This is a genomic window from Desulfosoma profundi, from assembly GCF_055387865.1.
Genome location: NZ_AP042420.1, coordinates 633,061 through 1,094,433, shown reverse-complemented (window position 1 = coordinate 1,094,433; position 461,373 = coordinate 633,061). Strand labels below are relative to the sequence as shown.

The 461,373-nt window shown below is 56.9% G+C and carries 409 protein-coding genes, 2 tRNA genes, 1 other RNA gene and 8 pseudogenes (2 of these 420 cut by a window edge); 197 read left to right on the top strand and 223 right to left on the bottom strand.

Annotated features, from left to right (window positions below):
- The 5 genes from ACZ5K9_RS04850 to ACZ5K9_RS04830 form a co-directional block, all read left to right on the top strand.
- Nucleotides 1-413, top strand: the 3' end of a protein-coding gene (locus ACZ5K9_RS04850) for a hypothetical protein (RefSeq protein ID WP_464273293.1). Its footprint begins 1,408 nt before the window's first position; the window shows 413 of its 1,821 coding nt (coding positions 1,409-1,821); its start codon lies off the left edge, out of view; its stop codon occupies nt 411-413.
- 14 nt (nt 414-427) lie between these two features.
- Nucleotides 428-1,597: a glycosyltransferase family protein gene (locus ACZ5K9_RS04845; protein ID WP_464273292.1), complete on the top strand. Its 1,170-nt coding sequence runs from the start codon at nt 428-430 to the stop codon at nt 1,595-1,597.
- A 180-nt stretch (nt 1,598-1,777) separates the two neighbouring features.
- Nucleotides 1,778-3,154 (top strand): glycosyltransferase family 2 protein, encoded by a 1,377-nt coding sequence (locus ACZ5K9_RS04840; RefSeq protein WP_464273291.1) that lies wholly within the window; start codon nt 1,778-1,780, stop codon nt 3,152-3,154.
- On the top strand, nt 3,114-4,055 hold the full coding sequence (locus ACZ5K9_RS04835; RefSeq protein ID WP_464273290.1) for a glycosyltransferase family 2 protein: 942 nt from the start codon (nt 3,114-3,116) through the stop codon (nt 4,053-4,055). The genes ACZ5K9_RS04840 and ACZ5K9_RS04835 overlap by 41 nt, the downstream gene beginning before the upstream one ends.
- Before the next feature lie 3 nt (nt 4,056-4,058).
- On the top strand, nt 4,059-5,039 hold the full coding sequence (locus tag ACZ5K9_RS04830; RefSeq protein ID WP_464273289.1) for a glycosyltransferase family 2 protein: 981 nt from the start codon (nt 4,059-4,061) through the stop codon (nt 5,037-5,039).
- A gap of 40 nt (nt 5,040-5,079) precedes the next feature.
- On the opposite strand, the gene ACZ5K9_RS04825 is transcribed toward ACZ5K9_RS04830, so the two are convergent.
- The 6 genes from ACZ5K9_RS04825 to ACZ5K9_RS04800 form a co-directional block, all read right to left on the bottom strand.
- The gene (locus ACZ5K9_RS04825; RefSeq protein WP_464273288.1) at nt 5,080-5,508 is read right to left on the bottom strand and encodes a DUF2304 domain-containing protein; all 429 of its coding nucleotides are present in this window, start codon (nt 5,506-5,508) and stop codon (nt 5,080-5,082) included.
- Between the two features lie 27 nt (nt 5,509-5,535).
- Nucleotides 5,536-6,312: a glycosyltransferase family 2 protein gene (locus ACZ5K9_RS04820; protein ID WP_464273287.1), complete on the bottom strand. Its 777-nt coding sequence runs from the start codon at nt 6,310-6,312 to the stop codon at nt 5,536-5,538.
- Nucleotides 6,313-6,563: 251 nt separating this feature from the next.
- A complete protein-coding gene (locus tag ACZ5K9_RS04815) occupies nt 6,564-7,334 on the bottom strand; it encodes a DUF7024 domain-containing protein (RefSeq protein WP_464273286.1) in 771 nt (256 codons plus the stop codon).
- Complete coding sequence (locus ACZ5K9_RS04810) at nt 7,334-8,587, bottom strand: mannosyltransferase family protein (protein WP_464273285.1); 1,254 nt, start codon at nt 8,585-8,587, stop codon at nt 7,334-7,336. Before ACZ5K9_RS04810 ends, ACZ5K9_RS04815 begins: the two co-directional genes overlap by 1 nt.
- Nucleotides 8,584-12,414: a glycosyltransferase gene (locus ACZ5K9_RS04805; RefSeq protein WP_464273284.1), complete on the bottom strand. Its 3,831-nt coding sequence runs from the start codon at nt 12,412-12,414 to the stop codon at nt 8,584-8,586. Before ACZ5K9_RS04805 ends, ACZ5K9_RS04810 begins: the two co-directional genes overlap by 4 nt.
- A gap of 28 nt (nt 12,415-12,442) precedes the next feature.
- Nucleotides 12,443-13,387, bottom strand: a complete 945-nt coding sequence (locus tag ACZ5K9_RS04800) for a hypothetical protein (RefSeq protein ID WP_464273283.1) — start codon at nt 13,385-13,387, stop codon at nt 12,443-12,445.
- A gap of 230 nt (nt 13,388-13,617) precedes the next feature.
- Here ACZ5K9_RS04800 and era point away from each other — a divergent pair, with 230 nt between their 5' ends.
- Nucleotides 13,618-14,532: a GTPase Era gene (gene era / locus ACZ5K9_RS04795; protein ID WP_464273282.1), complete on the top strand. Its 915-nt coding sequence runs from the start codon at nt 13,618-13,620 to the stop codon at nt 14,530-14,532.
- Nucleotides 14,533-14,844: 312 nt separating this feature from the next.
- Here the strand turns inward: era and ACZ5K9_RS04790 are convergent, their stop codons facing one another.
- From ACZ5K9_RS04790 to ACZ5K9_RS04770, 5 genes are all read right to left on the bottom strand, one after another.
- Nucleotides 14,845-16,797, bottom strand: a complete 1,953-nt coding sequence (locus ACZ5K9_RS04790) for a VWA domain-containing protein (protein WP_464273281.1) — start codon at nt 16,795-16,797, stop codon at nt 14,845-14,847.
- A 147-nt stretch (nt 16,798-16,944) separates the two neighbouring features.
- A complete protein-coding gene (gene mce, locus ACZ5K9_RS04785) occupies nt 16,945-17,355 on the bottom strand; it encodes a methylmalonyl-CoA epimerase (protein ID WP_464273280.1) in 411 nt (136 codons plus the stop codon).
- A 459-nt stretch (nt 17,356-17,814) separates the two neighbouring features.
- A complete protein-coding gene (gene meaB / locus ACZ5K9_RS04780) occupies nt 17,815-18,765 on the bottom strand; it encodes a methylmalonyl Co-A mutase-associated GTPase MeaB (protein ID WP_464273279.1) in 951 nt (316 codons plus the stop codon).
- A gap of 10 nt (nt 18,766-18,775) precedes the next feature.
- Nucleotides 18,776-19,183: a cobalamin B12-binding domain-containing protein gene (locus ACZ5K9_RS04775; RefSeq protein ID WP_464273278.1), complete on the bottom strand. Its 408-nt coding sequence runs from the start codon at nt 19,181-19,183 to the stop codon at nt 18,776-18,778.
- A gap of 139 nt (nt 19,184-19,322) precedes the next feature.
- Nucleotides 19,323-21,002, bottom strand: a complete 1,680-nt coding sequence (locus ACZ5K9_RS04770; RefSeq protein ID WP_464273277.1) for an acyl-CoA mutase large subunit family protein — start codon at nt 21,000-21,002, stop codon at nt 19,323-19,325.
- Nucleotides 21,003-21,542: 540 nt separating this feature from the next.
- Here ACZ5K9_RS04770 and ACZ5K9_RS04765 point away from each other — a divergent pair.
- Nucleotides 21,543-21,902, top strand: coding sequence for a molybdenum cofactor biosynthesis protein MoaE (locus tag ACZ5K9_RS04765; protein ID WP_464273276.1), 360 nt, complete (start codon nt 21,543-21,545; stop codon nt 21,900-21,902).
- 177 nt (nt 21,903-22,079) lie between these two features.
- On the opposite strand, the gene mdh is transcribed toward ACZ5K9_RS04765, so the two are convergent.
- The 12 genes from mdh to ACZ5K9_RS04705 form a co-directional block, all read right to left on the bottom strand.
- Complete coding sequence (gene mdh, locus ACZ5K9_RS04760; RefSeq protein ID WP_464273275.1) at nt 22,080-23,015, bottom strand: malate dehydrogenase; 936 nt, start codon at nt 23,013-23,015, stop codon at nt 22,080-22,082.
- Nucleotides 23,016-23,030: 15 nt separating this feature from the next.
- A complete protein-coding gene (locus ACZ5K9_RS04755; protein WP_464273274.1) occupies nt 23,031-25,067 on the bottom strand; it encodes a pyruvate carboxylase subunit B in 2,037 nt (678 codons plus the stop codon).
- A gap of 47 nt (nt 25,068-25,114) precedes the next feature.
- Nucleotides 25,115-25,324: a hypothetical protein gene (locus ACZ5K9_RS04750; protein WP_464273273.1), complete on the bottom strand. Its 210-nt coding sequence runs from the start codon at nt 25,322-25,324 to the stop codon at nt 25,115-25,117.
- Nucleotides 25,325-25,433: 109 nt separating this feature from the next.
- Nucleotides 25,434-25,988: an HDIG domain-containing metalloprotein gene (locus ACZ5K9_RS04745; protein WP_464273272.1), complete on the bottom strand. Its 555-nt coding sequence runs from the start codon at nt 25,986-25,988 to the stop codon at nt 25,434-25,436.
- 24 nt (nt 25,989-26,012) lie between these two features.
- Nucleotides 26,013-26,342, bottom strand: a complete 330-nt coding sequence (locus ACZ5K9_RS04740) for a Rho termination factor N-terminal domain-containing protein (RefSeq protein WP_464273271.1) — start codon at nt 26,340-26,342, stop codon at nt 26,013-26,015.
- A complete protein-coding gene (locus tag ACZ5K9_RS04735; RefSeq protein WP_464273270.1) occupies nt 26,335-27,123 on the bottom strand; it encodes a slipin family protein in 789 nt (262 codons plus the stop codon). The genes ACZ5K9_RS04740 and ACZ5K9_RS04735 overlap by 8 nt, the downstream gene beginning before the upstream one ends.
- A 53-nt stretch (nt 27,124-27,176) precedes the next feature.
- The gene (locus ACZ5K9_RS04730) at nt 27,177-28,523 is read right to left on the bottom strand and encodes an NfeD family protein (RefSeq protein WP_464273269.1); all 1,347 of its coding nucleotides are present in this window, start codon (nt 28,521-28,523) and stop codon (nt 27,177-27,179) included.
- Between the two features lie 414 nt (nt 28,524-28,937).
- A complete protein-coding gene (locus ACZ5K9_RS04725) occupies nt 28,938-29,699 on the bottom strand; it encodes a uracil-DNA glycosylase (RefSeq protein WP_464273268.1) in 762 nt (253 codons plus the stop codon).
- Between the two features lie 242 nt (nt 29,700-29,941).
- The gene (coaBC, locus tag ACZ5K9_RS04720) at nt 29,942-31,141 is read right to left on the bottom strand and encodes a bifunctional phosphopantothenoylcysteine decarboxylase/phosphopantothenate--cysteine ligase CoaBC (RefSeq protein WP_464273267.1); all 1,200 of its coding nucleotides are present in this window, start codon (nt 31,139-31,141) and stop codon (nt 29,942-29,944) included.
- Between the two features lie 5 nt (nt 31,142-31,146).
- The gene (locus ACZ5K9_RS04715) at nt 31,147-31,686 is read right to left on the bottom strand and encodes a hypothetical protein (RefSeq protein WP_464273266.1); all 540 of its coding nucleotides are present in this window, start codon (nt 31,684-31,686) and stop codon (nt 31,147-31,149) included.
- A gap of 25 nt (nt 31,687-31,711) precedes the next feature.
- The gene (locus tag ACZ5K9_RS04710) at nt 31,712-32,350 is read right to left on the bottom strand and encodes an MBL fold metallo-hydrolase (RefSeq protein ID WP_464273265.1); all 639 of its coding nucleotides are present in this window, start codon (nt 32,348-32,350) and stop codon (nt 31,712-31,714) included.
- 13 nt (nt 32,351-32,363) lie between these two features.
- On the bottom strand, nt 32,364-32,888 hold the full coding sequence (locus ACZ5K9_RS04705; RefSeq protein ID WP_464273264.1) for a nitroreductase family protein: 525 nt from the start codon (nt 32,886-32,888) through the stop codon (nt 32,364-32,366).
- A 132-nt stretch (nt 32,889-33,020) separates the two neighbouring features.
- Between ACZ5K9_RS04705 and ACZ5K9_RS04700 the strand changes: the two genes are divergently transcribed.
- The 4 genes and pseudogenes from ACZ5K9_RS04700 to mlaD all read left to right on the top strand — a co-directional run bounded on the left by ACZ5K9_RS04700 (nt 33,021) and on the right by mlaD (nt 35,728).
- Nucleotides 33,021-33,332, top strand: coding sequence for an STAS domain-containing protein (locus ACZ5K9_RS04700; protein WP_464273263.1), 312 nt, complete (start codon nt 33,021-33,023; stop codon nt 33,330-33,332).
- A 172-nt stretch (nt 33,333-33,504) separates the two neighbouring features.
- Nucleotides 33,505-34,338, top strand: coding sequence for an ABC transporter ATP-binding protein (locus ACZ5K9_RS04695; protein ID WP_464273262.1), 834 nt, complete (start codon nt 33,505-33,507; stop codon nt 34,336-34,338).
- A 9-nt stretch (nt 34,339-34,347) separates the two neighbouring features.
- Nucleotides 34,348-35,141, top strand: a pseudogene (locus ACZ5K9_RS04690) (MlaE family ABC transporter permease).
- 128 nt (nt 35,142-35,269) lie between these two features.
- Nucleotides 35,270-35,728, top strand: a complete 459-nt coding sequence (gene mlaD, locus ACZ5K9_RS04685) for an outer membrane lipid asymmetry maintenance protein MlaD (RefSeq protein ID WP_464273261.1) — start codon at nt 35,270-35,272, stop codon at nt 35,726-35,728.
- 67 nt (nt 35,729-35,795) lie between these two features.
- On the opposite strand, the gene ACZ5K9_RS04680 is transcribed toward mlaD, so the two are convergent.
- From ACZ5K9_RS04680 to ACZ5K9_RS04670, 3 genes are all read right to left on the bottom strand, one after another.
- Nucleotides 35,796-36,056: a hypothetical protein gene (locus ACZ5K9_RS04680; RefSeq protein WP_464273260.1), complete on the bottom strand. Its 261-nt coding sequence runs from the start codon at nt 36,054-36,056 to the stop codon at nt 35,796-35,798.
- A gap of 69 nt (nt 36,057-36,125) precedes the next feature.
- The gene (locus ACZ5K9_RS04675) at nt 36,126-37,124 is read right to left on the bottom strand and encodes a L,D-transpeptidase family protein (protein ID WP_464273259.1); all 999 of its coding nucleotides are present in this window, start codon (nt 37,122-37,124) and stop codon (nt 36,126-36,128) included.
- Nucleotides 37,125-37,248: 124 nt separating this feature from the next.
- Nucleotides 37,249-37,956 (bottom strand): 5-formyltetrahydrofolate cyclo-ligase, encoded by a 708-nt coding sequence (locus tag ACZ5K9_RS04670; protein ID WP_464273258.1) that lies wholly within the window; start codon nt 37,954-37,956, stop codon nt 37,249-37,251.
- Between the two features lie 105 nt (nt 37,957-38,061).
- Here ACZ5K9_RS04670 and ACZ5K9_RS04665 point away from each other — a divergent pair, with 105 nt between their 5' ends.
- On the top strand, nt 38,062-39,204 hold the full coding sequence (locus tag ACZ5K9_RS04665) for a class II fructose-bisphosphate aldolase (protein ID WP_464273257.1): 1,143 nt from the start codon (nt 38,062-38,064) through the stop codon (nt 39,202-39,204).
- A 179-nt stretch (nt 39,205-39,383) separates the two neighbouring features.
- Here the strand turns inward: ACZ5K9_RS04665 and ACZ5K9_RS04660 are convergent, their stop codons facing one another.
- The 18 genes from ACZ5K9_RS04660 to ACZ5K9_RS04575 form a co-directional block, all read right to left on the bottom strand.
- A complete protein-coding gene (locus ACZ5K9_RS04660) occupies nt 39,384-40,043 on the bottom strand; it encodes a sulfotransferase family 2 domain-containing protein (protein ID WP_464273256.1) in 660 nt (219 codons plus the stop codon).
- A gap of 31 nt (nt 40,044-40,074) precedes the next feature.
- Nucleotides 40,075-41,226, bottom strand: coding sequence for a glycosyltransferase (locus ACZ5K9_RS04655; protein WP_464273255.1), 1,152 nt, complete (start codon nt 41,224-41,226; stop codon nt 40,075-40,077).
- 15 nt (nt 41,227-41,241) lie between these two features.
- On the bottom strand, nt 41,242-42,375 hold the full coding sequence (locus ACZ5K9_RS04650; RefSeq protein ID WP_464273254.1) for a glycosyltransferase: 1,134 nt from the start codon (nt 42,373-42,375) through the stop codon (nt 41,242-41,244).
- Nucleotides 42,372-43,559, bottom strand: coding sequence for a glycosyltransferase (locus ACZ5K9_RS04645; protein ID WP_464273253.1), 1,188 nt, complete (start codon nt 43,557-43,559; stop codon nt 42,372-42,374). Before ACZ5K9_RS04645 ends, ACZ5K9_RS04650 begins: the two co-directional genes overlap by 4 nt.
- Nucleotides 43,556-44,866, bottom strand: coding sequence for an O-antigen ligase family protein (locus ACZ5K9_RS04640; RefSeq protein WP_464273252.1), 1,311 nt, complete (start codon nt 44,864-44,866; stop codon nt 43,556-43,558). The genes ACZ5K9_RS04645 and ACZ5K9_RS04640 overlap by 4 nt, the downstream gene beginning before the upstream one ends.
- A 292-nt stretch (nt 44,867-45,158) precedes the next feature.
- The gene (locus ACZ5K9_RS04635; protein ID WP_464273251.1) at nt 45,159-45,866 is read right to left on the bottom strand and encodes a class I SAM-dependent methyltransferase; all 708 of its coding nucleotides are present in this window, start codon (nt 45,864-45,866) and stop codon (nt 45,159-45,161) included.
- Nucleotides 45,859-46,986, bottom strand: coding sequence for a glycosyltransferase (locus ACZ5K9_RS04630; protein ID WP_464273250.1), 1,128 nt, complete (start codon nt 46,984-46,986; stop codon nt 45,859-45,861). Before ACZ5K9_RS04630 ends, ACZ5K9_RS04635 begins: the two co-directional genes overlap by 8 nt.
- A 2-nt stretch (nt 46,987-46,988) precedes the next feature.
- Nucleotides 46,989-48,074, bottom strand: a complete 1,086-nt coding sequence (locus ACZ5K9_RS04625; RefSeq protein WP_464273249.1) for a glycosyltransferase family 4 protein — start codon at nt 48,072-48,074, stop codon at nt 46,989-46,991.
- Between the two features lie 49 nt (nt 48,075-48,123).
- Nucleotides 48,124-49,248 (bottom strand): glycosyltransferase family 9 protein, encoded by a 1,125-nt coding sequence (locus ACZ5K9_RS04620; RefSeq protein WP_464273248.1) that lies wholly within the window; start codon nt 49,246-49,248, stop codon nt 48,124-48,126.
- Nucleotides 49,249-49,271: 23 nt separating this feature from the next.
- Nucleotides 49,272-50,342, bottom strand: coding sequence for a glycosyltransferase (locus ACZ5K9_RS04615; protein WP_464273247.1), 1,071 nt, complete (start codon nt 50,340-50,342; stop codon nt 49,272-49,274).
- The gene (locus ACZ5K9_RS04610; protein ID WP_464273246.1) at nt 50,339-51,520 is read right to left on the bottom strand and encodes an ABC transporter substrate-binding protein; all 1,182 of its coding nucleotides are present in this window, start codon (nt 51,518-51,520) and stop codon (nt 50,339-50,341) included. Before ACZ5K9_RS04610 ends, ACZ5K9_RS04615 begins: the two co-directional genes overlap by 4 nt.
- Before the next feature lie 34 nt (nt 51,521-51,554).
- The gene (locus tag ACZ5K9_RS04605; RefSeq protein ID WP_464273245.1) at nt 51,555-52,853 is read right to left on the bottom strand and encodes a phenylacetate--CoA ligase family protein; all 1,299 of its coding nucleotides are present in this window, start codon (nt 52,851-52,853) and stop codon (nt 51,555-51,557) included.
- Nucleotides 52,854-52,867: 14 nt separating this feature from the next.
- Entirely contained in the window at nt 52,868-54,202 is a 1,335-nt protein-coding gene (locus ACZ5K9_RS04600; RefSeq protein WP_464273244.1) for a phenylacetate--CoA ligase family protein, read from the bottom strand.
- Nucleotides 54,190-54,915, bottom strand: coding sequence for an ABC transporter ATP-binding protein (locus ACZ5K9_RS04595; protein WP_464273243.1), 726 nt, complete (start codon nt 54,913-54,915; stop codon nt 54,190-54,192). Before ACZ5K9_RS04595 ends, ACZ5K9_RS04600 begins: the two co-directional genes overlap by 13 nt.
- Nucleotides 54,916-54,929: 14 nt before the next feature.
- Complete coding sequence (locus tag ACZ5K9_RS04590; protein ID WP_464273242.1) at nt 54,930-56,807, bottom strand: branched-chain amino acid ABC transporter ATP-binding protein/permease; 1,878 nt, start codon at nt 56,805-56,807, stop codon at nt 54,930-54,932.
- 6 nt (nt 56,808-56,813) lie between these two features.
- Complete coding sequence (locus tag ACZ5K9_RS04585) at nt 56,814-57,704, bottom strand: branched-chain amino acid ABC transporter permease (protein ID WP_464273241.1); 891 nt, start codon at nt 57,702-57,704, stop codon at nt 56,814-56,816.
- Nucleotides 57,705-57,727: 23 nt separating this feature from the next.
- Nucleotides 57,728-58,294 carry a 2-oxoacid:acceptor oxidoreductase family protein gene (locus tag ACZ5K9_RS04580; RefSeq protein ID WP_464273240.1) on the bottom strand — a complete coding sequence of 189 codons (567 nt, stop codon included), beginning with the start codon at nt 58,292-58,294 and terminating at the stop codon, nt 57,728-57,730.
- 21 nt (nt 58,295-58,315) lie between these two features.
- Complete coding sequence (locus ACZ5K9_RS04575) at nt 58,316-60,187, bottom strand: thiamine pyrophosphate-dependent enzyme (RefSeq protein WP_464273239.1); 1,872 nt, start codon at nt 60,185-60,187, stop codon at nt 58,316-58,318.
- 517 nt (nt 60,188-60,704) lie between these two features.
- Between ACZ5K9_RS04575 and ACZ5K9_RS04570 the strand changes: the two genes are divergently transcribed.
- Complete coding sequence (locus tag ACZ5K9_RS04570) at nt 60,705-61,181, top strand: PaaI family thioesterase (RefSeq protein ID WP_464273238.1); 477 nt, start codon at nt 60,705-60,707, stop codon at nt 61,179-61,181.
- Here ACZ5K9_RS04570 and lhgO read toward each other — a convergent pair.
- The 3 genes from lhgO to ACZ5K9_RS04555 are packed head-to-tail and all read right to left on the bottom strand — an operon-like array spanning nt 61,091 to nt 64,388.
- Nucleotides 61,091-62,302: an L-2-hydroxyglutarate oxidase gene (lhgO, locus tag ACZ5K9_RS04565; protein ID WP_464273237.1), complete on the bottom strand. Its 1,212-nt coding sequence runs from the start codon at nt 62,300-62,302 to the stop codon at nt 61,091-61,093. The two genes, ACZ5K9_RS04570 and lhgO, sit on opposite strands and share 91 nt — an antisense overlap.
- A gap of 53 nt (nt 62,303-62,355) precedes the next feature.
- The gene (locus ACZ5K9_RS04560; RefSeq protein WP_464273236.1) at nt 62,356-63,642 is read right to left on the bottom strand and encodes a radical SAM family protein; all 1,287 of its coding nucleotides are present in this window, start codon (nt 63,640-63,642) and stop codon (nt 62,356-62,358) included.
- Between the two features lie 20 nt (nt 63,643-63,662).
- Nucleotides 63,663-64,388, bottom strand: a complete 726-nt coding sequence (locus ACZ5K9_RS04555) for a polysaccharide deacetylase family protein (protein ID WP_464273235.1) — start codon at nt 64,386-64,388, stop codon at nt 63,663-63,665.
- A 496-nt stretch (nt 64,389-64,884) separates the two neighbouring features.
- Here ACZ5K9_RS04555 and ACZ5K9_RS04550 point away from each other — a divergent pair, with 496 nt between their 5' ends.
- From ACZ5K9_RS04550 to cimA, 8 genes are all read left to right on the top strand, one after another.
- Nucleotides 64,885-66,123 (top strand): THUMP domain-containing class I SAM-dependent RNA methyltransferase, encoded by a 1,239-nt coding sequence (locus ACZ5K9_RS04550; RefSeq protein WP_464273234.1) that lies wholly within the window; start codon nt 64,885-64,887, stop codon nt 66,121-66,123.
- Between the two features lie 345 nt (nt 66,124-66,468).
- Nucleotides 66,469-67,347 (top strand): hydroxymethylglutaryl-CoA lyase, encoded by an 879-nt coding sequence (locus ACZ5K9_RS04545; RefSeq protein ID WP_464273233.1) that lies wholly within the window; start codon nt 66,469-66,471, stop codon nt 67,345-67,347.
- A 409-nt stretch (nt 67,348-67,756) separates the two neighbouring features.
- Nucleotides 67,757-74,290, top strand: coding sequence for a hypothetical protein (locus ACZ5K9_RS04540; protein WP_464273232.1), 6,534 nt, complete (start codon nt 67,757-67,759; stop codon nt 74,288-74,290).
- A 39-nt stretch (nt 74,291-74,329) separates the two neighbouring features.
- Complete coding sequence (locus ACZ5K9_RS04535) at nt 74,330-79,069, top strand: (Fe-S)-binding protein (RefSeq protein WP_464273231.1); 4,740 nt, start codon at nt 74,330-74,332, stop codon at nt 79,067-79,069.
- Between the two features lie 155 nt (nt 79,070-79,224).
- On the top strand, nt 79,225-82,890 hold the full coding sequence (locus tag ACZ5K9_RS04530) for an NAD(P)H-dependent oxidoreductase subunit E (protein WP_464273230.1): 3,666 nt from the start codon (nt 79,225-79,227) through the stop codon (nt 82,888-82,890).
- A 493-nt stretch (nt 82,891-83,383) separates the two neighbouring features.
- Nucleotides 83,384-83,950 (top strand): GAF domain-containing protein, encoded by a 567-nt coding sequence (locus ACZ5K9_RS04525; RefSeq protein ID WP_464273229.1) that lies wholly within the window; start codon nt 83,384-83,386, stop codon nt 83,948-83,950.
- A gap of 167 nt (nt 83,951-84,117) precedes the next feature.
- Nucleotides 84,118-85,167, top strand: coding sequence for an HD-GYP domain-containing protein (locus tag ACZ5K9_RS04520; protein ID WP_464273228.1), 1,050 nt, complete (start codon nt 84,118-84,120; stop codon nt 85,165-85,167).
- 65 nt (nt 85,168-85,232) lie between these two features.
- Nucleotides 85,233-86,834, top strand: coding sequence for a citramalate synthase (gene cimA / locus ACZ5K9_RS04515; RefSeq protein WP_464273227.1), 1,602 nt, complete (start codon nt 85,233-85,235; stop codon nt 86,832-86,834).
- 371 nt (nt 86,835-87,205) lie between these two features.
- On the opposite strand, the gene ACZ5K9_RS04510 is transcribed toward cimA, so the two are convergent.
- Together ACZ5K9_RS04510 and ACZ5K9_RS04505 are read right to left on the bottom strand one after the other, a co-directional pair.
- Nucleotides 87,206-88,579 carry a DUF711 family protein gene (locus ACZ5K9_RS04510; protein WP_464273226.1) on the bottom strand — a complete coding sequence of 458 codons (1,374 nt, stop codon included), beginning with the start codon at nt 88,577-88,579 and terminating at the stop codon, nt 87,206-87,208.
- A 48-nt stretch (nt 88,580-88,627) separates the two neighbouring features.
- Nucleotides 88,628-89,185, bottom strand: coding sequence for a glycine cleavage system transcriptional repressor (locus ACZ5K9_RS04505; protein WP_464273225.1), 558 nt, complete (start codon nt 89,183-89,185; stop codon nt 88,628-88,630).
- Nucleotides 89,186-89,420: 235 nt separating this feature from the next.
- On the opposite strand from ACZ5K9_RS04505, the gene ACZ5K9_RS04500 reads away from it, so the two are divergent.
- Nucleotides 89,421-90,941 carry a B12-binding domain-containing radical SAM protein gene (locus tag ACZ5K9_RS04500; RefSeq protein WP_464273224.1) on the top strand — a complete coding sequence of 507 codons (1,521 nt, stop codon included), beginning with the start codon at nt 89,421-89,423 and terminating at the stop codon, nt 90,939-90,941.
- A 107-nt stretch (nt 90,942-91,048) separates the two neighbouring features.
- Here ACZ5K9_RS04500 and tsaE read toward each other — a convergent pair whose 3' ends face one another.
- Genes tsaE through ACZ5K9_RS04465 form a run of 7 tightly spaced genes read right to left on the bottom strand, consistent with a single transcriptional unit; the run spans nt 91,049 to nt 98,120 of the window.
- Entirely contained in the window at nt 91,049-91,525 is a 477-nt protein-coding gene (tsaE, locus tag ACZ5K9_RS04495; protein ID WP_464273223.1) for a tRNA (adenosine(37)-N6)-threonylcarbamoyltransferase complex ATPase subunit type 1 TsaE, read from the bottom strand.
- The gene (locus tag ACZ5K9_RS04490; RefSeq protein ID WP_464273222.1) at nt 91,522-93,075 is read right to left on the bottom strand and encodes an NAD(P)H-hydrate dehydratase; all 1,554 of its coding nucleotides are present in this window, start codon (nt 93,073-93,075) and stop codon (nt 91,522-91,524) included. Before ACZ5K9_RS04490 ends, tsaE begins: the two co-directional genes overlap by 4 nt.
- Nucleotides 93,072-93,494 carry a holo-ACP synthase gene (gene acpS, locus ACZ5K9_RS04485; RefSeq protein WP_464273221.1) on the bottom strand — a complete coding sequence of 141 codons (423 nt, stop codon included), beginning with the start codon at nt 93,492-93,494 and terminating at the stop codon, nt 93,072-93,074. The genes ACZ5K9_RS04490 and acpS overlap by 4 nt, the downstream gene beginning before the upstream one ends.
- The gene (locus ACZ5K9_RS04480; protein ID WP_464273220.1) at nt 93,494-94,210 is read right to left on the bottom strand and encodes a pyridoxine 5'-phosphate synthase; all 717 of its coding nucleotides are present in this window, start codon (nt 94,208-94,210) and stop codon (nt 93,494-93,496) included. The genes acpS and ACZ5K9_RS04480 overlap by 1 nt, the downstream gene beginning before the upstream one ends.
- 3 nt (nt 94,211-94,213) lie before the next feature.
- Nucleotides 94,214-94,708 carry an rRNA maturation RNase YbeY gene (gene ybeY, locus ACZ5K9_RS04475; protein WP_464273219.1) on the bottom strand — a complete coding sequence of 165 codons (495 nt, stop codon included), beginning with the start codon at nt 94,706-94,708 and terminating at the stop codon, nt 94,214-94,216.
- On the bottom strand, nt 94,605-97,097 hold the full coding sequence (locus ACZ5K9_RS04470; protein WP_464273218.1) for an HD family phosphohydrolase: 2,493 nt from the start codon (nt 97,095-97,097) through the stop codon (nt 94,605-94,607). Before ACZ5K9_RS04470 ends, ybeY begins: the two co-directional genes overlap by 104 nt.
- A gap of 9 nt (nt 97,098-97,106) precedes the next feature.
- The gene (locus ACZ5K9_RS04465) at nt 97,107-98,120 is read right to left on the bottom strand and encodes a PhoH family protein (protein ID WP_464273217.1); all 1,014 of its coding nucleotides are present in this window, start codon (nt 98,118-98,120) and stop codon (nt 97,107-97,109) included.
- Nucleotides 98,121-98,324: 204 nt separating this feature from the next.
- Here ACZ5K9_RS04465 and ACZ5K9_RS04460 point away from each other — a divergent pair, with 204 nt between their 5' ends.
- Together ACZ5K9_RS04460 and ACZ5K9_RS04455 are read left to right on the top strand one after the other, a co-directional pair.
- Complete coding sequence (locus ACZ5K9_RS04460; RefSeq protein ID WP_464273216.1) at nt 98,325-98,921, top strand: CvpA family protein; 597 nt, start codon at nt 98,325-98,327, stop codon at nt 98,919-98,921.
- Nucleotides 98,887-99,672 (top strand): MazG family protein, encoded by a 786-nt coding sequence (locus ACZ5K9_RS04455; RefSeq protein ID WP_464273215.1) that lies wholly within the window; start codon nt 98,887-98,889, stop codon nt 99,670-99,672. Before ACZ5K9_RS04460 ends, ACZ5K9_RS04455 begins: the two co-directional genes overlap by 35 nt.
- Here ACZ5K9_RS04455 and ACZ5K9_RS04450 read toward each other — a convergent pair.
- On the bottom strand, nt 99,630-100,346 hold the full coding sequence (locus tag ACZ5K9_RS04450) for a hypothetical protein (RefSeq protein WP_464273214.1): 717 nt from the start codon (nt 100,344-100,346) through the stop codon (nt 99,630-99,632). The two genes, ACZ5K9_RS04455 and ACZ5K9_RS04450, sit on opposite strands and share 43 nt — an antisense overlap.
- 50 nt (nt 100,347-100,396) lie before the next feature.
- Between ACZ5K9_RS04450 and ACZ5K9_RS04445 the strand changes: the two genes are divergently transcribed.
- The gene (locus tag ACZ5K9_RS04445) at nt 100,397-100,798 is read left to right on the top strand and encodes a DnaJ family domain-containing protein (protein WP_464273213.1); all 402 of its coding nucleotides are present in this window, start codon (nt 100,397-100,399) and stop codon (nt 100,796-100,798) included.
- Nucleotides 100,798-101,988 (top strand): exo-beta-N-acetylmuramidase NamZ family protein, encoded by a 1,191-nt coding sequence (locus ACZ5K9_RS04440; protein ID WP_464273212.1) that lies wholly within the window; start codon nt 100,798-100,800, stop codon nt 101,986-101,988. Before ACZ5K9_RS04445 ends, ACZ5K9_RS04440 begins: the two co-directional genes overlap by 1 nt.
- Before the next feature lie 31 nt (nt 101,989-102,019).
- Here the strand turns inward: ACZ5K9_RS04440 and nadE are convergent, their stop codons facing one another.
- Together nadE and lepB are read right to left on the bottom strand one after the other, a co-directional pair.
- Nucleotides 102,020-103,474, bottom strand: a complete 1,455-nt coding sequence (nadE, locus tag ACZ5K9_RS04435) for an NAD(+) synthase (RefSeq protein ID WP_464273211.1) — start codon at nt 103,472-103,474, stop codon at nt 102,020-102,022.
- Nucleotides 103,475-103,599: 125 nt separating this feature from the next.
- The gene (lepB, locus tag ACZ5K9_RS04430; protein WP_464273210.1) at nt 103,600-104,265 is read right to left on the bottom strand and encodes a signal peptidase I; all 666 of its coding nucleotides are present in this window, start codon (nt 104,263-104,265) and stop codon (nt 103,600-103,602) included.
- Between the two features lie 126 nt (nt 104,266-104,391).
- Between lepB and pilM the strand changes: the two genes are divergently transcribed.
- The 5 genes from pilM to ACZ5K9_RS04405 all read left to right on the top strand — a co-directional run bounded on the left by pilM (nt 104,392) and on the right by ACZ5K9_RS04405 (nt 109,401).
- A complete protein-coding gene (gene pilM / locus ACZ5K9_RS04425) occupies nt 104,392-105,447 on the top strand; it encodes a type IV pilus assembly protein PilM (RefSeq protein WP_464273209.1) in 1,056 nt (351 codons plus the stop codon).
- Complete coding sequence (locus ACZ5K9_RS04420) at nt 105,444-106,097, top strand: PilN domain-containing protein (protein ID WP_464273208.1); 654 nt, start codon at nt 105,444-105,446, stop codon at nt 106,095-106,097. Before pilM ends, ACZ5K9_RS04420 begins: the two co-directional genes overlap by 4 nt.
- 15 nt (nt 106,098-106,112) lie before the next feature.
- Nucleotides 106,113-106,724: a type IV pilus inner membrane component PilO gene (locus tag ACZ5K9_RS04415; RefSeq protein ID WP_464273207.1), complete on the top strand. Its 612-nt coding sequence runs from the start codon at nt 106,113-106,115 to the stop codon at nt 106,722-106,724.
- 88 nt (nt 106,725-106,812) lie between these two features.
- On the top strand, nt 106,813-108,660 hold the full coding sequence (locus ACZ5K9_RS04410) for a type IV pilus secretin PilQ (RefSeq protein ID WP_464273206.1): 1,848 nt from the start codon (nt 106,813-106,815) through the stop codon (nt 108,658-108,660).
- 27 nt (nt 108,661-108,687) lie between these two features.
- Nucleotides 108,688-109,401, top strand: a complete 714-nt coding sequence (locus ACZ5K9_RS04405) for a L,D-transpeptidase family protein (protein ID WP_464273205.1) — start codon at nt 108,688-108,690, stop codon at nt 109,399-109,401.
- 41 nt (nt 109,402-109,442) lie between these two features.
- On the opposite strand, the gene ACZ5K9_RS04400 is transcribed toward ACZ5K9_RS04405, so the two are convergent.
- Complete coding sequence (locus ACZ5K9_RS04400) at nt 109,443-109,838, bottom strand: hypothetical protein (RefSeq protein WP_464273204.1); 396 nt, start codon at nt 109,836-109,838, stop codon at nt 109,443-109,445.
- Nucleotides 109,839-110,031: 193 nt separating this feature from the next.
- Between ACZ5K9_RS04400 and ACZ5K9_RS04395 the strand changes: the two genes are divergently transcribed.
- Together ACZ5K9_RS04395 and ACZ5K9_RS04390 are read left to right on the top strand one after the other, a co-directional pair.
- Entirely contained in the window at nt 110,032-110,628 is a 597-nt protein-coding gene (locus ACZ5K9_RS04395; protein WP_464273203.1) for a 2-oxoacid:acceptor oxidoreductase family protein, read from the top strand.
- Between the two features lie 46 nt (nt 110,629-110,674).
- Nucleotides 110,675-110,962 (top strand): 4Fe-4S binding protein, encoded by a 288-nt coding sequence (locus ACZ5K9_RS04390; protein WP_464273202.1) that lies wholly within the window; start codon nt 110,675-110,677, stop codon nt 110,960-110,962.
- Nucleotides 110,963-110,978: 16 nt separating this feature from the next.
- Here ACZ5K9_RS04390 and ACZ5K9_RS04385 read toward each other — a convergent pair whose 3' ends face one another.
- A complete protein-coding gene (locus ACZ5K9_RS04385) occupies nt 110,979-111,737 on the bottom strand; it encodes a methyltransferase domain-containing protein (RefSeq protein WP_464273201.1) in 759 nt (252 codons plus the stop codon).
- Nucleotides 111,738-111,836: 99 nt separating this feature from the next.
- Between ACZ5K9_RS04385 and ACZ5K9_RS04380 the strand changes: the two genes are divergently transcribed.
- Nucleotides 111,837-112,124 (top strand): antibiotic biosynthesis monooxygenase family protein, encoded by a 288-nt coding sequence (locus ACZ5K9_RS04380; RefSeq protein ID WP_464273200.1) that lies wholly within the window; start codon nt 111,837-111,839, stop codon nt 112,122-112,124.
- On the opposite strand, the gene ACZ5K9_RS04375 is transcribed toward ACZ5K9_RS04380, so the two are convergent.
- The 12 genes from ACZ5K9_RS04375 to ACZ5K9_RS04320 all read right to left on the bottom strand — a co-directional run bounded on the left by ACZ5K9_RS04375 (nt 112,118) and on the right by ACZ5K9_RS04320 (nt 124,607).
- Nucleotides 112,118-112,681 (bottom strand): epoxyqueuosine reductase QueH, encoded by a 564-nt coding sequence (locus ACZ5K9_RS04375; protein WP_464273199.1) that lies wholly within the window; start codon nt 112,679-112,681, stop codon nt 112,118-112,120. The two genes, ACZ5K9_RS04380 and ACZ5K9_RS04375, sit on opposite strands and share 7 nt — an antisense overlap.
- A gap of 52 nt (nt 112,682-112,733) precedes the next feature.
- On the bottom strand, nt 112,734-114,173 hold the full coding sequence (locus ACZ5K9_RS04370) for a UDP-N-acetylmuramate--L-alanine ligase (RefSeq protein ID WP_464273198.1): 1,440 nt from the start codon (nt 114,171-114,173) through the stop codon (nt 112,734-112,736).
- Nucleotides 114,170-115,474: a serine hydrolase domain-containing protein gene (locus ACZ5K9_RS04365; RefSeq protein ID WP_464273197.1), complete on the bottom strand. Its 1,305-nt coding sequence runs from the start codon at nt 115,472-115,474 to the stop codon at nt 114,170-114,172. Before ACZ5K9_RS04365 ends, ACZ5K9_RS04370 begins: the two co-directional genes overlap by 4 nt.
- A complete protein-coding gene (locus ACZ5K9_RS04360; RefSeq protein WP_464273196.1) occupies nt 115,471-116,328 on the bottom strand; it encodes a S66 peptidase family protein in 858 nt (285 codons plus the stop codon). Before ACZ5K9_RS04360 ends, ACZ5K9_RS04365 begins: the two co-directional genes overlap by 4 nt.
- Nucleotides 116,329-116,411: 83 nt before the next feature.
- Complete coding sequence (locus ACZ5K9_RS04355; protein WP_464273195.1) at nt 116,412-117,182, bottom strand: type III pantothenate kinase; 771 nt, start codon at nt 117,180-117,182, stop codon at nt 116,412-116,414.
- Nucleotides 117,183-117,216: 34 nt separating this feature from the next.
- Entirely contained in the window at nt 117,217-118,575 is a 1,359-nt protein-coding gene (gene glmM / locus ACZ5K9_RS04350; protein ID WP_464273194.1) for a phosphoglucosamine mutase, read from the bottom strand.
- Between the two features lie 20 nt (nt 118,576-118,595).
- Nucleotides 118,596-119,477 (bottom strand): dihydropteroate synthase, encoded by an 882-nt coding sequence (gene folP / locus ACZ5K9_RS04345; protein ID WP_464273193.1) that lies wholly within the window; start codon nt 119,475-119,477, stop codon nt 118,596-118,598.
- Complete coding sequence (gene ftsH / locus ACZ5K9_RS04340; RefSeq protein WP_464273192.1) at nt 119,474-121,462, bottom strand: ATP-dependent zinc metalloprotease FtsH; 1,989 nt, start codon at nt 121,460-121,462, stop codon at nt 119,474-119,476. The genes folP and ftsH overlap by 4 nt, the downstream gene beginning before the upstream one ends.
- Before the next feature lie 134 nt (nt 121,463-121,596).
- Nucleotides 121,597-122,601 (bottom strand): hypothetical protein, encoded by a 1,005-nt coding sequence (locus ACZ5K9_RS04335; protein ID WP_464273191.1) that lies wholly within the window; start codon nt 122,599-122,601, stop codon nt 121,597-121,599.
- Entirely contained in the window at nt 122,588-123,742 is a 1,155-nt protein-coding gene (rdgC, locus tag ACZ5K9_RS04330) for a recombination-associated protein RdgC (RefSeq protein WP_464273190.1), read from the bottom strand. The genes ACZ5K9_RS04335 and rdgC overlap by 14 nt, the downstream gene beginning before the upstream one ends.
- 27 nt (nt 123,743-123,769) lie before the next feature.
- Nucleotides 123,770-123,895, bottom strand: a complete 126-nt coding sequence (locus tag ACZ5K9_RS04325) for a hypothetical protein (protein ID WP_464273189.1) — start codon at nt 123,893-123,895, stop codon at nt 123,770-123,772.
- Nucleotides 123,896-124,022: 127 nt separating this feature from the next.
- Nucleotides 124,023-124,607 carry a hypothetical protein gene (locus ACZ5K9_RS04320; protein ID WP_464273188.1) on the bottom strand — a complete coding sequence of 195 codons (585 nt, stop codon included), beginning with the start codon at nt 124,605-124,607 and terminating at the stop codon, nt 124,023-124,025.
- A gap of 561 nt (nt 124,608-125,168) precedes the next feature.
- Here ACZ5K9_RS04320 and ACZ5K9_RS04315 point away from each other — a divergent pair.
- From ACZ5K9_RS04315 to nadC, 3 genes are all read left to right on the top strand, one after another.
- Nucleotides 125,169-126,926, top strand: coding sequence for a hypothetical protein (locus ACZ5K9_RS04315; RefSeq protein WP_464273187.1), 1,758 nt, complete (start codon nt 125,169-125,171; stop codon nt 126,924-126,926).
- 116 nt (nt 126,927-127,042) lie between these two features.
- On the top strand, nt 127,043-128,104 hold the full coding sequence (locus ACZ5K9_RS04310; protein WP_464273186.1) for a hypothetical protein: 1,062 nt from the start codon (nt 127,043-127,045) through the stop codon (nt 128,102-128,104).
- Between the two features lie 132 nt (nt 128,105-128,236).
- Complete coding sequence (gene nadC, locus ACZ5K9_RS04305) at nt 128,237-129,064, top strand: carboxylating nicotinate-nucleotide diphosphorylase (protein ID WP_464273185.1); 828 nt, start codon at nt 128,237-128,239, stop codon at nt 129,062-129,064.
- A 100-nt stretch (nt 129,065-129,164) separates the two neighbouring features.
- Here the strand turns inward: nadC and ACZ5K9_RS04300 are convergent, their stop codons facing one another.
- Genes ACZ5K9_RS04300 through ACZ5K9_RS04290 form a run of 3 tightly spaced genes read right to left on the bottom strand, consistent with a single transcriptional unit; the run spans nt 129,165 to nt 132,797 of the window.
- The gene (locus ACZ5K9_RS04300; RefSeq protein ID WP_464273184.1) at nt 129,165-130,508 is read right to left on the bottom strand and encodes an amidohydrolase family protein; all 1,344 of its coding nucleotides are present in this window, start codon (nt 130,506-130,508) and stop codon (nt 129,165-129,167) included.
- 14 nt (nt 130,509-130,522) lie between these two features.
- Nucleotides 130,523-131,839, bottom strand: coding sequence for an amidohydrolase family protein (locus tag ACZ5K9_RS04295; protein ID WP_464273183.1), 1,317 nt, complete (start codon nt 131,837-131,839; stop codon nt 130,523-130,525).
- Nucleotides 131,820-132,797, bottom strand: a complete 978-nt coding sequence (locus ACZ5K9_RS04290; protein WP_464273182.1) for a purine-nucleoside phosphorylase — start codon at nt 132,795-132,797, stop codon at nt 131,820-131,822. Before ACZ5K9_RS04290 ends, ACZ5K9_RS04295 begins: the two co-directional genes overlap by 20 nt.
- Before the next feature lie 93 nt (nt 132,798-132,890).
- On the opposite strand from ACZ5K9_RS04290, the gene ACZ5K9_RS04285 reads away from it, so the two are divergent.
- From ACZ5K9_RS04285 to ACZ5K9_RS04270, 4 genes are read left to right on the top strand one after another with little or no spacing between them, the layout of a single operon-like run.
- Nucleotides 132,891-134,072, top strand: a complete 1,182-nt coding sequence (locus ACZ5K9_RS04285; RefSeq protein WP_464273181.1) for an inorganic phosphate transporter — start codon at nt 132,891-132,893, stop codon at nt 134,070-134,072.
- Nucleotides 134,073-134,087: 15 nt separating this feature from the next.
- A complete protein-coding gene (locus tag ACZ5K9_RS04280; protein ID WP_464273180.1) occupies nt 134,088-134,756 on the top strand; it encodes a TIGR00153 family protein in 669 nt (222 codons plus the stop codon).
- Between the two features lie 13 nt (nt 134,757-134,769).
- A complete protein-coding gene (gene hrpA / locus ACZ5K9_RS04275) occupies nt 134,770-138,615 on the top strand; it encodes an ATP-dependent RNA helicase HrpA (protein WP_464273179.1) in 3,846 nt (1,281 codons plus the stop codon).
- A 5-nt stretch (nt 138,616-138,620) separates the two neighbouring features.
- The gene (locus ACZ5K9_RS04270) at nt 138,621-139,481 is read left to right on the top strand and encodes an NUDIX hydrolase (RefSeq protein WP_464273178.1); all 861 of its coding nucleotides are present in this window, start codon (nt 138,621-138,623) and stop codon (nt 139,479-139,481) included.
- Between the two features lie 42 nt (nt 139,482-139,523).
- Here the strand turns inward: ACZ5K9_RS04270 and ACZ5K9_RS04265 are convergent, their stop codons facing one another.
- The 25 genes from ACZ5K9_RS04265 to pxpB all read right to left on the bottom strand — a co-directional run bounded on the left by ACZ5K9_RS04265 (nt 139,524) and on the right by pxpB (nt 167,033).
- Nucleotides 139,524-140,399 (bottom strand): DUF3786 domain-containing protein, encoded by an 876-nt coding sequence (locus ACZ5K9_RS04265; protein WP_464273177.1) that lies wholly within the window; start codon nt 140,397-140,399, stop codon nt 139,524-139,526.
- Nucleotides 140,396-140,896, bottom strand: a complete 501-nt coding sequence (locus ACZ5K9_RS04260) for a (Fe-S)-binding protein (RefSeq protein ID WP_464273176.1) — start codon at nt 140,894-140,896, stop codon at nt 140,396-140,398. The genes ACZ5K9_RS04265 and ACZ5K9_RS04260 overlap by 4 nt, the downstream gene beginning before the upstream one ends.
- On the bottom strand, nt 140,893-141,360 hold the full coding sequence (locus ACZ5K9_RS04255; protein ID WP_464273175.1) for a DnaJ domain-containing protein: 468 nt from the start codon (nt 141,358-141,360) through the stop codon (nt 140,893-140,895). The genes ACZ5K9_RS04260 and ACZ5K9_RS04255 overlap by 4 nt, the downstream gene beginning before the upstream one ends.
- 6 nt (nt 141,361-141,366) lie before the next feature.
- Entirely contained in the window at nt 141,367-143,931 is a 2,565-nt protein-coding gene (locus ACZ5K9_RS04250; protein ID WP_464273174.1) for a cellulose synthase subunit BcsC-related outer membrane protein, read from the bottom strand.
- A gap of 19 nt (nt 143,932-143,950) precedes the next feature.
- Entirely contained in the window at nt 143,951-144,574 is a 624-nt protein-coding gene (locus ACZ5K9_RS04245; protein WP_464273173.1) for a hypothetical protein, read from the bottom strand.
- Nucleotides 144,575-144,591: 17 nt separating this feature from the next.
- The gene (locus ACZ5K9_RS04240; protein ID WP_464273172.1) at nt 144,592-145,641 is read right to left on the bottom strand and encodes a glycosyl hydrolase family 8; all 1,050 of its coding nucleotides are present in this window, start codon (nt 145,639-145,641) and stop codon (nt 144,592-144,594) included.
- Entirely contained in the window at nt 145,625-147,838 is a 2,214-nt protein-coding gene (locus ACZ5K9_RS04235; protein ID WP_464273171.1) for a cellulose biosynthesis cyclic di-GMP-binding regulatory protein BcsB, read from the bottom strand. Before ACZ5K9_RS04235 ends, ACZ5K9_RS04240 begins: the two co-directional genes overlap by 17 nt.
- Nucleotides 147,839-147,879: 41 nt before the next feature.
- Nucleotides 147,880-150,237 carry a glycosyltransferase family 2 protein gene (locus tag ACZ5K9_RS04230; RefSeq protein WP_464273170.1) on the bottom strand — a complete coding sequence of 786 codons (2,358 nt, stop codon included), beginning with the start codon at nt 150,235-150,237 and terminating at the stop codon, nt 147,880-147,882.
- A 327-nt stretch (nt 150,238-150,564) separates the two neighbouring features.
- Nucleotides 150,565-151,488 (bottom strand): 3-methyl-2-oxobutanoate dehydrogenase subunit beta, encoded by a 924-nt coding sequence (locus ACZ5K9_RS04225; protein ID WP_464273169.1) that lies wholly within the window; start codon nt 151,486-151,488, stop codon nt 150,565-150,567.
- Between the two features lie 48 nt (nt 151,489-151,536).
- Complete coding sequence (gene porA, locus ACZ5K9_RS04220; protein ID WP_464273168.1) at nt 151,537-152,688, bottom strand: pyruvate ferredoxin oxidoreductase; 1,152 nt, start codon at nt 152,686-152,688, stop codon at nt 151,537-151,539.
- On the bottom strand, nt 152,685-154,451 hold the full coding sequence (locus tag ACZ5K9_RS04215) for an FAD-dependent oxidoreductase (RefSeq protein ID WP_464273167.1): 1,767 nt from the start codon (nt 154,449-154,451) through the stop codon (nt 152,685-152,687). Before ACZ5K9_RS04215 ends, porA begins: the two co-directional genes overlap by 4 nt.
- A gap of 23 nt (nt 154,452-154,474) precedes the next feature.
- Nucleotides 154,475-155,089, bottom strand: coding sequence for a 2-oxoacid:acceptor oxidoreductase family protein (locus tag ACZ5K9_RS04210; RefSeq protein ID WP_464273166.1), 615 nt, complete (start codon nt 155,087-155,089; stop codon nt 154,475-154,477).
- Nucleotides 155,090-155,109: 20 nt separating this feature from the next.
- Nucleotides 155,110-155,712 carry a helix-turn-helix domain-containing protein gene (locus tag ACZ5K9_RS04205; protein ID WP_464273165.1) on the bottom strand — a complete coding sequence of 201 codons (603 nt, stop codon included), beginning with the start codon at nt 155,710-155,712 and terminating at the stop codon, nt 155,110-155,112.
- 271 nt (nt 155,713-155,983) lie between these two features.
- Nucleotides 155,984-156,694: a succinate dehydrogenase iron-sulfur subunit gene (locus tag ACZ5K9_RS04200; protein WP_464273164.1), complete on the bottom strand. Its 711-nt coding sequence runs from the start codon at nt 156,692-156,694 to the stop codon at nt 155,984-155,986.
- A gap of 203 nt (nt 156,695-156,897) precedes the next feature.
- Nucleotides 156,898-158,664, bottom strand: a complete 1,767-nt coding sequence (gene sdhA / locus ACZ5K9_RS04195) for a succinate dehydrogenase flavoprotein subunit (RefSeq protein WP_464273929.1) — start codon at nt 158,662-158,664, stop codon at nt 156,898-156,900.
- A gap of 31 nt (nt 158,665-158,695) precedes the next feature.
- Entirely contained in the window at nt 158,696-159,061 is a 366-nt protein-coding gene (sdhD, locus tag ACZ5K9_RS04190) for a succinate dehydrogenase, hydrophobic membrane anchor protein (RefSeq protein WP_464273163.1), read from the bottom strand.
- Nucleotides 159,062-159,076: 15 nt separating this feature from the next.
- Nucleotides 159,077-159,463 carry a succinate dehydrogenase, cytochrome b556 subunit gene (gene sdhC / locus ACZ5K9_RS04185; RefSeq protein WP_464273162.1) on the bottom strand — a complete coding sequence of 129 codons (387 nt, stop codon included), beginning with the start codon at nt 159,461-159,463 and terminating at the stop codon, nt 159,077-159,079.
- A gap of 96 nt (nt 159,464-159,559) precedes the next feature.
- Nucleotides 159,560-160,123: a Fe-S-containing hydro-lyase gene (locus ACZ5K9_RS04180; RefSeq protein WP_464273161.1), complete on the bottom strand. Its 564-nt coding sequence runs from the start codon at nt 160,121-160,123 to the stop codon at nt 159,560-159,562.
- A gap of 68 nt (nt 160,124-160,191) precedes the next feature.
- Nucleotides 160,192-161,031, bottom strand: coding sequence for a fumarate hydratase (locus tag ACZ5K9_RS04175; protein ID WP_464273160.1), 840 nt, complete (start codon nt 161,029-161,031; stop codon nt 160,192-160,194).
- Nucleotides 161,032-161,337: 306 nt separating this feature from the next.
- Nucleotides 161,338-162,672 (bottom strand): TRAP transporter large permease, encoded by a 1,335-nt coding sequence (locus ACZ5K9_RS04170; RefSeq protein WP_464273159.1) that lies wholly within the window; start codon nt 162,670-162,672, stop codon nt 161,338-161,340.
- Nucleotides 162,673-162,718: 46 nt separating this feature from the next.
- Nucleotides 162,719-163,222 (bottom strand): TRAP transporter small permease subunit, encoded by a 504-nt coding sequence (locus ACZ5K9_RS04165; protein ID WP_464273158.1) that lies wholly within the window; start codon nt 163,220-163,222, stop codon nt 162,719-162,721.
- Between the two features lie 211 nt (nt 163,223-163,433).
- Complete coding sequence (locus ACZ5K9_RS04160; RefSeq protein WP_464273157.1) at nt 163,434-164,420, bottom strand: TRAP transporter substrate-binding protein; 987 nt, start codon at nt 164,418-164,420, stop codon at nt 163,434-163,436.
- A gap of 172 nt (nt 164,421-164,592) precedes the next feature.
- Nucleotides 164,593-165,414 (bottom strand): LamB/YcsF family protein, encoded by an 822-nt coding sequence (locus ACZ5K9_RS04155; protein ID WP_464273156.1) that lies wholly within the window; start codon nt 165,412-165,414, stop codon nt 164,593-164,595.
- Nucleotides 165,392-166,369 (bottom strand): 5-oxoprolinase subunit C family protein, encoded by a 978-nt coding sequence (locus ACZ5K9_RS04150; protein ID WP_464273155.1) that lies wholly within the window; start codon nt 166,367-166,369, stop codon nt 165,392-165,394. Before ACZ5K9_RS04150 ends, ACZ5K9_RS04155 begins: the two co-directional genes overlap by 23 nt.
- Nucleotides 166,350-167,033, bottom strand: coding sequence for a 5-oxoprolinase subunit PxpB (gene pxpB / locus ACZ5K9_RS04145; RefSeq protein WP_464273154.1), 684 nt, complete (start codon nt 167,031-167,033; stop codon nt 166,350-166,352). Before pxpB ends, ACZ5K9_RS04150 begins: the two co-directional genes overlap by 20 nt.
- Before the next feature lie 820 nt (nt 167,034-167,853).
- Here pxpB and ACZ5K9_RS04140 point away from each other — a divergent pair.
- The 5 genes from ACZ5K9_RS04140 (at nt 167,854) to ACZ5K9_RS04120 (ending at nt 173,079) form a co-directional block, all read left to right on the top strand.
- The gene (locus ACZ5K9_RS04140) at nt 167,854-169,137 is read left to right on the top strand and encodes an L-lactate MFS transporter (protein ID WP_464273153.1); all 1,284 of its coding nucleotides are present in this window, start codon (nt 167,854-167,856) and stop codon (nt 169,135-169,137) included.
- 164 nt (nt 169,138-169,301) lie between these two features.
- Nucleotides 169,302-169,955, top strand: a complete 654-nt coding sequence (locus ACZ5K9_RS04135) for a zinc metalloprotease (protein ID WP_464273152.1) — start codon at nt 169,302-169,304, stop codon at nt 169,953-169,955.
- A gap of 228 nt (nt 169,956-170,183) precedes the next feature.
- Nucleotides 170,184-170,888, top strand: a complete 705-nt coding sequence (locus ACZ5K9_RS04130) for a DUF554 domain-containing protein (protein ID WP_464273151.1) — start codon at nt 170,184-170,186, stop codon at nt 170,886-170,888.
- A gap of 29 nt (nt 170,889-170,917) precedes the next feature.
- Nucleotides 170,918-172,423: a threonine synthase gene (gene thrC, locus ACZ5K9_RS04125; protein WP_464273150.1), complete on the top strand. Its 1,506-nt coding sequence runs from the start codon at nt 170,918-170,920 to the stop codon at nt 172,421-172,423.
- Nucleotides 172,424-172,449: 26 nt separating this feature from the next.
- Nucleotides 172,450-173,079, top strand: a complete 630-nt coding sequence (locus tag ACZ5K9_RS04120; RefSeq protein ID WP_464273149.1) for a gamma carbonic anhydrase family protein — start codon at nt 172,450-172,452, stop codon at nt 173,077-173,079.
- Here the strand turns inward: ACZ5K9_RS04120 and ACZ5K9_RS04115 are convergent.
- Together ACZ5K9_RS04115 and ACZ5K9_RS04110 are read right to left on the bottom strand one after the other, a co-directional pair.
- Complete coding sequence (locus ACZ5K9_RS04115; RefSeq protein WP_464273148.1) at nt 173,044-173,727, bottom strand: hypothetical protein; 684 nt, start codon at nt 173,725-173,727, stop codon at nt 173,044-173,046. The two genes, ACZ5K9_RS04120 and ACZ5K9_RS04115, sit on opposite strands and share 36 nt — an antisense overlap.
- A gap of 191 nt (nt 173,728-173,918) precedes the next feature.
- Nucleotides 173,919-174,179, bottom strand: coding sequence for a hypothetical protein (locus tag ACZ5K9_RS04110; RefSeq protein WP_464273147.1), 261 nt, complete (start codon nt 174,177-174,179; stop codon nt 173,919-173,921).
- Nucleotides 174,180-174,442: 263 nt separating this feature from the next.
- Here ACZ5K9_RS04110 and ACZ5K9_RS04105 point away from each other — a divergent pair, with 263 nt between their 5' ends.
- The 3 genes from ACZ5K9_RS04105 to ACZ5K9_RS04095 all read left to right on the top strand — a co-directional run bounded on the left by ACZ5K9_RS04105 (nt 174,443) and on the right by ACZ5K9_RS04095 (nt 178,124).
- Nucleotides 174,443-174,844 (top strand): hypothetical protein, encoded by a 402-nt coding sequence (locus ACZ5K9_RS04105; protein ID WP_464273146.1) that lies wholly within the window; start codon nt 174,443-174,445, stop codon nt 174,842-174,844.
- A 532-nt stretch (nt 174,845-175,376) separates the two neighbouring features.
- On the top strand, nt 175,377-176,639 hold the full coding sequence (locus tag ACZ5K9_RS04100) for an L-lactate MFS transporter (RefSeq protein ID WP_464273145.1): 1,263 nt from the start codon (nt 175,377-175,379) through the stop codon (nt 176,637-176,639).
- A gap of 153 nt (nt 176,640-176,792) precedes the next feature.
- Complete coding sequence (locus ACZ5K9_RS04095) at nt 176,793-178,124, top strand: serine/threonine protein kinase (protein ID WP_464273144.1); 1,332 nt, start codon at nt 176,793-176,795, stop codon at nt 178,122-178,124.
- Nucleotides 178,125-178,130: 6 nt separating this feature from the next.
- Here ACZ5K9_RS04095 and ACZ5K9_RS04090 read toward each other — a convergent pair whose 3' ends face one another.
- Genes ACZ5K9_RS04090 through ACZ5K9_RS04080 form a run of 3 tightly spaced genes read right to left on the bottom strand, consistent with a single transcriptional unit; the run spans nt 178,131 to nt 182,260 of the window.
- Nucleotides 178,131-178,712, bottom strand: a complete 582-nt coding sequence (locus ACZ5K9_RS04090) for an N-acetyltransferase family protein (RefSeq protein WP_464273143.1) — start codon at nt 178,710-178,712, stop codon at nt 178,131-178,133.
- A 49-nt stretch (nt 178,713-178,761) separates the two neighbouring features.
- On the bottom strand, nt 178,762-179,508 hold the full coding sequence (locus tag ACZ5K9_RS04085) for a metallophosphoesterase family protein (RefSeq protein ID WP_464273142.1): 747 nt from the start codon (nt 179,506-179,508) through the stop codon (nt 178,762-178,764).
- A gap of 37 nt (nt 179,509-179,545) precedes the next feature.
- Nucleotides 179,546-182,260, bottom strand: coding sequence for a DEAD/DEAH box helicase (locus ACZ5K9_RS04080; protein WP_464273141.1), 2,715 nt, complete (start codon nt 182,258-182,260; stop codon nt 179,546-179,548).
- A 143-nt stretch (nt 182,261-182,403) separates the two neighbouring features.
- Here ACZ5K9_RS04080 and ACZ5K9_RS04075 point away from each other — a divergent pair, with 143 nt between their 5' ends.
- Complete coding sequence (locus tag ACZ5K9_RS04075; protein ID WP_464273140.1) at nt 182,404-182,877, top strand: acyl-CoA thioesterase; 474 nt, start codon at nt 182,404-182,406, stop codon at nt 182,875-182,877.
- Between the two features lie 27 nt (nt 182,878-182,904).
- Here ACZ5K9_RS04075 and ACZ5K9_RS04070 read toward each other — a convergent pair whose 3' ends face one another.
- Nucleotides 182,905-183,654: a hypothetical protein gene (locus ACZ5K9_RS04070; RefSeq protein WP_464273139.1), complete on the bottom strand. Its 750-nt coding sequence runs from the start codon at nt 183,652-183,654 to the stop codon at nt 182,905-182,907.
- Nucleotides 183,655-184,147: 493 nt separating this feature from the next.
- Between ACZ5K9_RS04070 and ACZ5K9_RS04065 the strand changes: the two genes are divergently transcribed.
- Together ACZ5K9_RS04065 and ACZ5K9_RS04060 are read left to right on the top strand one after the other, a co-directional pair.
- Nucleotides 184,148-185,599 carry a DEAD/DEAH box helicase gene (locus ACZ5K9_RS04065; protein WP_464273138.1) on the top strand — a complete coding sequence of 484 codons (1,452 nt, stop codon included), beginning with the start codon at nt 184,148-184,150 and terminating at the stop codon, nt 185,597-185,599.
- A 50-nt stretch (nt 185,600-185,649) separates the two neighbouring features.
- Nucleotides 185,650-185,781 (top strand): annotated as a pseudogene (locus ACZ5K9_RS04060) (carbohydrate kinase family protein); the annotation flags it as partial.
- A gap of 213 nt (nt 185,782-185,994) precedes the next feature.
- Here the strand turns inward: ACZ5K9_RS04060 and ACZ5K9_RS04055 are convergent.
- Complete coding sequence (locus tag ACZ5K9_RS04055; protein ID WP_464270963.1) at nt 185,995-187,320, bottom strand: IS1380 family transposase; 1,326 nt, start codon at nt 187,318-187,320, stop codon at nt 185,995-185,997.
- A 122-nt stretch (nt 187,321-187,442) separates the two neighbouring features.
- Between ACZ5K9_RS04055 and ACZ5K9_RS04050 the strand changes: the two are divergent.
- Nucleotides 187,443-188,312 (top strand): annotated as a pseudogene (locus tag ACZ5K9_RS04050) (carbohydrate kinase family protein); the annotation flags it as partial.
- 306 nt (nt 188,313-188,618) lie between these two features.
- On the opposite strand, the gene uvrB reads toward ACZ5K9_RS04050, so the two are convergent.
- Nucleotides 188,619-190,625, bottom strand: a complete 2,007-nt coding sequence (gene uvrB, locus ACZ5K9_RS04045) for an excinuclease ABC subunit UvrB (RefSeq protein ID WP_464273137.1) — start codon at nt 190,623-190,625, stop codon at nt 188,619-188,621.
- A 210-nt stretch (nt 190,626-190,835) separates the two neighbouring features.
- Here uvrB and ACZ5K9_RS04040 point away from each other — a divergent pair, with 210 nt between their 5' ends.
- From ACZ5K9_RS04040 to ACZ5K9_RS04025, 4 genes are all read left to right on the top strand, one after another.
- Nucleotides 190,836-191,348, top strand: a complete 513-nt coding sequence (locus ACZ5K9_RS04040) for a type 1 glutamine amidotransferase domain-containing protein (RefSeq protein ID WP_464273136.1) — start codon at nt 190,836-190,838, stop codon at nt 191,346-191,348.
- 167 nt (nt 191,349-191,515) lie between these two features.
- Nucleotides 191,516-192,373: a 4Fe-4S dicluster domain-containing protein gene (locus tag ACZ5K9_RS04035; RefSeq protein ID WP_464273135.1), complete on the top strand. Its 858-nt coding sequence runs from the start codon at nt 191,516-191,518 to the stop codon at nt 192,371-192,373.
- Nucleotides 192,374-194,100: 1,727 nt separating this feature from the next.
- Nucleotides 194,101-194,676 (top strand): class I SAM-dependent methyltransferase, encoded by a 576-nt coding sequence (locus ACZ5K9_RS04030; RefSeq protein ID WP_464273134.1) that lies wholly within the window; start codon nt 194,101-194,103, stop codon nt 194,674-194,676.
- A 13-nt stretch (nt 194,677-194,689) separates the two neighbouring features.
- Nucleotides 194,690-197,896: a DEAD/DEAH box helicase family protein gene (locus ACZ5K9_RS04025; RefSeq protein ID WP_464273133.1), complete on the top strand. Its 3,207-nt coding sequence runs from the start codon at nt 194,690-194,692 to the stop codon at nt 197,894-197,896.
- Between the two features lie 977 nt (nt 197,897-198,873).
- Here ACZ5K9_RS04025 and ACZ5K9_RS04020 read toward each other — a convergent pair.
- Entirely contained in the window at nt 198,874-199,104 is a 231-nt protein-coding gene (locus tag ACZ5K9_RS04020; protein ID WP_464273132.1) for a helix-turn-helix domain-containing protein, read from the bottom strand.
- A 637-nt stretch (nt 199,105-199,741) separates the two neighbouring features.
- On the opposite strand from ACZ5K9_RS04020, the gene ACZ5K9_RS04015 reads away from it, so the two are divergent.
- From ACZ5K9_RS04015 to ACZ5K9_RS03995, 5 genes and pseudogenes are all read left to right on the top strand, one after another.
- A complete protein-coding gene (locus ACZ5K9_RS04015; RefSeq protein WP_464273131.1) occupies nt 199,742-200,440 on the top strand; it encodes a Crp/Fnr family transcriptional regulator in 699 nt (232 codons plus the stop codon).
- Nucleotides 200,441-200,686: 246 nt separating this feature from the next.
- A complete protein-coding gene (locus tag ACZ5K9_RS04010; protein ID WP_464273130.1) occupies nt 200,687-201,169 on the top strand; it encodes a cytochrome P460 family protein in 483 nt (160 codons plus the stop codon).
- Nucleotides 201,170-201,260: 91 nt separating this feature from the next.
- Nucleotides 201,261-201,965, top strand: a complete 705-nt coding sequence (locus ACZ5K9_RS04005) for a c-type cytochrome (RefSeq protein ID WP_464273129.1) — start codon at nt 201,261-201,263, stop codon at nt 201,963-201,965.
- 277 nt (nt 201,966-202,242) lie between these two features.
- On the top strand, nt 202,243-202,737 hold the full coding sequence (locus tag ACZ5K9_RS04000) for a hypothetical protein (protein WP_464273128.1): 495 nt from the start codon (nt 202,243-202,245) through the stop codon (nt 202,735-202,737).
- Nucleotides 202,731-204,283 (top strand): annotated as a pseudogene (locus ACZ5K9_RS03995) (mercuric reductase). Before ACZ5K9_RS04000 ends, ACZ5K9_RS03995 begins: the two are co-directional and overlap by 7 nt.
- 268 nt (nt 204,284-204,551) lie before the next feature.
- Here the strand turns inward: ACZ5K9_RS03995 and ACZ5K9_RS03990 are convergent.
- Nucleotides 204,552-204,719 (bottom strand): hypothetical protein, encoded by a 168-nt coding sequence (locus tag ACZ5K9_RS03990; RefSeq protein ID WP_464273127.1) that lies wholly within the window; start codon nt 204,717-204,719, stop codon nt 204,552-204,554.
- A gap of 407 nt (nt 204,720-205,126) precedes the next feature.
- Between ACZ5K9_RS03990 and ACZ5K9_RS03985 the strand changes: the two genes are divergently transcribed.
- The gene (locus tag ACZ5K9_RS03985) at nt 205,127-205,606 is read left to right on the top strand and encodes an REP-associated tyrosine transposase (RefSeq protein ID WP_464273126.1); all 480 of its coding nucleotides are present in this window, start codon (nt 205,127-205,129) and stop codon (nt 205,604-205,606) included.
- A 338-nt stretch (nt 205,607-205,944) separates the two neighbouring features.
- On the opposite strand, the gene ACZ5K9_RS03980 is transcribed toward ACZ5K9_RS03985, so the two are convergent.
- The 3 genes from ACZ5K9_RS03980 to ACZ5K9_RS03970 are packed head-to-tail and all read right to left on the bottom strand — an operon-like array spanning nt 205,945 to nt 207,562.
- Nucleotides 205,945-206,655: a Crp/Fnr family transcriptional regulator gene (locus ACZ5K9_RS03980; protein WP_464273125.1), complete on the bottom strand. Its 711-nt coding sequence runs from the start codon at nt 206,653-206,655 to the stop codon at nt 205,945-205,947.
- A gap of 29 nt (nt 206,656-206,684) precedes the next feature.
- On the bottom strand, nt 206,685-207,239 hold the full coding sequence (locus tag ACZ5K9_RS03975) for a DUF1638 domain-containing protein (protein WP_464273124.1): 555 nt from the start codon (nt 207,237-207,239) through the stop codon (nt 206,685-206,687).
- An 11-nt stretch (nt 207,240-207,250) separates the two neighbouring features.
- A complete protein-coding gene (locus tag ACZ5K9_RS03970; RefSeq protein ID WP_464273123.1) occupies nt 207,251-207,562 on the bottom strand; it encodes a hypothetical protein in 312 nt (103 codons plus the stop codon).
- Between the two features lie 113 nt (nt 207,563-207,675).
- Here ACZ5K9_RS03970 and ACZ5K9_RS03965 point away from each other — a divergent pair, with 113 nt between their 5' ends.
- Both ACZ5K9_RS03965 and ACZ5K9_RS03960 read left to right on the top strand, forming a co-directional pair.
- Entirely contained in the window at nt 207,676-208,530 is an 855-nt protein-coding gene (locus tag ACZ5K9_RS03965; RefSeq protein WP_464273122.1) for an RpnC/YadD family protein, read from the top strand.
- 311 nt (nt 208,531-208,841) lie between these two features.
- Nucleotides 208,842-209,291: a DUF2845 domain-containing protein gene (locus ACZ5K9_RS03960; protein WP_464273121.1), complete on the top strand. Its 450-nt coding sequence runs from the start codon at nt 208,842-208,844 to the stop codon at nt 209,289-209,291.
- A gap of 465 nt (nt 209,292-209,756) precedes the next feature.
- Here the strand turns inward: ACZ5K9_RS03960 and ACZ5K9_RS03955 are convergent, their stop codons facing one another.
- Nucleotides 209,757-209,888: a hypothetical protein gene (locus ACZ5K9_RS03955; protein WP_464273120.1), complete on the bottom strand. Its 132-nt coding sequence runs from the start codon at nt 209,886-209,888 to the stop codon at nt 209,757-209,759.
- Nucleotides 209,889-210,959: 1,071 nt separating this feature from the next.
- On the opposite strand from ACZ5K9_RS03955, the gene ACZ5K9_RS03950 reads away from it, so the two are divergent.
- Nucleotides 210,960-211,292: a hypothetical protein gene (locus ACZ5K9_RS03950; protein ID WP_464273993.1), complete on the top strand. Its 333-nt coding sequence runs from the start codon at nt 210,960-210,962 to the stop codon at nt 211,290-211,292.
- 135 nt (nt 211,293-211,427) lie between these two features.
- On the opposite strand, the pseudogene mtgA reads toward ACZ5K9_RS03950, so the two are convergent.
- Nucleotides 211,428-211,994: pseudogene (gene mtgA / locus ACZ5K9_RS03945) on the bottom strand (monofunctional biosynthetic peptidoglycan transglycosylase); the annotation flags it as partial.
- Between the two features lie 275 nt (nt 211,995-212,269).
- On the opposite strand from mtgA, the gene ACZ5K9_RS03940 reads away from it, so the two are divergent.
- The 5 genes from ACZ5K9_RS03940 (at nt 212,270) to ACZ5K9_RS03920 (ending at nt 215,494) form a co-directional block, all read left to right on the top strand.
- Nucleotides 212,270-212,740 carry a MucR family transcriptional regulator gene (locus ACZ5K9_RS03940; RefSeq protein ID WP_464273119.1) on the top strand — a complete coding sequence of 157 codons (471 nt, stop codon included), beginning with the start codon at nt 212,270-212,272 and terminating at the stop codon, nt 212,738-212,740.
- Nucleotides 212,741-212,781: 41 nt separating this feature from the next.
- Nucleotides 212,782-213,429, top strand: a complete 648-nt coding sequence (gene nth, locus ACZ5K9_RS03935; protein ID WP_464273118.1) for an endonuclease III — start codon at nt 212,782-212,784, stop codon at nt 213,427-213,429.
- Nucleotides 213,430-213,436: 7 nt separating this feature from the next.
- Nucleotides 213,437-213,835, top strand: a complete 399-nt coding sequence (locus tag ACZ5K9_RS03930) for a (deoxy)nucleoside triphosphate pyrophosphohydrolase (RefSeq protein WP_464273117.1) — start codon at nt 213,437-213,439, stop codon at nt 213,833-213,835.
- A 13-nt stretch (nt 213,836-213,848) separates the two neighbouring features.
- Complete coding sequence (locus ACZ5K9_RS03925) at nt 213,849-214,286, top strand: hypothetical protein (protein WP_464273116.1); 438 nt, start codon at nt 213,849-213,851, stop codon at nt 214,284-214,286.
- 542 nt (nt 214,287-214,828) lie between these two features.
- Entirely contained in the window at nt 214,829-215,494 is a 666-nt protein-coding gene (locus ACZ5K9_RS03920) for a lysophospholipid acyltransferase family protein (protein ID WP_464273115.1), read from the top strand.
- A gap of 69 nt (nt 215,495-215,563) precedes the next feature.
- On the opposite strand, the gene ACZ5K9_RS03915 is transcribed toward ACZ5K9_RS03920, so the two are convergent.
- On the bottom strand, nt 215,564-215,857 hold the full coding sequence (locus ACZ5K9_RS03915; protein ID WP_464273114.1) for a hypothetical protein: 294 nt from the start codon (nt 215,855-215,857) through the stop codon (nt 215,564-215,566).
- A 118-nt stretch (nt 215,858-215,975) separates the two neighbouring features.
- Here ACZ5K9_RS03915 and ACZ5K9_RS03910 point away from each other — a divergent pair, with 118 nt between their 5' ends.
- Genes ACZ5K9_RS03910 through ACZ5K9_RS03900 form a run of 3 tightly spaced genes read left to right on the top strand, consistent with a single transcriptional unit; the run spans nt 215,976 to nt 217,564 of the window.
- Nucleotides 215,976-216,584 carry a YkgJ family cysteine cluster protein gene (locus ACZ5K9_RS03910; protein ID WP_464273113.1) on the top strand — a complete coding sequence of 203 codons (609 nt, stop codon included), beginning with the start codon at nt 215,976-215,978 and terminating at the stop codon, nt 216,582-216,584.
- Between the two features lie 2 nt (nt 216,585-216,586).
- Nucleotides 216,587-216,808: a hypothetical protein gene (locus ACZ5K9_RS03905; protein WP_464273112.1), complete on the top strand. Its 222-nt coding sequence runs from the start codon at nt 216,587-216,589 to the stop codon at nt 216,806-216,808.
- Nucleotides 216,809-216,841: 33 nt separating this feature from the next.
- Nucleotides 216,842-217,564: a hypothetical protein gene (locus tag ACZ5K9_RS03900; RefSeq protein WP_464273111.1), complete on the top strand. Its 723-nt coding sequence runs from the start codon at nt 216,842-216,844 to the stop codon at nt 217,562-217,564.
- Between the two features lie 27 nt (nt 217,565-217,591).
- On the opposite strand, the gene ACZ5K9_RS03895 is transcribed toward ACZ5K9_RS03900, so the two are convergent.
- A complete protein-coding gene (locus tag ACZ5K9_RS03895) occupies nt 217,592-218,452 on the bottom strand; it encodes an HDOD domain-containing protein (protein ID WP_464273110.1) in 861 nt (286 codons plus the stop codon).
- A 44-nt stretch (nt 218,453-218,496) separates the two neighbouring features.
- Nucleotides 218,497-218,976 carry a hypothetical protein gene (locus ACZ5K9_RS03890; RefSeq protein ID WP_464273109.1) on the bottom strand — a complete coding sequence of 160 codons (480 nt, stop codon included), beginning with the start codon at nt 218,974-218,976 and terminating at the stop codon, nt 218,497-218,499.
- Between the two features lie 175 nt (nt 218,977-219,151).
- On the opposite strand from ACZ5K9_RS03890, the gene ACZ5K9_RS03885 reads away from it, so the two are divergent.
- On the top strand, nt 219,152-219,514 hold the full coding sequence (locus ACZ5K9_RS03885) for a DVU0772 family protein (protein WP_464273108.1): 363 nt from the start codon (nt 219,152-219,154) through the stop codon (nt 219,512-219,514).
- Nucleotides 219,515-219,527: 13 nt separating this feature from the next.
- Here the strand turns inward: ACZ5K9_RS03885 and ACZ5K9_RS03880 are convergent, their stop codons facing one another.
- A complete protein-coding gene (locus tag ACZ5K9_RS03880) occupies nt 219,528-220,391 on the bottom strand; it encodes an aldo/keto reductase (protein WP_464273107.1) in 864 nt (287 codons plus the stop codon).
- Between the two features lie 442 nt (nt 220,392-220,833).
- On the bottom strand, nt 220,834-221,277 hold the full coding sequence (locus ACZ5K9_RS03875) for a helix-turn-helix domain-containing protein (protein WP_464273106.1): 444 nt from the start codon (nt 221,275-221,277) through the stop codon (nt 220,834-220,836).
- 170 nt (nt 221,278-221,447) lie between these two features.
- Between ACZ5K9_RS03875 and ACZ5K9_RS03870 the strand changes: the two genes are divergently transcribed.
- From ACZ5K9_RS03870 to ACZ5K9_RS03860, 3 genes are read left to right on the top strand one after another with little or no spacing between them, the layout of a single operon-like run.
- Nucleotides 221,448-222,281: a CheR family methyltransferase gene (locus tag ACZ5K9_RS03870; protein ID WP_464273105.1), complete on the top strand. Its 834-nt coding sequence runs from the start codon at nt 221,448-221,450 to the stop codon at nt 222,279-222,281.
- Between the two features lie 8 nt (nt 222,282-222,289).
- The gene (locus tag ACZ5K9_RS03865) at nt 222,290-226,009 is read left to right on the top strand and encodes a response regulator (RefSeq protein WP_464273104.1); all 3,720 of its coding nucleotides are present in this window, start codon (nt 222,290-222,292) and stop codon (nt 226,007-226,009) included.
- Nucleotides 226,006-226,920 carry a DUF1269 domain-containing protein gene (locus ACZ5K9_RS03860; protein WP_464273103.1) on the top strand — a complete coding sequence of 305 codons (915 nt, stop codon included), beginning with the start codon at nt 226,006-226,008 and terminating at the stop codon, nt 226,918-226,920. The genes ACZ5K9_RS03865 and ACZ5K9_RS03860 overlap by 4 nt, the downstream gene beginning before the upstream one ends.
- A 672-nt stretch (nt 226,921-227,592) precedes the next feature.
- Here the strand turns inward: ACZ5K9_RS03860 and ACZ5K9_RS03855 are convergent.
- Both ACZ5K9_RS03855 and hisB read right to left on the bottom strand, forming a co-directional pair.
- Nucleotides 227,593-227,669 (bottom strand) — tRNA-Met (locus ACZ5K9_RS03855).
- Between the two features lie 223 nt (nt 227,670-227,892).
- Nucleotides 227,893-228,489 (bottom strand): imidazoleglycerol-phosphate dehydratase HisB, encoded by a 597-nt coding sequence (gene hisB / locus ACZ5K9_RS03850; RefSeq protein WP_464273102.1) that lies wholly within the window; start codon nt 228,487-228,489, stop codon nt 227,893-227,895.
- Nucleotides 228,490-228,753: 264 nt separating this feature from the next.
- Between hisB and ACZ5K9_RS03845 the strand changes: the two genes are divergently transcribed.
- The 18 genes and pseudogenes from ACZ5K9_RS03845 (at nt 228,754) to ACZ5K9_RS03760 (ending at nt 246,167) form a co-directional block, all read left to right on the top strand.
- Complete coding sequence (locus ACZ5K9_RS03845) at nt 228,754-229,077, top strand: carboxymuconolactone decarboxylase family protein (protein WP_464273101.1); 324 nt, start codon at nt 228,754-228,756, stop codon at nt 229,075-229,077.
- A 44-nt stretch (nt 229,078-229,121) separates the two neighbouring features.
- Nucleotides 229,122-231,041 (top strand): 1,4-alpha-glucan branching protein GlgB, encoded by a 1,920-nt coding sequence (gene glgB, locus ACZ5K9_RS03840; protein WP_464273100.1) that lies wholly within the window; start codon nt 229,122-229,124, stop codon nt 231,039-231,041.
- Nucleotides 231,042-231,129: 88 nt separating this feature from the next.
- Entirely contained in the window at nt 231,130-232,092 is a 963-nt protein-coding gene (locus ACZ5K9_RS03835; protein ID WP_464273099.1) for a sulfite exporter TauE/SafE family protein, read from the top strand.
- Nucleotides 232,093-232,143: 51 nt separating this feature from the next.
- Nucleotides 232,144-232,566 (top strand): DUF1634 domain-containing protein, encoded by a 423-nt coding sequence (locus ACZ5K9_RS03830; protein WP_464273098.1) that lies wholly within the window; start codon nt 232,144-232,146, stop codon nt 232,564-232,566.
- Nucleotides 232,567-232,800: 234 nt separating this feature from the next.
- Complete coding sequence (locus ACZ5K9_RS03825; protein ID WP_464273097.1) at nt 232,801-234,252, top strand: sigma-54 interaction domain-containing protein; 1,452 nt, start codon at nt 232,801-232,803, stop codon at nt 234,250-234,252.
- Nucleotide 234,253: 1 nt separating this feature from the next.
- Nucleotides 234,254-234,601 carry a NifB/NifX family molybdenum-iron cluster-binding protein gene (locus ACZ5K9_RS03820; RefSeq protein ID WP_464273096.1) on the top strand — a complete coding sequence of 116 codons (348 nt, stop codon included), beginning with the start codon at nt 234,254-234,256 and terminating at the stop codon, nt 234,599-234,601.
- Between the two features lie 4 nt (nt 234,602-234,605).
- Nucleotides 234,606-236,330: a sensor histidine kinase gene (locus tag ACZ5K9_RS03815; RefSeq protein WP_464273095.1), complete on the top strand. Its 1,725-nt coding sequence runs from the start codon at nt 234,606-234,608 to the stop codon at nt 236,328-236,330.
- A gap of 80 nt (nt 236,331-236,410) precedes the next feature.
- Complete coding sequence (locus ACZ5K9_RS03810; RefSeq protein WP_464273094.1) at nt 236,411-236,803, top strand: response regulator; 393 nt, start codon at nt 236,411-236,413, stop codon at nt 236,801-236,803.
- Nucleotides 236,803-237,462, top strand: coding sequence for a hypothetical protein (locus tag ACZ5K9_RS03805; RefSeq protein ID WP_464273093.1), 660 nt, complete (start codon nt 236,803-236,805; stop codon nt 237,460-237,462). The genes ACZ5K9_RS03810 and ACZ5K9_RS03805 overlap by 1 nt, the downstream gene beginning before the upstream one ends.
- 202 nt (nt 237,463-237,664) lie before the next feature.
- Nucleotides 237,665-237,967 carry a hypothetical protein gene (locus ACZ5K9_RS03800; protein ID WP_464273092.1) on the top strand — a complete coding sequence of 101 codons (303 nt, stop codon included), beginning with the start codon at nt 237,665-237,667 and terminating at the stop codon, nt 237,965-237,967.
- 18 nt (nt 237,968-237,985) lie between these two features.
- Entirely contained in the window at nt 237,986-238,531 is a 546-nt protein-coding gene (locus tag ACZ5K9_RS03795; protein WP_464273091.1) for a response regulator, read from the top strand.
- 45 nt (nt 238,532-238,576) lie between these two features.
- Nucleotides 238,577-239,041: a response regulator gene (locus ACZ5K9_RS03790; protein ID WP_464273090.1), complete on the top strand. Its 465-nt coding sequence runs from the start codon at nt 238,577-238,579 to the stop codon at nt 239,039-239,041.
- Between the two features lie 8 nt (nt 239,042-239,049).
- Complete coding sequence (locus ACZ5K9_RS03785) at nt 239,050-239,478, top strand: response regulator (RefSeq protein WP_464273089.1); 429 nt, start codon at nt 239,050-239,052, stop codon at nt 239,476-239,478.
- Between the two features lie 42 nt (nt 239,479-239,520).
- Entirely contained in the window at nt 239,521-240,075 is a 555-nt protein-coding gene (locus ACZ5K9_RS03780) for a CBS domain-containing protein (RefSeq protein ID WP_464273088.1), read from the top strand.
- A 30-nt stretch (nt 240,076-240,105) separates the two neighbouring features.
- On the top strand, nt 240,106-241,578 hold the full coding sequence (locus ACZ5K9_RS03775) for a DASS family sodium-coupled anion symporter (protein WP_464273087.1): 1,473 nt from the start codon (nt 240,106-240,108) through the stop codon (nt 241,576-241,578).
- Nucleotides 241,579-241,651: 73 nt separating this feature from the next.
- A complete protein-coding gene (locus ACZ5K9_RS03770) occupies nt 241,652-243,073 on the top strand; it encodes a transferase (protein WP_464273086.1) in 1,422 nt (473 codons plus the stop codon).
- Nucleotides 243,074-243,245: 172 nt separating this feature from the next.
- Entirely contained in the window at nt 243,246-244,745 is a 1,500-nt protein-coding gene (locus ACZ5K9_RS03765) for an ATP-binding protein (RefSeq protein WP_464273085.1), read from the top strand.
- Nucleotides 244,730-246,167: pseudogene (locus ACZ5K9_RS03760) on the top strand (sigma-54-dependent transcriptional regulator). The gene ACZ5K9_RS03765 and the pseudogene ACZ5K9_RS03760 overlap by 16 nt, the downstream one beginning before the upstream one ends.
- Nucleotides 246,168-246,176: 9 nt before the next feature.
- Here ACZ5K9_RS03760 and ACZ5K9_RS03755 read toward each other — a convergent pair.
- Nucleotides 246,177-248,780 (bottom strand): PAS domain S-box protein, encoded by a 2,604-nt coding sequence (locus ACZ5K9_RS03755; protein ID WP_464273084.1) that lies wholly within the window; start codon nt 248,778-248,780, stop codon nt 246,177-246,179.
- 437 nt (nt 248,781-249,217) lie between these two features.
- On the opposite strand from ACZ5K9_RS03755, the gene ACZ5K9_RS03750 reads away from it, so the two are divergent.
- From ACZ5K9_RS03750 to ACZ5K9_RS03740, 3 genes are all read left to right on the top strand, one after another.
- Nucleotides 249,218-249,700 carry a Crp/Fnr family transcriptional regulator gene (locus ACZ5K9_RS03750; RefSeq protein WP_464273083.1) on the top strand — a complete coding sequence of 161 codons (483 nt, stop codon included), beginning with the start codon at nt 249,218-249,220 and terminating at the stop codon, nt 249,698-249,700.
- A 173-nt stretch (nt 249,701-249,873) separates the two neighbouring features.
- On the top strand, nt 249,874-251,544 hold the full coding sequence (locus ACZ5K9_RS03745) for a sensor histidine kinase (protein WP_464273082.1): 1,671 nt from the start codon (nt 249,874-249,876) through the stop codon (nt 251,542-251,544).
- Between the two features lie 44 nt (nt 251,545-251,588).
- On the top strand, nt 251,589-251,987 hold the full coding sequence (locus ACZ5K9_RS03740; protein WP_464273081.1) for a response regulator: 399 nt from the start codon (nt 251,589-251,591) through the stop codon (nt 251,985-251,987).
- Here ACZ5K9_RS03740 and ACZ5K9_RS03735 read toward each other — a convergent pair.
- The 8 genes from ACZ5K9_RS03735 to ACZ5K9_RS03700 form a co-directional block, all read right to left on the bottom strand.
- The gene (locus ACZ5K9_RS03735; protein WP_464273080.1) at nt 251,928-252,923 is read right to left on the bottom strand and encodes an inorganic phosphate transporter; all 996 of its coding nucleotides are present in this window, start codon (nt 252,921-252,923) and stop codon (nt 251,928-251,930) included. The two genes, ACZ5K9_RS03740 and ACZ5K9_RS03735, sit on opposite strands and share 60 nt — an antisense overlap.
- Before the next feature lie 29 nt (nt 252,924-252,952).
- Complete coding sequence (locus tag ACZ5K9_RS03730) at nt 252,953-253,579, bottom strand: DUF47 family protein (RefSeq protein WP_464273079.1); 627 nt, start codon at nt 253,577-253,579, stop codon at nt 252,953-252,955.
- The gene (locus ACZ5K9_RS03725) at nt 253,572-253,973 is read right to left on the bottom strand and encodes a CBS domain-containing protein (protein WP_464273078.1); all 402 of its coding nucleotides are present in this window, start codon (nt 253,971-253,973) and stop codon (nt 253,572-253,574) included. The genes ACZ5K9_RS03730 and ACZ5K9_RS03725 overlap by 8 nt, the downstream gene beginning before the upstream one ends.
- A 49-nt stretch (nt 253,974-254,022) precedes the next feature.
- A complete protein-coding gene (locus tag ACZ5K9_RS03720; protein WP_464273077.1) occupies nt 254,023-254,748 on the bottom strand; it encodes a hypothetical protein in 726 nt (241 codons plus the stop codon).
- Nucleotides 254,749-254,797: 49 nt separating this feature from the next.
- A complete protein-coding gene (locus tag ACZ5K9_RS03715) occupies nt 254,798-255,013 on the bottom strand; it encodes a hypothetical protein (protein WP_464273076.1) in 216 nt (71 codons plus the stop codon).
- 173 nt (nt 255,014-255,186) lie between these two features.
- Nucleotides 255,187-255,525: a hypothetical protein gene (locus ACZ5K9_RS03710; protein WP_464273075.1), complete on the bottom strand. Its 339-nt coding sequence runs from the start codon at nt 255,523-255,525 to the stop codon at nt 255,187-255,189.
- 181 nt (nt 255,526-255,706) lie between these two features.
- Nucleotides 255,707-256,744: a sulfite exporter TauE/SafE family protein gene (locus ACZ5K9_RS03705; RefSeq protein WP_464273074.1), complete on the bottom strand. Its 1,038-nt coding sequence runs from the start codon at nt 256,742-256,744 to the stop codon at nt 255,707-255,709.
- 21 nt (nt 256,745-256,765) lie between these two features.
- Nucleotides 256,766-257,065 carry a DVU0150 family protein gene (locus ACZ5K9_RS03700; protein WP_464273073.1) on the bottom strand — a complete coding sequence of 100 codons (300 nt, stop codon included), beginning with the start codon at nt 257,063-257,065 and terminating at the stop codon, nt 256,766-256,768.
- A 615-nt stretch (nt 257,066-257,680) separates the two neighbouring features.
- Here ACZ5K9_RS03700 and ACZ5K9_RS03695 point away from each other — a divergent pair.
- Nucleotides 257,681-260,299 (top strand): sigma 54-interacting transcriptional regulator, encoded by a 2,619-nt coding sequence (locus ACZ5K9_RS03695; RefSeq protein ID WP_464273072.1) that lies wholly within the window; start codon nt 257,681-257,683, stop codon nt 260,297-260,299.
- Nucleotides 260,296-262,905: a PEP/pyruvate-binding domain-containing protein gene (locus ACZ5K9_RS03690; protein ID WP_464273071.1), complete on the top strand. Its 2,610-nt coding sequence runs from the start codon at nt 260,296-260,298 to the stop codon at nt 262,903-262,905. Before ACZ5K9_RS03695 ends, ACZ5K9_RS03690 begins: the two co-directional genes overlap by 4 nt.
- Nucleotides 262,906-262,936: 31 nt before the next feature.
- On the opposite strand, the gene ACZ5K9_RS03685 is transcribed toward ACZ5K9_RS03690, so the two are convergent.
- Both ACZ5K9_RS03685 and ACZ5K9_RS03680 read right to left on the bottom strand, forming a co-directional pair.
- Entirely contained in the window at nt 262,937-263,350 is a 414-nt protein-coding gene (locus tag ACZ5K9_RS03685) for a response regulator (RefSeq protein ID WP_464273070.1), read from the bottom strand.
- Between the two features lie 11 nt (nt 263,351-263,361).
- Nucleotides 263,362-264,291 carry a sensor histidine kinase gene (locus ACZ5K9_RS03680; RefSeq protein WP_464273069.1) on the bottom strand — a complete coding sequence of 310 codons (930 nt, stop codon included), beginning with the start codon at nt 264,289-264,291 and terminating at the stop codon, nt 263,362-263,364.
- A gap of 608 nt (nt 264,292-264,899) precedes the next feature.
- On the opposite strand from ACZ5K9_RS03680, the gene ACZ5K9_RS03675 reads away from it, so the two are divergent.
- The 12 genes from ACZ5K9_RS03675 to ACZ5K9_RS03620 all read left to right on the top strand — a co-directional run bounded on the left by ACZ5K9_RS03675 (nt 264,900) and on the right by ACZ5K9_RS03620 (nt 279,395).
- Nucleotides 264,900-265,328, top strand: coding sequence for a response regulator (locus tag ACZ5K9_RS03675; RefSeq protein WP_464273068.1), 429 nt, complete (start codon nt 264,900-264,902; stop codon nt 265,326-265,328).
- A 6-nt stretch (nt 265,329-265,334) separates the two neighbouring features.
- Nucleotides 265,335-267,143: a sensor histidine kinase gene (locus ACZ5K9_RS03670; RefSeq protein ID WP_464273067.1), complete on the top strand. Its 1,809-nt coding sequence runs from the start codon at nt 265,335-265,337 to the stop codon at nt 267,141-267,143.
- Nucleotides 267,143-267,577 (top strand): response regulator, encoded by a 435-nt coding sequence (locus tag ACZ5K9_RS03665; RefSeq protein WP_464273066.1) that lies wholly within the window; start codon nt 267,143-267,145, stop codon nt 267,575-267,577. Before ACZ5K9_RS03670 ends, ACZ5K9_RS03665 begins: the two co-directional genes overlap by 1 nt.
- Nucleotides 267,578-267,592: 15 nt before the next feature.
- Nucleotides 267,593-267,988 (top strand): response regulator, encoded by a 396-nt coding sequence (locus ACZ5K9_RS03660; RefSeq protein WP_464273065.1) that lies wholly within the window; start codon nt 267,593-267,595, stop codon nt 267,986-267,988.
- A gap of 4 nt (nt 267,989-267,992) precedes the next feature.
- Nucleotides 267,993-268,427, top strand: coding sequence for a response regulator (locus ACZ5K9_RS03655; protein ID WP_464273064.1), 435 nt, complete (start codon nt 267,993-267,995; stop codon nt 268,425-268,427).
- A gap of 64 nt (nt 268,428-268,491) precedes the next feature.
- Nucleotides 268,492-269,790, top strand: a complete 1,299-nt coding sequence (locus ACZ5K9_RS03650) for a sulfite exporter TauE/SafE family protein (RefSeq protein ID WP_464273063.1) — start codon at nt 268,492-268,494, stop codon at nt 269,788-269,790.
- Nucleotides 269,791-269,794: 4 nt separating this feature from the next.
- A complete protein-coding gene (locus ACZ5K9_RS03645; RefSeq protein ID WP_464273062.1) occupies nt 269,795-270,499 on the top strand; it encodes a hypothetical protein in 705 nt (234 codons plus the stop codon).
- Nucleotides 270,500-270,712: 213 nt separating this feature from the next.
- Nucleotides 270,713-273,385: a PEP/pyruvate-binding domain-containing protein gene (locus tag ACZ5K9_RS03640; protein WP_464273061.1), complete on the top strand. Its 2,673-nt coding sequence runs from the start codon at nt 270,713-270,715 to the stop codon at nt 273,383-273,385.
- A gap of 35 nt (nt 273,386-273,420) precedes the next feature.
- Complete coding sequence (locus ACZ5K9_RS03635; protein WP_464273060.1) at nt 273,421-274,701, top strand: sensor histidine kinase; 1,281 nt, start codon at nt 273,421-273,423, stop codon at nt 274,699-274,701.
- Nucleotides 274,702-274,715: 14 nt separating this feature from the next.
- On the top strand, nt 274,716-275,132 hold the full coding sequence (locus tag ACZ5K9_RS03630) for a universal stress protein (protein ID WP_464273059.1): 417 nt from the start codon (nt 274,716-274,718) through the stop codon (nt 275,130-275,132).
- Nucleotides 275,133-275,282: 150 nt separating this feature from the next.
- Complete coding sequence (locus ACZ5K9_RS03625) at nt 275,283-278,006, top strand: bifunctional acetate--CoA ligase family protein/GNAT family N-acetyltransferase (protein WP_464273058.1); 2,724 nt, start codon at nt 275,283-275,285, stop codon at nt 278,004-278,006.
- 96 nt (nt 278,007-278,102) lie between these two features.
- Nucleotides 278,103-279,395, top strand: coding sequence for a CBS domain-containing protein (locus tag ACZ5K9_RS03620; protein WP_464273057.1), 1,293 nt, complete (start codon nt 278,103-278,105; stop codon nt 279,393-279,395).
- A gap of 201 nt (nt 279,396-279,596) precedes the next feature.
- On the opposite strand, the gene ACZ5K9_RS03615 is transcribed toward ACZ5K9_RS03620, so the two are convergent.
- The 6 genes from ACZ5K9_RS03615 to ACZ5K9_RS03590 form a co-directional block, all read right to left on the bottom strand.
- The gene (locus ACZ5K9_RS03615; protein ID WP_464273056.1) at nt 279,597-280,919 is read right to left on the bottom strand and encodes a (Fe-S)-binding protein; all 1,323 of its coding nucleotides are present in this window, start codon (nt 280,917-280,919) and stop codon (nt 279,597-279,599) included.
- Nucleotides 280,920-281,050: 131 nt separating this feature from the next.
- Nucleotides 281,051-281,776, bottom strand: a complete 726-nt coding sequence (locus ACZ5K9_RS03610) for a phosphate ABC transporter ATP-binding protein (RefSeq protein WP_464273055.1) — start codon at nt 281,774-281,776, stop codon at nt 281,051-281,053.
- An 8-nt stretch (nt 281,777-281,784) separates the two neighbouring features.
- The gene (locus tag ACZ5K9_RS03605; protein WP_464273054.1) at nt 281,785-282,675 is read right to left on the bottom strand and encodes a PstA family ABC transporter permease; all 891 of its coding nucleotides are present in this window, start codon (nt 282,673-282,675) and stop codon (nt 281,785-281,787) included.
- Complete coding sequence (locus ACZ5K9_RS03600) at nt 282,672-282,884, bottom strand: hypothetical protein (RefSeq protein WP_464273053.1); 213 nt, start codon at nt 282,882-282,884, stop codon at nt 282,672-282,674. The genes ACZ5K9_RS03605 and ACZ5K9_RS03600 overlap by 4 nt, the downstream gene beginning before the upstream one ends.
- A gap of 8 nt (nt 282,885-282,892) precedes the next feature.
- Nucleotides 282,893-283,549, bottom strand: coding sequence for a PstC family ABC transporter permease (locus ACZ5K9_RS03595; protein WP_464273052.1), 657 nt, complete (start codon nt 283,547-283,549; stop codon nt 282,893-282,895).
- Nucleotides 283,546-284,379: a phosphate ABC transporter substrate-binding protein gene (locus ACZ5K9_RS03590; protein ID WP_464273051.1), complete on the bottom strand. Its 834-nt coding sequence runs from the start codon at nt 284,377-284,379 to the stop codon at nt 283,546-283,548. The genes ACZ5K9_RS03595 and ACZ5K9_RS03590 overlap by 4 nt, the downstream gene beginning before the upstream one ends.
- A 75-nt stretch (nt 284,380-284,454) precedes the next feature.
- On the opposite strand from ACZ5K9_RS03590, the gene ACZ5K9_RS03585 reads away from it, so the two are divergent.
- The gene (locus ACZ5K9_RS03585) at nt 284,455-284,649 is read left to right on the top strand and encodes a hypothetical protein (RefSeq protein WP_464273050.1); all 195 of its coding nucleotides are present in this window, start codon (nt 284,455-284,457) and stop codon (nt 284,647-284,649) included.
- 42 nt (nt 284,650-284,691) lie between these two features.
- On the opposite strand, the gene ACZ5K9_RS03580 is transcribed toward ACZ5K9_RS03585, so the two are convergent.
- The gene (locus ACZ5K9_RS03580; RefSeq protein WP_464273049.1) at nt 284,692-285,147 is read right to left on the bottom strand and encodes a bifunctional nuclease family protein; all 456 of its coding nucleotides are present in this window, start codon (nt 285,145-285,147) and stop codon (nt 284,692-284,694) included.
- 246 nt (nt 285,148-285,393) lie between these two features.
- Here ACZ5K9_RS03580 and ACZ5K9_RS03575 point away from each other — a divergent pair, with 246 nt between their 5' ends.
- Nucleotides 285,394-285,774, top strand: a complete 381-nt coding sequence (locus ACZ5K9_RS03575) for a NifB/NifX family molybdenum-iron cluster-binding protein (RefSeq protein ID WP_464273048.1) — start codon at nt 285,394-285,396, stop codon at nt 285,772-285,774.
- 18 nt (nt 285,775-285,792) lie between these two features.
- Nucleotides 285,793-286,041: an FmdB family zinc ribbon protein gene (locus tag ACZ5K9_RS03570; RefSeq protein ID WP_464273047.1), complete on the top strand. Its 249-nt coding sequence runs from the start codon at nt 285,793-285,795 to the stop codon at nt 286,039-286,041.
- A 352-nt stretch (nt 286,042-286,393) separates the two neighbouring features.
- Here ACZ5K9_RS03570 and cysS read toward each other — a convergent pair whose 3' ends face one another.
- From cysS to ACZ5K9_RS03515, 11 genes are all read right to left on the bottom strand, one after another.
- Complete coding sequence (gene cysS / locus ACZ5K9_RS03565; protein WP_464273046.1) at nt 286,394-287,878, bottom strand: cysteine--tRNA ligase; 1,485 nt, start codon at nt 287,876-287,878, stop codon at nt 286,394-286,396.
- On the bottom strand, nt 287,875-288,375 hold the full coding sequence (gene ispF, locus ACZ5K9_RS03560) for a 2-C-methyl-D-erythritol 2,4-cyclodiphosphate synthase (protein WP_464273045.1): 501 nt from the start codon (nt 288,373-288,375) through the stop codon (nt 287,875-287,877). Before ispF ends, cysS begins: the two co-directional genes overlap by 4 nt.
- Nucleotides 288,366-289,115: a 2-C-methyl-D-erythritol 4-phosphate cytidylyltransferase gene (ispD, locus tag ACZ5K9_RS03555; RefSeq protein WP_464273044.1), complete on the bottom strand. Its 750-nt coding sequence runs from the start codon at nt 289,113-289,115 to the stop codon at nt 288,366-288,368. The genes ispF and ispD overlap by 10 nt, the downstream gene beginning before the upstream one ends.
- Nucleotides 289,116-289,190: 75 nt before the next feature.
- An RNA gene (gene rnpB / locus ACZ5K9_RS03550) (RNase P RNA component class A) lies at nt 289,191-289,555 on the bottom strand.
- Nucleotides 289,556-289,842: 287 nt separating this feature from the next.
- Nucleotides 289,843-290,241: a cobalamin B12-binding domain-containing protein gene (locus ACZ5K9_RS03545; protein ID WP_464273043.1), complete on the bottom strand. Its 399-nt coding sequence runs from the start codon at nt 290,239-290,241 to the stop codon at nt 289,843-289,845.
- Between the two features lie 95 nt (nt 290,242-290,336).
- Entirely contained in the window at nt 290,337-290,549 is a 213-nt protein-coding gene (locus tag ACZ5K9_RS03540; protein WP_464273042.1) for a dodecin family protein, read from the bottom strand.
- A gap of 140 nt (nt 290,550-290,689) precedes the next feature.
- Nucleotides 290,690-291,709 carry a Holliday junction branch migration DNA helicase RuvB gene (gene ruvB, locus ACZ5K9_RS03535; RefSeq protein WP_464273041.1) on the bottom strand — a complete coding sequence of 340 codons (1,020 nt, stop codon included), beginning with the start codon at nt 291,707-291,709 and terminating at the stop codon, nt 290,690-290,692.
- A gap of 116 nt (nt 291,710-291,825) precedes the next feature.
- Nucleotides 291,826-292,437: a Holliday junction branch migration protein RuvA gene (ruvA, locus tag ACZ5K9_RS03530; RefSeq protein ID WP_464273040.1), complete on the bottom strand. Its 612-nt coding sequence runs from the start codon at nt 292,435-292,437 to the stop codon at nt 291,826-291,828.
- Entirely contained in the window at nt 292,434-292,934 is a 501-nt protein-coding gene (ruvC, locus tag ACZ5K9_RS03525; RefSeq protein WP_464273039.1) for a crossover junction endodeoxyribonuclease RuvC, read from the bottom strand. The genes ruvA and ruvC overlap by 4 nt, the downstream gene beginning before the upstream one ends.
- An 18-nt stretch (nt 292,935-292,952) precedes the next feature.
- A complete protein-coding gene (locus tag ACZ5K9_RS03520; protein WP_464273038.1) occupies nt 292,953-293,702 on the bottom strand; it encodes a YebC/PmpR family DNA-binding transcriptional regulator in 750 nt (249 codons plus the stop codon).
- Nucleotides 293,703-293,717: 15 nt separating this feature from the next.
- Nucleotides 293,718-294,317: an RlmE family RNA methyltransferase gene (locus ACZ5K9_RS03515; protein WP_464273037.1), complete on the bottom strand. Its 600-nt coding sequence runs from the start codon at nt 294,315-294,317 to the stop codon at nt 293,718-293,720.
- Between the two features lie 245 nt (nt 294,318-294,562).
- Here ACZ5K9_RS03515 and ACZ5K9_RS03510 point away from each other — a divergent pair, with 245 nt between their 5' ends.
- Nucleotides 294,563-295,366: an inositol monophosphatase family protein gene (locus ACZ5K9_RS03510; RefSeq protein ID WP_464273036.1), complete on the top strand. Its 804-nt coding sequence runs from the start codon at nt 294,563-294,565 to the stop codon at nt 295,364-295,366.
- Nucleotides 295,367-295,423: 57 nt separating this feature from the next.
- Nucleotides 295,424-295,702 (top strand): hypothetical protein, encoded by a 279-nt coding sequence (locus tag ACZ5K9_RS03505; RefSeq protein WP_464273035.1) that lies wholly within the window; start codon nt 295,424-295,426, stop codon nt 295,700-295,702.
- A 293-nt stretch (nt 295,703-295,995) separates the two neighbouring features.
- On the opposite strand, the gene ACZ5K9_RS03500 is transcribed toward ACZ5K9_RS03505, so the two are convergent.
- Nucleotides 295,996-296,535 (bottom strand): bacterioferritin, encoded by a 540-nt coding sequence (locus ACZ5K9_RS03500; protein ID WP_464273034.1) that lies wholly within the window; start codon nt 296,533-296,535, stop codon nt 295,996-295,998.
- 137 nt (nt 296,536-296,672) lie between these two features.
- Nucleotides 296,673-297,026: a hypothetical protein gene (locus ACZ5K9_RS03495; RefSeq protein ID WP_464273033.1), complete on the bottom strand. Its 354-nt coding sequence runs from the start codon at nt 297,024-297,026 to the stop codon at nt 296,673-296,675.
- Nucleotides 297,027-297,200: 174 nt separating this feature from the next.
- Here ACZ5K9_RS03495 and ACZ5K9_RS03490 point away from each other — a divergent pair, with 174 nt between their 5' ends.
- Together ACZ5K9_RS03490 and acnA are read left to right on the top strand one after the other, a co-directional pair.
- Nucleotides 297,201-298,076, top strand: coding sequence for an NUDIX domain-containing protein (locus ACZ5K9_RS03490; RefSeq protein WP_464273032.1), 876 nt, complete (start codon nt 297,201-297,203; stop codon nt 298,074-298,076).
- A 415-nt stretch (nt 298,077-298,491) separates the two neighbouring features.
- The gene (gene acnA, locus ACZ5K9_RS03485) at nt 298,492-301,263 is read left to right on the top strand and encodes an aconitate hydratase AcnA (RefSeq protein WP_464273031.1); all 2,772 of its coding nucleotides are present in this window, start codon (nt 298,492-298,494) and stop codon (nt 301,261-301,263) included.
- Between the two features lie 28 nt (nt 301,264-301,291).
- Here acnA and ACZ5K9_RS03480 read toward each other — a convergent pair whose 3' ends face one another.
- Both ACZ5K9_RS03480 and ACZ5K9_RS03475 read right to left on the bottom strand, forming a co-directional pair.
- Nucleotides 301,292-301,651 (bottom strand): sulfite exporter TauE/SafE family protein, encoded by a 360-nt coding sequence (locus tag ACZ5K9_RS03480; RefSeq protein ID WP_464273030.1) that lies wholly within the window; start codon nt 301,649-301,651, stop codon nt 301,292-301,294.
- Nucleotides 301,652-301,777: 126 nt separating this feature from the next.
- Nucleotides 301,778-301,866, bottom strand: a tRNA-Leu gene (locus tag ACZ5K9_RS03475).
- Between the two features lie 659 nt (nt 301,867-302,525).
- Here ACZ5K9_RS03475 and ACZ5K9_RS03470 point away from each other — a divergent pair.
- The 12 genes from ACZ5K9_RS03470 to ACZ5K9_RS03415 all read left to right on the top strand — a co-directional run bounded on the left by ACZ5K9_RS03470 (nt 302,526) and on the right by ACZ5K9_RS03415 (nt 315,021).
- Nucleotides 302,526-303,925, top strand: a protein-coding gene (locus ACZ5K9_RS03470) for an IS3 family transposase (protein WP_464271224.1) whose coding sequence is annotated in 2 segments (ribosomal slippage) — nt 302,526-302,877 and nt 302,877-303,925 — 1,401 coding nt in all. Because the reading frame shifts where the segments join, the coding sequence is not laid out codon by codon here.
- Between the two features lie 137 nt (nt 303,926-304,062).
- The gene (locus ACZ5K9_RS03465) at nt 304,063-305,520 is read left to right on the top strand and encodes a type II secretion system protein (RefSeq protein ID WP_464273029.1); all 1,458 of its coding nucleotides are present in this window, start codon (nt 304,063-304,065) and stop codon (nt 305,518-305,520) included.
- A 19-nt stretch (nt 305,521-305,539) separates the two neighbouring features.
- A complete protein-coding gene (locus ACZ5K9_RS03460) occupies nt 305,540-307,177 on the top strand; it encodes a GspE/PulE family protein (protein WP_464273028.1) in 1,638 nt (545 codons plus the stop codon).
- Nucleotides 307,177-307,395 (top strand): hypothetical protein, encoded by a 219-nt coding sequence (locus ACZ5K9_RS03455; protein WP_464273027.1) that lies wholly within the window; start codon nt 307,177-307,179, stop codon nt 307,393-307,395. The genes ACZ5K9_RS03460 and ACZ5K9_RS03455 overlap by 1 nt, the downstream gene beginning before the upstream one ends.
- A gap of 26 nt (nt 307,396-307,421) precedes the next feature.
- Nucleotides 307,422-308,381 (top strand): type II secretion system F family protein, encoded by a 960-nt coding sequence (locus ACZ5K9_RS03450; protein ID WP_464273026.1) that lies wholly within the window; start codon nt 307,422-307,424, stop codon nt 308,379-308,381.
- Nucleotides 308,381-309,322, top strand: a complete 942-nt coding sequence (locus tag ACZ5K9_RS03445) for an ExeA family protein (RefSeq protein ID WP_464273025.1) — start codon at nt 308,381-308,383, stop codon at nt 309,320-309,322. The genes ACZ5K9_RS03450 and ACZ5K9_RS03445 overlap by 1 nt, the downstream gene beginning before the upstream one ends.
- A complete protein-coding gene (locus ACZ5K9_RS03440; RefSeq protein WP_464273024.1) occupies nt 309,274-310,695 on the top strand; it encodes a hypothetical protein in 1,422 nt (473 codons plus the stop codon). Before ACZ5K9_RS03445 ends, ACZ5K9_RS03440 begins: the two co-directional genes overlap by 49 nt.
- Before the next feature lie 57 nt (nt 310,696-310,752).
- On the top strand, nt 310,753-311,196 hold the full coding sequence (locus tag ACZ5K9_RS03435; protein ID WP_464273023.1) for a hypothetical protein: 444 nt from the start codon (nt 310,753-310,755) through the stop codon (nt 311,194-311,196).
- Nucleotides 311,193-311,675: a hypothetical protein gene (locus tag ACZ5K9_RS03430; protein ID WP_464273022.1), complete on the top strand. Its 483-nt coding sequence runs from the start codon at nt 311,193-311,195 to the stop codon at nt 311,673-311,675. Before ACZ5K9_RS03435 ends, ACZ5K9_RS03430 begins: the two co-directional genes overlap by 4 nt.
- A complete protein-coding gene (locus ACZ5K9_RS03425; protein ID WP_464273021.1) occupies nt 311,617-313,164 on the top strand; it encodes a type II secretion system protein GspD in 1,548 nt (515 codons plus the stop codon). The genes ACZ5K9_RS03430 and ACZ5K9_RS03425 overlap by 59 nt, the downstream gene beginning before the upstream one ends.
- A complete protein-coding gene (locus ACZ5K9_RS03420; protein WP_464273020.1) occupies nt 313,164-314,180 on the top strand; it encodes a tetratricopeptide repeat protein in 1,017 nt (338 codons plus the stop codon). The genes ACZ5K9_RS03425 and ACZ5K9_RS03420 overlap by 1 nt, the downstream gene beginning before the upstream one ends.
- A 244-nt stretch (nt 314,181-314,424) precedes the next feature.
- Nucleotides 314,425-315,021, top strand: coding sequence for a type II secretion system protein (locus tag ACZ5K9_RS03415; protein WP_464273019.1), 597 nt, complete (start codon nt 314,425-314,427; stop codon nt 315,019-315,021).
- Between the two features lie 62 nt (nt 315,022-315,083).
- Here the strand turns inward: ACZ5K9_RS03415 and ACZ5K9_RS03410 are convergent, their stop codons facing one another.
- Entirely contained in the window at nt 315,084-316,109 is a 1,026-nt protein-coding gene (locus tag ACZ5K9_RS03410; RefSeq protein WP_464273018.1) for a M28 family peptidase, read from the bottom strand.
- Between the two features lie 791 nt (nt 316,110-316,900).
- Between ACZ5K9_RS03410 and ACZ5K9_RS03405 the strand changes: the two genes are divergently transcribed.
- The 3 genes from ACZ5K9_RS03405 (at nt 316,901) to ACZ5K9_RS03395 (ending at nt 320,036) form a co-directional block, all read left to right on the top strand.
- A complete protein-coding gene (locus tag ACZ5K9_RS03405; RefSeq protein WP_464273017.1) occupies nt 316,901-317,113 on the top strand; it encodes a hypothetical protein in 213 nt (70 codons plus the stop codon).
- Nucleotides 317,114-317,192: 79 nt separating this feature from the next.
- Nucleotides 317,193-318,590: a class II fumarate hydratase gene (locus tag ACZ5K9_RS03400; protein WP_464273016.1), complete on the top strand. Its 1,398-nt coding sequence runs from the start codon at nt 317,193-317,195 to the stop codon at nt 318,588-318,590.
- A 372-nt stretch (nt 318,591-318,962) separates the two neighbouring features.
- A complete protein-coding gene (locus ACZ5K9_RS03395) occupies nt 318,963-320,036 on the top strand; it encodes a VgrG-related protein (RefSeq protein WP_464273928.1) in 1,074 nt (357 codons plus the stop codon).
- A 468-nt stretch (nt 320,037-320,504) separates the two neighbouring features.
- Here the strand turns inward: ACZ5K9_RS03395 and ACZ5K9_RS03390 are convergent, their stop codons facing one another.
- Complete coding sequence (locus ACZ5K9_RS03390) at nt 320,505-322,457, bottom strand: acetoacetate--CoA ligase (protein WP_464273015.1); 1,953 nt, start codon at nt 322,455-322,457, stop codon at nt 320,505-320,507.
- Between the two features lie 214 nt (nt 322,458-322,671).
- Nucleotides 322,672-323,022 (bottom strand): cupin domain-containing protein, encoded by a 351-nt coding sequence (locus ACZ5K9_RS03385; protein ID WP_464273014.1) that lies wholly within the window; start codon nt 323,020-323,022, stop codon nt 322,672-322,674.
- A gap of 269 nt (nt 323,023-323,291) precedes the next feature.
- Here ACZ5K9_RS03385 and ACZ5K9_RS03380 point away from each other — a divergent pair, with 269 nt between their 5' ends.
- The 7 genes from ACZ5K9_RS03380 (at nt 323,292) to ACZ5K9_RS03350 (ending at nt 331,064) form a co-directional block, all read left to right on the top strand.
- Nucleotides 323,292-324,542 (top strand): IS110 family RNA-guided transposase, encoded by a 1,251-nt coding sequence (locus ACZ5K9_RS03380; protein WP_464271267.1) that lies wholly within the window; start codon nt 323,292-323,294, stop codon nt 324,540-324,542.
- A 159-nt stretch (nt 324,543-324,701) separates the two neighbouring features.
- Nucleotides 324,702-324,902 carry a hypothetical protein gene (locus ACZ5K9_RS03375; protein WP_464272490.1) on the top strand — a complete coding sequence of 67 codons (201 nt, stop codon included), beginning with the start codon at nt 324,702-324,704 and terminating at the stop codon, nt 324,900-324,902.
- 379 nt (nt 324,903-325,281) lie between these two features.
- Entirely contained in the window at nt 325,282-326,100 is an 819-nt protein-coding gene (locus ACZ5K9_RS03370; protein WP_464273013.1) for a sugar phosphate isomerase/epimerase family protein, read from the top strand.
- 166 nt (nt 326,101-326,266) lie between these two features.
- Nucleotides 326,267-326,596, top strand: a complete 330-nt coding sequence (locus ACZ5K9_RS03365) for an MTH1187 family thiamine-binding protein (RefSeq protein ID WP_464273012.1) — start codon at nt 326,267-326,269, stop codon at nt 326,594-326,596.
- 7 nt (nt 326,597-326,603) lie between these two features.
- Nucleotides 326,604-326,834 carry a KH domain-containing protein gene (locus ACZ5K9_RS03360; RefSeq protein WP_464273011.1) on the top strand — a complete coding sequence of 77 codons (231 nt, stop codon included), beginning with the start codon at nt 326,604-326,606 and terminating at the stop codon, nt 326,832-326,834.
- A gap of 55 nt (nt 326,835-326,889) precedes the next feature.
- On the top strand, nt 326,890-329,355 hold the full coding sequence (locus tag ACZ5K9_RS03355; protein WP_464273010.1) for a Lon protease family protein: 2,466 nt from the start codon (nt 326,890-326,892) through the stop codon (nt 329,353-329,355).
- Nucleotides 329,356-329,420: 65 nt separating this feature from the next.
- A complete protein-coding gene (locus ACZ5K9_RS03350) occupies nt 329,421-331,064 on the top strand; it encodes an alkaline phosphatase (protein ID WP_464273009.1) in 1,644 nt (547 codons plus the stop codon).
- A gap of 581 nt (nt 331,065-331,645) precedes the next feature.
- Here ACZ5K9_RS03350 and ACZ5K9_RS03345 read toward each other — a convergent pair.
- The 3 genes from ACZ5K9_RS03345 to ACZ5K9_RS03335 are packed head-to-tail and all read right to left on the bottom strand — an operon-like array spanning nt 331,646 to nt 334,895.
- On the bottom strand, nt 331,646-333,295 hold the full coding sequence (locus ACZ5K9_RS03345; RefSeq protein WP_464273008.1) for a bifunctional aminoglycoside phosphotransferase/ATP-binding protein: 1,650 nt from the start codon (nt 333,293-333,295) through the stop codon (nt 331,646-331,648).
- A gap of 32 nt (nt 333,296-333,327) precedes the next feature.
- Complete coding sequence (folE2, locus tag ACZ5K9_RS03340; protein WP_464273007.1) at nt 333,328-334,101, bottom strand: GTP cyclohydrolase FolE2; 774 nt, start codon at nt 334,099-334,101, stop codon at nt 333,328-333,330.
- Nucleotides 334,098-334,895 carry an ATP-binding protein gene (locus ACZ5K9_RS03335; RefSeq protein ID WP_464273006.1) on the bottom strand — a complete coding sequence of 266 codons (798 nt, stop codon included), beginning with the start codon at nt 334,893-334,895 and terminating at the stop codon, nt 334,098-334,100. The genes folE2 and ACZ5K9_RS03335 overlap by 4 nt, the downstream gene beginning before the upstream one ends.
- Before the next feature lie 608 nt (nt 334,896-335,503).
- On the opposite strand from ACZ5K9_RS03335, the gene ACZ5K9_RS03330 reads away from it, so the two are divergent.
- Nucleotides 335,504-337,375: a PAS domain-containing protein gene (locus tag ACZ5K9_RS03330; RefSeq protein ID WP_464273005.1), complete on the top strand. Its 1,872-nt coding sequence runs from the start codon at nt 335,504-335,506 to the stop codon at nt 337,373-337,375.
- Here ACZ5K9_RS03330 and nusB read toward each other — a convergent pair.
- The 16 genes and pseudogenes from nusB to ACZ5K9_RS03250 form a co-directional block, all read right to left on the bottom strand.
- Nucleotides 337,372-337,803, bottom strand: a complete 432-nt coding sequence (nusB, locus tag ACZ5K9_RS03325; protein ID WP_464273004.1) for a transcription antitermination factor NusB — start codon at nt 337,801-337,803, stop codon at nt 337,372-337,374. The two genes, ACZ5K9_RS03330 and nusB, sit on opposite strands and share 4 nt — an antisense overlap.
- Nucleotides 337,804-337,811: 8 nt before the next feature.
- Nucleotides 337,812-338,273: a 6,7-dimethyl-8-ribityllumazine synthase gene (gene ribH / locus ACZ5K9_RS03320; RefSeq protein ID WP_464273003.1), complete on the bottom strand. Its 462-nt coding sequence runs from the start codon at nt 338,271-338,273 to the stop codon at nt 337,812-337,814.
- Complete coding sequence (locus tag ACZ5K9_RS03315) at nt 338,260-339,498, bottom strand: bifunctional 3,4-dihydroxy-2-butanone-4-phosphate synthase/GTP cyclohydrolase II (protein ID WP_464273002.1); 1,239 nt, start codon at nt 339,496-339,498, stop codon at nt 338,260-338,262. Before ACZ5K9_RS03315 ends, ribH begins: the two co-directional genes overlap by 14 nt.
- A gap of 130 nt (nt 339,499-339,628) precedes the next feature.
- Nucleotides 339,629-340,297, bottom strand: coding sequence for a riboflavin synthase (locus ACZ5K9_RS03310; RefSeq protein WP_464273001.1), 669 nt, complete (start codon nt 340,295-340,297; stop codon nt 339,629-339,631).
- Nucleotides 340,298-340,354: 57 nt separating this feature from the next.
- Nucleotides 340,355-341,572, bottom strand: a complete 1,218-nt coding sequence (gene ribD / locus ACZ5K9_RS03305; protein ID WP_464273000.1) for a bifunctional diaminohydroxyphosphoribosylaminopyrimidine deaminase/5-amino-6-(5-phosphoribosylamino)uracil reductase RibD — start codon at nt 341,570-341,572, stop codon at nt 340,355-340,357.
- A gap of 353 nt (nt 341,573-341,925) precedes the next feature.
- Nucleotides 341,926-343,167: pseudogene (gene glyA, locus ACZ5K9_RS03300) on the bottom strand (serine hydroxymethyltransferase); the annotation flags it as partial.
- The gene (gene rpiB / locus ACZ5K9_RS03295; protein WP_464272999.1) at nt 343,167-343,616 is read right to left on the bottom strand and encodes a ribose 5-phosphate isomerase B; all 450 of its coding nucleotides are present in this window, start codon (nt 343,614-343,616) and stop codon (nt 343,167-343,169) included. The gene rpiB and the pseudogene glyA, both read right to left, overlap by 1 nt.
- 33 nt (nt 343,617-343,649) lie before the next feature.
- Nucleotides 343,650-344,909 carry a beta-ketoacyl-ACP synthase II gene (gene fabF / locus ACZ5K9_RS03290; protein WP_464272998.1) on the bottom strand — a complete coding sequence of 420 codons (1,260 nt, stop codon included), beginning with the start codon at nt 344,907-344,909 and terminating at the stop codon, nt 343,650-343,652.
- Between the two features lie 46 nt (nt 344,910-344,955).
- Nucleotides 344,956-345,699 (bottom strand): 3-oxoacyl-[acyl-carrier-protein] reductase, encoded by a 744-nt coding sequence (gene fabG, locus ACZ5K9_RS03285; RefSeq protein ID WP_464272997.1) that lies wholly within the window; start codon nt 345,697-345,699, stop codon nt 344,956-344,958.
- A 142-nt stretch (nt 345,700-345,841) separates the two neighbouring features.
- On the bottom strand, nt 345,842-347,095 hold the full coding sequence (locus ACZ5K9_RS03280) for an FAD-binding protein (RefSeq protein WP_464272996.1): 1,254 nt from the start codon (nt 347,093-347,095) through the stop codon (nt 345,842-345,844).
- Nucleotides 347,092-347,883, bottom strand: coding sequence for an electron transfer flavoprotein subunit beta/FixA family protein (locus ACZ5K9_RS03275; protein WP_464272995.1), 792 nt, complete (start codon nt 347,881-347,883; stop codon nt 347,092-347,094). Before ACZ5K9_RS03275 ends, ACZ5K9_RS03280 begins: the two co-directional genes overlap by 4 nt.
- A gap of 24 nt (nt 347,884-347,907) precedes the next feature.
- Nucleotides 347,908-349,077 carry an acyl-CoA dehydrogenase family protein gene (locus tag ACZ5K9_RS03270; RefSeq protein ID WP_464272994.1) on the bottom strand — a complete coding sequence of 390 codons (1,170 nt, stop codon included), beginning with the start codon at nt 349,075-349,077 and terminating at the stop codon, nt 347,908-347,910.
- Nucleotides 349,078-349,103: 26 nt separating this feature from the next.
- Complete coding sequence (locus ACZ5K9_RS03265; protein ID WP_464272993.1) at nt 349,104-350,177, bottom strand: phosphate acyltransferase; 1,074 nt, start codon at nt 350,175-350,177, stop codon at nt 349,104-349,106.
- Nucleotides 350,178-350,198: 21 nt separating this feature from the next.
- Nucleotides 350,199-350,381 (bottom strand): 50S ribosomal protein L32, encoded by a 183-nt coding sequence (gene rpmF, locus ACZ5K9_RS03260; protein ID WP_464272992.1) that lies wholly within the window; start codon nt 350,379-350,381, stop codon nt 350,199-350,201.
- 25 nt (nt 350,382-350,406) lie between these two features.
- The gene (locus ACZ5K9_RS03255; RefSeq protein ID WP_464272991.1) at nt 350,407-350,946 is read right to left on the bottom strand and encodes a YceD family protein; all 540 of its coding nucleotides are present in this window, start codon (nt 350,944-350,946) and stop codon (nt 350,407-350,409) included.
- 170 nt (nt 350,947-351,116) lie between these two features.
- A complete protein-coding gene (locus ACZ5K9_RS03250) occupies nt 351,117-351,728 on the bottom strand; it encodes a nitroreductase family protein (protein WP_464272990.1) in 612 nt (203 codons plus the stop codon).
- Nucleotides 351,729-351,900: 172 nt separating this feature from the next.
- Between ACZ5K9_RS03250 and gltX the strand changes: the two genes are divergently transcribed.
- Both gltX and ACZ5K9_RS03240 read left to right on the top strand, forming a co-directional pair.
- Nucleotides 351,901-353,313 carry a glutamate--tRNA ligase gene (gltX, locus tag ACZ5K9_RS03245; protein WP_464272989.1) on the top strand — a complete coding sequence of 471 codons (1,413 nt, stop codon included), beginning with the start codon at nt 351,901-351,903 and terminating at the stop codon, nt 353,311-353,313.
- Between the two features lie 107 nt (nt 353,314-353,420).
- Nucleotides 353,421-355,622, top strand: coding sequence for a cache domain-containing protein (locus ACZ5K9_RS03240; RefSeq protein WP_464272988.1), 2,202 nt, complete (start codon nt 353,421-353,423; stop codon nt 355,620-355,622).
- A 177-nt stretch (nt 355,623-355,799) separates the two neighbouring features.
- Here ACZ5K9_RS03240 and mnmL read toward each other — a convergent pair whose 3' ends face one another.
- The gene (gene mnmL / locus ACZ5K9_RS03235; protein WP_464272987.1) at nt 355,800-356,750 is read right to left on the bottom strand and encodes a tRNA modification radical SAM protein MnmL/YtqA; all 951 of its coding nucleotides are present in this window, start codon (nt 356,748-356,750) and stop codon (nt 355,800-355,802) included.
- A 68-nt stretch (nt 356,751-356,818) separates the two neighbouring features.
- On the opposite strand from mnmL, the gene mnmG reads away from it, so the two are divergent.
- The 10 genes from mnmG (at nt 356,819) to ACZ5K9_RS03185 (ending at nt 369,122) form a co-directional block, all read left to right on the top strand.
- Nucleotides 356,819-358,711, top strand: coding sequence for a tRNA uridine-5-carboxymethylaminomethyl(34) synthesis enzyme MnmG (mnmG, locus tag ACZ5K9_RS03230; protein WP_464272986.1), 1,893 nt, complete (start codon nt 356,819-356,821; stop codon nt 358,709-358,711).
- 177 nt (nt 358,712-358,888) lie between these two features.
- The gene (locus ACZ5K9_RS03225; RefSeq protein ID WP_464272985.1) at nt 358,889-359,686 is read left to right on the top strand and encodes an electron transfer flavoprotein subunit beta/FixA family protein; all 798 of its coding nucleotides are present in this window, start codon (nt 358,889-358,891) and stop codon (nt 359,684-359,686) included.
- A 58-nt stretch (nt 359,687-359,744) separates the two neighbouring features.
- Complete coding sequence (locus ACZ5K9_RS03220) at nt 359,745-360,731, top strand: electron transfer flavoprotein subunit alpha/FixB family protein (protein ID WP_464272984.1); 987 nt, start codon at nt 359,745-359,747, stop codon at nt 360,729-360,731.
- Nucleotides 360,732-361,013: 282 nt separating this feature from the next.
- Nucleotides 361,014-362,711: a long-chain-fatty-acid--CoA ligase gene (locus ACZ5K9_RS03215; RefSeq protein ID WP_464272983.1), complete on the top strand. Its 1,698-nt coding sequence runs from the start codon at nt 361,014-361,016 to the stop codon at nt 362,709-362,711.
- Between the two features lie 553 nt (nt 362,712-363,264).
- Entirely contained in the window at nt 363,265-363,921 is a 657-nt protein-coding gene (locus tag ACZ5K9_RS03210; protein WP_464272982.1) for a DnaJ domain-containing protein, read from the top strand.
- Between the two features lie 23 nt (nt 363,922-363,944).
- Nucleotides 363,945-364,640, top strand: a complete 696-nt coding sequence (locus ACZ5K9_RS03205) for a DUF434 domain-containing protein (RefSeq protein ID WP_464272981.1) — start codon at nt 363,945-363,947, stop codon at nt 364,638-364,640.
- 429 nt (nt 364,641-365,069) lie between these two features.
- A complete protein-coding gene (locus tag ACZ5K9_RS03200) occupies nt 365,070-366,422 on the top strand; it encodes a DUF1015 domain-containing protein (RefSeq protein WP_464272980.1) in 1,353 nt (450 codons plus the stop codon).
- Between the two features lie 61 nt (nt 366,423-366,483).
- Nucleotides 366,484-367,299 (top strand): tRNA1(Val) (adenine(37)-N6)-methyltransferase, encoded by an 816-nt coding sequence (locus ACZ5K9_RS03195; protein WP_464272979.1) that lies wholly within the window; start codon nt 366,484-366,486, stop codon nt 367,297-367,299.
- Between the two features lie 24 nt (nt 367,300-367,323).
- The gene (locus ACZ5K9_RS03190; RefSeq protein ID WP_464272978.1) at nt 367,324-368,115 is read left to right on the top strand and encodes an SDR family oxidoreductase; all 792 of its coding nucleotides are present in this window, start codon (nt 367,324-367,326) and stop codon (nt 368,113-368,115) included.
- Between the two features lie 11 nt (nt 368,116-368,126).
- Nucleotides 368,127-369,122, top strand: a complete 996-nt coding sequence (locus ACZ5K9_RS03185) for a beta-ketoacyl-ACP synthase III (protein WP_464272977.1) — start codon at nt 368,127-368,129, stop codon at nt 369,120-369,122.
- A 26-nt stretch (nt 369,123-369,148) separates the two neighbouring features.
- On the opposite strand, the gene ACZ5K9_RS03180 is transcribed toward ACZ5K9_RS03185, so the two are convergent.
- Both ACZ5K9_RS03180 and ACZ5K9_RS03175 read right to left on the bottom strand, forming a co-directional pair.
- Nucleotides 369,149-370,048, bottom strand: a complete 900-nt coding sequence (locus tag ACZ5K9_RS03180; protein ID WP_464272976.1) for a thiamine pyrophosphate-dependent enzyme — start codon at nt 370,046-370,048, stop codon at nt 369,149-369,151.
- A gap of 15 nt (nt 370,049-370,063) precedes the next feature.
- Nucleotides 370,064-371,269, bottom strand: a complete 1,206-nt coding sequence (locus tag ACZ5K9_RS03175) for a transketolase C-terminal domain-containing protein (RefSeq protein WP_464272975.1) — start codon at nt 371,267-371,269, stop codon at nt 370,064-370,066.
- A 446-nt stretch (nt 371,270-371,715) separates the two neighbouring features.
- Here ACZ5K9_RS03175 and ACZ5K9_RS03170 point away from each other — a divergent pair, with 446 nt between their 5' ends.
- Nucleotides 371,716-371,940, top strand: a complete 225-nt coding sequence (locus tag ACZ5K9_RS03170) for a hypothetical protein (protein WP_464272974.1) — start codon at nt 371,716-371,718, stop codon at nt 371,938-371,940.
- A gap of 567 nt (nt 371,941-372,507) precedes the next feature.
- Here ACZ5K9_RS03170 and ACZ5K9_RS03165 read toward each other — a convergent pair.
- The gene (locus tag ACZ5K9_RS03165) at nt 372,508-372,792 is read right to left on the bottom strand and encodes a PxxKW family cysteine-rich protein (protein ID WP_464272973.1); all 285 of its coding nucleotides are present in this window, start codon (nt 372,790-372,792) and stop codon (nt 372,508-372,510) included.
- A 285-nt stretch (nt 372,793-373,077) separates the two neighbouring features.
- Here ACZ5K9_RS03165 and pilB point away from each other — a divergent pair, with 285 nt between their 5' ends.
- The 7 genes from pilB to lspA all read left to right on the top strand — a co-directional run bounded on the left by pilB (nt 373,078) and on the right by lspA (nt 384,272).
- Nucleotides 373,078-374,829, top strand: coding sequence for a type IV-A pilus assembly ATPase PilB (pilB, locus tag ACZ5K9_RS03160; protein ID WP_464272972.1), 1,752 nt, complete (start codon nt 373,078-373,080; stop codon nt 374,827-374,829).
- A gap of 10 nt (nt 374,830-374,839) precedes the next feature.
- Nucleotides 374,840-376,057, top strand: a complete 1,218-nt coding sequence (locus tag ACZ5K9_RS03155; RefSeq protein WP_464272971.1) for a type II secretion system F family protein — start codon at nt 374,840-374,842, stop codon at nt 376,055-376,057.
- Between the two features lie 26 nt (nt 376,058-376,083).
- Nucleotides 376,084-377,928, top strand: a complete 1,845-nt coding sequence (locus tag ACZ5K9_RS03150) for a two-component system sensor histidine kinase NtrB (RefSeq protein ID WP_464272970.1) — start codon at nt 376,084-376,086, stop codon at nt 377,926-377,928.
- A 121-nt stretch (nt 377,929-378,049) separates the two neighbouring features.
- On the top strand, nt 378,050-378,340 hold the full coding sequence (gene groES, locus ACZ5K9_RS03145; RefSeq protein WP_464272969.1) for a co-chaperone GroES: 291 nt from the start codon (nt 378,050-378,052) through the stop codon (nt 378,338-378,340).
- Between the two features lie 27 nt (nt 378,341-378,367).
- Nucleotides 378,368-379,993, top strand: coding sequence for a chaperonin GroEL (groL, locus tag ACZ5K9_RS03140; RefSeq protein WP_464272968.1), 1,626 nt, complete (start codon nt 378,368-378,370; stop codon nt 379,991-379,993).
- A gap of 928 nt (nt 379,994-380,921) precedes the next feature.
- Complete coding sequence (ileS, locus tag ACZ5K9_RS03135) at nt 380,922-383,711, top strand: isoleucine--tRNA ligase (RefSeq protein ID WP_464272967.1); 2,790 nt, start codon at nt 380,922-380,924, stop codon at nt 383,709-383,711.
- 30 nt (nt 383,712-383,741) lie between these two features.
- Nucleotides 383,742-384,272, top strand: coding sequence for a signal peptidase II (lspA, locus tag ACZ5K9_RS03130; RefSeq protein WP_464272966.1), 531 nt, complete (start codon nt 383,742-383,744; stop codon nt 384,270-384,272).
- A 60-nt stretch (nt 384,273-384,332) separates the two neighbouring features.
- On the opposite strand, the gene ACZ5K9_RS03125 is transcribed toward lspA, so the two are convergent.
- A complete protein-coding gene (locus ACZ5K9_RS03125) occupies nt 384,333-385,160 on the bottom strand; it encodes a hypothetical protein (RefSeq protein ID WP_464272965.1) in 828 nt (275 codons plus the stop codon).
- Between the two features lie 1,030 nt (nt 385,161-386,190).
- On the opposite strand from ACZ5K9_RS03125, the gene ACZ5K9_RS03120 reads away from it, so the two are divergent.
- The 3 genes from ACZ5K9_RS03120 to ACZ5K9_RS03110 all read left to right on the top strand — a co-directional run bounded on the left by ACZ5K9_RS03120 (nt 386,191) and on the right by ACZ5K9_RS03110 (nt 389,144).
- The gene (locus tag ACZ5K9_RS03120) at nt 386,191-386,634 is read left to right on the top strand and encodes a pilin (protein ID WP_464272964.1); all 444 of its coding nucleotides are present in this window, start codon (nt 386,191-386,193) and stop codon (nt 386,632-386,634) included.
- 84 nt (nt 386,635-386,718) lie between these two features.
- Nucleotides 386,719-387,474: a hypothetical protein gene (locus tag ACZ5K9_RS03115; RefSeq protein ID WP_464272963.1), complete on the top strand. Its 756-nt coding sequence runs from the start codon at nt 386,719-386,721 to the stop codon at nt 387,472-387,474.
- A gap of 68 nt (nt 387,475-387,542) precedes the next feature.
- Nucleotides 387,543-389,144 (top strand): tetratricopeptide repeat protein, encoded by a 1,602-nt coding sequence (locus ACZ5K9_RS03110; protein ID WP_464272962.1) that lies wholly within the window; start codon nt 387,543-387,545, stop codon nt 389,142-389,144.
- Between the two features lie 612 nt (nt 389,145-389,756).
- Here the strand turns inward: ACZ5K9_RS03110 and ACZ5K9_RS03105 are convergent.
- Nucleotides 389,757-390,080 carry a hypothetical protein gene (locus ACZ5K9_RS03105; RefSeq protein ID WP_464272961.1) on the bottom strand — a complete coding sequence of 108 codons (324 nt, stop codon included), beginning with the start codon at nt 390,078-390,080 and terminating at the stop codon, nt 389,757-389,759.
- A gap of 347 nt (nt 390,081-390,427) precedes the next feature.
- Between ACZ5K9_RS03105 and ACZ5K9_RS03100 the strand changes: the two genes are divergently transcribed.
- The 6 genes from ACZ5K9_RS03100 to ACZ5K9_RS03075 all read left to right on the top strand — a co-directional run bounded on the left by ACZ5K9_RS03100 (nt 390,428) and on the right by ACZ5K9_RS03075 (nt 394,323).
- Complete coding sequence (locus ACZ5K9_RS03100; protein ID WP_464272960.1) at nt 390,428-390,937, top strand: type IV pilin protein; 510 nt, start codon at nt 390,428-390,430, stop codon at nt 390,935-390,937.
- Between the two features lie 8 nt (nt 390,938-390,945).
- Complete coding sequence (locus ACZ5K9_RS03095) at nt 390,946-391,725, top strand: putative Ig domain-containing protein (RefSeq protein WP_464272959.1); 780 nt, start codon at nt 390,946-390,948, stop codon at nt 391,723-391,725.
- The gene (locus ACZ5K9_RS03090) at nt 391,722-392,267 is read left to right on the top strand and encodes a prepilin-type N-terminal cleavage/methylation domain-containing protein (protein WP_464272958.1); all 546 of its coding nucleotides are present in this window, start codon (nt 391,722-391,724) and stop codon (nt 392,265-392,267) included. The genes ACZ5K9_RS03095 and ACZ5K9_RS03090 overlap by 4 nt, the downstream gene beginning before the upstream one ends.
- The gene (locus ACZ5K9_RS03085; RefSeq protein WP_464272957.1) at nt 392,257-392,682 is read left to right on the top strand and encodes a type IV pilus modification PilV family protein; all 426 of its coding nucleotides are present in this window, start codon (nt 392,257-392,259) and stop codon (nt 392,680-392,682) included. Before ACZ5K9_RS03090 ends, ACZ5K9_RS03085 begins: the two co-directional genes overlap by 11 nt.
- Nucleotides 392,683-392,758: 76 nt before the next feature.
- On the top strand, nt 392,759-393,742 hold the full coding sequence (locus ACZ5K9_RS03080; RefSeq protein WP_464272956.1) for a hypothetical protein: 984 nt from the start codon (nt 392,759-392,761) through the stop codon (nt 393,740-393,742).
- A gap of 14 nt (nt 393,743-393,756) precedes the next feature.
- Entirely contained in the window at nt 393,757-394,323 is a 567-nt protein-coding gene (locus ACZ5K9_RS03075; RefSeq protein ID WP_464272955.1) for a hypothetical protein, read from the top strand.
- An 842-nt stretch (nt 394,324-395,165) separates the two neighbouring features.
- Here ACZ5K9_RS03075 and ACZ5K9_RS03070 read toward each other — a convergent pair.
- Nucleotides 395,166-399,344, bottom strand: coding sequence for a pilus assembly protein (locus tag ACZ5K9_RS03070; protein WP_464272954.1), 4,179 nt, complete (start codon nt 399,342-399,344; stop codon nt 395,166-395,168).
- A 1,117-nt stretch (nt 399,345-400,461) separates the two neighbouring features.
- Between ACZ5K9_RS03070 and ACZ5K9_RS03065 the strand changes: the two genes are divergently transcribed.
- From ACZ5K9_RS03065 to ACZ5K9_RS03040, 6 genes are all read left to right on the top strand, one after another.
- Nucleotides 400,462-400,962, top strand: a complete 501-nt coding sequence (locus tag ACZ5K9_RS03065; protein WP_464272953.1) for a type IV pilin protein — start codon at nt 400,462-400,464, stop codon at nt 400,960-400,962.
- Between the two features lie 24 nt (nt 400,963-400,986).
- Complete coding sequence (locus tag ACZ5K9_RS03060) at nt 400,987-401,619, top strand: GspH/FimT family pseudopilin (protein ID WP_464272952.1); 633 nt, start codon at nt 400,987-400,989, stop codon at nt 401,617-401,619.
- 255 nt (nt 401,620-401,874) lie between these two features.
- Nucleotides 401,875-403,062 carry a PilW family protein gene (locus ACZ5K9_RS03055; protein WP_464272951.1) on the top strand — a complete coding sequence of 396 codons (1,188 nt, stop codon included), beginning with the start codon at nt 401,875-401,877 and terminating at the stop codon, nt 403,060-403,062.
- A complete protein-coding gene (locus ACZ5K9_RS03050; RefSeq protein ID WP_464272950.1) occupies nt 403,049-403,513 on the top strand; it encodes a prepilin-type N-terminal cleavage/methylation domain-containing protein in 465 nt (154 codons plus the stop codon). Before ACZ5K9_RS03055 ends, ACZ5K9_RS03050 begins: the two co-directional genes overlap by 14 nt.
- Nucleotides 403,514-403,587: 74 nt before the next feature.
- Nucleotides 403,588-404,190, top strand: a complete 603-nt coding sequence (locus ACZ5K9_RS03045) for a hypothetical protein (protein WP_464272949.1) — start codon at nt 403,588-403,590, stop codon at nt 404,188-404,190.
- 254 nt (nt 404,191-404,444) lie between these two features.
- Nucleotides 404,445-408,353: a PilC/PilY family type IV pilus protein gene (locus ACZ5K9_RS03040; RefSeq protein ID WP_464272948.1), complete on the top strand. Its 3,909-nt coding sequence runs from the start codon at nt 404,445-404,447 to the stop codon at nt 408,351-408,353.
- On the opposite strand, the gene ACZ5K9_RS03035 is transcribed toward ACZ5K9_RS03040, so the two are convergent.
- Both ACZ5K9_RS03035 and ACZ5K9_RS03030 read right to left on the bottom strand, forming a co-directional pair.
- The gene (locus ACZ5K9_RS03035) at nt 408,293-410,458 is read right to left on the bottom strand and encodes an STT3 domain-containing protein (protein WP_464272947.1); all 2,166 of its coding nucleotides are present in this window, start codon (nt 410,456-410,458) and stop codon (nt 408,293-408,295) included. The genes ACZ5K9_RS03040 and ACZ5K9_RS03035 overlap by 61 nt on opposite strands.
- Nucleotides 410,455-411,225, bottom strand: a complete 771-nt coding sequence (locus ACZ5K9_RS03030; protein ID WP_464272946.1) for a DsbC family protein — start codon at nt 411,223-411,225, stop codon at nt 410,455-410,457. The genes ACZ5K9_RS03035 and ACZ5K9_RS03030 overlap by 4 nt, the downstream gene beginning before the upstream one ends.
- Before the next feature lie 442 nt (nt 411,226-411,667).
- Between ACZ5K9_RS03030 and ACZ5K9_RS03025 the strand changes: the two genes are divergently transcribed.
- The 17 genes from ACZ5K9_RS03025 (at nt 411,668) to ACZ5K9_RS02945 (ending at nt 427,310) form a co-directional block, all read left to right on the top strand.
- Nucleotides 411,668-413,431, top strand: coding sequence for a two-component system sensor histidine kinase NtrB (locus ACZ5K9_RS03025; RefSeq protein WP_464272945.1), 1,764 nt, complete (start codon nt 411,668-411,670; stop codon nt 413,429-413,431).
- A gap of 419 nt (nt 413,432-413,850) precedes the next feature.
- Nucleotides 413,851-414,513: a hypothetical protein gene (locus ACZ5K9_RS03020; protein WP_464272944.1), complete on the top strand. Its 663-nt coding sequence runs from the start codon at nt 413,851-413,853 to the stop codon at nt 414,511-414,513.
- Nucleotides 414,494-414,892: a flagellar protein FlaG gene (locus ACZ5K9_RS03015; RefSeq protein ID WP_464272943.1), complete on the top strand. Its 399-nt coding sequence runs from the start codon at nt 414,494-414,496 to the stop codon at nt 414,890-414,892. Before ACZ5K9_RS03020 ends, ACZ5K9_RS03015 begins: the two co-directional genes overlap by 20 nt.
- 52 nt (nt 414,893-414,944) lie before the next feature.
- On the top strand, nt 414,945-415,661 hold the full coding sequence (locus ACZ5K9_RS03010) for a response regulator (protein WP_464272942.1): 717 nt from the start codon (nt 414,945-414,947) through the stop codon (nt 415,659-415,661).
- Complete coding sequence (locus ACZ5K9_RS03005; protein WP_464272941.1) at nt 415,658-417,301, top strand: HD domain-containing phosphohydrolase; 1,644 nt, start codon at nt 415,658-415,660, stop codon at nt 417,299-417,301. The genes ACZ5K9_RS03010 and ACZ5K9_RS03005 overlap by 4 nt, the downstream gene beginning before the upstream one ends.
- A complete protein-coding gene (locus tag ACZ5K9_RS03000; RefSeq protein ID WP_464272940.1) occupies nt 417,264-417,878 on the top strand; it encodes a PilZ domain-containing protein in 615 nt (204 codons plus the stop codon). Before ACZ5K9_RS03005 ends, ACZ5K9_RS03000 begins: the two co-directional genes overlap by 38 nt.
- 11 nt (nt 417,879-417,889) lie before the next feature.
- Entirely contained in the window at nt 417,890-418,699 is an 810-nt protein-coding gene (locus ACZ5K9_RS02995) for an ATP-binding protein (protein ID WP_464272939.1), read from the top strand.
- Nucleotides 418,700-418,861: 162 nt separating this feature from the next.
- The gene (locus tag ACZ5K9_RS02990; RefSeq protein ID WP_464272938.1) at nt 418,862-419,317 is read left to right on the top strand and encodes a hypothetical protein; all 456 of its coding nucleotides are present in this window, start codon (nt 418,862-418,864) and stop codon (nt 419,315-419,317) included.
- On the top strand, nt 419,314-419,631 hold the full coding sequence (locus ACZ5K9_RS02985; protein ID WP_464272937.1) for a hypothetical protein: 318 nt from the start codon (nt 419,314-419,316) through the stop codon (nt 419,629-419,631). Before ACZ5K9_RS02990 ends, ACZ5K9_RS02985 begins: the two co-directional genes overlap by 4 nt.
- Before the next feature lie 296 nt (nt 419,632-419,927).
- A complete protein-coding gene (locus ACZ5K9_RS02980; RefSeq protein WP_464272936.1) occupies nt 419,928-420,758 on the top strand; it encodes a CheR family methyltransferase in 831 nt (276 codons plus the stop codon).
- A 44-nt stretch (nt 420,759-420,802) separates the two neighbouring features.
- Nucleotides 420,803-421,285 (top strand): chemotaxis protein CheD, encoded by a 483-nt coding sequence (locus ACZ5K9_RS02975; protein WP_464272935.1) that lies wholly within the window; start codon nt 420,803-420,805, stop codon nt 421,283-421,285.
- A 20-nt stretch (nt 421,286-421,305) separates the two neighbouring features.
- Nucleotides 421,306-421,728, top strand: a complete 423-nt coding sequence (locus ACZ5K9_RS02970) for a response regulator (RefSeq protein WP_464272934.1) — start codon at nt 421,306-421,308, stop codon at nt 421,726-421,728.
- Nucleotides 421,709-422,128, top strand: a complete 420-nt coding sequence (locus ACZ5K9_RS02965; protein ID WP_464272933.1) for a chemotaxis protein CheX — start codon at nt 421,709-421,711, stop codon at nt 422,126-422,128. The genes ACZ5K9_RS02970 and ACZ5K9_RS02965 overlap by 20 nt, the downstream gene beginning before the upstream one ends.
- An 8-nt stretch (nt 422,129-422,136) precedes the next feature.
- Nucleotides 422,137-423,216 (top strand): protein-glutamate methylesterase/protein-glutamine glutaminase, encoded by a 1,080-nt coding sequence (locus ACZ5K9_RS02960; RefSeq protein WP_464272932.1) that lies wholly within the window; start codon nt 422,137-422,139, stop codon nt 423,214-423,216.
- Between the two features lie 119 nt (nt 423,217-423,335).
- Nucleotides 423,336-423,704, top strand: coding sequence for a response regulator (locus ACZ5K9_RS02955; RefSeq protein ID WP_464273927.1), 369 nt, complete (start codon nt 423,336-423,338; stop codon nt 423,702-423,704).
- 14 nt (nt 423,705-423,718) lie between these two features.
- The gene (locus tag ACZ5K9_RS02950; protein WP_464272931.1) at nt 423,719-425,935 is read left to right on the top strand and encodes a chemotaxis protein CheA; all 2,217 of its coding nucleotides are present in this window, start codon (nt 423,719-423,721) and stop codon (nt 425,933-425,935) included.
- Nucleotides 425,904-427,310, top strand: a complete 1,407-nt coding sequence (locus ACZ5K9_RS02945) for a protein phosphatase CheZ (RefSeq protein WP_464272930.1) — start codon at nt 425,904-425,906, stop codon at nt 427,308-427,310. Before ACZ5K9_RS02950 ends, ACZ5K9_RS02945 begins: the two co-directional genes overlap by 32 nt.
- Before the next feature lie 370 nt (nt 427,311-427,680).
- On the opposite strand, the gene ACZ5K9_RS02940 is transcribed toward ACZ5K9_RS02945, so the two are convergent.
- Entirely contained in the window at nt 427,681-429,126 is a 1,446-nt protein-coding gene (locus ACZ5K9_RS02940; protein ID WP_464272929.1) for a GGDEF domain-containing protein, read from the bottom strand.
- A 443-nt stretch (nt 429,127-429,569) separates the two neighbouring features.
- Here ACZ5K9_RS02940 and ACZ5K9_RS02935 point away from each other — a divergent pair, with 443 nt between their 5' ends.
- Together ACZ5K9_RS02935 and flgM are read left to right on the top strand one after the other, a co-directional pair.
- On the top strand, nt 429,570-429,815 hold the full coding sequence (locus tag ACZ5K9_RS02935) for a DVU0524 family FlgM-associated protein (protein WP_464272928.1): 246 nt from the start codon (nt 429,570-429,572) through the stop codon (nt 429,813-429,815).
- 45 nt (nt 429,816-429,860) lie between these two features.
- Nucleotides 429,861-430,157 carry a flagellar biosynthesis anti-sigma factor FlgM gene (gene flgM, locus ACZ5K9_RS02930; protein WP_464272927.1) on the top strand — a complete coding sequence of 99 codons (297 nt, stop codon included), beginning with the start codon at nt 429,861-429,863 and terminating at the stop codon, nt 430,155-430,157.
- Nucleotides 430,158-430,315: 158 nt separating this feature from the next.
- Here the strand turns inward: flgM and ACZ5K9_RS02925 are convergent, their stop codons facing one another.
- The 35 genes and pseudogenes from ACZ5K9_RS02925 to fliF all read right to left on the bottom strand — a co-directional run.
- Complete coding sequence (locus tag ACZ5K9_RS02925; RefSeq protein WP_464272926.1) at nt 430,316-431,185, bottom strand: flagellin; 870 nt, start codon at nt 431,183-431,185, stop codon at nt 430,316-430,318.
- Nucleotides 431,186-431,200: 15 nt separating this feature from the next.
- Nucleotides 431,201-432,559, bottom strand: a complete 1,359-nt coding sequence (gene flgK / locus ACZ5K9_RS02920) for a flagellar hook-associated protein FlgK (protein ID WP_464272925.1) — start codon at nt 432,557-432,559, stop codon at nt 431,201-431,203.
- A gap of 2 nt (nt 432,560-432,561) precedes the next feature.
- Nucleotides 432,562-432,981: a flagellar export chaperone FlgN gene (gene flgN / locus ACZ5K9_RS02915; protein ID WP_464272924.1), complete on the bottom strand. Its 420-nt coding sequence runs from the start codon at nt 432,979-432,981 to the stop codon at nt 432,562-432,564.
- 94 nt (nt 432,982-433,075) lie between these two features.
- Nucleotides 433,076-433,384 (bottom strand): rod-binding protein, encoded by a 309-nt coding sequence (locus ACZ5K9_RS02910; RefSeq protein WP_464272923.1) that lies wholly within the window; start codon nt 433,382-433,384, stop codon nt 433,076-433,078.
- Nucleotides 433,385-433,393: 9 nt separating this feature from the next.
- The gene (locus ACZ5K9_RS02905; RefSeq protein WP_464272922.1) at nt 433,394-434,134 is read right to left on the bottom strand and encodes an OmpA family protein; all 741 of its coding nucleotides are present in this window, start codon (nt 434,132-434,134) and stop codon (nt 433,394-433,396) included.
- Nucleotides 434,135-434,146: 12 nt separating this feature from the next.
- Complete coding sequence (locus tag ACZ5K9_RS02900) at nt 434,147-435,022, bottom strand: OmpA/MotB family protein (RefSeq protein ID WP_464272921.1); 876 nt, start codon at nt 435,020-435,022, stop codon at nt 434,147-434,149.
- Complete coding sequence (locus ACZ5K9_RS02895) at nt 435,000-436,106, bottom strand: flagellar basal body P-ring protein FlgI (protein WP_464272920.1); 1,107 nt, start codon at nt 436,104-436,106, stop codon at nt 435,000-435,002. The genes ACZ5K9_RS02900 and ACZ5K9_RS02895 overlap by 23 nt, the downstream gene beginning before the upstream one ends.
- A gap of 19 nt (nt 436,107-436,125) precedes the next feature.
- A complete protein-coding gene (locus tag ACZ5K9_RS02890; protein WP_464272919.1) occupies nt 436,126-436,887 on the bottom strand; it encodes a flagellar basal body L-ring protein FlgH in 762 nt (253 codons plus the stop codon).
- A 37-nt stretch (nt 436,888-436,924) separates the two neighbouring features.
- On the bottom strand, nt 436,925-437,944 hold the full coding sequence (gene flgA / locus ACZ5K9_RS02885) for a flagellar basal body P-ring formation chaperone FlgA (protein ID WP_464272918.1): 1,020 nt from the start codon (nt 437,942-437,944) through the stop codon (nt 436,925-436,927).
- 44 nt (nt 437,945-437,988) lie between these two features.
- A complete protein-coding gene (flgG, locus tag ACZ5K9_RS02880; RefSeq protein ID WP_464272917.1) occupies nt 437,989-438,771 on the bottom strand; it encodes a flagellar basal-body rod protein FlgG in 783 nt (260 codons plus the stop codon).
- A gap of 16 nt (nt 438,772-438,787) precedes the next feature.
- Entirely contained in the window at nt 438,788-439,465 is a 678-nt protein-coding gene (locus tag ACZ5K9_RS02875) for a flagellar hook-basal body protein (protein ID WP_464272916.1), read from the bottom strand.
- 152 nt (nt 439,466-439,617) lie between these two features.
- Entirely contained in the window at nt 439,618-440,106 is a 489-nt protein-coding gene (locus tag ACZ5K9_RS02870; protein WP_464272915.1) for a hypothetical protein, read from the bottom strand.
- A gap of 27 nt (nt 440,107-440,133) precedes the next feature.
- Complete coding sequence (locus ACZ5K9_RS02865) at nt 440,134-440,829, bottom strand: hypothetical protein (RefSeq protein WP_464272914.1); 696 nt, start codon at nt 440,827-440,829, stop codon at nt 440,134-440,136.
- A gap of 13 nt (nt 440,830-440,842) precedes the next feature.
- Nucleotides 440,843-441,709 (bottom strand): FliA/WhiG family RNA polymerase sigma factor, encoded by an 867-nt coding sequence (locus tag ACZ5K9_RS02860; RefSeq protein ID WP_464272913.1) that lies wholly within the window; start codon nt 441,707-441,709, stop codon nt 440,843-440,845.
- Nucleotides 441,702-442,589 carry a MinD/ParA family protein gene (locus ACZ5K9_RS02855; RefSeq protein WP_464272912.1) on the bottom strand — a complete coding sequence of 296 codons (888 nt, stop codon included), beginning with the start codon at nt 442,587-442,589 and terminating at the stop codon, nt 441,702-441,704. Before ACZ5K9_RS02855 ends, ACZ5K9_RS02860 begins: the two co-directional genes overlap by 8 nt.
- 24 nt (nt 442,590-442,613) lie before the next feature.
- On the bottom strand, nt 442,614-443,714 hold the full coding sequence (locus ACZ5K9_RS02850; protein WP_464272911.1) for a flagellar biosynthesis protein FlhF: 1,101 nt from the start codon (nt 443,712-443,714) through the stop codon (nt 442,614-442,616).
- Nucleotides 443,704-445,809 (bottom strand): flagellar biosynthesis protein FlhA, encoded by a 2,106-nt coding sequence (gene flhA, locus ACZ5K9_RS02845; RefSeq protein ID WP_464272910.1) that lies wholly within the window; start codon nt 445,807-445,809, stop codon nt 443,704-443,706. The genes ACZ5K9_RS02850 and flhA overlap by 11 nt, the downstream gene beginning before the upstream one ends.
- A gap of 4 nt (nt 445,810-445,813) precedes the next feature.
- Complete coding sequence (gene flhB, locus ACZ5K9_RS02840; RefSeq protein ID WP_464272909.1) at nt 445,814-446,878, bottom strand: flagellar biosynthesis protein FlhB; 1,065 nt, start codon at nt 446,876-446,878, stop codon at nt 445,814-445,816.
- A 64-nt stretch (nt 446,879-446,942) separates the two neighbouring features.
- Nucleotides 446,943-447,716 (bottom strand): flagellar biosynthetic protein FliR, encoded by a 774-nt coding sequence (fliR, locus tag ACZ5K9_RS02835; RefSeq protein ID WP_464272908.1) that lies wholly within the window; start codon nt 447,714-447,716, stop codon nt 446,943-446,945.
- A gap of 35 nt (nt 447,717-447,751) precedes the next feature.
- Nucleotides 447,752-448,021, bottom strand: a complete 270-nt coding sequence (gene fliQ / locus ACZ5K9_RS02830; protein ID WP_464272907.1) for a flagellar biosynthesis protein FliQ — start codon at nt 448,019-448,021, stop codon at nt 447,752-447,754.
- Nucleotides 448,022-448,034: 13 nt separating this feature from the next.
- A complete protein-coding gene (fliP, locus tag ACZ5K9_RS02825; protein WP_464272906.1) occupies nt 448,035-448,805 on the bottom strand; it encodes a flagellar type III secretion system pore protein FliP in 771 nt (256 codons plus the stop codon).
- On the bottom strand, nt 448,802-449,104 hold the full coding sequence (gene fliO, locus ACZ5K9_RS02820; RefSeq protein ID WP_464272905.1) for a flagellar biosynthetic protein FliO: 303 nt from the start codon (nt 449,102-449,104) through the stop codon (nt 448,802-448,804). Before fliO ends, fliP begins: the two co-directional genes overlap by 4 nt.
- 4 nt (nt 449,105-449,108) lie before the next feature.
- A pseudogene (gene fliN / locus ACZ5K9_RS02815) lies at nt 449,109-449,366 on the bottom strand (flagellar motor switch protein FliN); the annotation flags it as partial.
- A 159-nt stretch (nt 449,367-449,525) separates the two neighbouring features.
- Complete coding sequence (gene fliM / locus ACZ5K9_RS02810; RefSeq protein ID WP_464272904.1) at nt 449,526-450,515, bottom strand: flagellar motor switch protein FliM; 990 nt, start codon at nt 450,513-450,515, stop codon at nt 449,526-449,528.
- A gap of 15 nt (nt 450,516-450,530) precedes the next feature.
- Complete coding sequence (locus ACZ5K9_RS02805; RefSeq protein ID WP_464272903.1) at nt 450,531-451,034, bottom strand: flagellar basal body-associated FliL family protein; 504 nt, start codon at nt 451,032-451,034, stop codon at nt 450,531-450,533.
- Between the two features lie 29 nt (nt 451,035-451,063).
- Nucleotides 451,064-451,828 (bottom strand): motility protein A, encoded by a 765-nt coding sequence (locus tag ACZ5K9_RS02800; protein WP_464272902.1) that lies wholly within the window; start codon nt 451,826-451,828, stop codon nt 451,064-451,066.
- A 316-nt stretch (nt 451,829-452,144) separates the two neighbouring features.
- Nucleotides 452,145-453,326, bottom strand: a complete 1,182-nt coding sequence (locus ACZ5K9_RS02795) for a flagellar hook-basal body complex protein (protein ID WP_464272901.1) — start codon at nt 453,324-453,326, stop codon at nt 452,145-452,147.
- A 65-nt stretch (nt 453,327-453,391) separates the two neighbouring features.
- Nucleotides 453,392-454,108: a flagellar hook assembly protein FlgD gene (locus tag ACZ5K9_RS02790; RefSeq protein ID WP_464272900.1), complete on the bottom strand. Its 717-nt coding sequence runs from the start codon at nt 454,106-454,108 to the stop codon at nt 453,392-453,394.
- 18 nt (nt 454,109-454,126) lie between these two features.
- Nucleotides 454,127-456,076: a flagellar hook-length control protein FliK gene (locus ACZ5K9_RS02785; RefSeq protein WP_464272899.1), complete on the bottom strand. Its 1,950-nt coding sequence runs from the start codon at nt 456,074-456,076 to the stop codon at nt 454,127-454,129.
- 566 nt (nt 456,077-456,642) lie between these two features.
- Nucleotides 456,643-457,302 (bottom strand): MotE family protein, encoded by a 660-nt coding sequence (locus ACZ5K9_RS02780; protein WP_464272898.1) that lies wholly within the window; start codon nt 457,300-457,302, stop codon nt 456,643-456,645.
- A gap of 16 nt (nt 457,303-457,318) precedes the next feature.
- On the bottom strand, nt 457,319-457,774 hold the full coding sequence (gene fliJ / locus ACZ5K9_RS02775; protein ID WP_464272897.1) for a flagellar export protein FliJ: 456 nt from the start codon (nt 457,772-457,774) through the stop codon (nt 457,319-457,321).
- A 14-nt stretch (nt 457,775-457,788) separates the two neighbouring features.
- Nucleotides 457,789-459,150: a FliI/YscN family ATPase gene (locus ACZ5K9_RS02770; RefSeq protein ID WP_464272896.1), complete on the bottom strand. Its 1,362-nt coding sequence runs from the start codon at nt 459,148-459,150 to the stop codon at nt 457,789-457,791.
- Nucleotides 459,134-459,871: a FliH/SctL family protein gene (locus ACZ5K9_RS02765; RefSeq protein WP_464272895.1), complete on the bottom strand. Its 738-nt coding sequence runs from the start codon at nt 459,869-459,871 to the stop codon at nt 459,134-459,136. The genes ACZ5K9_RS02770 and ACZ5K9_RS02765 overlap by 17 nt, the downstream gene beginning before the upstream one ends.
- Nucleotides 459,858-460,859 (bottom strand): flagellar motor switch protein FliG, encoded by a 1,002-nt coding sequence (gene fliG, locus ACZ5K9_RS02760; protein ID WP_464272894.1) that lies wholly within the window; start codon nt 460,857-460,859, stop codon nt 459,858-459,860. Before fliG ends, ACZ5K9_RS02765 begins: the two co-directional genes overlap by 14 nt.
- Before the next feature lie 3 nt (nt 460,860-460,862).
- Nucleotides 460,863-461,373, bottom strand: the end of a protein-coding gene (gene fliF / locus ACZ5K9_RS02755; RefSeq protein WP_464272893.1) for a flagellar basal-body MS-ring/collar protein FliF. It continues 1,070 nt past the right edge of the window; only the last 511 of its 1,581 coding nucleotides appear in the window; its start codon lies beyond the right edge, outside the window; it ends in the stop codon at nt 460,863-460,865.

Genomic DNA, 461,373 nt, shown 5'->3' with positions numbered 1-461,373 from the left:
CCTTCATGATTTTCGGAACCCTGTGGCTGTTGGCGCTCGCGGGCTCCCGAGTGGCCTTTTGTTTTCTTTCGGATTTTTTTCAGGGGCTGTCACGAAAAAATGGGCTGCGCGTGGCCATTTACGGAGCGGATGAGCGGGGCGCCCTGATTCTTCGTGAACTGCTGCGCGACAGCTCACGCCAGGTGTGCCCGGTCGGATTCATCGACAATGACCTGAAAAAACAAAACGCCAGGATCCTCGGCTACAAAGTGTTGGGGCCATGGGAAGCGATGGGGGACTTGGCTCGGCGCCACCGCATCGGAGAGGTCGTGGTGCCTGCCGACGCGTTTGACAGTCTTCCGTGGCCCCTCCCTCATGGCTCTGCGGGGTCTTCCGATCTCGTGGTCCGACGGGTGGAAATCAAAATCACGTAACGGTGGTGGGGTTGATGGTTGGTCCGGTGGCGTTGATTTGCCCCGAGCCGATTCGGGAGCGAATTCAAGGCATTGGAATTCGTTTCTGGGAAATGGCCGAGCTTTTGAGAAAGCACGGCCATGAGGTGATGCTGTGGGTGCCCAATGAAGACATTCCCCCGGACAAGGCTTCGGGAACGGCGAGTCTATGGAGCCCGACCTTTCGAGATTTCCTTAGAAGAGCTCGGGTTGTCGTCCTCCATGGCCATATTTCGGAGATCTACTTTGACGTATTAGCCCAAGAAAGCCTCGGGGAAGGCCCACCTTTGGTGGTGGATCTTTATGATCCTTTCCTTGTGGAAAACCTCCAGTACACACCGCTCTTGGGAAACGAGGTTTTTTATCGAGATCGGTCCGTGCTTTTTCGCCAATTACTTCATGGGGATTTCTTCCTGGCGTCCTCGGAAGCGCAGCGTCTTTTCTATATCGGAATGATGATCGGATTGGGACGCCTGGAGCCGGATGTGTATCATGAAGATCCGACGTTGAGGGCGATCATTGACATTGCCTCTTTCGGGGTGCATCCCGAGGACGCCGAGCAGCTGGAGAGGCTGCCCGGGAAGTTGAAGGGGAGTGTTCCCGGCATCGGTCCCCAGGATATCGTGGTATTTTTTGGCGGAGTGTATGATTGGTATGATCCGGTCCTCCTCCTGGAGGCACTCACGGGGTTGGTGGAGGACGGATGGCCCTTGCGCATGGTGTTTTGCTTGAATCCCAATCCTGAGACGACTCCGCAAAAGAAACTGGCGGAAGTGCGCCGATGGGCGGATGCGCGGCATTGGACGGGGCGGTTCGTTTTTTTCATTCCGTGGTTTCGCTACGAGGAGCGCTTTCATTTTTACCGGGATGTGGATATCGCCGTGGGGCTTCATCGACCGTCCCTCGAAAGCGATCTGTCCTTCAGAACGCGGATTCTGGATTTTATGAATGCGGGCTTGCCCGTCGTGGTCACGGAAGGGGGGAAGCTTCTCAAAAGGTTCGTGAAGCGGGCTGCGGCATCGTGGTTCGTCCGGACCATAAGGAAGATCTCCACAAGGCTTTTCTCTTTTATCTCAAACAGCCTGAACAGCGTCGCCTCCATGGCCGTCAGGGAAGGCAATGGGTTCAAAGCCATCTCACCTGGAGCCAAGCCTTGGAGCCTTTAGTTCGTTTTTGCAATAAGCCCCGCAAAAGCTCTCGAAGCGCTGCGGGATCAGCAGAACCGGTGCGGAAGCCGCCTCAGGGCCTCCTGGAAGGCTTCGACGCGCTGAGACGACACTGGAGCGTTTTCGGGTGGAGGGCTTCTGTGCGTCGAGCGTGGGATTTGTGGCGAACAAGGACTCGACATGGCGGCCTCTCGTAGACCTCGGTTTTCCGTGATCATTCCCTCCTATAACGGTGCGGAACTGCTCCAATCCTGCCTTGAGTCTCTCTTGGACATGCATGAGCCGGCAGGAGGGCACGAATGGATTGTGGTGGACAACGGTTCAACCGATGGGACCGTCGACCACCTCCGTCAGCGATTCCCACAGGTCAAGGTGGTGACTTTGCCGCATAACAGGGGCTTCGCCGGGGCGATTACCGCAGGGGTTCGCAAGGCGGAAGGGCAATATGTGGTTTTCCTCAACAACGACATGCGCGTTTCCCGGGACTGGTTAGGAGCCTTTGAAGAAGCTTTGGGACAAAGCGGGGCTCCCTGTGCCACAGGCAAAATTTTGGACCGAACCGGCACTCGGATCGATTTTGTTCAGGGGCTTTTGCTCTTCGATGGGCATGCCCTCCAGCGGTATCAAGGGGCCGACGCGACGTTGTTGGCGTCGTGGAAAGGATGGCGGCCGACGTTTATCGCCTGCGGCGGGAACATGGCGATCCGAAAGGACCTCTACCTTGCCCTTGGGGGATTCGATGCCGATTTTTTCGCCTACACGGAGGATGTGGACTTTTCCTGGCGCCTTCATGTCGCAGGTCATGAAATTGTCTTTGTCCCGGAGGCGATGACACGCCATGACCATCAAGCGACATCCAACCGATTCGGTCCGTATCGGCGGGGTTTTTTGTACGAACGGAATGCTTTTTGGTGTCTGTATAAGAACATCGATCCGATCTTCTTTCACCCCATGGTCCATTTGGCGTGGGTGACCCTGCTCCACCGAACGCGGTGCATTGCCGCCCTTCATGAACCCCGCTGCGCCACGTGGTTTGCCGATCCTTTTGCCTCTGCCGAAGGCCTCTTTGAGGACCTCTCCACCGTCCGCCAAGGTCGCCTTGAGGAAACAGGCAGGGCATGGACGCGTTGGACGCAATGGCTTCGTAAAGGCTTGAGAAGCCTTGAGGAACGAGGCCTTCGGGAGACCTTGAACCGCGCTTTAAGGGTTCTGCACGAGCAGAGACAGGCCCACGGGACGGCACGGTCCCAGGATCCGCCCAATCGGGCACTTCATCCGTACATTCTGTCTCAACTCCAGGCGCTGTGGGCGATAACCGGGGGATTTCGTCAGTTGCAGCACAAAAGGCAAAAAGTTCAGGCGCAAAGGAAAGTGTCCGATCACGTGTTGTTTGAGAAATTCCCGCCTTGGGTGGTCACCACCTACCCCGGTGACGAGGAGCTCCTGAATGCTCCGTGGTTCCGGGATCAGCTCCCCAAAGAAATCCCTTTCCGCTACGGTACCTTGGAGGATGTTCATGGAAACACCGCGGTTCAGCGTCATCATCCCGACCTATAACCGTTCGAGAATCCTCGAAAAGACTTTGGACGCGCTGCTGTATGAGCAGCACGGCGAACTTCCCCCATGGGAACTCTTGGTCGTGGATGATGGCTCGACGGACGACACCCCGGTAGTCCTTCAGAAAAAAAGCTCGAAATTTCCTCTGAGGTTCAAGGCTTTTCGTCAGAGCAATTTGAAGCAAGGGGCGGCACGGAACCTGGCCATGAAACAGGCGCAAGGGGAACTGTTCGTCTTCCTTGGAGACGACATTGTCCCTTGCCCGACATTCCTATTGAGACATTGGAAGGCTTACGAGGAGTTGGGGAAGCCCACGCGGCATGCGCTCATCGGCCAGACTCAGTGGCACCCGGACATACGGCCGAGTCCCTTTCGCACGTGGATCGGCGAATGGGGACTGCAATTCGGATTTCGTCTCATTCAAGATGCGGACAATGTCCCGTTCCAATTTTTCTATACCTCGAATCTGTCCTTTTCCAGAGACCTTTATGACGATTACGGGGGTTTTGACGAGAGCTTTCGGGAATATGGCTGGGAAGACATCGAGTTGGGCTACCGCTACATGCGATTAGGAGGCATGCGGTTGCGCTACGATCCCTCGGCCGTGGCCTACCACCACCACCGTATCACGCTGCGTTCTTTTTGCGACCGACAGCGTCGTGTGGGGTTTTCGGCTTTGCGGTTTGCCCAGCTGCACCCAGAACTCAAGGATTTCTTGCACTTGGACGCACCAGCCCCCTTCGGCCCGTGGATCAAACCCCTCCTTTGGCCCCTCGCACTCACATTGGAATGGTGTGATGAGTGCCTGAAATGGATTCCTTTGACGCTGACAGAGCATCTCATGCGGGCGTGTTATGTGGAAGGGATGGCCCAGGCCCGGCGCCAAAAGATTCAAGGATAGAGCATGGATGGGGTGACGGTCATTGTCCTGAACTGGAACGGCAAGGTGCTTCTTCAGCGGTGTCTCGAGGCTCTGCGTCGCCAAAGCTACGCCGACTTTCGGGCATGGGTTGTCGATAATGGGTCTACTGACGGAAGTGTGGAGTGGGTTCGATCGCAGCACCCAGAAGTCGTGGTGTGGGCTTTACCGAACAACCAAGGATTTTGCCGGGCCTACAATGAGGCCTTGCGCCATGTGACGACGCCGTATGTGGCTTTACTCAATAACGATGCGTTTCCTTCGCCCGGATGGCTTCAGGCTTTGGTGGAAGCCCTGGACCGGCATCCTTCAGCGTGGAGTGCCGCGTCAAAGATGGTTTTCGATCAAGACCCCGGGCGGATTGATCGGGCTGGAGACGTCTATGCCCTGGAAGGGGCCGGCTTCATGCGGGGGCGAAACGCCCCCACGAGCTCGTATAGCCGGGAAGAGTGGGTTTTTGGCGCGTGCGCCGGGGCCGCCCTGTATCGGACGTCGGTAATGCGGGAATTAGCTTTTTTTGATGAGGACTTCTTCATCCTCCATGAAGATGTGGACCTGAACTTTCGGGCCCAACTGCGCGGATATGGGTGCATCTACGTTCCCCGGGCGCTGGTCTATCATCGAGCAGGGGCGAGCGTGGGAAGAGAATCGGCCAGTGCGGTGTATTACGGGCATCGTAACGTGGAGTGGGTTTACCTGAAAAACATGCCCTCTGCGCTCCTGGCAGTCACGTGGCCCATACATCTGCTCTACATTGTGGGTGCCGCCTTATTCTTTTCCAGTCACGGGCGTTTCGGGGAATTCATGGCGGCTAAAAAGGATGCGTTCCGACAACTCCCACGGGTCCTGGCGAAGAGGAGAGAAATTCAAAGGTATAGAAAAATCTCGACTCTCCAGCTTTTTAAACTCCTCGATTTCGGCTCTATGGGCGCACGGCTCCGGTCCAAGCTTATCCATCGGCGCTGAAAAGACTGTGAAAAATGGCAGAGGGCCGGAGGTCTTCCGGTCAGAGGACTTTGGTGATCTCTGTGGGCTGGTCCACAGCTTCTTTTTCCAAGGGCTCCTGGTCACCTTCACGTGGGGTTTCTTCTTCCCTTACAGATTCCAGGCCGGCTTCCAGAATGGCGACCCTTTGAATGAGGCGCCGAAGCTGTTGTTCACGGCGACAGCGGTCCAAGTCTTGGGTGAGGCTTTTTACGAACAAAAGAGCCAAGCTGATGATGACGAGAAGGATGGGTGGGTAATGAATGCCCAGGAAGTTGCCGATCTTATCCAAGATCTTGGGGAAAAACCCTAAAATCAAAGCGCCGACGGCCACAGACAACCACCACAGGGCATAATGTATTTGCAATCGATCCCGCCGCACCAAGAGGAGAATGCTTAAGGCGAGCGACACACCGATGATGGCTGAGGTCCACTGGGCATGAGGCGACATGGAAGCATCCTTTGCCGTCCAATGAGGTCAAGCTGTGGGTGCTCTGGAGTCCACTTGACCGAAAGACACGTAGGTTCTTTTACTGAGACCGAGAATGCTGGAATAGAGAAGATACCAGCAGACCACGCCCCAGTGGCGGAACACTCGGGAAGCCCCGTGGCGTCGGCGGCGCATGGCCACAGGGACTTCCAGAATGCGCAGTCCTTCTTGTCGAGCCAAGAGCAAGACCCCCAAATCCTGGTAATCCAAGAGCGTTGCCCGTTCAGAAGCGAGAAGGGAGATGGCTCTGCGGTTGAGAGCCCGGAAGCCGGACGTGATGTCCAGAACATGAAGGGTTGTCAGGTGTCGGAAGAATGCCCACGCTACCCGCCGGGCAACACTCCCCCTTTCGGGGCATGAGCCGATGACGATGTCAGCCTCGTCCGCCAGTACTGGCTGCACAATGTGATGTATTTCCTTGGGATCATGTTGCCCATCGCCGTCCAGCGTCACGGCGAGGGAACAATTGGAGCGGGCGGCCAGGCGCAGGCCGGTCTGGGTGGCTCCCCACGCCCCAAGGCGAACAGGGAGCGTGAGGGCAATGGCCCCGTGTTTTTCCGCCTGGCGGCGCGTGTCATCCGTACTGTGATCGTCCACGACAATGATGGAGAATTCATCAAGTTGTCGGCACCTCGCCACGACCTCCCCAATGGTGTGGCCTTCGTTATACGCTGGAATGATGATACATCTCGGCTTAAGGAGCTGAGCCGCTTTCCTCCTATAAACGAAACTTCGGACGCGGGAACGCTTAAAGGATTCTCCCATGCATTATTTCCACAAAATGTTCGTGCCTGCGCCCATCACACCATCCATGTGAGATCGGCTCTAGTGCTTTTCGCACGCCGCTACGTTTCTTTCCGGTCGCTGCTGACGGGGAGCCTTCCATGGTGCTCAAGGGAGACGCCCGTCGGCACGCGAACCGTGTCTTGCACCACCCCCACAGGCCCTTTGCAAAACCTATGAAAACCACGCGCCCGGAACAGACAGCACCGCGCATGGCTTTCATAGCGCATCCCTCAAGGGACCACAAGTGTGAAGGTGTCGACGGGCGGCGAAGAAGGAAAAGTCAGCTGACGGTTCGGGAACGTCCATCCATCGGCGACCGTGGTCGGCACCCGACCTGAGAACACAGCCCTGGGTTTACCGTTTTTTTCCCTCACTGTCGAATGTTTGGTGGAAAAAAGACATTGCCCCCGTGTGAAATGGGGAGGCTGTTGGCGAAGGTTTAAAAGGTTCGGAAGCGGGGTCCTGCAGGAATCCGGATGTTCCTTTGGAACCAGCAGGATGCTTTTGATGCCTATGCCAAGAAGGCGGGTGTCCTGGGATGCGGGGTTGAAAGACATGGGCGCAAGGGGATGGGACAGCGTCAGTTTCAGGTGATGTCGAGGCCCGGGCGATTCCGGGAGATTCAGGTGCAGACAGTGGTTGTAGGGTTGGGTATACGTCGCGTGAACAAGAGGATGACCGTTGTAAGCCACGTCCACGTGTTGCTCGTGTTCCGGGCCTGCAATGATATTAAAAAAAAGAACGACGTCAAAAGGCTGCTGTCGTGAATAAAAAGTCAGCTCTGCGACTCGCCCTTCCGTCCATCGTCCCCAGTGTTCCGGCACGGAAAACCCTTTCAGGGACACATAGCGCGGAGCGTTTCCATCCGCGGCCATATTAATGATGAAGGGAACTGCATCAATGTGGTGCAGATAGTCTTCAATGTCTTTTTTTGTCGTCAGCAGAAAAACTACCCATACCAAAAGAATCGTCCAATTGAAAAATATGAGGAATCGCCGCATTACGAAACCCATTGACCGTGGTAGAAAAGATGGACATGGTGCCCATAATGGGCCATAAAAAAGGCAAGTATACAGCCCAAAGCCAGCCAGTACCACCGTGAGGATTCTTTAGCGATGAGACTGGTGATCATAGGGACTGTGATATAAAAGGGAAAATTCATCAGCATGTAGCGTCCCAAGTCAGGATTCATGGTGTTGGGGCGGAACGCGATATTGAAAGCGAGCATAAGTATAACGTAGCAGATGAAGTGAATCTGCTTTATTTTTTTGGACAAGACACAGAAGCTGATGGAAAAAAAAGAGATGAGGGCAAAGATGTAGGCCATCGCCACCGGATCTCGTGTGAAGCGTAAAGAAATAATCAAAGAGTAGTAAAGATTTCTTATGGATTTGAGAATCGCTGTGACGTCTACGGCCGCTGGTGTGACGGTCTGGGTCCAGCTGATGAGAATGTTACTGAAGAGCAAAGGGTCTGAAAATCGAAGGTAGAGATAAACGGTGAATATGGCCATTCCGAAGAAGAGCACAGGACAGGTCTCCAAAAGTAAAAGTCCGCGCTGCCGAGCCTCTACAGGGCGTCTTTTATAATTCACCAAAATCTGACCCATGAGGGTGAAAACATACACTCCCATGAGGATGACTCCGACCTGTTTGGCCAGAAAACTGAGGGAAGCCGTTATGGCGGCGCTCCAGTAGCGTTCTCTCGTAAGAAAATAAAAGAATAGCATCGCGCACGCCATAAAACAGGGTTCCGCATAGCCGTTAAAAAGGTAGAAGGAGTAGGGAAAAAACAGGAAAGCCAATATGGCCCCTAAAGCGATCTCGGGTACGTAGTGAGAGGCTAATATACGATAAAGAAGGACCGTCGATATATAAGTGAATAGTGATGACGTCAGAAGCATCGCTCGATAGGTTTCTTGTATCGCAAAAAGCCTCTTGATAAAAAAAACGCTCAATGGATAAAGGGGCATAAAGGCGACGTTCTGATTCTTAAAGAGATCGCCATCAAAAACGTAGCCGTTTTCAATGATACTTTTGTACCACGTCGTATCCCAGGGGTATAAGAGGTTGGAATCCTGCAAAGCGATATGCCGATGCGTCAGAAAGAAAACCAGCGCCATGAGGAAGACAAGAGTGGGTGTGAGCAGGCCCTCCCCATAAGAGGCCCACAGGCGAAACCCCATGTGTGCGGCCCGAAGGGCTTGAGATCCAAGGCCTTTGACGGCACCCATGGACGCCTTCGTGCCGTTCATTCCCCGAGACACTCGGCAGCCTGTGTCGCTGTGAGGATCATCGTGTTGAGGGACGGCTTCCCTCTGGGTGTTTCCTGGGCCGTGGGAGGAGCGAGGAGAAGGTGTAAAAGGTTTTGGACACTTTCTTTCCATGTGAGTCCTCGAAGGTCCGTGGATGTGGGATGCCGTTGGGATCTGTACAATTCCAGCCATTTCTGGATGTAATCCGCCAAAGTTATCGGATCTAAAGTGTCCGGAAAATATAAAGCATGATTGCCCGCGACTTCCCGAAAAACGGGAATGTCTCGGACCAGGAGAGGCACGCCGTGGTGCGCGGCCTCCACTAGCGGCAGACCGAAGCCTTCGCCTTCGGAGGCCATAATCAAACAGGTGGCGGCTTGGTATACGGCCCGCAAAGAATCGTCCCCGAGATTGGGCCACCAGTGAAGGCGCTTTCCCCTTTGAGGATGATTCCGCAATGTTTCCATCAGGCGTGGAATGGTCCGGCGCAGATGGTTCGGCACATCGCGCCACCCTTCCTGACCCACGATGACCAAATGGGCGTGGACCCCCTGTGCCCACAGATGATCAAAAGCCTGAATGGTTTGCAAGTGCCCTTTTCGGGGTTCCAAAGTTCCTACCATCAGAAAAAGCGGCCCTTGAGCCACGTCCGAGAGGAGAGACCGCACGTCTGCGGATGGTCCTGAAGTGGAAATGCCGGTTTCAAAATCCGCACCCAAATGGCAAAAGGACAGGGCAAAAGGGCGCCTAGGCTCATGGAGTCCTTTGGCTTTCCACCAATCTCTGAATTGGTCGGCCACAGCCTTTGAAATGCAAACGGCTCCATCCATTTTTGCCACCATGGTCAGCCACCGCTCGTGGATTTGCGCATTTCCTTCGGGAAAATGATGAGGGAGCAGAACGGGCAGCAGGTCGTAGACGAGAAAGATCACACGTACACCAAAATTTCTCCATTGGAGCAGAAGAGGTTCCTGACGGACCGGCACGGTGTTATGGAAATCCAATCCGAAGAAAAGATCACCGCAATAGGGATCGATGGGGTCGTCGGAAGCCCAATCATCGGGAATGCCTAAAAAGGCCGACGTGAACTTCCGGGCCGACTTGTATCCCAAGCCGTCCGAAGTGGCATAGACGGGCTCGATTCGCCATCCCGTGGGAGGATTCAAAAGGAGCTCACTGAGGACACGTCGCGTGACTCTTTCAATGCCCGTTTTGAGATCCCTGTGAACGAGCGCCGAAACATCCACAAAGAGATGGCGTAGCCTGGGGTGCGGTGGGAAGAGACGGGCGATGTTGGAGGCCAGGCTTTCCAGGGAAAGATCATGAACCTGCGGTGCGGGGTGTCGGGCCAGGGATTGGATGAGACCCGGAAGTCCGCGGTGCGCCTCCTCGTAGAAGCGCTCTATGGCCTGGTAGTAGGCCTCAGCACAGCTGTCTGGGTCGTGATGTTTGAGAATATGTTCTCTCGCATTCTTTCCCAATTGCTCTCTCAGGGAAACGTCGTCATGGAGTCTCACCAAGGCTTCTGTCAGGGCAGAGGCGTCGAAAGAATCTGGGAGCTTCCACAAACATTCATGCGGAAACTCTGCCGTGGACCCGTGGGCGTTGGCAATGACGGCGAGGCCGTGATTCATGCAGTCCAGAATGGTTCCCGAAGTCTCACCGCGTGAGTGCGTTCTCAGTTGAACGGCCACGTCTGCTGCGGCCAGGTACGTTTGAAAGGTCTGAGTGTCGACCCACCCGGTGATGTGAATTCGGTCTTTAGCGGAGCTGTTTCGAATCGACTCGACAAGCTTTTTTCCATAGTCACCGCCATGATTTTCACCCACGAAGACCAGTCGGGATCGTGGGTGGTGAGCCAAGGGGGATGCGAGCCAGGCCTCCAAAAGCTTGTGGTTCAACTTTAAGGGATCAAGAAGACCAAAGCTGGCGACGACAAAATCCTCGGGATCCATTCCCAAAACCGTTCGGGCTTGCTCTCTTGTCATAGACAGCTGAGGCTTTCTCAAGTGAGGAATTCTCACCCAGTGGGCAAAGTCACCTCCAAACCAGTTTTGCGCTAGATGGCGGGAAAAATTGGAGTGGACGATCACGCCCAGAGCGTATCGCAAGGAGGGAAGATTGCATGGGTATTTTCGGATGACTTCCGTAACGTCACCAGCAAGAAACTTCTCACGGACGGCATGATAGCCGTGGGTCTCATAAAGGGCTTCTGTCCAGCCGAGGGGGATGACCCCATGGGATTCCAGATATTCTAGAGCGCCGGAAAGAAAAAAGTCATGAAGAACCACAACGCCGGGACATTCTTTGAGGAGGGTGAACATATGGGCGTGGTAGGGTGAGTTTCCAAGGTGGTAAAGAACCCGGGCATACCTGGTTCGGTGTTTTTGAAAATAGTCCACATTGCGGATGGGACATTGCCTAAGTACCCACCGGTCGGTGACGGACGTCTGATCGACGATGACCTCAATGTCGTAAAAGCGATGAAGGGCCGGGAGGAGCTCCGCACTGTAGTCGCTGATCCCACTTCGCACGGGTGGCAACGGCGACACATAAGCCAATCGGGGTCGTTTCGACAGCGGGAAAAACTTGTGACGATGGCGGTGGGCTTTCAGGGTTTCCTCCCACGCCTCGAAAGCCTTCTTTGCGGCATGATCCCAAGAAAATTGCCTGGCCCGCTGCAGACCATACGCGCGAGCTTGGACTCGAAACGCATCATCCGTCAAGCCTCGCTCCAAGGTTTGGGCCATGCTCTCCACGTCAAAGGGATCAAAAAGCATGTCCTCGCGTTCCACAATTTCGGAAAGGCTGGTTGCATGCGATGTAATGACCACAGCGCCGCACGCCATGGCTTCCAGAACCGGCAAGCCGAACCCCTCATGCCAAGATGGAAAAACAAAAAGCTCGCACTGGTTGTAAAGACGAACGAGTTGCTCGTCAGATACATGGCCGGTAAAGATGAGATCCCTCAGAGGCATCCCAAGAGCTTTCGCGTTGCCGCGGATCTCACGGATCTCAGAGTCCGCAAGTTTTCCGACAAACACAAGTTGGTACTTGCGCCTTACGGAGAGGGGCAGCATCGAGTAGGCTCTCAGGAGTCGGGCTAGGTTTTTTCGGGGATCACCACCACCAGTATACATCAGAAAAGGCTTATGGATCCCGAACTGATGAGCCATTTCCGACCTAAGCCCGCTGGTGGCCCGCAAGGGCTGAAATATCTCATCAATGCCCTCGTAAGTCACCGCGATCCGACTTGGGGAAATATTTGTATAGGTAGAGATTTCGTGCGCAGTGGATTGACTCACGGCAAGGATAACGGAAGCTTGAGATATGAACTGGAGCTGATTGAAATAATGAGACTGATTCTCTAAATTGGAATAAAGGTAAGTTTCTTTATGGATCAAGGGGATCAAGTCGTGGATCGTCACACTGACGGGTGTTCTTTCGTCAAAAAGTCCGATACTCACGGCGGCATCATCAAGAAAGCCTTCAAAAGGACTGCATATATGGACGAGATCGGGCTTTAGACTGGCGATAAACGCTTCACGGAGGCGTTGGGCAACTTCCCGTCGTGGCGCATTGCCGGTTTCACAGGCCCGAAAATGCCCCGGTGCCGTCCAGACTCGGATGTTCTCTTGGGGCAGAAGCTTTCCGAATTCGGCCCTCAAAGGTTCGATCGTGTCTCCAAAGAGCCCGTTCAGGATCAGGATGATCTCATGTGACCCGCTATTCTTGATCAAAGATTTGGTGAAAGAGACGGTATAGCGCCCGATTCCTCGAAATCGACTCCCCGATTGGGCACCTTGAAGATCGACCGCAATGCGCATTCATCAGCCTCCCCCAAGGACTGCAGTTTCAATTCTGAGTGTGAGAGTTTTCCATGTTCAATGATGTCGTGACGCGATGAGAGCCGTGGAACACGGCCAGTTGTAACTGCGAAAAAATAAAGCGGGCTCGAGGGGACAGAGTTCCAGAAAAATCCACATCCTCCACCACAGAAATGGGAATCCGCGGTTGAAAACCGGCTCGGAACCGTTGAATTCTCGTGGAAATCCATGGAAAGCGTTGTAGAAGTTTTGATACAAAAGAATTCAGCCATGGATATCTCTCGAGAGACGAATTGAATCGTTGTGCCAATCGATAAATCTTATAAAGGTTCTCGGAAAGTGTTTTTTCTAAGGCGGATCTGAGTCTGTGGAATATGGTCAAGAGGAAGCCGTAGGTCCACCTCAATGGAGCGGTCACTCTCCATGAATAACTTCCATAGAGACTCTGGATTTGGCTTTCCTGCAGAATAACTTGTTGTCGCAGATTTCTCACGTTCGCCTCCAGGGCGTTTTTAGCCGCTTGCAGGGTCTTGGACCGACTTTCTTCTCGGTGCAAACTCTTGCGAAGCGATTCGATCACTGTTTCGGCTCGCTCGAGACATTCGCCGCACTCTTTTCGAGCCGTGCGTTCCCGCCGAAGCTCCTCGTGGAGGCTGTCCAGACGATCCTTCAGAACGGCAAGTTGATCTCGAAGAGATTCCACCTGGATGAGCGCTTTTCTCCATTCTTCTTCATAGGTCTCGGCTTTTGCTTTTAATGAAGCTAGATCCCGCTCGAGGTCGAGAGTCCTTTTCAGATACTCGTTTTTCTCCTTGGATTCCTGCTCGTACGTCGAGCGAAACCACCTGAGGATTTCTTCCATGTCTTGTGGGAATTCTTCTTTCGTCATTTGCCACGCTTCCAGCAAAGGTTTATTGTCTTCCCAGAGCCTGGATCGTTCGGGAAATCTGGGGACTTCATTGCATCGATTCATGATGTAGTGATGAGGTCTCCGCAGCCGGGCCCGACGCTCAGGTCCTTATTGCGGCGCGTAGGATACCTATCTACAATGGATTTGTCCATATTTGCACATGGCGAGCTCTGTAATCCTGCCTTCACGGCGAAAAATGGTCAAAAGAGTACCAAGATCTCCGGCACACCACGAGCTGACAGCCATGTATTCTCGAGGCGACGCCGGATTCCGCCACAATCATTGGAGTTATCATGGATAATGAAAAATGCTTGAGTGGGTTCATCGCCATTGTGGGGGCGCCCAATGTGGGCAAATCCACGCTGATGAACCAGATCCTCAAAGAAAAGATTTCCATCACGTGTCCCAAGCCGCAAACGACGCGCAACCGCATCCTCGGGATTTACAACACGGCGCGGTGCCAAATGGTTTTCGTGGATACGCCCGGGATCCATCGGGCTCGCGACACCTTTAACAAGATCTTGGTGGAGACGGCTCTGGCGACTCTGGCCGACGTGGATGCCGTGGCCTTCATTGTAGATGTCACGGCCAAAGGCATGGATCTGGACCGATTCGCCTTGGAGTGCATGGAAAATCTGTCCACAGCGGTGGTGCTCGTCCTGAACAAGGTGGATCTGTTGAAAGACAAAGCCATGCTTTTGCCCTTGATCCGGCGCTACACCGAGATGCGGTCCTTCGCCGCCGTGGTGCCCGTGTCCGCTCTCCAGGGGGACGGCGTGCCGGAGCTCCTCGGCGAACTGGAAAAACTGCTTCCCGAGGGGCCTCGCTATTACCCCGACGATGTCATCACGGATCAGCCGGAGCGGTTTCTTGTGGCGGAAATCATTCGGGAAAAGGTGTTCCATTTGACCGAAGAGGAGGTCCCCTATGCGACCGCGGTGACCGTGGATGTGTTCAAAGAGGAACCGGAAAAGCCTCTGATTCACATTGAAGCGACCATCCATGTGGAGCGGGATTCCCAAAAAGGCATCCTCATCGGCAAGGGCGGGGCACGATTGAAAGAAATCGGGCGGCGTGCTCGGGAAGATGTGGAGCGGTTGTTGGGCTGCCGGGTGTATCTGGGGTTGTTCGTGCGGGTGCAGAAAAACTGGCGCCGGGACCGCCGCGTGCTGGGGGAATTTGGGTACCGCCTCCCGCGGAAAGGATAAGACGGACCCTGTGGAAAGGCGGCGTGAGTGCACGAGGCCACGGGGCGCGGGACGGGCTCAAGTGAGCGTTGTTGGGAGCTCAGGGAGATGGGACCACAGAGGCGAAAACGCGGGGCACAGGCTGACCCGTGAGACCGTGACCGTGCACTGCGGCGTTGAAACGCCGGCCGCAACCCACGGGCCCGCGCCTTCGGCGCCATAGTCCCAACCCGCGTTGGCATATCTCACCGGATGGCGAGAGGCACGCCGCCACACGACGCTGCGGTGGAACACAACGCCTGCCCCGGCCGACGGCTTGGCCCCGGCGGGGTCTTACCGATTTGGAAGCAAACGGTCCACGGGGAGGTAAAGGGCACCCATGCGTCGGGCGATTTCATAGGCGCACCCCCCGGCCATGGGATCCATTTCCGTGTCCACAAAAACGGCCTGAATGCCCTGCCGCTCGACTTCCCGGGCGTAGTAAAACGTTTCATCCACCGGGTCGGCCCCGAAGGCGCTCATGTTGGGACGGCCGTCGGAAAAGAGCAGCATGACGGGAACCGTTTCTGGATTCTTGCGCTTTTCCTGGATGAGCAATCGGAGTCCCAGGTGCAGTCCCAGGGCGAGAGGCGTGCGTCCGCCCACGGGCAGCGCGTCTACGGCGGCGGCGGCGTCCCGGATGTTGTGGGTGAGCGGCAGCAAAACTTCCGCCGTCGTATGCCGAAAGGTGACGATACCCAGTTTGTCCCGGCGCAGGTACAGGTCACGAAGCAGGGATTCAATGACGCCTTTGGTGACCGACATGCGGTCGTTGCTGCGCATGCTCGCGCTGGAATCCACCACCATGACCAGGGAAAGACCGGTTTTTCTGGATCTTTTGCGAAGGCGGATATCGTGAGGTGCCAGAATGGGGCGGCCGGTGGGTGTTCCGTTGCCGTTTCGGCGAAACGATTGGTATGGTGCCGCGGCCCGCAAAGTGCCCAGGAGCGAAAGGTCGGTGGTGTCTTCGCCGACCGCCGGCCACCGCGCGCCGCGAACGGTGCCCGAATGTTTGGCCAGAGGGAGCACGAAGCGCCTTCCCGGGTGCGTGCCCGGTTCGATTCTGTGCCACGGCATGTGCGCCAGCACCGTCCGGCTGGTGGGGCACAGGTGGGTCACGCAGGCCAGGGGGGAAGCGGCCTGGGTGCTCTTGGAGGTGGCTTTGGGCACGTTGTGGTGCACCGGAACCCACGGCTGGGGCTCGCCTGCTCCCGTTCCCGCGTCCTTTTGGAAAAGTTCCTTGAGTTTTCCCTCGTCCAGTTCGGCTTTTTCCAGCGGGGTTTTTTTCACCCGATGCGGCAGGGCAAGACGGGCCGCCAGGTGGAGGTCGTCCGAGGTGGCCGCGCTTCGGCCTTCCAGAGCGGCATGAGCCCGCGCCGCCTTGATCATGGCAATGTCCGCGCGATGCCCGTCCGTGCCCATGGCCAGGGCGATGCGGGACGCCAACTCCAAAAGCTCTTCGGACAGCTCCACGTAGGCCAGAACGGCCCGCGCCTTCTGAATCCTCTGGGCAAGGGCTCGGTCCTGTTCGAGCCAGCGCGATCGAAACCCTTCCGGATCCGCTTCAAAGGCCAGGCGGCGCTTAATGATTTCCACCCGTTCTTCCAAGGATTCAATGCCTCGGATGGTCACCGAAAGCCCGAAACGGTCCAACAGCTGAGGCCGAAGGTCCCCTTCCTCAGGGTTCATGGTTCCCACCAAGATGAAACGGCTGGCGTGGCTGAAGCTGATTCCTTCCCGTTCCACCACATTGCGGCCCGAAGCGGCCGCATCCAGGAAAAGATCCACGATTTGATCGTTCAAGAGGTTGACTTCATCCACATAGAGAATGCCGCGGTGGGCGTCGGCCAACAGTCCCGGTTCAAAGGCTTTGGTGCCGGTCTTGAGGGCCTTTTCGATGTCGATGGTCCCCAAGAGCCGATCTTCTGTGGTTCCGATGGGCAGGTTGACCAGACGCACGGGCCGTTCCACCACGGGAAGGGTCTGGCCGGAAGCGGCCTTTTCACGGCACCAGGGACAGAATTCTTCGGGGGTGTCCGGGTCGCAGCGAAACGGGCAGTTTTCCACCACGCGAATGGTGGGGAGAAGATCCGCCAGAGCGCGCACGCCCGTGGATTTGGCCGTCCCCCGTTCTCCTTTGATGAGCACACCGCCCAGAGAGGGGTCCACGACGTTCAGGAGCAGGGCCTGTTTCATGAGGTCCTGCCCCACCAGCGCGGAAAAAGGAAAAGTGCGTTCCGTTGTCATAAAATCCACGTGTTTCACTCGACTGGAGCGCCTGTCCACCCCGCTGCCCAAAAGCCGTCACGCAGATGCGACCCGCCGGCTTGGTTCGCATGACAGCCGGGATCGTCGGGAACATGGATCCCGGGCACGCGGGGTGTCGTCTGGATGCTAATGATCTTTCCGTTCACACAGTTCCACCAGCACCCCGTAGGTGGACTTGGGGTGCAAAAAGGCGATGCGGGCGCCCCCGGCCCCCTGGCGCGGTGTCTGGTCGATGAGCTGCACCCCTTGGGCTTTGAGTTCTTCCAAGGCCGCCTCGATATTGTCGACGCGGAAGGCGATATGATGCACGCCTTCGCCTTTTTTTTCAATGAATTTGGCCACCGGGCCGTCTGGCGCCGTGGATTCCAGAAGTTCCACTTCCGTGTCCCCCACAGGGAAAAAGGCCGTGGTGACCTTTTGTTCGGCCACGGTTTCCCGGCCGTGGTCCGGCAACCCGAGGAGTTCGTGGTACAGTTTTTGGGCTTCGTCGATCGATTTGACGGCAATGCCGATGTGGTCCACTTTAAGTACCTTCATGGGAGTCCTCCTTGGCGGTGAGTTGGGGTTGGTTCGTTCGTGCGGCCTAGGTGTTCGGTCGCCGGAAGGCTCAGAGGCCCGGGGCGCGGCCGTACGCCCCAGCGTTCCGCTGTGGCACGGGAACAAGCAGCCGCAACCCACGGTCCCGAGCCTTCGGCGCCTGTGAGCTTCCCTTCGGGCAAAGCCCGATACGGTCAAGACCTCTATCATTACGGGGCGCGTGAAGGCGATGCCGCGCCCACGAAGCGCATGGGCGGGGCGCTCGTCGTCGATGGATTCTGGAAGGCCGGGCCCCCAGGGACGGCGCATTTCCATGGCCGCCCCGATCCTTTTGGATATGGGTGTGAATATCCATGATCCGTTCCGTGGCATGAGCCGCGACACGGCGGCCTCCCGTCGCCGCGCTGCACGCCCCGGGACGCTTGCAAGCGCTGTGTTTTCCGGGCTCCGAGGATGGAATCACTCCTTGAGCCATTGGGCGACGACTTCGCGCATGGTGCGATAGGGACTGCGTTTCTTGGACGCGATCTCTTCCACCAGCGTGTCCAGCCGGCCGTCGCTGCTGAGGCGCCGCAAGAGACGCCGGTAGAGTTCCCCGTGAATCAACTGAAGGGTTTCATCCCGAGCCCGTCGGCGCCGCTTTTCTTCCAGAACCCCTGAGGATTCCAAGAAACGCCGGTGGTCTTCTACGGCCTGGACGAGCGCGTCTACGCCCTGGTCTTCCACGGCTACAGTGCGCAGTACGGGCGGGGTCCACGGGCGTTCCTTGATGTGGGCATCCTGCTCGACGCGGGAAGCCACTTCCGCGTAGAGCTGGTCCGTTCCTGGGCGATCCGCCTTGTTGATGACAAAAATGTCGGCGATTTCCATCACCCCGGCTTTCATGCTCTGGATGGTATCCCCCAAACCGGGGACGAGTACAAGGCAGGTCGTGTCGGCGAGCCGGATGATATCCACTTCGTCCTGGCCCACCCCGACCGTTTCGATGAGAATGATATCCTTGCCGAAAGCGTCCAGCACCTTGACCACTTCCCCGGTGGCTTTGGCGAGCCCCCCGAGGAAGCCGCGGGTGGCCATGCTTCGGATGAAGACTCCCGGGTCCGTGGACAGGCGGCTCATGCGCACCCGATCTCCCAAGACCGCCCCCCCTGTGAACGGACTGCTGGGATCCACGGCGATGATCCCCACGGTCAGACCCTTCCTCCTCAGGGCGAAGGTCAGCTTGTCGGTCAGTGTGCTTTTGCCGGCTCCGGGAGATCCCGTAATCCCTACGATGTAGGCGCGGCCCGTGTGGGCGTAGAGCCGCTCCATGACGTCTATGGCGCGCTCATCTTCATCTTCCAGCCAACTGATGAGACGCGCCACTGCGCGCGGGGAGCCTTCCAGAACTTGCTGCGCGTAATCCTCCATGCCTCCTCCGCTAGTCGCGGCGACGAACATTGTTCTTGATGAATTCCACAATCTTGGCCGTGGGCGTGCCCGGGCCGAAGATCTCGGCGACGCCGGCTTTCTTCAGTTCCGGCACATCTTCCGACGGAATGATGCCGCCGCCCACGACAAGCACGTCGTCCAGGCCTTTTTCCTTGAGCAGCTGGACCACTCGAGGAAAGAAATACATGTGGACGCCCGAGAGGCTGGAAAGCCCCACCACGTCCGCATCTTCCTGCAAGGCGGTTTCCACGATCATTTCCGGTGTCTGCCGCAGCCCCGTGTAGACGACTTCCATCCCTGCTTCGGCGAAAATACGCGCCAACAGTTTGGCGCCGCGATCATGGCCGTCCAGACCGGGTTTGGCCACGATGATCTTGATCTTGCGTTCCTGTGCCATGGCTTTTGCTCCTCCGCTCTGTAGCGCGACACGGCAAAACGATTCGAGAAGCGCGGGCTCTTGGGGCACGCCGGCGTTTCGGAATCGCCCCACACCGGCTCATCCCCTCTGACTTGTGCGCCTCTAAGCTCAATTTCCTCTACACAAACTCTTTGGGCCGGTATTCCCCGAAGATTTCCCGCCACACGTCGCAGATTTCACCGATGGTGGCCCGAGCTTTGACGGCGTCGATCACGGCCGGCATGACGTTTTCGTCGGACTGGGAGACTTCGCGGAGTTTGTCCAGGGCCGCTTTCCACGTGGCCTGGTCCCTTTCGGCGCGCAACTTCTTCAGCTTGGCGGCTTCGATTTCGCCGACTTTCATGTCCACCTTGAGAAGGTTGGTGGGTTCGGGTTCTTCCATGGTGTACTTGTTGATCCCCACGTAGACCCGTTCGCCGGATTCGATTTCCTTCTGGAATCGGTAGGCGCTGTCTTGAATTTCTTTTTGGATGTAGCCCTGTTCGATGGCGGCGAGGGTTCCGCCCATGGCGTCGATCTTCTTGATGTATTCTTCGATTTCCGCTTCGATCTTGTCCGTCATGGCTTCGACGAAATAGCATCCGGCCAGGGGATCGATGGTGTCCGTGGCGCCGCTTTCTTCCGCCACGATCTGCTGAGTGCGCAGGGCGACCGTGACGGCTTCCTGGGTGGGCAGACACAAGGCTTCGTCATAGGAGTTGGTATGGAGCGACTGGCAGCCGCCCAAAGCCGCCGCATAGGCCTGAAGAGCCACACGGACGATGTTGTTCAGGGGTTGTTGGGCCGTGAGGGTCACGCCGCCCGTCTGGACGTGGTAACGCATCATCATGGACCGCGGATCTTTGGCCCCGAACCGCTCTTTCATGATGCGCGCCCACACCCTGCGCCCTGCCCGGAACTTGGCCACTTCCTCCAGCACATTGGTAAACGCGTTGAAGAAGAAGCTCAGACGCGGCGCAAAACTGTCCACGGCAAGGCCGCGGTCCACACAGGCCTGCACGTAAGCAATGCCGTCGGCGATGGTAAAGGCCATTTCCTGGGCCGCCGTGGATCCCGCTTCCCGAATGTGGTAACCGCTGATGGAAATCGTGTTCCATTTGGGAACATGCTTGAAGCAGTAGTCGATGAGATCCACCGTGAGGCGCATGCTGGGTTTGGGTGGGAAAATGTACTGGCCGCGGCAGATGATTTCCTTCAGGATGTCGTTCTGAACCGTACCGCCCACCTTATCGAAGGCAACCCCCTGTTCTTCGGCGATGGCCAGATACATGGCCAACAAGACCGTGGCCGGAGCGTTGATGGTCATGGACGTGGTGACCTTGTCCAAGGGAATGCCGTCGAAAAGGATCTTCATGTCGTCGAGGGAATCGATGGCCACGCCGACTTTTCCCACCTCGCCCATGGACAGAGGATGATCGCTGTCGTAGCCCGCCTGCGTGGGAAGGTCGAAAGCGACGCTCAAGCCCGTCTGACCCTGTTCGAGCAGGTATCGGTACCGGGCGTTGCTTTCCCGGGCGTTGCCGAACCCGGCATACTGGCGCATGGTCCAGTATCGGCCTCGATACATGGTGGGCTGAACCCCGCGGGTGAAAGGGTACTGACCCGGATAGCCCAAATCCCGCTCATAGTCCAGACCGGCCACATCCAGGGGCGTGTACAGCCGTTCCACGGGCATGCCCGAAATGCTCGTGAACACCGGCTTGCGTTCAGGCGCCTTGGCAGTGGTTTTGGCCAAAATGTTTTTTTCCCAGTTGTCTTTCCCGGCCCGAATACGTTCTAAAGCCTTGTCGTCAAACATGATGACCCTCCTCGATCGCTTTCCGCGTTGGCCCAAGAACCGCTCGAGGCGGACGGAGGGGACCGCCCCTCCAAGCCGTCGAACGGCATCGAAACGGTGTGGCTTTGGTCAGGGAGTGGCAAAACGGTATAAGGCAGGGAGAATCCCACAGGACCGGCGTGCTGATTCGACGGGAAACCCCCTCGAAGAACATGGTGCGGTGGTGAAATCGGCCTGTGGCCGTTGCGGGTCTTGAGCCCGTCACGGTTCTTGTCCCGTTTGGTGCGATGGAATAGGAATCGACCGATGGATAAGCCGCGTGAATTTTCACAGGAACGGACGTCTTATACCGTGATGTGAAAAGGGATGCAAGAGGATGCGCACGGGACGCCCACGGCCGTGGAAGAAGCTGGGCCGGTCCGAGGGGGGTTCGACAGCCGCGGAAAAATTGTGGGTCCCGGGGTGCGTTAGGACTGAAAACCACGGTGCGCCCCCGGGCCGCGAGACCTCCGTTTGGGTGGGGCGATAATGGACGTGAGACGAGAGCGAAAGGAGAAACACATGATGACGTTGCAGGCAATGGTCGACGATTTGAAGAAAAGGCTCGATCCTGCCAAGGTGGGGATGTTTGCGTGCCATAACGGTGTGGTGCGGGCTACAAGCCGGGACGGCGCTCCGGCGGTCGCCCTGGACATCGACTGTGACCCCGGCGCCTGGGAACGAGTGCTCACCGAGATGCGTTCGCGCCCGGGAATCGCCGCCGTGGAAGCCTACCTCCATACGGGACGGCGCCAGGTGGGTGATGACGTCCTTATGGTGGTGGTGGCCGGAGATATTCGAGAAAACGTTTTTCCCGTTCTGGAAGAGACGGTCAATCGGTTGAAGAAGGAGGCCGTAAAGAAGAAGGAGTGGCTGGGCTGACGCCCTGACCGCATTCGCAGGCGCCCGTGGGAGCGGGGTGGCTTCACGGGCATGGGGGGTGCCGCGGGAGGTCTGAAAATCGGCGGGTAGAGCGCCCCCGTGCGCCGCTTTTCGGTCCGGCGCACGGTCGGCGCTTTCAACATGGGAGGCAAACGGCCCCGAGGGCGTTAGTCTCCGTTACAGGTTGATCTTTTGGACCAGCGATTTCACAGCCTCCACCGACTTTTGGAACGCCGCCTTTTCTTCGGGGAGCAAGGTGATCTCAATGACTTGTTCCACGCCGCCGGCCCCCAGTTTGACCGGAACCCCGACGAAATAGCCGCCCACATCGTATTCCTTGTCGCAATAGGCCGCACACGGCATGATGCGCTTCTTGTCCTTGAGGATGGATTCAGCCATGCTGACCGCCGAAGCCGATGGGGCAAAAAATGCACTGCCGGTTTTCAGCAGGTTGACGATTTCGGCGCCGCCGTTTCGGGTGCGTTCCACAAGCGCGGCGATTTTGTCCGCAGGCAAGAGATCGGGCAAGGGGATGCCCGCCACGGTGGAATATCGCGGCAGCGGCACCATGGTGTCCCCGTGGCCGCCGAGGACGAAGGCTGTGACGTCTTCCACGGACACGTTGAGTTCCATGGCGATGAAGGCGCGGAAACGGGCGGCGTCCAGCACGCCGGCCATGCCCATGACTCGATGCGTGGGAAAGCCGCTCACTTTGTGGGCCACATACACCATGGCATCCAGTGGGTTGGACACGATGATGAGGTAGGCGTTGGGGGAGTACTTGGCGATCTGCTCCGTGACGGCCTTGACGATTTCCGTGTTCTTGAAGAGCAGATCATCCCGGCTCATGCCCGGTTTTCTCGGCAATCCCGCCGTGATGATGACCACGTCCGAGTCGGCGGTGTCTTTATAGTCGTTGGTGCCGATGATGTGGGCATCAAAGCCTTCCACCGGGGAAGCCTGCAGGAGGTCCAAGGCTTTGCCTTGGGGCATGCCCTCGATGATGTCGATCAGACACACGTCGCCCAATTCCTTGGCCGCCGCCCAATGGGCCGCCGTAGCCCCCACGAACCCCGCACCGACCACCGTGATTTTTTTCCGCTTGAGACTCATCGTTTTCGCTCCTTTTCACCCGATCACGGCCAGCACATCGCCTTTTTGGACACTGTCGCCGTCTTTGTAGTTGATCTTGAGGACGGTCCCCGCCACGGGGGTGGTGATGGAGTTTTCCATCTTCATGGCCTCCAAGATCAGAACCACGTCACCTTCTTTGACGGTGTCGCCTTCTTTCTTCTCGTAACGGATGATCATGCCCGGCATGGGCGCTTCGATGTTCGTGCCGCCTTTGACGGGAGCCGCGGCGGGTTTGGGTGGAGGCGGCGCCGCCGCGGGTTGCGGGGCGGGAGCCGGAGCGGGCCGGGGTGGAGGTGGCGGCACCATGGGTTGCGGACCAACGGGTTGGGGTGCCACGGGCTGAGCTGGAGCCGACGGGGCCGCCGGTTGGGCCATGGGGGTGATCTGGGTCACCAGGGGCATGCCCCCCACTTGTTCCACTTCCACTTCGAAGTATTCCCCATCCACGAACACATTGAAGGTGCATATTCCCGGACCTTTGGGCGGTGCCTCCTTCGTGGGCTTTTCCACCAACAGGCCTGCCTTCGCCTTTTTCATAAGTTCCTCCTCCGCCTTCACCTGTTCCAAAGTTTTGGGCTTGACCTCCTCCGGGATGGGTTCAAGGCCGTATTTCCATCGCAGGAACCGCTTGCCCGTGGTGGGGTAGAGCGCGTAGGTGAGCACATCGTCGATGTCTTTGGCCAAGCCTTCCACGTCCTTTTTGGCCTTTTCCAATTCGGGTTCCAGGACGTCGGCGGGCCGCACCGTGATGGGCGTCTCGCCACGCGGATAGCCCTTGAGGGCCTTCTTTTGCACTTCGGGATCGATGGGCACAGGCGTCTTGCCGTAGAGGCCGTAGCACAGGTCTTTGACCTGGGCCGTGATCATCTTGTAGCGTTCGTCCTTGGTATCGAAAAGCACATTGTTGACCGTCTGAATCCCCACGATCTGGCTGGTGGGGGTCACCAACGGGACTTGGCCCAGCTCGCGCCGCACAATGGGCAATTGGCGGAACACTTCGTCCAACTTGTCCAAGGCGTCCATTTCCCGGAGCTGATTGACCAAGTTGGACAACATGCCACCGGGGGTTTGGTGCAGCAGCACATTGATGTCGATGATGGACATGCGGTCGTCCAGGAGGTGCCGGTACTTGGGCGAGATCTTTTCCATGTATTCGCTGCACTTGGCCAGGAGCTTGAGATCCATCCCCGTGTCGCGGTTGGTCCCCTTCAGGGCCACCACGAGGGGTTCCACGGCCGGGTGGGAGGTGCGATACGCCCAGGGAGAGAGGCACGTGTCCACGATATCCACTCCGGCTTCGATGGCTTTGAGCAAAGACATATCCGCCATGCCGGACGTGAAATGGCTGTGCAGGTGAATGGGCACCTTGACGCTTTCCTTCAACGTCTTGATGAGAATGTACGCATCATAGGGCGCAATGAGGCCGGCCATGTCCTTGATGCAGATGGTGTCAGCGCCCATGTCTTCCAACTGCTTGGCTTTGGAGACGTAGTATTCCAGGTTGTAGACTTCGCCCCCCATGCGGGATTCGGTCAGCGAGTAGCAGATGGCGCCCTGAAAATGCTTGCCGTACTTCTTGATGACCTTGACGGCCGTGTCGAAGTTGCGAAAGTCGTTGAGGGCATCAAAGACGCGGAAGATGTCCATGCCGTTTTCGCAGGCCCGTTCGACGAAGGCTTCCGCCACATCGTCCGGATAATTGCGGTAACCCACCAGGTTCTGGCCCCGCAGCAGCATGGAAAACGGCGTGTTCTTGATATATTTCTTCAGGGTCCGGATCCGCTCCCAGGGGTCTTCGCCCAAAAAACGATGCATGGTGTCGAAAGTGGCCCCACCCCACACTTCCATGGAGTAAAAACCCACCTTATCCATGTCCTCGGCAATGGGAAGAAAATCTTCCGTGCGGCCGCGGGTGGCGAACAGGGACTGGTGCCCGTCTCGGAAGGTGAGGTCTTGGATCTTCACGGGATTGGTCACAGGAATCGGCTCATCGACGAGTCCGGCTGTCAACACGCCATGCTGTTCCGCCATTGTGTGTCTCCTTTTGATTCGAGAAGGGGGTCGTGAGGGGGACGTGATTACCGAACAAGGCGCATCTGCAAAAGACGCCTCATTTCCATCATGGACTGCCGGCCCGAAAGAGCCCACGCGCTGAAAGGTGCCGTGGGCTTCGGGGGTTCAGGGGCACGCACCGGCGGAGCTTCACTGGCGGCGTGCGCGGCCTGCGCCTGCATGTAAAAAGCGACAGCCGCCGTGATGGCGGCGACAATTTTCGGCTGCACGTTCATGCGCTCTCCTTTGTTGCGGGCCGGTCTGTCCATCCGGCCCTCGGGAATCCGGAGCTGAATTGTCGGTGTGGGAATTGTCGACCACCCTGATCCTCTGAACCCCCGGCCTTTAAAGCCCCAACTCCGATGCCAATCCCGACATGGCCTTGAGACTTAAGGCGATGAAATCGTCCAGAGGCACATCAATCTTTTCGCACAACCGGATATGATCCCGATTGACGGATCGAGCGAAGTCTTTGCTCTTCATGCGTTTCTTGACGGATTTCACTTCGACGGCGGCGATTTTCCTTTCCGGATGGACCAAAGCCGCTGCCACCAAAAGGCCGGTGATGGTCTCCGCGCAGGTGAGCGCGTAATCCAGCCGCGTCTCCCGCTCCAGGCCCAACGCCTCCGCGTTATGGCGCATGATGGCGTTCTTGACCGCCTCCGGAAGATCCGTGCCGTCCAAAAGTTCCAGCGTTTTTTTGCCGTGTTCCGTTGGGGTGTCTTTCGTGAGTTCGTAGTCCAGATCGTGCAGGAGCCCGGCAACGGCCCAGGTTTCTTCTTCTTCCCCGAACCTCCGGGCCAGTTCCCGCATGACGGCCTGAGTGGCCAGACAGTGCTTTTTCAGGGTGTCCGTGTGGATATGCCTGTCGAGAATCTCCAAGGCGTCGTCGTAGGTCATGAGTCGGTCCAAACCACGGCCGGGTTAGGCCGCCCGGCGTGTCTTTTTCTTAAGGTTGCTGATGCGACGTCGGAAGGCATCCACCAATTTCGTGTTGCCCGCCTCTTTCGCTTCGTCACGCTTGCGGCGCAACTCACGGATCTTGGCCTTGAGGGATCGCACGTCCACGGTTTTCTGCTTGGTGGTTTGATCCACAATGCCCTTGGCTTGCTTGATGGCCGCAATGAGTTCGGCCTTGTTCATGGCGTGGACGCCCACAATGCCTTCCAGAGTGAGGGCCAACTCCCGAAGTTCCTTGGCCGTCATTTTGTCCAAGGGTTTTTCCTTGACCTGCTTTTCCTTCTTCTTACCCATTGTCCGACTCCTTCTTCGCTTTCGCCGTCGTCACACCCACATCCGAAAGAAAAGGCCTGATGAGATCAATCGGCACCGGGAAGATGGTGGTGGAATTGTTCTCCGAGGCAATTTCCCGTAACGTCTGCAAGTACCGCAGTTGCATGGCCATGGGATTTTCCTGGATAATCTGTGCCGCTTCGCGCAGTCGGTCGGCGGCCTGGAATTCGCCTTCCGCATGGATCACCTTGGCCCGCCGTTCCCGCTCCGCTTCAGCTTGACGGGCCATGGCCCGCTGCATTTCCTGTGGCAGATCAATGTGTTTGAGCTCCACGACCGTGACTTTGATCCCCCACGGGTCCGTGTGGCGATCGAGGATGTCCTGAAGGTGAGCGTTAATTTTCTCGCGCTCGGCCAACAACTCGTCCAGTTCCGCCTGCCCGCACACACTGCGCAACGTGGTCTGAGCCAACTGGCTTGTGGCATAAAGGTAGTTTTCCACGCTGATGACCGCCTTCACCGGATCCACCACCCGGAAGTAGATGACGGCGTTGACTTTGACGGACACGTTGTCCCGCGTGATGACATCCTGCGGGGGCACATCCGCCGCCACAAGACGCAAACTCACCTTTTGCATCCGGTCGATCAAAGGGATGAGAATGATCAGCCCGGGCCCTTTGGCGGCGATCACCCGTCCCAGCCGAAAGACCACGCCCCGCTCGTATTCATTGAGCACGCGAATGGCGTTGGCCAAGAAAAGAACCACCAGGACGACCACGGTCGCCAGGCCGTAGAGGGACATAAAAGCCTCCGATATTTCAAGGAAAATCGAATACGACTCCAGGACAGCGCCCCCTATTTATCATTGATCCCGGTGACGTGCAACTTCAAATTCCGAACGGAAACGACGCGGACCCTCGATCCTTCCGGGAGGGGTCGGTCGCTTTCGGCATTCCATAATTCTCCTTGGACAAAAACCTTGCCCTCCGGGTTCAGCGCCTGGGTGACCGTGCCTTCGGCCCCGATGAGGGCTTCGATGCCCACTTGGGGCCGGCGCATCTGCGCTCGAAACGCCAAGGCGGCGACGGCGGCGAAAAAGGCCGAAACGGTGAGCACCGTCGGAATAAAGACGGGCAGGGCCACCCGGAAAGGTTGGCCGGGCACGTGAAAGAGCATGAGGGATCCCAGGATGAGGCTGAGGGTCCCCGCAAGGCTGAGCATACCGTAGCTGGCCACTTTGATTTCCAGAATGAAGAAAATGAGCGCGAGAATGATCAGGATAAAGCCGGCGTAATTCACGGGAATCGTTTGCATGGCATAGAAAGCCAAAACCAGGCTGATGGCCCCGATAACGCCGGGAAGAACGACACCGGGTTGGGACAGCTCGAAGTAAAGACCGGCCAGGCCGATCATCAGCAAGATGTAGGCGATGTTTGGGTTGCTGATGGCTCGAAGCACCTTGTGCCGCCAGCCCGGTTCAATGGGAACAATGGGCTTGCCGTGGGTGCGGAGGGTGCGCTGATACCCTTTGCGGTGAACTTCCCAGCCGTCCAATTTTTTCATCAGGTCCGGCAGGTCTTGGGCCACCAGATCGATGACGTTACGGGCGAAAGCCTCTTCGGCGGTCGCAGAAACACTCTTGCGCACCGCCTCTTCAAGCCACGCCGCATTTCGGCCTCGCTCTTCGGCCAAACTCTTGATGAAGGCCACCAGGTCATTGACCACTTTTTCGTTCATGGTTTCCGGCACATCGCCACCCGTGGCCGTCACCGGATGGGCGGCGCCGATGTTGGTTCCGGGGGCCATGGCCGCCACGTCGGCGGCCGCCGTGATGAAAACCCCCGCCGAAGCCGCCTGGGCCCCGCTGGGGGACACATAGACCACGACGGGGATCTTGGCGTTCATCATGGCTTTAACGATCCCGCGCATGGCCGTGACCAAGCCCCCCGGGGTGTCCAGCTCCATGATGAGGCATTCGGCGCTGTGCTCTTCGGCGACATCGATGGCGTGTTCGATGAAATCCTGCAATCCCGGGTTGATGGTGTCATGGATGTGAATGATGTAGATCGGTCGGTCGTCGGCCGTCGTCTCCGCGAGGGCGGGACGGTTCCCCAGGGGCCAAAAAAGCGCCGCCACGATGAAGATCCCGACGGCCGAAACCCACTCGGATCGGTTTCCAATGCCTTGAGAAAGCCACGACATCAAAGCCCTCCTCTTGCCCTTTTGCGCACAGACTGACGGCGGTTTCGTGAGGGGAGGCCGGGTCGGCTTTCCGCCCTTCACAGTCCGGGAAGCGGCATCGTTCCACAAGGAGCCCATCCCGTTCTTCAGCCGCGCCGACGAGACGCCCCATCGGTTACCAAAGGGCTGACGGGATATTCGTTTCCAGGGTTTCCCGCGTGGCGATCCACCCCGGGGTGAGGGAAGATCGGAGCCGTCGTCCTCTACCGGCCTGCACGGACGTGCTGGATCCTGTCCTCAAGGACGTCATTCATCTCGCCGCCATGCGACCCCGGAGTGCGCTTCGGCCGGACCCCAAGCTTTGTTCGTCCCTGCGGGACGCCGACTTTTCCCGTGCCGGCAGGTTTTCAATCGTCCTGCACGGGGGCCGCGGGTTCACGGCTGAGCGGCATCTCCCAAGAAAGGCATCAGTTCCAAAAGATCCTTCCATGCCTCGGCCTTTTTGGCGGCGTTGCGCAACAGATAGGCCGGATGGTAAGTGGCGATGAGCGGGATGCCGCGCCACAGATGAATCTTTCGCCGAAGCTCCGAGATGGCCGTGTTGGTTCCCAGCAACGTTTGGCTCGCACACGCACCCAAGGTACAAATAACCTTCGGGCGGATGGCTTCCAACTGCCGAATGAGAAAAGGCCCGCAGCACCGGATTTCTTCCGGCAGGGGGACTCGGTTTCCCGGGGGGCGGCACTTGACCACATTACAAATGTAAACGTCGTCGCGTTGGCACCCGATGGCTCGGATCATCTTGTTGAGCAGTTGTCCTGCCTGCCCCACAAAAGGGCGCCCCAGCCGGTCTTCATCCGCACCGGGTCCCTCCCCGACGAACACGAGCTGCGCCGCGGGATCGCCTTCACCGAAAACGATTTGCGTGCGGCCTTGGTGTAAGGGGCAACGCGTGCACTCTCCGAGGTCCCGGCGGATTTCTTCCAAAAGCACCCCCTTGGCTTTTCGCTCCTCTTCCCCTGTCGCCGTCCGAACGGGTTCGTCGTGCATCGGATGTTCCAACGCCATGGCAACCTGCCGAGCCTTTCCGGGCAAAAGGATATCCCGCAGCCCCCATTGTCTCAAGCCGGAGAGCGTGCATCGCAGACTCTCCAAGGCGCGTTGCAATTCCCAATCCTTGTCGTTTCTCTCTTCCATGCTTTTCCCGACGTCCGCTGCTTTCCCATGGCGTGTGTTGAGCACGGCGCAGATGGGCCGGGAACCGTCCGGCTTGTTTGGGATTCGTTCATCGACGACATCATTCTCACCCCCCCGATGACCCGCGGCAACAGGCCGGCCCCGTGGGGAGGCCAGGACTCCTGGTTCTTGTCCCTTGTCGGCGGTGTCGCCTTCACAGCGGGGCACCCTCGAACGATGTCCCGGCAGGCCCGGACGGCGTTTCACGACGCCCAGCGGGCTTCTATGCGGTCAATGATGCGGCGGGCGGTTTCTTCCTTGGACAAACAGGGAAGCTCTTCGACGGCCCCGGCACGATCCAGGATCTTCACCACGTTGGTATCGCATCGGAACCCCGCGCCGGGCTGGGTCAGGTCGTTGGCGACGATGAAATCGAGGTTCTTCTTTCGGAGCTTCTCCGTGGCGTTTTGGAGCAATTGTTCCGTTTCGGCGGCGAAACCCACGAGGATTTGGCCCGGTTTTTTCTCTTTTCCGAGCTCGGCCAGGATGTCCGGGTTGCGCACGAGGCGCACCACAAGATCGTCGCCCTTCTTGATTTTTTGCGGGGCCGTGTCCTCGGGACGATAGTCGCTCACGGCCGCCGCCATGACCACCATGTGGGCTTCCGGGGCCAAGGATCGGACGACCCGCTCCATTTCCCGGGCGGTGGTCACCCGATGGGTTGTGACGAACGCAGGATCGGCAAGGGTTGTGGGGCCGGTCACAAGATCCACGTGAGCGCCGCGCCGGGAAGCCTCCACGGCCACAGCGAATCCCATCTTGCCGGACGAAGGGTTGGTGATGAACCGCACCGGGTCAAAAGGTTCCCACGTGGGTCCCGCACTCACGAGCACCCGCTTGCCGCATAGGGTCTGCGGGGTGAGCGCCCGGCAGGCTGTTTCCACAATGACCGAAAGGTCGGCGAGTCTTCCTGGACCCTCTTCCCCGCACGCCAGCGAACCGGCTTCAGGTTCCACGATCCACACCCCTCGGCCTTTCAGCATCGCGACATTGTGCTGCGTCGCGGGGTGGGCGTACATCTTGTGGTTCATGGCCGGACAGACGACCACCGGGGCGTCGACGGCCAAGAGCACCGTGGTCAGGTAATCGTCTGCGATGCCGGCGGCCATTTTGGCTAAGGTGTTGGCGGTTGCCGGGGCCACGATGACCAGGTCTGCCGACCGGGCGGCGTGGATATGACCGATCTCCGACTCCAGGCCCAGGTCAAAGAGGTCCGTCAGGACCGGCCGTCCGGACAAGGCCTGCAGGGTCAAAGGTGTAATAAACTGCCGGGCGGCCCGGGTCATGACGACTTGGGCCGCGGCGCCCGATTTCACCAAAAGGCGGACCAGTTCCGCCGCCTTGTAGGCGGCGATACCGCCGGTGATCCCAACGAGAACGGTCTTTCCTCGAAGTCTTTCCATAAGGTTCACTGAAGATTCGTGCTCTTGATGGTCGGTTTTTCAGCCCGAAGGACGTCTTCCCCGGATCCCAGACCGCCGCTTCGGGTTCCTGTGGCGGTGGGAACCACGTAGACTTCCACGTAGGTGTAGTAGCTGGATTCCCGGATATTGATAATGCAGAACCGGTCGGGTTTTTCAAAAAGAAGGACGGACTTGCGGTACCGAATGTCCCCACGGTGCTTCCAGTTTTCCCGGGCCATGCCCACCATGAAAAAGTTCACCACGGAACTGGGTTCCACGCGCCCCTTGAAGGTGAGCATACCGCCCTTGACGGTCCCGCCTTGGAAAACGGTGGATTCTTTGGCCACCAAGGCCAGTTCGCTGGGGATGGGGATGTCTTGAAAGTCGTAGAAGCTGGGCGTGGCGGCCGCCGGGGTGGGTGCGGGCTGAGTCGAGGATTGCGTCCCCGAGGAAGTCTGGGTGTTGAACCAGGCACATCCACTCACGCTCGTCATCAAGATGGCGAAAATCATCAGCCCCACAGCCGAAAGTCGTTTTGGTCGCATGAGCCGCCTCCTATGCTCTGTGCGGTCAAAAGAAAGGATTCGTTCGCTGCTCTCGTCCCACGGTTGTTTCGGGCCCGTGCCCCGGGAGCACCCGTGTGGCGTCGCCCAACGTAAAAATCTTTTCCCTGACGGATTGGATGAGTTGTGTGTAAGAACCGCCCGGGAAATCCGTGCGGCCGATGGAACCCGCAAACAGGGTATCGCCCACGAACAGGATGTGGGCGTCGGTCATGTGGAACGATACATGGCCCGGCGTATGGCCTGGGGTTTCTATGACCTTGAGTCGGATGTTCCCGAAGGTGAGTTCCTCGCCTTCTTCCAGCCATTCGTCCACTTTGCCTCGAGGAGACCGGGCGGAGGCCGTGAATGCCGTGAAAAGAGCCCCGAGCCCCACTTTGTGGTCCGTGAGCAAGGGTTCGTCTTTGGGATGCAAAAAGATCAACCCTCCCAGAGCTTCTTTCAAGGTCCAGGCGTCCAGGACGTGATCGAAGTGGCCGTGGGTGTTCAAAATGCCCACCAGGTCCAAGCCCAGCTGCTGAATGCGCCCGATGATTCTATGGGCGTCGCCCCCGGGGTCGATGACGACGGCCTGCCGCGTTGCCTCATCGGCCAGGAGGTAGCAGTTGGTCTGCAGCATGCCCACAACGAGTTGTTCCAAAATCATGAAAGCTCCTTGTTTAGCGCTCGAGCACGATCAGTTCTTCCACAGGGCGGCGGTGGGACTGCTGCTTTCGGTGCGCCGGATGACCCAGAGCGATCACGGCCATGAGTTCCAGCCGATCGGGAAGTCCGAGGCGGTCCCGCACCAGGTCTTTGTTTTTCAAAATCTCGCCGATCCACACGGCACCGAGGCCCATGGCATGAGCCGCCAAGAGGAAATTCTGAATGGCCGCTCCCACGGCCTGACAGTCCTTGACGTAGTCGTAGGATGTCTCCCGGTCGAGAAAGACGGGAACGAGCACGGCGGCGGCTTTGAGGGTGGCGCTGTAGCGTGTCAGGGCGGCCAGGCTTTCCTTCAGGGCCGCGTCCCACACGACGGCAAAACGCCAGGGCTGGTTGTTCAGACCCGAAGGCGCCCAGGACGCGGCTCGAAGAAGCTCCATCACGGTTTGACGATCCACGGGGACATCACTGAAATGGCGTACGCTTCGCCTTTCATAGATTGCAGTCAGCACATCGGGTAGAGAGGCTTTCGTATCCATGAGAACTCCTCGCAGACGCGGCATCTTTTGGAGATTCCGGCTTTATGGCTTGCGTTTTCCACAACGGCAAACCAATATATTCGCAATGAACTTCCAGGGTCAAGGAAAGCTGCCGGGGGTTGAGGAGGTCTTGTGGGGATTTCGGTGGTCTGGGATCAGGACGGCTCGGTGACGGTTTCATTGAATGACGTGGTGGACCGGGACACCGTGCCGCAGGTCCGTCGGTATCTTTTCAAGAATGTCGTGGCCAAGCGGCCGAGGCGGCTCGTGGTGGAGATGTCCGCGGTGCAGCGGATGGACACGGCCGGGGTGGCGCTTCTCGTGGAGCTGCGAAACGCGATGAGCCGGCAGAATGCAGAGTTTTGCCTCAAAGATGTCACGGAACCTGCGCGACGCCTCATCGGCCTGGCGCGAGTCCACAACTTGTTGAACCAGAGAGACTGAAAAGGCGGTTGGCGAACGTCTTCAGCGACGAGGGTCCGGCAAGGAACCATGGGTTCAGGTCCACACGAGCGGTGGAATCCCGCGACGGCGTTTTGCCGGCGCCTGGGCATCGAAGGATCAAACGCGGGCAGCAGACACGAGACACTTCACGCGCAGAATGTGATGGCAGAGCATGACTCTTAAGGACAGCGCAGAGGAATTCTCAAAGTTCGTCATCGAGGTGAAACACCTCCACAGCGGCTACGGCGGCCTCCAGATCCTGCATGATGTGACGTTCGGCATTCCTGCCGGCAAGGTCACGGTGATCATGGGCGTGAGCGGCTGCGGGAAAAGCACCCTCCTGCGGCACCTCATCGGCCTAAAACCGACCCCGCCGGGATCCTTGTACGTCGACGGCGCCGATGCCGGCCTGTTCAGCGCGACGCAATGGAAGGCGTACCGGAAGCGCATCGGAGTCCTCTTTCAAGGCGGGGCGCTGTTCAGTTCTCTGTCGGTGAGGGACAACCTGGCTGTGCCTTTGCGGGTTCACACGCGACTTCCGGAAAGCACCATCCGCATCATCACAGACATAAAGCTCCATCAGGTGGGTCTGACCGAATTCGGGGATTTCATGCCGTCCCAGCTGAGCGGCGGCATGCGCAAGCGGGCGGGTTTGGCGCGGGCCATGGTCATGGACCCGGAGATCCTTTTTGTCGACGAGCCGTCTTCCGGTTTGGATCCCATCACCGCGGCGGGGCTGGACGAGCTCCTCGTGGAGCTCAAGCACGCCATGGGGGTGACCTTGGTCGTGGTCACCCACGAGTTGGAGAGTGCCTTTCGCATCGCCGACCAGATTGTGGTCATGGATGCGGGAAGAATCATGGCCGCCGGCACTCCGCAGGCCGTCCGATCCAGTTCGGATCCCAGAGTTCGTCAGTTCTTGGAAAGACGGCCGGATGAGCGGGCCGTGGATCAGGAGCGTTACGAAAAGCGGTTGGCTTCGGTGGGCCGCAAAAGGCGGGTATAGGAGCGGCAGGTGTCGGAATTTGTCCATTTTCTGGATCAACTGGGACGGTGGGGCCTGAATCACGTCCGAGGGACAGGACGGGCCGGTGTGTTTTTCTACGAAGCGGCTCGCGGGATCTTTCGCCCACCGCGAAAGTTCCATAGCGTCGTGCGCCACGTGTACTTTATTGGGACCAAATCCTTTTTCGTCATCGGTTTCACCGCGGCTTTCACCGGAATGGTGTTGGGCCTGCAGGGCTATTACACGCTGTCGAAGTTCGGTTCGGAAGGGCTTCTCGGCGCCGCGGTCGCCTTAAGCCTCATTCGAGAATTGGGCCGGTCCTTTCGGCGCTCATGGTCACCGGGCGGGCAGGGTCTGCCATTTGCGCCGAAATCGGGATCATGCGCATCGAAGAACAGATCGATGCCTTGGAATGTATGGCCATCGATCCCCACGCCTACCTGGTTTCCCCTCGTTTTGTGGCTTCGCTCATCGCGCTGCCGTTGCTCACGGCCTTCTTTGACGTCGTGGGCATTATCGGGGGATACCTGGTGGGGGTTTCCCTTCTCGGGGTGAACCCCGGGGCGTACTTGGACGGCATGCAAAAGTCTGTGGAATGGGTGGATGTGTCCATGGGCATTGTCAAATCGTTTCTCTTTGCCGTGCTCCTCATCTGGATCTGCACCTACAAGGGTTTTTATGCCGGGGTGGATGAAGGGCGGTTCGGGCCGGAAGACGTCAGTCGAGCGACCACGGATGCTGTGGTGATTTCGTCGGTGGCCATCCTGGTGAGTGATTATGTGGCGACGTCACTGTTGCTTTAAGCCATAGGCTCGGAGAGTGGAGGACCGTCTTTTGGGGGGCCTCCGGATGGAGGTGTCAATGACGGGAACACGGAGAAAGAAACAAGCCGGCCGCTGATGCCGGGAAAGACGCACAGGGAGAGGTGTTGATGAATCGCCAATCGTGGACGGTGGAAACAGGCGTCGGACTGTTCATCCTCATCGGCTTGGTCTGCATGGCTTACCTGTCGCTCAACTTGGGGGACATCCATCTCTTGGGCGGCGGGGACTACATGGTCCATGCGCGTTTTTCCAATGTGTCGGGCCTGAAGAAAAAGGCTGCCGTGACCATGGCCGGCGTGGAAATCGGGCGTGTGGAAGACATCCGGCTTCAGGAAGGGGCCGCCGTGGTCCGCATGCGGATTCATAAGGACGTGAAATTGGAAGAAGACGCCATCGCCAGCATCAAGACCATGGGGATCATCGGCGACAAATACATTGCTGTGAGCGCGGGAGCCTCTGAGGAATTTATTCCCCCGGAGGGCTGGATCCGCGAAACCCAGCCGCCGCTCGATGTGGAGGAACTGGTGGGGAAATTCGTTTTTGGCACCATGGAGAAAAAGCAATAAAAGAAAAAGCCGGCGATGCAAGATTGCCGGCTTTTTCACGTCAGAGGATGTAAAGGATGCCGTCGAATTACTTCTTGATGTGCTTCATGAAAATGGATTCGGCCTTATTGGCCATCTTTTCGGCACGGTCGGCGGCAGCTTCGGCACGGCGAGCCGCATTTTCACAGGCCTGCACATTGCCGGCTTGGGCCTTTTCCAGAGTGTTGAGCCGTTGCATCATCTGGTCTTGCTGAGCCTGGAGCTGCTTGACAGCGCTCTGGCTGGCGCACCCGCCCAAAACCGATGTGCACAGTGCGAGAACAAAAACAACCGCCAGTACCCTTTTCATGACTCTTTCCTCCTTTTAAAATGTTTGAAAACCCAGAAACCAACTCCTCGCACTTTACGAGCGCAGATTTTAGAAAGCGTTTCTGCCAAAATCAAGAACATTCTTCCCTCGACCGGCCTCTTCCACCAAGGTGGTGGGCGGAGCGGCATCCACGGTGCCCACATCGGTGGGGACACCGTTTTGGAGGCGCACGGCGAGAGCAAACCGTTGGCGGTCGACTTTGGACGCCCATGGGGAGCGGTCCAGTTTTTCCATGGCATAGCGCGTGTAATCGGCGATCTTTCCGTACACATCGGGGTGGGCTTCCACATACACCCGGCCGCCTTTCAGCCCGATCTTCAAAGGTTCGTAAATAATTTCAATCCGGGTGCCTACGGCCACCTGAGGGTAGAGGATGCGGATATGTTCCGGATAACACCGGATGCAGCCATGACTCACCAGCCGCCCGACACCCCACGGCATATGCGTCCCATGAATCCCATAGGGCCCCAAGGATAGTTTCATCATGTATTCCCCTAAAGGATTTCCCGGGCCCGGGGGCATGACCTTCATGCCGTACTTCGCCTGCAGCGATTCGGGGATGTACCACGCAGGATTCGGTCTTTTTTCGGCGATATATCCGATTCCCAAAGGCGTTTCCCAGCCTTCGTCTCCGATCCCGATGGGATAGGTTTGCACGGTCCGGGATTTCTTGTCGAAAAAGTACAATCGGAGTTCCGGGACGTTGATCACCAGTTCTTCCAGCCGTGTCGGAGGGAGAATCCACGTGGTGGGCACGATGAGACTCTTTTGTTTGGGCGGGAGCCACGGGTCCAGTCGGGGATAGAGAAGCGCCATTTCATTGAAGCCTAGGCCGTAGGTGCGGGCGATGTCCAGAAGGGACTCTCCCTGTTTGACTTGGTGAAGGCGAGGTTTTCCCACCACCGTTTCCGATTCCAGGTTGTACGGATACTTCACCACCTGGGCCGTCCACGTCTTTTCTTCGGCAGGGGAAAGTCCTGGGAGGACAACGAGCAGCGCGGCGAGGACCGCCGCCGAAATCCATGGGCGTCCCGTTCTGCGAACCACTGTCCTATTCTTTCCGAAGTCCATAGTCACGCACTATCCTTTTTCGCCTCGAAGTCTGTCACTGGGCACATGCGTCGATCCGCTCACATAGACGAACTCACGGCAACCTGCAAGCAAAAGACGTTTACGCCTCCCCTTTGAGAAAGAAAAGAACGTCGTTTCGGCGCGTGGTTTGTGCGTCCAGCATTGTCCATATAATAAGCGCTCGTGGTTCCTCTTGCCAGGTGGTCCGGAAAGCCGCATGTTCGGTCACGATCCAGTGAACGCGGACATCCGTGGATTTCATGGGGATCGAGTCCACAACGTGGGTTTCGGGAACAACACCGATCAGAGTCGTTCCGGGATGCAGCCAGCCCAATGTCTGCAAACAGGCCAATTGGAGATCCACAAGGCCTGATCCGTCTCCGAGACGGCCGCCATCCCGGGCCGCCGCCACGCACGGGATGACCACAAGATCCACGTGGACCTTTTCGTGGGACCGGTGAGCGATCCTGCGGGCCCAGGGGTTTGGGGACCGGAAAGCGGCGGCGGCAGCCTTTTGAGCGGGAGGGATTTTCCCGGGGTCCACAAGAAAGAAGCCCTTTTGCATTTTGGGGCTGGAGTACACCAGTCGCTTGCCGTCCAAAAGGACATTTAAGGCCGTTTGTCGATAAAATTGGGTCGGTGGCACCAAAACGCATCGAGCGTTTCGATAAACGCTCAACCGGCGCAGTCGTTCCGCGATTTTTCCCGCTTTCGTGTCCAGAAAAAAAGACATGAGGGAACCTGCGGTTCCCGTGAGGAACTGTTGGCGCAGCGTGGCTTTGAGGCCCGCGGTTTCCCGATCGTCCATAACCCGTTGGGTTCCTTCCGGCAAAACTTGCGCTTTGGTTGAGGATTTTCTATAGAAGAAGGCACCTTCCCACGACAACACTTCATGAGCAAAGGAGCATCCACCATGGCATGGAAAGATTATCGTCCCGAAAACGTCAAGAAGAGATTTCCCCAGTCCATCGTGCCCCTGGTCAACGGCAAGGCGCTGCTTCAGGCTGCGAAGAAGCACAAGGGCATGATCATGGCCACCAACATTCGCTGTCGTCTGCCCGTGGAGGGTATCGTCCGCGCCTCCATGGCGACCCAGGCGCCGGTGATGTATGAAATCGCCAAGTCGGAACTCACCTACACCGAATTTACCCCCGCATCCTTCGTAGATTTCATTGTGAAGGAAAACGAGAGGCTGGGCAACACGCGTGTGCCGTTCGCCATTCACGGGGATCACATCACCGTCAAAAAGATGGAAGACAGGGATCCTGTCCGGGCTCTCATTGCAGCCGAAATGGAGGCCGGATATACCTCCTTTGCCATTGATGCCTCCCATATGGAGAACGAACTGAATTTGGCCGCCACCACCGAACTGGCCCGCCCTATCATCGAGGCGGGACTGAGTCTCGAGGTGGAATTGGGGGAAATCGGTGCCAAAAGCGGCAGTGCCGAAGGGTTCACTCGGCCCGACGAAGCGGAATGGTTCATTGGCAATCTGGTGAAAAACGGGGTGCATCCGGATCTGTTGGCCATCAACAACGGCTCCATTCACGGCACTTATTTCGGTACGGCCCAAGAAGGGATCCAATTGGATCTCACCCTGGAAATCTGGAAGGCCATTCAACCTTGGGACGTGGATATCGCGCAACACGGCATCACGGGAACTTCTCTGGAGAAAATCACCTCCTTTATCAACTACGGCATCCGCAAGGGCAACGTCGGCACCCTATGGCAAAACGTATCCTTTGGGTTTGCCATGAATCAAAACGGCAACGCCATCACCACGCCGGAAAAAGGCTATGTCAAACGGCCCTATCGCGGCATCCCCGATGACCTCTGGCAGGAAATGTGGGTTTGGGCGGTCGAGACGGGCAACGTCGGCGGCAACATCAAAAATGCGAACAAGGTCTTTGCCGCCAAGCTCAACACCATTGCGCCGGAATACAAAGAACGCATCACAGCCCACGCGTACGAAGAAGCCGTCCGATTGTTCGAGGCGACCCATTCCATCGGACTGGCCGATGCCGTTTGGGAGCAACTCGAAGCCATGGGATCCTAAAGGCCGCCGGCTTAGTGCCCCGACCTTTCCCTGCCTCAGTCGTGCCTGGACAAGGGCTCCCATCCCCCGATGGGGGCCCGCTCGGGATAATCCCCGGGATCGCGGGGCATGAGAAAGGGATCGACGGTTTTCGGAACCGGCCGGATGATTCCCTTCGAGGATTCTTCCCAGCAGCCTCATCAATCAGGGTCGAACCGGTAGCCAAATAACTCGATATCCCGTCGGTAATGGCGGGCCACCAGTTCCGCCGTCTCATCGGTGTAATAGGCTCGATAATCCCGCCGATCCTGGGCTTTCCTTTTATGAGGGAGCGAGGGAGGGCGGATGCCGATCCTGCGACATGCTTCCCGAAAGTCCTCTGCCAAGTTTTCGTATCGCCCGATGAAATCCGTCAAGATGGAGCCGTCGAGATCCACAAGGTAGTCCGACTGGCGTTCTATGGAGACATCGAGGTGAAAGACATAGGGGCGGTCAGGGTTGAGTTTGTATCTCAGGAATTCCGAGAAAGAATCGATGCCGTGGAGAAGATGCGGGCGCTCACGCCGGATGTGATGATAGGAGCTTACCTGAAGATCCCACGGGTTTCGCACAAAGGCGAATTTGAACAGGCTGTCGAAGAACTCCCGAGGGAGCATTTCCTTGGCGGCCACGATTTTGGCATGTCGGGGGAGTTTGCAAGCCAGTCGATGGCCGAAGAGGGCACTTAAGCGACTGCACAGAAAAAGAGGAATTCGATAGGGGTCTTTCCATTTGTAGCCCCGTAAGGCCACACGGACGCTTGTTCCGCCTGTCTTCGGAATGTGAACGAACAAGAACCGGTATTTCGGAGAAAGAAGCATGGCGCGGGATCCTCCCAATGAGCCGCCCGGGTCAAAAAATTTTCGGCATCGATCGAATCGCCTCGGTGTGATGATCCCCTAAGCCCAGCAGGACGGCCAAATAATGCCGGGCGCTGTTTTCCATGGTGTAGGCTGCGACGGCCGCCTGAAGCCGCTGAGGCTCCGGAGGGTTGTCCAGCACGCGCAAGATCGCGTCGGCCAGGGTTTCCGGGTCTTTCATGGGGACCAGAGGGGCGACCGCACCGTCTTGAAGGATTTCCCGAGGGCCGCTGGGACAGTCGGTGGCCACGACGGGTGTTCCCAAGGCCATGGCTTCCGTCAGGGCGTTCGGGGATCCCTCCCAAATGGAGGAGAGCACAAAAACGGCCGCGTTTTTCAGGTAAGGATAGGGATTGGGAAGAAAACCCGCCAAGAAAACGTCGTCGGCCAGGTGAAGCATTCGGGTCAGCTCTTCGAGCCTCCGACGGTGCGATCCTTCCCCGAGGACGACAAGCCGGCACGGCCTCGTCTGTCGCACCTTTTCAAAAGCGCGGATGAGCGTGGGAAAGTCCTTTTGAGTGGTGAGCCTTCCCATGCCGACCACGACCGGCGTTTTTTTGTCTTCAAACCACGGATGCCCCACGGGTTGGTCCGCCAGCGCAAAAAGGCGCGGAGAAATCACGGGGTTTGGAATGACCACCAAGGAATCAAGGGAACGGCCGAGAATACGACGCAGATCTTCCGCCACCCCTTGGGAGACGGCCACGACGGCATCGGCCCGGGGGTAGAGGTATCGAATGGGCACAGCCCACGCGGCTTTGTGCACTCTCGATTTATGGGCGATGGCCGCCGATGTGGTGGTTCCCAGTCGCAAGACGATTCGGGTTGGGACCCGAGCCAAAGCCCGGGCGACGACGGCGACCTGATTGGCCCGATCCTTGGCTGCAAGAAGGGCTGCCGGTCGGGTCTGCCTCAGGTACAGGGCCAATCGCGGAAGGCTTTGCCACGTGTGGTTCACTCCCAACGACCTCACGGGCACAGGGGAATCCAGGCTGTGCAGATATCGGCTGCGCGTTTTGACGGCTAAGATTTCCAGAGGGCTGTAGAGATGTTGAAGACCCTCCGCCAGGTGCAGCATCATGCGCTCGACGCCGCCCTGTCCGGAAAAAGAGAGAAAAAGCGCAATGGGTTTTCGGCAATCCACAAGATCCTCGCGTGCTTACAAGACCTGCCCGTCGTCGTCATAGCCTAGGACCCTCAGGTAAGCTTCCGTGGCTTGGCGGACATGATATGGGGCGACGGCGGCCTTCAACGCCTGTCTGTCCGGCGGATGTTCGAGCACCTGGATGACGGCTTCGGCCAGCTTATCCGGAGCTTTCATGGGCGCCAAAGGGCCCAGTTTGCCATTGTCCAGAATTTCCCGCGGGCCGCTGGGGCAGTCCGTGGCGGCCACAGGGGTTCCCACAGCCATGGCTTCCATGAGGACCACAGGAAGGCCTTCGCATGTGGACGAGAGCACAAAAACGCCGGCTTTGGCCATGTAGGCGTAGGGGTTTTGGACAAAGCCCGGGAACCATACCTGGTCGGCGACCCCTAAGTCCTCGGCAAGCTTTTCCAGCGCCATCCTTTTTTTCCCTTTGCCGAGAATCACCAGACGGCACGGCCTTTGTTTTCTCACCTCCGCGAAGGCACGGATGAGGGTGGCGAAATCCTTGCGTTCGCAAAGTTCCCCGGCCCCTAGGACGACCGGGGGTTCTCCGGGAGCGAACCAAGGATGGTGGACGGGCTGCCGCCCCAAGGCGACAATGTGTTCGGAAACCACCGGAGACGGAAGCACGCGGACAAAGCCCGGCGGGAAAGGCGCTAGGGATTTCAGGTCTTCAGCCGCCCCGTGAGAGGGGACGACCACCGCACCGGCTTTGCGGTACAGGTGCCGGATGCTCCAATACTGCATCAAGCGATGAAGAGCCCCGCGTCGTTGGAGGTTCTTGGAGACCGTGGTGCCGACGCGTACGACAAGACGTCCTTCAAAACCTGCCAGGGCGGCGGCGAGCACCGCCGTCCGGTTGACGCGGTCTTTATCGCACAAAAGGGCATCGGGGCGAACGGTGCGCAAGTAATTGGCCAGTCGAAAGAGACTCGACTGAACGTGGCGGGTTCCCAGCCGGATGGGCCGAACGTTTTCCGGCAAAGCCTCAAGGTGCGGTCCGTGACCTTCCACCTGCAGGAGGTCCACCTCCACAGGCTTCGTTCCCAATTCGGCGATGAAGTTTTTCATGATGCGGTCCACGCCGCTGTGGCCGGACGTGGCCAAAAAGAGGGCGAGCCGCCAGGGTGTTTTCTGTCTTTTCATGGCCGCTCCGTTGGGTTCCATCGTTCTCCCGCGGGGGAATCCGACGTTTGGGTGTGTTCGCCCCGTAGAAGCCCGAAAGCCATGAGGTGCTGACGGATACTGGCCTGAAGCGTGTACCGGACGACCGCCTGTTTCAAGAAAGAGGGATCGGGACGGTTTTCCAGAGCCTCCAAAATCGCCTGGGCCATGGCCTGAGGGTCACCGCACGGGACGAGCCGGCCGTAATACCCATTTTGGAGGATTTCCCGGGGGCCGCTGGGACAATCCGTGGCGACCACGGGGGTGCCCATGGCCAGGGCTTCCGTCAACACGTTGGGGGATCCTTCCCACAAGGAGGACAGGACAAAAAGGTCCGCATGGGCCAAATAACCATAGGGGTTTTCCACGAACCCGGGGAAATCCGTCCATCGTTCAACGGCCAAAGATCGACTGAGAGCCTTCAGGTTTTCCAGAAGGCGGCCTTTGCCGAGGATAATCAAACGTGCCGGTCGGGAGCGCACCACCATGGCAAACGCTCGAAGAAGCGTGGGAAAATCCTTGGCGTGACGGAGTCCGCCCATGCCCATGATGACGGGGGCTTCCCGGGGTGAAGTATAGAAGGGATGCCGAGGGGGAGGCGGTGTGGCCGTCAGCATCTCGGGGGTGACCACAGGGTTGGCCACTACGTGGATCCTTTCCGAGGGAATCCCGAGGAGTCGTTGAACGTCGCGGGCAACCCCGTAAGAGACGGCGATGATCCCATCGGCTTGGGGAAAGAGGCGGCGCATCCGCCGCATCCGCCACCAATTTTTCAGAAGACCTTGGTTCTCATTGCGTGCGGAAAGTGTTGTGCCGACCCGAAAGAACACTCGAGTGGGCGCCTGGGCCATGCGGACCGCTTTCACCGTTTCTTGGTCACTCCTCTTCCCGGAAAGCAAAACATCCGGTTGATTGTGGCGTACATAACGGTACAGAGCATGCGTTCGATCTCTAACCGATTTTTCGTGGAGAACGATGCGGCGCACACCAGTGGGCAGCTCTGCGAGGTAAGGAGCCTGGGCGGTCCGTGTGATGAAGTCGACCGCACAGCCGTGGTCGTTCAAGCCGCGGGCCAGACGGACCAACATCCGATCGTTGCCGCCGTCGCCGGCCGAAAACGTGACCACACCTATGCGGGCTTTGCGGCTTTCGTGCTCCCCAGTCATGGGCTCGATTCCTTCACAACGGCAGGCACGCTTTCGACCAGCGGTATCGCCGCAATCAGCCCTGCAAGGAGGTTCCAAAAAAACCGCCAGTCGGGGTGCAAGGATCGGAAATCAAACAGTGCCCAGAAAAAGAGATAGATTAGGGAGGCGAGAGAGAAAAGCCACATGGAGGTGCTCAGCGTCCCCTGTTTCCAGGAGCGATGAATGCCGACAAAAAGCGCTCCATACAGCCAGAGCCACAGGATCCCTCCTACGGCTCCGTAGTGAAAGAGGATTTCCAAAGGGGTGCTGTGCAGGTGATCCCAATACTGCATCTCCCCTTTCCAATTCGGGGACTTGAGGGTTTCGCGGCCGCTTTCCTGAATGAACCGTTTGGAGACGGCCGGCCCTGCGCCCCACACCGGTCTTGCACGGATTCCTTCCAACGCGAACCGATAGAGATGAGCTCGGTAACCGGTGGAGTCATGGGCCGGACGGGTATAGTCAAAAGAGTGCAATTGGGACAAGGTGTCAGCTTCCTCCCTCCACCGCTTTTCAACAAGGGGCAGGTTGACCAGCGTCATGACGACGAGCAGGATCCAAAAGGCGATGATCCCTCGTTTGAGGGCTGTGGGCAGGGACGGGGAATTTCCAGTTTCTTTGGTCAAGAAGATGACGGCCGAGACAATGAGAGCTGTAGCGCCGAAGCCCAGAAAGACGCCTCGGGATTGAGTGAAGAAAAGGGATTGTCCCAAGACGATGAGGGAAAGCCCCCACAGGGCGATCCATAGGATCCTGAATCGGCGGACCTGAAAAAACTCTGGGGCGAAACATACGATGCCCCACAAGAATGTTCCTGCATAGAGTCCAAACGCGACAATGCGCAGATGAAAGCCGGTGCGCATCCCCTGCCAGGCACTTTCCAAGGTCTTCACGTCAATGGAACGGGCCATACCGAAGAGAAGGCCGGCGAATGCCACGCCCCACAGCCGTCGGCACATCGACTCATTCCCCCGGCACCACCATGCGATGACGGGAAACAGCAAGAGCCGCGACCATCCCCAAAATCCGTCCAGATGGTATCCGGCCCATTCCGGCCGGTCGAAGGCCCCCACGGCGGTCCTCAGGGCAAGGCAGCCGAGCAGGGCGGCCCACGGGAGGAAAAGCCATCGAGCACGGTGGAATCCATCTCGAGGCGCCTTGAGGATATAGAGTCCGACCAAAACCCACAGGGCCGCCGTGGCCGCCGTAGTGCTCAATAACGCCGTAAAAGCAAAAGCGTACAGGGCTGAAACCGCGACCTTGTCCAACAACTGCGAATGTTTCACGGATTGAAGGTTCATTTCTAAAGGCCGATTCGCTTTTCCTTCGGTTTTTCCAGTCGAATCCTACATCCCCCGGACTGACCGGATCCGGTGTCGTCGCTGAGGTTCCCGAAGAACTTGCCAGAAACCTCTGTCTTTGGTCATAGGCTTGAAGCCGAGGTGCCGGAGCCCTCGGATCTCGGCAAAGCCGGTGCCTGTGAAGGCCCGGTTTTCTCCCCAGAGCGGCGGCGCGCCGGCCGCCCCCGGCTCGCGAAATCCAACATCCGCCGATAAACTCCACCGCAAAGACTATCCCTCAAATGATTGATCCCAACTTTTTCAGCCAACGCCTCGGGTATTTCCCTAGCCGATGGATGAGATTCGGCACAGCACTATAGCCGATACCCGATTCTTGATGCCACAGGCTTTCATCCAAAGGCGGCATTTCGCCAAAATGAGCCCTCCAGCGTTCCGGATGCCTGGATCCCACGGCGAACACATAGACGGAACTCATCCTGTGCTTGTTCCAGCTCAGATACAGCACCTGAAACCCGTTGTCTTGGTAAAGGCGTTTCAAGGCAAGGGGAGAAAACCGCCAGTAATCTCCGTAGTCGGAATGATAGGGTTGCAGGAACGGAACGCACACGATGACAATATCCCGGGACAGGAGGCAGAGGTTCTTGAAAGCTTGATGCACGTGGTAGATGTGTTCCAGGGTGGTGTGATTGAAGACCACATCAAACCGACCGATCAGTTCGCGGGGCAGATCCTGTTCCAGGTCGAGGAAAATTTCGTTGGGCCCATTCTGGAAACCGCGGGCTTCACTCCTCCAATTCGTCAATCCATAGGATGCGGCGTGGGAGAAATAGTCGCGATAATGACGTCCCTCCTTGTCCTCGTCTTTCCAGGCGCTTACATTGACCACATCCCCATGGAACAAAGGGGCGATTTTCTCCAATTCTCTGTTGGACCAGATCCGGGGAAGACGAAATCTTCGATCGACACCGAAGGGGATTTTAGCCATACCGTGCTTCCTGATATTCGCTCAAGAGAGCGTGTTGAAGGACCCTGGCCCGATTTTCCCAGCTGTAGCGCTCGGCCTCTTGTTTCGCCTGGGCTGCCATGCGCTCAGCGAGGTGAGGGTGTTCCTGGAGGAAACGCACGGCGGCCACCCAAGCCTCGTTGTCGTCCGGGTTGACGCACAACCCGTTTTCGCCGTGGCGAATGATTTCCCGAATGGGTTCCAGATCGCTGACGACGATCGGACGTCCGGCCGCCATGGCTTCAAAGAGCTTCATGGGGCTGATGGATCCGGCGTGGGGGAGGTTGCGCTGATAAGGCATCACGAGGATGTCTGCCTGTTCCAGGTAGCGGGGGATCACGTGATGCGGTACGTAAGAGACAAGCCGGATGCGCTCCGTTTGGGGCCTGTCATCCATCGCCCCGACCACCGTGACACGACATGAGCCCTGCTGAGCCAGTTTCTCCAAGACGCCAAGGCCTCGATCCCGGCTGATGCGCCCCACATACATCACATGGGGGCGGCGGAGGCCCGAAGGCTTCCATGCGGCGATGTTTTCGAACATGGCGAGGTCTGCTCCGCAGGGACACACGTGAATGCGGCGAGGATCCACGCCGTATTCCACAAGACCTTGCGCGGCGGCGTGGCTGATGGGGAAAAAATGACGGATCAGGCCGTTGAGATGCCCTGCCACGAGCGTCTTAAGAAAGCCTCGATGTTTGAGGGCCTCCATGTCGTGGATTTCAAAGCTGTGGGGGATACCGTGCTTCAGAAGAGCCAGGCTGAGGTCGACGGATCGGGTATACACCGCAGGGGTTTTCCGCAAGACATCCTTACGGCGCCAAAAGTAAGGGGCGAAGGCCAAGGGTTTCCAAAACGACCGCAGGCCGCTGTGTCCCTGAATTCCTATCGGAGTGCTCACGCCCAGACGGCGGAGGATGTCGTCCAGCGTGCGTTTGTCGTTCCAAGGGGGAAGGTGCAGCTCCACGGAAACGCCGATACGGGCGAGCCCTTCCACCGTCTTTACCGTTTGAATGACGTTAGCTCGAGGCCGGTGGAGGCGCGCTCTGGACAAGTAAACGATCTGGGGACGATTCTGGGGCTGCTCATCGTGTCGCGCCATGATTACGAGACCTCGAGGATTTCTTCATAGACACTGAGATACCGCCGGACCATGGTTTCAGGGGAAAAGTGCCGGTGGACCAGCTCGCGCCCGTTTGTCCCCATATGCTGTGCGGCTTCAGGGTGATCCAGCATCCATAGGACGGCGGCCTGAAGCTCGGAGAGGTTTCCGAGGGGGACCAAGAGCCCGTTGACCCCGTGGTGGACAACCTCAGGGATTCCCCCGGCTCGACACGCCACGATGGGGACCCCTGCTGCGGCCGCTTCCAGAAGGCACACCCCGAGACCCTCAAGGGATGCGGGATGGACGAGCAGTTCAAGGCGAGGAAAGATCTTGTCCATGTCCCGGCGGAAACCGAAAAAATGGACATGGTCGGAGACGCCCCGGTGGCGCGCCCTCTGAGCCAATGCATTCCAAAGGGGGCCTTGACCAAAAAAGCAAAACTGCGCCTCGGGATGCCGCGCAACGATGCCTGGAGCGACGTCGATGAGCTGAGCATGGCCTTTCCTCGGAATGAGCTGGGCCACTGTGCCGATGAGGCGGCTTTTTGGAGGCAACCCAAGGTCTTGCAGGAGCTCTTGCCGGCCGTACGGTCCAGCAAAACGATTCGGCTCGATACAGCTTCGGATGATCCGGATTTTTTCGGCCCTGATCCCTTCGAGTTGCAGGACCTGGGCGATGGCCGTCGAGATGGCAATGACGCGCCGGTAAAATCCATACTTCACACGGGCGAGAGCCGGGGGTTCCGGGTTGTCCACCCGTCTCGTGATCACAGCAGGGACGCGCGATGCCCCCCCGATGATGCCTCCCCACCAATCTGCACCGCGTCGGCTGTGGGCATGCACGAGATGAGGCCGCCACAGACGCACGGCCTGCCAAAAAGCCAGGGGCATCCGAGGGTCCAATTCGCCCGCGGTGTCAAATAAGGCGAGTTCGGCATATGGCGAAGCCTCCCGAGCGATGGCACTGTTCTTGGGAGCGCACAGGATGTTTTTCACTCCTGCCCCCGCCAATCCTTTGATGAGCAGGAGCACTTGGTAGGCTCCCCCGTATAAATGGCGGCCGGTTTCCAAGTGGAGCACGCGCATGGGTTGGACGGCCTTGGCGGGAGTCGATGTCGGAGGGGTCCGATCCATTTCAAAGTCGGATGCTGTGGCGTTCATTGAAAACACAGCGGCATTCTGCCGAGGCGTCCACGAGTCGACGGGCCGCGTTCATGACGTCATCTTCGCTGATGGCCGCCATGCAGGGAAAAGCATTCCGGCACAAAGGTCGGCGTCGACATGGGGAGCAGGGCATGGGGTAGTAAAGAACCACTGCGTTCTCCGAGCGCGTATGAAGATATGGACACGTGGCGCCGAAAAGAGCCACCGTTGGGCGTTTGAGGGCCACGGCCATGTGGGTGAGCCCAGTATCCACACCGATGACCAGATGGGCCTCCCGGATTACGGCGGCGGTTTCCAGAAGTGAGGTTTGCCCGGCAAGGTTGATGCCATGCGGACTTCCCCGCAGGAGCTCATCCCCGGAGATTCGATCCTCCCGGCCGCCCAACACTACAATGGACAGTCCGAATTCCTGAGCGATTTTTCGCGCCAGATCGGACCATCGGGTAGGGACCCAGTGCTTTTGCGGCCGGGTGGTAAACGGCGCAAAAACGGCATAACTCCGGGAGCCGATCCCTTGGGTTACAAGCCGTCGGGCCCGGGCGGCGTCGGTCTCGGGTATGGTGATCCCCAAAGGGAAGCCGTCGGCGAGAAATCCCAGATGTCGCATCATGTGTTCGTACTCGGTGGCGATGGTGCGCGTGCGAGGCCCTTTCGAAATGATTTCGGTCATGAGAAACCGTCCCGGTTCCTTGGAATCGAACCCGATCCGACGCGGCGCCCCGCTCAGCACGGCAAGGAGCCGACTTCTCAAGAGCCCTTGGGCGTCCAGGGCCGTGTCGATTTTCAGGTTCTTCACCAGGCGATGAAAAGCATGGACTTCTCGCGCGAATGCCGTGAAGCGCCCTGATTTCAAAAGCCTTGTCCATTGAGACTTCGGCCAGACGAGGACGCGATCCACGTGGGGCTGGGCTTCAAGAAAATCCGCCATGTGGGGTTCCGCGAGCCACGCCACAAAAGCGTTCTCCACGGCCCGCTTGATCGTGGCCGCCATGGGCAGCGCCATGACCACGTCCCCGATGGCGCTGGGTCGGATGATCAAGAAGCGAGGGGAGGATGGCGCCCGGTCGGTGCGACCCCTGCGCTCCAGCTCGACCATCGGAAAAGCTCCTGTCCGGCCCATCACCCCACAAGCCTTTCGTAGAGCTCGACGTATTGGGCGATGATGCGTTCCTTGGAGAGGAACTCGGTGACCATGGTCCGACCGTTCTTTTTGAGCTCGTGACGAAGCTTTTCGTCTTCCAAAACACGACGGATAGACTGCGCCAAAGCCACCGGGTCTGACACAGGCGTCAGCAGCCCGGTCGTGTCGGCTTCAATAAGCTCCACGGCGCCCATCGTCTGCGTGGATACCACCGGCACGGCATGGCTCCACGCCTCCAGAATCACGTTGCCGAGAGGTTCATGGCGGGATGGGCAGACAAAGACGTGACTCAAGGCGAAAAACGGTGCTGGATCGTCCTGCCAGCCGACCCAGCGGACGTGGGGGCTCAGGCCCAGGGCACGGCACTGGTTATGGAGCTCATGTCTGTCCGGGCCGTCCCCGGCCACCACCAACACCACGGGGCTCTTCGAAAAGGATTCAAGGAGGAGAGAAAATGCAGACAGCAGATCGTCGAAACCTTTCTTGGCTACAAAGCGCCCCAGGGAAAAGACAACACGGGCGTCATCGGGAATCTGCCACTGGACCCGGAGGCGTACGAGGGTTTCTTGCGGAACCGGACTCGGCGGAGGGACGAAATTGGGGATGTGGAACACGCGTTGGGCGGGCAGCCCGCTCCGGATGAGGTAGTCGCAGATGCCCTTGGTGTTCCCGATCCAGGCATGGGCGTGCGTGTAATAACCTCGGATTTTGTAATAGCCGCCCAGCCTGGCGACATGAACGGCCCCTGAATCGCGTGGAACTCGGGTGAGGCGCGTGGCTCGGCCCATATAGGTCTGCACCACGGGGTAGCGAACCTTGCGGATGAGCGCCCGAAGCCGGAAAGCAGAAATCACGTCCCAGCCGTTCCTCATGGGCACGTAATGGACCGGAACGTGAGGGTCAAGAAAACGAGGCACGGGGCTCTTCGGCCGGACAACCACCCCGATGCCTTCTTGTCTTTCCGCCAAGCCGTTCACCAGTCGGATGAAAAAGCGCTCTGCCCCGCCAAGTCCAGGGCTGCCCAGGATGTGCAGCGAGGGATAGCTCATGGGGTGACGAGTTTCCAGCCGCCCTGTTGGACCTGAACGATGACCAAGGAATCCACCCCGAGGCCGTTGTGATCTTCCGCCGTGAGGTTGAAGATGCCGCTGATGCCCACGTAGCCTCGAGTCTGTTCAATGGCCGCGCGGAGGGCGCCGCGGTCCGTCCCTGCCTCGCGCATGGCATTGGCCAAGATCATTATGGCATCCCAAGCATAACCGCTATGGGTGTTGATGGGATATTGCCGGTCGAACTGATACACGTCCCTGTAAAGATGGATGAATTCCTGAATGACGGCTTTCTGAGGATCGGAATCGGGGAGCTGGTCGGCCACCATGAGTTTCGTGGACGGCATGAAAGTGCCTTCCGCTGCCGATCCGGCCAATTCCACATACTTGGGATCGGGTTGTCCGTGGCATTGGAAGAGGGGGATGGGGATGCCCAGCTGTTTCACGTTTTTGGCCACCCGCGCTCCCGCCGGCCCGATGGTCCAGCAAATGATCACCTGGGCGGGCGTCGCCTTGATCTTCACCAGTTGGGCGGTCATGTCCGCGTCGTTCACATCGAAGGCTTCGTCGGCCACGATCTGGATGCCGTGCTCGGGAGCGAGCTGCTTGAGCCATTCCAAGCCGTCCTTACCGAAACCGTCCGTGGCCGTCAGGACCGCGACTTTGGTCCACCCCTTGGCCTTGAGAAATTCATAGATTTTCGTCACGGCTGTGGAGGTCCGCTGGGGTGTCTTGAAAGTCCATGTGTAAGGACCGTACTTACCCCCTGCGATCACCGGATCTCCGCCCACGGTCATGATCACGGGGATCTGTTCTTTTTCCGTATAAGCCTTGACGGCCATGCCGGTGCCTGTTCGTGTCGGGCCGATGAGGGCCGCCACCTGGTCCTTTTCCACCAGCCGCTTGGCCACTAAGAGGGCCTTCGTGGGATCGCCTTCCGTGTCGCCGATGACAAGTTCCAGTGGCCGCCCATTGATACCCCCTTCGCTGTTGATCTTTTTGACCACCATCTCGGCCACGAGTTTCGTGGGTGTGCCGATGGTCGCCGCAGGGCCCGAAAGGTCAAAGAACGCGCCGACCTTGATGGGGTCCGCCCCCCAGGCTGGAGTGAAGCCGAAAACGGCGAGGGTCATGATCACCGTCGCCATCGCCTGGAATGCCTTGCGATGCGTGTTCATGGGCTGCCTCCTTGTGATGTCACGTGGGGTTCATTCAGTCCTCGCGAACGCGGTGGTCGAAGACGCGTCGGCTTTTCCTGTCGGTCCGGGGCAGAGAACCGTAGTCCACCACCTCCACGGTGCACCGCACCAGGATCTGCCGGCGGATTTCCGAACCGATCGCTTCCTTTAAGGCGTCGTCTTCTGCCGGGTGTCGGCCGATGCCTCGTTCCACCTTGAGGATCATCACGTCGCGCCCGTCTTCCCGGTGGTACAGATGGACTTGGTATTCGCTACCGACACCAGGGATTTGGGAAAGGACGTGATCGATCTGGCCGGGGTAGATGTTCACGGCCCGGAAGATGAACATGTCATCGGAGCGCCCGAGGAGGTGATCGTGTCGGGGGAGAGGGTTGCCGCACGGGCATGGTTCAGGGATGAGCCGCGTGAGGTCTCGTGTGCGGTACCGGATCAGCGGAGAGGCTTCCTTTCGCAAGGTGGTGACCACCATTTCGCCCAATTCTCCAGGGGGAACGGGCTCGAGGGTCTCCGGGTTGAGAATTTCCAAAATGTAATAGTCCGCCCAATAGTGGATGCCTTGGTGGGCCGTGCATTCCAGGCCGGTGCCCGGCCCGTAGAGCTCGGTGAGGCCGGGGATGTCGAACATGTGTTCCACCCCGGTGATCGCTTGAATGCGGCGACGCATGCTTCGGCTGTGCCGTTCCGCGCCGAAAATGATCTTCTGAAGTGCGATGTGGTTTCGAAGGCCGCGGCGTTCGATTTCTTCGGCCATGAGGAGTGCCATGGAGGCCGTGGCACAGAAAACCGTGGATTGGAGATCCACGAGCATTTGGCAATGGATTTCGGTATTTGCGGGGCCGACCGGGATCGCCATGGCCCCGAAGCGTTCACAGCCCAATTGGAAACCGACGCCGGCCGTCCACAAGCCATAGCCGACGGCGATCTGCACCCGGTCTTGGCGTGTGAGGCCGGCCATTTCAAAGCAGCGGGCGAACATGGTGGCCCAATCGTCGATATCCTTTTGGGTATAGCTCAGGATTTTGCGTTTGCCGGTGGTGCCCGACGAAGCGTGGATGCGCACGATTTTTTCGAAAGGAACGGCTCGGAGAGGAAAGGGATAGTCCGCTTGTAAGTCTTCCGCCGTGGTCACGGGAAGGCGCCGCAGGTCGTCCAAGGTTCGAATGTCATCGGGTTTGACCCCTGCCGCCTCCAGCCGCCGGCGATAAAACGGCGAGTTCTCGTACGCGTGCTGGACCGTCCAGCGCAGCCCTTGCAACTGCAGACTTTCCAAGTTGTCCAGGCTGGAACGTATCGGCATGAAACTCACGGTCATCGGATGAGCTCCTTTCACGGCTCCATTTTTTCTCTAAAAACCGTTTTGTATGTCAATCCCTCATGAGGCAGCCGCTCGGAGGCGACGTCCACGACGCGAACCCCAAGGCCCAGTTCACGGCGGAGCCGGCTTCGGATCCTTTCCAGGCGTCCGGACTTTCCCCCGTCGGCAAGCGGTCCCAGAGTGACCCACAGGTCAAGGCTGTCCCCGAGCCCATAGCGTGTCCACACCAACAGTCGGAAATCTTGGACGCCGGGGTCCATTTCCCGAAGGAGGCGCTCCACCCTTTGAGGACTGATGGGGATGCCCCGGACACTGACGCGATGGTCCGTCCGCCGCAAAACGCCGGACAGACGCGCGGTGGTCAGACCGCACGGACACGGCGTCGACTCCACTCTCATGACATCCCCCGTGCGGTACCGGATGAGCGGATAGGCCTCCGCGGAAAGGGTCGTGATGACCAATTCTCCCTCCGATCCCGATCCCACGGGATCTCCGGTTACGGGATGGACCAACTCCACGAGAAAATGGTCTTCGGCCACGTGCAAACCGCGCTGCTGCGGGCATTCCCCCGCCAAACCGGGTTCGACCATTTCGGCAACACCATACAGGCCGTACACCGGAATGCCGAGCTGGGAACGGATGCGTTCCCGAAGGGCTTCAGGGATGGGATCCGGGCCGAGAAGCATGAGTTTGAGCGGGAGATCGTGGGATTCCCGCCCATGGGCCTGTTCTTCAGCCAAGGTGTCCAACAGATGGACGGCAAAGGACGGTGTGGTCGCCAACACCGTGGAACGAAAATCCCGCATGATTTGTAATTGAAGCCTCGCCGACACCGTGGCCGACGGGGCCAGAGTCGCCCCGAGGGCTTCCGCGGCGTGGTTGAACGTCATGGCCCCGGGGAACAAGCTGTAGTTGAAGGCTACTTGGACAATGTCTCGCTCGTGGATCCCCAACCCTGCGAGCAGCCGAACCATAAGTGACTCCCAGAGGGCCACGTCCCGTCGGGTAAAACCGACCACGATCGGGCGTCCGTCTCGGCTGGCCGCGATTTTCAATCGCACGACGTCTCTTAAGGGGACTGCGAACAGTCCGTATGGGTAGTGATCCGCCAGGTCTTCACTCGTGGTGAAAGGAAGACTTCGGAAATCCTCGTCGGTTTTGACATCTTCCGGAACGATCCCGAGAGCGTCCAGCCGGGTGCGGTAAAAATCCACCTGAAGATAAGCGCGATTCAAGGTCACCTGCAGTCGTTCCAGTTGCATCTGGCGGAGTTTTTCTCGATCCATGGCCTCGTTCGGACCCTGCTGGTGCATGCTTTCCTGCGCTGCGGGGTTCACTTCTCCCATTTGTATCGGTAGTCCCGCCCGAGGTACGCCCTTTGGACTTCTTCATGATGGGCCAGTTCATCAGCCGAACCTGCCAGGACGATCCGACCGGTTTCCATCACATAGCCCCGCTGACAAATGTCCAATGCGCCCATGGCATTTTGTTCCACCAAGAAAACGGTGGTGCCGGCGGCGTGCAGTTTCTGCAGTGTGGCATAAATTTCTTCAACGATCAAAGGGGCAAGTCCCAAAGATGGCTCATCCAGCATGAGGAGCCTCGGTCGAGTCATGAGGGCTCGAGCGACCGCGAGCATTTGCTGCTCGCCGCCGCTCAAGGTACCTGCCTTTTGGAAACGCCGCTCCGCCAGGATGGGAAAGAGCTCGAACACCTCTGTGAGTCCCTGGGACAAGCCTTTCTTTCCATGGAGGTAACCGCCCAGCTCCAGGTTTTCGAGGACGGTCAGATTTGGGAAAAGCTGGCGGCCTTCGGGCACCTGCACCAGGCCCCGACGGACGATCCGTTCTGGAGCTTCCCCGTGAATCGCAGCTCCGTCGAAAAAAATTTCCCCTTCGCTGGGTTTGAGCGTTCCACTGAGGAGCTTAAGCAGGGTGCTCTTCCCGGCCCCATTCGCTCCGAGCAGACAAACCATCTCTCCAGCGTCCACATGCAGGGTCACCCGTCGCAGCACCTGCAAAGGACCGTAGGAGGCGGAAAGATTGACTGCCTTCAGCATCGGACCGGCCTCCATCATCTCGGGTGGGTGCCCGAGCGCCGGGTTCGGCCTGCCGTTCCCAGGTAGGCTTCAATCACCCGGGGGTCTTTCTGAACGGCCGTTGGCGTGCCTTCAGCGATGACACGGCCGTGGTGGAGCACCACCACGCGGTGGGCGTAGGCCATGACCACGTTCATGTCGTGTTCGACAAGCACCATGCCCATGCCCGCGCGCCGGTGCGCGACGATCCAGTCCATGAGCCAGCGGCTTTCGTTGGGCGTGCATCCGCCGACGGGTTCATCCAGCAAAAGCACAGCCGGCTCCAACGCCAAAGCTCTGAGGATTTCCAGGACCTTTTGCTCATAAAGAGAAAGGCGCATTGCCGGTTCGTGGGCTTTGTGGAAAAGGGAGGTTCTCCTCAAAAGGGCGAGAGCGTCCTGCTGCAGCCGCCTTTCCTCCGATCGTTCGCGGGCCGTATGCCCCATGGCTCTCACGAACCCAGCCCGTCCGAAAAGATGTCTGCCGACGGCGATGTTTTCCCATACGCTCAAGTGCCCAAAAACTTGCACAGCTTGAAAGGTGCGAGCTACCCCTGCCGCCGCCACCTTATGGGCGGGACGCTTGCCCACGTCCACACCGCGCACCTTCACCCTCCCTTCCGTCGGCCGAATTAAGCCGCAGACGGCATTCAAGACCGTGGTTTTTCCGGCGCCGTTGGGCCCGATGACGGCGACGATTTCGCCCGGAAAAACAGAAAAAGAAACCCGATCTAGAGCCTGGAGTCCGCCGAATCGGACGGAAAGGTTGTCGATCTGAAGAACGGCGGTGGTGTCTGAGGCGACACCTCCCGGACCGTGGTCGTCATGCCCTAGGCGGATCCTCGGGTCCGAGGAGTCCGTGCGGGCGGGCGACGTGCCTGCTCTTTGCCCAGAGCTTTGGAGTTCAGCAGCCCGACGGCGGTGCGCCTGTCTGCGCTGGAGTCCTTCAACGGCGGCGGGCAGCAACCCCTGGGGGAAAAAGACCAGAGAAAGCGTCAAGAGCAGGCCGTAGGCGAGGACCTGAAAGTCTTCCATGGCGTGAAGGATTTCCCTCAGGCTCGTAAGGAGAGCCGTCCCGGCCAAGCCACCCCAAAGACTTCCCGGGCCGCCCACCACAACCATGGTGATCACCTGAACCGAATAAAAGATGTCGAAGGTGCTCGGGCTGATGAACGTCATGTAATGAGCATAGCCAAATCCTGCCAAGCCCGCCAAAATCGCACTGAGGGTGAATACCTGAACCTTGTATTGGTGAGTGGGCACCCCGAGGGTTCGGGCCGTGAGTTCCTTGTCGTGAATCGTCTTGAGCGCTCGGCCGATGCGGGAGTTTTCCAGATTGAGAATCAAGGCGAACACGACAAGAAAAGCCGCCCATGCCAAAAAGAAAAACCGTCGGTCACTATCCACTGCCAAGGGGCCGAGATGAAGGGCCGGGATGGCCGCAAGACCGGATGGTCCCCCCGTGAGAGGCTCCATTTGATTCAGGCAGATGCTCACAATAATGTTGAAGCCCAAAGTCGCCATGACCAAGTAGTGGCCTTCCAACCGAAGGGTGGGAACGGCCAGACACAATCCGAAGAAAGCTGTGACGGCCACGGCCAGGAGTAAACCAGCCCACAGAGGCCAGCCCAATTGCGTCGTGACAATGGCGCTGGTGTAAGCTCCCAGACCGAAAAAACCCGCATGACCAAGGGAAATTTGACCGGCAGTGCCGATGAGCAGGTTGAGCCCAAGGACCACCATGGCGTTCAGGGCCATGATGTTGAAAAGGACGAAGAAATAGTCGTTTTCCACCAGAACGGGGATGAGACCCAAGCCGGCGGCGAGAACGCCGAGCGCCTTCCAGGCCTTGGGGAGAAAGGGCGCTGGATACATACGGGCCTAGAGCCTCCGAACCCGCACACTGCCGAAAAGTCCGGCCGGCCGGACAAAGAGAACGGCAAGAAGGACGAGAAAGGCGATGCCATCCTTATAAGCTGAGGACAAGAAACCGGCGGCAAAGGATTCCATGAGCCCCAGCATATATCCTCCGACCACGGCCCCGAGCGCACTCCCGTACCCCCCGAGGATCCCCGCAGCGAAACCTTTGAGGCCCAACATCAAGCCGCCGCTGTAACTCATGCTGGTGAGGGGGCTGACGAGAATCCCCGCCAAAGCTCCAAGGGATCCGGCCATGGCAAAAGCCAAGGCTGTCAATTTCTGCACGGAAATCCCGATCAAGACGGCCCCGTAAGGATTGTCCGCCGCCGCCCGCATGGCTTTCCCAAGCAAGGTGTGTCGATAAAAAAAGTAGAGAAGCACTAGGATAAGAAGGGAAATTCCAATGATCCACAACACCTGGGGCACAATGGCTGCCGATCCGAGAATCAGCGGGGCTTCGCTGCCGAGGGGGGGAAGAGCATGGACATTTTTTCCCCACAGGAGCATCCCGGCGCCTCGGACGGCAATGGAAACCCCCACGGTGATCATGACAAGGACGAGCACATCCCGGTTACGGGCATGACGAAGGGGGCCGCGTTCCAGAGCCAGTCCACACAGCGCTCCGAACATCACGGCGCCCAGAAACGCGGGAACCGTGGGGAGAGAGAGCTTCTTGAGGAGCGTCACGGCCATGAGTGCGCCGAGCATGACAAAGTCGCCTTGGGCAAAATTGACGATCCCCGTGGCGTTCTGGACCATGCAAAAGCCGAGAGCAATCAAGGCGTAGATGCTCCCGTGGGTCACCCCGGACACCGTAAACTGGGGGATTTGGAGGACAATTGATGCGTCCATGACCGCCGCGACTTTTCGGTTGTCTAAGACCGCAGGGGGCCTGCGGCTTGCGCCCCCGCTTCCAAGGCTCTGACGCTCACAGCCGCCCGTGCGCCTCCCGATTCGGCCAACACCCTTTGGAGATCTTCAACGGTGCAGAAAAGAGCTCCTGTGGCTGCGGCATAACCGAGGAGAATGAGATTGGCGGCGACTGGGTCCCCGAGTTCCCTGGCCAGCTTGACGGCGTTTATTTCACCGGGACCTTGGGGTTCAAGGCGATGACAGAAGAGCTTCCCGCCCGCTTTGAGAAGATAGCCGTGGGCCGTGATCCCTTCTTCATGGAGCGCCAACAGGACATCGGCGCGTCCCGGCCGGATAAGCGGGCTGGTCAAAGGCGAAGAAGCCAAGGCATCCAGCGTCGGCTCCTCAGGTCCGTCCTCTCTGAGGTACACTTTCAGGTGGCTGATGACGTTTCCGCCCCTTTGGGCCATACCGTGGGTTTCGGAGACCAGTACCGAGAGTCCTTTGCCCAGTGCGGCTTCCGCCAACACCTTGGTGACAAAAAGTACCCCCTGTCCTCCCAAACCGCTCACCGCGATCTGTTGCTGCATAGTGTTCCACTCCCCGCTCGGTTACACGCCGCCGACCGAAGGCCATTGGATGGCTTTGTGCGGGCAGACGTGGATACAGACTCCACATCCGGCACAGAGATTTTCGTCAATGGAGACGGCTTCCTTTTCCCCGTGGAAGATCAAAGCCGGGCATTCAAAATGTTTGATGCAAAACGCGCAGCCTTCGCATTTGTCCGTCACGATTGGGCGCTGTTCCGGGGATTTTCGGCCTTCCTGCCGGGCCCGTTCCATGACACAGGGCCGGCGTGCAATCACCACGGCCATGCCGCCGTTGTGCGCGTCTCCACAGTGGGCTTTAGCGGCTTTGAGCAACCTGGTAAACCCCGGAACATCGTAAGGGTCGCCCACGCTCACATGATTCACCCCGCAGGCCGCCGCCAACGCTTCCAAGGTCACCGGCGGAACTTTCACACCATCAGCCGTCATGCCGGCGGCCGGTGTGGGTTGATGACCCGTCATGGCCGTGGTGCCGTTGTCGAGGATCACCACCGGGAAGCGACAGCCTTGGGCCACGGCGTTGATCAAGGCAGGAACACCCGCATGGTAAAAGGTGGAATCGCCGATGGTGGCCACGACGTGGCGCGACTGTTGCCCCGCATCGCGGTATGCATGATAAAATCCGGCCGCTTGGCTGATGGAGGCTCCCATGCACAGCACGGTGTCCACGGCTCCAAGGTTCAGCCCGAGGGTGTAGCAGCCGATGTCGCTGGCATAAATCCCTTTGGGAAAAACTTTGCGAATGGCAAAAAAGGCCGCGCGGTGGCCGCAGCCGGCGCAGAGGGTCGGCCGGCGCCCCGCCGACGGCTGGGGACTCTCCCCGGACGGAGCCAATCCCGCAAAACGGCGGATGATCTGTTCCACGATCTCCGGCAACAATTCCCCCTCTTGAGGCACATGGCCGGTGAGGCGCCCTTTGACTTGGACTCGATTTCTCAGTTGCCCTTCAATGACCGGCTGCGTTTCTTCCAAAACAAGGATGTCCTTGGCGGTTCTCAAAAGATCTGCGCAAAAGTGTTCTGAAAGAGGATAAGGCATAGGCACTTGGTAAATGGGGATGCGCTTCCACAGGTCCAGGTCCCGAAGGATTTCGACGGCGTGGGCGCATGCGACTCCCGAGGCGAGAATCACTTTGTCAAGGACCACTTCCGGTGGGGGGCCGATGAGCCCATCAAGGGCTGAGCGGTTGAGAAGCCGAGGCTGCCAGCGGGGGTCGAGGGCGATTTGGGCCAGCTTTTCGTTCAATTTCTTATGGAGCAGATAACGGAATTTCGGGGTTGCCGCCCATCGGGCCGGATCCTTTTCAAAAACGGGCTGCGTCGAGCTTTTAGGAAACTCCCGAACCGCCATGTCCTGCCGCGCGTGGCACACCCGCGTTGTGGGACGAAGGATCACGGGAATCTCGTACTGTTCGGAAAAAGCATAAGCTTCGGCAATCCAAGCCCGGGCCTGACCGGGATGCGCCGGGTCCAGCACAGGCAGTTTGGCAAATACGGCAAACTGGCGTGTGTCCTGTTCTGTTTGGGAACTGTGAGGGCCGGGGTCGTCCGCCACGATCAACAGAAAGCCCCCTTTGACCCCCGTGTAGGCGGCGCTCAGCACAGGGTCGGCCGCCACATTGAGTCCGACCTGTTTCATGGCGGCGGCGGAGCGTCGTCCGGTGTAGCTGTTGGCGAGCGCCGTTTCCACGGCGACTTTCTCGTTAATGGACCATTCCAAGTGGCATGACAATCCATGGCGTCTCTTGAGCTTCATGAGGGCAGCCATGATTTCGGAGGCAGGCGTTCCGGGATAAGACGCCGCCATGGTGCAGCCGGCTTCCAAAAGCCCATGGGCGATAGCTTCGTTACCCAGCAGGATTTTCCTTTCTGCCACGTGAGACTCCTGTGAGATGTGCACGTCTTCAAAAAAACCGAAGGCCGTGGACGGGTGTGCCGCCCACGGCCTTGAAAAGCTCTATCTCGGGACCAAGGGTGGACGGGCAAGATTTCTCGTCCTGCGCCACCACCTTGTGCCTTCATGATGCCCAGACGAACGCCGTGCGGTCATGATCCCGATCTCCCAAGAACATTGCCCTTTTCAAAGCGGTCCGTTTGTAGCAAAAGACACCGTCAAGGGTCAAGACGATCCAGATGTGGGGCACTACGGGAGAACGTCAGGTGGGACGTCCTTGAGCCATACCGGCGTCCCCGCGGACGAACCCGGAGCTTCAGAAAAACGGCGCCACTGATCTCACGGGATTCAAACGCCTCGCACGCTCCCGAGGAGCAGGCGACAGGCAATCTGCCTCCGGCGCAATGCCGGAGCGTTCGACATCTGGAGGAAAAGCACTCTGACAAGAAGCCGCGGATGTCCCACCCACAGGAATGGAAACGCGCGGAGGGCAAGGAGCATGGATGAGAGGGTGAGGGCGTTTTTGACCGAAAGGGTGGCAAACGAACCGTACGCCCGCCATTTAGGCATGCGGCTCATCAAGATGGACTCCGGCTATGCGCTGGTTGAAATGGAATTCGACGAATCGAAGCAAAACATCTTCGGATGGGCCCACGGCGGCGCCGTCTTTTCCCTCATTGACGAAGCTTTCGAAGTGGCCTCCAATTCTCATGGCATTATGGCTGTGGCCCTCAATATGAACGTGACGTATATGGCCGCGCCGCGTCTCGGCACCACGCTGCGCGCCGAGGCTGCGGAAATCCATCGGACCGTGCGGACGGCCAGCTACCAAATCCGCGTGACCGACGCGGAAGGCACACTCATTGCCATGTGCCAGGCTCTCGTCTACCGCAAGAAAGACAAAGCCTTTGCGGCCACTTCGTCTCCGATGGCCAAAGATGATGTGGCGGCTGGAGAAGGGGCGTTGAGCACATGAACCTGGCCGGACTGAGCCAGGATGACGAAATCGTCGAGAAGCCGACCGTCAGGACTCAAAGCCTGGGCCCGGACCCCGGCACCGCCTGGAGCGAGATCGCCCGCGGTGACCTCAGGCACCAGTTTTTGCAAGGCTTTGGCAAAGAGCGTCTTGGAACAGGATCGGATCATTTCCTGCAGCCCTGTTTTCCAGTACCTGTGGGCAAGCCGGACAAAGCCGGGATAGGTCAAGGTCTCCAGGAGATCACCCATGTGAACCGTACGATGGGTATAGCCTTCCCGCGCCCATGCGAGCACGGCGTTGGGGCCGGCTTCCACGGAGCCGTCGATGCGGCGGGTAAAATGCACCCCAAGAAAAGGGAACCTCGGGTCGGGCACAGGGTAAATAAGCGATCGCACAAGATGCCGGCGATGCGGTTGCAGACTATAGTACTCCCCGCGGAAAGGCACGATGCGGCACGGTGGAGTCATGCCGGCGAGGCGAGCGACGCGATCGGCATGCAAGCCGGCACAGTTGATGACCAGTGGGGTGGAGAACTCGCCTTTCGGCGTGGTTACCGTCATTCGAGCTTTTCCCTTCCGGATGGCTGTCACCGGTTGAGAAAACAAGACGCGACCGCCCCGAGAAACGATGAGTTCGGCGAATTTCTTGGCCACGTGACGAAAGTCCACAATGCCCGTTGTGGGCACCCAGAGCGCGCGCACGCACCGGACATGGGGCTCAATGGTGCGCGCTTCCGCAGCAGACAACACAGCCATGCCGGGCACACCGTTGGCGGTTCCGCGCCGCCACAGTTCCTGAAGCCTTTCAGCCTCGATGCCGTTCGTGGCCGCGACGATTTTTCCGCAGATTTCGTAAGCGATGGAATGATTCCGGCAAAAATCCACAAGGGCCTTGGCTCCCTCCACACACAGGGACGCTTTGAACGACCCCGGGCGGTAGTAAATGCCGGAATGGATGACGCCGCTGTTGTGCCCCGTTTGATGCCTTGCGGGTCCGTTTTCTTTTTCCAGGACGATCAGCTCCAGTGACGGCCGGCGTTCCAAGAGCCGGTAAGCCGTTGCCAGCCCCACAATGCCGGCACCGATGATCACCGCATCCACCGCATCACATTTTTTCATCGCCGCCTCCATGACGTCCCGCTTGTCTTCTCGTGCCAGATTTTGCCATGACTTCACGCATCGGGGTCCAAACAAGGGTTGTAATAGCCGAACCGCAGATCGGGAAAACGGTCTCGAATTCTGTCCATGGCTTTGAGGATGCCCAAAGGTTTTTGGCCGCCCGTGAACCCGATGGACCGGAGGATCCATTCCGGATCCGCATTGAAATTGCGCATCTGGATGAGATCCACAGGAGCCTGTTCCAATAAGGCGCAGAGGGCTTCCACTTCTTCCGGCGCATCGGTGAAACCGGGAAGGACAAAGTAGTTGAGCGACACAAACCGCCCTCGCGCTTTCATCGCCTGGATGGAGCGCACAACATCCTCGAAGGCGTAGCCTTTCGGCCGATAATACGCGTGGTAATAGCGGGGTTGCGCCGAATTGAGACTGACCCGCAAGCTGTCAAGGCCGGCATCGGCCAAACGTGCGATGACGTCGGGGAGGCTCGCATTGCTGTTGCAATGGATGGTGCCTCGAGAAGTCTCCCGCCGCATCCATCGAATGGAAGCTGCCATAACCTTTTCTTGAAGGATCGGTTCCCCCTCGCAGCCTTGACCAAAACTGACCACAGCCCGGGACGCTTTGAGAAGATGGGGGACGGCCGTTTCGACAATTTCTTCCGGACTGGGCACAAACCGAATTCTTTCCTGCGTGGCGCACAGGCCGGATTCTTCCTGCAGACTGATGCACCCGAGGCATCGGGCGTTGCATACCGGGGAGGTGGGAAGGGGGGCTTCCCATCGGTTCATGAAAAAATTACGGGCCGCCGGGCAGCCGTAAGTGAGAGCGCATTTGCCCAAATGCTGGATGAGCCGGTTGGATGCAGCCTGCCGCATCCGCTTTCTCGCGTTTCGTCCAATGATTTCGGCGTCGAAATTTCGGAAATCCTGGCGAGGATCGGAGTCGATGCGCACGGCGGTGGTGACGAAGCCTCCCTGGGACCATCCCACGGCGGTGTACGCGAACAGGGGCAGGAGGGGGGCGTCCCGACGGGTCTTATAAGCCGCAGAATAGAGCTGTGTGTGAGCCGGAGCGATGAAAGCGGCCACGGCTTCCACCGTGTGTCGCGGATTGTAGGGATCCCGGGTGACGACGTGGAACCTCTTATGTTCTCGGTCGTAGCCGATGGGATAACGTCCTGGCAATCGAAAAAGCTCGCTCCCCTCCGGCAACGGGATGAGTTCTTTTCGGGAAGGCCGGGTGAGGCGGCCGGCGCTGGATGCGGCCATTTCCAAAAAGGGATGTTCGAGGATGCGGCCGTAGGCGTCGGCGTAAAGCAGCAGAGGGCGGGCGGCAGTCATGGCGAGGTGTGTGGAACTCCTTAAAGAGTCTCCAAAAGATCTCGAAAAGACAAAAATTCGACCTTCTCGGACAATTGCAGCTGCGTGAGAAGTTCCTCGAGAAAGGCGAAGGCAAACGGGGTCATCCTCTGATGGTGAATCATGATACCCCCTGGGCTGTCCTTACTCAAGGCAGCGGCCAAGTCCTGGAGAAGCGCCGCGTAATCGGCTTTGGCATCGGCATGTTTGCGGGTGTGGAGATCCACGGCGATCCGCAGATTTTTCATGCGGTTCACACGGGTTCCGGCTTTGGGCAGTGGGTCGGTGGTGGAGACGGCCTTGAATCCCAGCTGATCGAGCACTTCCAAAGTCATGGCCGTCAGGCGGTTCCACGGCGGTGTGAACACGGGAAGGATCCGGTCCTGAAAGATCTCCGTCAATTTCCTCTGACCTTGCCAAATGTCTCTCCACTGCTTTTCCAAAGGCCGTTGATCTCCAAATTCGGCTTTTTTCCCCTTTTTTTGCCAATTGACATGACGCCACCCGTGCTGGTGCCATCCCCACAAGTCTTCTTCGAGAGGGGCCGTGGCCAGAAGACGGGCCACTCGAGTCTCACTTAACCAGGCCGGAACCACCGCCAAAGCCAGCGGGATGCCATGGGCGCGGAACAGCCTGCACAGCGCATCGAAGTTCTGACCGCCTGCGGCGATGTCGTCGGCGCGGAAGAAGATTTGGGCTTTTTGTTTCCCGGGGAGACGCTGCACCATTTCGACAAGACGTTCGCGCCAACCCGTCGGCGGCGTGTTCCATACGGGGGAAAATGCCCTCGGTTTCCTGCAACTTAACCCGCCTCCTCCGTTCTCCATACTTCCTGCCTTTCTTGACGGCGGTCCCAAAGATCGCCGGAGCGTCTCGAGTGAACCGGTCTGCCCCCCTGTGGGAACCCGACAGCCTCCACAGCCGAAGGACTGCCGACAGATTCAGGCTGAGGCGCACAAATGGGCCTTCCCATCGGAGCGTCTTGACCGGGCGGACATTCTCCGGCAGGCTACCCGACGGGTCGGGGCGTGATCCAAAGCGTCAAAGGAGAACGCACCCCGCCGTTGGTGGAAGACGTCTCGTTCCAAAGATCCGCATCGGGCCGGACACGCAATCTCGTTGTGGAGACCTTCACGCCTGCAGCGTTGCGTGTACAAGATGTGCGCGGCGAACGCAACGGTTTGTGTGATTTTCAACGGCTGATCGGGGGGTAAGAAGCAGATCATGGAGGGGCGACACGCACCCAGTGCCCGGACATCACTGGAGCGGCGTATTCGAACGCAGATCCGGGCCAAAGTCCACCGTTTTGCCGCGGTGGTGCCCCAAGAACTTGTGGCCGTCTGCCGCCGTGAGATGGAGCAGTTGGGACTGGACGTGGTGGAAGAGTCCCAGGCTGGGGTGGAGTTCCAAGGAAAACTGGAAGCCTGTTATCGCGCGAACCTGTGGCTGCGCACGGCCGGTCGGATTCTGTGTCGCCTGCCTCCCCAGAAAGTCGGGGCCAAGGAGGAGTTGTTTGCCAAGACACTGCGCATTCCCTGGGAGTTGTGGATTGACCCGCACATGCCCGTTCGCGTGGAGGTGTCCCTGGTGGCGTCACGGCTTTCCCATAGCGGTTTGGCCCAGAAGGCTTTCCAGGATGCCGTGCGGCAGCGTTTTGAAAGTCAAGGCGCCACGGTGAAATTTGTCCCGGAAAACCGGTGCCCCTCGAAAACCGATGACCGGTCGGTCTCCCACAACGAGAGCCAGGTGCAGCGTATCTTGGTGCGCCTTGAACACAAGCAGTGCGTGATCAGCCTGGACACCTCCGGCGCCCATCTCCACCTCAGGGGATATCGGCGAAGACATGCCGGGGCACCGCTTCGAGAAACCTTGGCGGCCGCGTTGGTCCTTCAGTCCGGGTGGTCACCCGAGAAGCCTTTCCTTGACGGGATGTGTGGGTCCGGCACGGCGGCGATTGAGGCGGCGCTCATGGCCGGAAACATTCCGCCGGGAAGATCCCGCCGTTTTGTGTTCGAAAAATGGCCCTCCTTCCAACAAAAGACGTGGCAGTATCTGCTCAAAAGGGCGGAAGCGGGCAAAAAAGATGTCCCCCCGGGGCGATTGATCGGAGTGGATCTCGATCCCGAGGCCGTGGACGTCGCTCGGGAAAATGCCGAAAGGGCCGGTGTGGCCCGATGGGTGTCTTGGCACGTCATGCCCTTTGAAGAGACGAATCCTCAAGATTGGGGCCTCGAGCCGGGCGTGGTGTTCCTCAACCCTCCCTATGGGGTGCGGCTGGACGCCGATGGAGCTCAGTATCGACGCCTTTTGAGCCATCTTGGGCGATGCTTCCGCGGATGGAAGGCGGTGGTGCTGGCGCCGGACCGTGAACTGCTCATTTCGGGATCGGTGCGTCCTCAAAAAATCAGGCGCTTTCGTCATGGAGGTTTGCCGATCACTGCGGGCTTTTACGACCTGCCGTGACGGCGGCGTCTTGGCGGCGGGTTGAAAAATCGAGCGTTGTGGCCCATGGGGAAAGTGGCCTGGTTGCGGGTGACACTGCGCTACAAGGTGTTCGGAGCACACTCGCGGCAGCTGTCGTGCGGTGCGGCGACACCGCCCGGGATCGACCGAGGGACTGTTTGCCGGGGCCGCGCCCTGATCGTCAAAGGAATGCGTTCTTAGGCGGATCGGGATGGGAATGTTCCCGTGGTGGAAGGACTTTTACCCCGCGATCGAAAATTTGACGGAGTGGGTTCGGACGGGGACGGGCTGTCTCATGACGCCGTCCGGCCTGCCAAGGTCCGGTCTCAGGAGAAAGGGCAATCGATGTCGATCGTCATCGAAGAAACAGCACCTCGTGACGGGCTGCAAAACGAGGCGATTCTTCTCAGTGTTCAAGAAAAAACTCAATTGATCGAAGACTTGGTCGATTGCGGCATTCCTCGCATTCAGGTGGGCTCTTTCGTGAGCCCTCGGGCTGTCCCCCAAATGGCCGATACCGAAGCGGTCTATCGCGGACTGCGAAAAAAGCCGGGAGTGGTGTACCGCGTGTTGATTCTGAATGAAAAAGGCCTGGAACGGGCCGTCGAATGTGGGGTGTCCCACGTGGCCGTGTTCGTTTCGGCTTCGGAAACCCATAGCCGAAAGAATAGTGGATGCGATGTCAAAGAGGCTTTGCGACGAGCGTGCACCGTGGTCCGGGCGGCCAAAGCCGGGCGGTTGACCGTGCAGGCCGGGGTCATGAATGCTTTTGGATGCCGTTTTGAAGGGCGCGTGCCCGAAGAACGCGTTTTCTTTCTGGCAGATTCACTCCTTGATGCCGGAGCGGACGAACTCTGCTTCGCCGACACGTCGGGTGTGGCCCATCCGCTGCAAATGGAACGAATGATCGGACAGGCTCTACAGTCGTTTTCTCTCCCGTTGGGGTTGCACTTGCATGACACTTTTGGCTTTGGGATAGCCAACGTCTATGCGGCATGGAAACTCGGCATCACCCATTTTGACGGCGCCTGCGGGGGACTTGGGGGTTGCCCTTTTATTCCGAGTGCTCCGGGAAACATCCCAACGGAGGATCTGGTGCATCTCTTCCAGAGCCTTGGCGTCCCCACGGGGATCGATCTGGAACATCTGTGCCGTGTCCGTCGAAGCTTGGAATCTCGGCTTCAGCGAAGACTTCCAGGCCGTTACGGCCGATCTGCTTCGTAAAAAAGTTTTATCGCCGAACCTTCTCCCTTGGCGGCGCCAACCCTTCCAAGCGGGACGGCGAACCCATGACCGGCCTGCTGGTCTCCGTCGCTCACGCGGGAAGCCCCCGGACGCGAGGGATTTTTCGATGACTATGTGAAAAATTTTCTCTTGACGTTCGTGGATGAACCTTTTGTATTAGAAATACCGCTAGGCGACGGTCCCCCATTGCCTACCCACGATGGACGGCCCGCCGCATCTTTTCCCGAGAACCACGTCGAATTGAGCCGCTGAAGGCCACCCATGCGTGTTCCTGCGAAGTGAGCGTCTGCACCGCTCTCAAGTGGATTTTTTTTTCTCGCGCGACAGTTCCTCCTCCCTTCTCCTTGAGGTTTTTTCCCAGCGGCCGGAAGAGCACAAAGGAGAGATTATGCAGGACGCTTTTTCCCCTTGGATGCCTTATCCCTTGATGCCCACAGGGCTGATGGAAAGACTGCTCCGCTCCGGGGCGCAATCATGGGTGGTCCGAAGCGGCCGCGACGGGTTCGGGCCGTGCCTGCTCACGCCTCATGCCCGCTACCGGATCGTTTCCGAAGAATGGCTCGCCGAAGGATTCCGCCTGGGCTTGCTTGGCGCCCGATATGCCCGGGAACGATTCCCGGATGAAGATGGAAAGCCGGAGCTAGGGACCCTCAGCCGATCGCAGTTCACCGACGGCCGGTTCTACGCGCTTGTCGTCAATCCGGGCGGGGATCCTGAAGAAGCGCGTGCCGTCGCGGTTCTGCTTCAGGACGCCGAAGGCGATTATACCCTTGTGGAGAGCCCTCTGGGGAGTCAGGATCTATGGCCTTTTCTTCTCGCCTTTTCCCAGCTCGTGGGGTTGCGCTCCCAAGACCCGGCTCGCTTTGACGATCATGGCGATTTTCTAGTCCTCGGCGGTCATAACATCATCGAGCGCCACAGTACGGATAAGCGCGTTCGGTACCTATCCCGAAAGGTTCGTGTGGACGACACCCAATGCACTCAGTGCTTGCAGTGTGTGGGTCTGTGTCAAGAAATGCGGATCGCCGTGACCCCGACGGGCATGGAACTGCTGGGGCCTGCGGAAGATCATTGCACCCATTGCGGTTTGTGTCGCATGCGGTGTCCCTATCTGGTTTCTGTGCCCTACAGTGAAGAGGCGGCTACCCATCCGAGGCGCCGGGCGCTCCTGGAATTGGGCACGGGAGTGAGACTGTACGGAACCGATGCTGTCGAATGGGATCGATGGCTCACCTCCATGGAGCGCGACTCTTCCCCGCCGTGGCCGTATACCGTGCACTCCATTGCTTTCGGCGACGGACCGCAAGCTTTTCCGGCGGCCAAGGGAGTGCGTCAAAAGGTCTTGAAGCCGATTCGCCCCGAGGGGTACCAGGGCCGCATTCCCGAAAGGGGGTTGACCGTGACCTTCTTTTCGGACGATCGCCCCTCTTGTCTCATCCGGCCGCACTTTGTCGCGGGACTCCTGTGCTCGTCGGAGGACGGCCGTGTCGAACAGGACCTGTTCGCTGCGGCTCTCCAGGCAGGATTCGAGATTCGAGCGACGGGGCTTTTCGAAACTCCCGCGGCGCCTTCCCAAGGCTTGGCGGAGGGCCGTGCCAGGCTGACCCGTGTTCGCGTACCGGCCAACGATTTAACCCGGCGATTGAAAGCGTGCGGGCTTTGGGACGGCCGATCCATTGCCCGTTTATGGCGCGAGAGGGAGATCGATCTCATCGTCGTTCCCCGCCTGGAAGAAGTGCCGACGGAGGTCCAAAGGCAGGTGCTGCGGGAAGCGGGACGGGAAGCCCTCATTTTGGCGCCGCATCTTCCTCAGCGGCTTCCCGTCGGCAAGAGCCCGTTGCTGAACGATTTCGTGGGGCGCCTCCGGAAGGTTTTTCTCCGACACCCGGAACTCCTGCAGGCCGAAGCGGACATCGCCCGGATGCTTCTCGACGGCCTTCCTCGATCCGGGCCGCAGATCCATGCCCGCTATGGGCCGATGGCCTTTGCCGGCGGACACTCGGCGTGTCCGTCCTGTGCCGAAGCTCAGGTCTTGGCTATTCCCGTGGCCATGGCCATGGCCATGAGCCTGGCCCGAGGCGAGATCCCTCAGGTGACCTTCACGTGCGAGACGGGCTGCATGAGCGAAACGCTCAATAAGATGAACGAAACAGCCCAGAAAGTGCCCGGGGGACGCACGGTCTTCGGGGGTGGATTTGCTTTTGGGGAAGCCATGGCGCAAGTGTTCGATCGGGCGGTGCGCATGGGGTTGCTGAAGAAGGGGCGGCGTTATGTGGTGAGTCAAGGGGGCGACGGCGGCGCCGTGATCGGCCTCCCTGCATGGCTCAACGCCCTCCGTCAGCAGGCCTTCCTTATCCGTCAGCGATGGGCCAATGCGCTGCACTTTATCACCATCACCGATACGCAGGTCTACTCCAACACGGGGGGCGAAAGTTCGGCGACCTCGCTCCTAGGCATGGGGACCCTCACCACGCCTATCGGGAAGTTCCTGATGGGCAACCAAAAAATTCAATGGGGTCTGATCAACTTGGCGGCGGAATTCCCGGGCATTTTGGTGGGTATGGGCCATAGTGCCGGTCGGTCGACGAACCAGGAATTTTGGCTTTTGGCTGACCGTTTGGGCCAATCGGCCATCCGGTGGGATGTGACCCCGTGTCCTGAGACGGGAAAATTCTTCGGGCAGGATCCCGACGACTACGCCCGCATCATGGCTCACGCGGGCATGCTCCCTGAAGTGGTCTTCTACGGCAGATATCGAAAAAGGGTCGCCCCGTACCACCCTGAAGACCATGGAAAACCCTTCGAAGAATGGCGTCAGGAACCAAAACCTGTGCTCTATTGGGTGGCCAGAGATCCCCGATACAAGGCGCTGCTCGTGCGGGACGCGAAGAGCGGCGAATGGGTCCCACGGAACGCTCTGGCCCGCTTCCTCATCATGCAGCTGGAAACCTATCGGGATCAGATGAATTGGCAGATCGACCTAGAAACCCGATTGATCCTCCAGGCCGAGAAGCACGTGCAGGCGTTCCTCAGCGACCTCAGGGAACAGTGGGCACAGTTTCAGCACCAGGGGAGCACTTTTCCCTATGCGGTGCTTTTCGACGAGGACGGAAACCTGAAACCCCAGTACGCCCACAGCTTGGAACGGGAGATGGTTCTCCGGCTCTTGGGACAAGAGACGGGAGCCCGATACACGGATTTGCGGGACGCCTTCCAGGATGAAGACGAAAAACGCTGGCAGGCCGTCCTTCGGGCAATGGAAAACCTGGAAGCGTTTGAATCGGTCTTGGAACCTTTTGGGGATGGTGAAGAACAATTGACGCGGCTGCGCAACGAAGCGCGGGACGCCTTGGAACAGGTGCGAAAAGCGTACGGCCGGATCCGGGACCTGGTCTCCAATCTTTGGGCTTCTGATCCCCTCGGCAAAGAACTGCTCCAGCCGGACAGGGAAAACGGCGGCCCTGGGGATGGGGAGGACGGCCGCACGGGACGTCTCACTCACCTGTTGGACCGCATCCTTGAAGAACGTGCCCTGGCGGTCTGGACGGAACTCCAGCAATATCGGCTGTCCCAACAGTTGAAACGGGAATTTCTGCGCACCGGCGGACTCATCCGCGCCCAGCATCTGCACGCTTCCCTGCGCGATCGGGAAGACCTCCGGCGGGTCGTTTCCCGGTTCGGGCCCTTTTCCATCGCTGTAGCCAGTTTGGCCGGCGACCGAGGGATCGCGATTAACCGAGTCTTCGCGCAGTTCCTGACGGCCAGAGGGTGTTGGGCGGGGATGTCCTGGCAGTTCGGTTCGTCCAAGAGGGGGACCCCGGTCCTTTCCGCCACTTTTGTGGACAGTCGCCCCCTCGAACGGAAAGACGCCATGTTTTCCTTTCCGGCTCTCGTGGTGGCCGTGACCAATTTCGAAGAGATGAAAAGGGACCCGGATATGCTCTTTGGGTCTTTGCGGGTCGGCGGCACGGTCATCATCAACCATTGGGAGGATCCGGAGCGGCTCTGGAAAGACGTGGTGCGCTTCTGCCCGGAAATCCTCCAACCTGTGGTGACGCGCTTGCGGGCACGCGCTCAGCAGGAAGGCAAGTGGACGGCCGAGCGGCTGGAATCGGAATTGGACAAGGCTTTGAGCGCCCTCGGGGTGAGTGCGGGATCCAAGGAAGAGCATCGTCTTCGGGCCGTGTGCCGGGCTTTGATTTCGTGCCGCATGATGACCGTGGACATGGACGGGATCATGGAGCGGGTGTCCGGTCGGGCCGGGATCGTGTCGAACCTCGTGGCCGTTTCGTCCATCTTTGACGCTTTGGTCGGAGCCGGTCTGCCTTTCCATTGGGAGCGTGACAAGGACGGGCTGATTCAGGGATTCCCGGACGTGGTCCTGAAGAATCCCAAGCTTCTCCGGCTCTATGTGGAAGCCATGGACAGGGCCCGAAGCGAACGGCGGGAATGGCCGTCCCCCATTGTGGAAGGCGACTCCGATACGGCCAGGCCCGAAACGGCACTCGGCGATTCTCTGGAGCCGTTCTCCGCCAGTGAGAGCCGGAGTTGCATGGACGATCCCGGGGATGCGTTGATGATCATGGGCGGCACCCTGGCAGGAATGGTGCTTTCCCAGATTGCCCTGCCGGAACAGCCTTTGTTCTATGTCGGCTTTCCCATAACACCTGCGGGCAACCCGTTTTACGCCATGGCCGAGGCCTTTGCCAACGGTCATCCCTATATCGTCGTCGACGAACTCAACCCGTCCGAAAAAGTGGCTGCGGAAAAGCTACTGGGCGTGGCCCGCACAGGTCTTTTCCTGCCCGTGACCTTTACGGCGTCCCAAGGCTGGCGGCTCTTCACAGAGATCATTCCTCAATTTGTCGGCGCGCGCCTGGAAGGGCTTTTTCTCCTGACCAAAAGGGCGCTGGCGGCTCCCAATTTGAACATTGAGGAAAGCCACACCGATTTCATGAGCTTCCGGGATGATGGCGGGATCATGCTGGCCCCCAAAAGCATTCAGGAATATGTGCCCTGTCTGTATTTGGCCCGGCTCCTCACGCACTTTGCCAAGCTGCCTGTCATCCTGTCCATTGGCGGCATCACCGATACGCACAAGATCGGGCTGACCCGCGTTCCGCCCGATGCGGTGGTGCGCCGATGGCTTTCAGAGACATTGCAGGGATTCGACTTCCTGGAAGAGCGAATCGTCAACCGTTCAGACCGCCGGGTGGTGCACGGCCCCAGCTGCACCGCCGCCACTTATCAGGAAACCCAAAGCGAAGTGGAAAAAGCCCATGAAATGGTCCGTTGGGTGTGGCCGTACGCCGTCGAGGCCGTGCGGCGTTTGACCGGGGTCGCCTTGCACCCCCTCGAAGTGCGTTTGGCCGGGTCGGCCATGGAGGAAGCCCGGCAACCCAGCGAAGATTCCCCTGAAACCCTGCTCATTCTCCAAGGCTCGCTGTTCCCCAATGCCGTGGAAGCGCTTCAGGAACTGGAAGAAGAAGGGTGGCGAGGCATGGGGTGCATGTCCGTGCGGCTCATGAATCCGTTTCCTGAAAATGAGATCCAGCAATGGGTGCGGGGGCTGCGGGCTGTAGCGGTTATGGATCGGTCCAACAGTTTCGGATCCATCCCGCCGCTGGCTTCCCGAGTTTTTAACGCCTGTGCGCGGATGGAGCGCGAAGCGCCCCGTCGCGGCCCGGCGATTTTGCGGACTCTTGTGGGCGGTTTGGGGGGAAGGGAAATCACCGTTGCAGAGATGAAAGGACTGTTCCTTTCCACGCATCTTCTTTTCAGTCCCACGGAACCGTGGGAACGGGAGGCATTGGCCCGTTGGCTTTCGGAAGACCATGATTTGCAGGACTGGATCGAGGAGTTGACGGCGCTGCATGCGCGGTCCTTGGCGCGCCACACTCGGGTGCCGAAGGCCCTGACCCCAGGGAGTGCCGAACAGGACGCCTCCTTCAGGGAACGGCTGCGTCGGCAGATTGTCGAGCGCGATTATGTTGCGCTTCTTGCCCACTACAACCAGGTGGAATTTGTCGGGCCGAGAGAGGTCTACGGAGAGACGGTCCTGCGGCAGCGATTGGTTATCGAACTGGAAAAGCGCCTCGCCCGGCTTGCCGCCGATACGGGTCGACACGATTGGCGCCGGGCGCTGGTGCTCCTTTACTACGGAGAGTCGGCCGAGGATCGAGAAAAGGCCGTGAATCTTTTGGGACAATCAACCCCGGCACCATTTTCCGCCACGCTGTTGCGGCGGTTCGGCATTCAGATGGAAGCGGTGTCCTGGATGCCCCCAAGCGAAGACCACAAGAAACATCCTCCCGAGGTTTATCCTCCAGAACCCTCTCGTGCAGTGGAAATTTCGGAGGCCGTCAAGGAGTTGCCGTGGGCGTGCGTTCTGGAAGACACCGAAAGGACGATTCAAGAACGTGCCGCAGTGGCTTATGAACCTGAAGAGGCGGCCCGCATAGAAACCGCTGTGAAAGAGATTGTGGATCGTTCCAGCCGGCGCCCGATGTACCTGAATCCCGAAGATTACGATCGACTGCTTCTGGACACCTTGTCCCAAGATACCGGGTCTCAGTGGCATCGCCTCCTTCAGGAGTCTTCGCCCGAATATCAGGCCGACGTGGAATCTGAGTACCTTTGGGCTTATCGCGACGTCATCGATCGCAGCGTCCAAAGAGAAGTCCTCGTCCAGTTGTATGCTCCGGAAATGGCAGGACTCTTTGAACCCAAGACCCGGGAAGATCTCAAAAAACTTTTTGACAGCCTCGAGGATTCCCTCTCACCGGAGGAAAAGAGGAAAACCCTGGAAGATCACCTGAGACGGCATTTTTTGGACGGCCATGTGAAGTCTCACGAGGTTTGTGTGGAATATTTCCGAACCTGGATGTGGCCGGAAATCAGCGGCCAAGCCGCCGTGGCATGAGAAGACGGGGGACGGACCATGGGTATTGAAGGACTGAGGATGCAGCGTTCCTGGGAACGATTTTTCGCCGGACTCTCCGCCGATCGTGAAAAGGCCCTGCAGGAGACGGCGCAAGAGATCACCGCGGCTATGGTTGAGCGCTTTCGGTTCCGTGAGTCGATGCGCGAAGTCCGCGCGGCGGTCCAACAGGCGATCAGCGGTTTGCACAAAATCGATACGGGCTTTCGAGCTCCTCGTGAGGACCTGACTCCCGAAGAGGCTTGTCTTGGGGTTTTCCGAAAAAGATGGTTCGAAACGGCTCACCCGAGGGAGTATGCTCAACGCGTCGGGTTCTTCTCCACGGAACCGTGTGATGTGCTGCCTTGGGTTCGGTGGTTTCTCCTCGTGGAGCATTACCATCGCACGGACCCCGGGGTTCATGACCGCCGTCTGGACCGTTTGCGTTTCTTGAAGACGGAGAATCCCCACGCCCCCTGTATCACCCATGAAGATGTGCTCCTGTGGACGGAACACCAGCTCCTTGTCCACGACAAGGAGCCGCTCCACGTCATTGCCCGGAGCTGTGCCCAGCAACTCCAAAATCGCCTGGACGCGACACTGAAACCCGATATCCCCCTTGAGGCCTTCTGTTACCTCCTGTTGCGCTGCCACCAGTTCTGCTTGGCCGAGACCATGGCCGCAGAGGATGCGCAACGACTCCAAACCGTTTTGGGGTGGCGCCGATTTCTGTCTCTGACGGATCTCATGCTTGTGGTGATCCAGCGCGTCATCGATCGAGAACCCCTCCCCGATGCCGTCTCGATCCTCGAAGGCCTCATCGCGGATGGTTTTCACATTCGACATGCGAGTTTCAAGGATCCTTATGAAGTCGACCTCGTGCCGCCTCAGGAGACGGCACGCTTTGAAGAGGCGGCCATTCGTCTGTTTACGCCCATATCGGAACTCACGGGGGTTCTGGAAAAGGACTGTGAAACCGTTTTCCGAGATTGGAACCGCCGGCGGAAGAAAGTGCTCGAAGAGCTGCTGGGCGAAATCCATGAACTTCGGGACATGGTGGCCCAACCTTTGCCGCGAAAGCACGTGCTTGGTCGAAGCGCCCGCCTGTTCACATCGTGGTGTTTGGCCTCCTGGAAGAGCAGGGGCCCCGACGAAGGTCCGGGAGCGCTGATCGAGCGTGTTCGAGCGGCCTTTCCGGAAGGGGTCCTGAAGGCTCTCGTCCGGCAACGACGCGGTTATGAGGTGGCCACTCGAAAAGAGTTCATGTCCCTTATTGAGCGGGAGTGCCGGCTGCAGTGGGACAGTTTTTGGAAAGAGCCCGGCTCGCGGGCATTCGGAGAAGCCGATTTTCGTGTGGCCGTTCGCACGCAGGCTCTGGTTTCCGGACCAGCCCCGCCGGAAAACGGCGGCGTCCATCCCGAAGAAGTTCAGCAGATGCTGAGCGCCTTGGGCGAGCATGTGTCGCGGCTGAAGGACGCCGCTGAAACGTCGGACGCCGCCTCATGTCTGGGATCGCCCATCTTTTTCCCCACAATGGGAACCCCCTTGGAATTTATTGAAACCCTTCGGGACCAGATGCCTCTTCGAGAAATCTTTGAGAGTGCGCCGTCTCTTCGCCGCGTGCCGGCCGAGGAAGCTGCGGACATCTACGAAAGGACCCTGACGCGGTACGTCCGCTCTTTTTACCGATTTGTCCTCGCCGGGCACAAGAGGGCTCAGGGCGACCTCTTGGATCTTTCCGTCCATGAGATTCCCGATCTGGCGGCGGTAATTGTTCCTCCGTGGGGCGTTGTCGCCGAAGGATTGGCCCGGAGCGCCGTCCGAAACTTTCGAGATCGGGCCGCCCCCATTTTTCGTCGGCAAAAGAATCCCCTCTGCGTGGATGCAGAGGAGTGTGGGGTGCATCTTGCGCATTTCGTGGTCCGTGAACTTCACACAGACGTGATTCAGGCCGCCGAGGCGGGCACGCTGGAGTCTCTCCGCAAGGCGTTAGGCGACGAAGCTTCCCGGATTGTTGCCCCGCGGCATGTGAAGATGGCCGCACCTGTCGAAAGATTCCTGCTCCAATGGGCAGGGATCGTGGACGGCGACCTGGGGGGGGAAGTCCTTGTGAGGCGTCTTGTCTCGTGGCTTCCGGGTTTGGACTGCGGGGCGTGTGGAGAAAGCCGGTGCGCCGCTTTTGCCTTGAGCCTCACCCAGGGGCGACGTCGCCCGGGAGAATGTGTTCATCTGACCCCGGCAGATCGCACCCAGCTGGAAGAAGCCCTGCGGGGACAGAACACTGAAGCGCCGGGCGGGAACGTCTTTCGATCGCCGTATCACCTGTTTCAAAATCCCGCGCTATGGCGGCGGCTGCCCAAAGGGCATCCGCTCAGGCACACCGTCATCAGAGCCTTGGATGTGGGCCGGCAAGAAGTCCGTCGGCGGGTCATGGAGAAGGCTCTTGAAAGCTGGCGCAAGCTTGAGCCGAAGCCGAGCTTGTGTCGACGGCCGGATCCTGAAGCGTTCTATCAAGCACTTGTGGACACCATTGGATATGAGGCGACGGAGAGAATTCGTCCGGATGAACGGCGATGGCTGAGCCGCCACGGGATCCTCCGTTTGGAAAAGGAACTGGAACGCCTCAAGAACCGCGCAGATTGGCTGACTCTGGAACGGCGTCGTGTGTCCAGTGGACCTTCGGGGCAGGATGCGGATCCCGAAGTGCAGGCGGAACGTGCCTACGCGTCGATTCCTTACCTGCACCTCTTGCACGAGGAGGATCGACGTCGCCTGTTAGTGCACCGATTGGAGAGCTTTGAAGAAGGGTTTTCCCAGTGGTGGAATCAGGACCTCCTGGCCATGAATCATCCCAAGTACCGGATCGACAACTGGGAAGAGTTTTCCAAAGTGATCAAGAACGCCTACTGGCATCAAGAAAACTTCCCTCCACCGCGGCGTGTGGCGGAAGAGATCTTGGAGGAGATGGAGCACCGGGGTGAGAAAGAGGTGTTCTTCCGCGACGTTCTTGCTTCCTGGGTTCAGAGTCTCGGCGGGACCTTGCAGCCGTTGGAGGGCCGGCGCGTGAGCGCCGGCGAAACGGCTCGGCAGGAGATTCAGGACATTTCGGGTCTGAAGGCTTTTTTGATTCAACTGTGCCGGGAGACCGCACGGGCCATGGAACGTGGGAAGGCTTTCACCTCGGCCTCCGGTAGGGTCAGGCGCGTTGACGCCGTCTGGGAAGCGTTTCAGTCCTCCGGCGTTTCCTTGGCTCCGGGGTTCACCCTCTCGAAAGACTTGGGCGGAGACTATGCCGCGATCAGAGGTCTTATCCAAGAGCTGTTGGAACATCAGGATCATCTGGCGTGTTTGGCGGCGCTCGTGGAAGATGCTGTGCCCACTGGACGGGCCGAAAACATTCCCGCGGAAGCCGTTCGCGCATGGATCTCTCATGCCCTGGACAAGGGTGAGGACCCGCCCCGAGTTTTGGAAAAGATTCTCGGCTGGTTTCATCGGCATCCCCAGTGGAAAGACCGCCTCCTTGTGGACGCGCTGCAAAAGATGGTCAGTCTCGCCCGGTGGCGCACCTTGGTGGAATCTTTTCCCGGAGTGGTCCTCGAAGGCATCCCTCAAGAGGACCTCGATTGGTATGCGACGACTTTCCCAGGATGGATGGAAAGGGTTGAAGCGGCGGTGCGGCGAAAAGGGGATTTCGATCGGGAACGCTTGCTGCATTACCTTTTTGTTCTGGCCAAAAGGGAAGGTGACCTGGATGTGATCACGGGCTTGTTGCGCGAAATTCGGGAGACCTCCGACATCATTGAAGCCGCCTGGCTGCAGTTTACCAATGATCGTTTAACGGAAGCCCTACCCGTGCCCATGGCCAGAGGTTTGGGGCCGCGTTACAGCCTGTTGCTGAATCGGATGAAAGACCTGGAGTCCGTTCGGCGATGCCTTGTGGAAGGGCTCTCCCGGGGAGAAAAACCGGATGTGGCGGCGGCCGTTCGTGAATTGCAGCTTTACATGAGATTCCAAGTGGTTCGGGATGATGCCGAATACATGGACGCGGATGCGTGTTTCGAGGCTTTTTGGGAAGAGGGGTATCACTTGGAGGGGTTGGACAAGGAAGACCTTCGGCGGGCGTTCTTGCGCGAGTGGGAAAACCGGGCACGGTGGCGCCAGGACCGTGTATGGATCATGACCATGGCTGTCGCCCGCAGGCTTGCCTCCCAGAGCCACGAGCTTTACGAAGCCGACAGAGCCTTTTCCAAGATCCGCCAGGGGCTTCTCAAAGAGGATGGGTTGGATGAAGGGCGGGATGTGGTGCAGCGCCGGGGGATAGCTCTGGGCACGCTCAAGGAGGCCATGTATCGGGAACTTTCCGAACTTTTGGAAAAGGAACGTATGGATTCCTTCAGGACGCGCATCCGCCAAATCGTGCATCAGTTGGACCGCAAAAGGCTTCGGATTGTGCAGGCGTGGTTTTCGGGGACCGTTGACCGCTACAGCGTTTTTCATGTCTTGCGCCAATACCAGAAGGGGATGGACCCTCCAAGTGATGATGACTTCCGCGACTTCTTCATGGAACAGTGGTTTCAACGGATTGACCGGCTGAGGGAATCGGATCGCGAAGACCGCGAGGAACGCATCCGGGAAGTGGATGAGGGGTTCCACGGCGTTTTCGGTGTCTCGCCTTTGGGTTTGGAAAAAGACGCCGAAGCGGAGGCGACCCGGGAATGGAACGCATGGCTTCAGGCTTCGGAACAAGCCATCCACGGCCTCTTGGGGACATGGGAGGCCTGAGGGGGTGCGATCATCTCGGCCCGTTGCCCGAGATGCATTCAAATTGTTCGATCCCCGGGGCGGACGGGGTTGCCGGGGGGGCCGGAAGGCGTGCGATCGAGAGGTGAGGGATTCATCCCGCTTCTGAGCGAAATTTTGCCAATGGAGTTGGTATCATGAACAGTTATCAGCCTTTGGATCCCGACATGAGCTGTCGTCCTTCGTGGTGGTTGGCCCGCCTGCGTTCGGGCATGGCCAATCCGGGACCGATACGAGATACCCGGATTCCGAAAGAGATGCGGCCTTTGGCGGCGGTGGTGAGTGTGCTGCGGGCAGGACTGGACGAGCTCCGGATGCTTTTAGGGGGCGTACCTGACGATCTTCACGATTTTCTTATGGATCTGCAAGACCAGGCCGAGGGGCCGTGGGGGCCTGATCCCGATCATCATTTCGTCCGTTTGGTTCGGGAAGCCCTGGGGCGTAGTGACTGGCGTGAAAAAGACATCATTGACATGATTCTCAGCTATCTTTTGGCCTTAGGACCTGGACTCCCGGAACAGGCACGGAGCGCGCTGGAGCGCTTTCAGCGGGCGTCGGCCCCAGCCGAGGGACGGGCGTCCGCCCTTGTGGACGGCCTGATCAGCGAAGCGCGAGGCCGACTCGGGGGACTTCAATGGGTTCGACAACTGAGCTCCGAGCGGGATCCGTGCGATGGACCTTTGGGTCTCCAATCGCTTCGATGGCTTCGGGAAACTTTTGCCGTAATGACAGGTTGCGCCCGTGAACTCCCGACACGATCCGATGACGACCTGGTTCGCATGAGCGGGGCGGAGCTGTGGAAGGATATGCAGGAGGCCATGACAAAGGCATGGGGGAGACAGGGACGGACTTTTCCCGTGAAGGATGTGGAGAAGGCGTCACTTTACCTTATGGAAGATCTCCGAGCGAAAGACCCGAATCATCCATACTTCATCCGTTTCCTGATCGAAGACGATACGGCCTATCGACGTCTTCTGAGGACCTGCTATGCCGATGAAAAAGTACAGCGTGATTGTCTGGACCAAGAGTGTGATCGTTTCAATCGGCTTCCGGAACATGCCGCCCATCGTGTCGCGTATGCAGCCGAGGAAAAAACATGGTGGCTCAAAGCTTTCTTCTTCAGGCCCGATGTGGTCCAGTGTTTTGCGGAACGCGAAAAAGTCAAAGAAATTTACCATGTCCTTAAGGGGCTGGATTCAAAAGCCCATCTGCCCCGGGTGCTTCACGAGGTCCAGGGGCTCTTCGGGTATGTGACCCCGGAAGCCTGCCAAAACATCATCCACCAGCTGGGCTTGGATCCCGAGGACGTGCTGCGTGTGATTGCTTCATATAAGCAATACAGCGCGGATCCTTCTGGAGACATCATCGTTTACGTCTGTAAAGGAACGGCGTGTTTCCTCAGAGGGCAGCCGGAGCTCTCACGCCGCCTCACGATGGAAATCGGGGCGGAAGTGGAGGCTGTTGGGCGATACGGCGTCCAGTACGTGGAGATGGATTGTTTCGGGGTGTGCCATTTGGCCCCGGTGGTGCGTGCCGGCCATCGTTTTTATGGAAAGCAGAACCCTGAAGATATTCCACGGCTTGTAAGCCGTCTCATCCAAGGTCCTGACTACGACAACCGTCAGATTTTCGTTTCCCGCCTCCTGGAAAAGATGCTCGCCGAGACGACGAGCGAGCCCGTGGATGCGCTCACTGTGGACGTTCTCGGGGTCTTTCCCAGAAACGGGAACGGCGCGGTGTGGCATGAGGCTGCGTGGGACGATTCTCCCAGAGGCGGCTCGGTGATTTTGGACGCCGATGGGATGGTTGCCGTGCAAGGACCTGAAGGGGCCAGGCGCATCCTAGGACGTTTTATCCCTCGCGTTTTGCCCTTCGTGACCCAAGATGTCGATGGATGCGAACGCTTTGGCGCGGTGATTCTCGACGAAAACGGGCGGCTGGCCCATGGTCTGGGCGTGCCGGATTTAACGGACGAAACATTTTGTACGGGTGTCATCCGTCCAAAGGCCCATGTGGCGGACGGGAACGTGGTGCTCGTCTCGTTTGATCACATGGTGGTCCTTGGCCCGTATACGGATCGGGTGCTCGTGGTTGAGACCCCGGAAAACTATTTCTGCATCGTGATGAAACAAAACGGCTCCAAGATTCCCCCCGCCGATGAAGAGCGAACCTCAAGGGAGACAGCCTCCGGAGAGGAAGCTGCGTTTCGATCCGCTCAAGATCGAGTCGTTTTGGGTTTCGCCGCCGCCGGGGATCCGACACGGATGGCCTCCTACCGGGCTGCGGGGGGGTATGAGTCGGTTTTTCGCGTCCTCGGATTTCGGGGAGAGCCCCGCTGGAGTCCGGAAAAGATCATCGCGGAAGTGCGTGACGCCCGGCTTCGCGGACGGGGTGGGGCAGGGTTTCCTACCGGACGGAAATGGGAAGCCATGCACAAGGCCGTGTGTCGGATCGAACCCGAAGACGGCAATCAGGATCCGGTTAAATTGATCGTGGCCAATGGTGACGAAGGGGATCCCGGGGCTTTCATGGATCGGACCCTCATCGAGGAAAAGCCTCATCAGGTGCTGGAGGGGATGATCTTGGCCGCCATTGCCGTCAACGCCCGTTATGGGGTGATTTACGTGCGGAAGGAGTATGAAGACGCGGTGCGGAGCCTGGAGGACGCGTTGTTTGAGGCCCGACGGTGCGGCTTCTTGGGGCGCGACATTTTCGGCGTGCGGGGATTGGACTTCGATATCGAGATCCGCTTAGGGGCCGGTGCCTTCGTGGCCGGGGAAAAGCGCGCCATTATGCGAGCCATTGAAGGGAAGCCCGCGGAGCCGACCATCCGAGCCCCGTCCAACACGGTGCGGGGCCTTTGGGGCAAACCTACACTGCTCAATAACGTGGAAACCTTTGCCAATGTGCCGGTGATCATCCATCGGGGGAGTTCGTGGTACGCTCGTTTGGGCACTTCCCGAAGCGGGGGGACAAAAATCTTCTCCGTGGCCGGAATCGTCCGGAAAACAGGCCTCGTGGAGGTTCGGTTCGGCAAGACTTTAGGCGATATCATCGAAATCTGCGGCGGGATACAGGACGGCAAAAGGCTTTCCGGAGTGCAGATCGGCGGACCGTCGGGGGCGATCCTGTCGTTGACCGGAGCTCGTGCATATTTACTTCAGACGCCGCTGGATTTCGATTCATTTAACGACGCGGGGGCCATGTTGGGATCCGGCGGTTTGGTCTTTATCGGTGAAGACGACGATGTCGTGCGGCTGGCGCGCCATTTTACGGATTGGCTCGCGGAAGAGTCCTGCGGCCAATGCCCCGCGTGTTTTCGAGGGACGCGGGCGCTGGGCCGGATTTTGGACAAGATCCTGGCAGGACAGGGCACAGCAGCCGATATCCATGAATTGTGGGCTCTGAGTGACGTGGTGCGAGCCGGGAGTCAGTGCGGCCTCGGCACAACGGCCGCCAACCCGGTCACCAGCGCGCTGCGGTTTTTCCCGGCGGCGTTTTTCCATTATTTGCTTCAAAATGCGGAAATGGGGCCGCGACAGGTCTTTGAGTCTTTGGAGGCTCTGAGGCTGCTCACACGCCACGAAATCGTCCGCGTAACGGGAGTGCGCAGGCATGTGGAAGGGACGGCATTCACGCTTAGACGTCATTTAGTTCGATTCCTGGTGGAGGAGACGGAAAAGATCGACCAGTACCGACAGGCATCGCTGCGGATGACTGACCGGTTGCTGCGACTGCTCGGGCTGCCTCGCTACGAGGTGGGGCAGAGAGAAGTGCTCATGGAGTGGCGCGATGTGGCCTGAGGGGGCTTTGGATAAAGTGAGGCACAGGACGAAGAGACCAGCCCGACGAGTTTCCCATGGCTCCTGCGGGGGCTGAAGGAACGATCCGCCCCCCGGGTGTGGAGAGCACGGACCTCAACGGTCCGTACCGGCAGGGGGCAAAGGACGCATCGGGAGGACATGAACCCGGAGGATGCGAAAAGCGAAAAACAGTGTGCGTGACGACTTCAGGAATGTTGTCCTCAGCCGTACCATCTCCAAAGAGACGGCGTCCTTGCGTATGGTTCCGCCGAAGGGCCGATGCTTCGGTGGGATCGCCTTTCCACGGTGCCGCAAAGGTGCCTGGAGGCTATGGGTCCCGCGGGAGATGTTCTTTCATGACAGAGGAAAGATCGCATGGCATAAGAAAAGCCAGACCTCGTTGATCAGGTCAAGGCCAAATCGGTGTCGCGTAGGGACGGAACATCACTCAAAGCTCTTCGGCCGAATGTCTTGAAGCAAACAGGGGGGGCCAATGACGAAAGAAAAGACGTATTTCGAAGCCTTTCGAGAAATGGTGCAGGTGGTAAGCGGCTCCTTGGACGTGCAACACGTCCTCAACGCCATGGTGCAGACCATTCCGAAAGTGTTGGGGGCCAAAGCGTGTGCGGTCCGGCTTTTGGATCCCAAAGGCAGAACTTTGGAATTGGCGGCCAGTCACGGGCTGAGTGACGCCTATATTCACAAGGGACCCGTGGACGCCGACCAAAGTTTGGCGGACTCTCTCCAAGGCCACACCGTTGTGATCCATGATGCGGCCACCGATCCTCGAGCCCAGTACGGGGAAGCGGCGCAAAAAGAGGGGATTGTGGGCATATGTTCCGTCCCGCTTAAAGTCAAAGGCCGCGTCATCGGGGTTCTGAGGATTTACACGGGCGCGCCGACGACGTTTCACGAAGAAGATCTCGCGTTTGTAGAGGCGTTGGGGGAACTGGGAGGCATCGCCATAGAAAACGCCCGCATGTACGAGCGACTTAAGAAGGACTACGAAGAGGTGATGAGCGACGTTTTTCGTTTTGTGGGGTATCGAAGGAGTCTGTGATCGGGAACCCGGCATGGGCTCGAAAATCCTAGTTCAATGGTCTGCTAAAGGTTCAATATGACAAAAAAATTTAAAGCGTTTCCGTGAGTCTGCCGATAAGAACCTCAGTGGATGATCATGCCTGCCGGGAGGCGGCAGTCGCCGGGGGGGAAGGGAGGTCGGCGGATATGACACACACGGTGGCCGTTGCTGACAAAGGATTCGGTGCCCTGGATTTTCGAAACGCAAAAAGGCAAACCCTGGACGGGTCGGTCAGAGTCGAAGATCTGGGCTATATGCCGTTTCCGGTGAAATTCTTGGTGCCGGATTTCATGGTGCCGTGCGACCTTTTCATCCCTGTCATGGCGAAAGGCGAAGATCTGCCCACCTTCGTCAATGTCTTGGATCAGGGTCAGTTTTTCTCCGAGGATTGGAACGCCACCCTTAAAGAGCAACGCATCGATATTCTCTACGCCGAAGAGCATGCCGTACTCGGACTGGACGAGTACTTCCAGGAGGTGCTGGAAGCCTTTACCGACGATCCGGCAACCCCATCCTGGCAGAAAGCACAGGTCTTTTACAATTATGGGGAATTTATCGCGCGGCGCCTTTTTCGGGATGTTTCCGATGGAGAGCTGGTGGACAAGGCGGCTCAGTGGGCCGCTTCCGTCCACCGGTTTGCCCATGAGGACAAGGCGAGAATCTCGGTCATCTACCGTGTGTTCAAGGACCACTACGAAACATTCACTCACAGCCTTCAAGTCTCCTTGATGGCCATGGCCTTTTGCGGGTATTTGCACTGGCGTTCCGATGATGTGATCCACATGGGTGTGGCCGGCCTTTACCATGATATCGGCAAAGTGTGGGTGGATGAACGCATCCTTCTCAAACCCGGATCGTTGACCCGACAAGAGTTTGCTCATATCCTGCGGCATCCTCAAGCCGCCTACGACCACTTGGCATCCATGCAGTGGATGAACGCCGACCAGCTGGCGGCGGTCCGTGAGCATCACGAGTCCATGGATGGCACGGGGTATCCCCAAGGCCTCAAGGGATCGGAGATCCACCCGTTCGCCCGGGTGTTGCATATCTGCGACTGCTTCGACGCCCTGACCAGTCATCGCCCCTATAAGAAAGCCGTGACCCCCTTCAAAGCCCTCAAGCTCATGGAAACCGAGATGAGGCTTTCTTTTGATCGACACCTTCTGTATAAGTTCATCCAATTTCTCGGTTCGTAGAGCGAGCCGATCCGAAAAAACTGGCCAAAAATCGAGATCAGATTCCTTGAGCATTGAGGTGCACAATGCCCCCAAGACAGGTTTTTTTGTACGACACCACACTGAGGGACGGGACCCAAGCGGAGGATTTCAATTTGTCGTTGACCGACAAGATCCGCGTGGCCTTGAAATTGGACGATTTGGGCATCCACTATATCGAAGGGGGATGGCCGGGTTCCAATCCCAAAGACGAGGAGTTCTTTGCCGAAATTCGTAACTACCAACTCAAGCGGGCGAAGATTGCCGCCTTTGGGTCGACGCATCACCCGTCGAAAAAGGCCGAGCACGACGCGAACCTCCAAGCGTTGATCAGCGCCAAGACCCCTGTGGTCACCATTTTCGGCAAGAGCTGGACGGTGCACGTGAAAGAGGCCTTAAAGACCACTCTTAAAAAAAACCTTGAGATCATCCGAGACAGTCTGGCGTTTTTAAGACCCCATGTGCCCACTCTTTTTTATGACGCAGAGCACTTTTTTGACGGCTTTCGTGACGACCCGGAGTATGCCCTGGCGACCCTGGAGAAAGCGGTGGAGGGAGGGGCGGAATGCCTGGTTTTGTGCGACACTAACGGCGGGAACCTGCCGTCGTTCATCCAAGAGGCCATCAGGGCAGTCCAAGGGCGTTTCCCGGATATCCCGCTCGGCATCCACACTCACAACGATTCGGAACTCGCAGTGGCCAACTCTCTTGCGGCGGTGGAGATGGGGGTCGTTCAAGTGCAAGGGACCTTCAACGGTGTGGGTGAGCGGTGCGGTAATGCGAATCTGTGTTCCATCATCCCGGCATTATGCCTGAAAATGAACATTCCATGCCTGGCGATGGAAGATCTCAAAAAGCTCCGCCAAGTCAGTCGCTTTATTCTGGAAATCGCCAATGTGCCGCCCAATCGATATCAGCCTTATGTGGGCCGCAGCGCTTTCGCCCATAAAGGGGGAGTGCACATCAGCGCCGTAGAACGGCATCCTGCGACCTACGAACACATTGACCCGGAATTGGTGGGCAATAAGCGGCGATTCCTGATCTCAGACTTGTCAGGGCGTGCGGGCGTCAAGAGGAAATCCGCGGAATTCGGAATCCCTCTGGACCCCAATGACCCTGTGGCCCTTGAGGTCCTCAACCAGATCAAGGAGTTGGAACACCAAGGCTATCAATTCGAAGCCGCCGAGGCGAGTTTTGAACTGCTCATCAATCGGGCTATGGGACGATTCAAGAAGTACTTTGAACTCATCGGCTATCGGGTGGTCGATCAAAAGCTGAGCGAAGATGGGGAGCCTGTTTCGGAGGCGACCATCCGGGTGCGGGTTGGCGGGCAGGAGGAACACACGGCGGCTTTGGGCCAAGGGCCTGTGAACGCTTTGGATAATGCGCTGCGGAAGGCTCTGGAGAAATTCTATCCCGAACTCAAAGGAATGGAGCTGACCGATTACAGAGTTCGCGTGCTTCCCGGCAAGGAGGGAACGGCGGCCAAGGTGCGAGTGTTGATAGAGTCCCACGACGGCAAGGAGCATTGGGGCACCGTGGGCGTTTCTCACGACATCTTGGAGGCCAGTTGGCAGGCCTTGGTGGACAGCATCAATTACAAGATGTACATGGGCGAAAAGGCTCGGGAAAAAAGACCTTCTTCTTGAGTTTGAGATTTTCTCTTTCAGGACGGAATCTGCCGGGCTCCAGGCGCGGAAAGCCCGCATTTTCCCAGGTGTTTTCCTTGGGAAAAAGCTTGACGTCGCAAGGCTCATTTTTCCCGGCAGCGGGATGGTTCTGTGGCCCATCCCCCAGGAAGTGAGGCCGGCTCGGGCTCCATCGGCCTGAGGGCATGCTGGATCTCTAGCTTGCGGGAACGGGTGGATGCGGGTTTCTCAGGACAGCGAGGGGCCCGGCTTTCCGAAAGATCGGGGGGCAGCCCCCTCTGCCGGGGTGACCCTCGTGGTCCCAGATCCTTGGCCACTAAGCCCTGCAAGGTCATGGCCACGATTTTGGGGTGCAGACTCTCTGGGCCTCTTCAGTTGTTTAAGCTTTGGACAGGTGCGGGGATCCGGCCGCCGAGGCGGATGAATTCGCTGGAAAGCTCCCCATTGGGCACGGGGATGATCGTCGCTTGCCCCAAAAGCCCCCCGAAATAAGCTTTATCCCCGGCTTTTTTTCCCGGCACGGGGATGAGCCGAGCTGCTGTGGTCTTTCGGTTGATGACCCCGATAGCCATTTCGTCGGCGATAATAGCCGCAAGGGTTTCTGCGGACGTGTCTCCCGGAAGGGCGACCATATCCAAGCCTACGGAGCACACGCTGGTCATGGCTTCCAGTTTTTCTAAAGTGAGATGGCCTTTACGCGCCGCCTCCGAGATGTTGAGATCCTCACTCACGGGAATGAAAGCTCCGCTTAATCCGCCCACGTAGCTGCTGGCGAAAGCCCCTCCCTTTTTCACCGCATCATTGAGCATGGCCAATAGGGCCGTCGATCCCGGGACTCCAATGCTCCCCAAGCCCAGACTCTGGAAAATCTCTCCCACGCTGTCTCCGACGTTGGGCGTTGGTGCGAGGCTCAAATCCACCACGCCGAAAGGAATGCCCAGTCTTCGAGCGACCTCGCGACCGATGAGTTCGCCCACGCTGGTCACTTTAAAGGCCGTGCGTTTGATAACTTCGGCGAGCTGGCCTAAGTCCAGAGTGGGGTTGGATCGGCGTGCCCGGTCGATGGCTTTTCTCACCACGCCGGGACCGCTGACACCCACGTTGATTACGGACTCCGGTTCGCCGACCCCCAAATAGGCCCCTGCCATAAAGGGAATGTCTTGGGGGATGTTGGCAAACACGCAGAGTTTGGCGCACCCGATTCCGTCTGCGTGAGCGGTCGCTGCAGCCGTGCGCTTAATGACATGGCCCATCATGTAGACCGCGTCCATGTTAATGCCGGCCTTGGTGCCCGCCACGTTCACGGAGGCGCACACACGCTGGGTTTGGGAAAGGGCTTCCGGGATGGCATCGATGAGGCTGACATCACCGTTGGTAAAACCTTTTTCCACGAGGGCACTGAAGCCGCCGATGAAGTCCACGCCGACGGTCTGGGCGGCTTCATCCAGCGTTTGGGCCACCTTCACCAAGTCCTCCCGCCCGAAGCATGCGCCCACAACGGCGATGGGGCTGACGGCGACGCGCTTGTTGACAACGGGTATGCCGTATTTGTCTCCCACATCGTCGCAGACAGAAACCAAGTTGTGGGCGAGACGCACGATTTTTTGTCGAACCTTTTGACAAAAGGTGGGCATGTGGGGATCAGCGCAGTCGTAGAGGCTCACGCCCAGTGTTACCGTGCGGACATCCAGATGTTCGCTGCGAAGCATTTCCAAGGTGGAAAGAATTTCACGGTCTGAAAGCATGGTCGAAACAGTCTCCTCGATGGTTCCCGGGTGTTTTTGAAAACGACGTCAGATCCGATGAATGGCCTCAAAAATGTCCCTATGTTGCAGACTCAAGTCCAAGCCGAGGTCCTCCGCTCTTTGACGAAGCGCTTTCCGAAAAGCCTGCTGGTCAATGTGCAAAGGAATGTCCACTTCGTAGATCATCACGTTACGGCGAGGATCGGACCCTCCCCTGAAAGCCGCTCTCAAGTTGGTGATATTCACCCCGAAGCGGGCCATGACCTCCGTAATGCCGGCCACCAAGCCCAATCGGTCGGGTCCGATGGTGGTGATCACGAAGGGTTGGCTCGGTGGAGCCTCATACCGTTCAGCCTCCTCAACCGGCTTAAGGAGGACCGACAGTTTCAGGGGGTTGAGGTGTTCGACAAGCTTCTTTTCCAGGGTCTCCATAGATAATTCTTCGGGCAAGGATGCAATGAAGACCCCGGCGAATTCCGACTGAAGGATGGTTTGGCTGACATCTTCGATATTGCATCGGCTTTCCGACAAAACTTTGGAAACGGCGGCAACGATTCCCGGTCTGTCGGTGCCGAGAACGGAAATGACGACCTTAGTGGCAGGCATGGCCACGACCTCCTGTTCTGAAGACTTGGTCTTGATGACGGTCGCACGCTAGCGTGAGTGTCTTGGGAAGTCAATGCTGCGTCGCGGATGGGAGCCCTCGCGGTGTCGATACCAAATTGTCACTCGACTTTCCCCACGGTTTGTTGTTAAAGATTTCATTAAACGAAAATTGGATGCCCTGCATGCACTTGTGCCCCTTTTCCAGAAAACACCCGACCTTTCAAGGAGAAGTCCCATGAAAGTCCTTTTGGTTTACCCGGAAGTCGCCGAAACGTTTTGGAGTTTCCGGCATGCCCTCCGGATTGTGCGTCGAAAGGCGGCTTTTCCACCTTTGGGCCTGCTTACGGTGGCCGCCCTTTTGCCCCGGCACTGGCAGAAAAAAGTTGTGGATATGAACACGCGCCCTCTGGAGGACAAGGACATCCTCTGGGCCGATTATGTCTTCGTCAGCGCCATGATTGCTCAGCGACGGTCCACCAAGGAAGTGGTTCACCGGTGCTCCCAACTGGGAATTCCCGTGGTGGGTGGAGGGCCTCTTTTTTACGGCTACGCCGAGGATTTTCCGGAAGTGCCCCACATGGTGATCGGTGAGGGAGAAGCGATCGTTGCCGAACTGGCCGCCGATTTGGAACGTGGGCAGGCCCGTCGCGTCTATCGCACGGACGAACATCCGGAGTTGGACAAAACCCCGCTGCCGCTGTGGGACCTCATCCGGCTCAAAGATTACGCGAGCATGAGCGTCCAGTATTCGCGAGGGTGCCCGTTCAATTGCGAATTTTGCGACATCATCGTGCTCAACGGTAGAAGACCCCGCACCAAATCCTCAGAGCAGATGATTGACGAGCTGGAGGCGCTTTATGCCCGGAAATGGCGCGGCTCGGTCTTCATCGTGGACGACAACTTCATTGGCAACAAGAATCGCGTCAAAAGTGTGCTGGAGGCGGTGATCCGTTGGCAGGAGCGTCGTGGGTGGAAATTTAGCTTTTACACGGAAGCCTCCGTCGATCTGGCGGAAGACCAAGAGCTCATGGAGCTGATGGTCCGGGCGGGCTTCAACAAGGTTTTTTTGGGGCTGGAGACACCGGCTCCAGAAAGTTTGAGAGAATGCGATAAGAGGCAAAACCTGCGCCGACCACTGGAAGAGTCGGTTCGGATCATCCAACAGAACGGACTCGCCGTTATGGGTGGATTCATCATCGGTTTTGACAACGATCCGCCGGATATTTTTCAGAAGCAGGTCCACTTTGTCCAGTCCACCGGTGTGGTCACCGCCATGATCGGACTCTTAACGGCCGTTCCCGAAACCCGGTTGTATAAAAGGTTAGAGCGGGAAGGGCGCCTCCTGTTCAAGCCCAGTGGGGACAACACCAGTATTGAAGGCACCCTGAACTTCATTCCGAAAATGGACAGACAAAAGATCGTCGACGGCTATCGTTGGGTGATGGACACCATTTATTCCCCACACATGTACTACGAGAGAATCAAAGCGTTTTTGCAAAACTATCAGCCTCGGGCCAAAGCCGCTTTGGAGAAAAACGATATCTTCACCTTCCTGCGGTCTTTGTGGTATTTGGGCATCCGAGATACCAAAGCGTCTCGTTCCTGTTTTTGGAAGCTTCTTAAGGAGACTCTGGTGCATTACCGATCCAGCCTTGCCGATGTGGTGACGGTGTTGGTGTACGGCTATCATTTCCGGAAGCTTTTTCATTCGGGGATGTTCACGGGCGGGAATGAGCTGCCCGACGGGCGATCATAAGCCGAGCGCCGGCCGGGTTCGTGCTTTTTGTGAAGGACTTTGCACGTTCTTTTCGATTGCGTGAACGAGAAGGGGGCGGATAAAGGAGGTTATCCCGTCCCCAGAGCTCAGATCGGCAGGACAAGATCGGAAAAACGACGCCGGAGATCATCGGTGTGAGGGATGATCCTCAGGCGACGCGAGGTCGGGCCGAGGATCTCCAAAAAGATATCCAGTCGTGCCGTGGGCAATAGCCCTCCCAAACGTTCCGGCCATTCCACCACGGCGACGCCGTCGCCGAAAAGAGCTTCTCTCCAGGGCAGCGTTTCCATTTCATCGGGATCGCTGATGCGGTAGCAGTCGAGATGATAGAGGCGCAGGCGACCCTCGTATTCGTTGATGAGGGTGAAAGTGGGACTGGTGACCGCCGTGTCGGGAGGGACACCCAATCCCCGGGCGATCCCTTGGGTCAGCAGTGTCTTCCCGGCGCCCAGTTCTCCCCATAAAGCCACGATGTCTCCCGCGACCAGCCGCTTGCCTATGGTCTCCCCGAGAGCCGAAGAGACTTCCGGGGATGAGGATTCCATCCCGACACTGACGTTCATGCCTGTTCCAGCGCCCCAATGACGAAGGGTATTTCGTTCAAGATGTCGGAGGCCAAAAGGCCTCGGGTGGTCCTGCCGTGGCAGACCTTTTCTGCCGCTTTCCCGTGGATGTAAACACCGAGGCACGCCGCCTGGAAAGGTTCCATCCCTTGGGCCAGAAAGCCGGCGATCATTCCGGTCAGGACGTCTCCCATGCCCCCCGAAGCCATGGCGGGCGTCCCGGATCCGTTGATGGCCGACCTCCCGTCGGGGGCAGCGATGACGGTGCGGTGGCCTTTGAGAACGACAATAACGCCGTGTTCCTGACTGAATGCCTGAGCTGCCCGGAGTCGATCCGCTTCCACTTCCGCCACGGTGCAGCGCATGAGACGGGCCATTTCTCCAGGATGTGGGGTGAGAATGACCGGGACCTTCGCCTGGCGAAGGGATTCGGGCGTGTCGGCGAGGATCGTCAGCGCGTCGGCATCCAACACTAAAGGGCACGGGGAGAGGGCCGTGAGTTTCAGAAGCAGTTGGCGGGTTTCCGGGTGTAACGAAATTCCTGGACCTACGGCAAAAGCATCCTTTCCATTCAGGAAGTTCAAAATCTCGGGCTCGGCTGCGGCGGCGACGCTCTGTTCCGGCGTTTCCGCAACGGGCAAGGTCATGGCTTCCGTCAGTTTGACCTCCAGAATGGGGTTTAAGGACCGGGGGATGAACAACGTCACCAGTCCCGCTCCGACCCGGGCAGCTCCCAATGACGCCAGTGATGCGGCCCCGGTCTTCCCTACAGAGCCCGAAAGAATGCACACATGCCCTGCCCGTCCCTTATGGGTTGCTGGAGGGCGGGGCTGGAGCCATAGACGGCAGACGTCCTCGTCGAGCCACCATCGCTTCACGCCGGACGATTCAATGACACTGGGGGGGATCCCAATGTCCACCACGTGAAGTGTGCCGACGAGAGCCTCCCCTTGGGCAATTCTCTGGCCGACTTTGGGCAAACCGAATGTGGCCGTTGCCGTCGCTCGAATGGCCGCCCCGAGGACTTTCCCCGTAGTGGCGTCTAGCCCCGAAGGCAGGTCCACGGCGAGGACCGTCTTTCCCAACGCGTTCACGGCTTCGATGATGTCTCGGTACAGTCCCTGCACGGGGCTGCTCAGCCCGGTTCCCAAGATGGCGTCGACGATAACCTCAGCTTCGCGAATTATGGCAAATTGGGATGAAAAATCCTCGTTTTCGTCCCAATGGGTGGGCCTCAAGCCGATATTTTCCAGAATGCGGTAATTGATCCATGCATCGCCCCGGAGGCGATCCGCCGGGCGCAGACACACAACCCGAACGGGAGTTCCCCGGCTGTGGAGCACGCGTGCGATCACGAACCCATCCCCGGCGTTGTTGCCGGTGCTGGCGAGGATGACCACGCGCCGAGCGGTCAGATCGGGGATCAAGCGTTGAAAAAAGTCCAGAGCGCCCCGCGCCGCGTTTTCCATGAGAACCACACCGGGGATACCGATTTCTTCGATGGTGCGCCGATCGAGCTCGGCCATCTCTTGGGCGGTGACAAGTATCATGGCTCTCCTCTTCGACCATGAAAACCGCGAGAAGAATCCTCAGTTTCCAGAACCACCACGGCCGCACCGTAGCAGCCGTCGTCGGTGAGACTCACGTGCCAACGATGCACCCCGAGTTCATGAAGAAACCCTTGCGCCCTTGGCGAAAGAAAAACGGAGGGCTTCCCCAGAGAATCACTTCGGATTTCCATGTCTTTCCAGAAAAGGGGGGAGCGGACGCCGGTACCCACCGCCTTGGCGAAAGCCTCTTTGGCGGCGAAACGTATGGCGTAGCAGGCTGCCCGGTTCTTTCTTTTCCGGCAGTCTTGCTGCTCGCTGTCGGTGAACACCCTGCTAAGGAACTTCTCCCCCCATCGAGCTATGTCCGCCTCGACGCGATCGATCCGGACCAAGTCGATCCCGATGCCGTAGATGCCCATCACCCGTTCACCAAGGCGATCATTTCCCTCACGGCCCGTTCCATCCCCACCAAGACGGCTCGGGCGACAATGGCGTGACCGATGCTGAATTCTTCGATTTCCTTGATCACTCGAAGCCACAAAATATTGCGGTAATCCACACCGTGTCCCGCGTGGACCAGAAGACCGATTTTTGCCGCAAGCTTGGCCGCATCCTGAACGCGTTCGAATTCTTCCTGCCGTTTGGCGTAAGTCTTGGCTTCCGCAAAGGATCCCGTGTGGATCTCCACGCAGTCCGCGTCAATTTTCGCGGCCGTCTTAATGTGTTTCGGGTCGGGATTGACAAAAAGGCTGACGGAAATGCCCCCTTCGTGGAGCCGCTTTATGGTGTCGGCAAGAGCATCCTCGTAAAGAATCACATCCAGGCCGCCTTCGGTCGTCAGTTCCTGTCGTTTTTCCGGGACCAGCGTGACGAGATCCGGCTTGATCCGCAACGCGATATCGATCATTTCCTGCGTGGCGGCCATTTCCAGATTCAGACGAGTTTTTACGGTGCTGCGCAAGACTTCCACATCCCGGTCCTGGATGTGGCGTCGGTCTTCTCGAAGGTGGACGACAATGCCCTGAGCGCCGGCCAATTCCGCCAGTGCGGCGGCCACCACCGGATCGGGCTCCGATGCCAAACGAGCTTGGCGGACCGTTGCCACATGGTCCACATTCACGGCCACCCGCGCCACGATTCATCCCTCCTTTGTGTCTTCGGAAAAATCCGTCCGATACCAAGCGAAACGGGCAGGTTCACGCCCGAGTTTTTCCAAGAGCTGCAAGGTGATGGCTTCCATGGATTGTGCGTCATCGGGATTTCCATGGTCGTGACCCAAAAGATGAAGGATCCCGTGCACCAGGAGGAGATCCAGTATTTCGTCCAAGGTACACTGGAATTTGTGGGCCATGGCCGATGCCGTTTCCACACCGATGACCACGTCGCCCAGCATCTGAGGCGCTATGTCCCCGAAGTCTCCCTCCCTCATGGGGAATGACAGGACATCGGTTGGTTCCGCGAGACCACGGAATCTTTGGTTCAGTTCGGCCATTTCCTCGTCATCGGTAATGACCAGGCTCAGTTCCGCGTCACTGCAGTCCAAGGCGTTTAAGATCTGTTCGGCTGTTTCCTGCAGTCGATCCAGGTCGATCTTTATCCGGTCGCAGTTCACGCTGATTTGAATCTGTGCCATGCGGTTTGCCCTTTGTAGGAACGGTTTGTGTTGGATATTCGATGCGCTTATGGTGGACCGTGGCCAAGATTTGATGGAAGTGTTTGGCGATTTGGTGGAGATCCTTCAGGGTGAGTTCGCACTCGTCCAGCTGTCCGTCGGTGAAGGCGTTATTGATGAGGCGGCTGACCATGCCCTGGATTCGGGCGGGTGTGGGTTCGCTGAGCGACCGGCACGCGGCCTCCACCATATCCGCGAGCATCACCAGACCGGCTTCCTTGGTCTGGGGCTTGGGGCCGGGATAGCGATAATCATCGATGTTGATGGGAGGCAAATCTGCCCCTTTAGAGGTTATGGCCTTTTCCCGGGCTTCAATGGCTTTCTGATAGAAGTAGGCGATGAGACTTTTACCGTGGTGCTGATTGATGATGTCGATGATGGGTTTTCCCAGTCGGTGTTTTCGAGCCAATTCAACTCCGTCCTTGACATGCGAGATGAGGATGAGACTGCTCATGGACGGAGCCAGCTTCTCGTGGCGGTTTTCCGCGTCAAACTGGTTTTCTATGAAGTACAGCGGCTTTTTAATCTTGCCGATGTCATGGTAATAGCCGGCTACCTTGGCCAGCAACGAATTGGCTCCGATGGACTTGGCAGCCGCTTCTGTCATGTTGGCCACAATGAGGCTGTGGTGATAGGTCCCCGGTGCTTGGATCATAAGTTCCTGCAGGAGAGGTTGGTCCATGCTGGCCAGTTCCAAAAGGCGGATGTCTGTGGTGTACCCGAACAAGAGTTCAGCCAATGGGGTAAAGCCTGTGGCCAGGACTCCGGACACGATACCCCCCATAAATCCGAGAAAGGCATCAACGAGCACGGCGGGTGAATCGGGATGTTCCTGGAATAACGCCATCAGAGCCAGGCACGCCGCGTTGGTCGCCCCGGTGAGTAAGCCCGCTTGAATAGGGACCAGTCGGTTGCGGCAGGGATTGACCCGGTAGCTCCCGACAAGCGAACCCAGAAGGGCGAAGGCGAACACCTGGAAGTCATTGCCGCAGACCAAGGCCACAAAAACACTGACCGCTACGGAAAAGAAAACCGCCACAGTCAGCCCGAAGAAAATGCTGGCCAACATGGCTCCGGCGGCAATGGGCACCGCGTAAAGGAAGCTCCGGTGATCGAAATACCCGCCATGGGTTCCCAGGGACGTGCCGATCCAATCGGCCGTGCGGCACAGGATCAAAAGGACCATCAGGACGCAGGCCAGAAAGACATAATCGTTGAAGCGCAGACGCACGGACGGGATGCGCAGAGAAAGCAGATGCCACAAAACAGCCAGAAACAGACATGAAAAGAGCCAGATGGCGGTGAACGCGGAGAGCCCGTGTCTTTTGGGCAGAACCGCAGCGTAGGATTCCAACTTGTGCACGTCCTCCTCGGCCAATCTCTGACCGTCTCGAATGATCATTTCGTTTTTCTTGATTTGGACGTAGACGGGCTTGACGCTTTCCGCGGCGGCCGTTTCAGCCTGGAGGGTTTCGACTCGATTAAAAAACAGATTGGGTTCCAGTAACTGGGCACAGAGGAACGCGATGGCCCGTGCCGGCAGGATGTCTCCTTCTTGCTGGAGAATCGCCGTCACGGCTTTTTCCCTTGCCCGATGGATGTCCGGGAATTCGCTGAGCGAGGCAAAACTTTCTTCACGAAGCGAAGGGATCTTTCGCACCAGAATCGGTCGATGCGTTGATCGCCATTGTTTGAAAGCCGCCATGTCCGGATCGTCCGGACCGGGCAGAATGCCGTGATCGAAAAGGCTGTGCATCCAGCTGTGAACCCGGTCTTCCAAGGCGGGTGAAAACCGTTCGGCGGCCAAGATGAGGTAGATGTTGTCCGGAACGGGAAATCCTAAGACCTCTTCAAACGTGGATCGATGAGGTCCCAGGCGGTTCTCAGGACCCTCCCCCTTCGTCGGTGGAAAGCGCCGGAGAAGCTCCATCCAACGGTCCGGCATGAGCCCCTTGGTTTCCTGAAGCAGCAGGCCATGGACAAGCTCGCGCATGGTCTTAAAAGCTCTCGAGAGCCGAAGGGCCGAAGTCTGTGCCGCTTTTTCATGAAGATCGAAGATCAGCGGCGCATCCTGACGGGCGGCTTCCCGTTTTCGAGCGGTGGCCTCCTGATCGAGCAAGAGGAAATCCCGATCCGCTTTCACGTTTTGCGTGGCCACATCGCCCGGACGGTAAACGGGAGGGCGTTTCAGAAACGACGGGGTGATGATGAACGCCGCGGCCAGGGAAAAAACGATCACCAAGGCCGCTTTGGCGTGATCGGGATACTGCCACCACTGAAGTGCCCTGGAGCGCCAGTCGGCCGCTTCGGAGCTCATGCGCCGGTTTTCGGCTGTCTTTTCTCTTTCCATAATGTCCGCCTATCGAGAATCCGTGGGTTTTCTCGACGGAGTCCTGCGCTCGGCATTTTCGTAGGCTTCGATAATATCCTGGACAAGACGGTGGCGGACCACATCCACGTGGGAAAAGAAGATGAAGCGCAGCCCGCGGATGCCCTGGAGGAGTTCCATAGCTTCCACAAGGCCGGAGGGTTTGTTGTCGGGCAGGTCGATTTGGGTCACGTCTCCGGTGATCACCGCTTTAGAGCCCAATCCGAGGCGTGTCAGGAACATCTTCATCTGTTCGCTGGTGGTGTTTTGGGCTTCGTCCAAAATGACGAAAGCCTCGTTGAGCGTGCGGCCACGCATGAAGGCTAGGGGCGCGACCTCGATGGCGCCGCGCGCGAGGAGTTTGGACGCCTTCTCGAAATCCATCATGTCATGCAACGCATCGTAAAGGGGCCGAAGATAGGGGTTGACCTTCTCTGCCAGGTCCCCAGGGAGAAAGCCCAATTTTTCTCCGGCTTCCACGGCGGGTCGGACCAGGATAATCCGCCGCACCTGATCCGCTGTGAGCGCCGAAACGGCCATGGCCATGGCCAGATACGTTTTGCCCGTGCCCGCTGGGCCGATCCCGAAAACAATATCGTGAGACCGGATAGCTTCGATGTACTCCTTCTGCTTGAGGCTCTTTGGCGTGATGACACGTTTGCTTGAGGTGACGAAGACTTTATCCAGAAAGATATCTTCCAACCGGCTTCGGGGGTTGTCACTGAGAATCCTGACGGCGTAGAGCACATCGGAGGCATAGAGCGGATATCCTTTGCGCCGCAAAGCTTCGAGTTCATCCAAGACGCGCTGCGCCAGGGTCACGTGGGCTTTTTCGCCGGTGATGGTCACTTGCGTGCCGCGAACATGCAGGCGAACTTCCAGTTGTTTTTCAATGAGTTTGAGATGCGTGTTGCGTTCTCCGGCGAGGTCCTGCAGGAGGGACGGGTCGTCGAAGGTTTTACTTTGGGAGAAAGCGACAGGATCTTGAATGCGTGATGTCAACAATCAATAATCCTTTCTGTGAAATTCGTGCGGGAAGTTCCCGACACGCTTGAGAGATATCATTCGCCGCGCAATCTGACAACGACTTCTTAAGACTCCAGCCTCACGCAAACTCGTTGAACCTTCCCGGGGGAATGGTCTATGGTTTCGCGTGCTGGAAGGGGTCACTCACCGCTGAGCGGCGAAGGATTCGGTGGGAGGCGCACGATGAACATTACGGATTGGGTGCTGATTGCCATCGGCGGCCTGGCGCTCCTTCGGGGTTTATGGCGCGGCGCCGTCTCGCAGGTTTTCGGCATCCTTGGTTTTGTGGCGGGGTTTGTTGTGGCCCACCGTTATGGGACGGCCTTGGGTTTGCGTCTTGCCGAGACTTTTCCGGCTTTACCCTATCCGACGGCCATCGCCGCCGGGCTTCTTTTCGGACTCACATGGTTTCTCATTGCCTTGGCCGGCAGTTGGATCTCTCGACGGCTTCACACTGGGGGATTGGGTGGGACGGATCGGTTGCTCGGGGGGGCTTTCGGGTTGATCAAAGGGGGGGTGGCGATGATTTTCGTGGTCTGGATATTGACTTTCCTATGTCCTCCAGATCATGCCCTTATCAAACACTCCCGGCTCGTCCCGTATGTGCAGCTTGGGACACGGCTGCTCCTTGACGCCGCTCCCAAAGGTTTTCGACAACATCTGGATGAACTTTCCAGGAACATGAAGAAGCCTGCGCCCGGCAGGGACACGAAGCCGCCGGGTGCGGGTGCGGAGAAAAACGACGGTGCAGGAAAAGAACAGTCAAGAAGAGCTTTATGATGGCGACGATCGATGGGCAAAGATAAAACGCCTTTGGGAAATCATCGATCGCCTTCGAGGGGAAAACGGCTGCCCGTGGGATCGACAACAGACCCCGGAAACCGTGCAGACCTACCTCATCGAAGAAGCTCATGAGGCGGCAGCGGCCGTCCGGGCAGGTGCGGAGGATGAAGCGGCCGAAGAACTCGGAGATCTTCTCTTTATGGTCTTCTTCATGATCCATCTCTATGAGGAGGCCGGGAGGTTCACGTTGAACGATGTGTGCATGGGGATCAGCGAAAAAATGATTCGCCGACACCCTCATGTTTTCGGGGACACGGTGGTCGACTCGGCCGCGGATGTTCGGTCCAATTGGGAAAAAATCAAGCAAAAAGAAAAAAAAGCGCGCTCCTCCGGGCTGGGCGTCCCCGGAACCCTTCCCGCGCTCGTTCGAGCCTATCGGCTGATTTCGCGGATGAGCAGCGACCAAGCCGCTCTCCTCTGCGATGTCCCGGAAGAGAAAATGTTGCTGGAAAGTGCGGCTCATCTAGTGCGGGACGAAGGCGCGCCAAAGGAACAGGTTTCATATTGGCTGGCCCGAGGTCTGATCGCTTTGGTGGTCTTAGCCCGAAGGTGCGGTGTACGCCCAGAGGACTGCCTCCATGCGTATTTGAATCAAATGGAACGAAGTCTCTCTGGACAAGAGCCTTGTGAAAAGGGTTCGGCGGATCAGCGGGGGCCTGTCCAGGACAGTGCGTCGATCACCGCATGACAAGAGCAGCTCGTGGCCACCAGGTAAGACCCCGGAACGGACCTGATGGCGGAGAGCGCCTCTTTGAGCTGTGCCACTGTGTAGCCACCAACCCCTGCAGCCAACTGGCGGCTTTGAACGACCACCGTACGGAAGAGGGGAATGGAAAGATTTTGAAGGATTTGGTAAAGTTTCTGAGGGCGGGGCCTCCGGGTGATGGTGCAATGATCCTCGGGTTCAAGGCAGTCATCCGGGCAATGGAAAGTGGCATGGCTGGCATAGACCGTCCCGGAGGGAGTGCGGATCGGGTGGGGTAGAAAAGCGTCCACTTCCGAGGGGACCGGCAGGCGACGGGCGCCTCCCGTTTTGCCGAGCTCCATCAAAATGCAGCCGAAGGCCACGTGGACCGGTATTGCGGGGATGATCCACTGGTCGTCATTCAACCGTTGGTTCGAAAGAAATACGAAGACATCCCCGCGAACCTTGATGAGCGCGTCATGCTCCGGAATCTCGCGCAAACGGTGGATATCGGCATCCACGATGACTGCGGGCGCCTGACGGTCTTTGAGCAGGCGCTGGATGGCAAGACGGCCGAATCGGCCTGCCCCCAAAATCCATGCCCGACTACTGTCCGTGACATGTGGGGGTAGAGGCTCTTCTGCGGGCCATATCCGCGCGGGTTCGTGGAGCTCCATCCCGATCCACCTCCGTTCCGTGAAAGATCGTTGCCGAAAAGGGGCGCACAATGAGCAACTTGTTTACCATTTTTGAAAAGATTGCGGAACAAAGGATTCAAGAGGCCATGGAGCGAGGGGAATTCGACAACCTGCCGGGTGCCGGAAAACCCCTCACGCTGGAAGACGACAGTCATCTTCCTGCGGACTTGCGCATTGCTTACAAGATTCTCAAAAACGCGGACTGCCTCCCGCCCGAATTGGAATTGCGTAAGGAAATCCGGACTACCGAAGAGCTTCTTTCCGGCATTCAAGACACTCAGGAAAAATACCGCCAAATGAAAAGGCTCAATTATCTCATCATGAAACTCAATACCATGCGCCGCGTTTCTCCCATGCTGGAAGAGCATCAGGTTTATTATCCAAAGGTTTTGGACCGCCTTGCCCGAGAGAAAGAAAAGAAGGGCGCGTGATGGCATCCATGGCCCCCTCCCCGCCGTGTCGATTCGGATGCGACGTCTTCATCGAAGATCCTCCGCCGTGGCTTTCTGAAAAGCGCATTGGTGTCTTGGCCAATCAAGCCTCGGTAACCGCCGATTTTGTTCACGTAGTGGACGCCTTGGCGGCTCGAGGAGCCCGTTTGACCGCCATTTTCTCGCCGCAACATGGTTTTTATGCGGAAAAGCAAGCCAACATGGTCGAATCCGATCACAGTCGGCATAGGGTCTATCATGTTCCTATTTTCAGCCTCTACGGAGAGACCCGACAACCCACCGACTCCATGCTGGACACCATAGACGTTCTCATCGTGGATTTGCAGGACGTGGGATGCCGGGTTTACACGTACGGCACCACCGTCGGGCTGTGTGTCGAAGCTCTCTGTCGGCGTCACATGTCCATGGTCGTCTTGGATCGGCCCAATCCCATCGGTGGAGAGCGAGTGGAAGGCAACCTGGTCCAAGACGGATACCGGTCCTTTGTGGGCCGTTATGCCCTTCCCATGCGCCACGGCCTGACGCTTGGGGAATTGGCCACGTGGGTGGCGCGCATGCATGGGCGGCAAGACATCGTTACCGTTGTGCCCGTGGAGGGCTGGGCGAGGAAGAACCTCTGGCCCGACACGGGGCGTCCATGGATTTTCCCGTCACCCAACATGCCCACGTGGGAGACGGCGGTGCTTTATCCCGGGATGGTGTTACTCGAAGGGACGAACCTGAGTGAAGGACGGGGAACCACACTGCCTTTCCAATTGGTGGGCGCGCCCTATCTCGATCCGGATGCAGTGGGGGCGTTCATAGATCCCTGTGCGCTCGAGGGCGTCGTGCTCCGAGCCGTGGAATTTGAGCCGACCTTCGACAAGTGGGCGGGACAGAGGTGCCGAGGCTTCCATCTCCACATCACAGACCCTCTCGCCTTTCGACCCTATCGCTTTGGGCTGGCCTTTCTCCAAGCCGTGCTGCAAGCCCACAGGCGATCTTTCCAGTGGCTGCCGCCGCCTTACGAGTATGAAAAACGACATCTTCCCATCGACATTCTCACGGGGAACCCTAAGGTCCGCAAACATTTAGAAAATGGGACGGCGATAAGTTTATGGGAAAGGGAATGGTCGGCGGAACTGGAAGCGTACATGGCCGACAGACAGGAAATTCTCCTTTATGGGTAGGGAGCACACGGGGATTTCGCTTATCGATCACTCAGTTTTCTAGGGTCAGCAACACCGCTTCGGCAACTTCCCTCATGGATTTTCGGGTGTCCATGCTTTTCTTTTGCAACCACCGGTAAGCCTCTTCGCCCGTCAGGTTAAGCCGAGAAATGAGGATATCTTTGGCTTTTTCGATAACCTTACGCTTCTCCAACTCTTCCTGAATGATTTTAGTTTTGACCATGAGTTCAGTGTTCTCGATGGCCACGGCGGCTTGGTTGGCCACGGCGGTGAGCACATTCATCTCGAGCTCGGTAAACCGGTGGGGGTGAGAGGTGTAGCAGTTGATCACGCCGATGACGCGATCCTTCACGCGCATGGGGATACTCAGCATGGAGACGAGCCCAAGGCGCCGGGCCAGGGCTTTCTCTTTGAAATAGGGATCCTCCAAGACATTTAGCGCGATGTGGGGCTTGTTTTCGACCACCACTTTCCCGACAACCCCTTCCCCGACTTTCAGCACTCGGTCTTGGAGATATTCGGGGTTGATGGCCTGCGTGGCCCGCAGCCGCAAGACCCGCTCCTGCTCGTCCAGAAGCCACAAGGAACACACGCTGGAATTCATGACCTCCGCCGTGACCATGACGATGAGTCTCAAAATGTCCTCGAGGTATTGGTCTGATGTGATGGCCTTACTGATTACCGTAAGGGCCTCGACGCTCTTGTCGGCGGGGCTGGGTTCGGCCGCCGATGGTTTCAGCCCCGGGACCGCCTCTTCGGTTTGCTGAGGAAAGCGCAGCGGCGGGAACCGCTTGTGAGCCGTTTGGGTGCGGAGTTCCTGGATACGTTTTCGAACATGTTTCGGGACGGCGTGCTGCGCCCCCTTTAAAAAATTGTCGAGCTGCTTGTAGGTGAATCCGAGCTCCCCTTCATCGGTTTGACCGGCCCACAGTCCAGCCGACGGGGGTTTGGTGATGATATGTCGAGGAAGTTTTAATTCGCGCGCGAGTTTCTGCACGTCACTCTTGAGCAGATGGACGATGGGCTGAATGTCTGCAGCTCCGTCCCCGTATTTCGTGAAGTAGCCGATTTCCCATTCGCTGCGATTACTTGTCCCCATGACAAGAAACCCGAGCTCCGCTGCCTTGTGATAGAGAACGGCCATGCGGAGTCTGGCCTTGAGATTTCCGGAGAGGCGAGGGGGGGTGGAGTCCAAGATCTTCAATAATTCGTCCAAGACCGGTCCCAAGTCGATTTCTTCGAAACGCAGCCCTAAATGTCGACAAACGGACCGCGCATCTTGAAGATCCTCTGGGGAGCTATGGCACGGAAGAATCAGTCCAAGAACGTTTTCTCCCAAAGCGGCCTGGGCCAAGGCGGCACATACGGCCGAGTCGATTCCGCCGCTGATCCCCAGGACCACACCCTGGGCCCCGGCCTCCCGAACGCTGTGTGCGATCCATTGAATGAGTCGGTTGGTTTCCTCTGAGATTTGCCGGTTCGCCATGACAAGGCTCTCCGCGAAGACACCTCTCGGAAAAAAATAGCTCAAAGACCTCGGTTATACCTTTGGGCCTCAGCTCTCCCGAAAGTGTTCAGCCGCTGCTTCCGACGTCGGCGGCGACACCGTTTCTAGCGGACAAGGTGGCCGAGACGATCCCAGCGCACGAAAAAATGATCCGGATCCAGGGTCAGCTGTCCGTCCTTGTTCCAGGACCAGTAGATTATAAAAGCCTTACCCCTGACCGCCGACCAATCCACAAAGTTCCAAAAGCGGCTGTCATAGCTTTCATCGCGGTTATCCCCCATGACAAAAAAGCTCCGTTCGGGAACCACGACAGGTCCGAAATTGTCTCGTGGACTGAGGGTCGCAGGCAAAATCCTTGGATCCGTAAACCGCACATAGGGTTCTTCCAAACGTTTTCCATTGATAAAAACAACTTTGTCCTTTATGAGGACTGTGTCGCCAGGAACTCCGATGACTCGTTTGATAAAATCTTTGGCGGGATCCCGGGGATACTTGAAAACGATGATATCCCCTCTTTGGGGCTGAGCCCAATGGAAAATGTCCCTATCGACGACGGGTAGTTTGAGGCCGTATCGAAATTTGCTCACGAGGATGTGATCCCCGATGAGCAGCGTGGTCATCATGGATCCAGACGGGATCTTGAACGCCTGAACCACGAAAGCCCGAATGAACAGAGCCAGCAAGACGGCGATCAGAATAGCTTCTGAATATTCTCGAAGTGCACTTTTTTTCTTTCCCTTGATGGGTTCCGATTTGGAAAAAACACTCAACGCCGCCTCCGATTGTGCCGATAATTCACGAAGAGACCGTTTCCGTTTGTATGTCGGAAAGGCTTGATGTAAATAACAAAAAGAGGTGAGTGTCAACATCAAAGTGGACAGGGAGCCGTAGGGCGAATGTTCCGAAAACGTATGGAACTAGTCGGCGTTGATGTGGGGTCATATGCGGTCAAGATGGTGCAACTGACCCAAGGGAAGGCCGGGCACAAGCTCGAGAACATGGGCATGGCTTTGGTGCCCTCTTCCGCTGTTTCCGAAGGGCGCATCGAAAACCCGAAGGTGGTTGCCGACGTTCTGCGTAAATTGGCGAAGAATCTTAGAATCAAGCCGGGTCCCATTGCAGCGTCCATTTCTGGCTACGAAGTCATGATCAAAAAAATCGAAATGCCCACCATGACAGAAGAAGAATTGGGGATCCGTCTGCGACAAGAAATCGCCCAATACGTTCCGTACCAGTTGGATGAAGTCAATGTGGACTATGAGATTGTGGATGTTTCCAAAAGCCGGGCGAAATTTATGGACGTCCTTCTCGTTGCCGCGAAGAAGGAGGCCGTATCCTTCCATGTGAGCATGCTCCGCTCGGCGGGTTTTGAGCCGATGGTCATCGACGTGGATTACTTTGCTCTGAGCAACGCCTTTGAGGCCACCTACGGTGTGTTTGCCGATGAGAACATCGTCTTGATGGACATTGGGGCCTCTAAGACGACCATGACCATAGTTCAGGCCGGTCGTCCCCTTTTCACGCGGGACCTGGCTTTTGGCGGACACACCATCACCCACAGAATTGCCTCGGAACTCGGTTCTTCTCCGGAACAGGCAGAAAGAATCAAGTTGGGGCTCGGTTCTGAACAGGTGGATCGGGCGCGGCTGGAGAAGGCCTTTATCGAGGCACTGGGGGAATTGAGCACAGATTTGAGAAGAGCCCTAGACTTTTTCTTTAGCCATTTTCCCGAGGCCAAGCTGCACAAGATTTTCCTCAGTGGGGGATCGGCTCGGATACCGGGTATGGAAAAGTTTTTGGAAGCCGAACTCGGGATTCGCGCCGAGGTTTGCAATCCATTACAGCATCTTGAGGTGGATGCGGGCCGATTTGACCCGGCGTATTTGGATCAAATCGGGCCTCAAATGGCCATCGGCCTTGGACTTGCACTCAGGAGAGCGGGGGACAAATGATCCGCATCAACCTCTTGCCTGCCGAAAAGAAGCCGGTCCGGAGCACCGCCCGCCAGTATCTTTTTGCCTACCTCGCCGGTGTGGCCGCAATGGGGGTTGTCATCGCGTATATTTGGTCCAGTCAAGCCGGGGAAATACGTCGTCTCCAGCAGCGGGAATCTGAATTGAAGGCAGAGGCCGCCAAATATGCCAAGTACGAGAAGATTCTTCAGGATCTGACAAAACAAAAAGAGACCATCGAGAAAAAGAAGGAGGTGATCCGAGGGCTCGAAAAAGACAGGGATAAGATGGCTCGGATTCTGGCCCTGATGAGCCTATGGATTCCGGCAGAGAAGGTATGGTTCGAAACGTTGACCGTAACCGGTAACAAGGTCGAGGTGGGCGGGATCGCCCAGAGTAACGAGAGCGTGGCCGAGTTCATGAAAAATCTCGAGCAATCCCCCTATGTGGTCCGAGGCAGCGTGGTGTTGGCCCATTCGAGACAGACGTCCATGGGGGAGCTTAAACTTAGGGAATACCGTCTGACGTGGTCCATGGTGCCCTATTCGCAAGTCAAGGAAGCACTGGCACAAAAAGACCAAGGCGCCAAAAGTCCGGAAACTGAAAAAGTGTCCCCAGAAGCGCCACCCCAGGGAAAACCACAAGGCTGACACCCGGAGGTTTCCATGAAAAAGGTATCCCTCCCCATAGAAGCCATTGAGGCGAAGATTGATGAGCTCCCGGTGGTTCAGAGGGTGCTGGTTTTGGTGGTGACGGTGGTGGCTTTGGCTGCGGTGTTTTATTACTTTAAGTACACTCCTCAAAAGAAACAGATCGAGCAGCTCCGCTCCAGCATCAAGAGCCAAGAAACACGAATAGCCACATTGAAGAAATACGCGGCTGAATCCGAAAAACTTGCCCAAGAGGTCGAGAAGGCTCAAGCGGAGTTGATGGCCATGCTCAAAATGCTTCCCGACCAAAGAGAGATTCCGGCTCTTCTGGAAACCGTCTCTCAAATCGGTGCCGAGGAGGGATTGGAAAACCTGCTCTTCCAGCCGTCGGCCGAGACCCTTCATGAATTTCATGCGACCATCCCCGTGCGTCTGGATCTGGTCGGGCGCTATCACCAGGTAGGGATGTTCCTGGACAGAATTAGCCGACTGGGGCGCATCATCCAGGTCGACAGCGTGGCTCTGAAAAGGCGAAGCGATTCTTCCGTGCAGGTTTCTTGCAACCTCTCGACTTATCGGTTCTTGGAAGAACATGAGAGGAAGAAACCGGCACCGCCCAAAAAATGATGGACGGGGTTTAGAGGCACCATCGCGTTTGCCGACAAGGTGGATTGGAACGGACCGGCTGGAGACATGAAAGACAGGACGGGATACCATGAGCCTCAGAAATTCTTTTGAAAGTCTCACCCTAGGAGCCGTTGCCTCCTTTATCTGTGCCACATTCCTGGCGGGTTCGGTTCTGGCCCAACCCCCTACGAACATCCCAGTCAGGACAACTCCCGAGGCCACCGCCGGAGCTTCATCGCTTGGAGACAAAGTGAAGGTCTTCGGTGTTCAAGCCAAAGACTTTCCCGACCGCACAGAGGTGTCGGTCATCACCGATAGGATTCCTTTGCGCTATCGGGCGCGGCATCAAGGGAGTCAAGGCTTCCAGATCGTTCTGGAAGATGTCGTCACTTCTCTTGGCTCAGGCTCCATCCCTTCAGCTTCAAAGCGTCTAAGCTCCCTAAGGGTTTCCTATGGCGAGGGTGGAGTTTTCACGGTCTTGGGGCGGGTTTTACCTGGAGTGGAGCGGCTGGAAAGCAGTGCTGAGAGTGAGCGGTTGGTGGTGCGTGTATATCCCGGGAAAGCGGACGAGAAGAGAACGGTTGCCCCCGCGCCGTCGTCGCCCGGAGAGGAGGCGCAGAGAGGTGCTCCCTCCAAAGAATCAAACCGAACGCAGGCTATTGCTTCCGAATCGGCGCCATTGGAGGGCGCCCAACTTCCTCTGGAAAAGACGTACCAGGGCAAACCCATCAGCCTAGACCTTCAAGATGCCGACCTGACCAACGTGCTCAGACTCCTTGCCGATGTGAGCGGCATGAATCTTGTCGTGGAACCGGACGTGAGCGGTAAGGTGACTCTCAAGGTGGAAAACATTCCATGGGATCAGGTTCTGGATATGGTTTTGATGATGAACGGGCTGGGTCGCGAGGAAGTGGGAGGGGTCATCCGTATCGCCAAGGAAGACAAATTAAGGCAAGAGATGAAAGAGCGCGAAGAGCGCCTCAAGATCGAACAGCAGCTCCTGAAGACGAAAAAAGATTTGGGGGAATTGGACACGGCGTACCTCCAAATCAATTACGCCGAACCTGCGGAGATCGCCGCCAAGATTTCGGAGATCAAAAGTGCGGACGGCAAGGTGAGCGTGGATCAGCGCAGCGGGACCATCCTCTACACGGACTATCCGGCACGCATCGCTGCGGCCAAGGGAATCATCGCGCGTCTTGACAAACCCAACAAGCAGGTGCTTATAGAGGCTCGAATTGTCCAGCTCAGCACCTCAGCGTCCCGGGATTTAGGCGTGGAGTGGGGTTTCGCTCTGAGTAAGACTACTGATCATCAGGTGGACACCAATTATGCCGTGAACCATCCTGTTACGGCCACATCGACGGCGAGCCTGAGTGTGGGCAAGTTGGTGGGGACCACGCTGTGGAACTTGGATTTACGGCTGCTGGCGGCGGAACAGGCCGGACGGGGCAAGATCATCTCCGCGCCACGAGTCTTGACCATGAATCATGTGAAAGCGACGATTTCTCAAGGCACGCAGATTCCTTATCAGGCACAGAGCGAGGACGGCATTTCCACGGAATTCAAAGATGCGACGCTGGAACTCCAGGTCACACCCCATGTGACACCAGATGGGCGTGTGCGATTACAGATCCAGGCCAAAAAAGAAGCACCGAACTACACCCAAGTCATCCCTGGGCAACCCCCCGCCATCGACAGCCGCAAGGTGGATACGGAACTCCTGGTCGATGACGGAGCCACGGTGGTCATCGGTGGGATCATTGAAGAAAATGAGTCCGATTCAGAAAGTCGCACTCCCGGTGTCCACAAGGTCCCTGTCCTGGGAAATCTTTTCAAATCGAAGTCTACTCGAATGGAGAAAAACGAACTTTTGATATTCATCAATCCACAGATCGTTGACCTTTCCAGTGGCACGGTTCGGGCAGGATCCTAAGAACTCACGGAAGCTGAAGGGGGGGGTATGGTTCGTCACGAGAAACGATCTTTCAAGAGCCGAGCGTTTTGTCAATCGATCATGCGCCACGGCTGGTGTTGGTTAACGATTTGGGTTGCTCTGGGGGCGGTGGGATGCACGGTCCAAGGCCCGTCGCCCCAGGGACAGTTGCAAGACAAGGGTTTGAAAACCGAGGAACAGGTGACGGAAGAGGCTTATCGTCCCTTCGGAGACCTTAAGCCGGTGCGCATCGACTATCTCCGGCCCACTGAAGAAATCCTTTCCCCCCAACTTTATGTTTACAAAGACAAAAGACGCCTTTACGTGATGGATGGCGAGGTGCTTGTGCGCAATTATCCTATCGGTCTGGGTAAGAATCCGAAAGGGGACAAAAAATGTGAGGGGGATGGCAGGACCCCTGAAGGAAGCTTTTTTGTCTGCTTCAAAAATCCGAGAAGCCGGTTCTTTAAATCATTGGCGTTGTCTTATCCAAGCCAGCGGCATGCCGAGCAAGCTCTCACGGCAGGCCTGATCTCTCCGGCGCAGTACCGGGACATCATCCTCGCCCTGGACCGTCTTCTCCAGCCCCCATGGGATACACCTCTTGGAGGAGAAATTTATATCCATGGGGGGGGTGCCCACGGGGATTGGACGGACGGATGCATCGCCCTGTACAATAGCGATATGGTGGAAGTTTACCAAATGGCGGATCGGGGCACCCGAGTCGACGTTCGCCCCTAGCCTTTCCCCGGAGATCATGGAGGGGGCGGAAGGTCCTCCCTTTAACGCCACCAGCGCCGGCGTTCTTCCCATTCCTTAAAGGCCTTCGCCACCACCAATGAAGCAAACCGAGGACTACCCAAATAGTTCCAATTAGTTTTCAGGAAATCTTCTTTCAGCTCATGAAAAGCACGTTCTTTTTCCTTCTCGTCGATGAAGTGGCGTGCTTTGCTGTAACGGTACGGAAAGGGGTTCCCGTGTTCCCGGACGAATTCTTCCGTTAGGGATTTATCCGCAGTGAGCCTATCCAGGATCTCGGGGGGGATCGGCACAGGGATCTCCACCATGACTTCCACATACCATCGATCCCCGGCGAGCTTCCTCGATCGATCGTAGATCCGCAACTCCAGATTGTTGGGAAGGATTAAGGTCTCCACAGGTTTCTGTCCGGTATGCATCACTTTTTTTCTCCTTGATCTCACATTGGCATGCGGGCTCTCCTTTACAGGAAGGACCGGCCTTGTGACAAGGGTTAACCGCTGAGGATGCGGCTCTGGGCATATTGACCTAGGCGGAGAAAGAGGGTAAGAGAACCCGTCACGCAGGGGCAGGACACATGGGGCCATAAGGGGGAAGACCAAGGGGCGTGGTATGACGAAAAGGAAATACATTCAGGTGCGGTGGCACGGCCGGGGTGGTCAAGGGGCTGTGACCGCCGCCATGATCTTGGCTGAAGCGGCTTTTGAACAAGGATATCAAGGAGTGACGGCGGCCCCGTTCTTTGGAGCGGAACGGAGAGGGGCGCCGGTCATTGCCACCAATCGATTCTCGTGGAAACCTATCCGGACTTATTCTTTGGTGGTGCAACCGGATATCGTCGTTGTCCTGGACGAAACACTCCTTGACGTCGTGGATGTGACCTCGGGACTTCAGCACGACGGTCTGGTGGTGATCAACACGGCGAAGAGCCCGGAAGATTTTCTTTTTAAGGAAGCATTCACAGTGGCCACAACGAACGCTACGGCGTGCGCCCGAGAGGCAGGGCTTACGGTTTCTGGGGCCGTCATTTCCAATACAGCCATCCTCGGAGGCTTTGCCAGAGCCTCGGGACTTGTGAATCTCGAAAGCTTGGATCGGGCGCTGGCACATCATTTCCACGGGGAGGCTCTAGAGAAAAATCGGTTAGGGGCGCGGCTGGCCTATGAGAGGACGCGCATCATGGGCGAATGCCGTTTGGAATGCGCTTGATGAGCTGGGAATGAAAGCTCTTTAACACCAAGGAATGGTCAGAATCATGGCAGAACCGCGGAAAGACCCATTCACGTATACGCATTCTTCAGCTTGCGAAGGCGAGGGTGGCCGCACCGGAGATTGGCGATCCGAACGGCCCGTCATCGATCCCGAAAAGTGTACCCCGACAAAAAACCGGAAGCCGTCCTGCTTTCTTTGCTGGCTCTACTGTCCAGAAGGGGTGATCACCCGGAGCATCCCGGTGGAAATCAACTATGAGTACTGCAAGGGATGCGGCATTTGCGCGGAAGAATGTCCAACCCGAGCCATTGAGATGGTCCCTGAAGAATAAAGAATAAAGGAGGGGGTCACATGCGCTTGTGGGCGCAGACCACCTCCCTCCATAAAGGCTCCAACTCGGCGTCCCGCCTCAGGATTTTTACGTGAGAGAACCCGATGTCTTGCAAAAGCGCCTCTAATTCGTGTTCGTCAAGAGAGCCGTTGATGCACCACAGCCAGCCCTCGTGAGCCGTTCCCCATTCCGGCGGGAGGGGCCCGATTCTGACGAGATCCGCAAGCAAAAGGCTTCCCGGCCTTCTGAGAACTCGGAACACTTCTCGGAGCAAGACGTGCTTGTCCTCAAAAAGGTTGAAAACTCCGTTCATAAGCACGATGTGAAAAACCTCATCTCGAAAGGGGATGCGCTCGCCATCCGCCTGAACCCATAATATGTGGGGTTTTCTTGTTTCTTTGTCGTTCTCAGAGTGTGCCATGAAGGCCTTACCGTACCTGAGGGCCTCCTCAGCTGTATCCACGTTGACAATCAACCCGCGGGAGATGATTTTCCCGAACGTCAGGAAAAATGTATCGAGTCCGATGCCGGCTCCCAGATTCAGAATCCTCGGCTCCGAAAATCCAAGGGATTTGACCCACGGCAGCAGATTGCCGCAGGGGAAAAACCGGGCCCACATGGATTCCGGGACTTTTTGCGCGAGGGTGGGATCATATCCGAGGTGGCAGGCCAGGTCTTTGCCTTGCATGATGGGCAAATCCGGGCGCGTGCCGACGTGGTAGATGTGCCGATAAGACTCTACGATAGTATTTTTGATCCCTTTGAATTTCCACATCGATGCTGTCCTGTCGTTGTCTGCAGTCAATAGGCATGCTAAAAAACATCAGCTCCATACAGACGCGCAGTGTCTCCAACAGCAGAAGGGGGAAAGAAGATGGCTATCCGCGTGATCATCGAACGAGTTGTGGATCCAGAAAACGAGTTGCAACTGCAGCATAAGCTTGTGGAACTCCGGGCCAGGGCGATGAAGTCCGGGGGATACATCTCCGGGGAAACTTTGCGCGCCGTCAATAACCCGCAAAAATTTCTCGTCATCAGCACATGGGCCAGTTTAGACGCTTGGAAAGCGTGGGAGAAAGATCCCGAAAGGGAACGACTCCAAAAAGAAATTGATGCGCTCCTGAGAGCTCCCGCGAAGGTGGAAATCTACGCCTATCACTGACGATCCTTTCGTTTGGGGCCGTACCGATCCCGTTCACTGTAGATGCAGCCGCAGTACTGCTGCCGATAAAGACCCATGGCCACGGCTTTTTGTTGCCCGTGCGTCCACCCTTTTCGAAAATCTTCGTAAAGAAAGGGGACGGAAAACGCCGAAGCAGCCTGTTCCGCGATTTGCCGAATCAGCTCGTGGTTCTGCCGTTTGCTGTAAAGGAGCGTTGTGGAAAAAGCGTCGAACCCGCTTTTTTTTGCCAGGCGAGCCGCCGCTTCAAGCCTTCGTGCGTAGCAGTAGAGACAGCGGCGGCTTTCCCGAAATGCTGTCTCTCTAAAAAATCCCTCTAGCTCATAATCCTCACGGACAATAAAGGGGATGTGGGAAGCTTCGGCCACAGTCCGGGCGGTTTCCAAACGCCGTTGCCACTCTTGGTAAGGCTGGATATGGGGGTTGTAAAAGAAAACATGGATCGTCCACGCCTGTGTGGCGAGAAAATCGAGAGGGTAGAGGAGACACGGACCACAGCAGGCATGGAGGAGGATTCTCGCCGAATCTTTGGGCTTCATGATGTTCTCCTAGAAATGCGCCACGGAGCGCCCAAGGCTTTCGCCGGTCTCATCAACCTCTTTGCCGCAGGGCTGCGCACAGCTCCAAAGGTAGGCCATCCATACTCCCGTTGCTCATGAGGAGCACCACATCACCAGAGCGCGTTTTTTCGAGGAGCGCCGGCACCACGGGCTCGCCCTGCGCAAAGAGCTGCGCGCAAATCCCGTGTGTGCGGATATCTTCCACCAACTGTTCGGTGTTCAACCGCTCTTCCGCGGGAATGGTGTGAAAGCCGCTGGGTTCTTTGATTCCGACCCAGGCGGCGCCTTGGAACGCCTCGGCATAGTCACGTTGGAAAAACCGGCGCCGACTGGAATTGGTCCGAGGCTCAAAGACGGCCAGCACACGCCGTCCCGAATAAAAATTCTTGACGGCTTCAATGGTTTCCCGCACGGCTGTGGGGTGGTGGGCAAAATCTTCCAGGACAAGGAGACCATTGTCTTCATAGATCACCTCCTGGCGCCTCTTCATCCCGGTAAAGCTCGAAACCCCGGTCCGTATTCTCTCCATAGGCACGTCCAACAGACGGCAAACGGCGACGGCGGCGACCGTATTCAAGGCGTTATGACGTCCCGGGAGGCGTGAAGTTAACCGATACCGGGTCCCGTCCGGAGACCTGACCATGAGGGCCGACATTCCATTCTCTGGTGTGGCGTCCTCCAGGCGCCACTGGGAGCCGGCAGAGCGGCCATAGGTGACGACGGTGCCGGCGCATGAGGTCGTGAGCCCCGCGCATCGGGGATCATCGCCGTGGATCACCAGGTAGCCGTCTTCGGGCACAAGGCGGCTGAGCGCTCGAAATGCCTCTGTCACATGATCGATATCCCGGTAGATGTCGGCATGGTCGAATTCAATACTCGTCACGACAGCGATCCACGGTCTGTAACGGAGAAATTTGGGCTGTTTATCGAAAAAGGCTGTATCATATTCATCGCCTTCTAAAACCATGAAGGGGCCCCGCCCCGTGCGATAACTGCGCCGCCACGACTGCACAAAGCCACCCACAAAGACCGTGGGGTCCAGCCCCGCCTGTTCCAAGATCCAGCCCAACAGGCCGGTGGTGGTGGTCTTCCCGTGCGTGCCGCAGACAACCACGGTTCTCCGGCCTGAGAAAAAGAAGTGATCCAGTGCTTGAGGCATGGACAAGAGGGGAAGGCCGAGCTCTTTGGCCCGGAGGACTTCCGGATTGTCCTTACGGATGACGTTACCGACAACCACCGCATCCGGGTGCGCGATCTCGAGGTTTTCCGGATTCCAGCCTGTGAGGACGGGGATGCCCCGTTCTTCGAGAAAGGTGCTCATTGGGGGATAGACATTGGTGTCTGAGCCCAGGGCTTCGCATCCCAGGTCTTTCACCATACACGCCAGCGTGCCCATGGCGATGCCGCTGATCCCCATAAAGTACAGGCGCAAAAGTCGACATTCACCGGATGGCGCTGCAGAAATCATCATGAACCTCCAATATCCCGAGCCGAAGACGCCCCTTGGTCGAAAAGTAAACCTTCCATGATGGCATCGTGCAAACGGGGGCGTAAACTTCGGAGACGTTCATCATGCCGATGGGGGTGAATTCTGTTCGTCAAAAAAATTACGGTAATTTCACGATCGAGATCCATCCAAAAAGACGTTCCTGTGAAGCCGAGATGTCCGACGGTATGTGGGGAAAAGAATCGGCCGGCACTCGACCCTTGGGGGCTGGGAAGATCAAAGCCGAGGCACCATCTTTCTCCGCTATGAGGGGAACCGCACGGAAGACTTCCCGGGTCTGCGTGATTCCCCGGGGGGGTCTCAAAGGATGAAGCATGCCAAAGGGGCCCGGCAGCACTGGAGACCTCAGGGGAGGGATTGTTCGAAACGGTGCCGCGGACTTCCAAGAAAAACCGGATGGTTTCAGAACTTATCCTCGGAAGGGCCTCAGAGCGTTTTCCCCGGTAGAGATTCAAGAGATCTTTCGCCCAGGTCCAGACATCTCTCGCCGAGCCGAAGAGGCCGGCATGGCCCGCGACGCCGTTGAGGCAATAAGCGTTTTCGTCGTGGACTTCCCCCTGGATCAGGCGTTTTCGCCAAGGACACTGTTCCGTGGCAACACACTGTGTTTTGTCTTCTTCCAATGCCGCCGATTCGAACTCAGGAGTGTCCGCTGCCGTGCGGGCGATCAGACGACGGTACCCGAGGCTCCACGTTTCCGGCGACGGGCGAATCTGATCGGCGAACAACTGATCCAGTTCGGTTCCGGAGATGTGCTCCAAGATCAAACCCAACAGAATATAACCGAGATCGCTGTACCGCCTGATGGTTCCGGGTCTGGCCAGCAAGGGTTCCTGGAGAATCCAATTGAGAAGAGTCGCTTTCCGGTCTCGGGGGGCAACACGGATCAAGTCGCGGAAATAGGGTTTGTAGTCGGGAAGACCCGACCTGTGGGAAAGAAGCTGCTCCACGGTGATCTGACGCTTGTCTTCTGGAATCCGATGCGAAGGGAAAAAGCGAACGAGAGGATCTTCCGGCACAAGGCGGCCTGCATCCATGAAAATCATGCAAAGAGTGGCGGTGGCGATCGGCTTGGTGAGGGATGCCAAATCAAAGGGAGTGTGCCAAGTGACGGGTTTCCCTTCGGGGCCGAACATGGTGGTCCCCCAAGACCCAGAGAACACGATGGTTTCGCCCTGCGCCACCCCGAGGCTCGCTCCGGAAAAAACCCTTTCGGCTAAGGCCGGCTCCACCAGGGACAGAATGCGATGTTCGAGAGCTTTCATACATCACGAAACACGTCTTCGACGGTCTGGAGGTGTCGGGCCGTCGTATCCAAAATGTAGGATGCTCCGAGGGGAAGCACCTGGTTCCATCGGCCGTGCCCGAACGGCAGATCCACGACCACCGGGATGTGATAGGGAAGGATGTGTTCTTTGATGAGGGTGCGGATTTCTTGAGGGTCGCCGCATCCGACGAAAGAGCCGCACAGAACCCCTTTCACCGCATCGAACACGCCGGCATGTCCGAGATGAACCAGCATGCGATCGATCCGATAGGGGGCCTCGCTTTTGTCTTCAAGAAAAAGGAGGGCTCCGTCGAAATCCGGCGCGTATGGTGTTCCAAGCATATGGGTGAGGCACGTCAAGTTCCCTCCCACAAGGCGGCCTTTCGCCCGTCCAGGGTGGAGAATTTGTTCGAGTCCGAAAGACCATGAGAAAGCCTTGCGGCCTTCCAGAAACGCCAGGGTTTCGGTGCAACCGTCGGGGTCCTCGATCCATTCCAGAGCGTTGGGCCCATGGAAGGTCATCCATCCAGCCCATGCGTTTAACGCCGCATGAAGAAAGCACACATCGCTGTAGCCGAGAAAAACCTTGCAGGAGCTGTGAACATTCATCAGCGGGAGGCGCGATAGGAGCCGGCTGCTCCCGAAGCCGCCCCGAAAACAAAAAATGGCGTGAATCGCCGGATCCTCCAGCGCCTGCCAGAGATCGTGCGCCCGGTGATGATCTTCCCCGGCAAGATACCGGAACCGTCGCAAAATGTGATTTCCGATCCGGACACGGTACCCGAGCTGCTCCAGGAGCCTGCCGACCTTCTCCACCGAGGCTTCGGGAAAGGTGCCCGCTGGCGCAACCAAGGCGACGGTCATTCCAGGCTGGAGGCGAGGAGGCTTGCAAGCAGAGCCGGTTGGGGCGCGACGGAAACGGTGCGCTCGCATGGTCAGCGGCGGTTCCTTTCGAAGAGGATTTTCAAGCCTTTCAGGGTCAAGAAGTCGTCGACCGTTTCTATGGCGGGGCATTCGCTGGCGATCAAAGGTGCCAGTCCTCCTGTGGCCACGACGTTGAGTGGTTTTTGGATTTCCCGCTTCATCCGTGCGATAATGCCCTCGACCAGTCCGGCATACCCATAGACTATGCCCGCGTTCATGGAAGCGATGGTGTTTTTGGCCAAGATGGATTTCGGCTTGGCGAAAATCTCCACGCGGGGCAGTTTGGAAGCTTTCTGGAAAAGGGCTTCACACGAGATGAGAATACCCGGGCAAATCACCCCACCCATGTACTCGCCTCTTTCTGAGACGTAATCAAACGTCGTCGCAGTTCCGAAATCGACGACGATCACTGCCGCCTGAAACGTTTCATAGGCGGCGACCGCGTTGACAATCCGATCGGCGCCCACTTCTTTGGGATTATCGTAGAGGATAGGCATGCCGGTGCGAATTCCCGGTCCGACCACGACAGGATCTGTGTCAAAGTATTTGCGGCAAAAGCCTTCGATGTGGTTCACAACGGGCGGCACAACACTGGAGACGATGACGTCCGTCACGACCTTGAGAGGCAAGGCTCGGGTTTCGAGAAGATTTTTCAGCAAGATACCGTATTCATCCACGGTCATGTGGACTTCGGTGCGAATGCGCCAGTCGTGGACCAAATCATCCCCGTCATAAAGTCCAAGCACCGTGTTGGTATTGCCCACATCCATGACAAGAAGCATCGGTTTTTTGTCTCCTGGGAACCCGGGGTGCGGTTTAAGGCTGATTGAAATGCTTTTCGATGAGCCGAGCCAGGTCCTCCGCCAATTCTTGGATCAGATGTTCGTCTCGACCTTCAATCATGATGCGGATGACCGGCTCCGTGCCCGAGGGTCGGATCAAGCAGCGGCCGTTGTCGCCCAAGAGCTTTTCCACCTTGGTGACATGGGCCTGAATTTCTGGAATCTCCTGAATATTCCTTTTTTGGCCGACCCGCACATTCTTTAGGGTTTGAGGGAACCGTTCCATAACGGCCTTGAGTTCAGACAGGGGTTTTTCGACTTCCAGCATGACGGAAAGCACCTGCAAAGCCGAAAGAATGCCATCGCCTGTGGTGCTGTGATCCATGAAGACAATATGGCCGGATTGTTCTCCCCCGAAGTTGAGTTGTTCCTGAGTCATGCGTTCCACGACATAGCGGTCTCCGACGGCGGTCCGAATCAAGGAGATCCCCAGGTTGCGCAAAGCGACTTCCAGCCCCATGTTACTCATCACTGTGGCCACCACGGTTCGTTTGCAAAGTCTGTCCTTTTCTGCCAGGTGCTTGGCGCAAATGGCCATGAGCTGATCCCCGTCGAGAATGTCGCCCTTTTCGTCGGCAAGGATGACCCGGTCCGCATCTCCGTCGAAGGCGATCCCGACTTGAGCATCGTGCTCCCGCACCAACCGGGCCATGTTTTCCGGATGCAGGGAACCGCAGCCGTCATTGATGTTTTTGCCATTGGGCCGGTCGCCCATCAGGATGACTTGGGCCCCCAGTTCTTCAAAAACAGATGGGGCCACTCTGTAAGCGGCGCCGTGGGCACAGTCAAGCACCACACGGATTCCTTCCAAACTCAGGTGTCTGGGGAAAGTGTTCTTGAGGAAAACAATGTACCTGCCTTGCGCATCGTCAATTCTCTTGGCACGGCCGATTTCTCCAACATCGGGTCGAGGTAACGATTCCACTTCCCCGGAAAGGACGAGTCTTTCGATTTCAGCTTCCACTTCATCTGGAAGTTTGAAACCCGTGGGGGCGAAGATTTTGATCCCATTGTACTCATAAGGGTTGTGTGATGCCGAGATGACAATACCGGCGTCGGCCCGCATGCTCGCCGTGATAAAAGCGATGCCGGGCGTCGGCAGGGGTCCGAGGAGGAGCACGTCTACGCCCATGGCACAGATGCCCGCGGTCATGGCGTTTTCAATCATGTATCCGGAAAGGCGGGTATCCTTACCGATGACGATCTTCGGTCTTCGGTGTCGGCTCTTGAAAAGATGGGCCGCTCCGACCCCGACTTTCATCGCGATGTCTGTGGTCATGGGAAATTGATTCGCAATACCGCGAATGCCATCTGTGCCGAAAAGTTTGCCCATGAGACTGTTCTCCGGTGGTCTTAGTCATTTGGATTTTCACGCCAAAAGGCGTGACGGACCGCATCGGCCATGAGGGCCGCTTGTCGGTTCACGGCCACATCATGGACCCTGAGGATGTGGGCCCCTGCAGCGATTCCCAAGGCGTTCACGACGGCAGTGCCGATTTCTCGGTCTTCCGTAGGGGCATCGAGGATCGTGCCGATAAAGCGTTTGCGCGATGCTCCCAAAAGGATCGGACGCTCCAAGACGGACAGAGCATCCAAGTCTCGAATGAGGCGCAGATTGTGCGCGACCGTTTTGCCGAAACCGATTCCTGGATCCACAATGATTTGGTTTCGGTCGACTCCTGCCGCCGTGGCCGCTTGAATGCGCTCCTCGAGGAACCGGATGATCTCGGAAAAAAGAGCGTCGTAGTTCGGCGATTGTTGCATGGTTTTTGGGGTGCCGAGCATATGCATGACAATGAGTGGCACCCCGGCCTCTGCAGCGAGGGGACCCATCTCGGGGTCGAAACGCAGCGCACTGACATCATTGATAATATCCGCCCCGGCTTTGAGAGCTTGAAAGGCCACTTCGGCTTTGGTGGTATCAATGGAAATGGGAATATCGGTGTGCGCTCGGAGCTCTTCGATGACGGGAAGAACGCGGCGCAACTCCTCATCTATCGGGACGGGATCGGAGAATGGACGGGTGGATTCGCCCCCGATGTCCAGAATGTCCGCTCCGGCACGGACCAGCCGAAGGGCTTGGGTGACGGCGGCGTCGCGGGTCGCCCATTTGCCGCCGTCGGAAAAAGAATCCGGGGTGACATTGACGATGCCCATCAATTGAGTCCGCTGGCCGAGGACCCATTCCTGAGATCGCAGTTTCAGACGGAAAACGGCCCGCGGAGCCCAATTCATTCTGTGCCAGCTCCCGGAGTTTTGGCCCCCGTTTCAGGAACGCGTTGTTCGGGGGAGTCGGCCTGCCCGGCATGGGAAGCCGAGTTGCCCGAGGTCGCCACATGGGGGCTTTGGGAGGCATCCTGCGACTCAGGGGGCACAGGCGGCCCTGGAGAAGGGGGATCGCTGGAAGGCGACGGACGGGCCAGATCCGGCCGTATCTCGGCGATGATCCGCTCGATATCCTGATTCTCCAAGGTTTCTTTTTCCAACAAAGCGGCAGCGACGGCTTCCAGAACGGGCCGATGGGTTTCCAGAAGTTCTTTGGCTTTCTTGTAGTTTTCTTCAACCAGACGACGGACTTCCTGATCGATCTGAATGGCGGTCTGTTCGCTGTAATCCCTGTGGTGCTGAACGATTTCTCGACCAAGAAAGACTTGATCGTCCATTTTGCCGAAACTGAGCGGTCCCATACGCTCACTCATTCCCCATTCGCACACCATACGGCGTGCCAGTTGCGTGGCCCTTTCGATGTCGTTAGAGGCTCCCGTGGTTTGATGGCCGAAAACGATTTCTTCCGCAGCCCGCCCGCCCATGAGGATAGCGATGCTGTTGAGCAGATACTCTTTAGGATACGTGTGCCTCTCGTCCTGGGGCAGCTGCTGTGTCAAACCCAAGGCTCGACCCCGAGGGATAATGGTGACTTTGTGGACGGGATCCGTTCCGGGTAGGAGTCGGGCCACCAGCGCATGGCCGGCTTCATGAAAGGCGGTGGTTCGCTTCTCCTCTTCACTGAGGATCATGCTCTTGCGTTCCAAGCCCATCATGACCTTGTCCTTGGCCTCTTCAAAATCGGACATCTCGATCTTGTCCTTGTTGCGTCGAGCCGCCAAGAGCGCGGCCTCATTGACCAAGTTTTCCAAATCCGCTCCGGAAAATCCCGGAGTGCCTTTGGCCAGGACTTTCACATCCACATTTTCGGCCAGCGGCTTGCCCCGCAAGTGGACGGCCAGAATGCCTTCACGACCGCGAATGTCGGGAACGGGGACGACGACCTGTCGATCAAACCGCCCGGGCCGAAGGAGCGCCGGATCCAACACGTCCGGGCGGTTGGTGGCGGAAATCAAAATGACCCCTTCGTTGGATTCAAACCCGTCCATTTCCACGAGCAGCTGATTCAACGTCTGTTCTCTCTCGTCGTGGCCGCCGCCGAGACCGGCGCCTCGATGTCGACCCACGGCGTCGATTTCATCGATGAAGATAATGCATGGCGCAAATTTCTTTCCCTGCATGAAGAGATCCCTCACCCGGGAGGCGCCCACGCCCACAAACATTTCCACAAAGTCTGAACCACTGATGCTGAAAAAAGGAACACCCGCCTCACCGGCAATGGCTCGGGCCAACAGAGTTTTTCCCGTGCCGGGGGCTCCGACGAGAAGTACGCCTTTGGGGATCCGCCCCCCGAGCCGTGTGAATTTTTTGGGATCTTTAAGGAATTCCACGATTTCTTGGAGTTCTTCTTTGGCTTCGTCGACCCCCGCCACATCCTTGAAGGTCACTTTTCGCGCATCTTCGCTGAGAAGCCGTGCCCTGCTTTTGCCGAAACTCATGGCTTTACCGCCGCCCATCTGCATCTGGCGCATGAAAAAAATCCACACGCCGATGAGGAGCAGCATGGGGAACCAGCTGATCAAGATCGTCATGTACCACGGCGATTCTTCTTTGGGTTTCGCCTGGATTTCAATGCCCCGTTCCCTGAGGATTCGAATGAGGTCGGGATCTTGAGGGACAAAGGTACGGAACGGGCTGCCGTTGACGTACACGCCGAGGATATGATCCCCTTGGATCGTCACTTGGGCCACTTCGCCCTTGCGCACCGCATCAAGAAACTGACTGTAGGTCGTCTCCAAGCGGGAGGTTTGTGGCTGGTTGAACATGTTGAAAAGCAAAATGACCATGAGGCTGATCACCAGCCACAAGGCCAGGTTCTTATAAAAAGGACTCAAGGTTTCCTCCTCTACGGCGATCACGAACGCCGTACCCGAGAGATCTTCCGTGAAACCGCTGAACTGATCTTGGTCGGCCCACGGACTTAATCATGAGCAAGTTTAACACCATGCGGCGTCTCTGTGAACTGTCTTTATGGTTGAGACAACCCTAATTTGTCGAGACCTTTCTTGAACCAGGCGCTGCCCCGGCGGGTTCGAAAAGAGGCCGCTGTGTGCTCGCGGGGTTCTCCACCGGGATTCATCGCCTGACGCAAGATGCGAATCTTCGTTGCCGGGTCCAAAATCGGCAGATCACACACGAAGGAAACCCAAGCCTGAAAAAGGTCCGTCCTTCGAGATGGCTCCTGCAATGCGCACAGCGCATGGAGTTTGACGCAAACGAGCACCAAATCCCGTTCCTCGTCGTCGACGAAAGTGTGTGTCCCGTAGAGTCGGATGGCCTCTTTACCCACCTGATTGATGAGAGCAATGGAAAACCATCGCACAAGCCACTGGAGGCTTTCCCTGGAAAGTTCTCTGCTCACCCAATACAAGGGGTTCTTCCAGTTTTTAAAATGCCAAAGTAGTCTGGCCGCTTTGTAAAAGATCTCGTACCTTTTGAGGGATTGGACAAGCGGTGATTCGTGGACGCTTCGATAGGTCTTGTAAAGGGTTCGGTAATGCCCGATAGGGCGACTGGACAGCAGCCGGAAGGGCCCTCGGCGCACGATCGTTTCCAATCGCGAAGCCGTGCGACGTGAGAGCGCGAGCAGCGCTTCCAAGGAAGCCTGATATTGGGGCTCGTTTGCGTCCGGATGATAGATGCCCGCAATAGTGCGGATAATGTCCTGCGCGCGAACAAAAAAGGCGTCAAAGGACAAGTTGATTGCCGAGTCCGGCATGGACCAGACCTGTTGGCGGAGCTCCCGGAGGTAATTCAAAGCCGCCTGATCCTGGTCGCTCAGGGAATGTTCCTCGAGAAATGTGAAGGGCTCTTCGGAAGCGTCTTCTAGGAGTGCATGCCAGGAGCGACGAAGCCGCCGCCGAATCCAATACACGGACCCGAGAGACGCCACCGCCATAACCGCAAGCACAAGACTGACAGGATGGGCGATTACCGCATCAAAAAGTACCCGGGTGACCTCATGCCAGGTCATGGTTTCCCGAAGACATAGACTCGGCTGGGCCGCCGTGGATCCAAAGTTTGAGAGCCGGCAGGATGTCAGACGACCAGGCGGATGTCAGCCGGAGGGTCAGAAACTGTTCAAAGGCCGCATCCAGGATGCTCAAGACCTCATCAATGAAAAACATCTTTTCCAGAAATCGGCCGTCCGGATCATCGTCGTCCGTCCGGGGGATCTGCTTCGGTGTTTTCAGTCCTTTGACGGCCCACAAATCACGGTCCAGAACGAGCGAGTATTCATTATCTGCAGTGGTGACAATCCATTGGGCTTCTTCGACCATCTTGCCTTGACGCAAGGCTGTGCGGGCTTCGTCCAAGGCTCCCGCTTGCGTCATGCAGATGACGCGTTCCTTGCCGTCATCCTGACGACTCAAGACTACCCGTTCCCCCAAGGCCACCGAGGCAGATCCCTTTTCCCCCAGCGGCACTCGACCTTCCTGCGATTCCGCAAGGTACCATAGCCACGTGAGGAATTCATAGCCCAGAAACCGCCCTTCGTGCATGGCATGAGGCGATTTCACGGAGACGAGTCCACAGAGGATATCCTTAAGTCGGCTCTGGAGGGACAACCCGTACACCGCCCGTTGCACATGGTATAGAGGGATGGGGTGGAGCTTGAAGGCACTTTCGAAGTGGGCGAGGAAAGCTTCCAACATCTTCAGACTTGCCGTGCCCACAATGAGCCGGTGTTGGACAGGCGACCACACCACCTCACAGCCGCTCGGCTGCGGCAAGACGCGCTCCAAGAGTTGATTCTGGATGGCCTCTCGGATCTTTAACCGTTCGTGCCGAGGCGGATATTTGCCGTCGTGTTCGGCGCGATAGGCGTGAAGTGCCTCGCGTTCATATTGTTTCAGCACCAAGGCGGGAACTTTGCGCTGATCCACCCGAAATTGAAAGGCCACATATTCGCCTTTGCGGTAGCCGGCAAAAGGGAAAGTAGAGTCAAAGAGGTCTTCCCATCGGGCAAACCCTTTCGCGGACCCTTCATTTTCAGCGGAGCTTCTGTAGGCTCCTTCGCGGAGGTTTTCATCCACAAAGGACCAGAAGTCCGAAACGGAAGGTTCCGGCACATGAAAACATGTGAGGGTGAGCGTCCCTCCTTGGAGACCCATAGAGTGAATCCGGCGATGGCTTAGTCGTTACGAACTCTGCGCGGTTTCTGCCGGAGGCAACAAACCTTTGGCTCTCAGTTTCTTCCTCTTATCCCGTCTTCGTCGTCGGCGTTCCAGTTCTCTGCGACGTTCAATCTTCTTATGCCGAGCCATATCAGGCCTCCTCGTGCGTGACACATTTCGACTTAAAAACCCATAAAAAAGCTGAGCCGGTGCCGAACGCCGGCTCGGTCATCCATCCAAGTAAGGCGGCTCTATTTACCGAATGGCCCTCGAAGCGTCAATGGGAAAGCTTCCCATCCGTTCGCTCCGTGACGAAGGTTTCCATAAAAGGGCATGTTCCGAAAGCCTTGAGAACGGCATCCATCCCGGGAATTCTCAAATCTTTGAGCAATCGGAGGGTTTCACGGTGAACGCGGGCTTCTTCCGCGTCTCTTTCCTTCTCGGGAGCGTCAAACCGCTGAAGGAACCGGGCAAAGCGGAGCACGTGAATGATCTCATGGGTCACGATATACGTTGCCAGAGGTAATAGAGAGACACGGGGATCTCGACAAAGGGCTCTTCGGATCACATGATCTTGAAGGCAGATCTTGAAATAGTCGCCGTGACGGCTGGCCAGCGTTTTGTCTCCAGGAGGAAACGCGTAACGGCGGATCTGAGCAAAAGCATGGTCCGTGATTTCTTCAGGCTGGAGGTTTTTGAGCGATTGGATATCGTAGCGGTAGCGTTTCCATTGGGATGTCGAAATCTTAAAATGGTCGCTGATGAGTTCCTCGGCAATGCGGATGGCTTCCGCGAGCACGAGAACCTCCTCGGCGTTGAAAGGAACGCGCTCCCCGCGATCCTGGCAGCTTTTTTCAGCCATCGTTCATGGTCCACATAATCTTTGTGCTGCTTCCCAATGGCCCGTCATGCGCCGTGAATCCTCTGATTATGCGGCGTCCGGAGGCGATTTTCCCGTCCGCGGGAACCTCTCCGACGGGGACCCTCAAGCCGAAGAACGAAATCCCATTTGGGACCTGGCCGAGCCTCCCTTGGGCTTTTCCGCCCATAAAAGGGGCCCGATGAGGGTGTCTCGAGCGGTCGAGACTCCAGGCGTTCCAAAAAGCGCCCCGGTTCCGCGGATTCTCGACGGGGGCCCTACGGTAAGGCCATAAAATTACAGAGAAGGAAAGACGAAGACAAGCCTGCTTCTTCCTTGACGTGAACGTAAAGTTTCCTTTACATTGACGAGGATGTGGGAGTCTTCGCCGCAGTGTGCTGGCCTGACGTATCCCATGTGATCTCTCCCGGGCCGGATGTTGGGCGGGGGATTCTCAGCACAGAAAGGGGGGATGAATAGGAGGGGGCGAGGCTGCCAATGTGGATCAGGGGCTGTTGTCGAAAAGCGCGGTCGCGTTCTGAAATGGATAGAGAGGGGGAAAATATGAGTTGGAAAAGTCTGGCGATAGCGTTGGTGGGCGCTGTGTTGCTGGGTGGAGCAGGGGCATCTCAGCTTTGGGCCGAACCCCAGAAGGATATCACCGAAGAAGTCATCGTGGGGCCGGGCAGTGTGAGCGTCGCCACGAAGAAAGACATCATGATGAGTTTCGGAGCTCTCGTGCGATTCATTCCCACTTCCGAGTCCAACTGGGATTTCGGGATGAGCGACAACCTCCAGGGGAAGAGCTTTTTGGGTGGCAAATACAGTGGCACCCTTTTTGAGACCCACAGCAATGAGAGCGGCACGGTTCGAGGGGGATACATTCGTAACGAGGATAAGATCTATTTCAATGCCATGCCGACGGATCGCAAATGGTCCTTTTACGCGGCGTTGGAATACGATCGTCCCATCGACACAGACACCGTGGACAATCGAGGCGGCCGCGGGGACAGCAGCAATTTCGGTTTGGAACGCCTCAACGTGAGTGTGGCCTTGCCTTATGAGACGCGGTTTCATGCCGGTTGGGACGTATGGGGCTTTGACCACTATGATGGCGCCTCCATGGTGTACGCCGACGATAACCCGGGTTTCTGGTTGGATGGAAACGCGGGCTCCCTGAGCTACAGCATCGGGTATTTCAAGTTGGCCGAAAACAACTTCCAGACCAACCTCACAGGAACCATCGGCAAATACGAATTTGCCGCCAACGATGACGACCGAGATCTTTTTGCCGCCTACGCGGATTACAAGATCACAGACAAACATAAAGTCAAGTTCTTCTATGGATATGACCGTATTCGGGCGATTCCTGTAAGAGATTTCTACACGGCGGCCTGGGGGGCGGCTCGGTCGGCTACCGGCATTTCCATGGCAAAAATCTACGACCTCTTGGGACTGGACGGATCTGCCCCCGACCCGACGGATCCGGATTTTCCTTTTGCCTATGGCGCGGCAAAGACGGTGAGCGGTGGAACGCCAAAGACGGATTCGCACCATGTGGCGTCTTACTATGTGGGCAACTTTGGGCCGGTGGAACTCTTCGTGGAAGGCGCCTATCAATTCGGTTCGGCCGACAACGTCCAGAAGCTGAAGTACAACAGCTATGACATCTCGGCCTATGCCTTGGCGGCCGATGTGGCCCTGGAACTTAAAGATTGGATCGGTTTCAGCGTAAAGCCTCACGTGGGCGCGATGTACACCTCGGGTGACGACGATCCCAACGACGACAAACTCGAAGGGTATAACGGCATTGAAAACGCTCAACGTTTTTCGAACCGTTGGGGTGGGGAAAACACGATCATCGGTGACACCAACTTTGTCCTTGGAACGGCGCTTTACGGCTATCTGCCGGAATTCTACGGTAACGGAACACCCATTTTCACGGGCGGGTTGCAGAACTTTGCCGGCTACGGCAACGGTCGCGGGGACAACCCGGGCTTGACCATGGTCAGTGTGGGGCTGACCGCGGCTCCCAAAAAGTTCATCATCTACCGGACCAATGTGAACAACTTCTGGTGGAACGAAGACATCAAGGTGAAAAGCTTCGTCTATCCGTACGCCGAAACCTGGGTAAAGTCCGGTTTTGTGGGGACCGAATGGGATAACGAGCTGACGGTTGCCTTGCACAAGAACGTTTTCGTCAAAGGCCAAGCTTCCTTCTTCTTCCCGGGTGAAGTCATCGAGGACGTCACCGCCGCCTTGGGCGCGCAGAGCGACGACACGGCATCGAGGGTTGCCGCGGAGCTCATTTGGAATTTCTAAGAGCCGGTTCTTCTTTCACTTAACGCTCTGAACGGGAATGGGGTATAGTGGGCTTCCTGAAAAGCCGCTATACCCCGTTTTCTTTCAGTCAAGGCCTTTGGTGGGGAGTGAAGTTCATGAAGGCTGTGTCGATCGCCAATCCAGTAGGCTTTCTCTTGGTGTTGTTTCTTGTGGGCGTGAGTGGATGTGAGTCCTCTCCGGACATTGTGAGTCGGGAGAAAGCTCCCGGCCAAAAGTATTCGGCGGCGGAGGTCCGAGAAGTCCTCGTGGATCATCCTTTTCTCCTCTCCGGGGACTATTTTCGAGAGCGGACGGATCTAAAGCCGTTCGTTCTCGCCGATGTACTCTCCGGTTCGAGGAAAGATTCTGACGAATCTGCCAAGGAAACACAGGAAGCTCAGGAAAAGAGACTGGCTAAGCTTGAAGCGGCTGTGTTCGAGGGCAGGCGTCCGGGTCCTCCGAGTGGTGACCTCTTGCGCTGGAAGGTTGGGTTCCTCGTGGACTCCCAAGGTGTACCTTCATACCTCGCCGATCGGCTGCTTGCGCAAGCGGATCGGCTGTCGGTCACCTACGACGTGTTGTTTGTCCATCACCGCGATCTGGAACAGGTTCTGTCGCAAACGGATTGTCTCCAGCGGCACGATTTGGGATGCATCGTGCGCATCACGGCCATCTATCCCGGTGTGCGCTTTCTTGCGTTGGTGGAATCCCTCACCATCCCGTCCTCTTTTCCCGGGACGGCTAAGGCGAGATTCGGTGTGGTGGATGCGGGCATCGGATACCGCTTTCCATTGCAACAGATGGAAATGCCCTTGAGAGAATCCGGGGATGTGGAGAAATTCTTGGAACTGATCGCCCGACGAAGCTACGAGCAGGCCTTGGACCATAAGGGTCTCATGCCGTGGACGACCCACGTCTTTTCTGATCAGAAGGGGGAATGGTTCGTGAGCGCGGGCCATCGGTCAGGCCTCATGGTCGGCGATCTTTTGGACATCATCGGCGAAGGCCGCCTGGTGAATTCACCGACCGGAACACCGGCAGCGTGGATTCCCGGGAACGCCAAGGGACGGCTTCGGGTGGAGCGGCTTTTCGGTGAGGATCTGGCGGTCTGTGTCCTTGTTTCGGGCTCTCCTCCCCAGATGGAAGATTGGCTCATTCCTGTTCGGGTCGCCCGATGAGGGGATTCCCCGTCGGGCTGGTGCGACGGGGGGACCTTTCGATCGACCGGGAGAGTCGATGGATAAAGGGGAATCCGAGACACTCCTGCGGGTGATTTGGTGAGGTGAGTCCGGCGGGATTTTGGAGGGGTGATGGTCCCTTTACGCCAAAGACTGATGTGGGCCCTTGAGGAAGATCTCGGCCCCGGGGATGTGACCACCCTGGGGACCGTTCCAGAAGGTCGGACCGGCGTCGCTCACATGGTCCCACGGGAACGCTGCGTCGTTTCCGGTCTGGAACCGGTACGCCTGGTTTATGAAATCCTCGATCCCCGTGTGGAAGTTCTCATCCATCACGGGGATGGAGCCGTTGTCTCGGCTGGCAGTTTTCTGTGTACGCTGCGAGGACCCTTGCGTTCCATTCTCACAGGGGAACGGACGGCCTTGAACATCATCCAACGGCTGAGCGGCATTGCGACGCTGACCCGCCGCATGGTCGACGCTGTCCAGGGAACCGGCTGCACGCTCTTGGACACGCGGAAGACAACCCCGCTGTGGAGAGATCTGGAAAAAGCCGCCGTGCGCCACGGCGGCGGCCGCAACCATCGTTTTGGTTTGTTCGACGGCGTACTCATCAAAGACAACCACATCGCAGCGGCAGGTGGACTGCGGCAGGCTGTGGAGCGTGTGCGCGCCCGCGCTCCCCACACCTTGCGTGTCGAAGTGGAGGTGGACACCCTGGGTCAGCTTCAGGAAGCTCTCGATGTCGGCGTGGACGTAGTCCTGCTGGACAATTTTTCCCTCGACGACATTCGACGTGCCGTGCTCTTGGCTCGGGGAAAGGCCCTTTTGGAAGTTTCCGGGGGGGTCACCCTGGAAAACGTTCGCCGCATCGCCCAATGCGGGGTGGACTTCATCAGCGTGGGCGCCCTGACGCATTCGGCTCCCGCCATCGACATCGGCTTGGACATCCCCTCCTGATCGACTTCAAGAAGAGCCTTTCCATGCAGGAAAGCTCGGACAGGGGCCGGGAGCTCGCCAGCGATCTTTTTTTGCCGTGACAGCGTGAAGGCTCCTGGACTCAGGGGCGAAACAAGGCCGTGGTGATCTTTTGGGCCATGGCGCGCGCTTCCCGAAGAACATAGGAGATATCCAGAGTTTGTATCGTGCCGTGGCGAACCACGGGCACGCCGTCGACCCATACGTGGCGCACATCCGAGGATCGAGCTGCGTAGACCACATGGGATACAGGATCATAGAGGGGGGTCAGGTGTGCCCGTTCAATGTGTGCCGCCACGAGATCGGCTCGTTTTCCCACTTCAAGACTGCCTGTGACGGAACCCAACCCCAAGGCGCGGGCCCCGCCTTCTGTCGCCATGCGCAACACCTGACGCGCCGCACACACGGTGGGATCGCCCGAAACGGCCTTGTGGATTTTGGCCGTGAGACTCATTTCGGAAAAAAGATCCAAATCGTTGTTGCTGGCGCATCCATCGGTGCCCAACCCGATTGTGACTCCGGCTTTCAGCATGGCCGGCACGGGGGCAATGCCCGAGGCAAGCTTGAGATTGCTTTCGAGGTTATGGGAGACCGCGGCTCGGGTGCGTGCCAGGATCTGAATCTCTTCCTCATCGACCCACACGGCGTGGGCGCACAGGGTTTTTTCGTCCAAAAGGCCCAAGCTTTCCAGATAACGCACGGGGCTTAGCCCATACCGAGACCGAATCTCATCAACTTCCCATGAAGTTTCCGAGACGTGCACCTGAAAGAGCAGACCGTGTTCCCGGCACAAATCCTTTGCCCACCGGAGGGTTTCGGGGGTGCATGTGTAAGGGGCGTGGCAGAAAAGGGAAGGTATCAATCGGGAGGGCTTGCGGGAAAAACTCTCGAGGAAGGTCAGAACACGATGGGGGATCTGTCCCGGGTCCGGCACGTCCGGTGTGGGAAAACTCAAAACACCTTGTCCCAACACCCCCCGCATACCCACAAGTTCCACGGCTTCCGCTGCCGATTCCTCAAAGAAATAGCCGTCGCAAAAGGTGGTTGTGCCTCCGAGAACCATTTCCGCACAGGCCAAGAGCGTCCCCAGCCGAACGAATTCCGGTTCCACGAAACGGGATTCTGCGGGAAAAATGCGTTCGTGCAGCCACCGATGCAAAGGCAGGTCATCGCCCACGCCGCGAAACAGGCTCATCGCTCCATGCGCATGGGTGTTGACCAGGCCGGGAAGAAGCACATGGCCCGAGAGATTCCAGGTTTCTTCGGCCTCATAGTGATCTTCCAGTTCACGGGGCGACCCTACGGCCAGGATGGTTCCATCGCGGACGGCGACGGCGCCCGGGCTGAATATGCGAAACGAGGCATCACAGGTGATCACGTGATCCGCTCGAGTCAGCAGAAGGTCGACGGGTATTTTCGTGGACATGGCCATCGGGGTTCTCAGGGACGCAGAGTTCGCGCAATGGATCGCACTTCGGCCAGAACCTTTTCCAGGTCAATGGTTGTCAGGCTTCGGTTTTCCATGACCACCTTTCCTGCGATGACGGTGTGGCGCACATCGGAGCCCTTGGCCGCGTAAACGAGATGACTTACAGGGTCGTAGACGGGTGTGAGATGCGGAGCGGAAAAATCCACAACGATGAGGTCCGCGGCACAGCCCGGGAGAACTTGCCCGACGGAGTCCTTGAGGCCCAGAGCTTCCGCGCCGGCTCGAGTGGCCAGGCGCAGGACCGTTGCGGCGTTCATGACCGTGGGGTCTCCAGCCACTGCCTTGTGGATTTTGGCGCAGGTCGACATTTCGCCGAATAAATCCAGGTTGTTGTTGCTGGCGCATCCGTCCGTGCCCAATGCCACGGAGACCCCGCGTTCAAGCAATTGAGGCACGGGGGCGAAGCCGGAGGCCAGCTTGAGATTGCTTTCGGGATTATGGGCCACATGAACTCCGTGCTCCGCCAGGAGATCCATGTCCCTGGCGTCCAGGTCCACACAGTGGTCGGCGATCAAACGGTTGTGAAGCACGCCCAGCGCCGCCAGATGAGCCACTGGCCGTCGGCCGTAGCGGGCCACGACGTGTTGAACTTCGGTAGAATTTTCAGAGAGATGGGTGACCATGGGCACATTGTGCTTTTGTGCCAGATCAAGGCAGCGACGGTAAAGCTGCTCGGAGCATGTGTAGGGGGCGTGGGGCTCGACGGCCACACGAATCAGCGGGTCGTCGCGCCATTGGAGGATCAAGTCTTCGGTGAACCGTAAGCCGTTTTCTACGGGTCCGTAGTGGGGAGAGGGAAAATCGTAAAGGACTTCCCCGACCAAGGCGCGCATGCCTGCCTCTTTGGCCGCCCGCGCGACTTGGTGTTCGAAAAGATACATATCGCAAAAGGTTGTTGTGCCCGACAGAATCATTTCCGCGCAACCGAGAAGGGATCCCCAGTAAACCCATTCTTCGGTGAGTCGGCTTTCGGCGGGAAAAATGTGCTCATGGAGCCAGTCCATGAGAGGAAGATCATCGGCGAGGCCGCGAAACAGGGTCATGGCCGCATGGGTGTGGGCATTGATAAGCCCGGGCATCACGACACATGAGGTGGCGTCCAGGATTTTCCGAGCTTCGTAGCGGTTGTCGAGGGCTCCGGCCGGCCCCAGGGCCATGATGCGACCGTGGGCGACAGCCACAGCCCCATCCTCCACAATGGTTCCGGCGTCGTCCAGTGTGAGGATAAGACCATGGAGGATGAGGAGATCACAGGGAATTTTTTCCATCTTTTGCGGCGTCCTCAAGGCTTTTGGCCACACGTGGCAAGGATCGCTCGAGAAGCTGCATGAGCGTGGGCCCAGCGGCCGAAGCCGTCTCGATGACTTTTTCCAGCGGTACGGGTTCGTAGCAATCCGGGCGGTTGACGTTGGAAATGACGGAAATGCCCAAGACCTTCATGCCTGCATGCACGGCCGCGATCACTTCCATCACGGTGGACATGCCCACGGCGTCCGCACCGGCGGCTCGCAAAAACCGAGTTTCCGCCGCCGTTTCCATGCTCGGACCCAACACCCCGACGTAAACCCCTTCTCTTAAGCGCACGCCGGCCCTCAGGGCTTCCTCGCGAGCGATCTCCTGCAGTCGGCGGCTGTAGGGCTCGGTCATATCGGGAAACCGAGGGCCGAGATCGTCCAAGTTGGGACCCACGAGAGGGTTTTGTCCCGTGAAATTCATGTGGTCCGTGATGAGCATCAAATCGCCGGGCTGAAAGAGCGGGTTCAGTCCCCCGGCGGCGTTGGAGAGAAAGAGAGCCTGGATTCCCAGGCGCGCGAGGACTCGAACCGGAAAAGAAACCTGCCAGGGGCTGTAACCCTCGTAGAGGTGAAAGCGTCCTTGAAGAGCCAGCACGTCCACTCCGGCCCACGTACCCCACAGGTAGCGTCCCTGGTGGCTAGGTACCGTGGAGACGGGGTGATGGGGAACCGCTTCGTAGGCAAGCTCCCCGTGCACCGTCATGGCGTGGGCCACGGCCCCCAACCCTGTCCCGAGAATGAGAGCGCACTGGGGACGTAAATCCATGGCGGAGGCCAGAACCTTAGAGGCTTCGTCAATGTGAGAGATTTTCAGAGAAGGGTTTGACATCGGCCTTTCCTCTTCGCGCCACAAGGTCAAAAAGGTGCACGTCCAAAGCATCAATTGACAGAAAGCCGCCTTTTTGTAAAGATCCGCGGGTCTCAGTGCCATGGATAAATAGGTTTTTCCACCAAAACCTTTTGCGGCAGGGTGGCGTGCGTGTCCGAGATCCTTTTGGTGGTAGGATTCTGTGCCGGAGCATACATGGCCTGGAATATCGGGGCCAATGATGTGGCCAACGGCATGGCTTCCGCTGTTGGGGCGAAAGCCATCACATTGCGCCAGGCGGTCCTTATCGGCGGGATTCTTGATTTTGTGGGAGCCACTTTCGTGGGCTCCCACGTGACGACAACCATTCGGGAAAATATTCTGGTGGCGGAAAAGATTACCCATGACCCTCAGATTATGATGTTGGGCCTTTTGGCTGCCATGCTTTCGGCGGCCTTTTGGGTGTTTTTTGCCACCTGGGGTCAATTCCCCGTCTCCACAACGCACTCCATTGTGGGAGCCCTCATCGGGTTTGGCATCGTTTCTGGCGGCTTTGCTGCCATTCAGTGGGTAAAAATCACGGCCATCGTGGCAAGCTGGATTGTTTCTCCCATTTTTTCAGGGATTCTAGCTTTTTTCACCTTTCAGTGGATCCGCAAAAGCATTTTGATGCGCCGAAACGCCTTTGTGGCGGCCCTTCGGTGGAGCCCTCTTTTTGCTGGCTCCACGATCCTCATTGTCGTGCTTTCCTTCCTCATGAAGACCCCGTTGGGCAAAAGCCTGCGTATTTCGGATTGGGAGGCGCTGGGCGTGGCCTTAGGGCTCTCCGCCGTCGTAGGCTTTACGGCCCAGGAATGGTTGGGCAGGACCATTCGAAAGCTCGATGAGGAGGGCGTTGAAGAAATCTTTCGTCGTTTTCAAGTTTTTACTTCGTGCTATGTGGCTTTGGCACATGGAGCCAATGATGTGGCCAATGCCGTGGGGCCGGTGGCCGGCATCTATGCGATCTACGTGAGCCAAACCGTGACCACGACGACGCCCGTGCCCACATGGCTCCTGGCAGGCGGTGGATTTTTCATCGCCCTTGGCGTCTTTACGTGGGGCTATCGAGTCATTGAAACCCTGGGCAGCCGGATTACCACGCTCACGAACACGAGGGGGTTTGCGGTGGATTTCGGCACGGCCACTTCAGTGCTTGTGGCTTCAAAGATGGGGCTGCCCGTATCCACGACCCATGCGGCGGTCGGCGCCGTGATCGGGGTCGGGCTCGGCGGCGGCTTGGCGGCTGTGGACTTTAAAGTCGTTTTTAAGATCGTTATCTATTGGGTGATCACCATCCCCTTGTCTGCCATCCCGACCATGGTGATTTTCAAGGCGCTCATGTGGTTTTTTCATTAAAGAGGGAGACCGGCAATGCGTTCGGCGTTCTTCAGTATCTTTCGGAAGTCGCCCTTTGAGGGCTTGTTGCGTCATGCGGAAATCATCCGGGAGGCGGCGCCGCTTTTCAGGATGGCTTTTATCGCTTACCTCGATGAAAGCCGTGCGGATTTTGAAAAATATCAGAATAAGGTCACCTTGCTGGAAAGCGAAGGGGACGCCGTCAAGCGCAACATTCGTGGTCACCTCCCCCGGGGCATACTCCTGCCCATGGATAAGTTCCAACTGCTGTGGTATCTCCGGGAACAGGACAAGATTTTGGATTCCGCCCAAGACTCCTTGCATTGGCTTTCTTACCGAAACACACAGATACCTGATGAATACGTGGATGATTTGCTGCTGCTGGTGGACAAGATCACCAGCGTGCTGAAGTCCGTCCATCCCATGGTGGCGGCTGCGGAAAGCTATTTTCAAAGTTTTTCGGAAAACCATCGCGCCATGGTCAAGAATGCGATTAAACAGATCCGTGAATACGAATTTGAATCGGACCAGGTAGAGCGTAAGCTCATTTCGGATTTTCTCAATTATCCCTTCGACAATCCGACCTCGGCCTTTCATCTCGTGCGCCTGGTGGAATACATGGGTGATATTTCCAATCACGCTCAGAACGCAGGCGACATGATGCGGGCCATGATCGCAAGGTGATTCCAGCTTTGATATGACACCCTCGTCCTCTCATGAAAAGCCCTCGGAGAATCGTCGACAATCCGAGGGCTTTTTGCTCGAAAGCCCCGACGGGCTGATCCGCGTCGGCTGGAGCTATCCCGACGACCTGCCCATAACGGAGAAGAGGCAGGCCATTGTTGAAAACCTTCGCCGTCATCGTGTAGTCGTCGTCACGGGCGATACGGGATCGGGTAAGAGCACGCAACTTCCCAAGATGTGCTTGGAAGCAGGACTGGGCGTTTCTCGGCTCATCGGCATCACCCAGCCACGCCGGATCGCGGCGGTCACCCTGGCGCAGCGCGTGGCCGAAGAACTCGGCGAGCCCCTCGGGGGCTTTGTGGGTTACAAGATCAGATTCCAAGAACGGCTGTCCAGTCGAACGCGCATCAAGTTCATGACGGACGGCATCCTTTTGGCGGAAGCACAGGTTGACCGGTTTTTCAGAGCCTATGAAGTACTCATTGTGGATGAGGCTCATGAACGTAGCCTCAATATCGATTTTCTCTTGGGCCTGTTACGTCAAGCCATCGCTAAACGCCATGATCTGAAACTGGTCATCACCTCGGCGACCATCGACCCTGAAAGCTTTTCCCGAGCGTTTGACAATGCGCCCATAATCGAGGTGACGGGGCGGACCTATCCCGTGCAGATTCGCTACTGTCCGCCCGATCCCGCCGGTCCGGAAGAGTGCACGGTTGTGGATTTGGCGGTGGAAGCCGTCGATGGGCTCAAAAAAGAGGGCCTTCGCGGGGACATGCTCGTCTTCATGCCTACGGAGAACGATATTCGAGAAACGTGCGCCCGTCTCCAGGAGGCTCATGGGCGAACCTGTGCCGTTCTTCCCCTTTATGGAAGGCTTGCGGGGATGGACCAAGTAAAGGTTTTTCAGCCTTTCCCTCAAGACAAAATCGTTGTGGCCACGAATGTGGCGGAAACCTCGGTGACGATTCCGGGGATCCGCTGCGTGGTGGACACCGGCCTGGCCCGCCTGGCCATGTACAATCCCAGAACCCGCACGCAGGGCCTTCCTGTGGTGCCCATATCCCAATCGAGTGCAGACCAAAGGGCCGGGCGCTGCGGCCGGACGGGACCCGGAGTGTGTGTCCGGCTCTATTCCGAGCAAGACTACATTACCCGTCCCAAATTCACGCCTCCTGAAATTCTTCGATCGAACTTGGCTGAGGTCATCTTGAAAATGCTCGCGTGGCGTTTCGGTGATGTGCGTTCGTTTCCATTTCTTGATCCGCCGTCGCCGGCTGCCGTTAAGGATGGCTTTGCGGTCCTTATGGAATTGGGGGCTGTGGACCGCCAACATCGCCTGACAGATCTTGGACGCCTCATGGCGCGTTTCCCTCTGGATCCTCGGATTGCCCGGATGCTCATCCAAGCGCAAAGGGAAGGAGCTTTGGACGAGGTCCGGGTTTTGTGCGCTGCACTGAGTATTCAGGACCCTCGGGAACGGCCCTTCGAGCACCAGGAACAAGCGGATCAAATGCATGCCCGGTTTCGGGATCGGCGTTCGGATTTTCTGACTCTTCTTAACATCTGGAGAACTTACCAGCAAAAGCGGCAAGACGGCGTGTCTCAGTCACAATGGCGGGCGTTTTGTCGGGAGCATTTCCTATCTTACCGGCGGATGCGGGAATGGGTTCAAGTGGCTGAAGAGATTCAATCCATTATGGATGAAATTGGCCTGACGGCCCCGGAACCTTGTGCGGACCAGCCCGCCACGTACGACGCCATTCACCGCAGTGTGGCATGCGGATACTTGAGCCACGTGGCGTTGAAAAAGGAAAAGAACATTTACGTCGGTTCGAAAGGCCGTCAGTTGATGCTCTTTCCCGGCTCCAGCCTCTTCAACAAAGGCGGGGACTGGATCGTGGCGGCGGAAATCGTTCAAACAAGCCGCCTTTTCGCTCGTATGGCCGCCAACATCGAGGCCTCATGGCTGGAGGATTTAGGCCGACACTTAACCAAATCCCATGTGTCGTCCCCGCATTGGGAAAAGAAGCGCGGTCGGGTGGTCGCCTACGAAAAAGTCACCCTTTACGGGCTTCCCATTGTTGAGAAACGCCTGGTGGATTTTTCCCGTTATGACCCATCCGAGGCCCGTCGAATTTTTATCCGATCGGCTCTCGTGGAAGGCGATCTGCCTAAGCCCTATGGTTTTCGCGAACACAACCAAAAGCTCCGAGAGACTCTCGAGGGTGTGGAGGACAAACTGCGCCGGAGGGGTATTCTCATCGACGACGAGGATCTCTTCGCCTTCTACGATCAGAGAATTCCCCTGATATCCGATATCCGTTCCTTTGACAAATGGCTGAAAGATCAAGGTGGGGACGCGATTCTGCGAATGAAGGAGGAGGATTTTTTAAAAGGTGGAGCCGACGTGGGCGGGCTTGAAAGATATCCGGACACCTTCACGGTGGGGGATTTCCATCTGCCCCTGCGTTACAGCTTTTGCCCGGGCGAAGAGGCGGACGGGATTACGGTGACTGTGCCTATTCATGTGCTGCCCCGGCTGCAGCCTGAACCCTTTGAGTGGCTGGTTCCCGGGTTTCTCGAGGAAAAAATCCATGGCCTCCTGAAGGGCCTACCGAAAAATGTCCGACGGCAGTTGGCCCCATTGTCTGAAACAGCTCGAAAGGTTTTTCTTCGCCTGCCCTTTGGACAGGGAGACCTCTACGAGACCTTGAGTCAGGTTCTTCATGAGACGTTCGGAATCAGCGTTCCGCGCTCCACGTGGAGTGGAGATAACCTTCCCGATCACTTGAGGATGCGTTTTGAGGTGGTGGATGAACAGGGGGAAGTCATCCACGCCGGAAGGGATTTAAGATCGCTGCAGGAAAGAGCCGTGGGGATGCACCACGATGCGGTCTGGGAGAAAGCCCGCCGCCAGTGGGAACGCAGCGGTCTTACCTCGTGGGATTTTGGAAGCCTTCCCGAAAAGATCGAACTCGGTCGCGATGCCTATGGAGTCATGCGATGCGCCTATCCCGGCCTTCATGCGGAAGGGGCAAGTGTCTCCATCCGGCTCTTTGCCGATCCCCAGTCGGCACGGGAAGCGACCCGAGACGGTTTGCTCGTTCTTTATCAATGGGCCTTTGCCCCGATTCTTAAAGGTCTTCGGAAGGAATGGATCTTTCCTGTGGCAGGCCGACGCATCGGGGCAGGTCAGACTGCCGTGCCCGCAGGGGCTGTTCATTTTCTCGGCGATATCCGGGAAGCGGAAAAGCAAGCCCAAATCTACATGCTTCGAGAGCTTTTCGATCTGCATGACCCGCAGACGCCCGACGAGGGGAAATATCGGCGGGCGATCCGTGAGCTGCCTGCGCACATCGGGCCCCGTGCTCAGGAATTATGGTCGGAAGTCATGACGGTGATCCGATCCCGGGGAGAAGTCACTGAAAAGTTAAAAAAATTCCGCCGGAAAAGCGCAGATAATCCTTCGGCCCTGGAACGATTGCACGCGGTGGAACAAGAACTGGATACGCTGGTGCCGCCGGATTTCTTAAGCCGCTATCGCAGCGCCGTCATGCGGGAGCTGCCGCGCTATCTCAAAGGACTGAGCTTGCGGGCCGAACGAGCGTACGTGTCCCCCGAAAAGGATCGACAAAAGTGGGCTGAGGTGGCCCCTTTTGTTGCCCGCTACCTCAGGGAAATCGAAAGCCTGCCGAAGGATGCGCCCGCAAAGGTTCGAGAGTTTCTTGACGAAATGCGATGGATGTTGGAAGAATACAAGCTCAGCCTTTTCGCTCCGGAGGTGAAAACGCGGTATCCCATTTCGGCGCGGCGCCTCGAAAAGAAATGGGCCGAATACGATGCCCATATAGGTTAATCCTTATGGAGTCCCAACGTCCAAACCCCGAGATCCAAAGAATCCTCGAACAGCCTCAAGCCTTACAAGACCATGTTCTTCGGCGTCTGGCACCTTCACTCCCCAAAGATCCGTCGATCGAGGAATTCTGGAAACAACTGGGAACATCCTCCAGTGTGTTGCTCCTTTTAGGGTGCGACCTGGGCGAGAACGGGTGCGCGCAGGAACCCTGCATCATCCTCAACCGACGCTCCCGGCGTGTCCGGCAAAGCGGGGATTTGTGTTGCCCCGGCGGAACGGTGGAACGGCGCCTGGATCCGATCTTGGCCAAAGTTCTGACCTTGCCCCGCCTTCCTCTGGCCCGGTGGCCCTATTGGCCGGAAATGCGCCGAAGATTCCCTCACGCGGCCCGCCTTTTGGCACTCCATTTGGCCACGGGGCTCCGGGAAAGTTGGGAGGAAATGCGCCTCAATCCGCTCTATGTTCGGTTCCTCGGTCCTCTCCCTCCGGAAAGACTACGATTGTTCGTTCGGGTCATCCACCCTCTGGTCGCATGGATAACCCGGCCGCAGCGGTTCGTGCCCAACTGGGAAGTCGAACGCATTGTGGGGATTCCCTTAAGGAGCCTTCTGGATCCGGCACACTACTACCGTTATAGGCTTTACGTGGACCCGGAAGTCCAGAACACTGTGGCGCCTCCGATACAAGATTTCCCCTGCTTTCTGCATCAAGACGGCGTCCACGTGGAAATTCTTTGGGGGGCGACTTTTCGAATTATCAGCCTTTTCCTTGCGAAGGTCTTTGATTTTTCCCCTCCCGATGTTTCCAACCGGCCCATCGTCCCGGGCCTTCTCGACGCCGCCTACCTGAACGGCACGAGGATCTAACCGTTAAGCGCCCATGGACTCAGATGGACGCTGCGGTTTTCATCACAAATGCTTTAACGCGGCTTTGAGGTGCCGGACGAACACATTGACCAGCGCCCAGATGGTGTCCAGCGCACGGAGATGCCGGGAGATGGTGGCGTCGAAACGCACCGTGAGGGAGTGGGGGAATTCATTGTCGCCTCGCCAGAAGATCAATTGCAACGGGATGCGCGGCAACACGGCAAATTCGAAGGCCATATCGCCCGCATCCACCGGGACGCCGCCCAGCACCATACACGCTTCGGAAAACCGAAAAGGATCGTCGGCCACATGATCCACAACGGCCTTGAGTGGAAACGCGTGAGGCCCGGTGAAAAACCAGCCGCCCGACGGGATGTCCTTTTCGCTGATCCAGCGTTGGGCCGGAGGAAGAGCTTGCGCTTCCAGAAGATAGTGGAGAAGGACGAGTCCTGTTTGGAAATCTGCAGCCGTTCGTACCAGACCGGGTTCCCCGTGGATCAACCTTTGTTCGGGAAAGCATCGAAACAATCCGGAAAGAAAAGGCACGTCGTATGAACGCTCCGCAGGGTTCCACGACACGGCGGCTCGCTGGCACACGTCCTCAGGGTCACGGCGAAGGAGCTGCTCCCACAAGGAAGGGTCGAGGTCGTCCAAAGAGTCATAAAGTTGTGGCGATGGAAGGGACTCCAGAACCATTGCCACGAGTTTTCGTGCAAGGGAGAGGTGTTGAGGCGGGACGAGGATCTGGCCCCATCCGCGCTGAGGGACAAAAAGACCATCGTAGGCCGTTTCCACAAAGGACCGCACGATAAACGGCACACCGTTTTTTTCTAAAACGTCGGAAAGCACGTCCGCTTCGAACCGGTTGGCCACAGTGTAAAGGAAAACCCATGAAAGTGCGGAGCCGTGCGCAGTCACGAGAGGACCTCCGGGCAGTCCTCAAGGGAGCTTTCCCTTCGGAAAACCTTTGCGGCAAAAGCCATGCAGGTCGGCACGCCGCACCGGCCGCAGTTGGTCTTGGGAAGCGCGTGGTAAATGTCGAGGACAGTCATCATGGGAGGTGTGCGCAGGACGGGCGTCATTCTGTCGCGATTATGGTGGATTTCTTGAATCTTCTGATAATACCGCTCGCACCACGCCAGGGCTTCTTCAATCCCCGAAACGTCCGTGATGGTGATCCGATCTGCGTAGATGCCCACGATGTGCCCTTGATCCATGACATTCACCACTCCGGTTCCGTGCACATAGGTCGCCCCAGGAATGGCCGCGGCGCAGTAGGGCAGAAGCTCTTCGATGGATTCGTGAAGATCCATGATCACGTTGTAATTTTCCGACTGGGGCATGCACTCGATGTTGACCAACCGAAACGTGTACCCCTTTCGGACCGTTTCATGACAGGACGGCTCGGCGTTCATGCTCGTCGCTCCTGGTGTGCACGCATCAAAGTTTCATAGGCCCATTGGATCTCTTGAAACTTTTCTTTGGCCAATTGCTGGAACTCTTCGCCGAGGTGGCTCACCTTGTCTGGATGGTATTTGGCCGCCATGTGGTGATAAGCTTTCTTGATGGTCTGAAGGTCAGCGCCGGGATTGATCCCTAGAATTTTATAGGGGTTCTTGAACGTGTTTTTCGCCGTCCGCTCATCAGCCGTGCGATTTCCGGCGCGCCTGCCGGATGGCCCGTCCTGAGTCCCGGTGCCCTGGTTTTGCCCGGTCGCTTCCTTACTTCCGAACACTCCTTTGCGGGAGAAATAGTAAGCCAGTCCCAGCAGGATAAGGTCGTCCATCCATCCCGGACCCAAGAAGAAATCGGGGAAGATGTCGTACGGCAGAATCAAATAGACGATCCAGGCCAGCAAAGGCCAGTATTTTTGGATCATGAAATCCTACCTGCCCCGAGAACGCAACTGCTCATCGAACCAGGGCGCCACGTGGCCGAATCCAGCCCGTTCCTCGAAAAACCAGGTCAAGCTCACCCTGGTAGACCATCGCGTATAATCGGAAGTCTTGTCCGCATCCACATAGGCTCCCACAACCCAACGTGGCGCCAGAAATCTCATGGCCCTCAACGATCCGCTCCAACCTGGGCCGGAATAACGATCGCCGGAGTATCTCTCCGGACGGTCGTCTCTTGGATACACAGGGCTCGAATCATTTTCAAAATACAAATAACCCGCAGCCGTCTCCACATCGAGTCTCCACATCGGGTGTTTTTCCTTAAGGAAACGGACGGTGGGGCCGGCCATGAAAAATATGGACGGGCTAAAGTAGCCTCCGTGACCCAAAGTATAGAAATCGGAATTCCGATCATAGTGCGTGGCGGAAATGAAACCACCGATAGACAGGGTTCCGGAGGGATGGGTAAAGGTGGACCCCAAGGCAGCGTCCCCTGAGATGGAAAAGTTCGGCCACACATCCTTGCCCCAGTAATGGTCCGCTCCCAAGCGGATGTTGAACCAGGAGCCCCGTGGCCACGATTGCTGCCAGGACACGGAGCCTCCTGTTTGAAGGACACGGCCCCACGTCCGATCCGAATAGGGATCGCGTTGCCCGATCCACGAAAGGATCGAATCTTCGACGGATCTTTGGTGAGCTTCCAAGCGCCATCGAGGGTTTCTCATCTCAAGAGTAAAAACCGGCATTGGATCCACCGGTCCGCCGAATGGGCTTAACCCTGCCGAGACCTGAACATTCCATGCCCCTTCCCTGGAAAAACCTAGGGCAGGGGAAGCCACCGACTCGGATGTGATCCAGTGGGACGTGGAGACTTTTCGGCCTGGGAGCAGTCCGAAAGAGCCTACAAAGGGGTTCGATCCAGGATGTCCGGTGTCGAGGTGAATTCCTTCCATCTGCAAGGTCCACAATGAGCCGGGGTTCGAAGGCAGATAAAGGTTCCAAGGCAGTCGTAGGGTTTTCTTTCGGGAGGTTCCCTTGTCGCCCGAACGGCTTTCGTAGGAGATTCCCGCGGTCGTCCACGGGATCAGATCATTTTTTTCGTCCTTGGCGACGGATGCGGCGTGCAAAACCTTACCGGTTCTTTGGTAATGCTCAGCGACGATCTGCTGAAGTTCGGGATCATCGGTACGGTTGAGCTGTCCCGCGTAATCGTAGGCGGCGCTGAACTGTCCTGACCGCTCAAGGGATAGGAGCAAACCTTGAGCCTCTTCAGAAGTCGGATAGGCGGCAGAGGCGCGCCGAAACGCCTCGGCGGCTTGGGATGCCCTTCCTTGGTGAAGGAGCAGCCATCCCAGAGAACGCCATGGGGCATCGTCGTCGGGTTCGATCGATGCCGCGCGTCGATAAGATGCTTCGGCCTTCGCCAAATCCTTTTCCTTTGAAAAAAAGGCGCCTTCTTCCATGTGAAGACGGAACAGCGCGCTTTGCCGGCCCTCAGGGTAAGGGGGTGTGAGAGCATTGAGCAAGTTCTCGGCGTCTCGAAACCTTCCCAACGAGATAAGAGTGTGAGCCAGCCCCAGGGTGGCGTCTTGACGATCAGGTCGGGCACGGCGGCATCGCGCAAACAGACTTTCCGCCTCAAGGAATCGGCCCGTACGAAAATAGAACCAGCCCAGCTTCAGTAGGGCCTCCGGGTCATCGGGGTCTTTTTCCAGAATAAAGCCGGCGATCGTTTCCGTCTCCTGGGCCTGTTCCGGTAATGTCCTGAGTTGTCTTCGAAGAACTTCCATCTTCAGGGTCTCAAGTCCGGTGAGATATGAAGCCGGCAACCCTGGACGAACTTTTTCCATCTCGATTGTGCGAGTCATATCCTCATGGGAATCAAGTTCCATAAGCTCGTAATAGACTCCTAGGCGAAGGTCGTACCGGTGAGCCGCACAGTCAAGTACGCGTTGGAGCACATGCCGAGCTTCCTCGTTCTGCCCCTTCTGACGAAGCGCCTTGGCGACCTCTAAGAAAGCTTCCGGCGCTATGCATCGTCGCAGGGCATTGGCATTTCGGCGCACAAACCGGGTCAGCACGCGTGGGTCCTCATCTATGGCAACAGACGCCGCCTCTTTCCTGAGCTCCATTTGAAACGAAACTCTTGGTGTTACCGACCGAGACCGCCGATAGCCGTCAAGCCATCTCTTTGTGTCCTTCGTTCGGTAGCCTTGCCTATCTAAATCAAGAATCAAGGCTGCCGCCTCGTCACGTTTCTGGAGACGATCCAAACACAGGGCCTTGCCCCACTGAGCTTCCCACCGAAGGGAGGGCGATGCGGCCGTGCCCATCAGCTCGTCAAAAAGGTTCAGCGCTCTGTCGTAGCGTCCCTCCCGGAAATGCCACCATGCGATTTCCAGTGCAGCTCGAGTGCGGACATCGGCCGCGTGGCCTGCCGGTGTGGCCGTCGGAACCTGGGGGGGCGAGCTCGGTGGCGGTAGAGTCTCGGCGGCAGAAGACAGGGGGAGGGTGTGCCCCAAGACAAGAATGGCGGCGAAAATCATGCGTCTCATAATCACCCAACGCAAAGTTTTAAGGGAGCAAGGGGAGGAACTTCTCCGCTTCTTCATACCGCTTCAAAGCAAGGAGGGTTTCCACCAGAGCCGGCACTGTTTCCTGACGTCGTACTCCTTGGGCCACCAAGGTTTCCAGAAGGGCCGCCGCCTCAGACAGCCGTTTTAACCGGAGCAGGCAGTAGGCCAGCCCCAGCCGGGACTCTTCCACAATGGTGGGTGCTGTTTCCCTTTCTGCCAAAAACTCAAAAAGCTTGGAGGCCTTTTCGTACTCGCCTTGATTGTATAATCCCCACGCGATGGCCAGACGGGTCTGCGCCTTGTCTGACGAGGTCTCGTGCGTTCCCTGTCCTACCGACGGTGCCTCCCTCGTGAGTCGCGGCTGGAGCGGTGGGCTTTCTGGTCGCATGGGTACCGAGGGGTAACGCGGTTCCATGAGATGTCTCTGAGGTCCCTGTTCCACATGGACAAGCGCGGCTTGATTGGATTCCTGGGCGGCGGCCACTCGCGCCGTGGCCGCTAAAATGCCAAAAAACACCCAGAGATACCACCACTGCCAGGAAAGCCGAAACTTTTCCCCGGCGCCTGAACCGCCTGGTAAAAGGTCAGCCGGTTTACGCACTAAGAAAAAAAACTTTGCCATGGAGGTTTTTCTCCCGACTACGGCTTTTCTAAACCGACCAGACTCAGGAGGAATAAGCTTGTGGAATAATAGTCATCTTTTTCTTGAGGGACTTTTTCCCTAGCCCGAACCCATAAATCTTCCGCCGTTTTCGGCCGGCCTATGCTGCGGGCGACTACGGCCCATACGGCATAAAAACCTCCTGGTGCGTCAGTAAGAGATATGGCCGAATCCACAACGTCGATCCATAAGGGTAGGGTCCCCGTCCTTTCGAACCAGTCGAGAATGGGAGCCCACCGTCTGAGCGCGTCATGATGGCCGGCCCAAGCAAGGTAAAGTGGAACTCGGATGGCTTCGTAACCGAATCGCGGGCTTCTTTCTTTATAGACATCGACACTGTCGCCGCGGACGAAAATCCAATCAGGGGGGGTATTCCATGGGGGGCGGCACGCCCGGTCCAAAAGGTTAAGACCACCTCGGATGATCCGGCTCCAGAGGTTCTGATCATCGAATCGAGCGAACGCCTCCAAGGCGGGATAGACGTAGTAGGACAGATTGAGCACCAGCCCCTGTTCCTTATCAAACCCGTAATATCCCGGCATTAGGACGGGGATCTCCCCCGCATTGACCGTCACATGCTTTTTAATGTCCTGGACAAGATTCACGGCTTCCGATCTGAGGGCGGGATCGTTCCAACGCTCTCCAGCCTTGAGGAGCGCATACGCCACAAGCAGGTCGCCGTCCGTGGCATTGTTGAGATCCAGCACGTTCCATTCACCGTTAAGGCGTTGCCCCCAGGACCACGCCAACAGCCGATCTTTCCCGCGAACCTGCAGGTTGTTACGGGTCCATTGCCAAATTTTTTCGAAAGTCGCCCGGTCGTCGGCAGAAACAGCCAAGATCATCCCGTACCCTTGGCCCTCCGAGTGGCTGATCTGCCGGTTCGCTTTGTCGATGATGCGGCCGTCAGAGCTGATAAAACGCTCTCGGTAACTTTCCCACAATGCTTGGTCCATGGCCGCAACCTGCGCCAATCCCGCCGTCCAAACAATCCAGAAGACGAAAACAACTTTAAGCGTTCGAAACATTCAACCGCCTCCGGCGATATCTTCTGAGCAGCCGATATATGAGGAACGCCAAAATACCCAAAGCAACGAGAACAGAAATGAAGAAGGCCCAAGGATACGTGTAAACAAAAAAGTCCAACTTGGTCAACGGCGTCAAAGTCCCGACCCGGTACGAGGGACCGACTTGAAGACTCTCCACCCGTGTCTTGTTATCGGGCCAATCCATCAAAACCAAATCTCCGCGGCACGCCCCCTGGGTCTCATAATTCCATAAAGCTTTGGCGGCTCTTGCAGTCACCGAAGCCTCTTGGGCGGTGAGTACCAGCAGTGTACGGTCTGAGGTTCCCGGAAGCCGATATTCCATCAAAGCCGCCCGCTGTGCCGACAGCCCCCCCGTTTGCAGAGTGTGGGCAAACTTCACCACAGGAGTGGTCTGGGGGCCTTTAAAAAAGCCTAGCGCCTGACGCATCCACCGTATGAGCCACCAATTGTCTTGAGGTGTTTCTCCTCGGGGCGGAGACGTCAAGGGATAGGCGGCCTTAATGGGTTGGATCAGATGATATGGGGCCGGTTCAAGGAGATCCTTCGGTAAAGACGCCAGCGTTCCGATGGCGATGGTGTTGGTGGAGGGGGTCGTTTGATACGTGTCCATGACATGCACGCCAAGCGGGGGATAGCCGACTTTCTGGCTCATGACAGCCAGTAGGTTTGCCGCAGCTTCCACAGTGGGAAAATCCGCCTGGGTGAGCAGGAGCACCGTGTCCCGAGCATCAGGATATTTGGCGTAAGGAAAGCCGTCCTTGAAAAAAAGACTCAAATCAGGAAGGGAAGCCCAGTGGGAAATGTTGGGGACGTGCAATGTGGAATCGTCAAAGACGGTAAGCAGCAGGTGTCCTGTTTGGATCATTGTGCATTCACCCGTCACCAGTGGTGTCAGAACGGCGTGGAAGGCCAGTTCATTGTCCCCGGGCCTCAACAGGTAGGTGGGGAAACTGATCCGATAAGCCTCATACTGCCCCCCGATTTTGTCTCTTAAAGGAATAGAGGAAAAGAACTTCCCGTTGAAGAAGAGTGCTAAGACGGAATCTTCGCGCATTCCTGCGCTGTAAGCGATATGCAACGACAGCGTGGCGTATTTGTGAGGCTTGATGAGAATATCGGAAGGCAAGCGAAACCGAAGGGTGGCCGGAGCCGGCTTGTATCCTTGGAAAGTCACCGTCTGAAAGCCAAGGTTCTGAAAAGTGTAGGTTTGATTGAGCTGAAGCATTCCCTGGGCCTCATAGGTCTCCCGTTCAGGGAATCGGACTTCTTCAATGGATGTGGCCGCCGCATCCGGAAACGGGAAAGAAAGGACGGCGAAAGCGTGCAAAGCCTTGGTCACCGCCGCCTCGTCCGGCCCGCCGATGAGGATCATCGCATGGGTCGGGTCGGAGCCGGATGGAGCACCGGTCGTTTCCCGAGTGGATTCCGGCATATGACGCAACTCGAGATACGCACCTTGAGTTTTCGGTGCAGATGGACCCAGGATCTTGGCCAAGAAGGGTTCGGAGCCCACCACGATGTTGTCCCGACCTGGCATCAATGTCTCAGAGACCGTGAATTCCACGGGTCGGTAGGCAAAACGGACGGCGGCGGCCGAAGCTGCAAGCACGGCGCGCCTGGCATCGTCCCGGGACGGCGACTCCACAACAATGTGGACCTTCTCGGGGATGGGGATTCTGGGATCAAAGACCATTTCCGGAACGACGCTGAGCCGCAGGGGGATGGGCTTGAGAGAAAAGACCCAATCGATAAAAGCTTCATCGAGCTTGAGTGCTGTCCACAACTCCGGAGCTGTCGGATCTTCGCAGTCCAACACATAGTGTTGGGTCACTTTAAACGAAAGGTCGTTGTAACCGGGCTTGAGAAGGTCCACCGGTAAGCGAACCTTGACCTTTCCCTCGGGAGAAAGCGGGTCGAGAGTGATTTGAGCCAAGGGATGCTGGTTGAGTTCTACGATAAGGCGGGAGTTTTCACGCAACAGCGCCGTAGAATTCACGTAAGAGAAGGTGAGGACGGCCTCATGGATCAGCCAGCGATCGGGTACGGGAAGACTCACGTCAAATCCGCTGTAGGCCCCTTGAAGCTTGTAGGTGGTCACAGGAACCAAGTTGGGAAGGGCGATTCGAAGCTGCGTTGGTTCAGGGGAAAATGCGGCCAATGTTCCACTTGAGATCATGAAGCTCGCCATGACCTGGACAAAGATCCAGGTTGCCCCGGTCACAAAGCCTTTTCGTGTCCTTTGAAACGTTGCGCCCATAGGTCGGTCGTCGCCCTCCGTGCGAAATTCATGATCATCCTAAGAAGTCCCATAAAGTTTTTAAGGGATTTGGAGATTCCGGTTTTAAGCAAAAAGGTGTAGCCTTTCCAAAGCCCCAGGTAACTCGGTGATCGAGATTCCCAAAACCTGACCCAGCGCTCGCTATCGCCGTAAATGAAGCCAACCCGTTCGGCAAAGCTCTGGGCAGTCTGATCGGTCCATTCGCCTCCCAAGACAACTTCACGGCCTGCCTTGCCGGGAGATGGCTGGATTCGAACAACCTTCATGGACAGCGTGTACTCTTTCCCGGTGCTGTCTGTAGAGTTCAAGATCAGGATATCCCCTTGATGCAGATTGTCCGTGTACAGAGTCTCAACACAAAGACCCACGCCGCTGAGAGACAAATCGACGATTTGTGCCGGTACCGTCCGGCCGTCCGTAAGAGACAAAATTGCCGGCTCACGGGTTACCACGCGGTGGTGTCTGCGCCACTGGCGCATTTCCCATGCAGCCCCTAGGCATAATAAAACGATGACGAGATTGTAAAGATTCCAGAAGAGGCAGATAGCAATCACGTCTCGCTCCAGCGGGTACGTAGTCCATCGGTACACGGCAGCGGCTATGCCGCATAGGGCAAGAACCAACATGGCGTAAAAGGGATAGGCGAGTGGGCTGAGGAAGTCATGGGAGAGACTGCTTCCTTTGGGTGTGACCTTAAACTGCGGCGCCCTTGGATTCTTGAAAGTGGAAAGGACGGCTGGGAGCAAATGGAAACTTTGAACGGTCTCAAAAAATTCGGAGAACAAAGTGTGTCGGACGGTCCCATACAAATAGTGGGCGATGAATGTCGATCCCAGCAGGTGCGGCAAGGCGTAGGCAATGACTTGAACGACCGAGGCGTTGTACACCCGAAGACCGAAAAATAAATAACATAAAGGGGCGATGAAAAATGTGACCCTCGCCAAACCGAAAAGCCAGAATAAGCATGAGTTTAAATAGCACAATCGCTGACTGAGGCTGAGACCTTTTGCCCGCAGCACGTTCTTGAGAAGAAGAATTTGAATCATGCCCTGTGCCCATCGGGTTCGCTGCGAGATAAAGGCCTCGAACGTTTCCGGCGAAAGTCCACAGACCATGGGTCGGCTCAGATAGACGCTCCTGTACCCTCGGCGATGGAGCTCCAAAGCGGTTTCGGCATCCTCGGTGATGGTTTCTCCTTGGATCCCTCCGATTTCCATAAGGCACGATCGGCGCATGAGCGCCGCCGAGCCGCAAAAGAAAGACGCGTTCCAAAAATCCAGCCCCAGGTGAACGCGTCGATAAAACATTTCGTTCTCTCCGGGCAAAACCCCGTGCACACCCAAGTTCTTTTCTACAGGGCTGGGATTGATAAAGGAATGCGGGGTCTGGACCAAAAACAGTTTCTCGTCTTGAAGGAAGTAGGGGACGGTCCTTTTCAGGAAATCCCGCGTGGGCACGTGATCGCAGTCCAGGATCAGGACCAGGTCGCTGCAGGTTTGCTGAATGCCGTGATTGACGCAGGTGAAACTTGCCTTTTCTTCTCGAAACGAGCCGTCGCTGCACAGACATCGCAGGGCTGCGTTGATGTTCCCTGCCTTGGCGGCCCCATTCTCTTCACGGGTCATGTAGTGGACGCCGATTTCGGCGGCCATCTGCTTCAGTCGTTCATGGCGTATTCTCGCAGCTTGCGCCTTGTCGGGGTCGGGATCATTCCGGCGGGCAATCGTTCCGCCGTCGTCCAAGATGTAAATCTTCATTTTTTCTTTGGGGTAATCCATCAAAGTGCAGGCGACGGCTGTTGTCCGAACAATCTCCTCGGGTTCATTAAAGGTCGGGATCAAAACGTCAACCGTGGGATATTGCCGAGGATCCTCAGGAAGGGGGGGCGCCTCGTTTCTTTCAAGGGGCCAGATATTGACGAAGAGGCCCAACAGATGGATGCCGATGCCGTAGCTTTCAGCGCCGTAAAGCAAAAGCATCCCGATGCAATCCCACGGGCCGGTATAGCTGAGCGTTTCAAAGGTTCGAAACATCCAGTATCGAAGGGAAAGAAAAGCGCCCAGAAGTGCAATGAAAGCCCGCGCCGGCATCCCTTTGGCGCTCCATTGCACGGCGGCCCCTAAGACCGCAAGGAGCCCCCAGCCGACCAGAACCTGATCACGCAACTCGAGATAGATCGTGGCGCAATAGAAAAGATAAGCCCAGAAAACCGCTAAACCGGCCCCAAGAAGGGTCGTTTCTGTGTTGTGCCGGCCGCTTCGGCCACTGAAAAAACGACCGGTGAAATGATCTCTCATTGTATCCCTATACCCATGTCCACTGAACAATGCCTTCCGGTCCTCCAGTAGGGTGAATCGGTGATCCTTTGAAAAAACTTTAGCCCCCGTGCAAAAAAGCCCTTTCTACTCAAAAAGACTCTTTTGGCAATAAATAAAAGGGCTGAAAGGCGTGCATGAACCAATCTTGCGAAGCTCTGCACGTCGAGATAAGGCGTTCAGGGTACCATTGGATTATCAAGGCAAGACGCGGGATCCTCGGCAAATACCCCTAGGGTGCGATGCATCCCGTGGAAACAGCCGAGTTTCCCGCGCAGAGGAGTGTCCGGATGAAACGTTGACGGCGCATTACAGGGTCAGAGGGCGGAGTTTTGTCATTGGGCCCGCGGCCCCCGGACTCACACCGGCTTTTCTCAAGAGCAGTTCCCAGTCTTCGTCCACCATGCGCTGGATTTCTTCGAGATCCGCTTCGCTGAGGTGTTTGAACCGGCCCTGAAGCTTGAAGTATTCCCGCACGAGGTAACCTTTCGGCATATAGTTGATGGTGTAGCGCACCCCTTCTTCGACTTCATACAGTGGAAAGATGTTCGTCTGCACAGCCATCCTGGCAATTTTTACCGCCAATTCGGACGGCATGCGCCATCCTGTGGGGCACGAGGCATAGATGTGAAGGAAACGCGAACCTTTCATAGCCTTGGCTTTTTGAACTTTGCGCATCAAGTCTTCAGGAAACGCGATGCTGGCGGTGGCCGCGTAGGGGATGCGATGAGCCACAAGGGCTTCGACGATGTTCTTTTTACGGAGTTTTTTCCATTCCTGGCCTGGGGTCGTGGTCGTCCAGGCGCCGTAGGGTGTGGAGGAGCTGCGTTGGACTCCGGTGTTCATGTAGGCTTCGTTGTCGTAACACACATAGATGAAGTCTTCGTTGCGTTCGACCGCGCCGCTGAGTGCCTGAAAGCCGATATCGAAGGTGCCGCCGTCTCCGGCCCAGGTGACCACCGTGGTTTCTTTATCCCCCTTGATATCCAAAGCGGCACGAACGCCGCTGGCCACGGCGCCTCCTGTCTCAAAAGCCGTGTGGAGCACCGGCACCTTGAGCGTCGATTGGGGGTATGGCCCGGCAATAATGGACCAACAACAGGCGGGAATGATCATCACGGTTTTTTCCCCTAAGGCTTTCAGGAGAAACCGCATGGCGATGGCTGCCCCGCAGCCTGGGCATCCCACATGCCCTGAACACATATATTCACGGTCCTGTCCACTCCGTTCCATGGTGTTGCTCCTTAGAGCTCTGCCTCTCGGTCACGCCGGAGGAGAAGGTTACTGCAGCCCGACCCAGAGGCTTTCCGCTTCCGGGAAGGGAGCGGTTTTCGTTTTCCAATATATGTCTTCCAGGAGCTCGGGGGTGACGTCCCGACCGCCGAGCCCCGCGACGTATCCGAATACCAGAGGCCTTCGGGGTTCATTGCATAGGGCGGCTCGGATTTCCTGGGCGAAAATACCGGAAGCCCCGTAGGAAAAATTTCTATCGATGACGGCCAATTTTTGTGCACGCAAGGTCCACTGTTTCAACTGTTCGTAGGGGAAGGGACGGAAGAGCCTCATTTTAAGCAACCCCACCTTTTCGCCGCTTTGTCGAAGGTGTTCCACCACCAGTCGACACGTGCTCGTGATGGTCCCCGATGTCACCATAATAATCTCCGCATCATCACAGTGCACGGCCTCCAGAGAGCCATAGCGTCTGCCGAAACTGGAATAGAACTCTTCATGGATCCTTTCCAGAACGTCCTTGCTCGCCTCCATGGCATCCTGCAGATCGCGACGCATTTCCATATACACGTTGGGGGGAGACAGCTGGTTAAAAGCGGCCGGTTGGTTCGTGTCCAATTGAAACGCCGGCTTGAAAGGAGGCAGAAAGCGATCCACAAGAGCTTGATCGGGGATATCTACGGGCTCGTAAGTGTGAGAGAGAAAGAAGGCGTCCAAAATCACCATGACGGGCAAGAATACCGTTTCGGCCAACCTGTAGGCTTGAATGGTGGAGTCCAAGGCTTCCTGGGCGTCTTCGCAGTAGATCTGGATCCAACCTGTATCCCTTTGGGCCAGGCTGTCGGTCTGATCGGTCCAGATGTTCCAACCCGGCGCCAGAGCCCGGTTGACTTCGGCCATAACAATGGGCAGTCGGGCTCCCGAAGCCCAGTGCAGGAGTTCATGCATGAGGGCCAACCCTTGGGACGAAGTGGCGGTAAATGTGCGCACCCCGGCGGAGGCCGCCCCGATGAGGGCCGCCATGGCCGAGTGTTCACTTTCCACACGCAGGAACTTGGCAGGCAGTGACCCGTCCGAGCAAAACTCTGAAAGCATTTCCACAATGTGGGTTTGGGGAGTGATGGGGTATGCCGAAATCACCTGAACGCGACACAGCCGGACGGCTTCTGAAACGGCGTGGCTGCCTTCCACCACTTTTTTCATGGACGATCTCCCGTAGTGTTTTCCACCAGCGACATGGCGTTTCGAGGACATTCCACCACGCACACACCGCACCCTTTGCAGTAATCCAAGTTGATGTGGCGTCCTTGAGCTGAGGCATCTTTGCAGACAGCAAGATCCGGACAATACAATCGACAGTTGTCGCACTGATTGCAGATGCCGCAGTTGAAGCATCGTTCCGCTTCCCGAATGGCCAAGGCGGCCGAGATCTTGAGGTCAATTTCTGCAAAACCCTGCAACCGTTCCTCTTTGAGCAACCGTGGTTGCACAATGCGGGGGCTGTAAAGGAAATGGTCCGTGTTGATTTCTTGGAAAGCCACCACGTGGGAGTTTCGACGGCAGCGGTCGCCTCCGAGATGGATTTCCATGGACAAGGCAGGCCCCGGCCCGACCCGGCAACGGTCAATGTGGGCGGATACGGTGTCCCAGCCGTTACGGAAAAAGACATCCAAAGCAATGGCAGCTTCTTTTCCCGAACCGATGGCGTGGGCCACGGATTTGCTTTGAGCCGCCAGATCTCCGCCATAGACCAGAAGAGATCCGTCGGGGTCACGCATCAGCACTGTGTTGGCCAAACGGAGGGTTTCCGGACTGGCCTCCGAAGGGGGATTCAGCCATGGCTCTTCCGCGGTGTTGCCCAAAGCTTTAAAGATTTTCTTCGCGACAATTTCGATGGTGCGGTCGGGGACCGCTTGGACCTGGGCACGACCTCCTTTTTCTGAAACCACTTCCATTTTTTGCGCCGTGAGCAGAAGCCCGCCAGGGTGTTCGGTGATTTCTACCGGGCTCCAGAGCTCCATGATTTCCACGCCTTCCTCCACAGCCATCTGCACCTCGTGGCCGAAGGCCGGCATATCCTGGCGGCGTCGACGGTAAAGGACGATCGGCCGAGCGCCGAGTCGCAGAGCGCAACGCGCGACATCGATGGCCGTGTTACCGCCTCCCACGATGACGACATTTCCGGACAAAGACGGGAATTGGCCGGATCGCACCCGTTCCAAAAACGGCAGGCCATGTTCCACTCCCGGCAGGTCTTCCCCTGGGATGCCCAGCATGCTGTCCCGGTAATGACCGCACCCGAGAAAAACCGCAGCGTAGCGCTGGCGGAGCTGTTTCAAGAGATCCTCTGAGATTCTTTGGCCGCATTGGATGTGCACGCCCAGAGAACGCACGTGCTCCACTTCCCATCGGAGGACCGACTCAGGAAGTCGGTAGGGCGGGATCCCCCAGCGGAGCAGTCCCCCCGGTTCGGTACGCGATTCAAAGACGTCGCAGGAATACCCCATCCTGGCAAGAAAATAGGACGCGGCAAGGCCGCTCGGGCCGGCACCGACGATGGCCACGCGCTCCTTTTTGGGCGGAAGCTGTGGTGATTCCGGGCGCAGCCCGTAGCGCATGGCCGTGTCCGCGACGAAGCGTTCCACAATATGAACCGCAAGGGCTTCGTCAAAAGGTCCCCGGTTACACACAGTTTCACAGGGATGAAAACACACCCGGCCGCACACGCCGGGAAAAGGATTTTCCTGCAGGATTGTTTCCCAGGCTTCCTTGAAAAGGCCTTGGGATACAAGCATTTCCACCCGAGCAATGTCTTCACCGGCAGGGCAGGCCGCACTGCACGGCGCCGTTTTTTCATCATAGCGTGGCTGGAGAAATCGCCACGATCCGGTCTTATTGCTCTCAGTCGTCGTGCTGGACCGTGGGATGAAGGGGAGCGACACGGAAACCACGGGACGATTCTCCATAGGAACCTCTCACTTCGATGTTGTCAGGAGGCGACCGGTGAGGGGATTGCCGTGGCCGCGAGCTGAACCCCCTTGTCCGGCGGCGCTTGGATAAAAATGACATTGTCGTAGGCTTCCCGAGCTGCGGCGATATTGGCCTCGGGCTTTATGGGGATTTCTTCTCGAATGGCATGGACCACCGCCTCCAGAGGGGGTTCCCCCAACACCCGGGCGAAAGCTCCCATCATGGCTGTGTTCACGATGGGATGGGTGCGGGTGCCTAGGGCATGCTTCAGGGCGATACGCGTCGCATCCACCGTGGCCAGACGATAGGACGAGAATTCCCCTGGAATGACGCTCTCTTGCGGGGCATTGACCAGAATCCAACCTCCAGGTTTCAGGCCCCGAGTCACGTCCACGGCCGTCAGCAAGGACGGGTCCAAAACCACGACGTGATCAGGTGTATAGACATTGGTCCGGATCAGGATTTTCGTCTTGTCCAATCGAAGGTAGGCTTCTACGGGCGCCCCGCGCCTTTCCACTCCGAAGAGCGGAAAACTTTGCACGAAATATCCCGCCTGAAAAAAGGCCTTGGCCATCAGGATGGAGGCCACCACCGTGCCCTGACCGCCACGTCCGTGAAATCGCACCTCGATCATGATTGTCATCCTTGAGAATCTTACGGGCGGTTCCAGACCACGACCACGGCTTTGGCTGTGGTCCCCCCCACGCCTCGGAAACTGTGACTCACCTCAGAGTCAAAGTAAATGCTGTCCCCGGGTTCCAGGATCTCCACACGGTCAGGCGTTCGGAACTCTAAACACCCCTCCATGAGATACACGAACTCTTCACCCTCATGGCTCACAAAGACCATGTCTTCCGTAGCCATGGTGGGAAACTCCACAAGGAAGGGTTCCATGTGTTTATCGGGTTTTCGGTTTTCAAGCGTTTCGTAAACATAGGTGACTTCTCCGGCCATGTGATGCGGGCGCTTTTCCAGCCGTTTGCGATCCGCTTTTCGGGTGAGGGAGATCTTGACACCTGCGGGTTGGTCTTCAAAGAAATATGCGAGTCCGACTTGGAAGGTTTTGGCCAACTTGAGCAACGTGGCTACCGGGGGGACGAGGGCGCCGCTTTCAATATTGGTGAGCGTTTCCGGATCGAGGCCTGTGCGGGCGGCCAGATCCTGAATGGTCAGGCGGTACTTGTCACGCAATTCCTTGAGCTTGCGCCCGAGATGGAGATCCTTCAGTTCCTGGCTTCCGTCTTCGGCAGTGTGCATAAGGAGCCCTCCTTGAGTGGCGTTGCTTCGCCGTTGTGCCCATGGCCTGCGGCCGACCGGCGCAGCCTTTGGTCCAGGCCGTTAAATGAACCCTAATAGAATATCTAACTGAGCGGCCCATAAACATCAACGGCACGGCACGACCGTGGGTTTCTCCAAAAGGCAGCGGGAAACGGGATGACCGTGTGCGAAAAAGACGTCTCGGCGTCATCGGCAGGCTTGCCCTCAGCGCGCCGAGGGCAAGCCTGATTCTGAAATACAAGAGGGAACCTTAGAACTTGCGATGGATTATGGCCTTCTTCAATTCGGCAATGGCTTCCGTGGGGTTCAGTTGCTTGGGACAAGCTTCCACGCAGTTCAAAATTGTATGGCACCGCCACGCCCCATCGCGGTCGTTAATGATTTCCAAGCGTTCATCAGCCCCTTCATCTCGGGAATCCGCAATGAACCGCCATGCTTTGAGCAAGGCCGCAGGACCTAAGTAGTTGGGGTCCGCCCAAAAACTAGGGCACGATGTGCTGCAGCAGGCACAAAGGATGCACTCGTACAGACCGTCGAGTTTCTTTCGATCTTCAGGGCTCTGGAGCCGTTCCCGATCCGACGGGGGAGGCGTTTTTGTGATGAGATACGGCTTGACCAAGTAGTATTTGGCGTAAAAGTCCGTAAAATCCACCACCAAGTCCTTAATGACCGGCATGGACGGCAAAGGCTGCACCACGATCGGTTCCTTTAAGCTTTCGATGTGGGTGATGCAGGCGAGCATATTCACACCGTTGATATTGAGTCCGTCGGAACCGCAGACACCTTCACGGCACGAACGGCGATAGGCCAAAGTGCCATCCTGTTCCCAGCGGATTTGGTTGAGCCCATCCAACACCATCATTCCGGGACGGCGCAGTTCCACTCGGTAGTCTTTATAATAGGGCCGGGTGTCCTTTTCCGGATCGTATCGAAAGATGGAGAAAGTGACCGTCTTGACCATCTCAAGCACCTCGTGTCGGAGAGAATCCTTCTCACTATGCCTAGAGTCTCCGGGCAAGCAGCATGTCCGGGAAGACTTCCTCATCAGTTCGTTTGGCGATTCCCATTCGAGACGTTGGGAAGCTCATTAGGGCGCCTGCGCGCCCACGGGCCGGTCCGTCGCGGGGCTCTGATCCTGGAATCCGACCCTTTTCATCCACGCTGCTAATAAACGCGCTCCTTGGGTTCGAAAGTCGGCACCGTCAGCGGTTTCATGCGAACCGGCTTGTAGTCGAGAGATATGGTCCCCTCCTCGTCCATTGTGGCCAGGGTGTGCTTGTGCCATTGGACGTCGTCCCGGTGGGGATAGTCGTCGCGGTAATGGGCGCCGCGGCTTTCCTGGCGGGCTAACGCCCCTTCCACGATGGCTTTGGAAAAATCCAGCATATGGCCAAGTTCTAACGTTTCGATGAGATCCAGGTTATAGATCAGACCCTTATCGGCAATGCCGACCTTCTTGAACCGCTCACAGAGCTTTTTCAGTATTTGTCGCTGGGTTGTCAGGGTTTCTTCGGTGCGGAAAACGCCGCAGTTGAATTCCATGGACTCCTTGAGTTCATCCCAGATGGACCCCATACGTTCCGGTCCGTTCCCGTTCAGGAGGTTTTTCACTTCTTCTATGCCTTTACGGCCGGGATTTTCCGGCAGAGGCACATGTTCAGGAAGGGATTCGGCAAATTCAGCCATGCGTTGACCGCCCACTTTGCCGAAAACCATGATGTCCAGCAAAGAGTTGGATCCCAAGCGATTGGCGCCGTGCACCGAGGCACAGGCCGCTTCGCCCGCAGCGTAGAAGCCCTTGACCGGTTCTTCGGGTTTCTCCATGTTCCCGATGACCACTTCCGCAAATCGGTTTGTGGGGATTCCCCCCATGGAATAGTGGGCCGTCGGGGTCACGGGTATGGGCTCTTTGGTGCAATCCACATGGGCGAACACGTAAGCCAGATCCCAAATGCCCGGGAGACGTTCGTGGATGAGTTCCGCGCCGATATGATCCAGCTTGAGCAGGATGTAATCCCCTTTGGGACCGCAGCCTCGACCTTGGCGCATCTCTTCGGCCATGGCTCTGGACACCACATCCCGGGAGGCCAAATCCCAGACAGTAGGCGCGTAGCGCTTCATGAAGCGTTCGCCGTCCTTGTTGAGCAGATAGCCGCCTTCGCCACGCACCCCTTCAGTGATGAGGTTTCCGACCCCGTAGATACCGGTAGGATGGAATTGGACGAATTCCAGGTCTTCTACGGGCAGACCGGCTCGCAACGTCAGTGAAAGCCCATCTCCCGTGTTGATGTGAGCGTTGGAGTTGGTCTTGTAGACGCGGATGTAGCCTCCTGTGGCGAACAGCGTGGCCTTAGCGTGAAAGATGTGAAAGCCGCCGTTGGCAATGTCCCAGGCGAGGATACCCACCACATGCCCCTCGTTCATGAGGAGTTCCAAGGCGAAGAACTCGTTGTAGAAAATGACCTGGTTTTTTACGCACTGTTCGTAAAGCGTGTGAAGCATTGCATGCCCGGTGCGATCCGCCGCCGCACAGGTGCGGCAAATGGCTTCCTTGCCGAAGTTCTTGGTGTGTCCGCCGAAACGACGTTGAAAGATTTTTCCGTCCTGAAGACGGCTGAAGGGCATGCCCATATGTTCCAATTCGATGACCACTTCCGGTGCCATGCGGCACATGAGCTCGATGGCGTCCTGATCGCCAAGGTAATCGCTGCCCTTAATGGTATCAAACATGTGCCAGACCCAATCGTCCGGTTCCACGTTACTCAGGGACGCCGCGACACCCCCTTGCGCCGCCACCGTGTGGGATCGGGTGGGAAAGACTTGGCTGATCACGGCAGTATTCACGGACTTAGAAGCTTCCAGGGCCGCTCGAAGTCCTGCGCCCCCAGCCCCCACGATCAGAGCATCATGTTTATGGACTGTGACAGGAATATCTCCCATGGTTCCGCTCGCTCCTTTGCCGCTAGGCGTGCACTTTGAGGGTGACAATGGTCAGGATGCCCAGCCCGAAAAAACCGATGGCCACAACCCACAGAGCTCCCACAAGGACGGCCCGAAGGCCCGGCGAGTGCACGTAGTCGTCAATAATCATCTTGAACCCATTCATGGCGTGATAGACGGCGAAAATCAAAAACGCGATGTCTAGGGTTTTCCAGGCTGGGGAGACCATTCGGGCCATCACTTTTTGGTAAGTGACCGGCCCTTCAGTGGCATAGTGGAGCACCCAAAAATGCAGGAAAAGGGTGATCAGCAGGGCCACTCCGGAAACCCGCTGAAAAAACCAATCAAAAGCGCCAGACCGACCGGAGCCGAAGTATTTCCCCAACATGGTGTGTTCCTCCTCTTAGAGGCCGAGTGCCAGCCGAAGCATCGGGATTGCCCCTGCGGCCACCAACACGGCAGAGACGCCGAGAACCGCATAGACCGCCTTTCGCATGATTTCCCGCTTGGCCAAGTTGCCGTAATCAATGAAAACGACCCGCAGGCCGTTCAATCCATGATAAACGACGGTGGCGAGGAGACCGATTTCCAAAAGGTGGAAAAGCGGGGATTGGACAACAGCCATGACCTCGTTGAAGGCCTGCTCCCCCTGTGCCAGGTGGTGGATCACCCAAATGTGGAGAAATAGGTAGGCACCAAGAAGGATCCCCGTGGCGCGATGGAGGATCCAGGCCAAATAGCCTGGATGCATCTTATAGCGGACCTTGGGTTGAAAAACGACTTTCTTCATAGGAAACCTCCTCGTCAGGTGAGAATTGCGCCCGGAGCCCGAACCGTCATGCTACCCTCCTAAGGAACAGGCGCCAGGGCCAAAGGTCGGTAAAAATCACGCCGTGCGTGCGTAACGGCGGACACCTTCTTCATAGAGGTCGCCGCCAAGAACGTCGTTTGCCACGATCACTGGAAAATCTTTGACGTGGAGGCGTCTCACCGCCTCCGGGCCGAGTTCGGGATAGGCGATAACCTCCGCCGAGAGAATGCTTCGGGCCATCAAAGCCCCCGCGCCCCCAATGGCGGCGAAATAAACGGCTTTATACTGCCGCATCGCTTCTTTGACGGCGTCGTTGCGGGCTCCTTTGCCGATCATTCCCCGAAGTCCATGGCGGATGAGAAGGGGCGCATAGGCATCCATGCGGTAACTGGTGGTTGGCCCCGCGGCCCCCACAGGTCTTCCAGGAGGTGCCGGGGACGGGCCGACGTAGTAGATGACCTGTCCCGACAAGTCGAAAGGCAGGGGCTCCCCGTGGTTCAGGAGTTCGACGAGGCGCCTGTGGGCCGCGTCCCGAGCCGTGTAGAGCAGACCGTTCAATAAGACGCGATCCCCGATCCTGAGACGCATCACGTCCTCTTCACGGAGCGGGGTTTGGAGAACAATCGCATCAGCTATCATGGACAATCTCCTTTGCGCGGGCAGCGCGCGGCGAAACGGTTGAGGCTCACGGCCTCACAACCAGCACACTATAGAGAGATCTCCTTATGTCGGGCCGCATGGCACTGAATGTTCACAGCCACAGGAAGGCTGGCAATGTGGCAGGGCATCATCATGATGTGCACGGCGAGGGACGTGATGCGGCCTCCTAGGCCCTGGGGACCAATTCCCAGGCGGTTGATGGCTTCGAGCCAATTCGATTCCAAGGCTTGGAGTTCAGGATCCGGATTGAGACTGCCCAGAGGACGCAACAGCGCCTTCTTGGACAAGATGGCCGCCTGCTCGAAAGTTCCTCCGATGCCTACGCCCACAATGGTCGGCGGGCATGGGTTGGGGCCGGATTCCTTGACCCGCTGAATCACGAAATCCTTCACTCCCTCGACACCCACGGCAGGAGTGAGCATGGTCACTCGGCTCATGTTCTCACTGCCGCCCCCTTTGGGTGCAAATGTCAGGTGGAAATGGTCTCCCGGCTGGAGGTCAATGTGGATGATGGCAGGGGTGTTGTCGCCTGTATTCTGGCGGGTGAAGGGATGACAAATGCTCTTTCTCAAATACCCGTCGCGATATCCCTGACGGACCCCTTCTTCAATAGCTTGGCGTAATGATCCACCCTCAATGTGCACCTCCTGGCCCATGTCCACAAAGACGACGGCGAAACCGGTGTCCTGACACATGGGGATTTTTTCCGTACGAGCGATGTGCGCATTCTCGATCAAACGCTTTAAAATGTCGCGGCCTGTGGGGGATTCTTCTTTTTCAAGAGCCGCTTGGAAGGCGCGCAACACATCGTCGCCAAGCTCGGTATTCGCGCGGATGGCCAAATCTCGCACAGCTTGAACTATTTTGTCCACATGGATGGATCGCATGGGGCCTCCTCTGTAGTGCATGGAATTCCTTGAAACACCGACTGTGGCGCAAGGTCCCGGAGAGAAATCGTCGGAGGAACACTCGGACGTGGGGGACTTCAAAGCCGTCCGAAGTTTGAGGCCGGCACTGCTCACTCATGAAAGGCGGTCTCCCAGAAAAACACACAGCGCTTGACCCAATGCTCGCGAGAACCCATTAACCGTCGCCGAAAGAGAGTCTCACGGGAGATCCTTTACTGTCACAGCGGCTTGTAATCCAAAGGATTTACGGTGTCAATCGTTTCTCCATCTTTCGGTGAATCGAATTCAGCCGACCATTTTCTGGGGGAGGAACAGAGCAATTTGCGGAAAAACCGTTACTAGGACAACGGCAAGAATCATAATCATGAAGAAGGGGAACGTGGCCTTAAGGATAAACGGCACGTCCTTGTGACTCATGGATTGGAGGACAAAAATACTGAACCCTACCGGTGGGGTGACTTGGGAGAGCTCCACCATAAAGACCAAAAAGATGCCGAACCAAAGGGGCGAAAATCCGGCACCGACCACCATCGGCAGGACAATGGGCAAGGTCATGACGACCAAAGAGATGCCATCAAGGAGCATTCCAAGGAAAAGATACATCAGCCCCAGGATGAAGATGAGCATATATGGGGAGAGACGGAGCTCAGCGATGAAACGGCTCACGGCTGTGGTGATTCCAAGGAAACCAACCACCTGACTCAAAAAAGCCGCCCCGACAATAATAAACGTGATCATGGTCGATGTCCGCACCGCATTTAAGAGGGCATCCTTGAAGACCTGAAAATTGAAGGTGCGGAAAAGCCCACCCAACACGAAGGCCCCTAAAACGCCGATGGCGGCGGCCTCGGTTGGAGTTGTATAGCCAAGATAAATGCCACCGAGCACAACAGCGATGAGGCACAACACAGGGGCAAGATCCGCCAAAGATTGAAGACGCTGGGACCATGAGTAGGATTCCTTTCCAGGCGGCACCACGCTCGGAGTGATGATCGCCCGCACCGCAATGTACAAAGAATACAAACCTGCGAGCATCAACCCAGGAAGAATTCCCCCGATAAAGAGCTGTCCGATGGACGTGTCGGATAGGATCCCGTAGATGATCATGATCAAGCTAGGGGGGATCATGAATCCCAGTGTCCCCGCTCCGGCCAAGGACCCCAGCGCGAGAGACTCGCTGTAGCCGCGCTTTGTGAGTTCGTCCAGGGTGATTTTTCCTACTGTGGCCGTTGTGGCGGCGCTGGATCCCGAGACGGCCGCAAAAAGGGAACAGGCGAAGACATTGATGTGGAGCAATCTTCCAGGAATGCGGTTGAGCCATGGGATCAGTCCGTTAAAAAGCTTGTCCGATACGGCCGTTCGGTGGAGCAGTTCTCCCATGAAGACGAAAAGAGGCAGAGCGGTGAGAGACCATGAGTTCACACTGTTCCACATGGAGTTGACAAGAAGGTTTCCGATTTTGGTCCATACGGAAAACCCGGGGGGAAGATGCAAATTGGCAAGGAGCATTCCCGCAATTCCAGCGGCCATCAGAGAAAAACCGATCCACAAGCCCGACAGCAAAAACAGAAACATAATTGAAAAGGTTACCAAGGAAAGCAACAAGGGATCATTAATCATCAGCAACATCCTCCAGTGAGAGCAATTTTTCTGAAGTGATGGTGCTTCAGGGGCCAGTGCGCGATGCCATCCATCGGCGAAGCGCCTTAGCCCCATGGGCCATCAACTGCCCCATGAGAAGCGCGAGGCCAAAAGGAACGGCCAGTTGGGGGATCCACATGGGCGTTTGCGAGGGAGTTTCGGAAACCATGCCAAGGCGGTAAGCTTCCACCACAAGAGCAATGGAAAAGACGAAGGCGAAGCCCGTCAAGGCCAGGCCCATTCCTGTGGCGACAAGATCCAAGAGGGACTGCGCTCGAGGGTTTAAACGGGAGAGAATGACTTTCACACGGATATGACCATCCGTCGCCAAGGTGTAGGCCAAGCCCAAAAAAACAAGAAAAACATACAGGTAAGCACTGTATTCGTCGGATATCATTGTGGAGCTGTTCAAAAAGGATCTAAAGAACACTTCTAAAAGAATGAGGGAGACAATACATATCATCGCTACGGATGAAAATAACGCGGCTTTTAGAGACAAGCTGTTGATAAGACGAATCATCTTTTCCATTTTCGCCCTGCCGTCATGAGTTCATCTTCGAAAAACAAAGTGTCATTGGTGCGATCTACGGCATGACACGGGAAGCGGCTTGGGAGGGGTGAGTTCTCCATTTACTGCCCTGATTCGGGAAGCTTCCCCTTGCGGGGCAACGCCGCCCAGCCCGAACACTTCTGGCGTTCGAGCCGGCCGGCATGGGAAAATGGAGGGTTTCAGGCTTTCCTCACTTCTTTTTACGGAAATCCTTGACCATCTCGGCCACATCCGCCCCAGCCTCAGCAAGGAACCCATTGATGATGGTATCCGCGGCCTGGTCGAGTTCCGCACCGAGAGAAGCATCCGTGTCGCTGATGATCATCCCGTTGCGCGCAATGGTCTTGAGCGACTCCTCGTTGTCATCGGCGGATTTCTTCCACTGGATGTCTTGAAGTTCCTTAGCCGCCTTTTCCATAGCCGCCTTTTGATCCGCGGACAGAGCCTTCCAATAATCCAAATTGATGACGACCATGTTGAGCGGGTAGGCATAGTCGATCTTCTTGAAGTATTTGAGGACCTCCCAAAGCTTGGCATCGCGCCCCGAAACGGCGGAGGTGAGGACCGAATCGATCATGCCGGTACGCAGAGCCGCGTAGACCTCACCCCATGGCAGAGACATCGGGCTGCCCCCGAGGTTGGCCAAGAAATCCGCGCCGTTCTTGTCGTAGGTGCGTGTCTTTGTCCCTTTGATGTCAGCAGCCGTCCTGATTTCCTTTGTGGTGAAAAGACCACTGGGCGGCCACGGGGCCACGTAAAGGATCTTCTGATTCCATTTGGCGGCTGCTCTGTCATACAGGGGTTTGCAACTCTCGTACAGCTTGTAAGCTTCCTCGTACGATTTTACTATTCGGGGCAAGGAACTGATTCCGAAAACTTTTTCGCTTCCTTGGACCACCCCCATAAGGATATCCGACATTGGGACAGTGCCGTCCTTTACGGTTTTCAGCAATTCCGGACCCTTAAATCCAAGCGCCCCACCGGCGTGCACCGCGATATCCACAGTTCCCCCCGTATATTCTTTGACGCGCTTGGCAAACTCTTCCGCGCCTTGAGAGTGGAAATTGCTGGCGGGGTAGATGGCGTTGAGGTTCATTTTAACCACATCGGCCGCCCAGACCGAGCCTGCCGTCAAAAGACCTAGGGCGCACAAAGCCATGACCAATGTCCTCGCCATAGTCGTTCCTCCGTTGCTATTGGGTTGACCAAAAGAACCATCCCGTGACCCATCCTCTCTTGAGCTTGCGAGAGCGTGGAATCATAACGTCCTTTGCGTGAGGAGTCGATAACCGACCGATGCTGACTGAGATCCGGCCTGTCCCGGAAAAATTGTTGCTTTTGTCACATATCTAGGGCAAAGGGCAATCAAAAGGATCGGCCTCGTCGTGGCGCCCCTTTTGATCTCTGGCGAGAAGCCGACACAGTGGCACAACCTCAAGACCGGAATTTTCCAGAGTCTCTCGAATGGTGGCTGCCAGTCGGGACGCCCCAGGCGTATCTCCATGAACGCATAATGTGTCTGCTTCCATTGGGATTTCCCGGCCGGTGATGGATCGGATTTTCCTTTCGCGAACGAGTTCCAGCACTCGTTGCCGGACCGTTTCCGGATCGTGAATCACGGCCCCGGCCATTGAACGGGGTGCCAGGGCTCCGTTATCCAAATAAGCCCGATCCGGAAAAAATTCCCGAGCGACGACAAGACCTTCCATGACCGCCGTACGCGCCAGGACACTCCCGGGTTGCGTGACCACAATCAATTGGGGATCAAAAAGCTTGACGGCGTCGCACACTTCGCGGGCCAAGCGCTCGTCGGAAGCCGCCATGTTGTACAGAGCGCCGTGGAGTTTGACGTGCTGCAGCGAGGCGCCGCAGGCCCGGGCCAATCCGCTGAGGGCTCCCAGTTGGTACAGGACGTAATGTGTGACCTCTCCAGGAAACGTTTCCATGGCCCGTCGCCCGAATCCCATCAAATCGGGAAACCCGGGATGCGCGCCCACAGCCACGCCATGGTTAACGGCAAGACGGACGGTCGCTCCCATGACCAAAGGGTCTCCTGCGTGGTAGCCGCAGGCGATGTTGGCTGAAGTGATGGATTTGATGACCTCGGCATCGTTTCCCATGGTGTAGGAGCCGAAGCTCTCTCCCATATCACAATTGATGTCGATCTTCATGGTTTTGCACACTCCCCTGTCCACTGCGTTCCAGAAAACGTCGAATGAGAAAATTGCGTCTTAGGAGGCGCTCTCTCGCCTCCAAGAGGTCGACGGCCTGAAAGCGAACCGAACGGCCTGGGACCGTTTGGACCAACAGCGGGAGATCGCAAGAAAAAACTGTTGCGATCTTGGTGTATCCCCCTGTGGTCGGGCGATCCGCCAGGAGCACGAAGGGGAGACCTTCGCCGGGCACTTGGACGGCCCCGAAAGCCAGCCCTTCAGACACGATATCGGGCGAACGCCGGTGTTTCAGTCGCGGCCCATCTAACATCATGCCCATGCGATCGCTTCGCGGTGTGACCCGATATGGGGTGGTGAGAAACTCGTCGATGGATTCTTGAGCAAAGGCATCGTCCTGGGGTCCGAGAATCACGCGAACCGTCGGGTGGCGAGCATAGGATGGGCGCAGGCGCTCAGGGATGCGGCCGACGGCCGGTTGCGCCCTTGAGCCCGTCTCCAAAATGTCCCCTTTCCTGAGACTCCTCCCTTCAAGCCCGCCGAGGCGCCCCCTCAGGTAGGTCGACCGACTGCCGAGAACCAGCGGGACCTGAATCCCACCAGCCAGACATACATAGTGCCAAAGACCTCCGTCTCCGGCTTCGACGGTGAGAACATCGCCAGGCAGTGCCGAACAGGCGCTCCAAGGATCGACCGATTTCGTGTTGAGGGTCACCCGAGGGTCGAAGCCGGTCACGGCAAACACGCAAGGGGATAAGAACCGTGCGCGGAATCCTCCCCAAAAGACTTCCAGTGCGGCCGTTCCAGGCGTGTTTCCCACAAGGAGATTTCCCAGTCCCAAGGCCGCTTGGTCCATAGCCCCTGAAACGGGAACCCCTTTATCTTGGAAACCATAACGCCCGCCGTCCTGCACCGTTGTCAGAGGTCCTGGATCTTCAACGTGCAAGGTTTTCATATTCTTCTCGAGAAATGGCCCGGAAGCGCACCGTCATTCCCGATTCCAGCAAGAAAGGCGGGTCGCGGTCCAGGTCGAAGAGTTTTAACGGCGTCCTGCCGATGATCTGCCACCCCCCGGGGCTTTCAATGGGGTAAATCCCCGTTTGCAGTTCAGCGATGCCCACACTCCCGGGCGGCACCTTGGCTCTTGGGGTCGGTTTTCTCGGCGTTGCAAGTGCCGGGTCAAGTCCACCTAAGTACGGGAATCCCGGTGTGAAGCCAATCATGTACACGTGGTAAGAGCGATCTGTGTGTCTTCGGATAACCTCTTGCTCGGTAAAGCCGTGAAAAGCGGCCAAGTCAGGGAGATCCGGCCCCAGATCGCCCCCGTAGCACACGGGAATTTCCACCAAGGCACTCGAACCCTGATCCATGTCCTCAAGATGGCTTAAGACCTCCTGAAAAACCGAGATAAGCCGTTCGAAAGAACATAACCCTGGATCGTAGAAAACAAACAGGGATCGATATGTCGGGTTCAAGGAAAGGATCCCGGGCATGGATTTCTTTTTAATTGCTCGATGCAGGGCATGGACCCGACGGTTCACCCCCACATCGATGCCGTTCCCGAGTTCGATGGAGACGGCCTGATCGCCGCAGATCCGGAAGCGAGGCAAGGCATTCATAACGACCTTTTTCTCGAGATGGGAAGCAGATCGCAGTTCCTCGGGGCCGTGGACAACGAATCTCTCCTCAGTGCCTTTTGCTGAGGGGCTTCGCTCAGTTGTTGGATGCTTGCATGCCGTCACCGGTGCGCATTGTTATCTGTCATAAGGCACGCAAGGAATCCAGCAAAAAAGGAATCCTCTAGCGGTTAGGGCTTACCCCATTTTTCGGCTTGACTTGCCGGCAGCTCTTTGGGATAAACTACCTTCGAATCGTCCTGCGTCCTACATACATTGCTTATCCAAACGGTGTATCGTCCTCTTCCATTCTCTTGCGGCAACACATTGTGTCCGGTCTCCCCATGGTCACGGCGTGTTATGGTTCTATCCATCAGCAGGGCTGAACGGCGAGCGTTTTCGTGGAAAGGGGGTGAGAAAAGAGGATACGACCGAGTCCGGAGGAGGAGCCGAGGACTCAAGAGGTAATTTTATTTGGTGTCTTCAAAATCATTTTACTTCGTTCTGTGACAATGGATATGCATGTTCCACAAGCACACTTAAGCACGGGACAACGGCTTCGCTGGAGCCCATTGGCAGTGCGAGGGCTTTTCCTTCGTGGTTGATCTCCTGACCCTGTTCCTACGGAACAACCAGTGAATATTCCTTCCAGTGTTCCTTCCCAAGGTGTATGGCGCTGACCCATTGGTTCTTTTTACCTGCGAGGATTTTTTGTGTGCAGACCGGTTCCTTTCAGGAAGCGTGCGATGAAAGGCATGGTCCCGGGAGGCCAAACAAGATCTCGGTGAAGAACCCTTAGCGTGGAAGGGAAGGAGGAAGAGAAATGGCGGATAAAGTTCCAGGAAAAGCGTGGGTGGTCACGTTTGCGGGAACCGCCATTAACCTGTGTTTGGGTATCCTTTATGCCTGGAGTGTGTGGGCAAAGGAACTCATCAATGAAAAAATGGTCGGGCAGCCGATGACCGGCCTTAATGAAGGCTGGACTTATCTGAACAATGCCCAGGCCTCGGTGCCCTTTTCTTTGTGCGTCATTATTTTTGCCCTTTTGATGATCCCCGGAGGTCGGATTCAGGACAAATTCGGTCCTAAGGTGGGGGCGACCACAGGCGGTTTATTCCTGGCCGCAGGTTGTCTTTTGTCCGGTTTCTTGAAGAGTTACACGGGCCTCATCATCGGGTTCGGGGTTTTAGGCGGTATTGGTATGGGTATCGGCTACGCCGCGCCCACGCCGGCGGCCCTCAAGTGGTTCGGTCCGCACAAACGCGGATTGATTGCAGGGCTGGTGGTCGGCGGCTACGGCGGGGCGGCCTTGTACGTGTCTCCTCTGGCGGCCTACCTCATTAAATCGGGGGGTCTTTCGTACAGCTTTTATTTCTTGGGGATCATGTTTGCCGCCGTGACGATCATCGCCGGTCAGCTCTTGGCATGGCCTCCGCCAGGGTATGTGCCTCCGGCACCTCCCGTCAAAGCTGGACCGACGCCCAGTATCACCAAGGTGGACTGGGTGGCGAGCGACATGGTGAAGACATGGCAGTTTTATGCCTTGGTGTTCATGTTCATTGGCACGACCCAATCGGGTCTTCTCATCATTGCCAATGCTGCCAAGATCCTTGCCGAAGCGGCCAAAGGCAATCCGTTCTTTGCCGCCAACGCGTGGATTCTCGCCTCCTATGGTGGCCTTATCAACGCCGTGGGACGTGTGGGTACAGGGCTGTATTCGGATAAGATCGGACGGGCCAATGCCTACTCCCTCAATTGTTTGGTCTCGGCCTTGTGCCTGTTTGGGCTGCCTGCTATCATCGCTTCGAAGAATTTGTTCTTCTTGTTCTTGGCGGTGGGCATTGCCTACTGGCAGTACGGCGGCGGGCTGGCTTTGATGCCCTCCTTCACCGCGGACTTCTTTGGTCCGAAGAACCTGGGGTTCAACTACGGTTTGGTGTTCATCGGCTGGGGTCTCGGGTTCTTCATGGCGCGCCTTGGTGGGACCATCAAGGACATCACCGGCAGCCTGAACTGGGCGTTCTATCTTTCCGGTATCGTGCTGGTGATCGCCGTGATTGTGTGCCGTTTGACGAAGCGGCCCATGGCAGCCGGCGAAACGGCATGATGGGTGATCCCATGGGACGGTTGCGGGAACGTCCCATGGGGTAGGATTCCCAAGAGACAGAGTCTCGATGATGGCCGGGTGCATGGCGCCTTGGTCTGATGGAGGGCAGGAAGAGAGCTTCCTGCCTTCCTCTTTGAGGGGTAGACAGGAGGTTTGACGGCTTGATGGAAGCGCGACCGCTTTTTCCCATTCCCTTTATTCTGCACCCAGGGAGTGTCGATTTTGACGATGCGGTGTCCTTTTGTGTTTCGGTGCTGGTGGCGATATTGATTAATGCTGAGGGGCAGGCTTTTGCGGCCGCCCTTCTCGGAGACAGGCGTCCCGGCGCCAAAGATCGTCTTCATTTCAACGTGTTCCTTCACTTGGACGTGCTGGGGACATTGTCTTTCCTGGCAACCGGGATGGGATGGTCCAAGACGATCTCCGTGGACACGGAGAAGTTTAAACACCCCGGTTTGTACCTCGTGTTGACCCGGGCCGCCGGTCCTTTTGCCAATTTTTTGATGGCCAACATTGCCGGCAGCTTGGCATGGCTTCTCAAAAGCCTGTCCCTTGATCCCCGTGTTTTTCTGATGGTCCTGGCCGTCAACCTGACGATGGCGGTCTACAACCTGGTGCCTCTTCTGCCCATGGCGGCAGGGACTCTTGTTTCCGTCGTGTTCATGACGAAAGATTCCCGTCTTGAGCAGTCTTACCGGCAGTGGGGTCCTTACCTCCTGTTAGCGGTGCTGCTTTTAGACCGCCTTTCCAACGGGGACGTTGTTGGGAAATTTTTGGCACCTGCCGTGCGCGATCTTTTCACCCTGCTGACCACCTGAGGCTGCGAAGCAGCCCTCCTTGCAAGGCATTTTCCGCATAGGTCTGCGGGATGCTTTCGCCCGCTTCTGTTCCATGATACATCACTCTTGCTTCGCAGAGACGATGCCGTTATGGTCCAACGCCGTGCCCGCTTCGACGGGCGAGCCGGGCGCATTGAGATTTTTCCTTGGGGAGCCTGCCTCCAGGCCGAAGGTCCCCCTAGACGGTTTTAAGTGTGGAGCGCATCCATGGTGGGTACGGCACTGAACGTGACGACGGTAGTTGTGGGCGGTGTTTTGGGGAGTGCCTTGGGGGCTCGTCTTCCAGAAAAAGCTCAACATGCAGTGATGAACGGTTTGGGTTTGGTCACCATGATCGTGGGCATTCAAATGGCCCTGGAAACTCATAACATCTTGATCGTGCTGGGAGGGGTTCTGCTTGGAGGCCTCGTGGGGGAAAGCCTCCGCATCCAAGACGGTCTGGAAAAACTGGGGGGAGCTTTGCAAAATCTGTTCAAGGCCGGGTCCACGTCTTCGCTGAGCGAAGGGTTTGTCACCGCGAGCCTCGTTTTTTGCGTGGGCCCCATGGCCATCTTGGGATCCATTCAGGACGGTCTTCGTGGCGATTTCAAGCTTCTTGCGGTCAAATCCATGCTGGACGGTTTTGCGGCGGTGGCCTTTTCGGCCACTTTAGGTTGGGGGGTCATTTTGTCAGCCGCGTCCGTATTTCTTTTTCAGGGGTCCGTGACTCTCATGGCATCAGTTTTGGATCGCCTGCTGACTCCGGAGATGATCAGCGAAATGTCGGCCGCCGGCGGGTTGCTCATCATGGCTATCGCTCTGAAGCTGTTAAATGTTAAGGATGTTCGCGTGGCGAATTTCCTTCCGGCGTTGGCCTTTACTCCGGGGATCGTTTTTCTCCTTCCACGGATCAAAGCCTGGTGGACGTTTTGAGAGAAGGCGGTGGGATAAGGAGCGGGTTGATGAAGATTTTAGATTTTCCCGATGTCGTTCGGGACCGAATTATTCCTGAGATTTCAGGCAGTTATGTCTACAGGTGTCTCGGCTGTCAAGCGACCTTTGATGTCAACAGATTATTGTACACCTGTCCCGAGTGCCGAAGTGTTCTCATGATCGAAGACCAAGAATGGGAGCGCCTCAAGAAGACTCCCGGCCCCATGTGGCGTCAGATCTTCGATTATCGGGCCATGATCAACGAACCGGCTGTCAAAGGGATTTACCGCTTCCATGAGCTCCTTGGTTCCATTCTTCCCCTCGATGTTGTGATTTACCTGGGAGAAGGGCATACGCCCGTGGTTCGGGCCAATGATCGTCTCAAAGATCATGTGGGGCGGCCGTTTTTCTTCAAAAACGACGGCCAAAACCCCAGCGCATCTTTTAAAGATCGAGGAATGGCCAGTGCATTTACCTACTTGAACCACTTAATGAAAAACCGTGGCCTGCGCAATGTCCTGGCAGTCTGCGCTTCCACCGGGGACACTTCCGCTGCGGCGGCTTTGTACGCGTCGTACCTGGTCGATGGCGTCCGCTCAGCGGTCCTTTTGCCCCACGGCAAGGTGACCCCTCAACAGCTAGGGCAGCCTTTGGGCAGCGGCGCCCGCGTGATCGAAATCCCAGGAGTGTTTGACGATTGCATGAAAATTGTGGAACACCTTTCGGAACGCTACCCCGTGGCTCTAATGAACTCTAAAAACGCATGGCGCATCCTCGGACAGGAATCCTACAGCTATGAAATCGCCCAGGCGTTCGACTATGATGTGGAGCGTCTTGTGGTCGTGGTCCCTATCGGCAACGCCGGCAACATCACGGCGGTGATGGCCGGCTTCTTGAAGCTTTACGATTTGGGCATCATTCCAGCCTTACCGAGGATTCTTGGGGTTCAGTCCGAACATGCCAACCCCGTTTACCTCTATTATCTTGAAGCGGATGCAAGGAAACGTGTTTTTAGACCCGTCACGGTGCGTCCCAGTGTGGCCCAGGCGGCGATGATCGGCAACCCGGTTTCCATGCCCCGTGTCATTCGCCTCGTGGAGGAATTTCGAGACATCGCCGGTGGGGATGCCGTCCAGGTGGTGCAGGTGAGTGAGCAAGAGATTATGGACGCCATGCTGCTGGCCAATCGAAACGGCCATATCGCCTGCACCCAAGGAGGGGAATGCTTGGCGGGATTTCGTCGCGCGGTTGAGGAAGGGCGTATCCCCAGTGGTTTCGTCGGTGTCTTGGACGCGACGGCCCATGCCTTGAAGTTTGCCGGATTTCAGGAGAAGTATTTTGAGGATCGATTTGAACCGGAATTTGGCGTTGTTCCCAAGGAAACCCTGCGTAATCATCCAGTATTTGTCACCCCTCCGCGGGGGGTGCCGTGTCCGGAACCCGGCAAGAGCATGACTCCGCAAGATTTTCGGTCTTTTGTTGCGGAAACCGCCAAAGCCGTGGCATCGGTTTTGGGTCTGGAAAACGCTTCATAACGGGCGCATGGGGAGAGGAATCTGCCATGACACGCAACGGCAATCCGCATTGCCATGGTTCGGAGACCCACGGGGTCACGGGCGTCGTGGAACATCGTCTTTATAATATCCTTCCGTACAAAGGGATCTTTCCGAAGGTGGGCCGGGATGTTTTTCTGGCCCCCGGAGCTTGGGTGATCGGGGATGTGGAGATCGGTGAGCGCACAAGCATCTGGTTCAACACGGTGGTGCGAGGCGACGTGAACTTCATTCGTATTGGAGCCGATACGAACATCCAGGACAACGCCACCCTCCACGTGACGGGGAAGAAATTCCCGTTGATGATCGGTGATCGGGTGACCGTAGGACATCAAGCCGTGGTGCACGGCTGCGTGGTGGAAGATGAATGCTTGATCGGCATGGGCGCCGTGGTGTTGGACGGCGCACATATCGGTAAAGGTTCAATCGTAGCGGCCGGGGCAGTGGTCAGCCCAGGAACGGTTGTCCCACCGGGCAGCGTGGTCATGGGTATTCCCGCGGAAGTGAAGAAATCACTTACTGAAGAGGAAAAGGAGAGGATCCGGGAGACGGCCGCGCATTATGTAAAATTGGCGCGCCGATATATGGAAGAGGAAGGCGTTTCAGCTGAACGGCCGATCCGAGGGTTCTTGGGCTGAGGCGGAGGTCCGTGCCAGAGCGTCGACCACCTGTGCCAGCCCCTGCTCGATCTGGCGTTCCGCTTCCTTGAGTTCCTCAAGATCATGGAAGACCGACCCTAACGCTAAGAGTATTCGATGATAGGGCGAGGGCTCGGTCCCCCATTGCTCATAGGGGATACGGATTTCTTCGTATTGATCCCCAATGAACAAATACTTGCCAAACCCATCGGATCCATCCCTGCGATAGGGCCAGTTGACCTTCCATTGCCAGAGCTTTTGGACGGCAAGGCGCGCGGGCGCATGGTCCAACAGGCGCGCCGGAACGGCTTGACCCAGTCGGTCCGAAACGGCCTGATGGACCCCTCTGACCAAATCGATGTCGGTGATAACAAGACCGTAGAGGTACCAATCATCAAGAGTTTTCACGACGAACGCTTGCTCGTCGGCGCTAAGGTAATGATAGCTCGGGCAAAAATGCCCGGCACAGAGTTCCTTGCCGTAAAAGGAACACGGGCGCAGGTCGACACCGTCATGGACCATGGGGTGAAGGAGGCATCCAATGCGCCCCCGTGATTCGTCCAAAAAACCGACGAACTCACAGTTGAAAATGGTTGGAAACCTTTTTGCCGCCCCGTTATCCCGTGTGCGCCACTTTCGGGTATGCACGGCGAGGTCCTCCGGGGTTGGCCTCGAGCCGCGGCCTCTCACAGAAGCGGTGTTGCGGCTGAGTCTTCGGTTGACGGCCTCACGGCTGTTGTCCTTGAAGTTGTAAATCCCGCAACAAGCGGCGCATGATTTTGCCGAGTCCGGCTGGCAAAGATGGATGGGAAAAGACAAGCCCGACATAACGTCTGAACTCAATGGTGTCGAACCCATTCCGAGGAAGGCCGAACCGTGAACCAGCCGGGGGAAGAGCTTTCCGGGTGGATCCGGATGACCCCTTGAGCTTCCAGTTCTCTTGCCGCCTTCAACAGCGCGTCTTCCGATGCGGGCCACTGGGTTTTTATCGCCTCCAAAGTTACCTCTCTTCCCTCATCCAACAGCGAGCAGATAAGGATATACAGAGAAACCGCGTGGACACTCATCTTCAGGTCGAACACGGCACGGTCCATGTGCATGGGCCACGTTGTCCTTTCGCTTTTTGGCTTGGCAGAAAAACCTTGTCACACATGACGCAAAGCTACCACCCCTCGTGATAGGCGTCAACGGCCTGCGAAGAGTCGCCAAAGAGCGCCTCGCTAAAGAAAACCCAGACGACTCATCTCCCCTTAGGGAACCAGGTGTTTCGGCAGGGTATTCTCCCGATCCCGGATTGCTCCCTGGGAACGAGCCATGATAAAAGGACCGGCAACAGACCCTTGCCCGAAGAAAGGACAAATTCATGGATGTCACAACACTTTTGGATTTGGAAGGTTGGAAAGCCTATTTGGAAGAATCGTGGCGTGCCGTACCAAAAGCCTTTCAATCTGAAAAGGCTCTACGCCGGACTTTGCAATGCGCACTTTTTACCAGGCTGTCCAAGGATGGCTGGACGGTTGTGGCCGATTACATGCCCCCACGCAGTGATCGGCCGGTGGATTTAATCGTGATTAAAGCGAATCAGCCGAAAATTGTTTGTGCCGTGTGTTTTGACGATGTGGTGACTCTGTACGCCGTGAAAAGCCTGAGCTCCTTCGATGCTGGGGCGAAGGTCATTTTCACGACGGGACCGCTCAAGAAAAAAGTGGAAGAAAGTCGCTTTTTCCTAAAACCCGATATTGTCCACGTGCACCTTGAGTTCTAAACTTGGGTGAGCCGGCCGTCAGCGACGGCAAGTGCGGGATGCCTTTTCTGGGCTTTGTGCACTTGTTAACAATCTAAAAATAGTCAGTTTTTTCTTGACCCGACCCTCGACCATATGGAACAAATTTCAATTATGGGGGTGGAAACGGGGTCGTCGGTGAAAAGGGAGGTCTGTGGAGTCTGAGGGAAAGGAGGTGAGAGGAGCATTTTGTGAGCGTGTGCTCTCATGTTGCGCCTGTGCCTCGAGCGCCCATGCGGAAATCGGATGGCGCCGGAAGTCCTGCCTAAAGCCGCACTTCGAGGATGTTCTTCTTTCGGTTTTTACTCTTCATGCCTTTTGTTCATAGGATGTTCGTTCTGTAAAGGGATCCGCTCTTTTCGACCGAATTTTGTGAGATCGGATGTGTCTTGAGCCACGCATTGCCAGCTGCCATTCGGCAAGGGGATGGGGGCCTGGTCTTCTTCGGAAGGGCTTTCGGGCCCCTGAGGGAAGACGGCAAGACGTGTGGAGAAAGAGTCACGGAGGATCCCAGATGACAGCACCGCAAGCAACCGTGGACAAGGTTCCAGGCAAAGCCTGGCAGGTGGTGGCAGCGGGGGTTGTGGTGAATTTGTGCCTCGGCTGTCTGTATGCCTGGAGTGTGTGGGTAAAGTATCTAACGGACAAGAATTTGATGGAAGCTCAGGGTTGGGTGCCGCTCACGGCCGAACAGGCCTCCAACCCGGCGTCCTTGTGTATTCTTATCTTCGCTTTGCTCATGATTCCTGGAGGAAGGATTCAAGACCGCTATGGGCCGACCATCGCGGCCTCGATTGGGGGTGTCGCCATCGGTCTGGGCCTTATTGTGGCAGGCCTCATGAAAAGTTATACGGGAATTCTTTTGGGATTCGGCATCGGCGGCGGGATCGGTATGGGCGTAGGGTATGCGGCGCCCACACCAGCCGCCCTTAAATGGTTCGGCCCTCATAAACGGGGTCTCATTGCGGGGTTGGTGGTGAGCGGTTACGGTCTGGCCGCTTTTTACGTGGCTCCCCTGGCCAACTGGCTTATCACCACTTACAGCATGAGCGCCTCCTTTTATGTCCTCGGGGTGGCCTACTTGGTGGTGATTCTCGCTGCGGCCCAATTTCTCGCTTGGCCCCAGCCCGGTTACGTACCGCCGCAGCCCGCGGCGGCAGCCGTTGCGGCGAAAGCCACGACGCAAACACGAGTAGATTGGACAGCCGGAGAAATGCTCAAGACTTGGCAATTCTACGCTCTGGCCATCATGTTCTGTATTAACACCCAAGCGGGGCTCCTCCTCATCGGTCATGTGAACAAAATGATTTCGGGGATTATGAAAGCCGGGTACCTTCTCGTTTCTTGGGGGGCTGTTTTCAATTCCATCGGCCGTATCGGCACCGGCATTATTTCCGATAAGATCGGGCGGACCAACGGCCTGATCGTGAACTACATCGCTGCGGCCCTGATCATGTTTCTTTTGCCTTACCTGTTCGGCCTGAAGAACATTCCTTTACTATTCCTTGCCTGTGCTGTGGGTTTCTGGTGCTACGGCGGCGGGTTGTCATTGTTCCCGTCATTTACGGCGGATTTCTACGGACCCAAGAACCTGGGTTTCAATTACGGGCTGGTATTCATCGGCTGGGGTTTGGGTGCGTTCATGCCCAAGTTGGCTGGTCGCATCTACGACAGGTATCAGTCTTATGACTACGCCTTCTACATCGCCGGGGTTTTGCTCATCGCCGGGATCATTCTGGCCTTGGTCACCAAGCGGCCACGATATGCGACGGAATAATCCATGGGTCTCACCATGAGGGGGAATCCTCACCGGGGTTCTCATCAAGGAGCAGGGCTTTACCTGCTCCTTTTTTGTGTTTTCAAGGGCCGATGTCGGGGCATGAGAAACTTCAGCAGGGACACTGGGCCCTGGGGAAAAGGGTGATGCCGGATGTTGCGATCGGGGACGGTTTTGGTTTTCGGCTGTCGCGAGGAAGAGCTCAAGATGCTCAAGGGCATGATCGAACAACTGGACGGGGCGTTGGTGGTCCAGGCGGTGGGAGATCTAGACGATCGCAGCGTGCGCGCGAGCCCGGACGTGCGCCTGGTGATCGTCCGGGTTGCAGGAAAAGAGGGCCGGCCCGATGTGGCAGTGCAAATGCTCCGGAATACTGTGGGGCGGGCGGTGCCCGTCATGGCCCTGCTGCCTCCCGGCAAGGGTCAAAGGGTTCGAGACATCCTTCGGGCAGGTGCCGATGATTACTGGATTCTGCCCTTGGACGAAAACGCCTTGCCCATGAGGCTCCATGTCCTTTTGGAATGGGGTCACCGCATCCGGGAAACCATGCGCACAACGGGCCACGGTCGAGAAGGCATCCTGCATCGACTTGTCCATCGGATTCGAGCGGTGTTCGAACGTCTCTTCGGTGCCGGCCCTTCCGAAGGCGAAATGCCGCCGCAGATCTCGGTGGATGCGGCACGGGTTCTGGATCAATGGGAAAAAATCCGACGGCTCGGCTTTGGCAGTTTCGGCGAGGTGTGGCTGCTGAAGCACATTGACGGTCGAAATATGGCCGTTGCCAAAATCCCCCACGAAGAAAAGCTGAACCGCAAGTTCCTTGTGGAGGCGGCGATCCTTGGGCGTCTCAGAGATCATCCCAACGCGGTCAAGCTCTTGGATGTGATGAAAACAGGAGGCAAGGTGATTCTAATACAAGAATACGTTTCTGGAAAAACTTTGCAGGAACTTATCGATGAAGGTCTGGACGCCCAAGGCAAAGAAAAGTACTTCCTCCAGTTGCTGGACGTGGTGGCTTTTGCCCATCGTCAGCACATCATGCATCGGGACATCAAACCGGAAAACATTTTGATTACCCCCGAGGGCGTCTTAAAGCTTCTGGATTTTGGAACGGCGAAGGATGTGACCCGCCGGAGCATCAGCAGCACGGTCATTGGATCTCGGCCCTACATGGCCCCGGAACAGATCATGGGGCGGAGCCGTTTGGCCAGCGACGTGTGGGCTTTAGGCGTGATCCTCTACGCTTTGGCGACTGAGTATCTGCCATTTTACTCGGAAAACGAAAAGGAGCTCATGGACCTCATTCTGGAATCCCCTCCACAGTCCCCGCGGGATCTCTGTCCCGATATCCCTGAAGCTTTGGAGCGGATCATCCTTCGATGCCTCGAGAAGGATTGGAAGAACCGTTACCACAACGCCGGGCTCCTTCAGAAGGCCTTGTTGGAAGCTTTCCCGCGTTTTGGATCGGGCCGAGTCCTGCCCTGAAACGCTTCATAGCGGTTCGAGGGGTTTGATGGCCCCCCAACGGGGGTCGTAGTGAGCGGTGACGTCGCAGATCATGATGAGAATGTCCACGTTTCGGTGGTGAATGTCTTTGACCAGTCCCTCGATGACCGCCTTGCAGCCGAAACCAGCGTTGCGGAAAGCCCGGATGGCCCCCGGCGAGTCCAGGGGGATTTCCGCCCAGAGTTTTTCCAGCCCGATTTCTGAGGCTAGGGCGACGAGCTCGTTGAGCATGACCGTCGCCAGTCCCTTGTTCTGGAACTTCGGTGCGACGACGGTGCGCACCTCTCCGATGTGCCGTTTCCATCCATGCGGGATGAGGTGCAGGGTGACGTCGGCGGCGATCTCCTCCCCGACCCACGCAAGCAGGGGGAGAACACGGCGATAATCCAATTCGCTGACCCATTGTTGAAGCACTTGAGGATCCCGGACGTTGTGGCGGACGTAAAGGAGCATTTCGTCGGAGAGGTTCCGGAAGAAGCGATAGAGAGCGTCGCCATCTTCCCGGGTCATCAACCGGACGTGCACCGGCGTGCCGTCTTTGAGTAAGACCTGTTTGCCACCAAACATTGTCTTTCCCCCTCCCGCTGGACTGTTGTGGGCGACAATCCCGACCGGTTCAGACACCGTCCTGCAGCCGCAGAGCGAGATACGCGGGAAGCCCTGCTCGCAGGATCTTTTCTTGGGCTTGTTTCACATTGTAAGGAACGGCTCGAAAAGTCACCGAGTGATGATCCGAGTCGAAAATGACAAAATGGGCCCGGTGATCCCTTTGGCGCGGCTGCCCCACACTGCCGGGGTTGATGAGGTACAAGTTCTGCGAGCTCAGAATCAGAGTTTTCTCGGAAAATTCGTATGCGGTCACTTTGCCGCGTGGGTCCTGAAGCCAAACCTTCTGCTGGTGGGTGTGTCCGAAAAAGCACAGGTGAATCCCCGGGAATTTTTTTTTCATGAGGTTGAAAGTGCGTCGCGCTTGGTAAAGATTCAGGATGTAGGAGTGAGGGGTTTCCGGTGTCCCGTGGCACAAGAGAGCGCCTTCCATGGTCCGACAGAGAGGCAGTGCATGAAGCTGAGCCAGATGCCCGGAATTGAGTTGTTGGATCGTGTAGTGGATCGCTTCATAGGCAAGGACGTTGAATGATTCGGCGATCTGGGGATCCAGGACGGCCAGATCGTGATTGCCTTGCACACCGCGCGCCCCGCAGTCCCTGAGGGCTTCCAGACAGGCGATGGGGTCCGCATTGTAGCCGACGATATCCCCGAGGTGCCAAAAGCCTTCCACACCTTCAGCGCGCGCCGCTTTCAGCACACTTTCCAATGCTTCCAGATTCCCATGAATGTCCGAAAGAATGGCGAGTCGAGCCATGGGAGCCCTCATACCCACACCGCCTCGGACAAGGCGATCAGCGCACCAATACGGGTTCCCTCAGGATCCGTTCGATGGCCTGCCGTGCCGACGCGGCAAGATTCGGATGGGTTTCCGTCAGAGATTCGACCTGACGCAGGTGGTCCGCCGTCCTCAGAATGACCATGGTCAAGTCCCCCTCATCGATGCCTGTGAGGTTCCTGACCACATCCCATGTTTCCCCTTGCGCCCAATGAAAGACGGTCACCACGGTCCAAAAGGGCAGTGGGGGTGTCTCAAAACCTTCCGCGTGCAGCTTTTCCCTCAAAGGGCGAAGCGTCTGAATGATGGCAAAATAGGGTTTGGCCAAGTCGGGGTATTTCCAGATGAGCGAAGACAGCTGGGATTCTCCGGGCCGGTCCCGATCCATGACAAAGGGAGCCATCAAGGCGGCCAAAAGTGCCGGGTTGGATTCGGGCAACACTCTCTTGCGGATCAGTTCGGAGACGAGCAAAGGCTGATCCAATCGCAATTTGGACGCCCATAGGCCGTCTTCGGTAAGGTGTCCTCGAGGCGTGACATAACCTTCTTCCTGCAGGATTCGGAGATGCTGGCGAAAGGATCGCCAGAGCGTTTCTTGCACAGACAGGAGATGGGAACGGTGCGCAAAATAATTTTGGACGAATTGGCTGAACGGGTGCTTGGAGCCTTTCTGGCATGGGCCGAACAATGCGCACCGAGGGCAAGGCAACGCCTCCTTGGCGAAGGCTCGTCGTGCCATTTCCTGGGTGGTGGAGATCAAAGCTTGTGGTTTATTCCCATAATGCGCCGGTCCGAACAAGGACGGGAAAGGCTCCGTTTCCATCCTTTGGGCCAACCGTTCCCATCCTGGACGGTCGGACAACGCCGGCAGGTGTTCAAGCTTCTTTCCCAACTCCTTGATCTGACGGAGCCGGACCCAATGGGGTTCTAGCCCGTGGGCACGCCATGCAAGCGGAAAACGCAAGCGGGCCGCCTGGACCCGTTCGCCTCCCTTTTCGACCCTTTCCAGAGCCACGTACGGTGTCCCCCTGCGGTTCAGAAAAAGCCGTCCGGGGACCAAAAGGCCTTGGGTCACCCACACAAAGGCCTGGTTTTTGGCGAGGCGATGGGCTTTCCTCTGTTCTTCTTCCAACCGCATGAACAGCGGCCGGACCTCGGCGAGTCTTTCCATGGATCCGCAGGCCATCACTGGTTGCCATTGGGACAGTTCCCGTTGGAACGATTTGACCAAGGACGCCGATGCGGCATCTTCTCCCAGATGCTGATAAGTGGCCAAGCTGCGGGCGAAAAGTTCTCGCACTTCTTCGGGCTCGTGCGACAAGAGCAGATTCAGAGTCATGGAAAAATTTACCCGGATTTGGCTTTCTATGGGATCGGGCGGTGATTTCAAGAGGTCATGGATAAGTTGCGCATTTTGATATCGGCCGGGTGTGACGAGGACAAACCCGATTTTATCCATACCGCGCCGTCCGGCACGTCCGGTCATCTGCAAAAGGTCCGTGGCCGTCAGGTCCACGAATTCCCTCCCGTTGAACCGATCGCTTTGCGGGATGACGACCGTGCGCGCCGGAAAATTCACTCCCGCGGCCACGGTGGACGTGGAAAAGATGGCTTCCAGCCATCCTTCCTGCATGAGGGTCTCCAGGAGGAGCTTCCAGTGGGGCAATTGTCCGGCATGGTGTGCCCCGACCCGTGACCGTTTAAGAATGGAGAGGTGCTTGTGATCTTTCAGAAAAGGCCACTTGTCCAGCAGTTCTCGAAGCCGAGCCCCAAAGGCCCGGACGTCGAAATGGGGCGACGGCGGAGCCTGGGGACATAAAGTGATGGCGCGTTCGCAGTCGGCCCGGGATTTGAGGAAAAAAATGGCGGGCAGGAGATTTGCCTTCCGGAGGGCTTCGAGGATACGAGCCACTTCGGGAAAGTCTTTTCGAGCGAACTGGCGTGGGTCCAGCTTTTCGATGGGGCTGTATAGACCTCGGCGCCCACTGAGAGGCGTCAGCTCCCCAGTGGGAAAGAGAAAGAGGGGATAAAGAGGAACCGGGCGCTCAACGGCGTTGACCCACAGACACGGCGCTTGGCGCAACCAGTAAAGCCATTGGCACAGTTGGTCGGCATTGCGAATGGTGGCGGAGAGCAGCAGGATACGCACGCGACTGGGCAGGTAAATCAGCACTTCCTCCCAAACCACCCCGCGGTCCAAATCTCCCAGGTAATGCGCCTCGTCCATGACCACAAGGTCGACTGCCAGGTCTTCACCCCGATGCATGGCGTCGTAAAGTTGGTTTCTCAGGATCTCCGTGGTTCCTACAATGATGGGGGCGTCGGGGTTTTCTTTTCGATCCCCGGTGAGGATGCCCACATTTTCGGGTCCGAATGTTCGAGAAAACTCTTCGAGCTTGGCATTGGACAGGGCTTTCAGCGGGGAGGCATACCAGCTCCGGCCCCCTTTGGAAAAGACTTCGCGAATGGCTTCAATGGCGATATAGGTTTTTCCGGCCCCTGTGGGTGCCGTCACTAAAACGTCGGCGTTGCGCACCTTTTCGATGGCTTCCACTTGGAAGGGGTCCGGTGTGAAAGGTTCCGGTGTCGGTACCCCGATCTCCATGAGAACCTTGCGCACCGCGGGGGCAATCTTGACGCGGAACTCCGATGGTTCAGAGACGGCGCGCTCCTGAGGTTTTTTCCCTACGGCTTTTTTACGGCGATAAATGAGCCTTGATCCGGTTTTCAATAGAAAGTCCGCCCTGGAGGTGTGGTTTGTATTATCTATCCAAAAGGATCGCTCGCCATGTATGGCTAACACGGCCCAAAGCGAACATCAAGGGAAGGATGGGTGCCCGGCGAAACCGATTCCAGAACATTGGAGGGATGTGGATGATGAGAACATGGCAAAAGAGCGAACCTCTGTCAGTGGAAGGGCCATGGTATGCCCACGGTCTGCGCGTGCCCCTCTATGAGGTGGACTTAGGCCAGGGCGTGTATCATGGAAATTACTTTCATCTGTTTGAACTTGGGAGAGAGGCGTTTCTCCGGGCTTTGGGATATCCCTACTCGTGCTTCATGGCCCAGGGGCGGCATCTGACGGTAGCTTCGCTGGAGTGCCGGTACGTGAAATCTTTACATTATGATGATCTCATTGAGGTTCACACGGGCGTGTGCCGTCTAGGGCGGCGCAGCCTTTCTCTCGCCCACCGGATTCAACGGCTCATGCCGGACCGGGCTCCGGAGACGACCACCGAGGCCGTGATGCATTTCGTCTGCGTTCACGACGGCGTGGCGGTTCCACTTCCGAAAAACTTTACAGACAGGATTCTTTCATGGATCCACGACAACGGCGAATTCTTCTGATTCGTTCCTTTCCCCAAGTGTGCGAGACTAACGGGTTGCCGCCAATTCGTATCGACGGATTTCCGGGTCGGGTTTGATCGTCGAGACCACCGCGTACAAGCGGCCTTGAAGTCCCAGCTTGGTGGCAAGCTTTTCCGGCACCTCGACGGGTTGCACCCAGCAAGGCTGCTTTTGCACGATTCGATCGTGCCCGTCGTAAAGAATGAGCTCAAACTGTCTGCCCTGCAGGTCCTCCTGCATGTTCACAAGATATTTGACGATTAACACAGCGCCATTTTTTTGCACTCGCATCCATTGGGCGAGATCTCCTTTGGGAGAATAACCTGTCCGATAAAGCTTCACGGCTTCCCGAGGTTCTTTGGAAGGAACTGTCGTGGAGAGGATTTGGGCCAACTCTTCAGAGGTGAGGGGCTCCGCGGCAGCGCCCGCCAACGGGCCTTCCTTCAACAACCCGACCCACGCTTTTTGCTGTTCGGGTTCCGCGACCACGGCAGTTCGGATTCTCGACGCGGCGGTGTCGTAAGCGATCTCTGAGCCCGCAACGATCTCCTGGATGCTGCGCACCTGATTCTTGGGGATTCCGGCCACACCCCCGGGAATTTCAAAAAACACCGTTTCTTTGGCCTCCCAGCAATAGGGGACTTCAACCCGATTGCCGTCGGTCAGGGTGATCCTGATTTTGGCCGCCCAAGCCCCTTCGGTATGGAAAACCCAAAGCAATCCTGTCAGGGCCACAAGTTTTACCCATAAACGACAACGAGCCTTCTTCCGTCCCATCTGTGTGGCCTCCCTTGCCCCTGGTTGGGTTCGACAAGCTATGACGAAAGCCGTCATATATGAACACAAAAAGAACTTGCGGGAAAGCGGGGATCGCCTTGAAAGGCGTGAGCTTTCGGTGACCAGGGGATCCCGCTCTCGCCTCCCGGGCCGATGGTGGGCTCCGGAGCCTCCGCAAAGATCGGGGAGAGCCGTGCCCAGCGACGCGACTCACAACAAAAGCAAAATCTGCCTCGATTCCAGGCCTGATGCTCGGTCACCAAGCGAAGGGCCGCTGAGACCATGGAGAACCCGGCCTTGGATTTCCAGAAAATTTTCCCGAATCCCTCCTGTCATTTGCCGTCCCATTGGGCTTCTGGTATAGACACGTGGCGTCTTGACAGACCTGCCGTTCTCAGCGCACAAAGCGCCAGTGCAGGATGCCAAGTTTCGGCCCATCGGCCAACGGGAATGTGCATAAGCCCTTGTCTCAATTGTGGAGGATTCCTCTCACGTGATCGAATACATTCAGAAGCTGCTCCGACGCCTCATGTTTTGGCGCCCCACCGGTTCCCAAACTCCGGCAGAAGACATGCCGCCGTTGGAAGCGGAGACACCGGAACCGAGAAAAGCACGGGAGGATCTCGCTGCCGGTGTGCCTTTCGCCCAATTGGGTCTTTCGCCCCCTGTCCTCCGCGGGCTCCATGAAGCCGGTTTCATCCGGTGTACCCCGATCCAGGAAAAATCACTTCCGATCACACTCAAGGGCAAAGACATTGCCGCCCAGGCCCAGACCGGATCGGGCAAGACCGCCGTTTTCTTGATCACCATCTTCGAAGTTCTCCTCAAGAGACAGCCCCTACCCGCCCAATGCCACGCACTGATCCTGGCCCCTACCCGAGAATTGGCTCTTCAAATCCAAGCCGACGGGCAAATGCTGGGGCGTCACTGCCCGTTCCGTCTTACGGCCATATACGGCGGCGTTGGCTACGAAAAACAGATCCAAGCCATACGGCAGGGCGCCCACATCGTCATCGCCACCCCGGGTCGTTTCATTGACCTGATGAAGCAGGGTCACATGAAAACCGATGGTGTGTCTCTGGTCGTCATCGACGAAGCCGACCGGATGTTGGACATGGGGTTCGTCAAGGACCTCCAGTACATACTCAGACGCCTGCCTCCTTATCATCGTCGGCAAAGTATGCTTTTTTCTGCAACACTTTCTCCGCGTGTTTTGGAAATCACCTATCCGTATATGAACGCACCAGTGGAAGTGGCGGTTGATCCTGAAAAGTTGGTCGTGGAGACGGTCAGGCAGGAACTATTCCACGTGGCTCGAGATGAAAAATTCTCGTTGCTTCTGGGGCTCTTAAAAAGGGAAAAGCCCGCGCGTGCCCTCCTTTTCTGCAACACCAAAGTGCAAACGATACGCGTTGCCGAAAAACTGGTGGCGAACGGTTATGCCGCCCGAGGTATTACGGGAGATCTTCCTCAAAGCCGTCGCGTTCAACTTCTGGAACGGTTCAAGAAGGGAGAAATCACCATTCTTGCGGCCACGGATGTCGCTTCCCGAGGTCTCCATGTGGAAGACGTGACGCATGTCATCAATTACGATGTGCCCCAGGATCCTGAAGAGTATGTCCATCGCATTGGTCGAACGGCTCGTGCTGGGAAGCAGGGGAAGGCCATCACCCTGTGCGGCGAAGACGATGTCTACGCACTAGAAAATGTGGAAAAACTTCTCGGCCAGAAGATTCCTGTGATATGGGCCGAAGAGGACTGGTTCTTGTCCGACCAAGCGAAGAAAACAGCAACGAGACGGCCGCCACGGGGACGGCGTTCGTCGCCGGGCAAGAAGGAACCTCCGCCGGTCAAAAACGCCGGATCCCCGATCAAAAAAAGGACCAGACAGGGAAAGAAAAAAAGACCCGGCCCATCGAAGGGCACCGCCCCCGAGAACCAATGAAAAGGGACGTGCCTCAGAAATCAGGCAGATATTCATAGAAGGGACGCGCTATGGAGATCTACATTTGCGGCTCGTTGGCCTATGATCGGATCATGACTTTTCCGGGACATTTTGCCGATCATATTCTCCCCAACAAAATTCATATGCTCAATGTCTGTTTCAACATCAACGGCTTGGTGGAGAACCTGAATCAGTGAAGTGTGATTGGGTGGACTGACGAGCATGGATTCGGAACCCATTTTGGGGCTCACCGATGCCCTGATTCAGCCACTTTTTCGGGTCATCGCCTTTTCAAGGCCTGAAAAGCCCTCATGGCGATGCCATTTCAGACATTTTCGGACACACCTCACCCCCTTATGGCCAAAGGAGCTTTCAGGCTTTTGCGGCGGCGATCCCTATGCTGGGCAAAATTTGAGATAAACACTCCGAAAAGCGTGAAAAGCGGGACAATGCCGACCAAACTGGAGCTTCAGCCGACGAGCGCTTCGGATCACGCGCGCTGCCAGATAGATCAGCTCCTGGATCACGGTCTTTATACGACGCCGCTTCGCCCGATGCCGTACGGGCGAAAAATGGGCCAGGAGGCCGTTTTGCCCCAGGATGCGCAAAATGTTGTAAGCCAGTCCGCCCAGGGTCAACACCAGCGCATTGGTGGCAAATTTTCCAGACGGCAACCGCTCCAAGTCCAGGTCGGACTTGATCTCACTGTGAAACTGCTCGCTCAGACCCCGCTTCTCGTACAACCCGATGACTTCCTCTTCAGGGACGGAAAGCGACGTCCACCAGCCCTCCAGCTTGATATCCGGCCGGATCAAGATTTGCCCCTCGCTATCCGATATCCTCTCGGTGACCCGGATCACCAGCCGAAACCGATAGGTTCTCTCTTCATGGTGTCGCGTCACCCACGTGCTGAAGACCGCCACTTTCTGGCCGGGGCGGGGCTCACTCACACGGCCTTCACTGAAGGCCCGATCACGCCAGGAAAGGACGTCGGCCCGGCGCGGATTCCATTGGATGATAAAGCTCACCTTGGGGTGTCGGCGAAGCTCCACAAGCGTTTCCAGGGCGTCGTGAGCCGAGTCCGTTCGCACCAAAAGGGGCTTGCAGGTCACCTTGCGCGCATGCACCAACATCTTGCGCAAAAAGTCAACAAATCCGCTCTGAGAATGCTGAGAACCAGGGCGAAGCTCCAGGCCCAGACACCATCCCTCCTGCCCAAGGTAGGCCCCGATCGGCGCGTATCCGTCATAGTCCCGGTACGTGCGCGACACCCCTTCTTTCTTTGTGTCGGAATTGTCCAGGCAGAAAACATCCAGGTCCAAAGGCACGTGCCCCGTGGAAAGCGCCGTCACGGGAACCTGAGTCCTCTCAAGCAGTTCTACGCTACTTGCGCCGGCAACACGTTCGAAAACTCTCGCGTGCTTGTCCAAACGTTGCCGCAAAGTTTCTTGCGAAGGAACCTTCTGAATGTCCAGAGCCTCTTTGAACCAGTCATCGCCGGCGACCTCTGCAGCGGCTTCAAAGTCACTCTTGCCCAGACACAGAAGCCCCAAGTAGGTCTTGACCACATCCGCGTGCGAGATCATTGGTCGCCCTGGAACTTCCTTTTCCAACTGCTCGCACAGGCTCGTGTAGCCGTTGATCAGATTCCCCACAAGGGCCAAGCCTGCCTGCCCGCTGTAGAAGGCCTTCGAAGATTGTTCGATCTCAATTTTCTTCATGAGTGCACCTGCCGGGTGAAAATGTGACAGGAGACCCTATAGCACAAAAAGGGATTAAATTCAACAGGATGTCTTCAGTAACATAATTTTATGTATAGACGCACCCTCACGGATTAAGGGAGAAGTTCGGCGGGACAGCAGGCAATATTGCATATACGCTGACGCTTCTAGGAGAAAGGCCTCTGATCGTGGCGACGGCAGGCGACGATTTTGCCCATTACAAGCAACGATTGGACCAACATGGGCTGGACACCCGCTGGATCAAACAGATTTCCGGGGTGCTCACGGCCGGAGCTTACATCACAACGGACTTGAACGATAACCAGATCACAGCTTTCAATCCTGGAGCCATGGCCTATCCTGCAGATCTTCCCCCATTGACGGACGGGAGGCGTCCGACACTGGTCCATATCGCCCCAGGCAACAAGACCGATATGTTCGAATTGGCTCGACGTTGCAGAGACACAGGTGTGCCCTTCGTTTTTGATCCCGGCCAAAGTTTGAACATCTGGACCGGTGATGAAATCGCCGACGCCGTGGAAGGGGCCTTTTGTTTCATTTCCAATGATTACGAACTCAGCCACTTCCTGAAGATGACCCGTTGGCAGCGATCAGATTTGGAATCGAGGGTGCATATGATTATCACCACCCAAGGGCCCGATGGGAGCATCCTGCAGATCCAGGGAGAGAAAATCTTCATTCCGGCCGTCAGCCCCCCAGTCATTGTGGATCCCACAGGCGCAGGGGATGCCTATCGAGCCGGCTTTCTCAAAGGATTGGCCCTGGGGGAAGACCCTACCGTGTGTTGTCATCTGGGCAGTGTCGCAGCCTCTTACGCCGTGGAGCACCATGGCACTCAGGAACACTACTTTGACTGGGGAGATTTTTGCGATCGATTTGAGGAACACTTCGGATACCGGGTCAAAAGTGGGGAAAATGACGCGGAGAGCCGTCAACACTCCGGGCGGGAAGATGCCAAGGTGGCATTATAAGGGCCAAACGGTGCCGCTGAGAATGGATGCCGGCCCTGGCACTCATTGAGTCGTGTTTCCACGAGGAACGTCATCTTCCAGATCATCGAAACGCCTGACCGCTGCCGAGAACCTTAAAGGAACTGGAGGCAAGGCTTTAGTCGAAGTGATGGGCGAAGTGCGCCGGCCTTGGACCCGTGGGGAAAGGCTTGTTGCCGCCAAAGACCGGATGATTGGACGTGCCGTCCCGAAAGGCAAGCATCGCCTGAGAGTTTCACACCTCACAGAGAGCCCGTGTCGACACCGCGCGACGTCTTTAGGTCGTCTTTAGCGAATCAGAAGTTGTTCCTGCCGAAGCCTCTTGATTTCGTCCCTGAAGGCGGCAGCTTTTTCGAACTCCAACCGAGCCGCCGCCTCTTTCATTTTCTTCTCCAGTTGGATGATGGCTTCATCGACGTTCGGCTTTTGGGTCGTTTCGAACAAGGCCCGCACCTCCTGGAGAACCTCCTGAGGGACAAAGTGATCTTCAGGGGAACGATAGGGGGCGAGGATATCGGCGATGGATTTCTCCACGGTGTGTGGGGTGATTCCATGGGCTTCATTGTAAGCCTGCTGCAGTGTGCGCCTTCGCTCTGTTTCTGCAACGGCCTTGCGGATGGAGTCCGTCAATCGGTCCGCATAAAGGATGACCGTGCCGTCCACGTTGCGGGCTGCCCGACCGGCCGTTTGGATGAGGGAACGCTCGGAGCGGAGAAACCCTTCATTATCGGCATCCAGCACCGCCACGAGAGACACCTCAGGGATGTCCAACCCTTCTCTCAACAGGTTAATACCCACAAGGACGTCATATTCGCCGAGGCGTAAGTCCCGCACAAGCTCGATACGTTCCAACGTGTCCACGTCGGAGTGCATGTATCGCACACGAATTTTGAGTTCGGATAGATATTCGGTTAGGTCTTCGGCCATGCGTTTGGTCAGCGTGGTCACCAAAACCCTTTGTCCCAGGGCGACCCTTTTTCGAATCTCTCCAATCAAATCGTCCACTTGATGTTGCGCAGGCCGCACTTCCACATGAGGGTCCACCAGGCCGGTGGGGCGAATGATCTGTTCCACCACGTAGCCCTGAGTGCGTTCCAGTTCGTATGGACCCGGCGTCGCAGAGACATAGATGACTTGATGGACTTTGGCCTCAAATTCTTCAAAGCACAGTGGCCGGTTGTCCAGAGCGGAGGGGAGCCGAAAACCGTACCGGACAAGTGTTTCCTTGCGGGATCTGTCTCCTCGGAACATCCCCCGGAGCTGCGGGATGGTGATGTGGCTCTCGTCGATAAAGAGGAGAAAATCATCGGGAAAATACTCTAGGAGCGTGGGCGGGGGTTCCCCAGGCCGTCGGCCGGTGAGATGTCGGGAATAGTTTTCGATGCCGGGACAGTATCCCAATTCTTGGAGCATCTCTAAATCTAGTCGAGTGCGCTCTTCAAGACGCTGGGCCTCCACCAGCAAGCCTGATCCGCGCAGTTCGTCTAGACGCAGGGCCAGCTCTTCTTTAATGCTTTGGATGGCTTTTTCCAGAGTGGCTTTATCCGTGACGTAGTGGCTTCCCGGGTATATGGCGACTTCCGGGAGCGAGCGGACCGTACGGCCTGTCAAGGGGTCGAATTCTCGAATCTCGTCGATTTCATCCCCAAAGAACTCCAGTCGAATCGCCCGGTCTTCTTCATGGGCCGGAAAAATTTCCACCACATCGCCCCGGACACGAAAGGTGCCCCGATGAAAGTCTACGTCGTTTCTCGTGTATTGAATTTCCACGAGCTTTCTCAACACCACGTCCCGATCCACGGCCATGCCGGTTTTCACCCATAGGAGCATGTCCCGATAGGTCTCTGGGGCACCGAGGCCGTAGATACAGGAGACGCTGGCCACGATAAGCACATCCCGTCGCTCCAAAAGCGCCCGCGTGGCCGCGTGGCGCATCTTGTCAATGGTTTCGTTGATGGAAGCGTCCTTGGCAATATACGTATCTGTCTGGGGGACATAGGCTTCCGGCTGATAGTAATCGTAGTACGACACGAAATATTCCACGGCGTTTTCGGGGAAAAAGGCTTTAAATTCCCCATAAAGTTGAGCGGCCAGGGTTTTATTGGGCGCAATGACCAAAGTGGGCTTCTGCACTTGAGCGATCACGTGGGCCATGGTAAAAGTTTTCCCAGATCCGGTGACTCCCAAAAGGGTCTGCTCACGAACACCGGCCCGGATATTGGCGGTGAGCTTTTCGATGGCCTGAGGTTGATCGCCCTGTGGGGCCCAAGGTGCATGGATCTTGAAAGCGTTCATACGGCATTGACTCCTGGTTGCACTGCGTTCAAGAGGCTAATAACAGGCCGCCCACCGCCCCTGTCAAGGGCGGGTTCGAGAGGAGAGTGTGTGAGATGGCGGCCGGATCTGCCGCCGGCAGTCTCCTGGAGCTAAAATAAGACCTTTTCCACGGACAAGGTCATGGCTGGAGCCCAAGTCAATGAAACAACCCGAGAAGGATGATGAACCATGAGCCCCAAAAGAGCCCTAATCCTCGTGGAAGACCTCTATCAGGAACTGGAGGTCTGGTATCCCTTATTGCGGTTGAAAGAGGCAGGCGTGGAGACGGCGACCGTCGGGCCGGTCAAAGGCAAGACGTACAAGAGCAAGTATGGTTATCCCGTGGAAGCTGAACTTCAAGCGGATATGGTCGATGTGGATGCGTGGGATGCGGTGATTGTCCCTGGGGGATACGCCCCGGACCTCATGAGACGCCACCCCGCCATGGTGCAGGTGGTCCGTGACGCCTACCTCAAGGGGAAAGTCGTCGCCGCCATCTGCCACGGGGGCTGGATGTTGGCTTCTGCTGGTATTCTCAAGGGCAAAAAGGCGACGTGTTTTTTTGCCATTCGAGATGATGTCGTCAATGCTGGGGCCGATTATGAGGATCGAGAAGTCGTGGTGGATGGAACGCTGATCACGTCCCGAACCCCGAGCGACCTCCCGGCGTTCATGCGTGCCGTTCTTCAAGCTCTATCCTGATGCTTTTCTGCACGGGGCAGGCGGGAACGACGGACAGATTTGTGAATGATGGCACTTTGTTACTTGTATGCATGTGCGTTTTCGATTACTCTTCTTACTGAGGAACCGGCCCGTGGCACCGCACGTAAACATCACCCCGCGCGGGAACGCGAAGACAAGGAGGCATCATGGAAGCACTCGTTTACCCGAAAACGCTCCACCGGCGGTGGATCAATCAAGCGGTGAAAGCCGAAATCAATCTCTGTTTTACCTGCGGATCGTGCACCACGGAATGTCCTGTGAATCGAGCGACCAATCGGCTGGATCCCCGACGACTCGTGTGGATGGCCAATTTGGGACTGATGGATGAATTGATCCGAGTCCCCGAAATATGGCTGTGTCTGGGGTGCCGCAAGTGTTCCCATGTGTGCCCCATGACGGTCAAACCGGCGATGCTCATCGCTTTTCTGCGCTGGGAAGCCGTTCGTACAGGGGCCATTTCACAGGGCATGAGCGACGATCGCCGGCGCCTTCAGGATCGCTTGCATCGTGAGCGGGCGAGTGTCGTCAATGCCCTCTTGGCGGAACAGTTCCGCAGGATCGGAACCTCAAACCCTGTTGCCTCGATGGGGGCGGCCTTACCTTGGAAACGATTCGAGCAATTCCACGGCCATCCCACGAACTTGGCTTCGTGCTTCGCCTGTGGGGAATGCAGCAACGCCTGTCCCGTGTGTGTGGATCGCTCCGTCTTGGATCCTTTGCTTTTGGTTCGGGGTACCCTCTTCGGTTACGGTTCGGATCTTGCCTTGTCCCCGGCACCGTGGGTGTGTCTCCAGTGTGAGAGTTGTTCTCGGGCCTGCAGCCATAATGTTCAAGGGCATCTTGTGGCTCTCGCTTTACGTGAAGCGGCGGAAGAGCTCGGTTGGGTGAACAGCGCTTTTCTCGGCACATGGGCCGACAAGGACCGAAAACTTTTCCGAGACTACGCGGACAGCGTGACACAATCGCACCGCCATACCATGGAGGAATCCTCGAATCCTGTATGAAGCCGAGAAACAATGCGATTAATCCGTGAAATTGCACTTATGCATAAAACTATCTTACGGGAGATATCCCATTGATTGTACCTCTCATTTATGCTATAAGGTTTCCTGTCGCATTTTCACCCGGCAGGTGCATTCTAGAAGAAAATTGAGATCGAACAATCCTCGAAAGCCTTCTCCAGCGGACACGCGGACCCGGCCCTTGTGGGGAATCTGACTCACGGCACCGCGAGCCTGTGCGGGCAGTTGGATTGGAAGGGGAAGTTCCAGGGCGGCCGATGGTCCCGTATGCGGAGGTGGTCAAGACCACCTTGGGGCTTCCGTGTCTGGGCAAGCGCGGCTTTGAAACCGCTGCAGGGGCAGCCGGCGATGAGGGATTCAAAAAGGCTCTGGACATTGAGAAGGTGCCTTCGCAAGAAACCTTGCGGCAACGTGTGGACAAGCACGCGAGGGTTTTTCAAGGCCTTGCCGGCGCTGGCAGCGTTGAGCTGCTTGAAAGGACCCGTGTTCCCGTGACAACGCTTTCCACGGGGCATGTGCCTTTGGACCTGGATGTTTTCGGCCTGGACGATTCCGACACAAAGAAAAAAAAGGATTCGCGGCCGGACCAGGACGACGGCGGATGCGCCCCGATCGCGGCCGACCTTGGCCGGGAGGGATGGTGTCCGGGCGTGAAGCTTTGCCCGGGGTCTCAGCATTCACAGAGCGGATTTGTTGACTTTTTGCGGAAGATGTTGCGGCATGCGCGCAAGGTGACCCGCAAGCCCTTGCCCGTGAGAACGGATGCGGCGCATGATGCCCTGGAAACGCTTGTGGAGCTTTGTGGACACCCCAGGGTGAGCTTCATCATGCGACGGAATCCTCTTTTGTCAAGAATCGAGTTCAGGAGGGGCAGTTTGTGTCTTTTCCCGAAAATTCAAAGGTCCTCCTGGGCGGAATGGCTTACAACATCTTGTGCATCCTGGGCCAAAACGGGCTCATGGCCCATTCTTCGCCCGTTCGACTCGGGCCAAGCGGCATCGCATAAAGACCGTGATCTAGGAGCTGATCTATCCGGCGGGGAGTGTGATCCGAGGCGGCCGTCGGCTGAAGCCGCAGTTCGCTCGGCATTGTCCCGCTTTTCACGCTTTTTGGAGCGCTTATTTCAAATTTTGCCCAGCGTAGGGATCGCCGCCGGAAAACGCGAAAGCTCCCTTGCCATGATGGGGGTGAGGTGTGCCCAAAATTGTCTGAGATGGCATCGTCACGAGGGCTTCTCAGTCCTTGAAAAGGCGATGATCGAAAAAGCGGCTCAATCAGGGCATCGGTGATCCCCAAAATGGGTTCCGAATCCATACAGGTCTCCCGCCAATTATACTTCATTGATTCAGGGCAACACTTATTTTTACGCACCGCCCCCACTAAGGCATCTGCAACCAGGGGCTTGGAAATCGTATGTTCGAGGGAAGAGCGTCTTTGTCGGATTCGATGGCAGGCAGGGTGCCCCAGCAGAGATGCGGGCCGGTACCCAGCATGAAAAATCAAAAGGGTGGAAGAAAATCCACCTCCAAACCCCCTTCGGAGCCGAAATGGCCCGCCCAGTTTGCGAAAACAAAATCGTTCAAGGAGGGCTTTTAGGCTTCTACAGGGGCTCCGACAATTGCTGCAGAAGCGTTGGGAATTGGTGCCGAACTGGCGTTTGCATCAGGTGCGGCTCTGCTTCCTCTCGCCAAAACAGAAGTATGGAAACCATGAATGACTATTATGTTTCCCATTTCGAGGAATATCACCACAAGACCTTCTTTATCGATCCCACCCCCTTCTTGGAACCCCTGACCAGATTCCTGCTCCCACCGGCCCACATCCTGGACATCGGCTGTGGTTCGGGCAGGGACCTGCTCTGGTTTCAGCAAAGAGGATACGAAGTGACCGGCCTGGAACGTTCCCCCGGTCTTGCGCGCCTTGCTCGCGAGGGCACGGGCGCTCGCATCTTGGAAGCGGATTTTGAGACTTTTGATTTCACTACCATGCGGGCGGACGCCCTATTACTGATCGGGGCCTTGGTCCACCACCCCTCGGAGCGCCTGAGCGGGCTATTGCGCCGCATGCTGCCAGCCCTTGGGGGAGCCGGGTTCATCCTGATCAGCCTCAAGGAAGGACAGGGGGCGATTACGGCACCGGATGGTCGTATTTTCTATCTCTGGCAGGATGGGACACTACGAAGGGTATTTGATGCCTTGAACCTGATGGTTTTGCATCACGCAAAGTCTCTCTCCACGATAGGCAGCAAGGAAACCTGGCTGAGCTACGTCCTCAGGATTCAATAGCGCAGGATACGTAATGATCCAGAAGAAACAACAAGAAACCATGTGGCACTTCAAGCTCGTCCGCGATCGGATCCCGGAAATCCTAGCAAAAGAAGGTAAGCCATACGCAGTTCGAAAACTCCAGGGGCAGGACTTGAAACGAGCCGTGGGACTCAAGCTTTTGGAGGAAACCCACGAGCTTTTTCGTGCTTGGCACCGAGAAACCCCCGAGATTATTCTAAGAGAAGCCGCCGATCTACTGGAGATCACCTTGCGACTCCTGGAACTGCAGGGGTTTGCATTGAATGATCTGCTCCGTATGCGAGAGGAAAAGCGGCGGTTGCGGGGTGGATTTGAGCAGAACATTTTTCTTGACTACGTAGGCCCCCCGCCGCCTGTCCCCGTTCATGAAGATCTCCCCCGTGTCTTTTTCATCCCGGTGGACCATGCCACTTTGATCGAATTGATTAGGGCGCTACTACTTCAAAGCACCAGCGTGTCCATTGCCTCAGCGTTCTACACGCCCGCCGTTACCAACCTGTTGCTCAATGACCTGGATCGTTTCGCGGCGCGAGGTGGCAATCTACGGATCCTGCTCTCCACCATGGGCAACCTTAACCGTCCCGAGCACCTGCAACACATCAAAGATTTTGTACCACGAGCTCAGGTTCGGGTTTTTCATCCCCCGGAGGTACCGTTGGAAGACGATCCTCCCGCTTTTCATGCCAAAGCCTATCTGTTTGAGCGAGATTCCCAAAGGGGCAGCCTAATTGTCGGCTCATCCAACTTCACTCAAGGTGGCTTCTTTTCAAACATTGAATGGAACTATTTTAGCTCCAATGAAGTCAATCTTCCCTTTGACGGCTCCCAGAGCCCATTTGAGCGTGTCAAAATTGAGTTCGACCGCATCTGGGACGAGCTGTCGGTAGAGCTGACCGAAGAGTTTCTGATCGAGTACCGGAAAAAACACAGAAGCACACCTCCGATAGACCTGCTGGCCAAAGAGCAAGCTCCCTTTGAGTCCAAATCGAAGAAGCGGATCTCTCCCAATGCGGCTCAGCGCGAAGCGTTGGACCGACTGAAGGCTCTTAGGGAAGAGGGAGCCCAAAAGGCTGCAGTGGTGGCGGCCACCGGGGTCGGCAAAACGTACCTGGCTGCCTTTGACTTCCAGAAAAGCGGACTCAAAAGGCTGCTCTTCATCGCCCACCGAGAAAACATTTTGCACCAAGCTCGACGTACCTTCGAGCACGTTTTCTGCCAAAAAGGTTTCGGAACGATCATTGGGGGAGGCAATCGTGTGGATCGTATTCCGGACGTGGCCTTCGCCATGATCCAGACGCTTTCGCGCCCGGAACACTTGGAGCGGTTTCCACGCGACCATTTCGAATACATCGTCATCGATGAATTCCATCACGCCGCCGCCGAAAGTTATGCGCGGGTACTTCGCCATTTTAGACCACAATTTCTCCTGGGCCTGACAGCCACGCCCGAGCGAGCAGACGGTCGAGACGTGCTTCAACTGTGCGGGTACAATATCGCTTATGAGGTGCGACTCCTGGAAGCAGTCGACCGGGGATGGCTGACCCCGTTTCAGTACTACGCCATTTATGATCCCACGGACTATGAACAAATCACATGGCGTGGCACTCACTACGATGAGAGGGAACTGGAAGAGGCGCTAAGTACCGATACCCGTACCCAGATCGTGGCGCACAATCTCTACAAATACCTTCCCTCGAGCGGAAAGATCAAAGCCCTGGCGTTCTGCAGTAGCGTCGCTCATGCCAGATACACAGCACGACAGTTGTCCGAACACCACGAGATACCGGCTGCCTTTCTGGTAGGAGAACATTCAATCGAAGAGAGGCAGTCGCTCATGAAGCAATTGCAGGACGAGAATGATCCGCTCAACGTTATCTGCTGTGTCGATGTGTTCAACGAGGGGATCGATATTCCAAACCTTTCACACATACTCCTCTTGCGCCCGACTCAATCTTTCACTCTGTTTTTGCAGCAGATCGGCCGCGGGCTACGCCGCGCACCAGGCAAAGACTTTACGGTGATTCTCGATTTCGTGGGCAATTACCGCAAGGCCCACGTCGCTCCTCTGGCCCTCATGGGATACACTTCCTTGCCGGAAGCCATCGAGGAATTGCGCAGAGCCCCGCACAGTATTGCAAGCCCCACACTTCCTTCTGGATGTTTCTTGGATGCGAATCTGGAAGTAAAACGCATCTGGGACGAAGAAATCCGCGAAATCCTGCAGACCATCCCTCTTAGAGAGCGACTGAAGGCATGGTATTTGGAAATTATGGAGGATCTCGGTGTAGATAACCCTCAGCTCATGGACTTCATGGGCTCTTCGTCCCGAGGCGATCCTAAGGTGTTTCTTAGCGAGTTCGGATGCTGGATTCGAGCCAAACTCTACTGCCAGGGCACTCTGCCCGATTACGAGAGAAGTCTACTCGATACTCCGGGAGAAGCCTTTCTCAGGCACATAGAAACGGAGCTTCATCCTACCCGTTCCTACAAAATGGCGGTCTTGAAAGTGATCCTTAGATTGCCGGGCACCCGTTGGTCGGTGGATGAAATTGCGAAGGGGTTTCGGGATTTTTACCTACAAAATCGAGAGATGCTCTTCGACTACGATGAACTGGCAAGAGCCCCGGTTCCAGATGAATTCCCGATCAGCAAGGTGCGGTCACACCTTCTCGATATGCCCCTGAAATACCTGAGCAATACTGAGCGAGATTGGTTTATCCTGGACACTGACAAGAAAACCTTTCGACTTAAGGAAGAAATGGTCGCGTTCTGGAAGCAGAAGGCCTTCAGAGATCTGGTGGAGGACCGGGTTGAGTTCGAACTGACGTGCTATTTCCAACGGCGTCGGCTGCGGCAAACGGTCCACTATCAGGTGTCGCTCTCGGAATGGGGATTTGAGCTGGAACCCTTCTTTGTGGAAAATCTCTTCTATCGGAAGCGGAAGGGCATCGAACTTCGCGACCCCTTGGCACCGGGAGAAAAGCGAAAAATCGAGCTAACATATAGAAAAAAGAGCTATCGTATCGAGGTGGTTCGTCCAGACGGTGCCAAACATTTCAGGCTGGACTACTCGAAAGTTCCTGAACTTCTCCAAACCATCAAAGAACGGTTCCAGCCGCCCCCACGAAAAGGCCAAAAGGTCTTTATCTTGATGAAAAGAGGCAGCCAAGGACTTCACCTGATCGACGTTCAGGGCTGATGCCTGCGACCTCGGTTCCAATGTAGTTGAGACAATTAGCCCTTGTTAAAGTTGGGTAGGGCGGTTACGAGAAAGGATCGGATCACATCAGTTTAGAATCGGCAAACAAGAGTAGGCATGGGGGAAATGGAAGGAGCCCGTGGGCGGCTGGAGTTGCCCCCACGGAGGCCAATCTCAAGGACCTGGATCCGCAGGTCATGGAAAAGAAACGCCGCGGCAAATTCACTGCCGCTTATAAGTTGCGCACCCTCAAGGAAGCCGATGCCTGCACATTGCCTGGGCAGATCGGCGCCCTTCTTTGACGGGAAGGTCTTCATTCATCGAATTTGACCACCTGGCGCAGACAACGAGACGAGGGGCAGCTCAAAGCATTGTCTCCCCGAAAAAGGGGGCGAAAACCGAACCCGGACCGCCATCTCGCAAAACGGGTAACCCAATTGGAGCGGGAAAATCAACGCCTCAGAGATCAAATCAAGAAGGCGCAGACGATCATCGAGGTTCAAAAAAAATCTCAGATCTAATGGGAATTTCCCAGCCCAATCCCGACACCGACGGGAGCAACTCATGAAGGCGGCGACCCTATTGCGAACCGAGGTGGGAACCGTCTGGGCGGGTGATGCCTACGGCCTGGCTGTTTGCACCTCGGTTTGCAATTGTCCCCTAGACGCATAAGTAAAGCTCTTGTGGGCCTGGCCTGTCGTCTTCTGTTTCCTTTCGGGGGTAGGGAACTGGAGGGGGCGAATCGTGGAGCGCCCGCACATCCAGCATGCGTAATGGAAGCTGCTGTCTTCGTGAATCATCACACAGGGCCATGGAACTCGCAGTCGCCTCTTCCTATGCCTACCCTTCGCCGGTGGCTTTCGCATCAGACCGGCTTCCAGAGGCCGACATTTCACTCTGGAGTCGCTACGCTGACCCCCGCCGCGCCGATACCAGGAATAAAAGTGCTTTGCGTTCCAACCTCGATGGTTTTGCTGCTACGTTCCAAGAACTTGCACGGCTTCGTTTACAGGAGCAGGTGGGTGTGACTTCCGACCAAACCGTTGGTCCATGAGTGCACCCGCACCACTGCGCTCAAAGCGATCAACACGTCGGCGAAAGGTTCGCAGGCTCATCCCCAGCAAGCAGGCTGCATCAGTCTGGGTCAAGCGCGTGCTCTTCCAATGGCCATAAATGTCGTCGGGGCAAATGCTGATCCGGCCCGACATCGAGCCGGGGGGGCTGGTGGATGTCGCTTTCCGTCCAAGTGATCCGGTTGTTCGAGAATCGGGGTCCGATCGACCCGATTCCCAGTGCGATCAAGTCCGCCCCGAACTTGGGACGATTGCTGTCTGGAAAGTTTGCCGCCGATGCGCTGGTGTTGACCCAGGGCGGATCGGCATTTAATATCTTGCGCATCTTGAGCCGAAACGGAGTCCCGGCCCGTTTTTCGCCCGTTCGAATCGGGCCAAGCGGTGTCGCGTAAAGATCGTGATCCAGGAGCTGATCTATCCGGCGGGGCGTGTGGTCCGAAGCGGCCGTCGGCTGAAGCTGCGGTTTGGGCGGCATTGTCCCGCTTTTCGGAGCGTTTATTTCAAATTTTGCCCAGCGTAGGGATCGGTGCCGGAAAAACGCGAGAGCTCCTTTGGCCATAAAGGGGGGTGAGGTATGTCCGAAATTGTCTGAAATGGCATCGTCATGAGGGCTTTTCAGTCCTTGGAAAGGCGATGCCCTGAAAAAGTGGCTGAATCAGGGCATCGGTGACCCCCAAGGTGGGTTCCGAATACACGCTGGTCAGTCCACACAACCACACTTCACTGATTCACGCAACAGTTGGGCTTTCAAGCGGCCGTTGGGAGGGAAACAATGGAAGGCGCCGCGGCGCTCACCAAGATCTGGTACCTTCGGAACCTGCCAATCTTTGAACGCCTCGGTAAAGAGCATCACCGGCTCATCGGTGAAGCGGCTATCATGCGCACTGTTTCCAAAGGCGAGCGCCTTTATGAACAGGGATCTTCGGATCCCAATGTGTACATCCTCAAAAGGGGAACGTTAAAAATCACCCAATTGACGCCGGACGGCAAGGAAATCATTCTGGACATCCTCAAGTCCGGCTCCCTTTTCGGGGAGTTGGTCGCCGGTGAGCCCGGAGAGCATGACGAATCGGCGGTCATGCTCGAAGACGGCCTCATCTGCACCATACCCAGCCATCGCTTCCAGGAGCTTTTACAAACCATTCCCGGTTTGGCCCTGCAAATCACCAAGCTCATCCGTTTCCGGCTGCGCAAGATCGAAAACCGCCTGGTGGATCTGGTCCACTGCACGGTCGAGCAGCGCCTGGCCAAGACGCTGCTCAACGTGCTGGATGATTTTGGAGTCCCTTCCAATCAAGGGATCCTCATAACGGTCCGGCTGACTCACAAGGATTTGGCCAGACTGATCGCATCCACCCGCGAAACGGTCACCGCCACGGTGAACCGTTTCAAGAGGAAAGGCATCCTCACCAGCCATGGAAAGCACCTGGTGGTCAGAGATTTGGACAAGCTGAAGGAGTTGGCCTCGTAAGGGATTGCAAACGGAACGCCCGGATGTCCTCCGATTTTGGAGAATTCTTTTCGGTTCCTGCCAGGATCCGGGGGGCATCCCGTCTTCCACACCTGGGCAAACCACGGAGGAACCGGGGAAACCAAAATCCGCACAAAAGGTAAGCGGCCTTACCGACTTGCCCGCACCGTTTTGGTTATCATCTTGGGTAACGGGTGGACTTTTCCAGTCCCTTAAAGGTCAGCCAATTTAAAATAGGAGGTCAGGATGGGAAAAAAACTGGTTATTGCCACGACATGGTTGGTCATTTTGGGGGCGGTCTGCACGCTCCCGGCCGCGGATCTTCCCAGCACGGATCCCGGCGCGTTCTGGAACTACATCACCCGGGAAAGCAACTACACAGCGTGGCGTTTCTTTCCGGGCAAGGAAGGGATCTACCCGGGCCAGAGCCCCCACGGGGCTTATCTCAAGGTCTACGTGAATGACGTGGCCTACCAGGCGGCCAAGGAAGGCCGGCCCATGCCCTATGGAGCCATTATCGTCAAGGAAAACTACGGGAAAGACCAGAAGACCCTCATGGCCGTGACTCCCATGTACAAGGTGGCGGGTTACAACCCCGATGGAGGGGATTGGTTTTGGGCCAAATACGGTCCGGACGGAAAGGTGATGGCCGCCGGCAAGGTCCAAGGCTGCATCCAATGCCACAGTGTGCACAAGACCAAGGACTGGCGTTACCTGCACGCGAAATGACCACCATGCCGGCCGTGTGTTGGGACCCAGATCGCACTGGCGGTCAGCGCCCTTCTGCGGCCGGGCCGGTTTTTGATACGGCGCCCAAGCCATGGGAGAAGTCATGATTTCCTTGACCCTCAAGTCCTGGCTGTCCTTGCCGCTTGTGATTTTGGCATGCCTTCAGCTTTTCACCATGCTGGAACTGCTGGGCCGGCCGGACAAGCGATTCGACTCACAAAAGCTCCGCCGGGCACACCGAACCGTGGGTTGGGTCGCCTTCGTCTGGCTGCTGGCCATCGCCTTTTTGTGCCTGTTCATCCTCCGGGCTTCGGGAGGTGATATGACCCCGCGCGGTGCCGCGCATGCCCTCACGGCGGCACTCTTGCTGGCCCTGCTCACCGTCAAGATCAGTATCGTCGGGTTCTACCGAAAACTCTTTTCCTTCGTCGCCCCCTTCGGGTTCACCGTCTTCGTGCTAGTGCTGACGACCGTTACGCTGTCTGCCGGGGCTTATCTGATCGGGTCCACCCACGGGGGCGCTACCGCCCGGTCCGAAGATGAGCAGGGCCTGGGACAGCGGGTGTTCGCCCAAAAATGCGCTGGCTGCCATTACAGCGACAGAGAGGAGGCCAAAATCGGTCCTGGTCTCGGGGGGATTTTCCGGAGCGGTGTCCTTCCTTCCAGCGGCCGACCGGCTACGCGGGAAAACATTCGGGCCCAGTTGAATACCCCCTATCAAGCCATGCCTTCCTTTGCCGACCTTTCGGAACGAGAAAAGGAGGCCGTGGTCGACTTCCTCCTCCAGGGTCCCTAGCAGCTTGTGCCACGACGCCCAGGTTCTTCCCTTCTTATGCGAACGGAAGGTTGGGGCCACCTGCTGGGCCCGTGCTGCCGGCCTGGCCTTAAAGCAATGGGGGCGGCCCGGCGGGTGGGCCCTAACGCCGGAGCCGTCAAGACCCTTTCGGCGCCGGCCCAATCGCCGGCCGGCCTTTTCAACGAGGAAACGCCATGTCCCGTCAACTCCACGGCCCACCGAAACCGGTTGCCTTTGTCTTTTCCGGAGCGTCTCCCTGGGTGCGGCCCAAGTGGGCATGTTGCGCGCCGTGCTGGAGTCCGGCATCCGGCCCGATCTTTTGGTGGGAAGTTCCGCCGGGGCCTTAAACGCCGCCTGGCCCAGCAGGCCACTCGAGCGGCCCTGGCTGAGATCGCGGCCCTGGATGCCGCCCGTTGCTGCCAGCGGGATTCCTAGATCGCTCTCAAGAAAGCGGGCGAACTCTCCAACCACATCCTGGATCGCCCATTGGGCGCCGACCATCCCCTCAAATGCCGCTAGCAGGCAAAGAACCGCGAATGTCTTGGCGCCCGCTGCCCTTTGCTCAGAAATCTCAACGGATGCGCGGACCAGGGCATTTCGGCGTGACGATGGAGGGATAGACGGAGTTGGCAGCGTGACCAACGGAGTCCATGGCTGGTGGGAAAACCTCCTGCTCAAGCCCCAACGGAATGAAGGATGGGGGACATTTCCATCGGTCGGGCTCCGGCAGGCACGCCGCGCGGGCTCGCCCAAGAAGGGAGAATCATGGTGATCTACAACTCGGAAGACACGCCCGCCGTGCTGCAGCCCTGGGATGAGGCGAACCGGAAATTGGCTTCCTTGGTCCTTCCGGCGGACTGGAAGAACCCCGAGCCTGCTTCCCGCTACAACCTGGTGGTCATCGGAGCGGGCACCGCCGGGTTGGTGACCGCCGCCGGCGCTGCGGCCCTGGGCGCCCGGGTGGCTCTTGTGGAACGGCACCTGCTCGGCGGAGACTGCCTCAATGTGGGTTGCGTGCCGTCCAAGGCTCTTCTGGCTGCGTCGCGCGCCGCGGCAGCGGTGCGCGACGCTTACCGTTTCGGTGTCCAGGTCCCGGAAGGCGTCCGCGTGGACTTTCCACGGGTCATGGAGGGCATGCGCCGCCTGCGGACCTCCATCGCCCCCAATGATTCCGCCCAACGGCTTGCGGAGCTGGGGGTGGACGTTTTCTTCGGGAATGCGCGCTTTGTGGATTCCCAAACGGTGGACGTTCACGGCATACGTCTCAAATTTCAAAAGGCCGTTATCGCCACCGGAGCCCGTGCCGCCGCTCCGCCCATTGCCGGCTTGGAAACGGTTCCCTACCTCACCAACGAATCGCTCTTTTCCCTGACCGAGCTTCCCCAGGGCCTGGGGATCATCGGCGCTGGTCCCATCGGCTGCGAGATGGCCCAGGCCTTCGCCCGGTTCGGATCCAGGGTCTTTCTGGTGGAAGCTCTGCACGGGATTCTTCCCCGGGAGGATCCGGACGCCCACAGATCGTGTGGAGGGCCATGGAGCCCGATGGAGTGGAACTCTTGTGCCGCGGGCGGGACCTGACACTGAGTCCCGGCCCGGACGGGGCGGTGCGTATCCGGGTGCACACCCACGGTCGTGCCAGGCAGGTGGACGTGGACCATCTCCTGGTGGCGGTGGGCCGGGCCCCCAACCTGGAAGGATTGGATCTGGACCGTGTGGGAGTGGCCGCCACGCCCAAGGGCGTGGTCGTGGACGAGCGCCTTCGCACTACCCATCCGAAGATCTATGCAGCCGGGGACGTGTGTTCCCCCTACCAGTTCACCTACGCGGCCGACTTCATGGCTCGCATCGTGATCCAAAACGCCCTGTTCTGGCGCCGAGCCAAGGCCAGTGCCCTCACCATCCCTTGGTGCACCTACACGGACCCGGAAATCGCCCATGTGGGCCTTTAAGAAAAGGAGGCTCGCAAGCAAGCAGTGGAGATCCGGACCTTCGACCTTCCTCTTTCCCAAGTGGACCGGGCCGTCCTTGAAGGCCGAAGCGAGGGGATGCTGCGGGTCCATACGCGCAAGGAAAGCGATCGAATCGTCGGGGCCACCTTGGTGGCGCCCAACGCCGGCGACATGATCGGGGAGCTGAGCCTGGCCATCACTCACCAGATCGGCCTGAAAGGCCTGGCGGCCGCCATCCACCCTTATGCCACCGTGGGGGAAAGTGTGCGCAAGGCGGGCAATTTATACAACCGAAGCCGACTCACCCCGAGGACGAAAAAGATGCTCGCAAAGCTCATGGCTTGGCGCCTGAGGATCTTCAAAACCTAGAAACTTGTCCGGGAACGCCCAGATTCATGCCTGCGGGGCCGTGCGGTCGGTCTGGCCAGGCCTTGTAGGGGCGGGTTCCGAACCCGCCCCTACAAGGCCGTCTCGGAATTCAAAAAGCACCACAGGATCGGTGAAATTTCAACTGGTCAGAAGGCCACAAAAGGGCGAAAGGCCATTGTCAGGCAGGCTCCTAGCCCAAGTTTGTCACTTTTTTGTGGAACTTGTTGTTATTGTTAGAATGTGGTTTTTCATTCTTCCCTACAAATTTTCAATCGATGCTCAGGACCCTTTTCCAGGGACAGAGCGGAAGTCTGAGGGCATTGTACATTTCCACATGGATCGGCTCCGCCTCAGAAGTCTTTCGGATGTGGATCATTTGTCCCTTGTCAGTGATCATGGTGGCGGCCACCCGTGTAGAGCCCCTGAATTGATGCATGCCTTCCTTGTTTTTGGATCGTAAATCTGACATGTGCATTTTATTGGAAGGGCAACCCAGCAGTAACTGCTCACCGGCCGGGTGCGGCTGGTGAAGCCGGAGGTGGCGCCATGAAACACCAACCTGGTAGGCTGGGATCCTGCGGTTCAGCGCGGAAGGTATTGCCGAGCCAGAGCTCGGCGTTCCCAGTGATGTCGAGCCCTGGTTGCCCGCCCCCTGGGAGCACCGGGTCGCAGCCCGGCAAAAACGAGCACACTGGGAACACCGGGCTCCAGCCCGGTAAAGAGAATCACGCTTACAAAGGCTGGTACAGCCGGGGGTATCTGCCTCATTTGGATGCGCCGGCCTTGCTCCAATCCGTCACCTTTCGCCTGGCCGATTCGTTGCCACAGGAGAGATTGCGGCAGTTGGAGCAAGAACTGGCAACCAAGCCCGAAAACGAGCGGGAGAAGTGGAAGCGTCAGCGCATCGAAGCGTGGCTGGATCTGGGCATGGGCTGCTGCGTTTTGCGCCATCCACGTCTTGCCGCGTTGATGCAGAATACCCTTTTGTATTTCGACGGCTCACGCTACCGGCTGCTGGCCTGGCGCGTGATGCCCAACCATGTGCATGTGCTGATCGATCAGCAGGCTCCCTTGTCCAAGATTGTGCAGTCGTGGAAATCCTACACCGGCAGGTGGGCGCTGGCCCATGCCGCTGAGCTGGGGATCAGCGTGCCCGGCAAGCGTTTTTGGATGCGAGACTATTGGGATCGATACATCCGCGATCAGCACCATCTGAATGCGGTGATCGCCTACATACACAACAACCCCGTGAAGGCAGGGTTGTGTAAAAATCCGCACGAGTGGAGATGGTCCAGTGCGGGATATGGGCAGGAGATGGCTTGAAGGCATGGAGCGATCTGAGTGGGGATATCCTGGGTTGACGTGCTGGGAGTGCCAGGCTCCCGCCCGGCGGTGTTTGCCGAGCTGGAGCTAGGGGCATGATGGGTGCTTAAAAGTTCCCCTCCCCTGGTGGGAGTTAGGGGAGGGGGTCGGATAGTAGGAAGGGGCTATCTTTTGCCCTTGTTGAGCAGGGGGGATGGAGATGATCCGATGGGATCACCCCCTCCTAACCTCCCCCATCGAGGGGGAGGAATTTGTGGGTTGGAACGTGGCTCCCCCCGGCGGTCGGAAACTTCCGCCCGGATCCGGCCGGCGTATGTTTACGCTCGGCCCGCCGCGGATCAGCTCTCATTCGATGGCTCCACGTAGACAACCACATGACGGTCCTGCACGGCGATCCGTCTTCCGTCCCGGAGTCTCCCCATGGCCCGAGTGATGCTCACTCGATGGGCTCCCACGAGAAAGCTCAATTCCTCGTGGGTCAAAGGAAAATGGATGGCATAGCCCCCGGCGGTCCGCCTGCCGTGCTCCCTGGCCACGGTCACCAGCACCCTATAGAGGCGCTCCTCCAGATTGGAAAAGGACAGGCTCTCCGCCCGATCGGTCAAGAGCTGAATTCTCTTGGTCAGATTCCGGATCACCTGAAGCCCCACAGCCGGCCGTTGCCGAATCAGTGCCTCGAATCTTTCCTTGGTAAAGCCGCAGATCAGGGTGCGCTCCATGCACACCGCACTCACCGGATATAGCGTTTCTTCCGAAAGGATCTGCTCGCCCAAAAAATCGCCGGGCTTTCGTATGTCCAGAGTGATCTCATGGCCGTCTTCCAACACTTTACTGAGCTTGACGCGTCCGGCCTTGATGAGAAACATCCGGCGCAGCGCCTCCCCCTGGTAAAAGATGACCTCGCGTTCCTCATAGATCCGGCGCTCGGCCGCCGCAACCAGGGCTTGGATATCCGCCGGTTCCAGGTTGTCGAAGAGCCAAAGATTGCCGATGCACTCCGGGTGGACCCGCACATCTTTGCCGAGCAGTTCTTCACACAGGCATCCCATGCAAGGTTCTCCTGTAGGCTCCGGTTGGCTTATCCGATGAACTGCCGAAGGCGAGTACAGAACTCCCTTATATCCACCGGTTCGACCGTCAGCGGCACCTGAACCAGATCGAAGAAAGAGAGGATTTCTTCCTCACTGAGAGGATTGAGTCCTGCGTCCAGTACGAGGATCTGGTCATAACGTCCCAGTTGGATACGCGTTTCCACCACATCCCAGCCCAAGGCGGCCATGAGGCTCGGCCAAGTGCGCACCCAGGCCGGAGTCATGAGCATGGTGCGGTCCTTTTCCAGCTCACGCGCTCTCGGGCCAACCATCCATTCCAGGCAATTGCGATAAGGAGCCAACTCCATGCCGTTTTCTTCGGCAATCCGTTTGAGCTCGGGATGGCATCCTGTGCCGAAAAGAAGATACGGCGGACCGCCTTCGGGCAAAATCTCGTGAAGTCCACGGCAGATGCCTTCCTCCAGGCGACCCAAGTCCGCATGGAGAGCCGCCTCCACCCAATGGATGGTCACATCGCTTCGATCGCCAAGGCAAGCTCGCAACTCATCCTCGAAAATCCGGCATGCCACGAGGGCTTTCATTTCTCCCCCCTTCACATCGCCCGCTCAGAGCGCAGCCGGTTTTGAATCTCCTTTCCCACCTTGTGGGCCCGCTCCCAGACGGTGGTTTGATCTTCCACACGGCGGAACTTGTCCGGCGTGATACGGGCATCTTGGCCGAAGATCCAGGGAATGGCACTCATGGAGCACGTTTCGCCATATCCGCATACCATGCATTCCGGATTGCCGACAATCTTCAACGTTTCCAGAACCTCCATGCCTTCCAGGCGCAAGGCATGGGTGAGTTGACCAGCGGCTTCGTCCAAGCCGGGGGCGCCTCGTCCGATGCCCGTGACCACCGCCACGGCCAGCTTTCCCCTGTTCAGCCCATTCACCAACCCCGGGGAGGCTCATCTTCCACCCACCTCCAGATTATGCTAATCTTCATGCATCCGAAAACAGACCCCAGGGGAAAGCCATGGGAAGCTATGATGCTGCGGTGAAGGTCATCTTGGGCCACTGCCGGCAGGCCGCCCTGGAATATTTCCTGGGCCTCCAGGTGGAGGGATCCGAGATCCTCGAATTGCCCCAGGAAACCGCCACTTTTAGGCGGAGCGATTTTCCCATCAGGGTCCGGACTTCCGATGGCCGGGTATTCGTGGTGCTCCTGGAGGTGCAGAGCCGTTGGGAGCATGACCTTCCCCTGAGGCTTCTGGAATACGACGCACGCTATCGGCTCAAGACGGGGTTATCGGTACTTCCCGCCGTCTTGCTCCTCACTCCCAGCAGGGCCGTGGTGGAGAAGTTCGAAGATGGGGGACTTCGGTATGCGTTTCGGGTCATTTCCCTTGCGGCCATGGATGCCAGGGAGGTCTTGGAAAAAGGCGATCCCTGTCTTTTCCCTTTTGTGGCTCTCATGAAGGGGGGAGTTGAGGTATTTGATGAGGCTGAGCGGTCCCTTACAGATGCGCTGCCGGCCGGACCTGAAAGGGCGGATCTCTTAACCTGTATGGCCTTGTTGTCGGGGTTGGTGTCAAGGGAGTTGCCTCAAAGGCTTTTGAGCAGGAGGAAGGATATCATGATGGAGTCAGTGGCCTACGAGATGATCAAAAAAGAAGGCTACGAGGAAGGGCTGCAGCAAGGCTTGCAGCAAGGCATGCTGGCGAATGCCCGGGAGATGGTGCTGGAGGCACTGGCGGAACGTTTCGGGCTGATTCCCCGGGATCTGGAAGAGCGGATCATGGCCATCGATTCGCGTAGGCAGATCAAGGAATTACTGCGGCACGCCCTGCGGGCTCAATCGCTCGATGAGTTCCAAAAGGTCCTCAACTGACCTTGAACTCTGGCTTCCTCATTGCTCCTACGGCACCGGATCCCCAACCACCTCAGACCCGGGGCCGCTGGCACGCCCAAACCACCCCATTCCGGGCGTACACCCAGGATTTAAGAATACCCTGGCTTTTCAGGCGGCACCCCTCCAGTAAAATGGACACACGATAGGTTTACGATACGGAAACGTGGGAGGTGTCCACGAGTCTGAAGAACTGAAGCGGCTTTTTTTAATATGGCAGCCGCGGCACGCCGACGACGGCAGACATTGCGCCAGGAGCTCACATTTTTCGGCCTTTGGGAGTGCGGGGGCTCATGTTACAACTCTTCCGTCTGCTGGAAGCTCGGTTCAAGGAAGATGGAGCGGCTTTCCATGAGTCAATCTCCAATCCCGACGGATCTTGGGCATCCCTGGGGAGGTCGCCCCGGAAAGATCGGCGGCGGCTCCCGGTATTCCTCCTTGGTCTCATGGTATGTGTGTTTTTCGGGACCTTTGCCGCCGGAGCGCAAGATTCCCTGTTCGCCCTTCGCTGCTCGGGCCGACTGGTCCGGATCGGTGACTTCAAGGTGGATGCGCTGGCCAAGTGCGGCCCTCCGCACTATGAGCAGTTCGTCGGGGACCGCAAGATCCGAACCCGTTTTGGCCACGACAAGCTGATTATGGAAGACTGGATCTACAACTTCGGTCCCACCGCTTTCATCCATATTCTTCGCTTCGAGCGAGGTCGGCTGGTGGAGATCCTTCGGGGCGAAAGGGGATATTAGGATCCGGCCTGAAAACGCTGGAGGCGAGCACATTTTTCCTGGCGCATCCCTTCAGGGACGCGCAAGGACCCCCGGAGGTCGCCTGGGCCGCCGGGTTCGGCCTTGCCATTTCCTGATGTTCCCATGACCCCTTTCGGCGGGGCTGGAGCCCCGCCGCCTCGAAGGAAATGGAAGTTTCCCTGCATGTTGAGCCGTAAAACCAGACTCGGAAAAGCTCGATCCAACGCCGTTTCGCCCGATCCGCTCAGGTTCTCAAAAAAGCCGGCGGTCGGAGACCCCCGGCTGATCGGTTTGCGTGCGGGTTGGGCTGTCAATTGTCGCCCGTAAAGGGGCCACCGATTGTCGAAAAGGCTCGACGGAGGAACAGCTTTGAGGAGGCTTGGAGTTAGCGAACGTTTCCTCAAGCAACTCGCTCAGTTCTCCCACCGAGGGCAACTCCTTTTCCAAAAGTCCTTGTTTTTCCGCTTATCTCCGATAGTGGGCCACCGTCTTTCGGTTCATCTTCAATTGCCGTGCGATCGCACGGTCACTTTCCCGTTTCTGAATTCGGTGCAACAGTTCCCGGGTATCCACGGTCGTTTTCCTCCGCTTGCCCATAGGCTGCTCCTCTCACTCGTAGCTGAGAGGAAACCATGCCCGATTTGGAGGAACCGTACTAACATCTCACTGGACCACTTCGGCCGACAACGACCGGACCACCTCGGGCGAAAATCAGTGGACCACATCGGCCGAAAACCCGTGGACCAGTTTGGCTGACATCTACTGGACCATTATCGGCCGAAAGATGACACTTTAGGCGGATCGGCATTTAATATCTTGTGCATCATGGGGCGAAACGGAGTCCCGGCCCGTTTTTCGCCCGTCCGCATCTGGCCAAGCGGAAGACCGTGATCCAGGAGCTGATGTATTCGGCGGGGCGTGTGATCCGAAGCGGCCGTCGGCTCAAGCTCCAGTTTGGTCGGCATTGTCCCGCTTTTCATGCTTTTCTGAGCGTTTATTTCAAATTTTGCCCAGCGTAGGGATCGCCGCCGGAAAAACGCGAAAGCTCCCTTTTATCGTTCTGCCCAAAGACATCTATGGCTGTATTGCCTACGTCGGAGTGCCCCACGTGATCGCCCCCATACCTGGCTGCGCCCTGATCCAATGGACCGCAGCGACTCCGGGCAGGCCCGGGAGCCTGACCCTACGGTATCGCGGCCTTAGGCGAGCATCAATTCCAAATCATGACCACAAGAGAACAGAGCAATGGCGGCGATCGGATGGATTCAGGAAAAGATCTCAAGGTGCGTTCCTCGGTACTGAAACTGCGTGTTCACCCCCTTCCCGAAAGTCCCGCAAGCGGCGAGTCTTTAAGAGCTCTCAGCGCGAAATACGCACCCACTTCGTGATCGTCTGAAGCGGGAATGCACATTCTTTTCGACGTGCTTAGATTACACTCAAAGAGGTGTCCGTGTCCGATGGATACTCAGGAGTTTAAAATTATGGCGGGTGGACGTCGAGGGATTGAAGTAGGGGAGGTCGGGTTTGTCAGAATTTGAAACAAGGGTTGTCGGGCACGGGCCGACACGGTGAAACCCAGGTGAAGCTCGTCGACGAGGATCACGAGCATCGCACACATTAGGCTTTCTGGGTGGAGTTGATTCGCAGCAGAAAGTCGAGGAGGGTGTCATGGAAAACAATAAAACAGTGCTTCCGACGGTGGATCAAGGAGGATGTCCCACCCCCGTAGATTCCTCAGGCCGGCCGTACACTTGCAAAGAGCGGTCCTCGGTGTTGACGTATCGCGAACAGGAGGTGATGCAGAAAATCCTGGAGGTGAAAAGAGAAGCGGACACCATCAAGAACCGTCTGCAGGCGATGCGGGAGGGCGAAGGTGGAGACGCGGAGACGATAGCATTCTGGGAGAGTCGGCTCCACGAACTGAGGGAACTCCGAGAACGATTGGAGCAAGAGAGAGAAGAGGCGGTGAAGGAGCGGATGCGCCTCTTGGGACATTCTTAAAGCGCGCGGGATTTGACCGTCTTTTTTGGATCTCTTGGGGTGCCAAAAGGATTCCACCATGGGAACGCCCCCAAGGAGATCCATCTGACGAAGGATCCAGGCAGCCCTTTTCTCGACATACCGCGAGGGCCGTGCGGCGGAAAACCTTTTGGGGTTAGGGAGCACCGCCGCCAAAAGAGCGGCTTGTCTTTTGCTCAGCTTTTCAGGACTTGTTTGGAAAAACAGCCGTGCCGCAGCCCCGACCCCAAAAACCCGCGGTCCCATCTGGGCGGTGTTGATGTAAACTTCCAAGATTCTTTTTTTGGGCCAGAGCGATTCCATGAAAACAGTAACGAAGGCCTCCAGCACTTTGCGCATGAAGCTCCGTGCAGGCCAAAGAAAAAGATTTTTTGCCGTTTGTTGAGAAATAGTGCTGGCACCGCGCAGTCTCCCACCTCGTTCATGATCCTCCCATGCCTTTTTGATGGCACCGAAGTCGAAGCCAAAATGTTCGAGAAAGGATTGATCTTCGGCCGCGATGACTGCCAAGGCCATGTGCGCAGGTATATGCGCAGCCGGTACCCACTCGTAATGCAGGGTGTTCTCAGGGCTTTTTTCATTCGGGAGGTTGAATTTCTCCAGAATCATAAAAAGGGTTATCGGAGGTGGGACCCATCGGAAGATGAGGATCAATCCGATGATGGCGGCTGACCACAGAAACATGATGGCAACCAAAATGCGGATCGTTTTGCGGACCATAGAGTTATCGCACAAAGGAGACAAGGGTTTCTTTCCACAACAAAAAAACGCCACGGAACACTTCACCCATAAGACGCCCCTTGCCTTTTTCTGTGAGTGGGAGTGGAAGCCTACGGGGTTCACAAATATCGCATCCCAAGAAGATTAGCAAAGAAAACTCTTGTTGAGTTCTTAGAATTTAGTTATTTACGGACGAAAGAGCGAGTTTATAAACCTTAGGAACAATGGAGGTGATGCGCATGGGCAAAAGGCTTTTGGAAATGTGTGTTCAAATAGTGGAGGCCCAAGCTTCTGCCGGGATGATGACCACCGAAGAGATTGAAGAGTCTTTGAGAAAAATCTATAGGGTGCTCCAGGAGCTGGATGGTCTGGAAGAGAGCGCCCCGGCGGTCGAAGCGATCCCTCAAGTGGGTGCAATGAAAATCCCGGCGAAGCAGCCCGTAGTCGGCAAAGGCCCGTATGAATCCATCGGCGAGCACAGTGTCGTGTGCTTGGAGTGCGGGGCGCAATTCCGTCAAATTACGGCGAACCATTTGAGAAGTCACGGATTGACCCCTAGGGAATACAAGAAAAAATGGGGATTTCGACTGAAGGACTCTCTAGCGGCGAAGGTGGTGACCCGATCGCGTAGTGAAGCGGCCAAGGTGAGGGGAATCCCCGAAAATTTGAAGGCATATCAGGAACAAAGGCGGAAGCAGAAGTCGTCCTAGGCCCTTGTTGTGCAACGCCGGGACCGAGGAGACATGATCCCATGCCGGACCCGAAGCCTGTGCAAAAGATTCTCTCCCGGTTGGCGGAACTCTACCCTGAGGCTCCCCTGGCCTTGGTTTTCCGAAACCCTTTCGAGCTCTTGATCGCGGTGATTCTCTCGGCCCAGTGTACAGACGAACGGGTTAATCAGGTCACCCGGACGCTTTTCCAAAGGTGCCCGACTCCGGCAGCCCTCGCTCTGGAACCTTTGGAAAACCTAGAGGAGATTGTTCGGCCTACCGGCTATTATAGAAACAAAGCTAAGGCCATCAAGGCGTGTGCCGAGCAGCTGGCTCAAAAATACGGGGGAGAGGTTCCCAAGACGATGGAAGTCTTGGTGCAGCTCCCAGGAGTGGGGCGAAAAACGGCGGCCATGGTTTTGGGAAATGCCTACGGTCTCCAGGAGGGTATTGCGGTGGACACCCACGTCCTGCGGGTATCCCAGCGGTTGGGGATCGCTCAGGGAAAGACGGCAGAAGCTGTGGAAGAGCAACTGATGGAACTGGTTCCCCGGGAAAAATGGACGTGGTTCAGCAATGCTCTCATCTTACACGGACGCAAGGTCTGCACGGCCCGGAAGCCTGCATGCCCTCGGTGCGGCCTTGCAAATCTGTGCGCGTTTGCCATTCATGGGGGACAGGGGAATTGATGCGCGCATGGGCAGTAAGACGGTCACCGCAGCGATCTTAGAACAGGATGGGTGTGTCCTTCTGGCCCAGAGGCCGGAATCTGATCCTCTGGCGTATTTGTGGGAGTTTCCTGGAGGAAAGGTCGAGCATGGGGAGACGCCGCAGGAGTGCCTCCGCCGAGAGATGGAGGAAGAGCTCGGCATCCACGTGGAGGTTCTCTCCTTTTTTGGGGAGAGTCATTACCGATACGACCACGGCGAGATTCAGCTCAAGGCGTATCGGGTGCGGTGGGTGTCCGGCCAAATCCGACCCACAGCCCATGCGGATGTCCGATGGGTACCGCTAGACCACTTGGATCGTTATCCCGTGGCGCCGGCGGATCGCCCATTGGTGCGTCTGCTTGCCGCCGAACAAACAGAGTCCTGAAAGGAAGCCTGCCATGTGTTTGCATCAAAAACGCCCATGTGAATGCGGCCGGGAAGAGGCCTACATTTTTCACCGGGACAGCATCCTCCCGGAAGAGGTCCTCGTGCATCTTTACTGTCCCCGGTGCTCGGCTTCGGCCCAATGGGACGACCGATGCATGGTCAAAGACTGCGGCTGGATTTTAGAATACGACATGGAAGCCGCCCGCTTTTACCTCGCACGAAGACTCGGACGGAGCGACTATTCGCCCAATGAGATCTTTGACGAAGATTATTGTAGCTGGTATGGGCTCACGCCCAAAGATTTGGAGGCCAGCGCAAGGCTTCATGAGGAATTGGAACCACTCAAGCGTAGCGACCTGAGAGAATACATCCACCAGATCACACGACGCCGCCAAGAACAGGCCCTAGCCCTTAAAATTGAGGGGTGGCGTAAAGCCTCACGTACGTAATCCGTTCGCCCACCTGAGGAAGATGTCACGCACCATGCGGATACCAGGCCGATGAGATAAACCTCGATCCGTGGGATTCCGTGATTACAATGCCATTTTTGTCGCTGCTATCATCTCATACATAAATCTCCTCTGTGCGATGGGGCGTGCTGTCGCATTTTCACCCTCCAGGTGCTTCGATTCAGATGTCTGAAGCCCAGGTCGTCTCGTTTCATGGATTCAGGTTTATCGTTATGCCAAGTACCGTTCACGCAATTGGTGCCATTGCGGGGGCGACCTCCCGTGGTCGCCCTGACACCGGGCACGACCTCGTCCCAATGGACCGCAGCGATTCAGGGCAGGCGCGGGGCCCTGCACCGACATCACGGGGCCCGAAGTTGGGCATTCACCCAAAACCATCACTACAAAAGAACATCCAAATGGCGGGGACCGCACGGATCAGGATAAAGAAAGTTTAAGATCCGCACCGACTTCGCCGAAGAGAAATAAAGAAGAACTCTTCTCACACGAGGTGGCATGCCGCCTCAGGGGAGGTGCGGACAATGAATCCTTATCAACTGGCCGTATGGAAAATGGTGCGTCCCCCGTACCGGCTGATCCTGGCGCCCCAGGTGAGCGGTCTGGAGAATGTGGATACGGCCTTATCTTACGCCGAACAATCTCAAAGGGGGCTTCTTCTCATCGCCAACCACATCTGCGCTTGGGATCCGCTCTTTATTTGTAGTGTCCTCGATTTGCACATCGTGCAGCGGTTTGGGGATCTGAGCTTCCTTGGCAAAAAAGAACTGTTCGATCGTCCTTGGAAGCGGTGGGTCGTATCGCGTCTGGGATGCGTGAATATCCGGGAACGAGCGGTGGTGCGTCGGGTGATTCAAGGGCTTCGGGAAGGTCGAGTGTATTTTCTGTTCCCTGAAGGATGCGTCTCGTGCGACGGACGGATGGGCAGAGATTTGGGGGCGTTACGTTTTTTTGCCAGACACAGCTCTTTTGTCGTGCTCCCCATTCGCGTCCAGGGCATTTGGGGTGGATTTCGAAAGGATTGGAAAAACATCGCGACTTTTCGGCGTCGCTACCGTGTGGCCTTTGGCAGACCGGTCCTCGTGGAAAAAGGGGATCATTTGCATCTCGACGCCATGGCTTTGATTCGTGATGTTACTTTTTCCTCTCAAGGCGCCGTTTCCAGGGTTCCTTCATGGGTTGCCTCCTGAATGAGCCACTGCGGAAGCGGGCAGCCGACTTCTCCAAATTCTTCCCGCCGGCCGTGAGGCGCTCCCATGTTAAGGGGAACGCAAAGGCCTGCCGTGTGTGGGCGGAGGCAGGATGCCCGTTCGACCACCTTGCCTTTGCCTTAGGGTTTCTTCCTTACTTTTCATATATTGGTCAAGCACGTATTCGAGACCATAGGCCAGGGCGCCGACACACAGCAAAACGATCAACACACGGCGCATGAGCACGCCAAAGTGGATTTTCTCTCGCAAGCGCTTTGCCCACCGAAAAGGAGCCAGTCCAAGGGCTCCCAAAAGAATCACCAGGGGCAGCACGACCTTGAAAAGAAGAAGCTTTGTGAACACGACCGTTCCTCCGGATCTCCATTCTAAAAGCTTGCGCCGAAAACCGTGTTGACCATAACATGTATTCACGGCTGAAGCAGCCAGGACATTCAATGAAACTTCTGCCGAAAGAATCCCCATGATGATGAAGCGAGCCTCACCCAACCAATGCTTGGAAGAGAGATTCCTGGAGTTGGACAGCTTCTATGAGTCTTTCCAAAAGGCCGCCGAACCTTTTGTGGCTCAGGCGGTATGCCGCTCCGGCTGTGCCGATTGCTGCACGAACGTGGGCGAGATCTGCGCCACGACTCTGGAGACCTTGCGCATCAAAAGCACCATCGAATCGATGCCGCTTTTTGAAGCCGCCGTCCTTCGCCAAAGGATTGCGGAAAACAGAGCGCGAAAAAAGCAGAGCCTCCTTCTGCCATGTCCATTTCTTGACCCGTCGAAGCTATGCACTATTTATCCTGTGCGTCCTTTCAGTTGCCGGCGCCTGTATTCCCTGAAACCCTGCGGGGACATGGGTCCCGTGGTGCACAGAGAATTCTGGAGTTTGGCGGAGCACTTCACACGCATCCTTCAGACGCTCGACCCTCTAGGATATTCGGGTCATGTGACGTACGTCCTAGGACTTTTCGAGGAAGCGTCGTTTGTGGAAGCTTATCTTTCGCATCGGCCTTGTCCTCAACCACTCCGGGGGGTAATTCGGGACTACGAACTGCTGGCCCACACATCGACGTGGAGTTAAACATGGCATGGCACGCCATTATCTATTGGAAAAGCCTTGGTCCCGGTCCTTTGGGGTGGCATTGGCGTCTCGCCAATGCGGAACTGGGCGTAGAGGAAAAAGCATCGGCGGATTCCGCGGAACAGGCGATGATGGCGATCCATTCGGCCTTAAGACGCTACGGGATCGATCCCAAAACTGTTCAGGTGGAAGTTTGGGACGAGGGCGTGTGGGAAAAGTGTTGATCTCCAACGGCCGGCTCGTATGGCGGAAAGACCATGAGTTTCTTCTGTTATCTCACCGTGGCGCAATGTTGCCTGCTCGCTGCGGACAACAAAAAGCACGTGCTGACGAGAAGAGCCGATAGGCAGGGATTTGTCCGAACGGAGCATGTGACGGTTTCTAATGCCCGAAAAATCCACGCCCTGGGTGCTGGCTGGTGGATGACCGGTGTGGGACTGGGCGAATTTCTCGCAAGGGTGCAAGATCGGGTGCGGAACCTCTTGAATGGGGCTGGCGACGGTGAAGAGCCTTCTACCGTCATTTTGACCCATCTTCAGCCCCATTGGTTGAAGGCCCAGTATGATGATGTTGTCAACCTTTTGACATGCGGTTTGCCCTCCGGGAAGGAGGACCTCGGCGTGTTTGAACGCCGACAGGAAATGCTTTTTGCGGGTTTCGATGGTGCGTCCCGACCTGTAGTGTTGAGAGCCGGGAGTGCTGAGGAGTTTTTTTTCCGGTGCTGGGCTGGTCCAGGGAGCCTGGGTTTCAGCGGAGACGATGGAACCTATAGTCCCGAAGTGACCCAGGAAATCCAACGTTTTCTTTATGGTGTCCTTACCGAACTTTCCCAAGGGCCTGTGTCAGAGATTGGACGGCGGGCGTGGGACCTGATGCCTCCGCTTTTTCGTTGGATGGCCCGCGGCTTTCCGGAAAACCTTTCTGCAAATGGCGACCTTGTTTGCATTACTCCGACGTCGAACCAGTGGTTTCTCTTTTGATCTGTAGGCGGTAGCGCGTCAGGGCCGTCACGGAGTCAAGAAACTGCGGGCATCTTCCATAGCTTCGATGATCCTGACAAGATAGGTGTCCAAGCGTTCCTGCGTGATCCCGAGTTTTTCAAGGACTTGATCGGAGTCGGGCTGCAGGAAATCACCGGCGCTCACCCCAATCCCGACGCTGTGCACGATACGGTTGGCTGCGTAAAGGATGGCGGCGACATCCTGGTAATTTTTAGCTTCCGCGGGATTATGGTGGAATCGGATCCCGGTTTGGACTTCTGGTGGGAAGTTCCACCGGTGGGCGATCAGGGCGCCGAGGTCCTGATGGTTGATGCCGATGACTTCTCGTTCAGCTTCCAGAAATGTGATGCGTCGTTCCTTGACCAGCACGTACATGGTATCGAAGTAATCTGGCACCTGTCGATCCAGGACCGTTTTACCGATATCGTGGAGCAACCCGGCGGTGTAGATGGTGAGCACACGCTGGCGTTGCAAATCCTCGGCGATGATCTGAGAGAGCAGGGCTGTGGCCACCGAATGGGCCCATAGCTCACCTTCTCGCAGATCGTAGGCGCGTAACTGCCCCCGAAAATAATGGGCCGAGCAGGCCATGAGAACGATTTGCACGAGTTGCCGTTGCCCCAAAACGATAATGGCATCGCGTAAGGAGCGAATCTTGTATCGCCGGGCAAAAAAGGGCGATCGTGCAATGGCGAGGACGCGCGCTGTGATGGCCTGATCGTAGCGGATCACTGCCTCGATCTCCGCAATGGGTGCCATGGACCGGAGGAGCGGGACGACGCGTGTGACCACCTTGGGAAACGGGGGCAGCCGATCCACCGCGCGAAGGATCTCGTCCAGAGCGGGTTTGGTGACGATGGTGGCCATGGTGAGTGGTGTACTCCTCTGTTCCATTCAAGCTCTTAGGCAACTTAAAGGGGCGGCAGAAGGTGGAAATCCCTGGCGTAGCGGATGTAGTCCACGCTCTCCAGCTGTTCGAGCACCTGTTGAATTTCTGAAGGGTCATCCACAAGATCCCGGGCTTTCTGCAACAGATGGATGGCGGCCTGAAGGTAGATCCCCGCTTTGGTGCGGCGCACCTCATGGTCTGCCCCGATCCAGATGGTGAAGGACTTGTCATCCTGTTCCACCGTGAAGCTGCCCACACCCTTGGCGAACCGCCCGAGAGCCTGAAGGACGCCGACGACTTTTTTGTGCGTCTGCGCATCGACCACGCCTTCCATATCGATGCGGAATTTCCCCGTGCGCGGATCGAACTCCACCACGGGAACAGCATCCGATTCATCAAAGGAACGGGCCGTCTCCTTGAGGAAACGAAGGGGCGGGCCGAGCTCTTTGTCTCGGGAAGCATCCAAAATCACGGAACCGTAATAAGATGCATAAACCTCCATCGATGATTTCTCCCCGACTCTTTTTTCGGAAGATTCCCCAAAAAACGTAAAAAGTTTTTTTCGAAACAGTTGCCCGGACCCCTTGGTCGGAGCTGAGGGCGTCCTTAAGATAGCTGCAAGGACGTCGATGAAATGAGAACTTTTGCTTCGCAACCTTTTTGGACGTGGTGCCCATATGATGAGTGGAGATGATCTGAAAACTCGGCGAGATCTTTTGGATGAAATCGACTGGGACATGACGCCGGAACGGGCTGTAGAAACCTATCTTGAGTGGGGCACGGGATGGTCCCGTAGAGGACAGGCAGCCACGGTACCCGGGCAGGAGTCCGTTTATTTCGTCGTGTACGCGTGGGAAGAGCCTCCCCAAGCGACCTTGGTGCGGCGTAACGCCCAAGGCATGGAAGAGGTGGCCAAAATCCCAGTGCCTGCGCAGATGGTCCAGGACATCGTAGAGCGCGAAGGCCGAAAGCCCGGAGTGGGGGTCTACGCCCTGAGCGAGGATCTGAAGCAATGGCTTAAGGACCGCTTGGGCCTTTAGGTCCAGCATGGATTCAGAACGTCCCCCGGTAGAAGGCAAGCCTTTTCACGTACGGACGAAAGACCTTCAATATGGCGTTTTGTTCTTCGGTGGTCATGGGATGAAAACCCCGAGCGCAGGACGCCACGGTTCGCACGTGATCCGGGGTGTGGCAACCGACGACCACTAAGGTCACTGGCTGCGACAGGGCGAAACGGATCAGGGACTGTGCGTCAATGCCGGCATCAGGCGCGAGATACTGCCCCGCTCCCAAAACTTTCATGCCGATGACGGCGAGACCTTTATCAAGGGCGGAAGGAAGAGTCTCGTCAAGGAAACCGCCCAGGAGGACCTCCACCGGATTGACGGGAAGGAGAACGGCGTCCAGAGGCCAACGCTTTACAGCTTCCGTGAGGACTTCTGGGGCGTGATGCCCCGTGACGCCGATGAAGCGCGTCATTCCTGCGGCCTTCGCTTCCAAGAAGGCGTGCAATGCTCCCCCTGGCTTTTCCAAAGCGTCGATCTCCCGCATGGTTCGCACATCGTGGATTTGCCAAAGGTCCAGACGTGAAATCCCCAGTCTGCGAAAAGTTCGCTCCAGATCGCGCAGAGCTCCATCTCGGGTGCGTTCTGCGGATTTGCCGGCCTGGAAAATGCCTTCACGGAAGTTGGGATTCTTTTTCCACACCGATCCATAATAGTCTTCGCTCCCCGCATAGGCTGGGGCGGTGTCGTAATACAGCAAGCCTTCCTTTAGGGCCGCGTGGATAACCGCCTCCGCGGCATTGGTCTGATGATGGGTGCGAAGAATGCCTTCCCCCCCGAGGCCCACCCGTGTGACGGGAAGACCCGTTTTCCCGAATATGACGCGATCCAAAGCTTCAGATGATGAATCCACCGCGTTGTTCCTCCATTCGGTAAAAAAAGCGAATCCGGCAGATGCTGCGTCGCCGAGGGCGAAAAGATGACTTCATCGAGGACGCAGATCTCCCCTTTCTCGGCTTTGAGCACGTCCTTGGAGTTCGGAAGTCCTCAGGGCAAAGGAGGTGCCGTCCTTCAAGGGTTAAGGCCGCCCCTGGTGTCTGCGCCGGGTTTTTAGATCAAAAAAAAGACCAGACGGCGGGGCTGTACCGTCTGGCCTTTTTCGAGGAGGAAAGAGTTGGTTTCTTTCGAGACCTTTGCATAAGCAAGGTGTGTGCCACCATGACCGTGCCGATGCGCGCCAGCCCCATGCTTGATTTTCCGCACCCTTGATCCCGATACCCAATCCCTCGCCACTTTTTATTTCGCCATAATCACGCCATATCGGCCATAATCACGCCATTTTTCACGTCATCTTTTTAGCGGCGACGAAGGCGTTGCCACCACGGTTTTTTTAAATAAGCGAGTTCCGCTTCCAATCGACCGATGTGATGCTCTTTTTCTAAAAGTAAGGCGTTTTTTTCTTCGGCTTCCGCCCGGTAGAACTCCAAAAGTTGGCTTTGATAACGCAGCCGCCCCAGTTCTTGGAGGAGCGCATCGTATTGGCCGGCGGGCACGGAGATCACATTTTCCCGAGCCGGTTCCGGCGCTGCTGCAGTTCTGATGTCGGCAGCGGCGGCATTTACCGTGGATGTCTTTCTTTTCTTCTCCTCAAGCAAGGCTTTAACTTCGTGGGCTGGGATGAAAACCCTCTTGCCCTGCCGGATCGATTCCATCTTACCCGTCCGTTCCAGGTATTCTTCCAGAGTATCCGGGGAAACGCCGAGGGCCTGGGCTGCGGTGCGGACGGTCATGCGTGCCATGCGATTCCCTCCTGGTCCAGAAGATCCCTTATTGAAACATCACTAGCACAAAACCCATCTGGTCCCAAGTGGTTGTTTGCCTTCCCCCTGGTGTCGTGTTCTATTGCATTCAGAGCATTTTTTTAAGAGACTCGTGCCTAGAGCGGCGTGGCCCTACAGAAGGAGCTTCCATGGCGGATGATGGCTTTCGAGCGTTGATGGATCACCTCCAAGTATGCCATGGGCTTCAGATGTCTGGCATCGGTCGACACGTGTTGGAACGGCGGTGTCGTGAAAGAGCGCAGCGCGTGGGCTGTTCCACCTTTTACGAGTATGTGCAGTATCTGGAAGCCTCTCCCACGGAAACCGAAGCCCTTTTGAATATTGTCTTGGTCAAAGAAACGCGTTTTTATCGAGAACCTTTAACCTACGCGATGTTGCAAGATCGAATCTTTCCGGAGATGGTCCGAAACCGCGCGGGCGGGGAGGAACATTTCCTGCGCCTTTGGTCGGTGGGATGCGCGACGGGCGAAGAGCCATACACTTTGGCTTTGCTCGCATTGGATGCGGCCGAAAGACACTGCGAAGATTTGCACGTTCACGTGCTTGCAACCGACAGAGACGGAGAGGCTTTGAAGACAGCTCGTGCGGGGGTTTATGCACATGAGCAGCTGAGGGATCTTCCCTTCCGGCTGGTAGAGCGTTTTCTTCAATGCGAGGGCTGTAGTTATCGAGTCGTGCCCGAGCTGCGCCGCGTGGTGCGTTACGTGGAACACGATCTGCTTTATGACGAGCCCGCCGTTCCTCTTGAGGCCATATTTAAAGATTTTGACCTGATTTCGTGCCAGAATATGCTCATGTATTACGATGGTAAAGCCCAGGAAACAATGGTCCGACGGCTCCACGGAGCTTTAGAGATGGGCGGTCTGTTGGTTCTCGGAGCGGCGGAGAGTCTGCCCCAGCCGATGCAGTGGGCGTTTCAGAGACTCGACGGATGGTCTGCGGTGTATCGTCGGGTGGCGTAGGAGCCAATATGGGTTTTTTTCGTAAAGCACGGCTGAAAAACCGGCTGCTGTTTGGATTTATCGTCATCGGATGGTTTCCGGTGGCCCTGGCTTGCCTCCACGTCTATCGGCATGAGGTGGACCGACGTCAAAATGAACGGCTCGCCCTGATGTGGGAGGTGCATGCGCGCCGTGCGGCTGCCGTGGGTCGGTGGGTGGGGGCGATGGATCGGTTTTTTGATCTCGTCACATTCCAGTCGGAATCGTTGATGGGCGGGCAACCGGTGGGCATAGTGCAGCTCTTGAACTGGCAGGTGCATTCCATGATGAATGCAGGGGCCGCATGGCTTGTGATAGGTCAGCGGATTCAGAGTTTGGAAGGCCTTGATGGTTTATCCTCGCCGCAGAGGACCATTCCCGAAAATGTGCTTTCTGAGGTCCAAACTTTAAAGACAAGAGCTATTGGCCAGCTGCACATACCGGCCGCAGGCGCCCCTGTGGACATTTTTTCTTCTGTGCCTCTCTACGGCGGTTCGGAGCACACCGTTCCGTTCGGCCACTTGATTTTGCGAAACGTGGCAAGAGATCCTTTTCGCGAGATGACGTCCGGCACCAACTCGTCCGCTTTGCCTTTTCATTCCTATGTGAAAAGCGGTGACCAATATTATGACCTGACGAACGAAACAGTTCTCCGATTTCCGTGGGACCCGAAGCCGACGCACGCCGTTGGCGATCGCGTGCGATTCGATCCCGTCGGGCCTTTTTCAGAGGGAAGCACCCTTCGTGGTGATTTCTGGGCTGCGGAAAGCGATGTCCAGGGAACAGCGTGGAAGCTGGTGACGCTGTTTCCACTGGCCGGCATGGATCAAGATCTGTTGTCTTTGAAGCATCGCTTGCTCTTCTTGGCCGTCATGAGCGGCCTTGGATTTGTGAGCATTGCAGTTTTCCTGAGTCTTTGGGTTACGGTCCCCCTCAACGCATTGCGGACCGTTACGGCCGAAATGGTCGGCGGGAATGTCTCGGTGAGTTATGACGCCGTGAAATTCGATGAGTTCAAGGAGCTGGCGCACTCTTTAGACACGGCAGTCCGATCTTTGGCGGAGCGTTTGGAGATGCAGCGCCTCGTCGCCAGCATCCATGAGACCATGGTTGGGGCAGCCGACTTGAGAAGTTTCGCAGAAACCTTGTTGCTGCGCCTCATGGATGTGACTGGAGCGGAATTTGGAGCCGGGTACCTCTTGGATTCGGACGCGGGTCTGTTTCGCCCGGCATGCAGTGTGGGCATGCGCGGTGAGGCTCTGGTTCCCTTTGCCGCCCTGACCAGTGAAGGGGAATTCGGTCGCGCACTGGTTTCGGGGCAATTGGTGCACCTCAGGGACGCTCCACCAGAGACACGCTACATTTACCGAGCGGTAGCCGGGGACATGATTCCCAGGGAAATTTTGACGATGCCCCTCAAGGGAGACGGCGAGATCACCGTCGTTTTTTCCCTTGCGTCGCTAGGATCTTTTCCGGCGGACAGAATCCGGGTTTTGGAAGAAGTGCGCCACGCCATGGATACGGCCTGCGCTCGCTTTTGGGCGTTGGAGCATATCGGACACATGAACCGAGAGATTTCTCGGAAGAACGCCCAGCTTCAGGAACAAAAAGAGAGACTGGAAGTCCAAGCCGTAGAACTCGAAATGCAGGCTGAGGAACTCCGGGAACAAAACGCGGCTTTGGAAATCAAGCAACGGGAGCTGGACGAGGCCAATCGGCTGAAAGATGAATTTTTGGCCACCGTAAGCCACGAGCTGCGGACGCCATTGCATTCCATATTGGCCGTATCCAGACTCTTGCAATCGGAAGAATCCGACCAGCCGAAATCCCGCCGGGATGAATATCTGGGGATCATTGAAAAGAACGGCACCGTGCTGCTGGATTTAATTAATGACATCTTGGATTTGTCGAAAATCGAGGCCGATCGTTTGGAGGTGTTTCCCGAACCTGTAGACCTCACATCTTTGGTCCGCAACCTCGCCGAAAACGTAAAACCGTTGGTGGAGAAAAAGGGCTTGATCTGGCAGAGCCGTGTCGAAGAGGGCATTCCTCGGGTGTGCACGGACCGCGGAAGGCTTTACCAAATCCTGCAAAACCTCGCCAGCAATGCCATCAAGTTTACAGAACGGGGCGAGGTGTCCTTGCATGTGCGGCGCCGAGGGGAGGAAGTGGAGTTTTCGGTTGAAGATACGGGGGTCGGCATTCCCGAGTCCGCTTTGCCTCATATCTTCGAAAGTTTCCGACAAGTGAACGGAACGTTGGCACGCCGTCATGAAGGCACCGGATTGGGGCTGGCCATTTCGAAAAAGCTTGCCGAACGTCTGGGAGGACGGATATGGGCAGAGAGTTGCCTGGGGAAAGGTTCGGTCTTTCATGTGAGCATTCCCTTAGTCTGGAAGGGAAGTGGGCCCATCCGGGGGAGGGCGCCTTCAGACGAGGCCCGTTCAAGTCGGCCGGACAAGGTGGTCGTGGTGGACGATGACCCGGAGGTCTTGAAGACCGTAAGGTCATGGTTGGAAACTGAGGGCTTTCAGGTGGAAACCTTCACGACTTTAGGGGATGCTCTGGAACACTGTGAAAAAGAGCCTCCGTCGGTGATCTTCACAGACATCGTTCTCCCTGACGGGGACGGGTACCAAGTCGTGTGCCGCCGGACCCAATCCGAAGCGCTCAAGAGGGTTCCTGTGGTGATCATGTCTGCGGCGCGGGACGGCGGGACAGCCCGGGCGATGGGTGCCGACGGCTTCGTGGGGAAGCCGCTAAGTCGTGAACGTGTTTTATACCACGTAGACTGTCTCTTGCGGCTGAAAACCTTGCCCTTCAATCCGTCGTCCAAGCGGATTCTGGTAGTGGAGGATGATGAAGCGGCCCGTTTGCAGATTCAGGCCGTCCTGGAGGGGGCGGGCTACCGAACGGTGGCGGCGACCACCGGCCAAAAGGCTTTAAAATGGGTGGCTCAAGAACGGCCCGATGGCGTGATATTGGATCTGAAACTGCCCGACGTCGACGGCCTGGCCGTCCTGGAAAGCCTTCGGCTCCAGAAGCACACGCGCGAAATCCCCGTCCTTGTTTTTACGGCGCGGGAACTCACCAAAGATGAAATTGGGCGGATAGAGGCGAATCACATTTTTCAGCTCGTGACCAAAGGGGACATCCGACGAAGGGAACTGGTGCGCCGTGTGGATGCCATGCTGCGGGACCAGCCCTTGGCCGAGCAGTTTTTAGACGGCGGAGACAAACCGAGGAAGACACCCTTTAGTCCGGAACAAAGCTCTCAGGAATTGCCCTCATCTGTGGCGGAGACGGAGTGTCAACGTCCACGTGTGCTCATTGTGGAAGACCATCCGGACAATCGCAGACTCATCATGGACTACCTGGAGACGGAATTCGAGCTTCAGGAGGCGCCCGACGGTCAAGAGGGACTTCGTCTGATCCACGAATGGAGACCGGATGCCGTTCTTCTGGATATTTCGCTGCCCGGCATCGATGGTTTTGAAGTGGCTCGACGCGTTCAGGCGGACCCCACCACATGCCACATTCCCGTAATCGCCATGACGGCCCATGCGATGGAAGGCGATCAGGAAAAAATCCTCAAGAAGGGATTTACGGGTTACGTGGCGAAGCCTTTCCGGCTTGAAGTGTTGCGCAAGACACTCCTCTCTGTTCTGGCGGCGCAGACCATGAGACGCCGAGAAGGAAATCGGCCGTGAATGATTTTAGGGCACGATTCAAGAAGGTTTTGGGAGTTGAGATTTCTTCCTGCTACGAGGCCTTGCTGGCCCATCACCATCAGCACTTGTCTTCGGACCCCCTGTCCGAGGCCGGCTGGATTCCAGGCATAGGCAATGCGGACTTCGCCGTGGGCACAACGCAGACCTTTCGGAACCTGTTTCCCAAGTTTCCCAAGGACTGGGTGATCATCGGCACGGAGGGCAAGCGCACGATTGAAAAAATCGGGGAATCCATCGATGTGTACGTGGCTTTGGATATGAGGGATGACGGCGTCTACCTCATAGACTCCCTAGGGAAATCCTGGAAAGCGGCAGACCATTTCCGCGACTGGTTGGCTCACAAATTAGCTCGGGCTTTGTGGGAGCGGACTCATCAGAGTCACCTTTTCGTGATCGGAGACCCCAGAGAGGCCGTGATTCAGAGTTTGCGGGAAGCGCTTGTGGCCTGGCATCGAAAAGGCATGGTGCATCTCGAAGGGATGCTCGTGCTCCATCGGGACCCTGAGGGACGGCTTTCCATCAGACATGTGGAGCATGTGGGCGTGAAAGAAACCGCCGTGGGCGGTATCGCCGGGCTATTGGTGGGGTCCTTGTTGCTGCATCCTGTGATTGGTGCCGCTTTGGGGACACTGACGGGTGCCGCCGCAGGCCCCCGTTTCAGCCTATCCCATGTGGGGATTGATGACGAATTTGTCAAACAGCTCGCCTGTGCGGTTCTTCCTGGGACGTGGGCCCTGGTGGTGGTTCTTCGCCATCCCAAGATCCAAGAAATGATCGAAACTTTGAAGAAACTCGGAGGCACGGTGCTGGTCAGCTCCCTCAGCAAGAGGGGCGAGGAACGCCTCCGAGCTGCCTTGGCCGCCACGAACGGGGAGCCGCCAACCCCATGATTCGGGAGCCCTCCCCCGACCGGCCAAGACCGTTCGCGTGGCTCGGGGGGCTTTTGTGCTTCAGGCACGCGACATTCATCGTAAAAAAAGAAGGTCGGTTTTGCCCCTGGTGGCCTTGACGCCGGCGTGCCGGGAACGCAGATGAGTCGGGACTAAAGGCAAATTTCAGAAAGAAATAGCGTAAGGCGGTGGGGAAAAGTCTGTGGGCGAGGTGCGCCATGGGGTGCCGATGGAAGTGGTTCGGGTTTCTCTCTTCCTTTTTTCCGAAATGTTTTCCATGTGGGCGCTGGCTTCTTGGGGTCGCCCGAAGGGAAACCCTTCACCATGGGGGGACGCTTCGGCCCTTTCGAGAGGCCGAGGAGTTCCGAAGAACGTATAGACAATGGATTGCCTGAACGGGAAGGTTGGGAACACCCTGATCCCCAGAGCCCGAAGGCTATTCTGGGCTGATGATGGAATCTTGGCATCCGTTGTGCCACACCGAGGGGGATCAATGGGGAGTTTGTGGAGGGGCTGGCACCGAATTCGACCAATCTCGCGATGTGAGTTTAGGGTTTGGATGCTCCCCTGAGGAGACCAAGCAGCTCGATCATGAGACCACCGGTCAGAGGCACCTTTTCGGGATCGCAAAAGAAAAAGGACCTCGGCCTTTGGGCCGGGTCCCTCAGTGGCTGGTAGCGGGGGGAGGATTTGAACCTCCGACCTTCGGGTTATGAGCCCGACGAGCTACCGAGCTGCTCCACCCCGCGTCAACGAGCGCTTCTGTATAGCCCATGGTACGTCGGAAGTCAAGGGGCGCAGGGCGCCATGATCCGGGGTGGAGCAATTTCTGGCTGGCGCCGCGGGAAAGGCTTCCGGATTCGAGGGCAGCTTGTCCACGGGCGGAGGTGGCTTCAAGCCGTGGAACCATCTTGGCTTGGACGTCGATCCGAAGCCGCCGGTCGAGGACTCATGGAAAACGCTCTGCTGGTTTTATAAGACGCCCTTGGAACTGGGGACGCCGGCTTGGCGTGGATCTACCCGGACGGCCTCATCCAAAGCTCGGCCGAAAGCTTTAAAGACGGCCTCGAGGATGTGGTGCGTGTTGTCGCCATGAGGAACGAGGATATGCGCTGTAATTCCGCCATGTTGGCACAAGGCCCTGAAAAATTCCGGCACCAATTCGGTCTCGAAGGCTCCAACCCGTTCGGCCAAGGCGGGCACGCGATACGTGAGATAGGGGCGGTTGGAGAGGTCCAGGCTCACTTGCGCCAACGCCTCATCCATGGGCACGAAGGCCGTCCCGTATCGACGGATGCCCCTTCGGTCCCCCAGGGCCTTGGACAGCGCCTGGCCAAGGCAGATCCCCACGTCTTCCACCGTATGGTGTCCGTCCACCTCCAAATCTCCCTGGGCTCGGAGGGTGAGGTCGAACAACCCGTGGACGGCCCATAGAGTGAGCATATGGTCGAAAAAGGCAAGGCCGGTATCCACTTCGGCGGTTCCTGTGCCGTCGAGAACGATCTTGACGGCAATGGCGGTTTCGCGCGTCTTGCGCTCCACCGTTCCGAGGCGAAATCCAGTATCCATGGCAGTTCCTCGGTGGGGTGCAGTTATCGCCGCTCCCGTCTTTAAATGCTCAGCTTGTCTGCGGCATGGCGACTTTACTTTCGTCGTCTATATAGACAGTTTTCGTTGACCTGTAAACGGCACTGCGGTCTTGCCCAGCCCTTGGCTTGTCAGAAACCCATAGGCACGGTAAGGTGAGACTCGATCGGGCTCCCGGAGAGATCCACGAGTCGTGCCCGGGTCTTCCTTACCAATGGATCCCACAAGACTAAAGGAGGAACGACAATGGCCGAAGAAAAGTTGCCGCGTTGGTATGTTGGGATTCGAGAAAAGCATCCCGGTGTTATGGCTGCCTTGGATGAATTGGGCGTCGCGGTCCGCCGGGAAGGGCCCATCGATCACAAGACGGCCCATCTCGTCCAATTGGCGGCTGCAGCGGCCATTCGTTCAGAGGGTGCCGTGCACAGCCACACGCGTCGAGCGCTACGGGCGGGGGCTACCCCGGAAGAGATCGTCCATGCCCTGGTGCTCTTGATCAGTACCATCGGATTTCCCTCCGTATCGGCCGCTCTGAGTTGGGCGTACGACGAGCTCGAGAAGCAATCCTGAAGGATGAGGCGCATCCAGCCACGTGAGCAGACGGGATTGAGGACATGAGCGAAACCCAATGGCGCTTTTTCAGCGACTTCGATGTGTATCTGTGGAAGCAAGGCAGCTATTATCGCTCTTGGGAGAAGATGGGAGCCCATCCATGTCGCATGGACGGCAGGGACGGCACCCATTTTGCCGTGTGGGCGCCGAATGCGGAAAAGGTCGCCGTGGTCGGGGATTTTAACGGATGGAATGAAAGCGCCAATCTTTTGGAACCCTTCGGCGACACCGGCATTTGGAGAGGGTTTATCCCTGAAATTGGTGTGGGCACCCTCTACAAGTACGCCATCACCTCCCGGGTCAACGGGTATAAAGTCCAAAAGGCCGACCCTTACGCGTTCTATGCGGAAAAGCGTCCCGGGACGGCATCCGTCGTCTGGGATCTTTCCGGGTACGCCTGGCAGGATAAGGAATGGATGCAATCGCGCAAGAAGCGCAACACCCGGACCTCTCCCATGGCCATCTACGAAGTCCATTTAGGTTCGTGGATGCGATCGGCCGAAGAGGGCAACCGCTGGCTGACCTATCGCGAACTCGCGCCACGCCTCGCGGCTTACGCGCAACAGATGGGCTTCACCCATGTGGAACTCCTGCCCGTAACGGAACATCCCTTTGACGGATCGTGGGGTTATCAAACCACTGGATATTTTGCTCCGACAAGCCGTTTCGGCACGCCCCAGGATTTTATGTTTTTCGTGGACACTCTACACCAGCATGGCCTGGGGGTGATCGTGGATTGGGTCCCGGCACATTTTCCGACGGACGAGCATGGCTTGGGCTACTTTGACGGGACGCATCTCTACGAACATGCTGACCCGAGGCAAGGTTTTCACACCGACTGGAAGTCGTTCATCTACAATTACGGACGTCATGAGGTGGTGAACTTCCTCCTTTCCAGCGCCTTATTCTGGCTCGAAATCTATCATGTGGACGGCCTGCGCGTGGATGCCGTGGCCTCGATGCTCTACCTCGACTACTCCCGCCGCGACGGGGAATGGATTCCCAACCAATACGGCGGCAACGAGAACCTGGAAGCCATCGCCTTGCTGCGCCGTTTTAACGAGATCGTCTATCGGGAACATCCCGATGCGATGACCATTGCAGAAGAATCCACCGCATGGCCCATGGTGTCCAGGCCCACCTATCTTGGGGGCCTTGGGTTCGGCTTCAAATGGAACATGGGCTGGATGCACGACACTCTGCTCTACATATCCAAGGATCCCGTCCACCGCAAGTATCATCACAATCTTTTAACATTTAGCCTCCTCTATGCGTTTTCCGAGAATTTTATTCTGCCCTTTTCCCATGACGAAGTGGTCCACGGGAAAGCCTCCATGCTGGCCAAGATGCCGGGGGATCTCTGGCAGAAGTTTGCGAATCTGCGACTCCTCTACGGCTATATGTACGGCCATCCGGGAAAGAAGCTGCTGTTCATGGGAAGCGAATTCGGCCAGTGGAACGAATGGAATCATGACGGGCAGTTGGATTGGGCTTTGCTGGAACACGATACCCACAGAGGGCTTCAGCAGTGGGTGAGGGATCTCAACCGGTTTCTGTGCATGGAACCGGCTCTCTATGAATTGGACAACGAGCCCCAGGGTTTTGAGTGGATCGATTGCAACGACAGTGATCAGAGCACCCTGGTCTTCCTCAGGCGAGGCAAAAAGGAAGAGGACGTTGTCGTGTGTGCTTTGAATTTTACACCTGTGCCTCGGTTTCCCTACCGCATTGGGGTGCCTTTTGGAGGATTTTGGAAAGAGGTACTCAACAGCGATGCCTCTGTTTACGGTGGAAGCGGCCAGGGCAATTTGGGCGGCGTCCTGGCCGAAGCGGTTCCCCATCATGGCAGGCCGTATTCCCTGGCTATCAATTTGCCTCCTCTGGCGGCGGTGTTCTTTCAACCGAGGGAAAATTTTCTTTGACTCTCGGGGATTAACTGTTTAGGATGCGGCCGCTTTGTGTAATCATTCACGATCTTAGCGCGAATTAAGATCATATGGGGGGTATGGCATGATGGGGCATGTGCGCGATCGGATGGCTAAACTTTTTTGGATAGTCTGTGCCGGCGTTGTCGCGAGCCCGGCATGGGCTTTCGCCGCCGAAGCCCAGGCGTCGATGCCGCAGGCTAACAAGCCATGGTGGTTGTGGCCCATTGTTCTGCTGATCTTTTGTTTTATTCTCGGCATTATCGCAGTTTTGGCCGGCGTAGGCGGCGGTGTGTTGTATGTGCCTTTGGTCAGTGGCTTTTTTCCGTTTCATTTAGACTTTGTCAGGGGCGCCGGCTTACTGGTGGCGCTGGCCGGTGCCTTGGCCGCCGGTCCAGGTCTGTTGAGGCGTAATTTGGCCAACTTACGTTTGGCCTTGCCCGTGGCCTTGATCGCCTCGACCTGTGCCATCGCGGGAGCTTTTCTCGGGTTGGCCTTGCCCACAAACGTTGTCCAAATCTGTCTGGGTGCCACCATTGTTTTCATCTCAATTCTTCTGGCGACGTCGAAGAACGTCGAGCGCCCCCAGGTGAAAATGCAAGACGCTGTTGGGCGCGCTCTGGGAATGTCCGGAGTGTATTACGAAGAATCCACGCACGAAGTGGTGGAATGGAAGACACATCGGACGGTGCCGGGACTCATTCTGTTCATTCTCATCGGGATCATGGCTGGTATGTTCGGCCTCGGGGCAGGATGGGCCAACGTGCCGGTATTGAACCTTCTCATGGGAGCGCCCTTGAAGGTCGCCGTGGGAACGAGCAAGTTCCTCCTTTCCATTACAGACACCTCGGCCGCGTGGGTTTACCTCAACCAAGGCTGCGTCATCCCGCTCATGGCCATCCCGTCTATCGTCGGACTCATGCTGGGTTCGTTCGTTGGGGTGCGCATCTTGGCCGTGGCCAAGCCGAAAATTATCCGATATCTGGTCATTGGCGTCCTCCTGTTTTCTGGGCTTAAGGCGCTATTGAAAGGCTTGGGTATCGGATAGCGGTCTGCAGAACCGACAGACCTACGGGCGAAAGAGAAAGAGAGGTTGACGATGGCCACGAGAGAGAGTTCCAAAGCATCTCCCGAACAACTGTTGTATGCCGACCTGTTGTTTTATGGCTGTTGGGCCGGCATTTTCATTATGATCGTGACATACGTGATTTACGTTCTGGGTTTGCTCAGCCCACACATTCCTATGGATCAACTGCCCCAGTTGTGGCGTCTTCCGGTTGGGGAATTCCTCCAAAAAAGCGGGGCACCCCAAGGCTGGGGGTGGGCCCTTTTGCTGGGCAGAGGGGATTACCTGAACTTTTTGGGAATCGCCTTGCTTGGGGCAATGACCATCATTGGATTTATCACCCTCATCCCTGCCTATGTGCGTAAGAGAGACATCCCTTTTCTCATTATCGTGATCGTAGAGGTCGTGGCCCTTCTCTTGGCAGCTTCGGGTATCCTCGGGGCCGGTGCGCACTAGAGTAGGATATCCGACGGTGTTCGCAAGGGCTAGAGTTGTTCCTCTTCAGCGCGACGAGGGCACGGAGCTCCGTGCCCTTGCCTCCCCAAGGTAAAATCACACTTCGTCAGTTTCTTTAGGTTGGTTCGCTCCACTGCGGCTCGTCGGGCCCCGATTGCCTTCTCGTGGATCCAGAAGTATGGTTGCCATGATGATGAAGGCATTTTAAGGAGACATGAGAAAGGGGGGGAATTGATGGTTCCGGCGAAGCCGGCTGTGATTTCCGGACTTTTTCCCAAACCCATCGAATGTGCTGCCGCCTTTAACGACCTTCCTGACTCGGTGATCTTCTTGACCCGCAACCGACGAGTCCTCTATCTCAATCGGGCCGCCGAGGTTCTCACGGGATTGAGCGACGGCGAAGCGCGGGGGCTTCCGTGCCGGCATGTGGTGCGCAGCAATCTGTGCCTTGTGGGGTGCCCTTTGGCAAACCCATCGTGGGATGCGGGAGCCCAATGCCGCGAAGGTGATCTGGTCAATCGGGATCGCCGCAGGGTGCCGGTTCGCATCAGTTACATCATCCTTCGCGACCTCCAGGGTCATGTGGCGGGATTCATGGAGGTGCTAGAGGATCTGAGATCGTTCCAGGAACTGGGAGCACGCAGCGGGCGGGACGACCGATTGAGCCGTATTGTCGGAAGAAGCCCGGCCATGGAGCGGCTTTTTGCCATCCTGCCCGGAATTGCTCAAACCGATTCTTCGGTGTTGATCACCGGGGAGACGGGGACGGGAAAGGATCTCCTCGCGGAAGCGATTCATCAGCTTTCCGGCAGGTCTAAAGGACCTTTCGTGAAGGTCAACTGCGGGGCGCTGCCCGAAACCCTTTTGGAGTCGGAGCTTTTCGGCCACCAAAAAGGGGCTTTTACGGGGGCCGTGGAGAGCAAACCGGGCCGTTTCCGTTTAGCTCACAACGGCACGTTGTTTCTCACGGAAATCGGCGACCTTCCCCTTCCCCTCCAGGTCAAGCTCCTCACGTTCCTGGACGATCACGTGATCTATCCTCTCGGGTCGACGAAAGGAATTCGGGTCGATGTGCGCATTGTCGCCGCGACCCATAGGGATCTTCAAGCCATGGTTCGCGAGGGTAAATTCCGGCAGGATCTTCTGTACCGATTGAACGTCGTCCGCGTGCATATTCCTCCACTTCGGGAAAGAGGAGAAGATGTGCGGCTTCTTCTGGAGCATTTCCTGGCCGGTTTCGTCTCGAATTTTCATAAACACATCAGGGGATTTTCTAAGGAGGCCTTGCAGTATCTCCTGGAATACCCTTATCCTGGGAACGTACGCGAGTTGAAAAACATTGTGGAATACGCGGTCAACGTCTGCCGTGAGGAAACAATCCAAGTGCATCATTTGCCGTCCTATTTGACCGAAGCCCGCGTCAAAGTGATCTCGCAGTTTCCCGAAAAAGGGACAACTGCGGCCTTTTCACAAGAGTTCTCTGCGGGGATGGTGTCGACAGAGAACACGGCGAATTGGGACGAAGTCGAACGCCGTCTCATTGTGGAGGCCTTGGTCCAAGCCAAAGGAAGACGCGGCAAAGCGGCGGAAATCCTTGGGTGGGGACGATCGACATTGTGGCGGAAGATGAAACACCACGGGCTCCTTTCGGCAGACGCCGACGATTCCATACGAAAGGGCTCTTAGCATGATCCGAGTGATCATTGCCGTGCATGGAGCTGAAGTGGCGCCACGATTCGATTTGGCTTCCGAGGTCTGGATAGGTATCCAAGGGCCGGGCAATGATTTCCTCGAGGAGCGCACCGTGGTCATGCCGCAGGCGTCGGCGGAAAATCTATGTCAGCTGATCCTCTCCGAAGGCGCACAGGTGGTTGTCTGCGGGGGCATCGAGCAGGAATATTTTGACTATCTGGTGTGGAAGAAAATTAAAATTTATGACGATGTCATCGCCACGGTGGAAGCCGTGAAACAAGCCCTGAGGGAAGGTACCCTGCGCACTGGTTCAGTGTTGATGGAGCGGCGCATCGAGGAGTAACTCCATGTTTTGGGACCCATGGTTTCATCGGATTCGAGCGACTTTGAGCTTTGACGTGGACGAAGGGAGTGCTGACAGGTATCGGATATTACGTCGAAATCTCGTGATATTGATGGCTGTGGTGACGATTGTCCCTTTGGTGCTCATGGCCGCCATCAACTATCATGAATATCGAAAAGTGCTTCATCAAGAATTGGCCACCCCTCTGCGCAATATCGTCAATAAGACGAAACACTCCTTTGAACTTTTCATTGCCGAACGGAAATCGGCCGTGAGTTTTATCGCTCGAGCTTACGGCTATCAGGAACTCATTGATCCGCAGCGTCTCAACCACATCTATCGCGTGGTCAAGCAGGAATTTTCGGGTTTTGTGGACCTGGGTCTCATCAACTCCCGGGGTATCCAGGTCAACTACGTCGGCCCCTACGACCTCAAGGGCAAGGATTACTCAGACCAAAACTGGTTTCACGAAGTCAGTGTTCGGGGCACTTATGTCAGCGATGTTTTTTTGGGATATCGTCGGTTTCCTCATGTGGTCATTGCTGTGGAACAGGTAACCCCGGAAGGGGAGCGCTGGATCCTGCGTGCAACCATCGACACGCAAAGGTTCAATGAACTCATTGCCTCCATGGGTTTGGAGGCCGACAGCGATGCGTTCCTGATCAACTGGGACGGGGTTTTTCAGACCCCTTCGAGGTTTTACGGGGGGGTTCTGGAAAAATGCCCGCTCATCGTCACTCCCATCAGCTACCAAGCCAACGTAACCACAGCCGTAGATCCTTCCGGCCGTCACATTTTCCTCGCTTACGCCCATTTTGTTCACCCCAATTTTATTCTTGTTGCGGTCAAACCTCAGGCGGAAGTGCTCCGGGCGTGGACCACGCTGAAAAGCGAGCTCGTGGTGCTTTTCATGGTCGGGACGGCCATGATTTTCCTGGTGGTGTATTGGCTGACAGGTGTTTTGGTGCGCAAAGTGCGGGAGGCCGACGAAAGGCGGGAGGCCGCCTATCAAGACATGCAGCACCACCATAAATTGTCTTCCATTGGCCGATTGGCTGCCGGGGTAGCCCACGAAATCAATAATCCCTTGGCGATTATCAACGAGAAAGCGGGCCTCATGAGGGATCTTCTGGAAAGGGTGCCGGATTTTCCCTACCGTGAAAAGTTTGAACTCTTGATCACGGCGATCCTCAATTCCGTTGATCGCTGCCGAAATATCACCCACCGGCTTTTGGGGTTCGCACGGCGGATGGATGTGCAGATCGAAGTCCTGGACGTGAACGAAGTGATTCAGGAGGTTCTGGGATTTTTGGAAAAAGAGGCCATCTACCGCAACATCGACCTCCGATTGAACCTGTCGCCTGACTTGCCGAAGATCGCCTCCGACCGTGGGCAACTTCAGCAGGTTTTCCTCAACATTTTAAATAACGCCTTTGCGGCGGTTCCCGACGGCGGTCGGGTCAGTGTGACCACGTGGGAGGCGGACCCGGAGCGCATCGGGGTCAGCATCCAGGACAATGGACACGGGATGTCCCCGGAGACGCTCCAGCATATCTTTGAGCCGTTCTTTACCACAAAAAAAGGCTCCGGCACGGGTTTAGGACTCCCCATTACCTACGGCATTGTGAAAAAGCTCGGCGGCTGCATTGAGGTCCAAAGTGAAGAGGATAGAGGGAGCACTTTTACCGTCTACCTCCCCAAAAAACCGGGCGTGCTGGGGGAAGGGTGAATTCCGGGGCGGTTCAGGGAGGAAACACGCAAGGCGTAACGCTTGTGGCGCATCCACGATGCGGCCAGGGAGGAGGGGCCATGGAGACATACCGGGTACTTCTGGTGGATGATGAAAGAGAATTCGTATCCACTTTAGCCGAGCGGTTAGAGATACGCGGTCTGAGAGTGAGTGTGGCCTTTGATGGGCAAGAGGCCATGAAGATTCTGGAAGAGCAGGCATTTGACGTCGTCGTCTTAGATGTGCGCATGCCCGGACTCAGCGGCCTTGAGATCTTGAAACGGATCAGAACCCATCGACCCGAAATCCCGGTGATTCTGCTTACTGGACACAGCGCCACTCGGGATGGGATCGAAGGGATGCGCCTGGGAGCTTTTGATTATTTGATGAAGCCTGTGGATATTGATCGATTGATGGACAAAATGCGGGAGGCCGTTGGAGGGCAAACGTCGAAAACATCGGGAGGGTCGTGATGGCGCCGGTGATGCGCGATGACGCAGCTTTTATGGGAAAATTGACCGCGGGGGTCACTCACGAACTCAAAAACGTGCTGGCCATCGTGGGGGAGTCCGCAGGGCTTCTGGAGGACCTCCTGCAGCTGCCGGCGTGCCGGGATTTTTCCCACCGGGATCGGTTCCTCAAGGCGCTCACTTCCATCCGTGACCAGGTGAGACGAGGCACCCATATTCTCACGCAGCTCAATAAATTTGCTCATGGAGCCGACCATGAGAGCGCCTCGGTCCGACTGGTGGACCTCCTTGACAATCTCAAGGCCCTTGCCGACCGTTTCCTTCGTCAGAAGGCCATCACCCTCACGGTGGTGCCCGGAGCTGGAGCGGATGTGAGTTTCCAAACTTTTCCCGTCACCCTCCAGAGGTTGCTTTTCGACAGTCTCATGGCCTTGGTGGAAGTGGTCCCGCATGGATGCGCCGTTTCCGGCCATATTGGGTCGGAGGGCTCCGAGGCGTATTGTCGCTACACTGTGGAAGACGGGCTGTTGGATGAAAAGGCCCGGGATCTGCTGAAAAGGGCAATGGAAGAGGCTGGTCAGGACGCCTTGGGGCACCGGTTGGCGGTACGAGTTTCTGTGGGAGCGGACCATGTGGAAGTGCGCCTCGGTGTCGCGCCTTAGGGGAAGGCCACGATGTATCATAATGTATCATTTTGTCCTAAGCCGATATGTTTCATAATGGTGCATATAGTCTAGTCACGGGGGGCTTGGATCGGATCCCCTCGTTTTTCCTCGTAACATCAGCAGTTCGTCCGTGGCATCCTTTGTGCATCCTTCGTGAGGGCGGAGACGGCAAAAAACGCTATACATGAGGGAGGGTGCCATGAAGAGCCTAAAAAAGATTCTCGAAAACGTCTTTGCGACGGCGGCGCTTGCCGAAGCGGGGGTCGATCCAGCCAGTGTTCCCTCTCTGGATTTTCGACCCGTCACTGTTGGTGCGCGCACATGGGTGGAAGATCATTTCGCCGCGGTGGCCTTGGCGGAAGCCAATGCCGATGCAGCAGCCCGGGACATGGTGCGGTCGGGCGAGAAAGGGTGGAATCGGGGGGCCTCCGATTTGGCGGGATTCCTCATGGACGTGGGCCTGGCGGGCGTCCGGGTGCGGTTGTGCGTGGTGCAGGTTTAGCCCTGCGGGGCGTATGCCATGAAGGGCCGCGTTCTGGTGGTGGCACCTGAAGAAAGCTTCCGTTCAGGCATCAGAGCGCACCTGCACAAAGGGGGTTACCAGGTCATTACGGCGGCCGATCAGGCGGAAGCCGTGGGGCTTTTGGATCACAAAGGTGCGGATGTCGTGGTCTGGCATTGCGTTCCAGACGATGGGTGTGGATGGATACTCATGGACCACGTCCGCACGCTCTCCTCGGCTCCCCCGGTTATCCTTTTGGTGCCCAGAGGACAACTCCACCATGGCATCGAAGGGATGAAGCGCGGTGCTTTCGACGATCTCCTCATTCCGTTTGCTTGGGAAGATCTCCGAGAAAAAGTGGCACTCGCCATGCAAGCCGGACGCAAGGTCGTCAAGAAGAGGAAGAGCTTGCGGCAGCGATGGGAGGATTTCATGGTGGCGGCGGCTTTTGCGGAAGCGGGTGCTCCCGAAGAGGCGAGACGGGTTTTAGAGAAAGAGCCGGATGGCGATGCGTCCAATGAGGGATCCGAGCGCAGGCGGCCCCGGAATTTCAAGACGCCGTGAAGGCATGTTGGGAGCGACTTGACCGGGAGAAACAAGGAGGGAGCCATGAAGGACAAGAAAATTAAAGTGCTTTTGGTCGATGACGAACAGGAATTCGTCCAAACCCTGGCGGAGCGACTCAAAATGCGGGATCTGGGCCCCGATATCGCTTATGACGGGGAACAGGCTTTGGAGCTGGTGAGCGATCAGGTGCCTGACGTCATGGTGCTGGATTTGCGCATGCCGGGGATCGACGGCTTAGAGGTATTGCGCCGGGTGCGGAAGAACTATCCCCATGTCCAGGTGATCATCCTCACGGGACACGGCTCGGATAAGGACGAGGAGGAGGCACGACGGCTGGGAGCCTTCGAATATCTCCAGAAGCCGGTGGATGTGGATGAGCTCCTGAAGACCTTGCGGCTCGCCTACAAGAAGAAAATGGAAGATGCCATGGTCGCCGCGGCGTTTGCCGAAGCCGGTGATTTTCGGACCGCCCAAGAGATCCTGGATGAAGAAAAGCAAGATAAGTGAGGGGGCCGATGAAAGCGCATGTGATGGTGGTGGACGACGAGGTGGATTTTGTGGATGTGCTGGCGGAGCGCTTGGAAACTCGGGATTTTATCGTTCACAAGGCGTACAGCGGGGACGAAGCCCTGAGGCTACTCGATGAGCACAAGGTGGATGTGGTCATCTTGGACGTGGTCATGCCGGGCAAATCCGGAATCGAGACCTTGCACGAGATCAAGCATAAACAGCCCCTGGTGGAAGTGATCATGCTGACGGGGCATGCGACGGTGGAAACGGCCATCCAGGGGATGAAACTCGGGGCCTACGACTACCTGATGAAGCCGACGGAAACTCCTGATTTGGTACAGAAAATCAATGGAGCCGTGGCTCGCAAGCGGGAACACGAAGAGCGGATCCGAAAGGCGGAAATCAACGGAATTCTCAAACGGAAGGGATGGTAATCGATCAGGCGGGCCTTTTTTAGCCTGGAGGAGGACTCTGGAGTGGGCAAGGATACGGTCAAAGATCTCATGGTTCCCATTGAGGAATACGCAACAGTTTCAGAGGACGCCACGTTGTATGAAGCGGTGCTGGCCTTAGAAGAAGTCCAAAGAAAGCCGAGCACGCGGGAATATAAACATCGGGCGGTTTTGGTATGCAGTGCCTCTGGCAAGGTTGTCGGCAAGTTGAGCCAACTGGACGTGCTGAGAGCTTTGGAACCCAAGTTTAAAAAACTGGGCAATGTGGGCCTCTTGGGGCGTTTCGGCCTCGGACCGGATGTGGTCAAGATCATCACCAAGGAGCTGTCTCTCCTTGAAAATCCCCTCGACGATCTGTGCAAGAAGGTGGCCCGGATTCGCGTCCGGGATGTCATGCACAGTCCCAGCGAAGGGGAATACGTCGCGGAAACGGCCAGCTTAAACGAGGCTATCCGCCAGCTCGTCCTGGGACCGCATCAGTCACTCCTGGTCACCCGGGGGGAGGCCATTGTGGGCGTGTTGCGGCTGACGGACGTCTATGTGGAAATCAGCGAGCGGATCAAAGCGTGTGCGCTCTAAGCCTTGCGGGGAACATTCTGGAGGATGAACATGCACGACGTGGCTGTCGCAGTGGAAAGCCGCATAGATTGGAGGCGGCTCGGTTTTATGCTTGTGGGACCTATTTTGTTTGCCATCGTATATTTCTCACCCCCATGGGCCGATGCAGTGGATCCCATGGGCAAGCATTTCCCATTGTCCAAGGAAGCCAAAGGGGCTTTGGCGGTATTTCTGTGGGCCGGTACCTGGTGGGTATTTGAGGTGGTTCCCATAGGCGTCACCAGCATTCTCATCGGGGTTTTACAAGCCCTTTTCATGGTGCGGCCCGCCAAGACGGCGTTCAAGGATTTCATGGATCCCTCTGTCCTTTTTATTTTTGGTTCGGTTGTGATAGGGATGGTTTTCACAAAGACCGGTCTCACCCGGCGGCTCGCCTACAAGATGCTGGTCATTGTGGGCGAAAAAACGAGCAATATTCTCTTAGGCTGTTTCGTGGTCACCGCGGCGCTCACCCATATCATGGCCCATACGGCCGTGGCGGCCACCATGTTCCCGCTCTTGATGTCCATTTATTCTCTTTACGGTGAAGAGAACGGCCGGACCAAGTTCGGCAAAGCCATGTTTATGGGCATGGCCTATGTGGCGGGTGCCGGAAGCATCATTACCCTGCTGGGTGCAGCCCGCGGGGCGGTGGCCATAGGATTTTTCAATGAAATTGCCAAAAGAAACGTCAGCTTTTTCGAGCTCACCTACTACATGTTCCCCATCGGCTGGGTCATGGTTTTACTGCTGTGGGGCTATTTCATGGTGATCTGCCCTCCTGAAAAGAAAGTCATTTCCGGTTTGAGAGAAAGAGCCAGAGTTTTATCGGCGCAACTGGGGCGGATCACACGGCAGGAAATCACGGCTGCGGTGATCGTCGCCGCCGTGATTCTGCTGATGAGCCTGAAGTCTTTTGTCCCTGCACTGGATCCTTTGGATAAGACAGCCATCATTTTGTGCTCCACCATTTTGTTCTTCGTGGTTGGCATTTTAGATCTCAAGGACCTCGAGGAGATCCCTTGGAACGTGATCCTCCTTTTTGCAGGGGCCATGAGCATTGGGTTCTGCCTTTGGGAAACAGGCGCCGCCAAATGGCTTGCCGTGAATTGGCTGACCCTGTTCCAGAAAGCCAACTGGTTTGTCTTCGTCCTCAGTATGTCCTTTTTCGTTCTGGTGATGACCAATTTCATCATGAACGTGGCCGCCATTGCCATCTCGCTCCCTGTGGCCCTGGTGATCGCCCCCTATCTGGGGGTGGCTCCGGAGGTCATTTTTTATTCGGCCTTGGTAACCGCCGGCATGCCTTTTCTCCTGCTCGTTGGGGCTGCACCCAATGCCATCGCCTATGAATCCAAACAGTTCACCGCAGGAGAGTTCTTCATCTACGGTATTCCGGCGAGCGTCCTGCTTATGGTCGTCCTGGGGCTCTTCGTGGCGTTTATTTGGCCTCTCATGGGCATGCCAGTCACCCTGAAGGCCTGATCGGCAAAACAGTACCCAAGGTCATTGACCTTGGGTTTTTCTTTCCTCGAACAGGATTTGGAGGATCTGACCGATGTATCGACTGGAAAAATTGATCGATCAAATCATCGACCGCGTGAACATCAATCTCAGAGAGCCTGCCTTCGATGTGGGGCCTTATGTGCGCCATCTCATCCCTTTGGATAAATTTGCCAAGTTTTATGCTTTTTATGGTGTGACGCCGCATCACCCGTTGCATTTCGCCTTTACGCATTCGAGTCTTGCCGGGAGCTACTTTTTAGGGCGGTGCACCGTGGACCATTCAATTCTCTACAAAAGTGACCTTCGCGGCGATGAACTGAAACGTCGGGGCGATCTTTTTCACTATCGAGGCATCCAAATCCCGCTCCATGACGACGAAGTCATCGCTGTGAAAAACAGTTTTCTCATCAAGACCCTGGTGCATAACAATTCACACGATCCCGAGAGCCCTGAGGAATTCGGCATTCACAATGCCGTGGCGCTCCATTACGCAAACATCCATGGCGCACCTGTGGAAGGGTGCTTTCTTGGACCCTTCGCGACCGTCGATCTGACAACAGTTCATGACTGTGTTGTGGGGGCTTTTTCCTATGTCCAGGTCGGGGAGTTGTCCCATGTGCACGTGGAGCCAGGTACCGTATGGATCCGATCCGACGGGGCTTTTGAGTTTCTTTTCCGATTCCCCGAAGACGTTTTGAAGCGTTACGTTTGGGTGGAACCGGGGGCTGCGCCCACTGGCGAGCTCATTGACTTTGTCGAGAGCCGAAAGGGGGAGTTCCAGACCGTATTCGACTCGGTGACCTGTTGTTCGGGTTTGCAGGTTCCGGACGGTGCCTCGGTGAGCCGTTATGCCGTCGTGAAAGGGGCGAGCACCATTGGCGAAAACGTCCTCGTGGCGCAAAGAGCCTACCTCATGAACGCCTGGATGGGGCCTGGTTCCAATGCCCAGGAAAACTGTTACATTGTGGACTCCCATTTGGAAGGATTCAACGTGACGGCCCATGGAGGCAAGATCATCGGGGCACGATTGGGGCGTAAGGTTTTCGTGGGTTTTAATGCTTTCGTCCGAGGGTCCCAGGAAGCCCCGTTGCTCATCGGGGAAGATTCCATTGTCATGCCCCACACCATCATCGATCTGGAGGAAGGGGTGACGATTCCGCCGCGACATGTGATCTGGGGACACATCCGCAACCCTCGAGACCTTGAGGGGCACTCTATTTCCTTGGATGACCTGGCCCACCGACAGGGCGAACTGACCTTGGGGTCCATGACTTTCCGAGGCAGTGGATCGGCTTTTGTACGGGCTTTCCAGAATCGCATCGAGCACATCCTGGAAGAAAACGGAGCCTATTTTGACGGCAGCCAACACATGGGTCACGCCCAAAAAGGGCAAAATATCGCCTTTAACATCATCCAACCCTATCCCGAGGGGGACATGAAGGGCATTTATCCCACCATTGATATTCGCCCCTGAACTCAAGACGGCAGGACCCCGGGGCATGAAAGGGAGCACGGGCCGGTATGCCCCGGGGTGCCCGAAAGGCAAGCGGCCATTGAGCTCCACCGCATTGCAAGGATGCGGTCGACGACGGGCTGGGACGATCGTCTCAGGTTGGCATTGCGGGACAGTGAGGCTTTAAGAAAAGATGCGGCGCCTGCCGACATTGACTTTAAGATCTCGAATTTTTCTTCTCTTGGCGGCCCTTGTTGCCGTCAACTGCGCAGGGGCGCTCATCACCATATGGACCACGTCCCACACCTTGGAATTGACGGAGTCTGTTGTCAAAAGGGATCTTCAAGCACTTCTGGCCGCGGAGAAACTCGGCAGCTCCCTTGTCATGCAAAAAGGTTATGTGACCTACTACTACCTGACGGGCGATGAGCAGTGGTTGACGCGGCTTCGCGAACACCAGATGGCCTTTCATTATTGGCTTGGGGCTGCCGGAGACCGGACTCGGATGGAAGAAGGCCGTCGCATTTTGGAGGAGATCGCCAAGGCCTATGAACGTTTCCAGGATAGCCGGGATCGCGTGATCCAGCTCTATCGAGAAGGACGCAAGAACGAGGGGGCGCAGCAGCATTGGACGGTCCGCGATCAATTCCATCAGATCCATGCGCTGGCCGAGACGTTCAAGAACCTTCATGAGAAGCAGATTGCAGTCAATCAAGAACTTTACGCGCTCAAAGCTCGAAATTTGACCAAGCTTGCCTGGATCGCTTTACCTGTGGCGCTTCTGGTTGGGGTCAGTTTGGCCATGATCCTTTGGGGGCAAATCCTGGAGCCGATCCGACGTTTGGCTTTTGAACAGCAAAAGCCCCCACTTGCCTTTCCCGAGGACGACAGACGCGATGAGGTCAAAGCTCTCAGTCGTCGGGTGCACAGCCTTTTAGAGGATGTGGACCGGGCGCACGAGGAGCTGGAAGAAAGTCGGGAGCACCTCATCCAGTCGGAGAAGCTGGCCATGGTGGGGAAGCTCGCGGCCAGTGTGGCCCACAGCATTCGAAATCCGTTGACGTCGGTGAAAATGCGGCTTTTTTCCTTGGAAAGGAGCTTGAATTTGGCTCCGACGCAGCGCGAAGACTTTGAGGTCATTGCAGAAGAAATCGGCCATATTGACACCATTGTCGGCAACTTTTTGGAATTCAGCCGTCCTCCGAAGCTCAAAATGCAGCCCGTGAGCCTTTCCGATGTGGTGGACATGGCTTTGCAGCTCCTCAGACATCGGTTGGAATCCTATGGGGTGCGCGTGGATGTCGAGCGGCAGGGACGGCTTCCAAAGACCTCTTTGGATCCTGACCAGATGAAGGAAGTCCTGGTCAATCTCCTGCTCAACGCGTGTGAGGCCATGGGCGAGGGCGGGCACATCCGCATTGTGGAAGAATCGGGGATGATGGGCGATCAAGGCTTTGTGGTCCTCGTGCGCATTAAGGACAACGGCCCGGGGATTCCAGAACAGATCAGGGAGAGGATCTTCGAGCCGTTTTTCAGCACTAAGGAAGACGGATCGGGTTTAGGGTTGGCCATCGCCAAACGGATTCTTCAGGATCACAAGGGGTGGATTCACGTCCATTCTAAACCGGGACAAGGGACGACTTTCGTCGTGGGTCTGCCCTGTGAGGAGCGCGGGTTGTGGCTGAGATCCTGATTGTGGACGACGATCCGCAGCTTCGTCAGAGTTTCGGAAAAATTCTGCGCACGGAAGGGCACTCGGTGCGCATGGCTGGATCCGGGGAAGCGGGCCTGGCCGCCATTAAAGAATGCCTGCCGGACTTGGTGGTGCTCGACGTGCGCCTGCCGGGCATGTCCGGTTTGGAGACCTTCAAGGTCATCAAGGAAATGGATCCCAAGCTGCCGGTCATCATCATGACGGCTTACGGGACCACGGAAACTGCGATTGAGGCGACCAAAATGGGCGCCTTCGATTACGTGCTCAAACCCTTCGACATCCCCTCCTTGTTGGATTTGGTCTCCCAAGCCCTAAGGGCCGGTTCATGCGGAACAAAGTGGCGTTGGACGCTCCGCCGGAATCGCCACAAGAGGATGCCCTCATCGGTCGGAGCCGGGCCATGCAGGAGGTCTACAAGGCCATTGGCCGGGTGGCGGCGACCGACGCCACGGTCCTCATCCGCGGAGAATCGGGGACCGGAAAGGAATTGGTCGCTCGGGCGATCTACCAGCACAGCCATAGGGCTCATGGCCCGTTTATGGTCATCAACTGTGTCGCGATTCCCGAGACACTCCTGGAAAGTGAACTCTTCGGGTACGAAAAGGGTGCTTTTACAGGAGCGGTGAGCCGGCGGGTGGGCAAGGTGGAGCAGGCCCACCACGGCACGCTCTTTTTGGATGAGATCGGCGACATGCCGGTGAGTATCCAAGCCAAGTTGCTGCGGCTGCTTCAGGAACGCAGTATCGAACGCTTGGGCGGCCGGCGTCCTATCCCCGTGGATGTGCGCATTCTTGCCGCGACCAACAGGAACCTGGAAGAGGCGGTGGCGGAAGGGCGTTTTCGCGACGATTTGTTTTACCGGCTCAATGTGGTCACCCTGACGCTCCCCCCCTGCGGGACCGTCGGGAGGATATTCCCCTTTTGGCGGAGTATTTTCTGAGCCGTTGTGCCGCGGAATTGGGGGTGCCCAATCCGGGGATCACCGAAGATGCGCTGCACTGTCTCACGACCCTGGACTGGCCGGGAAACGTGCGCCAGCTGGCGAACGTCATCCGCAAAGCCCTTATTTTCAATCGCGGTTACCCGGTGGAAAGCGCCGATGTGAAACGTGTGGTGGGCGAGGAGGGCAATGGAACGGTCCAGGTCAAAGGGACGGAGGGTTTGGATGAGGCGGCTTCATGGTTGGATCGGTGGATTCTTCGGAGCCTCGAACGCGGCGTGTTGGAAAGACCCTTTGACGCCTTGGTGGACGACTTCAGTGCCCGGGTGATTCGGGTGGCCTTGGAAGTCACCAAGGGGAACCGGACCCAAGCGGCCAAGCTCTTGGGGATTTCCCGGCCGACCTTATTGGCCCGCATGGAAAAATACGGCATTCGGGTGGAAGCCACCGTGGCTTCGTGATCGTGTCTTTTAAGCGGCTCCCTTTGTCCGATGATGAAGGACCTGTGCCAGGGCCGATTCCAGATCTTCCATGCGGTAAGGTTTGGCGATAACGCCGGCGAACCCGAAGGCTTGCGGGTTGGCCATGACGGGATCGTTGGAATAGCCGCTGGAGGCGATGGCACGGACGTTGGGGTCTAAGGCTTTGAGTTTGTCGATGATTTGCCGGCCGCCGACGCCTCCCTGCACCGTGAGATCCAAGATCACGGCATCAAAAGGTCGTCCCTCTGCGAGAGCTTTTTCGTACCGGGATAGAGCCTCTGTCCCTTCTTCCGTAACCTCTCTTTCAAAGCCAAGCTGTTCCAGCATGGCCGAAAGGACTTCCCGGACGATGGGGTCATCGTCCATGATCAGGACACGACCTGCACCGGCAAGCGTCATCTCATGCTCCGGCGCCGAGGCGTCTTGGACCTCGCCGGCGGATGCCGGGAGGTAAAAGCTCGCTTCTGTCCCTCGGCCCGGTGTTGAACGAATGGTGATGTGGCCATCGTGCCGCTTGACAATGGAGTATGCGGTCGGGAGGCCGAGGCCGCTTCCGTCTTTTTTTGTGGTGAAGTAAGGATCGAAGATCGCGTCGAGGTGCTCTTTGGGAATCCCCACACCTTCATCTCGCACGGACACCTTGACATACCGGCCGGGGCGCAAGGAAATCTCATTGGTTTCCTCAAGGAGCACATTGCGGGCCGTGACGGTCACGGTTCCACCGCTCGGCATGGACTGGTGCGCGTTGATGACAAGGTTTTGGATAACCTGACTGATTTGGGCGGCATCGTAGTCCACGAGCCACAAATCGTCAGGCAAATCCAGAAGGCAGCGGGATGTGGTGCCGCGAAGTGAAAACTCGGTGCAGTCTCGGATCAGATCCTGCAAGGAGCCGGTCTTCTTCACCGGAGCGCCCCCTTTGGCAAAAGTCAGCAACTGCCGGGTGAGTTCCTGGGCTCTCAGACAGGCTTTTTCCATATGGTCCAAGCGGTCACCTATGGGCGCTCCGACCTTGGTGGCATGTTTGATAAGGGAGATGTGTCCCAGAATGCCCGTCAGGATGTTGTTGAAATCGTGGGCAATACCCCCGGCGAGAAGCCCTAGGGATTCCAGCTTTTGGGCTCTAAGCCGTTCCCGTTCCGCCAGTTTCCTCTCGGTGATGTCCTGAACGAAAGTCCAGATGGAGCTGGGTGTTCCATCGGGGTTCCTGTGAAGATACATGCGGACTTCAACATCCAGCAAGGAACCGTCTTTTCGGATCAACTGTTTTTCGAATTTGTCGGTAAACCCTTGAGCTATCAGTTGCCGACGCATGGTTTTGGTCACAGCATCAAAACGCTGCGGTGGGGTCATCTGTCGACAGGCGAGTCCCACGACTTCTTGGGGGTGGTCATAGCCCATCATGGCGGCAAACGGCTGGTTGCACTCGAGAATGACGCCGTGAAAATCGGTGCGGACATACCCGTCGCGACTTCTTTCGTAAAGTTCGCGATATCTTCTTTCCGATTCGGCAAGGAGGGCCTGAGCTTCGCGCCGGCGCAGGAGTTCTTCTGAGAGGCGAGCGTTGGCTTCCTTGAGTTCGGCCGTCTTCCTGGCAACTTCTTCTTCCAGAAACCGTGTGGCTTGAGCCAGGAGTTCTTCCGAGCGTTTTTTCTGAACCATGGCGCCCACGAGGTGCGCAGCGGTCTTCAGCGCGTCGATTTCCACGGCGCTCCATTGTCTCGGGACAATGCAATCGTCGAAGCCCATAAAGCCCCAAAGAGCACCGTTTACATAAATGGGTGCCGCCACAAGGGATAAAATGCCTTGCCCCTCGAGCACAGGCCTTTCCGAGGGGGGAAATTCTTCGATGAGACCGAAGATCGGCTCACCTCGGAGAAAGGCCTCCAGCCATCGCGAAAACCCTCCGGTGATGATGGGGTAATTTTGGAGGTGCGGATTGTCTTTTTGGGGAGCGATGCCTTCTGCCGTCCATTCGTACCGTTGGCTCGTGAGTAGGGTACCGTCGGGGGCCTCGTGATTTTCGAAGACATACACCCGGCTGACTTGGGCCGCCTCGCCGAAGCGGCCCAGGATCGTTTCCATAGGCACGTCATGGCGGGAATGAAGAAGAAAGTATTCGGCGGCGTAGGCGACAGCCTGGAGGATTGTGTCTCGATTGCAGAGGGATCGTTCGAGCGTCTTCCGCTCAGTAATATCATAGAGAATGCCGTGCAGCCGTGTTGTGCCGTCGGCTTCCTGGACGACCGTGGCTTGGTCCTGAACCCATCGGATTTGGCCGTCAGAACCAATCAGCCGATACTCACAGGCCAAAGGACGACCCTCCGCCAGGGCTCGGCGCCTTTCGGTGAGGATTCTGTCCCTATCCTCGGGATGCAGGCAGGCATGCCAAAATTCCTGAGGTTGTCGAAGGACCACTGAAGGGTCGGCCAGGATTTGTTTGAGCTGGGGGCTGATATAGAACGAGCGCCCGTCCTCGTTTTGGGAGTCGCAATAGACCACAGCCGGAAGATGTTCCACGAGTTTCCGATAGGATGGAAGTGTGTTGTCGTGGACCTCCTGAAGCTTCCCGTCCACCCTTTCTGATCGCACGAAACGGTCGTCCCTGTGCACGCTGTCACCCCCGCTGGCCAAACTGGTTCAGTTTCTATTGCCCGAAGAAGACCTTTTGGTGATCGTTGTCCACATGGGGCGAAAAACCTGGAGTTGTCAAGATCTATCGCAGGGCACTTCATGGGGAAGGCCGCAGGATGTCAAAATTTTTTACACTTCGTCAAGCCATCGGTCCACGATGTTTGTCCGTACAGTGATCCATGCACGGCTTGAGACATTCCACTCAGCAACGGAGGTTCTGCCCGTCGGTGTCCGCAGGGATAGGCGGAGGCGCTCATCCTGGTGTGGATTTTGCCTGTCAAGAACGATAACCGTCGCAGCGAAGATCGACCATTTTGGGGATCGAAGCACACTCCGGGCCGGTTTGGGTGCGGGGGTCAAATGAAGGGGTGCAGTTCTCTGTGAGGAGGTGGGCCATGTTAAAGAGCGATGAATTGAAGGGGTGCAGTTTCTTTTTGGTTTTCGGTGAGGCGGAACTGGAAAAGATCGGCCAGGTGACCGAAAAGAAAAGCTACAAAAAAGGGGATGTGGTTTACAAGAATGGGGAGCCGGCCCAAAAGTTTTTCATCGTGAGTAAGGGTCTTGTGAGCCTCAGAGAGTATCAGCCCGGTGATACCTTTGGAATCGCCTTCGAAACCCGGGGTCCTGGAGAGATTTTCGGAACGGCGTCATTGATGCCCGTGAAAAACTACACGCTGACGGCCATATGCCAGGAGGACACGCAGCTTTTTGAAGTCAACGTCAAGGGGCTGGAGGAAATTATCCAATGGGCTCCGACCATCGGCTACGTCCTGATGAGAGAAGTCGCCCATATATATTTCGATAGATATCGGCTGTGCAAGCGGCAGTTGTACCAGATGGTGAAAACACCCACGTTGATCACGGCGCTGCCCGGGTAATCATCCCAGGAGATATCTCAAGGAACCACACCGACAGCACGCGGCTCTCGCCGGGTGACCACCGATTATGAGACGACAGCCCCCTAACCACTAGGTACGCTCGGTTGGGGGCTGCGCATGCTCTCCTGTGAGCCTCTCCGGCAAAGCACCTCATGGGCAACGGACCGACGGCAATGAGCGACAAGTACTCGAATCTCCGGATGAAACTCCTTGCCTCCATGCTGAGCTTTTCTCTCATCCCACTTTTCATCGTCGGCTTGAGCCTGTATCATCAATTTGATCGCGCCTACACATCCAGGGTCGAGAACAATTTGCGATCCCTATTGGAGGATCGTCGGCACGCCTTGGATCTCTTCTTTGAAGAGCGTATCTCGCAGCTCTACACCGTAGCCCATACGCACTCCTTTGAACAAATTCGCCGGCAGGAAAACCTTCAGGAAGTCTTCGACCTCATGCAGAGGCGTTCCAAGTATTACGTGGACATAGGAGTCATAGACGAACAAGGCAATCATGTGGCTTATGCGGGCCCGTATGCCCTCAAGGGTGTCAATTACAAGGATTCTGAATGGTTTCAATCGGTTCGGCTTAAAGGCATGTATGTCAGCGATGTGTTCCTTGGTGTGCGGAACTTTCCCCATTTCATCATTGCCGTGCTGCGTCGCGAAGGAGAAAGGTTATGGATTCTTCGGGCGACCATCAATACCGATCTCTTTGAATCCATGGTCAAGGCGGCGCAAACGGGAGAATTCGGCGACGCTTTTCTCGTCAATGAAAAAAACGTGTTGCAGACGTCCTCTCGCTTTCTCGGTCATGTGATGCAAACCCCCGGGATTCTCGCTCTGCCTCAATTTGCCGGCACCCGCATCCTCACGCAAGACATCGGCTATCGCACCATGATTGTCGGCGCCACGTGGTTAACCACCGTGCCCTGGATGTTGGTGGTCATGGAAGATCCACAGGAAGAATATCTTCCCGTCCTTCAGACTCGATCCCTGGCTCTGATCCTTCTGGCGGCCGGAGTTTCCGCGGTAGTGCTTGGCGCCGTTTTTGTGGTGAACCTTATGATCGCCCAGCTTCAAGAAGCCGACCGCCAGAAAGCCCTCTTGGACGCAGACCTTATGCAGACGAGCAAGATGGCCGCCTTGGGCCGTTTAGCGGCAGGCATCGCTCATGAGATCAACAACCCTCTGGCCGTCATCCAGGAAAAGGCGGGCTGGATTCAGGACCTTTTGGAGGAGGAGGATGTCCAGAAGAGTGAGAACTTCAAAGAATTCGAGGCTGCCATTGGAAAGATTCAGCAACATGTGGATCGGGCTCGAAACGTGACGCATCGGCTTCTCGGTTTTGCTCGACGTATGGAGCCCATACAGCATCCCGTCAACTTGAACAAAGTGGTGCAGGAAACTTTGACTTTTCTTGAAAACGAAGCCCGTCATCGCAACATCGAGATCCATATGGAGCTGGAGGAAGGTGTCCCTGAGGTGATGAGCGATGGCGCCCAAGTGCAGCAAGTCCTCTTAAACGTGATCAATAATGCCATTGATGCCGTGGAAAAGGACGGACACGTGTATATTCGGACCCATTTCGACAAGGACGGGCAATGCGTGATGGCGGAAGTTCGGGACACGGGACCGGGCATTCCGCACGAAATCTTGGACAAGATTTTCGATCCGTTCTTTACCACCAAGAAGCTTGGGGGTGGGACAGGACTGGGGCTGAGTATTTGTCACAGCATTATGACAAAACTTGGGGGGCATATTGAAGTGCACAATAGCACTCAAGGGGGCGCCGTCTTCGTGATCACCCTGCCGGTGCACGCCCCAGGGGCCTCTACTGTCAGCTAGGGAGAGCCAGACCGCGGAGAACCTGTTGAGCGGAGGTAGAGTTTATGAACCGCCCATCTTACCGGGTGCTGGTCGTGGACGATGAAGCCGACTTTCTGGAAACCCTTGTTCGACGTCTGGGGAAGCGTCAGGTTGAGGCCCAAGGCGTTCCCGGGGGACGGGAGGCCCTGGAGTTTCTTTCGCAGCGCTCAGTGGATGTAGTGATCTTAGATGTGCGCATGCCGGGAATGAACGGCCTTGAGGTTCTTCAGGAAATTAAGAAGCGCTGGCCGGACGTGGAAGTCATCCTACTCACCGGGCACGCTTCGGTGGAATCCGGTCTTCAAGGCATGGAGCTGGGGGCTTTCGATTATGTGATGAAACCCTGTAAACTCACGGAACTTCTACCGAAGATTGAATTGGCCTATGAACGCAAGTGTCTTCGCGAAAAGGCTTTCCAATGAATCCACTCCCTCGAGCATAAAAAGCGCGTGGACCCCGAAGGCCAGCGCTCCGGCGCAGAGGGGCGTCAGAATCCACCCGAAACCGATTTTGAGCACCACGGCTCTGTTGATGGTTTGCAGCCCTTTGGCGAATCCAATACCGACAACGGCGCCCACCACCGCCTGTGAAGACGACACGGGCACTCCAAGCTGGGTGAAAAGGTGGAGCGTGGCAGCTTCGGCGAATACCACGACCATGGCAGAGAAGGGATCGAGTGGCACGATCCCTTTGCCCACCGTCATCATCACGCGCCCGCTGTAGGTGAGGACCCCCGCGGCAATGCTGAGACCCCCGATCAATGCCCCGAGGTGAATGTCCAAAAGACCCGAGGTGACGTAGACCCCCGTCACGTTGGCCAGGCTGTTGGCCCCCAAACCGTAGGCCGCATAGCAACCCGTCAGCAGCACGGCCACGAAATAGAGCCGGTTTCGAGCCGAAAAGGACGTGATCTTGTCCACGATGATCTTTTCAAGGGCACCATGCAACAACCTACTGGACAGCAGGGCAGTGATCGGGGTCAGGGTCCAGCAGATCACAATTTTGGTCAGCTGGGAATAATCGGGGGATGTGTCCAGAAGAGACCACCCGAGGATGGCCCCCACAAGGGCCTGGGATGTGGAAGCCGGAACGCCGGCTCGCGTGAGCATCGTCAGGGTGACGGCGGTGGATGTGGTCAGGATAAAGGCGGTATCGGCATGAACAACGGCCAACTTGGCATAGGTGTTCACGCATTTGGCCCCTTCCACGACCGCCCCTAAAACCACATAGGCGGCGGTCAGCCAAAGGGCGTGCGAGTAGCGCACAAGGCCACCCGCCACGGCTGTTCCAAAGATGTTCGCGGAATGGTTGGCCCCTAGACTCCATCCCAGGAAAAGCCCCCCAAAGATTCTCCACATGGCTTCCGCCTCGCACTTTCACGGGCTGACTAACGGAAGCTCACGGTGAGCACATAAAGGGCGTCACTGGCATCTTCGATGAGGTCGCTGAAGGAGGTGAGGCTTTCCAGAAAGTCGGCGCAGAACTTACCCTGCCAGAAGTCGGGGACGGGAATGTCTTGGATTTTTTGGTAGATTTCCGCCTTGAGATCGTCCACTCGCTTTTCCAGAATGCGGATGGCCAAAACCTGTTCTCGAATATCTTGGCCTTGGATGGCCCGTTGATAGGCGATCCCCAGGATTTCACACATTTGCCTGTTCAGCGAGGTCACGGTGCGACACTCTTCGACAATGGAGTCGTGGAGGGAAATGCGCTCGTAATGCCGGGCGGTGTCTTCCACAGTATCAAAAGCTTGGTCCACCAATTCCACGAAACGACACAGGCTCGGACGGAGATAGGGCAGAAAGGCCCCTTCGAAGATGATGGACAAAGCGTGACGCCTGACCACGTCCCCTTCACGTTCCAGATCATAGATGGTTTCCGCCCGCGATTTTTCCCCATGATGAATGAGATCGGCCAGGGCTTCGTTGGCAAGGCACATCAGCCGCAGATGCTCGCGCATGGCCGTGAGGGCAGCGTCCTCCTTGCGGTCTCCGCGCATCCACTTCTTAAACATGAGCGTTCCTTGCCCTGTCAATGAGCGCCGCCTGCATGATGTCCATGAGGGCCACGACACCCACGAGCTTTCCCTGGTCGCAGACGAAGACCCGAGCCACGTTGGTCTGTTCCATGAGGGCGGCCACATTCTGGACGGTTTCATCCTTGGACACGCACCGCAAAGGTCGACAGGCGATGTCCCCCACGCGAACCATCGTGGGATTCAGCCCCTTGGCCAGGACCTTGAAGACCACGTCCCGGGCTGTGACGACCCCATCCATTTCTGCAGGTTCAGACGCTCGCACGAGCAGGGATCGTATGCGTTTGTCGACCATTTTCTCAAGGGCCTCATAAACGGTGGCGTCCGAGGAGATGGACTCCAGCTTGCGCGTCATGATCTCTTCCAGTTTCATAAGCTCCTCTGCGTGGAACTCTTTCATGGGGTTTTGGTCAGCGGAACATCTAACGACGTGAGGCGTAAAGAGAGGCGGGAGGATGCTCCGCCTTTTCCAGGCGGGCTTGTGCATCGTTCAGAGTGACCGATTCCACATGGGCCACGCCCAAGACTCGACCGTCGTTGGCGACGATCCTCACGGTATCCCCCGGAACCAGGCCGTCAGCGCTTCCCATGCCGAAAAAGACCGTCACGGATCCGTCCTTATTCTCAAGGGCTCGATAAATCGGTGCCATGCCGTGTTGCCGCAACTCTTGGTCCGACCGGTGACTCGCTTTATAGGACAACCACAGGAAGAAGACAAGAATCGGGAAGGTGCAGGCGGCCAAAACCCAGGGGTTGACGCCCAGATGCCGTTGGACAATGGATCGATGCGAAGCGTGATAGGCCTGGGCATCGGCCAACACATGCAGCGTATACAAAGGATTTTCTGCGGCTTCTTCAGGTTTTTCTCCGTGCAAGAACACGCGGAGTGTATAGGAACCTTCCGGGGTTGTGGGTTCGACGGCAATGCGCGCCCGCCACAGCCGACCCGTCGCTTCGAGAAAGCGGAGGGAAACGCCCGGAGCCGTGGTTTCGTAGGTGAGCCACCGCATGTCGGGGATGGCCGCCTCGGTTTTCCCTGCCACGGGTTTTTCCATGCCCGGGTAAAGGCGAATCTCCCGTTTTGGGGTTCGAACGATGTCGGCCATGCCGTCGAGGACGCTGAGGGCCAGAACCAGTCCAACAATCATACCGAGCCTGTGAGACACCGAAGGTCGAGCTCTCTGGGAAGAGGCCATATCAATTTTCTCCGCCGTCGGTCAATCCGACCCCGCAAAAGCGCCGCACAAGAAACCACGCCGCCAACACGGTGATCAGAGCCATGGGTACATAGGTTTTGAGAAACACGTCGGCCATGGCTCTTCCATGAGGAGCGCTCCAGTACATGCTCAAGGCAAGTTCGGTGAGCAGCAAAAGATCCATAATGAGAATGACAAGTCGTCTGCGGGTCATCATATCGATCTCCTGGTTTTGGATCGTTCTCTTTGAGGCGGTAAAGCACGAGGGCACCTTTCGTTTTTCAAGACGATTCGGCGGATGTTGCCGTGCCCTTTGGTGAAGTTTTTCCTTTTTTAGGGAGCGGCTTCGGCGATTCAAGAGTTCGCCGAAGTGCCGCTCGCAAGTAAGGGTTACTTTTTCCGAAGATCTTGTTTGGACACGTTCATGATGCGCACGGCGACGCGTTCCGTGTTTTGCATCTTGAAGGCGATTCGGATCACGTCCCCGGGTTGCGGGGGGATGCCGATAAGGGTTTCTTTGACGATTTTGTACTCGGACGTCACTCCCGTGGAACGGCCATAAGGATGTTCCGGACTCTTGTGGGTGTCGAATTCCTCGATGGTCAGCGTGTTGGTGGCTTTGTCCACCGAAAGGACCTTGCCTTGGGCCACATCTGCGGCCTGGCTTGCGGAAGTCACGAATACGATGGACGCAATGACCAAGAAGAGACTAAAGACAATCCGTTTCATAAAGAAACCTCCGATTTTTTATTCTCATCCGAGAAGTTCCTTGCACCATGAGCACATCTGGCGACCTTGGACATCCCAAGGACTCTCCCGAAGCCGCTGCTTCTGGCCTCGGTGGATTGACCGAGAACCTCAAGGACAGGACGCGCTTTGGCGCGTCCGTCATGAGTTTTGTGGCGCCGATTTAATGGAACTGGGCTGCCGCTTCTCGAGCCCTCTTTTCCCGAAGCTCTTGGGCCGCCCCTCTGAACATGATGACACAGATATAGAGGGAGATGGCACTGATGGCTCCAAGGACCACCACCGCAGCGGACGCTGAGAAGCCGTATTGCTTGAGGATGATGGAGATCATGCAAGCCAGCACGGCGCAGCCGAAAAGGATACGAATCCCGTATCCTTTGGCGTATTTCGTGGCCACAGTGCCGATTTGCGCCCCGATGGCAGCTCCCGTCAGCATCACAAACACGGCCACCAGCTCGATGCGTCCTTTCATACTGTAAGTGAAGGCTCCGTAAAGGCCTGAAATCATGACTTCAAAGAGATCGGTGCCGACAGCGATATGGGTGGGGCATCCGATGAGATAAACCAGTGCCGGCATGCGCAGGAGCCCGCCGCCGATTCCCAGGAAACCCGCCAAAACCCCCGTGGCAAAACTCACCATGATGGGAAGCCAAGCAGAACAGGTAAACCCGGCTGCTTTGAAGTGCACCATGGGGGGAATGCGAATTTTATGCAGAGTCTTGTACCAGGTGATGCCTTCTGTGCCTTTTTCCCCCTCGACAATGCCGGCCCTTTTCTTCTTCTCAGCCTTATAGAAGTCATAGAACACCAACCAAGCGATCAGGGCCAGAAAGGCGACATATACCCAACGAACCACACCGCCCACGATCCCTAGACGCTCCAAGTACATGATGAGTTGAGCACCGCACTCGATACCCACCATGGTTCCTACGATCATGACGAATCCAAGCTTGTAATCCACATTGCCGAACTTGGAATGGCGCATGGTGGAAACCATGGATTTTCCTGCAATGTGGGCGATATCCGTTCCGATGGCGAAGGCCATGGGAAATCCCAAGATATTCAGTCCGGGGGTGACCATCCAAGCGCCGCCCATGCCGAAAAATCCGCCGATGACGCCTACGGAAAACCCAATGATGACCAACCCAGGCCATAGAATGTCCATTCCTGCGATGGGCATGTAGAGATACAACCATTCCATGGGGATCCTCCTTTGGTCGGATTAGTGCTCGATGATTTTACGGCTCTTGAGATCCAAACCGGTGCGGGACATGAGGAAATCCATGCAAAATCCTAAAAAACCTCCGTACACGGCGGTCAGGACCACGGCCCAGACGGCAAAAAGAAGGGTGTTGGTGTTGTAAAGGTCGGCGATGTATTTGACAAAACCGTTGCTGATGACTCGGGTATCGGCCACGACGACCAATTGACTGGCCTTTTCGCCTCCGGCCCAAACCAATGCCGGTAGAGCACTAAAGAGTCCTGTGACCAGGACGACGATTTTTTTCGCTCCTTTTCTCATCGTTCGTTCCCCCTGCGTATTCGTTGTTGTGGTTTCCATCTTCAAGAGGACACAATGCGCCGGTCTCTGAATCGTTCTTCTTTCGAGATTTCCCTCCTGTGCGTCCCTCCCTACTTGAAGCCTTACCTTTGAGTTACACACCCCTTTTCAGTTTTCGGGTTTGAACTTCGCCTAATGAAAGCCTGAGCGCTCCGGTCGTGTTCCAGCATAGTCAAAAGCCGTGCCGTCTTCCCCTCGGCGTGTTGCGCAATAGCCCATGGAGCTCGGAGCGAAGCGGAGTAAATTTTCTCAGGCGAGAAAATCGCGCAGGCCCTACAAGACGTGAAAGGGTTTCGCGCAATTCTTTTTCGAAGAGAGGAGATAAAGACCAATAATTGGGAATCACAATGAAAAATAGGTGAGACGCGCAAAAGCGTCAGAATCTTTGACAGTGCTCGTGGGTCCCCAAGGCAGCCGAGAAGGCCTCCAATGAAACTTTTTCTAAAGGAAAATTAAGAAGATGAATGGATTCACGGCGTGCGCGTTCTTCGCCTTCCCATGGCACGAAACCTGCCTATGTCAAGGATGATCAAAGGGTGTCTCAGACATGCGGAGAGAGATAAAGACGAGGGGGACATGAAGTGGAAATGGCTCCAGCCTGATCCCAACGGCTTCATCGTGGCAGGGTCTTTTCGGTCGTTACGGATTCGCACCAAATTGTGGCTCACTCTGGTTCCTGCGGTGGTGACCATGCTTGCCGTGACGGGATACGTCACCCACTGGTTTTCCCGTCAGTTTCTCCAGGAAGCCGTTCGACGCACTGTGCTGTTGCAAACTCTGGCAGTAGCGCACGAGTACGAAATAATGATGGCGCGGTGCCGTGAAGATGTGGTGGAGCTGTCTCTTGAGCCGTGGACCGAAGAGCGATTTCGTGAGAAGTGGGCCCGTCTCAAGGCCGCTCGAGGGTGGAGTTACGTGGAAGCGGGCTTCATGGACAAAAGCGGAACCCGAGCGACGATTTTGGCAGAGTCTGAGGAGGCATTGGTAACGGTCGTACTGGAGCCGGGGACTTCCCTTTGGGACGGCGTGGAGATTCCCTCGGCGGAGACCCAAGGCCCTGTGAGGGCCGAAGCCGGACCGTGGGTGAGCTCGGTCGTGCACGTGGGGTATCGATCAAGGGACGGGTCCGCTTTCTACGGAAAGGCCACCCATGTGGTGCGGTTCATCAGTCGGAGTCGGTCGAGGGACAGCCACGGTGAGGAAGGATTTGTGTTCCTTTCCGTGGATGCCCGGCAGTGGAGGGATATCCTCTCCCTCTACAGTTCCCGCCGTTCCCCATTGTTCGGTTTCGTGCGCAGTCCGGAATTGCGCTACCTCTACTTCACGGATCCCAAAGGCTGGATTCTTTTCCAATCGGAAGACACCCTCAACACAGGAAAAGCGCTGAGCACCGACACGGCCCGCAGTGGCCTTTCAGGAACTTTCGGACGTCCTGGGCTTCCCTTTGCCTTTCGGCCCCATGTGGATCAGCGCGACTACTGGGAGATCATGGGGGAGATCCGCGAGTTAAAATCCGGGGTGTTGGTGAGACACATTCCCCCGGCTCCGGATAGCAAGGTGGACCGGGTCTATATTGGTTATGCCCCGATTATGTTTTCACGGGAACCGGACACGCAGGAGGCGGCTCTTTATGGTGCCGTAGTTTTTGTGGACCGAAGTCGCCTCATCACCATGGCCGGGTACCGTCAGGTGGATGTGGTGTTCATTATCAGTCTCCTGAGTTCGGCCCTGGTTGTTTTACTCCTGTGGGGGATCAGCCGGATCATCACCCGGCCGCTGTATCAATTGGCGGCGGCGGTGAACGCGTTGCAGGAGAACGGACGACTGGAACCCATAGAAATTCCGGATAAAGATCTGGATACGGCCATACTCAAGGAGGCCATCAATGGGCTGATTCAGCGCCTTCGGGACCAAATGGCCGCTTTGGAAATGCAGGATAGACAATTGCGCGAAATGATCATGCGAGAGAAGATTTCCTTGGAAGAGGAAAGCGACGTTCTTCGGCTGGAGCGCGAGACCCTTCCCGAACCGTTGGCGAGGCTTGTCGGCCAATCTCGGGCCATGCAAAAGTTTAGGGAACTCGTGATTCGGGCCGGCTCTGCCGAGGCGGATGTCTTGATCATCGGAGAAACTGGCACGGGGAAGCAACTCGCGGCCGAAGCCATTCATGCTCTCAGTCGCCGAGCCTCCAAACCCTTTGTGTCCATTAACTGTGGAGCTTTGGATGAAAATCTTCTTCTGGATGCCCTTTTCGGCCATGTGAAGGGGGCCTTTTCGGAAGCCAAAAGCGATCGTAAAGGGGCCTTTCTGGCCGCACACGGCGGTACGCTTTTTCTGGACGAAATCGGCACCGCCTCACGGAAAGTCCAGCAAGCCCTTTTGCGGGTTATTGCCGAGCGCCGGGTGCGCCCTCTCGGCAGCGACACGGAAGTTCCTGTGGACGTCAGACTCGTGGCGGCAACGAACGAGGATTTATTGGATCTTACGCGTCGAGGGCTCTTTCGTGAGGATCTTTACTACAGGCTGAACGTGCTTGTGTTGCACACGCCGCCTTTGAGGGAGCGCCGAGAGGACATTCCGCTTCTGGCGGCACATTTCCTTTCGCTTGCCGGACGACAGCTCAGACGTCCCAACATCTCCCTGACCCAAGGGGCTTTGGAAGCTCTCATGGCCCATCACTGGCCGGGCAATGTGAGGGAACTGGAGAATTGTCTCACACGAGCCGTGGCGATGGCGAAAGGCCCGTTGATTCAAGCCGCAGACTTGAACCTGCATCGGGATCCATGCATGAACGGGTCCGAGTGCACAGACACTCAGGAGGGCATGGCCGAAGGACGGGCATGGGTGGCCCCGAGGGATGTTCGGGATGCGGAGACGGGCCGTCTCCCCGGGGAAGAGAAAAGCGGGTCGAAGCCAGCGTCGAAGAACGGGCCGCCGTCCGTTGGGATAGAGATCAACGAGCGGCAAAGAAAAGCCCTTGAGGTGATGGTGGAGCGCGGCCACATGACCCGTGCCGAGTACCAAGAGGTTGTCGGCGGCGGGATTGCCCCGCGGACGGCGCTCAGCGATTTGCAGGACTTGGTGGCTAAGGGCCTGTTGAAAAAAACGGGTCGCGGCCCGGCGACCCGCTACAAGCTTTTGCATCGAGGGCGTCTTGTGGCCTCTGGGAATCACACCATCGGAGGGTCTTCATGAGAGACTTATGGCGACGGTTCAAGAGTCGATTGGGCTTGGAGCAAGAGCACGACCCTGAGAGAACTGCCGATATCTTTCGTTTCAAATACAGCCACTTCAAAGATCTGCTTCAGTCCAACACGGAGCTGGCTCAGGTCATTGCGGATATCACCGAGAAACTCCACGGCCACCATATTTTCGGGATGAGCTACGTGCGTTCCACAGCGACCCAGGCCATGTCCCAGGCCGCGCGAATGGTTCGCGCTCTGAATGCCTTGTCTTTTCAGAAGTATACCGCCTTGGAGCGGTCCCTGGAAAGAATTCAGGCGGCGATTGGGGAGGAATTGGAATTGGAGGTGGAGAAAACTTCGGATTGTCCTGATTTGGTTATCCCTCTGGAAAAGGTGCACCGAGGCATAGTCGACTGGGTCGGAGGCAAGAGCGCCAACTTGGGCGAGATCGCGGGACGGGTGGGGCTTCGTGTGCCGGAAGGTTTTGCCGTAACCACCCGAGCTTTTGAATTGTTCATGGACCACGGAGACCTCCGAGACTGGATTCGAAAATACAAGAACGAAGCGGACATATCCTCGCCGGCTTCAGTCCAGGAACTGAGTGAAACCGTCCAGCACTTGATTTTGCGCACCCCTGTGCCTCGAGAACTCCAGGAGGCTCTGGTGTCGGCGTACGATGCCCTGGCCTCCACGGTATCTCAAAGGGATGGGGTGGAACGGGACCTCCGAGTCGCCATGCGCAGCAGCGCAGTCGGAGAAGACAGCGATCTCTCCTTTGCGGGACAGTACGTGAGTGTTCTCAATGTGGAGCGTTCCAGGCTGGCGGACACGTACCGCGTCATTGTCGCCAGCCTTTACACACCTCGAGCCATTTCGTATCGGTATCAAAAAGGGATTCGAGACGAAGACACGGCCATGGGCGTCACGGTTTTGGAAATGATCGATTCCGCAGCCGCTGGTGTGGCCTATTCCATGAATCCGCTGGATCCGAACCCCGAGGAATTGGTGATCACAGGCATTTATGGCTTAGGGCCTTACGCGGTGGAAGGGGTGGTGACTCCGGACATGGTGCGCGTGTCCAAAAAACCAGGTTTTCCTGTGATTGAGAAGAAAGTGTCGTTCAAGCCGGTGCGCCTGATAATGAATCAGGAAGGCGGCCTGCTCGAGGTTCCCGTGCCGGAAACAGACCGGAACCGATTGTGTCTGTCGGATGAAGCCGTGCAGCTGTTGGCCGAAGCGGTCACACGGTTGGAGAGACATTTCGGGGGACCTCAGGATGTGGAGTGGGCTGTGGATAGCCGAGGACAATTGTTCATTCTCCAGAGCCGTCCCCTGCACATTCTTTGGGAATCGGCCGAAAGTATTCGGGTGGAGGAGGCCCGTGAGAACGATCCTGGAGTTCTTGCCTCGGGAGGGACGACCGCCGTGCCGGGTGTCGGGTACGGTCCGGCGTATCTGGTTCGAGGGGACGAGGATTTGGCCGATTTTCCGCAAAACGGGGTGCTTGTGGCGGCTCACTCGTCGCCTTCCTACGTGGTGGTCATGCCTCGAGCGGCGGCAATTGTCACGGAGGCTGGAAGCGTCACAGGGCACATGGCGTCCGTGGCCAGGGAATTCGGCGTCCCGACCCTCCTGGGCGTCCCGGGACTGCGACGTGTTCTGAAACCCGGTCAAGTGGTGACTGTGGACGCCACACGGCGCCGCGTCTACGACGGCCTGCGTGAAGACCTCATTCAGCAGTTTGAAAAACGACGACCTTTCATGAAAGGCACGCCCGTTTATGAAAGCCTCAGTGAGGTTGCCAAGTGGATCGTGCCTTTAAACCTCGTGGATCCTCGGGATGCCTCCTTTCGGCCCGATGCATGCCGTACCCTGCACGATGTGATGCGCTTTGCCCATGAGATGTCCTACCGGGAGATGTTTCGGTTGAGCGACAGTTTTGCCGAAGGCGAAGGCCGGGCCGTTAAGGTGGAAGCCCGCCTGCCCGTGGATCTCTATATTATCGATCTGGGAGGCGGGCTGGCGCCTGAAGCTGCGCATGCTTCTCGTGTCCGTCTGGACAATGTGACCTGTGCCCCGCTGCGGGCGCTCCTGCACGGCATGACCCATGAAGCGCTTGAAGAACAAGGCCCGAGACCCGTCCACCTCAAGGGTTTTCTCTCAGTGATGACCGAGCAGATGCTTTCCCCGCCTCGTTTGGGTGCCGAACGGTTTGGCGACAAGAGCTATGCCATCATTTCGGACAAATACATGAATTTCAGTTCCAGGGTCGGTTATCATTACAGTATCGTGGATACTTATAGCGGCGCAGATTCCCACAAAAACTACATCACCTTTTCCTTCATAGGAGGGGCTGCCGACGAGATTCGGCGGAACCGACGGGTGAGAACCATCGGCCGCATTCTGGAGCACATGGATTTTCGCGTGGATGTGGTGGGGGATCGCGTGACGGCCCGTCTCCTGAAATACCCACTCCACAAGATTTTGGAGCATTTGGAACGACTTGGCCGGTTGCTCCAATTTACCCGGCAATTGGACATGTTCATGGAGAGCGAGCGCTCTGTGGAGGAATTGGCCCGCCGCTTCTTGGAAGAACGCTACTCCTTGACCGCATAGGAAAACCTCAAGGCGCTCGTCGCGGCCGCGGTTAAACCGAAGGGGAGGTGCGCTGAACTCTTTCTTTGGCTCTTTTCTTTTCCAGAGCCCCTTCGATTTTGGCCACCAAGTCGTCGATGGGGCACGGTTTCAAAAGATACTCGTACCCTCCGAGCCGCATGATTTCGACGGCGGCATCGACGTTGGCGTGGCCCGTGAGAACAATGACTTCCGGCAGAGGATCCAAGGTTTTCATCTTCGTCAACGTTTGAATGCCGTCCATCCCGGGCATCTTCACGTCCAAAACGATCACGTCCACATCTCCTTGTTGAATGCGCACCAAGGCCTCGTGGCCGGATCCCGCTTCTTCCACTTCAAAGCCTCTTTTTCTCAAGAGTTTTCCCATAGTTGTCCGAAAGCGCTCCTCATCGTCCACGAGAAGAATGCGTGCCTCATGCGGTGCCATCCACGGACCTCCTATTCCAGTTTTTTCTGCACGATGTCAGGGCGCCGAGGCAGCCTCACGGTGAAACGGCTGCCGCAACCCTTCTCGGATTCCACAACAATCAACCCGCCGAGGGCGGTCACAATCTTTTGACAAATGGCCAAACCCAAACCTGTCCCTCGGGTCGGGTCCTTCGTGCTGAAAAAAGGGTCAAAGAGGTGCGGAAGGTGGGACGGAGCAATGCCGCAGCCTGTATCGGCGATGGAAATATCCACCCAGCCCTTAGCATTCTCGTGGGTGACGACGGTCACCGTTCCCTGCGACTCGATGGCCTGAACTGCGTTGTTCAGAAGGTTCAAAATGACTTGACGGATGAGGGGAGGGTCCGTCCAGACCGGGGCCATGGGGCTTTGGTAAGATCTTTGAAAACTGATGTTCTTCTCTTTGGTGAGTCGTTCTACCAGGCGAACCATTTCCTCGATCAATCCGTTGATGTCCACCCATTGCAACACGGGAGCACTTTTGCGGGCAAAATTGAGCAGCTTGTGCGTAATTTCGGCGCATCGGGACACCTGAGAGGCGATGACCTGGAGAGAGTCATGAATTTCTCGGGCCGCTTCGGGATCGGAGGGCGGGTGGTCCTTGAGAAGGTCTTGAATCCATTCCGTTTCACGTCCGATCACGGCTAAAGGGTTGTTGACTTCATGAGCGATACCCGAAGCCATTTCGCCGATGGTGGCCATCTTTTGGGCCTGAAGAAGCTGCCGCGTGGTGAACTCGTCCTTTGCGCGCTCCAGCACAATCAACCTGACGGTCAAGAATGTCACGAGGAAAGAAAGGACCGCCCAAGGAAAAAAGAGCATGCCGACGAGAGACCTTCCCGTGGCGACCCCCAGTGTCGCCATCACCAGAGCGCCCAGAGTCGGTAAATAGGCCCAGAAAAACCGCATGTGCTCTTTCATGATCCCGGCCCTGCGTGTTCTGTCGGTATGCCCATTTTCAGATAAAGCAAAACCCGCGCCCGGTTTGAACTCCTTTGGGTGAGCAGACCCCCTTCGGCGTTTACCATAGGGCGGCGGCATGCCGCCATCGTCGATGTGAAAAAACCTTGTCCTCCGGAGTGCCACAAGGGGTGGGACGGCAAAGCGAGCCGGCGGAGCCTTGGTCTGAAAAGGGGGAAGATGCCTGCACTAGTCCTTTATCGCCTGTGGGCGGAGACCGCTGCTTTTCTTGGATTCAGGAACGTCCGTGATTTCTGGGGTGGGTTTGGAGAGCAACGGGGTTCCTGAACCATTGACCCCTGGGATCCGGCTTGGTCAGGCCATCGGTGCGCCGTCCGTTGCCTTCTGAATTTTACGCAATGTTAAAGATCCTGACAGCGGGACCAAGGTCGCCTCAAGGGAGACCCTGAGAGGAATCACCCCGGATTGTTGAATATGCAAGCCTCGAAAGGGACGAGGTTCTGGTTTTTAACTCGGCATGTTCTTTGCCCATCGAACGGTCGTCGGAATTGCGAATCGCCATGGATTTCGGGCGGCGAAACAAAGAAAAAAGAAGGACCACGGCTCCCATGGAAAGACCATTCCGGATTTTGGTCACGGATCGTAACCGGCACGTGCGGGCCTTCCTTCGGCGGGAGTTGAGCCAAGAAGGCTACGACATCCTGGAAGCTGGTGACTGCCGGGAGGTTCAGAACATCTTACTCTCGCCGGTCGCCGTGGACCTTCTGGTTCTTGATCCCGACATCGCGTTGCAAAGCCAACGGCATCTGCTGCGAACGCTCAAAGAACGGTATCCCTTGTTGCGTATTGTGGCCCACAGCCTCTGGGACGATGCCGCTGTGGCCGGTTTCGTGGACGCCACGGTCCACAAGAGCGGTTCACCCAAGACGTTGAAAGCGGTCGTGTCCCGACTGCTGGCTGAAAAACGGCCATCGGAAGATCCGAACCCTCGACAGTGTCAGGATGAATCCTGGGATCCCCCAGCCGGAAAGGAATAACCCGAGATGATCACGGCGGATGAACGGTACTACAGCAGTCTGCGCCGGAACATCATGGCCATCATCATTACGGTATCTTTGATGCCGTTGTTGGCCATGATGGCTATCGCCGGGTACCAGTTTCACACCGCCTATCGGAACAAAGTGGTGGATCATCTGGCGACTTTGGTGGAACGGCACACCGTCCACATTGACACTTTTCTCATGGAAAAACTTGCGGACATCAACAGCCTCGCGTCCATCAAGCCGTTGGAAAAGCTCCAGGATCCCGCTGAGTTGGAAATGATTCTTCAAACGTTTCAGGAAAAACACCGCGGGGTTTTCGTGGATCTCGGTCTTGTGGACGAAAATGGAGTCCAGGTGGCTTACGCCGGCCCGTTTCGATTGAGCCGGGCCCAGTATGGGGACGCGACGTGGTTTCAGGAATCCATGCGGCAGCCCTTTACCGTCAGTGACGTTTTTTTGGGGCTTCGGGGCTTACCACACTTCATCGTCGCCGTACGGATCGAAAAAAACGGTCATTTTTGGGTACTGCGTTCCACCATCGATTTCGTCTCGTTCAATCGCATTGTGGAAGAACTCCACATTGGTCGAAGCGGTCAGGCCTTCATTATCAACGCGGAAGGGCAGTTCCAAACACAGCCCCACGCCAAGCTTGGGGTTGATCCGATGGAGCTTCTAAGCATTGTTCGAGGCGAGAAGCCGAAAGAAATATTCCCCGTGACGGTGGAAGGCTTGGACATCGCGAGAGATCTGGGCACCTCTTACACGGCGCCCGTCGTCTCGCGCGGCGCGTCGTGGTTTGAGTTCACCGTACCCGGCACGCAACTTCGGTATCTTATCTTCTTTCAAAGCCTCAAGGGAGGACGCTGGTACCTCTTTTACCTTCAGGAATCGGAGGATGCCTTTCATGATCTCTACAAGGCCCGGACGCTCACTCTGATCGTCTTGGCCCTGAGCGCCCTAGGGGTGACCTTCACGGCCTGGGCTCTTTCTCGACGTGTGGTGCAGCGCATCATTCAAGTCGACCGCGAAAAAGAAATGATGAACGAGCAGGTGATCGAGGCCGGGAAATTGGCTTCCATCGGCGAGCTGGCTGCCGGGATTGCCCACGAGATCAACAACCCCGTGGCCATTATGGTCGAAGAAGCCGGGTGGATCCAAGATCTGCTGGAGGACATGGAGGGCGGTGGCCCTTTGGACGTGGAAGAAGTTCGCCGCTCCTTGGTGCAGATTCGCACGCAAGGGGCACGATGCAAAGAGATCACGCACAAACTTCTGAGTTTTGCACGGCGCACCGACCCCACGGTGCAGCAAGTTCAGATTAACACGCTCGTCCAAGAGGTGGTGGCGCTCGTGGAACAGAGAGCCCGGTTTGCTGGGGTCAATATCCGAACACACCTGACGGAGAGCCTCCCCTGGGTGGCCATGTCCCCATCGGAAATGCAGCAGGTCCTCTTGAACCTTATAAACAATGCTCTGGACGCCATGGAAAAGACCGGTGGGACTCTGGACATCACCACCCGGTACGATAACGGTCGGGTCATTGTCCATGTTGCGGATACGGGGGAAGGGATTCCTCACGCGAATCTGCAACGCATCTTTGATCCCTTTTTCACCACCAAGCCCGTCGGCAAAGGGACCGGACTGGGACTTTCCATCTGTTACGGGATTATCCGCAAATTGGGGGGTGACATTACGGTCAACAGCGCCGTCGGGGTCGGCACCACCTTCCATATCCATCTGCCTCCGGGAGACGGAGTCGTGGAGACAGTCCCCGGTGTTTCGGACACTCTCAAAAAGGAGGAATCCTAATGGATCGGACTTTTGTGATGCTCGTGGACGATGAAGTTCCCTTTGTGGACACCATGACACGACGCCTCAGCAAGCGGGGCTTCGAAATCCTTCAGGCTTACAGTGGTTCGGAAGCCCTCCAGGGTCTTGCCAAAAACCCGAAGGTGGACGTCGTCATCTTGGATGTGAAGATGCCCGGTATGGACGGCATCGAAACATTGAGGGAAGTCAAGAAAGCCTTTCCCTTAGTGGAAGTCATCATGCTCACAGGGCACGCTACCGTGGAAACAGCCATTGAGGGGATGCGCCTTGGCGCCTTCGACTATCTCATGAAGCCGTGCGATATCGATGAATTGGTGGCCAAGGTGCAGGAGGCGAAAGAAAAAAAAGCCCGACACGAAAACAAGATTGTCGAAGCCAAAGCGAAGTCCATCGCCCTACGGCGCGGCGACTGAAGACGTGAGGGGACCATGCCCACCAACCGGGTTTCGAAACCGGGGCCACTTCGAGTCCTCTTGGTGGACGACGAAAGAGGCTTTGTAGATGTGCTGGCGCGGCGCCTCGGACGGCGTGCCATGCTCGTCACGACGGCCTCCAGTGGGACCGAGGGGATTCAAAAGCTTCGGGACCACCGATTCGACGTGGCGGTGTTAGACCTGAAGATGGAAGACATGGACGGGATTGAGGTGTTGAAGATTTTTAAAAAAATCGACCCCCAAATGCCCGTCATCATGCTCACCGGTCATGGTTCAGAGCAGGCGGCCCGGGAGGGCCTGGGCTGTGGTGCGTTCGACTATCTGACCAAACCCTGCGAACTGGAAGAGTTGGTGGCCAAAATTGTCCGGGCTGTCGAAACGGCGAGGTGATTCTGTGGAAACGATTCGTGTGTTGCTTGTGGATGACGAGGTGGAGTTTTTGGAGACCCTGCTGAAGCGAATGCGCAAGAGGCAGGTAGAGGCCGCCGGGGTTCAGAGTGGCGAGGATGCCTTACGCTACCTGGAACACTCACCGGTGGACGTGGTGGTTCTTGACGTCAAGATGCCGGGAATGGACGGCATCGACGCGTTGAAAGCCATAAAAGCGCGTCATCCTCTGGTGGAAGTGATCATGCTCACCGGCCACGCGAATGTGGAAGTTGCCATTCAGGGCATGGAGCTCGGCGCTTTCGACTACCTCATGAAGCCCATGGACATTGATGAGCTGCTCTACAAAGTCCAAGACGCCTGCAAAAAGAAAAGATTGCATGAAAAGAGAATGCAAAGAAGGAAGGGGGTGGTTGCAAACGACAATCCGGAAAGGGCATGAAGCCAGCGAGGCATCCGGCCGGCAGGTCAAGTACTTTAAGGGACTCCTAGAAGAGGTGAAAACCATGAAAACGATGCGGAAAATCTACGCTTTGCTCCTCAGTGCATCCAAGGCGCACGCGCGTTGGGAATACGAGACCTCCTTAAATATCGTGAGGAGTCGTAAGCGCCTCCTGATTCTGGGATTGATGGCGCTTCCGGCCCTCCTGTTCGCCGTGGCCTTCGCTGCAGATCCCTCCGGTGGCGGTTTGCCCGGGATGCTCGGCGGCAAGGAGGCCTACACCCCGGCATTTTACGACACGAGGATCTTCTTGATTTCCATACTTATCGGCTTGTGCGCCGGGTTGATTACCGGGTGCATCGGCGCCGGAGGGGGCTTCATCATCACACCGGCGCTGATGAGCGCCGGAATTAAGGGCATTTTGGCGGTTGGGACCGACCTTTTTCACATTTTCGCCAAGGCCATCATGGGGACCACGGTACACAAGAAATTGGGCAATGTGTCCGTGCCCTTGGCCATATGGTTCCTGGTGGGTTCGGGGATCGGTGTGACCGGCGGCGGTGTGATCAACAGAACCCTTTATGAAATCAATCCGCTTCTCAGTGATACCTTTATCAGCGTGGTCTATGTGATCTTGCTTGGATTCCTGGGAATTTACGCCCTCACGGACTTCCTCAGGCTCCGCAAAGCCGGTGTGGACGTGGGAGCCCATCATGGAGAAAGTCCTCATGGTGCCGAGGTCTCTTCGGGTAAAGTCGGCCTACCGGCCCGCCTGCAGGCCATGAACATCCCACCGTATATTCGCTTTGACGAGGACCTGGTTCCGGGCGGAAAGAAGATTCCCGCGCTTTTCGTCATCGTCTCCGGTGCCTTGGTGGGGTTTGTGGCCGCCATCATGGGTGTGGGCGGCGGTTTTCTCACGTTCCCCATTTTTGTCTACGTCCTTGGGGTTTCGTCCTTCACCACGGTGGGAACCGACATTTTGCAGATCATTTTCACAGGCGCTTACGCGGCCATCTTCCAGTATGCCATTTACGGGTTCATTTTCTATACTCTGGCCATGGGCATGCTCTTGGGGTCGCTCTTGGGAGTCCAGTTGGGAGCCCTGACCACGAAGGTCATCAAGGGGATCTACATTCGCGGTTTTTACGCGACAGCCATCATGGCGGGATTTGTCAACCGGTTGTTTGCTTTGCCAAAGAAGCTCGCCGACATGAAGTACATCACCCTGGCCCCCGAGACCGGCAAGATATTGACCACTATCGGGAACTGGGCGTTTTTCATCGTGGTCAGCATTTTCGCCCTGTGGGTCATTGGAACCTTTGTGACACGCATCGGGGCCCTTCGTGGAGAGGAGGCGTAAGGCTATGGTGCAAAATAAGAAAGCTTTCAATATCGGGGTGTTTCTGACGTTGTCGTTCTTCGCCGTTTTGTGGATCATGTTCATGCCCTACTTCGGTGGAGAGAATGCTTTCCACGCGGCGGATCGACTCTTTAACACCATCTCCAAAGGATCTTCCTACTATATCCCTGGTTTGATGGAGAAAAGCAAAGCCTCGGATGGGACGGCCGTGGACGTCAGGATTTCCGTCAACCCCGGCAAGCTTCGAGACAATGTGGCTAAGATCCTTTTGACCAACGGAGCGATGGTGGCCCAAGACGGAGAGGCACTCAAGGTCCAGTCGGATCTGGGCACACTTCTTCGGGCGGCCCTGAAGGACAGTGACAGCATGTATCACAACCGTGGGCAAGAGGTGAGCGAGCGCTACGGGATCCCTGAAAAAGAAGCACTCTTTGCCTGGTGGAGCGCCTTCAAAGCCATCGACAAGGACCTCAAGGAACAAAAGAGATTTAAGGAATCCAAACAGATTAACGAGGTCATCGCTCGGGGGATCGAAGTCGGTTATAATTATTATGGCATTTCGCCCGAGAAAGCATCCAGCCGGGCGGGAATCTTGGCCTTCTCTCTCGTTTTCTATGTTGTGTACACCGTATGGTGGGGCTTTGCCATTATGTACCTTTGCGAAGGTATCGGTCTGGAGATGAAGAAGGGCGCGAAAAAGGAAGTTTGAGATTCAAGCCACCATGTGTGAAAGAGCCATGGCGCGGGTCCCAGCCATACCCCCCGACCCGGCGCAGCCCCGCAGCCGGCTCTTTCCTCACCTTCCCGACGACGTCTTCGTCGGGAAGGTCAACTCAGGCATTGGAAGAAGGCTCTGCCATTTTTCGAGGTTTGGGGAATGCGGGAATGGGTGCATTGAGAATCGCGTGCGGGAGAGATGCCGGTGGCACGTGTTTTCCTAGAAGACCTGAAGAAATGGACGAAGAGGATATCCGGATGGCTCGGGCTTTCCCTGTCCAAGGATCCCGCCCCCGCAGAAACCCTTGAAGACTTGCGTTTGGCTTTCCAGAACCGCTATCACCACTTCAAGCTCCTTTTGAACGCCAACAATCGTGCTTTGGAAATCATGACCGAAATGGAGGAGATGCTCCAGGGCACCCGTCCATTTGGGATGACCTTTGTGCGGTCGCGATGCACCCTGGTGTCGACAAACGTTTTCCAAATCATCCAGCACCTCGACGCCCTCGCCCCGGGGAAATACTCGGAACTCTACGAACGCTTTCGGGCGATTCAAAAGCAGATCAATCCCTATATCCACATCACCCGTCCGTCGGTATCGGGACCTCTGGTTTTGCCCATGGGACAGGTGGATAAAGATACCGGCGACTGGGTGGGGTCCAAGATGGCGAATCTTGGGGAAATCAACAGGCGCTTGGGGGTGCCGACCCCCGATGGGTTTGCCATCACCGTTTATGGGACCGAAAGGTTTTTCGAAGCCAACGCTCTCCAAGAAGAAATCGACCGACGGCTGCAAGCCGTGCAATCGGATCGACTGGATGAGCTTTTTGCTTTGAGCGCCCAGATTCAGCAACTGGTCATCGCCGCGCCGGTGCCGGATGACCTTCGGGAAGCTGTTCGGGAGCAGCTGCAGGTGCTCAAAGAAAAACACGGTGGAAGGCTGCGTTTTGCGGTCAGGAGCAGTTCTCTCGTGGAAGATCTTCCGGGGATGTCCTTTGCCGGCCAATTCCGCTCCGAACTCAATGTCGGGGAGGAAAGCCTGCTTCAGGCGTTTAAAGAGGTCGTGGCCAGCAAATACGGGGTGGCCGCCATGACCTATCGGCTGCGCCAAGGCCTGCGCGACGACGATGTGGCCATGTGCGTGGGGTGCCTCGTCATGGTGGAGGCCGTAGCCAGTGGTGTGCTGTACACGCGGCATCCGCTGCACGTTCGTGAAGAGGTCCTCGTGATCAACGGGGTATGGGGTCTGCCGAAGTCCGTGGTGGACGGCAGTGTCAGCCCCGACGTGTGGGTCGTGTCCCGCAAGGAGCCTCATCCGGTTGTGGATCGGCGAATTGGGGAAAAATCCGTCAAATATGTCTGTTATCCCGACGAAGGAATCTGCCGATTGGAAAGCGCCGGAATGGAAAGCTCAACACCGTGTTTGACCGACGTGCAACTCGCCGAACTGTCCGAGCTGGCCTTACGGATCGAAGAGCATTACGGCGCTCCCCAAGACATCGAGTGGGCTGTGGATGCCTCTGGAAATTTTGTGATTCTGCAGACTCGACCGCTCGGAGCACGTCATGTTGCGGATGAAAGCGTTTCGGTGGGCGGCGCCGAAGCCGTTCCGGAGGGTGTGCGCGTGCTGGCCGAAGGCGGAATAACGGCTTCGCCGGGTATCGCTGCCGGTCCGGTCCACGTGGTGCGCCGTGATGCGGACGCGCTCCAGTGCCCGCAAGGCGCGGTTCTTGTGGTGGCCCAAGCGTTGCCTCGATGGGCACCGCTTTTAGGGCAGGTGGCCGCAGTGATCAGCGAACAGGGGAGTGTTGCTGGGCACTTGGCGAACGTCGCCAGGGAATTTCATGTGCCGGCAGTGTTCGACCTGCCCGGGGTGGTGAGTTCTCTGTCCCCGGGACAACTGGTGACCGTGGATGCCGATCAACGGCGGATTTATGAAGGGGCCGTGTACATGGAGCGTCAGCACCCGGTCAGTCGGACCCCCCTCATGAAAGGCACTCCCGTCTACGAAGTCCTGGAAGGTGTCAGCCGCCTGATCATTCCATTAAATCTGCTGGATCCCGACTCGCCGGAGTTTTCCCCCAAACGGTGCCTCACATTCCACGACATCACGCGCTTTTGCCATGAAAAGGCCGTCCACGAGATGTTCCGGTTCGGGGCGGACCATCGCTTTCCCCAAAAATCGGCGAAACAACTCATGTGCCGTGTCCCCATGCAGTTTTGGATCATCAATCTGGATGATGGTTTCACGGGGGATATCGAAGGGCCTTTTGTCATGTTGGATCAGATTGTGTCTGTCCCCATGCTGGCCCTGTGGCATGGCATGACGGCCGTTCCTTGGGAAGGGCCGCCCCCTGTGGACACGAAGGGATTCATGTCGATCCTCCTGGAAGCCACTTCCAACCCTGGGCTGGATCCGTCCGTGGCGTCCCCTTATGCGATTCGAAATTATTTCATGATCTCGAGAAATTTTTGCAGTCTCCAATCCCGATTCGGCTTCCATTTTTCCACGTTGGAAGCCCTCGTGGATGAGCGGACCTCGCAAAACTACGTGAGCTTTCAATTCAAGGGCGGGGCGGCCGATCGCAGACGGCGGATTCTTCGAGCGAAGTTTGTGGCGGATCTTCTGGAATCCTTCGATTTTCGTTGTCAAGTCAGGGAAGACGCCGCTTTTGCCCGACTGGAAGGGCGTCCCGAAGAGGTCATGGTGGATCGGCTCCGCATTTTGGGTTATCTCATTATCCACACACGCCAGCTTGACATGGTCATGGACAATGCGGGTTCGGTGAATCGCTACAAGGCAAAGATGCTCCAGGAGATTGACTTGGTGCGGGCCGCAGAGGCCCTGTCCTGCCAGCACGCGGCGGTTCGTCAATAAAAAGAGGAGCCGTTTCCATCGGCTTGGGGGGAGCCATGGGTCCCATCACGTTTCAAAGCGATTTAACCACGGTGTCTTTCAGCCGACGAAAATTGATGCACCGAAACCGGGCCTTATCCGTGCTTTTGGGTTTGAGCGAGCTCCTGTCCCAATCGAAGGGCATGAAGGAACTCCTGAGTCAAGCTTTGGATTATGTGCTCGAACATACGGCGTTTGATGCAGGCCGGGTTTATCTCATGGACGCAGACCGGCAGAGCTTACGCTTGGCTGCCTACCGCAGTATGGACGTGGAAGGGTTGGAACGGGTCAGTCTTGACGAAGGATTCACGGGTCGGTCGGCCAAGTCCTGCAGCTTCATCGCGCAGTCGATCCACTCCCTTGGAGACCCCAGGAGAGTGGAGCTTCTGGCGGCTAAAGGGCTTCACACGGTGGTTTGTGTCCCCTTTGTGGTTTTTGACCGCGTAGAGGGGGTGATGAATCTCGCCGCCATGAGCCCCATTCAACTGGATCAAAACGAAGTCGACCTCCTGATGATGATCGGACATCTTATGGGCGTAGCGGCTATTCATGCGGAAACGGAAGAGGTTCTTCGGGAGATTGTCGAGGAACTTCAACAGAGGAACGAGACCATCAAGCTTTTCGTCTCCACGGTCGGCCATGATCTGAAGGGACCGGCAGTGGCGGCCTATGGATTCGCCAGGAGGTTGCGAGATCGTTACGGTGACATTTTAGGTCAGAACGGCCTCTTGTATTGTGAGCAGATCCTGAAAGCGACAAAGCAGATCGCCACCATGGTCGATGAACTCAACAGCTTTGTGCGCACCCGTGAAATGACACTTCAGCCCCAGCGTCTGCTGGTTTCGTGCTTGTGGGAAAGCCTGAAACAGGAATTTTCTGCGGAGCTGGCGAAGAAATCAGTGCGCTGGACGGTCCTTTCACGGGTCACGGAAGTGACCGCCGATGAAGTCATGGTGCTTCGGGCCATGAGAAACCTTATCCAGAATGCCCTGACCCATGGCGGTCCCGACCTGCGCACCCTGCAGGTGGGCTGTGAGGAAAGGCAAGGCTTCTACGTCTTTTGGGTTGCCGACGACGGTCAAGGAATTCCCTTGGAAGACCAGAGAAAATTATTTGAACCCTTTGCACGACTAAAGCCCTCGGTGTCCGTGGAGGGTTCGGGGTTGGGGTTGACCATCGTCCGAGAGGTGGCGCATCGGCATGGTGGGGAAGCCTGGGTTCGTTCCGAGCCGGGCAAAGGGGCGGTGTTTTTCTTCAGCGTGGCGAAGCAGCCTGCGCATCAATGTGCATCGGCGTAGAAAGGAGCCTGAACATGTTTCAGAAGATTCTCTTTCCTGTGGATTTCTCTGAGGTCTCGGCGAAAATCGTTCCGGTTGTGCGGGAAATGGCCGCGCGTTTCCAAGCAGAGGTCCACGTGCTTTTCGTGGCTCGGGTTTTTGAACATCTTGGAAGTATCTACGTGCCTCACCCCAGTATCAAGACCATCCAGGCGGAATTGGTCCAAGGAGCCCAGAAGAAGCTAGAGGAGTTTCTCAAGGAGCACTTTCCACACACAACGACCTACGGGCAGGTCGTCTCCGGGGATCCTGCCGAAGAAATCCTGGAATTCTCGACGGCCCACAGTATCGACCTCATCATCATGGGCACGCATGGGCGCAAGGGGCTTGAGCGGATCGTTTTCGGTAGTGTTGCCGAGCGTGTGGTCAAGGGGCCGGCGTCCCGGTGCTGACGGTCAACCCTTATGGCCGAACCTTGGCATCGGGACATTGAACATTTTTCGGTGAGGATCGCTGAGCGGTTGGGCAGGCAATGCCGTGCCCGGGGCGCCACGTCAACATCCTGCCGACATCTCTTTGTGAACTCAGCTGGAGGATATTCAATGGGATTATTCAATCTCGACCGAATGCTCAACCCCAAAACCATCGCTGTCGTCGGCGCCAGTGAAAGGCCGGAAAGCGTCGGAGCGGCCGTCATGAGAAACCTTGTGGAAGGCGGTTTCCCCGGCGCCGTGTATCCCATCAATCCCCGCAGATCCACCGTTCAGGGTCTGAAGGCTTACGCGAGGTTGAGCGACGCTCCGAGCCCTATCGATTTGACCGTCGTGGCGACCCCCATGGACACCGTCCCGGAAATCATGGAAGATTGCGGGGCCAAAGGTGTGGCCGGTGCGGTGATCCTTTCGGCGGGAGGGCGTGAGATCGGACAAGAAGGGCGACGACTCGAAGAGGAGATTGCCCGCCGTGCCGCCGCGGCAAGGGTTCGAATCATCGGACCCAACTGCCTGGGGTTCATCTGCCCTGGCGCGAAGCTCAACGCAAGTTTTGCCGCCCACATGCCCCCGGCGGGCCGGTTGGCTTTCATCTCCCAAAGTGGTGCGTTGTGCACGGCTATTCTCGACCTGTCCCTCCAAGAAGGAATTGGCTTCAGTTATTTTGTGAGTATTGGCTCCATGCTGGATGTGGACTTCGCGGACCTCATTGACTATCTGGGCAACGAATTTCAGGTAACGAGCATCCTCCTATATGTGGAAAGCATTCCCAATCTGCGTAAATTTATGAGCGCCGCCCGGGCGGTGTCGCGGATCAAGCCTATTGTCGTGCTGAAATCTGGAAGAAGCCCTGCAGGGGCACGGGCCGCATCTTCCCATACGGGGGCCATGGCCGGGGAGGATGCCCTCTACGATGCCGCGTTTCGCCGCGCCGGCGTCCTGCGCGTGCACACCATCGGGCAGCTTTTTGACTGTGCAGAACTTCTAGCGAAGCAGCCCCGACCGGAAGGGCCTAGACTGGCCATCATCACCAATGCCGGCGGTCCAGGGGTCATGGCCGCAGATGCTCTCGCGGAATACGGACTTGAACCGGCGCCGCTCGGGGAAAAGACTCTGGCAGCCCTCGATGCCGTACTTCCACCCTGCTGGAGCCGCAATAACCCTGTGGATATTCTCGGAGATGCTTCTCCGGAGCGGTATAGCGCGGCGCTGAAAGTGTGTGTGGAATCTGGGGATATCGACGGCGTCCTGCTCATTCTCACCCCCCAGGCCATGACAGACCCATCAGGGGTAGCCCGTCAGGTAACGTCTATGGCGGCAAAACGGCCATGCCCCATTTTGGCGTCATGGATGGGCGGAGTGAATGTGGAGGAGGGACGTCGGATCCTCAACCGGGCCGGCATCCCCACCTATGCGACGCCCGAACAAGCCATTGTGGCTTTCCTGGAATTGCATCAATATGCGGTCAACCAAAAGATGCTGAAGGAGATTCCCAAGAGGTTTCGGGAGGATCTGACCTTCGATGATCAAAGGGCCAAAACGATACTCCAAAAAGGACTCACCCGCCCCAACGGAATGCTCACCGAGGTCGAATCCAAACAACTCTTGGAGGCTTACGGGATCCCGACGACGGCGACACGCCTCGCCGTGGATGAAGAGCAGGCCGTGGTGTTCGCCCGGGATATGGGTTTTCCTGTGGTGCTGAAGATCTGCTCGCCGGACATTGTCCATAAGACGGAAGCGGGTGGCATTCAACTGGATCTTCAGAGCGAAGAGCAGGTCCGTGTCGCTTATCGGAGCATTGTCCAAGGGGCGCGTGCTTACAAGCCGGATGCCGAGATCCAAGGGGTGTCCGTTCAGCCCATGCTGCGCAACGGCCGAGGATCCGCCGGCTTGGAACTCATTGTGGGAGCCAAGAGAGATGAACAGTTCGGCCCCGTGATCCTTTTCGGCATGGGCGGCATTTTTGCCGAACTCCTCCGGGATCGCTCCCTGGGGCTTCCTCCCCTGAATCGCGCCTTGGCACGTCGCCTCATGGAAGAGACGAGAGTCTACAAAGTCCTCCAAGGATACCGTAATCTGCCGCCTGCCAACATGGCGGCGCTGGAAGAGCTGCTGATTCGGCTGAGTCAACTGGTCACAGATTTTCCAGAGATTGCCGAACTCGATATCAATCCGGTGATCGTCCAACAAGGGAGACCATGGGCGGTGGATGCTCGTGTTTTGGTCCGACCCAGCCCGCTCGCCTCGCCGATGCACCTCATCATCAGCCCCTATCCGGCAAAATACGAAAAACATGCCGCCACATCGTTCGGGGTATCGGTGTTTATTCGGCCTATCAAGCCGGAAGACGCCCCTTTGCTGGTGGACCTTTTCCATGTGTTGTCTCCGACGAGCATCTACTATCGGTTTTTCAGTCCTCTGAAGGAGCTTTCCGAAGACTTGTTGGCCCGGTTCACGCAAATCGACTACGATCGCGAAATCGCCTTGGTGGCCCTAGACTCCCCAGGGTCTCCAGAGGAAAGAATGCTCGGGGTGGCTCGGGTGATCAGCGATCCCGACGGGAAAAAAGCGGAATTCGCCGTGTTGGTGGGGGATCCTTGGCAAGGCAAAGGCATCGGCGCTCTGCTCTTGGAAAATTGCCTTCAGATTGCCAAAGAACGAGGCATTGAAACCGTCTGGGGAACGGTACTTCAGGAAAATACGCAGATGCTCGCCTTGGGGAGAAAATTGGGGTTTACGGTGTGCCGGGTGCCGGAAAGCAGCGAGTGTGAGCTCACGATTGATCTGCGCGGAGTCACCTTCGATGAAGAGGGCCGAATGCGGCGATGCTGAAAAAAACTTTGTGAAAACTTTCAAGTGATGACCTGGCCGTGCCGATCTACACCAGGGAAAACGATAGCGTACGGACGATGAGAATGGACGCCCCTTATGGAGATCATCACGACCCACAAGAACGTCGATTTCGATGCCCTGGCCTCCGTTGTGGCCGCCACACATCTTTACCCCGACGCCCGCATTGTGCTTCCCCGCAGCATCAACGCCAATGTGCGGGCCTTTCTTTCGATCCATAAGGATCTTTTTCCCGTCTTGAGTCCCCTTTCCATTCGCCACGATGAGGTGACTCGATTGATCGTGGTGGACGCCAACCGGTGGGACCGGCTCGACGGCATGGATCCCTTGATGGTTCGGCCGGATTTGGAGGTGCACCTCTGGGATCACCACCCGGACATTGGGGACATCGTGCCGGCCGACGGGCGGCAGGCACTGGTGGGATCCGCCGCCACAGTGCTGGTCCACGAACTGGAACGGCGCCGAGCGCCCATCGATCCCATCCACGCGACCCTGTTCTTGGCAGGGATTTACGAGGACACGGGACATTTGACCTTTCCCTGCACCCGGCCGGATGACGCCCGCGCTGCCGCCTTCCTCCTGGAAGTGCAGGCGGACTTGAGTGTGATCCAGACGGCCCTAAGACCGGGCTACGGGCCCCAGCATAAGGAAATCCTGACCCGCCTCTTGGAATCCGCCCAACGGACGACCATGAACGGTCACGTGGTGTGCTTTGCCAAAGCGGATCTCAACGGCCACATCTCCGGATTGGCCTCCGTGGTCACCATGCTGCGGGATGTTTTGAGCGTGGATGCCGCCTTCGGGATTTTTTGGGACGGACAGCGGAAGCAAACCATTGTCATCGCCCGTAGTGGCCCGGAAAGCGTGGATGTTGCGGCACTGATGAAACCCATGGGGGGCGGCGGCCGACCGGAAGCGGCATCGGCTCTGGTCAAAGGAACCCACCCAGATGGCGTGGAAAACTGGATCCGCGAGCTTTTCTCGCAGAATGGGCATGCCTCCGTGCCGATCTTCGACCTGATGTCTTTTCCTGTCTTTACCGTAGGTCCGGACGAGACGGTGGAGGCAGTCCACCAACAGCTCCGCGAACGGGGACACACAGGGGCCCCTGTCGTGGAAGGGGAAAAACTCATTGGAGTGATCTCCATCCGCGACCTCGTGAAACTTCAGCGCCCCACACAACGCTCGGCGCCCATCAAGGCCTTTATGAAAAGAGACGTCGTCACCATTGACCCACAGGCGAACGTCACTACAGCCCTGAGGCTCATGGTGAAACACGACATCGGGCGGTTGCCGGTGGTGGAAGGGGGACGGCTGGTGGGAATCGTTACCCGGTCGGACCTAATGCTCTATTACTACAACCTCATTTAGTCGTGAAGCGCGAACGGTCCGTTCAGGGGAGAATACGGGGAGCCGGCCCATATTCTTTTTAAACGGGAACCGATTCCGGACCGTTCACGCCTCACCGCGGGGCCGAAGATCGCCCCCGCACACCGACCCCCATTCTGTCAGAAAATGGGGACGAAGCCGGCTTTTTCGGGGAAAATGTTTCGGCCTTGGCTGTGATGCCGATCAATAGCCGCCTTCGGTGTCAATACCGAACCTTTCCCATTGCGCCTTGGCCTCCTGTTGGGCTTTTTCGATTTCCTCATCGCTCCAAGGCTCAATGATCAGGGTGTCGGCCACCAATTCCCAGATATATTTCACTTCGTAGGTCGCATCCTCGGGGTAGAACTTGGGCAGGCGCTTCATGATCTGGTCATGGCAGTTGGAACAGCCCACGACCACCACATTGGCGCCCGAGTTCTTGATCTGCTTGACTTTGTAGCGCCCATGGTAGGCGGCTTCCTGCTCATACGGCATGGGCCACATGCCCCCGCCGGCGCCGCAGCAATAGTTGCCGCTTCGGTTCGGTTCCATGTCCACAAAGTGATCCACGCACTGTTGAATGATCCATCGGGGCTCTTCGTAATAACCCTTCCCAAAATTGCGTTCCAATTCTCTCCCGTGTTTACAGGAATCGTGCCAGGTGAACACCTTGCCCGCATTGCGGCTTTTGTCCAATTTGATGCGCCCCGTCTCGATGATTTCTTTCAAATAATCATAGAGATAGATGTAATCAACGCGGTTGTTGGGATCCTCCAATGAGCACATCTTCATCCCCTTACGGCACCCATAGGATCCACCCCCGCAGTCGGGCATAATCATCCGTTTCACCTTCAAATTTTTCATGTGCTCGATCTTACGCTGGGCCAGAATCTTTGTGGCCTCGTAGTTCCCGGTGAAAAGCCCCCAGTCGACGGCTTCCCAGTTCGTGGATGGGATTGTCCAGTTTTCCTTGGCGGCGTAGAAGATTTTCCACCACCACTTCATGTCTTCATTGTCGGCGAAGACTTCCTTGGAATTGGGGAAGAAGAGAATGTCCGCCCCCACTTTGTCAACGGGCACATAAAACCCGGGGCATTCCTCTGCCGCCAGTTCCGCGCCCATGTCGGCCATGAGGAAAAGATAATCTTCCAGAGGAATGGCCATGTTGTTGCCGGTGTTCAGCACGTTTTCCACGCCCTTGTGTAAAATGCCGGGCACTTGATCCCTAGGCCGGAGATGTTTCATATGGGCAAGGATGGCAACAATGTCGATGCCCATGGGGCATGCGTGGGCACACCGGCCGCATCCCGTGCATAACCATGGGAACTTCGAATTCACCACTTCATCGAGAAGCCCGAAGGCGAGCATTCGGATCACCTTGCGGGTGTCCCAACCTTCCATGCCCGGAGTGCCGGTGATGGGGCAGCCGTTGGAACAGGTGCCGCACGTGAGACACAGGTTGAGGTCAAATTTACTGAGATATTCTTTAACGTCATCCTGAAGTTTTTTGGGAACCAGCATGTCCATGAGAGCATCCTCCTTGTTCAAGACCATCCCTATACCTGGGGATCCACGTGGCGGCGTCGTATCTCATTTTGGCTTCTACGGTCTTTGGCCTGCCGAATCAAATAGGAAGTTCCGATATCACAGTTTGCATTCTATTGGGATGATAGATTAACTGTCAATGGAATATTAAAGAATAGGCGGCCGTCGCGCAGCTCCAGGACCCTATCCGCCAGTCGTTGGACCTGAGGCATGGCGTGAGAGACGACGATCACCGCCATGTGATGCTTCAACTCCAAAAGAAGGTCTTCGATCATGCGGGCGGCTTTTTCGTCCAGGGAAGACGTCGGTTCGTCCAGCATCATCACTTCGGGATTCAGGGTCAGGGCCCTGGCGATGCACAGGCGCTGCTGTTGGCCTCCGGACAAATGACGCGCGTCTTCGTGAAGTCGATCTTTAACCTCATCCCAAAGATAGGCTTTCGTCAAAGCCTTCTGGACGGCTTCCGCCAGACGGGAACGATGGCGGACCCCCATGATTTTCAGCGGGAAAGCCACGTTGTTTAAAATACTCATGGGCAATGGATTAGGATTTTGGAAAACCATGGCCACGCGGCGTCTGAGGGTTATTACGGGAAAGGAGGGATCCGAGACCAAGTGGTCCTGACCATCGAAAGAGATCCATATGTGACCTTCCATTCGAGCTCCGGGAATCTCCTCCCAAAGTCGGTTGATGCACATCAGAAGACTCGTCTTTCCCTGGCCGGAAGGTCCGATGAAGACCGTCAACTCACGCTCGTACAGATCACATGAGACCTTTTCCAGAACAAGGTGGGACCCGTACCAAAACGACACGTTTTCCAATCGAATTTTTGGATTCATTCCATGCTTCACTTTTGAGAACCGTACAGGAGGTGGTGTCGGAAAGAGCGCTTTATGGAAAAGGCGAGGAAAAAGAGTCCGAGACAGAGCAACAGCAGAATAATTGCCGCACCGAACCCCCTTTGGAGTTCCTCCGGACTCGTGTACTGGGATGAAATGTAATAGATGTAAAAGGGAAGGGCCTCAAAATTTCCAAGGGGAGACCGAGGGATTCCGGCAAGGGCGACCGCCCCCGTGAGCAGGATCACGGCCGTGTCCTCTGCGCACCGCCCGACGGCCAAGATGACGCCAGTAGCGATGCCGTTCAAACTGCTCGGAAGAAGCACGTGCCAGAGGTTTTGACACCGACTGGCACCGAGACTGAGAGCGCCAAGGCGTAAAGACAGAGGCAGACTTTCCAGGGCCGATTGGACGGCCCGGATCAGGTAAGGAAGCACGAGAATCCCAAGGCTTACACTTGCGAGAAGTAGACAGGGTCCAATTCTTGGGGAGACGACCCGGTGCAGGCCGATGGAAAGGCTGAATCCGAAAAGACCGATGACAATGGACGGAATCCCGGCGAGTATGTCGAAGGCGACACTGAAAACCTTTTTCGTGCGACCTTGGGCGAATTCGGCGAGATAGATCCCGGCGGAGAGTCCCACGGGAATCGCGAAAGCCACTGCGAGGACGACGACCGAGAGGGTTCCCACGAGGGCGGGCCATAGGCCGTCAAGAACACGCGCTTTCCCTAAGACGGCATCCAGCGCATCCGCCGAGCCGAACAGCAGGGAAGGACCGATGGCGGATGCCCCCTTGACGATGACGAAGAGCACAACGGTTCCCCCACCGCTGACAACGGCCGCGGCGCAGACTATGGAAAAACTTTTGAGCAGGACGGAGAGAACGCGCTCTGTCACGGTTCGATACCTTTGGCGCGGGATCGGATTTTCCAGGCGGCCATGGCGACGCCGGCATTCACTGCATAGACCGCCACGCCGCAGGCGAAAATGGATGCAAATTCTAGACTGTGGAAATCTGCGGCGATGACTAGAGCGATGTGAGCGGTGAGGGTGCGGGCCGATTGAAGAAGGTTTGAAGGAAAAACAGCGGCATTGCCTGCCAGCATCAAGGAAATCAGGGTATCTCCGAAAGCCCTCCCAAAAGCCAACAAAATTCCGGTGACCAGCCCTGGCCGAGCCCATGGGAGAATGACATAGAGCAATCTTTGTGCCGGACCGGCCCGAGCGCGCTTGCCGCGAGCCCATACTCTTTCGGGATGGATTCCATGGCATCGATGAAAAATAGAGCCATGGTCGGTGTGACCATGAGGGTCAGCATGAGGACGGCGGACAAGAGGCAACGGCCCGAACCCGCTTCAAAAACATTCCGTATCCAAGGGACAAGCACAAAGACCCCAACGAAACCATAGATGACCGTCGGGACACCGGTCATGACATGAATCCATCCCCGCACCAGGCGAGACAGCAGGCGCGGAGCAAAAACGCTGACGAACGCGGCGCAACCCAAGCTGATGGGAACGGCCAGCACGAGCACACAGAAGGACAGGAGAAGACTGGCCCCAATCATGGGCCGGATGCCGAAGCGACCATGCAAAGGGGCCCAGTCTTGAAGAAGAATGGACAGACCATGGCCGTGACTGAACACCGGGACGGCTAAAAGCATCATGTAAACAAAAATCGCCCCCGTCAACCCGGCGGCAGCACAGACCGACATGCCCAGAAGGCCGCGGAGGAGATCTTCGGAAATGCTTTCTTTCCAGCCTCGCGTCATGGCACGGGAATGAATCCCTGAGCTTTAATGACGGCTTTTCCTTCCGGGCTGAAGAGCGTGTCCAGAAAAGCTTTGACCAGCGGTGATGGTTCACCCTTGGTATTGCTATAAAGCCCCCGGGCTATTGGATACGCTCCGCTGACCACCGTATCCACAGAGGGCACGATGCCGTCGATGGCCACAGGCGCCACGGTGGCGTCGATATGTCCCACCGACATATAACCAATGGCCCCGGGGTCCGTGGCTACCGCCGTTTTCATGGCCCCATTGGAAGGCACCACATCGGCCGTGGGTGCCAACGGGCCTTTGTCCAAGGCGACTTCCCAGAACACTTGGCGGGTGCCGCTGGCTTCGTCCCGCGTCAGCAGATGGATGGTCTTATCCACTCCGCCGACATCTTTCCAGTTGGTGATGGTTCCGGCAAAGATGGCTTGAATCTGCTTTAGAGAGAGGGATTTAACGGGGTTTTCGGGATGAACCACGACGGCGACCCCGTCCAAAGCCCACAAATACAGCTTGAGGTTGTAAGAGGCGATTTCCTGATCGGTAGGTTTCCTTCCCGAGTTTCCGATATCCACGAGACCCTCGCCGACTTGCTTGATGCCCACGCCGGATCCCCCGCCGGCGATGGTGATTTGGATGTCGGGATATCGCGTCATGATCTCTTTGGCCAGCGATTGCATCACCGGGATGTGGGCGGTTCCTCCCGAGATTTTGATGGTGCCTTTCATTCCTTGGAAGGCATCGTAAGGTCCCGCCGAAGCGCACACGCCCATCAGACATACCAACCCACCAAGGACGCACGATATCGTCAGGATCGCTCTCTTCATGGAACACTCTCCTTTCGGCTGAAAAATTAAATGCCTGCTGGAATTCTCGAAGGCTTTTTCTATGGAGGAAAGCCGATGGAAGGCAAATCGGAAAAAGCGACGGCTTTATCCGTGATTCATCGGAAAGACCGATACTACCGAGGCACGGTGCCGGTGGGTGAGGTGAGTCCCAATGGCCGGTGGGGAGAGGGACACGAAGGTCCTCCGGTTTCTGAATCGGACCTCTTAGGTCTCCGAACCCCCGTGCTCGCCCGGACATTGGGTTGGTGAAGGCTTTGAACAGCGGGACAATGGGACTCGAGGTCCCGAGGATCAGAACTTCACGGTCTTGATGATGGATTCGTATTCTTTCACTTCTTCGGGTGTGAGTTCCCGTCGCAGGAGTCTCCTGTTGACCAGGATGGGGCATTTTTCATGCAACGCCAGGGCCACGGCGTCGCTCGGGCGGCTGTCAAAGACCACCTCATCGTCACCGATCCGGGCGATGATGCGCGCATAGTAAGTGTTTTCCTTCATGGTGTAGATTTCCACCCGCTCAAAACGCACACCGGCCCGCTGTAAGATTGTGAGGTAGGTGTCATGGGTCAGAGGGCGCTTGGGTTCCACGAACCCCTTTTCCTTGGCTATGGCCGTGATTTCACTATCCCCCACGAACATGAGGAAATACTGCGTCGCGTCTTCCGTTTCCTTCAAAATTACCATATTGCCCTGCTGGCGGTCTGTTTTGATATAGACCTCGTTGGCCACGATGAAGTCCTGATTTTCCATGGATTCACCTCCCGACGTGTGCGCTGCTCCTCCCGGGCCTGTTGACCATTCATGGCATTATAGGGAGATGAGCGGCAAAATGGAAAGAGGAAACCCCGAGGAAAATCCCCTCCACCGTCACCAGACGCATGGAGACCCCAAGTTGACAACCCTCATGAACGGTCCTATAAAAGCCACGTTGTTCGGTGCACGGTAACTTGCTCGGCACCAATGACGAGTATCGGCCATTCAAGGAGGAAACCACGCATGAAGATCTGTTTTCCAGCAGCTCGACTGATGGGGCTTGACAGCGAAGTTTTCGGCCATTTCGGTTCGGCCCCGGGATTTGTCATTGTGGACACCGAATCCGGCGCGATTGAGGAAGTGCCTAATGGCGATGCACATCATGTTCACGGCATGTGTCAGCCTTTGAAGGCCTTGGGAGGGCGTTCCGTGGACGGCATTGTGGTTGGGGGGATCGGCATGGGGGCGTTGATGAAACTCCAGGCCCAAGGCATCACGGTCTATAGGGCCATGGAAGGCTCGGTCAAGGACAATCTTGACATGTGGCGTCAAGGCCGGCTGCCGGCTTTTTCCGCGCAATGGACCTGCGCCGGACATCAGCACGGCGGTGGATGCGCCCACTGAAACCACGGAGGGGGCCTTATGCCCATTTACGAATATGTCTGCACCGACTGCGGTCAGGTGTCGGAACATGTGATTTTTGGAAAAGAGGACACGCCCGCGTGTCCTGAGTGTGGGAGCGGCCGAATGAAAAAACTTCTTTCCGCCTCTTCCACGGCCTCTGGGGTGAGGAGCGGCCGGCGACTTCCCGGTCCCCGGGATACAGGATGTTGCGGGACGAGCCCGGCGTCCCAAGGCTGTGTACCCGGATCGTGTTGCGGCAAGGCTTAGCTGCAGGGCGATAGTCTGCGTTTAGCCGATTCGGCGAAGCCCGACTGCCTGTGGGAGGCCCGCTCCAGTGACATCGGCGGGGCAAAGCGCACGACGCAGAGGTTCGCTACACCGTGTCTCGAGAAGGCTCTTCAATGGATCACGAAGAGCGGCGCGTATCCGGCAGTCCAGGTCGACCGGAGATTTCATTCTAAAGGACGAAAAGCTGTCACTCAGAGGCAGAGGGCAGGGAGGAAGTGCTACGGGAGAAGAATCATCCTATCCGGCTTTTCCCTGTCTCCCGAACGAACACAATCTGCCCAAGCGGGTTTTGTAATGGGGGACGGACCGGCTGCCGCCGGTCCGCGGAGTTTTACCGGACGCGCCAACGGGTTCCATCAGGCGTGTCTTCCAGTTGCACACCCATTTCGGCGAGACGATCGCGGATGCGGTCCGCTTCTTGAAAATTTTTCTCTTTTCGGGCCTGATCGCGCTCGGCAATGAGCGCTTCCACCTCGGTTTCGGCGATACCTTTCTGAGCCACCTTGCGCTTCTTGATTTCCTCAAAGAATGTCTCCGGTGTCCGTGTCAGAAGCCCCAAAATACGGCCATGCTCCCGAAGGCAAGCGCCGGCTTTGTGGGCGAGGACCGCCGCCGGCCCTTTCAGAACTTTCCGGCCGAAGGTGTCCAAAAACCGCTGAGTTCCTCGCTGCAACTCGAAGAGGAGCGCCAGCGCTTGGGCCGTGTTGAAATCGTTGTCCATGGCTTCGTGGAAAGCATCAGGAAAGTCCATAACCTTCTGGAAGAGTTCTTGGTCCTGATTCCTTAAAGACTTTTCAGATATGCTTTCGGCATTGAGGTCCTTGGGAATGCGCGTGACGGTTTCTTCGAGGGTGCCGTAGAGGCGTTCCAAGGCACGTTCGGCTTCACTGAGCGCTTCGTCGGAAAAATCCACCGGATTTCGGTAATGCTTGGAAATGACAAAGAGTCTCAGAGCTTCCGGGTGGATGATCTTGAGGATGTCGCGAATGGTGAAGAAATTGCCCAGCGACTTAGACATTTTTTCGTTATTGATGTTCACGAAGCCGTTATGCAGCCAGTACCGCACAAACGGCACCCCGAAGGCCGCTTCGCTTTGGGCGATTTCATTTTCGTGGTGGGGAAAGATGAGGTCCTTTCCGCCCCCGTGCATATCGAAGGTCGGGCCGAGGTAGCGGCTGCCCATGGCCGAGCACTCGATATGCCACCCCGGCCGACCCGGTCCCCATGGGCTGTCCCACGCAGGTTCTCCGGGCTTGCTTCCTTTCCAGAGAACGAAATCCAAAGGGTTGCGTTTGTGGACGTCCACTTCCACCCGAGCCCCGGCCATCATGTCTTCCAGGCTGCGTCCTGAGAGTTTCCCATAGTCCGGGAATTTTTCCACGGCGAAGTAAACGTCGGTGCCGGCCTGGTAGGCGATACCTTTTTCTTCGAGGCGGCGGATGATGTCGATCATTTGCGGGATGTTATCTGTAGCCAGAGGCTCCAAGTCCGGGCGGAGGACGTCCAGAGCGTCCATGTCCTCATAGAAGGCTTTGATGTAGCGATCGGCGATGGTGCGATAGTCGGTTCCTTCCTCTTGAGCCCGTTTAATGATCTTGTCGTCAATATCGGTAAAATTTCGGACGTAAATCACGCGGTATCCGCGATGTTTCAGATACCGGTAGATGACGTCGAAGACGATGGCCGAGCGGGCATGGCCAATGTGGCACAAGTCGTAGACCGTGACTCCGCAGACGTAGAGCTTCACCGTACCGGATTCCAGCGGCACAAACGGTTCTTTCTTTTTTGTCAAGGTGTTGTAAACAACCAGACTCATGGGGCGGCTCCTTGTCTCTTGTAAAGGAGAGCGACGGCGCAAGCGGCGATTCCTTCTTGACGTCCCACGAAACCCAATCCCTCCGTAGTGGTGGCTTTGATACTGACGGCTTCTCGGCGCAGGCCGAGAATTTCGGCGGTTATGCGGCGCATTTCCGGGATGTAGGGGGCGATCTTGGGTTTTTGTGCCAAAACCGTGACATCCACATTGAGGATCCCGTAGCCGGCCTTGTGAATGAGGTCCCGCACCGCGCCGAGCAATATCAGGCTGGAGACGCCTTTATACCGGGGATCGGTGTCGGGGAAATGCGTCCCGATATCCCCTAAGGCGGCGGCACCCAACAGGGCATCGCACAAGGCGTGGCACAAAACGTCGGCATCCGAATGACCGAGAAGGCCAAGATCAAAGGGAACGGTCACCCCGCCTAAAATCAACGGCCGACCTGAGGCGAAAGCATGAACGTCCCAACCCATGCCGATGCGAAGGTTCAGGTCCATGGCCCGTCCTCTCCGCGGATGGCCGACGGGGATGTCCTGGAAGACTGTTCAAGGATCCAGGAGGCCCAGTGGAGATCGTCGGGGGTCGTGATCTTGATGTTGGTTTTTTCCCCATCCACGACGGCTACCGGCACTCCCAAACGTTCCACGAGGGACGCGTCGTCGGTGGCTTCCCAGCCGTGGATTTGTGCCTTGTGAAAGGCTTCCTCCAATAGATCGCGCCGAAAGACCTGTGGTGTTTGAGCCAGCCAGATGTGGTCCCGAGGCACCGTGGATCGGATCCAACCGTTTTCTGTCATCTTGACCGTTTCGACGGCCCGACATGCGCACACTGCAGCACCGCTTTGCCGAGCGGCCATGCACGTTTTTCGAAAGAGTTCCGAGGAGGCGAAGGGACGTACGCCGTCGTGGATGAGCACCCATCGGCATGCTTCGGGGAGCGCCTTGATACCCGCCAAAACACTGTCTTGGCGGCGGTTGCCACCAGGGATCACGATGACGGGTGCCCCGCGTAAGCTGCCTGCCAAAAGGGCCTGCACCGCGGCGACGGCGTTTTCAGGAACTGCCGTAACGATACCGGCCAAAAAGGGGAGGGCGACCAGCCGCTCCAGGGTCCAAAGGAGGATCGGCTTGCCGTGCAGAGGATGGAACTGTTTGGGGTGCGGCAGACCCATGCGCACGCCGGAGCCTGCGGCCGGCACGACAGCGAAAATTGGTTCAGAGAAGAATATTTCCCCCACAGTGATTCCGTTTTCTCCTCACGGCTGAACTCTAGAGATCCGGATCGCTCGATTGGGCCCGGCGATGCACGGGGGATGTGGAGGAGCCCATAAGCCGGGTTCTGTGCCTCCATTGAAGGAGGTCCCGATCATTCCTCTAGGCCCCATGTTACCATGGAGCTCAAGCGGCCGACCCGGGAGCTTCGGGCGGGCAACCCTCAAGCGCTCCCCTACTTGGCCTTGCTCCGGGTGGGGTTTACCGAGCTCCCGGTGTCACCACCGGGACTGGTGAGCTCTTACCTCACCGTTTCACCCTTACCCCGCCGTGGGGCGAGGCGGTTTGCTTTCTGTGGCACTTTCCTGCTCGTCGCCGAGACTGGGTGTTACCCAGCACCCTGCCCTGTGGAGCCCGGACTTTCCTCCCGTTCCTCAAAGGAACCGGCGATCGGGTGTGCTCCTCCACATCCATGGAGAACGTATCCAAAAACAGTGTCTTGTGCAAGCCAAGCGGCGAGAGAATCGGGAATCCTTGAGGGATCGGACCCCGAGGATCAGTCCGCGCGGGGGCACCGATGAAAAAATCTTTACACCCATTCAGGGCAGGCAGAGGGCTGTCCCTACGGGATCGATGCCTAAGGCCGGCATCGATTCCCCATGATGATCACAAAACAATGGAGCGATGGCGGAGATTCCACGGGTTCAGGAACTCTTGAACGGCGCTTTGCTCCCTCCATGGGGAACGTGGCGGCTAATCGGTGGGGTGAATGTTTTGGCGCGCCCACTGAATAAGTTGTTCGTGGGTGGTACCCTTGGGGAAGAATTCCGCAACCCCGAGTTTTTTCAGTTCAGGGACCAAGGCTTCATCGAAAAAACCTCCGGCGGTGACGCCGATGTTCTGGGCATCGTGGGCCTTGAGGAGGTCGAACACGGCGGCGAATTGGTCCAGTCGCGCTTCCGGTAAGGTGGTGATCCCGATGTGGTCAACGGACTCTTGCAGTGCAGCGTTCACAATGGCTTTGGGATCCTCCGATTCCGTATAAATGACCTCGAATCCCGCTTCACTGAATGCGGCGGCAAGGCGCATGAGGGCTGCCTCATAGCCCTGGCCGAATTTCGCCATCAGGATTCTCACCTTTCGCTGACCCATAGGTTGGCCTCCCAACTGTCACATCCATTCTTTGGCGGTGGTGGAGCGGGGGCGGTGCGGCCCTTGATGCTTTTTGTCGGGACGTGGAGCGTGGTTTAGCTGCCCTGGTACTTAAAGGAGATGGCCACTCTTGCCCGATAGGCCACCACTTTGCCTTCCTCAAGCTTCATGTCCAGTTTGGTGATCTCCGCGATCCGGAGATCGCGCAAGGTTTTGGACGCCGTTTCCACTGCGTTTTTGGCGGCGTCTTCCCACGACACCGTGCTTGTCCCCACCAATTCGATGATCTTGTAAACACTCTCGGCCATGGGAGCCTCCTTTGCGACCCGGCCTCTAAGGCCGGCCTGGAGAGAACGGCCGCATCCGCCACCTAAGGAACCCTACCGCTTTGCCTCCGCGATGCTGGTTTTTCTTATACACCCTTTCCCGAGGCTCGAACAGGACTTTATCACAGAAAGGACAACTGTCGGGATGGGCGGTACGGTCGCCCGAGATGTTCGAAGGCCAATCGCGTGGCCACGCGGCCTCGGGGTGTTTTTTTCAGGAAACCTTCTTGAATGAGGTAGGGCTCGTAGACTTCCTCCAAGGTATCTTTTTCTTCGGAAACGGCCGCCGCCAGGGTCTCGATCCCCACTGGACCGCCATCGTATTTTTCGATGATGGTCGACAGGATCCGGCGGTCCATGCGATCGAAGCCGCGTTCGTCCACATCGAGCATCCTTAAGGCCATGTCCGCCACGTCGCGGGTGATGATGCCATGAGCGCGCACTTGCGCAAAATCACGAACCCGGCGGAGCAGCCTGTTGGCGATGCGGGGCGTGCCCCGGGATCGGCGGGCAATTTCATGGGCGCCATCGTCATCGATGGCCACGCCTAAGATTCGGGCGGCTCGTAAAACAATCTTTTTGAGATCCTCGACGCGATAAAATTCAAGGCGCAGCACGACACCGAAGCGGTCTCGCAGAGGGGGTGAAAGGAGTCCGGCCCGTGTGGTGGCCCCCACGAGCGTGAACGGGGAAAGATCAATTTTTATGGTGCGTGCCGATGGCCCTTGGCCGATGATAATGTCCAGTTGAAAGTCTTCCATTGCGGGATAGAGGATTTCCTCCACCACGTGGTTCAGGCGGTGGATTTCGTCGATGAACAGGACGGACCGCGGCTCCAGATTGGTCAGAATGGCGGCAAGATCGCCAGGGCGTTCGATGACCGGCCCCGAGGTGGATCGAAATGGCACGTCCAGCTCCCGGCTGATGATGTGTGCCAGAGAAGTTTTCCCCAAGCCGGGATGGCCGTGCAAGAGGACGTGGTCCAGAGGTTCATTCCTTTTCCGTGCCGCCTGGACAAAGATGCTCAATTTTTCCTTAAGTTCCCTCTGGCCCAAATACTCGTCAAAGGTTCGAGGTCTAAGACCGGCCTCCACGGGCAAGTCGTCGTCTTTGGGTCTCGCCTCCAACAGTCGATCGGTCATGATTTGGGTGCTCCGGTGCTGTTCCCGGGCCGGCTGTTCCCCGATCCAGCCGGCAGAAAATCCGTCCCGCCGGAATTGCCGAGCCCTCCTCAGGCTTCATCCCATGGGCCCATGCCTTAAGCCAGGACCCTCAGGGCTTCCCGAAGAAGCTGTTCCAAGGAGAGCTTTTCGGTTGCGGCGCCCGCAGATCGCCGAACCCTTTGGAGAGCCTTAGCGGCTTCGGCCTGCCGGTATCCCAGGTTCAACAATGCGGAATAGGCATCGGCGTAGCCGTCGTCTTTTTCTGGGAGGTCGGGCGATGTTCCCGGCACGGTCTCCGGCACGGGGATGCGTAATCGATCTTTCAATTCCAATAAGATCCGCTCCGCCGTTTTCTTGCCGATTCCTGGAATCTTTTGCAGCCGCTGACGATCCTGATAAAGCACCACTTGTCGGAGCTCATCGGGTTGAAGCCCGGAAAGGATGCTCAACGCCATCTTCGGCCCAACGCCATTGACGGCGATGAGGTGCACGAACATATCTCTTTCGGCGGAAGTGCCAAACCCGAAAAGCTGCAGGGTGTCTTCCCGCACGTAAGTATGGACGTAGAGGCTGGCCGTCGAGCCGAGTTCGGGGAGGTCATAAAAAGTGCTCAGGGGCACATGGACGCAATATCCCACCCCGTGGACATCCACGATGACGTGGTCCGGAGCTTTATGGCGCAGTCGGCCTTCGAGGTGGGCGATCATCGTCGGTCTGCGGCTCGAAAGCGGTTGGTGGATGACTGCATGTGAATGTGGCAGACGGCGGCGGCCAAGGCATCGGCGGCATGCGGATCGGTAAGATCGTGCAGTCCCAACAAAAGCCGGACCATGTGGGCCACCTGGGTTTTGTCGGCTTTTCCGTAGCCCACCACCGCCTGCTTGATTGCCAAGGCACTATATTCGTGGACCTGTACCCCCCCATGCATACCGGCCGCGATGGCAGCTCCCCGAGCTTGGCCCAAGATGAGAGCGCTTCGGGCGTTTCGTGACACAAACACCTCCTCAACGGCCATCTCGTCCGGGCGCGTTTCCTGGATCACGCGGCTGATGGATGCGAAGATGTGCCCCAGCCGTGCGGGCACAGAGAGAGACGCCGGCAGGGGGATCGATCCGTACACGATCGGGATCAACCGGTCTCCGTTGGCGTCCACCACCCCATAGCCCGTGTGTCGGGATCCGGGGTCTATGCCCAGGACACGCATGTTCCGTCCTTTCCGGCTTTAGGCCACGGCGTTGAGGATTTCGTCGGGGATGTCGAAGTTGGCGTAGGCGTTCTGAACGTCGTCGTTGTCTTCCAGGGCGTCCATAAGTTTGAGGAGCTGCTGGGCGGTTTTTTCATCCTCCACGCGGACGGTGCTTTGAGGAACCATGGTCACTTGGGCCATTTCATAGACCATCCCGCGAGCGTCAAAGACGCCCTTGACTTTTTCCAGATCCCCCGGGGTGGTGATGACCTCAAACTGATCCCCTTGGTCGCGCACATCCTCGGCGCCCGCTTCCAGCGCCACTTCCATGAGCTCGTCTTCGCCCACCTTATCCTTGTTGAACACGATCAGGCCGTGTTTTTCGAACATCCAGGCGACACAGCCCGCCTCCCCCAAACTCCCGCCGTTCTTGCTGAAAATATGACGGATCTCACTGGCGGCACGGTTCCTGTTGTCCGTGGTCACTTCCACTAAAATGGCCACACCGCCGGGACCGTAACCTTCGTAGATGGCTTCTTCATAGGCGGCCCCTTCTAATTCACCCGTTCCCTTCTTGATGGCCCGCTCGATGTTTTCCTTCGGCATGTTCTCGGCTTTCGCCGCGGCGATGGCGGCCCGCAGCCTGGGATTAGCCTCGGGATCGCCCCCTCCCATGCGGGCGGCTACCGTCAATTCCTTGATGAGCTTGGTGAAGATCTTGCCGCGTTTGGCGTCCTGGGCGGCCTTTTTGTGCTTGATCGTGCTCCACTTGGAATGTCCGGACATGACGCAGTCCTCCGTTCAACCTGTAGTGCCCTTGTATTCCATGGCAAGGACATAGATTTCTCGACTTTGTTTCCGTGAAGCCTCCGGCTTGATCACCTTGACGCGCCGAAACAACCTCTTGACCCGTCCCAGGAGGCCGTGGAAGTCCTCGCCCTGGAAAATCTTGGCGAGGAAATGCCCGCCCGGGCGTAATACGCGACAGGCCACATCCAGCGCCCGCTCAAAAAGCAGTTCCGATCGGGCGGCATCCGCGGACTTGATCCCGGAAGTCTTCGGTGCCATATCACTCATGACCACATCGAAGGGACCGTACCTGGAAGCCAAAAGATCCAGGGTGACATCATCAAAAACATCCTGTTGGAGGGTCACCACGTGGTCGGGAAAAAGGTGAGTCATGGGTTGAAGATCAATGCCCACCACCAGGCCATTGGGTCCCACGATGCGGCTTGTGAGCTGCATCCAGGAGCCCGGTGCCGCACCGAGGTCCAAGACTCGATCCCCCTGCCGCACCAGTCGGTGTCGGTCTTGAATCTCCTGAAGCTTGTAAACGGCCCGAGCAAGGTAATGTTCTTTCTTGGCCCGATGAAAGTAGTGGTCTTGATACGGATGGCCCATGCCCCCGGAAAACCTCTAATTATTCTTATTTCCACACGGAATGGTTCATAACACATCTCCCCGACGGTTGCAAACGACTCCTTTTTGAGCGAGCTTCTGTGCATGAGGGACCTCACGGGGTGAAGATGTTCCCGGGTGGGTGCCTCGGTTGACCCTTTGACAAGACCGCGGTGAACTTCTATGGTCCACGAAGGCAGGTGGAGAAATCCGATTCCTTTCAAAAACCGCTAGGAAGGAGGAGCGGCATGAGTCACGAGGGCGCCGGCATTGGAGAGCTTCGGGAATTTGCCATGGACGTCATACGAGAGGCTGGGCGGGAAGCGCTGAAATTTTACGGCAAAGGTCGAAGAGACGTGAAGTTTGACGAAGACTTGGTGACGACGGCGGAACTGCACCTCATCCGGTTTTTCCACGGAAAGCTGCGCGAACGTTTTCCGGAACACGAAGTTTTTGGGGATGCGCCACCACGTAAGGATTACGTTCACGGCCACAAGGGATACCTTTGGGTCTACGATGCGTTGGATGGGGTAGCCAACTTCCAAGCAGGCATTCCTCTGTGGGGCACCTCCCTGGCTCTTTTTGAAAATTTCTGGCCGATTCTCGGACTTTTTCACATGCCGGTGACAGGCGATTGCTTTTATGCTGAACCCGATCGCGGAGCGTTCTTTAACGATGAGCGCATGGAGATCGCCTATTCCGGAGAGATCAACAACGAGAGTCTCCTTTTTACGTATTCCCGCATGCACGACCATTTCCGGTCACACTTTCCGGGGAAAATCCGGAATCTGGGGTGCACCGCGGCCCATGTTTGTTACGTCGCCATGGGCCGCGCCGAGGGGGCCGTCATGCGCAGTGTTTCCTACCAGGATTTGGCCGCGGCCCAAATTATCCTCCAAGCCTCAGGTGGATCCCTCCAATTTCTGGATGGAAGGCCGTTCCATCTCAATGAGTATTTCGAGGCTCGACGCGTGGAGGGGCTTCTTCTGGCCGCCCCGGAAGGGGCCCACCCTCTCATCCGAGGCTATGTGAGAGATTTGGACAACCCTTAGCGGGCAGAGCACTCGGAGAGTCCATCGCACCCGAAGGGGCGAGGGGGCAAAAAGTTCTTGAGCGTTTCCCGTTACCTGCCGAATTTTCTGTGGAGCCTGGAAGAAGGGGCGACCCTGATGCCACCAGTCCACGACGGGAAATGGAGCCACATGAACACCTGCCTTGATTGTGCTTGGTTTGAACTCTGCGAACCCAAAGATATCTTTTGTGCCTGCGAACGCTTTGCCCGTCCTGAGGACCTTCGGCTGGAGATTGGGCGGACCCTGTATGAGGAGTGGTGCCGGGATCGTGAAGGGGGCTCCGAGGAAAAGGACCCCCAGAAAGACGCCGACTAAGGCTTCCGTGAAGATTCGACGGTCGAACCCGCGTTCATGAGAAAAAACCTTTTGACGATTATCCCCCGGTCGTTTTCCAAAGGAACCATTGAACGGGCACGGCGGCCCGTGCCCAAAGGGTTCTTCCAGAAGACGTGAGCTCAACACCCGCCGAGGATCATGCCGAAAGCTTGGAGCCACCGGTTTCTCGGCATCCCCATGGACCGGCGGCAACCGGCTTCTTTCGGAATCGGTGGGCCAAGGCGCCCAACTGCCCGGGAAGCCGTTGAGGGCCTTCGTTCTTCGACCCGCTCTCAGGCTTCGGCGCCGGTCCCGACAGCGAAACCCCGAGGAGGCAGGCCCGTCTCCGAAGGCGTGCCGGCAATTTTGGCAAGGTAGGTCTCACCCAGCTTCTTGATATGGCCGTCCACGTTGTCAAAGTAATTGTAGTGGATTTGCTCTTCTTTAATGATGTCTTCAAACAGTTTCATGCTGATGGCATCGCCGTTTTCCTGGCATACCAGCCGAAACTGATTGTAGACATCGATGGTGTCATCCTCCAGGTTGGCGTCAAAGGGGAATATTTCTCGGACATCCTGTCCCTTGACCACCTGACCGTCGTGACCGGTCACAGGTTCTCCGCCGAGTTCCTTGATGCGCTCGGCAAACATCTCCGCATGGCGCATTTCATCGATGGCGATGAGTTTCATCTTGGCGGCCAATTCTCCGTAGTCCATGTTGTCCAAATTATAATGCTGGTTCATGTACTGATGGATGGCCAAAAGCTCCATGGCCCGCGCCTTGTTGAGAACGTCGATCACCTTTTCTCTTCTCTTTTCCTTGCTTTCCATCATTGCGTCCTCCGATTCCTGGTTCTTCCGATTCGTGCACCTGTACACGGTCTACACGATAAAGCGGGTGATGCCGCGCGGCAACACGCGACGCCTTCCTTTCCCGGCGGTTCGGCCGTGATGGCCTGATGAGCTCGCACCTAGAAACAACAGTCTTGGCGGCCGACTTCGCAATACATTTGGAGAAGAGCGATGCCAACCGCGTGTTTTTTGGCCCGTCGAGAACCCCACAGGGGCCAGCGATGCATGAGACAAAGGGTCCTGACAAGATGCTCGTGGAAATAATGCGCCCTTTCGTATTCACCGTAAGAGCGACCCGTTACGGGATCTCGGACGGGATACCACGCCGGGACCCATCCTTCCACGTTTTCATCGAAAGCGTCCCATACAACATAAGGGTTGACGAAATGCGGGACGGTCTCCCAGGCGATTTCCGGCATTGCCAGTCCTTCGTCGAGAAACTCTTGCAACAGGGGATCGGGCTTGCGGCTCATGGGCGTACCCTCAAAGGCCTGGTAAGAATCCTCAACGTTTCGTTTTCATCTACAATAGCCGATGACACGGGTGAAAAAAAGGGCTTCCGAAGACCCTTGATAGGATGATTCTTTGATGCGATTTTGGGTAGGGATCTCGGAAACCGAGCTTCCTCGATGCGGAAAGGAGAAAAGGTGAAATTCTGTCCTGAGTGCGGCAAAGCCTTGAAGGAGGCGTGGATCGATGGACGGTATCGGCGAGCCTGTGCAGACCCTCAATGCGGCTGGGTTTTTTGGAACAATCCCACCCCGGTTGTGGCGGCCGTCGTCGAGTGGAACGGCCGTGTCGTTTTAGTCCGCAGCATAGGCTGGCCGAGCAAAATCTTCGGCGTGGTCGCGGGATTTCTTGAATCGGGGGAAACTCCTGAACAAGGGATTCTGAGGGAAGTGAAGGAGGAATTGGGTTTGGATGGCCGAATCGTGGACTTTCTTGGCCACTATGCCTTTCTGGAGAAGAATCAAACGATATCGGCCTATCATGTGGTCGCCGAAGGGGAGATGATTCTCGGAGATGAGATTGCCGAGGTCAAAGTGCTGCCTCCTGAAAAGGTGAAGCCGTGGGACGCGGGGACAGGACCTGCCGTCAAGGAATTCCTGAGGCGCCGCATGGCGAAAGGAAAAGTCATGGAAAAATTTGTCCCATCCGGAGAACAATTGGTTCTCGCTATCTACGTCCGGGATTTGGAAAAATCATGCCGGTTTTTTTTGGATTTCGGTTTTCAGCTGAGCCGCAGGGACGGGCCCTTTGTGGAGTTGCGGTGGGAAGATTCTTTGCTTTTCCTGGTTGAGCGACCCAACGCGGCCGTACCCGAAGCTCCCGTGGGGAATCTCCGCGTGATGGTTCCCGACGTGGATGCTTACTATCACAAAGCGCAGGCCTTAGGATACGCCGTCGTGACCGCTCCGGCTGATCGGTATTATCACTTGAGGGACTTTGTGGTGGCGGGTCCGGACGGGATTCATTTACGATTTGCTGGCCCCGTGCGGGAACAACCCGAAAAAACGGCATGAAAAAAACAACCTATCGTAAAGACACCTTGCTTTTCAGAGGACGCCCTCCTGCGCGCCCAGGAAAACGGACTCCCCTGCGAGAACTTTGCCCTTCAGGTCGATGCGTGCCCGTGGTTGTAGATTCATGCGCTGGGGTGTGTCCCCTGGAATTTGCGACACCCATGATTCCTCCTGCAAGTTCCAAGGCCGTTTGGCACCGAGGCGAATATGGAGAGCGCCGATCCGCCACAAAAGATGGGGTCCTTAGATCCGCTTTTGCCATGAAGGAAAGGACTCTCCCTGACCTGCTCACGAGGGAGGCTCTGTTGCGCCTTGGGTTAAAACCGCAGGGAGGAGCGTTTCCTTAAAAGCTTGGGCCGGCCAACTTGCAGACGAATTCCTCGAAGCCACAGGTTAGAAAGGATGGGTGGTATTCATGAAACCTGCACGGTGGATCAAAACGCTCAGTCACTCTGGACGGATCTTTCACGTCGTGGATATGGAGGCGTTGGGACGGCAATTTGGTGTTGAGGTCTGGCGCCTTCCGTACGCCATCCGAGTTTTGTTGGAAAACGTGGCGAGAAAATGGGACGAGGTGAGCATCAAAGAGACTGACGTGGAAAATGTCGCCCGCTGGCGCCCTCAGCTCGAAAATACCGTGGAGGTGGCATTTTACCCGTCAAGAGTGCTCATGCAGGACTTCACCGGTGTCCCTGCCGTGGTGGATTTGGCGGCCATGCGCGATGCCATGAAGGCTTTAGGTGGGGATCCTCAGGTCATCGATCCCCTCGTTCCGGTGGACTTGATCATCGACCACTCGGTGCAGGTCGACGCCTATGGCACAGAGCGCGCCCTTCAATGGAACACGGCAAAAGAATATGAAAGAAACAAAGAGCGTTACAGTCTGCTGAAATGGGCGCAGAAGAGTTTCCAGACTCTCAAGGTGGTCCCGCCCCGATCCGGGATCTGCCATCAGGTCAATCTGGAATATCTCTCACGGGTGATTGTTGTGGAAGAGGGGGCGGGCCAAGCCGTTTGGGCCTATCCAGACACTCTCGTGGGGACGGATTCCCACACGACCATGATCAACGGCATTGGGATCTTGGGCTGGGGCGTCGGGGGCATCGAAGCAGAAGCCGTGATGTTGGGAGAGCCTTACTGGATGACGCTTCCAGAGGTGATCGGGGTGCGTTTTGTGGGGCGTCTTCGTCCCGGTGTCACCGCCACCGACTTGGTGCTTCATGTGACGGAGCGGCTTCGGGCGTACAACGTGGTGGAAAAATTCGTGGAATTTTTCGGCCCCGGCGTGCGGCATCTCTCGTTGCCGGATCGAGCCACGGTGGCCAACATGGCTCCGGAATACGGCGCTACCGTCGGTTATTTTCCCATAGATTCCGTGACAGTGGACTACCTCAGGTCCACAGGGAGAAGCAATCAAGCGGTGCTCACCGAGCTGTGCTCCCGGACTCTGCATCTCTTTGCGGACACGGACCGTGAACCGGAATACACGGATGTCATCGAGTTGGATTTGGCTTCCGTGGATCCTTGCCTTGCCGGACCCGCCCGCCCTCAAGACCGTATCCCTCTCTATGAGGCCAAGCGGCGGTTTGCCGATGTGTTGGGATGTCGCTATGAGCCCAACATCCCGAGTGTGCAGGAATCCGTTTTTTTGAACGAATCCGGTTGCCGAACGGAAAAGTTGAAAGCCTGTGCGCCTTTGGGACAGCGCTTTTTCTCCGTGGACATCCACGGGCGATATTCCCAAATCGGAGATGGCAGCGTGGTCCTCGCTGCCATCACATCGTGCACCAACACTTCCAATCCTTCGGTGATGATCGGTGCCGGGCTGTTGGCGAGAAACGCCGTGCGACGGGGATTGACCGTGCCCCCCCATGTGAAAACCTCTCTTGCCCCCGGCAGCGCCGTAGTCCTGGAGTATTTGGTCAACGCTGGTTTTATGCCGTTTTTGGAGGCTCTCGGTTTCCATTGCGTGGGGTTTGGCTGCACCACATGTATCGGAAATAGCGGGCCCTTGCATCCCGCCGTGGAAAAGGTCATCGAGGAAGAAAAACTCAACGTCGCCGCGGTGCTTTCCGGAAACCGGAATTTCGAAGCCCGCATCCACCCCCGCGTGCGCGCCAATTATCTGGCGTCTCCCATGCTGGTGGTGGCTTACGCTCTGGCGGGACGCATCGATGTGGACCTGATGCGGGAGCCCGTCGCTTTGGATCCCAATGGAGAGCCGGTCTATTTGGAGGAGCTGTGGCCTTCGGATGAGGAAATTGCCCATTATGTCGAAAGTTCGGTGAAAGAGGAACTTTTTGAAAAGGTTTACCGTTCGGTGTACGCAGGAGACGAGCTCTGGAGAGAGCTGCACGTTCCCGAGAGCACGACTTACGCGTGGGATCCAAACTCCACCTATATCCGCAAACCCCCATACTTCGACTCCATGCGGGGCGATCCTCCCCTGCCCGGTGACATTCAAGGAGCTCGAGCTTTGCTGGTCCTGGGACACTCCGTGACCACAGACCACATCTCGCCGGCGGGAGCCATCCCCCAAGATTCTCCGGCAGGGCGCTACCTGATGGCTCATGGCGTGAATCCGTCGGATTTCAATTCCTACGGGGCACGGCGTGGAAACCATGAAGTCATGGTTCGTGGAACTTTCGGCAACATCCGACTGAAGAACCGCTTAGCCGGAGGTAAGGAAGGTGGGTGGACGCTCAAACTGCCCGAAAGGACCCTCATGTTCGTGTACGACGCGGCCATGGCGTACGCCGCAGAAAAAACGCCTCTCATTGTGCTGGCCGGGGAGGAATACGGCACCGGTTCTTCCCGGGATTGGGCCGCCAAGGGAACGGCGCTTTTGGGCGTGCGAGCGGTCATTGCCCAATCCTTCGAGCGGATTCATCGCAGTAACCTGGTGGGCATGGGGGTTTTGCCGCTGGTTTTCGAGAAAGGGGAAAGCTACGAATCTTTGGGGTTGGACGGCACCGAACTGTATCATATCGAAGGCATCGACGAGATGAAGCCGCGCAAGCGGTTGCGGGTGACGGCCGTCAGAGCGTCCGGTGAGGCTGTGAGTTTTTCCGTCATCGCGCGACTGGAGACAGAAATCGACGTGGAGTATTACCGGCACGGGGGTATCTTGCCTTACGTCCTGCGCAAAATCCACCTCCGGCACAGGGAGCCTTCGATTCACGGGTGAACAGGGCGATCGGTTTAGTGGGCTGGGGCTATTTTTTGAAAAACAAATACACGGCGAGGGCCACGAGAATCACGGCAAAGATTTTTTTGAAGTGGGCGGTGGAGACATGTTCCACCAAGCGGGCGCCGATTTGCGCGCCCAAAATGCCGCCGATGCCCAAAAGAATCCCGGCCCGGTAATCGACGTTGGCCAGTTTGTTATGGGCCACCAGCGCCGACATGGAAATGACCAGAATGGCCAAAAAGGATGTTCCCACGGCGCGTTGCGCTGAAAATCCCAAGTAGAGGAGCAAAGGAATCATGAGAAAGCCGCCCCCGAGTCCGGTAAAGGCGGCGCCGATGCCCACCAAAATGCCACTGGAAGCTAAGATCCACCACGATGCCGGCATCCATCTTCTCCACGAATTTTGGGCGCAAAGTTTTTCCATTTATGAGACGGCTCAAAGGCGCGGCGCTTCACGCCGTTTTCCCCCTCCAATCCCAATCGACCCCAGCGGCTCTTGTTTTCAACAATGTGGTGCCTGGGGCGGGGATCGAACCCGCACGGGCACAAGGTCCCAAGGGATTTTAAGTCCCTTGTGTCTGCCGATTCCACCACCCAGGCGTAGGCGTTGACGGTATCACAAGGGTGGGGAAACTGACAAGCCTTATGGGGTGAAGCCCGTGTCTCGGGGATGAATCGTGGCCTGCACGCCGCCCAGGCCGGTCGCACCGGAAACCCGCAGATTCTCTTTTTCTGAGAACCCTTTTGGATGCGTGAAAAGCCGTGCGCATGTCATTCTGAGGCGGCTGGACCATCCAACCGTTACTGTGAGATCCACCCCAGGTCGCATCAAACCTCAAAAGCCGCCACATTCCGCGAACCGTGCTGGACCAAGATTGAAACGGAGCAGATTGTGTTATCGCCTTGCCGAAGAGGGCGTTCCCAAGGTTGAAGAAGAGCGATCCCGACTTGGGATCACATGTTGTCTTATGGAGAACGTTGCGAAGCCCGAAAGTTCTCTCTCGTGGTCGGGAGGTCTAGACAATGGGCTGGGGCATGGCGTCGTGGGGCTGGAATGATGCGAGGAGGTTTCAAGTTTTTCCAGTCGAGGGGGGCCTTCAAACTTCCCTCTGTGCCAATGAAGGTGAGTCACCTACCCCTTGTTAAATTTGAGTTGGGCGGGTAGGAGACAGGATCAGATGACATCAGTTCAGAATCGGCAAACGGGGGTAGGAATGGGGGTAACGGAAGGGGCCAGTAGGGCGTCTGGAGTTGCCCTCATGGCGACCAATCTCAACGCACCGGATCCGGAGGTCATGGAAAAAAAACGTCGCCGCAAATTCACGGCTGCTTATAAGTTGCGCATCCTCGAGGAAGCCGATGCCTGCACATTGCCTGGGCAGATCGGCGCCCTTCTCCGCCGGGAAGGCCTTTATTCATCGAATTTGACCACGTGGCGCAGACAACGAGATGAGGGGCAGCTCAAAGCATTGTCTCCCCGAAAACGGGGGCGAAAAGCGAACCCGGACCACCATCTTGCAAAACGTGTAGCCCAATTGGAGCGGGAAAATCAGCGCCTCAGAGACCAGATCAAAAAGGCGCAGACGATCATTGAGGTTCAAAAAAAAATCTCAGACCTCATGGGGATTCCCCAACCCAATCACGAAAGCGACGAGAGCAACTTATGAAAGCGGCGGTCCAATTGCGAACCGAGGTGGGAACCGTCCAGGCCTGTGATGCTTTGGGCATTGCCCGAGCAACCTTCTATCGTAGACTGAAACCCACCAGAGCCCAGGTAAATCGTCCGGCTCCGCCGTTGGCTCTTTCGGATCAGGAGAGGCAAACGGTGATAGACCTACTCCACTGCGAGAGATTTCAGGATGCTGCCCCTCGCCAGATCTTTGCGTGCCTGCTTGATGAGGGGACGTATCATTGCTCGGTGCGCACGATGTATCGCATTCTGAAAGACGAACATGGAAGCGTCAAGGAGCGTCGCCGGCAGGTGCAGCGCCCCGCTTACGAAAAGCCCGAGTTGCTCGCCACCCGCGCCAACGAGGTTTGGTCGTGGGACATTACAAAGTTATTGGGCCCCGTCAAGTGGACCTATTTTTACCTTTACGTGATCATGGACATCTTTAGCCGCTACGTGGTGGGATGGATGGTTGCCCACCGGGAAAGTGCGGCCCTGGCAAAGAGGCTCATTGAGGAGACCTGCAAAAAGCAGGGTATTGTTCACGGCCAACTTACAGTTCATGCGGATCGGGGATCCTCCATGACCTCGAAGTGTGTTGGCCAATTGCTATCGGACTTGGGGGTCACCAAAACCCATAGCCGGCCTCATGTGAGCAATGACAATCCCTATTCGGAAGCCCAGTTCAAGACCCTCAAGTACTGTCCGCAATTTCCAGGACGTTTCGGTTCCACCGAGGATGCCCGCTCCTTTTGCCGGAATTTTTTCAATTGGTACAATCGAGAACATCGCCACTCGGGTCTCGGGCTGGTCACACCGGAGCAGTTCCATTACGGGTTGGCGCCTCAGATCGTGGAGCATCGTCAACAGGTTCTCAAGCAAGCATTCGAGGCCAATCCTAGCCGTTTCAAAGGCAAGATACCCAGGCCTCCAGCATTGCCGACTGCCGCCTGGATCAACAAGCCTTCAAGCGACGCTGTAAGAGTCTAACATTTTACCGGAGGTGTCTCATTTTCATTGACACATTCCGCTTGATGATTTTAGTCGTTTTTTGGTAGTGTCGATCCATATAGAGAGGGATTCTTGCCGGATAGGATGAGCGCGCCAAAGAGACTTCGGGGACAGCGATGAAAAGGAAGACAAATCATACCGGGTTCACCTTGATCGAAGTGGCCCTGATGCTTGCGGTTATTGGGTTGCTTTTGGGTCTCGGCGTGAGTCTCATCGGCCCGATGGTCAAGCGCTCGAAATTTGTGGAAACCCGAGAAACGGTCAAACAGGCTCGTGAGGCTCTTGTGGGATATGCTGTCAAACACGGTTTCTTACCCTATCAAGATGAGGACTACGACGCCGGAAGGCCTGCCGAAGTTTTCACTCACGTTGGATTGAAAGGAACGGATGCTTTCGGTCGGGCACTGCTTTATGTGGTGGCTCCGGAACTGGAATGGGATAATGCGACGCCGGTGGGTGAGAGCGATTGCAGGATCCCTCTCCGAGTGGATCTGTGCACGCTGTCGAAGACGTCCATGACCGTGAACTACGAGGGTCTTGATCGCGACAATGTGGCTTTCATGGTCGTCAGCGCCGGGGAAAATCAAAACCTGCAAACGGGTATGACCATCTACGGTGTGGATTTTCCAAACATCGATGATTTCGATAATGATACAAACCGGCCGGAGCCATACGACGATGTGGTTGAATTTGTTTCCCTGGATGAACTGCGGCGCCTTCGAAACTGCCGCAATCTGGAAGTCCTTACGCCTCGTGCGCTCCCTGTGGCGGAGGAAAAGCAGCCTTATGCGGTGACCCTGGAGGCGCAGGGGGGAGTGCCACCTTACACGTGGGTCCCAGATAATGTGACCATGCCCGGCGGATTACAGCTGAGCCCGTCCGGGACATTGTCGACGGTAAAGCTCGACCCGGGCTGCAATGCCACTCTGAATTTGGCGGCCAAAGTCTGCGATAGCGCAGGTCAGAGTCACCGCTGGTCGGGAACGCTTCCGGTGCGCCTGACGAGTCCACGCATCGCAACTACGGAATTGCCTGTTGGCTACGAGAATCGAGATTATAATGCCCTGATCGTTGCCGATGGGTGTCATCCTCCCTGCACATGGAACCTTTCGGTGGCCCCGAAATGCCCTGAGGGTCTTCTTTGTCGAGATAACAAAATTTCTGGTATTCCTAGTCAGGGATCCTCAGGCGCCTATAAAGTTGAAGCGGAGTTAACAGATCGTTGCCAAATGACCACCGCAAAGACTTTCGGGCTTACCATTCATCCGGCCTATGCCGGCGACAACGGCACGAACGGGGATAACGGCACGGGCGGAAGCTATGAGTTGCGCATTGTAAATCGTGGGACGCCAAAGTCTTATCGCATCGACTACAGATCCTGTGTCAACATGTCCAAGAACTCCCAGCGTTCTGAGTTCATTTCTGAGCGTTCGAGGATTTCCTTTTTCGTTGGCGCCGGATGCCGGGGTGCAGCGATTCTCTCAGTGAGGCCCGCGTCCTGGGACAACAATAGGAATTTTCTGATTCAGGTGGAATGTACTGGAAACGACAATTGTGAAATCTCTGATCGGTGAAGAGAAAGGGTGGCCTGCCGTGCAGAAGAAACCCATCGGGCAGCTGCTGAAGGAAAGGGGCTACTTAAGAGATGAGCAGATCGACTTTGCCTTGAAAGAACAGAAAGCCACGGGCGAAAGGCTCGGGGAAGTCCTGACCCGCCTGGGCATTGTGACTGAATTCGAAATGGCCCAGGTGCTTGCGGATCAGAGCGGATTGCCTTTTTGGGATCCTCGAGGCATGGTTCCCGAAACGCAGGCATTGCGCAAGATTCCTTCCGGATTTGCCCGAGACCGCGGGGCACTCCCCTTTAAACTCGACGACGGGATTCTTCATGTGGCGGTGGGGGATCCCGTCGATCGAGCACTCCACGAGGGGCTGACCACTCTGGTTGGGTCCCGATTCAAGACTTACGTTGGGCCCCGGGCAGAGATCAAGAAAATGGCCGAACGCCATTATCACTTTCTCGAAAATCCCCCGGAACAAGCCTTAGAAAACCTTCAAAGACGTTTGGCGACCAATCCCAACGCCCTTTTCTCCATGGATGATCTGTGGACGGATATCCTGCACTACGCCATCCTGAACCGGGCGACCGACATCCACGTTTCACCCACCGATCGGACGACACGCTTTTTCGTCCGCATCGATGGTTTTTTGGACCTCGCCTTTGTCTTTCCCGGAGCCATTCATCAACGCATGGTGAGTGCGCTGAAGGCACGGGCCGGTATGGACATCGCCGAACAACGCCTTCCTCAAGACGGGCGATGGCGCTTCCAGTTTATGGGAGAAGATTACGACTTACGGTTGTCCACGGTGCGATCCGCCTACGGCGAAAACCTCGTCATTCGAATCCTGCCCGTCCAAGCCGTGGTCCTGCCTTTGGGGTCTTTGGGGTTTAGCCCTGAAGAAGTCCGTACCATGGAAGATCTTTTTCGCAAGCCCCACGGCATGGTGCTTGTCTCCGGCCCCACGGGGAGCGGGAAAACCACCACGCTGTACAGCGCCATGCGCATGCTGGACGTCATTCACATGAACGTGCTGACGGCGGAAGACCCCGTAGAGTATCGCTTCCCGCTGATTCGGCAAACGCAGGTCATGGAAGACATCGGCTACGATTTCCCCGAGGCCGTTCGCCATTTCATGCGGCAAGATCCTGACGTGATTCTTGTGGGGGAGATCCGCGACGAGAAGACGGCGGCCATGGCCGTTCGAGCCGCCATGACGGGTCATTTGCTGCTTTCCACCGTGCATGCCAACGACGCTTTGTCCGTGATCGCTCGGTTGCGGGACTTCATGGTGAGCTCGGATTTGTTGGCCTCGACGCTTCTCGGGGCGACAGCCCAGCGGCTCGTGCGCAAGATTTGTCCTTACTGTGAAACGACTTACGCGCCGGATCCGACCCTCTTGGCCCGTTATGGACTGGAAGTGCATCGGGAATATCGCCGGGGAAGCGGGTGTTCCCTGTGTCGGCATCGAGGGTATCTGGGGCGGACGGCGATCACGGAAATCTTGCTCGTTTCGGAAAGGTGCCGCCAGAAAATCGCCGAAGGGAAATCCATCGGTGAACTGATGGAGGTATTAAAGGAGGAAGGTTTTCACAACATGCGGCGCGCAGCAGCTCGAAAGATCGCTGCCGGTGAGACCACTGTGGAAGAGGCGGAAAGGGTATTAGGCTGATGCCTGTTTTCGTGTACCGAGCCGTCGAGATCACCACGGGACGTTCCCTTGACGATCGCGGGGAATTTCGGGATCTCCGAGACCTGTTTCTCTTCCTCAAGAGTCGAAACTACGTTCTCGTGAGGTACGAAGTACGCCGCGAGGGGGTCCGCCTGTTTTTTCCAAAGTGCGCCGGCTGGAACTCGCCGAATGGTGCCGAAATCTATCCTTTTTACTGACGGCAGGCGTCCCGATTCTGCAGGGGGTGGAAGATCTGCGCCGGAGCACGGACAACGTCCTTTTTCGTGAAGCCCTGCGCGGCGTGATCAGTGCGGTCCAGGAAGGATATTCCTTTGCTGAAAGCCTCAAAAAATATCCCAGGGTTTTCCCGCCGGTGCTGTGCAGCCTGGCGGCCATCGGGGAAGAAACCGGGCGGTTGGATCGCACGCTGGAAGATGCCGCCGCCCATTTCGTCAGGATCGATGACATCGTCTCACAGACCAAAAGGGCTCTCTGGTATCCCGCGTTCATCGTGACCGCCATGGGAATTGCCTTGACCGTGTGGTTCGTCTATGTGTTGCCGAAAGTTTTTGCTCTTTTCAAAGACATGGGAATGGCCCTGCCGCTCCCCACTCGAATTCTCATGAAGGTTGCCGATTTGGCCGTCCGGTACTGGCCCGCCGTGCCCCTAGGCATCGTTTTTTGCGTGGTGTTGTGGCTTATTTCTCGAAAAAATGAAAGACTCGGCGAATTTTTGGAAAAAGGGCTCCTTCGAACGCCCATCGTGGGGCGGGCGTGGCGGTTGTCCATACTGGCGTTCTTTTTCGAATACATGAGTCTTCTTCTGGGATCGGGGCTGGATGTACTGCGAAGCTTGGACTTGCTGGGCCAGAGCGTGCGCAGTCAGAGCCTTCGAAAACTCATCCCCGTTATGGCCACCTCCATTCGCCAGGGATCCTCCTTGGCTGAAGCCGCCGAGTCCGCAGGGTTTTTCAACCTCATGGAACGGCGCATGGTGCGCACCGGAGAAGAAACGGGAAAACTGGTGGACCAGTTGAAGTTATTGGGTGATTATTACTACAAACAATTGATCGCCTTTGTGGAGATGTTGCCGAAAGTGCTGGAACCTTTCCTCCTTGGCGTGGCGGGCGTGATCTTTCTCGGGATCGTATTGGCTTTGCTGGGACCCATTTATGAATTGATCGGGGCCATAGGAAAGATGTGATGAGCGTGACCGATTACTTGCAGTTTTTCGGGTTTGAAGATTACCCGTTTCGATTGACGCCGGACACGCATTATTTTTTTCCTTCTTCAAAGCACAAAGCCATCCTGGAGAGTATTCGTTACGGGCTGACTCGAGGGGAGGGATTCCTGGTGCTGGTGGGGGACCCGGGGATCGGCAAGACCATGCTTCTGCGCATTTTGCTCAAAGATTTGCATGGGGATCGTTACCAGACGGCCGTCGTCATGGCTCCCGCACTGGCACCCAAGGAACTCGTTCAAGCCATTTTGGAGGACGTCAAGATTCCCTTTGACCCCTCGGAGAGCAAAGAAAGGCTTTTGCGCCGGTTTCAGGATCACCTCCTTCAATGGGCGGATCAAGGCGGGCATTTCGTGCTGGTGGTGGACGAGGCCCAAAACCTTCCCTTGGAAAGCCTTGAAGAAATCCGTCTTCTGTCCAACCTGGAAACGGAAGACAAGAAACTCATTCAGATTCTTCTCGTGGGCCAATTGTCTCTGGAAGAAAAGCTCCGAAGACCCGAACTGTGCCAGCTCATGCAGAGGATCAGCTTATGGGAACGCCTCGAGCCCTTGTCCCCCCAAGAAGTGACGTGGTATGCCCAGTTTCGCATGACACGGGCCGGAGGTGCTGCCATTCCTTTTGAAAAAGGTGCGGAAGAGATCTTATGTGAAGCCAGCCGCAATGTACCTAGGGTGATCAATAAAATCATGGACCGGGCCCTCCTGGTGGCGGCTTCCCGGTGGGAACGCCACATCAGTGTGCCGGCGCTCAAGGAAGCTCTCAAGACGCTTGAACCGACCCTGGAAGGGCCATTGCCGAGGCCACGGCGCCGTTGGGCTTTTGCGGCGGCCGTGGGTTTGGGTGTGGTGGTCGTGTGTGGTGTGCTTGCCGGCTTGTGGTGGATGGGCTGGAGGCTTCCCTGATGCGCACGGTGGTGGTGCGTTTTCCAGAAAAGGGCGGAGCTTTTCAGACAGCCACCGTGATTCGGCGCGGCAATCGGTTTGTCAGCGTCATGGAAGAACCTTTGGAAAAGCCTCGCCTCGCGGGAAAACCCACTGTGATGATTCTGGACACAGGGGCCTTTCATTTTTTTCAGGATCAGATTTTCGCCAGCGCTCCTGAGGTCATGGCCCTGCAGATTCAAGAAAAGGTCGAGCGCAGCGGACTTTTTGCAAAGGTCCCGTCGGTTTTCTATCGAGTGGAGGGGCAAGAGGGTATCCAGATGCAGGTGGCCGTCGCCGCCGCGGACACTTCCCTTATGGAAATACGTTTGGAAGAACTGTGGCGCTTGGGGGCGCGCGTTCAAAGGGTAGTGCACCCGGCTTTGGCGGTGGCTTATCTGGTGGCGCAGTGCAGCCATGAGAAAGCCCTGACCGTGTGGATCGAGGAACACGGTTTTTATCTTCAGGTCACCGCAGGGGGGCGCGTCCAGGCCGTGCGGTATGTGCCGTTTGATGACATGACTGGCCCATCCGAGGCGCTGGTGCGGCAGGAAGTGAAATTCACCCAAGAGCAGTTCCAAAGATTGGAAGGGACGGGGTTTGAGATCCTTCGATCCTGTGGCCCGCTGCGGCACCTGCTCCCCGAGGGGGATGTGCCGTGGCCGGAGGAATTCATCCCAGCGTCCTTGCATGAGGCGGCGTCCACGCATCCCGAGTGGTTTGGAGCCGTGGTCGTGCCACCGGCCTTCAACATGCTCCCGGAATCCATTCGGGTTTGGACTCGCCATATTCCGTGGGCGATGAGGGTTGCGGTGGTGCTCCTGGTTTTTGCCTTGGCGCAGCTGGCATTGTGGGGCTATGTACGCTTTCGCGCCCAGAGCTTGGAAAAAGAAGTCCAGACGCAGATGGTGGCCATCGCTTCCAAGGCCGACGCCATGCAAAAAGCCATTCCTTGGGACCGCCTGACCCGGCTGGAAGAATACCGAAAGGCTCTGGAAGAGTTTCAAAAACAGCCGCGCCTGGATGAATGGATCGTTTGGCTGAATGAAACGGTGCCGAAGCCTTTTCGTGTCAACCACTGCCGCGTGTCTTCAGATGGTGAAAGTCCGCCACGCCCAAGCCCGACGGCGGCTCGAGCCGCTCGACGTCGAGGTGGAGATTCCGGGGCGGGCCAGGCGTCTGGGGGGTGGACGCTATCCCTGGAACTGAAAGGCACAGTAGGGTTTCAAGAAGCGCATCAGGCGTTCGGTGCCTTCCTTGCCGCACTCAAAGACCGCCAAGCGGTGCGGGCGAGCCGATTTCATTACGACGAAAAGACGGGACAGGCGGTGTTTTCCTTTGAAGTCGCGCTGTGAAGGGATCAAAGGTGGCGGCGCCGACGGCGACGATGCCGCAGTGCCGCGGGGATGGGCATGAAAACTACTGCTTTTTTTAAAAACTGCCTCCCGGCATGGATTCTTCTCTGGGGAACGACGCTGGTTTTCGCCATTTCCTCATGGCTCGTGGTTCACGAATGGAGGCATCTTCGAGCCGTGCGCGACCGGGGCAGCGCCGTCCAGCAAGAGCAGCTCAAACTCCATCGGCTGGAAGCCTATGCCGCATCGTTGAAAAACTACGAGGCCGCCCTCCGCCGCCTTGGGGAACCGCGGGAAGCGGTCCACAAGGAGGAAATCACCTTGGAACCGTTCGGCGCTTTTGTGGAAAAACTCTCCAAGATTTATACGGATCAGGGGCTCTTTTTCCTGGAATCGTTTGAACTGAAAACCTGCGACGAAAAAGAGAAACAAGAGAAGTCATCCTCCCCGTGTCGACCGTACGCTGAAGTCCGAGGAAGAAAGGTCTATTTCCAGCCATGAAACTGGCCCACAAGTATAAGCCATGGATTTTTCTCTGGCTGCCTTGGGTGGGGGCTGTGGTGGCCCTTGGATTTCTCGTCCTGCAAGAGCCTCAGGGGAAGCGGGAGGCGCCGTTACGGCTGGTGAGTCGAGAACCGGGTATCGATCCGGCTTTTCTGCAGACCGCTCTTCCCCAAAGAAAAGTATGGACCCTTGGATCCGCGGAAGCCTTTTTGGGACGGGCTCCAATGACGGTCGACGTCCCGGCGGTGCTGGAAGAGCCGAAGGAACCTTCGGCACCCGGGTTCGCCGTGAGGGTTACCGGAGTGTTTCTCGGCGGACGCGTTCGCGTGAGTGTGATTAACGGTGTGCCGTACGCGGAGGGGAGCATCGTGCCCGAGGCCGGCCTGGTGGAGAGAGTGCACAAAGGGGGAGTGACGATTGTTGCGGACAACGGAAAAAGAATCTTTGTGGGCGTGGGCAAGGAAGTGGATCTTTAAATATTTTGTGGTGGCCTTGGCCTTGTGTGCGGGCTGCGCCACCACGGACACGGACAAGAAAAGCAGCCCACATCGCCCCGTGGCCGTTCCTTCGGGAAGCTCCTTAAGGCGCGATGCCGGCCTTTCTGTGGAACCCATTTTCAAGGACGTTTCCCCTCTTGACGCCCGCAAAGTGACCTTGTCCTTTGTGCAGGAGGATTTTCACACGGTATTTTTTGTGCTGGCGCAGGAAGCTGGACTGAACTTGGTGGTGGACAAAGAGGTGGACGAGATCGTTTCGCCGGAAGGACGTCTGGTGACCATGAGCTTCCAACAGGTGAGTCTACGGCGGGCCCTAGACGCCCTGTCGGAGATGGTGGGCGTGACCTACCGAGTGGATAAGGGGGTTCTTCGACTGCAGGCGTTTGAAGAAAAAATCTTTAACATGAGCTTCATCCTTACGGCACGAAGCTCGCGCTATTCCTTGGGGGGTGACGTGCTCGGCGGGTCCGGGGGCGGTGGTGGAGCGGGGGGTACGGGAAGCGAAGAAATTTTCACCAGCCCCCTTAAGGGGCTTCTGGAACTGGATGGGGAAACCGCCAAGGAAGACGGCGACCTCTACGCCTTCTTGGAAAAGGCGCTCAAAGAAAGCCTGTTGTCGCCCAGAGGCCGTTATGCCTTGGACCGATTCACGGGAACACTGCTGATTCGGGATCTTCCCGCACACGTGCGCCGGGTGGAGAACCTTATCGAGAGCCTGAAAAAACGCTACGACAGTCAGGTGACCATTGAAGCCCGTATCGTGGAAGTGGAGCTTTCCAAGTCCCACGAATTCGGTGTGGAATGGCAGGTCGTTCTTCAAGAAGGGTTGGGCGGTCCGAACTGGAGAGGGGTTTCCCGGTACATGTATGGTCCGGAGACGACGGATCAGGCGTTTGTGATGCAGCTCTCCGCGGGCAATTACCTCGATGCCATTCTTCGCACCATTGAAACTTATGGGACCGTCAATGTGATTTCCAATCCCAAAATCCGCGTGATGCATGGGCAGCCTGCCGTGATTACGGTTGGAACGTCCATTGCCTACATCAAGTCCATTTCGCGTTATGAAAATAGCTACGGGGACCGCACCACCGTTTCGACCACTGTGGAGCCGTCGTCCGTGTTCGATGGGCTGACCTTCGGCGTGACACCCTACGTGCAGCCTGATGGAGACGTCGTGCTCAGCATCGTTCCCATCAAAAGCGATGTGGTGGCCTTGGCGGAAAGACAGGTGGAAAACAACACGGTGACCCTGCCCACGGTCAATCTGCGCACCAGCACCACTGTGGTTAAGGTTCGGCCCGATGACGTGGTCATCCTCGGGGGCATCCTTCTGGACCGAACCAAGGACGGACGATCCCAAGTGCCGGTGTTGGGGTCTTTGCCCGTGGTGGGCCCCCTTTTCGGCACCCAGAAAAGGGAGTCGAAGAAAGTGGAAATGATCATTTTTCTGGAAGCGCGGCTGATGTAATGAGCGAGCTTTACGAACATCTCAAGAGACTGGAGGAAAAAGAGCAACGCCATCGAAAGGACGGTGCTCCACTTTTGGTGCCCGTATCGCACCCGTCAAAGGCCGTCCACCGAAAACGATCGCGACTCAAGATGTGTGGCATCCCCGCAACCCTCGTCCTCTTGGGGGTGCTTGGCATTTGGGTTGTGACAACGGTGATAACGGCACCCCAAGACAATCGAACTGCGGGTCTCACCAGGCTCTTCCTCTCGAAGGAACCCGTTCAGCCCGATCCGGCACCGCCCATGGGAATACCCGCGCAGAAATCCCCGGCACTCGTGGAAGAAAACGAAAGTGTCACCCCGACGCCGGCGGGGCTGGACGGTGGCATCGCTCATCCTCAACGGGAAATTGGGGCAGAAGCAGGCCAGATTATCGGCATGCCGACGGAAATGGCGACGTCCGATGGGGCACCCGAAACGACGACGGGGGATAACAGCACGTCTTCCGTGTTGAGCAAGGAGCGAGAGGCGTCAAAACCAGCGGAAGATTTGGCCCGGAAACCGGAGACGAAGGCTCAGGCTATAGAGATTCCTTCTGCAAAACCCACTGAGCGCCCCCCTACGCGACCAAATTCCAAGCCGCAGAAATCGGTGACGGAAAAAAAGCCGTCGATGGAATGGCCGCGGCAGGTCTTGGTGATTGCCGAAGAGGCGCGGCGGGGTGGGGACTTGGCCGAGGCCGAGCGGGGCTATCGAGAATATCTGGCGACAGATGAGGATCCCTGGGTCATGAATAACCTGGGAGGGATCCTTATGAAGCAAAACCGATGGGTTGAAGCCGAAGAGATTCTCGGTCGAGCCTATGAAAAGAGACAAGCCCCCGAAATTGCCGCCAATTTGTGCCTGTGCCTGTGGCATCGGGGCAAAAGGGATGCCGCCTGCGCGGTGGCCTCTTCCATCAGAGACGTACCTGAGGCATCCCATGGGCTTGCGATCCTTGGCAGCCTTTTGCGAGAATGTTCTTCCTCGCCGTAAGATCGCTGGCTCATTTCGCAAAATCCCACCGTGATGGAAGATTTTTTTTGAGCTCGGCGGAGGAACTGCCGACAATGACCATGGAGAGGTACTTTTTGAGGCTCAGACGATTCTAAGTGTTTTGAATGCGGAGGGTGTTGGCCGTGCTTGCCGAGATGGGCGCCATGGGGGCGCGGCTGAGAACAAGTGGCGCAACCGACCTCCTCAGGGTTACTTCACGTTCACTCAAGCAAAGGAGGAAAAAATGAAGTCTAAGGCGAGGGATCAAAGAGGTTTCACGTTGGTTGAACTGGCGATCGTGCTGGTGATCATCGGCATTATTCTGGGAGCCGTCCTCAAAGGCCAGGAGCTCATCAATAATGCCAAGATCAAAAGAGCCTACAACCAATATCGGGAAGTCCTCGCAGCCATCTACACCTATTACGACCGTTATGGGAAATACCCCGGGGACGACCCCAACGCCTCAACCCGGTGGAATACAGCCACCCCTGTCCCGACTAGTGGAAATAACGACGGCTTAATCGGTGGTTTCACTTTTGGATGTTCGACTCAAACGACGGAAACATGCCAGGCTTGGTATCATATGCGTTTGGCAAACCTCCTTGTCGGCTCTGGGGCTCAAGCACCGTCCAACATCTACGGGGGAACAATGGGCATTGGTTATGTTGGGGTCCAAGGTCTGACAACGCACTGGATCGGTATGGACAATGTTCCGGGTGATGTCTGTCAGGTTTTGGATGAACAGTACGATGATGGGGCCTACAATACCGGCAGTATTCGCGGCTTTGGAAATTACAACTCCAATCCGAACACCATTTACGATCTTTATTTTAAACTGTAAGCTTGCCGACGGAAGAGCAGCGTTACGCCTGCTCTTCCTCCGCTTTTCCTTCCTAGAGTTCTTCACGGGGACGGCTCCCCCAAGAAGCCCACGAGGCTGCGCACAAGCTGGGCCATAAAAGCAAAATCCAGGGTTTCCATGGTGTCGTGCACCGTATGATAATACGGGTTCCGATAGAAAGCGGAATCCGTCACCATGACGGCGGGATATCCGGCATCCCAGAACGGCGCGTGATCACTGAGGCGTACCGAGGGAATGCACCACCCATTTAAGGGCACCGTTAGGGTCACCACGGGAAGCGCTGGGTTTTTCTTGAAGGATCGTTCCATGGAGCGAACCAGGGACCGGGATGTGAAGTTCCCCACAATGCCGATGAAATCCCCCGTCGACGGATAATTCATAAAACCGAGCGGAAAAGGATAACTCTGACACCCAGGTTCCCGACACGTGTACCCCACCATTTCCAGGCAGATCATCCCATCAATGCGTTCCTTCGCCTTTTTGGCGTGGCGGGCGCGCACGCGGCTCCCCATGAACCGCGTCCCGTAAGCCGGGGGTTCCTCGAGGGCGAAGGCAACGAATTGGATGGACACAGGAGATGCCCCGCCCCGTGGCATGGCTTGGACGAGGCGAGCCGTTTCGAGAAGGACGGCCACCGCACTGGCATTGTCATCGGCACCCACCGTACCCGCCAAGGAATCGTAGTGGGCTCCGATCACATAGCGGCGTCGAGGGTTTTCAGGCCCTGTTTCGGCTACGATGTTGGCAACAGGGATTTTTTGGTAAGTGTAGGATTCTTCACGAACGCAAAGACCCGCGTCGCGGAGAGTCTCCGCAATGTAGCGCGCGGCTCGGGCAAGACCTGATGGTTTCCGTATGCTGCGTTCCCCGATGTTCACCGTGAGCACCTTGACGTGGTGCCGCAGCCTGGCTTCCACCGTCAATGTGTCGGAAGACGCATGATCCGTGGATGCGTAAGACATGGCAACGCCCGCCGTCTCCCACAGAAGGATGACAAGTATGCCGAACCGAGCTACTCGCTCTGCCGCACTGGATCTCAAAAAACCCTTGGCCTTGCGGGAACACATCACCGGTCGACTCCTCGTTTGTCTATAACGTGAAAGGTTTCGCGGCGGCAATGGGCTCGCCGGATCCATCCCCGGCAAATCTTGCGCTGTCAGGATCTGGTTGCCAGAGAGGCGCTCCGAGAACCTGAGATATTGTGCGCTAGAGGTAGGATCGCCGAAAGGCGCGGCGCCGACAGCCGGATCGGCCTGTCCCACTGTGAATAAGAGCCCGATGAACCGTCATTGTCCGCTGGAGCATGCCCTACGGAGAAGGACTGTAGTTCTCTGGACATTCGGCTCCCCTGGCCCCCATCTCAGCCTTCAGGACAAAATTGTCATGGCTGTGTCACCGCATGGAAATGTCCCGAGGCATGAGACCTCGGGGAGGGACGGCCCTTGGGATCACCTGGGTTCCGGAGCTTCTGCTGGTCCAACACATCGCTCAGCCCCCGGTATTCCCCACCGAAATTGTTTTGACTCGACACCGTAGCCCGCGAAAAGATCGTCCATGGAGGAAAAGCGGTAGAAGCTGCGCGACGAACCGGCGTGTCCCCAAAGGGGGTGGCGACGGTCCAATCCCAGTTCCACCGAAGTCCACGGAGATAAACTCAACACGCCGATTGCACCTTTCTCGATGTGCCCAGGATCTCAATGGGGCCCATGCCCGGACGAACACCTTGTGAGGTCGCCCGAAGACTGTCTTTTGCCGATGGACACCTGGGCCTGTCCGGGGAAGTCCCTGCTGGGAAGTGTTTTCTGGCACGGATTGTGCTCAACTCATCGTTAAAGACCATGGAGAGAAAGGGCGACTTATGAAAGTGATTTCCATCCACGAAGCACGGCAACGACGGGCTCAGGCACGTGAACAGGCCATGTATCGGGCCATCGAGCAGGAACAGCATGACTTTAACGCGGCGTGGGAAAAACTCCGAAAACTCCCGCCGCAGCGCATTGTTCAGATCTTCCAAAAAAGCGTCCAATATGGTTTGCTGAATCTCCAAGATCTGCATCGACGCTTTGATTGAGCCCGGTCGAGGAACAGGCTTTGGTTATGGGGTCCACACCGGCCTGATGTCTCTGGGCCGGATTCAAAGGGGGGAAGGCATGGGGCAGAAGGGTTTCAGAGCGGAGCGGGATACCTTGGGAGAAATTCTTGTGCCGGAGGCGGCCTACTATGGCGCGCAGACCCAGCGGGCCATCGAAAACTTTCCCATGAGCGGGCGCCCCATGCCCCGGCCCTTTTTGGAAGCTTTGGCCCTGATCAAGGAGAAAGCCGCAGAAGTTCATGGGGCCCACGGGAGGCTGGACCCGGCTCTGGCGGACGCCGTCTGTCAGGCGGCTCGAGAAGTTCGTGCGGGCAAACACTGGGATCAGTTTCCCATAGATGTTTTTCAGACGGGTTCTGGCACTTCCACCAACATGAACATGAACGAGGTGCTGGCTGGTCGGGCCAACGAAATCCTCACCGGACACCGTGGCGGAAAACACCCGGTTCATCCCAATGACCATGTCAACATGGCCCAGTCGAGCAACGATGTCATTCCAACGGCTCTCCACATTGCGGCCTGGCGTCTCCTTAAAGACGGGACGATCCCAGCCTTGGCCCTTCTCGAGAAAGCCCTTCGAGAAAAGGCGGAAGCCTTTGCGGACGTCATCAAAATCGGACGCACACACGTGCAAGACGCTTTGCCGATCACCCTGGGCCAGGAATTTTCGGGCTACGCTCGACAAGTGGCTTTGGCTGCGGATCGGCTCTGGGCCGTGGAGCCTCGTTTATGCGAGGTGGCTCTGGGCGGGACCGCCGTGGGAACCGGTGTGGGCGTGCCGCCCGGTTTTGTGCACGAGGTGTTGGAGCGGGTCAATGCAGAGACGGGCTGTGTGTTCCGGGAAGCGGTCAACCATTTCGAGGCCCAGAGCGCTCAAGACGCTGTGGTGGAAACCGCCGGCGCATTGAAGACGGTTGCCGTGAGCCTGGGGAAAATCGCCAACGATTTGCGCTGGCTGGCTTCCGGCCCGCGATGCGGTCTCGGAGAAATTCAACTCCCCGCCGTTCAACCGGGGTCCTCCATGATGCCCGGTAAAGTCAACCCCGTGATCCTGGAAGTCGTGCTCCAGGCTGTCGCCCGAGTCATTGGCAACGACACGACGCTGACTCTCGCCGGGCAGGCGGGTATCTTTGAACTCCACATGATGCTCCCCCTTTTGGCGGAAACTTTGTTGGAATCCATTCAACTCGTGACCAATAGTGCTCGCGTGCTGGCGCAAAAGTGCATCCACGGGATCGAGGCGCATCGGGAACGATGCGCCGCCTTTGTGGAGCGGAGTTTGGCCCTGGCGACATACCTGGTGCCGCTGGTGGGGTATGATCGGGCGGCCCAAGTGGCGAAAAAGGCTCACGAGGACGGGACTACCGTCAGGGAAGCCGCTTTGGCTCTCGGTGTGGCATCCCCCGAAGCCGTCGATTCAGTCTTGAGACATCTCAACCCGAGCGGGCAATCCTGACCGTGGTTCTGTCAAAAGCCTGACATGATGACGAGAGAGGGGAGGGGCCCAGCGGCCGCCACAAGGTTTGACTGAAGATGCGAAAGCCCCGGGCAATCGCCATAGGAGCGGACGGCCTCGCGAACCGGGGAGCGCGCGGGAAGGAGTTTCCGCCCGCCCGGCTAGGATGAATGCACCATTGCATCGCCACGTCTTTCGAGATACGGCAGGACAACTTCGCTGTCTCGATGAGGAAGTCGGGAAAGCCCAGCATCGTGATATGGGCCTGACTTTTGCTAACCTCATTGATCTGCAGGGGGAAAGACGCGGCAGGGCATCATCCCGCCCATGAGGTCGGAAAAATTTGCCATAAAGGAGGCAAACCCAGTGGGTATGGCCCTCATTCGAAAAACGATTCCTACCCCCACGTCGGGGACGACATCGTCGGTCAAGCATGCGCCCGCATTGGTTCGAGCCATGGGACAGCGGGTTTTCGAAACCGTGCTTCAGGGAGAAGAGACCACCTCGGCGTCCCCACAATCCATGGGAGAGGAGATGGCACTGATGCAGGCGCCGCCGGCAGGGGACGAGCCTCGGCCGTTGGCAACGGGATTGCGTGGGGCGGATCCCTCAAAACTTCAGGCGGTGATCACAGCGGCCTACCTCAAAGCCTCTGCCTTAGGTTCCGGGACAACTGCATGGAAAAACTCGGGCCTTATCCGCGGGACACTCACGAGAGAAGAAGCTGTTTTCTCGGATGTCGGCGATTCCACCCCTGGGACCTTGAATGCTTTACCCCTTTCGAGGGTGACGTCTCCTGGCACCTTCACCGGCAATTTGGGGAGTCTTGCAGCCCAATTTGAATCGGGCAGCGCAGGTATCGAAGCGGTAGGTTACGATCCCGGAGGTGGAACGTCTTACGGGATGTACCAAATCGCCTCTCGCACCGGCACCATGTCGCGTTTTCTAGACTTCCTGGCGGTGCATGAGCCTCGCTGGGCGGAGCGTCTGAGGGCGGCGGGTCCTGCCGACACGGGAAGCACCCAGGGAGCCATGCCGAGGGTCTGGAAGAGCATTGCCAAAGAAAACCCTGAACGGTTTGCCTCGTTGCAGCAGGCCTTCATTCGTGAGACCCATTATGAGCCTGCTCGGCAGGCTGTAGAAGAGGCCACAGGGATCGACATCAACGCGGCATCCCGGGCTGTGCAGGAGGTGCTGTGGAGCGCAGCCGTGCAGCACGGACCTGGCCGGGCTGCGGACATGTTTATCCGGGCCCTGAGCCGTCAGGGAATGGGAGGGGGAACGGTGGATGAGGCGGCCCTCATCCAATCCGTGTATCAGCATCGAGGGCGAGCGGCTCGGTTCTTTTTAGGAAATCTTCGGGACGCGCTGATGCGCCGGTTCCAGGAGGAAAAAGCCGTCGCCTTGGCCATGCTGCGAGAAGACACTGGCGACCGCTGGGCCTAAGCGGCGGCCGGGACGTTATCTTCTTGCTCTTCTTTCAAAACAGGTGCCTTGACGGGGCGTCCCAGAGGCTTGTTTGAGCCACTAGAGATCAGGGTGACGGATCGGCCGACCGACGGCACGGGGTGGCCCCCGGTCGTCCATGGACGGCGAGGTTCGGGAGCCTTGACGAACCTTTCGAAGGCAAGGATTCACAGCTCCAGGTCAGCGGATGAGGGGTTTCAAAGGATCCCTTGGGACTTCCAAGATTCCTTGAAACGTGAGAGACCGGGCGCCGAGGATTTCAGGTGCCGTGGGACTTCTCGGGGGAACGCCGTTCTCGGCGTTCCCCCTTTTTCTTTCGAGGTTTTGGATTTCGTATGCTCAAGGTGTCGTCGATGGGCCAAGATCTCCTTGGGGATGATAGGCTGCGAGCACTCTTGACACCGATGGGGGTGAGGGGACCGGCACAGGCCGGTCCCATTAGTGGGGTCATGAGGCCAGTTCTGGGAGATTTCGGTAATACTCCAGGGCTTCGGGATTGGCCAACGCGTCTTTGTTTTTCACTTCCTGATTATGAATGACTTTCCGCACGGCCAATTCCACTTTTTTCCCGCTGATAGTGTAGGGGATGTCGGGAATGGCGATGATCTTTGCGGGAACGTGGCGCGGGGTGGTGTTGGTTCGGATGGCGGTCTTGATCCGGTTCACCAAGGCATCGTCCAAGGCACAACCTTCCCGCAGCTTCACAAAGAGGATGACGCGGACATCGTTGTCCCAATCTTGGCCCACCACCAGGCTGTCCAGGATTTCCGGGATGGTTTCCACCTGGCGATAGATTTCGGCTGTCCCGATGCGCACCCCGCCGGGATTGAGCGTAGCGTCTGAACGGCCGTAGATGATGACGCCGCCGTGTTCTGTAATTTCAATGAAATCCCCGTGATGCCACACGCCTGGGAAGGTGGAAAAATACGCATCGCGGTATTTTTGCCCATCCGGATCGTTCCAAAAGTAAATGGGCATGGAAGGTGCCGCCGCCGTGCACACGAGTTCGCCTTTCTGTCCCACGACCGGTTTTCCGTCTTCGTTCCACGCTTCCACTTTCATGCCCAGGCCCCGGCACTGGAGTTCCCCGGCATAGACGGGTCCCATGGGGTTCCCGAGGGCAAAACACGAGATGATGTCTGTGCCGCCTGAAATGGACGACAGACACAGATCCGATTTGATATCCCGGTAAACGTATTCGAAACTTTCGATGGCCAAAGGTGAACCTGTCGACAAAACGGCCTTCAGGGGGCTCAGGTCGTAGGTTTCCTTGGGTTTGACACCGGCCTTTTCAACGGCTGCCAAATATTTGGCGCTCGTCCCAAAGATGGTGATTTTCTCGTCCTGAGCCATCTGCCACATGGCGCCGGGGTCGGGATAGAAGGGAGAGCCGTCGTAAAGGAGCACTCGAGCGCCAAGCATGAGGGAGCTCACCAGCCAGTTCCACATCATCCATCCACACGTGGTGAAGTAGAAGATGGTATCGTCGCGCTTGACATCCGTGTGCAGCCTCAGTTCTTTGTAGTGCTGCACAAGAGTGCCCACGGTGCCGTGAACGATGCATTTGGGGATCCCAGTCGTTCCTGAAGAGTACATGATGTACAGGGGATGATTGGCGGGGACCTGTTCGAAGTCGATGGTCAACCCCGTTTCCTTTGCCATGAAGTCTTCGAGCAAGACGCCCTGGCGCACACGACCGGGATCGGGGTTGGGGTTGATATAGGGAATGACCACCACCTTTTCGATGGTCGGAAGCTCTTTGAGGATCTCACCGATCCGTTCCAGAGAGTCGAAAGTTTTGCCGTTGTACTGGTACCCGTCGGCGGTAAAAAGCACCCGGGGTTGAATCTGCCCGAATCGGTCCAAAACCCCCTTGATGCCGAAATCCGGTGAGCACGACGACCACACGGCACCCACGCTTGTGGCGGCCAGCATGGCCACAACGGTTTCCGTCATGTTGGGGACAAATCCGGCAATGCGATCGCCGGGGCGGATCCCCATGGCTTTCAAGGAGGCCGCCAAGCGTGCGACACGATCGTAGAGCTGGGCGTAAGTCGTGTGCACCGTCGGTCGCCCCTCGCCTTTGAAACTGAGGGCGATGCGGTCGTCTCGATATCGCAGCAGGTTTTCCGCAAAATTCAGTTGCGCGCCTTCAAACCATCGGGCTCCCGGCAGCTTCGTGACATCGTCAACCACCTCCCGATAGGTGCGGCTCACCGAAAAGCCCGCATAATCCCAAAGGGTTGCCCAAAACGTTGGGATTTCCTGAATGGACCACTGGTACAAGTCGTCGTAGGTGCGAAAGGTCGTGCCGTGCTTTTCGTTCACATGCTGGAGGAATTGATACATGTTGGTGCTGCGGATGCGCTCTTCGCTGGGTTGCCAAAGCAGTCGACTCATGAAAGCCTCCGTTCCCATAGTAGGTGGACAATCCCCAGATGCCCGGAAATCCTTCCATCCGCACGCCATCGGCTGAGAAGGGAAAGCGAGATCAGAGGCTGAGGCCTGGTCACGGGAAGACGAGGAGCGACGGCCACGAATAGAAGAGCGTCCGCATGCTATCAGGTTTTGGATGTGAACAAAAGTTTAAAATGCGCAAACATCTTCCGACGGTTTAAAGTTCGGGTGGCCCGGCCGGGATGAGGCAGATGAAGCGCAAGGGCTTATCGGAGGTATTTTTGATTTGGTGCTCCACATTCGGCGGGATGAACACGGCGTCCCCTTGTGTGATCGGGACCCATTGTCCTTCCGTGTAGGCGCTGCCATGACCTTCATGGACAAAGATTTCGTGTTCCCAGTCGTGGGCATGGAAGGGGGTGTGGCCGCCCGGGTTGATTTCGAACATGCGCATGCAGAATTTATGGGCGCCATCCTTCGCTCCGATGAGCACACGGCCGGTGACGCCTCGAGCGGCGTCGTTATCAAAGAAGGTACCGGGAATGTCTTTGGAGGAGTGAATCTTCATGGTCAAGTCTCCTATAAGTAGTGTGGGTCGCCCGGACGTGTGGACCAGGCGGTTTGCGGTTGGTTAGGTTGTCCGGGCCACGGCGTCGGGGACCAGGTCGTCATGGTCCGTGCGCTATGAGCGCGACAAGGAGACTGACCCCTCGGCGCCCGGCCCGGAGCTTTGATTGCAACCTGCGGCACGACCGCGCAATTCAGGAGGCGAAGCGGGGCCGGCGCGTTGGAGGATTTCCCTCGCAGGTGGTAACAGTTTGCACATGGAGGTATGCGATGAATGGAGACAAACTGTGCGTGGGTCTGGACGTATCGAACGCGAAGATCGACGCCTCCTTTGTCGACCGTGAGGGGCGCACAGTGCGCCAACCTTCGACCTACGTGAACGATCAGCAGGGATGGACAGAGCTGCGGGCTGCCATCGTGTCGGCCAGTGCTCTGGTCGGCCCGAAGGCGCAGGTGGTCTGCGGTATGGAGTCCACCTCGAACATGCACAAGCGCTTGGAGCAGGCCCTGCGTGGCGAGAAGCGGCGCCAGGTCGAGGTGCACGTGCTCAACCCGCGGGCGGTCAAACACTTCGGCAAGGCACTGCTCAAGGACGCCAAGACCGACCGCCTGGACAGTCATCTCATTGCGCTGTTCCTGCTGCGGATGCAGCCCAAGGCGCAGGCCGTCCAGCCCGAGCTGTTCGAGGAGCTCAAGGAGGCCACGCGCACGCGGCGTCGTCTCGTCGAAGAGCGCACCGACCACAAGAACCGGCTCCACAAGCTGCTGCGCTACCACCTGCCGGGCTACCGGAAGGTGCTGGGCATCCAGACGTTTTCCAAGCGCCTGCTGGTCGTGCTTGCCGAGTTTGGCTCGCCGCACCTGTTGATCGAGCGCAGCGTCGAGGATCTGGCCGCGATGCGCTACGGCCCCAGGCACCGCGTGGGCACGGCCTTCGCTGAAAAGCTCCACGCCCTGGCGGCAGAGGCACCCTGTGCTGAGCTTGCCAAGGTCACGCGTATGCTCGTGCAGATGACGGCGCGGCGGATTCTCGACCTGGATGCCCTGCTCGTGGAAATTGATGGTGCCATTTCCGAACTGCTCGAGCGGGTCTTTCCCGACCAGGTGCTGACGTCCATCCCGGGGATCGGCGCGGTGTCGGCGGCGGCGATTCTCGCCGAGGTGGGCGACATCGCACGCTTTGAGACGAAGAGCGACTTCGTGGGCTACTGCGGTCTGTACCCGATTGTGTGGGAGAGCGGCGAGGCGAAGCGCCGCTATCGCATGACGTACAAGGGCAACCGGATGCTGAAGATGACGCTGCTGGTGGCCTCGGCGGCCGCCCGGCAGTACAACCCGGTCATCGGAAGCTTCTACGAGCGGTTGCGGGCCCGCGGCAAGACCAAGAAGGCCGCCGGGGGTGCCATCGCACGCAAGCTGGCGGAGCTGGTGTTCACATTGCTGGTCCGCAACGAGCCGTGGTCGGCCCACAAGGCGATGCGCGGCATGCGCAAAGCCGCCGCCATGGTCAAGGCCGCGTAGAAACAGGTTGCGGGCGCTCCATGCCCCATTGGAGAAATCCTGACGCGCCGTAAAGGCCCGCAGGCGTACTCGAGGTCCCGGACCGCCCGCTTTTCTAGGATAGCACCCTATCAGTGGCGAGGCAACCTGGAGCCCGGAGCCCCCGCCGGAGGCACCCGTATGCCCATCGCCCGCGCTAATGGCGGCTCGTCGCGCACAGATCGTGTCAAGGGCGGCAAAGCCGGCGAGCGCAGCGAGCGCACCCTTGACGCGGGCGAGCACGACGAGACGATCCGTGCCGCGATGGGCCGGCGGCTCGCAGGCGCGGGCATTCGCCAGCACAGGAGTCAGCCCACACAGGCGATGTCGCTTCAGGGTTGACATCCCTTATTGCATCTCCTTGGAGTGAGATAGAGTCTGGTCTGAACCGGCTGGATCCCGTTTTTCGAGACCGTTGCCCCAGACACCTTGTTTGGTGTTGGCGAGGGGCCCGTGGCACCTGGCCCCTCAACAAAGAGAGGGACCGCCGGAAAACGGTCCGCCCGATTTAAGACGTTTTTCATGAGTGTGGCAAGGAATTGTTGGGAAAGCGGAGGCGGCGCTGGACCGGGCAGTCTGGCCGTGTCCTTTGACGTCGGACGATTCCATCATCCTACGGTGCGCGCCCATCCAGGCTCATCGGCGGGTGTTTGACCTGCGCCGACCCTACTGATCCTCCCGTGGTTTTGCGTGCGGTGACTTCGGCGAAGAGGAAATGACCATGAGCCGGTTTTTCGGTCTACGGACCCCTTGGGTGGTTCGGCACGTTCACGTGAACATGCCATGGCCCATGTTGTCCAAATATCTCGACGTGATTCGTGAAGAAAAGCTCCATCTGGAATTGGGTTTTACTGCAGAAGATTTGGATCGGATGGATTGGAAAGTCTTCGAGGGGACCATTGCGGTTCTCAAGTCTTGGGGCTGCCGGCTGACCCTCCACGGTCCCTTTTGGGAATTGTGTCTTGGGAGCTGCGACCCCTTGATTCGCCAGGTTACCCTTTTGAGGTGGCATCAAATCCTGGACGTGGCGGCTCGGGTTGGACCGGTCCACGTGGTGTGCCACACGGGCTATGATCCTCGGCATCACCGAGAACAACGGCGGGCATGGGTCGAGCGGGCGTTGGCGGCCCTGGAACCTTTCGTAAATCGGGCCGAACGGCAGAAGACCCCTCTATGTTTGGAAAACGTGTGGGAAGAAGACCCTGCCCTTCACCAGGAAATCTTTTCTCGGCTGGAATCCCCCTTTTTGGGATTTTGCCTCGACGTGGGGCATCAACACGCCTTTTCCCGAACGAGTCTTGCGGAGTGGCTGGACGCTTTGAGCGGTCGTCTTTTGGAACTTCACCTTCACGATAACGATGGGAGCCGGGACGCCCATCTGCCGGTCGGCATGGGCACCATCAATTTTGCGCTCCTTTTTGACACCCTGCTTCGCAAAAGACGTCAACCGTTGCTTACCGTTGAACCGCATTCAAAGGAACACCTCGTGAAAACCCTGGTCGCTCTGGACAAAGTCCTGCCAGAAACCTGGGGGCTCTGAATGAAAAAGACGGCTCGTTTTCGGACTGTGTGCAGAGTCGTTATCCTGCGTCAACTGGGGAGGGGGCGTCTTCTCTGGCACCGGGGATGGCACCCACGTGAGCTTGTGAGGCTCCGTGCCGTGCCGGGTGTGGGGTAATCACGGATAAGCCTAAAAGGAGGGTGTGATGGCGATTGTCGAAGTCAGTGTGGTCCCGTTGGGCACGGGAGAGACCAGCCTGAGCGCCTATGTGGCCGGGGCGGTGGAGATTCTGCAGGCCAGCGGTCTCTCTTACGAATTGACAGCTATGGGAACCATCATCTATGGAGATCTGGACAAGATCCTGGAGACCATAAGAGCGATGCATGAGAGCTGCTTTCACAAAGGCGTGCAGCGGGTCCTGACGCAGATCAAGATCGACGATCGACGGGACCGAGTCAGCTCGCCGGAGGCTAAGGTGCGTTCCGTTTTAGAAAAAATGGGGCAGCCGTTTTCACGGCACCCCGACACAGCGTGAGGAAGACATGCAGGAACTCGTGTATTACCTTGTCAAAAATCTAGTAGATCAACCCGAGAAGGTGGTTTTGGAAGAGAAGAGCAGTGGGGATACGGTGCTTTTGGAGTTATCCGTGGCACCGGAGGATATGGGTAAGGTGATCGGCAAGAGCGGCAAGACCATCGAGGCGTTGAGGGCCATCGTGCAACTGGCGGCGAGCAGTACCGGGAAAAAGTGTCGTTTGGAAGTTCTCGGGTGATGGCACTGAGGGCGGCAATGCGAAGAACCCTTTGTGAAGACGCGGAGGAGAGGGGATGACCACACATCATAGGGAATTGAAGGTGGAAGAGCTTCGAGCGAGCGTCGATCCGAACGCTTTTCCCTTTGAGCACACAGGGGTTCTTACCCCCTTGGAAGAGGGCGTGGTCGGTCAGGAAAGGGCCATTGATGCCATCAAGTTCGGCATGGGAATGAAAGAGAAAGGATACAATATCTTCATTGCCGGTCCCGCCAAGGCCGGACTCACGTACATCGCCAGAACTTTTTTGGAAGAACAGGCGAAGAAAGAGCCCACCCCGCCCGATTGGTGTTATGTTTACAATTTCAAACAACCCGACGAGCCCAAAAGCCTTCGATTGTCGCCCGGACGTGGCAAAGAACTCAAAAAAGACATGGAGTCCCTTATTCAAACGCTGCAGGCCAAGATTCCCGAGGTGTTCGACAGCGACGACTATCGGGCTAAGGAAGCGGAAGTCCACCAGGGGTTCGAGCGGCGTCGTCGGCAGATTATCGACGAGCTGTCTGAGATGGCCAGAGAGGAAGGCTTCATCCTCCAGTTTTCTCAAGTGGGCATGGTCATTATCCCGGCCAACAAAGAAGGCCAGCCCATGAGCCAAGAGGAGCTCAGCGAGCTCACCGATGAGGAAAAGAAGGCTCTGAGGGAGAAAAGCGATGAGCTCCAGGAGAAAATGAAAGCGGCCATCAAGCGCATTCGTCAGGCCGAAGCTGAATTCAAAGAAAAGCATGCCAAACTGGACAATGAAATCGCCATGTTCGTCGTCGGGCAGCTTCTTGAGCATTACTTGGAAAAATACGAGGACGAACCGGCCGTCCTGGAATATTTCAAGGCCGTACAGGAAGACATTCTCGAGAATATCGAAGAGTTCAAGAAAAAGCCCGAAGGCCAACAACAGATGGGACCTTTTCCCATGCCGCCTCGGGAAGCCGCCATGCGAAAGTACGACGTCAACGTGCTCATTGACAATTCGGAGACCCAAGGGGCGCCGGTGGTCATTGAATCCAACCCGGCCTATCCCAATCTTTTTGGAAGCATCGAAAGGCAAGCCTGGTTCGGGGCCCTATTCACGGACTTTACCATGATCAAACCTGGCGCCTTGCATCGGGCCAACGGCGGCTACTTGGTCATGAAGGCCTTAGATCTCTTGAAATGGTATCTCTCGTGGGAAGCCATCAAACGGGCGCTGCGCGACGGGGTGATCAAAATCGAGGATTTGGGCGAGCTGTACGGGATTTTCAGCACGCGCACCATCCGCCCCGAGCCCATTCCCTTGGACGTCAAGATCGTCCTGACGGGCGATCCCTACTTGTACTATCTCCTCTATATCTACGACGATCGGTTCCAAAAGCTTTTTAAAGTCAAAGCGCATTTGGACAACCAGATGGATCGCAAAGAAGATACCGTTTTCCAATGCGCCCGCATGATCAGCCGGTTCTGTGAAGAAAACAAGATCCGGCACTTGGATCGGTCCGGCGTTGCCCGCGTGCTGGAATACAGCATGGAAGTCACCGGGGACCAGGACAAGCTCAGTTTGGAGCTTGGGGATATCAGCGATCTGCTCCGTGAAGCCAATTATTTCGCGGCTTTGGATAACGCGGCCTTCATTGGGTCGAAGCACGTGCACCAAGCCGTGGAAAAGCGCATCTATCGATCCAATCTCATTGAAGAGCGTGTCAAGGAGCTGGTCAAGAAGGACATCTTCTGGGTAGAGACGACTGGGGCCAAGGTCGGCCAGGTGAACGGATTGTCGGTCCTCATGACGGGTGACCATGAGTTCGGGAAGCCCAACCGGATTACCGCCACGGTGTCTGTGGGCCGAGAGGGTGTCGTGGCCATCGAGCGGGAATCCAAGCTGAGTGGGAACATCCATACCAAGGGTGTCATGATCCTCACGAGCTTTCTCAAGGAGCGGTTCGCCCACAACAAACCCATCTCCTTGACGGCCACGCTATGCTTCGAACAGAGCTACGGCATGGTGGAGGGCGACAGTGCGTCGAGCACGGAGCTGTACGCGATCCTGAGCGCCCTGTCCGGCGTGCCCATCAAACAGGGGATTGCCGTGACCGGTTCGGTGAGTCAGAAGGGAGAGATCCAGCCGGTGGGTGGTGTGACCCAAAAAATCGAGGCCTTCTATGATATTTGCGCGCACAAAGGATTGACGGGCGATCAAGGCGTCATCATTCCTGAGAAGAACGTGCGCAACCTCATGTTGAAACAAGCGGTGGTGGATGCGGTGAGGGAGGGACGATTCCACATTTGGCCGGTGAGCCGCATCGAGGAAGGCATTGAGATTCTTACGGGCGTTCCCGCCGGTGAAATGCAGCCCGACGGCACCTACCCGGAAGGGACCATTTTTCGGAAGGCCGATGACCGGTTGAAGGAAATCGCGGAAATCGTGAAGAAATTTGGTAAAGACGAAAACGGTGCGGGACGCTCCTCGGAGGACACCGGCGGAGGGGGTTGCCCCTCGTGTGACCGCTAGGGACGTTACCAAAAAATGCTCCTTGGGCCGGACATGTTCCGGCCTTTTTTCATCGAGGAGGGCACATGGGTGAAAAAAAACGTTCAACCTCATCCCTGATCATGGTCTTGGCCGTCGGTGTCGCCCTGATCGCCATGTCGGCCGCGGTCCCTGGGGCGCACGCCGGGACGAGAAACCTGATTGTCTTTGTGGCCGACGGAGCGGGTGGAGCCCATACGACCCTGGCACGTTGGGTGTCGGCGACCCGAAGCCTTCCCGTGGACACAATGAAGGTCTTTCTCGTGAGGACCTACGGGGCGGACTCCATGGTGACCGATTCAGCCCCTGCAGCCACGGCCTTTGCCACGGGTTTCAAGACCAGCGACAAGTTCATCGGCGTCTTCCCGGGGCCGGTGACGATGCCCGGGGTTTCCGCCGTACCCGGGGACATGCAACAGAAACCCGCGGCCACCGTCCTAGAAGGCGCGAAACTCATGGGCAAAGCGACGGGCCTTGTGGCGACATCCAATATTCAACATGCGACGCCTGCCGCCTATTCAGCCCACTGGCCCGATCGAAACGACGACAACGAGATCGCCGAACAGCAGGTTTATCAGGATATCGATGTGGTTCTGGGCGGTGGCAGAAAATACCTGATTCCGAAGGCCCAGGGCGGCACGCGCACAGACGGCGAGGATCTCCTTGAGGTTCTCAAGGATCGGGGCTACACGATCGTCCACACCCGACAACAGCTACAGGAGACTCAGGCCCAAAAGATCTGGGGCCTTTTTGCCGATGACGCCCTGCAGCGGGATATCGACCGAGCGGTTTTCGCCCCCGATGAACCCTCCCTCGCCGAAATGACGGCGAAAGCCATCGAAATCCTCGCTCGTCATCCCGGTGGTTTTTTCCTTTTCGTGGAAGGAAGCCAGGTGGATTGGTCATCTCATGGGAACGATCCGGTGGGCGTCGTTACGGAGCTTTTGGCGTTCCATCAAGCCGTCGGTGTGGCTTTGGATTTCGCCCGGAAACACATGGACACGGCCGTCTTGGTCTTTTCCGACCATGGCACTGGGGGGTTGAGTTTAGGCAACGGTATGACGGACACCACGTATTCGCAGCTTCCCTTCGAGACCATGGTAACCCCGCTGCAACGGGCCACCTTGACCGCCGAGGGGTTGGCGAAGAAAATCGGGGATAACCGCACGGAATCCCATATCCGAGAGGTTTTCAGACAGTATTGGGGGCTTGACGATTTGACCGCCGATGAGGTGGCGCACATTCAAAACTATGGCGGACGGTATCTCAGCAATGCCATCGCGCCCGTGATGAGTGTGCGGTGCCGAGTCGGGTGGACAACCCATGGGCACACGGGAGAGGACGTCATCTTGTATAGCCATGGACTGGAAATGCCCACGGGGACGGTGGAAAACACAGAGATCGCCCACGCGTGCGCCCGATGGATGGGGTTTCGGCTGGAGGATGTGAACGCGAAGCTCTTCCGGCCTGTGGACGAGGTGGCCGCCGAGCTGGGTGGAAGCGCCTCCATCGATCGGTCGGATCCTCAAAATCCCGTTCTGGTCATCGAAAAAGCGGGAGAATGGCAGGCACGTTTTCCGTTTTCCAAGGATGTGATGATCGTGGACGGCAAGGTCCATCGGCTGATGGCGCCGACCGTCTACGCGCCCAATACGGGCAAGGTTTACCTCACCACGGAAAAAGAAAAATAATCCTCCACGCCCCCGTGACCATGGCTGGTCCATCCAAGGACCAAAGGGGCGGCGCTGTGCATGATGCTATGACCTGAATCCGTGAGATTGCCCTTCGCCATAAAACGATCTTACGGCAGCTGTTCTAACGCTCTTTTGTCCCATCGGACTTTCTGCCACATCTTCACCCGGCAGGGGGCATCGATTCAGCTTTCTGAAGCTCAGCCCTCGACGTCTCGTTCCACGGATTCAGGGTTATCGTCATGCCGAAGGACATCCAGGGAACTGTTGTCCTTGTCGGGGCGTCCCCGTAGGTGCCCTGACAGAGGGCACGGGTATGATGCCATGGACCGCACCGATTCAGGGCAGGCACAGGACCTGCCTCCACGTTGTCGTCGCCCGATGTTCGGCATCGATTCAAAACCATGTCCACATCACAATATACCCATGGCGGCGGTTGGACGTCGAACGATATGAACTTTCAGGGTCTTGCAGGACGTCCAGCATTTTGTCCGTCCGTGAGGTTAGCCATGGTGGGGATGAGTGAGGGGTGCTGTGCCTCCTTTTCTCCTGAAAGAAACGGCACGCCTTGCCCCGTATCCCTAAAAGTCCTTGTGGAGGCGGCTTCGTGTTTGGGCGCACTGCCTAGCGTACAGTTCAGACAAAAGACCAAAGAAGACAGTCTCGGGATCTTTTTCAGTATCAATCACTACATGGCTGGGGCTTGGAAAAGCGTCATCCATAGGTTCGAAAGCTTGGAGAAAATGGGGTAGGTGGTGCGCCCGGGCGTCGGAAAGACCGGGCTTCCCCGTCCTTGCGGCAAGGCGCTGTTCCAAGATCTCCCTTGAGCATCGGCATTCTGCAAAAATCACGTTGGCATCATGGTCCATGGCCAACCGCTCAGCTTCCTCCCTCCATTTCTTTTCGGCGAAAGTGGCATCAAGGACAACGGAGCGCCGCTCTTTGATTATTGCATGAGCTTGGTTTAAAAGATGCCCGTACACCAGCCGGCGCCGCTCCTTAAGGTATAGCCCGGCGCCGTATTCCAGCTTTTCCGGTTCGGGTCCAAGGGACGCGAAGAATAACTCGCGTCGGATGCTGTCCGACTGGAACAGAGGGATATGGAAGGCTTGGGCGAGACGCGTGGCATGGAAGGATTTTCCGGATGCGGGAAGGCCGCAGAACACGTACAGGGTAGGACGGGTCATCGTGACCGCATAGGTGTAGGCAAGATCAAGATACCGAACGGCCTGATGGCGGCATCCTGAAGGTTCCGGTTCGCTGGGATCTCGGCCCTCGATTTCGGTCAACTCATAAAATCGCAGGCACGCCACCTTGACGCGCACCATGGCTCGATAACAGGCATAGAAATCCAGGACTCGATAGAGGGAGGGATCCTGAGCCTTACAGACATAGGCGCTCAGGACCATGAGGCTTTGCGAGAAAGCGCCCTGAGCATCCAAGTCCATGTGGAGAAAGGCGAGGTCGGCGGCGGCGTCGCCGAATCGGAACCGGTCGTTGAACTCGATGGCGTCGATGATCTGGATGCCATCGTCCAACAAATACACGTGGTCTGTTCTCAGATCCCCATGGCCGTCGCAGATTCGGTCGGCGTTGAGGCGGTCATGAAAGAGGTCTTGATGACTTTCCATAAAAGCCTTGTTCACATTCCGAACAAGATGCCACTTTTCTGGGTCCAAGAGGCGGTCGACGAAAGGCTCGGTCTGCTCGAAGTTTTCCATGACATTTCGGGAGATGACGGCCGTGGAGCCGAAACGGCGGATGTCAGCGTTTCTTTCGGCGTGGGCATACAGGACCGCCAGGCGTTGCCCCAGCTCCTGCCACAGGAATTCAGGCGCGTTCTGCGAGATTAAAAGAGCCTGAAGGCTCCGCTCCATAGGGAGTTGTTTCATCACGACGGCGCATTCCACCAGAGATCCCTCCGGGGCGTCCAGCGACAGAGATCCTGAATCGTCCCGACGGATCGCCGCCACCCTCTCATAGATTCCATGACTGAAGCGCCGATTGAGGAGCACCTCACGGTGACAGAAATAACAGCGGGATTCGAGGTCGCTGAAATCGAGGAAACCGAAATTGACTGGTTTTTTGAGCTTGTAGACCCAGTTTCCGGTGAGAAACACGGCGGAAATGTGGGTATCGATTCGATGGATTGTCGTCACAGGGTGAGGGTAGAAATCAGGGAGAGAAAAAGCATGGCACACCTCTTCAAATTCGGCCAGGGCGTCTTCCATAGCGGCGCGATCCCCATGGGCCGTGTGGGGCCTTACAATGTCCTCTCGATAAATGCATAAGCGCTGTGGTTGTGGATGGATTCGAAGTTTTCCACATCCACCTGAAACCACACGATATTGGGGTTCTTTTTTAACCGATAGGCCACATCTCTCACCACGTCTTCCACAAACTTGGGGTTTTCGTAGCCTTTTTCTGTCACATACTTCTCATCCGGCCTCTTGAGCAAAGAATACACTTCGCAGGATGCGGCTTCTTCCACAATGCGGATGAGGTCTTCAATCCACATGAATTTCTTAAAACGCACGGCGAGCCGTGCCATCCCCCGCTGATTATGGGCGCCGTGCTCCGAGATTTCCCGAGAGCATGGGCACACCGTGGTGATGGGCACATTGACCTCGACCACGAGATCAAAACCGTTCTGACCGCTCAAAGATCCATTCACGCGGCATAGATATTCCATCAGACCCGATGTTCCTGTCACCGGGGAGAGCTTTTCGATGAAATAGGGGAAGCTGATCTCCAGGTGCGCGGATTGGGCGTTCAACCTGGACTGCATTGCTTCCAAAATTTTGGAGAATTCCCGGATGTCCAGATGTCCGTAGAATTCGTTCAAGATTTCCACAAAACGGCTCATGTGGGTGCCTTTGAATTCCCGTGGCAGATTGACATACATGTTAATGCTCGCCACGGTGTGCTGCACCCCGTTCTTCTTATCCATGACGGTCAGGGGGTAGCGGATGTTCTTGACTCCCACCTTGTCCACATGGATGTTCCGGTGGTCGAAAAGGTTTTGAACGTCAATCATGGTGACATTGGTTTGTCCGGTGCCGGCTGCTGACGGCTCAGATTTTCCGCAATGGCTTCCATGGCTTTCCGGGTGGATTCCCCGATGCGTTCGGCGAACACTCCGGCGCAATCCGCCTCGATAATATTTTCATCGAACGGGATGAACCCGAGAAAGGTGAACCCGTTGAGATTTTCCAAAAGGAAGGCTCGGTCTTTGTCATGACGAATTTTGTTGCCCACCACGTAAACATTCGCGATACCGATGTCCGCCGCGAGTTGTTTGACTTTCAGTGCCGTTTCAATGCTGCGGCGGCCTGGTTCCACGACGATGATCAGGGCGTTGACGGCCTTTGACGTCCCCCGGCCCAGGTGCTCGATCCCGGCCTCCATGTCCATAATGACCACTTCATCCCGCCGAAGGATGAGGTGATGCACGAGGTTTTTGAGGAGGACGCTTTCCGGACAGACGCATCCTGTTCCTCCCTTTTTGACGCCTCCCATGATCATGAGTCGGATGCCAGGACCTGAGGGCACGGCAATCTTTTCGGGCAGGTCGTCCACTTTGGGGTTCATTTTGAAGAAACCGCCGAAACTGCCGGGTACGGATTCAGTCCGTTCGGCAATCAGTGCCTTCATTTGAGACAGAGGCGTAATCGAGGCGGCATCGGCCACCCCCAAAGCATGGCCGAGATTGGCATCCGGATCGGCATCGATGGCCAAAACCGATTTCCCGTGGTCTGCAAACCATCGTGCCAGGAAAGTCGAAAGCGTTGTCTTGCCCACACCGCCCTTACCGCTCACTGCAATCTTCACAGGCGCTTCCTCCGGTCTTTTCCAGCGTTCCGAAACCATCCACGTCGCATAGCCCTTTTAATACGTCCTAATGGGGCTGACAACCCTTAATGAGGTCGGGAGGACTTTAACTCAGCGCCTGAGGATTTCCTCGGAGCCTCAATGAGGTGAATCCCCAGCCAACGCCCATTGAGACATCAAAGAATCGTTGATGCGATGTGTAATTCTTGTTACAAAATTTGCAACCGTGGTGCCGTCCCAAATGGGAGAGCCACCGATGCCGGAGAGGAATCCCGTGTGTCCCGACCGCCTTTGAAATCTCGCCCAACAGCGGGAAGGACGAAGGCTGCACGGCCTGATCGGAAGCTCACGTGAAAGAGTTCTTGAGGAGGAGCAGACGCGTATTGGCCCGCTGATCCTATCCCGCTGACAGCAGCCCGGAGCAGGACACCTTTGGAAACGAGACCGCCCGGCTTGGAGGAGTCGGTGAGGGCGGAAGGGGCTTAGCGGTTTTCAGGCTCGTGATCCGTCTTGAGACCAAGTGAAATCTTTTCCGAACAATCATCACGGTTCGGGTTTTTTGAAAGGTCGTCTAGGGATTCTTTCAGGTACCGCGCACGGGGAGAATCATGGAAGTCCAACTAATCCAAGCCCTCGAGCACATGAGAGAAATGGTCGTTTATTACGACACGGGCTTTCATATCAAGTGGCTCAACCAAGCGGCGATTCGGTGGTCGGGGAAAACCCCCACCGATGTTCTGGGTCGACGTTGCTACGAGGTTTTTTACGGGCAAGCGGCACCATGCGCCGGTTGTGTCGTCCATAGGGTGATCCTCACGGGAATGGCCGTCAGCACGGAACATCGTACGATGGATGGGAGATTCTGGGCCGTGCGCGCCTATCCGGTCCACTCGGACGAAGGGGTTTTGTCCGGAGTCATGGAAATCTCTTTGGATCTGAGCCAGGTGAAGGCGGTTCTAAGCGCTCTCAGGGAGCAAGAAAGGCGCTACACCGCTGTCGTTCAAAATATCAAGGACGGCATCTGCGTTGTGGAATCGGATTCCTGGCAGATCCTGGAAACCAATCCCGCCTTTGTCGCTTTGGTGGGTTCGGGGAGCGAGCTGCCTGCGGGTTTGACATTTTTGGATTTGGTGATGGCAGACAGACAGTCCCTGCACCGGCAGCTCTCGGAAGCCATGCGCGACAACGCAGGAAAAATGCTTGAAACTCAATTGAAAGCCCTCGATGGGCGCATCCTGGACGTGGAGCTGACCCTGAATCCTCTGATTCTGCAGGGGAAAACGGCGATTGTCATGGTCTGCCGGGATGTTCACGAACGCCGCGCCGCCCTGACCGAGCGCCTGCGGGCTCAGAAGCTGGAATCCCTGGCTGTGATGGCCCAAGGGATAGCCCACGATTTCAACAACATCCTTTCGGGTGTCGTTGGGAACCTCTCATTGGCGAAAATCGACGCCGATCCGGAAAGCCGTCTGTATGATCGGCTCTGCGCCGCGGAGAAGGCGTGCAGTCGAGCTGAAGAAATCACCCGAAGGCTTTTAAGCTTCGCCGATGGAGGCGGCCTGAAACGAAGCTCAATCACGACAAATAATTTTATCACGCATCATCTCATGCCGGCGTTGACCGCTCTGAAGGTGCCCATTTTTACGAACCTCTCCCACATCTTGCCAAACTTATCCATTGATGCAGAGCTTTTGACACAGGCTCTTGTGGATTTGGCTTCGGACATTTTTATTCATCGGGGGGCAAAAGGGATTCATCTGGAAGTGAGAAGCGATTCTAAAGATAACCTTCAGGGGGCTGTGGACACGTGCCGCTGTCCGATGGTCTGCATTGCGCTCAGTGCTCCGGAAGTTCGTTTTACGCTCGGGGAATTGGAGCGCCTCTTTGATCCCTACGCACTGAGAAATTTTGCGGTGGGGAAAGGCTTGAAGGTGTGTGGCGCTTACGCCGTGATTCGCCGGCATGGCGGCCATATCCTCGCGTGTTCTGACGAGGCATTGGGCACGCGGCTCGTTGTGCGGCTCCCCTCAGAAGTGCCGTTGACCGCTGCAGAGGATGCCGTGCAAGGGCCTCACGGTGTGTCCCGCCTTTACGCAGGCCGAATTCTCATCATGGATGATGAGCAAATCGTTCGAGAAACCTTGGGGGAAATTCTTCGGCTCAAAGGGTTCGATGTGACATTGGCTGCCGACGGCCGTGAAGCCGTGGAGTTGTACGGAGCGCACATGATCAACGGTGAGCGCTTCGATGCGGTGATTCTCGATCTGACCTTACGCGGAGGATCGGGGGCCGTGGAAGTTTTGCAAGAACTGAAGCGTCTGGACCCGGATGTCCGGGCTTTCGTGGCCAGCGGGTATGCCTTTGACCCCGTGATCGTGGACTATCACCGCTACGGCTTCTGCGGGGTGGCCATCAAACCTTTCGAATACGATTCCTTGGCGGTGCGCATTCACCAAGTCATCGCATCGAAAGGAGCTTAAACATCTTCGGCCCGGGCCGAAAATGCCGGACTTTCGTGGTAAATTTTGTCCAGCACACCATTGATGAAGGCGCCCGATTCTTGGGATCCGAAGCGCTTGGCCAACTCGATGGCTTCGTTGATGGACACCCGGGGTGGGATGTCATCCCGATAGAGCATCTCGTAAAGGGCAATGCGCAGGATGTTGCGATCCACGGGAGACATCCGGTCAAGGCGCCAGTGTTCGGACGCGGAGGCCAGGTGCTGATCAATGTCCTGCCGATGCGCACTGACGCCGTCTACGAGGATCTTGGCAAACGCTCGGGGTTCCTTCGGCAGTTCGAAGCATTCGCACGCCAATTCGAAGGCGCGGTCCGGCGCCATCCGGTTAAGGTCCATCTGGTAGAGCACCTGAAGGGCCATTTCTCGGGCTTGTCGACGTGTTCCCATAGGGCTTTTTACATGACTTTCATGAGATTCGCCATTTCCACTGCCGCCATGGCGGCTTCGAAGCCCTTGTTCCCCGCTTTGGATCCCGCGCGTTCAATGGCCTGTTCCAAGGTGTCCGTCGTGAGGACCCCGAAGGTCACAGGCACGGAAGTTTCCAAGGACACTGTGGCGATCCCCTTGGCCACTTCATTGGCGACGTAATCAAAATGAGGCGTCGCCCCTCGAATGACGGCCCCGAGGCAGATTACGGCGTCAAAGCGGCCGCTGGAAGCCAGCTTCTTGGCGGCCAGCGGAATTTCGTACGCCCCCGGTACCCGGAATACCTCGATGCGCTCCTCACTGGCTCCGGTTCTCTTGAGGGCGTCTAAGGCGCCGCCCAATAGCCGTTCACAGATGAAGTCGTTGAAACGGCTGACCACGATCCCAAACGCCAGACCTTCGGAGCGCAATAGGCCTTCATGCACTTTCATGCTCAACCCCTTCTGATGTGAAGCACTGGAGAACGTGACCCATTTTTCGACACTTGGTCTTCAGATAATGAAAGTTGCATTCGTTGGGTTCGATTTCGATAGGAACCCTTTCCGTCACGGTGATGCCATACCCCTGAAGGCCGACGATTTTCTTTGGGTTGTTCGTCATCAGGCGCATCTTGCGCACCCCCAAATCCACGAGAATCTGGGCGCCGATTCCGTAGTCGCGAAGATCGGCTTTGAATCCCAAAGCTTCGTTGGCTTCTACGGTGTCGTATCCCTGTTCCTGAAGGGCATAGGCCTTCAGCTTATTGACCAGCCCGATGCCTCGCCCCTCATGGTTCCTTATGTAGAGCAGCACACCCCGGCCTTCCCGGTTGATTTGCCGCATGGCCGCCCGCAGCTGATCGCCGCAGTCGCACCGAAGAGAACCGAACACGTCTCCGGTGAGACATTCGGAATGGACGCGCACCAGGACCTCATCGCCCGGACCGAAGGATCCTTTGACCAAGGCCAGGTGGGTAAACTCATCGATGGCGTTTCTGTACGCGATCACTCGGAAATCTTCACCGTATTTGCTGGGGAGCTTGGCTTCCGCGACCCGTTGCACAAAGCTTTCGGTGCGCATGCGGTATTCGATGAGATCGGCGATGGTGACGATCTTGAGGTCGTGTTCGGCGGCGAATTTTTCAAGGTCCGGCATGCGGGCCATGGTGCCGTCGTCTTTCATGATTTCACAGATCACGCCCGCGGGTTTCAAACCGGCGAGCCGGGCCAGGTCCACGGACCCTTCCGTCTGGCCGGTGCGCACAAGAACGCCGCCCTTTCTTGCCCGAAGAGGAAACACGTGTCCCGGACTGACCAAGTCCTCGGGTTTCGCATCATCAGCGACGGCCGTCAAAATGGTGTGGGCCCGGTCCGCGGCGCTGATTCCTGTGGTCACACCTGTTCGAGCCTCGATGGAGACGGTGAACGCCGTCCCGAAAGATGACTTGTTATGCTGTACCATCATGGGAAGCTGCAGCCGATCCACCCACTCCGGGGTGAGCGCGAGGCAGATCAGGCCGCGACCGTATTTGGCCATGAAATTGATGGCTTCCGGGGTGACCTTTTCGGCGGCGATGCAAAGATCGCCTTCATTTTCCCGATCTTCATCGTCGACCAAAATGACCATCTTGCCCTGGCGGATGTCCTCCAGGGCCTCAGGAATCGTTGCCAGTGGCATGAGAAAACTCCCTTCACCTCAAAGATGGAGGAGACTTTGTATCCTCCGCCTTCAACCGACCCGAAAGATTTGGGCGATGAGACGCGTGACCTATAACACGGTGGGTGATGAGACTCAAGACGGCTTTCCTTCAGAGGAAGCCGTGCTCTTTTAGGAAGGCGGCGTCCAAGCCCCCGGGTTTGGCCTTCGAATCGCCGGGAGGGGCCTTTGTCCAGGCGTGCAGCATCTTTTGCACATATTTGGCGATGATGTCCGTCTCAATGTTGACGTGGTCTCCCGGGGCCAGCATTCCCAGTGTGGTGACGTCCGCGGTGTGGGGAATCACGTTCACATCGAACCGGCCGGGTGCGCACCCGTTGACCGTGAGGCTGACGCCGTTGACGGCGATGGAACCCTTCGGGACGATGAAGAGGGAAAGGTCTTCCGGCACACTGAAGTAGAATCGCCAGGATCGGCCTTCCATCTTCTTTTGCAGAAGGGTGCCGACGCCGTCCACGTGGCCCTGCATGAGGTGGCCTCCGAGACGATCGCCGAGCCTCAGGGCCCGCTCCAGGTTGACCGTCGAGCCCGGGCTTTTGGTTCCGAGCGTGGTTTTGGACAGAGTCTCTGCAGACACATCCACGGTGAAAACGGCACCGTCAAAAGCGACCACGGTGAGGCACGCCCCGTCCACGGCAATGCTTTCGCCGAGCGACATATCCGGATAAAGCCGTTCCGATCGAAGCACCATTCGGCCATCCACGCCCTGGCGCTCCACGCGCAACACTGTCCCCCGGCATTCCACGAGTCCGGTAAACATCAAGAAAACCTCGGATTTTCTCCCTCGTCGTTCTCCCACATCATCTGCGGCGGTCCTTCAGTACAATTCGGGATGAAATCGCCCGGAGATCAAGACATCGTCGTCAAACCGCCGCACCCGGCAATCATAAAGGGGCACCGCATCGCTCATGAAAGGCCGCGGCCCGCCCTGAAACATGGGCACTCCGAGTGCATCGCCCAGGATTTTCGGGGCAAAAAAAATATGGACGTTATCGGCTAGGGCTTCTTGGAGGAACGCCCCGTGGATGCGCGCTCCGCCCTCCACCAAAACACTGGTGACGGCACGCCGTCCCAGCTCATCCAAAACGGCGCCCAAATTCACGCCGGTTTCTTCTGGCGCCGGAAAGGTCATGACTTCCACACCGTGAGCGGCGAGGCGTTCTCTGGCCGTTTTCGGCGCGTTTTCTCCGCACGCCAAGAAAACCGGGCTCTGCTGAGCGGTTTGAACCAGTTGAGACGCCAAGGGCAGCCGTCCGTGGGTGTCCAAGATGACCCGCAGCGGTTGACGGCGGGGTCCTTTCCTCAAACGGGCCGTCAGAAGTGGGTCGTCGGCCACGGCCGTGCCGATACCCACGAGGACCGCATCGGAAGTGGCGCGCAAGTAATGGGTGAAGCGGCGTGACTTTTCGTTGCTCACCCAGCGGGAATCCCCTGTTCGGGTGGCGATGCGCCCGTCCAACGTGGCGGCGCATTTGAGGGTGACATAGGGGCGTCCTCGGGTGACCCACTTGATGAACGGCTGATTCAGCAGGCGGCATTCGCGTTCCAGCACACCCCACATGACCGACATTCCGGCCTGCTGGAGCCTATGGCCTCCGCCCCCCGCCACCTTCGGATTGGGATCGGCCATGCCGATGACCACCCGGGTGATCCCCGCCTGGATGATGGCCTCGGTACACGGGGGTGTGCGGCCGTAGTGGTTGCACGGCTCTAGAGTCACGTAAAGAGTCGCCCCTCGCGCCGCCTCCGCCGCCTCCCGCAAGGCATGTACTTCTGCATGCGGGCCTCCAAGGCGCAGGTGATATCCTTCGCCGACGATGCGCCCGTCTCGGACCACCACGGCGCCGACGATGGGGTTGGGACTCGTGTGGCCGAATCCCCTCCGAGCCAGCCGGATGGCCCGGCGCATAAAATATTCGTCGTGCGGCAAGGATTTGTTCATGAGCTTCTCAAACCCTGAGGGACCGTGTATGGGGGCGGGGAGGTCCCCTGCGTTGTCCGCGCCGTCCGTGTGGAACCATTGTCGTCGAGACACGGAAAATCTCGTTCCGCCCGTCGTTCCGCCGGCACCGTCTCCGGCAGACAAAATCATGGGACAAGATCTCTGCCGCCTCCCCCTTGAGCTCCTTCGGTGGAAGGACTTGGCCGGCCGGCTCCTCCACATCTCGTCGGCCGAAGGTTCTTGAACAATGGGCATCCGCCTCTTATGCGAGCTTCCGCATCTTGGACAAAATCGCCGGGGTCTACCCTGGATCTTGTTTACGGTTCAGCCAGACCGGTGATGGGGTTTGGTCAGCGAGAAGGTCCCTATAGGGAAACGCCTCCTGCTTTGATAGATGAAGTTTTTTGCGGTTCTCCCGACCAGGCTTCCGGGCGTTCTTCCGATCCGGCATGAAGCGGAAATTGTTGACAAAACTCTGCCACATCCCTTTTAAGCTCAGCCAGGCGTTTCTCATCTCCGACGGCGCTAAGGGCCTGGTGGATAAAATGGGCGATGTGCGCCATATGCGACGGATTCATGCCCCTCGTGGTGACCGCAGCCGTTCCGATTCGAATGCCGCTGGCGATGTTGGGTTTTTGGGGATCGAAGGGAATAGAATTCTTGTTCACCGTGATCCCCGCGTGGTCGAGCGTCTCTTCAGCGATTTTCCCTGTCAGGCCCTTGTTTCTCAGGTCTACGAGCATGAGATGGTTATCGGTGCCGCCGGACACCAGCCGATACCCGTAGGAGAGCAGTTCGGCCGCGAGAGCCTTACTGTTGTTCACGATCCGGTGTTGATATTCTTTGAATGCCGGCTGGAGGGCTTCGTGGAAGGCCACCGCCTTGGCAGCAATCACATGCATCAGCGGGCCGCCCTGAATACCGGGAAATATCTGGCTGTCCAACTTTTTTCCAAGATCCAGGTCGTCGGAAAGGATCAGGCCGCCCCGAGGACCTCGTAGGGTCTTATGGGTCGTGGAGGTGACCACATGGGCGTAAGGGATGGGGTTGGGATGGACTCCGGCGGCGACAAGACCTGCAATGTGGGCCATATCCACCATGAGTATGGCCCCAATGTCGTCACAGACCTCGCGAAAGCGCCCAAAATCGATAATCCGCGGATAAGCGCTGGCGCCCGCGACAATGAGTTTCGGGCGATGTTGTCGGGCGAGCCGGATCATTTGGTCGAAGTCGATGGTTTCCGTTTCCGGGTGGACACCATAGGAAACGACCTGGAACAACCGGCCCGAGAAACTAACAGGACTTCCATGGGTCAGGTGACCTCCCTGCCGCAGATCCATACCCATAATGGTGTCGCCCGGTTCGAGAAGAGCAAAATAGACGGCCATGTTGGCCTGGGATCCGGAATGGGGCTGGACGTTGGCGTAACGACAACCGAAAAGAGCCTTGGCACGCTCCTGCGCGAGAGATTCGGCCACGTCCACATGCTCACAACCGCCATAATAGCGTCGTCCGGGGTATCCTTCGGCGTACTTGTTGGTCAGGATGGATCCTTGGGCGATCCTCACGGCATCACTGACAAAGTTTTCCGAAGCGATGAGCTCCAGCTTGGTTCGCTGCCGTGTTTCTTCGTCAGAAAGGACCTTGGCAATGGCAGGGTCCGTTTTCTCCAATGAGTGAAGGTTCATCAGCGGTCACCCCCCGAGGAAGGATTATCCAACAGATTCAGACGGCGGGAATGTCGGCCCCCTTCAAAATTTTCCTCCAGCCACACATCCACGATTTCCAAAGCCAGATCGGGGCCGATGAAACGTCCGCCGAGACATAACACATTGCTGTCGTTATGACGCCGACTCATTTTGGCGGCATAAGGCTCACTCGCCAACACGGCCCGCACGCCGGGGATGCGGTTTGCCGCCATGGACATCCCGATGCCGCTGCCGCAGATGAGAATACCCCGGTCGACGATTCCCTGGGCTACGGCTCGAGCCACGGTAAACGCATATGTGGGATAGTCCACGGAGTCCAGACTATAGGTTCCAATGTCCTGGACATCATGACCGCGATTTCTGAGATGCGCGGCAACCTTTTCTTTCAGTTCGAAGCCGGCGTGGTCGGCACCGATCATGATCTTCATGGGGGAACACTCTCAAGATGTCAACACACCCGTTTATCTTTCTTCCGTCCACTTCCGGAAAACCACGGTCCCGTTGGTGCCGCCGAAGCCGAAAGAATTGGACATGGCGATCCGTACCGTGGCTTTTCGCGCCGTGTTCGGGACATAGTCTAAATCACAGTCCGGATCGGGGTTTTCATAGTTGATGGTCGGCGGAATCAGGTCATGATATACGGCCAGCACGGTGTAAGCGCCTTCGACGCCCCCGGCGGCCCCCAGCAGGTGGCCTGTCATGGACTTGGTGGAGCTGACTGCCAATTGCTTCGCGTGATCCCCAAAAACGGTCTTGATGGCTAAGGTTTCCAGCCGGTCGTTCAGGTCCGTGGATGTTCCGTGGGCATTGATGTAATCCACTTCGTGGGGAGCAATCCCCGCATCTTCAAGGGCGGCGCGCATGCACAGGACAGCCCCCTCGCCGTCGGGGGCCGGTGCCGTCATGTGGTAGGCATCGCCTGAGGCGCCAAAGCCGATCACTTCTGCATAAATGCGCGCCCCTCGCTTCTCGGCCCTTTTCGCTTCTTCCAAAATGAGCACCGCGCTGCCTTCACCGAGCACGAAACCGTCGCGGTCTTTGTCAAAAGGTCGAGACGCCTTTTCCGGTTCATCGTTCCGTGTGGAAAGCGCCCTCATGGCATTGAAGCCCCCGACACAGAGGGGAGTGATGGTGGACTCGACCCCGCCGGTGATCATAATGTCGGCGGCTCCATCCCGAATGAGGTGAAAGGCGTGCCCGATAGCGTGGGTGCCCGCCGCGCAGGCCGTTTGGATGGAAAGGTTCGGTCCTTTCGCGCGATGCTGAATGGAAATGAGCCCCGGGGCCATGTTCCCGATGAGCATGGGGATGAAGAACGGGCTGATCTTCCGAGGTCCCGACTGGAGCAGCGTTTTGTGGCATTCTTCAATGGTGGTGAGCCCGCCCAGTCCGCAGCCCATGACAACGCCCGCTCGCGAACTCTCTGAAGCCTCGATGGTCAAGGAGGCGTCCTGGACCGCCAGCTGCGCCGCCGCAATGGCGTAGGTCAAGAAAATGTCCATCTTGCGCAGGTCTTTTTTCGGGATGAAGTCTTCGGGCTGAAACCCTTTGACCTCTCCGGCAATCCGTGTGGCGAATCCCTCGGTGTCGAATCGAGTGATCATACCGATGCCGGAAACACCGTTCACCACATTGGTCCAGTTCTGTTCCACCCCGACTCCCAAAGGTGTCACCAAGCCCAGTCCCGTGACCACCACCCGTCGCTTCTCACCTTGTGCCATAATCCCCTCGTCGTTCGTTCGCGGTGTTCGTATGCCGCCTTGCCGTTTATCCCATAAACATCCCGCCGTTCACATGGAGGACCTGCCCTGTGATATACCCGGCTTCTTCAGAAGCCAAAAACCGCACCGCCGCGGCGACCTCTTCCGGTGTTCCCGTCCGCCCGGCGGGAATTTGAGCCAGAAGAGCGTGACGGGCGTCTTCAGAGAGGCTTTGGGTCATTTCCGTTTCAATATAGCCCGGGGCGACGGCATTCACGGTGATGTTTCGGGAAACCACCTCCCGAGCGAGTGACCGAGTCAGGCCCACGATGCCGGCTTTCGCCGCTGCATAATTGCACTGCCCGGCATTTCCTGTAAAGCCCACAACGGAGGTGACCGTGATGATGCGACCGTATCGCTGTTTGAGCATGGGGCGCATGGCGGCCTGGCAGCAGAGGAAGACCCCTTTGAGGTTCACCGCCATGACCTCATCCCAATCGGATTCCTTCAGTCGAGGCAAGATGTTGTCCCGGGTGATGGCCGCATTGTTCACGAGAACGTCCAATCGGCCATGAGCGTCGGTGATTTCCTTGAAGGCCGCTTTGACCTCCTCAGGATGGGAGACGTCAAAGGGGCAAAGAAACGCCTGGGCCCCCCGTTCCGTAACGGTCCGCGCCGTTTCCTCCGCGGCGTCCCGACCTGACCGATAATTCACCACCACCGTTGTGCCGGGCTCGGCAAAACTGACAGCAATGGCCCGACCGATACCCCGGCTTGCGCCTGTCACCAGAACCACTTTGGTCTGCGCCATGGGGACCTCCCTGTTGTGTGCTCGGCCCGCTCGGCATCCTCTCCCCGAGCCTCTCAAGTGTTTACATCTGGCCGGCCTCGTCCGGAGATGTCCGGGACGGAGCCGCAGGCCGGTGATGCATATCCCTTTGTCTTTTTAAGATTCAGCCGCCGTTCGTGGGCCGAAGCGGCGTTTCAACGGTCGTTCCGTTCTCGCCACGGGACTCTTCCGGCGATGAGGCGCCTCGTTTGATGCGTTCGATCAAGGCCGGAACAAACTCGAAAAGGTCGGCCACCACCCCGCAGGAGGCGACATCAAAGATGGGTGCTTCCGGATCCTTGTTCACAGCCACAATGATCTTGGATCCCTGCATCCCGACGATGTGCTGAATTGCCCCCGAGATGCCGATCGCGATGTAGAGCGTCGGGGAGACGGTTTGCCCGGTTTGGCCCACTTGGCGGGACACAGGAGCCCAACCCTCTTCCACGGCGCTCCGTGAAGCGCCGACAGCTCCATTGAGGAGCCGCGCCAGTTCTTCCACCATCCGGAAGTTTTCCGCTTTCTGCAGGCCCCGACCTCCGGAGACGATCACCTCGGCTTCCGACAACTTGGCGGTCGTGTCTTCTTCCGGGATGACTTTAAGGACTTCCACTCGGGTGCGGAAGACATCCTCGGGCAAAGAAACCTTTTCGATGCGACCGTTTCGCGGACTGATGACCGGGTGCATGACCCGGGGACGCACCGTGGCCATCTGGGGGCGGCCGTAGGGGCAGATGATGGTGGCCATGACGTTGCCGCCGAAGGCTGGACGGGTCTGCAGGAGAAGTCCATCGTCGCCGATGTCCAGATCGGTACAGTCCGCCGTGAGTCCAGTGTGGAGCAAGGCTGCCACGCGAGGGATAAAGGAGCGACCTATGGATGTGGCGCCAGCCAGGAGAATTTCCGGCTTCTTCTGGCGAACCAGTTCCACCAGACAGCGGCTATAGGCTTCGTCTGTGAAATGTCTCAGGGCGGGGTGGTCCACCACATACACCACGTCGGCTCCGTATTGGAGCAGTCCCTCGGCAGCCTCACCAACATTTTCTCCCAATAGGACGGCCCCGCACGGCGCTCCCTTTTTGTCCGCCAGGCGTCGGGCCGCGCTCACGAGTTCGTAACTCACCCGGTGGACCGTACCATGGCGCCACTCTGCATAGACCCAAATGCCCTGGTAAGCCGCCGCGTCGGCGGCCGTTCCGGTACCCACCTCCGGGAGGCGGATGGCCTGGAATTCGCACGTATCGACGCACATGCCGCAGAGGGTGCAGTCATCGGACACCACAGCGTGGGTTTCAGGGACCGTGATGGCACCCACGGGGCACGCATCCTGGCAGACTCCGCAGGCCGTACACTTTTGCAGATCGATCAGCGCTTTCATATCCCGGGAACCTTGGCTTCCTTCAGATATTGATAAAGTTTTTCCACCTGCTCATTCACCGTCCCTTCCAGCATCCATCGGTCCGCGCGTCTCGGTGGGCTGAAGACACGCACCACCTGCGTGAAGGATCCTCGAAGTCCGACCTGTTCTTCAGAAAGCCCCACATGGGCGATCCCCCACACAGGGATCGCAGCTTTCTTGGCGCGCATTTTATGTTTGAGGGATGGGACACGAGGATCACCCACATCACGCAGCACGGTTACGAGGGCGGGGAGTGGCAGCCGCCACGTCTCCGTGCCTTCGTCGGTTTTGCGCACCACCTGAAGATGCCCGGCGTCTTCCAGAACGATCTCTTTGACGAACGTGGCGTAGGGGATATCCAGGAGGGTGGCTAATTCCGGGCCCACCTGGGCCGTGTCCCCATCGATGGCCTGCTTGCCGCACACCACGAGAGAAATGTCGCCCAGCTTGCGGATCGCTGCAGCGAGGGTGGTGGCTGTTGCCCAGGTATCCGATCCTGCAAAAGCCCGATCGCTCAACAATACGGCATCGTCCACACCTCTGGAGAGCACTTCCCGTAAGGCCTCTTCTGCCTGGGGAGGTCCCATGGTCATCACGGTGATGTGGGCTCCGTGCCGATCTTTCAGGCGCAGAGCCGCCTCCACGGCGAATAGGTCAAATGGGTTGATGATGGAATCCACCCCTTGGCGCACCAGCGTGTGTGTCTGAGGGTCGATGCGCACGTTCTTGGCATCAGGGACTTGTTTGATACACACGACGATTTTCATGGCCCAGTCCGTCGGTTGCTGTGATTAGAAGAAGGTTTCCTTCAATCGCCCGTATTCCTTGTTGATCTCCTGGCCGATGATGTTCCGCTGAATTTCGTTGGTCCCCTCGTAGATTTGGAGAATTTTGGCGTCTCGGAACATCTTTTCTACGGGATAGTCCCGCATGTATCCGTAGCCGCCCAAGATCTGAACCGCTTCCGTGGTGACCTCCATGGCCGTGTCACTGGCAAACACCTTGCACATGGCTGCGACCTTCCCTGCATCGGGCGGGTCAGTGTCCAAATGGCGCGCAGCGCAGTAAATCAAGGCGCGGGCGGCTTCCGTCTTGATAGCCATGTCGGCCAGTTTGTGCTGGATAGCCTGAAAGGTGATGATGGGTTTGCCGAACTGGACGCGCTTTCGGGCGTATTCCGCGGCGATATCCAAGGCTCCCTGAGCGAGTCCCACTCCCAGAGCCCCGATGCCGGGGCGGGATTTGTCGAAAGTTTTCATGGCGATGATGAAACCCATGCCTTCCCGGGCGATCAGCCGATCTCTGGGGATCCGGCAATCCTGGAAAACCAGTTCGCGGGTGGCTGAGGCGCGGATGCCCAATTTCTTTTCTTTTTTCCCAAAAGTGAAGCCGGGATCGCCCTTTTCCACGATGAAAAAGCTGGCCCCTCGAGGTCCCTTGGTTTTGTCCGTGACGGCAAGAACACTGTAGATATCCGCTTCACCCCCATTGGTGATCCATTGTTTGGTGCCGTTCAGCACGTAGAAATCACCGTCTCTCACCGCGGTCGTGCGAATGGCCGTCACATCGCTTCCGGCTCCCGACTCCGTCACGGCGAAGGCCGCCAGTCTCTTCCCTGCGGCGATATCCGGGAGGTAGGCGGCTTTTTGAGCTTCAGATCCATAAAGCAAGATGGGATAAGCCCCGAGACCGCTAGCGGCGTAAGATGTGGCCACCCCAATGCACGCTCGAGCCAATTGTTCGACTGCCAGGCAATTCTCCAGTATGCCCCCGCCCATCCCGCCGTATTCTTCAGGGATGGAGACACCGAATAGATCGGATTGTGCGAGGATCTTCAAGATCTCCGTGGGAAACTCCTCGGCTTCGTCCAACTGAGCCCGTACGGGTCGGATCTTTTCCCGGGCGATTTGCTCAGCAAGCTCGCGAATCATTTGCTGTTCTTCGGACAAGAAATAATTCACAGCTGTCCTCCTTTAACGGGTTCCACCTATTTTGAACCGAAACGCCAGGGGCCTTTGAGTCCCGCGAGCATCCATCGGGCATAATGCCCACGCACGGCCGCCAGATGTTCCAAGAGGTCGGAATCCCTTTCCATACGTTGGCATAGACCTTGCCGGGCGAATCTTTCGGCCTCCAGGATGGCGTTGGCGATCTCTGCGGCTCCAGAGCGTCCGTGGGCGATGAGAACCGTTTTGCGCACGCCGAGTAAGGGAGCGGCTCCCAGCTCCCTGTGGGCGAGTCGGTAAAGCCATTGCTGAGGTGCCGGTGCCGTATCATCCCGAAATGGTTGTTCCTTTTTGCCCGCTCCGGCACAGAGGCAGTGACGGGCCGCCGCGGCCACACCCTCCAGGAGTTTCAGTAAAGCGTTCCCCACAAAACCGTCGCACACCGCGGCGTCCACACCGCCGCTGAAAAGCATGTGCGGCTCCACATAACAAAGATTCCGGTCGGTGGTTTCGGCGAGAAGCTTGACGGCGCCGCGAATGGCACGAGGCCCTTTGGTCGGTTCATGTCCGATATTGAGGAGGCCGATGTTCGGATTGGGGCGGCCGCAGGAATGCTTGAGAAAAGAGGCCGCCAGGAAAACCGTTTGGGCCAGATGGATGCTGCCCGATTCGCTATGGGCGCCGGCATCGGCCAAAAGTACATCCGATCCGAAGGACGGGAGCAATACGCCTAAGGCCGGCCGCTTCAACCCCGGGATCAGCCCCACATGATGCGTCGCCGTGGCCACGATGGCCGAACTGTTCCCGGCACTTACGACGGCATCGGCTGTGCCGCGATGCAACTGGTCCAGGGCCACATAGAGGGAGGAAAGCTTTTTTTTTCGGAGGGCCAATGGGCCGATGTCCCCCATGTCCACCGTTTCCGGGGCATGGAGGACATCGACGGCCGGTGAATGCGGCGTGGCGGCTAGACATCGATGGAGGCGTTTCTCGTCACCGACGAGAAGGAGTCGTGCGGTGGTGCGGGTCGACGCCTGAATCACCCCCTGCACGATCGCATCGGGGGCCGCATCCCCCCCCATGGCATCTACGGCGATGACCATCGATCCAGCCATTCAAAGGTCAACGCCCCCGGCTTAGACTTCTTCCGTGACCAAGACCTGCTTGCCCTTGTAGTATCCGCACGACGGGCAAATGCGATGGGGCATGCACGGCTCATGGCATTGGGGGCATGTGGAAAATGAGGGAGCCGTCAGGTGGAGGTGGCTCCGCCGTTTGTCTCTTCTCGATTTGGACGTTCTTCTTTTGGGTACGGCCATGACAGTCTCTCCTTGATGCGCAGCGTCAGGGACTTCCAAGTTTAAGGTTTCTCAGAGCCTCAAAGGGTGAAGAGGCCTTTTTCTGTGAACAGAGACAGGGTTCCCGATTCAAGTTGGCGCCGCAACCCGGGCACAACCCTCGACAGGCTTCGGAGCACAGGCATCGGATGGGGAGTTCCAAAAACACTTCTTCGGCGATCATGCGGTCCACTTCAATGACCTCCCCATCGAAAAACTCATAATCCAGCTCATCGGGTTCCAGTTCCACTTCCTCGTCGTTCGGGCCGAGGTTCTCTTGGAAAAGGAGCACCCGCACGGGACGGGCCAGCATCGTCGTGTACTCATCGAGGCACCGGTCGCACGTGAGCGTCAATTGGCCCGCAATGGTTCCCGTGACCTCAATGTGATCCGCCTTCCTCTGGATTTCCAGATCCACGTTGAGCGGGCGTGACAAAGCAAACCCCTTGGGGTCGCTGGGAGGGAGCATGCGTTCCAAACGGTCCTGAGTCCAGTGGACATGGAGCATGCGCCCGGATTCTGGGATTTCGTCGATACGTATCTTCATGCAAACCTCACATGGTCACGAGTAAAGCGTTGAGTATAGGCATCGCGCTCCCTCTGTCAAGCACACTTTGAACCCCCGAAGGAGGTCGGGAACTATCCGTCCAACCCAGATACACTGCCCCCCGGAGGGCCCAAAATCATGCGCCGGGCATCCATGCGCGGATGCGATTCCTATCGGATCGTGAAGACTTCTTCAAACGCTCGGCGCATGCCGCGCGGGAGCAACGTCGCGTCTTCCCGTTTCTTGCCGATGGCGATGAGCATGACCGGGACATACTTGGGGTCGAGGCCGAAGAGGTTTCGCACTCCGTCAATGTCAAACCCATCCATGGGGTGAGTGTCCCAGCCTTGATCGAGGGCGGCGAACATAAGATTCATGGCGAACAAGCCGACATTGCGGGAAACAAAGCCGATGGCCCGTTCTCCGCTGTAGAGGCGTTCGGTCACGGCCCGGACTTGAGGCAGGGCCTCCGCTTTCATGTAACCCCGAGCCACCCAATCGTCGAACACGTCTTGGCTTTCTGAATACTGATGCGTGTTTCCAAAAAGGACCAAAACGGCCGACGCCTCCGTCACCTTAGGCTGGTTCATGGCCACAGCCCGAAGCTTTTGTTTCTCTTCGTCGGAAAGAACCGCTACGACCTTCCACGGTTGCAGGTTGAACGATGAAGGCGCCAGCTTAGCCGCGTCGTAGATCTTGCGAAGGTCTGAAAGAGTGAGGGTGACAGACGGGTCAAAAAAGTTGACCGAACGTCGTTTTTCGTTCAAGGCTTTCCATTCCATGCTCGACTCCTGTCCTGGGGTTTGCACTGAGGGCGTGGCGCGCTGCGCTTCTTGAGAACTCTACTCCTTTGTGTTAAGCGATAACCTGTCTTTTACGTCAATGGCTACCCCCATGGCGCGTAAAAATAGCACGCTTTTTCCCACTCAAGACAGCTGAGGAGATTCTTAATTCATGGAAACCATCATCACTCGCTTTGCTCCAAGCCCCACTGGATACCTGCACATTGGCGGCGCTCGAACCGCCTTGTTCAATTGGCTTTTTGCCCGCCGCCATGGAGGAGTTTTCATTTTGCGCATTGAGGATACGGACCTGGAGAGGTCCACAGAAGAATCCATCCGCGCTATTCTCGATGCCATGGAATGGCTCGGCATGGATTGGGACCAAGGGCCGTTTTATCAAACACAGCGCATGGACCTGTATCGGGAGTATCTTCAAAAGCTTTTGGATACCGGGCACGCGTACTACTGTGAATGCTCGCCGGAAGATGTGGAGAGGCGTCGCCAGGAAGCCCTGCAGGCCGGGAAGAAGCCCAAATACGACGGTCGATGCCGGGAAAAAGGCTTAGGGCCCGGTGCGGGTCGTGTCGTGCGTTTCCGCTGCCCTCTGGCCGGCACCACCGTCCTGAACGACATGGTCAAAGGGCCCATCGAGTTTGACAATGCGGAATTGGATGACTTGGTACTGATGAGAAGCGACGGCATGCCCACGTACAATTTCGCTGTGGTGGTGGACGACGTCTCCATGGGCATCACGCACGTCATCCGAGGCGATGATCATGTCAACAATACTCCTCGTCAGATCCTTCTGTACCAGGCCTTAGCCGCCCCTCTGCCCCGATTTGCTCATGTGCCCATGATCCTCGGCCAAGACCGCACCAGGCTCTCAAAGCGCCACGGCGCCACATCGGTCATGGCCTATAAAGACATGGGATTCCTTCCTGAAGCCCTGGTCAACTACCTGGTGCGGCTCGGGTGGTCGTACGGAGATCAAGAAATTTTCAGCCGAGAGGAGCTCATCGAGAAATTCGATCTGGATCGTGTCGGATCTTCAGCGAGCGTTTTCGATATGGAAAAGCTCCTCTGGCTCAACGCCCATTACATCCGCGAGAAAAAGCCGTCGGAGCTCAAGGAGCTAATCAAGCCCTTCCTTCAGGCATTGAACCTGCCCCAAAAAGACGAGGCTTTTCTGGAACGCGCCGTGGTGACACTCCAACCACGCTCCCGAACGCTCAAAGAAATGGCCGAAGCGATGCGTTTCTACCTGGTGGACGAGGTGGACTACGACGCCCAAGCGGCGCAAAAGTTCCTGACTCCGGATATGATTCGGCCGTTACAACTCCTCATCGCGCGGCTCCAGGAGCTGGACCGTTTCACCGAAGAATCTGTCGAAAAGATTTTTAGGGAATTGGCCGAAGAGATGGGTGTGAAGCTTGGAAAAATTGCTCAGCCGGTGCGCGTCGCCTTGACGGGCGTGACCGCCAGTCCTGGACTCTTCGAAATTATGGATATCTTAGGAAAAGACGCAGTCGTTCGGCGGTTGCGGGAGGCGTGCGCCTTCATTCAAGGGGAAGTCCCCGAGAAATAGCTTCCTCGAGTCGTTCGGTGCTGTGGGATGGGCGCATGGGTTTCGGCCGGCAGCCAGTATCTTCCTCGGATGGGATGGTCCTGGGAACAGAGAAAGGGTCACGGACTTTGAATCGCCTGAGAACTCTGCCGCTGCGGTATCGTCTCATTGTGCCCTTTATCGTCCTGGCCTTTTTTGGGACGTGTTCTCTGGTTTGGCTGGCCATCCTCAGCCAGAACACGCTCATCCAAAGGCAAGAACACCAGAGGCTGGAAAGTTTTTACAAAACTTTTCTGCATACCTTGGAACTTCGTGGCCAGTGGGCGGTTTCACTGGCCTCCGGATTCGCCCGCAATCCAGAAATCGCCAAAGCTTTGGCCGACAGGGACCGGGTGCGGCTGCTTCAGCTCTGTTATCCCGCTTACGAGTTCATGAAACGGCATTATGGGATCCACCAGTTCCATTTCGAAGTGCCCCCGGGACGTTCGTTCTTGCGTCTCCATCGCTTGTACCAATACGGGGACGAGCTGTGGACGTACCGCAGGCAGATCCAGGACGTGTTGACGAAGCGGCGGGAGGTTTACGGGCTGGAAAAGGGAGCCACAGGCTATGGCATCCGGGGGGCCGTGCCTGTCTACTGGCAGGAGCAGTTGGTGGGGATCCTGGAAGTGGGTTTTTCGCTGAGCGACAAAATCCTCGAACCCATGCGCCTTCATGGGGATGTGGACGTGAGCATCCTGTCCCCTGAGGAAGGCGTGCCAGGTTCGATGGAGGTGGTGGCCACGACGTTGCCATCGAAACCTCAGCGGCCTCCCCGTCCGTATGGCGAGGTGTTCCAAACCGGCAAACCCCAGTATGCAGCTTTCAAGGTGGACAACCGTCCTTACGCCTTTCTCATCAATGCCGTGTCGGACTATCGAGGGGACACGGTGGCACTGGTGGAAGTAGGCGTGGACCGTTCTGAGACGGTGGCCCTGACCGTTCGGTACCGCCGCTGGATGCTCGGTCTTGGTGTCGTGGGAATGATTCTCTCCGTGGGGGCCATCTATATCATCGCGCTCGTCTTCACTCGTCCCATTGACCGCATGATTGCTTTCGCCCGGGAAATCGCCATGGGCCAGGCCGTCAGGCCGTTGGAAGTTCGACCCTTCGGCGAATTGGGCACATTGGCCGATGCCTTGGACGAGATGCTCGGTTCCCTGGAAATGTCCCGGGAACAGATTAAACTCTATGCCGCTACCTTGGAAGAAAAGGTCCAAGCGCGCACCCGTGAGTTGCGGGAGTCGGAGGAAAAATACCGCACGTTGGTGGAGCGTGTCCCTCTGGTGGTCTACCGCTTGGATAAGGAAGGCAACACTGTTTTTGTGAATCACTTTGTGGAAGATCTCCTGGGGATGTCTCAGGAAGAGATTCTTGAACGGCCGCGGTTCTGGAAAGAGAAGGTGTGGTTCGAAGACCGTGATCGCATCTGGCCCCTCATGGATCAATGTCTTCGAGAAGGTAAAGAGTTTCGGGAGGAATACCGAGTACGTCACCGCAACGGCCGTGCCATTTATGTCTTGGATCACGCGCTGCCCGTTCTGGACGGGGAAGGGAAGGTCCAGATGGTGGACGGGTTCCTGGTGGATGTCAGCGAGCGCCATGAGCTGCAACAGCAGATCATCCAAACGGAAGAACTGAGGACCTTGAGCGAAATCTCAGCGCGCCTCGCCCACGAGATCCGCAACCCCATTGCGGTGGCAGGGGGATTTGCCCGGCGTCTCCTGAACCGGCTTCCCGAGGAGGATCCGAACCGGCAGAAGGTGCAGATTATTCTCAAAGAGATGGCTCGGTTGGAAAACATTCTGGAAAGAATCCAAGAGTACCTGAAACCCGTCGTGATTGTGCCTCAAAAAAGCGATTTCAACGCCTTGGTCAATCAGGTCGTTAGAGACTTAACGCCAAAGTTTCAGGCACAAGCTCTGCGCTACGAGCTCGATCTGCAGCCGGATTTGCCGCTTCTCATGCTGGACCAGGAGCTCATTCGAAGATCTCTGCACGTCCTCTTGGAAGCCTTGCTCAGCTATTGTCCCGAGGACGGCGGGAACCTTCGGATTTCCTCCACGTCAGGTCCCAATGCCGTGGTCTTTGAAGTGATGGCGTGCGGCATGCACGTTTCGGACGACGACATCGAACACTTTTTCTATCCCTTTACGAGTCGGATGGATGACTCCCGCCTGCTGGATCTGCCTCTGGCCAAAATGGTTCTCCACCGCCATCGCAGCCTTGTCCGCCTCAAGCGCACGAGCGAAGAGGAGCTGCTGCTCTCGGTGACTTTCCCCGTGTGTTGATGGGGCCGGTCTTTCGACCACGATGGCGGCGTCTATAAACGGCGGGCCGGAAAAGCCCGATCAGCGTCTTTTTCGGAAAACCTCCCGAACCTCATCCAAGAAAGAGGGCTGATGCACTCAGAGCGGGTCTCATGAAACGCCGTGGCCCCGCACTTTGGGAGCTCTGTGTGCCATCACTTAGGCGAGCGGGGATAATGGGTGGTGCGGCGAGGTGAAAAACTTTCCTTGGAAAAGGTTCTCCTTCTCCATGTAGGCGAGCAGGGCGTCGATGTTTTTTTGTTTTTCCAAAGCCCACGAGGGGGCAACCAGCTCATCGGGATGAGGATCTCCAGTCACGCGCTGGACAATCACATGCGGCGGCAGGTGGGCCAAAAAAGTCCCACACGCCCGCACATAATCGTCGCGAGAGAGGCAACTGTAGCGTCCGCTCTGGTACCACGATGCCAAAACGGTCCCGCGAACGACGTACAAGACATGAATCTTGACTCCTTGAATATCCAAGCGGCCAAGGAAGCGTGCGGTCTCACGCATGTGATCCAGGGTTTCTCCGGGCAGTCCTAGAATGACATGGACGCAAACAGGAAGGTTCCGGGCACGCGTTCTTTCCACGGCGTCTCTGAAGCGGTCCACATCATGGCCCCGCCGAATGAGTCGCAGTGTTTCGTCGTGCGCCGATTGAAGACCGTATTCCAGCCAGACCAAGTGGGTGCGTGAAAGGGTTGCGAGATAGTCCAGCACAGGATCCGGCACGCAGTCCGGGCGAGTTCCGATGGTGAGCCCGACCACGTCGGGGTCGCTCAAAGCTTCCTCGTAGAGCTCCCGAAGTTTTTCCAATGGGGCATAGGTATTGGTGAAGGATTGGAAATAGGCTAAAAATTTCTTGGCCTTATATCTTGAGGCAAGATAAGATTTCGCCGCCCGAATCTGCTCGCGGATGGACACCCCCTGGTGATGAGCTCCGGTGCCGGAACCGCGAGAATTGCAATAGATACAGCCGGACGTGCCCAACGTGCCATCCCGGTTGGGACACGTCAGCCCCGCGTCCAGACTGATCTTGTGGACCCGGCAGCCAAAAAGATGGCGCAGGTAGCTGCTGTAATCTCGGTAAGGCTTCACACGGGTCGGCATGGTGCGCCACAGTCCTCCGATGAGCGACATCACGGGCACTTTAAAGGATTCTGGAAGGAAAGACCACCATGAGTTCCACCTATGACGTGATCGTTGTCGGCGCCGGCCATGCGGGATGCGAGGCCGCGATAGCCTCGGCCCGGATGGGATGCCGGACGCTGCTCCTGAGTCTCTATCTGGACACGGTTGCCCACATGCCCTGTTCCCCGTCCGTGGGAGGAATCGGCAAAGGCCATCTCGTCAAAGAGGTGGATGCCTTGGGCGGCGTGATCGCCAGGGTGACCGATCGCACGGCCATCCAGTTTCGTCGGCTCAATACCAAGAAAGGACCTGCCGTCCGCGGCACACGCACCCAAAACGACAAGGTGCGATACCGCACCGTCATGAAACACGAAATCGAAAAGACTCCCAATCTGGAACTCAAACAATCCCTTGTGGAATCGTTGGTGGTGGAAGGAGGAGGCGTTGCGGGTGTCATTGACCAACTGGGAGTGTTCCATGCCGCCCGCGCCGTGGTGCTGGCCACCGGCACCTTCTTCAACGGGCTCATCCACATCGGTACCGCCCATATCCCCGCCGGGCGGGCTTGGGAACTGCCTTCCATCGCCTTGGCGGATCAACTCAGGGACCTGGGATTTCAACTGGGTCGGATGAAAACCGGGACGCCGGCCCGCATCCACAGGCGTTCTATCGACTTCAGCCGTTTCAAGGAGCAACCGGGAGATCCGGATCCCCGACCGTTTTCCCTGTGGACCGAGCGCATCGAACTGCCCCAAGTGTCGTGCCATTTGGGTCACACCCACCCTCGTACCCACGAGATTGTGCGCACGTACATTCACCTTTCCCCCCTCTACAACGGCACGATCACCGGCGTCTCGGCCCGGTACTGTCCTTCTCTGGAGGACAAGATCATGAAGTTTCCTCATAAGGAGGAACACCAAATCATCTTGGAGCCGGAAGGGTTAGACACGGAGGAAATCTATGCGAGCGGCACCGGGAATTCTCTACCTTATGAGATTCAATTGAAGCTCATTCGAAGCATTCCCGGTTTGGAAGAGGCCGAAGTCATGCGTCCGGCTTACGCCATCGAATACGATTTCGTCCAACCGACCCAGCTCAAGCGGACTTTGGAAACCAAAAGAGTTTCCGGTCTTTTTCTGGCCGGTCAGATCAACGGGACCTCCGGGTACGAAGAAGCGGCGGCGCAAGGACTATGGGCCGGGATCAATGCCGCCCTCAAAGCGCAAGAGCGACCTCCTTTCATCCTGGACCGTTCTCAGGCGTACATGGGGGTTATGGTGGACGATCTTGTGACCCAAGGTACCAACGAGCCTTATCGCATTTTCACCTCGCGGGCTGAGTACCGCCTGTGGCTCCGAGAAGACAACGCGGATCTTCGACTGCTGGAACTAGGCTATCAACTGGGCCTTCATTCCCGGGAGACGTTTAAAGAGCTTACGGAAAGAAGGCTGGCTATCCAGGGGGAATTGGAACGATTGCGGACCCGGAGAATCTTTCCGTCCGCAGAGGTGAACGCCTACCTCACTTCCAAAGGGTCCGCGCCGTTGGAAGAACCCGTGAGCCTGGATCGGCTCCTGAAAAGACCGGAACTGACCTACGACGATGTCGCCCATCTGGCCCCGGCACCTGAACCTCTGCCGGAAAGGGTTCGGGAACAGGTGGAAATCGAATGCAAATACGAAGGGTACCTCCAGCGACAACAAAAAGAGATGCACAAGTTCCGGAATCTGGAGCGGGTGCGCATTCCCGAAGATTTTTCTTATGCTGTCATTCCGGGGCTTTCCAATGAGTTGCGTCAAAAGCTCATGGCGGTGCGCCCCGACAATTTGGGGCAGGCTTCCCGCATCCCGGGGATGACGCCGGCCGCGTTGTCCGTTCTCATGGTTTATTTGAAGCGTCATGTTTCCGGGAAAGCGGAGGGTCTCGCCGCACATGAATGAATTGTCATTCATATTTTTCTTGGCTTTTGCGTCCCAATTCGTGTAAGGTGCACCCCGGCGCTCCCCTCGGAGGGTCACCTTGCCGGGAGAATCGTTCGCCATCGCCGTTCGCACAGGCGCGGGCGACGTCGTCAAAAAGGTGAAGCGGGCTGTGACACAGAAAAAGGAGGACAGGTCGTGAACATTGTGGTGCTTCTCAAGCAAACGCCGGACACGGAATCGGTCATTCGCATCGCTCCGGACGGGCAATCCATCGTGACGCAGGATCTCAAATGGATCATCAATCCCTATGACGAATTCGCCGTGGAAGCGGCGCTTCGCCTCAAGGAAAAGCATGGCGGCACGGTCACCATCGTCAGCTGGGGGCCGCAGCGCGTGGTGGAATCCATCCGCACGGCTTTGGCCATGGGCGCCGACAAGGGCGTTCTGCTCGACGATGAGGCTTTAGACGGCAGTGACAGTTTAGGTGTTGCCCGGGCTTTGGCGGCAATAGTCCAGGGACTGCAGCCGGACATCGTCCTGTGTGGCTCTCGGGCCGTGGACTACGATTTGGCCCAGCGAGGCCCCATGGTGGCGGAGCTTTTGGGCTGGCCTCATTTAGGTCTGGCGGTTTCTCTGGAATCCGACGGTTCGTCGGTCACCATTGAACGGCCCATTGAGGGAGGCAAAGTCACTCTGCAGGCGGCGCTTCCCGCCTTGGTAACCATGGGAGGATCCCATGCCGTGTGGAATCCGCGCTATGCCTCCCTCCCCGGCATCATGAAGGCCAAGAAAAAGCCCTTGGAGATGAAAAAGCTGGCCGACCTGGGCTTGAGTGCTGAAGAATGCGGCGCACAAGCGGCCAAAATCCGCATGGTGTCTTTGGAAATGCCTCCGGAACGCAAACCGGGACGGATCATCGACAACGGCCTGGATACGGAAGGCAAGGCGGTGGCCCTGGTCAAAGCGCTGCATGAAGAGGCCAAGGTGATCTAAGCAAGGCTTTTGGAACGGAAACGAAGATCAACGCCATGGGAGCGTAAGGAGATAGGAAATGGCCGACTGTGTGGTATCGATTGCAGAGTTTCGTGCGGGGGGGTTCCGCCGCGTGTCGTTTGAGGTGGCCAGTGAAGCTCGAAAGGTGGCCGAAGCTTTGAATCTTCCCCTTTATGGAATTGCCGTAGGATCCGGTGTGGCCGCAAAGGCGGCGGACTTGGGCTACTACGGTGTGGATAAAGTTTTCGTTGTGGATGATCCGGCGTTGGAACACTATGTACCGGAACTCTATGTGCCGGTGGTGGCCTCGCTGATCGAACAGTGGAATCCTGCGGCGGTACTTCTCCCGGCCTCGGTGGACGGCAAGGATCTGAGCGCCCGGTTGGCTGCGCGCCTCCAAACAGGTCTGGCTCAGGACTGTATCCAGGTGGTGTGCGAAGGCGGGGTGATCAAGGCAAAACGACCCATTTTTGCCGGCAAGTGCTTGGCCTGGTGTGAATGGGCGGATGGGGCTCTACCCATGATTTCGTGCCGTCCCAACGTCATGGACTGCAAGGACGCGGATGCGACACGGCAGGTACAGGTGGAAAACGTCGCTGTGGATCTTCCCGAGGCTCGGTCCAAGGTTTTGGGTGTGGAACTGGACACCACGGGCAAGGTGGAACTGACCGAGGCGGAAATCATCGTCTCGGGCGGCCGGGGCATGAAAGCCGCAGAAAACTTTGCCATTTTGGAGCAACTGGCCAGGGAGCTGGGTGCCGCCGTCGGGGCCTCTCGAGCGGCGGTGGATGCGGGATGGCGGCCGCATTCGGATCAGGTGGGCCAGACGGGCAAGGTCGTCAACCCCAATTTGTACATTGCGGTGGGCATTTCCGGGGCGATCCAGCACCTGGCGGGCATGGGTTCTTCCAAATACATCGTGGCCGTCAACAAGGATCCGGAAGCGCCGATCTTCACCAAAGCCGATTACGGCGTTGTGGAAGATCTTTTCAAGTTTATCCCGGCCTTTACAGAAGAAGTCCGAAAGATGAAGAGCACGTGCTAGGGCTGACGACGGCGACGGAAACGGCCGGGGACATTCGACGGAATAGACGGCTCGGGTCCGTGGTCGGCAACCGGTGAGCTGAGCACCTGAGGGGCGCGGAGTGCCGTGCCCCTTCAAAAAAGTATAAATTTTGCCATGTGGCCACAAGCCTTGGGGTGTTAAAGCGCGCCGCGATCTTGGGGCCGGGAGGCGGAGAAGGCGCGAGGTTTTGTTCTTTCTTTCAGACCGGCAGGAACCCGTGATGTCGGCTGTCGGGGACGGGGTTATTGGAGGAGGGAGTGCATGGATCGCCCGTGGTATCAGCACTATAATGGCAGAGTGCCCCAGGAAATAGAGTTTCCCAATTGGGCGCTTCCCGTTCTTGTGTCGAGAACGGCGGAAAAGTATGCCGGGAATATCGCGACGGAATTTTTCGGGGCCAAGTTGACTTATAAGCAGCTCTGGGACCAGGTGCTGCGCATGGCCGCTGCGCTCAAGAACATGGGTGTGGGCAAGGGAACACGGGTGGCCATCATGCTTCCCAACTGTCCACAGGCCATCATCGCCTATTATGCCACTCTGTGGTTGGGCGGCGTGGGTGTCATGACCAACCCCATGTACGTGGAACGGGAGATGGAGCACCAGTGGAATGATTCGGGGTCAGAGGTGCTCGTGACTTTGGACCATTTGTATCCCAAGGTGGAAAAAGTCCTACCGTCCACTCCGAAAATCCGCACTGTGGTGGTAACCAGTCTTCGCGAATACTTGCCCTTTGTCTTCAAACATTTGTACCCCGTCAAAGCCAAGAAGCAGAATCTTTTCATGGCGGTTCCTTACGACGGGCATCGCATCGTGAATTTTTCCTGGATTATCGCCAAAACCCCACCCGTGTCGGACCCCTGCCCGGTCACCCTTGATGACCTTGCACTGCTTCAGTACACCGGCGGAACGACGGGTGTTTCGAAAGGAGTGATGCTGAGCCATCGCAACATCTTGGCGAATGTGCTCCAGGTTGCCGCCTGGTTTCCCGATTTCCGGTGGGGTCGAGAAAGATTGGTCGCCATCCTGCCCTTCTTCCACGTGTTTGGGATGACCGTGTGCATGAACTTTTCACTCTACGGGGGATGCACGACCATTGTGGTTCCGCGGTTTGATGCCGACGAGTTTATCAAACTCCTTCACAAAAGCCGGCCTACCTTGTTTCCAGGGGTGCCTACCATCTATGTCGCCTTGATCAACCATCCCAAGGTCAAAGATTATGATTTGTCTTCCATCCGGTTCTGCATCACGGGGTCGGCCCCTATGCCCGTAGAAGTGCTCAAGAAGTTCGAGGAGATGACCGGCTGCATCATCGTGGAAGGTTACGGGCTTTCAGAGGCGAGCCCTGTGACCCACGTCAATCCCATCAGCGGCTTGCGAAAGCCGGGCTCCATCGGAATCCCGGTGTCCAGCACCGATGCGCGCATTGTGAGCATGGAAGACGGCGTGAGCGACGCACCGATGGGACAACCCGGCGAGTTGGTGGTGAAAGGGCCGCAGGTCATGCTCGGGTACTGGAACATGCCCGAAGAGACGGCGTCGACCCTGCGTGACGGATGGCTCTACACAGGGGACATCGCCACGGTGGACGAAGACGGCTACTTTTTCATCGTGGATCGCAAGAAAGATATGATTATCGCCGGTGGGTACAATATCTATCCTAGAGAAATCGATGAGGTCTTATACACCCATCCTAAAGTGCTGGATGCTGTGGCGGTGGGAGTTCCCGATCCATACCGAGGGGAGACGGTAAAGGCCTTTGTGGTCCCGAAGCCGGGTGAGACGGTGACGGAAGAGGAAATTATTCAATTTTGCAAGTCAAAACTGGCAGCCTATAAGGTGCCGAGATCCGTGGAGATTCGAGAGTCCCTGCCTAAGACCATGGTCGGCAAGATTTTGCGAAAGGAACTGCGGGCCGAGGAGTTGCGTAAGCTTCAGCAAAAAGGTTCTCCCACGAGCTGAAAATACGTGAGGTCGTCCGAGGAACTCGGTTCATGCCGGTGCTCGATCAGTTTGTATGAACCCCGCGGGAGGGGGCCGCTTGGCCCGTCGTCGTAATCGGTCAAAGGCGCCCCCTCCCTTTATTCTTGTCTTTAGAGCGTCTCACGATCAAAAATCTTCTCATCCTTTGACACGCGGGTCGCAACGGCGATGTGTGCGGCGCGACTGGATTCCAGCTTTGCGTGTCCACACCCCTTGGATTCCCCCTCGGATGACAGCCATCTTGTTTTCTGTGCCGAAATAGAACAATAAGAGACAGTGAAGGCTTGGCTGTCCGCGAAGTCTCGAGCCCCATAAGCTTCATGGCGGCCGGGAAGAAACAGCGCTTCACGCACCATGTCGGCTTGCTGGATCAGCCTTTTCGGGGAGGCGATCCTGCGCGTCCGGGTGGATGATCGCTCCACCTGCCTCGCCGATGCGGACCATGGGGAAGGCGTGGGATCGGATTGGGCACAGCGGCCGCGACATGGCGCTTTGAAACAAGCTTGACGGAATGGGCGGAGGTTTTTGGCCCATGGGACGTAAAGACTACTACCGGATTCTTGGGATCCCTCGAACCGCATCAAGAGATGAAATACGAAAAGCTTACAGAGCGCTGGCTCGCCGACACCACCCCGACCGAAACGAGGGGGACCCGATGTGCGAGGAGCGACTCAAGGAAATCAATGAGGCGTACTCGGTTTTGGGGGATCCAGAAAAAAAGGAAGCTTATGACGCGGAACCCCAAACGTGGGTCAAACCGCGCATGAGGGCCCCAGAAGGATTTCGTGGCGCGGAAGTTTTCCGCAGGACCTTTCAGAGTCCTTTGGAACGCCTTATGGCGTGGGTCGATGAAGAACCTTTTTGGAACGTGTTTTTCTCGAGAGAGAGACCCTGGGAGTTTCGGCCGGAGCCGCCGTCTTTGGGATCTTTCCCGGGGAAACGAAGCGCCGGGGTCAAAGGTCCGTCGGTGGAGGTGCACATCCAACTTCCCGCATCCCACACTCAGGGTGGACAGGAACGCGTGATCTCCTATCGTGTGGGGAACCGCGTGGAGGAGGTGCCTGTGAGGATTCCTCCGGGGGTTCGGGAAGGCACCCGATTGAGGATGGCCGGCCGTGGGTTGCAATCCCCCTCCGGTGGTCCCCCCGGGGACCTTGTCGTGGTGGTCCATATCCTTCCGGACGCTTAATCCCTCTGATGTACGGGGCGGCAATGAGAACCCGGCCGAACGCGGCGGCCTTTGAGGCGAAGATTTACCGGGCGGCCACGGATTTTTTCTTATTCCAAAACTTAGGGTATCCGCGGGAAGCCGCCTTGGAATGGGTGGGCAATCGTTTCACTCTAGCCCGCCCTGAACGGGATGTCCTGCGTCGTGGGGTGTTTTCTCTTCAGAGCGCTGCACGTCGTCTGGCCAAGCGGGTTCGTGGGGAAGGGTGGGCGCTGCAACCCCTGTGGGTGGACGGGCACAATGTCCACATCACTTTAGAAAGTGTTTTCCTCGGCCGAGACCTGGTCTTGGCCAACGATGGAGCCTTACGTGATGTGGCGGCTTTGTCCCGGAGCTATCGATTCTCCCCCGTGACCGAGAACGTTGTGGCGGCCGTTTTTCGGTTTTTGGAAGAATTTCCTCCGGCGCGTGTCTTTTTTCTGTTCGATGCCCCGATGAGTCGAAGCGGCGAGCTGGCGGCACGGTACAAACATTGTCTCAGGCACACCGGTCTCGCCGGAGACGCTCGCGCTGTTCCTGTGCCGGAAAAGCATTTCCCTCGATCGGGCGCCGTCATCGCCTCGAGCGATTATGCCGTCCTGGATGCCAGCCCTCAATGGATGGATTTGGCCCGGTGGGTCATGGATTTTATGGGTTTGACGTTTTCCGGCTTCGATTTTCGGTCGCTTGGAGTGGCTTGAGGCATCATTTATCCAGGGTCATTTCCTCAAGATGTTGGAAGAGGCAGGGGGTCGCCGAGGGGGATACGGCGACCCTAAGGTCCCGGAGTGTCCATATCCGAGCTTCCAGAAGGCGTTCGGCTCGTCCAACACAAGCCCATGTCTTGGCTTTGCGAGCGCATCTCCCGACGTTTTCCTCAAACGAGTGGAAGATGCGGGAGGGACCGACGGAGAACCCGCGGTTCCGGACCACTACGGCAGGCCGGTATTTGTCCAAGGGGATTTCAAGGCCCGGGCGTCTCCAAAAAGCTCTGAAAGGTTGCCGGGACGACGCCCTTCTTGCTTACAGAGCGCTCGTGTGATAGGCAGGCGCTGTGACGACGCAACAGCCCGATGGCTCCGCCTCCAAGGCGGCGCATCAGACTATATCCGACGAAAGGCAGACGATTCATGGCGGTGATAGCTCCTTTTCGAGCGCTTCGATACAATCCTGAGCAGGTCGGCGATCTCGGCCGTGTGATCACCCCTCCGTACGACATCATCAGCCCAGAGGAACAAAACGCTTTTTACGACATGCATCCCCATAACATGATCCGTTTGGAATTGGGCAAAACCACAGCCCAGGACACGGAGCAGGACAACGCCCATACGCGGGCTGCGCAGTACCTCGCTCAATGGAGCCGTGAGGGAGTTCTCGTGCGAGAGGCCACCCCGGCCTTCTTTTTGTACGAGCTGGAGTATCCTCTCGGGGACGTGCGCAAAACCCGGAAAGGTTTTTTTGGTTTGTTGCGTTTGGAGGAATTCGGCAAGGGGTGCGTGCGGCCCCATGAACGTACTTTTCAAAAAGTGAAAGACGAACGGTTTGCTCTCATGGTGCGATGCCAGGCACATCTGAGCCCGATCTTCGTTCTGTTCAGCGATGCCGACGGAGGCGTTCGCGCGCTTCTGACCGACCACATGGGCCGGGAGACGGTGCTGGAGTGCCGCGATACTCAAGGGAATTGGCATCGGGTTGCCCGTATGGCCGAGCCAGCGATGGTGCGACGCCTCCAGGATCTTATGGGCGACAAAGACATTTTCATCGCCGACGGTCATCACCGCTATGAAACGGCGCTGAATTTTCGGCGCCTCATGATGGAAAAGTACCCCGATGCTTCACCCCAAGCTCCTTTTCACTATGTGCTCACCTACTTTTGTCCCATGGAGGATGACGGTCTTGTGGTGTTGCCGACCCACCGTTTGCTCCCACGGATTGATGCCCAATCGGCGCAGGAGCTTTTGGGAAAAGGCCGGGCGTTTTTCCGGGCTGTCTCATTTCCCATGAGCGACGCGGGCCGGAAAGCCTGGCATGAGACACTGGAAGCATCGCGTGCCCGCAAGGAGACGGCCATCGGCTTTGTTTGTCACGGCCGGGAGGCTCATTGGGTGCTCCATATCGAAAGAGACGCTGCACGATCTTTTCTTTCGGAGAAAGGTTTTCCGAAAGTTCTGCAGGATCTGGATGTGGTCGTCGTCGATCACCTTTTGCTTCGGGGCCTCTTGAATCTGGATGACGCCTATCTGTCCGACGCGGAGAATATCCGCTTCAGCCACGATCGAGACGAAGCATTGGCTGCCGTGGCCTCTGGGGAGGCCACCATGGGATTTTTCGTTAACCCCACGCGGGTCGATCAGGTGCGGGACGTGGCGCGCGCCGGATTGATCATGCCGCACAAGGCGACCTATTTCTATCCCAAGGTCTTCAGCGGGTTGGTAATGCACCCTATTGATCCGAAAGAGGCGGTGACAGCTCCGGCGGCATGACAGGTCGACCTCGCCGGCTTCCTCAACCCCGTGCGGATGAGACCTTGTCGGGGGAGGATTCGTGAGGACGGACGAAGTGCCTGGGATTTTGAACAACGAGGGGACGGTGCCACCGGGATCCAGTGGCGAACAGGAGGAGATCACCTGCGACCGTCTTTTCGGGGATACCCTGTGCCTATACCAGGACCGGCGTGGGTACCGTTTTTCCATTGATGCGGTGCTTCTGGCGGGTCTGACGCACGTTAAGGCGGCGGACCGCATCATGGAACTGGGCACAGGGTGCGGGGTCGTCCTTTTGTCCATGGCGGTGCGGGGACTCGGCACTCACTGGGAAGGGGTGGAAATTCAAGAGCGATTGGCCCGGTTGGCTCGGCGGAATGTGGAAGCCAATGGATTGTCGCACCAGGTCTTCATCCACGGCATGGACTGGAAAGACGTGGCAAAGGTTTTTCCTCCGGGGGGATTTGACCTGGTGGTTTCCAATCCGCCCTATCGCCGCCTCAATGCAGGGCGAATCAATCCCCACCCTCAAAAAGCTGCGGCACGCCATGAACTTGCCGGCGCGGTCCAGGACATGTTCCATGCGGCCGTGCACCTGCTCAAGGGTGGAGGACGATGCGCCGTGATCTACCCGGCATCCCGTTTGGACGATCTCATGGTGGCGGCCGTGGACGCCGGATTGCGCCCCAAACGGCTCACCCTGATCCACTCCCACGCCAAGGCCCCGGCGACCTTAGTCCATATGGAATGCGGCAAGGGTGTCGGGCAGGAATTGCATGTGGCGCCGCCTTTTTTCATCTATGAAAAGATCGGCCGCTACACGCCGGCGATGGCTCGTCTTCACGCCGGCTTTGCGGCGGTCGCGGAACAGGACTGACCAAGAGCACAAAGGAGAGCGTTTATGGATTTAGGCTTGAAGGGGAAGGTGGCCTTTGTGGCCGGGGCGAGTCAAGGCTTGGGCAAGGCGGTCGCCATGGAATTGTGCCGCGAAGGGGCGAAGGTGGCCATTTGTGGTTTGGACGATCCGGAACTGCCCAAAGCCGTGGAAGAGATTGCCGCGGCGACGGGGAGCGAAGTCATCGGTGTCCCCGCGGACGTCACGGTGTCGGAGCAAGCCCGAGATTTTATTCGTAAGGGATTGGACCACTTCGGCACCGTGGACATTTTGGTCAATAACGCCGGGGGGCCGCCATCCAAGACTTTTCTCGAAATTGACGACGATCTCTGGCACTTCGGCTTCCGGCTTAACCTGCTGAGCACGATCGTCATGACCCGAGAGGCTGTCCCGGTGATGATGGCCAAACGGTGGGGTCGGATCATCAATATGACCTCCGTGTCGGTCAAACAGCCCATCGACGGACTGATCCTTTCCAACACCATCCGATCCGGCGTGGTGGGCTTGGCAAAGACATTGTCCAATGAACTGGCGCCGTACAACATCACGGTGAACAACGTCTGTCCCGGCTACACGCTGACCGAGCGGGTTCGGAGCCTCGCCGTGGTAACTGCGCAAAAGGAAGGAACCACACCCGAGAAGGTCATCGATCGGTGGCGGGCGACAATTCCCATGGGCCGGCTGGGAACTCCTGAAGAATTTGCGGCCCTGGTGACCTTTCTCGCTTCGGAAAGGGCCGGCTACATCACGGGAGCGTCCATCCACATTGACGGCGGGTACTACAAAGGGGTGATGTGAAAGGACAGGCCATGAACAGGCGGCGGGTGCGTATCCGTTCCGTGGGGCGATATCTTCCGGAACGGAAGCTGACCAATCAGGATTTGGAAAAGATGGTGGACACCACCGATGAGTGGATTCTCACCCGGACAGGAATCCGCGAAAGACGCATCCTGGAGCCCGGCCTGGGGTGCTCGTACATGGCTTCGCGGGCGGCTCAGGAATGTTTGGATCGCGCGGGGGTGGCTCCTTCGGAAGTTGACGCCATCATTGTGGGGACGGTCACGCCGGACATGTTCTTCCCGTCCACGGCGTGTTTGGTCCAACGGATCATCGGCGCCGACAAAGCCTGGGGCTTCGACCTGTCGGCGGGATGTTCCGGGTTTATTTTTGCCATGACCACCGGGGTCCAGATGATCGAGTCGGGCCGGTATGACAAGGTGCTGGCCATCGGGGCCGATGTCATGAGCACCATCATCGATTATACGGATCGCAACACCTGTGTTTTGTTCGGGGACGCCGCCGGTGCCGTGCTTTTGGAACCCTGCGACGAAGACGGCTACGGAGTCTTGGACTTCATCCAAAGGATTGACGGAATAGGGGAGCCGCATCTCCACATGAAAGCCGGGGGTAGCCGACGCCCAGCCAGCGAAGAAACCGTGAAGGCTCGGGAACACTACGTGTATCAAGAGGGCAAAAAGGTCTTCAAGTTCGCCGTGACGGAGATGGCCGATGTGTCCGTAAAAATCCTGGAGCGCAACGGCCTTTCGGGCAAGGATGTCAAAGTGTTCATTCCGCACCAGGCCAATCTGCGGATCATCGAAGCCTGTGCCCAACGCATGGGTTTGAACATGGACCAGGTGATCATCAACATCGACCGCTATGCCAACACCACCGCTGCCACCATTCCTCTTTGCCTCTATGAAGCTACCGTGGAAAAGAACCTTCTGGATAAAGGCGATTATCTGGTCATGTCGGCTTTCGGCGCCGGATTTACCTGGGGCAGCATCCTCATGCGGTGGATATAAAAAAGGGGGCGTTCAGCCCCCTTTTTCTACAATCCGGCTCTCTGGAGGAATCCCTCCCACCGGTCGTCGATGGCCTTCTGAAAGGCCGCCATTTGTTCCGGGGTCATTTTTTTGAATCGCCCTTGAGTCCTCAAATAATCTGCTACGGGGCGCTTGCGCCGGGTTTTGGCAAGATTCAGGCTTTTCCCCGTGAGTCGGAAAACACCGTCTTCCAGTTCGTAAAGGACGACCACACCGGTTTCCACGGCAAGTCGGCCGATTTTAACGGTTTCCCGTGTCGGGAAGCCCCATCCTGCGGGGCAAGGCACGGAAAGGTGGATGAAGCGTGTCCCCTGGATATGACGGGCTTTCTTAAATTTTTCGTACAAGTCCATCGGGTAGGAAGAACAGGTTGTGGCCAGGTAGGCCGGATGGTGGGCCTCCATGATCTGGATGAAATCTTTCTTGGGCTGTTCCTTGGGCTGCACCGGGGTGGTCGTGGTGATGGCCCCGGACGGTGTAGCACTGGAGCGCTGCACGCCTGTATTCATGTAGGCCTCATTGTCATAGCAGACGTAAATGAAATTGGTTTGCCTCTCGGCCGCACCGCTCAGGGCCTGAATGCCCATGTCGAAGGTCCCGCCGTCGCCGGCCATGGCCAACACCACATAGTCTTCTTTACCTAGGGCTTTGAGTCCTGCGGCCAACCCGGAGGCCGAGGCGGCGGTGCCGCCGAAGACGTTATTCACGGCGTTCACCAAAACCGGCGTTTTGGGATACATGCCGTGCAAAATGGTCAGGCAACAAGCCGGCAGGGTCACGATGGTTTTGGGACCCAGCGCTTTCAGGATGTGCCGATAGGCGATGGGGAGGCCGCATCCGGCACAGGTTCTCGTGCCGGGAAGAATATATTCTTTTTCCGGGAGATCCATCAGAGTGGTCGCCATGACGTGTCCTCGTCCTTAAATCTCGTTGGAGAACCAAACCGAGTGTTTCGGAGCCTCTTCGTGATCACTGTATGTCAGGGTTTGGCGGGCGATCTCACAGAGATCCGTGGGTTTCACGTCTTTGCCCCCAAGACCGACGATGTAGTTGACGGCAATGGGCTGGCGGCCGTTCAAGCCGTAGAGCGCCGCTTTGATTTCCGTGGCCACCGCGCCCTCCAGGCCGTAACTGATGGCTTTTTCCACTACGGCCAGCCGAGGCACCCGATGAACCGCCTCGCGAACGGCCATAGTAGGGAAAGGACGATAGACGCGCAGGCTGACCACCCCGGCCTTGATCCCGTGCTCCCGTAAAATGTCGCACGCCTCGGAGGCCTCGCTACCCAAAGAGCCCATGGTGACGAACAGAATGTCGGCATCGTCCGTTCGGTACCGATAAAGCGGGTCTTCATAGCTTCGGCCGAAACGGGCGCCGAAGTTCCGGCCTTCTTCCGCGATGACATCCAGAGCCGATTCCAGCGTTTCCTGAAGGCGGCGTCGGATGCCCATGTAGCCGGGGCAGGGCCGTCCATCGGCTCCGGGAATCGGATCCGTCAGCACCACGGGATTAATGTTCACGGGCCGCGCAGGGTCCAAGTGGTAAGCCGGTGTAAACGGCGGCAAATAGGCATCCACAGCCTCCTGATCGGGAACATCGACCGGCATCATGGTGTGGGAAAGCCTGAAGCCGTCAAAGCACACCATCACCGGCACCAACAACCTTTCGGCCACCTTGTAGGCGAGGATCACCTGATCGAGAATCTCCTGATTGTTCAGGCAATAAAACTGCATCCACCCGGTGTCTCTCTGGGCGATGCTGTCCTGCATATCGTTCAAAATGGTCCACGGGGCACCCAAGCCTCTGTTGGTCACGGGCATAACAATGGGCACACGCGCCCCCGCCGCCCAGTGAAGCTGCTCATGCATATAGGCCAAGCCGTTGGCGGCCGTAGCGGTGAAAGCGCGGGCCCCGACCAGGGATGCGGAAATGCACACTCCCATGGCCGAATGTTCGCTCTCCACGCGGACGAATTCGGCGCGCAGTTCCCCGCTCTCCACATACTCGGCAAGGACTTCAGGAATTTTGGACTGGGGTGTGATGGGATAGGCGGCAATCACCTGAACCCGGCACAGCTTTGCCGCCAAGGCCGCTGTTTGATTTCCCGTAAGAATTTTTGTTGCCACCTTATTGCAAACCTTTCATTGCGCTCTGCGGGATGTGGGTCCTCAAACCGGACTGCTTCGAAAGAGTTTTTCACATAACGACGTGAACGTTGCAAGTCAATGGGAATCATTCGTCCGGATCAGTGCAAGATGTCTATGTCAGAAAGAAGTCTTGCGGAGACCGTACGGGGATAGTGTGCTCGCCGTCTGCTGATCTCCGAAGAGGTTCGGCCGTTGTGGGCCAGCAAGGCGGATATTTTGGGCATCGTGGTGGAGCGGTTCCGTGAGCTGACGTTCAGATCGTGGCTGGGAAAGATCTTTTGTCGCCGCTGGGAACGAAGCTTATGCTGTTGGCATGTTCCGATGATCTGACGAGTCAGGGGATGCCTGGGGACGGCCGGTGCACGCAGGGAGAGGGTCGTTCCACACGAGAAGCACAATCCAGGCAGGTGAGGACGGTTTGGCGCATGGAAAAGCCTAAAGAGACCGTGAGCCCCGACGGACTTTTTCGAAGATTCGTGAATCCTGGAGATTGGGCCTCTAAAGAAAGCTATGGTGCTGCTGAACATCTAGTGGTTCTGCTGACCCTTTATGCTATAGAGGCATTCTGTAACATTTTTACCGAAAAGGCGCATCTTTTATGCTTCTGGACGGCGCATCCCAATTCCACCGGCCGGGCGCCTTTTTCTTAAGGGCATAGGGCCGTGTCTCCTGTCTTGAGACGGCAGGCGCATCGGTTCGGCCGTCTGAAGGTCAGCCCCGCCGTTTCATTCCAAGGATTCAGGTTTGGCACTAGGCCAAGCGACATCCCTGCAGCTGATGTCGTCGTTCCGAGGATTCAGGTTTATCGTGATGTGACATCACAGGGCTCTATTGTCCTTGCAGGGGCGACCCACTGGATCGCCCGGAGAGCCCGCGCCGGCCTGATGCCGTAGGTCCGAGCGATTTGGGGCCGGCACCCCGGCCCCCCTTGGGGTGCGGGCGCAATACGCGCAAGCCCAAGGGCGTCCCCCGACTGTGCTGTTCTCTGAGGATTCGCGCCAACCCAGGTCGGGCACAAAGGCACCCCCCGACAGGGTCTGTGCGCGGAACCGGATTTGATTCCAAATCAGAAGCACAAAACAACAGAGCGATGGTAGGGATCGTAAAGATTCAAGGGTCTTTTCAAAAGGGCAGGAGAGAAAAAGAGTGAGAGCCGGCGCTCATGGAGCATGAGCCACGAGGGCGGCTCTCCTTGTCATCCCGGAGGATTGTGCGACTTATTTGGCCTTGGACGCGCGCTTGGACGCCTTCAGCGGATTGATCTTCACTTGCTGTGTGGTCACAGGCGCCTTCACATGGGTCGCGAAATTGCAATGCCCTGTTTTCCACTTAACGCTGGGATTGGGATAGCTGGCACAGAAACGCCCTGCCGGGACCTGAACGATCCGCTGGCATCCTTCGCACTGTTCCACCACCTGATGGCAAGAGCCCCCGTTGTACCCACAGCCCGTCTTGGTCATGAAGGCGCAGTCCGTCCCCGCCTTCACCGTTTGACAAATCATGGCGATCACCTCCATTTTTTATCGTGGTTGGCCCCAAAATCGGCGTAATACTACTCATGAAATTCCGACTGTCAAGCCTGATGGCCCTGTTTTTTTAAAGCTCTAAAAAATTTTTTTGAGGTGATTTAAAAATCCCAAGGACCGGAGTCTTTCGAGCTTCTCCAACCAGCCCGCTTGTCTGGGAATGGACGTCAAAAGGCGTTAAAGTTTTTTTGAGAAAGGGCGATTTCATGAGAGAGAGATCTAAAGGATAAACGACGCCGGAGCGCGGATGATCAATTGCCAATGATGACGAGCGGGGACCTACAGGACAGATCGGCGGATCGGCCTTCGCTGAAACGGAACAAGATCGGTCAGCTTCTGCTGGAAGCGGGGCTCATCGCGCCGCAGGACCTCGAGCGCGCTTTGCAGGAGCAGAGCCGCAACGGGGAGCGGCTGGGGTCCATTCTGATACGGCAGGGGATCATCGATGAAAAGATTCTGACGGAGTTTTTGGCCAAACAGTTCCGGGTCCCGATCGTCAATCCCGCACGGTTGACGGTCTCCAAAGATGTCCTGAAGATTGTCTCACCTCAGGTGATGCAGAAGTACCAGGTGTTCCCCATCGGAATGACCGGGTCCACCCTGCATGTGGCCATTTCCGACCCGGGGAATTTGTTCGCCATCGACGATCTGCGCTTCATCACCCGGAAAAACATACGCGTGCATGTGGCTCCGGAGAGCCTCATTAAGAGAGCTTTTGAAGCGGTGCACGCGGCGGGGGCCGAAGAAAACCTCGAAGCGGTCATGGGGATGATCCGCGAAGAGGCGGACGTCGACGTCGTCGAATCGTCTCAGGAGATTGATCTCGCCAATTTGGAAAATGCTGCGGGTGAAGCCCCGGTAGTCAAGCTGGTCAATCTCATCCTCTTGGATGCGATCCGCAAGAAAGCCAGTGACATTCACGTGGAATGCTACGAAAAGGTCATGCGAGTGCGGTATCGCATCGATGGGCTTCTGTACGAAGTGATGCGTCCGCCCTACCAGCTGCGAAATGCCATCATTTCGCGGCTCAAGATCCTGAGCCGTTTGGACATCGCGGAACGTCGGCTGCCCCAGGATGGTCGTATCAAGCTCAAGAGCAAAAGCGGCGAGATGGAATTCCGTGTCTCCGTCCTGCCGACTCTCTTTGGGGAAAAAGTGGTTCTGCGCCTTCTGGACAAATCCAATCTTCAGTTGGACATGACCAAATTGGGCTTCGAACCCAAGCAACTGGATCTTTTTCGCGAAGCCATCTACCGGCCCTACGGCATGGTGCTCGTGACGGGTCCGACAGGAAGCGGGAAAACCACGACGCTTTACAGTGCGCTTTCCGAATTGAACAAGATCAGCCATAACATTTCCACCGCGGAAGATCCGGTGGAATTCAGCCTGCCCGGCATCAACCAGGTGCAGGTCCATGAAGCGATCGGATTGAATTTTGCCGCTGCTCTGCGGTCCTTTCTCCGCCAGGATCCCGACATCATCATGGTGGGCGAAATCCGCGATTTCGAAACGGCGGAAACCGCCATCAAGGCGGCGCTCACCGGCCATTTGGTCCTGAGCACGCTGCATACGAATGACGCGCCGAGCACAATCAACCGCCTCCTCAATATGGGTATCGAACCCTTTTTGGTGGCTTCCGCTGTCAATTTGGTTTTGGCGCAGAGGCTTGCCCGGCGGGTGTGCCCGGAATGTCGAGTCGCGGAAGACATCCCCCCTGAAGCCTTAATAGATCTAGGTGTCCGTGAAGAGGATGTGGGCACGTTTGTGTGTTACCGCGGTCGGGGTTGCCCGGCGTGTTCCAATACGGGTTATCGGGGTCGAATCGCCCTCTATGAAGTCATGCCCGTGACCGACGAGATTCGCGATCTCGTCTTGGTGGGGGCTTCGGCATCGGAGATCAAACGGGAAGCCATCCGCCTAGGGATGCTCACATTGCGCCAGAGCGCCATCAACAAGCTCAAGCAAGGGATCACCTCGGTGGAGGAAGTGCTTCGAGCGACGGTGAAAGACTAGGGAGTCCGCCATGCCGGAATTTGTTTGGAAAGGGGTCAATCGCAAAGGAGAGAAGGTTCAGGGAGAAATCGAGGCCGACAACATTACCATTGCGCGCCAGCTGTTGGAGCGTCAGGGCCTTGCCTTGAAATCCCTCAAGCCCAAGCCCAAGGACCTTCTCGAATACATTCCTGTCCTTCAGGAAAAGGTTAAAGAAAAGGACCTGGTGCTGTTTACGCGCCAGTTTTCCACCATGATCGACGCCGGGCTGCCCATCATCCAATGTTTGGAGATTCTTCGGGATCAGACCATCAACAAAGCGCTTCGCAAGGTGCTTCGAGTCCTGAAAAAGGATGTGGAAGAGGGGGCCACCTTTTCCGAAGCGCTTCGAAAGCATCCCAAGGTCTTCGATGCGCTTTTTGTCAACCTGGTGGCGGCGGGGGAAGCGGGCGGCATCCTGGATGTGACTTTGACACGGCTCGCCGCCTATCTGGAAAAAGTGGCCTCGCTCAAGAAAAAAGTCCGCGGCGCCATGACCTATCCGGCCATTGTCGTGGCCATTGCGTTCATCGTCATTGCGGTGATCCTCATCTATGTGATCCCGGTCTTTGCCGGACTTTTCAAGGACGCGGGAGTGTCTCTGCCCGCCATGACCGTGGTGGTGATGACGATCAGCGATTTCACCAAAAATTACTTTCACTGGATGATCCTGGGTGCCGTGATCCTCGGTTTTCTCTTCCAGCGCTTTCGCCGGACCTCGCGGGGACGGGACATCACCGACCGCATCTTTCTCAAGCTGCCCGTCTTCGGCATCTTGCTGAAAAAGGTGGCCTTAGCCCGGGTGACGCGCACCTTGGGGACCATGTTGGGCAGCGGGGTTCCCATCTTGGAGAGTATGGAACTCGTCGCCGCCACCGCGGGAAACACCGTGGTGGAAAAGGCCATCCGAGATGCTCAGCAGGCCGTGGCCCAGGGAAAGACCCTGGCGGAACCTCTCAGTGAAAGCGGTGTCTTTCCGCCCATGGTGGTCCACATGGTTTCCGTCGGGGAAGCGACAGGGGCTTTGGACAGCATGTTGTCCAAGGTGGCCGATTTTTACGACGAGGAAGTGGACGCCACCGTGGAAGCGCTGACGTCTCTTTTGGAACCCATGCTGATCGTCTTTCTCGGGGTGACCATCGGCGGGCTTTTGGTGGCCATGTACATGCCCATTTTCCAGCTGGCGGACGTCGTGTCCCGGGGCAGTTGAAATCAGGGACGAAGCGGTCAGGAACGATGAAGGCGTTGCATGCCGCAGAGGCGGACGAAGGGAGCGCCGGGTTTCAGCGCAAGGTCTATACGCATCTGGTGTTGAGGCTCCTTGCAGGGGTCTTTATCCTGGCGGTCACTGTACTTTTTCAGCTCCGTTTGTCTCGGGACATCTTCGAACCGTCCCTTGGGCCGCTTTACGTTTTTGCGGCCGTCCTCTTTTTCGTGACTTTGTTGAGCGCCTTGGTGCTCCGGTCGGTGCACCGTCATGGAGTTTTTGCCGTCGCCCAGTTCCTCTTTGACGTCCTGGCCGTAACATTCCTGGTGTATCTTACGGGAGGCGTGACCAGCCCGTTTGCATTTCTTTACATGGCCGTGATCATGGCGGCGGCCGTCTTGTTCCAACGCCGTGGGAGCCTCTTTGCGGCATCCGCGGCAACCATTGCCTACGGAACCCTTTTGGACCTCCAATACTTTGGATGGGTCAGCCCCATTCCCTTCATGGGGCGGACCATGCCGCAAGCTTCCAGCGGAGTGTACTTTTATACGATTGTGGTGTCCGCTGGAGCGTTTTTTCTCGTGGCGTTCATCAGTGGCTATCTGGCGGAGGAACTCCAAAAATCTGCGCGTCTTTCGGCGCAAAAAACCAGGGATCTGAAACGTCTCGAATCTTTTTACCGCCGGCTTGTGGAAAACCTAGGGGCCGGGCTCATGACAATGGACGCTCGGGGAACCATCACCTATGCCAATCGAGCTGCCCGGAATTTGCTGGGTGCGGCTGAGATGCGCCTCGAGGGGCAGCCTCTTGTGCACTGGCTTCCAGGATTGAAAGAAAACCCAGATCTGAGCGGTTCAACGCCGGGATCTATGGACGAGTGGGGACGGGGCGGCATTGTTTCTTCCGAAATGTCCTCCGCCGTGGAACCATTGGACGCGTCGGAACACGGCCCACCCGAGCAAGGCGAAGACAATGCTCAGGGTTTGCCTCCTGTCGGGACGCCAAAGACGGAAATGTCCAGTGCCGCCCAAGCGATGGAGATCGTTCAGGAGTTGCCCGACGGCGAAAAAAGATCCTTCGTGGTGACTCTGTCCAGACTGGACAGCTTAGAGTGCGAGGACCAGAAGGCGGAGCGCGTCATCGTGTTCCAGGATCAAACCCTGCTTAAAGCCCTGCAAGAGCACATGAGACGTTTGGAGCAGTTGGCCTTTGCCGGGAAAATGGCCGGGGAGATCGTCCACGACATCAAGAATCCCTTGGCGGCCATCAGCGGCGTGGTCCAAATGATGGAAGCGCAGTGGGAAGGGGACGAGGTTTCCCGACGCCTGAAGGACATCCTCGTTCGAGAAATCGAGCGCCTGAACAGTTTGGTTGGGCGTTTCCTCTGGATTGCTCGGGAAGGCAAAGCCTCCGAGCGTCCGGAGCCGGTGGGTGTGGCCGAGACGGTTCGACACGTGGTGGAGGCGCTGACCATGAGCAAACATTTGTCGGCTCGACACCGCGTCCATCTGGATGTGTCGGAAAGCCTCACTGTCCATATCGTCCCTCGCCATCTTTTTCACATCTTGTGGCATCTTGCGGCCAATGCCGCCGAAGCGTGTCCCAACGGGGGGCATATCCAGATTGCCGCCCGAGAATACACCGACGGCTCCGGCCGCCCGGGCGTGCTCCTCAAAGTGTCCGACAACGGGCCGGGGGTCCCGGCGGACATGGCCAAAAAAGTGTTCGACCCCCTCTTTTCCACCAAGGAAGGCCACTTGGGGTTAGGCTTGAGCTTGGTCTGTCGTTTGGTGGAGGAGGCAGGGGGATGGGTGCGCATCGGCTCCTCCGTCGCCTTCCCCATGTGTGTGCGTGTCTTTTTCCCCAAAGCCTGATTTTCCTCTTGCCAAGATGAAATCCCGTGATTATATAGCACTCGTTTTGAGTGAGTGCTAATAAGGCCTCGGCTTGATCGTTCAAAAAAATCATGGACTTGTCGGGAAAGGAGAAGGATGTATGAAGCTTAGACCGCTGAACGATCGTGTGGTCATCAAGAGGGTTGAGGAAGAGGAACGGACGGCCGGTGGGATCATCATTCCCGATACGGCCAAAGAAAAGCCCATTCAGGGGGAAGTCATCGCCGTCGGCAGCGGCAAGCTTTTGGAGGACGGCACGCGGCGGCCCCTGGACGTCAAGGCGGGCGATCGGGTTCTTTTCAGCAAGTATGCGGGCACCGATGTGAAAGTGGAAGGCGAAGACCTGCTGATCATGCGTGAAGACGACATTCTGGCCATCATCGAAAAGTAAAAGGCAGAGCTAAGGAGGACGCATCTCATGGCAAAGCAACTCATTTACGATACCAAGGCCCGGGAAGCCCTGCTCAAGGGTGTCAACGCGCTGGCGGACGCCGTCAAGGTCACCCTGGGGCCTAAAGGGCGCAATGTGGTCATCGAAAAATCTTTCGGCGGTCCCACGGTGACCAAGGACGGCGTGACCGTGGCCAAGGAAATCGAACTGCCCGATAAGTTTGAAAACATGGGCGCACAGATGGTCAAGGAAGTGGCCAGCAAGACCAGCGATGTGGCCGGCGACGGGACGACCACGGCCACCATCTTGGCGCAGTCCATCTATTTTGAAGGATCCAAGCTGGTGACGGCGGGAGCCAACCCCATGGCGTTGAAGCGCGGCATCGAGAAGGCCGTCAAAGTCGTCGTCGACGAATTGAAAAAGATCAGCAAGCCCACCAAGGACCAAAAAGAGATCGCCCAGGTCGGCACCATTTCCGCCAACAACGACCCCACCATCGGGAACATCATCGCCGAAGCCATGAACAAGGTGGGCAAGGAAGGTGTCATCACGGTGGAAGAAGCCAAGGCCATGGAAACCACTTTGGAAGTGGTGGAAGGAATGCAGTTTGACCGCGGCTACATTTCGCCGTATTTCGTCACCGACCCGGAAAAGATGGAAGTCGTCCTGAACGAACCCCTCATTCTCGTCAATGAAAAGAAGATCAGCAGCATGAAAGACCTGCTGCCCATTTTGGAACAGATCGCCAAAATGGGTCGGCCCCTTTTGATCATCGCCGAAGATGTGGAAGGGGAAGCCCTAGCCACATTGGTGGTGAACAAACTGCGCGGCACGTTGCAGGTCTGCGCCGTGAAGGCTCCGGGCTTCGGCGACCGCCGCAAGGCCATGCTGGAAGACATCGCCATTTTGACCGGTGGTCAGGTCATCAGCGAAGAAAAGGGCATCAAGCTGGAAAGCGTGACCCTGAAGGATCTCGGGAGCGCCAAGACGGTCCGTGTGGACAAGGATAACACCACCATCGTGGACGGCGCCGGCGATCGCAAGGCTTTGGAAGGCCGTGTGCGTCAGATCCGCACGCAGATTGAAGAAACCACCAGCGACTATGACCGGGAAAAGCTCCAGGAACGGCTGGCGAAGCTCGTGGGCGGTGTCGCCGTGATCAGCGTTGGGGCGGCCACCGAAACGGAAATGAAGGAAAAGAAAGCCCGCGTGGAAGACGCGCTGAATGCGACGCGTGCGGCCGTGGAAGAAGGCATCGTCCCCGGCGGTGGTGTGGCTTACCTGCGCTGCCTCAAGGCTCTGGACGACCTGAAATTGGAAGGTGAAGAACAACAGGGTGTGAACATCGTCCGGCGCGCTCTGGAAGAACCGGCCCGCCAGATCGCCAATAACGCCGGCGAAGAAGGTTCCGTGATCGTGCAGAAAATCAAAGCCGGCGAGGGCGCCTTCGGCTTCAATGCGGAAACCGGCGAATTCTGCGATCTGTTTGAAGCCGGTGTCATCGATCCCACAAAGGTGACCCGGTCCGCCTTGCAGAATGCGGCCAGCGTGGCTTCGCTCATGCTCACCACGGAGTGCATGGTGGCGGAACTGCCCAAGGAAGAAAAGCCGGAAATGCCCGGTGCGGGTGCCGGCATGGGCGGCATGTACTAAAAGGGCGTGTTCGGGAACACCGTTCCCGAACCGTGGAGCATCGCTTGAAGGCCTCCCCGAACGGGGAGGCTTTTTTTGCTCTTTCGGGACTTCCATGTGGATGCGGACGTGTCTATCCATGTCAAGGCCCCCGGTGCGGCTCTGACGGAACCCTTAATCCTTCCGGTGTGTCCGTCCCGCCAATGGGGCGGCCACGGGGGGCCGCCCCTACACATGAATCGTTGGGGCGTGCCAGAGCTCATATGGCACCCCCAGAAATGAACACCCTGACGGGGTGCCTTGCACTCGTAGGGGCAGGCCCCTGTGCCTGCCCGAACGTCGCGCCCATGTCAGCCCGAATGTCACCCCCGCGCGGGGATTGTCGGGGTGAGCCCCCGTGGCTGCCCGATGCGCCCGCTGTGTCCGTCCCGCCAATGGGGCGGCCACGGGGGGCCGCCCCTACACATGAATCGTTGGGGCGTGCCAAAGCTCATGTGGCACCCCCAGAAATGAACACCCGGACGGGGTGCCTTGCATCTGTAGGGGCAGGCCCCTGTGCCTGCCCGGATATTACCCACATGCGTTGATTGTCGGGGTAGATTCCCATGCCAGCCCTGGCGTCGCCCACGTGCTTGGATTGCCGGGGTAGATTCCCGTGCCTGCCCGAACTTCGCCCCCTTACCGGCCCGGAGTTTGCCCACATGCGTGGATTGTCGAGGCGGGCCGCCATGCCTGCCATAAATCGATGGGGTCCATCGGGTCGGGACGGGGGTCAGTATCACTGCGGCCACAAAGGGCGTCCGCCGCAATGCAGCCTTGACTTAGGTCGGCGCTGTGCTACAAGTTGAGGTTCTTCCGGCCCGGGATTCTACGAAACGGCCTGAACGGACGAAACCGTCTCCTCATGTGGCTCAAGGAGGCGCAGTCAACGGGGGTTGAGAGAAGACTGATGGATTACAAGAAGACGCTGAATCTTCCAAAAACCGATTTTCCCATGAAGGCGAACTTGGCTCAGCGCGAACCGGAGCTTTTGGCCAAATGGGACACCATGGACCTCTACGGGAAGCTGCGCGAAGCCTCCGTCGGGAGAACACCCTACATCCTTCATGACGGCCCTCCTTACGCCAACGGGCACATTCATCTGGGCACGGCGTTGAACAAGATCCTCAAGGACATGATCGTCAAGAGCCGCCAGATGAGCGGGTTTGACGCCATCTACGTGCCGGGCTGGGACTGCCACGGTTTGCCCATCGAACACCAAGTCGACAAAGAACTCGGGCCCAAGAAAAAAAACATGACCCAGGGAGAAATCCGGCGCCATTGCCGGGCCTACGCCGAAAAGTTCATCGACATTCAACGCCGGGAATTCAAGCGCCTGGGGGTTCTCGGCGAATGGGACAATCCTTATCTCACCATGTCCTACGATTACGAAGCGACCATTGCCAGGGAACTGGGTCGGTTTTTCGAACGGGGGAGTGTGATCCGCAGCAAAAAGCCCATCTATTGGTGCTGCAGTTGCCGGACCGCCTTGGCCGAAGCGGAAGTGGAATACCATGATCACGTGTCCCCGTCCATCTACGTGAAGTTCCCCTTGAGCGAAGAGAGCCGCAAGGCGTTTTCGGCATTCCAGGACCTACCTGTCTATGTCGTCATCTGGACGACCACGCCGTGGACCCTGCCGGCCAACCTGGCCATCGCGCTCCATCCCGATTTTACCTATGCCGCCGTGCGCGTGAAAGACGAGGTGTGGATTCTCGCCGAGGGGCTGACCGAACAGTGCCTCAAGGCTTTTGGGATCGACCATTATGAAATCATCCGCCGTTTTTCCAGTCGGGAACTGGAAGGCCTCACGTGCCGCCATCCTTTCATGGATCGGCCGTCACGCATTGTTCTGGGGTCCCATGTGACCCTGGATGCCGGCACGGGCTGCGTCCACACGGCCCCGGGTCACGGCCGGGAAGACTATGACATGGCTCTGGCCTATGGGCTCGACGTGTATTCCCCCGTGGATGACGACGGGTGCTTTACGGACGATGTGCCGTTTTTCGCCGGACAATTCGTCTTCGACGCCAATAAAAATGTGAACGCCAAACTCCGAGAATTGGGCGCGCTCGTCCTGGAAACGGAGGTTTCCCACAGCTATCCCCACTGCTGGCGCTGCAAGCAGCCCGTGATCTTTCGCGCCACGGAACAGTGGTTCATCTCCATGGAGAAAAACGACCTTCGGAAGAAGGCGCTTAAAGCCATCGACGAAGTGCAATGGGTGCCGTCATGGGGGCGGGACCGCATCTACCAGATGATCGAAAACCGGCCTGACTGGTGCATTTCCAGACAACGTTCCTGGGGGGTACCCATTACGGTGTTTACGTGCAGAAAATGCGGCGAGGTTTTAGCGACCCCCGAGGTGTTCGCGAAAGTCACGGCGCTCTTTGAAAAGGAAGGGGCCGATTGCTGGTTTGAAAAGGACGTGGAGACCCTCCTGCCGGAGGGTGCCGTGTGCCCAGGCTGCGGCGGGAAGGATTTTGACAAGGAAATGGACATCCTGGATGTGTGGTTCGATTCCGGGGTGTCTCATGCCGCAGTGCTGGAACGACGGCCGTATCTTCGATCCCCCGCCGATCTTTACCTGGAGGGAAGCGACCAGCATCGAGGCTGGTTCCATTCGTCGCTGCTCGCTTCGGTGGGGACAAGGGACCGCGCGCCTTACAAGGCGGTGCTGACCCATGGGTTCGTGGTCGACGGCCAGGGCTACAAGATGTCCAAGTCCCTCGGGAACGTCATCGTGCCCGACGAGATCATCAAGCAATACGGGGCGGAAATTTTAAGACTTTGGGTTTCCGCCGAAGACTACCGGGACGACATTCGCATTTCTCAAGACATCCTGAAGCGGTTGAGCGAAGCCTACCGACGGATCCGAAACACCTGGCGGTTCCTGCTGGGGAACCTCTATGATTTCGACCCGGCCCGGGATGCGGTTCCCGTCGCCCGGATGCCGGAACTGGACCGGTACGCTTTGCACACCCTGCAGAAGGTCATCGGCCGAGTCCGGCGCGCTTACGATCGGTTCGAATTCCACCGCGTTTATCATGCGGTGCACAATTACTGCACGGTGGACCTCAGTTCATTTTACCTCGACATTTTGAAGGATCGACTTTACACGGCTCCGCCTGCGAGCGTCGAGCGCCGAGCGGCCCAGACCGTTCTCTATCGGATCCTCACGGCCTTGCTGAAACTCATGGCGCCCATCCTGTCCTTCACCGCGGAAGAGGCGTGGGCGCACCTGCCCGGGGATCGTGCGCCGTCGGTCCACATGGAAGTTTTTCCGGAAGTGGATCCATCCCTTGTAGATGATGCGTTGGAAGAGCGCTGGGGGCGGATCCTCCAGATGCGAGCCGACGTCAGCCGGGCTTTGGAAGCCGCACGCCAGGCCAAAACCATCGGCCATCCGTTGGATGCCCGCGTGCTGTTGGCTTTGCCCGACGCGTGGCAGGACGAGTTCGCTCAAGACGGAGAACTGCTGCGCACGGTGTTCATCGTCTCGGAAGTCCGGCTGGAAAACCTGGACGGACGACCTGGGGCCTTGGAAGGCCAGGAGGTTCCCGGCCTCAAAGTCCTGGTGGAACCGGCATCGGGACGAAAATGCGAGCGTTGCTGGGTTCTTTCCAACACCGTGGGGGCATTTTCGGATCACCCCACCGTCTGTGAACGGTGTCATGGCGCTCTCGAGGCGTTGAGTTAACGTGGGGCGCACCGATCCCATTGCACGCCCATGAAAAAGGCTTCCAACGCCCAAGCGGCCTCTTTAAGTCCCCGGGACTATATTCTTCTTGGCGTGGTGGTCCTGATCGTTTTTGTTGTGGATCAGGCCGCCAAGGCCTGGGTGCTCCACAGCCTGCCGCTCTACAGCCAAAAAGAGATCATTCCCGGGCTTTTCAACCTGGTGCATGTTCGAAACACGGGCGTGGCGTTCAGCTTTTTTGCGGGAAGTGAGAGTCCGTGGCGGGTGACCCTTTTGACCATGCTGCCGCTGGTGGCTTTGGGCGTGATTGTTTATCTCTATCGAGAGACACGTTCCGATGAAAAGGCAAAGCGCCTAGCGCTCGGCCTCATCGCCGGAGGGGCGGCAGGAAATGTGACGGACCGCCTGCGTTTTGGAAACGTGGTGGACTTCCTGGACTTTTACATCGGGCCCTATCACTGGCCGGCCTTCAACGTGGCCGACATGGCTGTCACGGCTGGTGCAGCTCTTCTCCTTTTCTGCGTGCTTCGCCAAGAAAAGTCCCGTCCGCCAGCCCGGTGACCTCTTTGCGGACGTGAAGCGCAAGGAACCCGAGGTCGTTTCGTGCCGCGTGGGGAAGTTTCACTTCTCTTTTTCTTCTTTCCTCAACTGCACGGTGACAAAATTCGGCACCCATTGTTTTTCCTTGGCGTCCCAGGCATATTGGCGAACCACCATGGCATCCTTGTAGATGCGTTCCACAAGCCCGTCCGGCGTCACGGGCGTGCCTTCCCGGACGATGTAGCCCTTGCCTGCGGCGTCTTGAATGAGCGCTCGGGATCCCATCTCGCCCCACAGGATGGCCTTGAGTCCTCGCTCGATTTCTCCAAGGCTCATTCTCTGCAAAGGCGTCACCGGAAACCCCGCCATGGGCACGGGTGAAGGCTCTCTTTCCTTCTCAGGATAGGTTTCGGTGACGGTGGTTTCCGGTTTGATGAAGGGCACGAAGGGATCCGGCAGACCCACAGGGCGATAGCGAAACGCGTCACTGAAAACGGCTCGAAGCATTTCCTCCCTCAGCATCACAGCCTGCTCCGGGCTGATTTCCATGTCCCTGGAAAGGTCCGCGGAGGCTGCTGCGGTCGGCTCGGACGGCGGGATCTCGGCTTCCGATGGCGACGGGGCTGCGCCGGCCATGCCCGAGATCAGAAAAAACACCATAAGGACCGCCGGCCCGGCTAAGGCTTTTTTCCATGCACGGCAGGCCGAGGTGCTCCGGCGGCGGGTTTTTCCGACAACATCTTTACGGGGAAGCCATTTTTGCCGCAGATCCTCCGCCGCCCCCACGGAAGGATGATTCGCCGTTGCGGCGCGGATGCCCACAAGGCCAACGGGAAGGCGGATCGGTCCGCTCTCGAACGACTTTCCGGAAAGTCCGTTCCTTGGTCTATGCCGTTGCATGATCATCATGCCGCGCCTCCCTGTGGTCCGTCCGTTCTTTTCAACTCCGGAAAACCATGAACTTTTTCCTTCTCCCCCATGGCGCCTCATCTCTTTTTTGGCACCAAATCCTTTATCTTTCAACAAAAATTAAGACACCGTGCTTATGCCGTGAAATTGCGGCGATGAACAAAACTGCGTCAGCGAAGAGTGACTATGAATTTACGTCTTTTTGTGCTGTAGGGTCTCCTCTCACATTTTCAGGTGTCAGGGCATCCATGCGGACGCCCGAATGTCAGCCTATGTTCCCTCGTTGCACGAATTCTGGGTGATCTTCATGCTAAACCTCACCCACGGGACCGTCGTCCTCGCCGGGGCGGCCTCGTGGCCGCCCGGATACCGAACTACGCCCTGATCGCATGGACCGCAGCCTTTCATGGCGGGCAAGGGGCCTGGCCCTATTGTATCTTTCTGGGCTGAAGTCGATTCCAAATCATGCCCTGGAACACGCGAGACATTGCGGGAATCACACGGAACCAGGATCGTCCGAAAGGATATCTTGAGGTTCTCCAAACGCATTGTGTGATGCTCAAAATCCATCCCGTCGGTCTCAAAAGGCATCGTATGGGCCTCAAAACCCATCGCGGAGAGGCGGCCTTCTGTGCCTGCCCTTCCGTGATTCCCCATGGTCTTTTCATATGCCGGGGACATGCGCCCCCGGCGTATGGATCGGCAGAAATGCCAAAATCCTTGAACCCTGACAAAGTTTGTCACTCGACCGACAAATCGCGTCACTCTTTGGGGCCCGTGGGCAGGAGTCCGTTTTTGGAAGTGGCGATAACCTGACGGAATCAATAGTAAACACCCTATACGGAACGCCTGGCACATGGATTGCTTGCGTCTTGGACAAGGGCTTCCCATGATATGGAAGGCTGTTTCGTCCCCAGTCATGCCGCAGAAAGGGGGGGAGTGATTGGACAGGGGCCGGGGAACGAGCACAGTGAAGAAACCTGACACCGACCCGCGGGGTCGGGTCAAACTCAACCGAGGAGGCACATCCATGTTGATCAAAATGAAGGAAAGCAAAGGCTTCACCCTTGTGGAACTCATGATCGTCGTGGCCATCATCGGCATTCTCGCCGCCGTGGCCGTCCCATATTATCAGCGATACGTGAAAAAATCCCGGCTCACAAGTCTCGTGTTTCCTGGACTTCACGCCATCGAAACCAGCATTTCTACTTATTATAGTGTCCAGGGTACTTTCCCAACTCTTGGTGCTAGTACCTTAACAACAATGGCAAGGGATGCGGACACGGCCTGTTTCGATGTCGCACCGGGCACCGGGTATGCTATAAAAGTTACATTAAACACCACCCGTAACTCGACAAAGTGTAACTCACTGAAAGATCTTACACCAAATAGCTTTTCGGTGGTTGCAGAATCAACCAGCGGAAAACTCACCTGGAAGTTTCAAGGGGGTCTTGCGCAGGAGTTGGGACTGTAGTGCGGCTTCCTCTCCACTTGCAAGCAGCCTGATGCTCCCAAGGGGCCTTCGGGCCCCAAGGGGTTCTCCTTTGTGGGGCACGTCATGCGACTCAAAAAGCTTTTTCCGGCAGGCGCCGCGATTGTTGTGATTGCGTTGATTTTTTCGGCCTATTCCAATACCTTCACTTCACCACCCGTCCTAGATGACCTTCACAGTTTCGTTGAAAATCGAGCTGTTCATGTGGAGCGCTTCGATCAAGAGGTGTTACGCAATCTCGTGGATTCTTACTTCGGGATCGCGCGATTGTTACCCTTGCTGACTTTTGCCTTCGACTTCTCTTGGGGTATGGGAAGCCTCGCCGCTTTCCACGTGACAAACCTCGTAATTCATCTTTTGGCGTTCCTTGCGTGTTGGTGGTTGACGATTGCCGTGCTCAGAACCCCGGCCCTCTCCGCGGGCGAGAAGCCTCTTGCCGAGCCCGCTTCAAGGCTCTTTTATGCTCTGGCGATATCGGGTCTGTGGGCGCTCCACCCCGTTCAGACGAGTGCCGTGACCTACATCGTTCAGCGAATGGCCTCCATGCAGGCTCTCTTTTTTTCGCCACTTGCGCGGCGTACGTTGAATGGAGGCTCGCTTGGAAGAAGGAGCCGGTTAAAGCGAGATTTTGGACATGTATCCTTTGTGGCTCCGCGGGAGCCGCTTTTTTGTCTAAAGAAAACTCGGCGATGCTTCCGGTGGTCTTGGCCACGATTGAGCTTTGGTTTTTTCAAACTGATTTGCGCAGCATTTTTCGTGAGAGGATATGGCCGCGAGTTCGCAAGCCCCTTCCATGCGCCCTATTGGTTGTATGCTTGGTAGGCATTTTTCTGTTGGGAGCATTCGCATTTCGTCACTTTGCTTCAGGCTACGACGGTCGTCATTTCAGCATGGCGGAAAGGCTCCTCACGGAAGCCCGTGTCGTAATGCGTTACATTTACGCCATTCTTGTTCCAAACCCTAGCGTTCTTTCCATTGAACACGATGTCCCGGTGTCCAGGACCCTTCTTTCGCCTCCGACGACGCTACCGAGTATTCTCGTAATTGTGAGTCTAATTGGTGTCGCGATACGACTTCGCGGGTCTCATCCAATCATTTCCTTTGGGTTGATGTGGTTTTTTCTCAACCTTGTCATTGAATCGAGCATCGTTCCCCTGGAACTTCAGTTCGATCACCGAATGTACCTTCCTTCCTACGGTCTGGTTTTTACGGTGAGCGAACTTTTTCGCTTGGCAGGGGCGCGCCTCTTCAGGTCATGGTCCTCCGGTGAAAGACGAAAGCTAGCCTTCTCCTGCACAGCCCTTGGCCTTGCCGTTTTCTCGTTGCTCACTTTTTCACGGAATGAAGATTGGCGGGACGTGGTCACCATCAACCGGGATGCTGTGGAAAAGGCGCCCCATCACCCCCGGGCTCATGCGAACTACGCTTCGGCCCTCGCCAAAGTCGGCCGTTACGATGAGGCGATGGCGGAAGCCTACAAGGCAATAGAACTTGGCCGAGCACGGTTCGAAAGCCATTTCACTGCCGGAGGTGTTGTTTTAAGTGCGCTGATGCACCACGAGCGTTGGGAAGAGGCCATCGCCGAAGGGGAAAGACTCTATGAGGCAAGGCCCGAAAGATTCGATGCCAAGCAATTGCCTGTCTTTCTGTTAAAACTTGCAGAATGTTACCGTGTGGCAGGAAGATATCCAGAAGCTTTTCATAAAGTGGTCCAGGTGTCCAAACTGACGCAAGACTATCATCGGCTTCGGGATGATCGAAAATGGATGTATCTGGTGCTCAACCTGATCATCGCCGATGCTGCGGCTAAGAATATCGACGTGGATGGCGATGGGACTGCCGACCCAGGAGATCTCTTACCGAACGAGTGGATAGCCAAGACTTTGAAGGGTTTTGGGGACTATGAAGGCGCGAGGATTTTTGCGTTGCAAGCGACGGGATCTCAGATGGCTGCAAAGTTGCTCCGGGAGCTCGAACTCTATGAAGAAAGGAATCGCCAACAATCCGAAGCGTGGTGGAGTTTTAAAAACAACCATCTTAAAGCCGCTGTCGGCGGAGAGAACATCACACTCGGTTTGTCTTACTTAATACTTAAGTTTGCAAATCATGATCTTATGAAATTTATCGGGGAACAACTTCTCGATTGGAATCATAAGACCAATCCTTGGAACCCGGACACGTACACTCTCCGGGGATGGTACGCTTTTGAACGGAAAGATCCGCGAGCGGCGCAAGAGGCTCGCCAGGCCGTCGATTTGGCACCGCAGTCGGCCAAGGCGTGGATCGCCCTTGGGTTTTTTGAACAGAGGGCGGGTCGGGTGGAAAACGCCCTGACAGCTTTCCGGCACAGCTTGGAATTGTATCCGGGTTACCCCAAGAGAAAGGTGCTGGAGGAGCTCATGGCCCAGCTTGAAAACCAGATCGCAAGCGAAGTTGCGGAGCGGGGCGACCCTGTGGAAAGGAAGCCCTCTCAACACGCTGCGGCCATGTAGGTTTTCTATACCCTTTCACGGGTTCTTCCGATAATCCTACGGCGGTCATTCCAAGGCTCACTTCAGATCCGAAGCATTCCGGGGCGTCTAGGCGCCGAAGAAGCTTTATGAGGCGGGATCTTTTTCAGTCCCAGGGTTTGCAGGCTCATGGCGGCACATAACGCCGAAAGACCTCTCCTCGGGAGCCCCAATTCCTCCGCCGTGATGAGAGCGACAATGCAGCCTGGACCGCTCCCGGACCTAATTAGGCCGAGGTCGGCCGCCACTGTTGACGCCAAACACTCGACCATTTTACAAAGGGACTTAGAAATCACCAGAAAACCAATGGCCGTCTGGGGGGATCCGTATGGCACGAATGTCCTGGGGCGGCATGCCAACGCTCGAGTCCTCTGTGTGCCGTCTCGGATCAAGATGAGACGTGAACACGCAGATTTACGGAGTGTCACGAAGCGGGAGAGGATTCCGAAGCGTGGGGCGAACTTCCCGGGTTGCACAGCGGCCGCCGCCTGAGGATAGGGCGCATCCTCGGAATCGCCGAAGCGGCGTCCACGGGCTCGGCAGCACGCTCTACCAAGCATTACGAGGCGACTTGGGGGCCGGCGGGAGGATGCTTCAGGCCACCCGGCGCTTGATTTCCGCCACGTCCCGTTCCAGCGCTCTTAGACGCTGTTCCAGCGTCTCGTGCTCCTCCCGGCGCACAACGACCTCGTAGAGCCGATCGATCCTCGTGTTCGTCTCGTGGATACGTCGGCCGAACTCTTCGCGCAGCGCATCGATCCGCCGGCTCTGATCCAGAAGATGCGCGTTCACGTCGTCCAAGCGCTTATGGAGGGTTTCCATCTGCGCTTTCAATTCCGCGTGGCTGCGCCGCATGTGGTCCAATTCTGGGAGAATAAGCTCCTGCAGTGCTGCCCGGAGAGCTTCCTTGACTTCCATGACCGCCGCCCTCTCTGCGGTTTTCTCACATGTTCGGCATTCTCGTCCTGAAAGACACCTTGGAAACAATTTTTATCATGACAGCGATGACTTGGAAAGAGCGACGTTTCGAGCGGCCTTTTCGGCATTTCTGAAGGTTGGGTAGCGATACCCCGAGAAAACCTCGAACCTGGGCAAAAGGCGCGTCCAGGCAGTGCGGCCTCCGGAACGTTTTTCCGAAGCTATGAATTTTTTTCGTTAAGGAACTGACCGAAACGTCCGAATACCTCTTAGGAGGCGTGTGAGACGTCTGCGAGGGCGGAGCACCCAAGCCCATGCGGAGTGGACATTATTCATCGGATAGGACCATGGCTAAGCGAACAGACGAAGCGGGGACTTCGAGTCGGAAGACGAATCGCGGTCACAGGCTGACACCGCCGGGAGGCTTCACCTTGGTGGAACTCATGGTCGTCGTGGCGATCCTGGCGATTTTGAGTTCCGTGGCCATCCCGGCTTACGTGAATTACGTGAACCGGGCGCGCCAGAGCGAAGCCATCTTGGCGTTGATGAACATCAAGATGGACCAGGAGATTTTCTGGGACGATCACAGCCGCTACGCCGGAACCATCGGCTGTCTTGCTTCCTTTGGAAACACCTGTTCAGCCGGGACGTTCCGCACGACGGCGAGCGGCTACAAGGTCAAAATCATCGATGCGGGGGCAAGTACTTTTCGAGCCCAAGCGTCGAAAAAGATCTATCCGTATGCCTCGACGGATGTCATCGAGCTCCATGTGACCGCGGGAACGCCGGATGCGACGCCCAAAGTGCTTCATCCGGATGCCATTGGTTTTTCCCTCTTTAAATGGGTTTTCAATTGAGGATCCAGATGAGGCGGAGATTACTGAAAACTTTGTCGATGCTGAGCGTTGTGTGTTTGGCGCTGTCAGGGCTGGTATCGTGTTCCAGCTCGGGTTCAGGTGAATCCTTCGATAAGGCGAGCCTGAAAGCGGCGTCGGGCCCCACCGCCCGCAAGGCTGGGCTCACAGGCGGCTCCGGCGCCGTCGCCGACCACGCGCACCAAGCGACCGGCTCCTCGGAAGTGCGCCTCGTATCGCTCCAGCTGGATCCTCCACGCCCCGTAACGGGGGAAACCCTCCGGGCCGTTGTGAACGTGGAAGGCACACCTTCGGATGATGATGCCCTGGTCATCCGTTGGACCATCAACGGTACGGACTTGGACCCGACGGGACCCGTTCTGGAACATTCGTTGAACTACGGAGATTCGGTGACGGCCAGGGCCGAGCTTACGAGCGGCGACGGCAAGCGACAGGTTCTTTCAACGTCCGTGCTGGTCGGCAACGCACCGCCCAATCTTGGGCTCTCTCGGGGAACGGTGGAGCAGGGAGAATATGTGGCGGTCCTTTCCGCGGAAGATCCTGAGGAAGACGGGGTTGCCTTGAAGCTCGTGGAAGCGCCGGAGGGGATGGTACTGGATCCCGAGACCAAGACCCTTCGTTGGCGGCCTGCGGAATCCCAAAAGAGGGGTGCCTTTCCCGTGGTCATCGAGGGGGAAGATTCGGCCGGCAACGTTTCGCGCTACAGTTTTGAAGTCACGGTTTCCCCACCGCAAAAAGACGTGGCTTCTCTAGACGGTGGACGGCAATGAAGGCAATGAGAAGGTATCCATCCGATCAAGGTTTCACCCTGGTGGAATTGATTGTCACGGTGGCCGTTGTGGTCCTGATTTTAAAATTCGTGGGCTGGGGACTGGCGGGAGTGACCGGGTATGAGGACGTCCGCACCGCAGCGCGCCGTCTGGAAACTGTGATTCAGGAAGCCAAAACCCTTGCCCATGAAAAAGGTGCGGTTTACTCGCTCGTGTTCGTGCCTGATTCCGGAGGCAACGGTTTCCGAGGGTACAGGGTGTTTCGTGACGACGACGGAGACGACAACCGAACCGAGCCCACAGACGGGAATTGTCTGCGGGACGACAATGAACCGTGGACTGGAAGCGTGGACCTTCCATCGCGGGTTTCGCTCAGCCTTGAAAACACCTTGCCGAAAAATGCGAACAACGAGACGTGCCTCGCCTTTGCCAGCGACGGCCGTTTGGCCAACGGGCAGGGTGGAAAGCTCCACTTCGTCGGAGCATCAGGGTCCCAAGTGACGGTCACCGTCAACGCCATGGGGTGGGTTCATGTGGACTAGGTTTTCTCTCTTTGAAACACGGCACGTGCGGATCGGCCTTGGCGGCACCATGGGGTTTACTTTGGTGGAGGTCCTGGTGTCTCTCATGGTTTTAGCGGTGGCCCTCATGTCTTTGTGGGGGTTCCACTGGACATCGAGGCACGTGAACATGAATTCGAAGCGTGAAGCCACGGCGCTGCTTCTTGCCAACGAAAAACTTGAAGCCTATCGCCAGGCCATCGCGGCGGACAACGAAACATATAACCCGGCCGGGACGGAGACACTCACGAAGGATCACGTCGTTTATACCATGACGACGAGCTCCAATGCCGATGCGACGTATCCTTGGAAAAGAAATGTCACCGTTTCGGTGCGTTGGGCGGAGCAAAGGGGTGGGCAAGGTCAGGTGGTGCTGCAGACACTCGTCGTTCCCTAGGCCGGAAGATTACGGCGCTCGTGGACATGCAAAAGCTTCCGGCGCTTATGGGCTCCACTCGGGGTGGAGCCGGGCCATGACGCTGGTGGAGCTTTTGGTGGCGCTGGCTGTGACGGCTCTCGTCATGGCGGCGGCCGTGGGTGTGTTCTCTTCGCAGCATCGAAATTATGTGCGCAACCGGTCGGAAAAGGAAGTGATCCAAGACACGGCCAACGTTGTCCGGGTTCTCCAGAGGGATCTCCTTGAGGCCGGATGGGCCGTGGATCGAAAGATGGCGTTTCTCGTTAAAGACGGCGGATCCGGTTCTCCGGATAGGATCATTCTAAACGATGTGGATCTCATCGACCCGGTACGCCATGCGGACAGGCTCCTGGAAGCGGCCGCATGCCCTGGGTGCCTGGCCATAAGCTCGGTCACCTGGTCGACGGTGATAGTTACAGATCCCTGGGACTCTTCTCCGTATGCAGAAGATGTTATGGACATCAACGGGGATAACGAGACGGATTTTTTTGACAACGGAACCTATTTTTTTGTGATCACAGATGCTCAAGGTTTGGACAATAAGACGGCTTCGGTAGAAAGTGTCTCCGGCACAAGTTTGACCGTTTCCGGCTCCCTTGCGGGCACTCTTATTGCGCCGGCCATTTACTATTGTGTCGATACCGGCGTGTCTGCGTGTCATCCAGCCGGGTCCCAAGAGACCTTCGTTTTGCGTCGCAGCGATCGCAGGACCGAGGGACAGTTGCTCCCTGTGGCCGACAACGTGGTGGATCTTCAGGTGGCCTATCAGGATGAGGCAGGGTATTGGTATGGGGAGGCCGGATGTTCCGGCAAAGGCGTCGGTGCATCAAAATGCGAGCGCAGTCCTTTTGACCCGAGCCGTATTCGCTTGATCCGCCTCAGCGTGGTCCTTAGAAGCCCCACCAAGGATAAGGACCGTTTGACCGACCCCTCCTTTTGCCGACCGACGGTGGAGAACAGGTCCGCGGGAACAGGAGCCGACGAATGCGGCTATTATTACAAAGTTCATACCCTGGTGATTCATCCTCGAAACACATGAAAGGGCATGGAACCATGAAGGCACCAGCACCGGGGCTTGCCAAGGCCGCCACGGCGGGGTTCTCATCACCGGCGGCCAAGGTTGTGAAAAACGATCAGGGCATGGCTATGGTGCTGACGCTTTCCGCCGTGGCGTTGCTAAGCCTACTCGGGGTGTGGCTCGTGGTGCAAAGTGGATCCACACACCAGTTGACGCAGTCCGTTGAGCGCCGCGAGGGGGCATTCAACTTGGCCGAGGGAGCGCTCCAGCTCAGTTGGTACTGCCTTCGGACGGAGTCCAACGAGATACTCCTCAAGGATCTGAAAAAAAAGCAGGATGTCACTCCCCCTGCCGGGGTCGTTCCTTACATGCAGGCGGATCAGCCTGTGGACGATCAGACAAAAGCCTCCAGAACACTTACGCCGCGTCTCGTTTTCCTGGATGCGCAATCGGTCGCGGGGTGGGATATGAACAAGTTCCGCGGCTATTATTACCTGGCCCATGGACAGGGTCAGGAAACCCTTCCGCAACCAAAAGGCGGGCCCGCCCGATCGGAAGTGGTGATGCTGATCCAAAAGATCGGGCAAGTCCGTTCCCGCTGAGTTTTTCCCCAACTTTTAAAGCACGCCGTTCCGACCTACTTTTTGGGGAAAGCAGAGAGCGTCCGTCCGTCTTCGAGCCAAGTTCATCCATGACATCGCCGCGAGAAAACGATGAGGGGGCAGGTTTTCTGCGCATCTTTTGCTCTGAGCGCACCAATATGGAGCGAAAAAAACGCAGCGTTTTTTCCAATGCTTCGCGGCTCTCGCGTCCCATTGCGTGATCCGTGAGATGGCGGTTGCAAAGAATACCCTCGCAGCGCAGACATCGTATTGAACTTGCAATTGTTCTATGCCATTGGGCTTCCTGTCCCCATCTCACCCGGGACGTTCATCGATTCGGACATCCCGAGGACAGCCCACGACGTCTCGTTGGGCGGATCCAGGCTTGACGTTTTCCCGTAACCGCTGGCCCACTGTCATGCTTGCCGGGCGGCCCGTGCTGGTCCGGTACCACTCGCGGCCCTCTTCCGATGGACCCGAGCGATCCACTCGGCCACAAGGGGCCTGCCCCTGCGGTGGCTTCGACAGATGTGGGCATCAATTAAGTGCTGACCACAAAACAAACGCCTGATGGCGGGGATCGCAGGGGATCGCACGAATTCAGCCCATGGGAATCGTCGCGGCCTACTTCAGCCGAGAAGACCCTCGGGGGAATTTCCAGGTCAGGGGGGCCTGCCTCGGCACCGAGGGGCAAAAACTATTGCTCCTCGGTGCCATAATGACGTGGTGACAGCGGGCGCTTGGTCCTCCCTAGGAAGGCGGACCGGCCCGCTTGGAGACGGCTGATCAAGAAGAGATCGGACAGGTCGGTCCTCTTTACCTGAAGTGGTGTCCCTTTCTTTCTAGTGAAGCTGTTTCCAGCCGCTTTTTGCCACAGGAGAGGGTATCTCCACCTGGAGCCGATGAATTACCCCGTTGCTCGTCTGGATGAACAGATATTCTCCGGAGGAATCCATCACAGGTCGGCTTGGCATACCTTCGCCCAATTTCAGCACGTAGGCGGTGTTTCCCACTTGGGTGTACTGGCCGTCTTGCAATTCCTTCGGATTTTTGGCCACTTTGGTGAAACCGGATTTCTCGAACGGATCGAAAGTCATGGGGCGGCACATGTAATCCACGGCGTAGAGATAGGCGTCACCCCCCGCGGCGCACGGGTCGTCTTTTGGGACGAACGTTGTAAAGAAAACCACTCCACCGGCGACCAAAGCCGAATCGACGACTCTTTCTCCAGGGATGCTGAGGTCTTTGAGGCATGTCCAGCAGGCATCACTGCATTGGTTTTCGCAGCAATCGGGACTCCCATCGGTTTTGACCCATGTGCAATTGTCGCCGAAAGATGATGAAGCGCAAAGGAATTGGGCAGAGAACTGGAGTCCGCCATCGGAGAAGCCGGTTATGTTGGCTGGCCGGGTGAGATCGTCACGAATCGCATAAAAGGACATGGAGGCGGTGTCGGTGCGATCGTCGGATCCTCCCACCACGTTGTCGAACTTTCCCGTGCCGAAGTAGAGCCACAGGTTCTTGTAAGGGTCGAGGGTGGCCACCGGCATCACGGTGATGGGTTGTCGGTTGGACCGATAGATGTTGCCTCCGGGATCGTTCTTCGTTTTCCTCACTGTCAAGTGCATGGTGGGAGTCGAGTTGTCGAGGGCGAGATCCAGTGTGTAAAAATTGCCATTGAGATCGCCGAAGGCGAGATAATCCACTCTGCCGTCCGGGGTGACCTGGCCTTGGGCGTTCCGAAGGTCGAGAGCCACCGGATCCCCAAGGGCGTAGGGAATGGTGTTCGACCCGTTGGTCACCTTCGGCCACTGAGTGGCCCAATAGTCTAAAATTTTGGGCCAAAGGTACTGAAAGATATTGACCCCTTTTTCAATATCGATGGCCAACAAGTGGGGTCTAAGAAAAGTCATTGTCGTATTGTTGTCCAGAGACCCAGTAAGGTCGCTCTCCGGCTTAAAAGTGTGCGGACTGGCGCCAAGAAAAGCATACCAGCCGCTTAGCTGCGCAGAGCCGTAGGACGAAGCGCTCACAGAAGGTGCTCCCGCTTCCAAGGGGTTGATTCTTGGCTTGGCCGTAAAAGAGACGCTGTTTGAAATATCAAAGTAGCCCACATAGGGCACGGTCCAGGACACAGGCATGCAGGCGACTTGATCGTAGACGGATTTGTCAAGGAAAGGCATTTCCCCTGTGGATGCGTCCGCCACGAGGTTTCTGAGAACAGAATATTCCCAGAGCACCTTGGGATGGTCAGGATCCGTCACGTCCAGGGCAAAGTAGACGTCTCCTCCGCCGCGCTCACCTCCAAGCACCACGGTCCGCCATTCACGCGTCCCATTTCCGTCATGGTCGATATAGACATCCCAGGCAATGGGGGAAAGATCCACCATGGTGCGATGGGCGCAGGCCGAAGGATGGCCGTAGTTCGGCTTTGCCAGTTCTTTGAGTTGCGGCAGGAGGTTGCCGGGGACGTACGCCCAGAGCTCTTTGCCGATTTGAGCCCCAAGGGTTGAATTGTCCGGATTGTATATCCACGTGGAAGTGGCGTTATCCCACACGCCGATGACAAAGGCGTGGAGCATGCCGTCGTTGGCACCGACATAGACCATTTTTTTACGGGTGCCATGTTTCTGGCGATAGCAGTAAAAGCACTTCTTGGCACACTCATCCATGCCCGTTCCGCTGCAGACGCAGGAGCAGTCCCCCGTAAGCTGTGAATCCACAGAACTGATGGATGGAGGGCCGACCACCACGGGTGTGGAATACACGATGTCCCCCAGTGTCCATCCTTGCCGATTCCGTGCGATATTCGTCCATGAACTCTCCCAGTCACCCCGCAGCCAGCGGACCAGAGCCTTGGCGTCGTCGGAGTCTGTCTGGTTATCGCTATTGAAGTCGATCTCGTTCGCCAAGGCGGCTTCAAGGGAAGACCAATTCGAAGGGAGGCTCGTGTAAAACGAGGCATTACAGGTGCCGGTGCCGTCGTCAAGTTTTGTCATGGTGCCGTCATCGAGGACAGTGAAAAGACATCGGTCCTTTGAATTACCGAGCTGCATATTCTTTCCGGCATCCCAGCAATAGCCATCGATAAAGCCAGGATCGGAACAAAATTTCCCTTTATTCTCAGATAGTTGAAAACTATAGAGATTCCCTCGACACGCCCCGAGGTACCATTGGCATCCGGAGAGGCTGTTACAAGTCACATTGTCTGTGAAATCCTCGCATCCTTCATAAGGCCAATAGGCTTCCAGATGACCTCTCCAGGAATAAATGTTCGGGGTATCATCATAGGCCGTAAACGCACCTCGAACCACCAAATCCTGACCGAGAACTTCCTGCGTCACCGTGGCCACCGCCCCTGCGCTTCCTCCCTTGGCCAAGATGGCCAGCATGGCCTTTTCCAGGTTCTTCTCGAGTTCCAAGGGATTGGCGACAAAGAAGTAGTTGTCCGGCACATTGTCGCCGTCTTTATCCCATTCGGATGGAAGGTCAGGGATCTTGTTTCCATTGAGATCGTCAAAGCCACCCCATTTTGCGGCATACCACAGGGGATTTTTGAGCGTCTGGGCTGCGTTTCCTGTGACGGTAAAATTGTCGCTCCACGTGAGAGGCATTTGAGCGACGACGCTCGGGGTATCAGTATCATTGTCATTAGAATTCGGGACATCTTTATCTTTGACGGGAAGGTACAATCCGTCGTCAGTCGTACCGGAGATGACGAACCCCAAAACCTGATCGATACATCCCGCGGCATATTCGGAGGTCAGAGTGACCTTCACCTGATCAGATCCGATGGGCTCAACTTCGTAAATGACCACAGCATCCATGTCATGATCGGCCCCTTGCTCCACATCTTCGAAATTCACACGAAACTTTGCATAAGTCATGTTCGACTTGTTGTCATAGGTCATAGTATCAATGTAAAAATCCACGATTTGGTTCGAAGGGCAATAGGGGTCCGCAGAACAATTGCTGATGATCAGACCTCGTTGATCGCTTTTTGTGATCGAGCATTTCGCTGAGCACGCAGTGTGTGTTCCCAGGCATCCACTGACGCTCTTGCCCACGGGAACCAATTCGACGAACTTATCGCCGACTTTGATTCGAATATCGGGAATGGGCGACGACATGGCTACGACATAGGTGGTCACATCGGGGATTCCCTTAATGAATTGCTTACCATAATAGGCCACAGCCGCCGAATAAAAACTTCCTTGTTTGGTGGGCTCCTCCGGACATAACCCTCGCACGGAACTCAGGCTGCTCAGGGTTTTCGCCGAGCAGACGAAATCATAGTTTGTTCCGGACTGGCCGATGAAATACATGCTATTATCAAGATTTTCGTTATCTCCAATGGTGTCGGTGAGGGACCCCACATTGAGGCCTTGCAGGTCTCCGGTGAAGCTTCCAAACCCTGAATAGACGCCTGGGAGCTGGTTGGAATCGTAACTCGGATTGATATCGCTCAGCACCAGGAGATTTGGCTTGGAGCAATCTGGGAAAAGGTCGAAAGGATACAGATTGGTATTTCCTTTTTTGATAAACCAGTTGGGCTTGGAAAGGTTGAGACCTGCGTCGTCATTTTGACTATAGGTGAATCCGGACGTGGGTGTTCCTTTCCCTGTAAGGAAGCGTAGAGCTTCATACATCATTTCTCCAATGGGGTTTCCCCACATGCAGCACTCTTCCTCCTTGAGAGAGTGATCGGTGATCCAACCGCATGTGCCCCCGTCTTTAGCTTCATAAGAAAAGCTATCGTATGTAAATCCCACAGTCTGCATGCGATCCAAGGTGAGGATAATGTTGCCCTGGACGTTTTCGGAGCTCTGGAAGCTGCCGGATTGTGTGTTGATTTCGTCCATAACCGTCCAGATATTTTTGCGGAGGACGCCGCCGCTGAGATTTTTCCTGTAGGATCCCGTGAGTAATCCCATGTAAAGGGGACTGCGAAACACGCAGAGCCCTTCGTTGGCCCCACAGTCGGCATCTGTCTGGCATGGCTTGTAGGTTTTGGAACACATTTTGGATCCGTCGCCTTCACCGTACTTTTGGAGAAGTCCCACGGGCTTGGGCGTAGTTCCCCCCCAGGGTAAAGTTTGCAATAGTTTTGCTCCATTCCCTTCGTCGACTCCGTATCGCACACCTTGACGCGAACCACATAATCGATGGTATTGCTGCCGCTGCAGACGGGACGCTCCGTGCTCGCCCATTCCCAAATTCGGCGGGTATCATCGCGAGCGACTCGGATAAGATGAGGGTCACCTTCCTGGATGCTGGTGACGCAGAAGAGGTGGCGCTTCCCGGAGTCGGGTGGATTGAAAGGGGTGAGCAATCGTGTGTCGTTATCGGCGTATTCCTTTCCCCAGCTGTGAGCATCCTGAGGAATGTAAGCGCCTTCCAAAACCGTCTCGTTGGAACTATCCGTCGATCGTTTCCCACCGTAAAGGACCCTTCGGAGAACGTCCATTCGCGACATGGAAAGCCAGTTGAGGAAATTGCCACTCCACTCATTGGTTCCGCCGCAGTACTTCGTGGCTGAGTATCTTGTCGGGACAAACTTGCTCTGCCCAGTGCTGTCGTAAGTGTAGCATTTGTAAGGGTCGAAATAACCAAAGTAATCGATGGAATGCTTGTAACCCACGTCCACCTTTCCATCCCCGTCGAGATCCTGCGCATCGTTATAAGCTTCGTAGTACAGCTTGTGGTCTCTTTCCATGACCATCATCACCATCGGGTTCGCACCGGCGGAAACAAAGGGGGGCGGATCGCAAGAGGGCGTATAGGCCTGGGCCGCGGAAAAGAAGACCAAAAAAGAGATAAAAACCAGCACGAATGCATTTTTCGCCATCACGACACCTCCTTAGACCCTCCGGCGGCATACGGTGCCATGCCCATCCTCGAGGAGCCGCAGCGCGGTTATGGGCACGCCTTGACAGGGAACACCGCAAATGTCCTCAGCTCCAAAGCCCAAAAACTTTGTCAAGAGTCCACAACCCTTTTATCGGCGGATTTTTGAGAAAGCATAAGAAATTTTTGTGAGCCGTAGCAAAACGAAAAAATTTGCACTTTGGGCTTTTTGTGATAAAAAATGAGGAAAATCCAGATAACGTATCGCCGGGTTCGAATCTTGAGGACGCAATGCGGTCGTATGAAGGCCCGTGTGACGAAGCGGGCCAAGCGTTTTGTCAGCGTCAGCCGTCACGAAGATACTGTGGAAACGCGCCTGAAAGACCTTTAGATCGTTATGGGGCGTTCACCCTGGTGGAACTTATGGTGACGGTGGCCATTGTGGCTATTCTGGCGGCCGTGGCCATACCCGCGTATGTCCATAGCGTGAGGCGCTCCGAACAATCCCAGGCCGTGGAAGCGCTGCTCCGGGCTCGCCTGGAAATGGAAGCCTACTGGGCGGATCACAACCGCTACGCAGGCACCTTAAGGCTTTTGCCGTCCTTTGAAAGCGCGACACAAGGAAAATACGTTATCACGGTGCAGACCACTTCCGACGGGCAACGGTACCGCATCGAGGCCGTGCGACCCGATGTGGGCGACAAACTCCATATTTCGGACAACATGACCCGGCCCGTGTGCGACACACCCCAAGCCCTGGGATGGTCCCTGTTCCATTGGTTGTTTGAGTGAGCCTCACGGGGAGGAGCAGGGGACATGGGCCGAAAGCGACTCCGCTTTAAGTCCCGGGATCGGGCCATGACCCTGGTGGAGCTCATGGTGGTGGTGGGCCTCATCGCACTCCTCATGACCCTGATTGCCGTGCATGTCCGTAGTGCTCCCTACCGGTTGAAATCCACCGTCGGTCAGCTTCGTTCCTTGATGCAACGGGCTCGCCTGGAAGCCGTGAAGAACAACAAAAACGTGTATGTGGACTTCGATGCGGAAGACGACGGACTCATGGACACCGTGGTTCTCTGGGTGCATCGAAATGCGGGCGAGACGAGTCCGTCTTACGAGCCCGACGAAGATACGCTCCTGGTTTCCGAAAGAATTCTGGATCCTCCGGGATCCAAAGGGAATCGGCCCGCCTTGGGGGTTGTCCCGCCGTCTCTCGGCGGCCCGTCGACAGGGGCTCCTCGGGAAGGCGGTGCAATTCCCGAAGACGGTGTGAGCTTTTCCGGAAACCGGATCAACTTCAACCCGGACGGCACGTCATCGACGGGCAGCATTTATATTCATGTGCCCAATGATCCAAAGGCGGGAACGTACGCTATCGTGCTGAACAATGCCGGTCGGGCCTATCTGCGCTATTTCCCCACGGGCGGGACGGTGTGGGAGGACCGGTAAGGTTTCGGCCGCGAACGCATGGGCACCTATTATGGAGCATGGAAAGAACAGTTTTTTCCGCTCCGGGTAAGAATCGGCCTCCGATGGGGATACCGCAGTGTCGGGAAGTGTTGCCCTCCGGCGGGGTTTGGTGCGGACGGCCGGGAGGCCCCCCGTCTAAAGGATGCGGCGAAGCTCGGCATGCTGCAACGGAAAGGAAAGACGGGATGAACGGCACGCGCCAACGGGACACACGGAAGCGGGGAATTTTCCGCCATGTGCCGCAGGGACCTGACGACAATGGAACGCCACCCGGGACAGCCGGACCCTGAGCCGACAGCACGGCGATATCGGCCCAACGGCCTGAGCCTCGTGGAACTCCTCGTCGCCCTCGCAGTGACGGCCGTGGTTCTCCTTGCCGTTTATGGGGCTTTTTCCGCACACCAAGGCGTCTATGCCCGGGAACAGCTCATCCTGGAAATGCAGCAAAACATGCGCACCGCTTTGGACGTGGTCGCGCACATCGTGCAGCAGGCGGGTTATTGGCGGTGCATGGACCCGGAAGCCGTCGCCGGCGGGGCGCCGGGTGTCAAAAACACCTTGAATCGTCCCGAAACCCTCTTTCACACCCATCCCGTCGTCGGGTTCAATCAGGTTTCGGTCGCCTCCGACCCATTTGCCGACAAGGACACGCGCATCGATACCGACGTTTTGGGATACAGTTTGGTTGACCCCGCTTTTCACGGCCCCCTGGGGCAGGATCAGGACACCCCGAAGGACCCTGTGCCGGTCGTCAAAAACAGGGCAACGAGCAGCGTGAAAAAAGGGGACATCCTCTTTGTGACGGATTGCCGTTCCGGCGCCGTATTTCAAGTCACCGCTGTGACCACGAGCGGAACGCTGGTTCTTTTCCACCACGATCCGGGCATGGGCACACCCGGCAACATCACCCGCTGCCTCCGATGCGATGACGGCGGTTCGGCGTGCGTGGATGAGGACTCCTGCACGAGTTCCGGGACAGGCTTTCGGCGGGGTGTCTCCAGCGTTCACCCGGTCAAGGTGGGGTATTTCCGGGTGAACAAAAAGGGGCAATTCCAGTGGATCGAAGGTGGTCCCGGAACCGGTGGGCAGTATACCTTTGCCGGGCCCAGAAGTTTGGTCGAAAACGTGGAAGACTTCCAGGTGGAATACGGCGTGAATAGCGGTCGTGTCCCGGAAGGACATGTGGAATCTTGGGTGTCGGCGGATGCCGTGCCGGACGTCTCCCCCGCGGACGGAATCCCGGACTGGGATCGTGTGCTGGCGGTGCGGTGTCACCTCCTCGGCCGGACAAAGAGGGCTTTTAAGGATTACGTGGACACCCGGGTTTATGACTTTGCGGACCGGGTGGCTGGTGCCGCAGGGGACGGTTACCGTCGCATCCACGTGGTCAAAACGGTGTGGATTCGCAATGCGGCGCCGTGAACGCTTCCCCTTTGCGACATCTGTCGGATTCACGCTGGTGGAGGTGTTGGTCTCCGTAGTCGTGGCTGCGGTGGTCTTCGTGGCCTTTTTCGGCATCCAGACACTAGGACTCCGCACACGGGTTCATGCAAGACTCGCATCCACGGCGCTCAATGCGGCAGCCGACGTCCTCGAACACATGTTGGCCGTCGTCGCGCAAGAGCCGTCCGGGGATGGAGAGCTTTTGGCGGATTCCGGTTTTACGGAAAACTGGACGCCTTCGGGTTCAGACGTTGTTTTTTTCAAACGATGGGAGGTGAAACGGGGCGAGCCGGCGGCGGACCTGGTGACCGTTCGGGTGATCCTCTGCTGGGCTGAACCCGGGAAACCCCGGCCGACGGCGACCCACTGCGATTTTCCAAATCCGGAGGCGCCGCACGTGGTCTTGGAGGGAATGGCGTACCGACCGTGAAAGCTGAGGAGCACATCGGAAACCGTTGTCTAAAGATTCGCGGGTGGGCCCGGAAAACGGGTCGGGAGGAAGGCATGGCCCTTGCCCTGGTCTTGGTCATCGTGGCGGCGGTCGCCGTCTTGGCCGTGGCGCTTGCCCTGGATCATGCCATCGAAATGCGCATTGCCGGGAACCGCAAAGCCGCGCTGATCGCTTTTCAAAATGCCGAAGCCGGCCTCGCGATGGCTCAGGCCCGGTTGGCCCAGTGGTTCGCCACCGATCCTGTGAACCTGCACCGAAGCCGGACTGGCAGCGCTTCACTTCCCGACTTCGACTTCTTGTTTCTCGGATCCACCCCTTACGCGGGAGCCAATCATCGGAACGACCTTTACGATGAGGTGAAGATCTCTCTGGGGTGGGATCATCGGTTCAAGGTGTTTGCCAGGTATCCGGAAGATGTGAAAGACGGCGCTTTCCAGAATCTGGCCGGGGACAACACCCGGTGTGTGCTGCGTAGTGTGGGATTCGGGCCTGCGGGAGCCGAACAGGAGATCGAATTGATGGTGGAAATGGTAGCCGAGCCCTCGGCGTCGGGGGCTTATGCTCAGGACGGCATGGGTACGGTTCCAAGCTTCGTCAACATGAAAGACAGAAATGCCGTGACGGCGTCGGGCCGGCCTGTGGCCATGGTCCGATAAATCGCGTGAAACTGGAATTCCTGGATAGAACACGGCGGATGCTCGGTCCGTCGACGCGTTCGCCATAGTTTTTCCGTTAACAAAGCCGGCTCCACCCGGTTTTCGGCACGTGGGCCGGCGGCCCGGGCACAAGACAGACGCAGGTGCCGTCCTGGGCCTGTTCAGAGTGGCGGCTGCGACGGCGCTTCACCTGTCTCGTGTCGAAAGACCGGGACACCTTATGGCTTCAGGAGCTCATGGGGAAGGGGCACAGGATGATCACTCCTTGGGGATTTCGACGCGGCCGAAAGAGCATGGGATTTTTCCGCCGGCGATGGTGCCTCATGGTCGTGATCTCAGGATGCTTCTGCTTTCCTGTTTCAAGGGCTTGGGCAGAGGTGTGCGAACCTGCCCGGTCGGTGCGCTACGAAGGATCCTGGCAGAGGCAAGATTTCAGTATCCTCGATCCGTCCGTGGTCATTGACAAAGAAAACGGCCGCCTTGTCTTGCGGCCCGGAAGAGGTCATCCCGATTCGGATAGCTTTTTGACCGCGGAGCCTCTCGAAGTGCGTGTTACCTTCGTCCACAGCGGAAGCGAAGCCCGAAAGAATCATCTCGGCTATTTTCTGAAATCGACGGCACAAAAGAAGGGTTACGTTTCGGCCGACGGGAGCCTCGATCGGACGGCTCTCGTTCGAGCCATCAATTTTACGGATGCCGACGGGTACGACAAAGAGACGTTTCACTACATCTGGACGTGTCTTGCGGACGCCGACGGCGACAGCATTCTCGACAAACCTTATGGAGAAGGCTGTCTACGGTCGTTCCCGGAAGCGGCTTCCATCGCGGTGGATTATGCAACGACGGAGGAAGCCCTAGCGGCGGTCGACGACGGGACGGGGATACCGTTTCTTCCCGACGGAGACGGCCGCCTCACGATGCGGGACATGACCAAAAGCCTCGGCCTCATCGGCGAAGGCCAAGAGATCGTCTTTTTCTTCGTGCCCGACGGGCGGTTCCACGACGTATTTCTGACCGAAACCTTTTGGAACGGGGATAAGTATGTGGGGATGGAACCGTGCGCAAGCGTTTTTGCCGATGGAACGCAGTCGAAGAAATACCGTCTGAGTGAGCCGGCGTCGGAGGACGGGACATGTAGTGTTGCCTCGGGGTGGCTGACCAACGGCGTGCTACGGCGGCTTCGGGAGGTTCTCGGGATCGTTTTTCGTCCTGCCCAGGAAATTCTTGTGCCTGTGAAATCCGGCGAGAAATTTTCTCATGTTGTTGTGGGACTCTCAGAAGACCTGCCGGGCGTTCGGGTGATGGGCTGGGAGGAGCAATGGGGAGGCGGGGATACGGACCATAACGATGTGGTCTTCACGGTCACCGTGAAGGCGGCGGGGCGGGTCGTCTCCCAGGAATTGAGTCGTCAGTGGTTGTCAGACCCAAGGCGCAGCATCACCTCGGTGGATCTCACCGCTGTAGACCGCAGGGCGGTGTGCACGGGTCTCACCAGCGGATTTTCCCTCGGTTCGGGGACCTTTTCAGGGGGAAACATCCGATACGGGATCAGTGTGGACAACGGCACATCGTGGATTCCTGTGGACCGATGGGATGAGGTGACGACCGATACCGCCGGCTTTCAAACCCGCAAAGCCCACCTTGACCTGCTCAGCCTGGGACGTCAGGGAAATGCGCTCAAATGGAAGGCGGTCTTGGAAACCATCAACGCGCAGTGTGAACCCCCGGAAATTGTGGACGTCCGCGTGGATTATACGGCTGCAGATCAGAGCGAATTTTCCCGATCGGATCCGGTAATCCTGGGAAACGTCCTGTATTCCTCCACCCTGGAGACCATTTCTGCCTCAGGGGCGGAAGCCGCTCCATTCCGGGGGCACCTTCGGGCCTATGCGATCTACGACCCGGCGGATCCGACGACGCCGCTTTTTCGATCGTTGTGGGATGCCGGACGAGCCCTGGCGGAGCGGGATTTTGCGGTGAATCCACGAACACTCTATTCAGCGGTTCAGGAAGTTCGACCGATTCGGGAAACCTGTGCCTCAGGTGACGGCGAATCATCCCGGTTTCAAGGGACTCTCAGCCGTGGGCCTCTCCTTTCCGGCTCCGCTGTGTTTAAAGCGTTGTCCTCGGCAGGAACGCCCATGGTACTTCAGGATTCGGGGGTCGGGACGCTGCACGGTGACGGTGGCGGAACGATCGACGGCTTGACCGGGGAGTATACACTGGAATTTGTATCGGCCCCGTGCGACGGGTGTCCCGTGATTGCGGATTATGCCCACTGGATTCGAAGCGATGCGCTCCAGCCTTTTTCTCAAGAGACGGTCACAGCCGGGATGTTGGGTTTGAATGATGAACTCGTCCAGGGAAAAGGCTTCACCTGGGATCTGAACCGCGACGGCCTTTATGACGATGCAGATCGAAGGTATCTAGTGCGGTGGGTTTTAGGTTTTACGGACGGCACGCTCCAAAGGACGTGGCCGTTGGATGGGATCGATCACAGCACTCCGGCCGTGGTGGGACCGCCTGGCCTTCCCCCGTGGTATTTCGGGACCCATACGGCTCAGGAAGAGCGGGATGCCTTCAACCTGTGGCGCCAGTCCGGGCCGGTGAGCGATCGCCCGACAGCAGCTTACGTGGGAAGCCTTGGGGGAATGATTCATGCGTTCCGCGCCGGCGCGTACCGACACGGGGACGACCCCAGAACGCCCGTGAAAGAACATCACGGATACTTCTTATTGGGCGAGTATGGAGACGGGGAGGAACTGTGGGCCTTCGTTCCCCCAAGCGCCGTCTCGAGGCTCAAAAGCAAGCTGCAGCCGCATCCACGGGTTCATCCCCCGGTCGTGGATGCCTCCCCGTCGGTGCACGACATTGTCGTGCCTTCGGCTTCGGGCCCCGAGTTCAAAACGGTGCTCATATCCGCGCACGGGGCAGGCGGGGACAGTGTTTTTGCTCTGGATGTCACGGATCCGAAAAAGCCGGGTTTTCTCTGGGAATACACGCACCCTGGACTTTATCGGAGCCGGGGGGCTCCCGCTACGGCCAAGATCGGCCGGATGAACGACCGCGGGGCTTCGGTTTGGGCGACTTTTTTGAGTTCCGGGCAGATCGGCTTTTCCGAGCGGCCGTCCCTTTTTGTTGTCGATGCCGCTCGAGGGACTCTCATGAAAAGAGTCCGGCTTGACGTGGGAGAAACGAACACGGGCGCCATCTTGAGCGGCAGTGCAGCGGTTGTGGACAGTGACGGGAATGGTTTTGCAGATCGGGCCTATCTGTCGGACAATGCGGGGAACGTTTACCGCGTGGACTTTCCCGACCGAGCGGATGCGCCGTGGGATCCGGATCGAATCACGGTGAGCCTCCTCGTGAAAGTGTCCGGGCCGATTTATGCCACGCCCTTGGTGTACCTTGCTCACGACTACAAGCCGGACGGCACCATCGACACGGCTCACGTCAAAGTCATGTTCGGGACGGGGGATGATCCCGTCCTCGCCGACAACCCGAATGCGCCCGCGGGCTATCGATTCTATGTCTTTGACGACACCTGCCTTATGGACTGGGCCGCTGGTGAACTTCGCGACCCCAAAGGCCTCATCTGCCGGCGCCAGGGCATGCAGACGGAAGCCGACGCCCAGTGGAGTTGGACGTTGCCGGTGGGGCATCGCATTTGGGCGGAGGCCGTGGCCGCCGCCGGCCGGGTTTATTTTGGGACGGCTGTCTCCGATACGGACGATCCGTGTTCGCCTGTGCAGGATGAAGAGAAAAAGGGCGGGAAAGTGTATGCCATAGAGCTTTCGGCGTTGGAGACCATGTCCGAACCCATCGTACTGGCCGAAACAGGGGGTAACGTCACGGCTTTGGTGGTGGAGGACGAACACCTCTATGCCAAGGTGTCCTCTCGGGATGACGGCGCCCGCGTCCAGGTTGTCGGCGACGGCGTTTTCAACAACGAAACCATTTTGGGAGAACTGGTACAGGACGAAAAAAATCAAAGGATCGTGGCGCCGCATTTTGGAAAAGTGAGCTTCAGGGCTTCCAAAGCGGTGGGTCGGTTTTTGCGGTCAACCAGCCACCGACGACGGCGGCAGAAACGAGGCGGAGATCATGGCAGTTTTCGGGTGACTTCGGCATGCTGTGCCGGAAGAACTTCCCACAACTGGTAGACAAAAGGCCGTTGGGCAATCCGGCGGAATCGGCCGGTATGAGGGGATTCGTTCAGGAAAAACAGCCGATGGAAAAGGGATTCTCCGATGGGAGCCCCGTCCATGAGAACTCCTAACGATGCGGCCCGATGGACATCGAGGTGGGGGCCGTTGGCGCTCCGGTAACGGAACACATGCCGGGTTCCGTCAAGACCCAGAAGGCCGAGAGAGGCCAGAGGAACAAGGCGACCGTCCAGGTAGAGTTCGCCGCGTTGGAGATGCACCCCGGCAGCTCCGGGCACTCGCCGCGAGGGGTCGTCCCACAGAGAAACGGGGTATACGGGGCGGTAGAGGGGGTGGATGCCGTCCTTTTTTGCCGGATCCCATGTGGCGAACCAATACCACCAATAGGCCGTATTGAGGAGCAATTGGTCCACAAAAAGAAAGACCGGCCGCGCGGGGTGAGGATAGAAAAAAGCCTGCCAGGAGTTTTCTTCGGGGATGTGGCGCAGCCCAAGCTCATGGGCCTTTTGTGGGCACGCCTCGGGACCGGCCGAAAGCATGGCTTTGACCGCCGCCAATCCCTGGGCCGCCGAAAGTCCGTTGACGTCGAAAAACTTCTTCATCCCGGAGAGTCCCCGGGTGCTGAAAAAGATCATGAAATCCGCCGCAAAGTTTTCATCCGGTGCCGCCAGGGGAATGGCCAAGGGGACCACCAATTCCCCGCCGTGGATTTCCCCATCGGCCAAGGTCCCGCGTCTTCCCCAATATTGAATATGATATCCATGATCCCACCATGCCCAGAGGACGGCATTTTCAGGGGTGCGCCGGGCGGCTTCCGTGATGCCCTGAACCACCGGCGCACTCTCCGAAGGCCAGCGCATGGCTTTGGAGCTGCCTCGAAACGCCGGAATGAGCAAAACCACACCGGCAGCCAGGGCCAGAAGAAAGGCGATATGACGGACACGGATTTTATGTTCCAGTCGGTCCACGATCCAGCCGAGACCGAGGCCGACGAAAGGGGCGGCAAAAATGGACAGACGCTGGGCGTAGAAGCTCCCGGCGAAACCAAGCAGGACGAGCGGGGAGAAAAAGAGCAGCACCCGAGGATGACGCAGAAAAAGCCAACCCACTCCGAAGACCGCAATCCATAACACGCCCACATGGCCTGCCACCGACCGGCCGAATGTTCCAACAGTCGGTCGGACTTGCTCGCTGATGGACAGACCGATGTTGGGAAAATCTCCGGGCGCTTGTTTGATGACCATGTAGGTGAGTTGATTCCAGGCCCGCCGTCCCGCCTCAACGAAAAAGCTTGGTCCTGTGAACGCCGAAATTCCAGCGATCAGCGCGACGACAAGGGCGACCGCGATCCACAGGGATTTTCGATCGCCCGCTCGATATCGTAGGACCACCGCCACGCCGAAAGGCACCGCGGCCAAAAGAAAAGGTGTCTGGGGGCTCTGATCCCACCACCAGGCATGGAGTCCGATGGCCACGAGAGCTCCCACGAGCCACAGACCCGCATAGCGGGACGCTCGGGCAAAAGCCATGAAGCATCCCACGGCCACCAAAGGAAGCCCCACGTTTAAGCTGTCCGTATCCAGACGGCCCAAATTGGTCCGGTGCACCAGAAACGGCGAAAGGCTGAAAGCTGCGCAGGCAATAAGGGCACCCAGATGCCCCATGGCGGTTCGCGCAGGCCCGTAGAGGCAAAGGGCCGAGAAGGCGCCGAGGACGGCCGGCAAGACCAGAGCGATCCACGGAATGGACACACCGCTCAATTGATGGATTCCCGCCGTCAGGAGGCTCAGGAGGGGGACCGGCCGGGGACGGGGCGGCGAATCCGGAACGGCGCGCAGAGTATCCCGGGTTTCGTAGGTCCCTTCCACGACGTCCCGAGCCAACCGCATGTAATAGGGAGCATCGAAGGTGGTGGGGAGCGGTTCCCCATCAACGAAACATCGTTCTGGATGTTGCTTCCATGCCGGGTACGGTGCAAAGCGTACCCCGAGTCCTACGGCGATGACGATGGTAAGACCCAAAATGACACCGAGGTGATGCCATGGAAACGACCCGGAAGCGACCTTCAACGAACTCGATGGCACCATCTTTTGGAGTTTCATTGTCCCTTGAGTTTGCTCTCCAAAGCACTGCGATCCATGACACCGGACCGATAGGCGCCGTCCGGGAAAATGTATGTCGGAGTTCCCGACACGCCGTGAGCGTGCATAAACTTCATGACGGCGTCAACCTTCTCCGTGCCTTCTTGGCACAGGTTGTCGGATTTGTAATTTTTCTTGAAATCATCGTGGCCTTTCTTGTCGCAAATCAGGGCAATGGACGATTCGCGGGCTCCGGGGTGCATGGGCAGGGGATACAGCACATAGTGGACTCGGACTAAGCCTTCCGAGGCCATGGCTTCCAAGGTGGTTTCCGCTTGTTTGCAATAGGGGCACTGCGGGTCTGTCACAAAATAAATTGCCTTGGAAGCGGTGTCCGGCCCGATGGAGAAAGCCACCAGGCCGGTGAGCGCTTCCATGTCCTTGGCGCTCAGCCGGTTGAGTTCTTCCAATCTCGCTTGGGTGAGGTTCTTTTTCTCTTGGGCGTCAAAGATCTGCCCGAGTACGAGGTAACGGCCTGAGGAATCCGTGTAAAGAATCTGGTTCCTGTCGCTGACAGACACATGAATCTCGCACAAATCCGCGACAGGGGATGGTTGGATTTTCTTGACGATCACCTCTCGTCCCGGAAACGTCGCCGTAATCTTTTCCTGGACCACGGTAGAGTCGGGACACGATGCGTCTTGTGATGCTGCCGACCAGAGAGCGGTGGGACCGAGCACGCCGAGAAAAGTTGTCAACACAAGGGTCAGCGCCGTACTCCTTTTCATGGGTTTCTCCTTACTGGGGTTCCGTCTCAAGTTTTGAAAAAACCATTTCTCCAGCGAGTGTCATCGAAAGTTCGTGGTTGGGAGTTTTTGCCTTTTCAGAACGCGAGGCCGGGGGGTCGTCGCCCCTAAATTTCTCGGGTCACTGGGCCCCGGCTCTTCCAATTGAAAGCAGCCCCGGCGGCTTAGCTTTACCTGGGGCCCTTAAGGAAGGGGGGGCTTACGCGGCTGCAGTTTAGCCCAACAATTGCGGGGAGACAATCTCGGACAGAAAGACACACAATTGACACAAGTTTTTTGTTGTAAGACCTTGTTTATGGTGGCATAAGCAGAGACAGGGGGCTTTCGGGTTTCTCTTCAGGCCCGGTTTCCTTTAAATGGATATAGGTTTCTAGGGGGCGAGGAGGTACTGAAGAAACCCACCGAGACTCTGAAGGGGTTGATCATGGGAGAACCTCGGCATGAACGCCATGAGCGGATGCCTTGTGGCGGTGGTGTGGCTCCGACACAGCTCAACACTGTGGAGCCTTTCGAATCGATAGTCCCTGGACCCACCAATCATCGCGAGAGCCCAAAACCTACCGGGCGCGACAGTGCCCACAAGAGTGATGATCCCGTGGAGGTTTCACGTAAAGTTCCGTTCCTAGATGTCCGCACAACGTCAGGGCAATGGACTCGCTCAAGGGTGGGGGATGCCGGCGCTGAGACGGACACACGTTCTCTGGGTCAAATGGAAGTGTCCGAGCGGATTCTTTTGGAGGTGTTTCGGTTAACCCCTTATGCGCTGGGGGTGGTGGACGAACACGGTCGACTGGTCCGGGCGAACGATGTCTTGGTGTCTTGGTTGTCTCCATCGGCACCGGACGCTCAATGCCGTGGGGTCGAGGGTTTGTTTCAGGATCCCAGGCTGTTGCGTCGGCTCCTGAGTGAAGCTCAACGTGGGCAAAGCGCTCGAGATGGGGATGCCACGGCAGTGGATGCCCAAGGGCGCCGCTTCTCCGTCAGTGTGACGCTTTCCCGGATTGATGTCCCCGAGGGGTATCCTCCGCTGTTCCTTGTCATGATGGAAGATATCGGGGAGAAGAAGGTCTTCTCCCAGCACCTCCTCCGCACGGAAAAACTGGCGTCCCTTGGGACCATGGCCGGAGGAGTGGCGCACGATTTCAACAACATCTTGATGACCATTTTGGGCAATACTCAGCTCATGAGCAAAGAACTCATGGAGGTGGCACCCCATGTTCGCCGGAGACTCAAAAACATTGAGCAGGCGGTGCTTGACGGCGCCCACGTGGTTCGCCGACTCCAAGTGTTTACGGGAAAAGACCACGGGTTGGAAAAAGCGGAAGAAAAGACCCTCGTCCGCGAGGCCGTGCACGACGTCTTGGAGCTAACCCGGCCGCGGTGGAAAAACGCGATGGAACAGCAAGGCCTGCGCTTGGATATCGTGAAAGAATTGTCCCCTGGGGTGGCCGCGGCCATGAACGGTGCCGATTTTCGTGAGGTGTTGACGAACTTGGTCTTCAACGCCATTGATGCCATGCCCTCCGGTGGCCAGCTCCGGTTTCGCTCTTATCAAGAGGGAGATGAGGTGTTTTTGGAAGTGGTGGATACGGGCATCGGAATGGATGAGGAGACCCAAAAGCGAATTTTCGACCCTTTTTTCACCACCAAGGGAGCCGGCAATTCGGGGCTGGGGCTCAACGTGTGTGCTGGTTTGATGCAACGCTGGGGGGGGCGTCTTGACGTGCACAGTGTCCCTGGCCAAGGAACGAAGTTTACGCTTCGGCTGCCCGCTGCCCAAACCGAACTGAGTCGACCGAAGGTGCATCGAGAGGCCCCACGGCAGGCCCAGAGAAAGCGTTTGCTCGTCGTCGATGATGATCAAGAGGTTCTGGGGCTTTTGGGGGACATGCTGCGCCTCATGGGCCACTGCGTCACCACGGAACATGATTCCCGTCAGGCCCTGGAATTGCTCAGGAACCAAGCTTTCGATCTTATCCTGACAGACCTCGGCATGCCCGATGTCAGCGGCTGGGAAATCGCCGAATGCGCCAAGCAGCTGCATCCCGGGGTACCCGTGATTTTGGTGAGTGGCTGGGGTGCGCAGTATGAGGACGAGGATTTAAGTGACCGGGGTGTTTGTTGTGTGTGTTCCAAGCCCTTGAGTTATCAGAAACTTTTGGAGGTCTTGGAACGGTTTTCCTGCTGAAACGAGGTCTCACAGAATTTGTTGCCCTGAATAGAACCCATGATCCCAACCCAGAATGACCTTGGGGGGTTGAAACTTGGGAGGGATCGGCAGGAAAAAACCGGTCCAGGCGGCCCACCGCAGATCTCAGATAAAAAGTTCTAATGGTTCTCTCCTGTTTTTCCGATTACACGAGTGAAAAAGACTATCTCCAAGGGGCCGAGAAACTGGCTGCAGCCGACGCGGCGAGAGGGACGGGCACATTCGAACGGGCCATTGCGCTCCGACCGATTGCGCGATACAGGCGGCAGGCGGTCTGATTCTGCGCGGCTCGAGGGCTCCTCCTGCGAGACGGTGTGACGTGCCCTTTGCCGTCCTGGGCATGCAGGCGGGGGACTCCCTCGAGGACACGGTGACAAGACGGCATGGAGAAAAAAACCATGTTTTTTGAAAAACGGGTTGGGGGGCTCTTCCTGCTTATGTTCCTTGTGGGCGGATGTGCCACGGCGCCGAGTTTTGAAAGGTCTAGGCCGGTCCAGCTTGCGCCTCTGGAAGTCATCGCTTGGAGGCCATACGCAGCGTATGCCTACCGACCGCTGTGTGTTCTCCCCTTTCACATGCCACAAGGGATGGAGAGCGCGGGAGTGTCCCTGGCCCGGATATTCCGACAGACTCTGGCGCGGGAAGGCGTTTTTACGGCTTCAAGAATGGTGGAGGATGGAGTTTCGGGTTTCGGACCCGGCTCCGAGGGACAGAGGCTATGCACCGAGAGCGGTTTGGTGCTGGTGGGAACCGTGGATCAGATCCACGATGGATCGGGGGCTCTCCCGACGGTTCTCGAAATGACGGTCCGGCTTTTTGACTCTCGGGAAGGTAGTCAACTCTGGGAAGTGATCCAAAGGGGGCGGTCCTTTCCATCGCCGGATTTGGACTTGTTTTGGAATGTTCTCCCCGGTGGTGGAGCGGCGGATTATCGGGTGATCGCCCGGGACATGGCCAGGCAGTTGGCCGTTTTCCTTAAGGGTTCGGACACGGATGTGGCCTCGGAACGGGGAGCCACGTGTGTGGCAGGAGGGTATGGTTATGGACGTGAGGATCGATAATGTGACGGCTGTCGCGAGCGACCTGTGGGTCAAGGAAGACCCCCAGTGGAAGTCTCAGACGGTGATTCCGCCTGTGGACGTGTCCCAACAAGCCTCGAATCCGACCATGAAGAGGTCGGAGGAGGAGGTTGAGGGCTCAGGCACGAATCTTGTTAGCAAGAAAGAAGTCCAAGATGTGGTGGAGGATGTCCAGCAGTACTTGCAGCAGCACAACATCCGGCTGAGCTTTAAAGTCGATGATAAGACGGGTGATCTGGTGGTGCGGGTTCTGGACAAGGAGACCGGGGAGGTCATTCGCCAAATTCCTCCAGAAGAGATGCTGAAGCTCAGGGAGAAGCTCGAAGAGTTGACCGGGGTCTTGCTCAATGGCACAGTGTAGGTCAGGCATGGGTTAGGGACGGTGCGGCTCGAAGAGCAATCGAGGAAGGGGCGTGAAAACTCAGCCTGTCAAAATTTTGATTGTGGATGATGATGAAGTCTATCGGGACGTGCTCAAAGACGCCATTGTCCAGGAAGACACGGAGCTTTCTCTGGCCGCCAGCGGCGAAGAGGCGATCGGGATCTTGGAATCCTCACCCCATGACATCCTCATCACCGACCTCAACATGCCAGGCATTGACGGGCTGACGCTCATTAAAAAGGCCCGCCAGCTCTATCCTGACCTTGTCGCTTTGATCATCACCGGTTACGGTAGCCTAGAGTCGGCTGTGGACGCGATCCGAAGTGGGGCGTACGACTACATCCAAAAGCCTTTTCGTATTGATGAAGTGGCCGTCTCGACACGGAATGCCATTGACCGGGTCCGCATGCTTCGGGAGCGTCAGGCCCTCTTGGAGGAGTTGGAAAAGGCCTACCTTCGGCTCCAGCAACTGGAAGGAGAGGCCCGAAAGCAAGGGCGTCAGGGGGACACTCCGTCAGGGACGATCCACGGGTCCGAGGCGGCCGAATCTGGAGAAATATCCCAGAAGGTGTTTGTCCCGAGCCGGACCTTGCCTCTCGAAGTGCTCGAAGGTCCCAAAGATTCCATGTCCCAGATCCTGACGGATCTGGAACGGCTCAAAGAACTTCGTCGCGAACGGATTGTTGACGACATCGAATTTGAACGGCTGAAAAGGCACATCCTGCGCCATGTGGATGGGATGCGATGAATATTCTTATTGTGGAAGACGATGTGCTGTTGGGGGAAATCCTGAGGGACTACTTGGTCCAATTGGGGCATGAAGAGGTTTTGGTGTGTTCCCGGGCGGCTGAGGCATTGCGGGCTTTGGATCATCTTAAGTTCGACTGTGCGTTCATCGACCTCAAGCTCCCGGACATGGACGGGGTGCATCTCTTGGGGCGTTTGAAGGAAAAGGATTGCACCCTGCCTGTGATCATGATGAGCGGTTACCCTACAATGGAAGCCACGATCAGGGCCATGAGGCTTGGGGCGTCGGATTTTTTGACCAAGCCTTTCACCTTGCAGGACCTGGCCTTGGCCATGGAACGGGTCCTCAAAGAAAGACATCTTCTTCTGGAAAACCTGAGCCTCAAATTAGAGTGCCAGGCCCAAGAACAGCTCAAGGTGCTCAATAAAGAGCTCCAGAAGAAGATTCGGTTCAATGAAAAATTGTTCCATGTTTCTCGGGCGATTGACGAGATTCGTTCCAGCGACGATCTCTATGCTGCTATTGCCGATTTGGCTGCTTCTGTGACTCCTGGAAAAAGAGTGGCGTTTTTCATCTATCTTCCCGACCATCAACGCGTTGCCCTCATTTCCCACAAGGGCTTATCCAACGGCCATGTGCCAAAGATTCTCCCCGTCTCTGACCAAACCCTCCGCACCCTGTTGTCCCAGGATGCCCGTTCGGTTCACACGTCTCTCAAGTCTGTGCTCAACGTTTTTCCCCACAGGAGCCCGGATAACGGCCATGAAGGAATCGGAAAGGAAAACAACGGGGGAAATCGCCCCCTTGATACCCTCGCCGACTACAAAATGCTTAGCCAGGCAGGCCACCTGCTGGAAAAGCCGTGCAGCTTGTGGCCCCTATGGATTCGCGGGGAACTGTTCGGTTTTCTGGCGTTATTTCACGACGAAGAAGGACGCCCTTACGGAGGGGATGAAGAAGGTCTTTTGGATTTTCTCGTTAAAAAGGCGGCTCTTGCCGTCGAAAACATGGCCTTGTACGAAAGCTTGATTAACAATTTCTATGGAATCCTGAGGTCTCTGGTGAACGCTTTGGAGGCCAAGGACCCTTATACGGGGAAACATTCGGAAAGGGTCACACGGATTGCGGTGGAGCTGGCCAAGGAAATGGCCATCGGAGAGACCTACATCGAGATGCTGAACACCGTAGGTTACCTGCATGATATTGGAAAAATCGGGATGCCTGACGAGATCTTGAACAAACCCGGAGCACTGACCGGAGAGGAATATGAAATCGTCAAACGGCATCCCGTTATCGGAGAATCCATCATCAAAGACCTAGGACTGGGCGCCGAAGAGCGGGCCATTATTCGTCATCATCACGAGCGTTGGGACGGAAAAGGATATCCGGACGGTTTGGGAGGTCACGACATTCCTTTACTGGCGCGGATCGTCGCGGTTGCGGATGCCTTTGATGCCATGACTTCCAAACGTGCCTACCGGGATTCGTTGCCCGTGGAGAAAGCGTTGAACGAGCTGATCAACAACCGAAGCAAACAATTCGACCCAGACGTGGTGGATGCTTTTCTTGCGCGCTTTGCCAGACAGTTTTCACGGGGACGCCATGAACAACAGAGAGTATTTACGGGTACGCATTCCTGAGCTGTCCATCTTGTATAACGAACTGCCGCCGGGGCTGTCTCCGCCATTCTTTCTGGGCTTCGGCGAGCGTAAGGAACGTCCGGTGGAACGTGAGGGGATCGCGGATGATCCTGCGGTTGGAGTCATCTTGGAATCTCTGGCCAAGCTGGAATCCAAAGTGGATCGCATCTTAGGGTACCTGGAACGTCAGGGGGTGGCACGACCTGCCTACGCCTATCAAGGGCAGGTGCTGGATATCAGCGGAGGAGGAGTGTCTTTTGCCACGCTCAGTCTCCACCCTGTGGGTGCCTATCTGGAGTTGTGCCTCATCCCTCAAGTGGGCGATCCCCGGCCCATTTATGCTATAGGAAAAATCTGCTGGGTGGAGCCCGCTCCTGAGAAAGACCGTTCACCGGCCCATAACGTGGGCGTCAAATTTGTCGAAATCGATGAGACGGATCGCCAGGCCATTATCCGTTTAGTGTTCCAGATGCAGCGAAAAGAAAAGGAACAGCACAGCACGGCTGGCGCCTCCACAGAGGGCGCAAGCGAACACATTTTGGACGGCAAAGATCCGTGCCGCAGAGGGTCGAAATAAAGGGATTTTTCATGAAACCGCTTTCCTCTTCCGACGCCATCCACTGCCCTTTGAGTGCTTTGACAGAAGTCGACCGCCCGGCACACATGGGCCGTCTTTTGCGCGGGTTAATTCACAACATCAACGGGCCGCTCCAAAACATCTCCATGCTCCTGGAACTCATGGAAAGGAATCATGATAAAATCAATGGACATCTCGCCGACGGGGGAGGCTCCCTTCAGGAACTGCTGCGCCCCCTGTGCGAGGCCCAAAAAGGCCGGATGCAAAGGATATTGGATCAAATCCGGGTGTTTTCCGAGATGCTTAAAGATTTCATGATCCTTCAGGAAATCGAGGTCAATGAATCGGAGGTGGAGATCAACCTGATTCTGGAAAAGTTGAGCCGGATCTATCGAGCAGACCTTTTTTGCAAGCACCATGTCACAGTAGAAACCCGCCTGACTCCTAGGGTGCCGTTGTTGCGGATGCGGGGTCGGGATGTGGTGCCGGCGCTCGAGCATCTCCTGGAAAACGCGCTGTTGTCCATGAAGACGAGCCGACAGAAAACTCTGGTTCTTTCCACCGATGTCACAGAAGAACATGTCGTCGTCTCGGTGAAAGACACAGGGTGCGGGCTGCCGAAGGACCGAGCGCCGCAGGAGCTTTTTGAACCTTTTGTCACGGCGTGGCCTGACGATGTCCGTGCCGCGGACAAAGGCAATCGCCACGTAGGTCTCGGGTTGACCTTGGCGGCGGGCCTTCTGAATCCTTACGGCGCCGTGATTTCCCTTAGTCCTAATGATCAGGGCGGCACGCTGGCTCGAATCCTCATTCCGAAATAGGCAGTTTTTATCCTCCTTGGCGGAAAAAATTTCAGGCTTTAAGCCCTCCGGACACGTCCCGTTGCGGCCTTACCGCTAGAGAAAAGATCCATTCTATGGCATGGGGATTGCTAAAACAAAACGTGTTGAAGGAAAAGCCATTGGCGAAAGAGGTGCGATCCCATGAAAATTGAAAATTTTTCCAATGTTGGCGGCGTGGTGCCTGAGGACAAGCAAAGAACGCCCAAGACGGGAGCGGCGTCCTTCGACCAGTTGCTCGGTCAGGAGATGGCCGGTGCTTTGGGAAACGGGGTGACGGCGGTTCCGGCAGCTGAAGGTGTGACTCCTGGCATAGAGTGTGCCTTGGCTCCCGGCCGGTCCGTAACGAGCGTGTCCGTTTCGGAGCCGGTGGGCGAGGTCTTGGAACGACTTCTTGCTGCGTGCTCTCCCAAGTCTGGGGGGACCGTGGATCTGCGGGCCGTGTCCCAGGGTTTGACGGATTTGGCCCAAGCGGCGGAGGATGTTTTAAGTCGAACGCAACACATGAACGAAGACCACCCGGTGCGGCGGCTGGCTTTGGAAGCTCGGGTGCTGGCGTACGTGGAATCCGTGAAATGGCGTCGAGGGGATTACGTGTGAATTCGAAGAAAATCCCACTGGTTGCCGTGGCCGTTTTGAGCGGTATCTTGGCGTTTCACGGCCGCTTAGCGGTGTATGGCGGGTTCGTGAGCCCCGTAGTGGGTTTTGCAGAGAAGATAGAAACCCACGATGCGGTCATTTACCGGGCCGAGCCTGAAGATCCCCCAGGCGCCCGGCAACAGCGCAAGGAGGAGGAACGGAAAGAAGCCGCCTCATGGGAGATGCTGCGAAGGCTCACCATCGAGATTGAACGACCGAATTCTTTTCCCGAACCCTCATTTCCGACACGCCCCAAAACCGTGCTCCATCCTTAATTTCCCCACTTTTCGTGCCAACTTTTTTTTAAAGTCGGTCCGTTGAAATTCCGATGAAACAGATGAAATCGCAGGCGAGAAAGAGGCCGTTCGGGGTTGTTCCGGGACGTTCTCGTGACAGCGCCGATGAACTGGAAATGCTGGTTGTATTCGTAGGAGTCGGCAACTGACAGCCCAGGGTCAGTGTATGTTCAGTGCCGTCGAAGTAGTGTTGTGGAGAGGATTTCCGCTCGTCACATAGGGCGAGGCTACGGTGCCAACCCAGGGGGGCGCTGATTGACAAGGGGAAGGGGCCCATGCACCGTCTTTCGGAGAGCCTTTTTCAGAAGTTCAGCAGCTTGGTGTACCAAGAATCGGGCATCAACCTCCATGACGGCAAAAAAGCTTTGTTGGAAGCCCGATTAGCTAAGAGACTGCGGGCCACCGGCATTTCTTCTCCACGGGAATACCTGGATTTCATTCTCACGGAGGCTGGTCGGGAAGAATATGTGAGGTTTTTCGATGCTGTGTCGACCAACCTCACGTTCTTTTTCCGTGAACCCAAGCACTTTGAATTTCTTGAGAAGCAGGCCATTCCGGAAATTGTGGAAAGAAATCGACAAGAAGGCTCTTCGCGAATTCGCATCTGGAGTGCCGGGTGTTCTACAGGGGAAGAACCGTACAGTATCGCCATGACCGTTTTGGCGTCTTTGGATTTTCCGGGTCGGTGGGATTTTCGTATCCTAGCGACGGATATTTCAACCCGCGTTCTCCATACGGCTCAAGCCGGAGTGTATGAAAAAGCCAAGTTGAGCCACGTGCCGGTGAACCTGCGGCAACGGTTTTTCGAGCCCGTGCGCGACAAGACGGAGCAGAAAACCTATCGCGTCTGCGATGAACTCAAGAAGATCGTCGCCTTTCGACGACTGAACCTGATGGATCCTTTCCCATTTTCTGGGCCTTTTGATGTGATTTTCTGTCGAAATGTGATGATCTACTTCGACAAGAAAACCCAAGAGACCCTTATTCAAAAGATATCGGCCTATTTACATCCTGGTGGCTATTTTTTTGTCGGACACTCGGAGAGTTTGACGGGACTGAAACATCCGCTGAGATACGTGAAACCCGCGGTGTATAAAAAGCCTTGATGGGTCTGATTCAATTGGACGTGGCGAGCATTGAGAGAGAGCCCATGAATCGTGTGATTGTCGGTGTGGCAGATATGGCCGTGAGTCATCGTCCTGACGATGTCATCATTACGTACTCTTTGGGGTCTTGTATTGCCGTGGTGCTGTACGACCCCAAGGTGTGCGTCGGTGGAATGCTCCATTACATGCTTCCCGAGGCCAGCACAGATCCGATCAAGGCCCAGATGAAGCCGGCAATGTTTGCAGACACGGGGATCCCATTACTTTTCAAGGAAACATATAAATACGGCGCCACGAAGAAAAATCTCATTGTCAAGGTTGTGGGCGGAGCCCAGATCCTCGATGAAGACGGGGTGTTCAACATTGGGAAGCGCAATTACATGATGCTTCGAAAAATCTTTTGGAAGAACAATGTGCTTATTGCTGCCGAGCACGTGGGAGGCAACGTGAACCGGACCGTGCGTTTGGAAATGGCCACCGGGCGCGTGGTCCTTAAGGTCTCGGGGCTCGGTGAGTTTGACCTGTAGGGCGCAAAGGAAGGGCGGCGATGGCCTACAATGTCATGATTGTTGACGATTCCAAGTCCATGCGACATGTGATCAAGAAGATATTGAGAATCAGTGGCTTGGAAATCGGGGAAATCATTGAAGCCGGCAACGGCCGGGAAGCCTTGGACCAATTACAGGGCCACTGGGTGGATCTTATCCTCAGTGACATCCACATGCCGGAGATGGACGGTTTGGAATTCCTACGCCGTCTGGGAAGCCATGCGGATTTTCACGATGTGCCGGTGGTGTTGGTGACGACCGAGCGCAATGAAAAGCGGCTGGCGGAGGCCATAGCGCTCGGTGCTCGAGCGTACCTTTCCAAGCCGTTTCAGCCGGAAGAATTTCGATCTTTAGTGCTCAAGCTGCTGGGGGTGGACGATGGACAGGAAATGGCAGGATGTGATGAGGGCTGCGATTTCTGAGGTCCTGGAGACCATGTATTATGCGGACGTGGTGTTCCAGACGAAGGCGCCCTCGGTCGCTTTCCAAGGATGGGAAGCCTCGATCGATGTGCGACCTTTGAATCCGGGGCCGATAACCCGCGTGATGCTTTGCTTCGTGGATTCCTTTGCGCGGGAGCTTGCGGCCAACATGCTCGGCCTGGATCCTGAGAGTCTGAACGATGAAGACGTGAAAGACGCCATGCAGGAACTGGCCAACATGGTGGCCGGCAGCTGCGTGGTGCTTTTGGGTTCCGAGCAATGGAAAATCGGGCTTCCCACGGCCTGCGCTGCCCTTTGTCGTGTCCAGGATTCCAACGGTGGTCTTGGGATGCTTTCTTCGGGCGCCTTTGTAGGCTGGGTTTCCTGTCGGAATGTGTGAGGATTTTTATGGATCCCATTCGTGTGCTCATCGTTGATGATTCCGCCATTGTTCGAAAGATTTTCACGCAGGAACTGGGCAAGTACCCGGACATCGAAGTGGTCGGCGCTGCGCCGGATCCTTACGTGGCACGGGATAAGATTGTGCGGCTGAGCCCTGACGTCATCACGTTGGATGTGGAAATGCCCAGGATGGACGGCCTCACCTTTTTGAGGAAACTCATGAAGTATCATCCCACGCCCACCATCATCGTCAGCTCTTTGACCCCGAAGAACAGCGAGATGGCCTTGGAGGCGCTGGAGATTGGGGCCGTGGAAGTCATGGCAAAACCAGGGGGGTCTTATTCTGTCGGCGACATGAGCATCCAGCTCGCGGAAAAGATCCGTGCGGCGGCGCGGGCCAGAAATTACATCACCAAGCGGCGCGAAGAGCCGCCGGAAAGGGGCCCGGGCTCGGTTCAGCCTCTCCCACAAGCTTTGGCCCAAACGACCCACAAAGTCATCGCCATGGGGGCGTCCACGGGCGGCACTGAGGCATTGAAAGCCGTTTTGATGGAAATGCCGCCGAACAGTCCTGGGATTGTCATCGTGCAACACATGCCCCCAAAATTCACCACGGCTTTTGCGAAGCGTTTGGACGCATGCTGTGCCATTCAGGTCAAGGAAGCCCAGAACGGGGATTCGGTGCGCCCGGGCTTAGCTTTGATTGCGCCGGGCAATGAACACATGGTTTTGAAACGCAGCGGTGCCAGGTATTACGTTGAAGTCAAAGACGGTCCCCTCGTGTGTCACCAAAGACCGTCGGTGGACGTGTTGTTCCATTCGGTGGCGCGTTACGCCGGGGCTAATGCCGTGGGCGTGATCATGACGGGCATGGGCCGCGACGGAGCCAAGGGCCTTTTGGAAATGCGGCAAAACGGAGCCCGGACCATCGCTCAGGATGAAAGCTCATGCGTGGTTTTTGGCATGCCCAAGGAGGCCATTCGCCTCGGGGCTGCAGAAATGGTGGCGTCTTTGGAGGCGATACCTGCGGCGATCTTCAAAGCTTTGGAACAGAAGGGATCTTCCGCCCAACCGGCGGTGACGTGATGTGAGCATGCTCGGGGAGCGTTTCCCGAACAGTTGAGCATCGGCAGGACGGTGGCTCGCGCCCCGTCGAGTGAGGCGTTTAAGCAGAGCAGAGGAGTTAGACCGTGGCCTACAAGGACATGAAAGTTTTGGTTGTGGATGATTTCGCGACCATGCGCCGGATCGTGAAGAACATTCTGAGAGAGTTGGATTTCAAAGATATCGTGGAGGCGGAGAACGGCGCCGCCGCCGTGAAGATCCTGGAATCTCAGGACATCGACCTCATCGTCTCGGATTGGAACATGCCTAAAATGACCGGTTTGGAACTGCTCAAGTGGGTTCGGGCCAATGAGAAAACCAAAGACCTTCCCTTTCTGATGGTGACGGCGGAGGCACAAAAGGAAAACGTCGTGGAAGCTGTAAAGGCCAAAGTGAGCAATTATATCGTCAAACCGTTCACGGCCGCTGTCATGGCCGAGAAGCTGGCAAAGATTCTCCCACAAAACTGATTGGGGGTGCAGATATGGCCGTGGCACAGATGTCTGCGGAGAGCCTGGAATCGCTGGTTCGTCGGCTGGAGGACGGGGTAGTAGCGGGCCCGGATGATTTGATGGGCATCGGGGAATGTCTCAATGTGATCGAAAGCATTGAGGCCTACGAAGGGACTCCGCCGTCTTGGAAGAAAAACCTTGAGAGGCTCAAGGGGCTCTTTCGTGGAATCATCTTGGAGGAGTCTGCGGATCCTCGAGGAGATTGGCAAAAGATCCGGGATGTCCTCAAAGACATATCCCACAACGGACGAGACACCACGGGCGCAAGCGATGACCGTCCCGCCGAAGAAAAGCTCCCTACGCCAGAGGGAAAGGATATGGCTTTCGAGGCCGCAGCCGGAGATCCGGATGAAATGGAGCAGAGCCGGGAAGAGGTTCGATTGGAAGACGCCGAGCTCATCAAGGATTTCATTGAAGAGGCGAAAGAACACCTGGCTTCCATTGAGCTGAACATCATGTCTTTAGAAGCGGACCCTACGGATAAAGAGGCAATCAATGCCGTTTTTCGTCCTTTTCACAGCATTAAGGGCGTGGCTGGTTTTCTCAATCTGCAGGCCATCCATCATTTAAGCCATGAGGTGGAAAACCTGCTGGATGAGGCGCGTTCGGGGGCTATTGATGTGACGGATGCCGTCATCGACGTCGTGCTGCGCGCCGTGGATATTCTCAAGGTGCTCCTCAAAGAGCTGGAAGCCGCTCTGGGGTCCAGCCAGGCGGTGCTGTCCGCCGGCCTGGTGGAAAGCTTTCTGAAAACGTTAAAGAACTTCGATCCTCAGAAGCCAATCGTGAGGGAACGAAGTGCAGAACCGCCCAAAGTCGGGGAAATCCTCGTCCAAAAAGGCCTCGTTGAGCCCGAGGAGGTGGAGAAGGTTGCCGAAGTCGCCCGCGAGAGAGGCAAAAAAATCGGTGAAGCTTTGGTGGAGGAGGGAGCGGTAAGCCCCCAAGACGTGGGGTGGGCCCTCCGGGAGCAAAGGCGCTTCAAGGAAAGCACGGCGTCGGTCCGGGTGGATACGGTTAAGCTGGATAACCTTGTGGACATGGTCGGGGAACTGGTAATTGCCCAGTCCATGGTGCTTCAAAATCCTGAAGTGCAGACCATTAAGGACCAGAAGTTTCAAAAGGATTCCGTGCAGCTGCGGCGTATCACGGCGGAACTGCAGCGCATCTCCATGTCTTTGCGCATGGTGCCCATCAAGAGCACTTTTCAAAAGCTGATCCGCCTTGTGCGGGATTTGTCCAAGAAGTCCGGAAAGGACGTTCGATTGGAAATGCGGGGCGAAGACACGGAAATCGACCGCAACATGGTGGAAGAGATCTACGAGCCCCTGGTGCACATGATTCGAAACGCCATCGACCACGGCCTGGAATCTCCCGAGGAAAGGAGGGCGTTGGGGAAGGATCCCTGCGGGACCATATCCTTAAGTGCGGAGCAAAAGGGGGGCAACATCATTATCGAGTTGCGGGATGACGGACGGGGTCTGAACGCAGAAAAGATTCGCACCAAGGCACTGGAACGAGGGCTTATCAGTCCAGAAGAGGTCCTGGACGAACGGGCTTTGTTCGAACTCATTTTCCATCCCGGGTTTTCCACGAAAGACGAAGTCACCGACGTGTCGGGCCGAGGTGTCGGTATGGATGTGGTGCGGCGCAGTGTCGAAGAACTGCGTGGCAAGCTGGAAGTGAGCAGCGTGCCGGGTCAGGGAACACGCTTCGAGTTGAAATTGCCTCTGACCATGGCCATCATCGACGGCATGGTCATTTGTGTGGGACCGGAGCGCTATGTGGTGCCGACGGTAGCTTTGCGGGAATCCCTCAGACCTTCGCGGGAGGCTTATCTGACCGTTCATGGTTCGGAGGAAATGATCAAGGTTCGCAATCAGCTCATGCCACTCATTCGGTTGCATGATCTTTTCAATGTCGAGCCGCGGTTCCGCAACCCATGGGAGGGCCTCATCCTTGTGGTGAACGAGGATCAAAAATCCTACTGCCTTTTGGCCGATGAAATCGTCGGGCGTCAAGAAGTGGTCATCAAGAGCCTGGGGGCAGGCTTACGACATGTCAGGGGACTTTCCGGTGGGGCCATTTTGGGGGATGGCAAGGTGGCCTTGATACTGGATGTGAAAGGGATTGTGAGCGGTTACGAGGAAGGTGGACATCATGGATATGATCGGCAAAGAAGAGTGGCATGATCTCCTGCGGCTTGTCGAAGATATTGAAGAAGCGCTGACGCATTCTGACTCCCAGCTCGAGACGGCGTGGGACCGATGCGCCGATGCCCTGAAGACACTGAGCAGCACGGCAGCTATGCTGGGAATGGACGGACTGGCCAAAGCCGGTGTGGCCTTAGAGGCGCATCTCGAGCAAAAAGTTCGGTCGAACGGCGGCGCATCGGGGGAGGCGACAATGGTGTTCCAGTTCGCTGTGAACGCTTTGACGGAACAGATGCGTCAGGCTTCCCATTCCAAGGGGGGCCAGGACATCGATGCTCGGGAAATTGTCTCCCTTGTTGAAGCACCCAGTGAAAATGCGGCGCAGATGCCTCAACGCTGCCCAGATGCCTCCGTCTCTCAAAGTGAACCAGAAACCGATGAGGACTCGATTATCGACCAACTTGTGGGAGCGCCGTCCCAGGTGATGCCGTCTCAGGTTGAGGATGATGACCAAAGCCATGCTATGGCCGTGGTGGAGGAATTTTGCCGACGTCTCCAGGGCACAGTCCAGGCTGTCAAGAATCCAGAAGGTGTCCTCATGGCCCGGCTCGAAGTTCCCCTAACAGAGGAGATGGTGAACCGTTTGCAAGGTCTCCTCGATCCAACAGGCCGGCTTGAAGATCTTCGTCAGCGGGTGTCCGAAGACGGCCAAATGACCGACACGGTCCTCGGAACAATTAAAAATTTCATGCGGGCGCTTTCCGACGGGGATCTCCAAAGGGCGGAAGAAATCCTCGGACAACTCGCGGAAAATCGTCATCCCGGGCTCTACAAGGAAATTGGCGGGATCGCCCGGGAGCTACATAACTCCCTTCGGGATTTTGTCCGCACCATGGATCCGTCGCTGCGGGAAATGGTGGAAGAGAAGATCCCCGATTCGGGAAATCGATTGGAACATATCATTAAATTGACCGAGTCGGCAGCGAACACGACCTTGGACCATGTGGAGGCGCTGCAGAAGAGGAACGAGAAAGATCAAGGGCGGCTGGAAACCATCGCTGAGGTGCTGTCTGGCTTACAGCCTTTGGGCGAAAACGCTCAAAAAAAACTGGGCGAAGCTGTCACATTGATCCAAGATCTCTTAGCGTCAGCGCGCAAAAGCCATGAAGATTTGATCAAGATCTTGACCGCCCAGGATTATCAGGATCTGACAGGCCAGATCATCATGAAGATCATCGCCCTGTTGGAAGATCTGGAAGCCAAACTGGTCAAGCTCATTGCCAAATTCGGGGTTAAGGTGGAAAAAGCCCGTTGCACGAAAGAAGAACTCTATGGGCCAGCCCACGAAGCCATGGCCGACGCTCTCCATTCGCAAAGCGACGTGGATGCCCTGTTGGCAGAATTCGGTTTTTAAGCGCCAATGCCCGTCGTGGTCATTGCACTCTGCTGGCCGGCTGACCGGGAATTCACTCGAAAATCGCCTTGGGCTGATGACGCCCCGCCCGATGGGCGCGGTGCACGTCGGGCATCCCTACGGGCGGGTGGGGGTCGGTTCACGAGATCTGTCTTGAGCCGCACGATGGGCTTTCTCAGCAGCGGTCCCGGTGATCTTGAAAGTCATTGCGCGGTGTCTTGGGGGGCTCAGTTGGAGGGACGACGCTGTCGATGGCCGAATGGACTCCCACGAACGCATCCCTCCGCTGAGGACCGTCACTGGCAGGGTAACAGCTCGGAATGGAAGTCAGGAGTCCTTAAAAACCTTCAGGATCCGATCTTGCGAAAGATCATTCGGCCACGACAACGCGGTTGCGTCCTTGCCTTTTGGCCTCGTAAAGGGCGATATCCGCTCTTTGGAAAAGGCTTTCCGCGGTTTCTTCTTTTGTCTCGATTTGCGATATCCCCACGCTGATGGTCAGAGGAATCCGTTCACCTTGGTAGAGGAAGCGGGTTTTTTCCACACAAAGCCTCAGTTTTTCCGCAACGCTCTTGGCACCATCCTTTTGGATGCCGGGTAAGATCACCGCAAACTCTTCTCCACCATATCGTGCCAGAAAATCAGATTTCCTGAGAACAGCCGCCATGCGCCGCGTGACTTCCTTGAGGCACTGATCTCCCGTGGGGTGACCATAGACGTCGTTGACCTGCTTGAAACGGTCCAAGTCGATCACCAGAAGGGAAAAGACTTGACCATAACGTTGGAACCGATGGATTTCTTCCTGAAGCCGTGCATCGAAAGCCCGCCGGTTATGAATCCCCGTCAAAGGATCCTGAACGGCTTGCTGTTCCAAAATCCGAGTTTTTTCCTGCATGGTCGAGATCTCGTGTTTCATCTTCTTGAGAGCCTGATGGAGCGCCTCCGTGTTCTGTCCCGCTGCGCGATGCCGGGCTTCGTCGTGCTCTCTTTTTTCCTTCAGGAACTTCTTGATGGTCGCCAGTTTGGATTCGACGACGCTTTTGAGTTCCTCCAAAGTGCGCGTGATGTTCACCGAATCGCGCATTTCCTGCATTTGACCGTCCAGCGTGGCCGAAAAGACTTCATTGGCTTCCCGAGCTTCTTGGGTGTGTCGCACCGTGACGTGAAGCATGGTTTCCATTTCCACGAGGTCTTGTCCGATCTCGGTAAAGAACTGGGCGACACGTGATCTTTCGATTGTGATGGACTCGGCGAATTGTCGAGCCAGATCCGCCAAGAGACGTGTCCCCACGAGAAGATCGTCAAAGGATTGACATTTGTCCAGCCTGGTGGAGACGTCTTGCCACTTTTCCCGGTAGGCATCCCCGAAATCACACCGCAGGCAATCCATTACCGTGCGATGCGCGGTGAGAAAGTCGGGCAGGAGTGGAATGGGAGCAGTGGGAGCGGTTACCGGCTTGGAAGATCCCCCGGCATCCCCTGTGTGTCCGGCTGCACATGCCTCGTGGAGAGACCACGTCTTGATCTGCTGAATCTCACGGTCAATGACGTTCCAGTCTGTGTCGGAGAGCAGATGGTTTTTGAGTCCGTCAAGAGCTTCCGATGTCCTGGGGTCGGCCAATGGCTTCAGCATGGACATGAGGTGCAGCAGGGATCGTTTGAAGATCTCTGAGAGGTTTTTGTTTTGTTGCTGGAGGTCAACGATGTCTTTCATGAGAGCGTTCTTCTGGCTGCGAATGCGCTGGACCTGTTCCCGGAGCACCTCGATCCGTTGAGTTGCGGAACCGTTGCTTTCAAAACTCGAAAACCCCGACATAGGCTTCTCCGTTGTGTTCCTCAGATTCACGCCGTTTCCTTGGAAAATGGCGGTTTCTTTTCCTGAAAAAGTTGGCAGGGATATCCCGACGAAGCGCAGACAGCCAGACTCGGGTGCTCCCGGCTGCGAATCCCCCACGCCCGGCAGCCATAAGGGCTGCGAGGATCCCATGTCATGGCGAAATGAACGCATTTCGGGCAATAGGCCGTCGCTGCTCGTTGCGGTGAAGGCCGCATGGTCACTTGAGATCCTCCCGTCTTCCATGCTTCAAACTCTCCGTCGGTGATTCCTTGATGCTCGATGGATAAGCACATCCTATGCCAGTTAGGACAGGCGCATGACCCACTCCCACGTGGTGTCTGAATCTTGGCCGTCGGGCGGCAGTTTTTTCTCAAGTTCCCGGCAAGAACTTCCGATATAAAAGGCAAGGGAGGAAGCTGGTCATGGTGGTGACGGATTATCATGTACAGAGCGTTCTACGGACTTACACCCGCCAACTGCAGCGGTCGCGGTTGTTGTCGGCTTTAGGGGGCGGGGACAAAGGGGAGCGGCCTCCAGAGGAAAAGGTGTCCATTTCCGAAGAGGCCCGACGGCGCTTGATCCGTGACCGGGTGACCAGCCAGGTTTTGGAAAAGCAAAGAAATGAAAACGATGTGGAGACCCTTGGAGGCCGGCCCCTGAAGCCGTGAAAAACTTGTAGGGTCATCTTCCTGCATCCGAAGAGGATTGAAAAAATGGACATCAAAAGAGTAGGAATATACTTGGCCAATACGCCGGAGGTCCACGACAGTCGAGAGGTCCGGCCGGAGAAACAGCCTGTCCAGATCCCCAAAAACCTGGAAGCCGAGGGAGTCGAAGACCGGGTGCAGTTTTCCAGAGAAGCTCTGGAGATGGCGAGAAGTCAGGTAGCAATGGATCGCGAGGAGGTGCGCACAGAAAAAGTCGACGCCCTGCGGCGACAAATCCAGGAAGGCACCTATACAGTGGACCCCCAAAAAATCGCCGCCCGCATGCTCGACGAAATCATTTAATCCACGCCGATGCGGAGTCATTTCTTTGACTGATTTCTGTCCCCAGATAACGTCAAGTTAATGACACGAGAAGGCGCATTTCACGGCAAAAGCCCCGGGTTATGGAGAAGACCCGGGGCTTTTTTGTGGAAAAGACCTAAGGGACTTTTGGAGCTGCCCTACAGATAGTGAACAAGATTGAGGTCCTTGAGAACGAGCGTAGATTTATAGGCGGCCTCGAGAGCGATTTGGTGCGTTTGCAGAGTCGTGATGGCGTCGACCAGGTCGGTATCGCGAAGTTCGGAGAGGCGCTCTTGTCGGTGGCCGGTGAGCTCGTCCAGCGCGTCACGTCGTCTTTGAAGGCTGGTCAACCGCGTGCCGACGGAAGCCGAGAATTGACGCACTTGCTCCATCGAATCGTCAAAAGTCTCCATGGCGCTGGTGATGCCGGCGGTGTCTTCATTTTCAATGGCACTTTTGAGATTTTCCATCGCGTTCATCACCGCGGGGATAATTGCCGAAAGATCGCACGGAACCGTCACGGGGCTCAGTCCTTCACCGAGAACCACTTGAAGCGGGTCGTCCGTGGGCCGCGCGGGTTCCCATTCCCAAGCCTGATCCGTATCGTTCCATACAGGCCTTCCCGCAAAGACGCTCTGACCGATGTACTTTTCGGAAACGGTGGAAGCGAGTTCCTCTAAAAGTTGATCGAGTTCCTCCACATACGCTTTTTTCTCTTCGGACGAGTTGATGCTCTTGCCGGCCATGCCGATCTCTCTGGCGCGCAGGATCATGTCATGGGCATGGTTGAGACCGCTGTCCGCAAGGGTCAGCATGTTTGTGGCAAAATCCAGGTTGCTTTTGTAGCGTTCCATCCGATGCAGTGTTTGTTGGATATCCAGGGATTGTCCCCAAGCTCTAGGGTCATCATGGGGATTGTGAAGGCGTAGGCCACTGGAGATCTCTCGACTTAATCGGCCGAGGCTTTCCTGTTTTTTCTCGATGTCCCGGGTCGTCATGCGAAACATTAGAGAAAAGGTCACACGCATGGTATCTGCCTCTCATTAGACCATGTTAATGGCGGTCTGAATCATCTCGGCGGTTTGCTGGATCAGCTTCGCCGCAGCCTGGTAAAGTTGTTGATGTTTAATAAGTTCCACCATTTCTTCGTCCAGCGAGACACCCGATACGGTTTGCCTTTGCTCATTGAGTTGTTGAGCCATGCCGTTTTGTAACAAGGACTGGGTGGAGGCCGACTCGATGGAAAGCCCGACGTTTTGGCTGAGTTGGGTGAGGTGCTGAGTCAGGCTGAGCCCGTTGAGGCTGGCAAGGCCTTGGGTCTCCAGGGAAAGCACGGCTTGAGCCAGCGCATTGGAAGGCGAGCCCAAAGGATTGTCTGTGACGTGGATGTCCGCCGCGGTTGTGGATGAGGTATCGAAAAAGTAAGAGCCTGGTGTCCCAAGGATACCATCATAGATGTCTTTGAACTCGGTCACCAAGGCGGAGGCGAAAGCGTCCAAAGCGTCCTGCCAGGTGTCGACGGTGCCCATGGCCGTGACGAGGGCTCCCGTGGAACCCTTCAGACCGTCCTGCACCGCGTTAAGGGAAGCGTCAAATTGGGCGACCACCGTTCCGGAGTCCTGGACTTCAATGCGAAAGGACTGGGCATCTCCCGTCATTTTGAGTTGGGCGGCATATTCGGTGAAAAGGACGAGGGGGGTGCCGTCTTCGAGGAAAACGTTCAGTGTGCCGCCAGTGCCTTCCTCGGTGCTGAATCGAAGATACTGGGAGAGTTCCTCCAACGCCTGAAACCGTTGGTCTCTCAAGTCGTTGGCCATGAAAGTGGGGGTTTCCGATCGTTGGATTTGTTGGTTAAGGCTCAGGACTTTTTGTAACAGGCTGTTGATGACGGAAAGGTTGTCTCTCAATTCCGTCACGAGTCCTTCCCGGCTGTTGCGGAGTTGCTCGGCCTTTTGGTTCAGGCTGTTGCACAGGCCGGCTCCACACTCGACCACCAAAGCCTGTTCTGACGCACCCTCGGGATTTTGAGCCAAAGCGTTCCAGGCGTTCCAGAAGTCGTTCAGCGCCCCGTGGAGTCCCTCATCGCCGTCGTCGGAAAGATAGGTTTCCACGGCCGTGAGGGTCCGCTCCAGAGTGCCGTAGTAGGCGCTTTCCGATGAAGCCTTCAAATATCTTCCCTCCAAAAAAGCATCCCTTTGCTGGATAATGCGCTCCAACCGGGCCCCCATGCCGATCCAACCCGCCCGGCCCAAAATGGCGCCTTGTGTAACTATGGGCGCCTTTTGACGAGAGTAATTCGGGTTCTCCGCGTTGGCCACGTTGTGGGAGGTGGTCTGGATCTGGACTTGGGCATTCAAGAGAGCGTTCTTGCCGATTTCCAAGGCGGCGTTTAAGCCCGTCATGATTAGACCTCCGTCCTGATGCCATAACCCTTGACAAGAGGCAGAGCTCTTTGCGACGTCTGGCTGTAGGTCTGAGGCACCAACATGGAAAGAAGTTCCTCGTGGATTTCGAGGAGTTCCGCAATACATCGGCGGTTGGCTTCGTTGATTGCATCGATCTGCCGGAGTGTCTCTCTGAGATCGGACAACATGTCCCGATTCCCAGTTGCGTCCTGGCCCTTGTGGATAGCGTGAGCCATGGAGCGCAGGGCTTCCACGATCCGGCGCGCTAGGGCCTCTTTCTGGGGCAGGATCGCCAGCACCCCCTGGTGATCTTTTTGAGACAGGCACTGCGTTTCCTGTCGGAGGATTTCGAGCAGCTGATGTGCCATAGCGCGAAGCGTTTCTGCGTCTTTTGCTGGGTAAGGGACACAGGATGTCATCGGTGCGTCTCCATCAAGGCATCGGTGAAGCCTTCTCCTCGTTTTCTTAAGATGGGATCGGCAAAATCCTCAAAAAACTTCAGTGTTTTCGGTGTTACTTTGTGGGGTCTTTTTTGACCAAAAGGGGCTCAAGCGACTGGTAAAGCCATTCCCCAAGCCCCAGGGATCCCTGACGGCTCCACACTTCCGCGAGTCCTTCGTCCAGCAGGGATTCATAAAGCCCCATAGCATATTCCGGCTCTTCGTCTCGCAAAACGGAAGCCCGCATGGATTTCACCAGTTGGGTCGTCAGGAGGCTCTCGAAATCCATACACGCCTCCCGAAGCCTTTTCTGCTGCCTTGCCACGTCCTCTTGACATGACGGGGAATGGATTCCTTGGACGACCGATGAGGTGGATGCCATTGTGCTCCTCTAGTCGATTTTTTCGAAGATAATTTCCACCCGCCGGTTGAGTTGGCGTCCTTCGGGGGTCTGGTTGGGCGCCAAGGGCTGGGTGTGTCCATAGCCGCCTAAAGCGAGTTTTTCGGGTGGAACCTTTCCTTGGGTCACGAGATAATCCAGCACGGCGTAGCCTCGGGCGATCGACAGTTCCTCATTGGAGGAGAATTCAGCCGTCCTGATGGGAACATCGTCGGTATGTCCATCGACGTAGGCCTTATAGGAAGCTTCGTTTAAAAACCGTGCGAATTTGTCGAGGATTGGATAGGCAGCAGGTTTCAGTGTGGCACTTCCCCTTTCAAAGAGGAGCTGATCCCCGAAGATGAACGAAAAGTCCCCTGGGCTCCATCGCTTCTTCGTCAGTAGGGCGTTGCCGGATGAGACAATCAGCTTAAAGTCCTTTTTCCACGGAGTCTTGGACACCTCGTCCAATCGGCGCACATCGGCGATATAGACACTCTTGACGCTTTTGATGAGGTCCTGCATGACCATGTCCGGATCGTGGCGAACCTTTTGCCGTTCTTTGAAGTAGAGTATGCCGCTGGTCTTGTCGAAATTTTTGAAGGTGCTTCGGATGGCTTTTTCGTTCATGGAGGACATACTCAGCAGCAACACAAAAAAAGTGAGAAGGAGCGTCGAGAGGTCCGAAAAGGTGACCATCCAGGAGGCGCTGCCGCCATTTTCTTCTCCGCCTTTGTTCCTTTTTTTTGCCATATCTTTCGTTCCTTATCCTTGACGCCCCGGAACATCTGACCGTGTTCCTGACCTTGAATCTTGGGCCTCTCGGGGCTTTTCATCCATGGGGAATAACCGGAAAAAGAAATTCTTGTAGTTAAAGTAAGGACTCGGTTTGGGATCTTCATGGAGCAGACTGGCCGGGAGGTTTCGGCTGTAGGTCAGGACGATCTCGACCCGTTGGTTCCTCTCTCGGAGATGAGGATACTGGGTGCCGTCCACTACAGGTCTGTGGAAACCGTAGCCATGGGCGCTCACCCGATGGGGTTCCAAACCCTGGGACAGGAGATACTGATAGACGGCCGTGGCCCTCTTGGTGGAAATCATCCAGGAGAGCTTCTCCCAAGCGGGCGTTTCGATTTTTTCGAAACGGTCGGTGTGCCCGCCGATTTCAATTTCCCGAGAATCCTTAGTGAGATAGGGGACGAGCTGGGACAAGAAACGGCGGGCGCTGGGTTTGAGTTCAAAGGATCCGGGTTCGAACAGGATTTTCTGGTTGAGGACGAGGGTCAATCCCTCATCCTTTTGGATGATTTCCACCTCTTTATCCAATTCGTTTCTCATGGTCACTTCCCGAAGGATATCGAAATTCAGGGTTTTGACTTCCATGGGGGCCTCGAACTCACTGATATCCATCCCCGTGGGTGTCCCGATGGCAGTGCGGCCTCCCGGCAGAAATCCGAAGGCACCCACTAACGAGTTGAGCGCCTGTCGCTGCCGTGTATTGTCCAGGACGGACATGCTGAGGAGAAGCACAAAGAAAGTGAGAAGGAGTGTGCACAGGTCGCAGTAGGTGGTGAGCCAGCCATCGGCGGGAGGCCCCTCGTCTCCTCCGGATTTTTTTTTAGATGATTTCGAGTTCGGCATGGAGGGCTCCCGCAGCTTTGATGGCCTGAAGGATGGTGATAATGTCTCGCGGTGTCGCACCGATGGCGTTGAGCCCCTTGATGACTTCGCCGATGGTGGCGCCACCGCCCACTACGTTGATCGATCCCTTGCCTTCTTGGACTTGAACTGTGGATTGGGGGGTGACCACCGTACGTCCCTGGCTGAAGGGCAGAGGCTGGGAAACGGCGGGTTGTTCACTGATCTGTACCGTGAGGTTACCGTGGGCGACAGCGACCGGAGAGATTCGCACGTGTTCTCCAAGGACGATGGTGCCCGTGCGCTCGTTGATGACCACCTTGGCGGCCGCATCGGGACTGATGTCCAAGGCTTCCACCTGGGAGATCAGCCCGACGATGTCGGATCGATAGGACGGCGGCACGTCCACATGGATGGTGCTGCCGTCCACGGCTCGGGCGTACTGTCCTCCCAAAGCCAGGTTGATTTTTCGTGCGGCTTGATCCGCGGTGGTAAAGTCGGGGCTGTTTAACACGAGATCTAGGCGGTTCAAGTCATCAATGCGCACCGGAAACTCCTGCTCCACCACAGCGCCCTGAGAGATAAAGCCCACGGTCGGATGATTTTTTTGCACCGAGCTCCCACTCGCTCCGGAGGCGGAAAAACCTCCCGTGCTCACGGGACCTTGGGCCACGGCGTACACCTGTCCGTCCGGCCCCTGCAAGGTGGTCATCAACAATGTGCCCCCTTCCAAGCTCTTGGCGTCTCCGATGGAGGAGACTTGGACGTCGAGTTTTGTCCCGATACGCGCGAAAGGTGGCAGCTTAGCGGTGACCATAACGGCCGCGACGTTTTTCACCTTGACGCTGTCCGGGTCCACATGGATGCCCATGCGGTCCAAAAAGTTGGCTAGGGTACTGCTGGTGAATTGAGTTTTGTTGTTGTCGCCCGTGCCGTTGAGGCCGATCACCAGCCCATAGCCGTAAAGTGCGTTGGGGCGAACACCCATGAACCGAGCCACGTCTTTGATCCGTGCTCCATGACCGTTTTGGGCTGCACAAAAGAAAAGCGCGCTCACCAGTGTCACGGTCCACAATTGTCGTTTCATGGAAGACGGACCCTCCTTGCTAAAAGGGCAAGACCATGTCGAGGAGTTGTCCCAGTACTCCGGGCTTCTGCTGACGGCTCACTGGACCCTTACCCACGAAGAAGATCTTTGCCTCGGCAATGTTCTGGGACAGCACCGTGTTGTCCCGGGTGATGTCCATGGGACGCACCACGCCTTCGAGGACAATCTGTTGGAGTTCGTCGTTGACCTTGGTCCATCGGGATCCCCGAATCACCAAATTCCCGTTGGGCAGAATGTCCGTGACCGTGGCGGTCATGTAGGCCGTCATGGAATCGGCTTTCTTCGTGCTGCCTTTTCCTGTGAAGGTGTTGTCGAAACTCAGCCCGTAGCCGGTTTTGTTCACCGGCTGGAGAATGGTTTTGGACGGAGTGCTCAGTCCCATGAAGTTCGCCTCCCCGTTCATTTCCCGCACGCGGCTTGTGGACGTGGCGGCTTCTTTCGAGGCTTTGGACTGTTCACTGACCATGATGGTGACGATGTCTCCAACGCGATGGGCCTTGATGTCCTGAAAAAGCGATTCACTGCGAACATTCCATAGGGATCCGGAGGGGATCGGCCTGGACTGGGCGATTTCCGTCTGTGGAGGATGGAATTCTTCCTGAAGTGGTGGAGGAGGGGCCAAAGGCATCGCTCCCGGCGCGGTCCGCACCGTCGGGTTTTCCGTCGCGCAGCCTGTCAATCCCATGGCCGTGAGCCAGACCATGGCGTAAAGGTTCAAAAGAACATTGTGGGCTTTCCGTGGGTGTTTGTTTCGTCCCATGGTCGTTGCTTTCTGGCTTGCCCTTTGCGGGATCTTTTTACGGGTTCAAGGTGACGGTGTCCGGATCCACGACTCTCGCCTTCAGCGTCTTTTGGGACGCCATGTTCACGACGCGTATCCAATCCCCTTGCGCTCCATTGTCCTTGGATTCCCCTTTGGCGGTCAGTTTCAGAGGACCTTCTTGATAAATAATGGTCACCGGCTTTCCGGATGTAACGCACAAGGGTTTGTCGAGAAGCGACATTTCCAATGGCTGATGGGCGCCGACGGGACGAACGACCCTTTTGCCCAGGACATCTTCCATGCGAGTGATATAGGCCTTTGAAGCATCATTCAGAAGGATGTCACGGAATTCCACATGCTCAGCCCCCAGGATCGTGTCCCGACGAAGGTTTTGACTGGCATGGACCACCGTGCGCCGGACGATCACTTTACCGGCGACTCGCAGCGTCCGCACTTTTCGGCCGTCGATGTAAAAGTGGACATTCAAGGGCACCACCCCCAGGTAGGAACTGTCCGGCGGCGCTTCGATCTCGTGGGTCACATCCCCTTCGGGTACGGCCGCCAACCCCGAGATCACGATATCTCGGATTTCCATTTCCGCCGGATCCCATGGCGAGTGCTCTCGAATGTAGGTACGGTAGAGTTCTTCGATGGATTCGGTGCTCAGGACGGCCGCTTTTCTTCTCAGAACGATCCTTTCAGGGATGGAGAGAAAAACGGTTTCAGGATTTACCCCGAGAGACGACAGCACATTTTTGAGGTAAGGGCCCAGGTTGTCAGTGCGCACCGTTTTTTCCGCCCCGACCGGAGGGCTCTGTCCCAGAGAAATGGATTGGAAGGTGCTGACCCATCGGGGAGGCAAGGGTGTGCTCGGATCAATGAGATCGTAAAGCGTCAGCGTCTCGTGGCGTGTCTCCACCACAGAACGGACCTCAAGGGCCGAGAGTGGAGCGTCCCCGGAGGAGTTTGAAGGGAGCCCATCCTGGGGCGACGCCACGCCCCATCCCGCACACCAAAGTGCGACCACCACACACAGCATCACAGGAATCTTCATCCTGCCGATATCTCCTTTGCGACGCAACACCTCGGCCCCAGGTTTTATGAAGCCACGCTGTTGGCGATGCGAAGCATTTCGTCCGCCGTACGGATGACTTTGGAGTTGGCTTCATAGGCCCTCTGGCCGGCGATCATATTGACCATCTCTTCCACGACATTGATATTGGCACTCTCCAGGAAGCCTTGGAGCAGTGTGCCAAAGCCTTCCGTGCCGGGCTGGCCCTCCACGGCATCCCCCGAGGCCTCGGAGGGGGCGAAGTAGTTTTTCCCCAAGCTCAGCAAACCTGCCGGATTCGCAAAGTCGTAAAGGGTCAGATTGACCGAGGTGAGCAAAGTGCCGTTTTGGTCGAAAGCGCTGAGGGTGCCTCGGGGATCGATATTGATGGTGACGGCTTCCCGAGGAATGCTCACCTCGGGTTGCAGCCGATTACCTTCCGCGTCCACCAGATAGCCTTCCGCATCCAGTTTGAAGGTTCCAGAGCGCGTGTACACTTCATCCGCACCACGAAGGACTTTGAAAAAACCTTTGCCCTCGATGGCCAGATCCATTTGGTTTCCCGTTTCGGTAAAGTTGCCCTGAGTGAAGATCTTTTGGACCGAGGCCGTCTTAACCCCCATGCCGATCTGAATTCCCGTCGGAATTTTACCGGAAGCTCCCGTTTCGGCCCCGGGTGGGATCAGGTTCTGGTACATGAGGTCCTCGAAATTCGCCCGACTCTTCTTGAATCCGGTGGTGTTGGCGTTGGCCAAGTTATGGGCCACCACGTCCATGTTCAGTTGCTGGGCGTCCATTCCCGTCGCCGCCGTCCACAGACTTCTCATCATGGTTTGCTAGACCTCCCTAGGGTTTTCCCAACTGGTTGATGATCTGCTTGTCTTCTTCATGGGACATCTTCATCACCTTTTGACAGGCTTCGAAGATGCGCAGCGTTTCGATCATGGACGTCATTTCCTCAAGTGGGGAAAAATTTGCCCCTTCCAGGGCTCCCTGCTCCACAGTGTAATTTTGTGCCGGCATGGGAAGGGCGTTGGGGTCCGCCGGTACGAGTAAATTTTTTTCGTCGTGCACGAGGCGCACCTCAGGTGGGAAGGCCACCACATCCAACGTGTCGACCAGGTTCTGTCCGTCATAGATCTGACCTTTCGGATCAACGCGGATGTCCGTGCCCTCGAGCTGGATCGGTCCGCCTTGTCCCAAAACCGGCCAGCCGTCTGCGGTGACGAGGCGGCCTTGGGCGTCGAGCGTCAAATTTCCGGCACGTGCGTAGCGTTCCCCTCGATCCGTTTGGATCCGAAAATAACCTTCACCCTTGATGGCCACATCCATGGGGTTGCTCGTTTGACGCACGGGCCCCTGGCTCAGTTGCGTGTAGGTTTGGAGCTCCATGAAATTTTCAAACCGGGTTCTCACTCTTCGATACCCCGGGGTGGCGGCGTTCGCCAAATTGTTGGCGATTACGTCCATGCGCTTTTCCTGTTGGATCGCCCCGAGGACTGCCGTGTATGAGCTCAACTTCATCTTGCCACTCCTTTCGAGACCTATAAGAAGCAACCCCGATGCCAAACGGACCGTTCTTGACGTTTACGTGGGCTGTTTCGAGGCGGGTTGAACCGCTTGGGCGCAAGGGAATCACGAGCCTCGATAAGGGGCAGGAGGCGTCAAGATGTCAGTTACCGATCAGATTTTTTTTGTTGGAGTTTGTGGAGGTTGAGCACCAGTTCCACTTCCCCGACCGGTCTGTGTATCCTGGCGGCGATTTCTTGAGGGGAAGACCCTGCATCGGCAAGGTGGAGAATTCTTTCGACCACGGCTTTCGAGGCTGGTTCCGGCCTTGCCGCCGTGCCTGCCATTGCCGGAAACTCCCCCTGTTGTTGGAGTTGCTTGAGGACGCCTCTGGCCTCGGCCAGCTTGGCATCCAACGCGTCCAGAAAGTTTTGGATCAGGCGTCCGCGTTCTCGAAGGTTTCGGTCGAATTCCTCGCTTAAGGCTTTCGTTTCGCTCAGGATGCGTTCGAAGGATTCCAGCGGGAAGTTTGAGGTTTCTAAAGGGACTTTGCGGCGCCTATTCCAGAGCAAAACGAGGACGAGAAACAAGAGCAATCCGTCCAATGCCAGTTGGAGCATCGTGGTCCAATCGCTGTGCTGAAGCCAGAGCCACATGGGGGATGCCTCGAGTTTGCCGCCACTTCAAATCTTCTGCAGATCTTCCAGTTCCACGGCGACAATGCCCGCCTGGGGGAAACGTCTTTGGAGGTCCGTGAGGAGGTCTCTTTCCACAATTGGGGACCAGAATCGCCGCACGTTTTTTTCGGGATGTTGCTGTGATAGAAAACCGTAAGCAGCATCCCTGAGCACCACGCGCATTGTTGCGAGAGCCCCCTCGGCATCGGGGCGGCTGGCGCGGACAATGAGGGTCATGCTCAAGAAATCTTCTTTTTCTTTGGATTGTGCCGTGAAAAAAAGCTCCATGCGTTCCTCGGCCCTGGGAATGATGATGCTGTGGCGGATCATCCCCGAGTGTTTCTGGGCGATTTGTGGCGCCGGCTGGATAAGATACCTGTGGGCGGTGACAGCTCCTGCTGCAGCGAACACCAGTCCCACCAGGGCAAGGACCATGCGGCCTTTTTTCCTCGAGGATGTCCCCTCATGAGCGATCGCCTCAGAGGGCTCCGGGGTGGTGCCCAGAGCCGGCGCCTTGTGGGTAGAATCTATGGACTCCGTCGGCACTTCGGACTCTGGGTCCGGTGTTTTCTTGTCGATGCTGGCGAAAAGGGTCCCGAGGTCGATATCGGTGTTTTCGACCAAGAACACGCTGTCTTTTTTGGGGACGGAAGAGGAGGTTTTTTCAAGCACCGGGCCGGGTCCTGTCTGGAGGTCCGCCATAGGCCGTCCTTTCCTATGATCTATTGTCTGTGCGCTGCGGAGAGTGTTCGGATTCTGATTTCTTTAAAGAAGGGACGCCATCCGGGAGATCATCCGCAGTCAGTCTTCTGGCCAAACGAAGACGCAACTTCAATACGGCCTTGGTATGGATTTGGGAAATGCGTGATTCTGTGTAGCCCATGACGGCGCCCACTTCTTTCATCGTGAGATCTTCGTAGTAATAGAGCGATAGAACGAGCTTTTCCTTTTCACTGAGCGTCTCAATGCATTCGGCCAGAATTCGTTGCATTTCGCTCCTGTGGATATTGTGGAAAACTTCGTCGGGATCTGTGGCCAAATGCGCTGCTTCTCGATTTTCCTGGATGTACTCGTTGAGATCTTCAGGGATGAAAGAAATGCCTTTCAGGCGGTCGAGCAGTTCAAAATATTCCTCGAGGTCCACACCCAGTTCCGCGGCGATCTCTTCGTCTTCGGGAAACCGTCCCAGTTTCTTTTCCAACGCCGCGCAGACCTTTTCCACTTCTGAGGACTTCTGGCGCAACGATCGGGGGATCCAGTCCATGGACCGGATTTCATCCAACATGGCGCCGCGAATGCGGATCTTTGCATAATTTTCAAACGAAACCGACTGGCTGGGATCGTACTTGGTGATGGCGTCCATGAGCCCGATGACGCCTGCGGCACAAAGATCTTCGAGCCCGATGGTGTTGGGAAGCCGAGCGGCCAAGCGGTAGGCCGTGTGCCGTACAAGTGGGTAGTACTTGATGACGGCCTCGTCCCGTGTGGCGCACCCCAGTGGAGCTAATGTATCCTTTTCGGGGTACGCGTAACTGATGGGGGAGGGGATAAGATTCATCACGATCTCCGATCTGTTACACATGCAGGAGTCGTTTCCAGAAAAACTGGATCGTTCCTTTGGGCGTCGAAGGAGCCTCCCGGTTCAAGCGTCGGGCAATGTCCATAAATGCGCGGGATGCGGGGGCTCCAGGAAAAGCTTCCAGCAGGGCCTTTTGCCTTCTCACGGCTTCGGCCACGCTGGGGTCGCGAGGGATCCAGCCCAGGTAGTCCAAAGAAATGCCGTCCAGGAAATGATCGGCCACACGGCTGAGTTTGGCGAAGACGGCCCGACCCTCCCTTTCATCCTCGGCACCATTGGTCAGGATCCGAAACGAGCGCTCCCCGTGCCGGGTGAACATGACCTTGATGAAGGCGTAGGCATCGGTAAGGGATGTGGGCTCCGGGGTCACCACCACGATCTTTTCTTGGGCTGCCACGTTAAAGTAGAGCACGGTGTCGGAGATACCGGCACCGGTGTCGATGAGCAAAACATCCACGTCGGTTTCCAGATCGTCCATCAGGTCCACGAGGAGAATCTTTTGTTCTTGAGTCAGCTGGGTGAGTTTCTGAACCCCAGAGCTGGCCGGCATAATGCGAATGTTTCCAGGACCTGGGACCAAGACGTCTTCGAAGCGACGGCTGCCATCCAACACATGGCTGATATTGTGGGTCGGGGTCAGCCCTAACAGGACGTCCACATTGGCTAACCCGAGATCGGCGTCTAAGATCATCACACGTCGACCCAAACGATCTAGGGCCACCGCCAAATTCACCACCACGTTGCTCTTCCCGACGCCCCCTTTGCCGCTGCTCACCGAAAGGGTTCGAACCGTTGCCTCCGTATAAGGCGCTTTCAAAGGGCGAGAGTCGTCCCAAAGATCACGAGATGAGGTTTTTTTGCGAAGTCCCAGCGCCTGATCCATATCCTCCCTTTCTCCTCAATCTCTTCACTGGCCGCGCGGAAAAATGAAGCCCGAGATGCGTTTGTGGGTCGCTCTAACCAGATCCTCGGGAACCCTCTGGCCCACGCCGAGATACGACAAAGGGTAGGGGAAACGCAGCAAAGGGTTCAAAATGGTTCCCGGAGTCAGGGTCTCGTCGATTTTTGTGAAAATGAGGCTTTCCGGGCCCAATGGACGAAATCGCTGAATCACCTGCCGCAGATCCTCATCTTTGGCCGTGGCACTCAAGACCAAGAAATGGGAGACTTCATCCAGATCCTGAAAGATTTCCTGAAGGTCCCGGATGCTGGTGCCATTCAGGTAGTTTCGACCAGTGGTGTCCACGAGAACAATGGGATACCCGTTCAGGGACTCCCGAGCCGATACCAGTTCGAGGCGGGTCTGGGCCACCTTCAGAGGCACATCCAAAATGTCCGCGTAGGTTTTTAGCTGGTCCAATGCGCCGATGCGGTAGGTGTCCAAAGAGATCAATCCAATGGGAACGCGACGCTTCAACTTGAGATAAGCCGCCACTTTTGCCAGAGTTGTTGTCTTTCCCACGCCTGTGGGCCCCAGGAAGACATACAGTCGAGGACGCTCTCCCCCTTGCGGAACCTCGGCGAAAGGATCCATCAGGCGTACTTTGTCAGTGAGTTGACATGACAAGGCGTCCAAAAGTTGACTCTTGTCGGGCGCCTCGGTGGGGGACTGGGAAAGGACGTGGTGGAGGAGGCTAAAGGCGGTTTTCTCGTTTAATCCCCGAAGGAGGAGGTGTTGAAACAGCTCGGAAACAGGTTCTTGACGGTGCAGGCGCAGGAAGGCGTCTTTCGCCGAAAGCATCAGGGAGAGCAAGCCTCGGATGTCTTCGAGCTGTTCCTGAAGAATGGGGTCTTGAGGGGTCGAACGAGGAGCGTCCAGCAGAGACTCTTGTGGCGTAAAATCCTTCGAGTCTGCTCGATCCACGGCGGCCGTGATCTCGACGCACGGTTTTCCCTCGGAATTCTTGGTTTTTCGATTCCCCAGGAGAATCGCATCAGATCCCAATTCCCGGCGAACCAATTCCAAAGCATGCTGCATAGTCGGCGCGACAAAAGTCTTAACTTGCATGGACTCCTCGGATCATGCCGACAGATTGGATTTCCGACAAACTGCTCAACTCGCTGTGGCTAATCACCACCACATCAGGCAAGAAGCGTTCCAAAATCTTCTTGAGGTGTCGCCGCACCATGGGTGAAGTGAGGATCACGGGGTGGTGGCCGTCGTTGGCCGCCCGTTGCACCTCGGTGGTGGTAGACTGGACGATCTTGTGGAGCAGATCCGGATCAATGGAAAGGAACGACCCGTGTTCTGTTTTCTGGATGCTCTGGGCCAACTTTTCTTCAAGGTGGGGATGGACGGTAAGCACGTAGAGTCGGCCGTTTTCCTTTTCATAGGGTCGGGTGATGGTGCGGGCCAAGGCCTGGCGCACATATTCTGTGAGAATTTCGGGATCCTTGGTCATCGCTCCGTGGTCAGCCAGGGTTTCGCAGATAGTCTGGAGGTCCCGGATGGAAACCTTCTCGCGGACCAAGTTTTGAAGGACTTTCTGGATGACACCCAAAGGCAACGGGTTGGGGGTCAATTCTTCGATGAGCTTGGGTTGAGATTGGGCAACCATGTCCAAAAGCTTTTGGACGGTCTGACGTGTGAGGAATTCGTCGGCGTGCTTTTTAAAAAGTTCCGTCAAATGTGTGGCCACCACTGTCGAAAGATCGATGAGGGTGTACCCCGCGCGTGCGGCGGCTTCCTTGCTCTTGTCAGGAACCCACAGGGCCGGTAGCCCAAAGGCCGGGTCCTTGGTGGGAAGACCTTCCACTGCCGGGTGGCGGTCGGATGTGGGCAACGCCAGGTGATGCCCGAGCATAAGCTCGGCTCGGCCAATGGGGTTTCCTTTGAGCAGAAGCCGGTATTCCGACGGTTTGAGTTGCAAGTTGTCCCGTACATGCAACGAGGGGACAACGATGCCGTATTCCAAAGCGAGCTGCTGACGAATGGAACGGATACGACCCAAGAGGTCCGAAGGATGTTCCCCGTCAACCAGCGGGATCAAACCGTAGCCCACTTCCAACTCCAAGAGATCTAAAGGGGGCGGTAGGGCGGGGGACGTTTTGTCTTCCTTTTTCTTCTCGGCGGCACTGTGTTGATCCTGACGGGCTTTGGCTTTCTGATGTTGGGTCTTCTGATAGGACAGACCGATGAGACTGCCGCCGACGAGCACCAACGGCACGAAAGGAAAGCCGGGCACCAGGGCGAGCGCGCACAGCATTCCTCCGGTGATCCCCAGAGGTTTCGGGCTCAATGCCAGCTGACTCTTAAAGGATTCGCCCATTCCCTGGTCCAACTCGGCACGGCTCACGAGGACCCCCGCCGCAGTGGAGATGATCAGGGCGGGGATTTGGGACACCAAGCCGTCCCCGACGGTCAGCAGGGTGTAGTTTTTGAGCGCCTCCACCACCTCCATGCCCTGTTGGAGGACGCCAATGGCCAATCCTCCGAAGATGTTGATCAAGGTGATCAAGATGCCCGCCATGGCATCACCGCGCACGAACTTGCTTGCCCCGTCCATGCTCCCGTAAAAATCGGCTTCCCGCATGATTTCGGTTCGCCGTTCCCGAGCCTTTTTTTCGTCGATGAGTCCGGCGTTCAAATCTGCATCGATGCTCATTTGCTTTCCGGGCATGGCATCCAAAGTGAAGCGGGCGGCGACTTCGGAGATGCGTTCCGTGCCTTTGGTGATCACCACGAAATTGACGATCACGAGGATCACAAAGATTACCAAGCCGATGACGTAGTTGCCGCCCACAACAAATTGCCCGAACGCTTGGATGATGTGCCCTGCGGCGTCGGTTCCTTGATCTCCTTTGAGGAGGATGAGGCGGGTGCTGGCCACATTCAAAGCGAGCCGAAAGAGGGTCGTGATGAGTAACAAGGTTGGAAAAATTCCGAAATCCAGCGGCTTGGTTGTGTAGATGGTGGTCAGCAAGATGAGGACCCCAAAGGAAATGTTGATGGCGAGGAGGACGTCTAGAACCCGGCTGGGAACAGGCAGAAGCATCACGGCCAAGACGGCCACGACACCGACGCCCAGCACCGCATCGGCGTCGCTCAAACCTTTGAGATTCCACCGCACTCGAAACAAGCCGGGTGACGTTGAGCTCGTCATGGGTTCATCCTATGTGCTTGCGACGTTGTTGATAAACATACGCCAGAACTTTGGCCACAGCTCGATAGAGGGTTTCTGGGATCACCTGATCCAGCTTCACTTGGTGATACAAGGCTCGTGCCAAAGGGGGATTTTGGACCACGGGGATTTGGTGTTCTCGAGCAATGCGGATGATGTTTTGAGCGATCAGGTTCATGCCTTTGGCCACGACCTTGGGAGCCTGAAAACCTTCCCGGTAAAGAAGGGCGACGGCATAATGGGTGGGGTTGGTAACCACCACCGTGGCTTTGGGCACCTTGGCCATCATGCGTTGCCGTGCGAGACTTCTTTGGATGGAGCGGATTCGGGCCTTGATCTGGGGGTTGCCTTCAGCCTGTTTGTGCTCCTCTTTGACTTCCTGCTTGGTCATCATGAGATCCTTGATGTACTGCCAACGCTGATAGGCAAAATCCAGCACGGCCAGGACCAGCAAGAAGCCGCCGGCTTTCCACAGGAAACGGAAAACGATGCGGCCCGTTTCCCGACCCACGTCCACAAGATCCATATGAACCAGAGCCGCCAGCGATTCTTCTTCGCTTTGGAAGACGGTATAGAGAACGACTCCGACGACCACGATTTTCAGAAAGGATTTGGCCGTCTCCATGAGCATGCGGGTCTGGGCGAAGCGCTTCAGACCGTTCAGGGGGTTAAGCTTGGAAAACTTGGGCTCGAGGGCTTTCGGGGCGAACATAAACCCTTTGAGCTGTGCGAGATTGATGGCGACGGCGGTCAGGAGAATGGGCAAGACCACCGGCGCCGCCATCGTGAAGAAGGCGTGAAAAACCGCAATGGCCAGCGAGGTTCCAGTACACCATTCATCGGAATGAAGAAGTCCGTAGCTCCAGAAGCGATCCAGCAGCGCGCGAAATTGCTCAGGCAGCGCCCGGATCTCCAGGGTTGCGGCAACGCAGCCCACACCGATCACCGCCAGGGCAGTCAGCTCCTGACTTTTGGCGACGTTGCCCTTCCGGCGAGCTTCCGCTAAGCGCTTCGCCGTTGGTTTTTCCGTGCGTTCCTGGGCTCCCGCCATGGACGCGTCTCCCCCTTAGGATCGCGGGTGTGCTGACACGTGGAGCGTCAATCACCCGACGTTCTCAGACAAGGCCGACGGCTCGGAAGAATTTCAGCATCATGCGCAGGGTTTCGGCGACAGATTTGGCCCATTCCGGCAACGACAGGAGGGCAAAGAAGATGCCAACCCCAATGGTAATGGGAAAGCTCACCATGAGGATGTGGATTTGGGGAGAGAACCTGGTCACCACGGCAAAGCCGGCTTGAAGTAACAGTTGGGCGCTCATCACCGGAGCGGCGATTTTCAAGGCGATGACGAACAGGCGTCCGGAAAGGACGAGGAGGTTCTGGAGCGTGTTCTGGGTAGGAAGAAAACCCCCGACGGGGACGGAGTGAAAGCTTTCGAGGAACGTGCGGATCACCACGTGATGGCCCTGAATGGCGAAAAAAAACAGGGTGGCCAGGATTTGGAGCCATTGGCTGAGGAGCACGTCCTGAACGCCGCTTTGCGGGTCCACCACCTGGGCAAAACCAAGCCCCATCTGGAAAGAAAGGATCTGCCCGGCCATGTGGAAGGCCCCGAAGATGATGTTCATGGATAGAGCGAAGAACATGGCGTAGAGGAGCTCACTGAGGATCATCCCCGCAAGGGGAAGAGGCTCCAGAGGCAGAGGGGGGACAGACGGAGCGGCAAAGGGGGTGGCCAACCACGCCAGCGCCCAGACCGACCACACTTTCACAGGCGCAGGCACCTGACGTGTCCGAAAGACGGGCAGAAGAAACAACACCAGACTCAGGCGCACAAAGACACTCAGGAAAATCCGGATCTGCACCGTATCGATGTGAACAGAGATCATGATAAGGCATCATCCCGTCGGGATCCGTTTCTTTGTCAGCGGATCCAATAGGGCATGTTTTCCAGCAGGGTTCGGGTGAATGAAATCATCCGTCCCGTCATCCAGGACCCGAAGGCGAGCAGGGCAAGGAAAGTGATGATGATTTTCGGGACAAAGGTCAGGGTCATTTCCTGAATTTGGGTGACGGCTTGAAACAGACTGATAAGCACGCCCACCACCAGGCTGGTGAGCAGTACAGGCAAACTTACCATCAGCATGGTTTCCAGAGCCTGGCGGGCGAGGCCAATGACGAATTCCTGGGTCATGGGGCGTATGTCCTTATGAAAAGCTCTTGACCAGGGAACCTATGAGAAGATTCCAGCCGTCCACCAGGACGAAAAGCATGAGCTTGAAAGGGAGCGAGATCATAACCGGCGGAAGCATCATCATTCCCATGGACAGAAGGACACTTGCCACCACCATGTCCAGAACCAGAAAAGGGATGTAGAGGAGAAATCCAATCTGGAACGCGGTCTTCAGTTCGCTGATGACAAACGCGGGCACGACGGCGGACAGAGGGACATCGTCCGGGTTTTGGGGTTTTTCCTGCTGCGTTAAAGAGACGAAGAGTTGCAGGTCCTTCGTTCGTGTCTGTTTCATCATGAAAGTTTTGAGTGGGCCCACGGCCCGCTCAATAAATGCCTCTCCGCCGATGGCCTGGTTCTGAAACGGGACCACCGCCTCCCGGTGAATGTCCTGCCACACGGGCCACATGATGGCCGAAGTGAGAAACAAGGCCAAGCCGACAATCACCTGATTTGGGGGAGACTGCTGTGTGCCCAGGGCCGTTCGTAGAAAGGACAACACCACCGCCAGACGTGTGAAACAGGTCATGAGCAGCAAGATCGACGGGGCGACGGACATTATCGTGAGAACGAAGAGAATCTTCAGGAGATTGGAGACCTGATCCGGCGCCGATGGCTCGTCCCAGCTGAGTCGGAAGGCGGGCGCTTTGATGTCGGCACCCCATGCACCCTCCGGCGCCGAGATGCCTACCATCAGGGCACACACAAGGATGGCGCCGATCAATAAAAGGCGGCGATTGATCATGGCGATTCATCCTCTGGATTCGGGATGCCGGCAGGCGCTGCCCTTTGCACATCCAGGGAGGTGAGAAAGGAAATCCCTTGTGGGGACAGCCCAAGGAGCACGGTTTCTTCCGCAACACGTACGAGCAGCAGAGAGTGCTTCGGTCCGAGATAGCGACGTTCCAAAACGTGGATCCATGATTTGTCCGATCCTTTCACCATGCCCCCCCAGCGTTTGAGCGCGTAGGTGGCGCCCCAAAGCAACGTGAGAACGAGCGTGACGGCTCCTAGGATCTTGATAAGCTGAAGGGTGATATCCATGCTGCTAGCCTAATTGTTTGACCCGTTCCATCGGGCTGACAATGTCGGTGATGCGCACGCCGAATTTTTCGTTGACGACGACAGCTTCCCCTCGAGCCACCAGGCGATTGTTCACAAGAATCTCCAATGGTTCTCCGGCGAACTTGTTGAGTTCCACCACGGACCCTTGGCCGAGCTGAAGAAGGTCGTTGATGAGGAGTTTGGCCCGGCCCAGTTCCACGGAAACTTCCAGGGGCAGGTCCAGTATAAATTCCAGGTCTCGAATCTCTCGCTTGAGGTGTGCCTCGGCGTTTTCTCCTTCGTCGGTATCCTTGCTCCCGGCGGAAGCCTCGGTCACCCTAGGAACTTCCATGGGATCCAATTGAATGGAATTCTTCGAGACATTTTGTTCGGCCATGACGGGAACCCCTCTCGTTGGCGATTACTCTTGGGACGATACGATGTATTCGACAATTCTCACGGCATGATTGCCCTTATGGACACCGGCAAAAGCCTTGTACTTGGGCACCCTTTCGACATTGACGGTTAAAGGATGATTCACGTCTTGGTCCAAAACGATGATGTCGCCCTTTTCCAACCGCAGGAGGTCCTGTCCTTTAATCTCTGTTCGTCCTAGATGCACACAGATCTGGACGGGGATTTCGCGCAGTCGTCGGATGAAGCGCCGTGTCCAGGAATAGTCCACTTCCAGCTGATCACTTTGATAACTGGCGGACAGTTTGGATCGGATGGGTTCGATGGTGGAATAAGGGAGACACAGAATGATCTTGCCCATCAAGGTGTCCATCTCCAATTCGTAGTGAACCACGATGACCAATTCGGTCGGTGGCACGATGGTGGCGAACTGGGGATTGACTTCCGAACGCACGAATTTAAACGACACCGGGGTGACGGGATTCCAGGCCTGTTCCAAGTCCTTCAAGGCCATTCGCACCACCTTGTTGATGACGCGATGTTCGATGGAGGTGAAGTCGCGCCCCTCGATTTTGAAGCTGCTCCGACCTGAGCCGCCGAAAAAGCAGTCCACCAAATTGAAAATCAGGCGGCTTTCGACGACGAGGAGGACATGGCCGCGAAACGGCTCCATCTTCAGCACATGCAGGCTGGTGGGCACGGGAAGCGTGCGGGTAAAATCCCCAAATTTTATCATTTCCTTTTGGGTTACCGTGATATCCACCACCTTGCGCAAGGCGCCGGACAGGGTCACGCGATGTACCCGGGCAAATCGATCGTTAATGATCTCCAGGGTCGGCATCCGCCCACGGATAATACGGTCCTGGCTGGTGAGATCGTAGGGACGGATACCACTCTGGTCCTCAACGGCGGACGCCGCTGTATCCGTCTCGATTTCTCCGTCGCTTAACCCTCTCAGGAGGGCATCGACTTCGTCTTGGGATAACACTTGCTCCATGGCTTCGTCTCGTGACTACTGGACCAAAAATTCTGTGAAATAGATATCCTGCACGACACCTTGCTTGAGGACCCGATTGAGGTTGTTCATCAGGGTTTTTTTCAACGCCAATTTTCCTGAAAGGCTTGAAATATCGTCGTATTCTTTACTTGACAGGAGAAGCAGAATGGAATCTCGAAGCTCCGCCATGCGCGTGTCAATTTCTTGGGAGACGGCATCGCTGCTCAGGTTGAGCTGCATGGTGATCTTGAGATACCTTTCCCCGCCTGGATCCGCAAGATTCACCAGGAAGGTGTCGAGACTCTTCAATACGGTTTTGGGCGCGGGGAGGTTGGCTTGGGCTTCGGGGGGTGGTCCGCTCGCCTTGGCGAAAAACTTGGTGTAGGCGAAAAATCCGCCCCCTCCGAGCACACCCAAAACGACAACCACAATGATGATTTTGAGGATCGGCGATCCCTTCTTCGGCTTTTCCTCGGTGGCCGGAGCCTTCTCATCAGCCCCTTTTTTCTTCGATGCCATGACGCTCTCCTCAGCCAGTTTTTGCACCCTTAGTCAAATCGGCTCGTTCTGGCGCTCGGCGCCACGAACGAATGGAGTTTTTGTTCAATGACTCTGGGGTTTTCCCCGTTGGCGACGCTGACAATGCCGCTGATGATCATTTCTTTGACCAGTGTTTCTTCCTGACTTCTTTTTTTGAGTTTTCCAGCCATAGGGAGACAAACGAGGTTGGCGGCTATGGCTCCGTAGAAAGTGGTGAGCAGGGCCACAGCCATGGCCGGCCCAATGGTACTCGGGTCATCCATCGTGGCCAACATCTGTACGAGACCAATGAGGGTGCCGATCATTCCCATGGCCGGAAAGAACGTCGCCATAGTTGTCAAAATCTCGGCGCCGGACTTGTGCCTCTCTTCCAAATAGGCGATTTCCGTTTCCATGATGTCTCTTATGGCATCGGGTTCCATCCCATCAATGGTGAGCTGGAGACCTTTGACGAGAAAAGGATCGTTCAGCGTTGGGACTTCGGACTCCAGGGCCAAAATCCCTTCGCGCCGAGATTTGTTCGCGAATTCAACGAAACGGTCCACGACCTCTTGAGTGCTCCACACCTTGGTGAAAAAGACGTTTTTCACCACCTTGACCACGCTGAGGAGATCGGCGAGGGGATAATTGATCATGGTGGCACCGATCGTCCCTCCGAAAACGATCATGATCGAAGGGATATTGATGAAAAGGCCGAGACTTCCTCCCATCATGATGGAAACCACGACGAGAGCAAAGGCGGAAACGATACCCACGACCGTTGCAATATCCATAGAACCCTGTCGACCTCTCTGTTGAGACCTCGCGTGAAGTAGGTTAATCCGTCCGCTGGCGGTGCCCGAAAGGACTCCCGCCACGGCGAGATTAGCAATCCTCGCGCCAAGGAGTGCACCAAATAAAATGATGGGGGAGCGACCGCTTTAGAAGAACAGTCAGTCCCGTTAAGTCAAAGAATTGACAATTTGCCGAGGTCCGAAGTTTTGGCGGGCGCGTGCAGTGTCCGGTGTGTGGGATCAAGAGCTTTATTTGTAAAAAAATCCCGGCTGAAGCCGGGATTCCGGGTTGCCCGTCCGGGTCTCCACCCTTTGACTAACGCACCATATTGACCGCAGTGTTGAGAAGTTCTGCGGCGGTGGTGATGGTTTTCGAATTGGCGTTGTAGCTTGCTTGATAGGTGATCATGTTGACCATTTCTTTGGCGATGTCTACGTTGGACCCTTCGATGGTGGAGCTGAAAATGTTGCCTCGGATGCCGTCATTGGCCGTGCCGTGGATTGGGAATTTGGACTCCGGCCCCTGAGTGTAGAGGTTGTTGCCTTGTCGGATCAACCCGTTGTTGTTGGCGAAGGTGGATACGCGCAACTGCCCGTCCAGGATCGGTTGCGGATCGTTGGAGGTTGCCATCCAATTATCATCGGTCCAACTTTCGCCGCTGGCGAGGGTGGAGGCCACTTCGGAGACGGTGTAATAACCGGGTGCCGCATCAGGGCTGATGCCGGGAAGGTCGGGTGTGCCGTCCCCATCCAGATCGGTTTCGTCCAGGGAAAACTCAGAAAGATTGATCGCGCCGGTAAACGCATCCATTTCGCCGTCGCCGTCGGTGTCGGTATTGAATTGAATGTGGAAGGTCTCGTCTTCTCCCACTGTGAGCACAAGTTCTGTGCCGTCATTCAGGGTAATGGTGATGTCACCGTTGACCGGATCCTTGATGTAAACGCTTCCATAGGCTTTAGGGGACTGGTTGGCGTTCGGGGCGTAGATCACCACCTGTGCGGGATCCGTCGGTGTCCCCCAGATCTGGCCGTTACTGTCCACGTAATAATTGCTGAAACGCGGGTCGCTAGGGTTATCCACCTTGATGGCATTTCCCTCTCGGTTCAGTACCCGATAGCCGAGTTCGTTAACCAAGTAGCCATCTTTGTCCATATGGAAGCTTCCGTCCCGGGTGTAGTAGATATTCGTGGTTCCCGGCACCTGGAGGCTGAAAAATCCCTCGCCGTTAATAGCCACGTCGGACCAACGTGTAGTGCTGATGAGCGGGCCTTGGGAAAACTGCGTGACAATCCCCATAATGGCCGTTCCCGAACCCTCACGGTCTGAATCCTGAGACAAGGTGGAATAGTATCCGGCCACAAGGTCCCCGAACCGCACGCTGTTGCTCTTAAAGGCCGTGGTATTCACATTGGCGATGTTGTCGCTTACCACCGTCAAAGCAGTGGCGCTGGCGTTGAGTCCGCTGACGCCGATATTCATCGCTTGGCTGATTCCCATGATTGACCTCCTTTATCCTTCTCGTCGTGGCTCACAAAAGGAGCCTGATTGGCCGTGCCGGTGCGTCACGCCTCCGTGTATTCCGTCGTTTCGCTTTCCGGTGCAACAGTCTCGATGGTGGTGATGAAACTGACAGGAACGCGAATCCCTTGGTGATGCTCCAAAACCACATAGTTCACACCTTCTTCCATAACGAATCCATAAACTTCCCCCATAACTAAAGGTTGCACACCGATGGATTCCCCGGAAGGCCCGACGGCTTCGACGGAAAACGTGTAGGACCCGTTGGGGACGGACTTGCCTTCATCGTCTTTGCCGTCCCAGGTGAACTCGTGCCGGCCGGCTTCCAGAGATCCCAAAGAGAGGGTGCGGACGGTGTTTCCGGACGCATCGGTGATGGACACTTTCACCTCGGCTGGACTTTCCATAACGAAGCCGGCCCCTGAAACCGTCCCGTCCTTGAGCTGGAGGTGGTTGTCTTGCGCCACGATGTGTTTTCCAAGCAGCTGCACCCCCATGGCGTTGTTGATGGAAATGAGATAGTTCTGTTGTGATTGCAGTTGGGCATGCACTTGTGTGAGTTTTTCCACGGTGCTGAACTGGGCCAACTGAGCTGCCATTTCGTAGGCGGCCATGGGATTTGTGGGGTCTTGATGCTGCAGCTGTGTCGTAAACAGCATGAGAAAAGCGTTCATGTCCGAAAGATTTGCTCCTCCGACTGTCTCGGTCATTGAGGAATTCGAGGCGGCTTGGCTTAACGCTGGAACCGATGAGACGGCCATTTTGATCCTCCGGAAATTCTAGACGTGGACACTGAGGGCTCTGCCGGTCCCGACATCTAGCACATGTAGGACGTTCATAGCTTTCTCTGGGCTGCCGTTATCAGCCGGCGATATTGCGTCAAATGAGTCGTTGTGCAGCCACGGAGTGGGATTTCCTTCGGCAAACGATGCACTGCCTTGGCGCACGTCCACCGAAAATTGGGTCAGCTGGAGACCTTGGTCCGCGAGCACTTCCCGCAGAGACGTCATGCTGCGCTGGAGCATTTCGCGAACCGTTGGGTGTTCTGTCTGCACCACGGCGCTCACTCGGGTGCCGTCTGTTTCGACCCGAACGATGAGTTTGCCGAGGTTTTCTGGCTCGAGCTCCAACATCATGGAGCTCTTGCCGCTGCGGGCAAGGTGAGTGAGTTTCTGGCCCAAGTGAGAAGGCCATTCCTCCTGGAGAAAAGACAGAGTCATCGGGGTCTCGGACTCTGCCGTCGATAACGGGTGCTGCACGGCCACATTAGGGAAAGCTGTTCCCCCCGCGGGGACACCCTGTGGGTTTGGCTCCAAAAGACCCTCTCGAGACTCAGCGGACCCGCCGCCGAACGGGGACGGATCGCCCCCCGAAGAATTAGTGCTTGCCCCATTGCGACCGAGGGCAAGGATCCGCGCTTCAACAAGATCCTCTAGGCTGTTGGGATCAAAGACTTCAGACGGTTCCGAAACGATATCCAAGACGTCGCCTGTGGGGTCCCAGGAGACCATCATCGCATCAGGACCACTCGACCTTTGAACGTCTGCCGAAGAATCCGAAACATCTGGGATGTGATCATGGAAAGCGAACTCCTTCGTTCCTGGAACCGATGGATTCAATGGACGGAAGACAACCGGTTTACTTTCTTCAAAGCCGGCCTCGGCGGCAGAGAGATCGGCCGTGTCTGCGGGCACGGCTATCAGCGGAGAGATTTTGTCTGCGTATTGTCGAAGAGTTGTCTCTTGTATGGAATTGGGTCCCGCGAAGGCTTGTGAAGCTTCCTCTAAGCCATTGCTCGGGGTTGACAGCACTTCCAGTGCCGGGTTCTCAATGTGGATTTGACTCCCCAAGGCTTGTTGGTTGTCATGATCACCGGGTTCGAGAATCTCGGCGGAAGCCGCTTTCTCACCAGATCTTTCGACTTCCTGGACATTTTCTAAAACAAAGTCCCCAGACGCCCGATCACTCGCAAAATTCGACCACACGCTGAATGGCTGGGGTTTGGGCGGATAGGCGAGATCTTCTGCGGAGGCGTCGGCAACGCCGGCCAGTCCGAACTCCTCCGGGGAAAGCACCGTGGCCTTGGTGGAAGACAGGAGATGAGCGTTTTTCTCAGTGTGGGTGTTTTGTTGTTGATTTGCCGTGGCTGCGAGAAAGCTCTTCAACGTTTCCGTGACGCTGGAGAGATCATGGGCCGCATTTCGGACAAGAGCTTGGGGTTGTGCCAGCGCCTTATGCTTATCATCCGACCAACGGATGGCGTCGAGCAGTTTTCGGAAAACCTCGTCTGAAAGGTACTCTGTCGAGAACTCCTCTCCACAGGAGTCGGTCTGACTGTTTTCGAGAATGGTGATTAGTTCATCCAAAGGCAGGGCTCTCTCATCACCCGTAAGGGATGCCGCCTTTTTCATGAGATCCGCCCTGACATGAAATGTGGCGAGGATTTCTTGGACCAGAAGCGGATCGGCAATTTCCAGGTGGGCCTTTTCCGCGACTTCACTTCCAAGGATTGATGATGGTGTGGGGGAAAATCCTAAGGAGTTAAATGTCTTGTCAGCGACGGGCACGGGCGGAGAAATAGCACTCGTTGAATGTCCCAAAAGTAGCTGACTTTCATTCTGCATTTCCACTGCAAAGACCATAGACTCTAAGGATCGACTCAACCGCCCACGTTCGCTAGCCACAAACCGGCTCACAAGTTCAGATCGGCCGATGGACAGTCCTTTCATTCCTCTCCCTCTTTCCGGTTCTTGAGTGGTCATGCACTCGACGATTTTCGTTGGGTTGAAGAGCAAGGCCAATGCCAGACGGAAGACGAAAAGAAAATATAGCTAAATCAAATAGATGCTCTTTTCGGAACCGTGGTTTCCAGGGTGGGATGGGGAAAATTTTTCTCCGCCCCGAGCAAAACATGCACTGATGCCCACGGTAAGAGATGGGGAGACTTCACCGACTCCCGATGGTCCTGTCACCGTGCCCCCGTCAGGATTGGTTCCTAAAGAGTGTGGTGGCGGCTCATGGTCCGGGTTGTTGGGAACAATTCGAAGTCTTACGTGGCCGCTTCAGGTTGTGGATCTTAAGCACGAAGAATCATGCCGGGTGACCCTGAATGATCTCAAGGCTGGGAGTTTCAAACACCCGTGATGCTCTTGGAGCAGAAAAAAGTTCCCCTCCTCGCCCGCAGCCGGCGCTGAGGGGAAAGGTTACCTTTCTTGGCTGGAGGTGGAAACATCTCTTGCGCTCGTGTGGAGGTGTGGAAATTTAAAGGGCGAACATGAAAGAGGATCCGTGCAGGTCAGCGACCTGTTAAGGCTCGGGAGAGTTTGGCGGCTTTCTTGGTTTCCATGGAGGCAAGGATTTTGGCGACCTGATCGGGGCTCATCAAGCTGATGACCTTGACGGCTAAGGGTTCTTCCAAGGTTTCCAGCAGTTGGCTGGCTTCCTTGGGTTTCATGTTGCCGTAAATTTTGGCCAAAGCTTGAACCTGAGCATTTCGAGCTTGTTCACGTTCCTCCCGAAAAGCCTGGATTTCTTGTTGAGCTTGCTTGATCTTCTCCTGCACGGAGATAAGTTCTTTCAAGCGATTTTCAATTTCTCTTTCCATTTCGCGCAGTCGAGCTTCCCGCTCTTTGAGCTCCATCTCTTTAGATTCAAGAATCTTTTTTTGTTCTCTAATGGCAGTCCATGTTTCCGGGCTGATGAAGTTCGCCTCGGTGTTTTGTTGTTTCGGCTCATTGGGCGGCTCCGGTTTCGCCGGCGCACTGGCGGCCATTGCCGCACGGGGAGTTTCTTGAGCATGCACTTCGGGGATGCCGACCGCTTGAGGAGCATGGGCGATGATGGAGAGGTTTTCAGGGAAAAACCGAATGGTCGTCACCGCCAATTTACACACGGCCAGGACCAGCAGAAGGGAAGTAGCGACCTTGACCAGCGGGCACCTTGCCGCTGGTTTCATCCTTGGGCTGCTCGGGTTAGAGACCCTGCTCTCGCCGGGGGTCGAACTTGGATCGGGCCCCGAGTTCGTCGAGTGTTTTTTGTTCTCTTTTCTTTTGATGACTTCGGAATCTTTCATAGTCGACCTCTTCCAGCCGCTCCAGCTTTTTGACCTCTTGGTCCTTTTCCATGAGGAGTTTTTGCTTTTCTTGAACGACGCGCCGTGCGTGGTCTCTCGCCATCTTGGCTTCTAGCAACTGTCGTTCCAAGGCGGTGAGGTAGTTCAGGAACGCCAAGTGTTCGCCCACTGGCAGACCCTTCCGGGACCTTTCTTCCCAAAGGAGCCGACAGCTCTCCAACGCTTGGTGCACTTCGGCCACCACCCTTTCGGCGTGGGCGGCTTGCTCCACGGCGCGTGCGAGAGCCACTTGGGCCTCCCGACGTTGATGACGTCGATGTTCCAAGAGTTTTGACAATCGAAACACGAAGCCCACGAGAGTTTCCTTGCTCACTTTTCTTCGAAGAGGGTCTTTAGGGCATGGTGGGCTTGTTCGATCGTGCAGCGTTCCTCCACCGGCTGCTTTAAATAGGCCGTCAACTTATCGATCATTTGCACGGCATAATCCGTTGGCGGATGGCTTCCTCGAACGTATGCCCCGATTTGGATCATGTCCTCACTGCGTTTGTAGTCCGCGAGGATCTCGATGAACCGGGTGGCAAGGCTTTTGGTTTCAGAATCCAGAATCCGGTCTGTCAATCGGCTGACGCTTTTCAGCGGGTCGATGGCAGGGTAGTGGCGTCGGTGAGCCAACTCCCTGTCCAGGACGATGTGGCCGTCGAGGATGGAGCGTACAGTGTCAGCGATAGGGTCGTCCAGATCGTCTCCTTCCACCAAAACCGTGTAGATTCCTGTAATGGTCGCCTTGTGAAAACTTCCGGCCCGTTCCAACAGCTGCGGCAGGAGCCCGAAAACACTTGGAGGGTAGCCTTTAGTGGCCGGGGGTTCCCCGGCCGCCAGGCCAATTTCCCGCGCAGCCATGGCGAACCGGGTTACGGAATCCATCATAAACAAGACATCCAATCCCTGGTCGCGAAAAAACTCGGCGACGGCACAGGCCACATAAGCCGCCCGGACCCGTAGAGTGGCCGGTTGATCGGATGTGGCCACGACCACAACCGAGCGGCGTCGGCCTTCCTGTCCCAGTTCCGACTCCAAAAACTCGTTGACCTCACGACCGCGTTCACCAATCAAGGCGATGACATTGACTGGAGCCGAGGTGTAACGCGCCATCATGCCAAGGAGTGTGCTTTTGCCTACGCCGGAGCCGGCGAAAATACCCATGCGTTGGCCCTTGCCGATGGGCAATAAGCCGTTGATAGCTCGGATTCCCACATCCAGTTGCTGCGAAATAATGGGACGACTCAAGGGGTTGGGCGTTGTTGTGCGCAACGGATAAGAAACCCCGTCGCGAATAGGGCCCCCGTTGTCCAGAGGGTGAGCCATCCCGTCGATGACACGGCCCAGCAGGTTGAGAGATACCAGGCACGAAGAGGATTTGGGGTCTAGGGCAACCCTATCGCCGGGGGCCAAGCTCCGAAGAGGCGATAAGGGGCTGAGCTTGAGGCGCCGGCCCACGAATCCCACGGTTTCGGCCGCCACAGGTGCGGAATTGTCCTTGGGATAGATGCGACAAATATCCCCGACAGTGGCCTCCAAGCCGACGACTTCGATGAGATTGCCCACTACAGCGGAAACCTTGCCGTAGGTTGTCCAAGAGGCTGCCTGCTTCACCTGAGCCAGGACATTGCCAAGACCAAGATAATCGCTGTTATCGGCGTTATCGGCACTTAGATCATGTGGGAAGCTCATTGGAAAATAGGGCCTCGCGCAAATTTTTCACCCGGGTTTCAACCTGTGCGTCGATTTCCTGCAAATCGCTATAGACCCGGCAGCCGCCTCGACTCATCTGCGGATCCACCGCAACCCTGACGGGCCCGCCGCCGTCAGCGGGAGCAGAAAGCCATCGTTGTAACATGCCGTGTTTTTGCAAAAGATCCCGGTCCTTGGGATGCAGCACGACGGTGACGGTGTGAGACCGATCCATGTGATCGAGGATCTGATCCACCAGGGTTTCCACAGCCGAGGGATTCAAAGACACTGCAGCGGTCAGGAGATGCCGGCTGAGGGTTAACGCAGCCTCGATGAGCCAATGTCGATAATCTCGTAAAACTTGTGATGGGATATGTTCGAAGGCATCGGCCAACGTTTCCAAACGCTCCCGTATTTTTTCAATGCTGCTGGACCCGAACGCGTAACCATCCTTTTGCCCTTGTTCGTACCCCTTTTGGTAAGCTTCCCGTTCCAACTCTTCGGCACGCCGTTGGGCTTCCAGGAGACGTTGGCGAACCATCTGTTCTAGATTGTCCAAAGGGTCGGAGCTCGGAGACCCTTCGGCAGTGGGCGGGGCTGGGGCCGTTGGGCAAGATTTGTCCAAGGATGTGTCGCCTCGTAACTCCGTTTCAAGAGGTTCAAAAGCGAAACGTTCCACGCTGGCCGGTTGGGTTCCTTTGAGCACCTTAAACGAGGGCATCGCCGCCGTCTCCTCTGCTCAAAATCAGTCGGCCTTCCTTTTCCAGTTTGCGCGCGACATTGAGGATGTTGCGCTGCGCGCCTTCCACATCGCTCAAGCGCACGGGCCCCATGACCTCCATGTCTTCCAGGAGCATCTGGGCAGCGCGCTGGGAGAGGTTCTTGAGAATCTTTTGCCTGACTTCTTCGGAGGCGGTCTTCAGCGCCAATGTCAGATCCTCGTTGGTAATTTCCTTGAGCAGTTCGCGGATGCCTTGGTCGTTGACGTTGACCAGATCATCGAAGACAAACATGAGATTGCGGACGCTGTCGGCAAGTTCTGCATCGTAGTCTTCCAGAGCTTGGAGGATGTTGTCGCTGGTGCGGCGATCGCATCGGTTAAGAAGTTCGGCGACCGTCTGGACGCCGCCGACGACCTTGTAGCCCTGATCGGCCATGGAGAGGAGCTCCTTTTCCAACACGTCGTCCACTTCCCGAAGCAGATCGGGAGGCACCGTCTCTAGAGTGGCGATCCGGCTAGTTACTTCGAATTGAATGTTTTCCGGCAGGAGGGAAAGGATCTCGCTTGCCTTTTCATGTTCTAGATGCACGAGGATGATGGCGATGGTTTGAGGATGCTCGTTCTTGATGAAATTGGCGAGCACCCGGGAATCCACATCTTGCAGGTTTTTGAAAGGGATCTTTTGGTTTTCTTCGTCGATCTTGTTGAGCACTGCACCGGCCTCTTCCGGGGGAAGAACGGCGGGCAGCAGTTTTTTCAGAAAGATGTTTCCGGGGATCTGCACGGCCGGCTCTTGTTCCATGTGTTTGAGGAACTCCGTCAACAATTCATCAACGGTTTCCTTGCTCACGGTTTCCATCCGAGCGATTTGGGAACCCAGCTTCTGGATTTCCTGAGAGGTGAGGTTTTTTAGAATCTTGGCGGAACCGGCCTCCCCCAGGGCCAAGAGGACTGCCGCCGCCTTTTGGACACCGGTCATTTTGGCCATCGTTTATGCCTCCTCGCGCATCCACAACCGGATAATTTGGGCCGCCTGCACGGGGTTTTCCTGGACCAGGGCGATCACCTGATCACGCAGAGGCAGCTCACGGGGCGTTTCCAACAAAGGTTCGGCGGCGCCTTCCGGAAGAGCAGGGGGAAGTTCGGCCGTTGAGGCTTGTTCTCCCATCTTCTGAAACCGCTTCATGAACGGCCGGACCACGAAAACAAAGACCAGGATCGTCAGCAGGACGTTCAGAAGGAGTTGCTGGTACTTGCGCAGGAGGGCGACGACCTTGTTTTCCGGGGGAAGATTTGTCGGAACCATCTCTTCGGAGTTAAAGGCCACGTTGGAGACGGTGACTTGATCCCCTCGACCGTCATCGAACCCCACGGCTTTCTTGACCAGTTCTTCGAGTGTTTTCAGTTCCTGGGGGCTGCGACCCACAAAAACCTTCTCCATGTTTCCGTCTTGCCCCGGCTGGAGCTGATAAGGGCCATCCACAATCACGGCCACAGAGAGT

Bases quoted from the DNA above. Each gene is read 5' to 3' on its own strand.
- ACZ5K9_RS04845 (WP_464273292.1), top strand. From the start codon at position 428: ATGGTTGGTCCGGTGGCGTTGATTTGCCCCGAGCCGATTCGGGAGCGA.
- ACZ5K9_RS04840 (WP_464273291.1), top strand. From the start codon at position 1,778: ATGGCGGCCTCTCGTAGACCTCGGTTTTCCGTGATCATTCCCTCCTAT.
- ACZ5K9_RS04835 (WP_464273290.1), top strand. From the start codon at position 3,114: ATGGAAACACCGCGGTTCAGCGTCATCATCCCGACCTATAACCGTTCG.
- ACZ5K9_RS04830 (WP_464273289.1), top strand. From the start codon at position 4,059: ATGGATGGGGTGACGGTCATTGTCCTGAACTGGAACGGCAAGGTGCTT.
- ACZ5K9_RS04825 (WP_464273288.1), bottom strand. From the start codon at position 5,508: ATGTCGCCTCATGCCCAGTGGACCTCAGCCATCATCGGTGTGTCGCTC.
- ACZ5K9_RS04820 (WP_464273287.1), bottom strand. From the start codon at position 6,312: ATGGGAGAATCCTTTAAGCGTTCCCGCGTCCGAAGTTTCGTTTATAGG.
- ACZ5K9_RS04815 (WP_464273286.1), bottom strand. From the start codon at position 7,334: ATGCGGCGATTCCTCATATTTTTCAATTGGACGATTCTTTTGGTATGG.
- ACZ5K9_RS04810 (WP_464273285.1), bottom strand. From the start codon at position 8,587: ATGAACGGCACGAAGGCGTCCATGGGTGCCGTCAAAGGCCTTGGATCT.
- ACZ5K9_RS04805 (WP_464273284.1), bottom strand. From the start codon at position 12,414: ATGCGCATTGCGGTCGATCTTCAAGGTGCCCAATCGGGGAGTCGATTT.
- ACZ5K9_RS04800 (WP_464273283.1), bottom strand. From the start codon at position 13,387: ATGAATCGATGCAATGAAGTCCCCAGATTTCCCGAACGATCCAGGCTC.
- era (WP_464273282.1), top strand. From the start codon at position 13,618: ATGGATAATGAAAAATGCTTGAGTGGGTTCATCGCCATTGTGGGGGCG.
- ACZ5K9_RS04790 (WP_464273281.1), bottom strand. From the start codon at position 16,797: ATGACAACGGAACGCACTTTTCCTTTTTCCGCGCTGGTGGGGCAGGAC.
- mce (WP_464273280.1), bottom strand. From the start codon at position 17,355: ATGAAGGTACTTAAAGTGGACCACATCGGCATTGCCGTCAAATCGATC.
- meaB (WP_464273279.1), bottom strand. From the start codon at position 18,765: ATGGAGGATTACGCGCAGCAAGTTCTGGAAGGCTCCCCGCGCGCAGTG.
- ACZ5K9_RS04775 (WP_464273278.1), bottom strand. From the start codon at position 19,183: ATGGCACAGGAACGCAAGATCAAGATCATCGTGGCCAAACCCGGTCTG.
- ACZ5K9_RS04770 (WP_464273277.1), bottom strand. From the start codon at position 21,002: ATGTTTGACGACAAGGCTTTAGAACGTATTCGGGCCGGGAAAGACAAC.
- ACZ5K9_RS04765 (WP_464273276.1), top strand. From the start codon at position 21,543: ATGATGACGTTGCAGGCAATGGTCGACGATTTGAAGAAAAGGCTCGAT.
- mdh (WP_464273275.1), bottom strand. From the start codon at position 23,015: ATGAGTCTCAAGCGGAAAAAAATCACGGTGGTCGGTGCGGGGTTCGTG.
- ACZ5K9_RS04755 (WP_464273274.1), bottom strand. From the start codon at position 25,067: ATGGCGGAACAGCATGGCGTGTTGACAGCCGGACTCGTCGATGAGCCG.
- ACZ5K9_RS04750 (WP_464273273.1), bottom strand. From the start codon at position 25,324: ATGAACGTGCAGCCGAAAATTGTCGCCGCCATCACGGCGGCTGTCGCT.
- ACZ5K9_RS04745 (WP_464273272.1), bottom strand. From the start codon at position 25,988: ATGACCTACGACGACGCCTTGGAGATTCTCGACAGGCATATCCACACG.
- ACZ5K9_RS04740 (WP_464273271.1), bottom strand. From the start codon at position 26,342: ATGGGTAAGAAGAAGGAAAAGCAGGTCAAGGAAAAACCCTTGGACAAA.
- ACZ5K9_RS04735 (WP_464273270.1), bottom strand. From the start codon at position 27,123: ATGTCCCTCTACGGCCTGGCGACCGTGGTCGTCCTGGTGGTTCTTTTC.
- ACZ5K9_RS04730 (WP_464273269.1), bottom strand. From the start codon at position 28,523: ATGTCGTGGCTTTCTCAAGGCATTGGAAACCGATCCGAGTGGGTTTCG.
- ACZ5K9_RS04725 (WP_464273268.1), bottom strand. From the start codon at position 29,699: ATGGAAGAGAGAAACGACAAGGATTGGGAATTGCAACGCGCCTTGGAG.
- coaBC (WP_464273267.1), bottom strand. From the start codon at position 31,141: ATGGAAAGACTTCGAGGAAAGACCGTTCTCGTTGGGATCACCGGCGGT.
- ACZ5K9_RS04715 (WP_464273266.1), bottom strand. From the start codon at position 31,686: ATGCGACCAAAACGACTTTCGGCTGTGGGGCTGATGATTTTCGCCATC.
- ACZ5K9_RS04710 (WP_464273265.1), bottom strand. From the start codon at position 32,350: ATGATTTTGGAACAACTCGTTGTGGGCATGCTGCAGACCAACTGCTAC.
- ACZ5K9_RS04705 (WP_464273264.1), bottom strand. From the start codon at position 32,888: ATGGATACGAAAGCCTCTCTACCCGATGTGCTGACTGCAATCTATGAA.
- ACZ5K9_RS04695 (WP_464273262.1), top strand. From the start codon at position 33,505: ATGACTCTTAAGGACAGCGCAGAGGAATTCTCAAAGTTCGTCATCGAG.
- mlaD (WP_464273261.1), top strand. From the start codon at position 35,270: ATGAATCGCCAATCGTGGACGGTGGAAACAGGCGTCGGACTGTTCATC.
- ACZ5K9_RS04680 (WP_464273260.1), bottom strand. From the start codon at position 36,056: ATGAAAAGGGTACTGGCGGTTGTTTTTGTTCTCGCACTGTGCACATCG.
- ACZ5K9_RS04670 (WP_464273258.1), bottom strand. From the start codon at position 37,956: ATGGACGATCGGGAAACCGCGGGCCTCAAAGCCACGCTGCGCCAACAG.
- ACZ5K9_RS04665 (WP_464273257.1), top strand. From the start codon at position 38,062: ATGGCATGGAAAGATTATCGTCCCGAAAACGTCAAGAAGAGATTTCCC.
- ACZ5K9_RS04660 (WP_464273256.1), bottom strand. From the start codon at position 40,043: ATGCTTCTTTCTCCGAAATACCGGTTCTTGTTCGTTCACATTCCGAAG.
- ACZ5K9_RS04650 (WP_464273254.1), bottom strand. From the start codon at position 42,375: ATGAAAAGACAGAAAACACCCTGGCGGCTCGCCCTCTTTTTGGCCACG.
- ACZ5K9_RS04645 (WP_464273253.1), bottom strand. From the start codon at position 43,559: ATGACTGGGGAGCACGAAAGCCGCAAAGCCCGCATAGGTGTGGTCACG.
- ACZ5K9_RS04635 (WP_464273251.1), bottom strand. From the start codon at position 45,866: ATGGCTAAAATCCCCTTCGGTGTCGATCGAAGATTTCGTCTTCCCCGG.
- ACZ5K9_RS04630 (WP_464273250.1), bottom strand. From the start codon at position 46,986: ATGGCGCGACACGATGAGCAGCCCCAGAATCGTCCCCAGATCGTTTAC.
- ACZ5K9_RS04625 (WP_464273249.1), bottom strand. From the start codon at position 48,074: ATGCGCGTGCTCCACTTGGAAACCGGCCGCCATTTATACGGGGGAGCC.
- ACZ5K9_RS04620 (WP_464273248.1), bottom strand. From the start codon at position 49,248: ATGGTCGAGCTGGAGCGCAGGGGTCGCACCGACCGGGCGCCATCCTCC.
- ACZ5K9_RS04615 (WP_464273247.1), bottom strand. From the start codon at position 50,342: ATGAGCTATCCCTCGCTGCACATCCTGGGCAGCCCTGGACTTGGCGGG.
- ACZ5K9_RS04610 (WP_464273246.1), bottom strand. From the start codon at position 51,520: ATGAACACGCATCGCAAGGCATTCCAGGCGATGGCGACGGTGATCATG.
- ACZ5K9_RS04605 (WP_464273245.1), bottom strand. From the start codon at position 52,853: ATGACCGTGAGTTTCATGCCGATACGTTCCAGCCTGGACAACTTGGAA.
- ACZ5K9_RS04600 (WP_464273244.1), bottom strand. From the start codon at position 54,202: ATGGGAGAAGTGAACCCCGCAGCGCAGGAAAGCATGCACCAGCAGGGT.
- ACZ5K9_RS04595 (WP_464273243.1), bottom strand. From the start codon at position 54,915: ATGCTGAAGGCAGTCAATCTTTCCGCCTCCTACGGTCCTTTGCAGGTG.
- ACZ5K9_RS04590 (WP_464273242.1), bottom strand. From the start codon at position 56,807: ATGTATCCAGCGCCCTTTCTCCCCAAGGCCTGGAAGGCGCTCGGCGTT.
- ACZ5K9_RS04585 (WP_464273241.1), bottom strand. From the start codon at position 57,704: ATGGACGCATCAATTGTCCTCCAAATCCCCCAGTTTACGGTGTCCGGG.
- ACZ5K9_RS04580 (WP_464273240.1), bottom strand. From the start codon at position 58,294: ATGCAGCAACAGATCGCGGTGAGCGGTTTGGGAGGACAGGGGGTACTT.
- ACZ5K9_RS04570 (WP_464273238.1), top strand. From the start codon at position 60,705: ATGGATGAGAGGGTGAGGGCGTTTTTGACCGAAAGGGTGGCAAACGAA.
- lhgO (WP_464273237.1), bottom strand. From the start codon at position 62,302: ATGAAAAAATGTGATGCGGTGGATGCGGTGATCATCGGTGCCGGCATT.
- ACZ5K9_RS04560 (WP_464273236.1), bottom strand. From the start codon at position 63,642: ATGACTGCCGCCCGCCCTCTGCTGCTTTACGCCGACGCCTACGGCCGC.
- ACZ5K9_RS04555 (WP_464273235.1), bottom strand. From the start codon at position 64,388: ATGGTGCAGCGTCTCCCCGGGAAACAAAAAGCCCAAATCTTCTTCCGC.
- ACZ5K9_RS04550 (WP_464273234.1), top strand. From the start codon at position 64,885: ATGGAGGGGCGACACGCACCCAGTGCCCGGACATCACTGGAGCGGCGT.
- ACZ5K9_RS04545 (WP_464273233.1), top strand. From the start codon at position 66,469: ATGTCGATCGTCATCGAAGAAACAGCACCTCGTGACGGGCTGCAAAAC.
- ACZ5K9_RS04540 (WP_464273232.1), top strand. From the start codon at position 67,757: ATGCAGGACGCTTTTTCCCCTTGGATGCCTTATCCCTTGATGCCCACA.
- ACZ5K9_RS04535 (WP_464273231.1), top strand. From the start codon at position 74,330: ATGCAGCGTTCCTGGGAACGATTTTTCGCCGGACTCTCCGCCGATCGT.
- ACZ5K9_RS04530 (WP_464273230.1), top strand. From the start codon at position 79,225: ATGAACAGTTATCAGCCTTTGGATCCCGACATGAGCTGTCGTCCTTCG.
- ACZ5K9_RS04525 (WP_464273229.1), top strand. From the start codon at position 83,384: ATGACGAAAGAAAAGACGTATTTCGAAGCCTTTCGAGAAATGGTGCAG.
- ACZ5K9_RS04520 (WP_464273228.1), top strand. From the start codon at position 84,118: ATGACACACACGGTGGCCGTTGCTGACAAAGGATTCGGTGCCCTGGAT.
- cimA (WP_464273227.1), top strand. From the start codon at position 85,233: ATGCCCCCAAGACAGGTTTTTTTGTACGACACCACACTGAGGGACGGG.
- ACZ5K9_RS04510 (WP_464273226.1), bottom strand. From the start codon at position 88,579: ATGCTTTCAGACCGTGAAATTCTTTCCACCTTGGAAATGCTTCGCAGC.
- ACZ5K9_RS04505 (WP_464273225.1), bottom strand. From the start codon at position 89,185: ATGCCTGCCACTAAGGTCGTCATTTCCGTTCTCGGCACCGACAGACCG.
- ACZ5K9_RS04500 (WP_464273224.1), top strand. From the start codon at position 89,421: ATGAAAGTCCTTTTGGTTTACCCGGAAGTCGCCGAAACGTTTTGGAGT.
- tsaE (WP_464273223.1), bottom strand. From the start codon at position 91,525: ATGAACGTCAGTGTCGGGATGGAATCCTCATCCCCGGAAGTCTCTTCG.
- ACZ5K9_RS04490 (WP_464273222.1), bottom strand. From the start codon at position 93,075: ATGATACTTGTCACCGCCCAAGAGATGGCCGAGCTCGATCGGCGCACC.
- acpS (WP_464273221.1), bottom strand. From the start codon at position 93,494: ATGGGCATCTACGGCATCGGGATCGACTTGGTCCGGATCGATCGCGTC.
- ybeY (WP_464273219.1), bottom strand. From the start codon at position 94,708: ATGGCACAGATTCAAATCAGCGTGAACTGCGACCGGATAAAGATCGAC.
- ACZ5K9_RS04470 (WP_464273218.1), bottom strand. From the start codon at position 97,097: ATGGAAAGAGAAAAGACAGCCGAAAACCGGCGCATGAGCTCCGAAGCG.
- ACZ5K9_RS04460 (WP_464273216.1), top strand. From the start codon at position 98,325: ATGAACATTACGGATTGGGTGCTGATTGCCATCGGCGGCCTGGCGCTC.
- ACZ5K9_RS04450 (WP_464273214.1), bottom strand. From the start codon at position 100,346: ATGGAGCTCCACGAACCCGCGCGGATATGGCCCGCAGAAGAGCCTCTA.
- ACZ5K9_RS04445 (WP_464273213.1), top strand. From the start codon at position 100,397: ATGAGCAACTTGTTTACCATTTTTGAAAAGATTGCGGAACAAAGGATT.
- ACZ5K9_RS04440 (WP_464273212.1), top strand. From the start codon at position 100,798: ATGGCATCCATGGCCCCCTCCCCGCCGTGTCGATTCGGATGCGACGTC.
- nadE (WP_464273211.1), bottom strand. From the start codon at position 103,474: ATGGCGAACCGGCAAATCTCAGAGGAAACCAACCGACTCATTCAATGG.
- pilM (WP_464273209.1), top strand. From the start codon at position 104,392: ATGTTCCGAAAACGTATGGAACTAGTCGGCGTTGATGTGGGGTCATAT.
- ACZ5K9_RS04420 (WP_464273208.1), top strand. From the start codon at position 105,444: ATGATCCGCATCAACCTCTTGCCTGCCGAAAAGAAGCCGGTCCGGAGC.
- ACZ5K9_RS04415 (WP_464273207.1), top strand. From the start codon at position 106,113: ATGAAAAAGGTATCCCTCCCCATAGAAGCCATTGAGGCGAAGATTGAT.
- ACZ5K9_RS04410 (WP_464273206.1), top strand. From the start codon at position 106,813: ATGAGCCTCAGAAATTCTTTTGAAAGTCTCACCCTAGGAGCCGTTGCC.
- ACZ5K9_RS04405 (WP_464273205.1), top strand. From the start codon at position 108,688: ATGGTTCGTCACGAGAAACGATCTTTCAAGAGCCGAGCGTTTTGTCAA.
- ACZ5K9_RS04400 (WP_464273204.1), bottom strand. From the start codon at position 109,838: ATGCATACCGGACAGAAACCTGTGGAGACCTTAATCCTTCCCAACAAT.
- ACZ5K9_RS04395 (WP_464273203.1), top strand. From the start codon at position 110,032: ATGACGAAAAGGAAATACATTCAGGTGCGGTGGCACGGCCGGGGTGGT.
- ACZ5K9_RS04390 (WP_464273202.1), top strand. From the start codon at position 110,675: ATGGCAGAACCGCGGAAAGACCCATTCACGTATACGCATTCTTCAGCT.
- ACZ5K9_RS04385 (WP_464273201.1), bottom strand. From the start codon at position 111,737: ATGTGGAAATTCAAAGGGATCAAAAATACTATCGTAGAGTCTTATCGG.
- ACZ5K9_RS04380 (WP_464273200.1), top strand. From the start codon at position 111,837: ATGGCTATCCGCGTGATCATCGAACGAGTTGTGGATCCAGAAAACGAG.
- ACZ5K9_RS04375 (WP_464273199.1), bottom strand. From the start codon at position 112,681: ATGAAGCCCAAAGATTCGGCGAGAATCCTCCTCCATGCCTGCTGTGGT.
- ACZ5K9_RS04370 (WP_464273198.1), bottom strand. From the start codon at position 114,173: ATGATGATTTCTGCAGCGCCATCCGGTGAATGTCGACTTTTGCGCCTG.
- ACZ5K9_RS04365 (WP_464273197.1), bottom strand. From the start codon at position 115,474: ATGAAAGCTCTCGAACATCGCATTCTGTCCCTGGTGGAGCCGGCCTTA.
- ACZ5K9_RS04355 (WP_464273195.1), bottom strand. From the start codon at position 117,182: ATGCTTCTTGTCATGGATGTGGGCAATACCAACACGGTGCTTGGACTT.
- glmM (WP_464273194.1), bottom strand. From the start codon at position 118,575: ATGGGCAAACTTTTCGGCACAGATGGCATTCGCGGTATTGCGAATCAA.
- folP (WP_464273193.1), bottom strand. From the start codon at position 119,477: ATGAATTGGGCTCCGCGGGCCGTTTTCCGTCTGAAACTGCGATCTCAG.
- ACZ5K9_RS04335 (WP_464273191.1), bottom strand. From the start codon at position 122,601: ATGACCTGGCATGAGGTCACCCGGGTACTTTTTGATGCGGTAATCGCC.
- rdgC (WP_464273190.1), bottom strand. From the start codon at position 123,742: ATGGGTCTCCAAGGAGGGACGCTCACCCTCACATGTTTTCATGTGCCG.
- ACZ5K9_RS04325 (WP_464273189.1), bottom strand. From the start codon at position 123,895: ATGGCTCGGCATAAGAAGATTGAACGTCGCAGAGAACTGGAACGCCGA.
- ACZ5K9_RS04320 (WP_464273188.1), bottom strand. From the start codon at position 124,607: ATGGCTGAAAAAAGCTGCCAGGATCGCGGGGAGCGCGTTCCTTTCAAC.
- ACZ5K9_RS04315 (WP_464273187.1), top strand. From the start codon at position 125,169: ATGAGTTGGAAAAGTCTGGCGATAGCGTTGGTGGGCGCTGTGTTGCTG.
- ACZ5K9_RS04310 (WP_464273186.1), top strand. From the start codon at position 127,043: ATGAAGGCTGTGTCGATCGCCAATCCAGTAGGCTTTCTCTTGGTGTTG.
- nadC (WP_464273185.1), top strand. From the start codon at position 128,237: ATGGTCCCTTTACGCCAAAGACTGATGTGGGCCCTTGAGGAAGATCTC.
- ACZ5K9_RS04300 (WP_464273184.1), bottom strand. From the start codon at position 130,508: ATGTCCACGAAAATACCCGTCGACCTTCTGCTGACTCGAGCGGATCAC.
- ACZ5K9_RS04295 (WP_464273183.1), bottom strand. From the start codon at position 131,839: ATGGAAAAAATTCCCTGTGATCTCCTCATCCTCCATGGTCTTATCCTC.
- ACZ5K9_RS04290 (WP_464273182.1), bottom strand. From the start codon at position 132,797: ATGGCACTGAGACCCGCGGATCTTTACAAAAAGGCGGCTTTCTGTCAA.
- ACZ5K9_RS04285 (WP_464273181.1), top strand. From the start codon at position 132,891: ATGGCCTGGAATATCGGGGCCAATGATGTGGCCAACGGCATGGCTTCC.
- ACZ5K9_RS04280 (WP_464273180.1), top strand. From the start codon at position 134,088: ATGCGTTCGGCGTTCTTCAGTATCTTTCGGAAGTCGCCCTTTGAGGGC.
- hrpA (WP_464273179.1), top strand. From the start codon at position 134,770: ATGACACCCTCGTCCTCTCATGAAAAGCCCTCGGAGAATCGTCGACAA.
- ACZ5K9_RS04270 (WP_464273178.1), top strand. From the start codon at position 138,621: ATGGAGTCCCAACGTCCAAACCCCGAGATCCAAAGAATCCTCGAACAG.
- ACZ5K9_RS04260 (WP_464273176.1), bottom strand. From the start codon at position 140,896: ATGAACGCCGAGCCGTCCTGTCATGAAACGGTCCGAAAGGGGTACACG.
- ACZ5K9_RS04255 (WP_464273175.1), bottom strand. From the start codon at position 141,360: ATGATCCAAAAATACTGGCCTTTGCTGGCCTGGATCGTCTATTTGATT.
- ACZ5K9_RS04250 (WP_464273174.1), bottom strand. From the start codon at position 143,931: ATGAGACGCATGATTTTCGCCGCCATTCTTGTCTTGGGGCACACCCTC.
- ACZ5K9_RS04245 (WP_464273173.1), bottom strand. From the start codon at position 144,574: ATGGCAAAGTTTTTTTTCTTAGTGCGTAAACCGGCTGACCTTTTACCA.
- ACZ5K9_RS04240 (WP_464273172.1), bottom strand. From the start codon at position 145,641: ATGTTTCGAACGCTTAAAGTTGTTTTCGTCTTCTGGATTGTTTGGACG.
- ACZ5K9_RS04235 (WP_464273171.1), bottom strand. From the start codon at position 147,838: ATGATCTCAAGTGGAACATTGGCCGCATTTTCCCCTGAACCAACGCAG.
- ACZ5K9_RS04230 (WP_464273170.1), bottom strand. From the start codon at position 150,237: ATGAGAGATCATTTCACCGGTCGTTTTTTCAGTGGCCGAAGCGGCCGG.
- ACZ5K9_RS04225 (WP_464273169.1), bottom strand. From the start codon at position 151,488: ATGGAACGGAGTGGACAGGACCGTGAATATATGTGTTCAGGGCATGTG.
- porA (WP_464273168.1), bottom strand. From the start codon at position 152,688: ATGAAAAAAGTGGTGGAAGGCAGCCACGCCGTTTCAGAAGCCGTCCGG.
- ACZ5K9_RS04215 (WP_464273167.1), bottom strand. From the start codon at position 154,451: ATGGAGAATCGTCCCGTGGTTTCCGTGTCGCTCCCCTTCATCCCACGG.
- ACZ5K9_RS04210 (WP_464273166.1), bottom strand. From the start codon at position 155,089: ATGATCGAGGTGCGATTTCACGGACGTGGCGGTCAGGGCACGGTGGTG.
- ACZ5K9_RS04205 (WP_464273165.1), bottom strand. From the start codon at position 155,712: ATGCACACTGCCGAAGACGGAAGCCAGGAACTGAAGGATCTCCATCTC.
- ACZ5K9_RS04200 (WP_464273164.1), bottom strand. From the start codon at position 156,694: ATGGTCAAGACGGTCACTTTCTCCATCTTTCGATACGATCCGGAAAAG.
- sdhD (WP_464273163.1), bottom strand. From the start codon at position 159,061: ATGTTGGGGAAATACTTCGGCTCCGGTCGGTCTGGCGCTTTTGATTGG.
- sdhC (WP_464273162.1), bottom strand. From the start codon at position 159,463: ATGAAGAAAGTCGTTTTTCAACCCAAGGTCCGCTATAAGATGCATCCA.
- ACZ5K9_RS04180 (WP_464273161.1), bottom strand. From the start codon at position 160,123: ATGATAGCTGATGCGATTGTTCTCCAAACCCCGCTCCGTGAAGAGGAC.
- ACZ5K9_RS04175 (WP_464273160.1), bottom strand. From the start codon at position 161,031: ATGCGATCCATCCATGTGGACAAAATAGTTCAAGCTGTGCGAGATTTG.
- ACZ5K9_RS04170 (WP_464273159.1), bottom strand. From the start codon at position 162,672: ATGATTAATGATCCCTTGTTGCTTTCCTTGGTAACCTTTTCAATTATG.
- ACZ5K9_RS04165 (WP_464273158.1), bottom strand. From the start codon at position 163,222: ATGGAAAAGATGATTCGTCTTATCAACAGCTTGTCTCTAAAAGCCGCG.
- ACZ5K9_RS04160 (WP_464273157.1), bottom strand. From the start codon at position 164,420: ATGGCGAGGACATTGGTCATGGCTTTGTGCGCCCTAGGTCTTTTGACG.
- ACZ5K9_RS04155 (WP_464273156.1), bottom strand. From the start codon at position 165,414: ATGAAGATCGACATCAATTGTGATATGGGAGAGAGCTTCGGCTCCTAC.
- ACZ5K9_RS04150 (WP_464273155.1), bottom strand. From the start codon at position 166,369: ATGAAAACCTTGCACGTTGAAGATCCAGGACCTCTGACAACGGTGCAG.
- pxpB (WP_464273154.1), bottom strand. From the start codon at position 167,033: ATGAATGCCTTGCCTCGCTTCCGGATCTGCGGCGATCAGGCCGTCTCC.
- ACZ5K9_RS04140 (WP_464273153.1), top strand. From the start codon at position 167,854: ATGGCGGATAAAGTTCCAGGAAAAGCGTGGGTGGTCACGTTTGCGGGA.
- ACZ5K9_RS04135 (WP_464273152.1), top strand. From the start codon at position 169,302: ATGGAAGCGCGACCGCTTTTTCCCATTCCCTTTATTCTGCACCCAGGG.
- ACZ5K9_RS04130 (WP_464273151.1), top strand. From the start codon at position 170,184: ATGGTGGGTACGGCACTGAACGTGACGACGGTAGTTGTGGGCGGTGTT.
- thrC (WP_464273150.1), top strand. From the start codon at position 170,918: ATGAAGATTTTAGATTTTCCCGATGTCGTTCGGGACCGAATTATTCCT.
- ACZ5K9_RS04120 (WP_464273149.1), top strand. From the start codon at position 172,450: ATGACACGCAACGGCAATCCGCATTGCCATGGTTCGGAGACCCACGGG.
- ACZ5K9_RS04110 (WP_464273147.1), bottom strand. From the start codon at position 174,179: ATGCACATGGACCGTGCCGTGTTCGACCTGAAGATGAGTGTCCACGCG.
- ACZ5K9_RS04105 (WP_464273146.1), top strand. From the start codon at position 174,443: ATGGATGTCACAACACTTTTGGATTTGGAAGGTTGGAAAGCCTATTTG.
- ACZ5K9_RS04100 (WP_464273145.1), top strand. From the start codon at position 175,377: ATGACAGCACCGCAAGCAACCGTGGACAAGGTTCCAGGCAAAGCCTGG.
- ACZ5K9_RS04095 (WP_464273144.1), top strand. From the start codon at position 176,793: ATGTTGCGATCGGGGACGGTTTTGGTTTTCGGCTGTCGCGAGGAAGAG.
- ACZ5K9_RS04090 (WP_464273143.1), bottom strand. From the start codon at position 178,712: ATGTTTGGTGGCAAACAGGTCTTACTCAAAGACGGCACGCCGGTGCAC.
- ACZ5K9_RS04085 (WP_464273142.1), bottom strand. From the start codon at position 179,508: ATGGCTCGACTCGCCATTCTTTCGGACATTCATGGGAATCTGGAAGCA.
- ACZ5K9_RS04075 (WP_464273140.1), top strand. From the start codon at position 182,404: ATGATGAGAACATGGCAAAAGAGCGAACCTCTGTCAGTGGAAGGGCCA.
- ACZ5K9_RS04070 (WP_464273139.1), bottom strand. From the start codon at position 183,654: ATGGGACGGAAGAAGGCTCGTTGTCGTTTATGGGTAAAACTTGTGGCC.
- ACZ5K9_RS04055 (WP_464270963.1), bottom strand. From the start codon at position 187,320: ATGAAGAAAATTGAGATCGAACAATCTTCGAAGGCCTTCTACAGCGGG.
- uvrB (WP_464273137.1), bottom strand. From the start codon at position 190,625: ATGAACGCTTTCAAGATCCATGCACCTTGGGCCCCACAGGGCGATCAA.
- ACZ5K9_RS04040 (WP_464273136.1), top strand. From the start codon at position 190,836: ATGAGCCCCAAAAGAGCCCTAATCCTCGTGGAAGACCTCTATCAGGAA.
- ACZ5K9_RS04035 (WP_464273135.1), top strand. From the start codon at position 191,516: ATGGAAGCACTCGTTTACCCGAAAACGCTCCACCGGCGGTGGATCAAT.
- ACZ5K9_RS04030 (WP_464273134.1), top strand. From the start codon at position 194,101: ATGAATGACTATTATGTTTCCCATTTCGAGGAATATCACCACAAGACC.
- ACZ5K9_RS04025 (WP_464273133.1), top strand. From the start codon at position 194,690: ATGATCCAGAAGAAACAACAAGAAACCATGTGGCACTTCAAGCTCGTC.
- ACZ5K9_RS04020 (WP_464273132.1), bottom strand. From the start codon at position 199,104: ATGTCGGGCCGGATCAGCATTTGCCCCGACGACATTTATGGCCATTGG.
- ACZ5K9_RS04015 (WP_464273131.1), top strand. From the start codon at position 199,742: ATGGAAGGCGCCGCGGCGCTCACCAAGATCTGGTACCTTCGGAACCTG.
- ACZ5K9_RS04010 (WP_464273130.1), top strand. From the start codon at position 200,687: ATGGGAAAAAAACTGGTTATTGCCACGACATGGTTGGTCATTTTGGGG.
- ACZ5K9_RS04005 (WP_464273129.1), top strand. From the start codon at position 201,261: ATGGGAGAAGTCATGATTTCCTTGACCCTCAAGTCCTGGCTGTCCTTG.
- ACZ5K9_RS04000 (WP_464273128.1), top strand. From the start codon at position 202,243: ATGTTGCGCGCCGTGCTGGAGTCCGGCATCCGGCCCGATCTTTTGGTG.
- ACZ5K9_RS03990 (WP_464273127.1), bottom strand. From the start codon at position 204,719: ATGCATCAATTCAGGGGCTCTACACGGGTGGCCGCCACCATGATCACT.
- ACZ5K9_RS03980 (WP_464273125.1), bottom strand. From the start codon at position 206,655: ATGGGATGCCTGTGTGAAGAACTGCTCGGCAAAGATGTGCGGGTCCAC.
- ACZ5K9_RS03975 (WP_464273124.1), bottom strand. From the start codon at position 207,239: ATGAAAGCCCTCGTGGCATGCCGGATTTTCGAGGATGAGTTGCGAGCT.
- ACZ5K9_RS03965 (WP_464273122.1), top strand. From the start codon at position 207,676: ATGGGAAGCTATGATGCTGCGGTGAAGGTCATCTTGGGCCACTGCCGG.
- ACZ5K9_RS03960 (WP_464273121.1), top strand. From the start codon at position 208,842: ATGTTACAACTCTTCCGTCTGCTGGAAGCTCGGTTCAAGGAAGATGGA.
- ACZ5K9_RS03955 (WP_464273120.1), bottom strand. From the start codon at position 209,888: ATGGGCAAGCGGAGGAAAACGACCGTGGATACCCGGGAACTGTTGCAC.
- ACZ5K9_RS03950 (WP_464273993.1), top strand. From the start codon at position 210,960: ATGGAAAACAATAAAACAGTGCTTCCGACGGTGGATCAAGGAGGATGT.
- ACZ5K9_RS03940 (WP_464273119.1), top strand. From the start codon at position 212,270: ATGGGCAAAAGGCTTTTGGAAATGTGTGTTCAAATAGTGGAGGCCCAA.
- nth (WP_464273118.1), top strand. From the start codon at position 212,782: ATGCCGGACCCGAAGCCTGTGCAAAAGATTCTCTCCCGGTTGGCGGAA.
- ACZ5K9_RS03930 (WP_464273117.1), top strand. From the start codon at position 213,437: ATGGGCAGTAAGACGGTCACCGCAGCGATCTTAGAACAGGATGGGTGT.
- ACZ5K9_RS03925 (WP_464273116.1), top strand. From the start codon at position 213,849: ATGTGTTTGCATCAAAAACGCCCATGTGAATGCGGCCGGGAAGAGGCC.
- ACZ5K9_RS03920 (WP_464273115.1), top strand. From the start codon at position 214,829: ATGAATCCTTATCAACTGGCCGTATGGAAAATGGTGCGTCCCCCGTAC.
- ACZ5K9_RS03910 (WP_464273113.1), top strand. From the start codon at position 215,976: ATGATGATGAAGCGAGCCTCACCCAACCAATGCTTGGAAGAGAGATTC.
- ACZ5K9_RS03905 (WP_464273112.1), top strand. From the start codon at position 216,587: ATGGCATGGCACGCCATTATCTATTGGAAAAGCCTTGGTCCCGGTCCT.
- ACZ5K9_RS03900 (WP_464273111.1), top strand. From the start codon at position 216,842: ATGAGTTTCTTCTGTTATCTCACCGTGGCGCAATGTTGCCTGCTCGCT.
- ACZ5K9_RS03895 (WP_464273110.1), bottom strand. From the start codon at position 218,452: ATGGCCACCATCGTCACCAAACCCGCTCTGGACGAGATCCTTCGCGCG.
- ACZ5K9_RS03890 (WP_464273109.1), bottom strand. From the start codon at position 218,976: ATGGAGGTTTATGCATCTTATTACGGTTCCGTGATTTTGGATGCTTCC.
- ACZ5K9_RS03885 (WP_464273108.1), top strand. From the start codon at position 219,152: ATGATGAGTGGAGATGATCTGAAAACTCGGCGAGATCTTTTGGATGAA.
- ACZ5K9_RS03875 (WP_464273106.1), bottom strand. From the start codon at position 221,277: ATGGCACGCATGACCGTCCGCACCGCAGCCCAGGCCCTCGGCGTTTCC.
- ACZ5K9_RS03870 (WP_464273105.1), top strand. From the start codon at position 221,448: ATGGCGGATGATGGCTTTCGAGCGTTGATGGATCACCTCCAAGTATGC.
- ACZ5K9_RS03865 (WP_464273104.1), top strand. From the start codon at position 222,290: ATGGGTTTTTTTCGTAAAGCACGGCTGAAAAACCGGCTGCTGTTTGGA.
- hisB (WP_464273102.1), bottom strand. From the start codon at position 228,489: ATGGATACTGGATTTCGCCTCGGAACGGTGGAGCGCAAGACGCGCGAA.
- ACZ5K9_RS03845 (WP_464273101.1), top strand. From the start codon at position 228,754: ATGGCCGAAGAAAAGTTGCCGCGTTGGTATGTTGGGATTCGAGAAAAG.
- glgB (WP_464273100.1), top strand. From the start codon at position 229,122: ATGAGCGAAACCCAATGGCGCTTTTTCAGCGACTTCGATGTGTATCTG.
- ACZ5K9_RS03835 (WP_464273099.1), top strand. From the start codon at position 231,130: ATGATGGGGCATGTGCGCGATCGGATGGCTAAACTTTTTTGGATAGTC.
- ACZ5K9_RS03830 (WP_464273098.1), top strand. From the start codon at position 232,144: ATGGCCACGAGAGAGAGTTCCAAAGCATCTCCCGAACAACTGTTGTAT.
- ACZ5K9_RS03825 (WP_464273097.1), top strand. From the start codon at position 232,801: ATGGTTCCGGCGAAGCCGGCTGTGATTTCCGGACTTTTTCCCAAACCC.
- ACZ5K9_RS03820 (WP_464273096.1), top strand. From the start codon at position 234,254: ATGATCCGAGTGATCATTGCCGTGCATGGAGCTGAAGTGGCGCCACGA.
- ACZ5K9_RS03815 (WP_464273095.1), top strand. From the start codon at position 234,606: ATGTTTTGGGACCCATGGTTTCATCGGATTCGAGCGACTTTGAGCTTT.
- ACZ5K9_RS03810 (WP_464273094.1), top strand. From the start codon at position 236,411: ATGGAGACATACCGGGTACTTCTGGTGGATGATGAAAGAGAATTCGTA.
- ACZ5K9_RS03805 (WP_464273093.1), top strand. From the start codon at position 236,803: ATGGCGCCGGTGATGCGCGATGACGCAGCTTTTATGGGAAAATTGACC.
- ACZ5K9_RS03800 (WP_464273092.1), top strand. From the start codon at position 237,665: ATGAAGAGCCTAAAAAAGATTCTCGAAAACGTCTTTGCGACGGCGGCG.
- ACZ5K9_RS03795 (WP_464273091.1), top strand. From the start codon at position 237,986: ATGAAGGGCCGCGTTCTGGTGGTGGCACCTGAAGAAAGCTTCCGTTCA.
- ACZ5K9_RS03790 (WP_464273090.1), top strand. From the start codon at position 238,577: ATGAAGGACAAGAAAATTAAAGTGCTTTTGGTCGATGACGAACAGGAA.
- ACZ5K9_RS03785 (WP_464273089.1), top strand. From the start codon at position 239,050: ATGAAAGCGCATGTGATGGTGGTGGACGACGAGGTGGATTTTGTGGAT.
- ACZ5K9_RS03775 (WP_464273087.1), top strand. From the start codon at position 240,106: ATGCACGACGTGGCTGTCGCAGTGGAAAGCCGCATAGATTGGAGGCGG.
- ACZ5K9_RS03770 (WP_464273086.1), top strand. From the start codon at position 241,652: ATGTATCGACTGGAAAAATTGATCGATCAAATCATCGACCGCGTGAAC.
- ACZ5K9_RS03765 (WP_464273085.1), top strand. From the start codon at position 243,246: ATGCGGCGCCTGCCGACATTGACTTTAAGATCTCGAATTTTTCTTCTC.
- ACZ5K9_RS03750 (WP_464273083.1), top strand. From the start codon at position 249,218: ATGTTAAAGAGCGATGAATTGAAGGGGTGCAGTTTCTTTTTGGTTTTC.
- ACZ5K9_RS03745 (WP_464273082.1), top strand. From the start codon at position 249,874: ATGAGCGACAAGTACTCGAATCTCCGGATGAAACTCCTTGCCTCCATG.
- ACZ5K9_RS03740 (WP_464273081.1), top strand. From the start codon at position 251,589: ATGAACCGCCCATCTTACCGGGTGCTGGTCGTGGACGATGAAGCCGAC.
- ACZ5K9_RS03735 (WP_464273080.1), bottom strand. From the start codon at position 252,923: ATGTGGAGAATCTTTGGGGGGCTTTTCCTGGGATGGAGTCTAGGGGCC.
- ACZ5K9_RS03730 (WP_464273079.1), bottom strand. From the start codon at position 253,579: ATGTTTAAGAAGTGGATGCGCGGAGACCGCAAGGAGGACGCTGCCCTC.
- ACZ5K9_RS03725 (WP_464273078.1), bottom strand. From the start codon at position 253,973: ATGAAACTGGAAGAGATCATGACGCGCAAGCTGGAGTCCATCTCCTCG.
- ACZ5K9_RS03720 (WP_464273077.1), bottom strand. From the start codon at position 254,748: ATGATTGTTGGACTGGTTCTGGCCCTCAGCGTCCTCGACGGCATGGCC.
- ACZ5K9_RS03715 (WP_464273076.1), bottom strand. From the start codon at position 255,013: ATGATGACCCGCAGACGACTTGTCATTCTCATTATGGATCTTTTGCTG.
- ACZ5K9_RS03710 (WP_464273075.1), bottom strand. From the start codon at position 255,525: ATGAAACGGATTGTCTTTAGTCTCTTCTTGGTCATTGCGTCCATCGTA.
- ACZ5K9_RS03705 (WP_464273074.1), bottom strand. From the start codon at position 256,744: ATGGAATGGTTGTATCTCTACATGCCCATCGCAGGAATGGACATTCTA.
- ACZ5K9_RS03700 (WP_464273073.1), bottom strand. From the start codon at position 257,065: ATGAGAAAAGGAGCGAAAAAAATCGTCGTCCTGGTCACAGGACTCTTT.
- ACZ5K9_RS03695 (WP_464273072.1), top strand. From the start codon at position 257,681: ATGAAGTGGAAATGGCTCCAGCCTGATCCCAACGGCTTCATCGTGGCA.
- ACZ5K9_RS03690 (WP_464273071.1), top strand. From the start codon at position 260,296: ATGAGAGACTTATGGCGACGGTTCAAGAGTCGATTGGGCTTGGAGCAA.
- ACZ5K9_RS03685 (WP_464273070.1), bottom strand. From the start codon at position 263,350: ATGGCACCGCATGAGGCACGCATTCTTCTCGTGGACGATGAGGAGCGC.
- ACZ5K9_RS03680 (WP_464273069.1), bottom strand. From the start codon at position 264,291: ATGAAAGAGCACATGCGGTTTTTCTGGGCCTATTTACCGACTCTGGGC.
- ACZ5K9_RS03675 (WP_464273068.1), top strand. From the start codon at position 264,900: ATGGAAAGACCATTCCGGATTTTGGTCACGGATCGTAACCGGCACGTG.
- ACZ5K9_RS03670 (WP_464273067.1), top strand. From the start codon at position 265,335: ATGATCACGGCGGATGAACGGTACTACAGCAGTCTGCGCCGGAACATC.
- ACZ5K9_RS03665 (WP_464273066.1), top strand. From the start codon at position 267,143: ATGGATCGGACTTTTGTGATGCTCGTGGACGATGAAGTTCCCTTTGTG.
- ACZ5K9_RS03660 (WP_464273065.1), top strand. From the start codon at position 267,593: ATGCCCACCAACCGGGTTTCGAAACCGGGGCCACTTCGAGTCCTCTTG.
- ACZ5K9_RS03650 (WP_464273063.1), top strand. From the start codon at position 268,492: ATGAAAACGATGCGGAAAATCTACGCTTTGCTCCTCAGTGCATCCAAG.
- ACZ5K9_RS03645 (WP_464273062.1), top strand. From the start codon at position 269,795: ATGGTGCAAAATAAGAAAGCTTTCAATATCGGGGTGTTTCTGACGTTG.
- ACZ5K9_RS03635 (WP_464273060.1), top strand. From the start codon at position 273,421: ATGGGTCCCATCACGTTTCAAAGCGATTTAACCACGGTGTCTTTCAGC.
- ACZ5K9_RS03630 (WP_464273059.1), top strand. From the start codon at position 274,716: ATGTTTCAGAAGATTCTCTTTCCTGTGGATTTCTCTGAGGTCTCGGCG.
- ACZ5K9_RS03625 (WP_464273058.1), top strand. From the start codon at position 275,283: ATGGGATTATTCAATCTCGACCGAATGCTCAACCCCAAAACCATCGCT.
- ACZ5K9_RS03620 (WP_464273057.1), top strand. From the start codon at position 278,103: ATGGAGATCATCACGACCCACAAGAACGTCGATTTCGATGCCCTGGCC.
- ACZ5K9_RS03615 (WP_464273056.1), bottom strand. From the start codon at position 280,919: ATGGACATGCTGGTTCCCAAAAAACTTCAGGATGACGTTAAAGAATAT.
- ACZ5K9_RS03610 (WP_464273055.1), bottom strand. From the start codon at position 281,776: ATGAATCCAAAAATTCGATTGGAAAACGTGTCGTTTTGGTACGGGTCC.
- ACZ5K9_RS03600 (WP_464273053.1), bottom strand. From the start codon at position 282,884: ATGCTGGCAGGCAATGCCGCTGTTTTTCCTTCAAACCTTCTTCAATCG.
- ACZ5K9_RS03595 (WP_464273052.1), bottom strand. From the start codon at position 283,549: ATGACGCGAGGCTGGAAAGAAAGCATTTCCGAAGATCTCCTCCGCGGC.
- ACZ5K9_RS03590 (WP_464273051.1), bottom strand. From the start codon at position 284,379: ATGAAGAGAGCGATCCTGACGATATCGTGCGTCCTTGGTGGGTTGGTA.
- ACZ5K9_RS03585 (WP_464273050.1), top strand. From the start codon at position 284,455: ATGGAAGGCAAATCGGAAAAAGCGACGGCTTTATCCGTGATTCATCGG.
- ACZ5K9_RS03580 (WP_464273049.1), bottom strand. From the start codon at position 285,147: ATGGAAAATCAGGACTTCATCGTGGCCAACGAGGTCTATATCAAAACA.
- ACZ5K9_RS03575 (WP_464273048.1), top strand. From the start codon at position 285,394: ATGAAGATCTGTTTTCCAGCAGCTCGACTGATGGGGCTTGACAGCGAA.
- ACZ5K9_RS03570 (WP_464273047.1), top strand. From the start codon at position 285,793: ATGCCCATTTACGAATATGTCTGCACCGACTGCGGTCAGGTGTCGGAA.
- cysS (WP_464273046.1), bottom strand. From the start codon at position 287,878: ATGAGTCTGGTTGTTTACAACACCTTGACAAAAAAGAAAGAACCGTTT.
- ispF (WP_464273045.1), bottom strand. From the start codon at position 288,375: ATGGACCTGAACCTTCGCATCGGCATGGGTTGGGACGTTCATGCTTTC.
- ACZ5K9_RS03545 (WP_464273043.1), bottom strand. From the start codon at position 290,241: ATGGGTCAGCGAAAGGTGAGAATCCTGATGGCGAAATTCGGCCAGGGC.
- ACZ5K9_RS03540 (WP_464273042.1), bottom strand. From the start codon at position 290,549: ATGGCCGAGAGTGTTTACAAGATCATCGAATTGGTGGGGACAAGCACG.
- ruvB (WP_464273041.1), bottom strand. From the start codon at position 291,709: ATGACCGATCGACTGTTGGAGGCGAGACCCAAAGACGACGACTTGCCC.
- ruvA (WP_464273040.1), bottom strand. From the start codon at position 292,437: ATGATCGCCCACCTCGAAGGCCGACTGCGCCATAAAGCTCCGGACCAC.
- ruvC (WP_464273039.1), bottom strand. From the start codon at position 292,934: ATGCGTGTCCTGGGCATAGACCCCGGATCCCGACACACGGGCTATGGG.
- ACZ5K9_RS03520 (WP_464273038.1), bottom strand. From the start codon at position 293,702: ATGTCCGGACATTCCAAGTGGAGCACGATCAAGCACAAAAAGGCCGCC.
- ACZ5K9_RS03515 (WP_464273037.1), bottom strand. From the start codon at position 294,317: ATGGGCCATCCGTATCAAGACCACTACTTTCATCGGGCCAAGAAAGAA.
- ACZ5K9_RS03510 (WP_464273036.1), top strand. From the start codon at position 294,563: ATGAGTCACGAGGGCGCCGGCATTGGAGAGCTTCGGGAATTTGCCATG.
- ACZ5K9_RS03500 (WP_464273034.1), bottom strand. From the start codon at position 296,535: ATGATGGAAAGCAAGGAAAAGAGAAGAGAAAAGGTGATCGACGTTCTC.
- ACZ5K9_RS03495 (WP_464273033.1), bottom strand. From the start codon at position 297,026: ATGAGCCGCAAGCCCGATCCCCTGTTGCAAGAGTTTCTCGACGAAGGA.
- acnA (WP_464273031.1), top strand. From the start codon at position 298,492: ATGAAACCTGCACGGTGGATCAAAACGCTCAGTCACTCTGGACGGATC.
- ACZ5K9_RS03480 (WP_464273030.1), bottom strand. From the start codon at position 301,651: ATGCCGGCATCGTGGTGGATCTTAGCTTCCAGTGGCATTTTGGTGGGC.
- ACZ5K9_RS03465 (WP_464273029.1), top strand. From the start codon at position 304,063: ATGAAAAGGAAGACAAATCATACCGGGTTCACCTTGATCGAAGTGGCC.
- ACZ5K9_RS03455 (WP_464273027.1), top strand. From the start codon at position 307,177: ATGCCTGTTTTCGTGTACCGAGCCGTCGAGATCACCACGGGACGTTCC.
- ACZ5K9_RS03445 (WP_464273025.1), top strand. From the start codon at position 308,381: ATGAGCGTGACCGATTACTTGCAGTTTTTCGGGTTTGAAGATTACCCG.
- ACZ5K9_RS03435 (WP_464273023.1), top strand. From the start codon at position 310,753: ATGAAAACTACTGCTTTTTTTAAAAACTGCCTCCCGGCATGGATTCTT.
- ACZ5K9_RS03430 (WP_464273022.1), top strand. From the start codon at position 311,193: ATGAAACTGGCCCACAAGTATAAGCCATGGATTTTTCTCTGGCTGCCT.
- ACZ5K9_RS03420 (WP_464273020.1), top strand. From the start codon at position 313,164: ATGAGCGAGCTTTACGAACATCTCAAGAGACTGGAGGAAAAAGAGCAA.
- ACZ5K9_RS03415 (WP_464273019.1), top strand. From the start codon at position 314,425: ATGAAGTCTAAGGCGAGGGATCAAAGAGGTTTCACGTTGGTTGAACTG.
- ACZ5K9_RS03410 (WP_464273018.1), bottom strand. From the start codon at position 316,109: ATGTGTTCCCGCAAGGCCAAGGGTTTTTTGAGATCCAGTGCGGCAGAG.
- ACZ5K9_RS03405 (WP_464273017.1), top strand. From the start codon at position 316,901: ATGAAAGTGATTTCCATCCACGAAGCACGGCAACGACGGGCTCAGGCA.
- ACZ5K9_RS03400 (WP_464273016.1), top strand. From the start codon at position 317,193: ATGGGGCAGAAGGGTTTCAGAGCGGAGCGGGATACCTTGGGAGAAATT.
- ACZ5K9_RS03395 (WP_464273928.1), top strand. From the start codon at position 318,963: ATGGCCCTCATTCGAAAAACGATTCCTACCCCCACGTCGGGGACGACA.
- ACZ5K9_RS03390 (WP_464273015.1), bottom strand. From the start codon at position 322,457: ATGAGTCGACTGCTTTGGCAACCCAGCGAAGAGCGCATCCGCAGCACC.
- ACZ5K9_RS03385 (WP_464273014.1), bottom strand. From the start codon at position 323,022: ATGAAGATTCACTCCTCCAAAGACATTCCCGGTACCTTCTTTGATAAC.
- ACZ5K9_RS03380 (WP_464271267.1), top strand. From the start codon at position 323,292: ATGAATGGAGACAAACTGTGCGTGGGTCTGGACGTATCGAACGCGAAG.
- ACZ5K9_RS03375 (WP_464272490.1), top strand. From the start codon at position 324,702: ATGCCCATCGCCCGCGCTAATGGCGGCTCGTCGCGCACAGATCGTGTC.
- ACZ5K9_RS03370 (WP_464273013.1), top strand. From the start codon at position 325,282: ATGAGCCGGTTTTTCGGTCTACGGACCCCTTGGGTGGTTCGGCACGTT.
- ACZ5K9_RS03365 (WP_464273012.1), top strand. From the start codon at position 326,267: ATGGCGATTGTCGAAGTCAGTGTGGTCCCGTTGGGCACGGGAGAGACC.
- ACZ5K9_RS03360 (WP_464273011.1), top strand. From the start codon at position 326,604: ATGCAGGAACTCGTGTATTACCTTGTCAAAAATCTAGTAGATCAACCC.
- ACZ5K9_RS03355 (WP_464273010.1), top strand. From the start codon at position 326,890: ATGACCACACATCATAGGGAATTGAAGGTGGAAGAGCTTCGAGCGAGC.
- ACZ5K9_RS03350 (WP_464273009.1), top strand. From the start codon at position 329,421: ATGGGTGAAAAAAAACGTTCAACCTCATCCCTGATCATGGTCTTGGCC.
- ACZ5K9_RS03345 (WP_464273008.1), bottom strand. From the start codon at position 333,295: ATGGAAGACGCCCTGGCCGAATTTGAAGAGGTGTGCCATGCTTTTTCT.
- folE2 (WP_464273007.1), bottom strand. From the start codon at position 334,101: ATGATTGACGTTCAAAACCTTTTCGACCACCGGAACATCCATGTGGAC.
- ACZ5K9_RS03330 (WP_464273005.1), top strand. From the start codon at position 335,504: ATGGAAGTCCAACTAATCCAAGCCCTCGAGCACATGAGAGAAATGGTC.
- nusB (WP_464273004.1), bottom strand. From the start codon at position 337,803: ATGGGAACACGTCGACAAGCCCGAGAAATGGCCCTTCAGGTGCTCTAC.
- ribH (WP_464273003.1), bottom strand. From the start codon at position 338,273: ATGAAAGTGCATGAAGGCCTATTGCGCTCCGAAGGTCTGGCGTTTGGG.
- ACZ5K9_RS03315 (WP_464273002.1), bottom strand. From the start codon at position 339,498: ATGCCACTGGCAACGATTCCTGAGGCCCTGGAGGACATCCGCCAGGGC.
- ACZ5K9_RS03310 (WP_464273001.1), bottom strand. From the start codon at position 340,297: ATGTTTACCGGACTCGTGGAATGCCGGGGGACAGTGTTGCGCGTGGAG.
- rpiB (WP_464272999.1), bottom strand. From the start codon at position 343,616: ATGAAGATCATGATCGGTGCCGACCACGCCGGCTTCGAACTGAAAGAA.
- fabF (WP_464272998.1), bottom strand. From the start codon at position 344,909: ATGGCACAAGGTGAGAAGCGACGGGTGGTGGTCACGGGACTGGGCTTG.
- fabG (WP_464272997.1), bottom strand. From the start codon at position 345,699: ATGGCGCAGACCAAAGTGGTTCTGGTGACAGGCGCAAGCCGGGGTATC.
- ACZ5K9_RS03280 (WP_464272996.1), bottom strand. From the start codon at position 347,095: ATGAAAGCGCTGATCGATCTGCAAAAGTGTACGGCCTGCGGAGTCTGC.
- ACZ5K9_RS03275 (WP_464272995.1), bottom strand. From the start codon at position 347,883: ATGAAAATCGTCGTGTGTATCAAACAAGTCCCTGATGCCAAGAACGTG.
- ACZ5K9_RS03265 (WP_464272993.1), bottom strand. From the start codon at position 350,177: ATGGCTGGATCGATGGTCATCGCCGTAGATGCCATGGGGGGGGATGCG.
- rpmF (WP_464272992.1), bottom strand. From the start codon at position 350,381: ATGGCCGTACCCAAAAGAAGAACGTCCAAATCGAGAAGAGACAAACGG.
- ACZ5K9_RS03255 (WP_464272991.1), bottom strand. From the start codon at position 350,946: ATGAAGATACGTATCGACGAAATCCCAGAATCCGGGCGCATGCTCCAT.
- ACZ5K9_RS03250 (WP_464272990.1), bottom strand. From the start codon at position 351,728: ATGGAATGGAAAGCCTTGAACGAAAAACGACGTTCGGTCAACTTTTTT.
- gltX (WP_464272989.1), top strand. From the start codon at position 351,901: ATGGAAACCATCATCACTCGCTTTGCTCCAAGCCCCACTGGATACCTG.
- mnmL (WP_464272987.1), bottom strand. From the start codon at position 356,750: ATGCCGACCCGTGTGAAGCCTTACCGAGATTACAGCAGCTACCTGCGC.
- mnmG (WP_464272986.1), top strand. From the start codon at position 356,819: ATGAGTTCCACCTATGACGTGATCGTTGTCGGCGCCGGCCATGCGGGA.
- ACZ5K9_RS03220 (WP_464272984.1), top strand. From the start codon at position 359,745: ATGGCCGACTGTGTGGTATCGATTGCAGAGTTTCGTGCGGGGGGGTTC.
- ACZ5K9_RS03215 (WP_464272983.1), top strand. From the start codon at position 361,014: ATGGATCGCCCGTGGTATCAGCACTATAATGGCAGAGTGCCCCAGGAA.
- ACZ5K9_RS03210 (WP_464272982.1), top strand. From the start codon at position 363,265: ATGGGACGTAAAGACTACTACCGGATTCTTGGGATCCCTCGAACCGCA.
- ACZ5K9_RS03205 (WP_464272981.1), top strand. From the start codon at position 363,945: ATGAGAACCCGGCCGAACGCGGCGGCCTTTGAGGCGAAGATTTACCGG.
- ACZ5K9_RS03200 (WP_464272980.1), top strand. From the start codon at position 365,070: ATGGCGGTGATAGCTCCTTTTCGAGCGCTTCGATACAATCCTGAGCAG.
- ACZ5K9_RS03190 (WP_464272978.1), top strand. From the start codon at position 367,324: ATGGATTTAGGCTTGAAGGGGAAGGTGGCCTTTGTGGCCGGGGCGAGT.
- ACZ5K9_RS03185 (WP_464272977.1), top strand. From the start codon at position 368,127: ATGAACAGGCGGCGGGTGCGTATCCGTTCCGTGGGGCGATATCTTCCG.
- ACZ5K9_RS03180 (WP_464272976.1), bottom strand. From the start codon at position 370,048: ATGGCGACCACTCTGATGGATCTCCCGGAAAAAGAATATATTCTTCCC.
- ACZ5K9_RS03170 (WP_464272974.1), top strand. From the start codon at position 371,716: ATGGAAAAGCCTAAAGAGACCGTGAGCCCCGACGGACTTTTTCGAAGA.
- ACZ5K9_RS03165 (WP_464272973.1), bottom strand. From the start codon at position 372,792: ATGATTTGTCAAACGGTGAAGGCGGGGACGGACTGCGCCTTCATGACC.
- pilB (WP_464272972.1), top strand. From the start codon at position 373,078: ATGATGACGAGCGGGGACCTACAGGACAGATCGGCGGATCGGCCTTCG.
- ACZ5K9_RS03155 (WP_464272971.1), top strand. From the start codon at position 374,840: ATGCCGGAATTTGTTTGGAAAGGGGTCAATCGCAAAGGAGAGAAGGTT.
- ACZ5K9_RS03150 (WP_464272970.1), top strand. From the start codon at position 376,084: ATGAAGGCGTTGCATGCCGCAGAGGCGGACGAAGGGAGCGCCGGGTTT.
- groES (WP_464272969.1), top strand. From the start codon at position 378,050: ATGAAGCTTAGACCGCTGAACGATCGTGTGGTCATCAAGAGGGTTGAG.
- groL (WP_464272968.1), top strand. From the start codon at position 378,368: ATGGCAAAGCAACTCATTTACGATACCAAGGCCCGGGAAGCCCTGCTC.
- ileS (WP_464272967.1), top strand. From the start codon at position 380,922: ATGGATTACAAGAAGACGCTGAATCTTCCAAAAACCGATTTTCCCATG.
- lspA (WP_464272966.1), top strand. From the start codon at position 383,742: ATGAAAAAGGCTTCCAACGCCCAAGCGGCCTCTTTAAGTCCCCGGGAC.
- ACZ5K9_RS03125 (WP_464272965.1), bottom strand. From the start codon at position 385,160: ATGATGATCATGCAACGGCATAGACCAAGGAACGGACTTTCCGGAAAG.
- ACZ5K9_RS03120 (WP_464272964.1), top strand. From the start codon at position 386,191: ATGTTGATCAAAATGAAGGAAAGCAAAGGCTTCACCCTTGTGGAACTC.
- ACZ5K9_RS03115 (WP_464272963.1), top strand. From the start codon at position 386,719: ATGCGACTCAAAAAGCTTTTTCCGGCAGGCGCCGCGATTGTTGTGATT.
- ACZ5K9_RS03110 (WP_464272962.1), top strand. From the start codon at position 387,543: ATGGCGGAAAGGCTCCTCACGGAAGCCCGTGTCGTAATGCGTTACATT.
- ACZ5K9_RS03105 (WP_464272961.1), bottom strand. From the start codon at position 390,080: ATGGAAGTCAAGGAAGCTCTCCGGGCAGCACTGCAGGAGCTTATTCTC.
- ACZ5K9_RS03100 (WP_464272960.1), top strand. From the start codon at position 390,428: ATGGCTAAGCGAACAGACGAAGCGGGGACTTCGAGTCGGAAGACGAAT.
- ACZ5K9_RS03095 (WP_464272959.1), top strand. From the start codon at position 390,946: ATGAGGCGGAGATTACTGAAAACTTTGTCGATGCTGAGCGTTGTGTGT.
- ACZ5K9_RS03090 (WP_464272958.1), top strand. From the start codon at position 391,722: ATGAAGGCAATGAGAAGGTATCCATCCGATCAAGGTTTCACCCTGGTG.
- ACZ5K9_RS03085 (WP_464272957.1), top strand. From the start codon at position 392,257: ATGTGGACTAGGTTTTCTCTCTTTGAAACACGGCACGTGCGGATCGGC.
- ACZ5K9_RS03080 (WP_464272956.1), top strand. From the start codon at position 392,759: ATGACGCTGGTGGAGCTTTTGGTGGCGCTGGCTGTGACGGCTCTCGTC.
- ACZ5K9_RS03075 (WP_464272955.1), top strand. From the start codon at position 393,757: ATGAAGGCACCAGCACCGGGGCTTGCCAAGGCCGCCACGGCGGGGTTC.
- ACZ5K9_RS03070 (WP_464272954.1), bottom strand. From the start codon at position 399,344: ATGTGTTCCAAAACCTACAAGCCATGCCAGACAGATGCCGACTGTGGG.
- ACZ5K9_RS03065 (WP_464272953.1), top strand. From the start codon at position 400,462: ATGCGGTCGTATGAAGGCCCGTGTGACGAAGCGGGCCAAGCGTTTTGT.
- ACZ5K9_RS03060 (WP_464272952.1), top strand. From the start codon at position 400,987: ATGGGCCGAAAGCGACTCCGCTTTAAGTCCCGGGATCGGGCCATGACC.
- ACZ5K9_RS03055 (WP_464272951.1), top strand. From the start codon at position 401,875: ATGTGCCGCAGGGACCTGACGACAATGGAACGCCACCCGGGACAGCCG.
- ACZ5K9_RS03050 (WP_464272950.1), top strand. From the start codon at position 403,049: ATGCGGCGCCGTGAACGCTTCCCCTTTGCGACATCTGTCGGATTCACG.
- ACZ5K9_RS03045 (WP_464272949.1), top strand. From the start codon at position 403,588: ATGGCCCTTGCCCTGGTCTTGGTCATCGTGGCGGCGGTCGCCGTCTTG.
- ACZ5K9_RS03040 (WP_464272948.1), top strand. From the start codon at position 404,445: ATGATCACTCCTTGGGGATTTCGACGCGGCCGAAAGAGCATGGGATTT.
- ACZ5K9_RS03035 (WP_464272947.1), bottom strand. From the start codon at position 410,458: ATGAAACTCCAAAAGATGGTGCCATCGAGTTCGTTGAAGGTCGCTTCC.
- ACZ5K9_RS03030 (WP_464272946.1), bottom strand. From the start codon at position 411,225: ATGAAAAGGAGTACGGCGCTGACCCTTGTGTTGACAACTTTTCTCGGC.
- ACZ5K9_RS03025 (WP_464272945.1), top strand. From the start codon at position 411,668: ATGGGAGAACCTCGGCATGAACGCCATGAGCGGATGCCTTGTGGCGGT.
- ACZ5K9_RS03020 (WP_464272944.1), top strand. From the start codon at position 413,851: ATGTTTTTTGAAAAACGGGTTGGGGGGCTCTTCCTGCTTATGTTCCTT.
- ACZ5K9_RS03015 (WP_464272943.1), top strand. From the start codon at position 414,494: ATGGACGTGAGGATCGATAATGTGACGGCTGTCGCGAGCGACCTGTGG.
- ACZ5K9_RS03005 (WP_464272941.1), top strand. From the start codon at position 415,658: ATGAATATTCTTATTGTGGAAGACGATGTGCTGTTGGGGGAAATCCTG.
- ACZ5K9_RS03000 (WP_464272940.1), top strand. From the start codon at position 417,264: ATGAACAACAGAGAGTATTTACGGGTACGCATTCCTGAGCTGTCCATC.
- ACZ5K9_RS02995 (WP_464272939.1), top strand. From the start codon at position 417,890: ATGAAACCGCTTTCCTCTTCCGACGCCATCCACTGCCCTTTGAGTGCT.
- ACZ5K9_RS02990 (WP_464272938.1), top strand. From the start codon at position 418,862: ATGAAAATTGAAAATTTTTCCAATGTTGGCGGCGTGGTGCCTGAGGAC.
- ACZ5K9_RS02980 (WP_464272936.1), top strand. From the start codon at position 419,928: ATGCACCGTCTTTCGGAGAGCCTTTTTCAGAAGTTCAGCAGCTTGGTG.
- ACZ5K9_RS02975 (WP_464272935.1), top strand. From the start codon at position 420,803: ATGAATCGTGTGATTGTCGGTGTGGCAGATATGGCCGTGAGTCATCGT.
- ACZ5K9_RS02970 (WP_464272934.1), top strand. From the start codon at position 421,306: ATGGCCTACAATGTCATGATTGTTGACGATTCCAAGTCCATGCGACAT.
- ACZ5K9_RS02965 (WP_464272933.1), top strand. From the start codon at position 421,709: ATGAGGGCTGCGATTTCTGAGGTCCTGGAGACCATGTATTATGCGGAC.
- ACZ5K9_RS02960 (WP_464272932.1), top strand. From the start codon at position 422,137: ATGGATCCCATTCGTGTGCTCATCGTTGATGATTCCGCCATTGTTCGA.
- ACZ5K9_RS02955 (WP_464273927.1), top strand. From the start codon at position 423,336: ATGAAAGTTTTGGTTGTGGATGATTTCGCGACCATGCGCCGGATCGTG.
- ACZ5K9_RS02950 (WP_464272931.1), top strand. From the start codon at position 423,719: ATGGCCGTGGCACAGATGTCTGCGGAGAGCCTGGAATCGCTGGTTCGT.
- ACZ5K9_RS02945 (WP_464272930.1), top strand. From the start codon at position 425,904: ATGGATATGATCGGCAAAGAAGAGTGGCATGATCTCCTGCGGCTTGTC.
- ACZ5K9_RS02940 (WP_464272929.1), bottom strand. From the start codon at position 429,126: ATGTCGGGGTTTTCGAGTTTTGAAAGCAACGGTTCCGCAACTCAACGG.
- ACZ5K9_RS02935 (WP_464272928.1), top strand. From the start codon at position 429,570: ATGGTGGTGACGGATTATCATGTACAGAGCGTTCTACGGACTTACACC.
- flgM (WP_464272927.1), top strand. From the start codon at position 429,861: ATGGACATCAAAAGAGTAGGAATATACTTGGCCAATACGCCGGAGGTC.
- ACZ5K9_RS02925 (WP_464272926.1), bottom strand. From the start codon at position 431,185: ATGCGTGTGACCTTTTCTCTAATGTTTCGCATGACGACCCGGGACATC.
- flgK (WP_464272925.1), bottom strand. From the start codon at position 432,559: ATGACGGGCTTAAACGCCGCCTTGGAAATCGGCAAGAACGCTCTCTTG.
- flgN (WP_464272924.1), bottom strand. From the start codon at position 432,981: ATGACATCCTGTGTCCCTTACCCAGCAAAAGACGCAGAAACGCTTCGC.
- ACZ5K9_RS02910 (WP_464272923.1), bottom strand. From the start codon at position 433,384: ATGGCATCCACCTCATCGGTCGTCCAAGGAATCCATTCCCCGTCATGT.
- ACZ5K9_RS02905 (WP_464272922.1), bottom strand. From the start codon at position 434,134: ATGGCAAAAAAAAGGAACAAAGGCGGAGAAGAAAATGGCGGCAGCGCC.
- ACZ5K9_RS02900 (WP_464272921.1), bottom strand. From the start codon at position 435,022: ATGCCGAACTCGAAATCATCTAAAAAAAAATCCGGAGGAGACGAGGGG.
- ACZ5K9_RS02895 (WP_464272920.1), bottom strand. From the start codon at position 436,106: ATGAAACGACAATTGTGGACCGTGACACTGGTGAGCGCGCTTTTCTTT.
- ACZ5K9_RS02890 (WP_464272919.1), bottom strand. From the start codon at position 436,887: ATGGGACGAAACAAACACCCACGGAAAGCCCACAATGTTCTTTTGAAC.
- flgA (WP_464272918.1), bottom strand. From the start codon at position 437,944: ATGAAGATTCCTGTGATGCTGTGTGTGGTGGTCGCACTTTGGTGTGCG.
- flgG (WP_464272917.1), bottom strand. From the start codon at position 438,771: ATGATGAGAAGTCTGTGGACGGCGGCGACGGGAATGGACGCCCAGCAA.
- ACZ5K9_RS02875 (WP_464272916.1), bottom strand. From the start codon at position 439,465: ATGAAGTTGAGCTCATACACGGCAGTCCTCGGGGCGATCCAACAGGAA.
- ACZ5K9_RS02870 (WP_464272915.1), bottom strand. From the start codon at position 440,106: ATGTGGCTCTGGCTTCAGCACAGCGATTGGACCACGATGCTCCAACTG.
- ACZ5K9_RS02865 (WP_464272914.1), bottom strand. From the start codon at position 440,829: ATGGCGGACCTCCAGACAGGACCCGGCCCGGTGCTTGAAAAAACCTCC.
- ACZ5K9_RS02860 (WP_464272913.1), bottom strand. From the start codon at position 441,709: ATGTGTAACAGATCGGAGATCGTGATGAATCTTATCCCCTCCCCCATC.
- ACZ5K9_RS02855 (WP_464272912.1), bottom strand. From the start codon at position 442,589: ATGGATCAGGCGCTGGGACTTCGCAAAAAAACCTCATCTCGTGATCTT.
- ACZ5K9_RS02850 (WP_464272911.1), bottom strand. From the start codon at position 443,714: ATGCAAGTTAAGACTTTTGTCGCGCCGACTATGCAGCATGCTTTGGAA.
- flhA (WP_464272910.1), bottom strand. From the start codon at position 445,809: ATGACGAGCTCAACGTCACCCGGCTTGTTTCGAGTGCGGTGGAATCTC.
- flhB (WP_464272909.1), bottom strand. From the start codon at position 446,878: ATGGCGGGAGCCCAGGAACGCACGGAAAAACCAACGGCGAAGCGCTTA.
- fliR (WP_464272908.1), bottom strand. From the start codon at position 447,716: ATGATCTCTGTTCACATCGATACGGTGCAGATCCGGATTTTCCTGAGT.
- fliQ (WP_464272907.1), bottom strand. From the start codon at position 448,021: ATGACCCAGGAATTCGTCATTGGCCTCGCCCGCCAGGCTCTGGAAACC.
- fliP (WP_464272906.1), bottom strand. From the start codon at position 448,805: ATGATCAATCGCCGCCTTTTATTGATCGGCGCCATCCTTGTGTGTGCC.
- fliO (WP_464272905.1), bottom strand. From the start codon at position 449,104: ATGGATATCACCCTTCAGCTTATCAAGATCCTAGGAGCCGTCACGCTC.
- fliM (WP_464272904.1), bottom strand. From the start codon at position 450,515: ATGGAGCAAGTGTTATCCCAAGACGAAGTCGATGCCCTCCTGAGAGGG.
- ACZ5K9_RS02805 (WP_464272903.1), bottom strand. From the start codon at position 451,034: ATGGCATCGAAGAAAAAAGGGGCTGATGAGAAGGCTCCGGCCACCGAG.
- ACZ5K9_RS02800 (WP_464272902.1), bottom strand. From the start codon at position 451,828: ATGGATATTGCAACGGTCGTGGGTATCGTTTCCGCCTTTGCTCTCGTC.
- ACZ5K9_RS02795 (WP_464272901.1), bottom strand. From the start codon at position 453,326: ATGGGAATCAGCCAAGCGATGAATATCGGCGTCAGCGGACTCAACGCC.
- ACZ5K9_RS02790 (WP_464272900.1), bottom strand. From the start codon at position 454,108: ATGGCCGTCTCATCGGTTCCAGCGTTAAGCCAAGCCGCCTCGAATTCC.
- ACZ5K9_RS02785 (WP_464272899.1), bottom strand. From the start codon at position 456,076: ATGAAAGGACTGTCCATCGGCCGATCTGAACTTGTGAGCCGGTTTGTG.
- ACZ5K9_RS02780 (WP_464272898.1), bottom strand. From the start codon at position 457,302: ATGAAACCAGCGGCAAGGTGCCCGCTGGTCAAGGTCGCTACTTCCCTT.
- ACZ5K9_RS02770 (WP_464272896.1), bottom strand. From the start codon at position 459,150: ATGAGCTTCCCACATGATCTAAGTGCCGATAACGCCGATAACAGCGAT.
- ACZ5K9_RS02765 (WP_464272895.1), bottom strand. From the start codon at position 459,871: ATGCCCTCGTTTAAGGTGCTCAAAGGAACCCAACCGGCCAGCGTGGAA.
- fliG (WP_464272894.1), bottom strand. From the start codon at position 460,859: ATGGCCAAAATGACCGGTGTCCAAAAGGCGGCGGCAGTCCTCTTGGCC.